Origin of the sequence: Bradyrhizobium sp. MOS003 (assembly GCF_003020125.1) — a bacterium.
GTDB lineage: Bacteria > Pseudomonadota > Alphaproteobacteria > Rhizobiales > Xanthobacteraceae > Bradyrhizobium.
Genome location: NZ_PYFW01000005.1, coordinates 113024 through 458088, shown reverse-complemented (window position 1 = coordinate 458088; position 345065 = coordinate 113024). Strand labels below are relative to the sequence as shown.

The following is a 345065-nucleotide window of genomic DNA, read 5'->3' as shown; positions in this document are numbered from 1 at the left end:
ACCGCGGGTGCCAGCCGGCGCCCGGTCTTCCCTGCGCCCTCTTTCAATGGAGGGCGAAGAGATCAAGCAAAGCTCGGGCGAAATGCGCCGCGAGGATGAACAATCATGTGCGTCGTTGAACACCACTCTCGTGCCCCGGACGCAGCGCAGCGCCCCCTCGGCGGTGCGCTGCAGAGCCGGGCCCATGCGGCAGCGCGTGCTGTAGCTTGCTGGGTCCCGGCTCTGCGCAGCAACGCAAGAGCGTTGCAGCGCGTCCGGGACACGAGAGAGAGGCGCTGTGGCCACACACTCCGTCATTGCGAGGAGCCCTTGCGACGAAGCAATCCAGAATCTTTCCGCAGAGGGATTCTGGATTGCTTCGCTTTCGCTCGCAATGACGAGGAAAAACAGGCGCGCCACAACTTCGCTCTCGTGCCCCGGACGCAGCGCAGCGTCTCTTCGACGGTGCGCTGCAGAGCCGGGCCCATCCATCGGCACGTCGTGTGTCTTTCTGGATCCCGGCTCTGCGCAGCAACGCGAAGGCGTCGCAGCGAGTCCGGGACACGGAGGAGAGAGGTGAGTTTGATACCTTCGACAACTGCGTCAACAATGACGCAAAGTACCCCAGACATGAGAAAGCGCCCGTGGGGGGCGGGCGCTTTCTGTAGTCGACTTGGGGTTGGGGTCGTCTACATATCCACGTGGCGACTTTGGGGGGCTGGTAAAGAGCCGCGTGAATTCCTGAAACTCATGTCTCCCTAGCGAACGAGCGAGGTGTTCGCGCTGGTGATGGTGACCGGCTTGCCGGCCTTCATGACGCGTGCGGTCTGGGTGAGGCCTTCATCCGAACTCGTCGTGCGCGCGGTGATGCCAAGGCCCGCAACTGCGATCCCTGCAACGAGGGCCACGACCACGATCTTGAGGTGGGTCGAGCGATCTGCGCTGTAAATCGAGTGGTTCATGGAAGGCTCCTGCCGCCATCTACCCGAAGTAGTCGCCTGCATATTTGGGCAGGTTCATGCTTCCGATGCCCAACAACCTAATATTGGGAGGATTCGTTCCCAAGGGGCCATCACAAGAGCGTGAAAGGACGTGAAAGATCGCGATCGAAAGCGACCCCTCATCGTGCATTTCGGCAATTATTTCAAAGCTGTAATGTCCGCGTCAGCCGTCTTGTGACGGTGTGGTCCACAAGACGCCTGGAACCCAAAAACCATTTGCCTGTGGCCGAAAAACACACGGCTTCTTAAGGCAAATCAGATGCTTCCGACCGTTTTCAACCTCGCCCGGGGGTGGATCTCGGCCTGCGACAGCACCGTCGTCTGGGCCCGGAACCGCTCCACCAAGGAGCGGACAAAGGGACGAATTGCCGCAGAGGTGACCAGCACCGGCGCCTCGCCCTCGCGGGCGGCGCGCTCGAACGCTTCGCGCACGCCGGTCATGAACTCCGACAGTTTCGAGGGCTGCATCGCAAGGCTGCGCTCCTCGCCCTGGCCGATGATGGATTCGGCAAAGGCCTGCTCCCACCGCGCCGACAGCGCGATCAGCGGCAGATAGCCGGCATAGGAGGTGTTCTGCGCGCAGATCTGCCGCGCCAGGCGGGCGCGGACGTGCTCGACCATGGTGGCGGGATTGCGTGAGAAGGCGAGCGAGTCGGCGATGCCCTCGAGGATGGTCGAGAGGTCGCGGATCGAGATGCGCTCGGCGAGCAGCAGCTGCAGCACGCGCTGGATGCCGGAGACCGTGACCTGTCCGGGGACGATGTCCTTGACCAGTTCGCTCTGCTCCTTCGGCAGCTCCTTGAGCAGCTTCTGAACCTCGCCATAGGACAACAGGTCCGACATGTTGGCCTTGAGCAGTTCGGTGAGGTGGGTGGAGAGCACGGTTGCGGCGTCGACGACGGTGTAGCCCTTGAGCGAGGCCTCCTCCTTGAGGCTGGCGTCGACCCAGGTCGCGGGCAGGCCGAAAGTCGGCTCGGTGGTGTGGATGCCGGGCACCTGCACCTGGCTGCCGCCGGGATCCATGACCATGAACTGGTTCGGCCAGATCTTGCCGGTGCCCGCGTCGACCTCCTTGATCTTGATGATGTAGGTGTTGGCCTCGAGCTGGACGTTGTCCAGGATGCGCACCGCCGGCATCACGAAGCCCATCTCGATCGCGAGCGAGCGGCGCAGCGCCTTGATCTGCTCGGTGAGGCGGTCGGTGCCGTCGGGGCCGTTGACCAGCGGCAGCAGCGCGTAGCCGAGCTCGATCTTGAGGTCGTCGATCTTGAGCGCCGCGGAGATCGGCTCCTCGGCCGCGGCGGAGCCCGGCGCACCCGGCATTCCCGCAGCGGGCGCGGTCTTCGCGACTTCGACGGCCCTGGCGGTCGCCCGGTTGCGGTTGCGGGCGTGCCAGGCGAGCGCGCCGGCGCCGCCGCCGAGCGCGAGGAAGGGGAGGGTCGGAATGCCCGGCAGGGCCGCGAGCACCAGCATCACCGCGGAGGACATCGCGAGCGCCTGCGGATAGCCGGAGAACTGCTTCATCAGCGCCTTGTCGGCGGCACCGGAGACGCCGGCCTTGGAGACGAGCAGGCCCGCCGCGGTCGAGACGATCAGCGCCGGCACCTGGGTGACGAGGCCGTCACCGACCGTCAGCAGCGTGTAGCTGCGCCCGGCATCGGCGAAGGACAGGCCTTGCTGCGCGACGCCGATGATCATGCCGCCGACGATGTTGATGAAGACGATCAAGAGGCCCGCGATGGCATCGCCGCGGACGAACTTCGAGGCACCGTCCATGGCGCCGAAGAAGCCGCTCTCGTCCTCCAGCTCCTTGCGGCGATGCTTGGCGACCGCCTCGTCGATCAGCCCGGCCGAGAGGTCGGCGTCGATCGCCATTTGCTTGCCGGGCATGGCATCGAGGTGGAAGCGGGCGGCGACTTCGGCGATTCGGCCCGAACCCTTGGTGATGACGACGAAATTGACGATGATCAGGATGGCGAAGACGATGATGCCGATGACGAAATTGCCGCCCATCACGAAGTTGCCGAAGGCCTCGATGACGTGACCGGCGGCCGCCGTGCCCTCGTGCCCGTGCGACAGGATCAGCCGGGTCGAGGCCATGTTGAGCGACAGGCGCAGCATGGTCGAGATCAAGAGGACGGTCGGGAAGGCCGAGAATTCGAGCGGCGCCTGGATGAACAGCGAGGTCATCAGGATCAGGATCGAGAGCGTGATCGAGATCGCCAGGAACAGGTCCAGCACGATCGCGGGCAGCGGCAGGATCAGCACCACCAGGATGGTGAGGACGCCGAGCGCCAGCGCGATGTCGCCGCGCTTGAGGATGTTGATGATCTCGTTGACGGTGGGGATGCCGGCATTCGTGCTGCCTACGCCCTGTCCCGCGGTGACGTCGACCATGGTAGCTGCTCCCCCGCGCGACTGCCGTCCGCGCGCCCCAATTGTCTGCGCGGCAGCCGAAGGGCCGCCGCTCCGAAAGTGAGGCACCGCACTGGCGTCCACGGGGGACCTCCCGTTTTACGCGGCTGACGACACTCGACTTCACCCGGCAATTCTTGCCGGGTGTATGGTTAGCAAAGGGTTAACGCGGGGGTGCGGCGGGTGGTCAGGCCGGGGTGTTTCGGGGGCGGTCAGGGCACGGAGGAAACCGTCATGCCCGGGCTTGTCCCGGGCATCCACGTTCTGCGTGCCGAGTGGAAAGGCGTGGATGGCCGGGTCAAGCCCGGCCACGACGTTGTGGAGGCGCTTGGAGCCAAACCGGCGATGAAGGGCCGCCCTATCTATTTCGCCTTGTCGATCCTGGTCACCGTGTACCCCGAAGCCGCCTCCTCGGCCTCGAAGGTCACCTTGTCGCCGACCTTCACCTGCCTCAGCATCGCGGGGTCCTTGACGCGATAGACCATGGTCATGGGGTCCTCCATGCCGAGGTTCTTGGCCGGCCCGTGCTTGAGCGTGATCTTGCCGGCGCTCTCGTCGATCTTTTTGACCTCCCCGCTGATCGAGGCCGCCCCGGCCGCGAGGGCGGCAGTGGCAAGGCCGACAGTCAGCGTCAGCGCTGCGGCAGTGCGAATGATGCGGTTCATGGCGGACTCCTTATCGTGACTTCACGGTGACGTGGCCGACCATGCCGTAGTCGCGATGGTCGGGAATGAGGCAGGAAAATTCGAACGTGCCGGGCTTGCTGAACTTCCAGAGAATCTCGGCCGTCTTGTTCGGGGCGAGCCTGACACCATTGGGATCGTCATGCTCCATGTGCGGGTGCTTCTTCATCTCCACCGCATGCGCGAGGTTTTCCTTGGTGGTGGCGAGCAGGAATTCATGGTCCTCCTTGCCGACATTGCGGAGCACGAAGCGGATCTGTTCGCCGCGCCTGACCTCGATCCTGGCCGGTGCGTAGTCCATCTCGTTCAGCAGGATCTCGATGGTGCGCGCGGGCTTGGTGGGGTCGCCGGGTTCGCCGGCTGAAAAATTCGCATGCGCGTGCTTGTCGTGCGCAAAAGCCGGCGCGAGCGAAAGCGCGGCCAGCGCGAGGCCGAGCCTGATGGTTGTCATCGTCATCTCCAGTTGGTGTTTCATCGAAACGCTCACATCTTCATCCTGTGCGTCGGCTTGCCCGGCTGTTGACGTGCGGGCTCAGAGGCCGGTGCGGCGACCTCGTAGGCGACGGTGCCTTTCGGGAATTGGTAGGGGCCGGGATCGCGATAATCGTCGCGCGCGAGGTCCTCGCGGATCTTCATCACCGTGAACATGCCGCCCATCTCGATCGGGCCGAACTGGCCGGTGCCGGTCATCATCGGCAGCGTGTTGTCGGGCGCGGGCATCTCCATATTGCCCATCGCCATGCCGGTCGAGCCCATCGCCATCGCGTCGGGCGCGAGCTTGCCGACGGCCCTGGCGAGGTCCCTGCGCGACACGCCGATCAGGTTGCGCACCGCGTGCCCCATCGCATTCATGGTGTGATGGGATTTGTGACAATGGAACGCCCAGTCGCCGGGATTGTCGGCGAGCACGTCGAACACCCGCACTGCGCCCACCGGCACGTCGGTCGTCGTCTCCGGATATTGCGCGCTCTCCGGAATCCAGCCGCCGTCGGTGCAGGTCACCGCGAAGCTGTGGCCATGCAGATGGATCGGATGGTTGGTCATGCTGAGATTGCCGATGCGCACGCGCACTCTGTCGCCGAGGCGCACCGGTAAAGGATCGATGCCGGGAAACACCCGCGCATTCCAGGTCCACATGTTGAAGTCGGTCATCTCGTTGACCTGCGGCAGATAGGTGCCGGGATCGACGCGGTAGGTGCTCATCACGAAGACGAAGTCGCGGTCGACCGGCCGGAAGCTCGGATCGCGCGGATGCACGACGACCATGCCCATCATGCCCATCGCCATTTGCACCATCTCGTCGGAATGCGGGTGGTACATGAAGGTGCCGCTCTTCCTCATCTCGAACTCGTAGACGAAGGTCTTGCCGGGCTGGATGTGCGGCTGCGTCAGCCCGCCGACACCGTCCATGCCGCTCGGAATGATCATGCCGTGCCAGTGCACGGTGGTGTATTCGGGCAGTCTGTTGGTGACGAAGATGCGAACCTTGTCGCCCTCGACCGCCTCGATCGTCGGGCCCGGCGACTGGCCGTTATAGCCCCACAGATTGACCTTCATGCCTTCGGCGAATTCGCGCACCACGGGCTCGGCGACGAGATGGAATTCCTTCCAGTCGCCGTTCATGCGGAATGGCAGCGACGACCCGTTCAGGGTGACCACGGGGCGATAGTCCGGGCCGCTGACGGGATGCAGCGGCGGCTGCATCACAACCTTGTCCATATGCGCCGCTTCCGGGATCGATGCCGCCTGCACGCGGCCCTGGACCGCGGATGCGCCGACGAGCGCGGCGGTGCCTAAAAATGCTCTGCGGGAAAACATTGCGGTCTCCATGTCAGTGGCCGGCGTCGGCAGGCGCTGCCGCGGCGATGGTGGTGGAATTGTCGCTGCCAGGCGTCAGCGCGGCGCCGCCGTTGATGGCGGTCTGCAGGTCGGACTGGGCGAGGAAGAATCGTTGCCGGGCGTCGATCGCACCGCGCAGCGAGGCCAGTCGCTGTCGCGCTTCGGTGAGCAGCGCAAAGATATCGACCTGCATGCTGGAGAAGCGGAGCTGCATCTCCTCGGTGATGATCTTGCGCAAGGGGATGATCTCGCGCTGATAGTGGCTGGCGATGTCGTAAGCCGAGCGATAGACACGATAAGCATCGCGCGCCTCCGAGCGAACGTTTACGGCGCGCTCGGTCAAGCGGTTGAAGGCGAGATTGTAGGTCTCGGCGGCTTGCCGCACGCGGACCTCGCCGCCGTCGAAGATCGGGATCTGGAACTGGACGTCGAAGCCATGCTCGCGGAACGGCGCGCCTTCTGGATCCCTGGTGCGACGGGAGATGCCGGCGAGATCGAACAGCGTGACGAAGCGCGTCGCCTCGGTGAGGTTCAGCGACCTCGCCAGCGCATTCAGCTCCAGCCGGGCGATCTGCAGGTCGATGCGATGGGCCACCGCATCGGACTCGATCGAGGGCAGGGCCTGGGGCCGGCGCGGCAGCGGCGGCAATTGATTGGGCAGACGGAAGTCGAGGCCGCCGTCCCACAATCCCATCAGGCGTGCGAGCCGTTCGCGCGCACTCGCTGCCATCTGCCTTGCGGTGGCGAGGTCGGCGGTAGTCTCGGCGTAGAATACCTGCTCGCGGGCCTGGTCGAGCTTGTTGAGCGAGCCGGTCTCGCCGAGCTTGACGGCGAGCTGTGCGGTCGATTCCGCCGTTGCCTTTGCATCCGTCAGCAGCGCCACCATCTCGTTGCCGGCGACAGCGCGCCAATAGGCGCGGCGGACGTCGGCGGCGAGCCGCAGCGTCGCCAGCGCCGCGCGTAACTGGGCCTGGCGAAAACGCTCGCGGGCGATGTCGGAGCGGAACGGCAGGGTGGCGAGCGCCAAGATGTCGCCGACCACCTGACGCTCGATCTCGCTGGCGCCGTTGCCCGAGATCCGCGAGATCGAGAACACCGGGTTGGGCGGCAGGCTCTGCTCGACCAGATCGGTTTCGGCCAGCGCCAGCTCGTTGTAGGCGGCCTGCAATCCCTTGTTGTTGAGCAGTGCGATCTGCACGGCGGTCTCTAGGCTCAACGTGCGCGAAAGCAGTTGGCGGACACGTTCATCGACTGCGCCCGCCCCGTCGGCCGTTCGCACGAAGGCCACGTCCTTGTTGATGGTCTGGCTCGTCAGCTCGGAGACCGCACTCATGCCGCTGTCGGGCGAAAACGCGGCGCAGCCGGAGACGCTGAGCGCGGTGAGGACGAGGAGACCTCGCGCAAAATGGTGTGCCATGGCGCGCTCCTACCGGTCTTGCTTCGGCTGCGGCGTGACGGCGTCGTTGCGGCCGCGCCATGGCGCCGGCGTTGCGGGCCGCAGGCCGGTGTAGGGCGCGATGGTCGATCGATAGCGGACAGGCGCGACCTTCGCCGAGGGATCAGCGGGATCGGCGCCGGCGACTTGCGTGGTTGCCGGCATGCAGCCAGCGAGCGCCAGCGCGATCATTGCCAGCAGAAGCCACTCAAATCGAAAATGTCGTCCACCCACCGCGGATGCGGCGGCGGACTTCGCCCCGGAAAGCGCAAGCATGATTCAACCCTGATCTGGACACCACAGGTTCGCGCGCGCAAAAGCGCGCTCGGCCCGAAATCGTCGTGTCAGATCAGGCGATGGGGGGACGGTAATGCAGGGGCGGCGCCGTGCTGTGCAGGCTGGCCACGATATCTGGCGCACAGGCGGAGACGGGCGCGGCCGGCTTGGCGACAATGGGAAGATCGGCCGGCAGCGCGCTCACGCACATCATCGCACAGCACGGCCCGGCTGTGCCCTTGCCGCCATGATGATGCGGAGCGGGCGCGTCCTGTGCGGCGGCCTGGTGATGCGCGTGTGCCCCCGCATGATCGTGCGAGACGCCGTCGTGCAGGTGTCCGCCCGGCATCTGGTGATGGACCGGCACGAGGTCGGCCAGTGAGGTCTCATTGAGACACGGCGCGGGTCCGCTGCCCCAGGCGAGGCTTGCCGCGGGCGCGAGCACGCAGAACAGATAGGCGAGGGCAATGATCCGCCCCACCTTGATCCGCATCGCTCGTGTCAGTTGCAGCAACATTCCGCCAGCATATATTTCGCGCGGCAATTTGCACACGCGGACTGCAAACTAATGGCAAATCGTGCATTCGCCAAGCTGCTTCTTACCGCAGTGCACCGCGCATGCCCAATATCGCGCCACGATGCTTGACCCCTTGAGCATCTGCGGGCCATGGTCCGGCCCGTGCACGCGCCAAATCACTCAGAACAAACCCCTGAAACATTCAGCCCTGATTCCCGTCAGGCCTGGATACGGCTCGTGCTTGCGCTGCTGATCGGCTCGATCGGCGGCGTAGGCATGTGGGCGATCGTGGTGATGATTCCCGCGGTGCAGACCGAATTCTCCGCCACTCGTGGCGCGGTCTCGCTGGCCTTCACCCTCATGATGTTCGGCTTCGGGCTCGGCGGCGTGATCGCCGGCAAGATCACCGACCGATTCGGCATCGTGCCGGCGATGGCGATCAGCATCGCCTTTCTCGGCGTCGCGAATGTGTTCGCGGGGCTCTCGACCCAGCTCTGGCAGTTCGTGGCCGCGTATTTCCTGATCGGGCTCGGGACGTCCGCGACCTTCGCGCCGCTGATGGCGGAGGCCTCGCACTGGTTCGAGCGCTATCGCGGCCTCGCCGTGACCATCGTCGCCAGCGGCAATTATTTCGCCGGCACGATGTGGCCCCCGATCGTGAACTGGGGCATGCAGGAGGTCGGCTGGCGCCACACCCATATCGGCATCGGCCTCGTCTGCGTCGTCCTGATGACGATTCTGGTGCTGGTGCTGCGCGCGCAGATAGGCCACGACAAGGTCCACGACCACGCCAATGCGCCGCCGCCGCGCGTCGATCTCAAGCTCTCGACCAACACGTTGACTGTGCTGCTTTCGATCGCCAGCATTTCCTGCTGCGTCGCCATGGCGATGCCGCAGGTGCATATCGTCGCCTATTGCGGCGATCTCGGCTACGGCGTGGCGCGCGGCGCCGAGATGCTGTCGCTGATGATGGCCTGCGGCATCGTCAGCCGCATCGGCTCGGGCTTCCTCGCCGACAAGATCGGCGGCATCCCCACCCTGCTGATCGGGGCGCTGGCGCAGGGCTTTGCGCTTGTGTTCTATCTGTTCTTCGACAGCCTCGCCTCGCTCTATCTCATCTCCGCGATGTTCGGCCTGTTCCAGGGCGGAATCGTGCCGAGCTATGCCATCATCGTGCGCGAGGCGATGCCGGCGCGGGAAGCTGCAACGCGCGTCGGCATCGTGATCTTCGCCTCCGTGTTCGGCATGTCGTTCGGCGGCTGGGTTTCGGGCGTCATCTTCGATGCCACCGGCTCGTATGCCGCAGCGTTCGCGAACGGCGTGGCGTGGAACGCGGTCAACATCAGCATCGTCGTGACGCTGCTGATCCGCTCGCGGATGAGTGCGGCGAAAGCCGGGCCGGGCTTTGCGACCTAGACCGCCTGTCCCGCCTTCAGCAGCGTGCAGCCAGTGATCTTGTAACTGCCGTCCGGCTGTTGCTCGAGTGTGTACAGCGCTTCCCAGGCTTCACCGTTGGCGTCGATGATGTGGACGCGCTGCGCAATCCAGCCGCCCTCGACCTTGCTCTCGCCGAACTCGAAACTCTTGTGACGGTAGACCGGCGCGTAACCGCTCTGCACCATGGACATGAACATGTCGGGTGCGGGGAAGATCTCCTTGATCGCCGGTGCGGCATGGGAATAGGCGGTGCTCGCATCGTCGCGGACGAAGGCCTGCTCCTGGGCGCGGATGACGCCCTGTGCCGCCGCAACATCGTCGGCCGCCCGTGCGGAGAGGCCACCCAGCAGCGCAAATATCAGGACAAGGAGCACACGCATGGCAAAACCTCGCTTGGTCGTCCCGGTCCAGCAAGGATATCGCCATGCGGATGTTCGGGCAAACGGCTTAGTGTGACAGCGGGTCGAGGAAGGGCGTGTCGACCGCGCTGACATAGAAAATCACGACCCTGGTCTCCCCGGTTGTCCGATTGTAGCCGGTCATCGCCACGTTCGGTGGTTCCACCAATGCCTCGCCGGCCTTGACCGTCATCGGCGGCTTGCCCTCGAGTTCGAGTGTGAAGGCGCCTTCCAGCACGTAGACGGTCACCGGAAAGCGGTGGGTATGATAGACCGTCTTGTCGCCCGGCTTGAATGACGCCGTCATCACCCGCACGGACTGCTGCTCGTCCTTCGGCAAGCCTTCAACCACTCGTTGAAGCACCAGATTCGGTTTGGCGATACCCTGTGTCCCATGGTCCTGCGCGGTGGCTGCGGCCGACCATCCCAGAACGATTGCGGCGCCGAGTGTGAAATGGGGGCGCATTTAAAGTCTCCATCGGAAAGTTGCTGAAGGCATCAGCCTAAGTGCCGTCGTTCAGGCCCGGCAGCCGCAACATTGCGGCCGCCGGCCGCAGAAGTGCATAATCGCTCCATGTTCGACTGGAACGACCTCAAATATTTCCTGGCGGTCGCGCGGCACGGCAGCACCATTGCCGCCGGCAAGGCGCTCGGCCTCAGCCAGTCGACCGTGCACCGGCGGCTCGAGGAGCTGGAGCGGAGGCTCGGTCGCGCGCTGGTGACGCGTCAGCCGAGCGGCTACCGCCTCACCGAGTTCGGTCACATCATGCTGCCCTATGCCGAGCGGGTCGAAGCCACCATCGACGACTTCAGCCGTCGGACGGCTGACGCGGAGCAAGACATGAAGGGCGTGATCCGCGTCACCTGTCCCGAGCCGGTCGTCGCCCGGCTCATCCAATCCGGGCTCATCGGCGACTTTCACGTGCTGCATCCCTCGTTGCGGGTCGAATTCGTCATGAGCGACGGCTATCTCGACTTGTCGAAGGGCGAGGTCGACATCGCTTTTCGCTCGGGCGATACCGACGATGAGCTGGTCGGGCGCAAGATCGCCGAGTCGATCTGGGCGGTTTACGCCAGCCGCGACTATCTTGACCGGCACGGCCGCCCGGATCGTGTCGAGGACCTCACGCCTCATTTGCTGGTCGGGCTGGATGAATCCCTTGCCAAGCATCGCGCGGTCAAATGGCTGAAGGAGGTCGCGCCCCATGCCCAGATGGCTGCGCGCGTCAACAGCGTGCTTGGCCTCGTTTCCGCGATCAAGTCCGGCGTCGGCATCGGTCCGCTTCCCGTCGCGCTCGGCGATGCCGAAGCCGATCTCGTGCGCGTCCTTGGCCCGATTCCGGAATTGACGCGAAGCTGGCGCATTCTGACGCATCCCGATCTCAGGCGTGTGCCGCGGATCGCCGCATTCTTCGACTTCATCGTGCATCACCGCGAGGCACTGAGGCCGATCCTGACAGGGTGACGCTATCGCTTCGGCTTTGCAGCCGGTTTGGCGGGCTTGGCGGCAGCGCGTACCCTGGCTTTCATGACAGGCTGCACCCGCAATCCGTCGACGAACACGTCGAGCATGCGCAGCACCGAGGATTGCCAGCCGGGCTGGTCGTGCATGTAGCACATGCCGACGAGCGCTCTCAGCAGGTCCTCCGGACTGATGTCGCCGCGCATCTGGCCGGCCGCGACGGCGCGGTCGAGCAGGGAGCCGATCGCCTTGGTCAGCCGGTCCATCGAGTAGGCCGCGAGTTCCGACGAACTCTGGAACGTCAGCGCCAGCGCCGCCGACATGCCTTTTTTTGTGGCAACGAATTCGACATTGGAACGCAGCCAGCGCCGCAGCGCGTCGACCGGATCCTTGGCGTTCTTCAGCTGTTCGGCAAGCTCGCTGAGCTGCTCGACCTCGCGCCGGTACACCGCCTCGAACAGATCTTCGCGCGTCGGGAAATGCCGGTAGAGCGTGCCGATGCCGACGCCGGCGCGCTTGGCGACGGCTTCAAGGCTCGCCTCCGGACCGCCCGCGTTGAACACGGCCTTGGCCGCTTCGAGCACGCGCTCGCGATTGCGCACGGCATCGGCGCGGGGCTTGCGGGTGTGGTCGGCGTGATCGTCCATGCCGCCAATGTAGATCACGAATTGGTTAGATTGAACCCTTGATGAACCCGATCCCGGTGCATCGCGTTGGTGGCACAGGGGCTTTCGACCAATTCCAAATATTTTTCAGCAGCCCTTGTTAAGCGGAGGGAGCCTCCGTATCTTCGCCTTGATGTTGGCCTGCGTCTGCCTGGCCAGCGCATATCGACGGCGGCCACGGCGGTGGCGCGCTGCGCGATGACTCATGTCCAAATCTGATCGGAGCCTTGTATGAACCACTCCATCAGCCTCACCGTGAACGGTGCGCGGCGCGACTTCGTCCTCGACGATCCGCGCGTCACGCTGCTCGATCTCTTGCGTGAGCGCCTCCATCTCACCGGAACCAAGAAGGGATGCGACCGCGGCCAGTGCGGCGCCTGCACCATCCTGGTCGACGGCAAGCGCATCAACTCCTGCCTTGCGCTCGCGATCAGTCATGACGGCGCCGACATCCTCACCATCGAGGGCGTCGCGCGCGGCGACCAGTTGCACCCGGTGCAGGCCGCCTTCATTGCCCATGACGGATTCCAGTGCGGCTTCTGCACGCCCGGCCAGGTCATGAGCGCGATCGGCATGATGAACGAGGCGCAGGCAGGCAATGATCCTGAACGCATCCGCGAATGCATGAGCGGCAATCTGTGCCGCTGCGGTGCCTATGCCGGCATCGTCGATGCCGTGCTCGAGGCGCAAGGACAGATGGACGAAACCAACCAGAGGCGCTCGGCATGAAACGGTTCGATTATGTCAGGCCCGCCAACGTCACTGAAGCTGTTGCTGCCGCGGCCCGGCCGGGCGCCGTCTATCTCGCCGCCGGCACCAATCTGCTCGATCTGATGAAGGGCAATATCAGCCGTCCGGACCGTCTGGTCGACTTCACACATCTCGAAGGACTTGACGCGATCGAGCGCCTCGCCGACGGGTCGGTGCGCATTGGTGCGCTGGTCAGCAATGCCGATCTCGCGCATGATGCGGACTTCGCAAGGTCCTATCCCGCCGTCGCCGAAGCCCTCCTCTCGGGGGCATCCGCGCAGTTGCGCAATGTCGCGACTGTCGGCGGCAATCTCCTGCAACGGACGCGCTGTGCGTATTTCTACGACACTGCCAGCCGCTGCAACAAGCGCGAGGCTGGCACTGGCTGCGACGCCCGCGAGGGCGAGAACCGCACCCATGCCGTGTTCGGCTGGAGCGAGAGCTGCATTGCGACCAACCCGTCCGACTTCTGCGTGCCCTTGCTCGCGCTCGACGCCATCGTCGAGATCGAGGGTAGGAACGGCCGCCGTGAGATCGCGCTCGAGGCGCTGCATCGCCTGCCCGGCGATACGCCCGAGCGTGACACAGCGTTGGAGCCGGGCGATCTCATCGTCGCGGTGCGCCTGCCGCCGGCCGCGCGCGGCTTTGCCGGGCACGCGCGCTACCTCAAGGTTCGCGAGCGCACGTCCTATGCCTTCGCCGTCGTCTCGGCTGCAGCCGCGTTGCGAATTGATAACGGCAGGATCGCCGAGGCACGGCTGGCGCTCGGCGGCGTTGCCGCAAAACCCTGGCGTGCCCGCGCCGCTGAGGACGTGCTCAAGGGCGTCGCGCCCACGGCCGATGCCTTCCAGGAAGCCGCATGGCGTGCGCTCACCGACGCAAAGCCGTCCGGCGACAACGCCTTCAAGATCGAGCTCGCACGCCGCATCGTCGTGCGCGCGCTGACCCTCGCTGCCGCGGGCACGCCCGCGCGCCTGCCCGCACTGCCGGCCTCTCCCTTTGCCTCGACATCTGGAGCCATCCATGCCTGAGCTCAACCTGACCAGCGCGCCCGCCCATCTCAGGCACGGCTCGAACGTCGGCCAGCCGCTGACCCGCCGCGACGGCGTCCTCAAGGTCACGGGGCAGGCCACCTATGCCGCCGACAATCATCCGCCCGGCATGCTGTTTGCAGTGATCGCCGTGGCCGGCATCGCGCATGGCCGCGTGACCTCGCTCGATGTCGCCGCCGCAAAACGCCATCCCGGCGTCGTCGATGTGATGACACCGGACCACAAGCCGCAGCTTGCGATCGACCCGGAGATCAAGACCAATCCGTTCGTGTTCCGGATGGAGGTGCTGCAGAGCAACGAGGTGCGCTACGCCAATCAGCCGATCGCGGTCGTGATCGCCGACACGCTGGAAGCTGCGACGGAAGGTGCGGTTCTGCTGGCGCCGCGTTACGAAACGCTGCCCGCGCTGGTCGGGCTCGATGCCGGCGCGAGCTTCGTGCCGCCGGTCGTCGGCGTCGGCAACCCCACGGAAAATCACCGCGGCGATGTCGAGGCGGGCCTTGCCTCGGCCGAAAAGCAGATCGACGCGACCTACGAGACGCCGCCGCAATATCACAACGCCATGGAGCCGCATGCGATCGTGGCTCACTGGGACGGCGACAATCTGCAGATCGACATGCCGACCCAGGGCCTGATGCTGTCGCTGGCGCGCGTCGCCGAGCTGTTCGGCATTGCCCACGACAAGATCCACATCCGCAGTCCCTTCCTTGGCGGCGGCTTCGGCTCCAAGGGATTGATGGCGGGACCGCCGGTGCTCGGCGTCATGGCGGCCAAGCTGGTCGGCAAGCCGGTCAAGCTGGTGCTGCGCCGCGAGCAGATGTATGGCCCGGTCGGCCATCGCGCGCCGACGCGCCAGCGCCTGCGCCTCGGCGCCGACGGAGAAGGACGTCTGACCGCGCTGGATCACCATGCGCGGACGGTGTCGAGCACGTTCGACGATTTCTACGAGCCCGCCGCTGATGCCTCTCACACGCTCTATGCGGCACCCGCGATCCGCACCTCCCACGATGCCGTGCGTGTCAACACCGGCACGCCGCTGTTCATGCGCGCACCCGGTGAGGCAACCGGCTCGATCGCGCTGGAGAGCGCGATCGACGAGATGGCCTGGGCCTGCGGCATGGATCCGCTCGCCTTCCGCCTGAAGAACTACGCCGAGGTCGAGCCGGTCAGCGGCAAGCCGTTCTCGTCAAAGGCGCTGCGGGCCTGTTACGACCAGGGCGCGGCGCGCATCGGCTGGGCGAAGCGCCCGCTGCAGCCGCGGCAAATGCGCGACGATGCCGGCCTGCTGGTCGGCTGGGGCATGGGCACGGCGACCTTCCCGGCGCTGATGTTCCAGGCCGAAGCGCGCGCGGCAATCCGCCGCGATGGCTCGGGCGTGATGGAGATCGGTGCACACGACATGGGGCAGGGCGCCTGGACGGCACTGGCCCAGATCGCGGCCGACGCCGTCGGGCTCGATATCGATCGCGTCACGTTCAAGGCCGGCACGTCTGATTTGCCAGATGCCGGTATTGCCGGCGGCTCGGCGCACACGGCAACCGCGGGGGCGGCGATTCACAGTGCCGGCGCGGCCGTGATCGCGAAGCTCGCCGACCTCGCCACCGGTGACGAGCGATCGCCGTTGTTCGGCGCCGGCAATGCCGGCGTGATCGCGCGCGACGGCCGGTTGCTCCGGCGCGACGACGAGAGCCGGGGGGAGAGCTACGCCGAGATCCTCGCGCGCGCCGGCGTCGCCGAGGTCGAGGCACGGGGCACCGGTGCGCCGAATCCTGCGGCGATGGAGGAATATGCGATGCATGCCCATGGCGCGGTGTTCGCGGAGGTGAAGGTCGATCCCGAGCTCGGCCAGGTCCGTGTCAGCCGCATGGTCGGAGCCTTTGCGGCCGGGCGGATCGTCAACCCGCGCATGGTGCAAAGCCAGCTGTTCGGCGGCATGATCTGGGGCATGTCCTTCGCACTGCACGAGGAGGCCATTACCGACCGCCGCAGCGGCCGGATCATGAACGCCAATCTCGGCGAGTACCACATCCCCGTGAATGCCGATGTGCCGCCGCTCGACGTGATTACCGTCGAGGAGCACGATCCGCATGTGAATGCGCTCGGCATCAAGGGCGTCGGCGAGATCGGCATCACCGGCAGCGCTGGTGCGGTCGCGAACGCGGTGTGGCATGCGACCGGCGTGCGGGTGCGCAAATTCCCGATCCGGATCGAGGAGTTGCTGACGCAGCGTTGAGGCGGCAGGCGGAGCGAGGCCTGTTCGCTCCGCGGCGGCCGATCAGTTCATCATTCTGCGGAGAGTCTTGATTTGCTCTCTCTGCGCCTCGATGTATTTCGCGATGGCCTTGCGCAGCTCGCGCGAATTCAGCTTGTCGGTGTCGCGCTGGACTTCGTCGAGCGCGGCTTCCGCATTGGCGAGAGTGGTCTTCATGCGAGAGCCTCTGTTACGAAGCGGCCCCGGAATGCCCTGGAGCCCGGGGCCATAACCGCAGCACCTCTAAAGCCAGGCTGCTCGGCTACGGTTCGCACTATATAGCGGCCCGGCGCGCAGAAATTGAGATGGCTCAACCACCGTAAGATACCGGTGACAGCCCGTAACTTCCCGGATGCGATTGACCTCGCCTCAGAACGTCGGCGGCGTGCAGGCCGAGATCACCTCGCACGGCTTGCCGCCGACGCAGCGGAAGCGGTGCGGGCGGCGGCTTTCGAAATAATAGGCGTCGCCGGGATTGAGAATGCGCCGCTCGTCCTCGACGGTGACTTCGAGCTTGCCCGAAATCACGATGCCGCCTTCCTCGCCGTCATGGACGAGGTGGACGCGGCCGGTGTCGCTGCCAGGCTCGTAGCACTCTTTGAGGATTTGCAGGCTGCGGCCGAACAGATTGTCGCCGACCTGGCGGTACGAGATCGGCTTCTTGCCGACCTCGGTCAGCTCCTCGGCGCGGTAGAAGATCTTGCGCCTGGACTCCGGCTCCAGCGCGAAGAACTCGGCGAGCCCCATCGGGATGCCGTCGAGGATGCGCTTGAGCGCGCCGACCGACGGGTTCATCTGGTTGGATTCGATCAGCGAGATCGTCGAATTGGTGACCCCGGCGCGCTTGGCGAGCTCGCGCTGCGACAGCTTGTGGTGCGCCCGGATGAATCGCAGCCGTCCACCGATGTCGACGCTCATGCCCCTGGTCCCTGTTGCACGTGTTGCGGATCGCGCAAATATGGACCGGCGGCCCTAGTTAAATCAATGGCTTGCAGCTCACCAGAAAAGGACTTGTTGCGCTTCCGAAGCCGTGCCTCTGCTAGAGCGTCAGCAAAGGAGCGCGGCCGTGACCCTTCATCAGATTCCGAACACCATCAAGACCGACTCGTTCTGGATGCCGTTCACGGCCAACCGGCAGTTCAAGAAGGCGCCGCGGCTGTTCTCGTCGGCCGAGGGCATGCACTATACCACCGTCGACGGCCGCAAGGTGATCGACGGCTCCGCGGGCCTGTGGTGCGTCAATGCCGGCCACGGCCGCAAGCAGATCGCCGCCGCAGTCGAGCGCCAGCTGATGACGCTGGACTTCGCGCCGTCGTTCCAGATGGGCCATCCGCTGGCATTCGACTTCGCCGAGCGGCTCGCCGAGATCGCGCCGAAAGGGCTCGACCGCATCTTCTTCACCAATTCCGGCTCCGAGTCGGTCGACACCGCGCTGAAGATCGCGCTGGCCTATCATCGCGCCAACGGCCAGGCGAGCCGCACCCGTCTGATCGGCCGCGAGCGCGGCTATCACGGCGTCGGCTTCGGCGGCACCTCGGTCGGCGGCATGGTCGCCAACCGCCGCGCCTTCACGACCTTGCTGCCGGGCGTCGACCATATCCGCCACACCCACGATCTCACCCGTAACGCTTTCGCCAAGGACCAGCCCGAGCATGGCGCCGAGCTCGCCGACGATCTCGAGCGTCTGGTGGCCCTGCATGGTGCCGAGACCATCGCCGCCGTCATCGTCGAGCCGGTGCCGGGTTCGACCGCAGTGCTGCCGCCGCCGAAGGGCTATCTGCAGCGCCTGCGCGAAATCTGCGACAAGCACGGCATTCTCCTGATCTTCGACGAGGTCATCACCGGCTTCGGACGTCTCGGCACGCCGTTCGCCGCCAATTTCTTCGGCGTCACACCTGATATGATGACGACCGCCAAGGGCATCACCAACGGCACCATTCCCTGCGGCGCGGTGTTCGCGCATCGCAAGGTGCACGACGCCATGATGATCGGCCCGGAAAACGTCATGGAGCTGTTCCACGGCTATACCTATTCGGCGCATCCGACCGCCTGCGCCGCCGGCATCGCGACGCTCGACATCTACAAGGACGAGGGCCTGCTGACGCGCGGTGCCTCGATGGCCGAATATTGGCGCGATGCGCTGCATTCGCTCAAAGGTCTGCCCAACGTCATCGACATCCGTAATTGCGGGCTGATGGGCGCGGTCGAGCTCTCGCCGCGCGATGGCGCGGTCGGTGCGCGTGGTTACGACGTCATGGTCGACTCCTTCAATCGCGGGCTCTACTTCCGCATGAGCGGCGATAGCTTCGCGCTGTCGCCGCCCCTCATCGTCGAGAAGAGCCACATCGACGATATCGTCTCGATCCTGGGCGATGCCATCAAGCGGGTGGCCTGATAATTGCTCTCGCCGTTGCGAGTTGTTTCCTTGCAGCGGCGAGCGTGATGCCGCGGGAGTTTGACCAAGCGTGAAAGTTCTGATCCTCGGCAGCGGTGTCATCGGTGTCACCTCTGCCTACTACCTCGCGCGTGCCGGCCATGAGGTGACGGTCGTCGACCGCCAGCCCGAGCCGGCACTCGAGACCTCTTTTGCCAATGCCGGCGAAGTCTCGCCTGGCTATTCCTCGCCCTGGGCCGGGCCCGGCGTGCCGGTGAAGGCGGTGAAGTGGCTCCTGATGAAGCACGGCCCGCTGGTGATCCGGCCGAAGCTCGATCCGGTGATGTGGGTCTGGCTGCTCAAGATGCTGCGCAACTGCACCAGCGCGCGTTATGCGGTCAACAAGAGCCGGATGATCCCGATCGCGGAATACAGTCGCGATTCCCTGCGCGACCTGCGCCGCGACATCGGCATCCAGTATGACGAGCGCTCGCAAGGCACGCTGCAGCTGTTCCGTTACCAGGCGCAGCTCGACGGCACGGCAGAGGACATCGCCGTGCTCAGGCAATATGGCGTGCCCTACGAGACGTTGAGCCGCGAAGGCTGCATCGCCGTCGAGCCGGCGCTCGCAGGCGTGAGGGACAAATTCGTCGGCGGGCTCCGTCTTCCGCAGGACGAGACCGGCGACTGCCACATGTTCACGCAGGCGCTGGCCAGGCATGCCGCGGCGCTCGGCGTCCGCTTCATGTTCAACACCGGCATCGATCGCATCGTCACCGAGGGCGCGCGCGTCAGCGGTGTCGCGACCAGTGCCGGAATGTTGCAGGCCGACGCTTACGTGCTCGCGCTCGGCAGCTATTCGTCGCGGCTCGCAGCCCCGCTCGGCATTTCGTTGCCGGTCTATCCGGTGAAGGGCTATTCGATCACGGTGCCGATCAAGGACGCCTCCGGCGCGCCGGAATCCACCGTGATGGACGAGAGCTACAAGGTCGCGATCACGCGTCTCGGCGATCGCATCCGCGTCGGCGGCACCGCCGAAATCTCGGGCTTCTCGACCAAGCTCTATGATGCGCGCCGCGCCACGCTGGATCATTCGCTGACCGACCTGTTCCCGCGCGGCGGCGATCTCTCCAAGGCGACGTTCTGGAGCGGCCTGCGTCCGATGACGCCGGACGGCCCGCCCGTGATCGGCCCGACGGCATACGCCAATCTCCACCTCAACACCGGCCACGGTACGCTCGGCTGGACCATGTCCTGCGGCTCGGCGCGCGTGCTCGCCGACATGCTGTCGGGGAAGAAGCCGGACATCGACGTCAGCGCGCTGACGGTGGACCGGTACAATCACCGGTTTGGCTGAAGGTCTATCCACGCGTCATTGCGAGCGAAGCGAAGCAATCCAGAATCTTTCCGCGGCGACAGTCTGGATTGCTTCGCTTCGCTCGCAATGACGGCCGTGGAGACATTTTCGTATCTTTCCGCCTTTCCAAGAGCGAGCTACCCCGCCCCCGTCACGCAATTCACCCACAGCACCACGGCCTTCGCGTCCTCGGCCGGATTTGAAAACCGGTGCGGCCTTCGGCTCGCAAAGCGAAAGCTGTCGCCGGTCTTCAGCGACCACGTCTCATTGTCTACCGTCAGCATCATCTCGCCGTCGAGCACGAGGCCGGCTTCCTCGCCGTCATGGGTGTAGAGTTCGTCGCCGGTAGAGCCGCGGGGCTCCAGATGCACCAGGAACAGATTGAGCTTGTTGTCGGCGCTGGCCGGGCTCAGCAATTGCTTGGACACGCCGGTGCGCCACAGCTTCAACTCCGGCCGCTGCAGCCCGCGCGTCACCACCTGGTCGGAGGCACCGTCGGCGCTCGGGCTCGCGCCGAACAATGCGGCGATGCCGACGCCGAGCACGTCGGCGAGCGTTGCCAGCACGCGCAGCGACGGCGACGACAGGCCGCGCTCGATCTGGCTGAGGAAGCCGATCGACAACTCGGTGCGCGAAGCGACCGTCTCCAGCGAGAATTGCCTGACGCGCCGGAGATCCCTGATGCGGCGGCCGACGGCGACGTCCATTGCCGGCTCCGCCGGCTTCGCGCTAGCCTTCGTCTTCCTCACCGCTTTCGCGGCGGCCGGTCTGCGCATTCTTTTGCCACCGCTCACGTCAAACCGCTTCCTTCATGTGCATGAAAACCGCTTGCATCACCCACGAAAGTGTGACCAAATTTTCATATTGGTGAAAATAGGCCGAAACGGCTCGGCCCGCAATGTCTGCGATGACGACATTTGCGGGCGCCGCATCGGCCGGACCCAAAGGGGGATGCGATGAAGCGTTTTGGTCTGGCCGCGGTCGCGGCGCTCGCAATTGCAGCCGTGGCGCCGGCCTCGGCGCAACAAGTGCTGAAGGTGGGCTCGACGCCGACGGGCATTCCCTTCACCTTCCTCGACACCAAGACCAACACCATCCAGGGCATCATGGTCGATCTCGTCACGGAAGTGGGCAAGGATGCCGGCTTCAACGTGCAGATCGAGCCGATGCAGTTCTCGGCGCTGATCCCGTCGTTGACGTCGAGCAAGATCGACATCATCGCGGCCGCGATGTTCATCACGGCGCCGCGCAAGGAGGTCGTCGACTTCTCCGATCCGATCTACACCTATGGCGAAGGCCTGGTGGTCCCGAAGGCCGACACCAAGGCCTATGCCACGCAGGATGATCTGAAGGGCGAGACGGTCGGCGCCCAGGTCGGCACCGCCTTCGTCGATGCGCTGAAGAAGTCCGGCCTGTTCGCCGACGTCAAGGCCTACGACACCATCCCCGACATCCTGCGCGACGTGAACACCGGCCGCCTCAAGGCCGGCTACGCGGACTATCCGATCCTCGCCTACAATCTGAAGCAAGGCGGTTTCCCCGAGGTGCGTCTCGTCGACGGTTACAAGCCCGTCACCGTCGGCTCGGTCGGCATCGGCGTCCGCAAGGGCGAAGCCGCGCTGCTCGGCAAGATCAACGCGTCGCTGGCAAAGCTCAAGGCCAACGGCACCATCGACAAGATCCTCGACAAATGGGGCCTGAAGGCTCAGGGCTGACCGATCGCGATCGACGAAAGCTGAACGATGAAGGGCTTCTGGCACGACGCGGTCGAGTTCTTTCCGATCCTGATGAGCGGCGTCGTGCTCACGATCGTCGTCACCATAGGCTCGCTGCTGCTCTCGACGGTGCTCGGCCTGCTCTGGGCGATGATGCGGGTCTCCGGCATCAAGGCGCTGTCGCTGCTCAGCGCCAGCCTGATCAACGTGATCCGCGGCATCCCTATCATCGTGCTGCTGTTTTACCTCTACTTCGTGATGCCCGATCTCGGCGTCACGCTGTCGGCGCTGCAGGCCGCGATCCTCGGACTCGGCATCGCCTATTCGGCCTACCAGGCCGAGAACTTTCGCGCCGGCATCGAGGCGATCGACAAGGGCCAGATCGAGGCGGCGCAGTCGATCGGCATGGGCTGGTGGCTGACCATGCGCCGCGTGGTGCTGCCGCAGGCGGTGCGGATCGTGCTGCCGCCCTATGGCAACGTGATGATCATGATGCTGAAGGATTCTTCGCAGGCCTCGACCATCACGGTCGCCGAGCTCGCGCTTCAGGGCAAGCTGATCGCATCCTCGACCTTCAAGAACACCAACGTGTTCACGATGGTGGCGCTGATGTATCTCACCATGAGCATCCCGCTGATCCTGCTGGTTCGTCATTTCGAGAAGCGGGCGGGCAAGAAATGATCGAGCTCAACGACGTCCACAAGAGCTTTGGCGCGAACGAGGTGCTCAAGGGCGTCACGGCGTCCGTCCAGAAGGGCGAGGTGGTCTGCGTCATCGGCCCGTCCGGCTCGGGCAAGTCGACGATCCTGCGCTGCATCAACGGCCTTGAAAGCTACGACCGCGGCGAGATCAGCATCGAAGGCCTGAAGGTCGATCGCGATGCGCCGTCGATCGTGAAGGTTCGCACCCAGGTCTCGATGGTGTTCCAGCGCTTCAACCTGTTTCCTCACCGCACCGCGCTCGAAAACGTCATCGAGGGGCCGCTCTACGTCAAGAAGGAATCCCGCGCGCAGGCCCTCGAGCGCGGCCGCGCGCTGCTCGCTCAGGTCGGGCTCGCCGAAAAGGCCGACGCGCATCCGCCCCAGCTTTCCGGCGGCCAGCAGCAGCGCGTCGCGATCGCGCGAGCGCTCGCGATGCAGCCCAAGGCGATCCTGTTCGACGAGCCGACCTCGGCGCTCGACCCTGAACTGGTCGGCGACGTGCTCGGTGTGATGCGCAAGCTCGCCGACGACGGCATGACCATGGTGGTCGTCACCCACGAGATGGGCTTTGCCCGCGACGTTGCCGACCGCGTGCTGTTCATCGACGGCGGAATCATCGTCGAGCAGGGGCCGGCCAAGGCGCTGCTCAACCAACCCCAGCATCCGCGCACCCAGGACTTCCTGCGGCGCGTCCTGCATCCGCTCTGACCGGTTCTCGATATGACGCGCCTGCCTCTGCCGCCATCGCTCTATGCCGACACCGCCGTCGCGCCGGTTGCCACGCCGCCGCTCGATACGGACAAGAATGTCTCCGTCGCGATCATCGGCGGCGGCTACACAGGCCTCTCCACCGCGTTGCATCTGGCCGAGCAAGGTGTCGACGCCCTGGTGCTGGAGGCGCAGGAGCCGGGTTGGGGCGCGTCTGGCAATAATGGCGGCCACACCAATCCCGGCCTGAAGCACGACCCTGATCAGATCGAGGCCGATTTCGGCGCGGACCTCGGCCGCCGCATGATCGCGTTCTCCTACGGCACAACGAATTTCACCCACGAGCTGATCCGCCGCTATCAGATCCCGTGCGAAGCGCGGCAGAACGGGACGCTGCGTGCGGCCTATAACGAGGCCAGTGCTGCCGCGATCGAAAAGACCGCGCAGCAATGCATCCGCCGCGGCATGCCGGTGACCTCTCTGAACCGCGAGCAGCTCCGCGAGATGACCGGCAGCGACCGATACATCGGCGCCATGCTGGATGCGCGAGGCGGCGATCTGCATCCACTCAGCTACGCCCGCGGTCTCGCGCGTGCGGCGATCTCCGCCGGCGCGAAGGTGCATGGCGAGACGCCCGCGCTGTCACTCCGTCGCGAGGGCTCGCGATGGCGCATCGAGACGCCGCGGGCGGTGGTGCATGCCGACAAGGTCCTGCTCGCCACCAACGGCTTTACCGACGATCTCTGGCCGGCGCTCCGCCGCACCATCGTGCCGGTGTTCTCATCGATCGCCGCCACGGCGCCGCTCTCCGACGCGGTGGCCCGCGCCATCATGCCGACGCGTCCCGTGCTCTACGAGAGCGGTCACATCACGGTCTATTACCGCATCGATCAGCACAACCGCCTGTTGATGGGCGGCCGCGGCCCGATGCGCTGGATCAAGTCGCCACACGACGTCGCCTATCTCATGCGGTATGCAGAGCGGCTATGGCCGCAGCTCAGGGGCGTTTCCTGGACGCACGGCTGGAATAGCCGCCTCGCCATCACCGGGGATCACTATCCCCATGTGCATGAGCCGGCCGAAAACATCCTGATCTCGCTTGGCTGCAACGGCCGCGGCGTCGCGCTTTCGACCGCGATGGGGGCGCAGCTTGCGCGACGGCTGATCGGCGGCGCCGAGGCCGAGATCGACATGCCTATCACCGGCATCAAGCCGATCCCGATGCATGCGTTCTGGCCGGTGGGTGTGACGACCGCCGTGATCGCGGGGCGGGTGCGGGACCGGTTGGGCATATGAGAAGGCGCCGCCCGGTCAGGGACGGCGCCTTGCCGTGATTGGCGGATCAGCAGCGGCCCTGCTTCCACAGGCCGGGCGGGCAGCCGTGACCGCGCCAGCCGACCTTGCGTCCGCGCGACCATCCCGGCGGTGTGCCATGGTGATGGTGACCCATAGAATGACCGTGACCGTGACCGTGGCCGTGGCCATGGCCGTGACCGCCTCCATGTCCGCCCTTGGCCAGTGCGGGGCTGGCAAAGGTGAGGCCGGCCGCAATGACCAGCGACGCGGCGAGCGCAAATTTCTTCATAATGTCCTCCATTGGGGCGAGCGCACTTGTCCGGTCAATGAACGAAGCGCAGGCGGGTTGGTTCCTCGTAACCGTGGAGGCGTCTTAAGAAACGCACACGCGTCATCGCGCGAGCGCTCAACACGTGCTGGCACGACCTCGCGTCGATCGTTGCGCTCAGCCTTCCGCCACCGCATCCGCCCAAGGATGAAAGGTCTCGACCGCCCCGGAATTGATGCCGCCCTGGCGCATCACCACGCTCGGGCAAGCGAATTTCTGCGGCAGAGCCTGCACGCGAGTCTCTTCATAGTCGAAGCGCGCGGCAAGGGCTTTGCGGACATCCTCCGGCAGGCGAGCATCGCCGATCACCACCGCGCCTTCGCTGGCGTCGATGCGCGGCTGGTGGATGGCGGCGTCGAGATCCATGCCGAAGTCCATCGCAAAGGAGACGAGCTGCATCACCGAGGGCAGGATGCGGCGGCCGCCGGAGGCGCCGACCGCGAGCCGCTTGCCGTCCTTCGTCTCTGCGATGACGGGCGTGTAGTTGCAGAGGCAGCGCTTGCCGGGCGCGAGCGAATTGGTGGTACCCGGCGTCGGATCGAACCACATGATGCCGTTGTTCATCGCGATGCCGCTGTGCGGCGTCACGTATCTCGAACCGAACGACGACAGCAGCGTCTGTGTCACTGCGGCGATGTTGCCGTGTCGGTCGACCACGGAGAAATGCGTGGTGCAGGCGGGTGCCAGATATTCGGCACCGAGCGATCGCTTGCCGTCGGCATCGCCCATGTCCTTGAGCCGCTCGCGAAAGGCCGCCTGCAGAGCGAGGGCATATTCGACATAGGCGGCTGCGTCCGGCGCACCTCCCGGCTTCAGGCTCTGCTGCAACAGGCGCAGCGCGTGCGCCATGGTCGGTCCGGCCGTGAGCTCGGGCGTCGCATACACCTTGCCGTCGCGATACGGGATCGCCAACGGCTCGCGGAAATGCGCGCGGAAGGCGGCGAGGTCCTCGACCGACAGTGAACCGCCGTCGGCCTTGATGTCGGAGGCGATGCTCCTGGCGAGATCGCCCTGGTAGAAATCACGCGGACCGGCCTCGGCGAGATGCGACAGCGTCGCTTTCAGCGAGTCCTGCGGTAGTCGCGTCTCGGCCTTGATGCCCCATGGTGCGGTCGGTGGCAGCCCGTCCTTCAGGAACGCCGCAGCGCTGGCGGGATAGCGCCTGAGATCGGCGGCCGACCCCGAGATCGTCACGGTGGTCCACCAATCGACCAGCAGGCCTTCGCCGGCAAGCGTGGCTGCCGGCGTGACCAGATCCTTCCACGGCATCCTGGCGTAGCGGCGATGCGCCTCCTCCATTCCGGCGACGACGCCGGGCACCGCGATCGAACCGGGACCGTGGATGTTGCGGTCGTCCTTCACCCGCGGCCAGGGGAAAAGATCGGAGGCTGCGCCTGCGCCGCTCAGGGGATAATCGGCGGCGCGCAGGCTCTGCGGCGCCGACATGCCGTAGTCGATGACTTCGGTGCGATTTTCCTTGGCGCGGTAGAGCACCATTGCACCGCCGCCGCCGATACCGCTGTTCCAAGGCTCCAGCACGTTCAGCGCCATGGTGGTTGCCACGACCGCGTCCACGCAGTCGCCGCCCGCCGCCAGCACCTGCGCGCCCACTTCAGCCGCGCGCCGCGACTGCGAGGCGACGATGCCGCCGTTGGATGTGACGGCAGGTTTGCGGACGGTTTGGTTGAGGCTGAACTGATGAGGCATGATGTCGTCTTGATCTCTGTTGTTCTGGCGTTGCCGTGCTGGAGTGAAAGCTCCAGCATTGGCGGGACGAGCGAAGGATGGCACATTGCCGCCAACGAGAAAATCCAAAGGAGACGCGACATGGCTGGTGTGAAACAGGCGCGGGATGGCGCGGTCGGAATCCTGACGCTGGACGAGCCGGCGAGCCTGAACGCGATGACGCCGGACCTGCTCGGCGCGCTCGCCGCCGCCATCGGCGAGATGTCGCAGGACGAGGGTATTCGAGCCCTGATCCTCACCGGCGCCGGGCGCGGTTTTTGCTCAGGACAGAATTTGAAGGCGTCGGAAGCGCTGGGCGAGGACATTGCGGCCGGCGTCATGCGGTTCTACTGGCCCGCCTTCAAGGCGCTGCGCGAATGCCGCGTGCCCGTCGTCGTCGCCGTCAATGGCGTGGCGGCCGGCGGCGGCTTCAGCCTGGCGATGGCGGGCGACATGATCGTCGCGGCGCGGTCGGCAAGCTTCATCCAGGTGTTCAGCCGCATCGCGCTGGTGCCGGATCTCGGCTCGACCTGGCTGCTGCCGCGGTTGATTGGCCGCCAGCGCGCGCTCGAGCTGATGCTGCTGAACGAGCCGCTGACGGCCGAACGCGCCCATGAGATCGGCCTCGTGCGGCAGGTCGTCGACGATGCGAAGCTGATGGAGGAAGCGCTGACGTTGGCACGCCGTCTCGCCGAGGGCCCGACCCGCGCCTTGGTGGCGACGCGCACTCTCGTCGAGGAGAGCGAGCATGCGACCTACGAGGCGCAGTTCCGCCGCGAGATCGAGCTTCAAGCCGTGGTCCGCAAGAGTGCCGACGCGATCGAGGGGCGCAATGCTTTTGTCGAAAAACGCAAGGCGAAGTTTACGGGGAAGTGAGGTGGGGAGTGCACTATGGGCTCCATGCCCGGGCTTGACCCGGGCATCCACGTCTCCCGCGAGTGGTCCAAGAACGTGGATGGCCGGGACAAGCCCGGCCATGACGAAAACACAGAGAAGAGAGTAGGGGCCGGTGCGCCTTAGAACGGGCGGTTCAGCCGGCTGGCCTGATACTTGGCGCGCCATTTGGGGCCCGGCCCGCGCATATAGTGCAGCTCGGGGCGGTAGGGATTGCCGGCGACCCGGATCAGCGTCTGCCATTTGGCGGCGACGAAGCTCAGCGGCTGGCGCAAGAGGCTCAGTGACGCGATCAACATGGCATCACCTCAATGCGGCTTGCCGAGCATGGCGGTGAAGGGGAGATCGAAAATCTCTTCGCCGTCGTCGTCGCTGACATGGATCACCCAATCACGCCAGTCTTCGTTGCTCGGCGTCAGGATCATCGAACGCATGATTTGGGAAGCACGGTCGCGCGCCTCGGTGAGATTGGAGACGGCGGTGCCATAGCGGTCGATCAGCGTGCCCTCGGTGTTGGAGCAATGAAAAAAGACCTGGACCATATGCGCCTCCTGGCGGGAGCAACTCTGATGGCAAACCGGTACCACCCGAAGCCTTCGCGAAACATTCGGGTCGATCCCGGTGGGGGAATCTACGGAGATTGGTCGGCCCAGAGGTCGTTAAAGGTTTAATCACAGGCGAGTGATGTTCGACTGGACTGCGTTCGGACGGCATGGAACAGATTTTCGCAGGGAATCGGGGGAGATGCCGTGAGCTGCTTCACATCCAGGCGTGAACGCCGAAGCCTGCGCGCATGTGCGGGGATCTTGGCGGCGCTGCTTGGGCTCACCTCGGCGGCGGCGTCGGAGCCACTCCGCCGCAGCGGCTATGCGATCGGCGCGGAAAACTGCGGCAGTGGCGATCTCGCTTTTCCCAGGATCCAGATCGACATGAAGGCCGGATTTTGCGCCGGGCTCGTCGCCAGCGAAGAGGATCGTCTCAAATTTCCGCGTGCGATCGTCCAAGTGCCCGGCCGCGAGCTGTTCGTGGTGGCCGACATGGGGGGATGGGCCCACGCTGATGGACGGCTGCTGCTGCTCGATCCGCGCGCGGCTCAGGGCGGGCGGCTCAAGGAATTGCTGACCGGCATCGAATATCCGTTCGGCCTCGCCATCGGCCCGGACAGGAAGCTCTATGCCTCGACCGCGGAGACCATCTTCCGGTTCGATCCGCTCGCCGACAATCCGCGCGGCACGGTCGAGACGATCATCCGTCACATGCCGGGCCGCCGGATCACGCTGCCCGACGGCACAAAGGTCGAGGAGAGTGCGCATCCGCTCAAGCAGTTCGTCTTCGACAGGAACGGGCGTCTCTTCGTCAATGTCGGCTCGCACAGCGACGACTGCATCACGCCGGCGCCGATCACAAAGCCTTGCGCCGCAGCCGAGGGAGCGTCCGCCATGGCGTCGATCTGGCTCTTCACACCGCCAAGGAGCGGCGCTTTTCCGGCATTGACGCCGAAGGATCCCGATCCGCCGCATCTTGTCTATGCGCGGGGCTTGCGCAACTCGATGGCACTGGCGCTGCATCCGAATTTTCCAGATGCCGGCTACGCCTTCCTGCAGGGCGAGAACAGCCGCGACTTGCCGGATATCTTCAAGCCGAACGAGGAGATCAACGCGATCGAGCCGGGCAGGCATTACGGCTGGCCCTATTGCTACGATCTGTCGACGCCGAGCCCGGAATTCAGAAACGTGCTGCAAGGCGGGGTCTACAAATCGCTCTGCACGGCCAACGCCCTCTACAAACCGCCGCTCTCGCTGATGCCGCCGCACGGCGCGCCGCTGGCGATGCTCTATTATCACGGCAATAAATTTCCGGAGCTGGAGGGCAAGCTGCTGGTCGGTCTCCACGGCTATCGTCCGACCGGCAGCCGTGTCCTCGTCTATGATGTCGACGATCACGGTTTCCCCAAGCTTTCCCCGGCGCCGGTGCGTTACCGCGTCAGCTGCGCCGCCGATCCGGCGCGCAGCTTTCAGACCAACACCGGCGAGGTCGCCGCCGCGCCGTTCGACGAACTGATCGCAGGCTGGCACCGCGTCAACGGCGCGCGACCGCAAGGTGCGCCCGTCGGCATGACCGTTGCCGAGGACGGCGCGATCTGGCTGGTTGAGGACAAGAACCAGACCGTGATCCGCATCGACCGTGCTGCGGGTGATCCGCCGCCACCGCTGCCGTGCGATATGCGCAGCCAGGCGATGATCGACCAGCTCGCGGCTTTCGTCGCTGGGGATGCGCAGAACAATGCCCGGCTGATCACGCTGCGCAAAGGCCTCGTCGAGAAACATTGCATCGGCTGTCATTCGGATTTTGGTTTGAAGGGCGGCCAATCGGAAACGGAGAAGGACGCGGCGGTGCTCCGCTTCATGCTTTCGCAGGACGGCTGGATCTATCCCGGCGATCCCGGCGCCGGCAGACTGCGCACGCGGCTACGCGGTCTCGGCGCAGGGAAGCTGATGCCGCCCGGTGGGGAGGGCCTGCCGAAGACCGAGCCCGGCTACGCGCGGCTGCTCGACACCATGGATGTGCTCGTCGCGACAATGGTTCCGGGCACGCGGATGCGGATTAAGCCGGGACCACCGCAGCGCAAGTTCTTTGGCAAAGCGAACAAGGAATGCGGCGAAATACCGTCCGGAAAGGTCGTTGTCGTGACACAAAGGAGCGCTGTAGACAAACCCGGTTTCAGCCGATTCTTCCGGCCGGCCGATCCCTATCTGAATGGCGAGTGCAGCGACGGCGATGGCTATTACATCCGGCAGGAATTTCTGGTGCCTGTGCAGTAGCGTCCTCATCGTCGTTGCGACGGCGTCCGCCCGCGCAGAGACGAAGCTGTTCGAGAGCGCGCAGGTGACGCCTGCCGGCGAATACACACATGGCATCGAGGGGCCCGCGGCTGACCTCGAGGGCAATTTGTTCGTGGTCAATCTCGGCAAGCCCGGCACCATCGGTCGGCTACCCGCCGGCGGCACCGGGTCTGAGCTGTTCACGGCGCTTCCCGAGGGCAGTGTCGGCAACGCCATCCGCTTTGATCGCAGCGGCACCATGTTCATCGCCGACTACAAGAAGCACAACATTTTCGCGATTGCGAAGGGGACGACGGAGCCGTCTCTCTGGTTTCACTCCGACGAGATGAACCAGCCCAACGACATCACGATCGCGCGCGAGGGCACGATCTATGCGAGCGATCCGAACTGGAAGGGCCGGCAAGGCCATATCTGGCGGATCGCGAAAGCCGCCGACGGCACGGTGCAGGGACAGATCATGTCGGCGCCACGTGCGATGGGCACCACTAACGGCATCGATCTCAGCCCCGACGGCAAGACGCTCTATGTCGGGGAATCCAGCAACGGCCAGATCTGGTCCTATGCGATCAACGGCAGCGAGCTCTCGGCTGCAAAACTCGTCAAGGCGTTTCAGCCCGACACCGTCGACGGACTGCGCACCGATGTTGCCGGCCGGCTCTATGTCGCGCGCATTCTCAAGGGCACGATCGCGCTGATGAAGCCGAGTGGCGCGGTCGAGCGGGAGATCGCGCTGAAGGCCAAGGAGCCGACCAATCTCGCCTTCGGCGGCAGCGACGGCAAGACGGTCTTCGTCACCCAGCGCCAGGGCGGCTTCATCGAGTCCTTCCGCACCGATCAGCCCGGTCGCGAGCACTGCCTGCAGCGCGGACGCTGCTGAGTTCGGTCTGCTTCCGGCGCAGGGCGAGGCGGCATTCTTCTTGCTTGCATCCTGCGGCCGCAGTGATCAAGACATCTGTGGCAGCTTCAAAAGACCACGGAGTGTTGAGTGAAAGCCGTCCATACCGAACTGCACCGCAGCCACGATCCGCAATTCTTCCTGGTCCGCGGTGTCGTCAAGCGCACCACCGAGCAGCCGGAGCGCGCCGACCGCCTGCTCAAGGGCTTGAAGGACGGCAAGCACCAACTGGTCGAGCCGACCACATTCGGGCAGGGACCTCGTGCGCGCATTCACAGTCCGGAATATCTGTCGTTCCTGAGCGAAGCCTGGGACGCCTGGACAGCGCTCGGCGATTCCGGCCCGGAGATGATCGGCAACATCCATCCGGTGCGCCATGTTGCGACCTACCCGACCCATATCGTAGGCCGTCTCGGCTGGCACACCGCCGACACCGCGGCGCCGATCGGTCCGGGCACCTGGGCCGCCGTCTGTGCGGCGACCGACGTTGCGGCCACGGCCGCGCAGATGGTGATGGATGGCGAGGATGCGGTCTATGCGCTCTGCCGTCCGCCCGGTCATCACGCCTATCGCGACATGGCCGGTGGCTTCTGTTTCCTCAACAACAGCGCGATCGCTGCCGCGCATCTGCGGCAGAGGCACGAGCGCGTCGTGATCCTCGACGTCGACGTCCATCACGGCAACGGCACCCAAGGCATCTTCTACGCCCGGCCCGACGTCTACACGGTGTCGATCCATGCCGATCCCGTCGCCTACTATCCCTACGTGTGGGGCTATGCCCATGAGCGCGGTGAGGGCGCGGGTCTCGGCACCAATCTCAACATCCCGCTCGCGATCGGTACCGGCGATGACGGCTACATCCAGGCGATGGACGTCGCGCGCAAGGCGATCGAGTCCTTTGCCCCGGGTGCCCTCGTCATCGCGCTCGGCTTGGATGCCTCCGAGCACGATCCGCTCAAGGGCCTCGCCGTGACCACGCCGGGCTTCCGCCGCATCGGCCAGGCCATCGCCAGGATGGGCCTGCCGACCGTGTTCGTGCAGGAGGGCGGCTACCTCTCGGATATTCTGGGCGCGAACCTGACCTCGGTGCTGGCGGGACTCGAAGAGGCGCGGTGATGCCGCCTCCGCGGCGGCGTCATTCAGCCGCTTCCCGGAGCGGCCAGGCATTGCGGCTGATGGGAAGGCCACCGTCCGCACGGGAGCCGTCGGCGATCGCAAGGCGATGCGAGGGCGAGGGCGAGCTCAGCGAGAAGCGCCAGCCGTCGGGATCGTCTGCGATATCGGGCTTGAAGCTGATCTCGATGGCCTCCTGCGAGACCTGCATCGCGAAGGCGTCGAGCGGCAAATTGAGCCCGAAGCCCCTGGCCTTCAGATAGGCTTCCTTGAGCGTCCAATAGTCGAAGAAGCGCTCGGTCGCAGCCGGCTCCGGCAGTGCGCGCAGCGTTTCGACCTCCTCCGGCGCAAAGAAGCGAAGCGCGGTGGACAGCGGCGCCACCCGCCGCGACACCGTTTCGACGTCCACGCCGACGGATTCATGCCTCGACACGACGCAGGCGACGCAGCCGTCGGCGTGAGACAGGCTGAAATGCAGCGCGCTCGATGTCACGGGCGCTGCGACAAACGGCCGCCCGTAGCGACCCGTTGCAAAGGACCAGTCGGACGGCGCGACGTTGGAGGCGATCTGCGACAGCGCCAGGCGCAGCATCGCATGTGCGAAAATGTACTGTCGTCGATGCCGCTCGAACATGAAGCGATCGGCACGGACCCGTTCATCGACCGAGAGCAGCTGCCGGCACTCCTCGACCGCGCCCGGCGCGTCAATGGATTCGATCAATCCGACAAAGAGCTCAATTCTGTCGTTCGCCATCAATTGGGCCCTTAGCGCCAGGCCGGGGGCAAATCCCCGATCCCGACGGAAGAAACAACTGAGCAAGAATCAACCACGCAGACCGCTTCTAGCGATCCACCGGGGCGAATTCTTGTCGATTTTCAGGCCGGTTTACAGGCGCAAGCTTGTGCGAGACCCCAAGCTCTACCCGCGAGCGGCCATCCTAGAAAAGTGAAGCCTGACGATTCCTGCGCGCCGATAAGCCTACGTCTTCTCGGCAACCAGTCTGTTTTGGAGACCCTTGCAATCCTCGTCGCCCAACGAGGTGCTCTTGAAAAATTCGATCACACCCATAACGACCCCCCGGTCGAAAATATTCGTCCAAATCAAAACGCAGGATATCTTGCGCGGTGGCGCCAAATAATCAAGCTGCAACTGGGTCATTCACAGCTTTGGCGAGTGAGCCCCGTAATCATCCGTGATGAGAGCTCCGTCGCTCCAGCCGGGCGTGGTCCGAACGGTCACGTCGGATGGCTAACGCTTCGTTTCATTTTACCTTGATTGCGAATGGACGTATCCATCGCATCCCGCCGCCGCTATGAGTACGGTCCGATGGCCATTTGAGCGCGCCCATGCATTCCGTTGCCCTGCTGACTGCCAGCTATGCCAAGGATATCGAACGCTTTTCGCTGCTCAGCGAGAGCATCGACACCTGGCTTACGGGATACACGCGGCATTATGTCCTCGTTAACGATGAGGATTTGCCGCTGTTCGCGCGGTTCGCGTCCGACAAGCGGGTCATCGTTCCGGCCTCGCGGTATTTGCCGAAATGGCTGTTCGCGCTGCCGCCGGCGCTCCAGTTCATCAGCAAGCGGCGGGTCTGGCTGTCGCTGCTGTCGTCGCCGGTGCATGGCTGGCACATCCAGCAGATCCTGAAGATCGCGGGCGTCCTCAACGCGCCCGAGCAGCGCGTCTGCATCCTGGATTCGGACAATCTGTTCTTCCGCGAATTCGACGTCGGCCAATATGCCGGCGCCGAGAAGACGCCGCTGTTCGTCACGCCGAAGGACATCGGCGCTGATCACCCCTTGCATGGGTTGTGGCTGCGCACCGTCGATCAGCTTCTCGGCATCAAGGACCGCTCTTTCCCGGCCGACGATTACGTCGGCAACGCGCTGGTCTGGGACAGGGACACCGCTCGCGCGATGACCGATGCCATCAAGTCGGCGACCGGCTTGAACTGGGTTCTGGCGCTGTGCCGGAAGAAGAAGTTCTCGGAATATCTGATGTACGGCCACTACGTCGCGAACTCGCCCGTGCATCTGGCCGCCCATCGGGTCACAGAAGACAGCATCGCGGTCTCGCATTGGGATGACACGCCGCTCGACCGTCCGGCCATCGAAGCGCTGATGCGTGCCGCCAGGCCCGAGCAGGTCGCGCTCTGCATCCAGTCCTATTCGTCGACCTCGGTCGATGACATCCGCGACGTGTTCCGGCTCAGCTCGCGCGATCGCCGCGCTCCGAGCCTTGCACCGGACCATATCGACGATGCGGCCGAGTTCGAGGCAAAGGCGCGCAGCTAGGCTCGCGCGTTCAAGCGTCCTTCGTGAACTTGCCGATCACGTCCATGAACGGCTTCGGCTTGAACTCGCCGTCGAGCGGCAGCGGGCGGTTCGGCTGCTTGTCCGCGCGGGCAAAGGTGCCGTTGATCCAGCTGTAGCGATCCGAGAGGCCCCAGGTCAGGATCGAGCGCACCGGGCCGCTGGTCGAGATCGCCGTCAGCAGGTCGTTGACGCGCTTGGCGACGATGGCATCGCGCTCCGCCGGATTGCCCGTCAGCTTCTGGTCGTCGACGTCGAGCTCGGTGACATACACCTCGAGTCCCCACGAGCGCAGCTCGGTGACGAATTCGGCCAGCCCGTGAGTGTCGATATCGAGCTCGGCATGGAGGTGCGATTGCAGCCCCACGGCATGGAGCGGAACGCCCTGGTCGAGCAGGTCCATGATCAGGTGTCGGTAAGCCGCGCGCTTGGCAATGAAGGAATCCTTGGCGGACTCGATGTCATATTCGTTGATCGCCAGCTTGACGAAGGGATCGGCTGCAGCCGCCGTGCGGAAGGCCAGCGGAATCCAGCTCTGGCCGAGATGCTGGGTCCAGAACGTGTCGCGCCGGTCCTTCGGGCTGCGGGGATTGTCCGGGATCGGCTCGTTGACGACATCCCACGACGTCAGCTTGTCCTTGTAATAGGAGACGACAGTGCCGATGTGGTCGACATAGGCGCGCTCGACGCCGCGGGTGTCCTTGATCTGCTTGGCCCAGTCCGGGATGTCGTGATACCAGGCCAGCGCGTGGCCGCGCATCGTCAGGTCGTTGTCCCGCGCAAAATCCAGGATGGCATCGGCGCGCTCGAAATTGAACGTGTGCGCATTCGGCCGCAGCATCGGCCATTTCAGTTCGAGCACCGGGACGACCTGGGTGCAATAGGTGCTGATGGCTTCGCCGAGCCTGGGATCGGCTTGCAGGTCCCAGAGCGTGGCCGCTGCGCCGAACCCCTGATGGCGCTGCGCCAGCTTCGACGCCGGCGCCGCCGACACGGATGCGCCTGCCGCGAGTGCTGCGGCGCCGCCGAGGAGAAATTCGCGTCTGTCGAGCCTGGTCACGGCAGTCCCTTTTCGAGCCAACGCACCATCGTACCAAGCGTCGCCCCTCGACGCCGGGGTTTCGTCTCGTGGGGTTAACTTCCGCCGTCTGCAGGTCATGGTTTCCTTCCACGATCGCGACTTGCCGTTTCCGGGAAGGGCAAATTTAACGCTAACGCGCGAAAGCGGCTTCGGAACTTCATTTGCCGCACGATCTGCAGACTTATGTGACACTCTTGAGCGATGCTGCGGCGCATTCGCTCGCCCCGCAAGGCGCCATTCAAGGCCGCATTGATGAACGGCCGTCACACTCGCAAGACCGCCGCCGGTCCCGTGCTCGCATGTTGAACCGCCATTTCTCGATTTATCTCGTCGCCTACATCCTGCCTGCGGCGGTGGGCTTCTTCGCGGTCACGGCCTATACGCGGCTGCTGACGCCGTCCGAGTACGGCGTCTATGTCGTCGGCATCAGCCTTGCCGGCATCCTGGGCGCGATCTTCTTCGCCTGGATCAAGCTGTCGGTGTCGCGCTATCAGGCGATGTCGGCGGAGGTGGATTTTCGCGGTACGGCGATGGTCGCCTTCGGGCTCACCGTCGCGGTGCTCTGCGCCACCACCCCGCTGGTCTTCCTGTTCCGCAGCGACCTCAGTGTCGAACTGCTGCTCGCCAGCATGTTCGTCGCGATCATGGCCAATGCGGTCGATGTCGGTCAGGAGTTCGAGCGCGCCAAATTGCGTCCCTACCGGTTTGCCGCGATCTCCATCGTGCGCAGCGTGTCGAGCGTCGGCTTCGGCCTGCTCGGCATCTGGCTCGGCTGGGGTGGATTGGGGCTGCTCGCAGCGTTCGGCCTGGGATCGCTCACCGGCATCATCCTGAACCTCGTCGGCGACCGCACCAGGATCGCGCGCTTCGAGCGCAGCCAGTTCATGCAGCTGGCCCGCTACGGCCTGCCGCTGACGCTGGCCGGGCTCTCCGTTGCGGTCTATTCGGCCTGCGACCGGCTGATCGTGGCCTATCTGCTCGGCAAGGATGCCGCCGGCATCTTCGGCGTCGCCGCAGACCTGCCGCGTCAGTTCATGGTCATGATCGCCTCCAGCGTTGCGGCGGCCACGGTGCCGCTGGTGTTCCGGTCCTTGTCCGAGAACAACAAGGAGACGACGCGGGAGCGGCTGACCGAAAGCCTCGAGCTGCTGCTCGTGGTCGTCGCACCCGTTGCGATCTGGCTCGCGCTTGCAGCGGATCAGGTCGCCGGCACGCTCGTCGGCGTCGACTTCCGCGCCGGCGTGTCGGCGCTGCTGCCGACTCTGGTGCTCGCCCGCTTCTTCGGTATCGCCAATCAATTCTACGTGCAGATCAGCTTCCAGCTCGCCGAGCGGCCCTTCATGCTGGCGGCGCAATCCTTCCTCACCCTGGTGGTGAGCGTGGCGCTGATGTTCGCGCTGGTCGGAAGCTACGGTCTCTTTGGTGCCGCGCTGGCGACGCTCGCGACCGAGGCGATCGGCTTCCTCGTCGCCGTCGTGCTGATGCACCGGGCTCAACCGGTCCCGTTCGACCTCGGCCGCCTCGCCGGTATTGCGGCCTCCGCAGCGGTGATGGCGGCTGCGATCCTGGCTGCGCGGTCGCAAGCTGGCGGTACCGGCTTCGTGTCGCTCGTCATCGTCAGCCTCGCCGGTGGCCTTGCCTATGTCGCGACCGCCTGGCTCCTCAACGTCGCCAATGTCCGGACGCTGTCGCTGCGCTTCCTGCGGAGCTTCAATCGCAAGGCGCTCGGCGTTTAGCCGCTGCTGATGCAGATTGTGGCGCCTGCAGCGGGCTCCGCGGCTCTCCGCGACGTGACAGTTCCCCTGCCTCTATTTCTCGACGCGGAAAGCTATGCGCAAGAGACAGGCAGTCGCCTCCGCATGTCATAGCCATGGCCGGAGCTATGTTCGGCGGCGCTTGTAAATCAACGTTCATTCTGCTCATTAGGGGCCTAAATTGCGCTGCAACAAGCGCAACGGGATCATCGACTAAAGTCGATAGCCAGCGAGGAAACGAAAAGAATGCGCAAGCTCACTTTGGCCATTGCCGTGATTGCCCCGATGCTTGGCCAGGCCGCCTCGGCCGAAGACACCATCAAGATCGGCTACATCGATCCGCTCTCCGGCGGCGGTGCCAGCGTCGGCGAGGGTGGCCTGAAGACCTTTCAGTATCTGGCCGAAGAAATGAATGCCAAGGGCGGCATCCTCGGCAAGAAGATCGAGATCGTCGGCCTCGACAACAAGACAAACCCGCAGGAAAGCCTGGTGCAGGCCCAGAAGGCGATCGACTCGGGGGTCCGCTTCATTACGCAGGGCAACGGTTCGTCCGTCGCCGCGGCGCTCTCGGACTTCGTCACCAAGAACAACACGCGCAATCCCGGCAAGGAAGTCCTGTACTTCAACTACGCCGCCGTCGATCCGAGCCTGACCAACGACAAGTGTAGCTATTGGCATTTCCGCTGGGATGCAGGCTCCGACATCAAGATGGAAGCGCTCACCAACTACATGAAGGACACCCCGTCGATCAAAAAGGTGTACCTGATCAACCAGGATTATTCTTTCGGCCAGTCGGTGCGCACCGATGCCCGCAAGATGCTGGGCGCCAAGCGTCCTGACGTCCAGATCGTCGGCGACGAGCTGCATCCGCTGCTCAAGGTCACCGATTTCTCGCCTTACATCGCCAAGATCAAGGCCTCCGGGGCCGACAGCGTCGTCACCGGCAATTGGGGCCAGGATATCGCGCTGCTGCTGAAGGCCGCGGCCGACGCCGGCCTGAAGGTCAACTGGTACACCTATTATGCCGGCGGTGCCGGTGGTCCGACCGCGATCAAGCAGACGGGCCTCGACCACCAGGTCTTCCAGATCACCGAAGGCTTCGCCAATTCGGGCAACCAGTCGGCGATGGACTTCGAAAAGGTGTTCCGCGCCAAGGTCGGCCTCTCGCTGTGGTATCCGCGTGCGGTCAACGAGATGCGCATGTTCAAGGCGGCAGCCGAGAAGGCCAATTCGATCGATCCCGTGAAGGTCGCGGCGGCGCTCGAGGACCTGAAGTTCGAGGTTCTCGACGGCGGCCAGGGCGTCATGCGCAAGGACGACCACCAGTTCTTCCAGCCGATCTACATCTCCTCCTTCGGCAAGCTCGCCGCCAACGAGCCGTTCGACGAGGAAAACACCGGCTGGGGCTGGCATCTGGTCTCCAAGGTCGACACCGCGCAGGCGATGGTCTCCACGACCTGCAAGATGGCGCGGCCGTAATCACCTGGCCCATCGCTCTCCCGCGGCCGCCACTGGTCGTGGGACGGCGGCGGGCGGAAGGCCTTTGATTGGACGACATTCACCCGGGGCCATCAGGCCCCGGCCAGAGACGAGTGCGCTGTGCTTGAACTCATTGTCATTTCGACCCTGAACGGCGTGCTGTTCGGCATGCTGCTCTTCCTGCTGTCGAGCGGGCTCACCGTCATCTTCAGCATGATGGGCGTGCTCAACTTCGCCCATGCCAGCTTCTACATGCTCGGCGCCTTCTTCGGCTTCCAGCTCACCAAATGGATCGGCTTCTGGCCGGCGCTGGTGCTGGCGCCGTTGCTGGTCGGCGCCATCGGCATGGCCGTGGAGCGCTACGGCCTGCGCAACACTCACAAGCACGGCCATGTCGCGGAACTGCTGCTGACGTTTGGCCTCGCGTTTGCGATCGAAGAGATCGTGTCGATGATCTGGGGCAAGAGCCCGGTCGACTACCGCGTGCCGACGCTGCTCGACTTCCCGGCTTTCACGATCTTCTCGACCAATTATCCCGCCTACAAGCTCTTCATGCTGGCCGTCTCGATCGTGATCTTCATTGCGCTGCTGATCGTGCTCAAGCGCACCCGCGTCGGCCTGATCGTGCAGGCGGCGCTGACGCATCCGCACATGGTCGGCCATCTCGGCCATAACGTCGGCCGCGTGTTCATGGCGGTGTTCGGCGTCGGCAGCGCGCTGGCCGGCCTCGCCGGTGTCATTGCCGGTCCCGCGCTGGTGACGCAATCCGATATGGCCGCGGCGCTCGGCCCGATCCTGTTCGTCGTGATCGTGTTCGGCGGGCTCGGGTCGTTGCCGGGCGCGTTCATTGCCTCGCTGGTCATCGGACTGGTGCAGACCTTTGCGGTGGCGCTCGACGGCTCGCTCGCGAGCGCCTTCGGCCCGCTCGATCCGTCGGCCGGCCCCTCCGTTCTCACCGACATCTGGAACGTCACCATCGCCCAGGTCGCGCCGATCGTGCCTTATCTGCTGCTGGTGATCATTCTGATCGTACGCCCCATGGGCCTGATGGGGACGCGCGAGTCATGAACGCCAAGATGACCCCGAGCTCGACATCGGCATCGAACGTTCCAGGCAAGCCTGCCGGCGACGGCCTGCGCTTCTACGGCGTCTGGCTGCTCGGCATCGCCGCGCTGATCGTCCTGCCGATGATCTTCTCCTCCGGTGGCTCGCTGACATCGTTCAGCCTGATCGGCATCGCGATCGTCTTTGCTCTGTCCTACAACATCCTGCTCGGCCAAACCGGCCTGCTGTCGTTCGGTCATGCCGTGCACTACGGCCTGGGCGGCTTCGCCGCCTGCCACATGATGAATGCGGTCGTCGCGCACAAATGGCCGATCCCGCTGCCGTTCATCCCGCTGTTCGGCGGGCTCGGCGGCCTCGTGTTCGCAATCATCATCGGCTGGGTGATGACCAAGCGCGCCGGCACGGTATTCGCGATGATCTCGCTCGGAATCGGTGAGCTCGTCGCGTCGTCCTCGCTGATCCTGCGCTCGGTGTTCGGCGGCGAAGCCGGCATCACCACGGACCGTACGGCGCTGCCGAAGATATTCGGCTGGTCGTTCGGCCCGCAGGTTCAGGTCTATTACCTCATCGCGTTCTGGCTGGTGCTGTCGGCGATCGCGATGTACGCGCTGACCCGGACGCCGCTGGGCCGGATCAGCAATGCCGTCCGCGACAATCCAGAACGCGTCCAGTTCATCGGCTACGATCCCCACGTCGTCCGCTATCTCGCCTTCTGCTTTGCCGGCTTCTTCGCCGGTGTCGCCGGCGGGCTCGCCGCGATCAATTTCGAGATCGCGAACTCCGCCTATCTCGGCGCGATCCAGTCGGGCCTCGTGCTGTTCTCGACCTTCATCGGCGGCACCGCCTATTTCTTCGGGCCGATCCTGGGCGCGATCCTGGTGACCTACCTGCAGCTCGGGCTGACCAGCGTCACCAGCGTCTGGCAGCTCTATTTCGGCATCATCTTCATCGGCATCGTGATGTTCTCGCCGGGCGGCATTGCCGGCCTCCTGATGATGCACCGGCCGTTGGTTCGCGCGGGTACGCTCCTGACGGTGATCCCGTCCTATTTCGTCGCAATCGTGCCGACCCTGGCGCTGGCCTGCGGCGTCATCCTGACCATCGAGACGGTCGCGCGTTTTTCCGGCGGTGAGACCATCAATCTGTTTGGCGTCGGCTTCAAGCCGCAATCGCCGGTGACATGGATCGTCGCTTTGGTTCTCCTGGTCGGCGGCGGTTTCGTCGCACGGCTGAGCTGGGGGCGGATTGCGGAGGCGTGGGACAGGGCTGCGACCGTCGCCCGTGACCGGGGGTATCTGGCATGACGGCAGCCATCGAAGTCCTTGCCGTCGAGAAGCGCTTCGGCAATGTCGGCATCATCCGCGATCTCAATCTGAGCGTCGCGCAAGGCGAGCGTCACGCGATCATCGGCCCGAACGGTGCCGGCAAGTCGACGACGTTCAATTTGATCAGCGGCCATATCAAGCCGACCTCGGGTGAGGTGAAGCTGAACGGCGAGGTGATCTCGGGATTGCAGCCGTTCGAGATCAATCGGCGCGGCCTTTCGCGCTCGTTCCAGGTGACGAACGTGTTCGCGCGGATGTCGGTCTGGGAGAACGTGCGCTGCGCCGTGCTGTGGGCGACCGGGCATCGCTACGCCTTCTGGAAGAACGTCGACAGCCTGCCCGAAGTGCGCGAGCGTACCGCGAAGATCCTGGACGACATCCATCTGACCCATCGGCGCGACGTTCCGGCCGGTCTTCTGACCTATGCCGAGCAACGCGAGCTCGAGATCGGCATCACCATCGCGAGCGGCGCGACCGTCGTCATGCTGGACGAGCCGACCGCCGGCATGAGCAACGCCGAAACGGAGCGCGCCGTGGCGCTGATCCGGCGGCTGACCGAGGGCAAGACCCTGGTCATCGTCGAGCACGACATGAGCGTCGTATTCGGCCTAGCCGATCGTATCTCGGTTCTGGTCTACGGCCACATCATCGCGTCAGGTACGCCGGAAGAGATCCGGCGCGACCCGAAGGTCAAGGAAGCCTATCTCGGCGAGGAGGCACACTGATGCTCGAGGTCAGGGATCTCCACGCCTATTACGGCAAGAGCCACATCCTTCAGGGCGTCGATCTCGACGTCGCCGCCGGTGAAGTGGTGAGCCTGCTCGGCCGCAACGGGGTCGGCCGGTCGACGACGGTCAAGGCCATCATGGGCGAGGTGGCCCCGCAGGGGACGATCCGCTTCAAGGGCAAGGACATCGTCGGGCTGCCGAGCTACAGGATCGCGCGGCTTGGGCTCGGCTATGTGCCCGAACATCGCGACATCTTTCCGAGCCTCACGGTTCGGCAGAACCTCCTGCTCGGCATCAAGGACACGCGCCGCCCCGGCAAGTGGCGGCTGCAGGACATGCTCGATATGTTCCCCAATCTCGCCGCGCGCGCCGATACGGCCGCGGGCGTGCTGTCCGGTGGCGAAAAGCAGATGCTGACGACGTGCCGGACGCTGATGGGCGATCCCGATCTGATCATGATCGATGAACCCACCGAAGGCCTTGCGCCGCTGATCGTCCAGCAGGTCGGCGATCTGATCGCGCGGATTGCGCAAGCGGGCGTTGCCATTCTGCTGGTCGAGCAGAAGCTGTCGATCGCGATGCGCATTTCCAAGCGTGTCTACATCATGGGCCACGGCCGCGTCGTGTTCGAGGGCACGCCCGACGAACTCAAGGCAAATGCCGCCGTGCGGCAGGAGTGGCTCGAGGTCTGACTCTCACATTCACGTGACGTGCGCGCACCCTATGACTGCTGCGGGATGCGCATACGCATCTGAATTCTTCGCTACATCTCCCGCGCCATATTCAGGCTATCGTCGCGTTCGCTGGCATCGCAATCGATGCGGCCGATGATAACCAAGAACAGAAGCGGAGGACGTTGACGACGGCCTTTGGGCACGCGCGTCGATGCACTCTGCCAGGGAAGGAGATGCCGGGCATGCCGGGAACACAACTGATCCGCGGAGCTGTCGCTCTATTCACAATCCTGAGCGCCGCTTCGGCCGCGATGGCCGGAAACTACGACACCGGCGCGACCGATACGTCGATCAAGCTCGGCCAGACCATGCCGTACTCGGGGCCGGCTTCCGCCTATTCCGCGATCGGACGCGCTGAAATCGCTTACTTCAAGATGCTCAACGACAAGGGCGGCATCAACGGCCGCAAGGTCGAACTGCTCAGCATGGACGATGGCTACTCGCCGCCGAAGACGGTCGAGCAGGTCAGGCGGCTCGCCGAGAGCGACGAGGTGCTGGCGATGTTCTCGATGCTCGGCACCGGCCCGAACATCGCCGCTCAGAAATATCTCAACGCCAAGAAGATCCCGCAGCTGTTCCCGTCGAGCGGCGCCAGCCGCTGGAACGATCCGCAGCATTTCCCCTGGACCACCGGCTCGCAGCCGACCTACCGGACCGAGGGCCGCATCTACGCCAAGTGGATCCTGGCGAACAAGCCAAACGCGAAGATCGCGGTCATCACGCCCAACGAGGATCCCGGCCGCGACTATCTCGCCGGCTTCAAGGAGGGGCTTGGCGAACACGTCAACCAGATCGTATCGGAAGCCGTCTACGAGACGACGGACCCGACCGTCGACTCCCAGATCGTCAAGTTCAAGGCGGCCGGCGCCGACGTCGTTTTCAACGAGTGCACGCCGAAATTCGCGGCCCAGGCGATCAAGAAGATTGCCGAGCTCGGCTGGAAGCCGCAGATCATCCTTCCCGCCGTCTCGAATTCCGTCGGCTCCGTGCTGGTGCCGGCCGGGCTCGACAATTCCCTCGGCATCGTCACCGGCGCCTTCTTGAAGGATCCCGGCGATCCGCGCTGGGAGAATGACGCAGGCATGAAGGCCTGGCGCGAGTGGATGAAGACGTACAATTCCGGAGCCGATCCCGCCGACATCTTCAACGTTACCGGCTACACCATGGCGCAGATCATGGAGCTGGTGCTGCAACGGGCCGGCAACGATCTGACGCGCGCGAACCTGATGAAGCAGACGCAGTCTTTCAAGGACGTCGAGCTGCCGATGCTGCTGCCGGGCATCAGGCTCAACACCTCCGCGGAACAGGTGACGCCGATCCGCCAATTGCAGATGGCGCGCTTCAACGGAAAGTCCTGGGAGCTGTTCGGCGACGTGATCGGCGAATAGGATCGACGTCTCGCGACGGGCGGGCAGGGCGCCAGCCTTGCCCGCTTGAAATTGCCTGCACCGCTTGCTCCAGCCCGGGTTAAGACATGACGACAGCGACCGGTCCCCTCAGCGGCATCCGCGTTCTCGATCTGACGAGCGTGCTGTTAGGTCCCTATGCCGCGCAGATGCTCGGCGACTGGGGCGCCGATGTCATCAAGATCGAGCCGCCCGCGGGCGACACCTGGCGCTACACCGGCGTGTTTCGAAACCGCGGCATGAGCGGCCAGTTCATGGCGGTCAATCGCAACAAGCGCAGCCTCGCGCTCGATCTGAAGCATCCGGAGGGCAAGGCGGCGCTGGCCAGGCTGATCCCGACGGTCGACGCGCTCGTCACCAATGTGCGCCCCGCGGCGATGGCCCGGCTCGGCTTCGGTTATGACGCCTGCGCGAAGCTCAATCCGCGGCTGATCTATGCCGCCGCGACCGGCTTCGGCCAGGATGGCCCATGGGCCGCGCGCCCTGCCTTCGATGAGATCATCCAGGCCGCCTCGGGCCTCGCATCGTCGATCGGATCGGACGAGGAGCCGGCCTTCGTGCCGAGCCTGATCGGCGACAAGATCTGTGCGATGGCGATGGTCGGGGCAGTCTCTGCGGCCTTGTTCCGGCGCGAGCGCACCGGGCAGGGCCAGATGGTCGAGGTGCCGATGCTGGAAACCATCGCCGGCTTCAACAGCATCGAGATGCTGGGCGGCCACGCCTTCGATCCGCCGATCGGCCCGACCGGCTACAAGCGGATGAAGAACCGGCGCCCGGTGCGGACCAAGGACGGCTGGCTGACCATGCTGCCCTATTCCGGGGACAATTGGTGCGCCTTCTTCGAGGCCGTCGGACGCCCTGAATTGAGCGACGAACTCGGTGTGCGAGATCCCGTGCTGCGCTCGCAAAACATCGACAAGATCTACGACCGCATGAGCGAGATCGGGCCGACCCGCACCACTGCGGAGTGGGAGGAACTGCTGCTGCGGCTCGACGTGCCGCACACGGCGTTCGCGAAGCTCACCGAGATCGGCGAGCAGCCGCATCTCGCCGCAGTCGGTTTGTTTGCGGAGATCGATCATCCCACCGAAGGACGAATCAGGCAGGCGCGCCCCGCGACGAAATTCTCGGAAAGCCCGGCCGGCCTCCATCGCATGGCGCCGCGCCTCGGCGAGCATTCGCGGGAGGTGTTGCGCGAGGCGGGCTTGAGCGATGCGGAAATCCAGGCTGCGGTCGACAGCAAGGCGGTCGGGGTCGCGTAAGCCGTCAGGAACCGGGCTTGCGGCGCAATTCTCTGTGATCGCCATCACATGCTGCTGCCCCAGGCGAGACTAGCATGGCTCCGTTCATCTTCGCCCCCGATATGGCCATGACCACCAGTGATCTTGCCTTCGTTTTGCACAAGCTGGGTTTTGCCGCGGCTCTCATCTGCGTGCTTCTCGCCCTTACGGTGTTCGCAGTGCTGCTGCTCATGGAGCATGAACCGGTCGGCCAGGCCGCCGTGCGTGCTCTGCCGCTGATGTTTTTTGCCATCTTCGGCCTTTTAGGTGCTGCAATGATGCGGCTGATGGGACGCCGAACCCACTGACCGGGCATTGTGCCGCAGTGGATTCGTGACCAGCCCAGGCCAGCCGCGGCCCCGGGCCACCTTCCGCCTGCGCGACCCCTCGTATATGAGAGATTTGCCGCCTCTCGAGGTCCTGATATTGCCGGATACGGAACGCAAGGTGGCTGCGATTTCTTAATCCAAAGATCGCAATCTGATCGATAAGAGCGCGGACTGGTACTGGACCGGGGTATGGCATGAAAGACCTGATGACGACGGCGCAATCCTCCACGGCGATGCGGCGTTGCCGGCCCCCCGGACGTGTTGCGCTCGCCGCGGTCGCCGTCCTGACGGCGCTGACCGCCAGCGCCGAAGCGGCCAAGCAGGCGCGCCAGCCGGCCGAGGCGGTCGCGCCGCGGCAGGCCGGCGATCCGATCATGGCGATCGTGTCGATCAAGAGCCAGCAGGTCACCTTCTACGACGCCGATGGCTGGATCCTGCGCGCGCCGGTGTCGACCGGCACCACGGGGCGCGAGACCCCGGCCGGCGTCTTCGCCATCGTCGAGAAGGACAAGGACCACCGCTCGACCATGTATGACGATGCCTGGATGCCGAACATGCAGCGCATCACCTGGAACGGCATCGCGCTGCATGGCGGACCGCTGCCCGGCTACGCCGCCTCGCACGGCTGCGTGCGGATGCCGTTCGGTTTCGCCGAGGGCCTGTTCGACAAGACGTATATCGGAATGCGGGTGATCATCTCGCCCCACGATACGGTCCCGACCGAATTCTCTCACCCCTCGCTGTTCGTACCGAAGCCGGAGGCCATCGCGGCCGCGCCCGGCCTGGCCGGCAAACTGTCCGCCGAGGCCGACGAGGCGACGAGGGCTGCCGACGAGGCCAAGAAGGCTGCTTCAGCCGCCGCGAAGGAAGCTTCCTCGCTTCCTGCAGCACTGCGCAAGCTGGAACAGCAGAAGTCTCGCGCGGACGCCGAGCTCGCCTTCGCCGACAAGACACTCGCGAATGCCAAGACCGATCAAGCCCGCGCCAAGGCCGGGGAGTTGAAGCAGAAGGCGGCGACCAAGGCCGCCGACGCGGCGACGCAGCTCGACGCGGCCAAGGCTGCCGCGCAGCCGAAGCGCGATGCCGTGGCCGCGACAAAGGACGCCGCCAAGGCCGCTGCGACCAGGAAGTCCGAGGCCGTCAAGGCCGCGACCGACGCGAAGCTCGCGGGCGAGCCTGTCTCGGTCTACATCAGCCGCTCAACGCAGAAGCTCTACGTGCGGCGAAACACGCACAAGCCGGCGCCCGACGGTGGCGGCGAAGTGTTCGACACCAGCATCGAGGTTCCTGTCACGATCCGCAATCCCGAGCAGCCGCTCGGCACGCATATCTTCACGGCGATGGCGAAGTCCGGTACGGGCCTGCGCTGGAGCGTGGTCACGATCGAAAACGGCGACGAGGCCCGCAATGCGCTCGACCGCATCACGATCCCGCAGGACGTCTGGGATCGCATCGGCCCGACCGCTTTGCCGCGCTCCTCGATCATCGTCTCGGACGAGCCGCTGAGCGCCGAGACCAATTACCGGACCGAGTTCGTGGCGGTGCTGAGCGACCAGCCGCAAGGCGGCTTCATCACGCGCAAGCCGACCGCACCTGCCATGATCGCCAGCGATGACGGCTGGGACAATGGCGGGAACGGCTTCGGCTTCTTCTACCAGCGTGACCCCTACGTACAGCCGGCCAATCCGCGCCGGCAGCGCGGCCAGTACCAATATTATCAGTCGACGCAGCCGATGCAGCGAAGCTGGTGGTGACTGCTCGCCCGCTGCGGCGGGCCGAGGTCGTCTCTACGCCCGCGCTTCGATCACGATCGCCTGGATCTTGCCATCGACCGCTCCGGATCCATGCAGGGTTCGGAGCGTCTCGGCGACGAGGTCGGTCGTAGCCTGAAGCTTGCTGGCATCCCTTGCCTCGATCTCGCTGCGCAGCGGCGTGCCCTGGCAGAGGGCGAGCGCGACATATTCGGGCGAGGGCGCGCGGCTCGTCTCGGATCGCGTCTCGATCGAGATGTCGCGGAAGCCTGCGCGTTCGAGATCACTCTTGATGAGGCTCTTGTCGTAATAACCGTGCGGCGTGCGGATCATGAAACGCGGCGGGTCGTCGGGAAACAGTTTGCCGAGCGCGACTGTCGCCTCGTGGGTGAACACATTGTCCTCGATGCGGTCCCAGACGTTGAACACGAACGTGCCGCCCGGCCTCAGGACGCGTTTGACCTCGCCGTAAGCCTTGACGCGATCCGGAAAGAACATCGCGCCGAACTGGCAGCAGACCGCGTCGAACTCGGCATCGCCGAAGGGCAGGGCCATGGCGTCCGCCTGTCGCCAGGTGATGCGATCGTCGCTGGCCTGGCGCTGCGCGGCAACGGCGAGCATGGGCTCGTTGAGGTCGGTCGCAACATAGCGAACGCCGCGCGGCAGTGCCGCCGCAACCGCGCGCGTCACGGCGCCGGTGCCCGCGGCGATCTCCAGCAGCACGGCGGGAGAGCGGGCGGCGACGCGCTTCGCGATGTCCTCCGCATAGACGGAGAAGATCATCGGGACGAGATACTCGTCGTAGATTTTCGGAATCGAGCCGGCGAAAACCTTGTCAGTGTCGGACATGATGGCCTCGCTGAAGGTTCGGACACGGGAAGCATGTTACCATGGTTTCCCGCCCGAGCCAGCAACGGCGCAAACTGCCGCTACCCGTCTTACGATTTGCCGCCGCCGACCTCGCGGATCGGCCGGGTGCCGTCCCAGCTCAACGCGGCTTGCCGGACCTTCTCGAAGAACGGGCCCTTGGTGCCGCTGATGTCCGAGATCTCGATCACCGTGCCCGGATGCGCCTGGGTGTCGAAATAGGCAAAGCGTCCCTTGTCGCCGCCGATCTGACCCTCATGGCCGATCCCATAGCCGAGCCCGAGCGCCTTGTCGTAGAGCGCCTGGTAGTCGTGGCTCCAGTAGGACATGTGCTGGAGGCCTTCGTGGCCGGCGTCGAGGAACTCCCTGTACAGCGAGGGCGCATCATTGCGCTGCTGGATCAGCTCGATCTGGAGATCGCCGGAATTGGCGAGCGCGATGCTCATCTCGACGCGAGAGTCCTGGCCGCGATGGCGGAACCAGTCGGTCTTGACCCGGTCCATGTAGTACCAGGGGCCGACGCCCATCACCTCGATCCAGTGCTTCATCGCGGCGTGGATGTCCCGCACCACATATCCGTTCTGGCGCACCGCGCCGAAGATGCGGCTCATGTCCACGCTCCTGTTCTCTGCCTATTCACCGCGCGACCTCATGCTGAGTGCCCGCCGCAGGCGGGCGTCTCGAAGGATGGCCGCACACATGCTGCCCGCCACATTCCTGTTCACTTGACCTCGATGCCTGCGTCCTTGGCGACCTGCTTCCAGGCTACGATGTCGCGAGCATTGATGTCGCGCTGTTCCTCGCCGGGGACGAATTGCGGCGTGATGCCGAGCTTCAGCAGCTTCTCCTTGACCTCGGCATCGCCGAGCGCATCCTTCAGCGCCGCCGACAATTTCTGCGCAACCGGCGGCGCCAGGCCCGCGGGCGCATACATCGCCCAGGACAGGCTACGGTCGAACGGCACGCCTTGCTCCGCGTAACTGGCGACATCGGGCAGGCTCGGCGAACGTTCGCCGCAGGCGGCCAGCGCCTTGAGCGAGCCGTCCTTCACCAGGGGCGTCGCGGTGGCCACGTCGAGCGTTGCAAGGGAGATGTGGCCGCCGAGCAGGTCGCCGGCCAGTTTTGCGATGCCGTTGAAAGGCACGTGGTCCATCTTGATGCCGGTCTGCTGCATCAGGATCTCCGCGCAGAATTGGCCGGTCGAGCCGACGCCCCAGCTGCCGTACTGGATCGGCCCGCCCTTCTTGGCCATCGCGATCAGGCCCTTGATGTCGTTGGCCGCAAAATCCTTGGTCGCCACCAGGATGATCGAGGAGACGCCGACGCGACCGATCGTCGTAAAATCCTTGATCGAATCGTAAGGCAGCTTCGGATAGATCGCCGGCGCCAGCACATGGGTGGTCATGCCGCCGACGGTGATGGTGTAGCCGTCATTTGGCGATGTCGCGACCATCTGTGTGCCGAGCGTGCCGGCTGCTCCCGTGTGGTTCTCGATGTAGATGCTTTGTCCGAGCGTCTTGCCCATCTTGTCAGCGAGCAGCCGGCCGACCACGTCACCCCCGCCGCCCGCCGCATAGGGCAGCAGCATCTTGATCTTGTGCGTGGGGTAGACGGCGGGATCCTCGGCGTGTGACGGCAGGGCCGCCGACAACAATGCAAGAAAAGAAAGCGTGACGGTGCGCAGCATCATGATGGCATTCCCTAATCTTCGAAACGAAATCTGTAGGCATCGCCGTGCCTGATAACGCGGCCTGCGGTCGGTGCCGGAAAATGGCCGGTGAGCAGATAGCTCGGCGTATCCGCGAGTTCTTCCAGCAGCGCCATGCGCGTTGCGAGCGCCGCGGCCGGATCGACGTCGGCGGCATTGGAGAGCCAGGGTGCCGCGCACTGGATCGGATGATGGATGACGTCGCCCGACATCACCGCACGATCGTGCCCGCCGGTGAGGTGGATTTGCATGTTGCCGGCGGTGTGCCCTGGTGCCGGCGCAAAGCGCAAGGCCGCGTCGCGATCGCTGAACAGGCGATGGTCGGTCTCGACGAATTCGGCAAGGCCCGCCGCCACCACCGGCAGCACGGAATCCTCGAACGAGCCGTGGTTCACCGGGCTCTTCGGCGCGGAATTGTGTGCGGCCTCGAAGTGCCGGTATTCTTCGCGGCCCATCAGATAGCGCGCGTTGGGGAAGGTCGGCACCCAGCGGCCGTCGAGGAGGCGCGTGTTCCAGCCGACGTGATCGACATGCAGATGCGTGCACATCACGAAATCGACCTGTTCGGGCGCAACGCCCAGCGCCTGCAAGTTCTCCAGGTAGGGTCGGTCGAGGTTATTCCACGCCGGCACGCGCGGGCGATGCTTGTGATTGCCGCAGCAGGTGTCGACGATCGCGGTCCAGCGCGGCGTGCGCACGAGATAGGAGTGGTGGCTGAGGATGAAACGGCCGGTCTCCGGCTCGATGTAGCGGTGATCGAGCCAGCTGCGATTCTCCGCAATCACCGCGTCGGTGACATTGGCGAACAGCCAGTTTTTCTCGAAGGCAAGCGCGGGGATCTCGCTGACGAGATCGACCCGCATGCTACCGATCGTCACCTGCCGCATCGGCTTAGTTCTTCAGGAGGTCACCGAACGGCACCCAGCGCGTGCCGTCGAAACGGATCAGCTGAAGGCTCGTCATCGGCGTAAAGTGCTCGGGCGAATTGTTCACCGCCGTGCCGTTGATCAGCATCGGCAGCTTCACGTCCTTCATGGTCGTGGCCTGCTTCATCACATTGGCGCGGGTGAGGTCGTTGCCGGAGGCCTTCAGCACCGTCACCAGCGTCTGCGCGATGGTGTAGCCGTAGACGTTGAGCCAGTCGCTCTTGTTGGCGTCCGGCATGTACTTGTCCATGAATGCCAGCCATTCCCGGTAGCCGGGGTCATCCTTGTTGGCGGGATCGGTGGCGTCCTTCAGATACTGGCTGGAGATGACGCCGGTGGAATTGTCCTTGCCGGCAGGCTCCAGCACGCCGCTGATCGAGGCCGAGACGTTGGAGATGATCGTCACGGGCTTCCAGCCGATCTCGCCGATCTTGCGGAGCGCCTGCGCCGCGAATTTCGGCGTCGCCGCGACCAGAACCACGTCGGAGCCGGCGGTCTTCAACTGCAGGATCTGGGTATCGACTGTGGGCGCCGAAGTCTCATAGGCTGCGCGTGCGACGATCGCTTCGCCGCCGCCGAGGCCTTCTTCCAGCGCCTTCAGATAGTCCTTGCCGAGATCGTCGTTCTGGTAGAGCACGCCGATCTTCGCATTGGCATGGCTCGCCTTGATGTATTTGGCGTAGGCGATGGCCTCGTCGCGATAGGTCGGCTGCCAGCCCACGGTCCATGGGAAATTCCTGGGATCGTCCCACTTCGCCGCGCCCGAGCCGAGGAATAGCTGCGGCACCTTGCGGTCGTTGAGATATTTGTGCACGGCGCTGTTGGTCGGCGTGCCGACGCCGCCGAAGATCAGTAGCACTTCCTCGCTCTCGACCAGCCGCCGGGTCTGCTCCACCGTCTTGGGCGGGCTATAGGCATCGTCGGCGATGATCATCTGGATGCGCCGCCCATTGACGCCGCCGTCGTCGTTCACTTTCCGGACATAGGCTTCCGCGGATTTCGCGATCTGCGCGAAGGCCGAGACCGGGCCGCTCAGCGGCGCCGTGGTGCCGATCTTGATGGTCTTGTCGTCGGCGCCGGGATCGTACTTGCTTTGGGCAGAGGCGTCGCTGTTTGCAAGCAGCGGCAACAGGATGCAGGCCGCACGAAGGCTGGCAAAACGCGCCATGACGTCATCTCCCAAAAATTGCCCTCCGCCTCTCGAGGAGCGGAGTTGAAACGCGAGAACATCGCCCGCGCGCGGACTTGCGGGCCGCGACCGTTGACGCCACATTGGCAAACGAACGATCGTTCGTACGGTTGACTAGCGAACGATCGTTCGTTAGTCAAGTCGGATGGCGACCCAGACCACCAGCGCGGCGGAAGTTGCTGCGCCCACCACCCGCGAGCGTATTCTCACCGAGGCGCTCGATCTGTTTGCGCAGAGCGGCTATGGCGGCGCCTCGATGCGCGAGCTGGCGCGCCGCGTCGGCATCCGCGAGAGCAGCCTCTACAATCATTTCGCCGGCAAGGCCGCGATTCTGGAAGCGATCGTCAGCGAGCACGGTCCGGCAAGTTCGGCGAGCCGGTTGGAAGAGCCGCGCTACAAGCAGCTCGCGCGCCAGCCCGCGGCGTTCTGCCGACAGTTCGCGCTCGACCTGGTCGAGCAATGGTCCGATCCGCGCGAGCATCAATTCCAGAAGGTGATCACCGCCGAGCGTAACCGCGTGCCCGGAATCCGCGCCAAGTTCGCCGATCATTTCTACGCGCGCGAGCAGAGCATGATGACGGATTATTTCCGCGGCTTCGTGCTCGCCGGCCTGGTCAAGACGCCGGATCCGCGCGAGACCGCGCGGCTGTTCGCGGCAGGCCTGATCTACATCCGCCTCGAGCATTACGTGATGGGCGCAGCACCTTCGCCGCGGCCGAAGGTGATCGAAGCCATCGAGCGCTATCTCGCCTTCTTCCTGTCGCTGATCGCGGCAGGCGAGGATACCGACAACAAGAAACGAAAGCCCAAGGGAGAAACGCGTGGCAAGGCTGCCCCTGATTGATCCGGAGACGACGAGCGGCGATATCCGCGCCTCGTTCGACCGCATGCCGGTCAAGCTCAACATCTTCCGCATGATGGCCCATGCCGAGGCCAACATGATCCCGGCGATGCGGCTCGGCAATTCGATCCTGCACAAGCAGAAGCTCTCGGCGGTCAACCGCGAGCTGCTGATCCTTCAGGCGGCGCAGTTGGAGGGCGGCGCCTATGAATGGCGCCAGCACGTGCCGATCGCGCTCGGCGTCGGCTGCACGCAAGCCCAGGTCGATGCGGTCGAGCGCGGCGACTACGACGCGGCCGCGTTGAGCGATGCCGAGCGTGCGCTGCTCAAGTTCGGGCGCGAGGTGGTCGAGAACGTCCGCGTTCCCGAGGCGACCTTCGCCGCCGCTCGCGCGCATTTCAGCGACCAGGAGATCGTGGAATCGATCGTCGCGCTCGGCTTCTACATGATGATGGCGCGCCTGACCGAGGCGACCGAAACCGATCTCGATCCCGCCGCCGGGATGACGGTCTATGACGGCGGCAAGAAGCCGGGTGGCTGAGATGGCGGAAGCCGAGAGCAAGCCGGAACGCTATGTTCGTCCGCCCAGCGCGGAATCGCTCGGAGAGGCGCCGGGCAGGGCGCGGCTGAAAGGCCGTCGCATCCTCATTGTCGGCGGCGGCCAGCGCGTGTTCGATGCCGAAACGGACCCCATCGGCAACGGCCGCGCCATGAGCATTCTGTGCGCGCGCGAGGGGGCGAAAGTCGCGGTCGCGGATCTCAACCACACCTCTGCTGAGCAGACCGTCAAACGCATCACCGATGAAGGCGGCGAGGCCTTTGCCATCGCGGCCGACGTCACGTCGGAGACGGACGTGCAACGCATGATCGAGCAGGCGCACCGCGCCATGGGCGGCCTCGACGGCATGGTGCTGAACATCGGCACATTCGGCAAGACCGGGCTCGACAATGTCAGCCCCGAGGAATGGAACAGGATCTACGACGTCAATGTCCGCGGGCCCATGCTGTGCTGCCGCGCCGCGCTGCCCAGATTCGACAATGGCGGCGCCATCGTCTTCATCTCCTCGATTGCCGCGCTGAAAGCGGGATCGCAGATGGCGGTCTATGATTCATCGAAAGCCGCGCTTGGCGGTCTGATGCGCAACATCGCCCATCTCGGTTCGCGCCGCGGCATCCGCGCCAATCTCGTCTATCCCGGCCTCGTCGATACCCCGAACGGCCGCGAAGCCGGCGCCGGCCGCCCCAACCGCGGCAAGGGCCACGTCCCGTTCGGCCGCCAGGCCACGGCCTGGGAGATCGCCTATGCCGTGCTGTTCTTTCTGTCGGACGAAAGCGTCTATGTCACCGCGCAAACGCTCGCGGTCGATAGCGGGTTGAGTGGGATGTAGTCCCGGTTACGAACGCTTCGTTTTGATGGATATGGATGCTATCCATATCGCATCCCGACAGGCCGATTCCATGAAGACCACGCTGCTCAAATCCGAAAACTACACCCGCTCGCCCTGGAAGAACGGCGGCGGAATCTTCACCGACATCGCGGACGCGCATCGTCCGGGCAGTTCGGCGAAGGATTGGGACAGCCTGCTCTGGCGCTTTGCCTCGACGCCGATCGTGGCGCCGGGGCCGTTCTCGCACATGCCGGGCATCGACCGCCTGCAGATGGTCGTGGGCGGGCGCGGGCTGGTGCTGAGATCGCCGACGCAGGAGTTCGACGAGCGCGAGCCTTTCACGACGGTGCGCTTCACCGGCGAGATGGAGATCGTGACCGCGCTCGAGGCGGGTCCGGTCGAGGTGGTGAACTTGATGGCCCGGCGCGGTGCGGCGGAGATCGCGCTTGCGGCGCTGAGGGAGCCCGGCGAGCGGCAGCTTTCCGCCGGCACGCATCTGGTCTACGCGGCGCGCGGCGTTGGCCTGGTCCGTCTCGGGGCTGAGGATTTTGCAATTTCGCACGAAAACACGCTGAAAGTCGAACTCGCCGAGGCATCGACCCTCACGCTTGTTTCGGGCCTTGTCGTGCTGGGATCGATCCGGCTGGTCGGCTAGACCGACCGGCGGCTGCGCACAATCCGGGCAATCGGCCAGGTTGACGATTTCGGGTCGGAACACGATATCTGCTGCAGTGCAGACCGTCGAAGCCCCAGGACATGAACGTGCCGACAAGTATCGATCCCCCCACCATGTCCGACGGTGTCGTCGACTGGCTGACCAACGGCACGCGCGACGAGCGCTTTATCGACAACATCTTTGCCGAGATGTGCATTCGTCTGCAGCAGGCCGGCATTCCGCTGAAACGGTCGACGTTTCACGTGCTGATCCATCATCCGCAATGGCTGGGGGCCCGCTTCATGTGGGCCGATGGCATGCGCGAGGCGGAGATCGCGCTGGTGGATTTCGACGTGCGCGAGCGGTCCGAATACATCGGCAGTCCCGCCAACGAAATGCAGAACGGTGCAACCGAACTACGCGAGAATCTCGAACGCGACGCCGCGCTCGGCCGCAAGCACGCGCTCTATGACGAGATGCGGGCGAAGGGCCTGACCGACTATGTCGCCTGGCCGCTCTACCACACGCTCGGCAAACGTCATCTCATTACCTTCGCGACCGACCGCCCCGGCGGCTTTGACGATTCGCATATCGCTGCGTTGAAGCGCGTGCTGCCGGTGCTGGCGCTGGTCAGCGAGATCCGCATCAAGAACCGCCTCGCGCGAACGCTGCTGGAGACTTATGTCGGTTCGCATGCCAGCGAGCTGATCCTGGCCGGCGCCACGCGGCGCGGCACCGGCACCACGGTGCGCGCCGCGATCATGATCTGCGACCTGCGCGATTTCACGAGGATCTCCGACAACTGGCCGCGCGACGACGTCATCGATCTCCTCAACGATTATTTCGACGCGATGTCTGAGCCGATCGCGAAGCACGGCGGCGAGATCCTCAAATTCATCGGCGACGGTTTGCTCGCGATCTTCCCGCTTCATGAGCCTGACGCCTGCGCCAGTCTGCTTCGTGCCGTAACCGAGGCACGTCAGGCCATGACCGCGCTGAATGCGCGCAACAATGGCACGGGGCGCGCGCCGCTGAATTACGGCATCGGCGTCCACGTCGGCGACGTCATGTACGGCAATATCGGATCATCCAGCCGGCTCGACTTCACCGTAATCGGTCCCGCCGTCAACATGGCCTCCCGCCTCGAAGCGCTCACCAAGCAATTGGGACGCACCGTGCTGTTGTCGCGCGCGTTCGCCGAACTGGTCGAGCCGCAATTCGAGCTGGAGCATGTCGGTCTACACGAGGTGCGCGGCTTCAGCGATCCGATCGAGCTGTTTGCCTATCACGGGTGAGGCGGATCGCGACCGCAAGTCACGCCTAGGTGAACGCGGCGAAGAACCGGATGGCGAAGAACGCCCCCGCGGCGACGGCGGCGGTGGCGCCGATCGCGAAGACGATCCGCAGGCTTTCATCCATCGTGCTAATTCCTTGAAGCGGCCCCGGACTCCGCAGGGGTGGGCTAAGAGCCGGAGCCGCCGAAGTGCCGGTGTTATGTGGGACCCGGCATTTACCAATCTACGGCCGATGCGCCGGTTCCTATTCGCGCAGACGGCGGCCCCATCGTGGGCGCGACGAATTTCGTCCGGTGGGACCGCCGGTCGGCTTCGCGCGTGAGGAGGCTCGCTTGCCGACATTCAAGATACGTGGGACGCACATCCGGTTTTCAAACTCGCCACCTTAAATTCCTGTCATGTGGTGGAAACGCTGCGTTACGGCTCGAAGGTCCGAAAGTTTCAAACCGCCTCCGAGAATGTTTCGCGTGCCGCGTGATCCCATTAGGAACGAGGCCACTTTGCGCGACGTTGGCCCGCACACACAAACAGGAGATTTCCATGAAGAAGATGATCATCGCGTCGGCCGCTCTCGCACTGATGTGCGGCTCTGCTTTCGCCCAGAACACCGGTCCCGCTCCGCAATCCGACAACATGCAGAAGCCGGGCATGCACAACACCGAGAAGGGTTCGATGCACAAGGGCACGACCGGCATGAACACCGGAACGAACGGTATGGCCAAAGGCGGCATGCAGCCCGACGCGTCCGGCCAGGGTGGTTCCGGTCCGGGCAGCGACCAGGGCGGCACCAAGGTGGCCCCCGGCAGCATGAAATAAGTCGGTCGATACGATACAGATCAAGGGCTCCGCAAGTCGCGGGGCCTTTTTTGCCTGCAGGCGGTATGCTTCGCGCAGATGGCGAACATGGCCGCGATTTAACCGTCCGGCTAGAGTTCTTTTGCTGATCCGAACGTATCCTACATCGGTGTCGCAGAATGCGGCACCATTGATCGGAGTCATCTCATGCATCGTCATTTGTCCATGGCGGCTCTTGCCGCCGTTTCCGCACTCACGATCGGCGGAGCCTGCTCTGCCGCGTCCGCACGAGAGCTCGTGCAGGACAGCTACTGCCTGCAGGGACGCCAGTCCGGCTATCCCGGCAATTGTGAGTTCTCCAGCTATCGACAGTGCATGGCCACTGCGAGCGGCACCAATCAGGGCTGCGGCATCAATCCGATGAGAGCCTACGCACCGCAACGCCAGACGCAACGCGTCCGGTAAAGCAGCCAAAGCGAACAGGGGCGCCGGCAATGGCGCCTTTGTTCGATGGGCCAGGCGATCATGTCTCCAATCCTGCAATGGTTCTTCCGAAACCGAAAAACCGGCGAAATCACCATCGCCCAGGCGCCCAATCTCGTGCTCTGGGTCGTCATCGTGGCCGGCGTCCTTCACTGGATCTGGCCTTGGCCAGGCACGTCCGCCACGGTCCTGGACATCGTTTTCAGAGCCGGCCTCGTGGTCTGGGCTCTCGACGAGATCTTTCGCGGCGTGAATCCGTGGCGTCGCTGTCTGGGCGGAGCCGTCCTGATCTATGAATTCGCGATCCTTCTGTGATCGCAGGCGTCGTCTCACTGTTTCGATCCGGTCCAGCTTCCGACGCATCCGTCGGACCGCCGGAATGTGCCGGACCCGCTGCGGCCCGAGAACCGGCCGGACATGGTCCAGCTCAAACTTCCGGCGGCTCCCGTTCCCGACACGCCGCCATTCGGACTGACACGCCCGGTGCCGTATTGCCCCACCATCGTGCCGCTGGTGACGACCACCGTGTCGGTGGAGCCGGGGCAGGTTTGGCCGACGCTGGTCAGGACCCATGCTCCGTCATAACTGCCGCCTCCGCCGCTCCGTTGCGGCGCGCGGCCCGGCGCTTCCTCCACGGGCGTGCTGCGTCGTGCCGGCTTTGTGGGCTCGGCGGCACGAGGCGTCTGGCGCGATCCGGACAGCGACTTTTCGTCATTGCCGATGCTGCCACCGGCGCTGCCCGATTGCGCATGGGCCATATCAGGCACGGCGGCAATTGCGAGCCCTGCTGACAACAGGGCGCCTCCAAGAGAACGTCGAATCTGGTTTTTCATCTTGCACGGGTTTCAAATGGATTGGCTTCGAATGCGCCTGATTTCAAATGAGCAGCCCAGACGTGGGTCCCACCGGGATTGGGCCGCGCCAGCGGCGCAAGATTGCCGGTCGGGCAGCAGGCGTCAAGCGCGGCCTATTCTGCTCCCGGGACTGCTCCGCGGCCGATCGTATTGCCAATGCGCGCATGTGCCACTACGCTTTACCACAGGTAGCTTAAACGGTCCCGCGATCGGCCGCACGTTCATGCCCAAATTCCTCCGCATCGGAGTCCTTCAGTCCAACGTATCCGGCTACACGTCGAAGGCGTGGTGTGTCCGGCGGGTTGGTTCAACGGTTTTCCTTAAGTGGGGCGCCGTGGAGGTGCAGGGCGCGGGCGATGGGCGAAGGGTCTATTGGACGCGACTGCCGCAAGAGAAGACCGTTCGCTGCCGCACGACGCAGCGCGCGCAGGACTACGCCAAAGCCGCCATCGCCCGGCGCCGCAGCCATCGCTACGAACCGCTGGCCGGACCGATCACGCTCCGGCGCCGACCCGCCGAGCGGAGCGCCGAGCCCAAGCAGGCACTCGCCACCATCCTGATCGTCGATATCGTCCGCTCCACCGAAAAGGCGGCGAAGCTCGGCGATGCGCGTTGGACCAAGGTCATGGGCCACTATTACGCGGCGGTGCGCAAGGAGCTGAAGAGTACGCGCGGGAAGGAAGTGGTGACCACCGGCGACGGCGTGCTGGCGACCTTCAAGGCGCCGGCTTCCGGCGTCCGTTGCGCGACCGCGATCCAGAAGGCCGTGCGTACGCTGGGGCTCGAGATCAGGGTGGGCCTGCATGCCGGCGAATACAGTGTGAGCGGAGGTGAGATGGTCGGCCTCGCGTTTCACATCGGCACGCGCGTCGCCGCCAAGGCGCGCGCCGGCGAAGTCCTGGTATCGAGCGCGGTCAGAGACCTGATGGCGCAGTCGGAAATCGGCTTCCGGGATCACGGCATTCACCAGCTCAAGGGCGTGCCGACGCGATGGCGGCTGTACCGGGTGGAGGATTGAAGGGGACTGCCGCCTATCCGCTCGCACCGGTCCGGTCGCATTTCGGGCATCGGCCGTCCACGGCGGCCGCGAGTTGGTGGCCGATCTCTTCCCTGAGAGCGTTCGCCTCGAAGGTCGTGCCGTCGCTCCTGAGGATTCGCTTGGCGCGTTCGTAGGCGTGGCTCTCGGCAGCGTCGTCGCCCACGCGGATGATCACCTCGGCGTGGAAAGGACAGACCGTGGTCGCGCGCGTCGTCTCGAGCGCGTAGCGCACTGCCACGGAGAGGTCATCGAGGTTGATGGACATCATGGCTGCTCTCCTGATCGGGGCGGTCCGATGTTGGACTGTCAGCGGCGGCGTTCGTGCCTTGCGGCCGTGTCGGGCCGGCCAGGCAACGTCAATTGGCGCCCGGTTTCCAGGGGAGCATCGAGGCCGAGAAGCCGCTCGTGCCGAGCCGGCTCCGGGGCCGCAATGGGTTGCCCCCTGTCTTCGAAGCGGTGCCCGGAGTGCCTAGGAGTCCGGGCTCCGCTTCGTTCGGCACCGGAGCGAGAGCGCCCCCGATGCTGCACAGACCGTAGGCGCGGGCGGGCCGTTCGCATTGACCCATCGCAAACATGGGAAAGGCCCTTAAGGGATCGTCCGCAATTCCGCCCGCCGGGGTTCCGGTGCATGAGAGAAGCATGCAGTGCCAGATCCTATTCAGGTGCCCTCGCACCGGCATGAACGTCCAGCATCGGATCGATGACGAGCGGCCCGAGAGTTGTGAGCCGGCGGACAGCTATGTGCCCGTGAGGTGCCCGGCCTGCATGTCGCTGCACTTCGCCAACAGCACCACCGGCAAGCTGCTCGGTGAGCGGAGCGCGCAGCCCGTCTCAATGCCGCGTTCCGCCTGATTGCTTCGCCAATCGCGCGGCGATGTGGCGGGTAGGCAGCCGTCAGTGGATCGCCGCGTACATGATGGCTTCCTCCGTCGCCTCCAGCGCGGAAAACTCCTCGACCACCTTGCCTTGCCTGCACACCAGGATCCGGTCCGAGAGTGCCATGATCTCGGGCAAATAAGAGGAGATCACCACCACCGCCTTGCCCTTGTCGGCCAGCGAATTGATCAGCTCGTGAATCTCGACGATGGCTCCGACGTCGACGCCTCGCGTCGGCTCGTCGAAGATGATCAGCTCCGGATCCTGGACCAGCGATTTGGCGATCACGACCTTTTGCTGGTTGCCGCCGGACAGCTCGACCACCTTGGCCTCGTCGCCGATGGCGCGCACCTTGAGCCGCTCGATCCAGGACTTGCCGGTCGCCGTGATTTCACGTCGTGACAGCCAGGTGCGTCCTTTGGGAAACTTGGCGAGCAGGCCGAGATAGATATTGCGCGCAATGGATGCGGTCTCGAAGAATCCTTCGACCTTGCGGTCTTCGGTCACGTAGGCGATGCCGGCCTGCACCGCCGGCGCAGGCACGCGGTAGCGGACCGGCTTGTCGCCGAGGATCACCTCGCCGCCGTGGAAGAAGTCGCGCTTCATGACGCCTGCGACGATCTTGAACGTCTCGGTACGCCCGGCGCCGACGAGACCGAAGACGCCGGTGATCTGGCCCGCGAATACCGACAGCGAAGTGTTCTTCACCATCGGCGCCATCTTCAGGTTCTGCACCGTCAGCACCCGTTTGCCCGAAGGCCGCACCTGCGCCTTGCGCGCGCCGTAGAGCGTGTTGGAGAGGTCCCGCCCCACCATCGCCTGGACGATGCGCGCCCGGTCGAAGCGGGAAGCGTCGTCGGTTACGACATGCCTGCCGTCGCGCAGCACGGTGATGCGGTCGGCAAGCAACAACGCCTCTTCGAGGGCGTGCGAGATGAAGATGATGGAGACCCCGCGCTTCTTCAGGTCCTTGACCAGGTCGAAGAAGTATTTCTTCTCCTCCGGCGTCAGCGTTGCCGTCGGCTCGTCGAAGATGATCACCTTGGCCTTGTGCAGGACGGCGCGGGCGATCTCGACCATCTGCTTCTTGGCGGCGCCGAGGCCGCCGACCGTCGCGGTGGGCGTCACGTCGAAGTTGAGCGATTGCAGGAATTGCTGGGCCGCAATGTAGATGCCGCGCAGGCGGTTGTAGAACTTTTCCTGACCGAGGAAGAGGTTCTGCGCCACCGTCATCGTCGGCACCAGGCTGTTTTCCTGGAACACCATGGCAATGCCGAGGTTGCGCGCCTCCAGCGGGGTTTTCAGAGTAACGTCGGCCCCGTCGACCGTCATGGCGCCGGATGTCAGCGTCACGACGCCGGCCATGACCTTTGTCAACGTCGATTTCCCTGCGCCGTTTTCGCCGACGAGGGCGTGGATTTCGCCGCGCCGCAGGTCGAAATCGACGCCTTCGATGGCGGGCACGCCGGCGTAGAGCTTGGTCGCCTTCGACAGCGACAGGACGAGGTCGTTCATGCGCGGGCCTCCTCGCCGAGGGACGCCAGCGGCAGCCTGATGACACGGCCGGGGCCCTTTGCGATCATGACGAGGTGGTCGCCGACTTCGACGGCGGCGACGATGCCGTGGTTGACGCCATCGGCCCGGCTGTGGAGCGAAGTGCGCGGCAGGCCGTCGGCTCCGAGCCGGATGACGAGGCCGTATGACCTAGGCGGCGCCCAGGGCTTCATCACGCCCATGGTCTTGATGTGGGCGCCCTGCAGCGGCTCCTTGAAGGAATTGCCGGAGCGCAGACGCGGCGCGACCCAGAATTCCGGGTCGATCTCCGCGATCATGCGGCGGCGATAGGCCGGCTCGCGCAGCACGAACTCGACCAGCTGCGTGCGCGCGGTGAAGGCGGTGAGCCAGAAGCCGCCGCCGCGAGCCGGCGAAAGCCGGGACGGATAGACGGGGAGGTGACGGAGCAGATCCTTGCGGCTTCCGTCCGGCGCGATCGAAACCAGACGATGCCGCCAGCTTTCGCTGACGAGCACGTCGCCGTTGCTCGCGATGGCGCCGAACGCGTAGCCCAATCCGCCGGCGAGCTGCGTGATCGCGCCGGACTTCGGATCGAGCCGCAGCACCCGGCCGGTTCTGCCGAGCTCCATCAGATCGCGCGCCCAGTCGCCGACATCGTGCAACGACGATCCATCGGTTGCGATCAACGTCCCGTCGTTCGCGGGAGCCAGCGCATTGACGGCGTGCAGCCCCTGCGTGAAGGCGGCCCTGGGCGTCTCGGCCTCGGCATTGTCGTAGAGCCGGACCTCGGTGCCGCCGAGCGCGACGGCGAGGCCTCCATTGGGCAAGGACGCCAGCGCGGAGATCGGCCGCTCGAAGGTTCGAACCGTCGTTGTCGAGTCTCCGGTCAGGCGTGTCAGCCGTGTGCCGTCGGCAATGAGCAGCGAATTGCCGTCCGTAGCGAGATCCTCCGGCGCGTCGCATGCGAGCAGGATCTCTGCCTGCTCGAGCGCCTGGTTCGGCTTCAACGCCCCGTCGAACGATGGGACGGTGATGGCTGCATCGCCCCGGCCGAGGAAACGGTTGGCGAATTCGCTGATCGCGGCGATCACGACGGCTTCCCCCAGCGCTTGTCGTATTGCACGAAGTCGGGATCGGCGTTGTCGAGCTTGAAGCGGCCGATCCGGTTGTTGGCGATGCCGCCGAGATAGAGATAGCCGCGATGCTCGCGCATCGATGTGATCATGGGATGGTTGAGCCCCTTGAGGTCCCAGAACGATTCCAGGATCTTGCCCTGCTCGTTGAACTTGACGACGCAGCCGGTGTTGATGTTCGGGAACAGCCATTCGTCGACCGGCACGCGCTTGGCCATGCGCTTCCGGAAGCCCGGCATCTTCCAGGCGAGATCCAGCGACGGGCTGCGCATGCCGACCAGCGCCAGCCAGTAATTGCCGTCGGAGGCGAGATTGATGTTGTCAGGATAGCCCGGCAAATTGTCCATGACGATCTCGACGTCACCCTTCTTCGGGCCGGCGAACCAGTAGCGCTTGATCGAGCAGCCGAACGTCTCCGCGAACAGGATCGATTGCCCGTCACTGGCGACTGCGACGCCATTCGGGAATTTAAGGCCGCGCAGCGCGGTATGGGTGGCGCCGGTCTTGGTGTCGTAGCAGATGATGCGGCCGTTGCCGCGCGCCTCCAGCCCGTCGACCGGCCACTCGTCCATCTCGTAGCGCACGGTGGCCTCGGAGAAGAAGATTAGGCCGTCGTCGGTGATGTCCAAGTCGTCGGCGAGCCGCAGGCGGCTGTCGTCGTTCACGGAATAGAGGCTGCGGTTGGTCTCGTCGGTGGCTTTCTCCACGGTGCCGTCGGGTGTGATGCGATACAGCCCCATGCCGCCGATGCAGACATAGAGATTGTCCTGCTTGTCGAACGCCATGCCGAGCGGCTGGCCGCCGATATGCGCGAACACCTCCATTCGCTCGTAATCGGGTGGGAAGAAGCGGATGATGTCGCCGTGACGGGATCCGGCATAGAGCACGTCGTTGCGATCGAGGATGACGTCCTCGGGCGCCTCGATCCGGCCGAGCCCGATCAGCGAGACGTCGCGTAGCCTGTCGTTCTGCTCGAACGGCCCGCCGCTGCCGATCTCGGTCGGCGGCGGAGGCGGCAATGCGTGGTAGGTCGGCGCGACATAGACCTTGCTGATGATGCGGGTGCGGTTCTTCTGCCAGCGGATGTCGACCATTGCAGCCGCCAGCAGGATCGTCGCCAGCGCCATGCGGTTGACGCCGCCGCGCGCGTTCATGGCGGTCAGCCCGTTGGTGACGAGGAGCACGATGAGCACGCCGACCATGGACTTGACGACCGAGCCCTTGCCGCCGCCGAGCGTAATGCCGCCGAGCACGGTTGCCGTCAGCACGATCACCTCCAGGCCGACGCCGATATCGCCGCCGACCGTGCCGAGCCTTGCCGCAAAGAACAGCGCGCCGATGCTGGTCAGGACGCCGCTCGCGACGTAGCAGAGCGCGATGGTGCGGCGGACCGGAATGCCGGAATTATAGGCCGAGCGCCGCGAGCCGCCGATCGCGGTGATGTGCCAGCCCGGCCGCAGCCGCGTCAGGAAGACGTGACCGAAGATCGCGATCACGATGTAGACCAGCGCGACGCTGGGGATGCCGAACACGCTGCCGCCGCCGATGAAATCCCAGGAGGGAATGTCGGGGAAGGCCGACGCGATCGCGTTGGAATAGCGCTGGATCAGGAGTTCATAGGCCGAGCGGTAGATGATCAGCGTGATCAGCGTGGTGATGAAGGCGCGCAGCCTGAGATATCCGATCAGCACGCCGTTCACGGCGCCGAGCAGCCCGCCGACGATCATGGTGACCACCACCACTGCGGGGACCGGCCAGTTCAGCACGTCGAGCAGATAGAGCGCGCAAAAATCCGTCAGTGCGAAGATCGACCCGACCGAGAGATCGATGCCGCCGACGATGACGACCAGCGCCATGCCGAGGCCGATGAAGCCGATCTCGCCGGCCTGCCGCGCGGTGTCGGCGAGGCTCGCAGGCGACAGGAAGTGCTCGAGCGAGCGGCTGAGCGCGAAGCCGATGATCAGCAGCAGGATCACCGGGATGGCGGTTTCGGTCCATCGTTTGGACAGGATCTCGCCGAGGAGATGGTCCGGCCAGTAGCGGTATCGGAGCCGCGTCAGTGTCTCGCGCATCGGCCTTCCCAAGAATTTCCATCAGATAAAGTGGCGCGCGCCCCGGGGAGGCCCGGGACGCGCAGTCATGCGGCGATCACTTCTTGAGATCGGAGAGATTCCAGCACGACATCTGGCTGTCGGCGTTCTCCTTGGTGATGGGAATCAGCGTGGTGTATTCCGAGCCCTTGACCGAGCCTGCCTTGACGCCCGACGACAGCAGCCATTTGATGGTGCCGGCCATCTGGGCTGCCTGCGTCGGCACGTCGTAGCTCATGTCGAGATCGAACGAGCCGTTCTTGACGAGCTCGCATGCGCCCTTGCGCTCGCCGCCGCCGGAGGTCGCCAGGAACACCTTGCCGGTCAGGCCGGCTTCCTTGATCGCGGCGGCGGTGCCGATGTCCATGCCGTCCCAGAAGCCGACGATGCCGCAGAGATCCGGGTTTTGCTTCAGCACCGTCTGGGTGATCGCCTTGGCCTTGGCGGCATCCCAATCGGCGGCCTGGCTGGAGACGACCTTGATTTCGGGATGCTTGGCGAGGACGTTCTCGACGCCCTTGAGCGTGTAGGCACTGGCCGCCGCCGACAGCGCGCCCTGGATGATGGCGATCTTGTTCGACTTGCCCTGGCAGGCCTTCACCACGCCTTCGGTCTGCCGCTCGCCGATCTCGATCCAGTTGGCGCCGACGAAGGCCGAGCTGCGATAGGCCGAGCCCATGTTGATCTGGATGACGTAGATGCCTTCGTTCTCGGCGCGCTGCAGCAGCTTGGCGTAGGTCTGCACGTCGGGATTGTGGATCACCATCACCGCCGGCTTCTCCGAGATCAGCGAGGTGACGGCTTGCGCGCCCGCGTTGGTATTCCAGTTGGGATCGCGGATCACGAACTTGACGCCATAAGGCTCGAGCTCTTTCTTGAGGCCGGCGTACCAGCCTTCGGTCAGGTCGAAGTTCATCGCGACCGGCACGTAGGCGACGGTCTTGCCGGCAAGCGCTTCCCGGAACGGCTTCTGGAACGGTTCGTCGAGGCCCTGCTGGGCGAGGGCCGGAGCCGCGACGGCTGAAAGCGCCAGTGCGGCGATGCTTCCAAGCGCGAACTTATGAACGCTGGCCATTGTCTTCCTCCTTGTTGGATACGCGTTGCTTCAGGCAGATCAGATGTCGCCCTGTTGGGCCGTTTCTTCGTTTCGTGGATTGAGCAGGGTGTCGGTGACGACGGCGATCAGGAGCACGAGGCCCTTGATGAGGTTCTGACCGGCATAGGGGATGTTGAGGATCGTCATTCCGTTCAGCATCGTGCCGATCAGCAGCGTGCCGATGATGACGTTGACGACCCCGCCGCGCCCGCCCGACAGGCCGATGCCGCCGAGCACGACGACGAGGATGACGTCGTAGATCAGCGTCGAGTTGAAGATGCGCGTCGGCATGGAGTTGACGGACGCCGCCAGCACGAGGCCGGCAAAGCAGCCGATCAGCGCCGCGAGGACGTATTGCAGCACGATGATGGGCCGCGACGGGATGCCGGTGACGCGCGCCGCGAACGGGTTGTCGCCGATCGCGTAGATGTAGGCGCCCCAGCGCGTCTGGCGCAGCAGCACGAAGACCACGACGCAGGCGATGGCGAACATGACGATCGATGTGGGAATGCCGAGGATGCTGCCCTGGCCGAGTCGCTCGAAGCCGGCCATGCCGTCGCTCCATTGCACGACGTCGAGCTGGAAGAGGGCGGCCTGGCCGAGACCGGCGACGAACAGGCCGGTCGCCAGCGTCGCGAACAAGGGCGGCACTTCCGCATAGGCGATCAGCCAGCCGTTGACGAGGCCGACCGCGATGGCCAGCAGGCCGGCGGCAAGCAGCGAGGCCGGCAGCGAATGGCCGTTTTGCACCATCTGCAGCACGAGGCCAGCGGGGACCGCGAGTGCCGCGATCAGCGACAGGTCGATGCCGCGACCGATCACGACAATCGCCATGGCGAGGCCGAGGATGCCGAGCACTGCCACGTTCTGCAGCAATGTCAGCATGTTGTCGGCGGAGAGAAAGCCGTTGAGGAAGACCGAGAAGGTCAGGAAGAGTGCCGCGAAGACCGCAAACACGATCTCCTGTTGGCTGACCCGAACGCGCTTCATCGCTTGCCTTCCCCGGATCGGCATCGCGCGTGCGGGATCGCCGTCTCGGCGCGCGCTTGCCTCCCCCCGTCCCAAGTTTGTTTTGCGCTTGATAGGCGAGGGAGCTCACGCTGACTTGCGTCAACGCGCAAACCTTTTGCGCTGGCGCGCAAAGAGTCTTGCGTGAAGCTGACAGGAACCTAAGATCAACAGGCAGTTTTTGTGCGCTGCACAGACATGTCTCGACGTGACGGGCCGCCGATGGATCTCGTGTTTACGACCGAGGAGCTGGACCCCGCCAGGCGCTTTGCCGCCTGGCAGGATGCCATCTGCGACCACTACGTTCATGTCGACGTGAACGCGGTGAAGCCGGCCGACTATCAGGGCTTTATCCGCGAGGCGCAATTTGGCCCTGTCACGATGAGCGACGTCTTCCTTTCGGAGCAGCGGATATCGCGGCGCGAGCGGCACATCGCGAAGCTCGACAAGGATTGTTACTACGTCCAGTTTCTGCAACAGGGCAGCATGGACGTGCTTCAGGCCGGCCAGACGCTGGTGACCAGCCCTGGCATCGGCGCGATCTTCTCGGCCTCCGACGCCTACGATCTGGAGTGCTCGAACCAATTCCGCTCGTTGTATCTGGAGATCCCGCGCAAGGAGTTTTCGTCGCGCTTCGCCGAGGGCAAGATGCCGTCGGCGGCAACGATCGCGACGGGGCGGGGCCTCGGGCGGATCGCCGCCGAATTCTGCGCGCTGCTCGCCGCGGAAGCCTCGAGCCTGGAGGAGACGGCGCGAGGCCGGCTCGGTCACGAGTTGATGGACGTGCTGGCGCTCGCGCTGGACATGGGCGACAAGGACGAATTCTCGGAGGATGCCACCGCCCGCAACGCGCGCCTGCGCTCCGTCAAGGCCTGGATCGAGGAGCACCTGACCGATCCGGATCTGTCGCTGGAGAAGATCGCCCGGAGCAACGGCGTTTCGCTCCGGCACCTGCATTATCTGTTTCGTTCGACCGAGATGTCGGTGTCGGAATGGATTTTGAACCGCCGCCTGCAGCGCTGCTATGACGCGCTGATGCGCCCCGAGCTGCGCACGCTGTCGGTCACCGAGATCGCCTATCGGCTGGGCTTCAGCAGCTCATCGCATTTCAGCACGGTGTTTCGCCGGAAGTTCGGCCACAGCCCGTCCGAGCTGCGCCGGCGGCAGGTAACGTCGATCGAGTAGGAGGGGGCGAGAGAAAGCGCAGGCCGACGCGTTACGCCGACCAGCGGTCCTGCTCCTCCCGGTGAGCTTGCTCGTTCAGCCGGTCGGCCAGCTCGTCCGCGATCTCTTCGGACTCGGCCGAGGCCACCGGCTCGCCCTTGTGCGTCTTGAGCTTGGTCTTGTCGGCTTCCATCGGGAAGTCGTCAGGTGTCAGTCCGGTATCCTTGGCGGTAGGCTTGTTCATGGCGCGCCTCGCTGTGGTCCTCTCTGCGTGGGAACAACTCGCGTCAAGGCAGATCGTTGCCTCAGACCAAGCCGGTATGCGAATGGCCCCGCCGGAAAGCGAGGACCTCATCCCGAGGGCCCGCCCAGGCGGGCGTCTCGAAGGATGCGCCACAGGCGAGCGATCGGCCGCGCGCCGGCCGGGTCGCGCTATTTCTCGACCGCCCCGGTCCAGTCCTTGAAGCCGCCGAGATTGTAGACCTTCTCGTAGCCCAAATCCTTCATCAGCTTGCCCGCCAGCGCCGAGCGGCCGCCGGACGCGCAGTAGAGAATGACGGTCTTGCTCCGGTCGAACGCCTTGTCGTGGGACGGCAATTCCGGATCGGCGCGAAACTCCAGCATCCCCCGTGAGACGTTCACGGCGCCCGCGATCTTGCCGCTGGCCGCGACCTCCGGCGCATCGCGAACGTCGACGACGAGCGTGTCGCCGTTTTTGATCATCTGGGCCGCCTCGTCCGACGTGATCTTGGGGACCGCCGCGTTGGCGGCTTCGATCATTTGCTTGACGCTGGTGGGCATTGGGGTGTCTCCGTTGGGGGGCTGGGCTGACGATAGCATATCGGTGGTGCCCGGCCTCATCCTATCGGAGGACCGCTGCACGCGGGGCAAACCGGCTGCCGGCGGGCCAATGCCTCATCGCTCGCCCGTGCCCTTGCAGCGCTGGCACTTCACCACCTTGTCGCCCTTCTTGACCAAGCCCTTGCCCTCGCAGTTCTTGCATTTCTGCTTCTTCTTGATGTTCGGGCCTTTTTCATTGGTCATGGAGGTCTCCTGCCGCCAAACGGCGGCCCCGTGGGGGTGCTCGGCGAAGGGGCGGAGCGATGCGACATGAATCCTACACTTGCGCTGCCTTTTTCTCCACATGCCATGTCGGAACCCAGGGCCGCCGTCCGTCTTTAATCCGTGCCGCCTCGAACCGGAGTTCTGCGTAAATGGCCCCCCGCGCCAATTGGAAAGGCTTCCTGAGACTGTCCCTCGTCACCTGTCCGGTGGCGCTCTTTCCGGCCACGTCCGAGAGCGAGAAGATCTCGTTCAACCAGCTCAACCGGCAGACCGGGCACCGCATCAAATACGTGAAAGTCGATGCGGACACCGGCGACGAGGTGTCGAACGACGACATCGTCAAGGGCTACGAACTCGAGAAGGGCCAGTACATAGAGGTCTCCAAGGAAGAGCTCGAGGAGATCGCGCTGGAGTCCACGCGCACCATCGAGATCGACGAGTTCGTCGCGAAGTCCGACATCGACCCGCGTTACCTGATCCGCCCCTATTACATTCGCCCTGACGGCAAGGTCGGGCATGACGCCTTCGCGGTGATCCGCGAGACCATCCGCGAGATGGACAAGGTCGCGATCGGGCGCGTGGTGCTGACCAGCCGCGAGCACATCATCGCGCTGGAGCCGATGGACAAGGGCCTGGTCGGCACCCTCTTGCGCTACCCCTACGAGGTGCGCAGCGAGCAGGACTATTTTGACGAGATCCAGGACGTGAAGGTCACCAAGGACATGCTCGATCTCGCCAGGCACATCGTCAACCAGAAGGCCGGGCGCTTCACACCCGAGAAGTTCGAGGACCATTACGAGAGCGCGCTGATCGAGCTGATCAACGAGAAGCGCGCCGGCAAGGTCATCCAGCCGAAGGACCGGCCGAAGGGCGAGAACGTCGTCGACCTCATGGAGGCGCTGCGCCGGAGCGTCGGCAAGGCGGCTGGAAAGGCAGCCGGGAAGGAGGCTGCGCCCGCGAAGGCGGACAAGCCGGCCAGGAAGCCGAAGAAGGCCGCGGCCGGCCAGAAGGAGATGCTGATGCCGATCGCCGGCAAGAAGGCGGCCAAGGAGACGGCCGCCAAGAAGCAGGCCTCAGGGGCGCGGCGCAAATCGGCATGAAACATCCGGTCACGCCGGACGGTCGATACTTCGTCGTCCGCGGACGCCTGTGGCGGATGGCCAATCCGCATTTGGGCGAGCGGGATACGTCGGAGCTGGTCAAGCGCCTGATGGCGGCGCGGCGGGCCGTCCGCGACGCCAAGGCGGCGGCCTATGCCGAGTCCGAAGCGGCGGCCCATCGCGCTGTCGACGACGCGAAGCGCGCCCTCGGCGAGCGCGGCCCGGTCTGGTGGCCGGACGGCGCTCCCGACCTCAACCGGCACATGGCGAAAAACACGCCTTACGCCGAATGGTATGCCGAGGTGCAGCGGCGGAGAGCCTAGCAGTCGAACGGAAGCCTGCGGTCCAGTCTCCACGGACCGTTCAGATACTCCCAGACCAGCAGCCCTCCAACGGCGCCCGCGCGCGGCGCGAACCCGGCGCGAAGCTCGTCGTAAAGACCGCGCGCTGCTGCGGCGGTAACCTTGTTCTGGATGGTGACATGCGGCCGCCAGCCCTGGCTGTCCTGCCGGGACAGTTCGCCGCCCATGGCGATGCACAGCGCAGTCCGCAATCGCTTAAGTTCAGGGCAGGTGATCTCGATGGCGACACCGAAGCCGAGCAGGCGAACGCCGTCGCACAGCACAGGTATTGGCGCATCGGGCAGGCCGAGATCGCCCCCAGCCTGTCGGTTTGCGCCGGCGAGAGGCGATGAAACAGCGTGAGATGCGCCGGCAGCAAGTTGCGCGCCGGCGGGAAATGCACGCGGCGCAGCCCGTCCAGCCAATCGAAGCTGGCAGGGTCCAACTCAGCCGTCAGGATGAACGTCCGATCCATGCGGACAGCGGTATCGCGATCGGTGCCGCGTCAGCAATCTCCGTCCCGGCACTCCGGGCAGGTGTCTCCGACCGAGTCCAGGACGTCGCGCAGTTCCGCGATCGCATCGTCCGGCGAGACGCCGGCCGGCGGCGCCTCGCCGGCGAGTTCAATGGCGTGTGCGAGCGCGTGCGGATCGGCCCGGTCCTTGGCCCAGCCATGCTCCTCGCATTCGTGGATGGCGCCGGCCTCCTGCAGCACGTTGAGCGCCCATCCACGCAGCGTGCGGATCGCCGGCCGTCTGTCCTTCGTCATCAGCATCGAGATCGCTCCTCGCTGGGACGAATCCGCCCCGCCCCTGCTTGTTCCCGGCGCTTAGCACGGGTCAGGGATTCCCAAACGGCAGAGCCGGGCTTGTCCACGTATTCCCTAGGGCTGTGGAGAATGCGCGTGTTGCGGTCGTCTCGAAGGGCGAGGCGTGCACCCAGGCTCGCAAAGCGCGAATGCGAGCGGCCTGCCTGGAGAAGTGAATGGGATGTGATCTCAGCGCCGGCTTGGTCGCGAGTATTCGATGTTTCGGCGCTGGGGCATCGCGGGCACTATCACCGCAGTTCAAGACGGACTTCGTCGGCGAGGTCCGCGAGGCGTCAGGAGCGGAGGGATCATCAACTCCTCATCGCTCGCCCGTGCCTTTGCAGCGCTGGCACTTCACCACCTTTTTCAATCGTCGCCGGCGAGCACCGGGGAAGCCGGGCAATGCCGTGAGCAGAAGCCGGTCGTTACGCCGATAGATCGACGAGACTGCCGGTTTTCTGGCCCTGCTTTTCGAGCTGCTTTTCAATGGCGTCTCTGATCTTCTCCTCGACGGCCTTTCGCTGGTCCGGAGACATTTTGGCGAGGTCGTCCTCGGTGAGGTTCATGCTCTTCAAAATGCCGGCCCGCATACGGTCGAAAGGAGTCATCTTGGCGTACTTCAGGAAGTCCGCCTCGACGCTGCTCGTCTTCGATGCACTGTCCTCGTTCGCTTGCGCGATCCCGCCATCGTTCACCGCCGGCGTCTTCGTGCCGCTGGTGGATGAGGCGGCCTTGGCGGCCTGGTAGCCGAGGATTGATGTTCCGGTCGCGACTTGCATGTTCGGTCCTCAAGACGATCCCCGATAAGCAACGTGCGTGCCAAAGCGTTTTCTATGATTTCACGGTGTTTCCGGTTCGGCTGTCTCACTGGCGTGAAAAAATTACCGATGTCGCCTGGCGATGCAGGCAAAGTTTGCCCGGTAGGTCTCGCTATTCGCGGAGTGGTGTCCGAGGCTTCGAGCCCGTGAACCAGATGCTCTATCATCCATATGCGCGGAGCGGCACGACCGCGCGATACCGGTTGAGCTTGACCCGGTCACGCCCAGGGCACGCCTTGCTCCACATCGATCACGTGGCGGTCCGATCCTACGTTGATCACCACTGTATACGTCTTTTGCGTACCGCCCTGATCGGTGGGCGGCGCGAGGTGCAACTGGCCTCCTTACCATTCGCCGGGCAGGAGCGTGTCCACCTCATCAATTTCGACGAGTTGTTCGGCCCGTGGTGGAAGCGCTCGCCTGCGGAACGCTGGTCATCTCGTGCAACGGGGCTCAATGCGCGAACTGATCGACGACGGCGTGACCGGCTTCCTGGTCGACAGCCTCGACGCCGCGGTCGATGCCATCGCCCGCATCGACCAGATCGACCTCGCAGCCTGCCGCGCCGCGGTGTCTGAGCGTTTCACGGTGGAGTGGATGGCGGATCGGTATTTGGGATTGTATCGGGAGATATTGGGGTGAGGGGCGGGATAGAGGGTACAATCCAGCACTGTCACCGTAGTCCCTATTTGTCACCAAGCCACCCGTGGCAGTCTCTAGTCATTTTTCCGGGAAACGATGTGCTCGATTTCTCGAACAGGAAAAAGTCGATCCAGAGTCAACTATTTGCCTGAGACCAATTGCGTTCGCATGTCAGGTCGCGGGAACAGACCGAAACGCCCATTTGCTGGGTCGCCGGTAAAGGTCTCCACATTCGCCCATTTTTCGATGCCCATTGGCAAGTCGACGTTCTCCACGACGATGATCTGACCAAGTTTCGATACGCTCGAGAGGTGTTCGAAGAAGTGGTCTTTGAGCGATGACTTCTTCAAGGCTTCTTCGTCGTCGGTCAGGGGGCTATTTGTACGCAGCGGATCGCGGTAGGTGAGCAGCGGCGTATCGAGCACCAAGAACCCAGGGTGGGGGAGATTGCGCTCACGGCAATAGATTAGCAGGGCGACCTTGAACGCGGAATGCGTTACCGCACGAACGCCCTTGCCGTTATCTTTCCGCTTCTTGCCATCGATGCGAAGGTCATAGGCGCCCTCATCGAACGAAACGTGGCCGTCACCAGGGAACTTCCAAGCGGTTAACACGCTGCTTACCGTCTGGGCGAAGTCGTGCATCACATTGCCGGGCGCGCCGAGCGTCGGTCTGTCAGCCTTCGATGCGGGCTTGGCCGTGAGCAGCGCTTCCTTGCGATCAAGGAGGTTTTGGCGTTGGAGCAGCAGATCCAGGCCGCGCTTGACACGATCGCGAACCTCTAGCACCTCGTCGAGCCGCCTCTTTCTATCGGAAACATTTGGCGCCATGCGCTGCAAGTCGATTTCCAAGAGCGACAGCTCTTCTTCAAGCTCTTCCAACGACTTCTCGATTAAAGCTCCTTCCTGATCGAGGCTCTGGATGGTCTGCCGCAACTCCGACTGCTGCTTCCGGATTTTCGCAATCTCTATGTTCGCTGCTTTCTGTGCGCGCTTAATATCGGACATGCCATGCGAGTGGCTCTGATCGTCCGGTGAAGCGCCGCACAGTGGGCATGGCTGGTCGCCCGACAATGCGAGGATAAATCCTGCCTCCTCTATCGATTCAAGTCGCTTGATGTCGGACGCATAAACTTCTTCGAGTTGCTCGAAGCGCCCGTAGTTGATCTGGATTTCGTTGCGGCGCTGAGTTACTCGGTAAATGTCGCGCGCTAGGTGGTTTTTGGCCTGCAGTTGCTCACGGATAGATTCCTGTGCGGCCTGTGCCGCACTCTGAGCCTCGGCGTAATATTGCTCCAATCGATCGCTCTGATCCTTTAGGTCGTCAATGTCGGGGTAGTCAGCATCGATCTCGTCGTTGACCGTCTTCAGTAGGTCGTCAATGACCTCAACCTTCGCGGTTCGCGCACTGGTGAACGTCTTCCTGTCGACGACAGTCACAATCGCACTGTCGTCTTGGCCGGTAAGCATGAGCTTAAGGACGCTGTGCTCGGGCGTCGAGCCCGTGAATTGCCCAGATTCAGCAGGCGACGTTTCGCTCTGAATAGAGGCCTCGTCGATGAGGCAATAGCGAACCAAGTCGCGGAAACTCAGCGAGCGCTTGTTTCCGTAAACGTCTTCGGCAATCTCCTTGCCGGACAGGCCCAGTTCGCTGAGTAAGAACTGTGACATGTTATCAGTCTTAGTCGCATTGTGCTTGGCGGACAGCTTTCGCTTGTCCTTCCTCTTTGGATCGGCCTCGATCACGTTTCCCGGAAGAATCTCATAGGCACCGCCCGCCAGAGCCCGCAAAATCGTGGCGTCGTTGGATTTCGGCAGCGAGAGCGCCAGCCAAGACCGATCGTAACCGTCACGCTCGTTTATCTCTGGCAGCGGTCCGGAGCCGCCCAACATAAAATCAAGAGCCTTTACGGTGAAAGACTTGCCGGTGTTCGACGCGCCAAACAGAACGTTCAGTCCGGGCGCAAAGGCGACGCCGGCGTTTGGCTTGCCTTCACCTGTGAAGGTCAGGTTTGAAAGTGTGATGCGCGGTGCCGACGTCATGTTGTACCCGGGTTGCCCGCCTCGCCTTGAAATTCAACAGCCCATCGCCCGATCCGATCCGCGATAAGTCCGGCCAGATCCGAGTCCGACCGTTTCGTCAAGAATGAGGCGAGCCACGCGGCGCGCTCTTTCAGTTCGTTGGAGTATTCGGAACGCAGCGCCTCGACGAAAGCCGATGCATCCTCGCTTGCTCGGTAGGCAATGCCGCGATCACCCACTTCCGCCTCGATCATGTGAAGCCGCCGCATCAACTTAATGCCTTCCTCGACCAGGCGTCGCCGTACTAGTAGTTCGCCCGTCCGCTGCGGGATATCCGGATGCAGGCTCTCTGGCCCGTCGATGTCGGAAGTATGGACAACAAGATGATCGCACCATGTGAGGTGAGCGAGATCGAAGGCGCGCGGATGAACTGCGTCTAAGATGACGACAGCACGCACGCCCGTTTCCAGAGCGCTGTTGAACAGCGGAACCGGCTCGCTCGATTCAGCGATGACTACTTCTTCCGCCATTTCAACTTACCTTCATTGGCAAAATGGTGGCAGATGCCCTGCTTCACCGGGACGCGCGCGTGCTTAGCTAACGCGCCAGACGGCTGAACGTTCGCGGCCTGCTGCATGACGGCGTTTGCGCGCGTCAGTGCATCTGGATGGACCGCGCCGTGAGCCTCGGCGACGCCGTGGAGCATATCATTGCGAAGGAGATCGATTTCCTCGGTCATGGTGTTGTCGCGATAGAAGCGCGTGAATGCGTCCGCATCAAAGAAACGTTCGCGCTGCATCACTAGATGTGGGCCGTGGTCGACGTGCTTCGCGATTGCGGAGTGATCGGGATATAGTTTGCTGTCTCGCTCGCTGTAAGCGTCCAGCAGTTGCTGAACATAAGGCATCTCGCGATCCTCAATCGTGCCGGGGACGACGCCTTTCGGCGCAGGGTCCGGGCTCTCTGCGAATTTCTTGGCCATGAGGATCTTGCCCGCCGCATCGGCGAGCATCACATCGACCGAGATCACCGATACGTTCGAGAAATCCCAAGCCTCGATGAATTTCTTCAACTCGGTGGTCAGGGCGATGGTCTTTTTTTTCGTGATGGTCTTAGCGCAATAATCGTCCCAATTGTCGATGAGGGCCTTCTTCAATTCGCTCGGCTTCGAAATATAAGTGCGAAGCGTCCGGACGACGCCCTTGGGCGCGACAAAATAAAACTTCGCCGGCGCGGTGAATTCGCCTTCGTGTGCGAAGTACAGAATTTTGCCGATTTCACCAAGCCCGACATTGAGCGGGACGGCCTTGCCGTATTGCTTACACTGATAGTTGTGCCAATCGCCCTCGTGCCGTTGCTTCGACAGATAGCCGACGACGTCGCGGCCCATATCGCCCGCGCCAGAAAACCGCTCGACCTCGAAATAGCCCTTCTTCAGCGACGCCCATTCACGCGCGAACTTTTCCAGCTCATCGGCTGGAAGCGCGACGATGTAGCGCTCGGGATGCAGGAGGGGCATGAGGGACAGGGCTGATGGGGAAAGTACCCTCGATTATTGGCACGCATCGCGGCACCTTGCCAAGGTCTCTCACGTCGGTCGGCGCAGCAATCCTGGTTCGCGAAGCTGGTTGCGGTTTTCGCTGCGTCGCGCTTCGGTGCGGTCTTATCGCTGCGATGCAATAGTATGCGCTCATCGGAAATTCCGAGCTTGACCTTGAACGTCTTCAGTTACGGCGACGGGACACTTGATTGACTATAGAGGCCCGTTCGGCCGCTTCCGCGCTGGTTGACATGGTGCTGGATATTGGTGTGGCTCGCTTGACCCGAGCCCGCCTTCGCCCTTCGGACTCCGCGCCACGCGTAGCCTGCAGGGCGAAGCGTGGTGGGCCCGGCAGGACTCGAACCTGCAACCAGACCGTTATGAGCGGCCGGCTCTAACCATTGAGCTACAGGCCCCGCCGCGAGCGGCTCGCGGGAACGCGCGGCCGGCAACGGTGCGCGGTTCGTTTACAGGGATGGGGGCGGGGGTGCAATGCTGGCCCGGGCGGGCGGGAACGCCGGCGCGGCATCGCAGGTCGGTTTCGGATAACCGAATTTTGCGATGATGCCTGCATACCCCTGTTTTGCCCGACGGTGCAAATCGTCCCTGCAGCGGGCTGTTTTTCGCTACCGATAACCCATTGAACTTGTGGGTTCTTTCTACTGTGCATGGGGTTGTTTTGCGACTTTTGGGGTGCGGAGGGGGACCAACCGGCCCCCTCCGATGCCGTAACCGCCTTGGGGCCGAGCCGCGCTAATCCACCGAGACCCCGGCGAACTCCACCACCTTGCGCCACTTCTCGGTCTCATCAGTGACCAGCTTGCCGAACTCGGCTGGTGTCATCGGCTTGGGGATGCCGCCGACTTCGGTGAGGCGCGCGACCACCTTCGGGTCCTTCAGCACGTCGCCGACGGCCTTGTTGAGGGTCTCGATCACCTCGCTTGGGGTGCCCTTCGGCGCGGAGATGCCGTAGAAGCCGACCGATTCGAAGCCCGGCACGGTCTCGGCGATCGCGGGCACGTCAGGCACGCTCGGCCAGCGCTGCGGCGAGGTCACGCCCAGCGCGCGGACATTGCCGCCCTTGGCCTGCTCCAGCGCGGAAGGCAGATTGTCGAAGATCAGCTGCACCTTGTTGGAGATGATGTCGGGGAAGGCGATCGCCGATCCGCGATAGGGCACGTGGATCATGTCGCACTTGGTCATCGCCTTGAACAGCTCGGCCGACATGTGCACCGAGGTGCCGTTGCCGGAGGAGGCATAGGAGATCTTGCCGGGGTTGGCCTTGCAGTAGTCGATGAACTCCTGGACCGACTTCGCCGGGAACGCGTTGGAGACGACCAGCATGTTGGTGAGTTGCATGATGCTCGCCACCGGCACGGTGTCGCGGATGAAGTCGAACGGCAGCTTCTTGTAGAGCGAGGTCGAGATCGCGTTGTTCGGCGCGACGAACAGCAGCGTGTAGCCGTCGGGCGGCGCATTGATCGCGGCCGCGGCGGCGATGTTCCCGCCGGATCCGGCCTTGTTCTCGACGATGAATTGCTGGCCGAGCTTGTCCGACAGCGCCTGCGCCAGGATGCGCGCCACGATGTCGACGGGGCCGCCGGCGGCAAAGCCGATGAACCAGTGCACGGGGCGTTCGGGATAGGCGGCGGAGGCGGGAGCCGCGGCGCTGAAAAGACCTGAGAGAACCGCGAGCCCGAAAACACCCCGACGCAAAATTCGCAACATGACGCCTCCCATTGTTCTATTGTCGTTGAGGGGCATGCTTTCACAAAATCGGGCCGCTGCCTACTTCGCCGCAAGTCGGTGTTGACGCAGGCCCGCCGGGAATGACCATGAGATTCGCGACCATCCTTCTCGCAGCAGTGCTGCTCGCCAGCCCCGCTGCCGCTCAAACCGGAGGCACCGCCATTTCGACGACGACGATCAGCCATACAATCAGTCTTGGCACTGCCACGCCCGGCGGCGGCTTCCCGCTCTACGGCAACGCCTTTGCGGAGGTGATGAACGCGGCCGATCCGCAGATCGCCATCGCGCCGCGCAACACCAAGGGCAGCAACGAGAACATTCCGCTGCTGGAGAAGGGCGAGCTCGATCTCGCGCTGGTCGCGGGCGAGCCGGCCTATGAGGCTTTTGCCGGCATCGGACGTGCGCCGGTCCGTTTGAAGATACTGACGGCGATCTATTCCAACCCCGGCATGTTCGTGGTGCGCGCGGACAGTCCCTACCGGACGATCCGCGATCTCGTGGGACAGCCCGTCGCGTTCGGCGCCAAAGGCTCGGGCCTGCCGATCCTGGCGCGCTACGTGCTGGACGGGCTCGGCCTCAAGCAGGACGAAGACTTCAAGGCGATCTATCTCGACCGCGCCGGCGACGGCCCCGCGATGGTCGAGGACGGCCGCGTCGCCGCGCTCTGGGGCGCCGGCATCGGCTGGCCCGGCTTTGCAACGGTCGCATCGAGCGCGTCAGGCGCGCGCTTCATTGCCCCCAGCGTCGACGAGATGACGCGCATCCGCGCCAAGCATGCGTTCCTCAAGCCGCTGCTGGTGCCCGCGGGCAGCTACCCGAAGCAGGACGCGCCGATCGCCTCGCTGGGCTCGTGGAGCTTCGTGCTCACGCGCGAGGATCTGCCCGACGATGTCGCATATCGCCTGGCGAAGACGCTGCACGGTGTCGAGGCGGTTTTCTGCAAGAAGCTCGCCCAGGCCTGCGAGACCACGGCCTCCAACACGGTCGCGGCGGCGCCGAGGCCGGATCTGATCCATCCGGGCGTCATGAAATATTTTCGCGAGATCGGCGTGGTGAAGTAGGGCGCGCTTTCTTCCTTCTCCCCTTGTGGGAGAAGGTGGCGCGAAGCGCCGGATGAGGGGTTGGCTCCATTTGCACAGCGCGAGGAGAGAACCCCTCACCCGTCCCGCCGCTGTGCGGCGAGCCACCCTCTCCCGCAAGGGGAGAGGGTGCACCGTCAGCGCGGCTACAATCTCACTTCTTCACCATCGCACACGCCGGGTCCGGCGGCCCGAACGCCTTGTCGCCGGAGATGGTCGTGAGGATCTTGTAATAGTCCCACGGATATTTGCTCTCCTCCGGCGTCTTCACCTGCACCAGCCAGAGGTCGTGCACCATCAGATTGTCCTCGCGAAGCTTGCCGTTGCGGGCGAAGAAATCCTCGATCGGCTTCTCCCGCATCTTGGCGGCGACCTTGAGCGGATCGTCGGTGCCGGCCTCCTTGATGGCGTTGAGATAGTGCATGACGCTCGAATAGACGCCGGCCTGCCACATCGACGGCATCTTGTTCAGCTTGGCGAAATAGCGCTTCGACCATGCGCGGGTCTTGTCGTCCATGTCCCAGTAGAACGAGGTGGTCAGCAAGAGGCCTTGCGCGGCCTGCAGGCCGAGGCCGTGGATGTCGGTGATCAGCGCCAGCAGCGCCGCCATCTGCTGGCCGCCCTTGAACACGCCGAATTCCGAGCCGGTCTTGATCTCGTTCATGTTGTTGGGCGGACCTGCCGCAATGCCGATGATCTTGGCCTTGGAGGCCTGCGCCTGCAGCACGAAGGAGGAGAGATCCGGCGTTGCCAGCGGCGGCTTCACCGAGCCCAGCACCTTGCCGCCATTGGCGGTGATGACGGTCGAGGCGTCGCGCTCCAGCGAATGGCCGAAGGCGTAGTCGTCGGTGATGAAGAACCAGCTGTCGCCGCCGCGCTTGACCACGGCATCCGCAGTACCGACCGCGAGCGCGCGGGTGTCGAACACCCACTGCATGGCGTAGGGCGAGCAGAACTTGCCGTGGAAGTCGGCGGTGCCGGTGGAGTGGGTGATGAACAGCCGCTTCTTCTCGTTGGCGATGTTCTGCACCGCGAGCCCGACCGCCGAGACCGGCACGTCGACGATCAGATCGACCTGCTCCACGTCGTACCAGCGCCGCGCGAGCGAGGCGCCGATGTCGGCCTTGAGCTGGTGGTCGCCGACCACGATGCTGATCGGCTTGCCGAGCACGGTGCCGCCGAAATCGTCGATCGCCATCTGCGCGGCCGTCACCGAGCCTTGGCCGGTCGGCGCGGAGGCCGGGCCGTTCATGTCGGTGAGCACGCCGATCTTGACGACGTCGTCGGACAGCTGCGCCGACGCCACGCCGGATAGCAGCGCCGCCGTCAAGGCGGCTGCGACCGGCAGTCCAAATCTGATTGGATTCACGCTTGTCCTCCCCTGATCCGGCACGTTGGCCGTTGTTGCTCCGGGTGTGCCCCGGCTGAATTGGTTTCTTTTGCAACTATTTGGGGGCGGGCGTCAATGTCAGGCTGCGAAGCGGATCTGTCCTGCGGGGGAGGGATCGTAGCCGGTCAGCTCCTCGGCGCGCTGGCGCAGCCGCCGTTCGTTGAGGAATCCGATCAGGGCCCGCATGGCCGGGCGGAAATAGCTGCGCTGCCGCATCGCGAGGTCGAAATTCTCCCAGACCAGCGGCACGAAATCGAGGCCGGCCGAACGCGCGGCGGCGCGCGTGGCGATGCCGCAATCGGCCTGGCCGGCGCGGACCAGTTCCGCGAGATCCGGTCCGGTCAGGGCCGGCGTCTCGACCCGGCGCAAATCCCGCGTCGTGGCGCCGGCGCGCTTCAGGAGCAGGTCGAGCAGCATCTGCGCGCCCGTGCCCTGCTGCCGCATCGCCATCCGGGCGCCGAGCGCGAGCACGTCGGTCAGGCCATGCAGATGCCTGGGATTGCCTTGCGGCAGCACGAGACCCTGCTCGCGGCGCACGAATGCGACCAGCACCGCATCATGCAAATCCGGAGCGGCGCGCAGCGCTTCGACACTGGCATCCCCGGTGAGATCGTCGGAAGCATCCAGGCCGTGGAAGTGAATTGCTGCTGCCATCACCTCGTTGCGCTGCAAGCGCTCGAGCCCGCGCACGCTGCCCTCGCTCATCGATCCCAGGCCCGAGCCGGATTCGCGCAAGGCCCAATCCAGCAGTTCGTCCTGGCTGCCGCCCACGACCGGCGGCGGCTCCGCGATCAGCATGCCGGCCGGACGCGCGAGGCCCGAGAGGACCCAGAGGTCGAGTTCGTGGCGCGGGAAGAGCCACTTCCCGGTCACCTTGGTGCAGGGGATCGCGCCGGTGGTGACGAGTTCGTAGAGCTTGCGTTCGCCGAGCCGAAGATAGTCGGCGGCTTCGCTGGTCGTCAGGAATTCCATCCTGCATTCCTATGCAAATTCTTGCTTCTTTTTGACGTTCGACGCAGTCGGAATTCTGCATTTCAATTCCCGTCCGCGGGACCATGCCTGATCATCTCGCTGCTTTGCAACACATCCCGGCGCGCGATCTCGGCTTTGGTGAACGATCTTGAATCGCTTGCGCGGTGCGCAGGATGCCTCGCGACGTTGCCGCTATTTCCCGGGTGATGTGCGCAAAAAGCAGGCGCGTCACGAGTGCGGCGCAATCGGCCGTCATCATGATCGGGTCATAGATAGGAACCTGACCATGGGCCGCTTGTTCGTCGTCTACGCGCTCCTCTGCGGCTTCGCCGGCAGCGTCGCGGCCTCGTCCGCGGAGGACCGCAGCATCGTCCTCGCCACGACCACCGCGACACAGGAGTCCGGCCTGCTCGACTATCTGCTGCCGATCTTCCGTGACAAGACCGGCATCGAGGTGACCGTGATCGCGCGGCGCGCCGATGCGGTGCTCGACGGGCCGCGACGGGGCGAGGCCGACGTCGTGCTGATGCATGCGCGGCCCCAGGAGGAGAAATTCGTCGCCGACGGGTTTGGCGTGAAGCGTTTTGACGTCATGTACAACGACTACGTGCTGATCGGGCCGAAGAGCGATCCCGCCGGCGTCAAGGGCAAGGACATCGCGACGGCGCTGAAGGCGATCGAGGCCAAGGGCGCCCCGTTCGTGACGCGCGGCGATCGCTCGGGGACTCACGCCGCGGAGCTGGCGCTCTGGATCGTCGCCGGCATCGACATCGCGGCCGCCAAGGGCGCCTGGTACCGCGAGGTGGGGCAGGGCATGGCCTCGGCGCTCGACGCCGCGCGCGCCGCGAATGGGTATGTGCTGTCGGATCGCGGCAGCTGGATCGCCTTCAAGGATCGCGGCGATCTCGACATCGTCGTCGAAGGTGACCGGCGGCTGCTCAATCAGTACGGCGCGATGCTGGTGAACCCCGAGAAGTTTCCGGATGTGAAGAAGGATCTCGCGCAGACCTTCATCGACTGGCTGACCTCGCCGGAGGGGCAGACGGTGATTGCAGGCTACAAGGTCGACGGGCAGCAGCTGTTCTTCCCCAATGCGGACAGGTCGGGCGGTTGAGGCCCACATCGCCGGCGGTTGCCAAACCGGGCGATGCATGGTCCACCATGGCGCATGACCCAGCGCCTTCCGCCATCGCTGACATCGCTCGACACCGCGCTCGCCGCGCTGCTGAGCGGGCTCGAGCCGCTTGCGCCGGTACAGTTGCCGCTGACGGAAACAGCCGGCTGCATCGCAGCCGGAAATTCGCTGCTGGCGGCCTATCCGCCGCACGACATTGCCGCCGCGGATGGCTGGGCGCTGTGCGCCAACGATCTCGTCGGCGCATCCTCCTATTCGCCGCTGCCGTTGACACAAGCGCCCCCGTGGGTCGAGGCCGGCGACGCGATGCCCGACGGCTGTGATTGTGTGCTCGATGCCGACGCGGTCGATGCATCCGGTCCGCTCGTGCAGGTGCTGGCGGAGGCCGTGCCGGGGCATGGCGTCAGGCGTGCCGGCAGCGACATCGCGGAGCGCATGCCGGCCGGCGTCGAGGGCCATCCGGTCGGCGCAGCCGATCTGCTGCTCGCGCGCGTGGCCGGTCTGGACCGGCTCGGCGTGCGCCGGCCCCGGCTGCGCATCGTCAACGTGCCCGGTGCAACGGCGACGATGCTCATGATCGCCGGGATCGCGCGCGCTGCGGGACTGGATGTGCAGACGTCCGAGGCTGCGTCGCGTGATGCGGCGTCGATTGCCGCTGCGCTCGAAATGTCCGCTTGCGATCTGATCCTGACGGTCGGGGGCAGCGGCGTTGGCCGCACCGATGCGGCCGTCACGGCGCTGGCCCAGCGCGGTGATGTGATCGCCCACGGCGTTGCGCTTCAGCCCGGGCGGACTGCCGCAGTCGCGAAGCTCGGAAAGGTTCCCGTCGTGGCCTTGCCGGGCTCGCCGGATCATGCGCTGGCAGCGTGGCTCGCGCTCGTGCTTCCGCTGATCGACAGACTATCGGCGCGCCGGCCGCGCTGGCAGGTGAGCCTGCCGCTTGCGCAAAAAATCGCCTCCAGTGTCGGCATCGCCGAGATCGCTTTGCTGGCGAGGGAACAAATTGGGTGGATGCCGCTCGCCGTTGGTGAATGGCCGCTCCAGTCCCTTGCCGGTGCGGATGCATGGCTGCTCATTCCCGCCAGCGACGAGGGATTTGCGGCGGGGGAGCCGGTCGATGCCTATCTCATGCGAGAATGATAAGGGTTTTGGCATGTCGATGAACCCGCAGTCGCAAATCCGCAGCGCGCTCGAACAAGAGCAGTTCCTCAAGATCCTCTCGCGCGAGGAGGCCCTGGCGCGCTTCGAGGCCGCGTTGTTCCCGCGCGCCGTTACGAGCGAGAAGCGCAAGCTCGCCGATGCGCTCGGCGTGGCGCTCGCCGAAGACATCACCGCGCCGATCGACGTTCCCCCGTTCGATCGCTCCAATGTCGACGGTTTTGCCGTGCGCTCGGCCGACCTTGCTGCGGCAGGCGAAGGCGCCCCTCGGCGCCTCACGCTGAACGGCGAGAGCATTCACTGCGGTATTGCGCCGAGGATGCAAGTGGCCGCCGGAACCGCAACGCCGATCGCCACCGGGGGTCCCTTGCCGCGCGGGGCCGACGCGGTCGTCATGGTCGAGCACACCCAGCCCGCGGAATCCGATGCGATCGACGTTCGTCGTGCCGTCTCGCCGGGGCAATTCGTGTCCTACGCCGGATCCGACATTGCGCGCGGCGAGGCGCTGCTGCGCGCCGGCACGATCATCGGCTCGCGCGAGATCGGCATGCTGGCCGCGTGCGGCATTGCCGAGGTGAAGGTCGCGCGCAAGCCGCGGGTGGCCGTGATCTCCACCGGCGATGAACTGGTTCAGCCCGGCGAGGCTCTTCCGCCCGCCGCGATCTACGACACCAACGGCGCGATCGTCACGGCTGCGATCGACGAGAACGGGGGCGAGGCAGTCTTCCTGGGCGCCATTCCAGACGATGAGGCGAAACTCGAATCCGCGATGCGCAGCGCGCTTGCCGGCGCCGACATGCTCGTGCTGTCCGGCGGTACCTCAAAAGGCGCCGGCGATCTGTCCCATCGCATCATCGGCCGGCTCGGCCGGCCCGGGATCGTCGCCCATGGCATCGCGCTCAAGCCCGGCAAGCCGCTGTGCCTTGCGGTGTGCGACGGCAAGCCGGTGGTGATCCTGCCGGGCTTTCCGACCTCGGCGATGTTCACCTTCCACGACATGATCGTGCCGGTACTGCGCAAGCTGGCCGGCTTGCCGCCGCGCTCCGATGCCAAGGTGAGCGCAACCGTGCCGGTGCGCATTGCCTCCGAACTCGGCCGCACCGAATTCGTCATGGTTTCGCTGGTCGAGGGCCGTGACGGTCTGATCGCCTATCCCTCCGGCAAGGGGTCTGGTGCGATCACGTCCTTCGCGCAGGCCGACGGCTTTTTGCGGATCGATGCGCTCGCCGACCAGATGCCGGCCGGGACCGAAGCCGAGGTGACGCTGTTCACGCCGCATGTACGCGTGCCCGATCTCGTCATCGTCGGCAGTCACTGCACTGGCCTCGATCTCGTCACTGCACAGCTCGCGCATGCGGGCTTTAACGTGCGTTCGATCTCGGTTGGCAGCCTCGGCGGGCTCGCGGCCGCCAAGCGCGGCGAATGCGATCTCGCGCCGATCCATCTGTTCGACGACAAAAGCGAAACCTACAATTCGCCCTATCTCGTCAAAGGGCTCGAGCTCGTGCCCGGCTGGCGGCGGATGCAGGGCATCGTCTTCCGCAAGGGCGACAGGCGCTTCGAGGGCCTTGATGCGAAACAGGCCGTCGCAGCGGCGCTCGCTGATCCCGCCTGCATCATGGTCAACCGCAACCAGGGCGCCGGCACGCGTATCCTGATCGACCGTCTGCTCGGCGGTGCACGCCCGGAAGGCTATTGGAACCAGCCGCGCTCGCACAACGCGGTCGCTGCCGCCGTTGCACAGCACCGCGCCGACTGGGGCATGACCATTGCGCCCGTCGCCCATGCAGCCGGTCTCGATTTCATTCCGTTCGCGGAAGAGCATTACGACTTCGCGCTGGTGACGGAGCGCAAGCAGCGCCCGGCCGCGCAGGCGTTTCTCGATGCATTGAGCTCGGACGACGTGCGTGCGGCATTGGAACGGGCGGGATTTCGGCCGGCCTAAACGAACTTGTCCTGAAAGGCTTGCCGCTACGACGTTCTGACCACCATGGCAGCCTCGCGCGCGCGTTCCTCGACCTCCGCGAGCGCACGCTGCGCGCCAGGGGGTAGAGGCGTCGGGTCTGGCGGGACCTCGAAGATGTCAGGCTTGCTCCGCTTGGTGCTGTCGATCGTTTCCGACAGATCGACGGCGAAATCGACGATGGTGAAGATGGCATTCAGGAAATCGTCGGTCATGGCTCACCCGGGCAACGTCAGAATATTGGTCGCTGCCGGCCTTGGTCCGGTTCGAACGGCGCCATGAACTCGGATGGCTGCAGCCGCGACCAAGAAACATGATCCAAGCCATGGCCACGCCAGCTGTCTTCAATTTCCGCAAGGCTGCGACCCTCGTCGCCGCCGCCGGAACGCTGTTCTGGCTCTATACCTTTTATTTCATCGCCCACGTGCCGCAGGGCGACGGTACCGGCTTTCAATGGCTCGCGGTCTTCCCGCTCGGAATGATCTTTGCGTTTTTCTTCCTGCCGGCCTGGCTGCTGATCGCGCTCAATCGGTTGCCGCGCGTGACCACGGCAATCGGCCTCTGCGGGCTGGTCGCCTTTGCGGTGGTCTGGGCGCAACTTCTCAACGAATTTCCCAAATCATAAGGCGGTTAGGCCGCGTCATCCAGCGCCGCCAGCCGCTCAGCTTCGGCGATGTCCTCGACCGTGTTGGCGTTGAAGAACGGATCGAGCGGCTCGACCGGCCAATTCACCGTCGCGAGCGGATAGCGCGCGGTCCAGCGGTCGATCTTGCGAAGATCCTCGACGACCAGCGCATGCCTGAGTTCGTCGCGCAAGGCGACTTGCCACAGGCCGATCACGGGATGCGACTGTCCGTCTGATGCGGCGACCGCGAGCCGTGCGTTCTCGCGTTCGCGGGCCTCATGCAGGCGCGCGACGAGGTCGCGCGGAAGGAACGGGCAGTCGCCTGCGGCGCTGAGCACCCATTCGACGCCCGGCCGATTTGCTGCGGTCCAGTCGAGCGCGGCGAGAATGCCGGCGAGTGGACCGGGAAAGCCGGGCACGTCGTCGGCGACAACCTGCAGGCCGAAGGATGCGAAACGCGCGGGATCGCCGTTCGCATTGAGGATCAGCCCGCTGCATTGCGGTGACAGGCGCGCGATCACGCGCTCCAGGATGGTACGGCCGCCGATGGTGCGCATCGGCTTGTCGCCGCCGCCCATGCGCCGCGCGAGACCGCCGGCGAGCAGCACGCCTTGCGTTGGCAGAATGTCAGTCGTCACCAGCTTCACCCTTGCGCTTGTGCTTCGCCGACTCTTCCTCGACGTAGGCGAGATCCTGGTCGTAGACGATGCGCTCCTCGCCCGCGAGCGCGATGAAGCGCTTGCCGCGGGTGCGTCCGACCAGCGTCAGCCCGACCTGTCTTGCGAGATCGACGCCCCAGGCGGTGAAGCCGGAGCGCGACACCAAAATCGGAATTCCCATCCGGACCGTCTTGATCACCATCTCCGAGGTGAGGCGCCCGGTGGTGTAGAGGATCTTGTCCGAGGCATCGACGCCGTGGCGGTACATCCAGCCGGCGATCTTGTCGACGGCGTTGTGGCGGCCGACGTCCTCGGTGTAGCAGACCGGCGTGCCTTCCTTGCACAGCACGCAGCCGTGGATCGCGCCGGCCTCGAGATAGAGCGAGGGCATGGTGTTGATGGTCTGCGTCATCTGGTACAGCCAGGATGTGCGCAGCTCCGCCTTCGGCAGCGCGACGCTCTCGACGGCCTCCAGCAGGTCCCCGAAGGCAGTGCCCTGCGCGCAGCCGGAGGTCTGCGTGCGCTTCTTCAGCTTGGCTTCGAAATTGGTGTGATGTGTGGTGCGTACCACGACCACCTGGAGGTCGTCGTCGTATTCGACCTCGGTGACAGCGTCGTTATATTTCAGCATGTTCTGGTTCAGCAGATAGCCGAGCGCCAGATATTCGGGGTAGTCGCCGATCGTCATCATCGTGACGATCTCCTGGGAGTTCAGATAGAGCGTCAGCGGCCGCTCCATCGGCACCTTGATCTCGATCTTGGCGCCGGTCTGGTCGGTGCCGGTCACGCACTGGGTCAGGCGCGGGTCGTCCGGATTGGGGAGGATCAGGGGCACGGGGGTTTTGTCGATCTTCATCATGGCCGCGAGGTTAGCATGACATTCGGGTCAAGCCGATATAAGCATGGCGGAGAACAGGTAAATGCCGCCGTTCGTCATTGTGAGCGTAGCGAAGCAATCCAGACTACTTCCGCGGTGACAGTCTGGATTGCTTCGTCGCTACGCTCCTCGCAATGACGGGGAGGGAGCGGTGGTTCCACCGCAAACCAAGCGTCTTGCTGAGACGGAGCTGGAATGAAAGTCATCGGCCTTGCAGGCTGGAGCGGTGCGGGCAAGACCACGCTGTTGACGCGGCTGATCCCGCACTTCAAAGCGCAGGGCCTGCGCGTCTCGGTCATCAAGCATGCGCATCACCAGTTCGACGTCGACGTGCCCGGCAAGGATTCCTGGCGCCATCGCGAGGCCGGCGCGGCCGAAGTGCTGGTGGCGTCGTCAAACCGCTGGGCCCTGATGCACGAATTGCGCGGGGCGGCGGAGCCGCGGCTGCCGGAACTTCTGGGCAAGCTGTCCGCGGTCGATCTCGTCGTGGTCGAGGGTTTCAAGCGCGAGCCGCATCGCAAGATCGAGGTGCATCGCGCGGCGAACGGCAAGCCGCTGCTGTTTCCCGACGATCCCGGGATTGCCGGGATCGCGACCGACACCGCCATTGACACTGGGCTGCCGACTGTCCATCTCGACGATATCGCGGCGGCCGCGGCGCTGCTGCTGCGCGCGGCGATGCCGGTCGAGGAAGCGGTCGCGAAGAGCGCCGCGATGCGCTGACGAGGCACCATGGCGCAACTCTCGGACGATTGCTTTGCCTTCGGCGGCCCGATGATGTCGGTCGACGAGGCCGTTGGGCTGATCGCGACGCGCGTCAATGCGATCGCCGATATCGAGACCGTGGCGCTGGTCGAGGCAGACGGGCGGGTGCTGGCGCGCGATGTCGCAGCGCCGCTGCCGCTGCCGCCCTTCACCAACTCGGCCGTCGACGGTTACGCCGTGCGCAACGCCGACATTCCGCAAGCTGCCGAGCGGGCGTTCGCGCTCGATGGCCGCATCCAGGCCGGCGGCCTTGCACAGGCGCCGATCAGGCCCGGCCACACTGCGCGCATCTTCACGGGCGCGCCGATGCCGCCGGATGCCGAGACCGTCTTCATGCAGGAGGACGTTCGTATCGACGATTCCGGGAAGATCGTGCTGCCGTCGGGGCTGAAGCCCGGTGCCAATGTCCGCCCTGCAGGCGAGGACATCCCGGAGGGGCACATCGCGTTGCGCGCCGGGCAGCGGCTGCGGCCGCAGCACGTCGCGCTTGCCGCCGCGTTCGGTCTTGTCGGTCTCGACGTCGTCAGGCGCGTTCGCGTTGCGGTGTTCTCGACCGGCAACGAACTGGCCTCGCCCGGCGAGCCGCGCGCGGCCTCGCAACTGTTCGATTCCAACCGCTTCATGCTGATGGCGATGCTGCGCCGGCTCGGCTGCGAGGTCAGCGATCTCGGCATCCTGCGCGACGAGCGCATTTCGCTCGCGAATGGCTTGAAGCAGGTTGCCGGCTCTCATGATTTGATCCTCACGACCGGCGGCGTCTCGACCGGCGAGGAGGACCACGTCAAGGCGGCGGTCGAGAGCATCGGTTCGCTGGTGCTGTGGCGGATGGCAATCAAGCCCGGTCGGCCCGTGGCGATGGGGATCATCGACGGCACGCCGCTGATCGGATTGCCGGGCAATCCCGTCGCGAGCTTCGTCACCTTCGTCCATGTGGTGCGGCCGACGGTGCTGGCGCTGGCGGGGGCGCTGCCCGAGCCGCTGTTGCCGATCCCGGTGCGCGCTGCGTTTTCCTACAAGAAGAAGAGCGGCCGCCGCGAATATGTGCGCGTCTCCCTGCGGCGCGCGCAGGACGGCCGGCTCGAGGCCGTCAAGTTTCCGCGCGAGGGGGCGGGGCTTCTGTCCTCTCTGGTCGAGACCGACGGCCTCGTCGAACTCGGCGAGAGCATCACGCAGGTCGGGCCGGGGCAGGACGTCGGCTTTTTGTCCTACGCCGATCTGCTGTAGAGACTTGCGTTGACCCCACCGCCTCGTCCCGCCATGTTGCGTCCATGACCAGAACGACGCTCGATCTCACCGGACTGAAATGCCCGCTGCCCGCCCTGAAGACGCGCAAGGCGCTGAAGCCGTTGCAGCCGGGCGACCAGCTCGAGGTCCATTGCACCGATCCCTTGTCGGTGATTGACATTCCGAACCTTATCCGCGAGACCGGCGACAAGGTCGAGATCACCGAGCGCAACGAGGCGCGCATCGTGTTCCTGGTCGAAAAGAGCGACGCCTCGTAGAAAGGCGAATGTTCACGGCGACGACATTTGACTATGTTTCGCCTGCGGGGAAACGGCCGGAACTTCGCTGCAATGCGAAAAATGCCGCTGAGTGCAGTGGAATGAGCTCAAACCTAGACTCTCAAACCTAAGACATCGGGCATGACTTTCTCAACATCGAGGGCAGGCGTTGCCGCAAGTCCTGCGGTGGGACGCGAGCCGGCCGTCAAGTCCGGCAAGACGGCTGCAGGGCCGGAGTTCGGGGCGTTGGCGCAGGCCTCGATCCTGATCGTCGACGACGAGCCGGGCATGCGCAATTTTCTGGTGCGCACGCTTGGACCGCGCTGCAAGCTGGTGGACGAGGCGGCCGATACCGACCAGGCCTCGCGCAAGCTCGATTCCAACCGCTATGACGTCGTCATTCTCGACAACATCATGCCCGGCAAGAACGGCGTCGATTGGCTCGCCGAGCAGCGCGCCGTCGGCTTTTTCGCCGACGCCATCCTGATCACCGCCTATGCCGACCTCGACACCGCGATCCAGGCCCTGCGCGCCGGTGCGGCCGATTTCGTGCTCAAGCCGTTCCGCTCCAACCAGATCCTCAACGCCGTGGCCCGGTGCCTCGACCGTGTCCGCCTCCAGCGCGAGAACTATGTCCTGCGCTACGCCCTGCGTGCCTCGTCCGACCGCACCTTCCTGCGCGACAATCTGATCGGTCAGTCGGCGGCGACGCTGCGCGTGCGCGAGACCATCGCCCGCGTCGCGCGCCTGCCGACCTCGGTTCTCCTCACCGGCGCATCCGGCACCGGCAAGGAAGTGGCAGCCCGCTCGATCCACTCGCTGTCCGACCGCGCCGACAAGCCCTTCGTGCCAGTGAATTGCGCGGCGATTCCGCCGGAGATGATCGAGGCCGAGCTGTTCGGACACATCAAGGGCGCCTTCACCGGCGCCGATTCGGGGCGTGAGGGCCTGTTCCTGTACGCGCATGGCGGCACGCTGTTCCTCGACGAGATCGGGGAGCTGCCGCTGCCGATGCAGAGCAAGCTGCTCCGCGTGCTCGAAGACCGCCGCGTCCGTCCAGTCGGCTCCGAGCGTGAAGTTCCGGTCGACCTGCGTTTCATCTTCGCAACCAATGCCGAGCTTCAGAAGGAGGTCGAGAAGGGCCGCTTCCGTGCCGATCTGTTCTACCGGCTCAACGTGATGCAGATCCACCTGCCGCTCCTGAAGGATCGCGGCGATGACGTGCAGGAGCTTGCCGCCATCTTCATGAGCAAGCTGTCGGCTCAGCTCGGCATGCCGCCGGTGCCGATCGACGCCTCGGTGCGGGCGGCGCTCGCAAGCTATGACTGGCCCGGCAACGTGCGCGAGCTGCGCAATTTGATCGAGCGCACGCTGATCCTCGGCGCCTTCCCCGACGATTTCGCCGGCCCTCGCAACGACGGTCAGTCGGCGCCTGCCGACAGTCTCGCGGAGCTCGAGCGCCGTCACATCCTCGGAGTGCTGAAGGAGGTCAATGGCAATCGCGAGGAGGCGGCCCGGCGCCTCGGTGTGTCCCGCAAGACCATCGATCGCAAATGCGCGTTATGGGATGTCTGATGGTGCCCGCCGCAACGACGAGCTCGTGCGGGGACGCTCCGTCCGCTTCCGGTTGCTCGCGATCGCCTTGCTGCCGATGCTGGTCATCCTGCCGCTCCTGCTCGGCGTTGCGATCTTTCGCTGGAACGCGAAATTCGACGCGGCCCTGATCTCCAAGGTCAACGGCGATCTCACGATTGCCCACCAATATCTCGCCCGCATTCTGGAAAAGACCGGAGTCCAGATCCGGGCGCTCGGCCTGTCGGCCCGTTTCCACGAGGTGCTGGGGCCGGATGCGCACGGCTCGCTGCGGGAGCTGCTCGACGAGACCCGCAAGGAGATCGGGCTCGATTTCCTGTATCTGATCAACGATCGCGGCGACGTCCTGGCCTCATCGCCGCCGCTGCAGCGTCAACCGAGACATGACTGGCCGATCGTCATGTCGGCGCTGTCGGGCAAGGTCGCTGCGACGGGTGTCGACATTTTCGGCAATGACGAGCTCGCCGCGATTTCGCCGGCCCTGGCCGAGCGGGCGCGATTGGACCTGGTACCGACCCCGAACGCGGTGCCGACCGACCGCAGCACGGAGACGCGCGGCATGGTCGTGCATGCGGCGAGCCGGGCGATGCTGCCCGACGGTGGCGCCGCCGCGCTGGTCGGCGGCACGCTGCTCAACCAGAATCTCGAATTCATCGACACGATCAACGATCTCGTTTACCGCGCGGCGAGCCTGCCGGAGGGCAGCCAGGGCACCGCGACGCTGTTCCTGGATGATGTGCGGATATCGACCAACGTCCGTCTGTTCGAGGGACGTCGCGCGCTCGGCACGCGGGTGTCGGCGGCGGTGCGCTCGGCCGTGCTGGGCGAGGGGCACACCTGGCTCGACAGCGCTTTCGTCGTCAATGACTGGTACATCTCCGCCTACGAGCCGCTGGTCGACAGTTATGGCAAGCGGGTCGGCATGCTCTATGTCGGCTTTCTGGAGAAGCCGTTCAGCGAAGCGAAATACCAGACGCTGGCGATCATCATCGCGGCCTTCATCGCGATCACCGTCGCGACCGTACCGATCTTCCTGCGCTGGGCGACCTCCATCTTCATGCCGCTGGAGCGCGTCACGGCGACGATCGGCGAGGTGGAGCGCGGGAACCTCTCCGCCCGCACCAAGATGCCGGTTTTGGGCGACGAGATCGGCCGCGTCGCGGTTCATCTCGACAGCCTGCTCGACCAGATCCAGGAACGCGACCGACAGCTCCGGGAATGGAACGAGGAGCTGAACGTCCGTGTGCTTGAGCGCACCCGCGACCTCGAGCACGCCAATCTCAAGCTCGAGGCAACCACCAAGCAGCTCATCATGTCCGAGAAGCTGGCCGCGATTGGCGAGATCACCGCCGGCGTCGCGCACGAGATCAACAATCCGATCGCGGTGATGCAGGGCAATCTCGACGTCGTCCGCAGCGTGTTCGGGGCCGACGCCGACAAGGCGAAGGTCGAGTTTCGCCTGCTCGACGAGCAGATTCACCGCATCAGCCAGATCGTGACCAAGCTGTTGCAGTTTGCAAGGCCGGAGGAGTATGCCGGCTATGTCGAGCGCCACGCGCCCGCGAGCGTCATCTCCGACTGTCTTCCGCTGGTGCAGCATCTTCTGAACAAGACGGAGATCGCCGTGGTCAGGGACGACCGCGCCAGTCGGCTCGTGCTGATGAACCGGAACGAGTTGCAGCAGGTCCTGGTCAATCTCATCGTCAACGCGATCCACGCCATGCCGGACGGCGGAACCCTGACGCTCCGCTCATTCGATGCCGAGCGTGACGACCATCAAGGCGTCGCAATCGAGGTCACTGATACCGGCATCGGCATGAGCGCTGAGGTGATCGAGAAGATATTCGATCCCTTCTACACCACGAAGCGGCGGCAGGGCACCGGGCTGGGCCTCTCCATCAGCCAGACCCTGATCAAGCGCCAGGGCGGACAGATCACGGCCGAGAGTCACCTCGGTTCCGGAAGTACATTCACGATGTGGCTGCCGGAAGCGACCTGATTGGACATTTTGTCCCGGAAATTCAGGACATTTTGTCCGACGCAGCACGCTGCGCTGCGGGAAGTCGTTGAATCATCACGATGCGACTTCTGGCACGTCCGTTGCTCATCCCGAGACAGGGTGTTGAGGGGGAATGAGGGCGCGACAGCCGTCACTGCAACGCTGTTGGCAGGCGAAGGGACGTCGCCCGCGATCAGTTGCTTGCTCGCGCACAGACGCAGTGCGCGCCACACGATTCCACTTCAGCATGAATGAAGACCGACCTGTCATGCGCGGCTGCCAAGCACGCGTATGAACGGTCTCAAACCGATGTGCCGGCAAGGCCGCGCTTGGGAGGTAATGCTTATGACGACCGCCGATACCGTTCTTGCACCGGTTGGTGCTTCCGGCTTTCTCGATCGAGAACGCACGATCGCGACCGCCGGCTTCAATCGCTGGCTGGTGCCGCCGGCGGCGCTGTGCATCCATCTCTGCATCGGCATGGCCTACGGCTTCTCGGTGTTCTGGCTGCCGCTGTCGCGCGCGATCGGTTTGACCGCGCCGAAGGCCTGCCCGGACATGTCGCTGTGGCAGGAACTGTTCACGACCAGCTGCGACTGGAAAGTCGCCAGCATGGGATGGATGTACACCCTGTTCTTCGTGCTGCTCGGTATCGCGGCTGCGGTCTGGGGCGGCTGGTTGGAGCGGGTGGGCCCGCGCAAGGCGGGCTTCGTCTCGGCGCTGTGCTGGTGCGGCGGCCTCTTCCTCGGTGCGATCGGGGTTTACACTCATCAACTCTGGCTGTTGTGGCTGGGTTCCGGCGTGATCGGCGGCATCGGGCTCGGCCTTGGCTACATCTCGCCGGTGTCCACGCTCGTCAAATGGTTTCCCGATCGCCGCGGCATGGCGACCGGTATGGCCATCATGGGCTTCGGCGGCGGTGCCATGATCGGCGCGCCGCTGGCGAACCTTCTGATGAACTACTTCAAGAGCCCGACCTCGGTCGGCGTCTGGGAGACGTTCGTCGCGATGGGGGTCATCTACTTCGTATTCATGATGATCGGCGCGTTCCGTTATCGCCTGCCGCCGCCCGGCTGGCAGCCCGAGGGCTGGACTCCGCCATCCAAAGACAACGCGATGATCTCGAAGAACAACGTTCATCTCAACGATGCGCACAAGACCCCGCAGTTCTGGCTGATCTGGTGGGTGCTGTGCCTGAACGTGTCGGCTGGCATCGGCGTGATCGGCATGGCTTCGCCCATGCTGCAAGAGATCTTCGGCGGCAAGCTGATCGGCCTTCCGAACGTCGGCTTCAATGCGCTCGATGCCGGGCAGAAGGCGCAGATCGCCGCGATCGCCGCGGGCTTCGCCGGCTTGCTGTCGCTGTTCAACATCGGCGGCCGCTTCTTCTGGGCGTCGCTGTCGGACAAGATCGGGCGCAAGAACACCTACTATACGTTCTTCATCCTCGGCATCGTGCTCTATGCGCTGGCGCCGACCTTCGCGGCGATGGGCTCGAAGTTGCTGTTCGTGCTCGGTTTCGGCATCATTCTGTCGATGTACGGCGGCGGCTTCGCGACCGTGCCGGCCTATCTTGCGGACATGTTCGGCACCCAGTTCGTCGGCGCCATCCACGGCCGGCTGCTGACGGCCTGGTCGACGGCCGGCATCATCGGCCCCGTCGTGGTCAACTACATCCGCGAATTCCAGCTCGCGGCGGGCGTGCCGCGCGACCAGCTCTACAACACGACGATGTACATCCTCTGCGCGATGCTGATCGCAGGCCTGATCTGCAACTACCTGATCAAGCCGGTCGATTCGAAATGGCACATGAAGGAGGCCGACGTCGCCAAGTTGCAGGCAGCGAGTGCCAGCGCCGCCGCGGCGGGGCCGCACGGCTCCTATGGCATCGGGTTTGGCGGGCTTGACGCCAAGGCGGCGCTGTTCTGGGCCTTCGTCGGCGTGCCGCTGGCTTGGGGCGTGTGGAAGACGCTGGAGAGCGCGGTCAAGATCTTCTGATCGCGCCTTCATCGCGGCGGGAGCGCACCATGCGCGCCCGCCGCTCATTTCGATTGCTTCAAAACAACCCCCGGGGGAATTCGATGGTTCGTAAGCTCGTTTATGCCGCCGCCGTGCTGCTCGTCGCCGGCGCCCTGCAATCCGCGTCCGCACAGACCGCCGCGGCACCAGCTGTAACGCAGCCCGCCGCGACCGAGGCCAAGCCCGGCAAGATCAAGCTGACCGCGCAGAAGCTCAAGGACATGAAGGCCAAGTGGAGCGCCAACAAGTCGAAGCTCAAGGATTGCCGCAAGGATGTGAAGGCCAAGGGCCTCGCGGGCGACGATCGCTGGTTCTATATCGAGGAGTGCATGGGCAAAAGCTGACCGGCTGCTTCGAGGCATGGAGGGGCACCCGTCGCCCCGGGAGCGCGAATTCGATACGATTTCGCTATCGCAGCATAGGAAGCCTTTATTGATCTCCGGGCCAATTCAGGCTTCGTTTGTCTGCCGGACCCCTGGACGAGCGCGAAGCCGCGCAGCTGCCCGCTTCAATGGCATCCTTGGCCTGGACTTAACTTCTTCCGCGAGCACGATAATTTACTTGGCATCTGGCATGCCAGAAGTTAGAAGTGGAGCGGTTCTAAAACACGAGATCGAGACGAATCGATGAGCCACGACGTGCACAAGGTCCGCTCGTTCGAGCATCCCGGCGAGGGGCGCCGGCGCGCCAAGGCCACGCCCAAGGGGCGGCAGATCGATCCCACCGCCTCCCATGAGATCGAGCAATTGCTCGGCGACAAGCCGCGGCGGCGCGATCTCCTGATCGAATATCTGCACCTGATCCAGGACAAATATCACCAGATCTCTGCCGCGCATCTGGCCGCGCTTGCCGACGAGATGAAGCTCGCCTTTGCCGAGGTGTTCGAGACCGCGACTTTCTACGCGCATTTCGACATCGTGAAGGAAGGCGAGCCTGATATCGCACCGCTGACGATCCGCGTCTGCGATTCGCTGACCTGCGCGATGCTGGGCGGTGAGAAGCTGCTCGAGGATCTGCAGAGCGCATCGGGTCCCGGCATCCGCGTCGTCCGCGCACCCTGTGTCGGCCGCTGCGACACTGCGCCAGCCGCGGAAGTCGGCCACAACTTCGTCGATCATGCGACCGTCGCCAATGTGATGGCGGCCGCGAAGGCCGGCGATACCCACGCCCATCTGTCCAAATATGTCGACTACGACGCCTATGTCGCTGGCGGCGGCTACAAGCTCCTCAACCGCGTGCGCTCGGGCGAATTGTCCAAGGACGATCTCCTGAAGGGGCTCGACGACGCCTCGCTGCGTGGCCTCGGCGGCGCCGGCTTCCCGACGGGGCGCAAATGGCGCGCCGTGCTCGGCGAGCCCGGTCCGCGGCTGATGGCGATCAACGGCGACGAGGGCGAGCCGGGCACCTTCAAGGACCGCGTCTATCTCGAAAGCGATCCGCATCGCTTCATCGAGGGCATGCTGATCGGCGCTTATGTGGTGCAGGCCTCGGACGTCTACATCTATCTGCGCGATGAATATCCGGCCTCGCGCGAGATCCTGGAGCGCGAGATCGCAAAGCTGCCGCCGGGCGGTCCGACGCTGCACATGCGCCGCGGCGCCGGCGCCTATATCTGCGGCGAGGAATCCTCGCTGCTGGAAAGCATCGAGGGCAAGCGCGGCCTGCCCCGGCACAAGCCGCCTTATCCGTTCCAGGTCGGCCTGTTCGGCCTGCCGACGCTGATCAACAACATCGAGACGCTGTGGTGGGTGCGCGACATCGTCGAGAAGGGTGCCGACTGGTGGAAGGGCCATGGCCGCCACGAGCGTCATGGCCTGCGCAGCTTCTCGGTCTCGGGTCGCGTGAAAAATCCCGGTATGAAGCTGGCGCCAGCGGGCATCACCGTGCGCGAGCTGATCGACGAATATTGCGGCGGCATGGCCGACGGCCATCAATTCTACGCGTACCTGCCGGGCGGTGCGTCCGGTGGCATTCTGCCGGCGTCGATGGACGACATCCCGCTCGATTTCGGCACGCTGGAAAAATACGGCTGCTTCATCGGTTCGGCCGCGATCGTGATCTTGTCCCAGAAGGACAGCGTGCGCGCGGCGGCCCTGAACCTGATGAAGTTCTTCGAGGACGAGAGCTGCGGCCAGTGTACGCCGTGTCGCGTCGGAACCCAGAAGGCGGCGCAGCTGATGCAGCAGCCGGTCTGGAACCGCGCACTTCTGGAAGAATTGAGCCAGGCGATGCGCGATGCCTCGATCTGCGGGCTCGGCCAGGCGGCATCGAATCCGCTGTCCACTGTGATCAAATATTTCCCTGACGAGTTCAAGGAAGCGGCCGAATGACCAAGATTACGTTCGAGCTCGACGGCAAGCAGGTCGAGGCCAATCCCGGCGAGACGATCTGGCAAGTCGCAAAACGCGGCGGGCGCGAGATTCCGCATCTCTGCTATTCACCCGTGCCGGATTATCGGCCCGACGGCAATTGCCGCGCCTGCATGGTCGAGATCGAGGGTGAGCGCGTGCTCGCCGCGTCCTGCAAGCGCACGCCGTCCGTCGGCATGAAGGTCAAGACCGAGAGCGCTCGCGCGGTCTCGGCGCAGAAGATGGTGATGGAGCTGCTCGTCGCCGACCAGCCGGCGCGCGAGACCAGCCACGATCCGGATTCGAAGTTCTGGCACTGGGCCGAGACGACAGGCGTTACCGAGAGCCGCTTCCCCGCTGCCGAGCGTTGGGCAACCGACGCCAGCCATCCGGCGATGCGCGTCAATCTCGATGCCTGCATCCAGTGCGGCCTGTGCGTGCGCGCGTGTCGCGAAGTCCAGGTCAACGACGTCATCGGCATGGCTTATCGCAGCCATGGCTCGAAGATCGTGTTCGACTTTGACGATCCCATGGGCGAGTCCACTTGTGTCGCCTGCGGCGAATGCGTTCAGGCCTGCCCGACCGGTGCATTGATGCCGGCCGTGATGCTCGACGACAAGCAGACCCGCGTCACCTACGCCGACAGGAAGGTGGACTCGCTCTGCCCGTTCTGCGGCGTCGGCTGTCAGGTGACTTATGAGGTCAAGGACGAGAAGGTGATCTATGCGGAGGGCCGCGATGGTCCCGCCAATCACAACCGTCTTTGCGTGAAGGGCCGCTTCGGCTTCGACTACATCCACCATCCGCATCGTCTTACAAAGCCGCTGGTGCGGCTGCCGAACGCGAAGAAGGATTCCAACGACCAGGTCGATCCGGCCAATCCCTTCACCCACTTCCGTGAGGCGAGCTGGGAAGAAGCGCTCGACATCGCCGCCAAGGGCCTCGTCAAGATCCGCGACGAGAAGGGCGTGAAGGCGCTGGCCGGCTTCGGCTCGGCCAAGGGCTCGAACGAAGAGGCCTATCTGTTCCAGAAGCTGGTGCGCACCGGTTTCGGCTCCAACAACGTCGACCATTGCACCCGGCTGTGCCACGCCTCTTCGGTCGCGGCGCTGTTCGAGGGCCTGAGCTCGGGCGCGGTGTCGGCGCCGTTCTCGGCGGCCATGGACGCCGAGGTCATTATCGTGATCGGCGCCAATCCGACCGTGAACCACCCGGTTGCCGCGACCTTCATCAAGAACGCGGTCAAGCAGAACGGCGCCAAGCTGTTCGTGATGGACCCGCGGCGGCAGACACTGTCGCGTCACGCGACGAAGCATCTGCAGTTCAAGCCGGGCTCCGACGTCGCGATGCTGAACGCGATGATCCACACGATCATCACCGAAGGCCTGACCGACGACCAGTACATTGCCGGCTACACCGAGGGGTTCGAGGACCTCAAGGAGAAGATCAAGGAATTCACGCCGGAGAAGATGGAGGCGATCTGCGGCATCCCGGCGCAGACCCTGCGCGAGGTGGCACGGACCTACGCGCGTGCAAAATCGTCGATCATCTTCTGGGGCATGGGCATCAGCCAGCACGTCCACGGCACCGACAACGCGCGCTGCCTGATCGCGCTGGCGCTGATCACCGGCCAGGTCGGCCGTCCCGGCACCGGCCTGCATCCCTTGCGCGGCCAGAACAACGTGCAAGGCGCCTCCGACGCCGGTCTGATCCCGATGTTCCTGCCGGATTATCAGCCGGTGGGCCGCGACGATCTGCGCGGTAGCTTCGAAAAGCTCTGGCAGCAGGATCTCGATCCCGTCCGCGGCCTGACCGTGGTCGAGATCATGAATGCGATCCATGCCGGCGAGATCACGGGCATGTATATCGAGGGCGAGAATCCCGCGATGTCCGACCCCGACCTGCAGCATGCGCGCCAGGCGCTCGCCATGCTCGATCATCTCGTGGTGCAGGATCTCTTCGTCACCGAGACGGCGTTCCATGCCGACGTCATCCTGCCGGCCTCGGCGTTCGCCGAGAAGGAAGGCTCCTTCACCAACACCGACCGCCGCGTGCAGCTCGCGCGCCAGGTAATCAAGCCCCCGGGCGATGCGCGGCAGGATCTCTGGATCATTCAGGAGATCGGCAAGCGCATGGGCCTGCCGTGGAATTATGCCGGTCCCGGCGACGTCTTCACCGAGATGGCGCAGTTGATGCCGTCGCTGAAGAACATCACCTGGGAGCGGCTGGTGCGCGAAGGCGCCGTCACTTATCCAGTCGACGGCCCCGACGTGCCCGGCAACGAGATCATCTTCACCACGGGTTTCCCGACTGCGAGCGGCCGCGGCAAGATCGTGCCGGCCAAGGTGATCCCGCCGGACGAGATTCCCGATGCCGAATATCCCATGGTGCTTTCGACCGGCCGCGTGCTGGAGCACTGGCACACCGGCTCGATGACACGCCGCGCGCAGGTGCTCGACCAGATCGAGCCCGAGGCCGTCGCCTTCATGTCGCCGAAGGACATGCATAGGAAAAGGCTCGTCCCCGGCGATTTCATTCGCCTGGAGACCCGCCGTGGCGCGGTCGAGGTCAAGGTCCGCTCCGACCGCGACGTGCCGGAGAACATGGTGTTCATGCCGTTCTGCTACGCGGAGGCTGCGGCGAACCTGCTGACCAACCCGGCGCTCGATCCGTTCGGCAAGATTCCGGAGTTCAAATTCTGTGCGGCCAGAGCCGAACGCGCGGAGATGCGGGACGCGGCGGAGTAGCACTCCGCCGGCGGAGTTCGGCGGGGACGACAGCGCATGTGTGGCGCGCATGCGTGCCCACAATCGTCATTGCGAGCGAAGCGAAGCAATCCAGACTGCCTCTGCGGTGGGTTTCTGGATTGCTGCGTCGTTTCGTTCCTCGCAATGACGGTGATAGACATAGCTTATGTCCAAAGTCACCCCAGCCACACGCGCGCTTGATGCCGCCGGTGTTGCCTTCACCGTTCACACCTACGACTACGATCCTGAAGCCGAGAGCATCGGCCTTCAGGCGGCCGCCGCGCTCGGCGAAGACCCGGCGCGCGTTCTCAAGACGCTGATGGCGCAGGTCGACGGCAAGCCGGTCTGCGTCGTCGTGCCGTCCGACCAGGAAGTGTCGATGAAGAAGCTCGCCGCAGCCGTGAGCGGCAAGTCGGCGCAGATGATGAAGCCGCCGGAGGCCGAGCGCCTCACGGGCTACAAGGTCGGCGGCATCAGCCCGTTCGGGCAGCGCAAGCTGGTCCGCACCGTGATCGAGCAGAGCGCGCTTGCGCATGATCTGGTCTATCTCAATGGCGGCCAGCGGGGATTGCAGGTGCGGCTCACGCCAGCCGATGTGCAGCGCGTGTTGAAGGCGATCGTGGCCGACGTGCTTGCCTGACGGCGATCGATAAAGATCCACGGTTGGGCCTTTGTGGCAGCCTGGTCCAAGCAGGGGGACTTGAGTTCACGTGCGAGGCCTGTATAGAACTATTATTAAAATAGAATAACGTTCTGATAGATAGAACGATCAATCACGGGGGTGAAGCGATGTCATCTGAGCGCGGCGGCCAAAGCATTGATGCGCCGATCTCATCCAGCGCCGACGCCGTCGTTGCGGCCTTTGCGGCGATCCCGGCTCTGCTGGCGCGGGACGCGGCGTTGACGGCTCGCGGTCGCTGGCTCGACGTCGATTGCCTGCTCGGGCCGAGCACGCAGCCGTTCCACGTCACAATCCGCGCCGGGCAGATCGTGGATATGGCGCGGGCTCCTGCGTTGATGCGATCCTGGCGCTTCGCCTATCGCACCACGCCTGCCGCGCTCGCCGCCTATTGGCAGCCACGCCCGCCAGCGGGTTGGCATGATCTGCTGGCGTTGACCAAGCGCGGAGAGGCGACGCTCGAAGGCGAGATCCATCCCTTCATGACCCATCTTCAGTATTTCAAGGATCTGCTCGCATTGCCGCGTCGTAACGGCTTCGGAGGCGTGTCATGACCGGTGGCTTCATCGAGCCCATCGTCGGCCGCTACGTGCATGTCGAGATCGAGGGTGAGATCAACCGGATCTATTTCGAGGAGAACGGCAGCGGCATCCCGCTGGTTTGCCTGCACACCGCTGGCTCCGATGCGCGGCAATGGCGTCATTTGCTGGTCGATGAGGAGTTCACCAGGAACTACCGCATCATCGCTTTCGACATGCCCTGGCACGGCAAGTCCAATCCGCCTGATAGCCGATATGGCAGCGAATACCGGCTGACAACCGCGACCTATACCGCGACCATCCGAGCGTTCTGCAACGCCCTCGGGCTGGATCGGCCCGTGGTGATGGGCTGTTCGATCGGGGGCCGCATCGTGCTCAATCTCGCCATCGAACACGCCCGCGACTTCCGTGCCTTGATCGGCCTGGAGGCGGCGGACTTCCAGCAGCCCTGGTACGACACGGCGTGGCTGAACCGGCCCGACGTCCATGGCGGAGAGGTCTGCGCTGCCCTGGTGTCGGGCTTGATCGCGCCTGATGGACCAGAGACCGCTCGCAACGAGACGCTGTGGGGTTACAAGCAGGGTGGCCCCGGCATCTTCAAGGGCGACCTCTATTTCTATCGCGTCGACGGCGATCTGCGCGGACGCACGGGTGGCATCGACGTCAACCAGTGCCCGCTCTACTTGCTGACCGGCGAATACGATTTTTCCTGCACGCCGGAAGACACGCTGCGGACCGCAGCCGGCATCCCCGGCGCAAAGGCGACCGTCATGGAGCGGCTCGGCCATTTTCCGATGAGCGAAAACCCAGGCCAGTTCCGCCGCTACATCGCGCCGGTGCTGCAAGACATCATCGATAAGCAAAAGTTGTAACCGGGAGGCGTATGTTATGAAATTGCGTTGGATGTTGGCGGCTGTTCTGGCCGCTCAAATGAGCTCCACATTTGCAGCCGACAATGTCATCAGGATCGGCGTGCTCAACGACCAGTCCGGCGTGTTCGCCGACAATGGCGGACGCGGCTCGGTCGCGGCCGCAAAGCTGGCGGCCGAAGATTTCGGCAACGAGGTGCTCGGCAAGAAGATCGAGATCATCTCGGCCGACCACCAGAACAAGCCCGACATCGCTTCGGCCACGGCCCGAAAGTGGTTCGACAACGAAGGTGTCGACATGATCGCGGACGGCGCGGCATCTTCTGCCGGCTTTGCCATCCTCGAAGTCGCCAAGCAGAAGAACAGGATCTTCGTCATCTCCGGTCCCGGCTCGTCCGACTTCACCGGGAAGTCCTGCTCGCCCGTCAGCTTCCACTTCAACTACGACACCTACGCGCTGTCGAAGCTCACGAGTGACGCGATCACGCGTGCCGGCGGCAAGACCTGGTATTTCGTCACGGCCGATTATGCCTTCGGCCATGCGCTGCAGCGCGACGCCACGAAGTTCATCGAGGCCGCGGGCGGCAAGGTGATCGGATCGGCCGCGCATCCGCTCGGGACCGCCGACTTCGCCTCGTTCCTGCTGCAGGCGCAGGCCTCGAAGGCCGACGTCGTTGGTCTCGCGACATCAGGCGCGGACGTGCAGACCGCGATCAAGCAGGCGGGTGAATTCGGCGTGGTCGAGGGCGGGCAGAAGCTGGCCGGCCTGCTCGTCTTCATCACCGACGTCAACTCGCTCGGGCTGAAGGTCACGCAGGGCCTGCAGGTGACGACCTCGTTCTACTGGGACCTCAACGAAGAAACCCGGGCCTGGTCGAAGCGGTATGCCGGCCTGATGGATGGAAAGGTCGCCAGCATGGTTCAGGCCGGCGTTTATAGCGGCGTCCATCACTACCTCGCTGCCGTCAAGGCGGCCGGGACCACCGACGCGACCGCCGTCGCCGCCAAGATGCACGAGCTGAAAGTCAACGACATGTACAACAAGGATGTTGCGATCCGCCCGGACGGGCGCGTGCTGCATACCATGTATCTGGTCCAGGTGAAGAAGCCGGAGGAGTCCAAGTACAAGTTCGACTATTATCGAATCGTCAGCTCCAAGCCGGGCGAAGAGGTGTTTCGGCCGATGAGCGAAGGCGGCTGCCCGCTGGTCAAGTAACTGCGCGGGCCGGGCGGGATTGCACCCGCCCGGCTTCAGGATTTCTTCGGAGAGCACGGAATGTCTGATTCAATTGGATTCATCGGTCTCGGTGTCATGGGCGAGCCGATCTGTCGCAACCTGGTGCGCAAGAGCGGACGAACCGTGCTCGCCTTCGACCTTGCCAAGGAGCCCTTGGCGCGGATCGCCGCTGACGGGGCGACCACGGCGGCGTCGATCGGGGATGTCGTCGGTGGCAGCGAGACGATCTTCCTGTGTCTGCCCAGCGCCCGGCACGTGACGTCCGTGTTCGAGAGCATCTTGCCGAAGATCAGGCGCGGCCAGACCGTGATCGATCTCGGCACCTCCGATGTCGGCCAGACCCGGTCGTGCGCCAAGCAGCTCGCCGACAAAGGCGCGCTCTGGATCGATGCGCCGATCGCACGCACGCGTCAGGCGGCCCAGGACGGCACGCTCAGCGTCATGGTCGGCGCGATGCCCGAGCAGTTCGCTGCGGTCGAGCCGCTGATCCGGCATTTCGCCACAGATGTCACACTCTGTGGCGGAACCGGCGCAGGACAAGTGACGAAGATTCTCAACAACATGGTGCTGTTCGAGACGGTGAATGCGCTGGCGGAGGCCGTCGCGCTGGCCAAGCACAACGGCGTCGATCCACAGCTGCTGCTGGAGACGCTGTCGAAGGGCTCGGCGGACAGCTTCGCGCTGCGCAACCATGGCATGAAGGCGATCGTCGCCAAGGAGTTTCCGCTGCGTGCCTTCTCGACCGAATATGCCATGAAGGATCTCTCCTATGCGCTCGAACTCGGCGCGCAGGCCGGGTTGAATCTCCGCGGGGCGGCGTTGATGCGCGAGATCTTCGAGGAGACGATCGACAAGGGCATGGGCGATGCGTATTTTCCCGTCATCGCGAAACTCATCGATCCCTCCGGATTTCCTCAATAGGAGAAGACATGCCTTCGCCCGGCGTCGCCGCCGTCGATCGTGCCTTGAGCATCCTGGCCGCCTTCGAGGACGCGCCGGAGCCGATGACGCTGGCCGAGCTTGCCCGGCGCACCAAGATGTACAAGAGCACGCTGCTGCGGCTGATGGCGTCGCTGCAGGAATTCGGCTATCTTGTGCAGTTCGCCGATGGTCGCTATCATCTCGGCCCGACGCCGTTCCGGCTCGGAGCGGTCTACCAGCGCAGCAACAATCTGCATGATCGGGTGATGCCCCTGCTGCGGCAACTCGTGGCCGACGGGTGCGAAAGCCCGTCGTTCCACGTGCGGCATGATGCCAAGCGCCGGCTGTGCGTCTTTCGCCTCGATTCCCAGCATTCGACGCTTGACCGGGTTGAGGCCGGCATGCTGTTGCCGCTCGACCGCGGCGCGGCCGGCAGGGTCATCCTCGCGTTCGACGGCGAGAAGGGCGAAGCCTACGACGAGATCCGCGAGGGCTGCATCGCCGTATCGTTCGGAGAGCGAGATCCGGATTGCGCTGGGCTCGCCTGTCCCGTGTTTGGTCCCGACCGCAAATGTGTCGGCGCCTTGTCGCTCTCGGGGCCGAAGCCGCGCTTTACGCGCGACAACATCAAGACGATGACTTCGCTGCTGCTGAAGGCCGCCAACCGCTTGACGCGTTCCTTGGGCGGTCCGACCGAAGCGCTCGACGCTGTGCTGGCCGCGGCCGACGAGGCGCGCGCTCCGCGCCGGGCACGACGATAGGCTACTGCTTCTGCAACAGCTTGAGTCGGCAGCGCAGCGCCTCGCGGATATGGGCACGCGCGAGTTGCTCTGCCTTGTCGCCGTCGCGGGCGGCGATGGCGTCGATGATGGCCTGATGCTCCCGGTGGCTGGTGGAGGGGCGGCCCGATACGGTGAAGGTGGTCGGGCCGAGCAGGGCGATCCAGTCCTGCAATTCGCGCGAGGCGTTGTCGAGATAGCGGTTGCGGGCGGCCCGGCAGATGGCTTCGTGGAAGGCGCGGTTGAGGCGCGCCATTTCGGTCGCGTCGGCCTCCTTGATATCGACGGTGGCCTGCTCGATATCGCGCAGCGCATCGATCTCCGTGCTTGACGCGTGTTCGGCGGCGAGGCGCGCCGCGGCGCCTTCCATGATCTCGCGCATCGCGTAGAGCTCGAGCACTTCGGAGATATCGAGGCTGCGCACGATCAGCCCGCGGCCGGCGGCGGGCTCGACGAAGCCGCGCGCGGCGAGCCGGCCCAGCGCTTCCCGAACCGGCGTGCGGCTGACCTTGAGCCGCTGCGCGACCTCTTCCTCTCGCAGGCGGTCCCCGGCGCGATAGCTGCCGGCCTGGAGCGCTTCGCAGAGCGAACGGAATACCGCTTCGCCAAGCGCCACGCCGCCCCCGCGCGCGATCGATCCGCCTGTCTTTGCCGGGCGCCTCGCCATATTGCCTCGAAGCAAGGCGCATCCTGCCCATGCAGAGATGACGCTTGCACGGCTACTGTATATCTTTGTATACAAAAGTACGCAATGGCGTACGGTTGACCGGGCCCGCTTGCGGATAGAATGTCTCCAACTTCGTCGCATCAGGCAGATGGCATGAGCAGGAAGTACGACGTGCTGGTGATCGGCGGCGGCAACGCCGCGCTCTGTGCGGCGATCGCGGCGCGGCGTAGCGGAGCATCGGTGCTCGTGCTGGAAGGCGCGCCGAAATTCTACCGCGGCGGAAACACCCGCCACACCCGCAACATGCGCTGCGCCCATGATGCGGCCACCGACATCCTGACCGGCCCCTATACCGAGGAGGAGTTCTGGGAAGACCTGCTGCGCGTCACCGGCGGTCAGACCGACGAGGTGCTCGCGCGCCACATGATCCGCGAGTCCAAGGACATCCTGAACTGGATCGTGGAGCAGGGCGTGCGCTGGCAACCCTCGCTCGGCGGCACGCTGAGCCTCGGTCGCACCAATTCCTTCTTCCTCGGCGGTGGCCGCGCGATGCTGAACGCGCTGTATCTGACCGCCGAGCGGCTCGGCGTCGATGTCGAATACGACGCGGAGGTCACCGACCTCGTGATCGAGGACGGCATGTTCCTCGCCGCACGCCTGAAACGCGCGATCAGTGGCGAAACCGAGATCCGCGCGACCTCACTGGTTGCTGCGGCCGGCGGGTTTGAGGCCAACATCGAATGGCTCAAGCAATATTGGGGCGATGCGGCCGATAATTTTCTGATTCGCGGCACGCCCTATAATCGCGGTTCGATCCTGAAGATGCTGCTCGACAAGGGCGTGCAGGAGGTCGGCGATCCCACCCAGTGCCATGCGGTCGCGATCGACGCCCGGGCGCCGAAATTCGACGGCGGGATCATCACGCGCCACGACTCCGTCGTGTTCGGCATCGTCGTGAACAAGCACGCGCGGCGCTTCTATGACGAGGGCGAGGATATCTGGCCGAAGCGCTACGCGATCTGGGGCCGCCTGGTCGCGGCGCAGCCCGACCAGATCGCCTACATAATCTTCGATTCCACCGTCGTCACGAGCTTCATGCCGACGCTGTTCCCGCCGATTGCCGGGCAGACGGTCGCGGAACTTGCCGGCAAGCTCGAACTCGATCCGGCCGCGTTGGAAAAGACCATCACCGAATTCAACGCGGCGGTCCGGCCCGGGACTTTCGACCATACCATCCTGGACGACTGCGTTACCGAGGGTATCACGCCGCCGAAGACGCACTGGGCGCGCAAAATCGATGCGCCGCCTTATCTCGCTTATCCGGTGCGGCCCGGCATCACCTTCACCTATCTCGGCACGCGCGTTAACAAGGAGGCGCGGATGCAGATGGCTGACGGCAAGCCGGCGGCCAACATGTTCGCGGCCGGCGAGATCATGGCCGGCAACGTGCTCGGCAAGGGTTATGCCGCCGGCATGGGCATGACCATCGGCAGCGTGTTTGGGCGGATCGCAGGACGGGAAGCGGCCCGCCATGCGAAGAACTAAAGAAAAGACTTGAGGGAGAAACCATGTCACGCATTGCCATTGCTTCGCTCACGATGCTGCTGACCGTCGGCCACGCCTGCGCCGCCGAGCCGATCAGCCTGCGCGACATGGGCTCGTTCCATGTCGGCGGGCGTCTCGTCGAAATCTCCGGCAAGCCGGTGAAGGAGGTCGTGTTCACGCCCGGCGGCGTGCCGGCCAAGGTCGACCCCAACGGCACCTATCAGGTCGAGCAGATGTACGTGCAGTATTTCCTGCCGGCGAACGAGAAGGGCACCTATCCGCTGTTGATGTGGCACGGCGGCGGGCTGACTGGCGTCACCTATGAGACCACGCCGGACGGGCGCGAGGGCTGGCTGAATTATTTCCTGCGCAAGGGGTGGGCGGTCTATAATTCCGACGCAGTGGAACGCGGTCGCGCCGGCTGGGCACAATATCCTGATATCTTCAAGAGCGAACCGGTCTTCCTCACCACCGCCAATCCGTTCGAACGTTTCCGCATCGGCGACGGCGCCGGCTCCTACGATCCGGATCCCGCCAAGCGAAAGCTGCTGCCGGGCAATCAGTTTCCCGTCGAGGGCTACGAGAATTTCGTCAAGCAGAACGTGCCGCGCTGGACCACGACGGATGATGCGACCGTCGCCGCCTATGTCGCCGAGATCGATCGCGTCGGCCCCTCGGTGATCCTGTTCCACAGCCAGGCCGGGAGCTTCGGCTTCAAGGTCGCGCAAGCCCGGCCCGACAAGGTCAAGGCGCTGATCGCGATCGAGCCGGCGGGCGTCGGCGACATCGCCCGTGCCGACGTGCTGAAGAACATTCCGACCCTGATCGTCTATGGCGACTATATCGAGCAGGACTCTCGCTGGCCCAAGATCCGCGCCAATGGTATCGCCTTTGCCGATGCTATTAGGGCGGCCGGCGGCAGCGTCGATGTCGTCGACCTCCCCAAGGCCGGCATCAAGGGTAATTCGCATCTCGTCATGATGGACAAGAACAACCTCGAGGTCGCAGCCCTGATCCAGAAATGGCTCGAGGGCAAGGGCCTGACGAAGTAGCGCCATGCACGGAACCAAAATCCTCGATGAGGCCGACCGTCTGATGACGGTCTGCAATTCCTGTCGCTATTGCGAAGGACTATGCGCGGTGTTTCCGGCCATGGAGATGCGCCGCGCCTTCTCCGACGGCGACCTCAACTATCTCGCCAATCTCTGCCACGCCTGCGGCGCCTGCTATGTCGATTGCCAGTTCTCGCCGCCGCATGAGTTCAACGTCAACGTTCCCCAGACGCTCGCGATCGCGCGTGCCGAGTCCTATGCCGCCTATGCCTGGCCGGGTGCGCTATCCGGCGCCTTCGCCCGCAACGGACTCGTCATCAGCATCGCCGCCGCGCTCAGCGTGGCCTCCTTCATCCTCGGCTTCGTAGCCTTGAATGACCGCAACGTGCTGTTCGGCGTGCACACCGGCCCCGGCGCTTTTTATAAACTGATGCCGCACAACACCATGGCCGCGTTGTTCAGCGCCGCGTTTCTCTATGCCGTCCTTGCGCTGGTCATGAGCGTGCGCGCCTTCTGGCGCGACATCGGTCCGCCGATCGGCGGCCGGGCCGATGGCGGCTCGATCTTCCAGGCGATCCGCGATGCCGGCGAGCTGCGCTATCTCCATGGCGGCGGCATCGGTTGTTACGACGAGGACGACAAGCCGACCGACCGGCGCAAATTCTATCACCACCTGACCTTTTACGGGTTCCTGCTGTGCTTTGCCGCGACCTCGGTGGCGACGCTGTATCACTATCTGCTTGCGCGCGAGGCGCCGTATCCGTGGTGGGACCTGCCGGTGGTGCTGGGCACGCTCGGCGGAATAGGTCTGATCATCGGTCCGGTCGGCCTGTTCATGGCCAAGATGCGGCGTGATCCGGCGCTGCTCGACGAGTTCAGCTACGGCATGGATGTCGGCTTCATCGCCATGCTGTTCCTGACCGGCCTTACCGGCATGGCGCTTCTGGTCCTGCGCGAGACCGCCGCGATGGGCCCGCTGCTGGCGCTGCATCTCGGCGTGGTGTTCGCGCTGTTCATCACCATGCCCTACGGCAAGTTCGTGCACGGCATCTATCGCTTCGCAGCCCTGGTGCGCTATGAACAGGAGCGGCGGACGGCAGCGTGAGCCGTTACTTCCGTTGAAAGCGGCCGTCGCGCAGGAAGGCGATCGTTTCCGCGATCGCAACGCCGTGACGCGGAAGCCCGGTATGGGAGGCCTTCACGACGACATGGTCGGTCATGCCGGAAAGCATCGCGCTTTGCACCGACACTCGTCCGTCGTTCGGCTTCGGCAGAATAAACAGTCCGGCGACGGGGTCGATGAAGCGGCTTCCTGCGATCACGCCGACGGGATAATCCACGGTGGGGAAGGCCATCGGTCGGGCCGTCGTCAATTCGAGTCCCGCGGGTCCGTAGAAAGCGCGATAGAGGCGCGATCCGCTTAGGAGGTCGGCAACTTCACTGCCGCCGTTCGGCGTGCCAAGCATCACGACACTGACAAGTCTTGTCGGGCGATATTTGGCGATGTAGGTGCGTGTGACGAGACCGCCCATCGAATATGCAGCGAAGTGCAGAGGCGCGTCGCGTTTGGCGAAGCCCGAGATTGTCGGGTGGATATCATCGGCGAGGGCCGCGATCGGCTTGCTGCGGCTGAGATAGTCGATGTTGAGCGTTGCGAAGCCGGCCGCGCGGAGCGCCCGCTCCAGCTTCGTCAGGGATGCCGAGGTCCGCGCGATGCCATGAAGCAGAACCACTCCCGGGCATCGCGCGTCGCCTGATTGAGGCGCCTCGTGCATGTGTCTTACGCCACCTCGCGCTCCGGCGCTGACGCCTGCTCGCGGGCCATTGCGGTGGCGGTGACGTAGTCGGTCTTGCCGGTGCCGAGCAGCGGCACCTTGTCGACCACCATGATCGCCGCGGGTACGGTCAGCTCGGATGCGCCGATCGTCTTGGCCTGGACCTGCATTGCGCTGCGCTCGGCATTCTTCTCCGTCGTCAGCAGCACGATGCGCTCGCCCTTGCGCGGATCAGGGATTGATACGGCAATCGATCCGGCTTGCGGCCACAGTGTGGTCGCGATGGCTTCGACCGCCGACAGTGACACCATTTCGCCCGCAATCTTGGCAAAGCGCTTGGCGCGGCCCTTGATGGTGATGAAGCCGGCCGGGTCGATCGCCACGATGTCGCCGGTGTCGTGCCAGCCCTCGGGAAGCACTTCGAGCACGCCGGGATTTTCCGCCCGCAAGTAGCCGAGCATTACGTTAGGTCCGCGCACCGAGAGCCGTCCACCCTCCTCGATGCCGGGGACCGGATCGAGGCGGCTTTCCATGAGCGGTGACAGGCGGCCGACGGTGCCGGGACGATTTGCCATCGGCGTGTTCATCGCCAGCACCGGCGCGGTCTCGGTGACGCCATAGCCTTCCAGGATGCGGATGCCGTAGCGTTCCATGAAGACCTGCCGCGTGCGGTCCTTGACCGCCTCGGCGCCGGCGATCACGAGGCGAAGGGTGCGGAAGTCGTAGGCATGTGCCGAGCGCGCATAGCCGGTGAGGAACGTGTCGGTGCCGAACAGGATGGTTGCGCCGGTCTGGTAGATCAGCTCGGGCACGATCCGGTAGTGCAGCGGCGAGGGATACATGTAGATCGGGATGCCCGCGAGCATCGGCATCATCATGCCGCCGGTGAGCCCGAACGAGTGGAATACCGGCAGCACGTTGAACACTTTGTCATTGGCGTTGGCATCGACCCGCGCCAAAGCCTGCGCCGCGTTGGCGAGGATGTTGCGGTGGGACAGCACCACGCCCTTTGGCGTGCCTTCCGAACCCGATGTGAACAGCACCACGGCCGGATCGCTGGCCTGGCGGACAACGCGGGGCGTCGTGCCGGCGAGCAGGCCCTTGATCTTGTCGACCGTGCCGATCGAGCCGCGGACGTCCTCGAAATAGACGACCCGGGCTTCTCCGGAGATCGCAGCCATCAGCTTGTCGAGCTTGCCCTTCTCGATGAAGGCCTTCGAGGTCAGCACGGTCTTGACCTGGGCGGCCTTCATGGCGGCGAGCACGTTGACCGGGCCGGCCGAGAAGTTGAGCATCGCCGGGACCCGGCCGATGTTCTGCAGCGCCATGAAGACCACGGCGACGCCCGCGGAATTCGGCAGCAGCACGCCGACATTTTCGCCGACGGTGGTGCCGGTCTCCAGCTTCCGGCTCAGGACCTGCGCGCCGAGGATCAGCTTGCGATAGGTCAGCTTGGTGCCGAGCGCGTCCTCGATGATGACCTTGCCGGTGTCGCGATCGCGATAGGCGTGCCCGAGCGCCTCGAACAGCGAGTGGTCGAGCATCGCGTTCTTGACCATGGCGTCGATCATGACGTCCTGAAGTGCGGCGCCGGCGGCATTGCGGCGCGCCTTGCCCTTCAGCGCCGGGTCGACCGGAAGCTTGACCGGCGGCAGGATGGTGACTGTCACCCGCGGAAACCACGAGCGCTTGATCTGGCTGGAGTTGAGATAGCTGAGATGCGAGCGCTGCGCGCCCTCGATGCGGACGGGCACAACCACGGCATCTGACTTGTCCGCGATCATCGCGGTGCCGTCATAGACCTTCATCAGCGAGCCCGAGACGGTGATGCGTCCTTCCGGGAAGATCACCACCGGCTCGCCGGCGGCGACCAGCTTGATCAGGTCGCGCGCGGCCAGCGGCTTGGTCGGGTCCATGGTGTAGTGCTTGACGACACGCAGGAAAGGCTTCGCCCACCAGGCCTTGGCGATGCCGGTGTCGACCGCAAAGCTCGCGTCGATCGGCAGCACGGCGTGCAGCAGCGGGCCGTCGATCAGGCTGACATGGTTGGGTGCGATCAGCATGCGCGTGCCCGGAGGCGGCAGGTTTTCGAGACCGCGGACCTCGGTGCGGAAGAGGGCGCGGAACAGCAGTCCGCCGGCATCACGTACGCCTTCCTTGCCCCATTTGGTCAGCACGAACCACACTGCACCAAAGCTGGCGACGCCGAGGCCGAAGAAGATCCAGCCGATATGAAGGCCGGCCGCCTGCAGCAGCGCGACGAACAGCGAGCCGACAACCATGAAGGCCGCCTGCAGCACGTTGCCGGCGGCAATGATGCGGGCGCGCTCGGATGGCGCCGACCAGGCCTGGACCGCGGCGAAGGAGGGAACGACGAACAGGCCGCCGCCGAACGCGAAGGCGACGAAGTCGGCCAGCATGCGCAGGCCCGCGAACGAGGTCGCGAAATCGGCCGCGGTGAGGTTCTGGCCCTTGGCGGTGACGCCGATGGCCCAGGCGAGATCGAGGCCGGCAAACCCCATGATGATGGCACCGATCGGCACCAGCGCGAGGTTCGGTCGAACGTGGCTGAGGCTGGCGGCGAACAGCGAGCCGATGGCGATGCCGATGGCGAAGATCGCAAGGCACAGCGTCACCACGCCCTCGGTGCCGCCGACGACATCCTTGACCAGCGCCGGCAGCAGCGACAGCACGATAGCGCCGACGAGCCAGAACCAGGAGACGATCACGGTACCGTCCCACAGCCGGTGGTCGGCGTGCAGGGTCTTAAGAAGGCTCACCGTCGAGGTCCAGGGATTGGCATCGACGGGCAGACCGGGCGCGGAGGGTGTCGTCTGCGGAATGCGGGAAGCGAACGCCCAGGACAGCAAGGCCAGCACGACCACGGCCGATGCGACCCAGCCCATATGCGCCGATCCCGCCACGAACTGGCCGCCGGCGACGGTGCCGAGCAGGATGGCCATGAAGGTCGCGCCTTCGACCAGCGCGTTGCCGGTCGCGAGTTCGCCGAGCTCGAGCTGATCCGGAAGCATGGAGTATTTCACGGGCCCGAACAGGGCGGCGATGACACCGAACAGCGCGAGCGCTGCGAACAGCAGCGGCACCGAGTGCAGGAAGAACCCGGCGGCCGCGAACGCCGCGGCGAAGATCTCGGCGAATTTGAGCCGCCTTGCGACGACGGATTTGACGTATTTGTCGGCGAGCTGGCCGCCGAGCCCCGACAGGATGAAATAGGGGAAGATGAAGACCGCGCCCGCCACCGTCACCAGCGCGTCGCCGTGGCCGGTTGCCGCACTGTAGAGCAGAATGATGACGAGCGCGTTCTTGAGCACGTTGTCATTGAGCGCCGAGAAGAATTGCGCCCAGAACAGCGGCGCAAAGCGGCGTGACGACATCAATTCCCTGATCATGATCAGTCCTGTTTTGGAAAGGCAGCCTGAAGTGCTTGCAGAGTGGGTGAAACGTCACGACCGGAAGGATAGGGATCGGACGATTGCAGGGTGACGATGGTCGGCGCCTGCTCTGTCCCCTCGGTCCCTCTGATCTTGTTGGTATCCAAGTGGCCTCGTTAGGTTCGCAAATATCTGGTCGCGACTGCAGTTCGGGCGGAGAGCTCGCGCCTGTTGGGGTATCGCGTCGGGCGATGAGGAAAAGTTGAACCGCATCGCCGAAGGTGACGAAATCGGATGCCGATGTCGGGGCATGGTAAGTCCTTCCTTGCAACCAGATCCTGCATTCGAATCGACCGGAACGTGCAGGCTGCGCGCGCTTCAGGTGAGATGGGTGAGGTGGCGAAAGGGCGACAGGCGGCCAAGAATGCTGAGCTTGCGGCCTTCGAGACGTGCGCGGTCGCGGCTGGCCCGCCACATCCGGAAGGTCGCGCGGCGTTCGGCAAGCACGCCGGCAATGTCGCAGGCATTTGCGATGCGATCGATCGGCCTCATGGCGAACCGCAGCAGGGCGCGGACAAGGCTAGTCACGAGAACGATGGCGTCATCGACGAAAGTGGCGGCGATATCAACAGCGAGGGTTTGCATTTTGCAGGTCTCCAGGTTAATTTGAACAATGTTCACATGAGTAGCTTCAAAATGAACAATGTTCAAGAAGAATCGCTGCGAGATCAGAAAAAAAATCGGAGGCGGCTCCAGATCCTGGAGATCGCGCGGGGTATTATTGCATCTAAGGGATTGAGATCGTTGAAGGTTCGGGATGTCGCGGAGGCCGCCGGCTGCTCCGTTGGCAGCGTCTATAACGAGTTCGGCGACTTTGACGGGGTGATCCTGACCGTCAATCGGGAAACCGTGCAGGCGCTCACGGCCCGGCTTCGCGGCGTTCCGGCTGAGGACTCCGTTCGCCAGCTCTATGGGCTCGCCGAGACCTATCTCGAATTTTTCGCGGAGCACGCCAATCTTGTGCGCTCGCTGTTCGAACATCGGATGGAGGACGACCGTCCTTATCCCGACGACATCCTGCAGATGGTGATGGATGCTTTCGCGCTGATGCATCCACCCCTGGTCCGGCTGCTACCGGATGCCGATGACGTCAAGATCGCACTGTTGTCGCGCACCTTGTTTTCTGCCGTGCACGGAATCATCTCGCTCGGTCTGGAGGAGCGCATGGTGGCCGTGCCGCCCCAGATGCTGCGTCAGCAGGTTGAACAATTCCTCGACGCGCATCTGGTGGGTCTGGGGATCGTGCCGCCGCGGTGACGGCGGCGAGCGTCAGGCGCGCGCGATCTCGCGCGGCCGGGCTGCGACGACGACGTCAGCTCTTCCGCCGTCGACCTGGACGCGGTTGCGCCCTTTCTCCTTGGCGCGATAGCAGGCGGCATCCGCGCGCCGCATCGCGCCTTCGAGCGTGGTGTTGGCGTCGGCGATGCAGGTGACGCCGATGCTGGCGGTCACCGCAAAACAGCGATCGTCCCAGACGAAGTTGAACAGCTCCAGCGATCGCCGCAGCCGTTCGGCGATGTCGAGCGCGTTCGCATGCGAGCACTGCGGCAGGATCAGGCCGAATTCGTCGCCGCCGAGCCGGGCCACCAGGTCGCGCGGATGCCGGTCCTGTAGCAGGAGGCGTGAGACCTGGCAGAGCAGACGGTCGCCGGCGAGGTGCCCGCAGGTGTCGTTGACGTTCTTGAACTGGTCGAGGTCGAGCAGGATCAGGCCCAGCGAATCCGCAGCGGCAACGTCGAGTTCGCTTTGCAGGCGCGCCTCGAAGGCACGGCGATTAGACAGGCCGGTCAGCCAGTCGTGCGATGCCTGCCACACCAGGCGTTCCTTCTCGGCATCGAGGGCTTCTTCGAAGGCTTGCCGCTGCAGCACCAATCGCCTGGTGTGCCAGATCAGGAGCAGGATCAGCATCGCGGCGGTGACGATGTTGATGCCGGTCAGCGTCAGCTTGATGGCGCGGGAGCCTTCGCCGAGCACCGTGGAGAACCGGTTGGCATGGACCGTGAATTGGGTGTTGAGTTCGGAGAGCCGCGACGACAGGAACTGCAGCCGGTTCGTGTCGTGAACAGGACCGTTCTCCAGTTCGGACCGGATGACCTCGCCGAAGACGCTGAGCTCGAGCAGCATGGGATCGGTGGCGGCCCACTCGCGGATCGCATCCTGAAGGAAGCTGACACCATTGAAGTAGCGAAATAGCCAGATCAATCCCGGGATGTCATCGGGATGGTTGCCGCCTTGCAGGAAGCCGATGCGGGCAGCCTCGACGTCCACCGGATCGCGCTCGAGCGCCCAGCGCGCGAATTCGTCGCCGATGGGAACGGCAAGCGAGGCCTGGTATTGCGAGAACTGGCTGGCGTCGCCCGAATGCAGGTAGAGATTGAGAAAATAGACGGCATTCTTTTGCGAACGCGACCACATCGCTTCGCCGCCGACATAGGCGCGGACCGAGGACATCACCTCGAGACTGAATCCCGCGATCGCCGCCTGGAGCACCACGACCATCACGAAAGGCGACACGAGCTTGATGACATGAAGGAAGCTGTGTCCCTTCGTTGACGTCGCTGTTCTGCGAAACACCCTGCGTTCCCCAAATCGCGCACCAACCCCAGCGGAGCGCTGAGCCTGCAACGCCAAATAGAGGTGATGGTTGCTTAACCCGGCCTGAAGGGTGCGGGAGACTGCAGTGCAAGGTGAAGGCGCTGTGAAATCGATTTGCACAGTTCGCTTCAAATGCTCGCAGTCGGAAATGGCGCGGTATCGCGAACCAATGCCTTGCATTGGTCCTGCGCAGTTTACCCGAAGAGAGTCTCGTCGGCCGTTAGACCAGCACCGGCTTGCGGACGCGGCCGGCGTCGCCGAAAACGCGCAGGTAACGCTCGATCTCCGAGGGCATGCCGGTCGCCTTCTCCGGATTGTCGGAGAGCTTGACGGCCGCATGGCCGTCCACCGACGACACCTTGCAGACCAGCGAGATCGGATCGAGATTGAACGAGCCGTCCGGCGTACAGCCGACGAAGTCGTTGGTGAGGTTGGTACCCCAGCCGAACGAGAGCCGCACCCGGCCGGCAAAGTGGTGATAGGTCTCCTCGATCGAGCCGACATCCATCGCATCCGAAAAGACGAGCAGCTTGTCCCTGGGGTTGCGGCCCTTCTTTTCCCACCAGGCGATGATCTCCTCGCCGGCCTGGATCGGCGGCGCGCTGTCGGGGCGGAAGCCGGTCCAGTCGGCGACCCATTCCGGGGCATCGCGCAGGAAGGCCTTGGTGCCGAAGGCATCGGGCAACGCGATCAGCAGATTGCCGCCATAGGTCTGGCGCCACTGGTCGAGAATGCGATAGGGCGCCCAGCGCAATTCCTCGTCGTCCCTGGCGAGCGCGGCGGCGACCATCGGCAGCTCATGCGCGTTGGTGCCGATGGCTTCGAGATCGTTGTCCATCGCAAGCAGCACGTTGGAGGTGCCGATGAAGGACGGACCCAGGCCTTCCTTCACCGCCTCCACGCACCAGCGCTGCCAGAGGAAGCCGTGACGGCGGCGGGTGCCGAAGTCGGACAGGCGCAGATTCTCCAGCTTGCGCAGCCGCTCCACCTTGGTCCACAGCTTGGCCTTGGCGCGGGCATAGAGCACGTCGAGTTCGAAGCGGCCGCGGCCCTTGATCGCCGCGCGCGAGCGCAACTCGTTGAGGATCGCGAGCGCCGGAATCTCCCACATCGTGGTGTGGGTCCAGGGGCCGTGGAAATGCAATTCATACTGGCCCTCGACCTTGCGCAGCTCGTACTCGGGGAGGCGGAATTCGGCCAGCCAGCGGATGAAGTCCGCCGAGAACATGTGGGTCTTGCCGTAGAAGGTGTTACCCGCCAGCCAGATCAGCTCCTTCTTGGTGAAGCGGATGGTGCGGGCGTGGTCGAGCTGGGCGCGGAGCTCGCCCTCGTCGATGATCTCGGCGAGCCGCACATGGCGCGAGCGGTTGATGACCGAGAAGGTCACCTGTTGCTTCGGGTAGGCTTCCCGAATCATCTGCAACATCAATAGTTTGTAGAAGTCGGTATCAAGCAGGCTGCGGATGATGGGATCCAGCCGCCAGCTGTGATTGTAGGTCCGGCTCGCGATATCGGTGACTGTCATGGGAGGATTTTAGCGCGGCTCCGCTTGCGCAACCAGTGGGTTTGGCGAGGGGCAGGCTTCCCAGAGGCGGAGGCTCAGCCGCCCGCGGCTGTCGCTGCAGCAATTTCCAACTGGCTCCTCACCCAGCGATGAGCCGGATCTTTCTGATAGCGCTGGTGCCAGACCATGAACATCGGCAGCTCGGCCAGCGTTCGCGTGCGTGACGCCAGCGGAATCCGCGCCTGCGCGAAGCCGCGCATGACCCCGTCCGCAAGCAGGCTCGGCATGCTGGCCAGCATCTGCGAGCCGCGCATGAAGGACGGCACGCCGGAAAAGCTCGGCACCGAGATCGCGATGTCGCGGTGAAACCCGTTGGCCGCCAGCCGGCGGTCGAAGTCGAGCCGCTCGTTGTCGGTATAGACGACGGTGATGTGGCGCGCGGCGAGATAGGCGCTGCGGCTGGCCGGCGCGGAGCGCGCCTTGGCGTCGAAGTAACAGACGTAATGATCTTGGAGCAGGCGCTTCTGCACGATGTCGATGCCGGAGGGCGGCAGCGGCGTGATCATGAGATCGCAGCGGTTCTCGCGCAGCATCGCGGGCGAGGGCGACTGCGAGGGGATCACGCGCAGGTTCAGGCTCTTCACCTGGCCGGTGACATGATCGAAGAACCGGGGCAGCAGCAGGTCGCGCTGGAAGTCGTTGGCCGCGATCGTCAGCGACAGTTGCGCGTGGGGCGGTTCGAAGCTGACGCCGCCGGCAAAGCTTCGCATCTCGTCGATTAGCGTGCGCGCCTTTGCGGCCAACGCTTGCGCATGCGCGGTTGCGACGATGCCGCGGCCTGATTTGACGAACAGCGGATCACCCGCGATCCGCCGCAGCTTGTTCAGGGCGTGGCTGACGGCGGACTGCGTCAGGCCGAGCCGGGTGGCGGCCGCCGTGACCGAGCCTTCCTCCAGCACGGCGAGGAACAGTTCGAGGGCGTGGCCGTCGAGGGCCAAATGATCGATTTCCTTCATGCAATACATTATAATCGATCTATTTATCTGTGGAATAGATCGGCCCATGATCTCCCGATTAGCGGGGCGCCGGACCGGGCGCCCCCCAGGGAGAAACACGATGAATGCCCAGGCGCCAGCCTTGCAGGATCCTCGCCTCAACCGCCCCGAGCCCCTTGCACCGCCGCTCTGCGACGGCGGCTTCTTCGAACGGGATCGTTCGATTCATCCGCCGGCGCATGCGCCGGGCTACAAATCCTCGGTACTGCGCTCGCCGCGCCAGTCGCTGCTGTCGCTGGAGGGTTCGGTCTCCGAGATCACGGGGCCGGTGTTCGGCCACAACGATCTTGGCCCGCTCGACAATGATCTGATCCGCAACTACGCCAAGGACGGCGATCCCGTCGGCGAGCGCATCATCGTCCACGGCCGCGTGCTGGACGAGACCGGCCGCGGCGTGCCGAACACGCTGGTCGAGTTCTGGCAGGCAAATGCCGGCGGCCGCTACAGGCACAAGAAGGACACCTATCTGGCGCCGATCGACCCGAATTTCGGCGGCTGCGGCCGTGCGCTGACCGACGACACCGGCTACTACTATTTCCGCACCGTGAAGCCGGGGCCCTATCCCTGGCGCAACTACGTCAACAGTTGGCGTCCTGCCCACATCCACTTCTCGGTGTTCGGTTCGGGCTTTGCACAGCGGCTGATCACGCAGATGTATTTCGAGGGCGATCCCCTGATCCCCATCTGTCCGATCCTGACGACCATCCCGGACAAGGACGCACTCGACCGCCTCGTGGCGCCGCTCGATCTCAACGCCTCGGCGCCGTTCGACTCGCTGGCCTACCGCTTCGACATCGTGCTGCGCGGCCAGCGCTCCACCTATTTCGAAAACCGCACCGCGGGGAACTGAGCAAATGCCGCAGCCGCTCAACTATCTCAAGGAAACCGCTTCGCAGACTGCCGGTCCCTACGTTCATATCGGCCTGATCCCGGCGATGGCCGGCTTCGACATCTTCGAGAAGAACTTCTCGAACGTCCTGACAACGCCGGACACCGATGGCGAGCGCATCACGCTGGAAGGCAAGGTGATCGACGGCACGGGTACGCCGCTGCGCGACGTGCTGCTGGAGATCTGGCAGGCCAATGCGGCCGGCCGCTACAACCATCCGGCCGATCGCTCGCCCGGCGCGCTGGAGCAGGAGTTTCGCGGCTGGGGCCGCGCCGGCTCCGATTTCGAGAGCGGTCTCGTCACCTTCGAGACCATCAAGCCCGGTGCCATCACCGACAGAGCGGGCCGGACATGCGCGCCCCATATCAATGTCTGGATCGTCGCGCGCGGCATCAACATCGGCCTCAACACGCGGCTCTATTTCTCGGATGAAGAGGCCGCCAACGCCGCCGACCCCGTGCTCAATCTGATCGAGCAGCCGATCCGGCGCCAGACGCTGGTCGCCAAGCGCAGCGAGCGCGGCGGCAAGGTCGTGTATTCCTTCACCATCAATCTGCAGGGGCCGGAGGAGACGGTGTTCTTCGACGTGTGAGGCTTCATGTCTCGTCGCCATGGAGCTGCGCGCGAAAGGCGCGCGGTGAGACCCCCGTGGCTGCAGCGTAGACCCGGCTGAAATAGGCGGGGTCCTCGAAGCCGAGCGCGTAGGCAATCGTCGAGACCGGCAGATTGGTGTAGACGAGGTTGCGTCGCGCCTCGCGGATCAGCCGGTTGAGGATCAGATGCGAGGCGGTATCACCGGTCGCCGCCCGTGTGATCCGGTTGAGATGCGTCGGGGTCACCGCCAGCGCCTCGGCATAGTCCGCGACGCTCCAGCGTTCCAAATGACGCTGCTCCAGCAGCGCCTCGAAGCGGCGGAACAGGCTGGATTCGACCGTGCCGTTGCCGCCGCTCTCGCTCGTGAGCGCGCGCGCCACCAGCCCGATCATGGCCGACGACAACGCCCGCAGCACATGCGCGCGGCCGAATTCGCGCGCGGCATGTTCGGCGAAGATCTGCTTCATGGTGGTGCGGATCTGCGGCGTACCGCGCACCACGGCCGAGCGGGCCAGCGCGCCGCGCAGGCCCTCGGTGGAGAGCAGCGCCTCGTCCAGAATCTCCGCGGCGATGGTCAGCACCCAGCCTTGCGTCTCGGGCACGAAGCGGAAGCCGTGCACGTGGCCGACAGGCACATTGACGATCTGCATCGGCTTCAACGGCACTACCCGCCCGTCGAGCGTCGCCTCGCCGCCGCCGCGCTCGATCAGCAGCACCTGGTGCAGCCGGGCATGACGGTGCACGGCGAGGGTCCAGTCGTGCAGCACCGAGCGGGACGCGATGGTCTCGCAATGCACGACGTCCGGCAAGTCGCCGGACTCGCCGAACAAATTGTAGATACGGATCGCCGGGGCTGTGGCTCTCATGTTCGAATAGTACAAGACAATGGCGAAACCCTCCATCGGTCCGTGGCGCCAAATCTGCAAACAAGTGCCGACGGGAGGATGCAAAAATGAAAGTTCAGGTCTGTATCATCGGCGGCGGGCCGTCCGGGCTGTTGTTGTCCCAGTTGTTGCACCTCAAAGGCATCGACACGGTCGTGCTGGAAAAGTACAGCCGGGATCACGTGCTTGCCCGCATCCGTGCCGGCGTGCTGGAGCACGGCTTCGCCGACTTGATGCGCGAGGCGCAATGCGGCGAGCGGATGGACCGCGAGGGTGAGATCCACACCGGTTTCGAGATCGCCCATAACGGCGTGCTGTCCAAGATCGATCTGCACAAATATTCCGGCGGCAATTCGGTGCTGGTCTACGGCCAGACCGAGCTGACGCGCGATCTCTACGAGGCACGGGACCGCCTCGGCGGCAAGGTCGTGCACGATGCGCAGGACGTAACGCCGCATGATCTGACCTCGGACCGTCCCTACGTGACCTATCGATCGAACGGCGAGATTGTCCGCGTCGATTGCGACTACATCGTCGGCGCCGACGGTTTTCACGGCGTCAGCCGCAAGTCGATCCCGAAGGACGTGTTGCGCGAATATGAGAAGGTTTATCCGTTCGGCTGGCTGGGGGTGCTGTCGCGCACCAAGCCGGTGTCGCCGGAACTGATTTATGTGAAGCACGAGCGCGGCTTTGCGCTCTGCTCGCTGCGCTCGCAGGTGCTCAGCCGCTACTACGTTCAGGTGCCGCTGACCGACAAGGTCGAAGACTGGAGCGACGATGCGTTCTGGGCCGAGCTGAAGCGTCGCCTGCCAAACGAGGTCGCCGGCCGTCTGATCACGGGGCCCTCGATCGAGAAGAGCATCGCGCCGCTGCGCAGCTTCGTCGCCGAGCCGATGAGCTACGGCCGGCTGTTCCTCGCGGGCGATGCGGCTCACATCGTGCCGCCGACCGGCGCGCGCGGGCTCAACAGCGCCGCGTCCGACATCTACTATCTCTATCACGCGATGCTCGCGCATTATCAGCGAGGCGACGATTCCGGCCTCGCTGGCTATTCCGCCAAGGCACTGGCGCGGATCTGGAAGGCGCAGCGCTTTTCCTGGTGGATGACGATGCTCCTGCACCGCTTCCCCGACCGGCTCGACTACGAGGATCGGCTTCAGCAGACCGAGCTGGACTATCTGCTCTCGTCCGAGACGGCGCAGCGACTGCTCGCGGAGAATTACGTGGGGCTGCCGTTTTAGCCGCGGCCTGGTGTGACGTCGCTACTTCCCTTCCAGCGCATTGACCGGGATCCAATCCGGTGGCGGTGGATTCGCGGTGAATGCTGCAGCGCGCTTGGCGAACAGCGCTGACGCCGGATCGGCCTTTGCCATGTGCCTGAACGCATCGGCCGCCTTCGCGAAATCACGTGCGCGCCAGCAGGCTAGCCCTTCCGCATAGGCTGCGGTCACCTTCGCCTGTTCGGCACTCTCCGCGCTCTTCTCGGCCCGCGGCTCGAACACCTTGATGGCTTCGCCGCGCCCCTGCACCCTGATCGCATCCAGCTCGCGCCAGGCAAAGGCGTCGCCGCTCTGCGTCATCGTCGTCTCCGACGCCATGATCGCAGTGCCGTAATATTTGTTGGCGCCTTCGAGCCGCGAGGCGACGTTCACGGTGTCGCTCATAACGGTATAGTTGAAGCGGCGGCGCGAACCGATGTTGCCGACCACGGCCTCGCCGCTGTTCAGCCCGATGCGGTGCGACAGGCCGCGGCCGGCGAATGCGGGATTGCCGGCATTGAGCTCCGCCAGCTTCTCATGGCACTTCAGCGCGGCGCGGACCGCGTTGCTGGCATGTGCGGGATCGTCGGCCGGCGCACCGAACATCGCGACGATGGAATCGCCGATGTATTTGTCGACGTAACCGCCATGGCCTTCGATGATATCGGTCATCGCGGACAGATATTCGTTCATCAGCGTCACCAGCTCGCCCGGCGTCATGGTCTCGGCAATGGACGAGAAGCCGCTGAGGTCGGAGAAGAACATGGTGACGTTGCGCATCTCGCCGCCGAGCACCGGCATTTTGCCGGAGGCGACCATGGTTTCGATCACCTCGGGCGCGAGGTAAAGGGCAAAGCTCTTGCGCAGGAAGCGCTCGTCGCGATCGGCCAGCACGAAGCGATAGCCGATCATGATCGCAAGCGCAGCGAGGCTGGCGAGTGCCGGCTCCGTCAACGGCAGCGCCAAGGCATGGACGAACGCACTGACGGCTAAGGCCGTGTAGGCGAGGGTGAGGCCGAGCCAGGTAATCAGCGCGCCGCTCGGCGCGAGCAGGCAGGCCGCGCAGGCGATGATCGCGGCGAACGCGATCGTGAAAACGGCGCGCATCGGATAGCCGAGCTCGGTCACGGCGTCGCGCTCCATCAGGTTTCGGACCGCAGTGGCGTGAACGAACACGCCCGCGACGTCGCTGCGGGCCTTCTGCGGCGTGCTCGCCGGTGCCGGCAGTGCGCATCGTGCGGCCTGCGTTCCATCATAGCCGCCGGACAGGCGCATCGAGGTGAGCTTGCGATCCTCGAAATTCAGGGCCGTACCAAGCAGCACGACCTTGCCGTCGAAAGCGCGGCGAAAAAAGTCGCGGTCACCCTTTTCGACGCAGGCGCGCAGATCGACGAAGGAGAAGGTCGGGATGTCGCGCCCCAGCCCTCGGAAGTTGAGCGTCATTGTATTGGGAACGGCACTCGGGACCGCATAGCCGGACAATTCGGTCGCGCCGGAGGGCGCAATATCGGGCTTTGCGCCGGTCGCGCGTGCAGCGAGCTCGACCGCCATTGCGGGCACCGGCCGCCCCTCGATGGCAAAGCTCAGCGGCATTCGTCGGATGACGTCGTCGGGGTCGGTGTGGACATTGAGCGCCCGCACGGTGTTGCGCACGGCCACTTGCTGAGCGCGATAGGGCACTTCCGGATGGTCGTTGCTCAGGATCTCGCCGAGTACCAATTTGCCGCTATCGGAGATTTGCCGCAGCGCGATCAGATAATCTCGGTCGAATCCTTTCATGCGACCGCCGACAGCGGTGTCGCCAAACGGGATCTCCGATTGCTCGATCGAGCTCGGAAAGATGATGTCGAAGCCGATCACCTTGGCGCCGCCTTCGGTGATGCTGCCGAGCAGCCGGCCGATCTCGCGCGTCCAGGTCTGCGTCGGTGATCCCTTGAATGGTGGTGTGTCGTAGGTTTCACTGTCGATCGCGACGACGACGACCGGCGACGTCGCGGGATCGCGGCTGTCGCCGAGAAGCTTCCAGCGCATCGCCGTGAGGATGTCGAGCGAAAGACCTTGCAGGGTCTGCAGCGGCGGCGACGTGAAGATCGCGCCGGTGAGGAGCGCAATCAGGATCGCCGCAACGATGTCCCGTCTCCCGATCCGCCGCATCGCTCCGTCGCAGACCGCTATTCGAGCCGCAGCAGGCGGCCGATGATCGGGGTCGGCGAGGCGGTGGCGCTGGCGTCGACCTGGAAGGTGTAGCGCTTGGTTCCGAGGCTTGCGAGATAGCTGCCGCCCGGGGTCAGCGACTTTCCGGCCTTGGCAAAGTCATAGAACTTGCCGCGGATCATGATGTCGTTCTTGAGCGGCACGCTGATCGTGGGTTCCTTGCCGTCCGTGCGCTCGATTACCAGTGTGCTGCCACTCTTGGCCTGGATCAGGGGCGCGACGCCATAGATCGTCGGCAGCTTGGACGGAGCGGCCTTGGCGTCGGACCGCATGGTCCGGAACGTGGTCGCGGCACTCTGGTTCGCCTCGCGCTCGGAGAGCTGCGCCGCCTTGGTGTCACAGGGTACCTTGGCGCGCTGCACGTCGCCGAGCTGCACGGTGCTCTGCTCGGCGCCGACCAGAACGACGCCCTCGCTGATGGTCTCGCGCAGGCAGGATTTGAGGTAACTCAGCGTAATGCTGGCCTTGGGCCCGAGCTTGATGATCTTGCCCGCAGCGACATAGTCCATGAACTCGACGCCATCGACCTTGCCTTGCACATCCTCGACGATGGCAGCAGGCGTCTCTGCCAGGGCAGGGGCCGCAATACAGAACGCGCCGACAACAGCGCCGATCAGGCTTCTCATGGCTATTCTCATTCAATTCAACCGATATTTTGCTGGTCCCCGTCCCGGTGCGACTTTTAGCATCGGGGCGACCAGGCAAGTGTGACCAGAATCACTCTTTGATGATTGGTGTACTCTAGCAGGAAGTGGTTCAAACCGCCCATCGCCGACAGAGGAGGGTGCCAAGCTGTTGGCCGGACGGCGAATCAGCTGGCCGTGACAGCCTCAGGCGCGCGGCCCTCGACCGGAGACTCCATGATCGGAGCGAGCGGAGCCTCGGCCTTTTGAAATGGCGTCGCCCGCTCGCCGGCAGCGATCCCGACCACCTCGTCCCAGCGCGACAAGAAGGCCTCGACGCAGGCCGGATCGAACTGGCTGCCCTTGTTCTCGACCAGATAGCTGCGAGCCACCTCGATCGGCATCGGCTCCTTATATGGTCGTCGCGTCGTCAGCGCGTCGAAGACGTCGGCGACCGCGACCACGCGCGCGGCGACCGGAATCTCGTCCGCCTTCAGACCGTTTGGATAACCCGCGCCGTCCCAGCGTTCATGATGGCCTGCTGCAATTTGCGCACCGAGCTGGATCAGCTCGCAACCGGAGTCCGCCAGGATCCGCTCGCCGATCGTTGCATGGGTTCGGATCACCGCCATCTCGTCGTCGGTCAGCCTGCCGGGCTTGAGCAGAATGTTGTCGGGAATGGCGACCTTGCCGACGTCATGCAGTGGCGCGGCCAGATAAATGTCGCGGCAAAGCCGGGCCGGCAGTCCGAGCTGCTCGGCGATGACGCGGCTGTACCTGGCAACCCGCAGCGTGTGCTCGCCGGTGTCGTTGTCACGGTATTCCACCGCGAGCGCGAGCCGCAGGATGATCTCCTCCTCGCGTTCGCCGAGCTTTTGCGTCGCGGCGGCGACTTCGCTGGCCAGATGCGCCGCACGGTCGTTGAGCTTGCGCACGGCTGCACCGAGCTGAATCAAATTCCGCAGGCGCACCGTCATCTCGAGGCTCTGCGGCTGCTTGGGCAGGAAATCGGTCGCACCGGCCTGCAGCGCTTCCATCTTGATGTCATCCGTCTGCTGTGAGGTGACCATCGCGATTGGAATGTCGGCGCAGCCAGGCAGGGCACGGAAGGCGCGGATGAAGCTGATGCCGTCCATGTGCGGCATTTCATAATCGACCAGCACGAGGTCGAACACTCGCTCCCGCGCGCAAGCCAGCGCTTCCACGGGATCGAGGCAGGCCGTGGCCTCGACCAGGCCTTCTGCCTCGATATGACGTTTCAGGTAGTTGAGGACGGACCGGCTGTCGTCAACCAGAAGCGCTTGAGTCAGCATCGTCGGCCGGGGCTCTCTTCGCTGGCAAAGACACGAGCCCAATGCATAACCCAAGCAAATTTAACGCGAAGCAAATGCGTCGTACGAGGGCGCATGCGCCGCGGATATGCGCTCCGCGCATGAAGGGTCTCAGCAGGCTGTGCACGTTTGCACGCGGTTGCGCGAATTCCATGGGAATGTGACCCGTAGTTGTACGGATGCCCGCGTTAGGGGTTTGCTCACCCGATTCGCGTCAAACGGGTAGTGGAATTTTAGCAAAGGCGGGTCAGCGATGGCGCTCAATCCCACGGAGCCGAAGTGGTCGTTGCGGTTGCCCGCCGATTGCAGCATCGCGGCCATTCGCAATGTCTATGAGCTCATTCGCGAGGCGTTCGGCCGCCAGGAGCGGCTCGAGATCGACTGTTCGAGCGTCGACAAGGCCGACGTGACCTCGATCCAGCTTCTGCTATCGACGGCCAAGACGGGGCAGGCCCAGGGCCGCCCGGTGGTGCTGACCTCTTTCTCACAATCTCTTCGCAACACCCTTCGCCGCGCCGGCTTCACCAGCGAGGCGATGATCGATCAGCATTTCCCGCAAAAGAAAGATGGCGTCTAATGGCCACGATTCTGACCGTCGACGATTCGCCCAGCATCCGGCAGATGATCAAGGTCGTGCTCGAGCCGGCCGGTCACAGTGTGATCGAGGCGGGTGACGGGGCGCAAGGGCTCGCCAAGGCTCAGGCCGGTAAACTCGACCTCGTCATCACCGATCTCAACATGCCCGTCATGAACGGGCTGGAACTGATCAGGGCACTGCGCAAGCTACCGAGCGCGGTCGGCATGCCCATCGTGTTCCTGACGACGGAATCCAACGACACGGTGAAGCAGGAAGCCAAGAGCGCCGGCGCCACCGGCTGGATCACCAAACCGTTCAAGCCTGAGCAGCTGCTCGCCGTGGTCGGTAAATTGGTGCGTGCATGAGCGCGATGGATCCGACCGAGATCTTTCGTCAGGAAGCCAGCGAGCTCTTCGAAGTTCTTGAAGGGGCCTTGCTCGACCTCGGCCAGCGTCCAGACGACCGTGAACTGGTCGATTCCGCCTTCCGCGCCCTGCATACGATCAAGGGTTCGGGCGCCATGTTCGGCTTCGACAAGGTTGCCGCCTTCACCCACGAATTCGAGACCGCCTTCGACCGCGTCCGCAAGGGCGAGATCAAGCCGACCCAGGAGCTGATCTCGGTCGCGCTCGCCGCCAAGGACTACATCCGCGCGTTGATCGAAGATCCCCAGTCGACCGACGACATCATCGGCGAGGCCATCCTCGACGACCTCAAGCGCTTCGTGTTTCCCGACCAGGCCGCGGCACCCGTCGCCGAGATCGTGGTGGCGCCGCCGCTCGCCCCGGTTGAGAGCAAGCAGGCCGGCTGGCACCTTTATCTGGAATTCGAATCCCATATCCTGCGCAACGGCTCGAACCCGCTCGACCTGCTGGACGATCTCTGCAAGCTCGGCCCCTGCTTCGTCGTGCCTGTCACAGACGGCATCCCCTTCCTCGACGAGATGGAGCCGGAAGACTGCTATCTGAAATGGGACGTCAAGCTGCACGCCGCCTGCGACAAGGATGCGATCGACGACGTCTTCATGTTCGTGTCGGACGAAATGAAGCTGACGCTATCGCCGCTGGAGCATGTCGAAGCGCTCCCTCCCGCACCGCTGTTCCAGTTGCTCGACGAGGAGCTGACCCCGATGGTCGCTGCGCCCGCGCCGGTTGAGGCCGCTGCACCGCCTGTCGCCGAGCACCCTGTCGCAAAAGCGGAGCCGAAGTCCGAACCAAGGCCTGAACCGAAGCTCGAGGCCAAGCGCGACGATCGTGGCATCGCCACCGTCCGCGTCCAGGCCGAGCGCCTCGACGAATTGATGGATCGCGTCGGCGAGCTCGTCATCGCACAGGCGCGTCTGACCCAACTCGCATCCTCCGGCTCCGATCTCTCGATCAAGATGATCGCCGAGGAAATCGAGCGCCTTGCCTCCTCTCTGCGTGACACCACGATGGGCGCGCGCATGGTGCCGATCGGTTCGCTGTTCGGGCGCTTCCGCCGCCTGATCCACGATCTGTCGCGTGATCTGTCGAAGCCGGTCGAATTCGTCACTACCGGTGAAGATACCGAGCTCGACAAGACCATGATCGAGTGCCTGGCCGATCCGCTGGTGCATTTGATCCGCAACGCCATCGATCACGGCATCGAGGATACCGCGAGCCGTTCGGCCAACGGCAAGACCGAGCAGGGCCGGATCGAGCTCGCCGCCGTCCATTCCGGCGCGCAGGTGCTCGTCACCGTGAAGGACAATGGCGGCGGCCTCAACACCGCCCGCATCCGCGCGAAAGCGGAAGAACAGGGGCTGATTGCAGCCGGCGCCGTGCTCACCGATCACGAAATCCATCAGTTTCTGTTCCATCCCGGCTTCTCGACCGCGCAGACCATCTCGGCGCTGTCTGGCCGCGGCGTCGGCATGGACGTGGTCAAGCGCACCATCGAGAACATGCGCGGTTCGATCGATCTGTCGACCCGCCCGGGCCAGGGCACCACGGTGACGCTGCGCCTGCCGCTGACGCTGGCGATCATCGAAGGTCTTCTGATCCGCGTCGGCGAGGGCCGCTACATCATTCCGCTGTCCGCAGTCGAGGAATGCATCGAGCTGACCGCCGAGGACGAGCGCTCCCGTGGCCGCAATTTCCTCAACGTGCGCGGCAATCTCGTGCCATTCCTCCGGCTGCGCGAGATCATGAGCGCATCCGGCGCGCCGGACCGGCACCAGAAGACGATCATCATCTCGACCGGCGACACCCACGTCGGTCTCGTCGCCGATCAGATCATCGGCAACCACCAGACCGTGATCAAGTCGCTCTCCAAGCTGCATTCGGACGTCACGATGTTTTCCGGCGCGACCATCCTGGGCGACGGCACGGCGGCATTGATCCTCGACGTCGCGCAGCTCGTCGCGTTGGCGCAGTCGAAGGTCGAGAAGCAGCATATCAGCGAGGCGGCGTGATGAACGATGGTTTGGCCGGCGAACGGCAAGCCGACGCGATGCAGGTCGTGATGATCGGCCTCGGCGAGGAGAAATTCGCTCTCGATGCCGGTCTCGTGCGCGAGATCATCGATCCTGTCCCCGTGACGAAGGTGGCGGGCGCGCGGGCCTTCGTTCCCAGCGTGATCAACGTGCGCGGCAACGTCATTCCGCTCGCCGATCTGCGCATCCGCTTCGGCATGCCGCAGCTCGATGACACGGCCGAGACGCGCATCGTCGTGATCGAGCTCGATCTCGACGGCGAGCCGGTCCTGGTCGGCGTCACCGCCGACAAGGTCTACGAGGTCACGGAGATTTCGCAGACCGACGTGCAGCAGACGCCGCGCGTCGGCATGCACTGGAAGCCGGAGTTCATTCGCTTCATCGCGAAGTGGCGTGAAGAGTTCGTCATCGTTCCGAACATGGAACGCATCCTGAATTGAAACGAGGTCTCGGGCTGAGACTGGGGTAGGGGCTGCAAATGAGATTTACGGTCAAGGCAAAGCTTGCCAGTGCATTCGGCGTGGTCCTGTTGCTCTCGATGGCGGCGGGCGGCCTCGCCTATGTGAAGCTGACCGAGATGATCGACACCGCCGACGGCCTGGTGTCACGCGCCGGTCGCATGGATCGAGCCGCCGAGATCGAAAAGGGCATTCTGCTTCAGGTCCGCGCCGAGAAGAACATCATCGTCGCTCCCGAGAGCGAGGCGGAGCGTTTCCTTGCCGAGATCGCCAAGCAGCGCGAGACACTTCTCAAGCTGAAGGAAGAGATTCACGCTGCGGCCTCACCCGAAGGCAAGAAGCTGCTCGAGAATTTTGGTGTCGCCTACACGCGCATGAACGCGGCCCAGGATGAGGTCCTCAAGCTCGCGCGGACGGACAAGGCGAAGGCGGCCGAGCGCTCCATGACCGACGTTCGCAAGGCCGTCGGCGAGGCGATGGAGGCCGGCAACGCTTATGTCACCAACGTCAAGAAGAACATGAACGACCAGGCCGCGCAGGCGCACCAAGACGGCAACCGGGCCCAGCTGCTGCTGATCTCGGCCGTCGTGGCCTCGCTCGTGATTGGTCTGGCAGCCGCAATTTGGATCTCCATCAGCATCGCGCGCGGTCTTGGCCGCGCAGTCAATCTTGCCGGTGCCGTGGCGGGCGGTGACCTGACCCAGACGATCAACGTCTCGAGCAATGACGAGATCGGCGATCTCGTCAAATCCCTGAACGCGATGGTGGAGAGGCTTCGCCAGGTCGTCGAAGAGGCCCTCACTGCGGCCAGCAACGTTTCGGCCGGCAGCCAGGAGCTCTCGGCCAGCGCCGAGCAGCTCTCGCAGGGCGCGACCGAGCAGGCTTCGTCCGCCGAGGAGGCTTCCTCGTCGATGGAGGAGATGGCCTCGAACGTGAAGCAGAATGCCGACAACGCCAACCAGACCGAGAAGATTGCGGGGCAGTCGGCCAAGGACGCGGAGGCCAGTGGCGTTGCCGTGGGCCGCGCAGTCCAGGCAATGCAGACCATCGCCGAGAAGATCACCATCGTCCAGGAGATAGCCCGTCAGACCGACCTGCTGGCCCTCAACGCGGCTGTCGAGGCCGCCCGTGCCGGCGAGCATGGCAAGGGCTTCGCGGTAGTTGCCTCCGAAGTGCGCAAGCTCGCCGAACGGAGCCAGGCAGCGGCCGCCGACATCGGCACGCTTTCGACGGAGACGGTGAAGGTCGCTCAGGAGGCCGGCGACATGCTGTCCAAGCTCGTGCCGGACATCAAGAAGACGGCAGAGCTGGTGCAAGAAATCACTGCGGCCTGCCGCGAGCAGGACGTCGGTTCGGCCCAGATCAACCAGGCGATCCAGCAGCTCGACAAGGTCGGCCAGCAGAACGCCAGCGCGTCTGAACAGGTGTCTTCGACGTCGGAGGAGCTCGCCTCGCAGGCCGAGCAGCTGCAGTCCACCATCTCGTTCTTCCGGATCGAGGATGCGCGCAAGGAGAAGGCGGCGGTCGAGCCGATCGACCGCGCCGTCGGTCAACTCCGGGCCAAGGCTGCGCACATGGCGGCCGCCGATCGCGGCACCAAGAAGCCGGCGCCTGCCCGCAAGCCGGCCCGTGCAATGAAGGTCGCCGGTGGCGGCGGCTTCGCTTTCGACATGAATGACGGCGAAGACGATCGCGACGCCGAGTTCCTGCGCTGATCAACCGGTCCGGCCTCGCGCCGGACCGCACTCCATTTCCAAATCCTCGGAATCCGGACCGCATCATGGCCGCAACTTCGCAATATCTGACGCTCGGGCTTGCCGGCGAGACGTTCGGAATCAGCATTCGCAACGTCCGCGAAATTCTCGACATGCGACCGATCTCCCGGCTTCCGCACGCACCGGACTTCCTGCTCGGCATGATCGACGTGCGCGGCAGCGGCTATCCGATCGTCGATCTCAGGAAGAAGCTCGGCCTGCCGAGCGTGGCCGCCACGGAAGCGACCCGCATCATCATCCTCGACGTGCCGATGAAGGACCGCCTGGTCGGCGTCGGCTTCGTCGCCGACTGCGTCTTCGAGGTCACTGACATCGACGAGCAGGCCATCGAGCCGATCCCCGAGGTCGGTGGTAAATGGCAATCGGACTATGCCGCCGGTATCGGCCGCAAGGGCGAAAAATTTGTGGTCATATTCGACCTCGCAAAGCTGATGGCGCACGACGAGATCCCGGAAGGGCGCGATGAGCCCCGGGCGGCCTGAGTTTCCGTTAAGCGTGACCGAGCGTAACTCCATCAATTCGAACCAACGAGACTGAAATGCGATTCACCGTCAAAGCAAAGCTCGCAAGCGCTTTCGGAGCCGTCATCCTTCTGTTCATGGTGGCCGGCGCCGTCAGCTACATGAAGTTGTCCGACATGGCCTCGACCGCAGAGTCCATGGTGCTGCGCGCCAAGCGCATGGAGAAAGCGGCCGAAGTCGAAAAGATCATCTGGCAGCAGGTTCGGGCGGAGAAGAATGGGATTCTCGGAACCGAGCACCAGGCCGAGGAGTTCGCGGCCAATGCGGCCAAGCTTCGCGACGACGCCACCAAGATCAAGGACGAGGTCTACACGCTCGCCAGCGAGGGCGGCAAGAAGCTGCTCGACAATTTCGCAAGCGCCTATGCCAGGATGAATGCCTATCAGGAGGAGACGATCAGGCTGGCGAAGACCGACAAGGCGAAGGCGACAGAGCGATCGATGGGCGACGGTCGCAAGGTGGTCGCGGATGCGACGGAGGCGATGGGCGCTTATGTCGCGAACACCAAGCGGCAGATGGCCGAGCAGGCCGTTCAGTCGCAGGAAGACAGCCATCGCGCTCAGCTGGTTCTTATCGTCCTGGTCGTGGTCTCGCTGATCGTCGCTGCCATCGGCGCGGTCTGGATTTCGATCAACATCAGCCGGTCGCTCGCCAAGGCGGTCGGTCTGGCGGATGCCGTTGCGATCGGCGATCTCAGCCACAAGATCGACAACGTCGCCAACGACGAAATCGGCGATCTCGTCAAATCCCTCAACGCTATGACGGCTAATCTGAACGCTACCGCGGCCGTGGCCAATGAGATCGCACATGGCAATCTCACGGTCGAAGCCAAGCCGCTGTCGGACAAGGACACGCTGGGTCTCGCACTGGAGCGCATGGTGGAGAAGCTTCGGCAGATCGTGTCCGAAGCGCTGACCGCGGCGCAGAACGTCTCCGCCGGCAGCCAGGAGCTGTCCGCGAGCGCCGAGCAGCTGTCGCAGGGTGCGACCGAGCAGGCTTCGTCCGCCGAGGAAGCGTCCTCCTCGATGGAGGAGATGGCCTCCAACGTGAAGCAGAACGCCGACAACGCCAGCCAGACCGAGAAAATCTCGGCGCAATCGGCCAAGGACGCCGAGGCCAGCGGTGCAGCGGTCGGCCGCGCCGTCAACGCGATGCAGACTATCGCCGAGAAGATCACGATCGTGCAGGAGATCGCCCGCCAGACCGACCTGCTTGCGCTCAACGCGGCGGTCGAGGCCGCGCGCGCTGGCGAGCACGGCAAGGGCTTTGCGGTGGTGGCGTCGGAAGTGCGCAAGCTCGCCGAACGCAGCCAGGCGGCCGCCGCCGAGATCGGCACGCTGTCGACGGAGACTGTCAAGGTCGCGCAGGAAGCGGGTAATATGCTTTCCAAGCTCGTGCCAGACATCAAGAGGACGGCGGAACTGGTCGAGGAGATCACCGCGGCCTGCCGCGAGCAGGACGTCGGCTCGGCCCAGATCAACCAGGCGATCCAGCAGCTCGACAAGGTCGGTCAACAGAACGCCAGCGCCTCGGAGCAAGTGTCCTCGACCTCTGAGGAGCTCGCTTCGCAGGCCGAACAGCTGCAGTCCACCATCGCCTATTTCCGCATCGAGCAGGGCGGAAAGGGACAGTCCGCACCGATCGACCGGGCGGTGAACCAATTGCGGGCCAAGGCGGCGACCATGGCGGCCGTCGAGCGGCCGGCCAAGAAACCGGCGGCCAAGCCTGCCCGTGCCCTGAAGGCTGCCGGTGGCGGCGGCTTCGCCTTCGACATGAACGACGGCGAGGATGATCGCGACGCTGATTTCCAGCGCTAGACTGGTTCGACGGATCGGCCCTGTCGACGGGCCGATCCGCTTCAGGTTGCGTGTGAGATTGCAGGATTTTCAGCATGGCCAGGATGGCCCGACCTTCAGTGCGGACGGCCCTTTTCGAACGGAGCGTGCAGTCATGATGCCCGCCCTGCAGGATACGGCCGTGCATCTGTCGGACCGCCACTTCCGGACCATCGCCGAATTGATCGAGGGCCAGGTCGGCATCAAGCTGCCGCAGGGCAAGCGGCTGATGCTGGAGGGGCGGCTGCACAAGCGCGTGCGCGCTCTTAATTTCTCCGATCTCAACGAATATGTCGATAACCTCTTCGAGGCGGATCATTTCGACAACGAACTCACTCATCTCATCGATGTGGTGACGACCAACAAGACCGACTTTTTCCGCGAGCCGCAGCACTTCGCCTTCATGCGGGACGTCGCGATTCCCGGCCTGCTGAAATCACATGGACGGACGAACGCGAACCTGAAGATCTGGAGTTCGGCGAGCTCAACCGGCATGGAAGCGTACACCACCGCGATGGTACTTGACGACATGACGCGGAACGGCTCGCGCTTCCAGTACCGCATTCTCGGGACCGACATCTCGACCGCTGTGCTACGCCTCGCCAAGACGGCGATCTACACGCGCGACGTGCTCGGCCCGGTACCGGAACCATTCGTGAAACGATATTTTTCAACGTCGCGTGACAAGTCGCGCGGCGAGGTGCGGGTCGTACCTGAGCTCCGGCGCATGACGCACTTCATGCGGATGAACCTCATGGACAAGTCCTACCCGGTCGACCGCGACGTCGACATTATTTTCTGCCGCAATGTCCTGATCTATTTCGAACGGGAGACGCAGCGCAAGGTGGTCGAGCAATTGTGCAGCCATTTGCGGCCCGGCGGTTACCTGCTGGTCGGGCATTCGGAATCGATGATCCACAGTGCAGTACCGGGTCTGAAGCAAGTTCAGCCAACCATTTTCCAGGTCTAGCCGGAGCGCCGCCTAAAATGCCGAAGCAGAAAGTTCGCGTGCTGATCGTGGACGATTCGGCGTCGGTGCGCCAAATCCTTCTGACGATCCTGTCCGAAGACCCTGATATCGAGGTGATGGGAACGGCCTCGGATCCGTTCGTGGCAGCGCGGCGTCTGCAGGACGAGATTCCCGACGTCATGATCCTCGACCTCGAAATGCCGCGCATGGACGGCATGACGTTCCTGCGCAAGATCATGGCGCAGCGCCCGATCCCGGTGATCATCTGCTCCTCGCTGACCGAGGAGGGCTCGAACGTGATGTTCGAGGCGTTCGAGGCCGGCGCGGTCGACATCGTGCCCAAGCCGAAGATCGACACACGCCAAGCGCTGCTCGAATGCTCGGCGCGGCTGCGCGAGGCGGTGAAGTCGGCTGCGCGCGCGCGGGTGCGGCCGCGCGCGGAACGCCGGGCCATCGAGAAGAAGCTGACGGCCGATGCCATCATCCCGCCGCCGGTGCAGGGCAAGGTCCGGCCGACGACGGAGCGCATCGTTTGCATCGGTGCGTCGACCGGCGGGACGGAAGCGCTCAACGACGTCCTCGAGATGTTGCCGGCCCATTGTCCGCCGATCGTCATCGTCCAGCACATGCCGGCAGGCTTCACGGCGGCCTTTGCCAAGCGTCTCGACGGCGTCTGCCAGATCAGGGTCAAGGAGGCCGAGGACGGCGAGCCGGTGTTGCCGGGCTGGGCCTATATCGCGCCCGGTGCCCGTCACATGCTGCTCCAGCGCATCGGTCTGCGTTACCAGATCGCGATCAAGGACGGCCCGCCGGTGTCGCGGCATCGCCCCTCCGTCGACGTGCTGTTCCGCTCGGCGGCCCAGCATGCGGGCGCCAACGCGCTCGGCGTCATCATGACGGGCATGGGCGACGACGGTGCGCGGGGAATGCTGGAAATGCGCAAGCTCGGAGCCTCGACGCGGGCGCAGGACGAAGAGAGCTGTGTGGTGTTCGGAATGCCCAAGGAAGCCATCGCCCATGGCGGTGTCGAGAAGGTGGTTTCGCTGCATCACATTCCGCGAGAGATCATGCACTGGTATCAGGCCGGGCACGCCGCGGTGGCAGGCTGATGGCCATGTCGCCCGTTCCGGCCAACACGCTCACCGAGGCAACCGCCGCGATCGAGGACGTCTCCTCGCGCATCGAAGACGTCTTCGCGCGCGTCGGCCACGAACTCGGACGCGGCCACCTCATCTTCAAGGAGCTGAACCAGGGTCTCGCGACGCTTTCCGGTGAGCTCTCCGGCGCCGAGATCGAGGGCGCGGCAACGGCGCTGCAGGAGATCGCCGCGCGGCTGAGCGAGCTGGCGCACGCGCTGCCGGCGGAGAGCGCCCTGCTGGAGACGATCGGCAAGAGCACGGCGGAGGCGTCCTCGCTGCTCAAGCCGCTGTTCAAGCATATCGGGATGATCACCATCATCGCGCGGAGCGCGCGGATCGAGGCGGCCTCGCTCGACGGCGACCGCGAGGGCTTTCTCGCCTTCACGCAGGAAGCTTATGATCTCGGCAGGGCCGTGCAGCGCTCGATCGAAGGCTGCGCGCGGGACCAGCAGCGCCTGTCCGAGGCGGTTGCCACCGCGTCCGGCCGGCAGAAGGAATTCGAGAGCCGGTACCGGGCCCAACTGGTGTCCGAGAGCGCCGAACTCGGCGCAGCCTATTCAGGACTACGCGATCAGCGCAGCAAGAGCAGCCATCTGGCCGACCGCGCCGGTTCCAGCACCAGGAAGATCGCCGAGGCGGTCGGCAGCGCCATCATCTCGCTGCAGGCGGGCGACAGCACGCGTCAGCGACTCGAGCACGTGTTCCACGGTCTCGGCCTCGCGTCGGAATCCGCGCCGAGCCTCGTTCCCGCGTCTGGGACGAGCGGCGACGGCGCGCGTGCGATCTGCCGGTTGCAGGCGGCCCAGCTCAGGGATGCGCAGCGCGAGTTCGGCGGCGACGTCGGCCAGATCGTCGGCGCGCTGACGGCCATCCTGCAAGATGCGGGCAGCGTCGTCGGCCATGGCCGCACGCTGTTCGGCGGCGAGGACGGCGGTTCGTCGTCGTTCCTGACCCGGATCAAGCAGACGCTGGCGCACGCATCGACCCTGATTGCCACCTGCGAGAGCGCGGGCCGCTCGGTCGACGAGGCGCTCGCGATCGTCGAGGACACGCTGGCGAAATTTCGCCAGGCGATCGCCGGGCTTGCCGAGGCGACCGTGGACATCACGCTGATCGGAATGAATGCCGGCCTCAAGGCGAGCCATCTCGGCAGTCGCGGCAGCGCCTTCGTCGTCATCGCCAACGAGCTCAAGGCGACCGCCGACCAGGTCTCCGCGGGCGCCGGGCGCCTGCGGCCCGTGCTCGACGCCATCGAGCGCTCGGCCAACGAGCTGAAGGAGCTGCGCGTGCAGGGCGACCCCACGCAACTCGCCAAGCTCGAGCCGCAGATCCTTCTGGCGCTGCGCGAGGTCGAGGGCGGCAATGAACGGCTCGGCGAGCTGATGAGTCGGCTCGTGGACGAAGGCGCGGAATTCGAGCGGCTGATGAATTCGGCCCAGGGTCAGATGACCAGCCTCGGCGAAAGCTCCGCAGCCTTGCCTGCGGTCGCCACGCGGCTCGAGACCGCGAGCGCGGGCACGCAGCGGCTACAGCCGGAGCTGCAGGATCAGGCGATCCTCGACGATCTCTTCGCGCGCTACACGATGGAGCGTGAGCGGGACGTTCATCGCGAATTCCTGCAAGCGCTCGGACTGGCATCGATCGCGGCCACGCGCCGGGTCGAGGCGGTCGAGACCACGGATGACGGCATAGAATTGTTTTGACGGCGCCGCCGCGTGCTGCGGCGGCAATTTGACGGGTTGGCTTTGCAGGGCGTTAACCGTGGCGGCATGCTCGCCGCATCGGTCATTGTCGCGCCCCAGAGTTGGTTGCAAATACCAGTGAATATTACGACGGGTGTTTCCATGATGCGAGACGGCAAATACGCGGCCTGGTTCAGGACCCCGCGCGGCCAGGGCACAGGTATCGTGCATCTTGCGGACGGGCGGATTTCCGGCAGCGACAGCTTCTTCACCTATGGCGGCTCCTATCAATTCGACGACGAACAGCGCTTTACCGCCGTCCTGACCACGCGGCGCTATGCCGAGGGGCCGCCGACCGTGTTCGGTCTGGACGAGGTCGAGGTCGCGCTCTCGGGCACGTGCAGCGGTGCGATGGCGACCTGCTCCGGAACCGCGAGGCAAGCGCCCGACGTGATGTTCGAGGTGACGCTGATCTACAGCCAGGAAGAAGCGCCGGCGACGGAGGCTCGATGCGCCGTCGTGAAGCTCAATGAAAAATTGCCCAAGGGCCTCGACAGCCGTTCGCGGCCGCGCCAGTTTCCTGCGCCTTCCAGGCCTCCCGCATCTTAGTCTTGCGTTGACGCTATCGCAGCGAAGCGGGGTGCGACCGCGCTGCGGCAACGGTGCATTTAGGCGCGGAACGTTACGATGAGGCTGCAATAAAGGACCGACGAGACATGCCTCAGATCTGGATGACATACGACGAACTGGCGACGCTCAGCGACTGTACGCCCGCAGAGGCCAGAATGCGGGCCATCCATCTGTCGCTCGACCGCCGCAAGAGCCGCGACGGCGCAACGCGCGTCAAGCTTGACCTGGCGCTGACGGCCAAGTTCTTCGCCTCCGTCCGCGAAGCGGATTTCGATCTCGACGGCGCCATCGCCGCGCTCCAGAGCACGCACAGGCAAATGGCCGAACTCCTGACGCCGACCGGGTTCCGAGAGCGCGGGGCAGCGTAGCCCTTTTCGCGTTACTCGGGATCGGCGGCTCGAAGCGACCCTTCTGGTATCTCCGATAGCTCTTGGCGAATCAGGCATAGTCCTGTCTCCGGAATTTCAAGCCGGGGACCGGGGTTTGAACCGTAACGGGCCTGAGAGCCCGCAGGAGAATGCCATGAAGAAAGCCAGCTATCGGTTCGGCGTAACGCTGTTGGGAACGGTGATGCTCGGCGGGCTGCTGATCGTCACGTCCGCGCCGTCACGTGCGGAGGTCGTCAAGCTGCAGGCCGACCTCAAAGGCAGCAATGAAGTGCCTCCGAACAGTTCCACCGGTTCAGGCAAGGCCGAGGCCACGTTCGATTCCGAGACGAAGGTCCTGACCTATACGGTCACCTATGCCGGTCTGACTGGCCCGGCGATCGGCGCCCATTTCCACGGTCCGGGTGAAGCGGGCAAGAACGCTGGCATCGCCTTGCCCTTCAAGACGGTCCAGAGTCCCATCCAGGGCAACGCCACGCTCACGGATACCCAGGCGACGGATCTGTTAGCCGGCAAGTGGTACGCCAACATTCATACGGCCGCGAACCCGGGCGGCGAACTGCGCGGGCAGATGATGAAGTAGGGGGAGGTCGCCGAAGGCGCTGAAGAACTTGTCGGCGCCGCGAGCCTCAGGCTGGCGGGCGAGGCAAGAAGGCGAGGATCGTCTGGGCGAGGATGACGCCGAAGGTTCCGCCCGCCGTCTTTTGCAGGACGTCCAGGAAGCCCGGGTCACGATCTGGCGTCAGCGTTTGCAGAAATTCGAGCCCCATTGCGACGGCCACGACCAGCGAGCAAGCCAGAACCAGCCGGCCGGGCAATAGGAAGGCCAGCAGGAAGCCCAGCAGCCCATAGGCGCTGAAGCGCTCGATGACCACGATCCAATAGGCTTCGCTATGTCCCATCAGCGCCGGCCGTCCCGCCAGTCTTGCCAATGTGGCATAGACGATCAGGGCAAGACAGATTCCCGCGGCTGCGATGAGATGATTACGGCGCATGGGCTACCATAGCCGCTTGGATTCGGTCCCGCTTCGAAAGACGAGAACATCGTTAAAAGACCCCGCCGATCTTCCGCATCGCGGACTGCCTGCAACTTGGCCGCCATCGCCGGCGGGAAGGTCGTCCGGGAACGATGGTCAGGCCACAAGGACGTCGTCGGCCGGCACTGCGGATGCGGAGTGGCGGTGTGAATCGACCAGCTCGCTGAATTTCGCAAACGGCAGCGGCGCGGCGACGAGATAGCCCTGTCCTTCTTCGACGCCGGACGCGATCAGGGCACGGCGCTGCTCCTCCGTCTCGATACCCTCGGCAACGACCGTCATCCGGAAGTCCCTGGCGAGCGCGACCAACATCTCGACGATTGTCGTGGTCGAGGCGTCCACGGTGATGGTGTCTACGAAGAATTTGTCGATCTTGATCGTGTTGGCGCCGAGCCCCTTCAGCCGCGACAGACCGCTGTGACCCACGCCGACGTCGTCGATGGCGACGCGGAAGCCATGGTCACGCAGCTCGGCCACCACAGTCGCGGCGTGCGCGAGATCGTCGAGCTCGTCGCGTTCGGTCACTTCGACCACGATCTGGCGTGCGGAGATTCTTGCCGCCAGGACCGTGCGGCGCAGCGTCTCGACGAAGCCGGCACTCAGCAGGTGCTTGGGAACGACATTCACGGACATCTTGAAGGTCTTGTCCGCCCTCAGAACGCCCTGCAGGTCGGCGAGCGTCGATTTCAGGATCTGCCAGGTCATCACCTGGATGCGTCCGCTGGATTCGGCTAGCGGTATGAAGTTCATCGGCGGCACCACCGAGCCGTCCCGACGAACCCAGCGCGCCAGAACCTCGCAGCCCGTGATCTTGCCGCTCCTGAGCTCGAAGATGGGTTGGTAGTATGGCTTGAATTCGCCGGCCGCGAGGCCGCGATCGAGATCGGCGACCGGCCCTTCCATGCGGCGGCTGCGTGCCAGCAGGATGCCGAACAGTGCACCAAGGCCAAGGGCGACTGCGAGCGCCGGCCAATAGGCCTCGCTGTTCCAGCTCGAAAGCACCGCTTGCTCGAGCCGGATCGTCGTGTGAAGCGGGAAGCGCGTCGAACGCCTGTCGAAGCTGATCGGCTCGGGCAGGGGCTTGTCGGCATCGAGCCGGAATTCGCCGAGCTTCTCGCCGTTGCTCAAGGCGAGTATCACTTCGCTGTGTGCGCGCAGCTCGGCTGGCATGAGATCGAACAGGCCGGCGTTGAGGCCAAGGATGGCGACCAGCGCGGAGCTGCGATTGACGTCCCTGAGCACGCCCAACGCGTCGCCGCCGAACTGCTCCACGCGGAACAGCGAGAGCTTCTTGTCGTGCGAGGGCAGCATGTCGCGGCGATCGGCCCATCCCTTGTCGAACTCGAGCGTCTCGGAATAGGCCGAGCAGATCACCGATCCGTCCGGATTGACGAGACGGACGTCCTTGATCGCCGAGCGCTGGTAGACGTGGAGCCGAATGGCTTGCAGCGCCGCCGGCGCGCAGTTGGCAAGATCACGCCTCGCAAGCTCGTCCAGGCTGCCCGCGGCAAAATCGACCGCAAATTCGGAACGGCGCAGAACGACCTCGGTCAGCTCGTTGAGCTGATGCATCTGCTGGTGGCGAATGACCGCCTCTGCCGCGAAATGCCCAGCCAGGCCAAACGCCATTGTGCTCGCGAGTACGAGCGCCGCAAACGGAAGGTTCGGTCGCTGGTGTCTCATCCGGTCCGGGTGGAATGAGGAGAGGCTGGGGACTGAGCGTGGGAATTATCTTTGGAATTATCTTGGGAATTGATCCTAGCCAGCGGGGGCTAAGATAGGGTTTAACGGGCAGACCGGCCTGGAAGGGCTACCAAGTGGCTTGCCCGACCGATGGTCCGTGGCCTATGCATGAAAGTTGACAGTATGATCAGGACGTTAAGCCTCCTCCTGTCGTTGGTCGTCGGAAGCGCCGTGGCCTCCGCGCAGGGGACCAAAGACCAGCCAGCCGGCAATCAGCCCACCACCCGCAGCGGCACCGCGACGAATTCCGGTTCGGACAGCATGGGTGGAGCTTTCAAGGGGACGGGGACACCCAACTACGGAACGAGCCCCGGGATGGGCTCCCAGAAGAAGACGCGCAACTAGGTCTGACGGCCGGGCGCACCGAAGGCAGGACGCCAGGTAGCGTCACCGGGGGCGGGCGTGAACGGTCGCTGGATAAGGTTGGCCGGCCCCGTGGCCGTGGGGCGCGGCGGGATCGCGGGTGGCCCTCAACCGAAACACCACGAAAGCGATGTTGACCGCCAGCCAAGTCAACATTGCGGAAATGGCAAAATTGAGCACTGCCAAACCTCACTGCGAAGCCTGGATAACATCCAATGGTTGCTTTGGTTCCGATGGGCCAAGCCAATAGCTGCACGGGGTTCGGAGAGGTGTCGACGCGGCAGCGACCATGCAAGGCTGGCCCAAGCTATTCCAGGACTAGCTCCCGGGGACTAGCTCCCGGGGACTAGCTCTCCAGGACTAGCTCTTCTTGCCCGTCTTCTGCTTCAGCGAAAGACCAAGCCGCAAGGCCATGCGCTTGATCGCATCAGGCGAGCGTCCGAGAACTTTCGCCGCCTCTTCCAGCGAAGCCGAAGACTTGGCCAGCTCCATGAGCCGGCGGTCTTCCTTGAACGACCAGGGCTTGCGCGCCATAACCGAAATGATCCTCTTGTCGAGACAACGACAAAGCCGCCAAGCGACCCATGTTCGCTCGACGGCTTTGCTTGGGTGGGGCCGGGCTTGGGGGAGCCCGGTGTGAGGATGGATATGCGATCGGTGAGACTTCGCAACAAACAACGCGGATTAAGCTAACCGCTCAACCTTACCGCGACGAAATCGACGCGCGGCGCTCCGTAGTACCACGGTACTTCGCTGGCGAATCCGGTGCGCGTCCTCCGACGCTCGTTCTCCGCGCCGGCAACGTTTGAAGCGCCAAATGAACGAGGGTTCATAGTGTCTATGTGACGAGTTCTGGTAAACAGAACCCGAGGCTCTTCTCCGCGCTCCGTGCCCCGCGCGCCGACCAATCTTCAAGCATTACGTTGCACAAACTTCATCTTCGTCTGACAAAACTTTCAGCGGTCACGATCTTGAAGTCGACACAACGAAAAGATGAAAATGAGCGCGGGAGGAACGTTCCGGCAAACGTGGGAACATTCCAAATGTTGGCTGCCCTGGTTTTGATGTCGATTTTCGCAGCGGGTTTTGGCTGTGGCTATGCCGTGCGGGCGCGGCGCTCGCGGAAGCGATCGGCACGATATCGTCTTTATGCGCCCTATTCCGCCGCCGCGATGGAGACCGGTCGAGCCCAGCGGCCATCGGAATCGTAGAACGGCGCGCGCCGCCCAAACTGAATGGTCGTCATCGAGGTCGAACTAACCATCTGCGGTTAGGTTAACTTGTTGCCGTCCTTGAGCGCTTTGGAAAGCCAGCCTAAGACGGAAGAGTTCATGGCGAGAGTCCGGTCGTCCCGATTTTTCCGGGGGCGCGTAGGTAAGCATAATGACGTACCTCATTGCGTTGCTGGGCGCGACGACTTGCGCCCTCATTTTGATCGCGTTTGTTTCTACCTATGGTCGGCATCTGAAAGATCTTCCTGGTCCTTGGATCATGAACGAGGGACATTCAAATGACTGATCAACGGCACAACGCGCCCCGCAGGTATTTCGTTGACGCGAAAGGGCATCGTGTTCTGATCGGCCTGTCGCTGGAGGAGACGGCGGAATTCGAAGCGCTGGATGTTGCAGCAACGACCGCGGTTGACGGCGTGCGATGGCTTGAGCTCTATTCCGAGCACGAAGCAGCTTGGCGGGTGTGGATCGCACAAAGCCAGGCGAAGCCGACGCAGGATTTAGGCTTTGTTAACTATGTCTGACCCATGGTAACGGCCCAAATCTCGAAGGTGGGATGGCCTAAATGTTTCAGCTGTTCCTGAGAGCTCGCGCACATAATCTTCTCGGCTCCCGCCGCGAAGACAAAACCTTCAAGGCGCGCTCCGCCGAGCGAGATGCGGAGACCGACCGCGCGCGGATTGGTGCCGTCCTAACGGCGATCGAAACAGCGTTGCAGGAAGCGGAGAAGGAGCAGGCCGGTCTCAACCGGCGTGTTGACGATGCCCTCGCGCGTGCATCCGTCACCTTCGGAAACGGCACCGATGAGTATCTCGAGCGGGAGGCGCTTGACAACCATCACCAGGATCTCTTTGCGGCGGACATCTCCAACGGCCAGCGCCGGCTCAAGGAGTTGGCCAGCAGCATTGCGCACCTGAAGTTCGTCAAGACCGCAATGCTCACCCGCTTTCCGAATTTCAAGCCGCCGCAGCTCAACAGCTAGAGCGGATTGGCTTTGGGTTAAATCGGTGCAAGCCGACAGGGCTGAACCGCCCCGGTTCGCCGGACGCCGCTGTTTGAGTTAGGCCGCCATGGCGGGTTGTTCCAGCAGGGCATAGTAGCGTTGCCCGCGCTCTCGCCGAAACCGTCAACTGCCCTAAGAGGCCGAGGTGATCCATCGGCGCGGACCACGCAACCACCTCGTGCCGCGGGAGTATTCCGTCCTCACGAAGCTTGCGTACCTAACGTCACCACGTAGTTTGTATCGTTCAGGTGGGCGCTTCGCTCGACACTTCATCAGACGAAATAATGCGCCGCACAAATGACCAACGGTGCGGGCACCTGACCCTTCTAACAACCAAGCGCCGTTAGCCCGGTGACACCATCTTACGGTCGCTCGACATCGGTAGTGTCTATCTCGCAGCACAATCTGATTGATTGTCAGAAATTTGCGTGATCAACTCGATCCGGGAGCTAAATAGGGGGAGAGGGGCCGATGCGTTCCGTGCGTTGCGCGGTAGTCATTGCTTGCACGCTGTGGCTCGGAGCTTGCACCACAGAGCCGTACAAAGAGTCGATCAGTACTTTTGCGAAAGGGGTCTCCGCGAGCCAATCGGCACTCGCCAAGCTGGATGAACGCAACAATGAGATAAAGCGCAGAATCCAGATCCGAGCGCAGCTCAAAGATCTTAGGATTGGGTCTTGCGAAATAGGAAGGGGCTGCACCTTCGAAGGGCTTACGCCACCGAAGTCGACCATTCCGAATGCCCTTCTCTACATGGCGCAAGTGACTGCCTACAGCAACGGGCTTGCTGAGCTGGCCGCTGCCAAAGATACCGAAGCGATCCAGAAAGCCGTAGGAAAAATCGACTCCGCGGCGCGCGCTGGCGTCAAATCATTCGGATCGCAAGTCCGGCAGTCCGCTACAGTGCTTGCGGCGCTAGATCTTGTAGGATTTGTTGCAAGCGAGGTTATTGAGGCGCAGCGTGTCGAGGCTCTAAGAGCCGCGATCATCAGAAACCGATATCGCATCGAGAATGCGATAACTTCCTTGGGGGCTACGTCCTATCAGCTTCAAGGCATCGTTATCGGTGTTGAGAAGGGATATCTTCAGGAGCAGGCCGAAGCCCTTAAGAGATCGACGGACCCTGCCGAGCAGGTTCGATTGACCAACGAGCTAAGCCTTCAAGAGAAAAGCTTAAACGAACTGGCGACGGCGGATTCGCGCGTCCCTTTCCGGGCCCTTCTTGTGGCTCACAGAGCCGTCGTCCGCGCGGCTAAGGATTCGACCTATTCGTTTACCGATGCTGCCGGCCTCCTGCTTGACTTCTTTGAGAAGGCGCAGGCGCTGGATGCTGCCGTGAAGAAGGGGGCTTGATGATGGCAAACAGCCAGCAATTTGCTCAGGCCGGAGCTCTGATCATTCCGAACCTCCAGAACTACATCAATCTGCTTGAGGCGGAATACCAAAACCAAGCCGTTGCGCCGCCCGAAACAAGGGCGGCAATGGCAACTGCAATAAGGCGGCTGCGCGAGTGTCTGTTCGGGCTGCAGAACGCCCAACTTCAGGTCGCTGATGAATCGGAAGAGCTCAAGCGGGCAATTGCCGACCTAAAATCAGCAAATGCGGATATCCAAAGCGAGATCAATGCTGCGAAAGAGTTCCAGAAGAACGTCGAGGCGACAGCAGCGATTGCCGACATCATTCAACGAGCCATTGGTCTGGCGCTTGCGTAGGAGATATTGATGCCGGCCCCAATTCAGTCGTCCGATACTGGATTAGATCGATTTAGCAAAATGTTGCCTGCGGACGTGACTGCGGCATTCATCAGCACCAAGGCCAGTTTGGTAAGTGCCTTCCAGACTCCTGAGCAGCAGAATTACCCGGTAGTCATTAGCTTCTTTATCATTCTTTGCTTGAGTCCGTTATATTTTCGGTACGTGACCAAGATAGCAAATCGCTGGCATCGTTATTTTTTAGTGGGCACCTCCGCCGTATTCGCGATCTCGCTTGCCAATGCCCAGCTGGCATCATTTTTGATCGACGCGATTGGCGCCCTCCACATTCCTACAGAGACAGTGAATCCGACCGTGTCGGCCATGTCGGCCATTCTTCCCATTCTGTGGACCCTCTTAATCTCGCAAATTGCGCTGAGCGCCTTAAGCGACAAGGCTGTGGACCCAGGAGCGCCAGCATGAAGAAGTACGTGATTCTTGCGTCGCTCCTCCTCAGTTTGTGTTCTGAAGCGTGGGGCGAATGTGTATCTTCGCCCAAGCCGATCGAGGATGCGAGAACGGTAAGCCTGGGGACGTTGTTACTGAGCGCCTCTGGACGCTATTATGTCCTTGATCCCTGTGTGAGAATTAGCCGACGTCAGTTCGGCTCAAGGATCAAGCTCGGCTTCATGAACAATTTCGAGAAAGCTGACACGGTAGCCACTTTCTACTCAGCAAAATCGAAGCGTGCGCTTACCCTAGATCAAAACACTCACATCTCTCTGGTGCGAACGCCGGGATGGTTTGGCTATCCGACGACTTCAGAGACAGAGGTCCAGCCCGTCCTAGAGACAAGAGGAGATCCCTTCCGGGGGACCATCGAACAGTGGAATAGCGCGCATGCAAACGGTTCGAGTCCGAAAGAGCTTCGAAATATCCCGGGCCTCATTCGCCCCTGGCACGCGTTTGTTGACCAGGGACTGTCGCTGGCATCAAGCGCCGACCCGCAGTTCTGGCAGATCAACCCGGCCGACATGACGTCGAAGACGATCGTCACGAACTATATCATCCGGTTCACGCCCGCGCCAACCAACACATTTCTGGATTTCGACGTCTACATCCAGGACGGAGTGAAAAGTGTCGATTTGACCATTATTTCTCAGATCGAGGCATTTTCCGGCAGTCGCACCTTTATCATAGTCCCCTAGCTGTAACACTGTTAGTCGTCGGACCAACCCTCTCCGGTGTTGAATCAGGACACCCATTCCAAGGTCTCGAACCCGACGGCCTCGAAGCTGCGCCATGGTCCGCGCCGATCGATCACCTCGGCCTTGTAGAGACCCGTTGACTGTATCGGGGGAAATTGTCAGGCCTGCCGTCGCTCTGATGCGCGGCAACGCTGAACGACGCGGATTCACGGTGCGGCCACACGCAATATCTCCAGCAAGCAAGGTTGACCGCGTCACAATTCGGCGCCGCTTTGCCGTTTGGCGCTTTGATCCTTTTTGATATGGTTCCCCCAAGCATTCATGTTTGAAGGAGCAATGACATGCCGGTCAGGGATATGCGAAGGTTGGTTGGATTGGCATGCGTGTTGACACTGGCTGCCCCGGCGACGGCGTCGGCCATCACGGCCGAAGTGGCTCGCGCATGTGACGCGGCGGTGGCCAAGGCCTATCCGCCCAGGCAAATCGGCAATCCGGCGGCCGGCAGCGCCAAGGGAACGGCCAAGGATCAGCGTGCATACTTCCAGAAATGCGTCGCGAACGACGGTAAGGTCGACGACGCGCCGGCGGCGGCGTCCAAGGACGGCAAGCCCGGCAAGTAGTTGCTGGCCGCCGATCTAACGAGGCGGCGGGCAGGGAGAATAGAACGCGCCGTTCGCCGCATTGATGCGTTCGACGCATTGGTTGGGATCGGTGACGGTCCCGGCCACGGTGAAATCGTAGCCCATGCCCTTGACGACGACGACGTAGCGGCCCGGCGACAGCGTGAAGCCGTCCTGCTCCGGTTGCAGCAGCAGCATCCTCGGCTGATCCTCGACCGGCCCTACCTTGTAGGGGAAGGACATGCTGCGAATGACCCAGGAATCGCCCGCGTTGACCATGGCGGCCTTGCCGGAGGCATCGACGCCCATCGACCGGGACACCTTCGCGACGACTCGAACTTCGGTCACGCTTGCCTCGATGCTTCCGTCCGGTCTGAACACGATGAAGCTGACATCGCCGCTTGTCAGGGTCGTCGCACTCGGCGTGTTGATGGCCGCCGAGATCGCAACGCGGCGGTCCGGAATCTTTCCGGGGACCGTTTTCAGTTCCTGCAGCTGCCCTTCGTTCAACGCGTAGACGCCGAAGGTCGTCGGCAGAGGCATGGAGGGGTGTGCAGACGGCGCCGGCTCCTTTGCAATGTCGGGCGCTCGTTCAACAGTCACGCTCTCCGCCGGGGGCGGGGCGGTGGCCGGCCGGAGCTCGGAGCTGCTCGGCGCGCGCTCGGATGGCTGCGCCAATTGTGACAGTGCAGCCATTTGTGTCTTCAACCGCGGCCAATAGATCACCGCGGCGCTGGCACCGGCCATGAGCAGGAGAATGCCGCCCAGTCGAAGCAGAAACGTGAAGGTGCCGCTGCGCATGGGTTGATCTGGCGGACGCGGCGATGCCACCGGACGGCGCGGTGCTGTCGCGTCCTTCGCAGCGGGCGGCGGAGCCGAAACGGGGGACGACATCGGGATGGGTGGGGGAACGGGGGACTGGACCGGCGCGGGGAACGGAACGGCGCTTGCCGCAATTTTTTGCAGCTCGGTCGCGGCGCTGCGCTCGAAGGAACGCTCGACCTCCTTGATGGCACGTTCGAGAATTTGCTGAAGCTCGCGAGATTCCCGCGCGTCGGCGTGGGTGAATTGCTCTAGAAGCTTGACGCGCGCCAGCTCGTAGACGATCTCCCGCATCTGCCGGGGATCGTCGGATACGGCGCGGATGCGGCTCGACAGGAGACGGATAAAGCCGGCTTTGATCTGCTGCGTCGAGGGAGCGTTGGCCGCGGTGTCACCGGAGTCGGTCATCAAGGCCGATCAAGTAGCCCGGATAAGGTTATTTCGCTAGGTCTTTCCGCTTCAAACGTCTCGAGACGAGGCGTTTTCGCTGCGTTTAGCGGGTCCGCCACGGCCTCGCGCGGTGTTCGAAGGTGCTTGCTTTTGGGCGAGAACCTGTGACATTTCGCCAAGCTCTTCTCTTTTTGGTGTTCGACCATGCGCGGCGTTTTAGCAGTCCTCACGGTTTTGACGTTCCTGGTTTCGCCTGCCGTTGCGCAAGGGATCAAGGATCAGTCCAACACCACGAGCTCCAGCATCATAACGACCCCAACCAAGAAGGCAGAGACCAATCAGGCCGCCTCGCGGCCGACTGCCGTTCGGAACCTTTCAGCTAAGCTGCCTGCTGGAAAGTCGGCCCAGGGCGTCTGGCGAGATGGCAAGCTGGTTGCCGTCCCCCGCTGAGGCCGCCGCCCAACGAACCGTGAAGGAACGGTGATCCCCTCCCTGACGTTCATGCTTGGGAGATATCGTATGAAACGACCAATTCTGATCGCCATTGCGTTGCTTGTGCCCGCCGCTGCGTGGGCCCAGGGCGTCAACGATCCTTCGACGCCCAACCGCAACGTGACCATTGTCAATCCGTCGCAACAGGCGCCACCCAACGCGACGCGTAACATCCCGAGCCGGGTCGAGCCGCCCGTGACGACAGGCGGCGGACGCGCCCGGCCCTATCACGGGAACAGAACCCGGGGCAGCGGGTCGAGCCGCCGCTAGCCGCGCCGTTCACGCGTTGCGAGACAAGCTATTGCGGGTTGACCTCGACCTCCAAGGTCGAGGTCCCTGCATCGTGACGGTTCTTGCCCGAGATCAGCAGCGTGAACTTGTCGGTGCCGCGCGTCTCGTTTTCCGCCGAATAGCGGAAGCCGGACCCGACCACGGCCAGTTGTCCCCGTGAGGGGCCGGTTACGACCGATACGTTGAAGATCTGCATGTAGGACCACCGCAGTCCCTGGATGCAATCCGCCCCTGGCGCGATCGACATCGTCCACCGCACCGTATCCTGCGACAAGGCAAACGGCGTCCGTTCCTTGATGCAGAGTGGACTCGCCTGCGCCGCGAGGCTGGACATGGCAGACACCGCAACGGCAACACCTGACAGCAATACCGGTCTTGCACGCATGCTCGGCAACTCCATGAGGGGATGCTGGAAGCTAGCAGCAATGATCTAACGAGGCCTTAGGAGGCCGCGGATTGTCCGTCGCCGGTCCAAACGCGGAGCCCGGACACATCGATCATCCGCCGCCGGGCGCGGAACCAGGTCGTTGCTCCCGTTTTGTGCAACGAGGCAATCGTTGTTTCGGGAATTTCGTAACCCATTGATTTGGCTGGGGTTGGCTACTGTGCATGGGGTTGTTTTTCGATTTTTGAGGTCAGGGCCCGAAAGCCCGAAATCAGGCGTCCGACTATTGCCCGCTGGGGGTCATCCCGCCGCCGGCAGGGAAATTGCTGGCCTTCAGTGTCATTCCGCTGACGCGGAAGCGCACATTACCGGCCAGGTACAGATAGTCCGAGGTCGTGCTGCCAACCGTGCGGACTTCGACGTAGGTCAACGTGATCGAACCGACGCTCGGCGTGACCTGGGTGATGTCGACGTAACGGGCGCCGGGGAAGAGCTTCTGGTCGAGGCCGTAGAAGATTTTTTCCCGCTCGGACCACAGCACGAAGTGGCCTCCGGTCTTCTGATCGACCGCCTCATATTGCGTATGGATGACTTGCGGGTATTCGATCTGGCCGGCGGTCGCCGATTGCGTTGCGATGCAAATGACCAGAGCCAAGGGGGCAATGCTGCGAACCACGTGCTGAAATCCTCGGAGCCAAAGTGGAAACCCTGCCCGCGAATTGGCTTTCGCGCAATCGGCTAGGATATAGACTGAACCTGAGATGAGGCTGGTGCGGCTAACGATGGCCCTCATGCCCTGGATTTGGAGGGACCCGCGTGCGCACCGCCCGAAGTAACCATTCGCTCGACCGCGGAATGCGGTTTGGAGCGCTCGGTGGCGCAGTCATGACCCTTGCCGGCGCGCTCGGCTTTGGCCTCGCAAGTCCGTCCCTGTGTTTCGCTCAGACCGAGCCGGAGCCGTCGGTCAACGACTATCTTCCGCCAAGCGAGCCGGAGGTGACGCGCGACGAATGGCGGCAGCGGATCGAGGACGCGCGGCGCCGAGCCAAGGAAGCATCGCGCGAGCGGCGGGAGCATCCGGAGCTCTACAAGCCGGTCCCGGAAGATCCGGACCTTGTCGCGACCGAACGTCTTCTCCGCGACGACAGCTTGCAGCGAGGCGACATCGTCACGACGAAGAAGGGCATGTTCGTCTATCAGGGACGATCCGGCCAGCCCCGTCGCGATCAGGACTTTGTGCCGGTCAATCCGAAACCGGTGCGCTGAAGCTTAGTACCGCCGCAGGATCTCGTTGAATTTTGGATCTGTGATCTTCGTGGTGTCGAGCAGCAGCGCCTTGCCTTGCGGCGTTGCCTGCACATAGGCGGCAATCAGCAGCGGCTCGTAACGCGAGCGATTGGCCAGCGCGGCGCGGATATCGGATTGCGCCAGCAGCTTGATCTCCTCGTCCGTCGCGGCCGCGCTCGAGGTCACGGTCCGCACGCGAGCGAAGGCGACGTCGATCGGCACCGATCCGGTCAAGTAGGACATCTTTACCGCCGGCGTTACCACTTCGCCCGCTTGGGCCTGCAGCGTCCCGAGCGTAAGCCAGAGCGCGGGCCTGATCGGCGAGATTTTCAACGCTGCGACCACGGCGGCCTGTGCGGCCTTGTTCTCGCTAGCCCGTCCGGCCGCATCGGTCGACGGACGGTGAAGAACGTCGGCGGCCCGCGCCGCCGCGTAGTTCGCAAGCAGGTCGCCATCCAGCGATACCGATGCCAGGACACCTCCGGCCGCCAGACCGGCCTTCTCGGGCGGGATCTCGCCCGAGAACAAATCGCTCGCGCGAAAGTTCGGTCGGACGAGATCGGCATAGAATTGCATGCCGGCATGAAGCGCCAGGACGATCGCAGTGCAGATGCCGATGACGCGAAGCAGAGACAAGCGGTTCATGGTGAAATCGATAAGGCCTGTGAGGGCGAAGCAAACGGGATTGAAACGAGAGAAGGGCTCTTAAATTGCCATCAGACTATCGCCTTGGATCGTCAGTAGCGTCAAGTTTCCGGTCGCGTAAGCGCCGGTGTCGATGTTGATGCGGTTCGGACGAATATCGGGCACGCTCACCGGCGTATGGCCGTGGACGATGTATTTGCCGAAGCGCTCCTCGGACGCCAGGAACTCCTCGCGGATCCAAAGCATGTCCTCATCCTTCTGGCGCTCAAGCGGGACGCCCGGCTTGACGCCGGCGTGGACGAAGAAGAAGTCGCCGCAGGTGAAGGACGAGGGCAATTGCTGCAGGAACGCCAGGTGCTCGGGCGGCAGCGCGCGCTTCAATCCTTCGATCAGCTCGACCTGCTGCTCGGCTGACGGATTCATAGTCGGCGTAACGCCGTAGGAGACCAGCGTCAGCAGACCGCCATAGTGGCGCCACTCCTGCAGCCGAGCGGGGTCCTTGAGGACCTCGAGCAGGAAGATCTCGTGGTTGCCCTTCAGACAGACCGTCTCGTGTGTCTTCGAGCGTTCGATGAGCAGATCAAGAACGGCGCGCGAGTCCGGGCCGCGGTCGACATAGTCGCCGAGAAAGACCTGGATGGACCTTTCGGGGGCCGAGCGGGCGAGATCGACGTCGATGACGGTTAACAGCGATTGAAGCAGATCGGCGCGGCCGTGCACGTCGCCGATGGCATAGACGCGAACGCCGTCGGGAAGCCGAGGCTTGGTCTTCTTTCGAAAGCGTGAGGAAAGGCCCATCAGGTCGGTCGAATCGCTTCCAGCGTCACGAGCGGAACGTCGTGACCGCTCTTAGCAGAACCAGTCACACATCGGTATTCTTAATTGTTTCCGACCAACGCGCCCGCATTTTGATTAAAGGATCGCTCGGCCTTTGAGCCGTATTTCAAGACGTCTCGCGTAGCGTCTCCTCAACAAGAATGGGGGGCGCAACATGCGCAAGATTGTAAGGTTCCTGGCGGCGTTGGCCGCTGTTGTGGTTGCTGCCGGGGTGCAGCAGAAAGCGGAAGCCGCTTTCGTCGGCGCGCCCTTGGGCCTGCGCGGCGCCATCCAGTACATCAAGTTCGAGCAGCCGACACTGGCGCCGATGGCGTTCACGCTGTTTTGCCTGAAGTACAAGGACGAGTGCAAGCCGCGGCCGCAGCAGATCGTGTTCAGGGGCGGCCGGCTGAAGCTCACGGCGGAGCGTCTGACGCTGATGCAAGAGGTCAACCAGCGCGTCAATACCGCCATCCGTCCCGAGGCCAATCTGGAGGGGTTGCGCGGCGAAAAATGGCTGCTGCATCCCACGAGTGGCGACTGCAACGACTACGCCGTGACAAAACGCCACGAGCTGATCGCCAAGGGCTTTCCGGCACGCGCGGTGCTGCTCAGCGAGGTCGTGACCACCTGGGGCGAGCATCATCTCGTGGTCGTGGTTCGTACCTTCGCCGGCGATCTCGTGCTGGACAATCTCTCCGGCCACATCCTGCCGTGGTCGAAGAAGCCCTATCGCTGGGTCCGCATCCAGTCGCCGAAGAACCCGAACTATTGGGCCTCGCTCGGCGATCGCGCGGTCTGATCACCCGCGCTCTATCGTGATCCGGATTGGCTGACGCCCTGCGACAGCCCCTGAAGTACAATTCAATGGTCCTCCGCAACACTTCAACAAAGAAGTTGCGACGGAAAACTATGTGCGAGCAGACCATCCTCAAGGAGCCTGCTAAATAGCGATCCGAGGATGGAATTGTGTGGATGGTAGGAATAACTTACTTTGCCAAATTAGCCCAGGCCGATGCGAGCGCGTTGATATCCTCGGTCAAGGATGTCCTGCCACCAGACCCGGTTGTCTAGATACCAGCCCACGGTCTTCTCGATGCCACTCTCGAAATTCTCCTCTGCTTTCCAACCCAGTTCTCTTTCCAGTTTTGATGCGTCGATCGCATATCGGCGATCGTGTCCCGGTCGGTCCGCAACGAAGGAGATTAGTCGTCGATGAGGGCCATCCGCGGCCGGAGCAAATCGATCGAGTAGATCACAGATCGTCTCTACGACATGTAAGTTGGTGCGTTCATTGCGGCCGCCAACATTGTAGGTCTCACCGGGGACGCCGCGCTCGAGAACCTGACTTAGCGCCTTGGCGTGGTCTTCGACGAATAGCCAATCGCGTATATTTTGACCATCGCCGTAGACGGGCAAGTTCTCGCCACGGAGGCCCCTGATGATCACATGTGGGATCAGCTTTTCCGGGAAATGATAAGGACCATAGTTGTTGGAGCAGTTGGTCACGAGCGTCGGCAACCCATAGGTTTCTCGCCACGCGCGCACCAAATGGTCAGAGGATGCTTTGCTTGCAGAGTAGGGCGAGTTCGGTGCGTAAGCCGTGGTCTCGGTGAAAAGGCCATCTTCGCCTAACGAGCCGAACACCTCGTCGGTGGAAATATGCAGCAATCGGAATCGCTCACGTTTCTCGATCTCCAGTGAACGGTAGTGGCGGAGAGATTCCTGTAGGATGGTGAATGTGCCGACGATATTCGTCCGAATGAACTCGCCAGGACCGTCGATCGAGCGGTCGACATGACTTTCGGCGGCCAGGTTCATCACCGCATCAGGCTGATACTTTTCGAACAGTCGTCGTAGGCCGGGACCATCACAGATGCATTGCTGCTCAAAGGCGTAGTGGGGATTGCCCGGAGCGCTCGGTAGGGAACTAAGATTGGCGGCGTAGGTTAGTTTATCAATATTAACCACCCGGGCATGCGTGTCTCGGAGTAGGTGTCGGATTACGGACGAGCCGATAAAGCCTGCGCCGCCGGTAACGAAAATCGTAGATCCTTTGAAGCGCATGTTCCTCTCCGGCAATCATTCAGCGCGAGTATGAAAGCGCAACAGATTTCAAATACTCGCCGTAGCTGCTCTTGGCACACTTCTCGGCGACCTTCTCAAACTGCTGCAGCGAAATATAGCCCTGACGAAGTGCGATCTCCTCTGGGCAGGCGATGCGTAGGCCCTGACGTTGCTCTAGAATTTGCACGAAATGGCTTGCCTCCACGAGGGAAGCGTGAGTCCCGGTATCAAGCCATGCAAACCCACGCCCGAGCACCTCAACGAAAAGATCGCCACGCTCAAGATAGGTCTTGTTCACGTCGGTAATCTCGATTTCGCCCCGTGCCGACGGTCTCACTTTCGCGGCGATCTCCAGTACATCATTGTCATAAAAGTAAAGGCCGGTTACGGCGACATTCGACTTGGGCTCCTTCGGTTTTTCCTCGATCGAAAGGGCGCGTCCGGTTTTGTCAAGCTCGATCACGCCGTAGGCTTGCGGTTCATTGACAACGTAGCCAAACACCGTGGCCCCCGTTTTTCGAACTGCCGCGCTGGACAACATGCTGGGAAGGCCATGGCCATAGAAGATATTATCGCCAAGGATGAGTGCAACCGAGTCTGAACCGACGAAGTCTCGTCCCACGACAAAAGCGTCGGCCAGCCCTCTCGGCGTGTCCTGAGTGGCATAAGCGAAGCGCATTCCGAATTCTTCGCCATCGCCGAGGAGACGCTGGAAGAGCGGTCTATCTTGGGGGGTGGAGATGACAAGAATGTCCCGAATTCCCGCCAACATCAGCGTCGATAGCGGATAGTAGACCATTGGCTTGTCGAAGACAGGCAGCAATTGCTTCGATACGACTGTAGTGACTGGATATAGCCGAGAGCCGGTACCCCCGGCGAGAATAATCCCCTTCATAGCCCCTCACATGATTTACCCTTTGGAAACTAGCAGATGGCGTGCGCTGCACAACTTTGTTATGGATCTAGAGTAAATTGCCGTATGCCGAGTAGGCGCTGAATATGAATGTCATTGCAACCGATATACCGGGCGTCCTGATTATTGAACCAAAGCTTTTCGGCGACGAGCGCGGGTTCTTTTTGGAAACCTATCAACTTCAGCGATACGTGGCCGCTGGTATTCCGCGGGGGTTTGTTCAGGACAACATGTCCCGCTCAACGCAGGGTGTGCTGCGGGGCTTGCACCTACAGAATCCTTCGACGCAAGGAAAGCTAGTGAGCGCGCTGCGGGGTCGGGTGCTTGATGTCGCGGTCGACGTCCGTGTCGGCAGCCCTTATTTTGGGCGGCATGTTGCCGTTGAATTGAGCGAACAGAACCGACGCCAGTTGTGGGTCCCGCGCGGCTTTGCTCACGGCTTTCTCGTCCTCTCTGAAACGGCAGATTTCTTTTATAAGTGTGACGATGTCTACAGTCCCCAGGATGAGATCGGAATACGCTGGGACGATCCCGCGATCGGAATCGAATGGGGTATCAGTGATCCGTCGTTGTCGGCTAAGGACGCGGGTGCTCCATTGCTTTCACAGGTGAAGAACCTGCCGATTTACGGGCAGGTCTGATGCGCATTCTGCTTACTGGAACTGCGGGGCAGGTAGGCGGCGCACTTCTACCTTTGCTTCAAGGCAGGCACGATGTCATCGCGCCTGCGCGTGCGCAATTTGATCTGTCGAAACCGGAAGCCCTTCCAGGCAAATTGGACGAGTTCAGGCCAGATCTCATTGTCAATCCTGCTGCCTATACCTCGGTAGACAAAGCCGAGGACGAAGCCGCGCTTGCGTTCGTGGTCAATGGAAAAGCGCCGGCTGCCATGGCCGCTTGGGCTGCAGAGCGTGGCGTGCCGATGGTTCAATTTTCCACTGACTACGTGTTTGATGGCAAAAGCCGCGGAGTATGGAGAGAGGACGATCCGACGGGACCTCTTTCTGTGTACGGTGCCAGCAAGCTTGCGGGCGAGGCTGCAGTTCGTAGCGCTGGAGGACCTCACTTGGTCATACGGACCGCATGGGTTTACGCCGCGCAGGGTGCGAATTTCATGCGAACCATGATCCGTCTCGCCAAAGAACGCGATACATTGCGCGTTGTTGCCGACCAATTTGGGGCGCCGACAACGGCGGCCACGATCGCTTCGAGCTTTATCGAGATACTAGAGCGAGCCGAGCCCGACTTGTCTGGTAGCTTCGCTCGTGCAAACGGACTGCTGCACCTCACCAATTCAGGTTCGGCTAGTTGGTGCGACTTCGCCGGCGCGATCATTACGGGCGCGCAGTCTCGCGGTATTTTGTTGAAGACGACTGAGGTTGTTCCGATCGTCACCGCCGAATATCCGACCAAAGCAATACGACCTGCCAATTCGCTGCTGGATCTACAACGTCTGGAGGAAGTTTGCGGTATCAAACCTCCGGCATGGCAGACTGCACTCGCTGATGAGCTGGACGCCTATGTGCTTCGTGGGCAATCTTAACGACTGGATTCTCGGGCAACTCGTGCCGAAGGGGCTGAACAATGTTTTCACCCGACACTAAGAGCGTTTCATTTTTTGATGGAAGCGTATCCGGCATTGACGAAGGAGTTGCTGCATTCGCCGGGTAGAACGCTTCTGACGAGGTGGCCGATGTGGTCGCAGGCGTCGTCGATCGTGCGTTTCTGTGCGACGCGCATCCAGTGCTTGATCTTGGCGAAGACTTGCTCGATCGGGTTGAGGTCCGGGGAGTACGGCAGCAGGTACCACAACCTTGCGCCGGCTCTCCGGATCATCTGCCGGATGGTCGGCGACTTGTGGCTACCGAGATTATCCATGACGACGATGTTGCCCGGTTTGAGCAATTTGACGAGTTGCTGTTCGACATAGGCGCGGAAGCTTTTGCCGTTGGTCGGTCCGTCGAACACGCAAGGCGCAGTGAGCTGGTCAGAGCGTAGGGCACCAAGGAAGCTCAGGGTTCGCCAGTGACCGTGCGGCGCAAAGCCGCGCAACCGCTCGCCCCTGAATCCCCAGCCGCGCAGCGGGGTCATGTTGGTCTTGATCCAGGTCTCGTCGATGAACACCAGGCGGTTTGGATCGAGGCGATCCTGCAAGCTGCGCCAGCGCTGCCGCCGCCGCGCGACGTCGGCGCGGCCCTGCTCAAGGGCTAAAAGTGTTTTTTGAAGCTGAGACCTTCGCGTCGCAGGAAGGTCCATACCGCATGTTGTGAGACCTTCACGCCCGCGCGGCAAGTTCGTCCTTCAGCCCGTGCAGCGTGAGATGTGGCGTCTGCCTGATCCGCTCCACGATGAACGCTCGATGCGGCTCCAGAACCGGTTTACGGTGACCGCCCATTTTGCCCGGCGCCACCGAACCCGTCGCGCGATAGCGCTGCCGCCACTTCACGACGGACGACGCAACATCGAACCGGCCCGCCACAGCATGGCAACTCTCACCGGATTCCACTGCCTTCACGGCTCGTTCACGAAGATCATACGAAAGAGGTCGGACCATCCGATACTGGCCTCCGATCCAGCCAGCATCTTGAATCACAAAACCGCCGCCCGACGGAAACCCTCTCGATTCAATTAATCGATGAACCGCTCTAGGGGGCGTTGAAGGGCTCGTCGCTCCTACCGCGTGAGCTGGCTGACGCTCTGCGACAGCCCCAATCCCACGATCACGGCAAGACACAGGATTGCTGCGGGCCGCAGCAATCCCGAGCCTGCGAAGCTCTGAACCAGCGCAAACAAGACACAGGCCGCGGCGGCCGCGGGGAAGAACGAGTCGCGTCCGCGCTGCAAGGCGCCGAAGAACAGGCGTAGTAGCGCAATCGAGCCCACCGCCAGCGCAACGGCCAGGCCGACCCATCCCATGCCGGCAAAGACGGCCGCCGCTGCCGACGGCGCCGTCAAAGCGGCTCCGGTATCGCTCTGATAGATCTGGCCCACCCCAGCAAAGGTCCCTGCGCCTGCGCCAAACCAGCGCGTGTCGGACAACATCCGCTCCAGCGCGGCCCGCATTTCAGTCCCCCCATCCGGGACGACCCTCAACAGGACCGGTCCGGAGCCCTTTTCGAACAGGAACGACAGCACGATCGCCGCACCGATCAAGGCGGCGACGGCGAGCGCGCTCGCGGCCAAAGGCGACAGATCAAGACGGCGAATGACGAAGATCAGCAGGATCAGCACGACGCCAAATCCTGCGGCGATCGGATTGTTGGGACCGGAAAAACCAAACACCGCGGTCGCGCTGATCAGGGCCCCCGCCAGGCCGAGCAGGCCAAGCACGATCGAGCGAAGCAGCGAATGACGCGTTTCGGCCCGCTCCGCGGCAAGCTGCATGACAGCGAGATTCAGGATGAGACCGAAGCCGGCCAGGGTGGTCGCGAACTCGGGGAGTGCGGCAGGTCCTGCAACTGCCGGCGAGAGCCGATGCAGATCCAGCGTCAAGGCGGAGACCGCGGTGATGCCGCCGAGGACAAACAGCACCAGCTCGGCGCGGCCACGGTCGCGGACGACCACAATGGTCACGCCGAGCAGCGCGGTTGCTGCCAGCGCCATCATCAACGCGTTCAGGGTCAAGCCCAGATCGGCGGTGATCGGCCCAAGCGAGAGGCCACCAAGGACGTCGCGAGCGCTCGCCCAGATCGGATGCCCAAAGCCCAGCGGAAGCGGGATCAGTTGAGCTACAATCAACAGGGGAATGGCGATCAGGATCCAGCGGCCCCAGGAGGTCGCGCGCACATAATGGTCGTAGTCTGCTTTTCGCGCGTTCGCGGTGGCGGACAGCAAGCTTAGCGCGGCAGCCATCGTCCCGAGCTGCGCACCGAACCTGGCGCCGGCGATTTCGAGAGCGGAAGCGGAGACGATGGAAACGATGAGGGCAAAATAAGCGAGGGACAAACGGCGCTCGATGCGGAATCCTGAAACGGTCAGGTCACCATACAAGCGGGCGTGTGGTTTTCAAGCGAAGGTCGTGGGGGCCAGCAATTTACCCGCGGCCTTTCGCATGCGCGCGAAAGGATGATCGGAAGAAGATCAGCGAGCGGTTTTGACCGGACGGGCGAACACGCGCGCGGCGCGGGCGGCGGCGAGGCTGAAGCGGGCTGCCGAGCCGAAGAGATAGCCGCCCTGGAGCGCAATGGCTGCCAATGCCGCAGCCTTCAGGCCTTCGAGCACGCCAAGACTTGTCATCAGGCTGACCGGCAGCACGGTGAGCACCAGAGCGAATGTGACCGGCAGCAGCACCAAAACGCGAAAGCGTTGGCCCAGCACGGCACCTACCAGAAAGCTGAAAATCAAAAGCGCGGTCATCCGAAACACTCCGTGCTTCGAACACTAGGTTCCCCACCCTAAAAAGACCCTTAAGTCGTATGGCTAAATTTGGCCTATTGGCCGCAATTTGCCTGCAGCGAGTGGTAGGCCTCTCGCAAGCCGTTCAGGGCCACCACGCCCTTGATCTCGCTGTCGGCCCCCCTGACCACCACCGACAGCGAGGTCGTCGTCTGCCACTTTCCCGCGGCAAAGGCCGAGACCTCGTCGGGCAGCAGCACCGCCGCGCCTGCGGCCGCCATGCTCGCGTCAAACGTCAGACTACCGCCGCCGCTCGCAGTGATGGTGACCTTGGGACGGCTGCGCGGCGGGAAGGGCCGGATCAAGGCCACCAGCACGTCGATCTTGCCCTGGGGCGCGCAGCGGACAATGAGACCGGCGAAGTCCAGGTCGGATTGAGTGGTGTCCGCGGTCTTGGTGATGGCAGCGAAGCTCTCGCCGTCCTTGCCTCCCTGGGTGCGGCTGAATTTCCAAACGGAAGCAGACGTCGTGGCAGCCGCCTCGATGACGGGCGCGCTCTGGCAAAGCGATTCTGCGCAAGGTCCGGCCCGGTCCAGGGAATGATCGGCGGGGCGGTCCGTGCCGCTAAGGAGAGAACCTGCCAGAAGGGCGAACAGAAGGAGGCCAGACACTGGGAGTCCTGTGAGCAGGAAGCTTAACACTAGCAGAGGGCAGCGAGGCCAAGAAGCCTCGCCGCCGACGCATTGGGACCTCGGCAAGGGCGATTTGCTCGTGAAGTGAGCACATCAAATACAACAAATAGACACAAAGGGTTAAACCAGTTCCTAAAGCGTGTCCCACACGCAACAGTAGCCAACGGATCGTGCCGTTAACTACCGGGAACCCTTGTCGCATCTCCCCCCAGGCCGTACCAATCTACGTCAATTGGGGACTCTCGGGCGCCATTCATGTCATCTATTGCCAAGACCTATGTGTTGATGCCTGCGCTCCTGGCCGCTTTGGCGCTCGGAGCTTGCTCGACCAATCCCGGCTCCGGCCCGCTGACCGACGACGTTAACAACAAGATTCAGACCGAGAATGCGCCGGCCTACGAGCTTGTGCCGCTCAACCCTGCCACGGTGAAGATCCTGCACACCCACGAGCCCAAGGGGCTCGCCGGCGTGTTCACCGATCGCCGTCCGCCCGCCAGCATCGTGTTCGGCATCGGCGACGTCGTCAGCGTCACCATCTTCGAAGCCGCGGCAGGCGGTCTGTTCATCCCGGCGGAAGCCGGCGTCCGTCCTGGCAACTACGTGACGATCCCCGATCAGTCGGTCGACAATGACGGCTTCATTACCGTGCCCTATGCCGGCCAGATCAAGGCCGCGGGGATGACGGCGGTGCAGATCCAGCGTGCGATCATCGAGAAGATCGGCAACCGCGCCATCGAGCCGCAGGCCGTGGTTTCGATGTCCTCGCAGCGCACCCAGCTGATCAGCGTGCTCGGCGAAGTCAATGCTCCTGCGCGTTATCCGGCCAGCGCGGCGGGCGCGAAGGACAAGGTGCTCGACGCGATCACCCGGGCCGGCGGCATCAAGGGCCAGGGCTTCGAGACTTGGGTCATGCTGGAGCGCGGCGGCAAGCGGGCGACCGTGCCATTCGAAAATCTGGTGATGGCGCCAGAGAACAACGTCTATGTGCGCCCCGACGACAGCATCTACGTCTATCGCGAGCAGCAGAAGTTCATGGCGTTCGGCGGCAGCGGCCAGAGCGGCGAGTTCAACTTCGATGCCTGGCGCATCAACCTCGGCGAAGCCGTCGGCAAGGCCGGTGGCCTGCTCGATGGTCAGGCCGATCCGTCTGCCGTGTACCTCTATCGCCGCGAGCCGCGCGAGGTTGCTGCCCAGCTCGGCATCGACGTGAGCAAGTATACGTCCGAGACGATCCCGGTCATCTTCAACGTCAACTTGCGCGATCCCGGCGGCTTCTTCCTGACCACCAAGGTCATGATGAAGAACGGCGACATCATCTACGTCTCGAACTCGCGCAATGTCGAAACTGCCAAGTTCCTCAACTTCCTGAGGGTGATCATGGCCACCGGAGGAGATGCAGTGAACCTCTCCAACGACGCCCTGATCTTCCGCAACAACATCAAGCTGGCGCCGTAAGACGCCAACTTGATCCACCGAAACCGATGGCACCGGGGCTTTGTCCCGGTGCCATTTCGTTTAGCGATCGAAGCGGTTCTGCCAGGGTTACGAGTCCGGATCTGGATCAAGGCGCCGCTGAGCACGGCGCAGCGGTCATCGGACGCCCCGAGATGCTGCAAGGGGCTTCATGCGCTTTCGAACATTTTGCTGCCGTCTGGCTCTCGTCCCGCTTGCCTTAGGGCTTGTACCGCTCGGGCAGGCTCGCAGCGCTGCCGCGGAGCTGGGCGTCCGCCACCGCATCGACGTGACGGTCTCGGCCGAGCCCGATGCCCCGATCTTGTCGCATCTAAAGGGAGCCAAGGGCGAGCTGTCCTTCACGGTCCGCCTGTCGGCGAACTCCAAGGAGAGCAAGTTCTTCGGGATGCTGCGCCCGTCCTTCCCGGATATCGTTGTCCCCGATGGCGTAGGTAAACCGCTGGTCCAGCAGTCCAAGCTCTGGGAGGAGGAGGTCTGCCATCAGCGCCGGGGCCTGCCGAAGGTCACCGTGACCCAGCTCGGCGGGCATTTTGGCGAGGGGGAGGAGCGGATCGAGATTTCCGCCATTAACCGGCACATTGGCGTGCTGGTCCCGCCCGATGAATTAACCCCCGGAATAAAACTCGATCCGGGCAGTGACAGCTTTGGAGTATTCTACGCGTTCCGGGCGCAGACCCGGAACAGCCGCCTCAACGTGGATCTGAAGATCTATCCGATCGACTGCTTCCTCTAAGCTCGAAAGCAAGGCTCGCCTTAAGAAAGCACGATGCGCCTTTGGCCTCCCGACATGAGCTGGTTCAGGATTCGCTGGTCATGGAGCCTGCCGGCGGCCTTCATCCTATTTTTCGTGGTGGCTAGCGCGCCCTTTCCGTTCGGCTCGACCAACGATCTGTCGATCGCCTCCTGGTGCCTTTGCCTCGGGATTGCGGTGATCTTCGCGCCGACGCGCGATCTGCGAGCGCCGCAGCTGTGGCTACTTGCCGGCATTGGCGTCATCACTGCGGCTTATGCCTTCGTGCTGCACGAGCAGCTTTCCGACCATCCCTGGGTCGCGCCGTTCCAGCCGATCTGGAAGCAGGCCTCGGATCTGCTTGGCGTGCCGATCGCGCCGTCCGCGTCCATCGTCAAGAACGAGGCGTTCTTCGCGCTCGGCGCGCCGCTCGCCAATATCCTCGCCATCGTCCTGGGGATCACCGTCGGCGCGAACCGCGACCGCGCCCGCCGCATGCTGTGGATGATCGCGATCTCCGGCGCGCTCTACGCCCTCTACGGCGTGCTCTCGTTCTTGATCGAGCCCACGATGATCCTGTGGCGAGACAAAACGGCTTATCTCGAGAGCGTCACCGGTACCTTCATCAATCGCAACACGGCGGCGGCCTATTTTGGCTCGTGCGCGGTGGTCTGGATGTTGCTGATCTTGGAGAACGTCCGCCGCGGCATGCCGGCGCGACACATTGCGTGGCGGCGCCTGTCGCTGAACCTGCGCGCGATCCGGCCGAGAGAGATTCTACCGCAGCTCGGCTGCCTCCTGATCTGCCTGATGGCGCTGTTCATGACCACCTCGCGCGCGGGGGTCGGCCTATCGCTCTTTGCCATGATCGTCGCGTTCACGCTGTTCCTGCGCAAGGACCTGCCGCCTCGCACGGGCATCTGGATCTCGCTCGGCGCAGGGCTCGTCGTCGCGCTCGGCCTGTTGCAACTGCTCGGCGGCCGTGTCTCCAGCCGCTTCGATAGCAATGGCCTGGTCGATGAGGGCCGCATCGAGGCCTGGAGATCGACGCTCAAAATCATCGGCGACAATCCCTGGTTCGGCACCGGCATGGGCACCTTCCACTGGGCATTCCCGCCGTATCGCAGCCCCAATATCTCGGTGAGCGGCGTTTGGGGTGCGGCGCATTCGACACCGCTGGAGCTTGCCTCCGAGGTGGGCATCCCCATGGCGCTGCTGGTCGCGCTCGGCTGGGCCGTGATGCTGCTGGTGCTGGCGAGGGGCGTGTTCGGTCGGCGGCGCGATGCCATCATCCCGCTGGCCGCAGTGGCGACCGCGACGTTGTCGCTGCTGCATTCCTGCCTCGACTTCACGCTGCAGGTGCCCGGCTACAGCATTCCATTCTTTGCGCTTTTCGGCGCGGGTCTAGCGCAATCGTTCTCGAGCCGGGAATGCCACGCGAGCGCGGCCGACAGCGCTACCGCACCGCGAGGCCCGGGTGTTCTGACCGTAGCCAAGCGCGGATAGCTTGAATCTGTCCGGATTTGAAGCAGTTGCGCCGTTTACAAAGATTTTAGTATAATTGGACAGCTCTTTTCTCGTTCGCTAGGTTCCTGCACTGCACAGGCATTCGTCCTGGCCGAGCACGCAATCGGGCAACTGATTTTTTGGAGGTTGATTTATGAGCGTTACTAGGAAGGCGCTTCGCCTGACTGCCGCCGCGGTCCTCGCTGCGACGATCTCGTCGACCGTCAGCGCTGCCATTTACTCGCCGCAGCGTCAGCTGCCTGCCACCGTTATTACCGAGTTCAAGGCCTCTCCAACTGGCCTGCTGCAGCAATATCCGACCGGCGGCCCGCAGCTGATCTCGCGCGTGCGCGACCTTGGCGCCTCCGATCCGACCACGCTGCCCGGCCTGATCGCTCTCCTGAAGGACCCCGCGACCACCAAGGACCAGATGAACGCGATCGTCGGCGGCCTCGCCCAGGTCGCCCGCATGGCTGCGCAACAGGACCAGGCCTTTGCCAATGAAATCCAGACGGCGATCGCCGGTACCGGCAACCCGGACGTAATCGCCGCCTACCAAGCCGCGACCGGCGATGTGGCGATTGCAGCGACCGGCGCGGCCGGCGGTGGCACCGGAGCCGGCGGCCCCACCGGCAACGGCTTCCCAACGGGCGGCGGAGGCAGCGGCATTGTGGTCTTTGGCAACAACAGCACGACCAACAACCCACCGAACCTCGCTGGCGGCAGCGTCGGCGCTGCCGCCAGCGACGTCAGTCCGGTGCGCTGACGAATCCGGCCCGCGGCGGCCTATGACCTCCCGGATTGGCGGCGCCAGCAGGCGCCGCTTTGCTTTACGCCGTTAAGCTTTCAGAGAAAAGTCGTGCAAGGTGTGCGGTGCGCTGCATTGACCCGCGTTCAATTGCACACAGGATTATGCTAAGGCTGAGCGCCTTGCGCCGGCTTGATCCAGATCACCGCCATGCCTTTGACGAGCATAAGTCCTTAGTCGACACATCAATCTGTTTTCAGGAATTTTTTGGATGTTGCAGGTGAACAAGCCGATCTCGTCGAGTAACCGAGAATATCCAGAGGTTGGAGGCTCGCCGAACACGCTTGTTCATTACCTTGAAGTTGTCCGGCGGCAGTACTTAGCCATGCTCGCTGTTGTCTTGGGCTGTATGATCCTTGCGCTCCTTTATCTCTTCACCGCAGTTCCCCGCTTCACTTCCACGGTGTCGATGGTGATCGACACCAGAAAGGTACAGCTGTTTCAACAGCAGTCTGTGCTCGGCGATGTCGCAATCGATTCGGCAACGGTCGAAACTCAGGTCGAGATCCTCAATTCCGAGAACATCAGCCTTGCCGTGATCCGCGAGCTGCGCCTCACGGAGGACCCTGAGTTCACCGCTGGCGGCGGCCTGATCGGCGCAATTATGAGCTCCGCCGCCGGGCTTTTTTCAGGGGTTCAGCCGCCACCCTCAGAATTAGAGCTAACTCGGGGTGCGCTGGGGCGGTTCTCCGGTAGTCGGCAGGTTAAGCGACTGGGCCGAACATATGTCATGGAAATCAGCTTCACATCCCGGGATTCAGCGAAAGCAGCGCGCATCGCCAACGCTATTGCTGATGCTTATATCGTCGACCAGCTAGAAGCGAAATACCAGGCTACCCGCCGCGCCAGCGTCTGGCTGCAGGACCGCATAAAGGAACTTCGTATCCAAGCGTCCGCCGCGCAAAGAGCCGTGGTTGATTTCAAGATCGCTAACAATATCGTCGACACGGGCGGACGGTTGATGAACGAGCAGCAGCTCGCGGAGGTCAACAGCCAGCTTGTGCTGGCACATGCATCTACAGCCGAGGCCAAGGCGCGGCTTGATCGTATGAACGATATTGTCAAACAGGAGATCCCCGACGCCTCAGTCGCCGACGCGTTGAGAAACGAGACAATTGTCAAATTGCGCGGGCAATACGTCGACATGGCCTCCAAGGAATCAATCTGGTCGGCAAAATATGGTTCGGATCATCTTGCTGCTGTGAATTTGCGGAGGCAGATGGCAGAAATCAGAAAGAACATTACAGACGAGTTGAAGCGCATTCAGGAGTCCTACAAGAGCGACTACGATATTGCGCTCACCCGTGAACAGGCCGTCAAGTCGAGCCTCGCAAGCGTCGTCTCGGAGGCTCAACTTACTAACCAGGCGCAGATTCAACTCCGCGAACTTGAGAGTAGCGCGCAATCCTATCAGGCGATGTACGACAATTTCCTGCAACGCTATATGGAATCGGTGCAGCAGCAGTCCTTTCCGATCACCGAGGCGCGAGTAATCAGCGCGGCAACCCCCCCACTGGGCAAGAGTCATCCGAAAACTTTGATGATTCTCGCGGAAGGCTTGGCGGTAGGGCTCATACTGAGCTTCGGTCTGGCCTTGGCACGCGAGTTTTCCGACAAGGTATTCAGAACCACCAGCCAAGTGGAGCAGTTACTCGGTACAAACTGCATCGCGATTCTTCCCGCTTTAGGCGAGGCGGGGGTACCCTTCGCGCTGGCGGGCAAGTTGGGCAGCACGCTGCGTAAGAGGCCTCGTCAGCGTCTCGACCTCTTGCGCTACGTAGTTGAGAATCCTCTCTCCCGGTTCGCAGAGGCCGTGCGTTCGCTGAAAGTGGCGGTGGACCTCAACGGAATCGTGCGCGAGAATCGCGTCGTTGCAATCGTTTCGACTATGCCCAACGAGGGAAAAAGCACGCTGTCGACGAACCTTGCACAACTCATGGCACATGGTGGGGCACGAGTAATCTTGGTCGATGCAGACCTGCGCAACCCCTCATTGTCGCGCGACTTGGTGCCGGAAGCTCAGATGGGTCTCCTCGACGTCATTTCCCAAAAGACTCGACTAGAGGACGCTCTGACTATCGATCCCGAAACAAATCTATCGATTTTGCCCGCAGGCGTTACCTCGAAACTTTTACATACAAATGAGGTTCTCGCCTCCAAGGCAATGAATGATCTCATTACGCAGTTGCGTTCAAAATTCGACTACGTGGTGCTGGACATGCCACCTATCGCCCCGGTCGTAGACGCGCGCGTCGCCTCGTCCTTTGTTGATTCCTTTATCTTCGTGGTGGAGTGGGGGGAGACCAAGATGGACGTGGTGCAGCACTACCTTCGCGCCGCACCGGAAATACAGGAGAAGTTGCTCGGAGTGGCTCTGAACAAGGCTGACACTGGACTGCTCGCACGATATGAGTCTTATCACGGCCGTCAGTACTACCAGAAATACTATGCCCGCTATGGCTCTACGGATTAGTGGCTTTCCAACGAGTGACGCGCTGGTTGGTAGTTTAATGCTGCTGCTAGGCTTCGCCGGCATCTCCTGGTCGTCGATCGCTCTCCCACCATCTTGGCATATTGCGTCGTCCCGGGAAATTTCAGCGCGTATTATCGGGGACGATCGCTTTAAGCCAGGCATCCTAGCAGAGCTGCAGATGCGCATGGCGGCCATCTCGCAACCAACTGTTCTGCCACCCGAACTTCCGTACGCTAAAGCGCTAGTAGCCGTGCGCACCGCCGATGAAGCGGCGCAACGTTACAACCTGGATAAGGCTGACCTAGAAGTAGACGCAGCCGAAGTTTTGCTGAGGGCAGCTCTCACGATAAATCCAAATGATTCGTTTCTTTGGCTGATGCTCTATTCGGTAGCGACGATGCGTCATGGATTCGATCTCAAATATCTCGGCTATCTGGAACAGTCTTATGCACTGGGAGCGAACGAGGGATGGGTCGCTTTGCGTCGCAATAGTCTCGCGCTGGCAAGTTTTTCGCTGTTAAACAGCGCGACGCAACACAGTGCGAATTCAGAGTTTGCGGCCATTCTGAATAGTGGCTTTGTTGATGTCGCAGCAATTAACTTGATGCGCGTAGGTCCAGTTGCACGTGACGGACTTCTCAAGGGTTTGGATCGAGTAGACATTACGCCACGGGAGGCCCTTGCCAGAAGATTGTTGCGCGATGGCGTGAGTGTCTCTGTGCCAGGGGTCAAGCTTGATCAGAGGCTTTGGCGATGAACTCACGATTGGCAAATCATGTGTGCCTTGCGCTGATAGTTGTTGGCCTACAGACGGCAGTATCCATCTGCGTCAGTCGTGCGCAGACCAGCAACTTAAATGGGCCGCGGGCGACGTTGCAAGGACCGGGGGAACAATCCGGCACACATATTAGTAGGGACGCGTTGAACAGGCCTTGCTTGGATATGGAAGCAATTGCGCGCCCACACGTCACAACTTCAAGCCTTTTCGATCACGTGGTCAGCGTAAAAAATAGGTGTCCCAAGAACATAAAGGTGAAGATTTGCTACTTCGGCTCTGACAGGTGCAACGATCTGACCGTGATCGGCTACGGTCGAGTGGACACCATACTAGGAACGATATCAGGTGTGAAATATTTCCGCTATTCTATCGCAGAACGAAAGACGTGAGCTGCGGACCCTGATGCCACCGGGAAGTGGAAGTAATTGTACTGTCATTGCACCATACGCCGGACTTAATAAGCCGACGGCTTCGTAACTGTTGCTGCGATTGTGCGCAGTAGAATTGATACGTCCAGCAAGAGGCTCCAGTTGTTGATATACCACAAGTCGTGCTCCACCCGCCTCTCCATGAGATCGAGTGTACGGGTTTCGCCGCGATAGCCATTAACTTGCGCCCAGCCAGTGATGCCGGGCTTAACGTGATGGCGGAACGCGTAGTGTCCGATGATCCGCTCGTATTCGGAATTGTGGGCTGCAGCGTGAGGACGAGGGCCAACGAGCGACATCTCGCCGACAAGTACGTTGAATAGCTGTGGTAGCTCGTCGATCGACGTCTTGCGCAACCATTTGCCGATGCTGGTCACGCGGGGATCATTTTTGCTCGCCTGCACAATGGTCGGACCATCCTCCAGAACGCGCATGGTGCGGAATTTGAAGATCCGGAAGGCGCCTCCGTTGAAGCCATTGCGTGTTTGACGGAAGAAGACTGGCCCACGCGAACTTGCTTTGATCAAAAGCGCAGTAAGTACCATGACCGGTGCGAAGACAATCAGGGCGAACGAGGCACCGACGAGGTCGAAAGCGCGCTTCGCAAGCCGCTCCTTCCAGCTCAACGGCGCGCGCCTCAGTTCTGCCGTCCACGTGCTCCCGGCGTTGACCAAAGGGTATCTTAGAAAGCGCGAAACGTTCGCATCGGGGACTAGATGTATGGGTATGGGTAGTACCTTCAGAGTGTCCAAAATGCTATCAATTGCGTGCTGGCGGTCCCAGCCCATCAGCAGGAACACGTGCTCGATCTGGTGCTGTCGCGCATATGTGGCCAACTCCTCCACACGGGAGCCGATCCGAGACATTAAAAGCGGCGAGGCGAGGAGGCTGGTGCGGATCTCGAGCGTCCGCATCACACGATACCCGTGCTGGCAGAGTTCCATCATCGCGGCGGAAGAGGCGGGCAGTCCCATCTCGGCAATGAGCAAGATGCGACTGTTGGCAAACGCGCCTTCACGCAATGCGCGCAACGTAAGACGGGAGGCGGTCGCCTTCCAAAGAAGGAGCGCGGCGAGTCCGACCAGGTAAAACGATAATATAGCGCCTCGTGAGAACTCTTCGCTTACCTTCATCGTGAAGGCAATCGCAAGCAGCGCTGCAAACACGACGGTCCAAGTTATCGCCGTCAGGCGCAATTGCCGCTGCAGATTTGTAATGCTCTTTAGCCTGTAGCCGTGCTGCACTGCGACCAATAGGCCAAAATTGATCGCGACTAAGATGCTTGCCGCAGCATAGACGTCCACTTTTCCGACAGCAGACCAAGAGGAAAGGTGATATGTTACCTCGCATGCCACACCGCAGGTGACGATCACGAGTCCGTCGCCAAGCGCCAGAAGTCTCTCCGCGATTGCCGGCCGCAACCAAGTCGGACGTGACGGCGTGTATTTTGCTGTGGGGGCTTCGGAAATGTCGATGTCTAAGCCTTCGTCCTCCGGGCCGGGACGGCCAGGCCGGATGGAAGTAACTGTCGTCATTGTGAAATCCGTCTTCTAGGAATTACTTGCTGGTAACTCGGGCATTCGAGCAAAGTTAGGGTCAAAACGATAGTTAGTAAAAAGTAACCTACTACCCCCATTGTAAGTATGCAAATTTAGGACCACTGCGGCTGGGGATGCAATTGGCTCGAACGTTATCGCGGCGAAAGCCAGACTTGAAGCTAAGATTTCTGCTGATTGGAATGACCGCTCTTGCAATGATTGCTATCGTCGGAGCGCTCTACCGAGGCCTGCGATTTGAATCGTCTCCTGCAGCGTCCCACCGCGAACTAGCTGCGCCGACAGTCGTGCTTCTCGATGGACCGTTCGGAGCTCGATTTGCCGGAGAAATGATTGCTGAGAGGGAAAGCTTCTTCGCGCACAACGTCGTGCTGCGCGCCGAGCCGAATAACCTCGATTTTGTGGCGACTGTCGTTCGCGAGCGCGCGATTGGCGTCACCAGCGGCCAGAAGTTCTTGCTCGCCGCCTGGGGTGGCATCCCGGTAACCGCTTTCGCGGCAAGCTTCCTCGACACGTCAATCGCAATATTTACATTGGAGGCATCCGGGCTGCGCCGCCCTGCTGATCTGATCGACAAGCGTCTCGGCTACCGTAGGGGAAGCGAGGGCGAGGTGATCTTCGATGCCATGATGGCTCAACTAGGCCTTCCACGGAGCCAGATCGTCAAGCTGCCCGACCGCGACAATTTCGACGCGCTAAACTCCGGTGAGGTAGATGCGATCATCGCCCCTGTTGATCAGGAGCCGGCGCCATCCGAGCCTGGCTATGTCCGCCTGAATGTTATCAAACCTCTAGACTACGGGATTCATGTCCCTGGATTGGTATATTTTGCCAGCTCGGATCTCGTGCGCGATCGCCCCTCAGCCATCATGCAGGTGCTTACAGGGGTTATCAAAGGTTGGCGTTTCGTCTACCGTGACTATACGCGCAGTGTGCCCGCTCTCGTTAGGTTCGACCCGGAGAGGCTGAAGCCAGAACGCATCAAGTTCGAGCTTGAACGCCAGCGTGAACTCGTGCTTCCTGCGGACGGCCGGATCGCCGATTATGACGAGCGCCGTTGGCGAACCCTGCGCGACGTTCTCCTCTTCGCGAAGCTGGGGGAACAGCTGTTTCCCCTGACTCAGTTGGTCAACTATCAGTTCTTGCGCGATCTCTATCGTCAACCAATTGACCGAATTGCACCAGAGGTCATCACGGGGCGAAACTAAGTAGGTCTTCTCTCTCGACTATATTGCCTCGATTTAAGCCCGCCAGGCCCTTAATTGCGTTCCAGCTTCCAAGTTGATAATCTTTCTCGTCCGTGGGCCGTACTGATCGGTCCGACTTGGCATTTATTTCTTTGAGTGAATGCAAGAGGAAGTGACTCAGGCTGCGGAGTTGCAACCAAAGAGGTAAACTTAGTTCGGCAGCGAGTGTACGTTGGGAATTGTAAGTGAGTTTCCGATCCACCCAGGCGTCAACGCCGTCCCTAGCATTATCCAAACTTGAACTCGCCTTTCACCGAGGTGCTATCCACGCCATATTGCTTTGTGATCTTCTTTTTACATCTCGAATCTATAGGGTAATCGACCATCCTTCGGTTCAGCCCGCAGTGCTGGGGCTATGCGCCGCACTAGTGATCTTCTACTCACTCGCTTCTTTGCTTCGCGGTAACGTATTGCCGGTGTTGATCGCTTTGGGTGCGGCCCTGTTGATTGTGAATCAGCTCGAGGTATTCTCGAATGTCAGCGGTCAGCCGGTTCTAGTAAACGCCGGATTCCAATACATTCTGCCTCTTACATTCATAGCTTTTTATTATGTTGCCACGTGCGGACTGCGCGAATACTTCGTTAACACGCTACTCGCCTACGCTTTCGCCTACACAGCATTCTATTTTGCGATGGCCGTACTGTATCAATTACATATACTGCCTCCGATCCTTCTCGAGCCGCTTGTGCTGACTGATATTGAACGGGGTGAACGTTTATTCAACTACACAGGAGCCTCGACCTTCGCATGGTTCGTGTTTTTAAGCCGAATCAGAACCTCGTTTAGCGTCCAGAATGCTGTGGGCGCTTTGATCGCTGGGGCAGCGATCGTTCTCTCGTTGTCGAGAGTTTTCATCCTAGTCATTGCGATAGTCTCAATCTTTGAGATGCTGAACTTCAAAACCCTCACGATCAGAAGAATCTGTCTGTCGGTACTTTACTTAGCGACCCTCACTTATTTATACGGCTTTCTCGACCCCAAATGGAACCCGTTCGATATCTTCTCCTCGGACTCTTCCGGCGGCGCCAGGGCGGAGGAGTACGACGTTGCGCGGCTTTTGCTTCATGGCAATTTGCTGTACGGCGTAGGGATCCCCGCGACGACCCTGGATCTGGGATTTGTAACGGGCAATGAATTTTTTGCGGCTTCCGATCTTGGCACACTTGGGATTTGGTTTGACTGGGGTCTTGTGGGGTTCGCACTATTTTTGGTCGGCTGCCACATCATCACTCGAGCGGCGCGTGGAGCGGGGCAATTTCACCGCGCACTCTTTTTGACCGGTGCCTTCATCGTCGCTTACTCCGTTCTTGCGCCGTTGCCATTTTATCCGTCGGGAGCGATCTACTTCGCTGCGCTCTTGGGTATCTGGCTGAGCAGGCCGGCTCACAGATTATTTCAAACCCGCGAGGTCCAGCCGATTTAGGTCGTGCTCACAGCTGATGCATCGACGTTCCGAGGCGTCACGTTTGCGCTGGCGAAAGCAGCGTCGTCCACTCAACGCTCGAAATCTTTCGTCTATGCGGCAGCAACCACAGGCTTTACACGTCCTGAGTTCGATCATCCCGAAAGCGCCTCGAACCTGCCGACAGTTTTGGGCTTTGCCCGTGGGAATTACAACCGCTCAAGCCCGGGCCGTACAAACACTTAACATAAACAGATAAACAAACCAGCTGCTACCCTCAGGACCGATGTAACATTGAGCCTCCGTCCGCGCGTGTTTGCTTCGACGGTTTCCTCTCTAAACGCGAATACAGATCGACTAGAGTTTTCATGTAATTATTGAGTTCGAATTGTTCCAAGAAAAGTTCTCTTCCCGCACCTGAAAGAGTCGCCCGGAGCGCTTGATCGTCGATTATCCGAGCTATCGCTTGTGTCAGTTGATCGACGTTCCCGGGTTCGACGAACAGGCATGTTCTCTCATCTTCGAGAACTTCAGGGATTGACCCTACGGGCGTCGTGATCACCGGCTTGCCCAAGCTAAGAGATTCCAGAATAACCATAGGCAGCCCCTCCTCAAAACTGGGCAAGACCACAACGTTGGCTGATGCTAATAGCCCTTGCGCCTCGCCGGCAGAGAGCCATCCAGTAAAAGAGCAGAGGTCTGAAAGTTGTAGTGACGCGGCTTCTCGCTGGTATCTCAGAACTTCTCCTCCCCCAGCCAAGACGGCCTTGAAATTGATCCCCCTCTTTCGCAGTTGGGCGAGCGCCTGCAAGAATTCACTTACCCCTTTTCGGGGAATCAGATGCGCCATCATCAGGAGCAGTGGGGGGCTGTGCCAGTGCGCGGCTATCTCCTTTTGCGTCGAAGGGTTCCGCACGGCATTGTAGAGCACAACGATCTTGCTTGGGTCGACACCAATCCGGTCAACAACGAAATCTCGAGAACGTCGCCCTAAGACGATATTGAGGGTTGCCGAACGAGATACATAGCTCACCCATGAGCGCGTTACGACGTTAGCATTCGTGAAAAATGGCATGAGTTCAGCGCCGTGGTGGTGCAGAACTATCTTCATTCCCAGCGAGCGAGCGAGGAGAAGAAGAAGGCCCTTCCTCAGAAAGCTTCCGCGTTCCGAAATTTGAATATGGACAAGAGATGCTTTCCGTAACAGTCGGAGTCGAGCTAAAGTGAATGCCGCAGATAGGAAACGAAACGGAGCATGTAAGACAGAACCAGCTCCCTTAGTGTCGACGACAAACGGTTGGTAAGGGCCCTCGGATTGCTCGAGGGAGGTCGCGATCAATCGAGTTACAGTCCCGATGCCGCCGTTACCGATCCGCCCTCCCGGAGACAGAATGATCAACGGTTCTCGTGCGTTGACGAGAGTGGAAGGATGGGAACCAGTCAATAACGAGGTCATACCAGCCCCTCGTTATTCGATCCAAGTACTCGCTTCAGTTGGTAGATCCTCCAAGCGAACTTCATTCCGCCAAGTAGGTAGCGATGGGCCAGCCGGCGAGGTTCCTGACCCAGTCGAAACATCCATTCTAGTCTCGCGGCCCTTATTACCTCGGGAGCGCGTGGGAAGCGGCCAGCGAAGAAGTCAAGTATGGCACCACCGTTGAAGATGAGCCTGGCACGATCCGAAGCATTGGCAATTTCGGCGGCCAACAGTTCCTGTCTTGGCATTCCCATCCCGAGGACTACGATGTCAGGATCTATAGTTCGCACTGCATTTAAATAGTCTGAGTGAGTCTGAAAGCCGTCGAGGGCCACTACAACCTGAGTGCCTCTATCTTTAAGAGGTATTTGTGCCTGTCTCAGCCATTCGGGAGACGTGCCGAATAGTGCAACTCGCTTTCCTTTAGCTGCTTCCAGGATGCGCGGGATGAGATCCGTACCGTTCAAGTTTCGTCCTGGGCGCTGACCCAGCAGCAACATGCAGCACTCCACGCCAACGCCGTCGCGTAGGAGGAGGCTGCTTTGTTGCAAAGCCAATCGGAACGTCGGCTCGACAAAGGCAAGGTTGAATGCGTGTTGATTGAGAAAGGAAACGATTGTTGGCGCCTTTATCTCCAAAAGCGATTCAATCAGATGGTCCTCTTGTTCACGGGTTTCGATAACATCAACCCGCTCTACCAATCGCCGCATCTCGCGCAGCGTGCTGTGCGTGCTCATCGATCACAGAACCAATTGTAATATTATGCTTGATAGGGAAGGCCGAGCGCGGCTCGCGCGAGAATTGCCGCCCGAGACCACTGACGCTGTCTGCACCAGCGGACGGCGTCTCGGGCCACTAACGAAAGGACTATCGGAAGGGAGATCTTAGAGTGTCGCCAACAGAATTTTATGGTGCTTCTGTTCATGTAATAGTCGGAAAGAGTCGATCGGTTACCGAAATCGCTGGTACCGATTGAAGCTCCGACTTTATGTCGCACAATAGATTGGGGGGCATAGGCCAACTTAAAGTGCCCTCGCGATCGCTCAGCCCAATCGAGCTCCTCGAAGTACAGAAAATAGTCTTCGCACATCAATCCAACTTGTTCGAGAAAGGTGCGGGTGACCAGCATGGAGGCGCCGCTCACGAAGCGAAGCTCGTTTTCAATGCAAGCGCGGTCGATCGGCTCAGAAAGAGGTAGCCCCATTCCCATGGAATAGGCTTTTCCTCTGAACTTCTTGAAGCCGCCTCCGGCGAGATTTTGAACAACGTCTGGCTTGTCAAAGTAAACGAGTGTCGAGCCGCAAATCCCGATGCGATCGTCCTCGCTGACCCTCTCCAGCAACCGATCCAAGGCGTCAGCTGCGACAGTTGTATCGTTGTTCAGGAGCCAGAAGTGCGAGTGATCGCCAGCTAAGGCATATCGCAGGCCGACGTTGTTACCGCCTGCGAAGCCTAGATTCGAATCGCTTCGGATCAAAGTGATACCGCACTGGTCCGACGACGTCGATGTGTGTGGTACAGTCTCTAAAAATCTAAATCCTACGCTCTTCCGACCTAAGCTCGATCGATCGACATTGATCTCAGGAAGATTGTCAATTAGCCACTTCTGAATTTCGTAAAACGATCCATCGGTCGAGCCGTTGTCGCAGATTACGATATTTACATCTCGATCAATTCGCAGGAGGCTCCGAATACATTCAATCGTGTCCTTCCAGCCATTCCAATTAACAATGATAACCGCGACCGACATTGCAATGCACATCTCAGGTTTACAGAAACCAAGTATTATGATGAAACGTATATAGAAGATTCCCCAAAAATGAAGCGAACTGTGAGGGGGAAGGTGAGAAATTGGTGAAGACAAAAGGTTAGCAAGGGTAGACAGTTATTGGCTTTCTGATCAATCGGCTGGGTGGCGATATTCAGCTTTTCTTATATAGACGACCGAGGAATGTTAATTTAGGCAGGCTGCGCGGCTGATTGCGATCATCTTGCAGGGTCGGGGAGCTATCGGACATCGGGCGCCCGCTTCCCGCATTGCAGCCGGGTCGGGTTGACCAGTATGGCCCAGTGGATCGATTTGGCAAAGTCCCTCGATCGGTCGGCTTGTAAGTCGTTTCCCCGAAATTCTGCAATCCTCGAAGACATCGGCGTTTGGTGAATGTGAATGATTGAAGTGTGCTTTGTGACCAAGGCTTGGCGTGCAGGAGCGGCTTGGGTCACTCAGATGACCGTTCAGGCAATCGCAGAGCAGGGGGCTTCCGTTGCCATGATTTCTCCGCTGGCAGAACCGTCCACTCGCGAACCCCGACATCCAAATCTGGTACGCATCCTAGTTGGTCGCGAACTCACGGAGGGCGGCACAGGGCTCACGCGTGCGCTCGCTTCACTGCGTCGCGTGGTCGGTACATGGTGGGCAGTATGTAGGATGCGGGCGCGAACTCGCACATTTATCTTCAGCATACCGGATCCCTTGATCTTTACATTGCCATTACTTGTATTGCTCCGTCTCTCGGGGGCTCGGGTAATTTTCCTAGTTCATGACGCTGTCCCTCATGCCTTTCGCTTTGGCGGTGCTCTTCGCGGTGTAGAGTTAGGTGCTCATAAGCTTTCTTACCGTCTTGCTAATCTGCTTATCGTAATGACAAAGGCGCTTCGGGACGAGCTAATTCACAAGCTCGGCTTCAGTTCGGCCAAAGTCGTCGTAGTTCCCCACGGTGCGTTCAAGATTGAGCCGGTCGCGCCATGTCCAGGTTCAGGGCGCTTTTTCCTATTTGGAACATTCCGACGAAACAAAAGTGTTCTCGAGGCAATCAAGGCTGTGATTCTCGTACGAAGATCTGATCCTGGCGTCTCTCTGGTGTTGGCCGGCGAGCCTCATCCACACGAGCTGGACTATTGGCAGGAATGCCAAGATGCAATGCTAGCGGATCCGGCAGCGTTTGATGTGAGAATTGGTTTCTTACCGGATGAACAGTTGCCTGCATATATCGCAGATGTTGACGCGTTCTTGTTGGCATACCGCGATTTCAATTCGCAAAGCGGCGTGGGCGTGCTCGCTGGGCTTGCGGGGCGCTCGGTCATAGGAACCCGAGCCGGCGGGCTCTCCGAACTGTTCGATGATGGATTGAGTGGCGTTCAAATCGAGGGCCCGTCGAGCGCTGAATCGATTGCGCGCGCGATCCGAGCCTTTCGTGGGCAGCCTATAGATCACTGGCGCCATCTCGCCTCGAACGCCACGCTAAAACTGGAGGGCGTATTGTCTTGGAATGCAATCGCGATGCGCTATCTCGTGTTTATTCGGCGCGGTTGAGCGCAACCAAGCCAGCAAGTGCAACGCGCGAAACAAAGAGCATAGGATCTGTATAATGTCAGTCGAGCGAGCAAGCAGACCTAAGGGTTTAGTGCGAAATTATCTGCTGAATGCTGCGGGTGCTGGCTTGCCTGTAGTGGTCACTCTATTTGTGCTACCCATTTACATCTCCAAGATCGGAGCGGATCGCTACGGAATGCTCTCGCTGATTTGGGTTCTGGTGGGCTACGTTGGGTTTCTGGATTTTGGCTTGTCGCGGGCGTCTGCCAATGCTCTAAGTCGACTTGCTTCCGCGGGACCTGATGAGAGGGTGCCGGTTCTGCTTTCATCCTTTTACCTAAACCTAGCATTGGGAGTAGCTGGCGCAGTCATCATATATGTGGCGGGACATGTTGTCCTTCTTCACAGCGAACTCGTCGGTGCGCAATTCAAGTCGGAGATAATCGAGGCGCTCCCTTGGGTAGCTTTGATGCTTCCGCTCAATATGCTTGCGGGTGTGGGAACGGGAGCGCTGGAATCTCGTGAGCGATTCCTTGAATCAAATATTTTCTCGACTGTAAATGGAGTTCTAGGGCAGGTCCTTCCGTTGTGCGGAGCACTGATTTTTGGACCTGCCTTAAGCGTGCTCGTTTTAGCGACGTTCCTCAGTAGAACATTTACGGCCTTTTGTGTTTTGTCGTACGTCCATTACACCGAGCGTCCAATTAGTTTTCGAACTTACGGCAAGTCGCACGCGAAAGCGCTGCTCGGCTACGGCGCCTGGGTCAGTGTCACAAGCGTAATCAGTCCGCTTCTCGACACTGCGGATCAGTTGATTATTGGAAAGCTGCTCGGACCTTCCGCGGTAGCCCATTACTCTGTACCAATGAACATGGCTACGCGATCGCAAATACTCGCTTTCGCTCTTGCAAAAACGGTGTTTCCTCGTCTTTCAAATCTGGCCGACGTCGATGCGAAGGCGCTAGCATCGCGTGCGACCGTCACGCTGTCATACGGTTTTGCTCTGGTATGTGTGCCCGCCATTCTCTTGTCTCGACCATTCTTGAGCCTCTGGTTGGGTGAGGAGTTCGCTCGGTTTTCCGCTCCGATAGCTCCCTTTCTCATTTTTGGTGCTTGGATAAATGGTGTCGCGTTCATCCCGTTCACGTTTCTACAGAGCCGCGGGCGCCCGGATCTCACCGCAAAGGTACATATCTATGAGATCGTCCCGTTTCTTGTGTCGGTGTGGCTATTTTCAGAATGGCTCGGATTGGTCGGAGCGGCTTTAGCCTGGACCCTGCGGGTGACAATCGATTTTCTAGCTCTACTGGCTGTGGGGAAGATAGACCGTTCGATTTGGTGTAAACTCACGCCGTCCACTAGCATTATGGTCGCAAGCTGCCTAACAACGATGTTCGTTGGTGACTCGAACACAAGCGCCGTACTTTTTGCCCTTCTCTTCGGAGCCGTTCTTGCTGGCAGCGCGCTAGCATGGGACAAGCAGTTTAGAGCCCTGCTGCTGGCTCGCGTTCCTGTTGTTCGTTCGGGTTAGGTACCCGGCTGCTTGCCCTTACACGTCCAGAACAAACGATGGCGGCTTATGTTTATCGGTACAGGCCAATGCTGATGGGAGCGTCGACCGCCTAAGACCCATATGGGGGTGATTTGATGGGGCAGCAACCGGCGAGGCCGCCAACCTAATGCTGGTGGAGCCGCCTAAAGAGAGTCTACATGGATTATATCATCGCAGTTCAGACACCGGCATACGCACTGTCGCCTGGCCGCTTTGCTACTGAGAGTGCCTTTGGAGAGCACCTCAAACAGCTGCGAAAATCCATTGGTGACAACTTTCGGCTGGTGCTTCTTGCGCCTCATCTTGATGAAGGAGAGTACGAGCGTCAAAAACCTCACTTTGTTACGTTTGAGACTGAGAGAGACGCGATTGCATTTGTGCCCGCGTATCCCGCCGCGGCGTCCTTTCATAGATTTTGGTTCTGGTACGCCCTGCCGCTTATCCGAAGTTTGGATAGCGTGATGGAGCGGACTGCGATTGTGCACTCTGGGCTTTCGACGGATGTTCGACGGCCAATGCTCGTATTTGTAAACATCGTTGGACGACTCCGTCGACGCCCAGTGATATTTATCGTGGATATCGATTTTCGGCGGCACGCTAGTCAACGGTTGCAGACGGGGGAAATTGGCGTCTGGAAATACTTGCTGACTCGCCTAGTCACGAACGTCTTCAAGGAAAGCCAGTTAAGGTTGGCGATTCTGAGCAGCCAGCTGGTCATGCTCAAGAGCCAGTCGATGGTCGACAAATTCGGAAAAGGGCTTTCTCACGTAAAGAACTTCTTTGATACCGTCCACACCGACAACGACATACTTTCTGATGTGCAGATGGAGGCTAGAGCTTCCTGGCTACAACGAGAAGCGGTTCTAAGGCTTTGTTTTTTCGGGCGGCTCGTCCCCAGCAAAGGCGTGGATCGAATGATAGACGCCATCAAGCTGGCGCGTGACCAGGGAAGTAGCGCCGTTCTTACTGTAATCGGAGATGGCCCCTTGCGGGAAGTTCTCGCTTCGCGCGTCTGTGATTGCAATCTTCAAGAGCGAGTGAGATTTGTCTCTCAAGTTCCTTATGGGCCGCAATTGTTTGAGCTCCTGCAGGAGCAGCATGTTACGCTCGCCGCCCCAGTGATCGAGGACACTCCTCGAGCCGCGTTCGATTCTATGGCGCGGGGTTTGCCGTTAATCGCTTTCGACACCTCATATTTCCAGGATCTTGCCAAACTGAGTCACGCGGTCACTCTAGCGAAATGGCCGTCGCCAGCTGCATTGGCGGAACGGATAATTGAGCTCGATAAGGATCGGGAACGCTTGACCGTCTTGGCTCTGCGCGGAATAGAGTTTGCGCGACTGAACACTCAGCAGATTTGGCTGAAGCGTCGGGCCGAATGGACGCGTGAGTTTGCTGCACAGCACCATTGATGGACTCCGCAAGGTGGGCGAGCGTGGTCAAGCTGACGCTTGCAAGATGCGCAGCTCTGGACGAGCCATGGAGCGAAGCCCGCTTGTTTGCTCCTCAATTCAAGGACTAATAGATTCTACTGCTGATGATTGATGGTGTTTTGGCCGCCGTGCTCGCGTCGCGAGCAGCCTAATGAAGGGACGTTCACACATTGTGTAAATCAGAGCCCCGAGCGCATATGCGAGAGCAATCGCCAGCGGAGCCGATAAGTACCATGAAATGGGAAACTTCCGCGCCAAGGAGAGTACTGCAGAAACGGCGAAGAGATGGCTCAAGTATAAGGAGTATGAGGCGTCACCAAAGAAAAGGATGATTGAGGAAGGTTTACTCTGCCATACTCTTTCAAGACAAATCATTCCAGCCACGATACCGACAGCGGGGATTCCGAACGTAAGTAGGCGTGGAAGGTCGAACTTGATGAACAGTACAGCGGCAAGACAGAGGCTACCGCAAGCGAGAATGAATCCGATGGAGAATGGAAGCTGTTCCAGAGTGCCTCGCGAACGCCCGAGATAGAGACCGAATAAGAACTCAATGAGTAGTTGATTAGTGTAGACGAGCCAAATCGGGGCTCTGGAGTTTATGCAGGCTCCCAATACAACGAGTGTTGTGAAAGCTACAGCCGTGATCAGTAGACGATTGGGAAACAAACTTGGAAGCAGGCATATCCCGAATACCAAGTAGAAGAACATCTCATAATTGAGAGTCCAGCCAGGTCCAAGCAAGGGCGCGATCAGGTCGGCGTACGTTGAGTTGCTGAAGTAGTGAGGGATAAAGAGATACGATTGTAACGCGCTCGTCGTCGTGACTTTCGTTGCGCCCAGGATGCCCGGGGCGAAAATGCCGATGATGACTATGACGCTAGTGAAAAGCCAATATAACGGGACGATGCGCCTTACGCGGCGCAGCCAAAAATCGATCGGTGTCATTTGCCTGGCTTCCGTTGTGACCCACATAATGAAGCCGCTAATGACGAAGAAGATGTCTACTCCAATTCCCCCAAAATTATACTCTGTCGGAATCTTTGATCCCGGGAGGATATCCATTGCGTGACCTACTAGCACGAGCGAAGCTGCAATGGCTCGAGCGTACTGAATCCCGACATACACGGGCAGAGTGGTCGGCCACTTGGCTTCTCTTGCTACCGTGCCGATGGGCAGTTGGTCTAAGGGAGGAGAGGTCATCCGGCAATGCTCTTTGGAGATGTGAGATCGCAAAGTTCGGGCGCTGCTGTGGCAGTCTTGCCGCTAGAAGGGGAGGTCCTTACCAGCTTGCGAAGTTTTAGAGCAGGCCGCTCGACCACGTAGTATGAGCAGGCGGCGAGTACAAAAGTGAGAGCTAATTGCAGGAACAAGTTTAGAAAGTTTGGGAGTTGAAATAGCCACCAACTGAAGAGGAATATGATGCCCCCATGCCAAACATAGACTGAGTAGCTGATCTGGCCGATCCAACGCACAATGAATTGATTAAGCAAAGAATTAAGGAATGGAAATGGCTGTCCGAACACTACGCCACAAAGCATTGGAATGAGAGCAAGGCCCTGGATAGTGAATCGCAGTGTGTTTTGGAAATAAGGGTCGCGAATAGCGTAGGAAGACAGCAACACCATCGTTCCTATTACAAAGGCTGTGCGGCCTGCTAAAAACTTGACGATATGGTGATAAGGATTGATTTGAACGAGACAGGCCAGCATAGCGCCATAAGCGATAGAATCGGCTCTTGTCTCTGAATGTCGATAGATCCAAAGCGTCTTTTCGATGCCTGGCCAGATAAAGCAGTACAGATATCGAAGAAGCAAAGTGGCGGCGCACACAGCAAGAGTCGCCCGCAGCATGGCCAGCGGGCTACCTCTCAAACAAATGAAGGCAAGGGGAGCGAACAGATAGAAGTGCTCCTCCACTGAGAGTGACCATAAGACGCCAATCGGGAGAATGGACGAGTCTCCAACAATTTCCTGATGCGCGGTCAGATAGTTCCAAAAATAGAACAATACGGAAGAGACCTCGAACGTGTTGATATCTCCTCCACGAGCCGTCTGAACTGTCAAAACGATGGCAAGATAAACGAACAGAACGGGGTAAAGACGCACAATCCGTCTGAGGTAAAATGCTCTAAGGTTCAGGTGACCAGATTCACGCGCCTCTGCAAAAAACAACCGTGTGATCAGAAAGCCGCTTACAAGAAAAAATACATCTAGCCCAAGCGCGCTTATTCCAATCATCGACGATGGCAGGATCAAGTGGCCCAGGAGAACGAGCATGACGCTGCCGGCTCGGAGGCCATCGAGCGATGGAATCGTTTGTCCGCTTCGGGCGGGCCAATCGTTGGCGGCGATACTTAACGAGTCTGAGGGTAACGATTTGCGAAGGAGGCGGCTATCGATCAACATAAGGTCGTGGCTTCCAGTAAGAATTCCGTGAACTGGCGGCTTGGTTAAGGTTCACGGAGAGATGGGATAAGGGTCCAAAATGCTATTCTCAATACACTAGACGTTAGGGAAATACGAGGTCTAGGCAAGGGGCTGCCGGCCGCAAGTATTTGGATCGTTAATGGTGGGCCGCGTCTTTTGTGCTCCCGGATCGCGATAGGTTTTAGGTATGAGCCACGTGGGTATCCTGAACGGCGGAGGACGTCGACGGACCGAAGAGAATTGCTTATGCCAGAGAGTGTGGTGTTTTGAGGTGTCGTCGTGCTGTCGTTGATCCTTCGCGAGCGAGCCGTGCAATTTGCCGCATTCTTGATGGTGACGCTGGCCAATACAGCGTGCACAGGTTCAGATGTTCGTCCGCAACCAACCAAAAATCCGATGCTGCGCGGAATCAACTTGTCCGGGCAGATCTATGCGAATGGCGAATTGTTTCCGGCGAACGCTGCAATCAACTATTTCCTCGTCGAAAAAAGAATGAACTTCGTAAGACTGCTTGTCGGATGGGAGCAGTTGCAGCCCGAATTGTTTGGTGCGCTCGACCTCAAGCAGGTGTCAGAAATTGACGCTCAGATCAGAGAGATCCTCAATCTGGGTGGGAAGGTCCAGATCGAGATACATAGCTTCGGCAGGCGCTCGATCGAAGGTGTCGAATACGTGGTGGGCGAAACGGAAAAGGTGTCAATCGATCACTTCGCGGATCTTTGGCAGAAGATAGCGGTGCGCTGGAGAGACTATCAGGATGTGATATTTGAACTTCAGAACGAGCCGCACGATCAAGATACTCGTACTCTGATAGATGCGCAGAATGCAGCTATCGCTGCAATCAGAAGGGTCGGTGCAAAGAACCTTATTGTAGTCTCAGGAAACGACTGGAGCCATCCAGGTTGGTTCTCCAAGCGTGAGAACCGGGCATGGGCGGCAAGCATTCATGATCCGCTCAACAATTTTGCATTCTCTATCCACCACTACTTTGACAAATATAGCGCTGGCAAAGATTGTTACGTTCAGTCAACCTCGCCGAGTGTCTTCGATGAATTTGTTAAATGGGCTAGGCTAACGGGGCGACGCGCAATGGTGGGAGAGTTTGCTGCGTGTGCAACCAAGGAGAGCCAGAAAGCCGTTACAGAGCTTCTAAACTATGTCGAGAAGAATGCGGACGTATTCTTTGGCTGGACGTGGTGGGCCGGCGGAGGCTGGTGGCAGGACAATTATATTTTTCTCCTAGATCCGTATGCATCCCAATGGGATAAAAATAGCCCGGATCGGAACGTTGCGCTGGGCGGCAACGGACGAGCGACAACATGGGCGCCACCGCGGAAAGACAGGCCGCAGATGAAATATTTGGAGCCCTACCTGAGTGCGACTGTGTCGCTCAATGGAAATGATAAATAGGCGGGAAAGAAAGAGTTTATGGATGTATCATTGGTGCCAACGCTGGGGCGGACGGGAGCGGCTGCGGTTCGCTTAGTTGGGATCGTCTAATCCGGCCGCGAGCTCACGTAAAGAAGCAGCTATTTCGTGAACATAGCGATCAAGCTGATGCCTCTCTGCAGCTAGCATTACCGCGTGCTCGGCTAGTCTCCCGCGCTCCTCACGGTCCTCAAGTATTCTAACTATAGCACGCCGCATATCGCTTGCACTGCCGGGTTCCACCGTCAGGATTTGCCCAGGAGCATTTAGATATTTTTCAAGCCCTTTGGTTCTGGTAGCAACAATCGGCCTGCCGCACGCCATACCTTCCATGAGTCCTTGGACGCCGGCAGCATATGAATTCGGGAAAAGGGTTACTACAACGGCATCGGCATTTCTGTAAAGTTGCAGCAAGTCGGGCCAGCTATAGAAGCGCCGCGTCATATTCGCAGGTAATTGTTCCGGGAACGCGCGCGAGGCAGACCTCGTGTCAGAAGAAAAGCCGCTTATGCAAACATCGATATCAAGGTCTGACGTCGCTTTTGCCAAGGTAGTATAGTCGCGCCGCTCAAGACCTACGCTCACTATGCACGGCCGCGTCTTGGGCGAAGCGGCTCCTGGCGTGAAAAAGCGCGTATCAGTTTGGTCCCATACGAACTTCACGCGTCGGCTAGACAACTTCAGGAACTCGCGAAGGAAGGCAGCCTGCGGCTCCGCGACTGTAAAGAAAAGATCCACCCTAGTCTTCATGCGAAACACTTGGAAGGCGACACGCTTTTTTCGGCTATCCACTGAATGTGCCATAACCGCCAGGCTAACTCGAGGCAGATTCCCGCAGAGCGCGGCTACGGGTGCCGCTACGTCTTCGCCAGTGCAGAAGATAACGTCGCCCGAAACTACGTTCTTGCGGAGTGATCTTGCGATTGTCCACCAAAGTGGCGAAGTTCGCGAGAGTGTGCCCAGCAATTTGTCCCATAGGGTGGGGGTGAGTCCGGCTCCGTCGTGAACCCTGGCATCAAGTTGCTTGGCAAGTTCGGCCATGGAATGGCGAGGTGAGAGACCAAGTTGGGCTTCTTTGGTGAAGCCCGCTAGGTCTGTAGGTCGATTTAGCACAACGTGATAAGGCATCTCACCCTCGCTATCGCAGTCGCTCGGCCCGGCTCAAGTTCTAGCCATCAAGATGGCCCCCAACAGGCGTTCATGCGAATGCTGACGATCGACTCTCCAGGTTCCAAGATAGAAGTCGAGTCTCAATTTTTGAAGCCGAGGCGGGGGTAGTTCTCTCGATGCACTAAAGTACTATGCATGCAATAGCTGAGATGAGGCCTGGCTCTGCAACCAAATGGTCGCAAAGTCGGAGAGCAGATGATCCGGGAGAGTCGTATGCGAAGTCGTATCAACCCCGGTGGAGTGGTTCCAAAAGGTTAACAGGCCAGCTGTTTGCGCGCCTTCTAGTCCGTTGTGCGAGATCGTCGAGAGATCTTTCCAAGACGAGTCGAATACTTTGGTTGTCCAAGTCCTCAGATCGCTGCTGATTTGGTCAACGACATGAGAGCCATCAATGTTGACGTGATCAATCGCAGTAACCCTTCCGAATGAATCAATTTGCTGACGTTCATTGATCTGCCAATTGGCATCGAACGTATCGATCGTTGTTGGAGACGAGAGCCCCAGCGAAAAGTTCGCGACAGAGTGCGTGCCGTCTAGGTTCTCTTTCAACGTCTGAAACAAAAAGCCTCTACCGTCGAATTCAGTGCGATCCACAAGCCGCCAGTTCGAATCGTACAACTCTGACTTTAGGACCTTGTCCGATCCAGGTTGGAATGTCTCGACCGTATGACTATTATCAGGATTGATGTGATCTATTGCGGTGACGGCTCCGCTCGAGTCGAGCTGGAACCTCTCAGTAAGTCTCCAAGACTGATCGAAAACATCGATCGTCGATGGCGTTTGCTGTGCAGTGGAATAGGTTCCGAGCACGTGCGACCCGGCCTGCTGCTCCTCGAGGATCGAAACGACGTGGCCGGCAGCATCAAACGTCGTTCGGCTCGCAAGCGCCCAGCTCGAGTTGTAAGTCGCCGAGGAAACAAGAAGACCCGCCTGTTGACCGTCGAAAGTATAGACGATGTGATCGCCATTGCTCAAAAGGTGATCTATGTCCGTCATTACTCCTGCTGAATTGTAGTGCGTGCGCTGGAGGAGTTGACCATTGCTCGCGAAGAGATCAACGTAAGAGATGTGGGATAGGTCATCGTAGTGACTAATCTGATGTTGACCTGTTTCAAGAACTGATTCGACGGAGGATAGTTCTCCACGGGATGAGTAGGTTGTACGAGAGATTAGGCTCCAAGAGCTGTCGTACACTTCGGTGCTGATGACGAGAGCAGAGCCGGGATGTGCAAATTTCGTTGTCGTGTATGTGTTGTCCAAATTGCTGCTGGTGCATGAGCTGAGCTGCCAATCGGAGTTGAAGATCTCTACGCGAGTGGGAACGTCGCTTCCTGACCTGTACAAACTGATCTCGTGGTCGCCGCTTTCTAGTGTCTTCTGAACCTTCGTAATATGGCCCGAGGCGTCGAAGTACGTATGAGAGACGTCAGCCCAGGTCGTAGAATAGATGCTTTTGACGGCGATGTACATCCCGGTTGCGTCATACTCGTCGATGACATTGTTACCATGAGCGTCTTGGTGTTGGACCGTTAAGACTTTTCCGCTCTCTTCAAACGTCGTGCGAGAAATGAATGACCATTGAGGGTCGTATATGGTCTTACTTGTTACGATGCCATCCTTGAATTCGTCGGATACGTGTACGCCGCCCGGCTCGTTTGTCAGACGCGTGCTTAACGAGCCGTCCGAATTGTAGGTTGCGATGCTCGTCGCGTTCTTAAGCTCGTCAAAAAACTGTACAACCTTGCTTCCGTCGTTACTGATTGATGTCTCTTGTAGCAGGTGTTTTGCACTGTCAAAAAGTTGAACCAAGGTCGAAGTTGATGCGGAATTCTGGAAAGTTGTCAATTCGTATGTGCCGTCGGAGTGTGCAACGATAGTCTTGCGAGCAATGCCCTCTGCGTCGAATATCGTCCTCGAAGTCAATTGTCCGGATGCATTGTAAATGTCAGTGATGGTAGGCGAAGTGATGTCATCGACCAGAGTATCTACCCGCGTTTCGCCGTTACTCAGTATTGTTCGCACAAAGTGCGCGCCGGTGTATTTCTCTAAAATCGCCATCTGCGCCTGATCTAAAATGCCGAGGCCAGGTTCCACAGAAAACATGTAATCGTTCCAGCTCGGACCTGCAGCCCAATAAGTGCCGCCCTGCCAGACGTCATCATTCGCACTCATGTATGCGAGCATGTTGTCGAGCGCCGTCAGCGCGGTCGGATTGTTCGCGGCGCCGAACTCACCCAAGAACAACTTTGCGCCGGAGTCTCGGGCCCAAGCTGTGATAGCCTCGAGACGTTCGACGCCGATGGTTTCTGAGACTACCCAACTGTTTTGCCCTGACGTATCATCGAGATACTGATGAACTTCGAAGCCGTAGTTGTTGGAGCTATCAACAATTGCGCCTGGTGCTCCCAGGACTGAGGCGTTCGTGGACGAAGTCCAAGAGAATGCTCCATCCCAATAGAGTCCTGGCACCAGGATCTCTTGAGAGATCGCACCGTTGGCCCGTATCGACGCGATCGCAGCATTCACAGCAGAGAGCCAGGTGTCGGCCGACTGGAGCTGCGGTTCGTTCATTAGCCCAAAGACAATATTGGGATTGTCCGCGAACACGCCAGCCAACTTGCCCCACAAATCGGCAAAGGAGGAGATGGGCGTTTGTTCTGTCCCAACTAGATTACCGTAGCCGTAACCATAATTATGAACGTCAATGATAACCTGTCCGCCCTTGGCAGTCGCGTAGGAGGCGATGGACTCAAGCTTTTCGATAAACGTCGGGTCCAACGGGCCATTCTTCGCGGGCTGCAAGTTCTCCCAGGAGACTTGTAGCCGAACCGTGCTCATTCCTTTGCTAGCAAAGTAATCGATTTCACTCTCGGTTGGAAAAAGACCGTAGTCTGCGCCGGTGAGGTTGATTCCTAGTTCCATATCCGCCGCCCGTTGTTCGATGTTTCAAACGATCTACCGTAGAAACGTCGGCGTCTGCCTAAGCCTGTATTTGCAATTTTATCGATGTTGGGCACGGTGAGTGCAATTTTTCAGAATCCGCGGAGAGCAGAGTCCTGATCAGCTGTGCGTTGTTGGATTGCACTACTGCGTTGTCGAGATGCGCGGAATGGTAGTGCGTCAAAGATGGATCACGTCTGCTCGCAGTAGGCCCTTGCTTGCCAACAATCGAGGCCGCCGTGGCGGCATCATGCGCCTATTTGCTCTCGGGTGAGACAATGCAATTGTTAGAAGGCGTAAACAGCTATGGGGCAAATTCTTCGACCGCCTCAACCTGCGCCTGGACTAGCTTGGCAGATGGCAATTCCTGAAGAACGCAAGAGCGTTTACCGTTGGAAGTTGGAAAATTGCTCGCGCTCTGCCGCATCCGTACCGTCAGGAGAGGATTGTCATCGGGCCAAACCTGCGACCAATAGTTAACAAAATCTTCGGGTTAAGATACGGCGGTAAACCGTCTTCATTGTAGTTCGCTCATCGAGAATGCCATGCCACCTTATCGCAGAACCACATGAATGATGTTGCGCGGTGGGTGTGACCAAGCGGGAACGCTCAGGACCCGGCGACCGGAACGTTGGTCGGACAACCAACCGAGTCCGACACCGCAGAGCAGGCGAGAGAGGTCATTTTCGTTGCAATGACGGCGCCAAGTCAGGATCCCAAGATTACCAAAGTGCCAGACTGAGAGAGCTTCTAGGCTTCCAGGGCCTGGGAGGTGGATGCGAGGATTGCTGAAAGTGACAAGCCGCCTGATCCTGGTATCCATGGCTCCGCAAAGTTGAACTTTATAGACTCACAAAACTAGAGCATGGTTGTTGCGAGCCAAGGCTATTCCGACAGCAGTGATCTCAGCGTCAGTCATGGTCGATGTTTCAGGGGGTTAATCCGAGCGTGGCAGTCTTTTCAATTCGACCAAAAAGAGCAAGCCGTTCCCGCTCGGCCGACCTGGCTCAGCTGAACCCTCAGATCGAACAACATTAGCGCTCGCTCGGCCCCCCGTATGGCGGACCAACACGAAGCCGCTGGCGGCGATACGGGATATTCTCCCAAGCTTGGTGAAAGGGTGTACGGCTGGCTCAGACAGTTTATAGCGGTTTTCCGAGCTTTACCACCGTTCACCCCCTCGCTGGAGGCCCGGATGAGGGGAGTAGGATCGAGAAGCCACACTTGCGCGCCATATTGACCCAAAAGGCTCTTGGCCACGTAGCAGCGGTTGCTTTCATACCGACGACGTTGGTAAATTCCATTAGCTATTTGGACCAGCCGCGCTTACCCAAGGTGCTTGCGGTGACTGGGGTATGGCGAGTGCGACTGGGATATCCGCAGGCGCGAGGAGCTTTTGGGATGTTCATGAGGGTATTGCGATCCGGCCTTTTCGCCGTGGCGATCATGCTGTGCGCAGCGAGCAGCGCTGACGCCATGCCTGTAGCCGCACCAGCGGCGCTGCTCACGAGCCAGAGCCAAGTGACGCCTATTACTTTCTGGGCGCAGCCGTACCCATACCGCTATGTACCTGTGCGCCGTTGTCCCTTGGTGCGGGTCGAGACGCCTTATGGCTGGTATATGGACCGCGTATGCGTGCCAGTTGGTGCCGTTCTGCGTCGCGCCTATTGACACAAGCAGCTTTCGGAAGCAGCGGTCGTTCATTCTGCAGCTCAACTGTAGAACTGCGAAGTCCAACATGACGCCAGATCGGCCGGGTAGCGCTTCTACTGCGTAGTTCGGCCATCCTCGAGTCATACAAACCGACGTGCGCGATTGCGCTCGGGTCTGGCGGCTCCCCAAGCGCACCACAGTATCGCGAGTTGACTAGCCGCGGCTATAGAGTAACCGTTGCGGCCGCGATCCTTCGGATAGCTAGATTTTGTGATCTCGCGCATTCAAGCGTGATGATTCAGTATTTCCCATCATCTCGGACCGCTTATGAGTAAGTCAACAGCCTTAATCACCGGCGTAACTGGCCAGGATGGCGCCTATCTTGCCGAATATCTACTATCGCTCGGTTACATCGTTCACGGCATAAAGCGCCGGTCGTCGTCATTCAACACGGCACGCATCGATCATCTATATCAGGACCCGCACGTCGGCAACGTTCCGTTCTTGATGCACTATGGCGACATGACCGATTCAACCAATCTGATCCGTCTCGTGCAGGAGATCCGGCCGACCGAGATCTACAATCTCGCAGCTCAGAGTCACGTCGCTGTCAGCTTCGAAAGCCCGGAATACACTGCAAATGCAGACGCGGTCGGTGTGCTCCGGCTCCTTGAAGCCATCCGCATCCTCGGCATGGAAAAGGAGACGCGGTTCTATCAGGCCTCGACCTCAGAGCTATACGGTTTGGTGCGCGAGATTCCGCAGAAGGAGACGACGCCGTTCTACCCGCGGTCGCCTTACGGCGTTGCTAAGCTCTACGGCTACTGGATCACGGTGAACTACCGCGAAGCCTACGCCATGTTCGCCAGCAACGGCATCCTGTTCAACCATGAGAGCCCGATCCGAGGGGAGACTTTTGTAACTCGCAAGATTACCCGTGGCGTCGCCCGCATAGAGATGGGGCTAGAGGATACGCTCTATCTTGGGAATCTGGAGGCCAAACGTGACTGGGGCCATGCCAAGGACTACGTCGAGGGTATGCACCTGATCCTCCAGGCCGACAAGCCGGACGACTTTGTGCTAGCCACTGGCGAGATGCACTCGGTCCGAGAGATGGTCGAGCTGTCTTTCGCACAAGTCGGCCGCCGTATCGCATGGCGTGGGAAGGGCGTTGAAGAGACCGGTATAGATGAGATGAGCGGCAAGACGGTGGTGAAGATCGATCCGACGTATTTCCGCCCGACCGAGGTTGATCTTCTTGTGGGCGATGCGAGCAAAGCGCGTGAGAAGCTCGGTTGGAAGCCGAAGCGCAGCTTTGCTCAGCTCGTCGAGGAAATGGTAGCGAGCGATTGGGCGGAGGCAAGGCGGGACGCAGGAAGTGGTAAGCACACCGTTTGAGCTAAAGGGAAAGAGCGTCTATGTAGCTGGTCATCGCGGCATGGTCGGCAGCGCGCTCGTACGCAGGCTCGCTCGGGAGGATGTCGCACTTGTGACTGTCGATCGGCGAGAGGTCGATCTCTGCAATCAGGCCGTTGTGTTCGACTGGTTCGCAAAGACGCGGCCGCAGATCGTGTTCCTTGCCGCCGCGAAGGTCGGAGGCATCGTCGCCAATGACACGTTGCGCGCCGAGTTCATCTACGACAACATCGCGATTGCAGCGAACGTCATTCACGCCGCGCATCTGTGTGGTGTCGAGAAGCTCATGTTTCTCGGCTCTTCGTGCATCTATCCAAGGCTCGCTGCCCAGCCGCTCCGCGAAGATTCGGTGCTCACCGGGCCGCTGGAGCCGACCAATGAACCCTATGCCATAGCCAAGATCGCTGGCATCAAAATGGCTGAGGCTTATCGCCATCAGTACGGTAGCGACTTCATCAGCGTGATGCCGACCAATCTCTACGGTCCTGGCGATAACTATCATCCCGAGTATAGCCACGTGGTTGCTGCCATGATTCGGCGATTTCATGACGCAAAATTGGCGGGGGTCGGAACTGTCGCCGTTTGGGGCACAGGCGCCCCCCGACGCGAGTTCCTCTACGTCGATGACATGGCCGACGCTTGCGTACACTTGATGAAGACCTATTCCGGTGCAGAACTGATTAATATCGGCGCCGGTGAGGACATCACGATTGCCGAATTCGCTAGAGTTGTAGCAGGCGTGATCGGCTATAGCGGTGAGATCACCTTCGACACGTCACGCCCGGACGGTACGCCGCGCAAACTACTCGACGTCAGCCGACTTGCGAGGCTCGGTTGGCGGCTACAGACGCCGCTCAGCGAGGGCGTGCGGCGTGCTTACGAGGCATATCTGACAAGCTACCACGATCGTCGCGCATCACCGCAGCTACGTTAATGGCAGTGTGTCTCGTTAGCGTTGATGAGGCCGATACTTCATTCACTTTTGAAGAGCTCGACGCCTGCAGCGACCAATTTTACAATAGTAAGCCTCCTAGCTACCGCATCAGACAGATCGCACGTGTGTACGACCCGCCGTGCTATGCGAATCCTCGTGCAGCAAGTCACTGAACTCGCTGTGTAGGCGCGAGACCGTCAGATGGGTACATTAATTGCTTTCAAAGGCCGAGCCGCGTGGGGCGCGTTAACAGCTTGCTAACCGCTCTTCTCTTACAGTTCCAATCGCGGAACCTGGTTGGTCGTGCCGCTTTTGCGGCGCGAAGCGGTGATTAAGCAACTTGCGACAACATCTGCGATCATAGGGCTTATCCTCGGGGGCTGTGCGAGGACGCCTTCCCCCACAATGACTTCCGTTGCTTGGGATGGATTTGGTGACGAACCTAATCGCTCTGTTGTGAAAAGACAGACTCGTCAGAACCCGGCTCTCGCAAGACGAGAAGGAAATTCCAGCCTCGAGCGCGAAATGACACTCGCGACGCTTCGCCCTTATTCCGATGCGTGGTGGATCGTGCACGACGAGATTGAAGCTGAGAACGACCGACAGCTAAATTCGAAGTTAGCGATTTGCCGAGGCTGTATTGATCAAAAGGATGGGACGACGGGCTCGGTCCGTTGAAGGAATCGCAGGGATCAGACAGCAGATAATCCGTTAGGCGGACGTCTTGTCACCCTTGACTCGCAACCACATCCAGACTGTTGGGGGCATAAATCCGTGCAGCGCGTGCGCTTCTAAGGTGGAGTGCCGAGCAGTTGGCGCAGGCATCGGCGTTAGGTGCGAATACTATTCGGCGCGCGGAAGTTTCAGCTGGCCCAACTTCGCTTACGGCATCCAATGATCGCGCCATTCGAAGGGCCCTGGAAGACGCGGGCGTTGAGTTAATCGACGAAAACGGTGGCGGCGCCGGCGTTCGCCTAAGGAAACCTTCACGCTGACTGGCCGGTAGCTTAAGGTGTGGCCCCCAGATTAGCTTTCGTAGAAGGCCTTCTCCCACATGCAGCGTCCGCGGGGGCTAGCTCCAGCGAACGGCTCGATAATCGAGGCGTAATGCTCGGGAAAATGCACGCAGCAGCATTGAATTTTCTGCTAGCGCTAGAGCGGGATGAGGTTAGTCTGAATCGATTTTGGGATTCCCAAGCCAGCGTGTTTCTTATTCACAATGCTGGCTGGATGGAGGCCAGCATGGATGGGCGAGCCGTACTCTTTGGATCTTCGCCAGCGCGTCGTAGCCGCCAGGCAGTTTGGGGTGGCGATTGGCTGGATGAGGCGGGTTAATGAGACCGGCAGTGTCGAGCCAAGCCAGATTGACGGTTACAAGCCGAAGGCAATTTCGGGCGAGTAGGCGGTCTAGCTGCCGCAGCGGATCAAGGACGGCGATTTCACCATACGTGGTCTCGTTGCCGAGCTTGGCGCGACGCTCAGAGCGGACTCTCCCACATCGCGGGATTCAAGCGGAAATGTGCGCTGCTTCATAAAAGTGCACTGAAGCCCGGCTATAGTGCGATACCTTCTCGTCTCGTGCGTTGCCTGCCAGTCTATTTTTTGAGTTTCAGTATGCTTTGTTGGAGGCATTCGTGAAGAACTCGCCCGCTCTCCTTATTGTCCAGCGCTTAAACGAACTCTATACTCAGCTCTCTGAATTAGAAGAGCTTCCGGTTCGGATCGACGAAGCAGAGCGACGCGTCTGCGGAACGCCGAAACTGCGATCGACTCCGAAAATTCCGTAGTCGCGCCCAAGGCGAGATACTTCTGGCAATCGCAGCCGTCCTACCATGCCGAACGCCGCTCGAGATTTCATGCGGCAGGCGGCTTGCGGTCCGCCTCGCCATCCACCAAGATATGCGTCACCGGCGCTTAGTACCTGGGCGCCCCGCCACCTTTTGATTAGGACCTTTGGCTAGAAGCGCCGTTGCCTCCCACGGCGGCGGCGTTTTCGATTTGTCGATACAAAAGCCGGCGCCTGAGAGGGAACGGGTTAGGGAAATTGCGATGTTCTTGCGCTTTAAGGAAATGAACAGGAACGCAAACGAATGGCCCGCGATCGGTATCCGCTCATCAAACACTGGACGCCCGAAGAAGAGCAGCGCTTGCGGGAGATGCTCAGTCAGGGCTCCCGCCCCGGGCAGATTGCTGAAGCGCTGGACCGTACGCCTAAGGCCGTCCGAAATAGGGCCAACCATTTGGGGTTGACGTTCTCTCGTGTCAGGGGACGGCGCATCCGGCAGTATGTTGCTGAGGGGCCGATGACGCAGTAGCCGCCAGCATTGCCTCCAGGAGAGCTCTGCAATGTCGGTGGCACGCAGCCACTCAAGGGGCGGATTGGCAGGAAGCAACGTGCTTGAACCGAGGGGGCAAGATATTCGCTGACTACGGTTGAGGACTGACAAGACCATTCATTGACCCGCACCTACAACAGCAAATGTGATGTTGGTGCTACGATGCTTCCGTTTCTCAGGTGGATGGCGCTGGCATCCCAAAGCTGCTTGGCGATTGGCAGTGGCGAAATCTGTAGGTTAATCCACCAAGCTTTTTCATTGCCGTGCCGATCCAGAGGTGATGTGATCGGCAAAGTGGAACGGTGAACTCGTCACTAACCTTGCGCCCAAGGTCCGTAGTTGCGCGAACGTCAGGTGAAGTGCATCAGCAGTGGTCTTTTGATAGACCAGACATCCCTTGCTGCGGATGAAGGTCAGGTGATCCCTCCTTCGTCTACGAGGCGGCTCTTTTTGAAAGCCGAGGCCGACCTGCTCTGCTGGAGAAGCGCTCGCAGGTGCGTGAGTGTCGGCAGCAGTCGCCAAAGGATGTCCTTCATGAAGAGGATGTTCGACTGCTGACACGGGCCATTTGCCTGCAAAGGTAGATGTCGGGAAGGGCGGTTTCCTCGATCCTCTTTTGGTAGGCGGCCTCGAGAACGCGGGCGTCCGCCTCCAAGAGAGTGTTCTTGAGAGGGAGGCTGATCTTGGCCCAGGTAAGCAGCCCTTCGCTGTCCTCCCGAAGAGCAAGTTCCGCCCAAGAGCCTATTCAAGAGCTCAGCGGATCGTTCAAGAGGTAATTCAGCAGAACGCTTGAGGACACCCTTCCTGGGCTTTCCCTTTTGTTCCAGCTCGGTCTGCGGTTCGGTCGCAGCTGGAGGGCTTATAGCGACGCCAGGCGCGTCCGAATCGTCCTCCCCGGCTATGTCGACCAGCGCGAAGAGGGCATACCGGCGAGCGTAAGTCAGAGCCGCTCCCGCCCGATGCGGCGCTTCCACGTCCTTGCTGGCAAAGACCGGCGAGTCGGATGAAATCCACTCCCCAGAGGCGTGGGCGAGTTGGGTGGTCAGATGGACTTGTCAAGTAGGCTCGGCAACCGCGAACGGCGGTACTGCAATATCAGCGGCGTGATGAGTGTCCGGGTCGTCACTCGCGTCAATTATACGGGCCCGGCCGGCCGATTGCTCACAGCCGGTGAGCATTGCGCGTTCGCGGTAGAGGACTGCACGAAGTAATTAAGTAACTCGTGGCAAGTGCATGATCGGAGTCCTTTGTCCGCACTGCCAGGCAACCAACCAACCGCGCTTGCGGCCGCTGCGGCGCTGCGTTGACCGACCCGCTCGAAATGAAGTTCGCATGGCTGCTCTATGATCACCGCAAGCCGGCAGCAGCACTAGGGGAGCTGGCTCTCCTAACACTCGCGGCTTGGCTGCCTTGGCAAATTGATTACGAGCCGAAGAGCCTCCTTGAGTGCAAGGAAAAGACGGCTCGGACCTCACGTTCAAACGCTGCAATGCACGTCTTGCAATCGGGACGTTCGACGTGCTTTCGATGAAAGGAGATAAAACTTCACGGCGCACCGGAGAAACCGCGAGCGTTTGGCAGGCGGGCTCCTGCGCTCATGGGGCTCTACTATCCGGCGGCGCATCCTATCGCCTGCCCTCGCAGTTCACAGCTGAAAACTCGAAGCCCGAAGCATAGCAGCCTCCAATTGGGCTCTGAGTTTAACGATCAGCAGCTGCGATCCATTGTGCTTATGATGACCGAATTTTCTCAAAGACCTAGCATGTTAGTCGCGATAATCTTGAAAAGCGGAGGCTTGGCTGCGGATGAAGGCGAGATGATCCTTGCTTCGTCTCTGTGACGGCTCTTTCGGGAAGGCGAGGCCGACCTGTTCTCCGAGAGAAACGTGAGCAGGTGCGTGGACCTCGCCGATTTCCAAAGGACGTTCCTCAGGTGGAGGCCCTTAGACCGCTGACATGGTCCCTGTGCTCTGCTATATCGAGATCGGGAAGGGCGGCTTCCTCGAGCCTCTTCTGGCAGGCGGCCTTGAGAACGCGGGCGTCCGCCTCCAGGAGAGTCTTCTTGAGGGGGAGGCTGACCTTTGGCGGCAACACCGGGGGCGGTTTCGGACGCCTCCAGGCGGCCTTTCGTTCGTGTCGCGGTCTGCGGCTGCATGGCAGCAGGAGGCCTCGTCACGACATCAGGTGCGTCAAAATCGTCCTCTCCAGCGATTCCCACCAGGGCAAATAGGGCATAGCGACGGGCATAGGTCAGGGCCGCCCCATCCGGTGCGGTGCTTCGACTCCTTGGAGGCGCAGACCGGAAGGGATTCATTCTCCGGAGGCGTGGGCGAGCAGGGTGATGAGGTGAATCTGCCCGGTTGGCTGCTCGACCCGTGGTCTGGATCGTGGCGATTTCCTGCTGGCTCAGCGTCTTGCGGACAATGTCCAGGCCGCTCGCGAGGGAGGCGTAGCGGAACGTCCGGTCGTCCTCCCGCGGGAAGGGCGACCGGATGACGTCCGTCAGCGTCTTGTCAGGATTCACCAGTTCAGCCTGGGCGCGGGCCAGGGCGGCTGCGATGGTCCCGATGCGCTCACTGCACTGATGCATGGGATCCCTCCGCCGTCTGGGCTTCGAAAGCTTATCGCGCCGGACTTGGAGCGCTTGGCTTTGATGCCATGGCCCGCCGCTTCAGATCGGCCTTGGCGGTTTCATGCTCACCATGCGCCTCTCAGGTTCGGAGGTAGGTGGCCGCAAGGACGCCTTGCACGGCTCTCCATTGCGCGGCGGCGTTCTTGCGCTCGTACGGGACAACGTGCCGGCAGGTCGTCAAATGGCGAAATGGCGTCAAACTGGTTGGGAGACGGATGAATGGGCTTGGACGAGTTCTCGTTCTTCGAGCTCGAGAAGCGGTCACGGGGCTAAGCGTGGCGTATCGGCTCCCGCGACGGAAAAGCCATCATGCGACGACGAGCGAGGAAACGCGTGGTGGCGAGATATCAGGCAACAAGCGCGTTGTTTTTCTTGCTGATGAACGTGTCCGTGGCGGCTCGGGGCCGAAAATAAAGGGGGCGCACCCACAAGGCGGGGAGAGCTGCTTCTTGCTCCGGCGAAATTGGTGGCCGCTGATGGACACAACTGAATGTCACCCCAATTGCGCAACGAGTGTGACCAGCTCCGACTGGCGGTGGATACCCGTCTTCGAGAAGATCGACTTCAGATGGTTGCGGGCGGTTTCGCGCGAGATGCGCAGATGTTCGGCGGCGCCGGCGATCGATGTGCCGGTCGCGAGCAGGGCAGCCAGCCGGGATTCCGCCGGAGTGAGATCGAGGGCTTGGCTGATCAGCGCCGGATCCGGCGCCGGGCGCGGCGCAAGATTTGACAGGATCAGCAGGGCGCGCGCTCCGAGGAAGACGGAGCGCGCCGCGCCGTCCACCGGCAGGAGCCGCAGCACGACCGGTGGCTTGTCGTCCCGCGGACAAGGATCGGCGAGGCGGGGAATGGCGGGGGCATCCGGCGTCGATCGGATCATGCTGACCAGCTGATCGAATCGCGTCATCGCATGCTTGTCGCGGAGAACGAGACGCCGCCCCCTGATGCGGATCTTGTCGTCGTCGAACCCGGTCCAGGACGTCGGTCATCGAGGTGAGCGCGGCTCGTCCAACCGCCGTCGCGAGCGTGGCGGTCTCGGTCAGGCGCGGCGCCAATTGGGCAAGCAGTTGCTTGTCGCGCGCTTCGAACGTGCCTTCGCGGCCGGTCCGTTGGAGCGTCAATGCCCACGCCGCGCTGTCGGCCCAGAAGCCGATGCCGGCAAACCACCGGTATCTAAACGGGAACAGTACCTCGTTGTACATGGGATCGGCACAAATCTGCTCAGGCGTCATCACATCGAAGTCGGTCACGACCTCGCCCGCCATCATGCGCAGAAGGCCCCTGGCGCGGAGCTCTCAAATGCCACTTATTCCTGAAGTAGAGATCGGTGGCTTCGGCAATCGAATCCGTGCGGGGAACGTCCGGGGTTCTGATATCGCTCGGAAGAAGCAGGGCCGCTGACGTCCCGACCGCCTTGCAGATGTCGTCCATGATGCCGCGCCAGGCTTCCGGATTCACGGCAGCCTCGCCAAGTCGATTGAGGACCTTCGACAGCTCCTTATTGTCGTTTCCATTGGTTTGCACGAGCGGTCCCCTCCGCTGAGCTCCAGGCGTTCGGCTGCGAGCCGGCGCGCATCCTTTCTTGCCGCATTCCGTGCGGGCACCCCCGCCATGCTTAGGAGGCGGCCCGACGCAAGCCCTTTTGCTTGTTTTTCCCGAGAACGGTGCCCGACCAAAGTCTAGCGGATAATGTCTGCCGAGGCGCTGTCCCCAGCACCGGCATGACGCATTCGGGTCACGCGTCAAGACGTGCGGGGGTTATCCATGGAGGGGGAAAGCCTTCGTCCCGGGAATTGAGAATGACGTTGCTCTGCTCGAGCCTGATGGATTTTGGTGCAGGTTCTCCGCCTGCAGCGTCGATCCGCAGTGAGATCTGGGTGCGGCAGAGTGTCGCAGGCGCCGCAGGGGGACAGGGCGCGCATCGTATCCCGGCGCTATCAGCGGTGGTAGCTCATTTGCTCGGCATCTTGGGCGATCTCCTCGTGCCGGTCGCGACGCAACGGGCGATCGCTTCGTTCCAGCCCTTATTGTGCTGTAGTCTGGGAAAGCTTCGATTCCTCGTATTGCTGAAATCGGGCGCGACCGCCGGTTGGGTGCGCGCGCATTTCAGGCTGCGCTGTCCAGTCCACACCTCTCTTAAGGTTAGCCGCTGTGCTGTCTTGACGCAGTCACGCAACAGTGGAAACAATTTGCAGTTATCAGAAAAGTCTTTTCGACGGTCGGAAATTGCAATTGCGAGAATCCAGGCGATGCCAGGCAACGGAGCAAGGCGTCGAACAATAACAAGACCATTTCATTTCAAACTCACGCCGTTGGGCTGACGGCGAACCCAAGAAATCAAGAAGGTCAAGGGAGGGGGCTCACCATGAGCGACCGCACGATGTCACGCGTCGCGTCCATACCGCGTTCCGCTTTCGACGATTGAATATTGCTCCATGCGCATGACGCAAGCCGTTTCCGCGCGCTCGCGAGCGATGTCTGTTGCCCTATCGAGAAAGATAAATCGCCATGATCATTAACGGCACCAACGCAAACGATCAGATCACCGGCACCAGCGCGTCCGACATCATCAATGCGAAGAATGGCGACGATGCCGTCGGCGCCGGAGCGGGAAATGATCTCGTTCAGGGCGGCAACGGCAACGACACCATCAACGCGGGTGCAGGCAACGACATCGTCGACGCCGGCAATGGCAACGACACGGTGGATGGCGGCACCGGTAACGACATCATCCTCGGCGGGAACGGCAACGATACGCTGCTCGGTGGGGCGGGCAACGACCTGATCTCTGGCGACAATGGCGACGATATCATCGATGGCGGCGCCGGCACCGACCTCGTCAGCGGCGGCAACGGCAACGACATCCTGATCTATCGCGCTTCGGAGAACGTGGGTTCGGTCGATATCTACGACGGCGGCAAAGGCCAGGACACGCTCCGCCTCGTCGTGACGCAAACGATGGCGAACTCGGCTTCGTTCAGGTCGGATCTTGCGGCCATTCAGGCCCTCATCGCGCGCTATGGCAGCGCGGACTATGCGTTCAGGAGCTTCGACCTTGCCGTCGCCTCGATCGAAAAGGTCGAAATCGTCATCGAAGGCTCGACCAATCACGTGCCGGTCGCAGTCGCGGACACCGCCTCCGCCAAGGAGGACGTGACGACCGTTGCCAGCGGTAATCTGCTCGCAAACGACACGGACGCTGATGCCGGTGATAGCCACACCGTGTCCGCCGTGGCGGGAGGCACGGACAACGGCACCACGATCACCGTGGTCGGTACCTACGGAACGCTGGTGGTCACCAAGGCGACCGGCGCCTACACCTACACGCTCAACAATTCCAGCACCGCCGTGCAGGCGCTCGCCGCAGGGCAGCAGGTGACGGAGCAGTTCACCTACACGAATGCCGACAACCATGGTGGAACAGGCTCGTCGACGCTCGCGGTGACCATCACCGGCAACAACGACGCGGCCACGATCACGGTGTCGGGGAGCCAGGACATTTCCGTCACCGAGGCCGGAAGCATCGCCGGCGATCCCAACGCATCGGGCCAGCTTGCGGTGCATGACGCCGACAGCGGACAAGACCATTTCGCGACCCCTGCCTCGCTGGCCGGCACTTATGGCAATTTCACTTTCAACGCGGCGACGGGCGCCTGGACCTACACGCTCGATCCCGTGAAGTCGAACCCGCTCACCGCAGGGCAGCAGGTCACCGACACCCTGACGGTCGTCTCCGCCGACGGCACCGCTACGCGCGATATCGTGGTGAAAATCACGGGTACCAACGACGCAGCCGTGATCGGCAATCTCGGTCAGCATGACGTCACCGAGGACGGCGTCCTGACGGCGTCCGGCACGCTGTCGATCAACGATGTCGATCAGAACCAGAATTCGTTCCAAACCGTTGTCGCTTCGGGGCTCGGCAATCTCGGGTCGCTGACGATCGGCGCCAACGGGGACTACAGCTATTCGGTCGCCAACGGCTCCGTTCAATATCTCGGCCAGGGCGAGACCCGCGACGAGACCTTCACAGTCAAGGCTCTGGACGGCACGACCAAGAACGTGACGTTCACGATCCACGGCGTGAACGATGCGGCGGCCATCGGTGGCCCCACCCAGCATGACATCACTGAGGATGGCCAGCTAACCGCATCCGGCCAGCTATCCATCAGCGATGCCGACCAGAACCAGGCCGCGTTCCAGGCCGGTGAGATCACGGCAGCCGGCAACCTCGGCAAGGTGATGCTGCAGGCCGATGGTCACTACACCTATACCTTCGACAATTCCGCGATCCAGTATCTTGGCGCCAACGACGTCAGGACGGAGACCTTCATGGTTAAGTCCGTCGACGGCACGAGCAAGAGCATCAGCTTCGACATCCACGGCGCGCAGGACGCGCCGATACTGAACGTTCAAAACTCGTCGGGAGCTGCAGACGGCAACATCGTCTTGAATATTGCGGCGACCAAGGTCGACTTGAGCAGCACCTTGTCAGTGAAGATCGAGGGGGTGCCGTCGAGCTTTACGGTCGAGAATGGCGCCGCGATCGGAGACGGCACCTGGCTGGTGACCGGCGGTTCGATTCAGAATGTCGTCTTGATCCCGAATCATGCCGTCGGCAGCCCGGATCCGTTCACGCTGCACGTCACCGCCATCTCCGACGATGGCGTTCATCAGGCAGTGAGCACGGACACGCTCCTGCTGACCGTGGAATCCGGTGCCAACGAGATCAACGCGCTGGATATCGACGGCTATATCGGCGGCGCGACCGTCTTCGCCGACGCCAACAACAACGGAATACTCGACGCCGGCGAGGCGTTCACGACCACGCGGGCGGACGGCAGCTTTACGCTGGCGGGCGGATCCGGCCCCCTCGTGAGCATCGGCGGTGTCGATATCTCGACGGGCTTGCAGGTCGCGGGTGTGCTGCGGGCGCCGGAGGGTTCCACCGTCATCACGCCGCTGACGACGCTGATCGTCGCTTTGGTCGACAGCACGGCAAGCGATGAGCATCCGCTGACGGTGGACCAGGCCATCGGCGCCATTGCGGCCGCGTTCAACGTCAATCTCCTTTCTGATCCCCAGAACCCGATCGACCTTCTCTCGTACGACCCGGTGCCTGCTGCGGTGAGTGGCGATGCGACGGCGACGGCGGTGCTTGCGGCGGCCATCCAGGTCCAAAGCACGGTGGCTCAGGTGTCGGCGGTCGGCGTGGCACCGGATGCGGTCATTTCAGCAATTGCGGGGGCCATCACCGCATCTCAGACCGCTCCCAACACGCCGGCCTTCGATCTGGCCTCTTCGGATACGGTTCAGAGTGTTGTCACGTTGTCCGGAGTCAGCACAGCCGCTGCTGCGACGGTTATCCAGGTCGTTGCTGCCGCGAACGACAGCATCCAGACGGCCACGAACGTCACCGAGCTGGCGCAAGCCGGCCAGGTCGCCCAAGGTGCGGCCGCCGATCAACTGGCGGCGACCGATTTTGCCGATCAGGGTTCCATCGATCGACTGACCGACCGCTTTGTCGACCATCTCGACACCGAGGTCGCGAATGCCGTGCTGACCCCGATCGGGAGCACCTTGTTCGGTTCGCTCGGCGATGACGTGCTCTCCGGCGGAAGCGGCAATGATCTGATCGACGGCCAGGATGGCAACGATCGCATCAGCGGCGGCGACGGCAACGACATCCTGTTCGGCGGCGCCGGCAGGGACTATCTCACCGGCGGTTCCGGCGATGATATCCTTGATGGCGGCCCGGGCTTGGACCGCGCCGACTATACGGACGCGACTGGTGGCGTCACGATCAACCTCGCGCAGGGGACGGCGAGCGGTGCAGGCGTGGGGACCGACACGCTCGTCAACATCGAGGCGGCCATCGGCAGCAACTTTGCCGATACGTTCAACGGCGCCGGCTTCACCGGCGACGCTCATGTGCCGGGCAGCCCGGTCGGCTACAACGAGTTCGAAGGCAAAGGCGGCGACGACACCATCATCAGCAACACCAACAGCCAGGGAGCCGAGCTGACGCGCGTCTCCTATGTCAGCGCCACCGGGGCGGTGACGGTCGATCTCGCAGCCGGCTATGCGCAGGGTGATACGTCGGTGGGCCATGACACGCTCGTTGGCTCCGGCTTCAACGGCGTCTGGGGCTCCGCCTACAACGATACGATTCTGGGCAGCAACAATCCGATGTTCACCGCGGAGGTCTATTCGGGCTTCGCGGGCAACGACTACATCGACGGCCGCGGTGGCTTTGACCGCGTGGACTACAACGTCGATCCGAACACCACGACGGGTATTACGGTCAATCTCGCCGCGGGATCAGTGACCGGCGATGCGACCATCGGAACCGATACGTTGCGCGGGATCGAGGCGATCCGCGGCACCAATTTCGTCGACACCTACAATGCCACCGGCTTCGGCTCGGGCAGCATCAATGCCGGTTCGAACGGGACGTTCAACGAGTTCACCGGCAACGGTGGCGACGACCTCATCACCGGCAACGGCTTCACGCGGCTCGGTTTCAATAATGCCACCGGCGGCGTCAACGTCGACTTCGTCACCGGCATCGCCACCGGCGATTCATCGGTCGGCACCGATCAATTCACGGGCGTCAACGCCGTCCAGGCATCGATGTTCGACGACACGCTGCTGGGCGGTGCGACCAACGACACCTTTACCGGCCTTGCCGGCAACGACTATATCGACGGCCGCGGTGGCTTCGACATCGCCTCCTACAACAACATCTTCTTCACCACCGGAAGCATCACCGTCGACATGGCGGCGGGTATCGTCACCGGTGATGTGTCGAACGGCACGGATACGCTTCGTTCGATCGAGGGCATCCAGGGCACCAACTTCAGCGATACCTACGTTGCGACCGGCTATGGTGTGAGCGGGGCCAACAGCGGCAACAATGGCACCTTCAATCAGTTCGAAGGGGTCGGTGGTGACGACGTAATCACCGGTAACGGAAACACGCGCCTCATTTTCGCCAATGCGACCGGTGGGGTGACGATCAATCTCGCGGCCGGCACGGCCAGCGGCGACGGCTCGACCGGTCACGACACGTTCAGCGGCGTCAACAGTGCGCTCGGCAGCAATTCTGCGGACGTTTACGACGCAACGGGTTTCATCGGCATCAACGCGAACTTCAACTCATTCCAGGGCAATGCCGGCAATGACATCATCTCCGGCAACGAAAATACGCAGATCCAGTATGGCAACGCGACCGGCGGCGTGAGCGTCAATCTCACTGCGGGTACGGCCGATGGCGACGGCTCGGTCGGTCACGACACCATCACCGGCGGCGTGTTCAACGTCCTCGGGTCCAACTTCAATGATACCATCGTCGGCAGCGCGAGCAATGATGGCCTCTCCGGCAGCAACGGCAACGACATCCTGGACGGTCTTGCCGGCAACGACTTCCTGAACGGCGGCGTTGGCGCGGACACCTTCGTCTATGCAACCGGCGGCGGCTTCGACTTCATCCAGGATTTCGTCCACAGCCAGGGCGACAAAATCGACCTCACCGGGGTCTTCGGCATCTATAGCCTAGCGGATGTGGTCTCGCATGCGGTGCAGATCGGCCCCAACACGGTCATCACCTTCAGTTCCAGTGAGAGTTTCACGCTCCAGAACGTCAATCTAGGCAGCCTTGTCGCAAGCGATTTCGTGTTCGGTACGCCAGCGGCGCCGATCGTCGGCGACGCCAACGCCAACAATCTCGTCGGCACCGCAAATGCGGAGTTCATCAGCGGCCTCGGCGGCAACGACCGCCTTCAAGGTCTCGGCGGCAGCGACTACCTCCACGGCGGGCTCGGCTTTGATCGCGCCGTCTATAGCGACGCGACCGGCGGCGTTTCCATCAACCTGACGGCGGGCACGGCATCGGGACCGGGCGTCGGGACGGAGGCGCTCGTGAGCATCGAGGGCGCGGTCGGCAGCAACTTTGCCGACACTTTCAATGCTACCGGATTCGTCGGTGACAGCGGCATCCCAGGCGCTGCGGTCGGCCTGAACGAATTCGAGGGCGGCGCCGGCAACGACGTCATTACCGGCTCGGCTAACGCCTCCGCGCAGATACTGACCCGCATCTCCTATGTCAGCGCCACCTCGGGCGTGACGGTGGATCTGGCTGCAGGAACCGCGGACGGCGACGCGTCGGTCGGTCACGACACCTTCACCAACGTGAACGCCATCGTCGGCTCGACCCACGACGATACCTTGTTCGGCACCAACAACCCGAACGGCACTTACGAGCAGTTCGACGCGCGGGCCGGCAACGATTTCATCGATGGCCGCGGCGGCTATGACTTTGCCTCCTACAACCAGGATTCGACCACGACGTCCGGAATCACGGTCGATCTCGCGGCGGGCACGGTCGCGGGAGACGCCTCGGTCGGAACCGACACCCTGCGTTCCATCGAAGGCGTACGCGGTACAGCCTTTAGCGACACCTACAACGCGACAGCTTTCAATTCTGGAAGCACCAACGCGGGCTCGCTCGGAACCTTCAACAATTTTGAAGGCATGGGCGGCAACGATCATATCATCGGCAACGGTGGCACGCGGCTGCAGTTCAGCCAGGCGCTCGACGGCGTCACCGTCGACATTGCTGCGGGCACGTCACACGGTACGGCTGCCGGAGACGTCGCGCAGGTGGGCACCGACGACTTCACCGGCGTAAACGCGGTGATGGGCTCGCTGTTTGCCGATACCATCTCGGGCAGCTCCGCCAATGAGGTATTCCAGGGCCTCGCCGGCAACGACACGATCGACGGCCGAGGCGGCTTCGACGTCGCTCAGTACAGCAACCTGACCTACACCACCGGCGGCGTCAGCGTGAACATGGCGAGTGGCACAGTCACGGGCGACGCCTCCAGCGGCACGGATACACTGCAGTCGGTCGAAGGCATCCAGGGGACGATCTTCGCCGATACCTATGATGCGACCGGCTACGGTCAGGGCGGCGCGCTCAATGTCGGCTCGTTCGGCAATTTCAACCAGTTCGAGGGCCTGGGCGGTGATGACCAGATCACCGGCAATAGCAACACGCGGCTGCTCTACACGAATGCCACCAGCGGCGTCACCGTCAGCCTGAACGCCGGCTCGGTTACCGGGGACGGGTCGGTCGGTCACGACAGCTTTACGGGCGTCAACAGCATCTATGGCAGCAATTTTGCCGACACTTACGATGCGACGGGCTTCATCGGTTTCAATTCCGTCCAGGGCCAGGGCGGCAACGATCTCATAACCGGTAATGGCAGCACGCAGATACTGTTCGCGAACGCGACCGGTGGCGTTGTAGTCGATCTCGCCAGCGGCACCGTCAGTGGAGATGCCTCGGTTGGACATGACACCATCACCGGTGGCGTGAACAGCGTGTCCGGATCGGGCTTCAACGATACGCTGAAGGGGGCCAGCGGCGCCGACAATCTGCTCGGCAACGGCGGCGCCGACACCTTCGTGTATGTGACCGGCGGCGGCGCCGATTTCATCGGTGACTTCTCGCATGGGCAGGCCGACAAGATCGACCTGTCGGGTGCCGGCATCTACAACCTCGCCGACGTGCAGGCGATCGCCTCGCAGCAGGGATCGAACACGTTCATCAATTTCGGCAACGGCGACAGCCTGACGCTGCAGAACGTCAATTTGACGAGCCTCACGGCTGCGGATTTCATCTTCGCGCCTGGCGTTCACCTGATCGGCGACGCCAACCCGAACACGCTGGCGGGCACGGTCTATGTCGACAATCTGAGCGGTCTTGGCGGCAATGACGTCCTGCAGGGGCTTGGCGGCAACGATCAGCTCGATGGTGGCCAGGGCTTCGATCGCGCCGATTACGGCGATGCAACGGGAGGCATCACGGCCAATCTTGCGGCCGGCTCGGTGACCGGCGCTGGCGTCGGAACGGACGTACTGACGAATGTCGAAGGCATCCTCGGCAGCGATTATGCCGACACGTTTAATGCGGGCGGGTTTATCGGCTCGACCGGTTTGCCCGGTGTCGCCACCGGGCAGAGCGAGTTTGAAGGGCGCGGCGGCAACGACATCGTCGTCGGCGATATCAATGCCTTGGGTCAGATCGTGACCCGGTTGTCGTATCTGGGAGCCACCAGCGCGGTCACTGTCGACATCGGGGCCGGGACCGCGGACGGCGATGCCTCCGTCGGCCACGACACCTTCTCCAACGTCTCGACCGTCTGGGGCTCGGCCTCCAACGACACGTTCTACGGTAGCGACAATGCGGCCTTCACCTACGAGACCTACGAGGGACGCGGCGGTGACGACTATATCGACGGCCGCGGCGGCTACGACCAGGTCACCTACAATTCGGACACGACGACCACCTCGGGCATCTATGTTCACCTCGCCGCAGGCACCGTGAACGGCGATGCGACGGTCGGCACCGACACGATCCGCAACGTCGAGGCTGCCCGCGGCACCAATTTCGACGACACGTTCGACGCGACCGGATTCGGTCAGGCCGGAGCGAGCAATGTCGGATCCTCCGGCGCCTTCAACGACTTCGCCGGCGCCGGCGGGGACGACACCATCATCGGCAACGGCTCGACCCGCCTGAACTACCAGATCGCGGCCTCGAGCGTCAGCGTCGACCTCGAGACCAGCGCCGTCGGAACGACGAACGCGGTCACGGTTGCCGGCAGCGCCTCGGGTGCGACCGAGGGCACCGATACCTTCACCGGCGTCAATGCGGTGCAGGGATCGACCTTCTCCGACACGCTGTTCGGCAGCAGCTTCAACAACAACTTCACCGGTCTTGGCGGCAACGACGACATCGACGGCCGCGGCGGCTTCGACACGGCGATCTACAACAGCATTAGCACGGTCACGGGCGGCGTCACCGTCGACATGGCGGCGGGCACCGCGACCGGCGATGCATCGATCGGCACGGACACGCTGCGCTCGATCGAGGGCATTCAGGGCACGGGCTACGTCGACACCTATCTGGCGACCGGCTTCAACGGCAGCAGCGCCAATGCCGGCTCGTTCGGTACTTTCAACCAGTTCGAGGGCCTCGGCGGCGATGATGCCATCACCGGCAACGGCAACACCCGACTGCTCTACATCAACGCCACCGGCGCCGTCACCGTCAGCCTGAACGCCGGCTCGGTCACGGGCGATGTCTCGGTCGGGCATGACACCTTCACGGGCGTCAACAGCGTCTACGGCAGCAATTTTGCCGACACTTACGATGCGACGGGCTTCGTCGGGTTCAACTCCTTCCAGGGCCAGGGCGGCAACGATCTCATCAACGGCAATGGCAGCACGCAGCTGTTGTTTGCGAACGCGACTGGCGGTGTTGTTGTCGATCTCGCCAGCGGCACCGTCAGTGGAGACGGCTCAGTCGGGCACGACACCATCACGGGCGGCGTGAACGGCGTGTCCGGGTCGAACTTCACCGATACGCTGAAGGGTGGCAGCGGCGGCGATAATCTGGTTGGCAATGGCGGCGCCGACACTTTCGTTTATGTGAGCGGCGGCGGGGCCGATTTCATCGGCGACTTCTCGCATGCGCAGGGCGACAAGATCGACCTTTCGGGCGTCGGCATCTACAACCTCGCCGATGTCCAGGCGATCGCCTCGCAGCAGGGATCGAACACGTTCATCAATTTCGGCAATGGCGATAGCCTGACGCTGCAGAATGTCAATCTGGCGAGCCTCACGGCTGCGGACTTCATCTTCGCGCCTGGCGTTCACCTGATCGGCGACGCCAATCCGAACACGCTGGTCGGCACGGTCTATGCTGACAATTTGAGTGGCCTCGGTGGCAACGATCGCCTGAAGGGTCTCGACGGCGATGATTTGCTCGATGGCGGCCTCGGCTTCGACCGCGCCGATTATGTCGCGGCAACCGGAGGCATTACCGCAAATCTCGCGGCAGGCTCCGTGACGGGACCAGGCGTCGGCACTGACACGCTGGTGAACGTCGAGGCCATCGTGGGCAGCGACTATGCCGACACGTTCAACGCAACCGGCTTCACCGGCGATACCGGCATTGCCGGCACCAACGCGGGCTTCAACGAGTTCGAAGGGCGCGGCGGGAACGACAGCATCACGGGCGCGACCAATAGCCTGGGTGCGCTCCTGACGCGCATCTCCTACGCCAGCGCAACGGGCAGCGTGACCGTCGATCTGGCGGCCCATTCGGCGACCGGAGATGGTTCGGTCGGCACCGATACCCTGGTGGGCTCGGGGTTCGGAGGCGTCGTCGGCTCCGGCTTTGCGGACCAACTGCTGGGCAGCACCAATGGTCCGGGGACCGTGGAAATCTTCGAAGGCCGCGCCGGCGACGACTTCATCGACGGCCGGGCCGGCTTCGACCGGGCGGACTACGCGCTCGACCCGGCCGCAGTGGGCGGGATCAACGTTCAGCTGGCCTCGGGAACCGTGACAGGCGATGCCGCAACGGTCGGTACCGACACGCTGCGGTCGGTCGAATCCGTGCGCGGCTCGAACGCCGCGGATGTCTTCAACGCCAATGGATTCAGCGGATCCAGCCAAAATGCCGGGTCCAACGGGACCTTCAACGAATTCATCGGCATGGGAGGTAACGACAGCATCACCGGCAACGGAAACACGCGCGTTGCCTTCACCAACGCAACCGGCGGGGTGAACGTCGATCTGCTGGCAGGTACTGCGAGTGGCGACGCCTCCACGGGCAACGATACCTTCAGCGGCGTCAACGCCGTGATGGGATCGATGTTCAACGACACCATCCGGGGTAGCAACATTACAACGACAACGGAGACGTTCACCGGCTTTGCCGGCGACGATTTCATCGACGGCCGCGGCGGGTTCGACATCGCCAGCTACAACAACCTCTACTTCTCGACCGGTCCTGTTACCATCGACTTCACGGCGGGCACCGCGACCGGCGACGCCTCGATCGGCAACGATACGCTCCGCGGGATCGAGGGGGCCCAGGGCACCAACTTCAACGATGTCTTCACGGCCACGAATTTCGGCGCCGTCGGTTTCCAGAACACCACGATCAACAACGTCGGCAACAACGGCAATTTCAACCAGTTCGAGGGTCTGGCCGGCAACGATACGATCACCGGCAACGGTAACACCCGCATCATCTATTCCAGCGCAACCGATGCGGTGACCGTCAATCTGCAGGCGGGAACTGCAACCGGCGGCGGCTCGATCGGCACCGACACCTATGTGGGCGTCAACAGTGCGACCGGCAGCAACCTGAACGACGTCTACAATGCCACCGGCTTCACCGGTGTCACCTCGGCCGGATCGTTCGGCACCTTCAACCTGTTCGAGGGCCTGCTCGGCAACGACAACATCACCGGTAACGGCAATACCCGGGTTTCCTATTCCCAGGCGAGCGGGGGCGGAGTTTCCGTCGATCTTTCGACGGGAATTGTGAGCGGTGCGGCCGGCGCCGACTTCATCACGGGCGGCGTCAACAGCGTCCAGGGTTCGAACCAGGCCGACCTGCTCGTCGGCGGTTCGAGCAACGAGTTCTTCTTCGGCGGCGGCGCTGGCGACACGATCAATGCCGGCGGCGGCAATGACGGCATCACCGGCCAGGGCGGTGACGATGCGATCGACGGTGGCACCGGCACCGACATGGCGATCTTCTCGGGTGCGCAATCGCAATACGCCATCATGACATCAGGGACGATCCAGGTTCAGGACAGTGTTTCGAACCGCGACGGCACCGACACCCTGAGCAACGTTGAAGTGCTGCAGTTCAGCGACGCCATCCTGTTGCAATCGTCGGGCACGCCGGGAAGCCCGATCGATCTCTCGACGCAGCAATTCTCCAACTCCGCACCCGTGATCGGAACGGCCGGAGACGACTATCTTCGTGTCGGATCGAACATCTTCGGGCATGCGATCAATCTGGGGACGGGGACGGGCGACACCGTCCTGCTCAACGGCACCTTCGGCAACGGCTACACGCTCAATCTCGCCGGCGTCGAGAACGTGACCGGCACCGGCAACGACGAGTTCGTCAATCTCACGGCGAACGCCAACGGACTGGTCGTCGATCTCGGCGGCGGCAACGATCAGGTCAGCCTCGCGGGCGGTGCCAATACGCTCAGCCTGATCGGTGTCGAGAATGTCGGCGGAACCGATTACGGCGCGACGCCCGGTGTCAACGACGTGCTCACCCTGTCGACGACGGTCACGGGCCTGAACATCAGCCTCGGCAACGGCGACAATACGATGTACCTCGCCGCCGGCGCCAACTCGTTCGTGAACATCTACGACGTCAACCACGTCAACGGAACGGCGGGCGACGACACCCTGACCGTCACTGGTTCGATCGCGGCCGCCAACGGCGTCGCGATCGATCTCGGCAACGGCCAGGACACGATCGTCCTCGGCGGAAACTACGCCGCATTCGCCGCGACGGGTGTCGAACACATCAACGGCAATTCTGCCGACAATCAGCTGACCTTGACCAACGACGTCAACGGAACCGCCATCGATATGGGCGGCGGAAGCGACTGGGTGTGGCTCGCCAACGGCGTCAACTCGCTCAGCATCAGTGGCGTCGAAAATCTCAACGGCAGCGACTTTACCGGCAATCTCAATCCGTCGGATGACACGCTGACGCTGCTGAACACGGTGTCCGGCGTGAACGTCAATCTCGGAGAAGGAACGGCCAACGTCCTCAACCTCGCCGCAGGCAGCAATTCGTTCGACAATCTGTGGAACGTGAACCTGCTCAACGGCAGCTCGTCGGACGATGTCCTGACGCTGCAGGGCAGCCCGGCGAACGTGATCGATCTCGGTGACGGCAACGACACCCTGAACATCAACATGAATGTCTTCGACATCACGGTGAAGAACGTCGAGACCATCAACGGCTCCGCGAATTTCGACCGCATCACGATCGGCAACACGGCGGGCAACACCACGATCACCGCCGGGACGGGCGCGGACGAGATCTACGCCAGCGCGGGACACGACAACTTCTGCTTCCTCAGCACCGCGGACTCCGCCGCCGGTGCGGCCGATACCATTCACAATTTCGATGCCGACAATGACAGCTTCACGTTCTCGGGCATCAGCGTCGCCGGCGGTCACATCGAGTACGTGGAGAATGCGGGGTTGCTCGGTGCCAACCAGGCGTCGGCTCACTTGCAGAATTCGGGGCCCGGTAACGACTATCTTCAGATCGATATCGACGGCGACGGGACGAGCGATATGGACGTGAGCCTGCAGAATGCGACCGGCACGCTGCACAACGGCAACTTCCTGTTGAGCTGAGAGGGAACCGCCTTCGGAGCAGGCGTTGGCGGTTCGTCCGTCTGTCTCCGGAGTCGTCGTCCCGGCAGTCCGCCAGGATCTACGACGTGCACGTTGGCGGCTGGATCGCGTCGATCGCTGGCTTTCAATCTGAGTGAAACCGTCGAAGCAATCGGCGCGCGCACCCACGAAAAAACCGCCGTCACCGGGTATCCGTGGATCGGCGGTCTATGCTCGAAGGTGGCTGGCCTCTCAGGGAACTCTTACCCTAACGTTCCCAGGCTCACCGGACGTACCAATAACCCCACCAGCGCTGGGACACCGGACGCGCCTGCGCCTTCATGGCGGCGACTTCATCGACGGAGCGAAGCTGTGGGCCGTAGATCGCGGGCGGATAGACGTCATCCCACAGCACGACCCCGGTTTGCGCGTAGGCCGCCCGCTGATGTGCCGGAGCCAGCGCGAGCTCGGCGGCCGGCGCCACTGAGGCAGTCAAAGCGAGGCCGAGAGCGGGCAGGGCAATGGATCGAATAAGAGCGCGAACGGTCATGTGGATTGAATCCCTCGTAATATGAGATGCGAAATAATGCGACGGGTCCCGAATGGTTGCAAGGGATGGATTGGCCGGTTGGCCCGAAATTTCCCGTTCGTTGGGAAGCGCGCCATGTCCATCCGACGGCAGCAGGTCCGTGGTCGCGAGGGCATCTCTCTATATAACGTGGCCCTAATAGACGGATCTTGATCGCCGCGGCCGATGAAGGGAATGCTTTGCTGCATGCACGTGAGAGGTCAGGCATGAACAATCTTTCGGCGCCCGGACTCGGCAAGAACCATGATGTCGACACACTACTCACTCTTGATGAAGCCGCGACTATCCAGGACTATCCCCATGACTTCTGCATTCCTCTCCGCCTTCATCTTCAGCGCTGGCCTCACCTTGGGATACGCGTTGCGTGCTTGGCGCGTCCAACGAAGCCCTGCGGATTCATCCTTCGCCTCGCGCCGAATCGACGAGCCGACTCCCACCTCGACGTTCGGCCACGCCCGACGCGCCTTTTAGGCAACGCTCGACGAGCCGGCGGATCTCACTGACACGAATGGGCATGACGAGATGAGTGAACCCAAGAACGACGCGCCGCGACGCTACATCGTCGATGGCGCCGGACAACGCGTGCTTGTCGGGCTGACGATCTCGGAGACGGTCGAGTTCGAAGCGCTGGACAATCCGGGCTCCCGCCCTGGCGCCGACTTGCTTGTCGAGGCGCGCCGTGTCCGCCAGGACAGACATCAGGACGGACATGGGAAGCGTTGGCTGGAGCTTTACGTCAAGCACGAGCGAGCCTGGAACGATTGGATGGCCGAAACACGTACGCGGCTGGAACAGCCACGCTTGCTCAACTAGATCCCGCCGAGGTCGATGCCATGCTGGTCGCGAAACGGTTTCGACCGGCCGATGGGCAAGCCGCCGCGACAAGCTGCCACCTCACACCGCGAGCATCCGGCTGCCCTGGATGCTCATCAAGGTGAGGTTGCCGGTCGCATAGGCGCCGGTGTCGATGTTGACGCGGTTCGCCATGAATTCGGCACTGCGGACCGGTGTGTGGCCATGCACGATATACTTGCCGAACTGCTCCTCGCTGCGCAGGAACTCGTCGCGAATCCAGAGCAGATCGCGCTCCGTCTGCTCTGCCAGGGGAATGCCGGGGCGAACGCCGGCGTGGGCGAAGAAGAAGTCTCCACAACTGAAGCTCAGCCGCAGATTGTCGAGGAATTCCAGATGCTCGGTGGGCATCGCCCGGATCAAATCGCGCATGATCGATGCCGGTTCGTCGCGCCTCAAGTCCGGCGGCGCAAGCCCGTAGGACGTCAGCGTCTGGGTCCCGCCGACGGCAATCCAATCCTCGAACAATGAAGGGTCTTCGAACACATTCACCAGAAATGCCTCGTGATTCCCTTTGAGGAAAACCGCGTTGCCCCGGCGGCTTCGTTCGATCAGGACGTCGAGGGTGGAGCGCGTATCCGGGCCGCGATCGATGTAATCGCCCATGAAGACCTCGATCGCGTAGCGCGGCCGGCTGCAGGCAATGTCGGCGTCGATCACGCGCAACATGGGCTGGAGCAGATGCGCGCATCCGTGAATGTCCGAGATCGCATAGATGCGGACTCCCTCCGGCAATTGCGGTTTGGGAAGCGGACGTGGTCGGGCGAGAGATATCATGGTGCTCAATCGATCGGGTGGTCGAAAAATTTCCCCAAGTCGCCGGCACCGGAGAGCTTCCATCTAACACAGACAACATGAGGTCGGTGGAGAGCGTCCTGGTTGTCCGGCTTGATCACGCCAAAAGAAGGGCGGAAGTTTTTGCCCACCTTGTCATACGATCGCGGTGCGAACGGTCGATCCGTAAGAATTGCATTGCTGAAGGCGAGAGCGCGGCAGGAATGCATGCCCCGGGGCGCAATTCCACATCGCACGCCCAGATAGAAAATCATCGGAATTCTCGCAAATGACTCAATTGTGGTTCGCCGAAGGATTGCCTCGCCTGAAAGATGAGCGAGAGGTGCTCACGCAACGGCAAAGCATCGCGGCGGACGTGGAACTTGAGTCAAAATAGGGCAGCGCGTTCGCTCATATGTCGGCACTGTGACGACATTTTCAGCGCGTCGAATTTCGCTTCGCATTTCAACATGGCAACATCATTCGTGCGCCGCAAAAGTTTTGCGTGCAGCGCCACAATGTCGCTGCGATCACGCAACACGTTCGGCGCGGGGAAGTGACGAGTCTTCAGCATCACGATGAGCGTCAGATACTCTCTCGATAGGCAGAGGTTCGAATGGCTGTTGCAACTTACGGTTCTGAAAACGCCCACGCGTTGTCGTCGACGCGAGGTGGCGCTCTTCAGAGGCCATTTCAGATCGTCGTCATTGCTGCTGACTTTCTGCTGATCTTGTTGAGCTATGCCGCCGGGGCTTCGCTGTACGGCGCGGCCGTCGCTTCGCCCACCGACGGCGCTCCAGTGGGAGCGGGATTATTCGTCGGCGTGGTGTTCGTCGCGGTCGCCTATTTCAGGGACGTCTATGCCACGCACAGGCTGCTCAATATCGTCTGGCAGCTTCGAAAGGCAGTGTTGATCTGGCTGACGTCGCTGACGATCCTTGCGGTTGCGGCCTTCTTGCTGAAATCAACCGACAATCTGTCCCGCGGCACCGTCATCGTGTTCGCCGTGATCGGCGGACTTGGCTTGGTCAGCCTCCGCTTCGTCTGGCAGGCGGTGTTCGGTACGAGCTTCGCGAGAAGCCGGCTGGTCGATCGCAAGGTGATCCTGCTCAGCCTCAAGCCGCTCGACTTCACCTCCAGCCGCTTCAAGGACCTGCGGAGAAACGGCTTCGACGTGATGCGCCATTTCGTGCTTGGCGACGACCGGGATGACGGCCATTGGGAGCGGCAGATTCGCGATGTGATCCGTCAGTCGCGCTCGGCCGATGTCGATGAATACCTGCTTGCGCTCGACTGGAACGAATTGCCGATGCTCCGCAAGCTCGGGCCCTATCTGCGCGCGGTCCCACAGCCGATACGCCTGCTGCCGGACGATCCGATCGCCGATCTGGTGGCTCGTCCCTTCCTGCCGGTTAGTGGAACCGTAGCGGTCGAGATCCAGCGGCCGCCTCTCACCATTCTCGAGCGGTTGCAGAAGCGCTTTCTCGATGTCGGCGTGGCTCTGTTCGCCCTCGTGATCCTGACACCGCTGTTGCTCACCGTTGCCGTGCTGATCAAGCTCGATTCCCCGGGGGCGGTCATATTTCGCCAGTCGCGCCGCGGCTTCAATGGCAGGCCGTTCGAGATCTGGAAGTTCCGCAGCATGACCGTTTGCGAGAACGGCGAAACCATCGCCCAGGCGACCAAGCAGGATGTCCGCGTCACCAAGATCGGGCGCTTCCTTCGCATGACAAGCATCGACGAACTGCCGCAGCTCTGGAACGTGCTGCGCGGGGACATGTCGCTGGTTGGGCCGCGTCCGCACGCGCTGGCCCATGACAATTATTACGATGAACTCATCAGCAAGTACGTCTATCGCCACCACATGAAGCCGGGCCTGACCGGCTGGGCCCAGGTGAACGGCTTCAGGGGAGAAACTCCGACGATCGATCTGATGGAGAAGCGGGTCGAATATGACGTCTGGTACGTCAGCAATTGGAGTATTTGGCTAGATTTGAAGATTATGGTCCGGACAGCGTCCGCCGTGATGTTCCAGGAAGCTTACTAGTCGTTCAACAATTCATCGTTCGGAACCGGATCGAAAGATCAGGTTCCGTCCCTCGACGACCTGCCGAATAGCCGCATGATCGCATCGCGCAAGGCGAGCAACGGCGGCACCAGCACGAAGAAAGCCCCCATTGCAACGGAAACGATGACATGGCGGACCGAGAAGGGTTCGTCCTGCTCGAGTTCCCGTTGGCTCGGGTCGATGGGCGCGGGTGAGAGCGTTGTCGCCATCACCTGCGGACGCGGTTTGCGCGGAGGAACAACGATCAACACAAACAGGATGTTGAGCAGAACCCAAATAGTCAAAATCGTCAGGACAATCAGCATTCCGAGCCCACTGGCGAAGAACTACAAATATGGGTTGAGGTTAACCTCAGGGAACCCAGAAAGAAAGATGCCAAGTTCCAGCGTTTTGAAGCGTCCAGGACCCGGATTGTCCCGTCTTGCCGGTGAAGGTGCCAATTGGCGCACTGTCCTAGCCGACGTCGTCGTCGTCAATCCTTGCTTTTGGCTAGGGCAACTACCGTAGTTTGTGGATTCCGGACGAATACGGGGGCCTCAGCTGTCGCGGTGGGCTCGGCGCAATCTTCGGTCCCGTGCGGGTAGGCGCCCTCGATCTTCAGGCAACAGTTCCGCGAAAACGCAAAAGGCCCGCTGCCAAATGGCCGCGGGCCCGAGGGCGTTCCAGTTCGGCGCGACAGCGCGTCTCCTAGAAGGCGATGCGATCAGGATGAATCATCATCGCGCCTTGGATTGACGTTTGAACATGATCTTTTCGGAAAACCGCTGCGCACATTTCCGTATCATGCGTTAGGCGTGTTCGACATAATAACTGTTGTGGTGCTTGCCCTTGTACGCCTCGATGCGCTTGAGCATCTTCGGGTTAGCGCGGTTGAGCACGGCGCCGAGCAATTTCTTCTGGAGGACTTCCGATCCCGAAATCGATTCCTGAAGAGCGCTTCGTGTCGTCTGCCCCCATTCGATCACGTAGACCATGGCGTCGATCAGGAAGCTGACGGCCTTTGCATCCGCCACCGGCATCACCGGCGCAAGGTCGATCACGATGTACTCATAGTGCTCTTTCAGCACCTTGAGCAGCTCGGCCATCGCCTTCGATCCGACGACGTCGGCTGAATTGACCATGCGGGACGCCACGACGGACGGAAGGAAATCGAGTCCCGTCTCCTTGCTTCGCTGCACGTGGTAGCCCAGGCCGGCTGGATCGCTGAGCGCCTCGACCAGTCCGGTCGTGGCATTCGGCGCGAGCTCGCGCGTGAGCGAGCGCGTATGGAGGTCGCCGTCGATCAAGATCGTGCGATGTCCGGTGAGGGCGATCAATTGTGCGAAGTTGGCCGCCACCGTCGTTTTTCCCTCCTTGGGGAGTGACGATACGATGCCGATCACCTTGATCTCGCGGGTCAGGCGCGCAACATCGATCGACACCTTGATGTTGCGTAAGGTCTCGGCAAACCGCGAGAACGGATGATCGACGACGTAGCGGGACAGGTTGGGGGAACCGGTTTTCGCGGACGTCGACAGCAACGCACCGGACTTGGTCGGTGGTCGAATGTCGGGCAAAACTCCGAGGCACTTCACGCCGAGCTCATCCTCGACCTCTCCGGGCGTCCGCAAGACATCGCTCAGCATCTCACGTCCAAATGCAACGCCAAAGCCAAGGCAGAGGCCGCCCACGAGACCGCCGACCAGCGCCAGGACCGTACGCGGCGAGCTCTTGCGATCCGGCTTGTTGGCGGTGCTGATGAGGCGCGACTCACTGAGCGGAAAGCTCTGGTTCTGCGTCGCGCTTTGCAGCTTCTCGAGGAAGTTGTTGTAGAGATTGCGATAGGTGTCGGCCGCGCTTTCGAGGTCGCGCAGCTTGACGGCGGCCTGGCCGCTATCGCCGGCCTGGGTGACGAGCTCCTTCACGCTTTTCTCGAGGGAGGCCTCCCGGCTCTTTGCGATCTCATAGTCGCTGCGATAGGCATCGCCGATCCGACGCAACTCGTCGGCGATGTTCTTGCGCAGCTCCTCCATCTTGTTGGCCAGATTGACCGCCGCAAGATGCTGCTTGCCATAGCGTCGCGACCAATCCGCATATTGGGCCTGGAGGTCGAGAAATTGGGCGCGCAGGCGGGTGATGACCGAGTTGTTGAGAGCGTCCGTCACGGTTGATTGCGCAACATCCTGGTCGGAAATCGCGTCGATCCGGTCGAGACGAGCCTTGGCCTCGGCCGTCGCCGCCCGCGCTTGAACCAGCTGCGTGTTCAGGTCGGACAATTGCTGCTCCGACATCAGGCCGCGGCTGGTTCCGACGATGTTGTGCTCGGCCTTGAAGGTTTGCACGGCGCGGTCACTGGCGGTTGCCTGCTCGCTCAGCTCGATGCTGCGCTGCTGAAGCCATTCGGTTGCCCGCTTGGTGGACTGATATTTGGCTTCCAGGGCGCCGACGAGGTAGGCATTGGCGATGGCGTTGACGATCTTGGCGGCCTTGTCGGGGCTGCGCGAGCGATAGTTCATCGACAGAACATACGTCGTCAGGACGCGTTCTGTTCTCAGGTTCTTCTGAACCTGCTCGACGACGGCGTGTTCGAGCCGCTCCTGGGACGCCGGTTCGCCGGAGCCAAACAGCGACATGACCTTGCCGAGAACGATGGACAGCAAGCCCGGATTGGAACCATTGAACTCCGAATCGTCCGTCAGCTTCAGGCGACGGACGACCGAGAGAATCAGGTCGTCCGAATTGATGACCTCGACCTGGCTGTCGACGTAGCCGGTATCAATGAGCGCACTGCTGGCGTTGCTGTCCTTATCCAGCACCTGCGCCTGACGCGTATCCATCATAATTCGGGCGTTCGCGGTGTACATCGGCTGCGCCATGACCAGGTAGATCATCACCAAGGCAAGCGAAGCGCCGGTGCACGCCGCGATGATCGGCCATTGCCGGCGCAGGACGTCGGTCACGCGCTCGAAGCTGAGGACGGCCCCGCCGAATTCGATGCCGAATCGGTGTCCCGACTGGAAATGTTCTCTGGGCTGATACATTTTTGAATTCGCGTCCTTTGACGATCGCTGATCAGTTCGGAAGGGGGACGGGCTTGAATGGATTGGCCAGCTTGGTTCTCCACTCGCCTTCGAGCAGTGCTCCGCCGCGGCTCGGCTGCGGCGAGGTCTTGATTTGCGATTGGACCTGGACGCCGGAGCTGTCGTCTCCTGCGCCGGAATAACCGGCCTGCACGTTGAGATCACCGATCCGCTGCACGAAATCCCTGATCTTGCGCGAAGCGTCCGGCTTGGTCGACGTGCAACGTGCTTCGGCAATGCGCAGCGCAGCGCCGATGGACGAGCGATCGGCTGAGGCCGCGGCCGAGATTAGCGTCTGCACCGAAGGCAGCACCGACGGATTTGTGACGACATAGCGCGCGAGCCAATACCGCAACTTCTCCTTGTCATTGCGCAAGCGCTCCAGGAGGGAGGAGGGCGACTTCACAAAGGTGTCGAGTTCGAGTTGCGAGGCGCGGTCCGAGAATTCGACGCACTGCGCGCGGCAAGCACCGGCGCTCGACACGATCAGCACAGAACCAATCAAGACAATCGCTAGCCATCGCGGCTGCGCATGACGACGTGTTAGTCCGCGGCCCATCCGTGTTCCTTGCTTCTGTTGCAATAGGAGAACAGGCGAAACTTGGCAGGTAACTGTGTCATCTTTTTGTGCGACGCAAAAGCCGATGCAGAGCCCTCGACTACCAATGGCCTAGCGCACTGTCTCGCTGGTTGCAAAAGCAAGATCTACAATGCCTGCGAGATCGGCATGTCGCGCTCATGAATGTTGCAACCTGAAAACATACCAGGCACTCACGCATCCGCTCGTCGTAAAATCGACACAAGTCATGACACGCGCTTGTTGTTCCCTGGGACCCGATCGCAACAGTGCCGAATTTCGCGCACACTTTCCGCGCAAATACCGGCCATCATCCCACGTTGATTGGCTCGCGCCCCTAAGCAGGCGCGCCTCGATAAAAGTGGCATGAACTTGACGCTCACATGTCCGAAAAATCTGCAAGCCTTGAAATTATCGTCGGGCGTCATGCATCGAATGCCAGTCCACGATCGCAGAGATTGAACACGCGCGAGACCTGATACACACTGCTGCGATGCAACAACCACGGAATGTTTGATGTGACGGAGTTGGTTCATCGTGAGAAGGCGCATGTCCTGCCGCTCGACAGTATCCGGGGCATCGCCGCAACTTCGGTGGTGATCCACCATCTGCTGCTGATGCCGACATTTCTCGCGGCCTTCCCGCACAACGCCTGGATCGACTGCTCCTTCTTCAGGAGTGCATGGTTGCTGGTCGATCTGTTCTTTGTTCTCAGCGGAATGGTCATGGGGCTGAGCTATATCGAAAACGACTTCACGCGCTTCTCACTGCGCGAATTCTTGATACGGCGCCTGGCGCGAGTCTACCCGCTGCATATCGTCATGCTGCTCGCAAACCTCGTCTTTCGCCTGCTGCGCATCGGCCTGGTCATGGCGGGCGTCGTGGTCGCCGCCCCGACGGTCTTCGAGGTGAACAACGCCTATTCCTTTGTTCTCAACGTCCTGCTGCTGCATTCGATGGGATTCATCGACTATCTCAGTTGGAATGCACCGAGTTGGAGCATCAGTGTCGAGTTCTACACCTATCTGGTGTTTGGCCTGATCGTTCTGCTAGCTCTGCGCATGCGCTCACTGTCGTTGTTTTATGTCCTCTCCGGGCTGCTTGCGGTCGGAAGTCTGGTCTTCATCATCTTCGTGCTCGAAAAGAAGAGCCTCGAGCTTCAGACGGATTTCGGTCTTCTGCGCTGCCTCGTCGGCTTTTTCCTGGGCGTGTTGATGGTGAGGATCGTCGATCGCGTGCCGGCCAAACCGGCCCCAGCCGTACAGAGCGCGTTGCAATTCATCGTCATGATCTCAAGCGTCGCCCTGGTGTCCCTGGCGGAGACCAATCCTGCGGCGACGTTCCTTGCACCAGTCATGTTCGCGATCTTCCTCGGCAGCTTCCTGGCCTTTCCGGATGCGCTGCTGGTGCCGCGGATCCTGGTAGCCAAGCCTCTGGTCTGGCTCGGGCGCCGTTCGTACTCCATCTATATGGTGCACGCGCTCGTGGTGCTGCTGGCTGAATATGCCGTGCGGACCGTGGGGGCGGGGCGAATCGCCGCCCTGGATTCGAGCTGGGCAGGCCTGCCGGCTACGCTAAATCTCGTCGTCTCGCTGGCCGCTGTGCTGGCCGTTTCGCACTTCACCTATCTCTATGTCGAAATTCCCGGCGGCAAGCTCCTGCGAAATGTGTTTGGAAGCTCCCCGGATTTCGCGCCATCCACCGTCCGGTCGGCGCGGCTGAGCAACTGAGCCGGGCATGAGCACCTTCGCGCTGCAACCCCGCCGGATCACGCTGATCAGCCTCAACATCGAGGCGATCGCGCTCGCAGCCTATCTGGTGCGGGACGCCTTCGGTGGTTTGATGCGGTACTACACCAGCATCATGCATCTGGACACGCTTTGGTTCGTGCCAGATGGCATTGCGCTTCTGTGCCTGGTCCAGTTCATCGTGCATTGTATCTTGCGCAATCGCAGTATCCTGGCCGCAGTTGTCTTTGTGCAGATCATGCTGTCGCTGGTGCTCGGCTACTTCATGCTGGGAACGGTCAACGCGGCGATGTCGTCGTTCAAGATGATGCTCCCGGTGTTCGTCGGATTTTGCTTCTGCGACACTAGCCTAGGCTCTTACAAGAAGTTGCTGTCGGTCATCGCCGCGACATTCTACCTCTCGCTGATCGGCGTGCTGCTGACGAAATTCTATCTCATGCCCTGGGTCGGCTACAAATATGAGTCCTTCGGCGCCGTCCGTGAGGCGGGCCGCCTATGGTGGGCCTATGGCGGTGACGATCAGCGTCTCACGGGCTTTGCTGCCGAAAGTACCATGGCGGCCTTCTTTATACTCGTGTCCTTCGCGATTACGTCGATCCGCAAGAGCACGACGTGGTGCCTTCTGTACGGCTCTCTTGCGGTCTACATTATTCGTCTGACGACCAGCAAGACGACCATGATTGTGCTCGTGATCTACTTGATTCTGCTGGTGTTCGTGCGGATGCTGCCGGAGAAGTCGCGCTTTCCCGCGATTCGGACCATTGCGCTGTGGTCGTTTGCCGCCATCCTTGTGCCGTTCTTCATGATCGTGCTTGCCTCCGGTACCGCCGCGGTGCCGCACACAACCCTGTTCAGCATCGTCGACCGCATCAACAACAGCTGGCAACTACCGTTCGTCTACCTGAACCAGCTCATGCCCATTGGTCTCGTAACCGGTTGCGGCGTTGGCTGCTTCAACTATCCGCAAAAGCTGTTCTCGCCGCTTGCGCATTTCTGGGTTCCCGTCGACAATTTCTACATCGGCACGTACCTGATGTTCGGTCTGCCGTTCGTCGCATTCGTGGTGATGGTGTTCCGGGCGACGTTCGCAGCGACCGACGTCTACAAGCTGACGCTGATCTTCGTCGTCAACCTGTTCACGATTACAGTTCTGAACTACGGTCCGGCGTCCGGCCTGCTCATCATTGCGTTGAGCTTCAGCGAAGTGTTCTCGCGGCGCGCGACCTTCGCGCGGGCAGGTGACGCCGTGCCAATCATCATGCGGCCACCGATGCCGCCATTGGACGTTTTCCGCCCGGATATACCGGCGGCGAGCGGAAGCAGGTGAGAAGAACGATGCATAAACGGCTCGCATTCATCGATACGCTGCGCGGCATCGCCGTGTTGGCGGTCCTGGTCCAGCACGTCTTCGAGGTCATTCTCGAAAAGCATCCGACAGGCGTCTATTATGGGCCCCTCCACGACATATTCGGCTACTACATGAACTTTGGCCGGTTCGGCGTCGTGTTGTTCTTCTTTGTGAGCGGCTTCGTCATTCCGTTCAGCTTCCCGGACAGCGCCACGCCTGTGCGCGATTTTACAATCAGCCGCTTCTTCCGGCTCTATCCGGCTTATTGGACTTCGATCGTTGTCGGGCTCATGTCGGTGCAGCTGCTGGATTCGAAGAGTTTTCCCCTCGGGCAGATCGCCGCGAACGTGACGATGTTGCAGACCTTCGTGAATGTCCCGAACCTCTGGGTGTTCTATTGGACGTTGGCGATCGAGCTGCTGTTCTATGTCGGATGCACCATTCTGTTTGCGATGGGGCTGCTGAACCGGCGCTTCACGGCGGTGACGATCGTCGTTGCGGCCGCGCTGGTCGGAACCACCGCTGCGCTCCTGGTGGAGAACAGGGCCGTTTCCTCGGTGATGGAGGTCGGGCTGAACCTGTCGGCGATGTTCCTGGGCAAGATCATCCGCGACACTGTCATCGGCGGAAAGCTGCGATGGTCCCACGTGGCGGTCTGCACGCTCTTGTATGCGATCTTTGCCATCGCCCTCGCCGACCGGCGGTTCGGAGGCGTGTACCACGAGAACTTCTTCCACAGCTATTCGATCGCAGCGGCCTATGTCTGCGCGGCGCTCGTCTTCATCGGTTTTGCCGTGTTCGGTGAGAGAATGGCGTGGCGGCCGATGGCGTTCGTCGGCGTGATCAGTTATTCGGTCTACTTGATGTCGCCGTTCGTGATCGTCTTCATCCATCGCCTCGTCTGGTTCGGCGACGGGCCGCTCGGATGGTCGATCTTCCTGACCTTGATCTTGGCGTTGTCGATCGTGGTCAGCTGGATGACGTTTACATACATCGAGAAGCCGAGCATCGCCTTCGGACAAAGGTTTCGCTCGGTACGGAGAAAGAAGGTCGTTCTCGAGCCTGCGCTCAGTACCCAGGGGGCTGCGGAATGAGCAAGGCGCCGCACCAGTCGGGCGCCGGCAATGACGGATCGTTCGTTCCGTCAGTGCAGGGGCTACGCGGCATCGCGGCGCTGAGCGTGCTGATGGATCATTTCTACGATATGCCGAAGGGAGGCATGTACGACATCCCGGATCCCGGCTTCCTGCCGCCGCTCTGGCTCTGGCTGCAATCGGTTATCAATGTCGGCGGACATGGGGTCGAGCTGTTCTTCATGATCAGCGGCTTCCTGATCCCTGCCAGCCTGGTCCGGCACGGCTCGCTGTCGCGATTTTTCTTCGATCGCGTCCTGCGCATCATGCCGGTGTTCGTCGTCCTGCATCTTGCGCTCTTCGCGATAGGTCCGATCGTCGGCTACAAGTTCTTCCGTGGGATCGACCTGACGAGCTATCTCGGAATTTTCGCGGCCAATCTGTTCTTCGTCCAGGACGCGCTTGGCTTGCCCATTGCCCAGCAGAACGCCTGGACACTGACCTATGAGTGGGCGTTCTACATCTGGTTTGCAGTGACGTTTTCGATGCTGCGCGTCGGAGGCAAGATGCTGGCAGCCCCCCTGATCCTGCTGGGCATCGCTTGCCTGCTGCATTGGCCGATCACAGCGTTCTTCTGCGTCGGTATGCTCTTCAGCGCCACCGGCTTTCGCATTCGTATTCCGGGACGTCTCGGCTTGGCCGTGGGCCTGGCTTGCGGAGCGGCCATGTATGCAAGCCTGGTGCTGTTTCACCCGTTCGTGGGGCTGCTTCCCGGATTCTTGCTGTTCGGCATGGTGCTTGCCCCGGAGTCGGGCCTCGGCAAGGCTCTGAGCGCGCCAGCCCTGCAATATGTCGGCAAGATCAGCTACAGCCTCTATCTCGTGCATCCATTCGTGCTCTTCCCGTTGCAGGTGATCGGCCTGAAGCTGGTCGCAGCCGGCGTCGATCGCTGGCTGCTGTGGGCCGCCTTCATCGTGCTCGGGCTGGTGATGTCGTTGGTCGCAAGCGCGATCAGTTATGAGCTGATCGAGGTCAGGCTGAGGCGCCTGCTGGACGGTGCAATCCGTGGCATGTTCTTTCGACCGCTGAAGGTCGGGCAATCGGTTTGAGCGGCCGCGTGCCTGTCGCGGTCAGGTCACGGTACGGCCGGCGAGCTCGTGATAGGACCCCAGCAGCTGTTCGGCGATGCGGTCCCAGTTCAGGAGGCCGGCCGCGGTTTGCCTTGCGCCGTCGGTCAATGTCGCGGCAAGCGGCTTCGAGGTCAGCACGCGTTCGAGTGCATCGGCCAATGCAGTGGCGTCACCCGGAGGAACCAGCAGCCCGTTGACTCCGTCGGTGACGACGTCGGGAATGCCGCCGGTGGCGCTGGCAACGACGGGACGAGCATTGCCGTAAGCGGAGGCAAGCACCCCGCTTTGTGATGCATCCTTGTAGGGCAGGGCGACCACGGTGGCGGATTGAAACAGGCGTCCGGTATCCGCAGGCGAAATGTAGGCATTGATGGTCTTGATCGTCGGCATCGCCTCCATCCGCGCGCCGAGCCGTGTCATCTCGGGGCCGCGGCCGGCGACGATCGCTTCATGCGCCACGCCGCGTCGGGCCAACATGTCGATCGCGTCGACGAAGACGTCCAGGCCCTTGTAAGCCCACATCCTTCCAAAAAACAGAATGCGCCCGGGTTCGGGCTCGGTGAGGGAGCCTTTGCCTGGAGGAACCATGAGCACGCCGTGCATGCTGGAAACCGTCTCGCCCGCGAAGTCGGGGGAGGCGCGACGAAAATCTGCAATGCAGCTCTCGCCATGCGTCGTGACCATCGAAGCGGCCGCGCGCATGCGTCCGCGCCAGCCGTCCTCGCGTGGCGAGGTGCCGGAGCCGCCTTCCGAATGCGGGATGGCGTCGTGGACCGTCAGCACCAGGGGAATGCCGAGCGGACGGAGCAGCTGGATCAACTTGGATGTGTAGATCTCTGGAACTTCGTGACAATGAATCGCGTCCGGACGGAATGATATTATGTCGAAGAAGGACGCGGGAATGCCGATCGCGCCGCCGCGGCGCAAGCTCAGGTCGCGGATCCGTGTTTCGAACGGCGCGGCCACGGCAATATCGGCCAGTTCCCATTGCTGGTTCGCGTCCTTGGCGTTGAGCACAAGGCGGACGTCGCAATGATGCGCCAATCCCGATGCCAGCCGGTAGGAATATTCCGCAAAATGCGGTGCGTAGATGGCCACGCGGAGGCGCTTGGCCATGTCAGCTCTTTCCGCTCCAGAGGTCGATTGGGAATGCATTCATCAAGGCACGATGGTCAAAGTTGAGGGGCGCAGCTCCACCCATCTCGCGTCCTTCGTCAATACTCGTGGCAAACTCGACGTCGAACCGGCCGGTGCCCTCATAGTAGTCACGATACTTAAACTCGGCTTCTGCGCTGCTCAGTCGCACGTATCGAGCCGGTATTCCGAATGCCTCGGCGACGATGATGCCGTGGAGCGAGCTGGCCAGAACCACTTCAGCTTCGAGAATGGCGTCAATTCGACGGTTCCAGGACCCCACCGGTGAGACCACTGTGTCGGCGGTAGGGTCGATGAGACTCAAATCGTGCAAATTCGGAACAAACACCCACGGCTTCTTTGCAGTGGGGCGAAAGCGATTCGGAAACAGCTGAGGAAGCAGCAACGCGGGGTCACCGAACACTTCAGGTGCCGCGATGCCCCGGCGCTGCAGAACCTCTCGTGTACGAGGGCCCCGCACCGCTCGCACGTCCAAGTTCTGCACGCGTCGGTTGAGGTCGCCCTGTCCGAGGCGCCCGTTTACGCCGCTTCCCCAGATCACATCGCCGTCTCGCGCGTAATGGAGCACGGAGCCGATCGCGAACAAGCGCGTTTGCCGCGGCACCTCGTCGGCGAGCGTATACCCGAAATGCCGCAAGAGATGGTCAACGACGACGATCGAAAGATAGTCGCCGAAATTTATCGTTCCGTCGTCGGGACGCCAGAAGAACAAGTCCACGTGCGGATAGGGCAGTTGATGAATAAAGTCGCAGCCGACTTCGTTGATCAGCCGTCGTAGATTGCCTCGAAAATTCATGCTGCCTCGGATGTAGCTGCTTTCTTGCCGTAGTGTCCTCGTAAACAAGGCGACTGTTGGACCATAGCAGCCATGGCTCATCGACGAAGGTCGACCTAACCTCGAATTGTGACAGGATTCCAATTGCGCCACGAGATTATCAAGCCGCGCTCGATCGTTTCGGGCGTCATTTGGTCCGCACTCGATTCCGCGGTCGGGCAGGCTCTCACGCTCGCAATCTACATGATCATGGCGCGGCTGCTGTCGCCGCAGATTCTCGGCATCGTGGCAACGGGAGCGCTGGCGCTCGAGCTCTGCCGGGCAGTCCTGATCGAGAGCATCGCGATTGCAGTCCAAGCGCGTCCCGATCCGAACGATGAGGACTACACTGCCTCGTTCTGGCTCATTGCGGGCCTCTCCTTGTTTGCAGCACTCGCACTGTTTGCCTCAAGCGGCGCCATCGAACGATTCTCCGGCCTTTCGGATCTTGCCATCGTTCTCAAAGGATTTTGCATCGTGGTGGCCGTGCAAGGTCTGTCACGGACCCACGAAGCCTGGCTGACGCGCAATCAGCTCTTTCGATCCCTCGCCATCCGTTCAATTTCTTCAATCTCGGTTGGCGGGGCTGTAGGGATTGCGCTGGCGACACAGGGTTACGGGGTCGTCGCGCTGGTCGGACAGCTCGTCTCGACTTCGTTGATCTCGCTGGTCAGCCTTTGGATTCTGACGCCTTGGCGCCCTGGGCTCCGGGTCAGCCGGCAGGCTGTTATCGAGCTCCTGAGATATGCGCGCTACGTCGCGCTGACAGGAATCACCAATTTCGCCAATGCCAATGCCGATCTGATCTTTGTCACTTGGTATACCGGCGCCGCCGGCGCGGGCTTCTACAGCCTCGCCAAGCGCCTGGTCAACGCCGTGAGTACGGTGATCGGAAACGCGTTGAACCGCGTGTTCTTTTCGACCATCGCTGGCCTCCAGCATGACCGGGAAGCGTCCCGTTCGACGCTGGTCCACTTCGTCGTGTACACCTCGCTGCTGACGGCCCCGCTTTTCGCCGGCATAGCCGTTCTCGCGCCGGATCTCATCGTCAGCTTCTTCGGCGCCAAGTGGGGCGAGGCCGCCCCTCTACTCGCAATCATGTCAATCACCGGATTCCTGACAACGATCGGCCTCTACAATCACTCTGTGATTCTGGCATTCGGCAAACCGCACTGGCAGACGTGGCTGACACTGATATACGCAGTTTCGAACATAGCGATCTTCATCCTCGCTGCGCCGTTTGGCCTTATCGCAATCGCTGTCGGTTACGTTGGTCGCGCCTTGGTGCTGTATCCACTATCCGCGGGAGCTTCGATGCGGATACTGTCGCTCGGTATTAGGCCCTATGCCGCGGCGCTGATGCCCGCACTTGCGGGCTCTGCAGTGATGGCATGCGCGGTGGTTGCTGCCTCCGTTGCCATGCCGGCTACGTCGCCATGGCTGCGTCTCGCCGCGCTCGTGCTGCTTGGTTCTTCGGTCTATCTTGCCGTTGTCGCGGTGGTCGCCCGGCCGGCCGTGGCGCGGATATGCCAGGAAGTCTGGGGTCCTGTGCGGCGATCGTCGAGGACCTAGTGGCAAGATCTGGCAGCACGCACACACCTAGCTTGCGTTAGCCGCCTGTCTGGTCTCGGAAAGACCGAGCGGCTCGGCTTTCGAGACGCGGGCTGATCTTGCGCCACCGGGCGTAAGCCGGTTGATCAATTTTCGAGCCGGGTCTTCGACATAGTGATACGTCACGTCGGCAACGACTGTCAGAACGATGCAGCAGACCAATGCAAACACTGGAAACATGCTTGGCTGAAGTCCGAAATAGTGCCAAGCGGGCTTGAAAAGCAGGATCAACAGCACCTCGTGCATCATGTAGATGGCATATGACGTGTTGCCGAGGCGGCCAAGCCAGTCGGAACCGGGAAACCGCGCGAAAGCGCTTTCGCCCGTGGCTGTGACGAGGATCGCGAGAGAGAACAGTATGATTGCAAGGTCGGGCTTGGCAAAGAAGTTGAGGACCAGGATCGAGACGGCAAACAGCGCTATTCCGGCGAATGCGACCGGCTTCTTGCGATAGTCGCTCGAGAGCCTGAACAGGACGGTGAGGAGAATCCCGTTCAGGAAGCTCGGAAGCGCCCGTAACATCCCGAAATCGAAAGTTGCCCCGTACATCTGTGAACGTTCCTGCCAGATCGGCAGGTGAGCATGGGCAAGGATTCCGTAAGAGAGCGCGACGATGATCGCGAGCATCAGCGGCGAGATCCGCCCGGCCAGCAGCATGAACAATGGGAATAAGAGGTAACAGAACAGCTCGGCGCTGATGGACCAAGCCGGCGAGTTGAAGCTGAGATGATCTGTGATACCCCACGCCTGCACGAGGAAGAGGTTTTGAATGAACTCCGTCCAGCTCGCGTGCGAGGTCGGACCGGATATGCCCATGAGAGCAAGGATCGCGAATATCAGCAATGTGAGCAGATGCAAGGGGTAGATTCGCGCAATCCGCCTGATGAGGAAGCGCGCATAGGAGCGCGGGCCGGGTGAGGTTGAAGGATAGGAATAGGAGATCACGAAGCCTGACAGGATGAAGAACATGTCCACGAACAGGCCATAGGACCCGTTCCAGGCCGGCGAGATGCCCGTGTCGATCAGCTTCAGGTGGAAGATGAAGACCCCGAGCGCGGCGACGAAGCGGTAAAAGTCGAGAACGACAAAACGTCTTGCTTCATTGGCTTCCATCGTGCCTCGGAGTCCTTGCGCGGTTCGTTCTCCTTCTAGAGTCGAATTGTGACGCAAGTTCGCAAGCGCGCCGGCCGATGCGGCTCAATCGCGGAAGCCCGGCCAAATTCACGGGGCCTATCCAATTGCGAATAGCAGTCAGCTCTGCTCATCGAAGAGGCAGGCGCCCGACAAACGAACGGAGCCGGGACCCTGTACGGCCCCGGCTCCCTTAATGCTCTTGGCGTCCATTTGGGCAGGTCTCGGCGGCTCAGACGAACACGAAGTCGTGGCTCGTCAGGCTGGAGACATAGACGTTCTTCAGCAGAATCGAGTCGGTGGCCGAGAACGTGATGAGCGCGTTCGTGCCGGATTGCGTGATCTGGAGGTGGCCGTAGTCCTCCGCCAGCAGTTTCGAGATCGCGATCGTGTCGTGCGTCGTCCCGCTGCCGGCCTGGAAGTTGAGGATCTGGTCCTGGCCGTGGTCGTACGCGATGGTGGTCAAGCTCGGCGCCGCCGAGAACACGTCGTTGCCGGCGCCTCCCTGGATCGTCACGCCGCCGGCGACGGCCGTGACGTTGTGAGTGCCATCGGTCTTGGTCTGATCGAGGAACTGCAGAGCTTTTGCGGTGTTGTAACTCTCGTGTTGCGTGAGGCCAGCCTGTCCGTTGAAGTTGAACAGGAAGACGTCCCGTGAGCCGTCGGCGTGGCTGGCGACCTCCTGGGTCTTGATGCCAACGCTGTTATAGATGTCGGTCAGCTTGCTGCCGTCATTGTGGATGACCTGGGTATAGTCCAGAGTGCCGTTGGCGTGGGCCCTTGTGATCTCGACGATATTGCCCGAGGCATCGAGGTGCTGGTGCTGCGTGACGTAGGATTGGCCGGTGACGTTGTAGTTCCAGTTGTCCGACGTGCCGTCGGCGTTCTTGATATAGGCAGCGGTCTTGATACCGCCGGTGTAGAGCGTGGTGGAACTGTAGCCGTCGCTCTTGGTCGTCACCTCGCTGGTGATAATTCCTTTGGCGTCATACCAGTCCGAGGTTTTGGTGCCGCCGGCCGTCTGCGTCAGCGTGAAGGCCAGGCTGTTATCGGCGTGGGTGCGCACGATATCGGTGAGGAAGCCGGTGGAATCGTAGCTGTCGTGCTCTGTAGTGTAGTTCTGACCGATGACGTTGAAGAGATGGACGTCCCTCGAGCCGTCGGCGTGGTAATCGGTCTCCGTCTTCTTGATGCCGGAGGCGTCGTAGTTGGTCACGACGCTGCCGCTGTCACCGCCGACGACCTGGGTATAGTCGAGCGTGCCGTCAGCGTGCCAGCGGGTCACCTCCGTCGTCTTGCCGGTCGGATCGAGATGCTGGTGCTCCGTGGCATAGCTCTGGCCGCTGATCTTGTAGGTGTAATTGTCTTGGCTCAGGTCGGCATTGGTAATGTAGGCCGCAGTCTTCAAGCCGTTGGTATAGACCGTTGTTGAGCTGTAACCGTCGGCCTTCGTGATCACCTCGCTGGTGAGGACCCCCTTGGCATCGTACCAGTCCGTTGTCTTGGCTCCGTCCTTGCTCTGCACCAGCTTGAACGCCATGCTGCCGTCCGCGTGCTTGCGGATCAGCGTCGTGAGGAAGCCGGTTGCATCGTAGACATCGTGCTCGGTCGTGTAGTTCTGGCCGGTGATGTTGAAGAGGAAGACGTCCTTGCTGCCATCAGCGTGGTACTCGGATTGTTTCGTCTTTACTCCCGTCGAGTCATAGATGGTGACGACGCTGCTCCCGTCGTTCTTGACGACTTGGGTATAGTCGAGCGTGCCATCCGCGTGCTTGCGGGTGACGGCGGTGACCTTGCCGGACGGATCGATGTGCTGGATCAGCGTGGTGTAGCTCTGACTGGTGATGCCAAAGGCATAGTTGTCCAGACTACCGTCGGCGTTCTTGATATAGGCTTTCGTCTTGACGCCATTGCTGAACAGCGTCGTCGAGGTGTAGCCGTCGGCCTTTTGGAGCACCTCGCTGGTGAGGCTGCCGTCGGCATTGTACCAGTTGGTCGTCTTAGTGCCGTCAGCGGTCTGTATCAGCTCGAAGGCCAGGCTGCCGTCTGCATGCAAGCGCGTCAGGGCCGTGAGGAATCCGGTCGAATCGTAGACGTCGTGCTGGGTCGTATAGTTCTGGCCCTTGATGTTGTGCGTCGAGACATCCTTGCTGCGATCGGCATGGTAGGCGGTCTCGATCAGTTTCACTCCCGTGGCGCTGTACAACGCGATCACGCTGCTGCCGTCACTATTGTAGACCTGAGTCGAGTCCAGCGAGCCGTCGCCATGGCTGCGTGTCACCGAAATGACCTTCCCGGAGGCATCGAGATGCTGCACCTGGGTGGTGAAGCTCTTGCCCGTGATGTTGTAGGCATAGTTGTCCTGCGAACGATCAGCGTTCTTGACGTAGGCGGCGGTCTTCACCCCGTTGGTGTAGAGCGTGGTGGAGTAATAGCCATCGGACTTCTGGACGACTTCGCTCAGCAGGGTGCCGGCCGTGTTGTAGGTGTCCGTGGTTCGCGTTGCGTCGGTTGCGACATGAACGAATTTCGTATGAATGCCGCCGGTGTAGCTGATCACGTCCTTGGAGCCGTCGCTGTACACGACGGTAGTGGAGGTCGGCTGCCCGCTTGAATTGAGGCCGGTGTCGGATCTCGAAAGCAGCTTTCCGCTCGAATCGTAAGTCGTCGTGCTGGTCCAGGTCGCCGCCGCGTTCGTCACCGAGAACGAATATCCGCCCTGGATCTTGGACAGCGCGCCGCCGTAATGGGCGATCATGTAGTCCATGGTCGCCTTCGAGGCGACCTGCAGGACGTGGGAGTCGGTCAGCGTGATGGTCTGCAGCGCCGGGGACTCACTCAGGTCCGACAGCTGCGGCACGATCTCGGCAGCGGTGCCCGTGATGCTGGCCCTTGTGTCCGGCGGCGTCGATGTCCCCGGAGGCGCGTCGATCTCGATGATCACAGGGTGATCGCTGACCGGAATGGAGATCGTGCTGATGTCGGTGTAGCTGGCGATCGCCGTGGTGCCCGTCAGGGTGTCATAAACCTTCACCGAATGATGCACGCCACCAAGGTTCACCCTGACGGTTTCGGTCGGATTGGAAACCTCGGTGTCGTTGGCGTCCTTCCAGAGCTTCGGCTCCGCCCACACGACGAGCTCGTAGGCACCGTTGCTCTTGCCGAGCACCATGCTGTTGCCTGTCGCGGGCATATTGTTCAAGGTGTAGTTCAGCGGATCAGTCGGCTGCTGGCCGCCCTTGCCGTCATCGGCCAGAATGGTCGTGAGGTTGTGAATGGCCGTTGCGGCGAGCTTGGGCGTTCCGTCGGAGTTGAACAGGCCGAAATTGGCTTCGGGATTGGTGTTGGCTGCAGACGAGTCGCGGTCGAACAGCTCGTAGAGATAGGTCGCGCTGACGCCGGCCTTGTAGGCATCAACCAGGGTGTTCAGGATCGATTTGGCCTGCACCGTCTCGTTGACGCCGAGATATTGGGTGTTGGCCTGCGTGGTGTAGCCGGTTTCCGTGATGACGATAGGCTTTCCCGGAGCCGCGGCCATGACGGCGCTCAGCGTCGCGGCAATGGAGTTGCTCGGATTGAGGCCGGTGCTGACATAAGCGTGGGCGTTGGCATAGTCGACAGAGCCCGACATGTTACCGAGCTGGCTGTAGCCCTGGGGATCATTGTAGGCCAGTGACAGATTGTACACGGGGATGCTGGCGAGCGTCGCGTTGGCATTGACGGTTTGATAGAGCACACTCTGAAACTGGGCCGCGGCAGTGAGGCTCGAGCTGCCATTGTAGCTGAAGGGCTGGTGATTGGCCTCGTTGAGCCCTTCGATGGCGCTGATGCTGCCCGGGTGGTTGGTCGCGAACTTCTGGAGCGAGGCGATGTAGTTCTGCAGCCCGGTTGTGCCGGTCTGGGGCAGCGCGGATGACACCAGGAAGTCGAATTTGTAGCCGGCAGCTGCCAGACCCTCGACGACTGGTTGCGCGGCCGGGCTGGTCCCCATGGCGTCGCGAAGATGGGTGACGCCCAGATACTTCAGGTCATCGACCATCAGCGCGAGATTGTTGTAGCCGGTCCAGCCAAAGCCGGCGTGCGTGTTGACGCCGATGGAGTTGATGAAGCCGCTGGCGGACAAGATGGTCTGATCGGACATTGCACACTCGATTTCAGCGCGAACGAAATTGCTCGCAGGGATTGCGTTCAAGCTTCTCTGTCGAGTGTGAATTTCAGATAAAAATCAACGCTACAAATCGCGAGTGAACGAGGTTCCTTGTCGAGGAACAGACTCATTCTGTGTTGCAGCAGAATATTGATACGATGCCGGGACAGCATGACGTGAGGAAGGCGCTTTGAAGATTTTTGCAATTCGCGCTGCTGAATGTATGCGCAAGCTGCGCAAATTGGATACAATTCATGTGACGGATTTTGAACGAGTAAGCGGCGTGCTCGCGGTGCGCGAGTCGACAGACAGCAGCAAGACATTTTCACGCTGTCCCGTCGTTCGGAGTATCCGTCTCCGCTCGTGCAGCTTGCGCCAACCTGCACGGGAAGTTCGCAGATGCCACCTACATTGGCGGTTAAGTTGAGATGTTTGCGCGCAATGGTTGTGTTTGCTCAGAGATGGTGCAGCAATCGCTGTCGAAGCAGCCCAAGAGGACGAGGCAAACGAGTTCCACATCGGAACCTGATTGCTTTGCCGGCTGCTGGTGCGACCGATCAGCCGCGGCGGGGCAACATCAGAAAGTCTCCGCGCCATCCGATGACCGCGGTCGCAATCGCGGCGATCGCAATCTTGCCGGCGAGCCATGCCGCGGGCTCCGTCGGTATCCAACCGAGCGATCCGATCAGCATTGCGGCCAATCCAGCCTGCACGACCAACGGCCAGCGTGGGAACACTTCGAACCGCAGGGTAGGACCAAGCGCGACCAATATCGTGGCGAGCGTGGCGAGTGAAGCGCAGTTGACCGCCCCGCGCGGCGACAGGCCGGCTGACATCGCGACCAGGGCGAAGGACACGACGAGGGCGAGCTGGCCGGCCGCGACGACGACGAGCCTGATCGCCAGCTTCTCGAGGTGGGGGACGACCGCGATCGTCGCCTGCAGATGGGTGTGCAGGAAATAGAAGGCGGCAACCGTCGGCGCCGTCTCTACGAAACCATCCAGGCTCGCTTGGGGCACCAGGATACGGGCTGCGTCTGGAATGAATCCAATGAGACCACCGAGCAGCACGAGGGTCGTGCAGATCATGAATTCGAACATCCGCCGCGCCGACTGCACCGATTTTGCGCTGCCTCCGTGTTCGAAGTCGTTGACCAATTCGGGATAGCTCACGGTGTGGATCGCCGCATTGAGGACCCAGAAGGGACGCTGCAGGAGGTCGAGCGCAATCGAGAATCCGGCTCCGGCTCCTGTCGCGCCCAGCTGACCAATGACGACGACACGGAGCAGCACCGGAACGGACAGATGGATGACGGACGCGCCCGCGGCGAGCATGCCGTAGCGGGAGAAATCCTTCCAGTCGGCCAGCATGTCCTGCAACGACACGCGCTTCATCGGCGTGCGATAGGCGATAAGGCCGGCAAGGAGGCCGAAGGCCTGCCCGGCAGCAATTCCAATCAGCGCCGCTTCGGCCGTTCCCGAGATCAGGCTTCCCGCGGCGGCTCCGGCCAGAAGGGCCGTGGCGCGCAACGCAAGCAGAAAGGAGGAGATACCCAGCCGGTCGGACAGCCGGATCGACAGGATGTAGAGATCCGTCAGGCCCTGAAGCACGGATATGCCGAGGCCCAGCGCGACGATCGCCGTCGGGAGCTGGCTGGCCAGAGATGCGCAGCTTCCGACCACAACGAGCGCGGCCGCGCTCGACAGGCCCGCTGTGAACAGCGACCACCTCAGCCGCGCCGCCTCGTTCTCCCTGGCTGCCGCCAGAAACCGCAGTCCGGCCAGCTGCAGCCACTCGAACATCAGGACGCAGAGCAATTGGCTCGAGGCCAGCGCGAGCGAAAAGTTGGTGTAGTCGGCGGCGGGCAGCAGATGGCTGATCGCGAAGATCAGGATGATCGCCGCAGCGCTCTGATAGACATAGCCCGCCATCGCGAGGAGGCGTGTCATCTCGGGATGAGGCGCTCCTTGCCGACGGTCCGCCCCTGTGGCGGGTCGGACGTTACAGCGCGCATGCGCGACATTCGCTGCTCGCGCAATTGCTCATACAAGTTCTTGTATGAAGACAGCACGTCGGAGAATATCCACTTGTTGGTATCGGCAATGAGGCGCCGGCTGATCTCGTCGATCTTCTGCGGATCTGCTGCGACGGCGAGCATGCTTTTGGCGAGGGATTGCGGATCGGCTTCGGTCAGCCAGCCGGTCACTCCGTGCTCGATGACTTCGGGCATGCCGCCGAAGCGCGTTCCGAGCAACGGCCTGCCGGCCGCCTTGGCGTCGGCCACGACGAGCGGGCCGGGGTCGTGCCAGATCGATGGAGCGATCACCACGTCCACCTGCTTGTAGAAATCGTCCGGCACCACGAAGCCCATGAACTCGATGCGCGCATCCGGTGCGAGCGCCCTGAGGCGCCGTTGCTCCTCGTCGCTGACGCGGCCGGCGATCAACATGCGGATGCGGTCCCGGGGCAGTAGAGCCAGCGCCCGCATCAAATTGTCGATGCCCTTTTCCTCCGTGAGGCGGCCGATGAATCCGAACGTCACTTCCGTGGTGCAGATGGGACGGGGGTAGGGCTCGCGCGGCGGTTCGGTCGAGGCATTGCGGATCACGGTGCGAATTGGCGTTTCGGCAAACATGCCCATGTCGGTATGAATGGACAGGACGCGCTGGCTGACGCCGACCACGGCGCTGAGCCAATGCGTGGCGCGCTTGCGATGAAAGGTCAGAATCTTGCAGCTCGCGCAGGTGTGCTCGCATGACCGACCCTTGTCGAAACGGGAGCAGCGCGGGCAGGTCAGATAATAGTCGTGCAGCGTATGGAGCACGGGGACCCCGAGCTGGGCGGCAACGCGCCAGACCGCGGTGGTGAGACCCGATAGATTGTTGGAGTGCAGCACGTCCGGCTTGAAGGCTCGGATGCGTTCCGCGATCAGGGGGGCCTGCATCTGCCAGTCGTCGACCGCGTGCCAGATACTGCGCAATGCGACGTTCTTCTGCTCCGTGAAGGGCAGATACACGTTCCGCACCGGCGCGGAATAGACGTTGATGCCGTCGCAGGTTTCCGGAGCTTGCCCGGGCGTGGATGCGGCCCGGATCACTTCCACCTCGTCGCCGCGCTGCGCCAGACCTTCGGCGAAGCGTCGGGCGAAGATCTCGGCGCCGCCGACGATCTTTGGGGCCTGAGGCGTTGGATAAAGCGTGGACGTCAAAAGAACTTTCATCGCGTCAACCTCATGTCTGTAATATCGCGACTACCGCGCCGGCCTTATCTCCAGGGCGGGAACGGCACTGTCATTGGCTGCAATCAGGACCGGTGTGCTCGAGACGGGGATCCAGACTCCGGACGCGGGCTTTGCCGTCTGGTCGCATGGCATCGCAAAGCTTGCACCTTGTTGATCGCCCTTGAGCCGGATTTCGTAACGTCGGTCCGGGGTCTCGGACCAGACTGCAATTCTGCTGCCGGAATTCGTCGATGCATTGATCGACACGACGCCGCTGGCGAGTTCGCGTCGCTCGGCACTCAGGGTGGGACGAATGAAAGCCCAGGCCCCCTGGACCGCGCAGGCGACGGGTTTGGGCGAATTGTCGAAACGATAGAGCCCGAAATTATCCTCCAGCTCCGACGGGTTCTTTCCACTGTCCTTGAGCTCATAGAGCCACATGCCCTTGAGCCAGCGCGTCGCGGTGGACGCCCACAGGATCAGCTGCGCGGAATTGTCGGCCTGGGCCTGCTCGCTGACGCCGCATTTGTTGCTGGCCGTGGTCCAGCCCGTCTCGGTGACATAGATCGGGAAGTCAGGGTTTCCGGAGGCCTGGGCGACCAGACGGTGAAACGCCGTGAGCCGGTCGATGATCTCGGCTGACGTGCGTTTGCTCGGGCCCATGCAGAAATTGTAGAGATGGATCGAAGCACCGTCCGCATATTGAAGGATGCCAGTCCGCAGCATCTTCTCGGTCCACGTCCAGCCCGGATCGTCGCCGAGCGCTCCGACCAGGAACGGCGCATTCGGCGCGACCCGTTTCGCTGCTGGTCGCGCGACTTGCGCGAGCGCCAGATAGTTCTCAGGCGAGAACGCCGGATCTTTCTTCGCCGCCAGATTCCATTCGTTCCAAAGCTCGAACAGCGGATGCTGCGCCACGACCGATTGCGCCGCCGCCGCGACATAGTCGGCGTACCGCTGCCGCGCTTCATCGGTGGTCGGCGGCGAGGAGTTCGGCACCAGATGATGGCCGAAGGCGAGGATCAGGAGGGGGCGCGCGACGCCGGACCTGACCTGTGCTTCGAGCCTGCCGAGCCTGGGCGTGAAACCCATCCGGCGCCCCGCCAGTTCGAAATCGGACCAGGGAAAATCATCGCGGAAGGCATTGAGCCCGAGTTGCTTGATCTGCGCGACGTTCTCCGAAGGTACGTATCCGCGCGCGCTCACCGGGCCACCCAGCCCCTGATGGGTGCCGACACCCAGCAGAAAGCGGGCATCGAGCGGCTGAGCGTGCTGCGCGCAGGCGGGGACCGACAGAACAATGAACGAGATGAGGCCCGCGAGCCGCAGGAGATTGCCGCGAGCCAAGGTGCGTGCGCGCCTTGCCATCAGAAATTCTTGGAGAGGTCCGATTGCAGCCCCGCCTTCGCGTCGATCGGTGTCCGGTCGTCATGAAGCAGCTCGGCATAGACCTGCTGCAATTGCCCATGTGTCTTTTGAACGTCGTAAAACTGCTTGAACCGGTCGTAGCCGCGCTGTCCGAGCACCTTGAGATCGAGATCGAGTGCTCGGCGGAAGCCATCGACGAGCGGCTGGACCGCAACGGGCTCGCAAAGCACGCCGGTCACGCCATCGACGACGATCTCGGGCAATGCTCCGCTGCGGAACGCCAGGATGGGCTTGGCCGCGCGCATCGCTTCCAGGGCAACGAGGCCGAAGGCTTCCCATCGTGACGGGATTACGACGAGGTCGGCGGCCTCGAGCTGGGTCTCGATCGTCGGGCGATCGAGCCAGCCCAGCAGGGACACGTTGGACGGGACGCTCGGGCCTTCGTATTTGTTGACGACGGAGGCGCCGATCATGCGGATCTCCAGCACATCCTCGAGCGAGCGTGCCGCTTCGATCAGGAGATCGAAGCCTTTCTGGCGGTCCAGGCGCCCGATGAACAGCACCTTGACCTTTTTGGACGTCCAGTCGGCCGCGACAGGCTGTGGTGTGCGGCTCCTCGAGATGCCGTTATGGACGAGGGTGAGGCGCTCGGCGGGAATCCCGGCGCGGACGGCTTCGTTGAACTCATCGCCGGAGATGCAGATGATTCGGTCTGACGTGCGCGCAAGGAGGTTCTCCGCCGCTTTCGTCACGAGATGACTGAGGCGGCCGGTCTCGCGTGAAAACGCCCAGCCGTGCGGGCAATAGACGACCCGCGGGCCATCTGAGCGGGCCGCCAGCGCCGGGCGCATCACGAGGCCAGCAAACGAGGAATGCAGGTGGACGACATCGGGACGGACGGCATCCAGCGCTTGCATGCTTGCGCGCAACATCTGGAACAGGCCGGCAACGCCGCGGCCGGATCGCTCGAACGTCGTAATCTGATTGTCATCGATCGCCGGAAGATCGCCACGATGATCCGACGGCACGACGTAATGCACGTTCCCGGTGCCGAAGCTCGCTTGTTGCTGTGGGTGCAACTCGTTCAGGTAGCTCGCAATCCCGCCACGGATCGTCTCGGCGATGTGCAGCACTTTCATCGTTTGCCTTCCGTAGGACCGCGTTGGAGAGCGGGATATCACGAGTCCCTGCTCCGAGTTCGCTAGTGCGAAACACAGTTCCTCGAATCCGTAGCGATATTGGGGCAGCGATGTGTTGATGTTGCGCCAAGCTCTTTGAGCGCACGATTGTCATAGTAAGAACGAAAACGTCTGGTGGAACCATGCGTATGTGCGCGAGTTGCAGCCAGTTGCAAATTGTTTGTGCGAAAACCGATGCGCGTGATGAGCGAACTGCATCGAACTTCAAGCAGCGCTGGCAACGTTTGCTGGTGGTGCAAGATGGTCGAGTAACGACTTCGCCGACTTCTGCCACGAAAAGAACGCAACGCGGTCCTGCTGCCGCCGGCGTTCCTGATCGGAGATGGCGCCGATTGCCAATCTTTCGAGCATGAGTTGCTTCAACGCTTCGGCATCATTGGCGTCAAAATACGCAGCGGCGTCGGCGCACGTCTCAACGACCGCCTCGGCTGTCGAGGCGATGACCGGGCAACCGAAGATCATGGCTTCGAGCGGCGGCACGCCGAAGCCTTCATAGAGCGACGGAAATACGAATGCCGATGCATGCGCGTAGAGCGCTGCGATCTCGCTGTCCGTCAGACGCCCGGCCAGCAACAGGCCGGAAACCCCGTCGCTCGAATTGTCCTGGAAGACCTTGCTGTTGTCGCCGCCGACGATGACCAGTGGAACGTCAGTCCTGTCGAGCAGCTCGATGGCCCGGATCGCGACGGAAAGATTCTTGTTCTTGGTCCTGGAACCGACATAAAGAAAGAAATTTTGCGGCTGAAGCCCGAGACGGCCAATGATGCCGGGATCCGGCTTCGTCCTGGCGAAGTGCTCTGCGCTATTGGGGAAGACCGGGATCGCTGTTGCCGACAGATTCAGCACCTCGGCAAGCTCTTTGCGCGAAAAGCCCGATACCGTTGCGATGCTTGCGTGCCGGGCGAGCAGACGGCCCATGGTCCGGTGAACCGCCAGATAGCGCCAGTTGAAAAAATCGGGCCTGCGAAAGACCTGTGCGTCGTGGATCACGACAATGTGGTCGCGATGGAACACCGGGCCGGAATTAGCGAGACTGATCAAGCGGCCTCCGGCGGCGGCGCGCGCCAGGTCGATTTGGTCCCAGGCGTGCCCGCGCAAGCGGCCGACGGCGCGAATCTTGATTCGTTCCAGCTGAAGCTGCTCGCTTGCATCCACGGGCGTCAGCAACTGCCAGTCTGCGTTGCGCAGCGAGGCGGGCGTTTGCTCCGACGCCAAAAGCACGTCGATCGCCTTGACGATCTCGGCGGCATAACGCTGAACGCCGGTGAGCTTTTGCGACAAGAAGCGGCCGTTGATGAAGAATTTCAATTAGCTACCACATTGGTTGATCGGCGCCCGGGGCCGACCTTGCGGCAAGCAGGCGAGTGGACGAGCCGCAAAGGAGCAACCGTTAGGTACAGAAATATGACCAAGCGCTGCACGGCGGAGGCGCTCCGCCTGCATGGCTGACGCTGCCTTGCTGCGTGTGAGGCCGCAGTGTAGATGTCGGCCATGAGTGACGATACCCACTCCTTTCGCAGCGGCTCCCTCGCCGCGACCGTCAAGGCGCACGGCGCCGAGCTGTGCTCGTTGAAGGACGATTTGACCGAATTCGTCTGGCAGGCCGGGCCGGAATGGCCGCGCCATGCGCCGCTGCTGTTTCCGATCGTGGGGCGTCTTGCCGGGGACGAATTGCGGCACCGGGGCAAGGCATACCGGATGACCCAGCACGGCTTTGCGCGCGACTGCCGCTTCGCATGGGCGGAGCGCGGCGAGAGCCGCTGCGCGCTGGTGCTCGAAGACAACGAGACGACGCGTGCACTCTATCCGTTCGCATTCCGGCTGACCGCAATCTATGCGCTCGATGATGCCGGCCTCGATCTGACGCTCACGATCGCCAATACCGGCAAGGAGACATTACCGGCTTCGATCGGTGGCCATCCCGCGTTCAACTGGCCGCTTCAGCCGGGACATGCCAAGGAGAGCTACGCTCTGACGTTCGCCAGCGCCGAGCTGTCTCCCGTCCGCCGTCTCGATGGCGGATTGCTGCGTCCGGCAACGGAGCCGAGCCCGATCAAGGGCGCGGTGCTTCACTTGTCCGAATCCCTGTTTGCCGATGACGCCATGATCTTCGACCGGATCGAGAGCGACGCGGTCCGCTATGCTGCGTCCAGCGGCCCCTGGCTGAAGATGTCATGGCGCGGCTTTCGCGAGCTCGGGGTCTGGTCGAAACCTTCGGGCGCACCGTTTCTCTGCATCGAGCCCTGGCGCGGCTATGCCAGTCCCGTCGGCTTCGATGGCGAGTTCGCGGACAAGCCGGGCCTGATGCATATCGCGCCAGGTGCGGAAGAGCGACTGTCGTTCCGGATCGAGGTCGGATCGTCCTGAGTCGTAGGGCAACTGATCGTTGGCGCCTAGACCTCTATGCGCGTGAGATCCTCGCCGAGCACGACCGGCCCAGCATAATCCTGCCTGATATCCGCAAGCAGCGCGTTCAGCATGGCATCGTCGGCGCGCGGCCGGTGATGGGTCAGTGCGAGCTTCTTGACGCCGGCCTTGGCCGCAACCTTGCCGACGGTGTCGCCGCAGGCGATGGTGAATTTCGCAAGACGGCGGAGGTGCGCGTTGTTGATCTCCGGCGTTGCGAGGAAACAGCACTGGACAAGCAAGTCGGCCCCCTCAGCCAGCCGCTCGAGCCCGGGGCAGGGCACCGTGTCGCCCGAAATTGCTATGATCTTGCCCTCCGCCTCGAAGCGGTAGCCGAGACACATCCATCGCGCGAGAAAGGCCGGCGGCATGTCGAGGCCGTCGCCATGCGACACAAGCTCGGCGCTGATCTTCCAGCGCCCGGTGTCGAGAACGGGCCCCGGGATGATGTCCGTCGCGACGACGGGTTTCCAGCCGCCGAAGGCTGGATCGCCCTTGTCCCGCCAGGTGATGTTCTTGTCGTAGACCTGCGTGATCAGCGTGTCGGCGAGCCGCTCGGTATCCGGTGGCCCATAGATGCGCAGCTCGCCCTTGCGTCCGTGCATCCATGAATTCAGCATCACATCGTAGAGGTCGCCGATGTGGTCGAAATGGTGATGTGTGAGAAAAACCGTGTTGATGGCGCCGAGCGGAACACCGGCCTTGGTGAGCTGCACCATCACACCGCGGCCTGCGTCGAACAGGATGTTCTCGTCGCCGAGCCTGATCAGCGTGGTCGTTGCCATGCGGCGCGGGTCCGGGCGCGGGCCGCCTGTGCCGAGCAGTATGACCTCCATGGTACCCACTCCAGCGCGAGGAGTTTCCAGAGTAGGTGCGAAGCGGGCATTGAAGCAAGCTGCATCCCGGTAGCAGGGGCGGAGAAGGGCGTTCAGCGCATACCGGCCGCGGTGGCGGCAATGGCGGGCCGGAGGGTCGACCGGTCCGATCCCGCGGATGTCAGGCGATGCGCCAGGTCCTGCGCGCGCCGTTCGACCAGATGCCATGTCGCGCGTGCGACGAGATAGCTCAGCGCAGCAGTGACGACATAGGCGATGAGCAGCGAGACCAGTCCATCGGCGAGCGGCCAGAGCTGACGCAGGCCGTAGATCACCGCGAAGTGGGCCAGGTACATCGAATAGGAATTACGGCCGAGCGCTTCGAGCGGCTGGAAGCGGATCGCAAGCTTGATGCAACCGGCAACCAGCGCGCCGAGCACGAGGTTGATCATCAGATAGTTGAATTCGTGCGAGCCGGTGACGCGGTTGGCGACAAAGGACAGCGCGATGAAGACCGCGTAGATCGCGGCGTCCGACTTGGCAAATCCGTCGCGCAGCGAGAAGAACAGCGCGCATCCGACCAGGAAGACCGGCAACTGGTTCAGGAAGCTGATGTGCAGCGTGGTCCAGACGAATGCCTCGTGGCCGGGCCCGTAATAGGCGGAGAACAGCGCGAAGGCCCACGGCTTGAACAGGCAGACATTGACGAGATGCAGCACGATCGCGAGCGCGACATAGAGATGGCGGCGCGAGCCGAACGCGGTGACCAGCAGCGGGAAGACGAGATAGAAGGTCATCTCGGCCGCGATCGACCAGTCGCCGGGCACGACGCTGTTCACGCTGTCCGGCCAGAAGCCATGCAGGAACGTCGCGGTCAGGATCACTTGAACGGGCCCGATACCGTTGGGCGCATTGTCGCTCGGTCCGGTGCCGTTGATGATGAGGTAGAGCGGGATCGCGAGCCAGAACAGTGGCGCGATGCGCAAGACACGGCGGATGTAGAATTTGCGCGTCGGACTGGTTTCGACACGCTGCGTCCACATCAGGCACATCGTCATGGCGCTGACGAAGTAGAACACGTTGACGCCGGTCCAGCCGCACATGAACGCGTAGTCGACGGCGTGGATGTTCGACGGAAACGATTGCGAGACGTGGATGGCCATCACGCCGGCGATGGCGAGGCCGCGCAGGACATCGAGTGTGTGCGAGCGGCCGAACGGCGCTGCGCCTTGCTCGCTTCGACCGGCGGCCAACCGGGCCTGCCCCTGCATCACGCCTGCTCCGTGTTTCGCATTGTGCAGGCGGGACCATAGAGGCGCGGATCGGCTTTCCGAAGCCGAAGGCTTTCTTTACGTTAACCGCCGGTTGAGCCCAAAGCCGAATGTGCGGGATCGGCTGCCACGGGCCGACGCAAGTCCGCCTGCAGGTGCCGTCCTGCGTTATGATGCGCAAAATGAGAATTGTGGGCCAATTCATACTTAATCCCTGGAGGTCATGACCAATATTGTTTGCGCATCACAACGCGCCTAATATTCCACCAGGCAATTTCGGGGGCTCGAACAAGTCGTGAATGTCCGTTCACATGACAGCGCGTTGCGCAGTGACTTGAATTTCCAAGGCGGGCCGCAGGCCATCCAAGGCGGGCCGCAGGCCATCCAAGGCGGATCCCAGGCACATAGGACACCCAAGACCGTGGCTGATTCCGCACTTAAGGAGTTGCGTCCCGCCGGCCGCGAGCGGCTGATCGTCGTCGAGGACGATCCGGTGACGCGGACCATGCTGGTCGGCTATTTCAGCGAGAACAATTTCGACGTGATCGGCGCCAGCTCCTGCGCGGAGTGCCGCCAGGCATTGCGCGCGCGCACCGATCTCATCTTCCTCGACGTGCAGTTGCCCGACGGTGACGGCTTCGAGCTCGCCAAGGAGATCCAGGCGACCAGCAACGCGGGCATCATCTTCGTGACGCGCCGCGACACCGACGTCGATCGCATCCTCGGTCTCGAGATCGCCGGCGACCACTACGTCACCAAGCCGATCAATCTGCGCGATCTGCTCGCACGCGCTCGCAGCGTGCTGCGGCGGCGTTCGCTCGACCGCAAGGCGGCGCGCAACCACAATTCGATCGCCTTCGGCGACTGGATCATCGACCTGACCCGGCGCGAATTGCTCGGCAGCGACGGCAAGCCGGTGGCGCTGACGCGCGCCGAATTCGACCTGCTCGCGGCGCTGGTCGGCGCCGACGGACGGCCGCTCAGCCGCGACTATCTGATCGAGGTCGTCAGCAACCGCCAGGCCGAGGTCGACATCCGCACCGTCGATGCGCTGGTGGCGCGGCTGCGCCGTAAGCTCGTCGGTAGCGGCACGCCCGTGATCGCGACCGTCACCGGCGTCGGCTACAAGCTCGCGCTCAGCGAGCGGCTGTAGAACATATCTTCAGCGCGATGCGACGCGCTTCCATCTCGCTTCGATGCGAGCCTTGATCTGGCTGACCCGGGCCTCGTGGGCGGCCCAATAGGCGTGGCTGGCGGCAGCGGTGCCCTGACGATAGCGGGCATAGACCGTTTTGGGCTGCGCCGGCAGCTTCGGGCGGCTCGCCTGTTTGGCCAGAGCTGCAGCCGCAACAGCGGTCGGGCGCGGGGGCGCCGGATCCGGAACAGCCGCCCCTTCAGTGCCCAGCGAGGTCGAGTTCATGGCGACAAGGCGGTTACGGGCGCGGTTGCAATAGACCTGCGACCGGGCGGTCATCGCTTCCTCGCCATGGCCCGCCCGGTATTTCATCAGGGCGCGGCAGATGTCCCCGCCGGCAAGGCGCCAGGCCCGGCTGAGATAAAGCACCCCATAATGGATGTTGATGTCGGGTTCGGCCAGTTCCGCATCGCTGCCCCGAAAACCCAGCATCGCCGCCGTCTCGGGCCGGACCTGCATCAGGCCGATCTCGCCGACGCTGCCGATGACGGCCGAATTGTAGCCGCTTTCGACGAAGACGACGGCTTCGGCGATATCGGCCGGTAAATTGGTGTTTGCGGTTTCTCGCTCGATGATCTTCCGGATCATGGCGCGGGACGACGGCGTTTCGCCGGCGCCGAGCTCCGCGTTGCCGTCTCCGGCATGCGCGCAGAGCGGAGCCGACAACAGCAGCACGACCGCCACGCGTCGCCACGTCGCGCTGAGATGGAAGCCTGCCCGATCCCACAACATGGCTTCCTCATAGAGCTCCGGAGTTAACAAACGGCATCCGGCGCACGGCGTCTAGCGCGCGCGGGCGCTCTGGTCGGTGGACGTCGCCGGTGCGGGTTCAGCCAGCCGGTCGTCGATCGCATAGAGCGTGCAGGTCGGCGACCATTTCATGCAGGCCGCCAGCGAGTCGCGCCGGGCGTCGTCGGCCGTGACGTGCCCGGAGCGCCAGCCGTAGCCGCCGTTCGGCGACACCGCGAACGCCTTGTGCGGCAGCATGCTGGCGAGATAGCGCGCGAATTCGGTCCGCGCGGCCTCGTTGAGCTGGCGCGGCGGCGGCAGTGGGTCGGGCGGGCTCAGGATGTCGCGACCGAGGAGGCTGCGCTCGCGCAGGAAGGCGTCGACATAGGGCGTCCATTGCGCACGGCTCGCCACCGCATAAAGGTAGTGGCCGTCGTCACCAAACGGCGGCGCCGCGATGAATTTTGCATTGCCCCCACTGGTGCGGAATCCGTCATGGAGGCGGCGCGCGAGGTCGGGGCCGAAATAGGAATCGTTGGTCGCATAGACCCAGAGTGTCGGCACGCGCGAGGTCTTGCCGAAGGCGGCGAAGGCCTGCACCAGCCCGTCGGGATTGCACACGTCGTCGTCGTCGCGCGAGCCGCGGCCGCCGGCGAAGTTGATCGCGGCGACGAGACCCGCCGGCGCCTGCGCGGTGAGCGCGATCGTTGCGAGGCCGCCGGCGGAATGGCCGGCCGCGATCATGCCCGTCGTCGTGACGTCAGCCCGGCGCGCCATCGCATCGATCGCGGCACGCAGATCGGCGACCGCGACCGCGGCCGCGGGCAAATAGGCGGCCTTCGCGCAGCCGCCGACGCTGTCGACGCGTCCGCCGGGCGAGGTGCCGTAGCCGCGCCGCATCACGATCAGCGCCGCAAATCCGCGCCGGGCATATTCCAGCGCGATGCCGTAATATCTGTGCGCGGACATGGTGGCGCGGTCGTCGAAGCTGCGCGGCGAGCCGTGGCTGACCAGCGCCAGCGGATAGCGCTTCGTCCCGGCCGGGCGGACCAGGAAGGCCTCCAGCCCCTGCGGCCCGGCCTCCGCCATGGGGATACGGAGATCCTCGGTATAGAACTCCGCGGCCCGCGCCGGCGCAGCGGCCACGACGAGGCCGGCGATCAGCAGCAGCAGCTTGCGCGGGAGAGCCATGGGACGATTCGAAGGGGCCACGATGGCGGGAAGCATAGCATGAACTCCCTTGTGAGCGATCGCGCCTGTCGCCATCCTTCGAGACGCCCGCCGTTGGCGGGCTTCAGGATGAGAACCAGGGGCGCGGTATCAGTTTCAGCCGGCGCCGCTGCCAGTTAGCCGCCTCCTGATGAGGAGACTGCGAAGCGGTCGTCCGGAAGGACGAGGCGCGCCGAGGTCGTGCAAGGCCCTGCGTGCGATTGTCGCCGGGAATGACCGGTGGGGCGCCGCCTGTGTCGCCCTCTGTCAATCCGTCCGCATCAAAATATTCCACTTTACCGAAATTCGGTTTCGGCGTATGTGCCGTCCATCCCGGCTCACCCAAGAGGGGCGACTTGAGGTCGTCTTGTTCGCGAGCCGGGCTTGCGGTGGACGCGGCAGCGTCGGCACGAGAGGTGCGGGCAGGGCGGGTAGTCCCTGTGAGCCCGAGGCTTCGTGCGGACGACGGCGCTGTCAGGCTTCGTCTCGTTCGTAAGTTTCCGGCTCTGTCGACGGGGCCCGGGAATACTGCGGCGACCTGGCGGGCCGTACGTACGGCAAAACCGTGTGGTCCTGACCGTCGTTGCCACGGTCAAGTTCTGCGAAGGTGCGAGCGAGCCCAACCGGGTGGACTGCATCATCCAAATTCGCGGGGCGAGGGAGGCCAAAGGAATGGTCGGCTCCCGGGAGATCACGGCATAAGCCGTCCAGCCATCGCGCAGGGAAGGCCGAGTGATCGGCGACACCTGTATGCTGCTGTGCGGTTCTTTCTGCGTGTGCATTTCGCGCAGCGGACCGCGGGTGCCAGCCGGCACCCGGCCTTCCCTGCGCCCTCTTGGATCAGAGGGTAGCGAGACCAAGGCAAAGCTCGGGCGAAACGCGCCGCGAGAACGCGAAGGCATGTTCTCTCCAGAGATCAATACATCGATGCAGGCTCAAATTCATGAGCGCCCTCCTGACGTGCTCGCTTTGCAAATCAAGGCGGGTCTCGAAGGACGATGGTCAGCTGTATCCGGGTCCTCGATCCTTTCGAGGAAAAAGACGATTCTCTGGGCTGCGGACTTTCGCTGCAGTCACCGACCCAAGGAACGCCTTCCCCACCGCGCGTGTTGTGCCCTTGGCGGGGGCCCGGCCGATGCTATGGTGCTCCGTAATCTCCGTTACGACAGGACGAGGTACTTCAGTGGCTGATGTTCATCCCGGGGCGGGCAAGCAGGCTTCGCCGGACTCGCTCACCAACATTCCGCGGCTGGTGACGGCCTATTTCGGCGGCAAGCCCGATGTCGCCGATCCCGCGCAGCGCGTGGCGTTCGGCACCTCCGGCCATCGCGGCACGTCCTTCAAGAACACCTTCAACGAAGGCCACATCCTCGCGACCACGCAGGCGATATGCGACTACAGGCGGGAAAAGGGGCTGACCGGTCCGCTCTTCATCGGCATCGACACCCACGCGCTGGCCGAGCCGGCACTGGTCAGCGCCGTCGAGGTGTTCGCGGCCAACGGCGTCGACATCATGATCGACAAGGACGGCGGCTATACGCCGACACCTGTCATCTCGCACGCGATCCTCACCTACAACAGGGGCCGCACCAGCGGCCTCGCCGACGGCGTCGTCATCACGCCCTCGCACAATCCGCCGGAGGATGGCGGCTACAAATACAATCCGCCGCATGGCGGCCCGGCCGATACCGACGTGACCGGCGTGGTCGAGAAACGCGCCAACGCCTATCTCGCCGACGGACTCAAGGGCGTGAAGCGCATCGACTATGCCAAGGCGCTAAAGTCTTCGAACGTCCATGCCAACGATTTCATCACGCCTTACGTGGCCGATCTCGGCAACGTCGTCGATCTCGACCTCGTCAAATCCGCCGGCATCAATATCGGCATCGATCCGCTCGGCGGCGCCGCCGTGCATTACTGGCATCCGATCATCGAGCGCTACGGCCTGAAGGCCACCGTGGTGAACGAGGCGATCGACCCGACCTTCCGTTTCATGACGGTGGATTGGGACGGCAAGATCCGCATGGATTGCTCATCGCCCTACGCGATGGCGAGCCTGATCGCGATGCGCGACCGCTTCGACGTCGCCTTCGCCAACGACACTGACGCCGACCGCCACGGCATCGTCACCCGCACCGGTGGCCTGATGAATCCGAACCATTATCTGGCGACCGCGATCTCCTATTTATTCGCGCACCGTCCCAATTGGGGCAAGGACGCCGCGATCGGCAAGACCGTGGTGTCGAGCTCGATCATCGATCGCGTCGCCAGGAAGCTTGGCCGCAAGCTGGTGGAGACGCCGGTCGGCTTCAAATGGTTCGTCGACGGCCTCCTCACTGGCGGCTTCGGCTTCGGCGGCGAGGAGAGTGCAGGGGCCTCGTTCCTGCGCCGCGACGGCGGGGTGTGGACCACCGACAAGGACGGTGTCATCCTCGGCTTGCTCGCCGCCGAGATCATGGCGAAGACCGGCCGCGATCCCAGTCAGCTCTTCAATGATCTCACCGCCGAGTTCGGCGTGCCGCACTACGCCCGCATCGACGTCGCCGCGACCGGGCCGCAGAAGAACATCTTGAAGTCGGTCACGCCCGAGCAGCTCGGCCTGAAGGACCTCGCCGGCGATCCGGTCCGCGCCACGTTGAGCAAGGCGCCCGGCAACGGCCAGCCGTTTGGCGGCATCAAGGTCGAGACCGACTACGGCTGGTTCGCCGCACGGCCCTCCGGGACGGAGGATGTCTACAAGATCTACGCCGAGAGTTTCCGCAGCACCGAGCACCTGAAGCGGATTCAGGAAGAGGCGCAGGCGGGACTGAAGAAGGTGTTCGGGGCGTAGCTGCTCTCAGGTCAGATCGTAATCACACCGTTTACGGCAGGTCGTCATGCCCGGGCTTGTCCCGGGCATCCACGTTCTTCCTACCGCGTTGCAATGCGTGGATGGCCGGGACAAGCCCGGCATGACGCAGTTGGTGGGATTGTATACCTAGCTACCACAAAAAGGTAATTTAGTAAGGCGTTATGGGACTTGAATGAGACTGTCTCTCCGTTTATTGTATACATAACGCATACAAAAGCCGTGGGAGTGAGACCTATGACGAAGCCTTTTCCCATGAACGCCTGGTACGCCGCAGCTTGGGACGCGGACGTCAAACCTGCGCTGTTGCCGCGGACGATCTGCGGCAAGCATGTTGTGATGTACCGCAAGGCCGATGGCTCGGTCGCTGCGCTCGAGGACGCCTGCTGGCACCGCCTGGTGCCGCTGTCCAAGGGCCGGCTCGAAGGCGACACCGTGGTCTGCGGCTATCACGGTCTCAAGTACAATGCGCAGGGGCGCTGCACCTTCATGCCCTCGCAGGAGACAATCAACCCATCGGCTTGCGTGCGCGCCTATCCCGTGGTCGAGCGCCACCGCTACATCTGGCTCTGGATGGGCGATCCGGCGCTGGCCGATCCCGCGCTCGTTCCCGACCTGCACTGGAATCACGATCCGGCCTGGGCCGGCGACGGCAAGACCATCCAAGTCAATTGTGACTACCGCCTCGTGCTCGACAATCTCATGGACCTCACCCACGAGACCTTCGTGCACGGCTCCTCGATCGGCAACGAGGCAGTGGCGGAGGCGCCGTTCGACGTCACCCATGGCGAGAAGACGGTGACGGTGACGCGCTGGATGCGCGGCATCGAGCCGCCGCCGTTCTGGGCCAGGCAGCTCGGCAAAACCGGACTGGTCGACCGCTGGCAGATCATCCGCTTCGAAGCCCCGTGCACCATCGCCATCGACGTCGGCGTGGCGCCGACGGGCACCGGCGCGCCGGAAGGCGACCGCTCGCAGGGCGTCAACGGCTTCGTGCTCAACACCATCACGCCCGAGACCGAGAAGACCTGCCACTATTTCTGGGCCTTCGTGCGCAACTACCAGCTCGGCGAGCAGCGCATCACCTCGGAGATCCGCGAGGGCGTCTCCGGCATCTTCCGCGAGGACGAGCTGATCCTGGAAGCGCAGCAGCGCGCCATGGACGAAAACCCGGATCGCATCTTCTACAACCTCAATATCGACGCCGGCGCGATGTGGTCGCGCAAGCTGATCGACAGGATGGTGGCGAAGGAAACCGCGCCGCAGCGCCTTCAGGCCGCGGAGTAGATCATGGCCGAACGTGAGGTCGACCGCTCCGTCTCGCAGACCGTGAAAGCGCAGCTCGCGCTGCGCGACCAGATCCTGTCCGGCGCCCTGCGTCCGGGCGAGCGCATCTCCGAGCTCCAGGCGGTGGAAACCACCGGCGCCTCGCGCACCCCGGTGCGTATGGCGCTGGTACGGCTTGAGGAGGAGGGCCTGCTGGAGGCGATCCCCTCCGGCGGCTTCATGGTGAAGGCATTCTCGGAGCGCGACATCTCCGATTCTATCGAGCTGCGCGGCACGCTCGAAGGGCTTGCGGCGCGCTTCGCGGCCGAGCGCGGCGTCTCCGCGCGCGAGCTGGAGCCGCTGAAGGAGTGCCTTGCGGCGATCGACGAATTGCTGGGCCAGGTGCCGATCTCGATCGAGGCCTTCTCGTCCTATGTCACCTTGAACGCGCGCTTCCATGCCCTGCTCACGGAACTGTCGCGCAGCCCACCCCTGGTCCGCCAGATCGACCGCGCCTCCGCGCTCCCGTTCGCCTCGCCGAGCGGCTTCGTGATGGCCCAATCGGCACTGCCCGAGGCGCAGCAGATCCTGATCATCGCCCAGGATCACCACCGCGTCGTGATCGATGCGATCGAGAATCGTGAAGGCGCGCGCGCCGAAGCCATCATGCGCGAGCACGCGCGGCTGGCGGTGCGCAACTTAAGGCTTGCGCTGCGTAACCGCACCCATCTCGATCTCTTGCCGGCGCTGGCGCTGATCAAGACCGCAACCGATTGAGGGCAGTCCCATGCGCTTCATCGAAACCTGGATTCCGGCGACGCTCGTCTCGACGCGCGATCTTGCTCCCGGCATCCGCGAATTCCTGATCCGGCCCGATCAGTTCGACGCCACCGCCTATCCGGTCGGCAGCCACATCAATGTCAGCGTGACCATCGACGGTCTGCCGGAGACGCGATCCTATTCGCTGGTCGGCGAAGCCTCGTCGCATGGATTCAAGATCGCGGTGCGCCGCGCCGATGATTCCCGCGGCGGCTCGCGCTACATGTGGCAGCTCGCCCCGGGCGCGCGGCTCGACATAACGCAGCCCGCCTCGTTGCTCGCCGTGGACTGGTCGCGCGAAAATTATTGCCTGATCGCTGGCGGTATCGGCATCACGCCGATCCTAGGCGCCGCGCAGGCGCTGGCGCGGCGCGGGGCGGATGTCACGCTGCACTATGCGATAGGCTCGCGCGCCGAGGCCGCCTATCTCGATGATCTCGCCGGAATGCTCGGCGATCGACTGGTCGTTCATGCCAGCGACGAAGGTCAGCGGCTCGATCTCGACGCGCTGTTCGCGTCACTGACGCAAGGCACGCTGGCCCTGTTCTGCGGTCCGATGCGCATGCTCGATGCCGCACGTCACGCCTGGATCGGCGCGGGCCATCCGCTACCCGATCTCCGCTACGAGACCTTCGGCTCCAGCAACACGCTCCCGACCGAGCCGTTTCGGGTGCGCCTGAAGGGCTCGAATGTCGAGCTCGAAATCCCGCGCGAGCGCTCGATGCTTGATGTGCTCAATGCCAGCGGTCACGACGTGATGTATGATTGCAAGCGCGGCGAATGCGGCCTCTGCGCCATCGACGTGGTCGAGGTCGACGGCGAGATCGACCATCGCGACGTCTTCTTCAGCGATCATCAGAAAGAGAGCAACCAGAAGATCTGCGCGTGTGTTTCCCGCGCAAGGGGCACCATCACGGTGGACACGCTGCTCCGGTCGGATGCGGTCTGAGGCGGGACACCTGCGCACAGGTCGTCATGCCCGGGCTTGTCCCGGGCATCGACGTTCTTTGTGCCATGTGGTAAGACGTGGATGGCCGGGACAAGCCCGGCCATGACGCTTTTGGAAGCTCTGGAGACGCTTTTGGAAGCTCTGGAGACGCTTTTGGAAGCTCTGGAGCCTACGCCGCAAACGTCGCCCGAACCTGCTTCGTCTCCAGCAGCGCCAGCACGCCTTCGGCCGACACCGGCCGGCTGATCAGATAGCCCTGCACCTCGTCGCAACTGAACTGGCGCAGATATTCGAGCTGGTCGGCGGTCTCGACGCCTTCGGCGACCACGCCGATGCGTAGGTCGCGCGCCAGCCCAATCACGGACTTCACGATCGCGGCGCAGTCCGGCTGCACCAGCATGTCGCGGATGAAGGACTGGTCGATCTTGATTCGGCTGAACGGCAGCTTGCGCAAATAGGTGAGCGAGGAGAAGCCCGTTCCGAAATCGTCCAGCGCCACGGTGATGCCGAGCTGCAGCAGCGCAGCGAGGACCGACGCGGCCGATCCGTATTTCGACAGCAGCATCGATTCCGTGATCTCGATCTCGAGCCGGTGCGGGGCGATCCTCGCGTCGGCAAGCGCCTGCACGATGATCTGCAAGAGGTCGTTGTTGCGAAACTGCGCGGCCGAGAAGTTCACGGCGACCCTGATCTCTTCCGGCCAGTCCGCCAGCGTCGCACAGGCGCGCCGGATCACCCATTCGCCGATCTCGTGGATCAGCCCTGTCTCCTCGGCGATCGGGATGAATTCGCTCGGCGGCACCAGCCCGCGCGAGGGATGCTGCCAGCGCAGCAGAGCCTCGAAGCCGGTGATCCGGTTCTCATTGAGATCGAGGAACGGCTGGAACACCAGGAACAGCTCGTCGCGCGCGATGGCGCCTTCGAGGTCCGATTGCAGCGCTTTGCGATCACGGGATGAGCGGTCGTCGGCTTCCTCGAAGAAGCAGACCGTGCCGGGGCCCGCCTTCTTGGCGCGGTAGAGCGCGGCGTCCGCATTCTTCATGATGTCGAGTTGCGTGCTGCCGTCGCGCGGCGCCAGCACGATGCCGATGCTGGTCGCGCCCACGATCTGACGCCCCTCGATCTGGAACGGTTCGTCGAAGGTCGTGGCGAAGCGCTCGGCGAACTCGAGCGCCTCCTCAGGCCGCGTGAGATTGGCCATCACCAGCGCGAACTCGTCGCCGCCGATGCGCGCGACATGCTCGGCCGCGCGGGTGCAGCGTTGCAGGCGGCTTGCGACCTGGACCAGGAATTCGTCGCCGGCGGGGTGACCGAATTGGTCGTTGACCTCCTTGAAGCGGTCGAGGTCGAGCAGCAGCACCGCGAATTCCTCGCCGGACAGGGCGAGCCGCTTCAGGGCGGCGTCGAGCGTCTCGTTGAAGGCGACGCGGTTGGGCAGGAGCGTTAGCGGGTCCTGCCGCACCGTGCGCTCCGCCTCGACCTGCCGGATCACGCGCCGCGCGAATCCGACCGAATTGACGAACACGGCGCGCAGCAGCACCGACCCGTAGACCACCACCAGGATGGCCATCAGAACGTAGGCGGGATCGCCGTCTCGGCTGAGGCAGATCGCGATGCCGATGAAGATGGGCGTCGTAAAGGCAATCGCTGCGATCGGGATCGTGGCGAAGGCCAGCGCGCCGCCGGCAAGCATGCCCGAGCAGAGGCAGGTGATGACCAGCTGGCCGCCGGTTGCAGCATTCGCAAAGAAGGCGACCGGGACGATGCCCCAGGCTGCGCCAAGGATGAAAGCGTTGCGCACCAGGCGGTGCATGGCCCGGCGCGAGACGAATTGCGGCTTGGTGATACGGCGCGAGGCGTGGGATTGCAGGCCGAACGCGATCGCGGCACCGGCCACGATCACCGCCCAGCCCAGCGCAAATGACCAGTCCGGCGACTGCCACAGCGCGATGGCGAGCACGGCGGCGTTGCAGGCATTGGCGAGCATGATGCCGACCGAATAGCCGAGCACCAGCGACATCTGTTCGGCTCGGATATAGCCGGCTACGGCTTCGTCGGTTGCGGGACCGCCAAAGGCCGACAAATCGCCGGCGAACAGCCGCGCGACATAGCTGGTCGTTTGAGTCCGCATTTCATAGCCTGCAGCATGGCCGTTGTCCGGTCCGGTCGGGAGAATTCGCCGCAAACCTTTGACGAACTATGAATTATCTCACCTGGCCGGCATCGCCGCGACCACTTCTGTGTGTTCGTAACGTGGTATCGATAACAAATCGATACAAATACTCGGTCGCCTGCCGCTTTTTCCCGTGCGACCGCAGTTGAAACGAACTCAGCGCCCCAACTGTTTCGGATCGTAATAGAACCGCTCCGCGATGAGCTGATCGCCACGCCATGTCTGCCAGGCAATCTCTTCCAGTGTCCGCGTAACGCCTTCGGCATTGGTGAAGCTGAACCGCCAACGCGTCGCGACGTTGTCGCCTTCGATCAAGCTCGGCCCGATCCGCACCGCCTTGATTTCCTTGAAGGCTGCGAGCACGCCGCGCTCCTTGGCCGCGAGCTTGTCGCGCCCGACCAGGGGCTCGGCCTGGTTTTCGTGCGTGGCGGCGTCCGGAGTGTAGTAGTCGAGGATCGCTCCGACGAAATCCCCATCCTCCAGCCGCTTCGCAAAGGCTTCGACGATGTCACGGTTCGGCATGGCAGACCTCATGATAAAACCGACTGCTAGTCGGTAAATACCGACCGGTAGTCGAAAAGTCAACTGGCCGGCTAAGAAGAATTCGATTAGACGAGACCCATGGCGAAACAGGCGGAGCGGCGGGCTGCGACATCGGAGGCGATTCTGACGGCGGCACGTCGGCTGTTCGGGACGCAGGGCTTTGCCGCCACCACCATGGACGAGATCGCGGAGGGCGCCCGCATCGCCAAGGGCGCCGTCTATCATCACTTCAAGACCAAGGAGGCGGTGTTCGCTGCCGTGTTCGATCAGGTCTCGCGCGACCTCGTCGTCGAGATCGACGGCACGGCTCGCACCGAGAAGGATGTGCTCGCGGCGATGGTCGCCGGCACGCAGCATTATTTCGCGGCGACCGCCAAGGGCCCGACCGGCCAGATCATCCTGCGTGATGGGCCGGCTGTGCTCGGCTGGGAGCGCTGGCGCGAGATTGACGCGCAGCATTTCGGCGGCAAGTTGCCGCGCGCGCTTTCGGTGGCGATGGAGGCCGGCCTGATCCCAAAGCAGCCGGTCGAACCGCTCGCCCGCCTGCTGCTCGGCGCGGTGACGGAGGCCGCGGTTGCCTGCGCCGGACGCGCCGATATCGCAAGGGCCGGCGCGGAATATGCCCGTGCGTTCAAGTCGCTGATCGAGGCGCTGCGCGTCAAGCCATGACGTGCTAGTGACGGAGCGGAAACGCCCACACCAACAAGAAGAACAGTAACGCATGAACGCAACTTCCTCCCTCACGCCGTCCGATCCCGAATTTGACTACATCATCGTCGGCGCCGGCTCCGCCGGCTGCGTGCTCGCCAACAGGCTCTCGGCGAACGGCAAGTACAGCGTGCTGCTGCTCGAGGTCGGCCCGAAGGATTCCAACATCTGGATCCACGTGCCGCTCGGCTACGGCAAACTGTTCAAGGAGAAGACCGTCAACTGGATGTACCAGACCGAGCCGGAGCCCGAGCTGAAAGGGCGCCAGGTGTTTCAGCCGCGCGGCAAGACGCTGGGCGGCTCGAGCTCGATCAACGGCCTGCTCTATGTCCGCGGCCAGCACGAGGACTATGATCGCTGGCGCCAGCTCGGCAACACCGGCTGGGGCTATGACGACGTGCTGCCCTATTTCAAGAAGGCCGAGAACCAGTCGCGCGGCGCCGATCAATATCATGGCAGCGGCGGTCCATTGCCGGTTTCGAATATGGTCGTGACCGATCCGCTGTCGAAGGCCTTCATCGATGCCGCAGTCGAGACCGGTCTGCCCTACAACCCCGATTTCAACGGCGCCACGCAGGAAGGCGTCGGCCTGTTCCAGACCACGACACGCAACGGCCGCCGTGCCTCGACCTCGGTGGCCTATCTCGGCCCGGCAAAGGCCCGCGGCAATCTCAAGGTCGAAACCTCCGCGCTCGGCCAGCGCGTGTTGTTCGAGGGACGCCGCGCCGTCGGCGTCGAATATCGGCAAGGCGTACAAATCCGCCGCGCCCGCGCGCGCAGGGAGATCGTGCTGTCGAGCGGCGCCTACAATTCGCCGCAGCTGCTGCAACTCTCCGGCGTCGGCCCCGGCGACCTCTTGCGCAAGCATGGCATCGACGTCGTGCTCGACGCGCCGGGCGTCGGTCACGATCTCCAGGATCACATGCAGGTCCGCATCGTGATGCGCTGCTCGCAGAAGATCACGCTGAACGACACCGTCAATCATCCGCTCCGCCGCACCATGGCCGGCGCGCGTTACGCGCTGTTCCGGAAAGGTTGGTTGACGATCGCAGCCGGCACCGCGGGCGCGTTCTTCAAGACCAGCCCGCGGCTGGCCTCGCCCGACATCCAGGTGCACTTCCTGCCGTTCTCGACCGACAAGATGGGCGAGAAGCTGCATGATTTCTCCGGCTTCACGGCGTCGGTCTGCCAGCTCCGTCCCGAAAGCCGCGGGACCTTGCGCATCCGGAGCGCCGATCCGACGGTGCCGCCGGAAATCCGCATCAACTACATGTCGACGGAGACCGACCGCAGCACCAACGTCGAAGGTCTGAAGATCCTGCGCAAGATATTGAATGCGCCTGCCCTGAAGCCGTTCGTGGTCAATGAGTACGATCCCGGGGCGAAGGTATCCACGGATGCGGAGCTGCTGGATTATTGCCGCGAGCGCGGCAGCACCATCTACCATCCGACCTCGACCTGTCGTATGGGCAATGATGCGCTTGCGGTGGTCGACCAGCGGCTGAAGGTGAGGGGGCTCGATGGCCTTCGCGTCGTCGACGGCTCGGTCATGCCGGACCTCGTATCGGGGAACACCAACGCGCCGATCATCATGATCGCCGAAAAGGCCTCCGACATGATATTGGAGGATGCGCGTTGACACGCGTCTTGGATGGAGAGCGGATTGGCTACGCGATTGAAGATCGGCACCCGCAAGAGCGCGATGGCGCTGGCCCAGACGGAAGAGATCGCGCGCCGCCTGACCGCCGCCGTGCCCGGCCTCGACGTCGAGATCGTCAAGTTCGACACCACGGGCGATCTCGACCAGACCAGCAAGTTGTTGCCGCATGGCGGCAAGGGTGGCGCCTTCGTGGCGCAGATCCGCGCCGCGGTGCTCTCGGGCCAATTGCAGGCAGCGATGCACTCGCTGAAGGACATGCCGGGCAACGAGGACACGCCCGGCCTCGTCATCGGCGCCACGCTCTCGCGCGATCCGCCCAACGACGCACTGGTGCTGCGCGATGGCGTGACGCTGGAGGCGCTGCGCCAGTCCCGCGGCAAGGGTTTCAAGATCGGCACCAATGCCGTCCGCCGCGCCGCTTACGCGCGACGCTTGTTTCCGGATGTAGAGGTGATCCACTTCCGCGGCGCCGCCGACACGCGCGTGCGAAAGCTCGAGAATGGCGAGAAGCAGCGCCTGCCGGATGGCGGCGCCGTCGGTCCGGCCGATGCGCTGATCATGGCGCGCTCCGGCCTCGATCGCGTCGGCCTCGCCGGCCGCATCGCGTACGAATTCACAGCAGTGGAGATGTTGCCGGCGGCGGGGCAGGGCATCGTCGCCGTCGAATGCGCCGCGCAGGACTGGCAGACGCGGCAGATCCTGTCGTCGATCGACGATCCCGTCGCGCATGCTTCCGCCGACGCCGAGCGCGAGGTGCTGTGGGTGCTCAACGGCCACTGCAATTCGCCGGTGGCGGGCTTCTCGACCATTGCGGGCGATCGGATGTCGCTCACCGCATCCGTGCTCGATCTCTCCGGCAACACCATCATTGAGGCTTCGCGCGAAGGCCCCGCCAATCGCCCGCGAGAGCTCGGCCGTGCGGTGGGTCTGGATCTTCTGGCGAAGGGCGCCGCCGAGATCATCGAGCGCAGCCGGCCGCGCTGAATGCGTTAATTCCGGCCTAATCCGATGCAATTTTACGCAAACTTGTCGTTATTTGGTCGCGAACCGTCTTGGTGACTTCCGCTTTTCCTGCCACCGCGTCCGGCGCATAGCAGTCGCGGTCTGAACGGAAAAGGCGATGACGATGACTGAGAACGAGGTATTCATTCTCGAAGACGATCTGACGACGCGCGCGATGCTGAGGGTCGTTCTCGAGAAAGCGGGCTATCAGCCGGTTTTCTTTGCCGACGGCGAAGCACTGATCGCGAAGTCCCGCCATGCCTCGCCAGCCTGCATTCTTCTCGATCTGTGCCTGCCGGGAATATCGGGACTGGACGTTCTTGGACAGCTGACCGATCGAACCTGTCCGGTACCGATACTCATGGTGTCGGGGCAGGGCGAGATCCCAACGGCCGTGCACGCGCTTCGGATCGGAGCGGCGGATTTCGTCCAGAAGCCGTTCAGTCCGGCAGACTTGGTTGCGCGGATCGAGTCGGCCGGGGTCGGCCAGCCTGCGCATTCAGCGGGTCCATTGGACCATTTCAAGCAATCGCGAGGACTCACGAGGCGCGAGTGCGAGGTCCTGGATCATCTGATCGCGGGGTCATCGAGCAAGGTGATTGCGCGGAAGCTCGGCATCAGCCCGCGAACGATCGAGGATCACCGCGCCAGGATCTTGCAGAAGGCCGGCGTCAAGACGACCGCGCAGCTTTCGATCATGGCCTTCAAAGGGTCGCAGGCCTCGAAAGACCGGACCGCCGCCTTTGGGCGCCGCACCATTCACTGATGACGCACGTGGTTATGCCGGCGTGATCACGTTTTGCCCGACGTGTCAAAAGCGCGTCTGAATCGAGTCTCGCCGGCCCAGCCTTTTCAATGACTTGTCTACTGTGCATGGGGTTGTTTTCGCATTTTTTGCTTTCACCCCTATCGGGGGGGAGCGAATTAGCCCCGTACGCGCCTGATCATCTGCTCGACATGGGCGATCGGCGTCTCCGGCTGGATGCCGTGGCCGAGATTGAAGATGAAGCGGCCTTGCGCAAAATTCGCCAGCACGTCGTCCACCGCGCGGTCGAGCGCGGCGCCGCCCGTGATCAGCACCAGCGGATCGAGATTGCCCTGCACGGCTATCTTGCTTTGCACACGTTCGCGAATGAAGCCCGGCTCCGCAGTCCAGTCGATGCTGACCGCATTGACGTCGGTCGCCTCGACATAGGCCGGCAACTGCGCACCGGCGCCGCGGGGGAAGCCGATGATCTTCGCATCCGGCACCTTGGCCCGCACGCCCTCCACGATGCGGCGGGTCGGCTGGACCGACCAGCGCGCGAACTCGGCCGGCGGCAGGACGCCGGCCCAGGTGTCGAAAATCTGCAAGGCATTGGCGCCGGCTTCGAGCTGCAACAGCAGATATTGAATCGAGTTTTCGACCAGCACGTCGATGATTTTCGCGAACGTCTCCGGATGCCGGTAGGCCATCATCCGCGCCGGCGCCTGGTCGGGCGTGCCCTGGCCCGCGACCATGTAGGTCGCCACCGTCCACGGCGCGCCGCAGAAGCCGATCAGCGCGGTCTTGGGATCGAGCGCAGTGCGCACGAGCTTGAGCGCCTCGAACACCGGCTCGAGCTTGCCGAAGTCGGCGTGCGCGGCGAGCGTTGCGACCTTGGCGGGATCATCCAGCGGATCCAGCCGCGGGCCCTCGCCGACCTCGAACCGCACCGAGCGTCCGAGCGCATGGGGAATCACCAGGATGTCCGAGAAGATGATCGCGGCATCGAAACCGAACCTGCGGATCGGCTGCAGCGTCACCTCGGCCGCAAGCTGCGGGTTGAAGCACAGGTCGAGGAAGCCGCCGGCCTTGGCGCGGACCTCGCGATATTCCGGCAGATAGCGGCCGGCCTGCCGCATCATCCACATGGGCGGGATGCTCTGGCGCTGGCCGGAGAGCACGTCGATGAAAGGTTTCGTCGCGGATTGGGGCACGAATGGTCCTGACCAAGGTTACGGCTCCTGATACACCGCTATGGCCGTCAGCGGAACAGGGGAACCAGCGCAACCGGGCCGCGTTGACCCGCCGATGGAGGACATTATGGCTGAGACATTCAATCCCGCGCCGCACGACAAGCACGCCGACGATCTGCACGAAGCGCTCGCTGCCGACCGCCACAGCAAGCTCGACGCCGGGCTGAAGGATAGTTTCCCGGCGTCCGATCCCGTCAGCGCCACCCAGCCGACGCCCTCGAAGGCGGATGCGGATGCCGACAATCCCTCGCTCTGGGACAAGGTTAAGGCCATCTTCAGCTAGCGAAGGGCGATGCCGGATTCCGATTGGTTTGCTAATGCGCTGTTAGCGATGCGCTGATCCTTGCGTCCGTAGGACTACGGAAAACCGGGATATCGCGGCGCATTCCGGCGGTAATTTCAGGGTTCAATAACAGAAGCGGCAGAGGTTCCGAAACATCGGAGAATTCTGTCGCATGAGCGCTACTGCCCAACGAGCTGGATGGAGCCGTCTGCCGTTGCGTGCGGCGGCGTTCGTCGTGCTGACCTGCGCGACCATCCTCGGCGTCAGCGGCTGGCGGGAATGGGCCGCGCGCGATGCGGTGCTCAGGGGTGCCGAGACCGAGATGGCGAACGTGGCCCGTTCGCTGACCCAGCACGCCGAGGACAGCTTCGATCTGTTGGATTCCGGCGTCGTGGGTGTCGTCAGCCGGCTGGAGATGGACGGCACCGGCCCTGCGACCATTACGAAGCTCGGCAACGTCCTGGAGGTGCGCAGGAAGGCCGTCCCGCGCATTCATGGTATCGCCGTCATCGACGATCAGGGCAATTGGCTGACCTCGCCCGGCACGGTCGGCACGACGCTCAGCGACGACGCGTTCTTCCGGTACCATCAGCTGTCCTCGAAACGCGACCCCTATGTCGGCCATCCCGTGAAGAGCCTGCTCGAAGGCGAATGGGTGGTCACCCTGTCGCGCCGCTTCAACAAGCCGGACGGCAGCTTCGGCGGCGTGGTGCTTGCGACCATCAGCTCCAATTATCTCGCGCACTTTTACGAGCAATTCGAGATTGGCCGCAACAGCTCCGCGGCGCTGGTGCACAGCGACGGATTGATCATCGCGCGCAATCCCAGCAACGACAAGTTCGTCGGCCGCAGCGTGGCCGACACCGCGTTGTTCCGAGACGCCAGCCTGCAACGGCCGAGCGGCGTCTACCATTTCAAGTCGCCTCTCGACGGTGCCGAACGTCTCAGCTTCTTCAAGCGCAGCAGCCGCTATCCGCTGGTCCTGTTGGCCACGTTGGACAAGGAGGAATTGCTCGCACCCTGGCGAGCCGCGGCAATCTCCCGCATGCTCTACGTCATCGCGTTGGTGATGCTGATTGCGGTCATCGGCGCGGTGCTGGTGCGGCAGATGCAGCGCGGCCAGCGCATGGCGGCGGCCCTGGTCGAGAAGGAGGCGCATTTCCGACTGCTCGCGGAAGGCTCCAGCGACATGGTGACCAGCATCGGGCTCGACGACCGGTTGCGTTATGTCTCGCCCTCGGCCGTGCGGGTGGTCGGCTGGCGCGCAAACCAACTGATCGGCACACCTGCGCTCGCGGGCATCAATCCGGAGGATCTGCCGGAGGTCCAGGCGACCGTCGATGCCATGAAGCGTGGCGACCGGGAGGAGGCGCGATTCACTTATCGCCACTCGCACCGGCAGAACGACGAGGTCTGGCTCGAATCGACCATGCGGGTGACACGCAAGGACGACGGCGGCGTCGACGGCGTGGTCGCGATCACCCGCGACATCACCGAGCAAAAGAAGCTGGAAAGCAGGCTCGAGACGCTTGCCATCGAAGACAGCCTCACCGGCCTTGCCAATCGCCGCCGCTTCGACGAGCGGCTGAAAGAGGAATGGGCGCGCGCCTATCGCGACCGCTCCAGCCTTGCTCTGCTGATGATCGATGTGGATCACTTCAAGGCCTATAACGACGAATACGGCCATCCCGCAGGCGACGCCTGCCTGCGTCTGGTCGCAAAGATCATCGCGGCCGAGACGCAGCGCACCGGCGATCTGGCGGCGCGCTATGGCGGCGAGGAATTCGCCATGCTGCTGCCGAACACCGATCCCGCCGGCTGCGCCCTAATCGGCGAACGGATCCGCAGCGCCATCCACGAAGCCGGCCTCGTTCATGCCACCAATCCAGAGTCCGGGTGCGTCACCGCCTCGGTCGGCGGTGCGACCTGCCGGCCGGCGCTCGAGCGTACTGCGGGCGTGTCCTCGCTCGTCGAAGCTGCCGACCGGGCGCTGTATGCCGCCAAGGACGCAGGCCGCGACCGGCTGATGATGTCCGGCGAGCTCATGAACCTGCTGCCGAAGGCATCCGGCCAGTAGAGGGCTCAATAATGCGGCGGGGGTTCGTTGGCCGGCCCGGGGGCATTGGCCTCGGCGTCCTGCAGCCGCTCGCCGAGCTCTGTGATCTTCCGCGTCAGCAGGTCGATCTGCTTCCACTGCGCGGTGATGGTCTGGTTCAACGTCTCGATCGTGTCGTCCTGATAGGCGAGGCGCGTTTCCAGCGTGTCGATGCGCTCTGCGAGCGTCCTGATCTCATTCGTCACGGCCGTGTCCCATGTCCTGTTCGAGCAAGCTCCGTTCGCGCAAACCGTGGCCGAGCGCGACGCGCTCGTCGAACACGAAGCATTCGCCGCGCCAGCGGCTTTGCGCCTCCGGCACCTCTTCCAGATATTTGAGAATGCCGCCCTTGAGGTGATAGACTTCCGTAAAGCCGCGCGCGAGCAGATGGGAGCTCGCCTTCTCGCAGCGGATGCCGCCGGTGCAGAACATCGCGATCCTGCGGTGCTTTGCGGGATCGAGCCCGATTGCGGCAAAATCCTTGAACTGGCCAAAGCTCCTGATGCCGGGATCGACAGCGCCTTCGAACGTTCCCATCGCCACCTCGAAGGCGTTGCGGGTGTCGAGTAGCAGGATGTCGGGCGCCGAGATCAGCGCGTTCCATTCGCGCGCATCGACATAGGTGCCGACCTCGCGGGTCGGATCGGTCGCCGTATCGCCGAGCGTGACGATCTCCTTCTTCAGCCGCACCTTCAGCCGCCCGAACGGCATCGCTTCAGCGGCCGAAAACTTCAATTCGAGCTTGTTCAGCCTGCCACCGAACACGTCGCCGTGCGCCAGTTCATGGGCGAGGGCGTCGATCGCCTCCGGTGCCCCGGCGAGCGTGCCGTTGATGCCTTCCTGCGCCAGCAGCACGCTGCCCTTCAGCTGAAGGCTGACGCAGAACGCACGCAGCGGCTCGCGCAGCTCGCGGTAATCCGGGAGGGCGGCGAATTGGTAGAAGGCGGCGACCTTGAGGATCGAATCCGGATCAGACATGGCCGCTCGTTTAGCAGGCGGCCGGCGCCTGGAAAACCCGCATGGCCGTCGGCCTCGAAAGGTCTATTCGCCCAGCGGATGGCAGCCATTTCCCTGGTATGCCAGCATTGCCGAAAGCCGCTGGAATGTGTCATGTAACCCCGGTTTTTCCGAGATGGCGCGCCGTCCGCGCCACGGGCCAAGAGAGCAAGAATTCGATGAGAAACTTTCATTTCCCAGGCAGGTCCACGGTCCACGCCACCAATGCAATGGTCGCGACCTCGCATCCGCAGGCCTCGCTCGCCGCGATCGAAGTGCTGCGCGAAGGGGGCACCGCGGTGGATGCGGCGGTCGCGGGCTCGGCCCTGCTCGGCGTGATCGAGCCACAATCGACCGGCATCGGCGGCGACTGTTTCGCGCTGGTCCAGCCCCGCGGCGAGGGCAAGATCATCGCCTACAACGGCTCGGGTCGCGCGCCGAAGGCGGCGAATGCCGACTGGTATCTCGAGCGCAAGATCAACTCGGTGCCGCTGACCTCGGCGCATGCGGTCTCGATCCCCGGCGTGATCGACGCCTTCGCGACCGTGTTGCGCGATCACGGCAAATTCGGCTTCGACCGGCTGCTGCAGCCCGCGATCAAGGCGGCCGAGGAAGGCTACGTCGTCGCCCCCCGCATCGCCTTCGACTGGAAGAACCAGTTCGAGAAGCTCAAGGACGGCACCAACACCGTGCGTTACCTGTTGCCGGGCGGCAAGCCGCCGGTGGCCGGCGACGTCATCCGCCAGGCCGAACTCGGCAAGACGCTGCGTGCGATCGCCAAGGACGGCCGCGACGCCTTCTACAAGGGTGCGATCGCGGAAGACATGGTCGAGACTCTCAGGGGCATCGGCGGCCTGCACACGCTCGACGATTTTGCCGCGCACACCACCGAGACGACCACGCCGATCGGCACCATGTACAAGGGCTACGACGTCTGGCAGTGCCCGCCGAACGGACCCGGCCTCACCATGCTGCTGATGCTGAACATCCTGTCGCGGTTCGACCTGACGAAATACGCCCCTCTCAGCATCGAGCGTTTCCATCTCGAAGCCGAGGCCGCGCGCATCGCCTACATGCACCGCGAGCTGCACGTTGCCGATCCCGACCACATGCAGGTTGAGGTCGCCAAGATCCTCGCCAAGGAATTCTGCGACGAGCACATCGCCAAGATCCGCATGGACGGCATGCTCGACCTGCCGAACGTCGCACCGCCGATGAATCCGTCGACGATCTACATCACTGTCGTGGACAAGGACCGCAACGTCTGCTCGTTCATCAACTCGATCGCGCATTCCTTCGGCTCGGCGATTGTCTCGAACAAGACCGGCGTCCTGTTCCAGAACCGCGCCGGCGGCTTCCGCATCCAGCCCGGTCATCCCAACTGCATCGCCGGCGGCAAGCGGCCGCTGCACACGATCATGCCGAGCCTGCTCACCAAGGGCGGCCGCTCGGTGATGCCGTTCGCGGTGATGGGCGGGCAGTACCAGCCGGTCGGCCAGACCCACGTCGTGACCAACATCCTCGACTATGGCTGCGACGTGCAGGAGGCGATCGACATGCCGCGCGGCCTGCATTACGAGGGGCAGTATCAGCTCGAGGACAGCGTGCCGGCTGCGATCGTCGAGGGCCTGAAGAAGCTCGGCCACAAGACCACCAGCGTGGTTGGCCCGCTCGGCGGCGCGCAGGCGATCTGGATCGACTGGGACAAGGGCACGCTCACCGGCGGTTCCGATCCGCGCAAGGACGGCTGCGCGCTCGGCTATTGAGCGAAGCTCCAGCGGGGCTGGCAACGACCATCGCATTGCGCTAGACACCTTCCGCCTCAAACGGAAGGTGCCTTATGCAGCGTTTCCAGCGCGCACTCCTCACCCTGATGTCGGCGCTCGCGATTACGGTGATCGCAGGCGTGTCGCATTTCGTTTCCACCACGGCCTCGGCCCAGACCGCAGGAAAGACCATGACCACAGCTTCAGGCTTGCAGATCATCGATTCCACCGTCGGCACCGGCGCCTCGCCGCAGCCCGGCCAGATCTGCGTGATGCACTATACCGGCTGGCTCTACGAGAACGGCCAGAAGGGCAAGAAATTCGACAGCTCTGTCGATCGCAAGGAGCCGTTCGAATTCCCGATCGGCAAGGGCCGTGTCATCGCCGGCTGGGACGAGGGCGTTGCCTCGATGAAGGTCGGCGGCAAGCGCACGCTGATCATCCCGCCGCAGCTCGGCTACGGCGCCCGCGGCGCCGGCGGCGTGATCCCGCCGAATGCGACGCTGATGTTTGACGTGGAATTGCTCGCGGTAAAGTGACGCGTAGCGGCCAGGCCGAATCCGGCAAGACAAACAAAAAGACCGGCCTTTCGGCCGGTCTTCTCGCTTTCAGATGCCGCGCGTCATTCCGTCGCGCGCTTGGCTCCCGCCGCTGCGCGATCAATCGCGTCCTTTGCGGCGTCCTTGGCATCGCCCATGGCCTGCTGGCCCTTGCCCTTCACTTCCTGGATCACGCCCTCGCCTTTCAAACGGTCGGAACCGGTGGCTTCACCGATGCCCTGCTTGGCCTTGCCGATGGCTTCGTTGGCGGTACCCTTGATCTTGTCGGTCGTGCTACCCATGAAAATTCTCCTTCCATTGTGCTCGCATAGACAACGTTCTGCGGCTACGAGAGTTCCAATTTTGGTATGGCTCGCCAGCGGGGCTTCGGGTTAGGTTGCCGCGCACGGAACCAACAGAAAGCAAGTCCCATGACCGGCCATGATCATTCGCATTCCCACCATGACCACGATCACGACGATCGCTGGAAACATGACGGCGTGCGGGTCATTCCCGGCAACCAACTCGATACCAACGTGCCGTCGACGGCAGGCATGGACCGCGCCGCCGCGATCAATTTTGCGCGCGTGGGCGCCCAGAAATTGTGGGCCGGCACCGTCAGCATCAAGCCGGACGCCAAGACCGGCGCACATCACCACGGCCATCTCGAAAGCGTCATTTATGTCGTGAAGGGCAGGGCGCGGATGCGCTGGGGCGAGAGCCTGCAATTCACCGCGGAAGCCGGCCCCGGCGATTTCATCTTCGTCCCGCCTTACGTGCCGCATCAAGAGATCAACGCCAGCCCAGACGAGGTGCTGGAATGCGTGCTGGTGCGCAGCGACGGCGAGGCGGTGGCGATCAACCTCGACATCGAGCCGGTCGAGAAGCCCGAAACCGTGCTGTGGATCGATCCCGTCCACCGGGATCCGAACGAGAAGAAGTAAGACCTGACGGTCGCCTTCCGGTTCTGTTGGACAGAACCGGGCGGGGGTGACCTCGAAAAATATCCGGACGCGGTGTCGGGCGGCCGTCGGCCTATCCGTCCTTGGGCAGAACCCGCCCAAGGAGCGTCCGATGCCCAGGATGATTTTTCTCAATCTGCCGGTGACCGATCTCAAGCGTGCGACCGCTTTTTATGAAGCGGTCGGCGCGACCCGGAACCCGCAATTCAGTGACGACACCGCGAGCTGCATGGTCTTTTCCGAGGCCATCTACGTGATGCTGACGACCCACGACAAATTCCGTCAGTTCACGCCGAAGCCCATCTCTGATGCAAAGACCTCGAACCAGGCGCTGTTCTGCCTGTCCGCCGACACCCGCAACGAGGTCGACGCGATCGTCGGCAAGGCCGAGGCAGCGGGCGGGGTGGCCGATCCCGGTCCGAAGGACGAATACAGCTTCATGTACGGCCGCAGCTTCGAGGATCCGGACGGCCATATGTGGGGTGTGAACTGGATGGACATGGCGGCTGTCCCTCCGCAGCCCGCCACGGCGGATGCCTGATCAGCTCGTTTGAACGCTAAACCGAGGAGGAGCATTCAAGATGTCCAAGGTCGTGCCCTGCATGTGGTTCAACGGCGATGCCGAGGAAGCCGCGAAGTTCTATGTCTCGCTGGTGCCGAATTCGGCGATCACGCACGTTCAGCGCAACGTATCGGACGGCCCTTCCGGCAAGGAGGGCTCCGTGCTCGTGGTCGAGTTCACGGTCGCCGGTCAGCCGCTGGTCGCGCTCAACGGCGGTATGAAGATGGAATACACCCACGCCATCTCGTTGATGATCCATTGCGATGACCAGGCCCAGGTCGATAGCGTCTGGACCGCTTTCCTGGCCGATGGCGGCAAGGAGGAGCAGTGCGGCTGGCTCAGGGATCGCTGGGGCGTGGCCTGGCAGGTGGTGCCCAAGGTGATGTTCGAATTCCTGTCGAGCCCGGACAGGGCAGCAGCTGCGCGCGCGATGCAGGCCATGATGAAGATGGTGAAGCTGGATGTCGACGTGCTACGCCGCGCGTTCGAGGGCAAGTCGGCGGCGTAGCGCAGTGCTCTCGCCGCACGATCAGCGTCGTAAGGTGGGGCAAGGCGCTCTTGCGCCTTGGCCACCATCCGTCCCTGTTGAGAGAGTTGGTGGGCACGCTTTCGCTTTGCCCACCCTACGAGACCGTGGCCGCAGCTAATAATTGATCCGAAGCCCCACGCCGCCGTGGATGGTGTTGCCGACGGGCTGCGGGCCGAGCGTACCGTTGGCGAAGAGGTCCACGACCCAGCCCTTCTGCACGCGGAAGCCGAGCCGGCCGCCATATTCGAACCAGCCCTGGTTGCCCATGGTCGGCACCACCGTGCCGTCACCGGTCACGGTGGCGACGATGCCGCTGTGGCTCGCAAACGACTGCACCCAGCCGCCGTTGATGTTGGTTTCGATGTTGCTGCTGAACAGATGCGTCCACTGGCCGCCGATCTTGACCAGGCTGGTGCGGTCGGTGCCGGTCGCGATGGTGGCGTCGAACGGGTTGAAGGCCACCGCATTGTCGCTATAGCCGGACACGCGCTGCCAGAGTTGCCAGACCTCGATAGAAGCTGCGACCTCGTCGCGCGGCGACACGCGGCTTATCCAGCCGGCGCGGCCGTAGACCGCATAGTTCGAAGCGTTGGTCGAACTCGTTACGCTCACCGGTCCGAGGCTGGTATTGTAGCTGCGCGTGTAGCGCGCCTTCTCCCACGGCGTCAGGATGGTGCCGACGTCGAAGAACGGACGCGACGAGCCCCAGTCGGTGAAGTCATAACGGAGCGCGAAGGCGCCGATCGGCGCGCTCGTGATCTTGTAACCGCCCTCGTTGTATTGCGTGTAGGCGATACCGGCGAGCAGCGACAGATTGTTGGTGAGCTCCTTGCGGCCGTGGATGCCTGCCGAAAACGAACCGGCCGAGCCGAATGCGCTGATGCAGTCGCTGCAATTGACCTGCTCGTTGACCCCCAGCAGGACCGTGCCGAGCACCCGGTTGGTGATCATCTGGTTGAAGCGCTGATTGGCGAGGCCGCCGATCGAATTGCCGCTGGAATCCGCACCGGTCGGCGCCGGAGTGGATGTCGGACTCGACGTCGGATACGGACTCGGCGAGGACGAGGGATAGGGGCTGGGCGAGGGATAGGGGCTCGGCGAGGGGGAGGGCGACGGTGAATAAGTCGGCGTCGGGGACGGTGAATAGCTCGGGTAGGGCGTCGGCTCGCTGCATTCGGATTCACACGCCGCCGCGGCTGCCACCGGACGAATATCGGACGCGACGAACGCAAGCGCAGCGGCCGCGGTCAGCATACCGGCGAGGATGAAGCGTTTCAGGTGGAGCTTTGCCATCGTCAGCGCCCGCACAGCATGCCGTCTTCCTGGACGGCCGGCGTGATGGTCGGCGAGGCGCCGGCATATTGGTTCACCGCGCAGAGTCCTGCACTTGCAGCGCAGTTCGCGGCGAAGGTCCAGGGCGGTGTGTTGGTCTTGGTGATCGAGACCTTGCCGCCGGTCGATGTGATGATTGCGGTGTCGCCCGGTTGGGTGAGCTGCACGCACTGGGAGTTCGTCGTGCAGACGCTGGCCGCGCCGTCCTGAAGCACGACGACGGAGCGTCCGCGCTGCGAAAGGATGTCGAGCGTGGTGCCGCGTACGCCGATGGTGGCAAGCGGCGTCGTGATCTTGTAGGCGGTCTTCTCGGAATGGCCGGTGACGAAACGGAACGCGCCGGTGGTCATGCGGATCGCGACGTCGCGATAGCTGTGCTCGTCGTTGAAGACGGTGCGGTCGAGCTTGAGCGTGGCGCTGGGCCCCAGCGATAGATTGGTGCTGTCGGCCATGACGAAGCGCGCGGCGCTGTCGGCGCCGGTGCGCACGGTCTCGTCGCGCAGCATGCTGTCGCCGACACTGATCGGCGTGGCCTTCGCCGCCACGCGAACCACTTCGTTCTGGATCACGACGGCTTCGCCGACGCGCGTTTGCGCCGACGCAACAGGCGCCACGCACAATGCGGCCGACAACAGGATGGGGAAAAGCCAGAAACGCAAATTCATTTCACAACCGATCGATGTGTCCCTGATCGTACCGGATCGCGCGCGCTTCTGATGTGGCGAATTTATCACAAGCGGCGCAGACGTGCGTTATGCTTAGTGACAGCCGCAGCGGAATGCGTTCAATGAAAACTGCGATCCTTATTTTTGTCCGCGGTGACGCAAATTTGCCACGCAAAATATCCCCACAGCAGCCGCTTGAACGGCCCGCAGTTCCAAGAGTGTCGCGAAGCACAGTGGTTGCTGTCGCTATTTTCCTAGCTGCCCATCTCGCGTTGCTGATCGGACTGACGACGCCGGACAAGTTCGTCTTCGACGAGGTGCACTACGTGCCGGCAGCACGGCAGATGCTGGCCCCCGTGATGTCGCAGCCGATGCTCAATCCGATGCATCCGCCGCTGGCCAAGGAGCTGATTGCGGCGTCGATCGCGGCCTTCGGCGACAACGCGCTTGGCTGGCGTTATCCTGCGACATTGTTCGGCGCATTGGCGATCGTCGCGATCTATCTGTGCGGCCTCGCGCTGTTCTCCGCGCAGGGTCCCGCAATCGCCGCGACGCTGATCGCGGCGTTCAACCAGATGCTCTACGTGCAAGCGCGTATCGCCATGCTCGACATCTTTGCGCTCGGCTTCGGTCTGCTCGCGACCGCGGCCTTCATGCATGGTTTTCGACGCGAGCGGCCGCAGGCGCTGTTCGCGCTTGCCGGGAGCCTGTTCGGCCTGGCGGCGGCCTGCAAATGGAGCGGCCTGTTTCCGCTCGGCGTCTGCATCGTCATCGTCGCAGTGATCCGCCTGATGCAGGGCTGGCGCACGCTGTTCGCCGACGCGAAGCCGGACGACTGGTACCGGCCGGACCTGTGGCCCGGCTTGCGGCTTCATCATGTCGCGCTCTGCTTCGTCGTACTGCCGGCGATGACATATCTTGCGGCTTGCGTTCCACTCTATGGGGTGTCGTTGCCGGATCTGATCGAGGCGCAGCGCCGGATCTTTGCCGACAACACCACGACCGCGATCGCCGGCCACACCTATATGAGCGCGTGGCCATCCTGGCCGCTGCTCGCACGCCCGGTGTGGTTCCTGTTCGACAAGTCGGGGGAGGACAGCATCTCCGCGATCGTCTTCCTCGGCAATCCGCTGGTGCTGTGGCCGGCTCTGCTCGCGCTCGTGCTCGTGCTGCGCGATTTCATCGTGCTGCGCCGGTGGGATGCGTTCCTGATCGCGGCGTTCTATTTCGGTCCCTGGCTCGCCTGGGCATTGCTGCCGCGCACGCTGGGCTTCATCTACTATTATCTGCCCGCTGCGACGGCTGCATCGCTCGCGCTGGTCTACGTGCTACGCCGGGACGGGCTGCCGCGCTGGCTGCTCTGGGCCTATGTCGGAACCGCCGCGATCGGTTTTGCAGTCATGCTGCCGATCTCGGCAGCCTTCGTCGGCACCACTATGCGGAGCTTCGGCCGGCTGATGCTGTTCCAGAGCTGGATATGACATCGCCGCCTGCCGGGGAGGCAGGCGGCGTATTTCGCGGTTATGGCAGATCACTTGGACGCGGTCTTGGTGTCCATGTTCACGACCTGGACGCGGCGGTTGATCGGGTCGGCGCCGTTGGCGGTATCCTTCAGCTTGGTCTTGCCGTAGCCGACGGTGACGAGATCGGTGCCGTTGAGGCCGTAGTTCTGCACCAGGTACTTCTTGATGGTGTCGGCGCGGCGCTCGGAGAGACCTTGATTGTACTCTTCGCCGCCGGTCGCGTCGGTGTGGCCGGCGACCACGAAGGTCGAGCCCTTGAGCGCCGGATCGGACAGCGCCTTGCCGAGGGCCTGCACCGAGGGCACCGAGGTCTTGGCGATATCGGCCGAGTTGTAGTCGAACTGGATCTCCAGATCGATCTTCGGCTTGGTCGCGGCGAGCTCGGCAATCTGCTCGCGCTCGCCGGTCGAGAGCGAACGGGTCGAGCGGTTGCGCACGGTGTTCAGGAATGTCGATTCCTTGGCCTGCACCGCCGGATCGGCCTGCGGACCGACGGACAGGCCGCGGGTCGCCGGCTTCGGCTTCAGTGCATCCAGGATCTGGCCTGTCGAGACGTTGTTGTCACCGGCCAAAGCCAGGCCCGCCGTCATCGACAGCGCGGCGGAGAGAGTTATCGCCTTCAGTCCAAAGAATTTATCAAAACGGGTCATCGTCGTATCCTCGCGGTTTCGCCTGATAGCGATTTGATGCTGCGAGCCTAGGGCAGGTTCAAATGTCCTGATGTGATGTTGGTCACGTTGGCAACACCCGCTACAAGGCCGGTCCTGGAGCATTTCCGGGCGTTCCGGACGGCGGACCGACGCGTTTCGCGGTTACCCCCGGGGGCGGGGCCGGTCGCACCAACAGAGGTGGTCGCACGCGCCGCGGCACAGGTTCAAACGGCCGCGGTCCCCGTTGTGATTGAAATCACGTTGATACGCATGGACCCTGGCTCCGGCAACTCCGTCACTGCACCGCAGCAAGAAAATTGTCTTCTCCGCGAAACGTCGACGCGAGAGAATACGTAATTGCGAAGGCCGGCATGATGCCGGTTTCATTTTACGGAGGAGACTTTTCGATGAAGATCTTGCTCACGGCCGCAGCCTTTCTCGCGTTCACCCTTTCGCTTTCGCCCGCCTCCGCCGCGATGATGGCGTGCACCAAGGACAATATGATGAAATCCGCCGCGATGATGGGCGGCACCCCCGACACGTCGGCCAAGATGGCGGCCAACAAGGAAATGGCCATGGCCAACACCGACATGAGCAATGGCAAGATGAAGAGCGCCTGCATGCACTACATGAAGTCGCAGAAGGCCATGATGGCGAAGTAGGTTTCGGCCGCGCTGTCAGCAGATGGCAGCGCGGCTTTTTCATTCCAGGTTCCGGTCAGGTTCTTTCTCCCGGCGCGAATCCCGCTACATTGCGTTCTGCAATGTCACGCGCGCCCAAACCGCTTCCCCTCACCACGACACAGGCCCGGCAGATCTGGCTGCATGCCCAGCGGCTGGATGAGCGTGCCCCATTCGGCGAAGGAGCACAGGCCGTCGCAGATGCGGTCGCCCATCTCGGCTACGTGCAGATCGACACCATCAACGTCATCGAGCGCTGCCACCATCACATCCTGTTCAGCCGTATCCCGTCCTACCGTCGCGCCAATCTGCGCCACGCCCAGAGCGTCGACAGAAGCGTGTTCGAGTATTGGACGCACGCGCTGTCCTACGTGCCCGCCGGCGACTTCCGTTTCTTCCTTCCGGCGATGCGCGAGCATCGCCGCGAAGGGCACAAATGGTTCGCCTCGGTGAAGCCTGCGGACACGCGCAAGGTGATGCGGCTGGTGCGTGCAGGGCCGCTGACGATCCGCGATATCGAGGACGATGTGCTCACCGAGAAGGAGCATCTGTGGCAGAGCCGTAAACCCTCGAAGCGGGCTTTGCAGCTCGCCTTCTATACCGGCGCCGTGACCATCAGCGAGCGCCAGGGCATGCTCAAGACCTACGAGCTGATGACGCGGCATTTCGGCTGGGACAGGCTGCCGAAGCCGGCGTCGGCCAGGGAGATCACGACCTATCTGCTCGACCGCGCATTGCGGTCCCAGGGCGTGGTGAGTCTGGATTCGATCTGCCATCTCGATGCGCCGCGCAAGAAGGCGGTGGCCGGCCTGATCACCTCCCGCGTCCGCCGCGGCGAGCTGGTGCCAGTCGCGATCGAAGGTGCCGGCAAACAGGAGCATTGGGCAGCGCCGGCCGCGCTCGAGGCGAACGGCGAGGTGGTCTCGCCCGATCTCGTTCACATCCTCTCGCCGTTCGATCCCCTGATCATTCAGCGCAAGCGCACCAATCTCATCTTCGGCTACAACCATCTGTTCGAGGCCTATGTACCGAAGGCCAAACGCAAGCTCGGCTACTTCGCGCTGCCGGTGCTGGTCGGCGACGAGATCGTCGCCGCGCTCGACATGAAGACCGACCGGCAGGCGAAGAAGCTGCTGATGCAGAAATGGACCTGGGCGGGACAGGGCAGGAAGACGGCGGGGCGCAAGGAGCTCAAGCAGAAGATCGAGGACGAGCTCGATCGTTTCGAGCGGTTTCAATTGGCGGAGTGAGCTGCAAGGCCACCGGTCTCGTAGTCTCGTAGGGTGGGCAAAGCGTAGCGTGCCCACGTCTCGCCTATTCGATGAGAAGACGTGGGCACGGCGCTAGGGCGCCTTCGCCCATCCTACGAGACCGCGCAATTTTGCAACCCGATCGATCCAAGCGCCGAAAACAATCCCGACAGCGTAGGCCACCAGATTCCAAAGCGAGAAGATGCGCCTGAGCAGCAGTGCGCCGGCCGTCGTCAGCCGGAACGCATCGAGCCAGGGCGCATGCACCAGCCGGGAGAATTCCACGACGACGGTGATCATCGCCGCGAGGGCCGCAATCTGTGCCCGCGTGAGCCGCGGCAGCAGAACCCCGACCAGCAGAAACACCATCGTCGCCCACAGCAGTGAGCCGCCATACTTCACGACGAACGCGGGCAGGCCGATCGGATAGCCGTACCAGCGCAGGGACAGTCCGCAGGCGATCACCGCGAGGGCGAGGGCGGCGCGGATTATCGAAGTCCGCAACAGCGCAGCAGGTTTATCCGGTTGCGTGCCGTGCATTGCTTGCTCCATTGACTCTTCGGCCGCGATGCTGAAAACCGCAACCAGCCCATAAAAGCAACAACCCGGGGGAAGCCATGAGCCAGACCACCACCTATGCCGGTTCCGCCGGCGGCAACAAATCGGACATCGAGACCTCGACCATCCGCGCCATCTCCTGGCGCCTGATTCCGTTCCTGGTGCTGGCCTACTTCTTCTCCTATCTCGACCGCGTCAATCTCGGCTTCGCCGCTCTGACCATGAATGCGGAGCTGAAGTTCACCCCGCTGATCTTCTCCTGGGGCGCCGGCATCTTCTTCATCGGCTATTTCATTTTCGAGGTGCCGAGCAATCTCGCGCTCGAGAAATTCGGCGCCAGCCGCTGGATCGCCCGCATCATGGTGACCTGGGGCATCATCTCGGCGCTGATGGCGCTCACGAGCGGTGTCACCAGCTTCTACGTCCTACGCTTCCTGCTCGGCGTCGCCGAGGCCGGCTTCTTTCCCGGCATCATCCTCTATCTCACCTATTGGTATCCGGCCGAATATCGCGCCCGCTTCCTTGCGGCCTTTGCCATCGCCGTGCCGGTCTCGACCGTGATCGGTGCGCCGGTGTCGGGCCTGCTGCTCGGGCTCGACGGCACGATGGGCCTGAAGGGCTGGCAGTGGCTCTTCATCATCGAAGGCATTCCCTCAGTGCTGCTCGGCATCGTCACCTGGTTCTACCTCACCGACAAGCCAGAGAAGGCGGATTGGCTGTCGGCCGAGCAGAAGGCGTGGCTGAAGGCGAAGCTCGATTCGGAAATCGCGGCAAAGCAGGCGGTGAAGCACCTTTCGCTCGGCGAGGCATTGTCCTCGCCGAAGGTGATCGCGCTCAGCCTGATCTATTTCGGCTTTGTCGGCGCGCTCTACGGCATGCAGTTCTGGCTGCCGCAGATCGTCAAGGCCTTTGGGCTGACCAACGCGCAGACCGGCTTCGTCACCGCGATCCCGTATCTGTTCGGCACCATCGCCATGATCCTGTGGGCGCGGCATTCCGATGCCACGCGCGAACGCGTGAAGCATGTCGGCGCGCCGCTGCTGCTCACCGCCGTTGCGCTCGCCGTCTCCAGCTATCTCACCGACCCGACCATGACGATGGTGGTGTTGACGGTGGCCGCGATCGGCGTGTTCTGCTGTTTCGGCGTGTTCTGGACGTTGCCGACCGCATGGCTCTCCGGCACCGCGGCCGCCGGCGCCATCGCCCTGATCAATTCGATCGGCAACCTCGCCGGCTTCGGAGGGCCTTACCTGATCGGCTGGGTCAAGGAAGCCACGGGCCAGACCTCGACCGGCCTGTTGGTGCTCGCCGTGCTGCCGCTGCTTGCCGGCATTCTGGTGTTCATCGGCGGCCACGACAGCAAGCATGAGTTTGTCGAGCAGGGGCGGTAGAGGGCAAACCCACCGTCGCGCAGCCTGGATGATCCAGGCTGCGGACCCGTCCTCTGCCCTTATCAGGGCACCTACCTGACTTATGGTCCTTTCGACTCTTACCACCCCTTAAAGATCACGCATTCCTGATGACTGACGATTATTGACTTTCGTCAGTGATTAGTCGACATTGCTCTCATTCGAGATGCAGGAGTGTCCTTCGATGTTCGTCCGGTCTGTTTTGTCCAGCTATTCCAGGCTCTTGGCCGGCGTTTCGCTGGCGTTGATGGCTGCCGCCCTCGCCGGATGCAATGACACCGTCGCCGAAAAGGCCGAGCCGCCGCGCCCGGTTCTGGTCGCAACCGCGCATTATGATGCCGAGACCCCCGAGCGCAGTTTCGTCGGCACCGTCCGGCCCCGGATCGAGAGCGATCTTGGCTTCCGCGTCGCCGGCAAGGTTGCCAAGCGCCTCGTGGAAGTCGGCCAAACCGTCGAAATCGGCCAGCCGCTCGCCACCCTCGACGAGGTCGATTTGAAGCTCCAGGCCGAGCAGTCGGTCGCCGAGCTGACCGCCGCGACCGGCGTGTTGGCCCAGGCCGCCGCCGCCGAGCAGCGCGCCAAGGATCTGAAGGCCAAGGGCTGGACCACCGACGCCCAACTGGATCAGAGCCGTGCGTCCGCCGATGAGGCCCGCGCGCGCCTGAACCGGGCCGAGCGGTCGGTCGAGTTGACCAAGAATTCCCTTTCCTACGCGACGCTCAACGCCGACGCCCGTGGCGTCGTCACCGCAACGCTGATCGAGCCCGGCCAGGTGGTTGCCGCAGGCCAGACTTCGATCCGCGTCGCTCGCTTTGCCGAAAAGGAAGCGGTCGTCGCGATCCCTGAGACGCTGGTCGGACGTGCCAAATCGGGCGTCGCCAGCGTCACTCTTTGGTCGGAGCCGGGCAAGAAGTATACGGCCAAGCTCCGCGAGATCGCGCCGACGGCCGATCCGGCCACGCGCACCTATCTTGCAAAGTTCTCGTTGCCCGAGGCCGACGACAAGGTGTCGCTCGGCATGACCGCGACGCTGACGCTGTCGGATGCCGCGACCGAGCGCGTCGCGCGGCTGCCGCTGTCGGCGCTGTTCAACGAAGGCGGCAAGCCGTCCTTCTACGTCGTCGACGACAACGGTGCGCTCACGCTGAAGCCGGTCGTGGTGAAGTCCTACGAGAGCAACGACGTCGTCATCGCCAGCGGCGTGGACGAGGGCGCCAAGATCGTAGCCCTCGGCGTGCAGAAGCTCGATCCGGGCCAGCGGGTGCGGGTCGTCTCGTCACTGTCCTTTTAGGTCTCGTTTTCGAGTTACGTCGTGTGAGGTGAGTTTCGGCCTTTGTCCCTAAGCAAAGGCTGAAGCGGCGAAGCGATCCAGAACCTGCCCAGCCCCCTGGATTGCTTCGCTGCCTCCCGATGACGCTTTGAACAGTGTGGCTGTCGTGTTTTTGGCAATTGGATCGTCCTTTCGGAGAGAGCGATGAAGCGCTTCAACCTTTCGGCCTGGGCCGTCAGCCATCCGACGCTGGTTCTCTTCTTGATGATCATGCTCGGCGTCGCCGGCTTCTTCTCCTATGAGAAGCTTGGCAGGGCCGAAGATCCGTTCTTCACGGTGAAGGTGGTCAACGTCTCCGTGATTTGGCCGGGCGCGACCGCGCAGGAGATGCAGACCCAGGTCGCCGATCCCATCGAGAAGAAGATCCAGGAGCTGCCCTATTTCGAGAAGGTGCAGACCTATTCCAAGCCCGCCTTCACCGCGCTCCAAGTCACCTTCCGCGACTCCACGCCGCCGAAGGACGTGCCTTACCTCTTCTATCTTCTGCGCAAGAAGCTCGCTGATGTGCAGGGCCAGTTGCCGTCGGGCATCCTGGGACCCGTCGTCAACGACGAGTTCTCCGACGTCGATTCCATTCTCTACATGATGACCGGCGACGGCGCCGACTACGCCCAGCTCAAGAAGGTCTCCGAAGGCTTCCGTCAGCGCATGCTGAAGGTGCCGGGCGTAACCAAGGTCGACGTCTACGGCAATCAGGACGAGCGCATCTTCGTCGAGTTCTCCCACGCCAAGCTCGCCACCCTCGGCATCACCCCGCAGGCGCTGTTCGACTCGCTCGCCAAGCAGAACAATGTGACGCCGGCCGGCACGGTCGAAACCTCCTCGCAGCGCGTGCCGCTGCGCGTCACCGGCGCGCTCGACGGCGCCAAGGCCGTCGCCGAGACGCCGGTCGAGAGCAACGGCCGCGTGTTCCGCCTCGGTGACATCGCCACCGTCACCCATGGCTATGTCGATCCGCCGAGCTTCGTCGTCCGTCAGGAAGGCAAGGCCGCGATCGGCATCGGCGTCGTCACCGCCAAGGGCGCCAACATCCTCGAGCTCGGCAAAGAGGTCGAGAAGGCGACGGCCGATTTCATGAAGGCGGTGCCGCAGGGCATCGACGTCAAGCTGATCGCCGACCAGCCCAAGGTGGTCGAGCACGCCGTCGGCGAGTTCGTGCACTCCTTCATGGAAGCGCTTGTCATCGTGCTGTTCGTTTCGTTCCTGGCACTGGGCTGGCGTACGGGAATCGTGGTCGCGCTGTCGGTGCCGCTGGTGCTCGGCATCGTCTTCATCGTCATGAACATGATGTCGCTCGACCTGCACCGCATCACGCTGGGTGCGCTGATCATCGCGCTCGGCCTGCTCGTCGACGACGCCATCATCGCGGTCGAGATGATGGTCGTGAAGATGGAGCAGGGCTGGGACCGCATGCGTGCGGCGTCCTTTGCCTGGGAATCAACTGCGTTTCCGATGCTCACGGGAACGCTGGTCACGGCCGCTGGCTTCCTCCCCATCGGCTTTGCCAATTCCGCGGTCGGCGAATATGCCGGCAGCATCTTCTGGATCGTGGCGATCGCGCTGGTCGCGTCCTGGTTCGTGGCGGTGATCTTCACGCCCTACATTGGCGTCAAGTTGCTGCCCAACATCACGGTGCACCACAATCACGATCCGCACGCGGTCTACGAGACGCGCATGTACCGGGGCCTGCGCGCCATCGTGCAATGGTGTGTCAATCACCGCATCACCGTGGTGGTCGCGACCGTCGGAATCTTCATCGCCTCGGTGGTCGGCTTCGGCCACGTCCAGCAGCAGTTCTTCCCGCTGTCGGAGCGCCCCGAACTGTTCTTCCAGTTGCGCCTGCCCGAGGGCACCGCCTTCAACGTCACTGAAAAGGCGGTGAAGAAGGCCGAGACGCTGCTGAAGGATGACAAGGACATCGAGACCTACACGTCCTATGTCGGCCAGGGCTCGCCGCGCTTCTGGCTCGGCCTCAATCCGCAGCTGCCGAACGAGGCCTTTGCCGAGATCGTCATCGTCGCCAAGGGCGTCGAGGGGCGCGAGCGCGTCAAGGCCAAGATCGAGAACGCGGTTGCGGACGGCATGCTGTCCGAGGCGCGCGTCCGCGTCGACCGCTTCAACTTCGGCCCGCCGGTCGGCTTCCCCGTGCAGTTTCGCGTGATCGGTCCCGACGCCAACAAGGTGCGCGAGATCGCCTACCAAGTCCGCGACGTCATGCGGCAGAACAAGAGCGTCAAGGACGTCCAGCTCGACTGGAACGAGCAGTCGCCCTACCTCAAGCTCGTCGTCGACCAGGATCGTGCCCGCGCCCTGGGCCTGACCCCGCAAGACGTGTCGCAGGCGCTCGCGCTGCTGATCTCGGGCTCGCAGGTCACGACCGTGCGCGACGGCATCGAGAAGGTCGGCGTGGTGGCCCGTGCGGTTCCGTCCGAACGCCTCGACCTCGGCGGTGTCGGCGACCTCACGATCACCTCGCGAAACGGCGTTGCCGTGCCGCTGCAACAGGTCGCCAAGATCGAGTATGCCCACGAGGAGCCGATCATGTGGCGGCGCAACCGCGACATGGCGATCACCGTGCGCTCCGACGTGGTCGACGGCGTGCAGGCGCCCGACGTCACGGGCCAGATCACGCCGAAGCTGAAGGCGATCAAGGACCATCTCGAGCCGGCCTACCGGATCGAGGCAGGCGGCGCGTTCGAGGAATCGGCCAAGGGCAACGCCTCGATCTTCGTCCTCTTCCCGCTGATGGTCATGGTGATGCTGACGCTGCTGATGATCCAGCTACAGAGCTTCTCGCGCCTGATCCTGGTGTTCCTGACCGCGCCGCTCGGCATCGTCGGCGCCTCCTTCGGCCTCAACGTCGCCAATGCCCCGTTCGGCTTCGTGGCGCTGCTCGGCCTGATCGCGCTTGCCGGCATGATCATGCGCAACACGGTCATCCTCGTCGACCAGATCGAGACCGACGTCTCGCACGGCCTGACCCGACGCGAGGCGATCGTGGAGGCCACCGTTCGCCGCGCCCGTCCGGTGGTGCTGACTGCGCTCGCGGCCATCCTTGCCATGATCCCGCTGTCGCGCTCGGCCTTCTGGGGTCCGATGGCGATCACCATCATGGGCGGCCTGTTCGTCGCGACCTTCCTGACGCTGCTGTATTTGCCGGGCCTCTATGCACTTTGGTTCCGGAAGAGCCTGGACGAGGCGGGCACTCCCGAGCAGCCTGCCGCGTCGCAGCATGGCAGCGATGAACATCCGGCAATTCCGCTTGCTGAAGCGGCTGAATAAGTGAGATGAAGTGCTGGCGAACGAGTCCTGACAGATGACACTGGTTGCGGAACATATCGAAGGCGACACCCGGGATCGTATTCTCGAGGTGGCCGAGCGGCTGTTCCGCCAGATCGGCTACCAGAAGACTACGGTCGGGGACATCGCCAAGGAGCTCAGGATGAGCCCCGCCAACGTGTATCGCTTCTTCGAATCGAAGAAGGCGATTCATCAGGCGGTGGCGCGGGGTTTGATGGGCGAGGTCGAGCTCGAGGCGCAGCGGATCGTGGCGAAGCCTGGTCCGGTGCCGGAGCGCTTCCGCGAGTTGCTCACCACCATCCACCGGATGAATACCGAGCGCTATGTCGGCGACAACAAGTTGCACGAGATGGTCGAGATCGCGATGCAGGAGGATTGGCAGGTTTGCGTCAATCACATGGAGTGCATTGGCGGCTTTGTCGGCCAGATGATCGCTCAGGGCGTCGCCTCGGGCGATTTCGAGGCACCCGATCTCCAACTGGCCGCGCTGTGCTCCTGTACTGCGATGATGCGGTTCTTCCACCCCCAGATGATCGCCCAGTGTGCCACCAAGCCGGGCCCGACCATCGACCAGATGATCGATTTCGTCATCGCGGGTCTGTCGCCGCGCCACTGACGGGCGCGGAATTTCTCCTGTAAGCAGGCTCAACGCCCCAGACCGACCGGCTGGTGGCGACGAGGACGGGCAGGGGAAAGCCAGCGTGACCGACAAAGACCTGTACTTCTACGAGCCCTCCAAGGGCCACGGCCTCAAGCATGACCCCTTCAACGCCATCATCGCGCCGCGACCGATCGGCTGGATCTCCTCTCGCGATACCAAGGGCCACGTCAACTTGGCGCCCTACAGCTTCTTCAACGCCTTCTGCTACGTGCCGCCGATCATCGGCTTCTCTTCCACCAATTGGAAAGACACGGTCGAGAACATCCAGCAGACCGGCGAGTTCGTCTGGAATCTCGCCACCATGGACCTCGCCAAGCACATGAACGCGACCGCCGCGCATGTCGCCCCTGAGGTCGACGAATTCGAGATCGCGGGCCTCACCGCCGTGCCCGGCAAGCTCGTCAATGTGCCGCGCGTCGGCGAGAGCCCCGTCGCCTTCGAGTGCAAAGTGTCCGACATCGTCCGCCTCAAGGGTGCCGACGGCAAGGTAGCCGATGCGTGGCTGACGCTGGGCGAGGTCGTCGCCGTCCACATCGACAAAGCCATGATCAAGGACGGCGTCTACCAGACCGCCGCCGCCCGCCCGATCGTCCGCGCCGGCCGCCGCGGGGACTATTTCGAGATCAAGCCGGAAAACATGTTCGAGATGATCCGGCCGGATTAAGACCGGCCAAACTGTCCTGTCATTCCGGAGCGGCGCATAGCGTCTAGTCCGGAATCCGTAACCATGATCGGGAGTATGGATTCCGGGCTCGCGCCAAGAGCGCGCCCCCGGGATGACGGCGGTGACATTCGGCCCCATTCCCCTCCCGGAACTGCTCCCGCGTCCCGGCCGTTATTGGCCAGGGCGGCCGCCCGGCCGCGTCAATGTCGCGGGCGAAGTCTTCACCCCCGCCAGCCACTTTCCGCTAAAATGCCGCCAACCGCGCCGATGCATGAGGTCAGCCATGAGCTTCCGCCGCGACACCATCACCAAGCCGATATTTTCCTGGGCTCGCGGCGTGCTGCCGGCGATGTCCGATACCGAGCGCGAAGCGCTGGAGGCGGGCGACGTCTGGTGGGATGCCGATCTATTTACCGGCAACCCTGATTGGTCGAAGCTGCTGAAAATTGCGCCAGCCAAACTGACTGAGGAGGAGCTTGCCTTCCTCAACGGTCCCGTCGACGAGCTCTGCGCCATGCTCGACGAGTGGAAGATCTCCTGGGAATGGCGCGATCTGCCGCATGATGTCTGGCACTTCATCAAGCGCGAAAAGTTCTTCGGCATGATCATTCCGAAGGAGTTCGGCGGCCTCGGCTTCTCGCCCTACGCCCATTCGGAAGTCGTGCGCAAGATCTCGACCCGCTCGATCGCGGCGGCCGTCACGGTGATGGTGCCGAATTCGCTCGGGCCCGGAGAGCTGCTGATGCATTTCGGGACCAAAGAGCAGCGGGAGCGCTGGCTGCCGCGCTTGGCCGACGGCCGTGACATTCCCTGCTTCGGCCTCACCAGCCCGGAAGCCGGCTCCGACGCCGCTTCCATGGTCGACACCGGCATCATCTGCAAGGGCACCTTCGAGGACCGCGAGGTCGTCGGGCTCAGACTCAATTGGCACAAGCGCTACATCACGCTTGGCCCCGTCGCGACGCTGCTGGGTCTTGCCTTCAAGGCCTATGATCCCGACCACCTCGTGGGCGGCCAGGAGGAACTCGGCATCACCGTGGCGCTGATCCCGACCAATCTGCCCGGTGTCGAGATCGGCCAGCGCCACCTGCCGTCGATGCAGGTCTTCCAGAACGGTCCCAATTGGGGCCGCGACGTCTTCATTCCGCTCGATTACGTCATCGGCGGCAAGGAGCGGTTGGGACAGGGCTGGAAGATGCTGATGACCGCACTAGCCGCCGGCCGCGGCATCTCGCTGCCGTCGCTCTCGGCGGCGGGCGCTGCCTATGCGGCGCGCACGACCGGCGCCTACGCCCGTATCCGCGAACAGTTCGGCATCTCGATCTCGAAGTTCGAAGGCGTCGAGGAGCCGCTTGCGCGCATCGTCGCCACCGCCTACCAGCTGGATGCGGCGCGGCGCCTGACCTGCGCCGCACTGAATGCCGGCGTTCATCCCGCCGTCATCTCCGGCATCATGAAGCTGCACGCCACCGAGCGGATGCGCACAGCGGTCGACGACGCCATGGACATTCATGGCGGCAAGGCCGTGATCGACGGTCCGCAAAACTATCTCGGCAATCTCCACCGCGCCGTCCCCGTCGGCATAACGGTCGAGGGCGCCAACATCCTGACCCGCAATCTCATCGTGTTCGGGCAAGGCGCGATCCGCGCGCATCCCTATCTGCTCGCAGAGATGAATGCGCTGGCCGACGCCGATCGCGAGCGTGGCCTGACCGCCTTCGACAAGACGTTCTGGAAACATGTTGGCCACAGCTTCCAGACCCTGTTCCGGGCTTTCGGTCGGAGCTGGACCTTCGGCGCCTTCGTGCTGGCGCCCGATGCGGGCGACGCCACGCCTTTCTATCGCCAGCTCTCGCGCTATTCGGCGGCATTTGCGCTCTGCGCGGACATGGCGCTGCTGACGCTTGGCGGCGCACTCAAGCGCAAGGAGATGCTATCGGCGCGCTTCGGCGATATCCTCTCTGAACTTTATCTCCTGTCTGCCGCGCTGAAACGCTGGCAGGACGAAGGCCGGCAGAAGGAAGACTTTGCCGCGCTGGAATGGTGCATGGCGACGGGCTTCAAAACCATCGAGAACCGACTTGCCGAAATCCTCGCCAATCTGCCCAATCGCTTCGTCGCGGGCTTCCTCAAGTTCGTGGTCCAGCCGTTCGGCGCCCGCGTGCTCGGCCCGTCCGACCGGGTCGTGCACCAATGTGCGAGCCTGGTGCTGGAGCCCTCGGCTGCGCGCGAGCGCCTCACGCCGGATCTGGCCCATGTCGATGATGACGGCGGCTTCGCCCGGCTGGAGCATGCGTTCAAGCTGGTGACCGCCACCGACGCGATCGCCAAGCGCGTGCGTGCCGCGCATGTTCGCGACTGGAAGGACGCCGTCGCCAAGGGGGTGATCACGCAGGTCGAGGGTGAGCAGCTCGCCGCCGCTCACGAAGCGGTCACCAGAGTCATTGAGGTCGACGATTTTGCGCCGGAGGCGCTGTCGCCGATTTACAAGAAATCCGGAGACGTGCATCAATTCTTCCAGGAACTGGGTGAGCAGAGAGCAGCGAGCTGATGGCACGACCGGTTTTCATCGTCGACGGCAGCCGGACGCCGTTTCTGAAGGCGCGTTCGGGGCCAGGTCCGTTCACGCCGGTCGATCTCGCTGTGCAATGCGGCCGGCCGCTCCTGGCGCGCCAGCCATTTGCACCAGCGGATTTTGACCAGGTCATTCTTGGCTGCGTCAACGTGATCGCGGACGAGATGAATCCGGCCCGCGTCGCCGCGCTTCGGCTCGGCATGGGCGAGGACATGGTCGCATTCACCGTACAGATCAATTGCGGCTCCGGCATGCAGTCGATCGACGCCGCCTATCGCTATATCCGCGAAGGCCATGCCGACATGATCCTCGCCGGGGGCACCGAGGCGCTGAGCCATGCGCCGCTGGTCTGGCCGAACTCCGGCGTGCGCTGGTTCGCCGGCCTTGCCACCGCCAGGGGCATGGCCGCGAAGCTGGCCGCTGCGTTCAAGTTGCGTCCGCGCGATCTCAAGCCGATCATCGGCCTCGAGCGCGGACTGACCGATCCCATCACCGATCTGAACATGGGCCAGACCGCCGAGATCGTCGGCCATCTCTTCGGCATCACGCGGGCCCAGTCCGATGCCTATGCCGCCGAAAGCCATCGCCGGCTCGCGCATGCGCAAGGCGCGGGATTTCTCAAGGGCGAGGTCGAGACGGCGTTCTCCCGCGACGGAAAGTTCTTCGACCATGACGACGGCGTACGCCCGGATTCAACGGCCGAGACACTGGCAAAGCTGCGGCCGGTGTTCGAACGTCCCTGGGGACAGGTCACGGCCGGCAATTCGTCGCAGATCACCGATGGCGCGTCCTGGGTGATCCTGGCCTCCGACGCCGCGGTCGCAAAGCACGGACTGACGCCGAAGGCCGTTATCGTCGACAGCAACTGGGCCGCGCTCGATCCCAGCATCATGGGGCTCGGTCCGGTGATGTCGGCGACGCCTCTGCTTGCGCGCAACGGCCTTACGGTTCAGGACGTCGAAACCTGGGAGCTGAACGAGGCCTTCGCGACGCAGGTGCTCGGCTGCTTGGCTGCCTGGAATGACGACAAGTTCTGCCGCGAGATTCTCGGCCTCGACGGCGCGGCCGGCGAGATCGACCGTGACAAGCTCAACGTCGATGGCGGCGCGATCTCGCTCGGCCATCCCGTCGGGACCTCCGGCAACCGCATCGTGCTGCATCTCGTCAACGCGATGAAGCGGCTCGGCACGCGGCGCGGAATTGCCACCGAGTGCATCGGCGGCGGGCTCGGCGGCGCCATGCTGATCGAGGCGGTGTGACCATGGATTCGAAGATCATGACCGCGCTGGGCGACCGCGTGCTGGAACTCGGGCCCAGGCCTGCGACGGACAGTGCGTACAAGAACTTCAAGCTGACGCGCGACGAGGATGGCGTTGCCTGGCTGCTATTCGACCGCGCGGACGCCAGCGCCAACACGCTGTCCTCGGACGTGGTGGAGGAGTTCGACGCCGTGCTCGCAGCGATCGAGACCGAGCGTCCGGCCGGCCTCGTCATTCGCTCCGCCAAACCATCCGGCTTCATCGCCGGTGCCGACGTCAACGAATTCCGCGGTGCCTCCGACCCCGACATGGTCGAGACACGCATCCGCGCCGCGCATGCGGTGGTCGATCATCTCGAAGCCCTGAAGCTGCCGACCGTCGCCGTGATCCACGGCTTCTGCCTCGGCGGCGGCCTCGAGGTCGCGCTCGCCTGCCAGTCGCGCATCGCGATCGACGGGGCGCGCTTCGGCTTCCCGGAGGTGATGCTCGGCCTGCATCCCGGCCTCGGCGGCACCGCGCGATTTACCGCGCTGGTCAATCCCACCCAGTCGATGGCACTGATGCTGACCGGCCGCACCATCGATGCGCGCCGCGCTAAGTCGCTCGGCCTCGTCGATACCGTGACGCAGGAGCGTCATGTCCGGGGCGCGGTGAAGGATGCACTGTTCGGCCGGCTGAAGCGGACCACGCCCGGCTTGCTCACGCTTGCAGCCAATTTCGGCTTCGTGCGCGGACTCCTGGCAAGGCGAATGCGGTCGGAGGCGGCGAAGGCGGCGTCCCGCGAACACTATCCCGCGCCTTACGCGCTGATGGACCTCTGGGCGGCCCATGGCGGCAACAAGGCCGCGATGCTGAAGGCAGAGCAGGCTTCGTTCGCCAGGCTGATGGTGACGCCGACCGCCCAGAACCTGATCCGGGTCTTCTTCTTGCGCGAGCAGATGAAGAAGGCGGCAGGCTCGGGCAACACCATCAAGCACGTTCACGTCATTGGCGCCGGAGCCATGGGCGGCGACATCGCGGCTTGGGTAGCCGGGCAGGGGCTGCGCGTCTCGCTCGCCGACATGAAGGCCGAACCGATCGCGGGCGCCGTGATGCGCGCCGCCGAACTGTTTGGCAAGATCATCCGCAAACCGACAGAGGTGCGCGACGCGCTCGATCGTCTGATCCCGGACATGGACGGAGAGGGCGTCCGCAATGCCGATCTCGTCATTGAGGCAGTTCCTGAGAAGCTCGAGCTGAAGCAGAAGGTCTATGCCGGGCTCGAGCCGCGGATGAAGCCGGGTGCCATCCTTGCCACCAACACGTCGAGCATCCCGCTTCAGGATCTGCGCACCACGTTGGCGCGGCCCGAGCGGCTGGTCGGCCTGCATTTTTTCAATCCGGTGTCGCGGCTGCAACTGGTCGAGGTCGTCAGTCACGACGGCAACGACCCACAGGTGCTGAAGGAGGCGCTGGCTTTCGTCGGCGCGATCGATCGTCTGCCGCTATCCGTGAAGAGCTCGCCGGGATTCCTCGTCAACCGGGCGTTGACGCCATACATGCTCGAAGCCATGGTGATGCTGGACGAGAAGATCGACCAGCGCCTGATCGACGCCGCGGCCGAACAGTTCGGCATGCCGATGGGGCCGATCGAACTCGCCGACCAGGTCGGGCTCGACATCTGCCTCGACGTCGGCGACATGCTGCGCACCAAGTTCGGTGATCTCTTGCCGCCCACACCCGCATGGTTGCGCGACAAAGTCGCCAGGGGCGAGCTTGGCCGCAAGACCGGCAAGGGCTTTTATACCTGGAAGGACGGCAAGGCCGAGAAGGCACCGCTCCCCGAGACCGGTCCGCGCGTCACCGACCAGATGATCGACCGGCTGGTGCTGCCGATGTCCAATGTCTGCGTGGCGGCCCTGCGCGAGGGCATCGTCGACGATCCTGATGCGGTCGACGGCGCCATGATCTTCGGTACCGGCTATGCACCGTTCCGTGGTGGTCCCCTGAATTACGCGCGCACGCGCGGCGTGGAGAATGTCGTGTCGACCTTGCGCGGGCTGGCCGGACGATTCGGCGAGCGCTTCGCGCCCGATCCGGGGTGGGCCAATTTCAAGTGAGAGCTTCAAGAGAAACCCGATGACCGAGAAGTCCGACAGCGCGCCGCGCGGCGATCTCTGCATCCGCACGCTGGCGATGCCCGCCGACACCAACGCCAATGGCGACATCTTCGGCGGCTGGCTGCTCAGCCAGATGGACGTCGGCGGCGGTGTGTTCGCATCCAAAGTCGCGAAGTCGCGCACCGTCACCGTCGCGATCGAGGCGATGAATTTTCGCAAGGCCGTCTACGTCGGCGACCTCGTCTCGGTCTATGCCAACCTCGTCCGCGTCGGCCGCACCTCTTTGACGGTGCATCTGGAAGCCTGGGCGTTGCGGCGCGGCGAGGAGCACCCGTTGCTCGTCACTGACGGCAATTTTACGTATGTCTCGATCGACGAGCACGGCCGTCCGCAGGAAGTCCGCTCGACCGAGATGCCGGTCGCGACCTAATCGCGCGCGACTTTGCGTCCCATCACACGAAGAGTTGCAGCTCGCCAAACGCGGCGCGGATGAGTCAACGCGTCGCGGCTTCGCCAACAACCAGTCATAAAACGGATGAGGTCCCGGCGTACCCATGAGCGAGTCGATTCGCGGTGGAAACCGGTTGATTTGCCCTGGGAACCAAAGGGCAGAGACGCCGTTATTTGCCCGCATTGAGGAATCTACGGGCCATGCCGGACAGCTACATCATTGAAGTGAACTCGGAGACCGCGGGCATCGTCGTTCGCGGCCAGGGCGGCTACTGCTTCTTCGCTTCGTCCCACCAATTCAATCGCCTCGAAGGCCAGTTCTTCCGCAACGCCCGCGAAGCCGAACGCGCCGCGCGCAAGCTGGTTAACGGCGATGTGAAGGAGGCGGCGTAAGCGCCGTACGCGTCATTCCCGGCCGCGCAGGCGCGGCACGGAATCGCGTTGTCGCATCACAGTTTCGTGGCGGAGCGCGACAGCAGCTTCCACTCGTCGCCCTGCTTCAGCCAGTTCATCAGGATGTGAAGGCTGTTTGTCACTTTCTGTCCGCCGGTCATCATCTCGGCCATCCAGTGGAAGCGTACGATCGCGGCGGGACCGACGATCTTGATGGTTGGATCCTTGTACGTAATCGACAGGAATTCGGTCTTGCCGTCGGTGGCGTTGGCGACGAAGGCCGCCTTGTCCTCGAGGAAGCCGCTTGAATGGCTGTAGCTCAAATCGTCCGCGCACAGCGCGTCGAGCGCCTTCGGATCGGCCGCGATCTGGGCGAGGCGAAATGCCTCGACGTTCTTTGCCACCGCCTCGTGGTCCGTCATACTATCCTCCGTCCTTGATCTTCTCGCCGCCATCGCCATAGCCGATGCCAAGCATCGGCGGTCTTAAGCACGGCGATCGAGGCCGCGTATGCCACCCCCCCCCCGGTCTGAACACCCAAAAGGGGAGGGGCAAGTCGTCACATCACAACTTCGTCGCGGCGCGCGACAGCAGCTTCCACTCGTCGCCCTGCTTCTGCCAGTTCATCAGAATGTGAAGGTTGGTCGACACTTTCTTCCCATCGGCCGCCATCTCCTGCTCGGCCATCCAGTGGAAGCGCACGATCGCGGCGGGACCGACGACCTTGATGGTGGGATCCTTGTAGTCGATCGACAGGAACTTCGACTTGCCGTCGGTGGCATTGGCGATGAAGGTCGCCTTGTCCTCGACCTTGCCGCTGGAATGGCTGTAGCTGAGATCGTCCCAGCACAGCGCGCCGAGCGCCTTCGGGTCGGCCGCGATCTGGGCGAGGCGGAAGGCCTCGACCTTTTTCGCCACCGCCTCTTCGTCTGCCGAGGCGGCAAGCGCCGGTGCGGAGAGCGCAAGCGCGGAGACGGCAAGAGTCGAAAGAGCCAGATCGCGTCGGTTGATCATCGTTTCCTCCTTTTTTGATCTTGCGAGGAGTGTTGCAGTCGCATGCAGCTTTGTCGAGTGTCGCATTGTGGTCATGTGGATGCATCATTGCGTGCACGAGAGCGTATTGATACGTCTTTCGCATTGATGCATCGCGGATTTGGGAAAGTAGAGAAATGATCGAGGCAATCGGCAGGGCGTTGTTGTTCGACATCGATGGCACGCTCGCCAACACCGACCCGCTGCATCTCAAGGCCTTCAACCAGGTGCTGGGACCGCGCGGCCATGTGTTCGATCACGAGCGCTTCTCCAGGGAGCTGCAGGGCTTCGCCAATGTCTCGATCGGCGAGCGCTTCTTGCCCGACGAAACGCCGGCGCGGCGTGCCGAGATCCTTGACGAGAAAGAAGAGGTTTTCCGAACGCTCGTGGCCGGGCAGATCGAGCCGTTGGCGGGGCTGATGGCGCTGCTGGATCGCGCGGATGCGGCCGGCATTCCCATGGTCGCCGTGACCAACGCGCCGCGTCTCAATGCCGAGCTGCTGCTTTCCGGCCTCGGCATCACGCATCGTTTCAAGGCGCTCGTGATCGGTGCCGAACTGCCGCACGGCAAGCCGCATCCGCTGCCCTATCAGGAGGGCCTGCGTTTCGTGGGTGCGAGCGCAGAGGTCTCGATCGCATTCGAGGACTCCCGCACCGGCGTCCAATCGGCCACCGCGGCCGGCATTCCGACCATCGGCGTCCGGACCAGCCTCAGCCATGCTGACCTGGTTGCAGCCGGCGCCGTCGCATCCGCCAGCGCCTTCGACGATCCGCAACTGCTCGCGCGTCTCGAGAGCGCCATGGCTTGGTAAGAGATGATGGCTTGGTAAGAGATGGCGTGGTGAGCGGCCGCATCGTTAACCGTGATCGCCGCGCGCATTGACCGAAGGCGAGAACCGCCGCACCATGTGGCTTCCTGATTTGAGGCCTTTGCCGTGACCGGACTGACCCATCGCCAAGCCGAAATCCTCAACATCGCGCGAGCCTCGGGCCGTGTCATGGTCGAAGAGCTCGCGCGCCGCTTCGAGGTCTCGGCGCAGACCATCCGCAAGGATCTCAACGACCTCTGCGAACGGAGATCGCTGACCCGCATCCATGGCGGCGCCATTATCGCCTCCGGCGTCGAAAACCTCGCCTATGAGGCGAGGCGCTTCGTCGCCGCCGACGAGAAGAAAGCGATTGGAGCTGCCGCCGCATCGCTGATCCCGAACGGCTGCTCGCTGTTCATCAACATCGGCACCACGACCGAGGAGGTCGCGAGCGCGCTGACCTCACACGAGGATCTCCTCGTCATCACCAACAACCTCAACGTTGCGATGCTGCTCTACCGCCATCCTCGCATCGAGGTCGTCGTCGCCGGCGGCACGGTGCGGCGCGCCGATGGTGCCGTGGTCGGCTCCACCGCGACGCAGCTGATCGGCCAGTTCAAGGTCGACTATGCCATCATCGGCGCGTCCGCGATCGACGAGGAGGGCGCGCTGCTCGATTTCGATTATCGCGAGGTGCAGGTCGCGCAAGCCATCATCGCCAACGCCCGCACCGTCATGCTGGTTGCGGATTCCACCAAGCTCCGCCGCAGTGCGCCGGTCCGCATCGCGCACATCACCCAAATTCAGACCTTCGTCACCGACCAGGAGCTGCCTGAGCGCCTCGCCACGATCTGCCACAGCAAGGGCATCGAGGTGATGGCCGCGATGCCGAAGGGGGCGGACATCGATGATGCACAGGCCGAGGCGCAGGATGCGGCGCCGGAAGCCGCGCCGGTGGTGCGGCTGCGATAGCGGTCTGAAACGTTTGCCATCCATCCGCGGAACCGCAGGCACCGGCGGATCATTCGCATGCCCTGCCGGCAAGCGCCATGCGAAGTTGGCTGTCTTTCAGCAACACCACGCCGCCGAGGCCTTCAGCTGACTACTAGATTCAGCTGCCCATTCCTGCATCGTATTGCCCGCCAAAAAGTTCTGCTTTCATTTCTTTCCTCCTCTCTTTCGTCTTGCTTTCGTTTTTCGGTGTGATCTAATCATAAACGAAAGTAGCCGCCCGACGGAACGGGCGGTCGCCGGGGGATGCGTCTGTTGGAGCGGATTTTCGACCTCGCCATCATTGGAGGCGGTGTTAATGGCTGTGGCATCGCGCGCGACGCGGTAGGCCGCGGAAACACGGTTTTCCTGTGCGAAATGAACGACTTGGCGAGCGGGACGTCGTCCTGGTCGACCAAGCTGGTCCATGGCGGACTGCGCTATCTCGAATATTACGAGTTCCGCCTGGTTCGCGAGGCGCTGATCGAGCGCGAGATCCTCTGGGGCATCGGGCCCCACATCATCCGCCCCCTGCGTTTCGTATTGCCGCATCACGCCGGCCTGCGCCCGGCCTGGCTGCTGCGTCTCGGCCTGTTCCTCTATGATCACATCGGCGGCCGTCATTTGCTGCCCGCGACCCGCTCCGTCGATCTCCGGCGTGACGAGGTCGGCAAGCCGCTGATCCCGAACCGCTATTCCCGCGCCTTCGAATATTCCGACTGCTTCGTCGACGACGCCCGCCTCGTCGTTCTCAATGCGCGCGATGCCGCCGACAAGGGCGCTGAGATCCGCACCCGCACCCGTGCAACGGATATCAAGCAGTCCGACGGTCTCTGGACCGTGAGCATGGTCAACACGCTGACCGGTGAGCGGTCGGAGATCCAGGCAAAGGCTCTGGTCAATGCCGGCGGCCCCTGGGTCGAGGACGTGCTCGGCCGCGGCGCCGGCGTTAATGCGAAAGCCAAGGTGCGCCTGGTGCAGGGCTCGCACATCGTGGTCAGGAAGCTCTACGACCACGACCGCGCTTACATGTTCCAGAACGCCGACGGCCGCATCATCTTCGTGATCCCGTACCAGGACGACTTCACCCTGATCGGCACCACCGACCGCGATTATGACGGCGATCCCGCCAAGGTGAAGGCGACGCCGGAGGAGATCCAGTATCTCTGCACCGCGGCGAGCGAATATCTGGCGAAGCCCGTGACGCCGGACGACGTGGTCTGGACCTATTCGGGTGTGCGGCCGCTTTATGACGACGGCGCTAGCGAAGCCAAGGCCGCGACGCGGGACTACGTTTTCGAGCTCGACACGCCCGGCGGGGTACCGCTGCTGTCGATCTATGGCGGCAAGATCACCACCTATCGCCGCCTCGCCGAGGAGGCGCTTGAGCGGCTCGCGCCCTATCTTCGCAGCGCAAAAGCGCGGGAGGGCTGGACCGGGAAATCGCCGCTGCCCGGCGGCGACATGAATGTGTCCGACATCGATGGCCTGATCGCCGAGGTGCAGCGCGGCTATCCCTTCCTCAGCCACGAGCACGCCAGGCGGCTCGCGCGAGCCTATGGCACCAAGGCCATCAAGCTGCTCGGCGATGCCAAATCGTCGGCCGATCTCGGCCAGGCCTTTGGTGCGACGCTGACCGAGCGCGAGGTCCGCTACCTCATGGCCAATGAATGGGCCATGACCGCCGAGGACATCGTCTGGCGCCGTTCCAAGCTCGGCCTGCGACTATCTGCCGACGAGATCGCTGCGCTTGACGACTGGATTGCAACCCATGCTGTGCCGCAAAGTCCCCTGCTGGAAGCGGGAGGACGCTCATGACCGTGACACTCGATCACGTGACCCGGACCGTCGACGGTGTCCAGCACATCCGCGACGTCTCGCTGACGCTCGAGAGCGGCACGCTCAACGTGCTGCTCGGGCCGACGCTGTCGGGCAAGACCTCGATCATGCGGCTGCTCGCCGGGCTCGACAAGCCGACATCGGGCAAGGTGCTGGTGAACGGCAAGGACGTCACCGGCGTCGACGTGCGCAAGCGTTCGGTCGCGATGGTCTATCAGCAGTTCATCAATTATCCCTCGCTGACGGTCTATGAGAACATTGCATCGCCGCTGCGCGTGCAGGGCAAGCCGCGTGACGAGATCGAGACGCGCGTGGCGGAGGCCGCAAGGCTGCTGCGACTCGAGCCGTTCCTTAAGAGAACGCCGCTTCAGCTCTCCGGCGGCCAGCAGCAGCGCACCGCGATGGCGCGCGCGTTGGTGAAGGGCGCCGACCTCGTGCTGCTCGACGAGCCGCTCGCCAATCTCGACTACAAGCTGCGCGAGGAGCTGCGCACCGAGCTGCCGCGCATCTTCGAAGCGTCCGGCGCGATTTTCGTCTATGCCACAACCGAGCCGACCGAAGCGCTGCTTCTGGGGGGGAACACGGTCTGCATGTGGGAGGGCCAGGCGCTGCAGATCGGCGAGACGCCCAAGGTCTATCGCCGGCCGCAGACGCTGCGCGTCGCGCAGGTGTTTTCTGATCCGCCGCTCAACCTCGTCGGTATCGAGAAGAAAAACGACTCCGTGCAATATGCGGGAGGCATCGCCGCACCGGCGTCCGGCCTCTATTCATCGCTGGCCGACGGCGCCTATCGCGTCGGCTTTCGCGCCCATCAGCTCGCGCTCGCCAATGGCGAGACCGACCGGCACGCCTTCCATGCCACGGTCACGGTGACCGAGATCACCGGTTCGGAGAGCTTCGTGCATCTGACCCGCGACGGATCGAATTGGGTGGCGGTGCTGCACGGCGTGCACGAGTTCGAGCCCGGCCAGATGCTCGACGCCGTGCTCGATCCCAACGACGTTTTCGTCTTCGATGCCGCCGACCGTCTGGTCGCGGCTCCAAGCATAGCGTTTTCAAGCGAAGCGCGTAGCGGTTCGCGTGAAGAAAACGCGTCAACCAATAAAAGCTCGTGAGGGAGATGCGACATGGCCCGCATTGACCTCGTCGATCTCGCCCACTCCTACGGCGGCAACGACTCGCCGCAGGAGAGCTTTGCGCTGAAGCCGGTGACCATGACCTGGCGGCAGGGCGGCGCCTACGCGCTGCTGGGGCCGTCAGGCTGCGGCAAGACCACGCTCTTGAACGTCATCTCCGGCATCATCACGCCGTCGCGGGGGAAAATCCTGTTCGACGGCGAGGACATCACACCGCTGTCAACCCAGAAGCGCAACATCGCCCAGGTGTTCCAATTCCCGGTGATCTACGACACCATGACGGTGGGGCAGAACCTGGCGTTTCCGCTGAAGAACCGCGGCGTGCCGAAGGCCGAGATCGACAAGCGCGTCGCCGAGATCGGCCGCCTGCTCGACCTCGAACCCTATCTGAACCGCAAGGCGACGCGGCTCACGGCCGACGCCAAGCAGAAGATCTCGCTCGGCCGTGGTCTCGTCCGCTCCGACGTCGCCGCCGTGCTGTTCGACGAGCCGCTGACCGTGATCGATCCCGAACTGAAATGGCAGCTGCGCTCCAAGCTGAAGGCCCTGCATCGCGAGCTCGACCTGACGATGATCTACGTCACCCACGACCAGACTGAGGCGCTGACCTTCGCCGACACGGTCGTCGTCATGCATGACGGCCGCGTGGTGCAGAGCGGCACGCCGGCCGAGCTGTTCGACAAGCCGGCGCACACCTTCGTCGGCTATTTCATCGGCTCGCCCGGCATGAACATCATTCCGGCCGAGGTCAGGGGCCGCGAGGCCAGGATCGGCGGCCACGTCATCGCGCTGAACCGCAGCTATGACGCTCTGCCGGCGGGCGCGAAGGTCGAGATCGGCGTGCGCCCCGAATTCGTCGAGGTCGTCGCGCCTGCGCCCGGTCTGCTTACGGCGAAGATCGAGCGCATCGACGATCTCGGCCGCATCCGTTTTGCGCGTGCGCGTCTCGGCGATGCAAAACTCGCCGCGCGTGCGCCGGCCGGCTTCACCAGCCCGGACGGCGCGGCCGGGCTGAAATTCGATCCGTCGTACGTCCACGTCTATGCCGACAGCCTTCTGGTGGAGGGAACCGCCTGATGGACAAGACCGTCAACCAAAAAGCCTGGTTCCTGGTGCTGCCGGTGTTCCTGGTCGTCGCCTTCTCGGCGGTGCTGCCGCTGATGACGGTGGTGAACTATTCGATGCAGGATACCTTCGGCAACAACCAGTTCTTCTGGAACGGCGTCGGCTGGTTCAAGGAGCTGCTCGATCCCTCGACCGACCTCGGCGGTCGCTTCCTCGCCTCGCTCGGCCGCAATTTGTTCTTCTCGCTGGTGATCCTCGCCATTGAAGTCCCGCTCGGCATCGTCATCGCGCTGTCGATGCCGCGCCAGGGCTGGACGGTCGCGGCCTGCCTCGTGATCCTCGCACTGCCGTTGCTGATTCCGTGGAACGTGGTCGGCACGATCTGGCAGATCTTTGGCCGTCCCGATATCGGTCTGATGGGCTATGTCCTCAACCACATCGGTCTCGATTATAATTACGTCTCCAACGACATCGATGCCTGGGTCACCGTCATCGTGATGGACGTCTGGCACTGGACCAGCCTCGTCGCGCTGCTCTGTTATGCCGGCTTGAAGTCGATCCCCGAGGCCTATTATCAGGCGGCGCAAATCGACGGCGCCTCGCGCTGGGCCGTGTTCAAGGCGATCCAGCTGCCCAAGATGAACCGCGTGTTGCTGATCGCGGTGCTGCTGCGCTTCATGGACAGCTTCATGATCTATACCGAGCCGTTCGTCGTCACCGGCGGCGGGCCCGGCAACTCCACGACCTTCGTGTCGATCGAGCTGGTCAAGATCGCGCTCGGCCAGTTCGACCTCGGCAAGGCCGCGGCGCTCTCGCTGGTCTATAACCTCATCATCCTGATCGTCTGCTGGATCTTCTACACCGTCATGACCAATGCGGGCTCCGAGCGGAAGCAGCAGGAAGGAGCCGTGTGATGCACTCGATTCCCGGCCGCCGCCTCATCATGGCGCTGTTCCTGATCTTCCTGCTGTTGCCGATCTACTGGCTCGTCAACATGAGCTTCAAGACCAACGCCGAGATCGTCTCGTCGATGACGCTGTGGCCACACACGCCGACGCTGCAGCATTACAAGCGCATCTTCACCGACGAGAGCTGGTATTCCGGCTACATCAACTCGCTGGAATACGTCGTTCTCAACACCATCATCTCGATCTCGGTGGCGCTGCCGGCGGCTTACGCGTTCTCGCGGTACCGCTTCCTTGGCGACAAGCACCTGTTCTTCTGGCTGTTGTCGAACCGCATGGCGCCGGCGGCGGTCTATGCGCTGCCGTTCTTCAACCTCTATTCGGCGATCGGGCTGTTCGATACGCCCTGGGCGGTGGCGCTCGCGCATTGCATCTTCAACGTGCCCTTGGCGGTGTGGATTCTCGAAGGCTTCGTCTCCGGTGTACCGCGCGAGATCGACGAGACCGCCTTCCTCGATGGTTATTCGTTTCCGCGCTTCTTCATCAAGATCCTGGTGCCGCTGATCGCGAGCGGCATCGGCGTTGCCGCCTTCTTCTGCTTCATGTTCTCGTGGGTCGAGTTGCTGCTCGCGCGCACGCTGACTTCGGTGTCGGCCAAGCCGATCGCCGCGATCATGACGCGCACGGTGTCGGCGGCCGGCATGGACTGGGGCCTGTTGGCTGCCGCCGGCGTGCTCACCATCATTCCGGGCGCGCTCGTGATCTGGTTCGTCCGCAATTACATTGCGAGCGGTTTCGCGCTCGGTCGCGTCTGAAAGGGAGGCTCTCATGGAATCGATCGCATGGATGGCCTGGACGCTGCCGACGGCGATCTTCTTCGCCGCGCTCGCCTGCACGCTCGCGGCCATGACTTACCTTGCCGCGGTCTATCCCGAAGCCGAGCGCGTCGGTGTGCTGCGCATCCCCACCACGCGCGGCGACCGCCTGTTCATCTCGCTGATCACGGCGGCCGTGATTCATCTGCTCTGGATCGGCCTCGTCGGCACCGATGCGGTCGCTACGCTGCCGATTGGCGAGGAAGGTTTTGAGATTTCGAGCCTGTGGCTCGCATCAGGGATTTCGCTGGCCACGGCCGTGCTCATTTTCCGCACGGTCTGACGCTCGCGAAGGAACGGCCAGACCCGGGGGAAATCCGGGTCTGTATAAAAGTTTGTCGCTGCAACGGAGGAACAACATGCGACAGTTTAGGAGAAGGGAACGTCCATTGATCAAGAATAACTTGCTGACCATGTCCAGCGCCGCCGCGCTTATTGCGGTGTCGTTCGCCGTCTCGGCGCCGGTCCGCGCCGCCGACGACGCCGCGATCCAGAAGTGGATTGCGGAATTCCAACCCTCGACGCTGTCGAAGGAAGACCAGAAGAAGGAACTGGAGTGGTTCGCCAAGGCTGCCGAACCGTTCAAGGGCATGGAGATCAACGTCGTCTCCGAGACGATCACGACCCACGAATACGAGGCGCAGACGCTGGCGAAAGCGTTCTCCGAACTCACCGGGGTCAAGCTCAAGCACGACCTCATCCAGGAAGGTGACGTCGTCGAGAAGCTGCAGACCCAGATGCAGTCGGGCAAGAACGTCTATGACGGCTGGATCAACGATAGCGACCTGATCGGCACGCACTTCCGCTACGGCCAGACCGTCGCGCTGTCGGACTACATGACCGGCGAGGGCAAGGACGTCACCGACCCCATGCTGGACGTCAACGACTTCATCGGCAAGTCGTTCGGCACCGCGCCGGACGGCAAGCTCTATCAGTTGCCGGACCAGCAGTTCGCGAACCTTTATTGGTTCCGCTACGACTGGTTCACCAACCCCGACTACAAGGCCAAGTTCAAGGCCAAGTATGGCTATGAGCTCGGCGTGCCCGTGAACTGGTCGGCCTATGAGGACATCGCCGAGTTCTTCACCAACGACATCAAGGAGATCAACGGCGTCAAGGTCTACGGCCATATGGACTATGGCAAGAAAGACCCCTCGCTCGGATGGCGCTTCACCGACGCCTGGCTGTCGATGGCCGGCAACGGCGACAAGGGCATTCCGAACGGTCTGCCGGTCGACGAGTGGGGCATCCGCATGGAAGGCTGCCGTCCGGTCGGCTCCTCGGTAGAGCGTGGTGGCGACACCAATGGTCCGGCCGCGGTCTACTCGATCACCAAGTACCTCGAGTGGATGAAGAAGTACGCTCCGCCGCAGGCCCAGGGCATGACCTTCTCCGAGTCGGGTCCGGTGCCGGCGCAGGGCAATATCGCCCAGCAGATGTTCTGGTACACCGCCTTCACCGCCGACATGGTTAAGCCGGGCATCGCCGTGATGAACGCGGACGGTACGCCGAAATGGCGTATGGCTCCGTCGCCGCACGGCGCGTACTGGAAGGAAGGCATGAAGCTCGGCTACCAGGACGCCGGCTCGCTCACGCTCTTGAAGTCGACCCCGGCTGACCGCCGCAAGGCGGCCTGGCTCTATCTGCAGTTCATCGTCTCCAAATCGGTGAGCCTGAAGAAGAGCCATGTCGGTCTCACCTTCATCCGTGAATCCGACATCTGGGACAAGTCGTTCACCGAGCGCGCTCCGAAGCTCGGCGGCTTGATCGAGTTCTACCGCTCGCCCGCGCGCGTGCAGTGGACCCCGACCGGCAACAACGTGCCCGACTATCCGAAGCTCGCGCAGCTGTGGTGGCAGAACATCGGCGATGCGTCGTCCGGTGCGAAGACGCCGCAGGCCGCGATGGATGCTCTTGCGGCCGCTCAGGACTCCGTCATGGAGCGCCTGGAGAAGTCCAACGTTCAGGGCGCCTGCGGCCCGAAGCTCCACAAGAAGGAGAAGCCGGAATACTGGTACGCGAAGGCCGAGAAGGACGGCACCATCGCGCCCCAGCGCAAGCTCGCCAACGAGAAGCCGAAGGGCGAGACGGTCGATTACGACACCCTGATCAAGTCGTGGCCGGCCCAGCCCCCGAAGCGGGCGGAAGCGAAGTAGACGGCGCTTAAGGCCATAAAATGCGAAAGGCCGGGAGCGATCCCGGCCTTTTTTCTTTCGTTGGAGGACAACTGCCGCCACATCGTCATTGCGAGCGAAGCGAAGCAATCCAGAGTCTTTCCGCAGAGGCAATCTGGATTGCTTCGTCGCTTCGCTCCTCGCAATGATGGAGGATGAAGCAGCGCAGGCTTACTCCGCCGGCTGTGCCGCCAGCGTCGGGTAATCCGTGTAACCTTTGGCGCCGCCGCCGTAGAACGTGTTCTTGTCCCAGTCGTTCAGCGGCGCACCCGCCTTCAGCCGCTCGACCAGATCGGGGTTGGAGATGAACGGCTTTCCAAAGGCGATGAGGTCGGCCGCATTGGCGTCGAGGACCTTGGTGGCGAGATCGAAATCATAGCCGTTGTTGGCGACATAGGCGCCGGCGAAGCGCTTGCGCAAGCTCGCATAGTCGAACGGCGCGATGTCGCGCGGCCCGCCCGTGGCGCCCTCGACGACGTGGAGATAGACCAGCTTGAGCGCGGCCAGGCCATCGACGATGTGGTCGTACAGCGCCTGCGGGTTGGAATCCGAGATGTCGTTGGCCGGTGTCACCGGCGATATGCGGATACCGGTGCGGTCGGCGCCGGCCTCGGCCGCGACGGCCTTGGAGACCTCCAGCATCAGCTTCGCGCGGTTTTCGATGGAGCCGCCATAGGCGTCGGTGCGCTTGTTGGTGCCATCCTTGGCGAACTGCTCGAGCAGATAGCCGTTGGCGCCATGGATCTCAACGCCGTCGAAGCCGGCCTCCAGCGCGTTCTTCGTGGCGCGCTTGAAATCGTCGATGATTTCAGGAATTTCGGAGAGCTCGAGCGCGCGGGGCTCGGAGACGTCGGCGAAGCCGCCGTTAACGAAGGTCTTGCCCTTGGCGCGGATCGCGCTCGGCGCGACCGGGGCTGCGCCACCCGCCTGCAGATCGACATGCGAGATGCGGCCGACGTGCCAGAGCTGGATGTAGATCTTGCCGCCGCGCTCATGGACGCGGTCGGTGACCTTGCGCCAGCCGGCGACCTGGTCCTTGGAATAGATGCCGGGCGTGTCCTGGTAACCCTGGCCCTGTTGAGATACTTGGCTTGCTTCGGTGATCAGGAGGCCTGCGGAGGCGCGCTGGCCGTAATAGTCGGCCGCAAGCGCGCCGGGCACGAATGTGCCGGGCACGGCGCGGTTGCGCGTCAGCGGAGCCATTACGAGGCGATTGGCCAGCGTGATCGGGCCGAGCTTGTAGGTCTCAAACAATTTGGTCGAACGGCTCATGGGAAATGCTTCCAGGCGGTGAGAGGTCACGAACACTTGTGCATCGCGGCATCCAGCGCAAGAGATGAGCCATACGGAAAGTGCAGGCGAGCTACGCGGCAGGGACCGCGTAGCATAATTCATGTGCAATTCCGGCTGCGGCAGCTGATTCCGACTGCCGCGGCCGTGCGATTTCCAAAATCAGTTCGCGCCCAGGAAATCGCGCTTGCCGATCTCGACGCCGTTGTGGCGCAAGATGCCGTGCGCGGTCGCGGCATGGAAATAGAAGTTCGGCAGCGAGAACGCGCTGAGGAATTGCTGGCCCTTCATCGTGGTGGTCTTGTCGGGGCCGGACGGGAAGGTGACGTCCTTGGTCTCGGCGCCCTCGAACTGCTCGGGCTTGAACGACTTCACATAGTCGATGGTCTTCGCCAGCCGCTGCTTCAACTCTTCGAAGGTCTTTTCGGTGTCGGGATTCGACGGCACCTCGCTATGTGTCAGCCGTGCACAGCCCTTGGTGGCGAAATCGCTGACGAGCTGGATCTGCTTTGACAGCGGCAGCATGTCCGGAAACAGGCGGGAGCCGAGCAGCACGCTCGGGTCGATCTTTTTCGCCGCGCAATGCGCCTCGGCTTTGGTGAGCAGGCCGGTGAGGCTGTTCAGCATTTGCAGGTACGCGGGAACGACGGCGTCGTAAAAGGACATGTGATGCTCGCTGGAATGGATGGGAATCTCAGGAGAAAACCTGAGCCACTCACATGGGAGCCTCATGGAAAAATACAATCTTGGAATCGGCTTCTGAGGGGTGAAAGTTCTACCGCACCGCCGCCGCCGGCTGCGCCTGCGCCGTGCCGCCGCGCATGCGCGCCAGTAGCTCGGCGGTCGGCCACGAATCGGCCGGCAGGCCATACTTGATCTGCATCGCCTTGACGGCGGCGCGGCTCTGCTGGCCCAGCACGCCGTCGACCTTGCCGACATTGAAGCCGGCGCGCACCAGCAGCTGCTGCAACTCCTTGAGCTCGTGGAACGGCAGTTGTGCCACCGGTTGGGCCGGCTTGCGCATGGGGGCGGCGCCCGCAATGCGCGAGGCGAGATAGCCCGCCGTGGTCGAATAGATCAGCGAGTTATTCCACTCGGTGTAGGCGGCGAAATTCGCATAGGCCATGAAGGCCGGGCCAAAGCGCCCCATCGGCAGCAGCACGGAGGCCGCGAGATTGTCGTTCGGCAAGGGACGGCCGTCGGGATAAGTCACCCCTAACTGCGCCCATGTCGAGCGCGGCTCTCGCACCGTGAGATCGGTCTTATCCCACGGCAAGTTTTGCGGCACCTTGATCTCTTCCAGCCACGGCTCGCCACGCCGCCACTTCAGGCCGTTGGCGATGTAGTTCGCGGTCGAGCCGATCACGTCGGCCGGCGAGCGCAACAGGTCGCGCCGTCCGTCGCCGTCGTAGTCGACGGCGTAGTTGACGTAATGCACGGGCAGGAACTGGGTCTGGCCGAGCTCGCCGGCCCAGGAGCCGATCATCTCGTCGGGATGTAGATCGCCGCGGTCGATGATCTTCAGCGCTGCGATGGTCTCGCCCACGAACATCTCCGAGCGGCGGCAGTCATAGGCGAGCGACACCAGCGATTTCAGCGTCGGCAGATTGCCCATGTTGGCGCCGAAGTCGCTCTCCAGCCCCCAGAACGCGGCGATCACCGCCGGCGGCACACCATATTCCTTTTCCGCGCGCGAGAATGCGGCGGCGTATTGCTTGATGTGCTGCTGCCCATTCTGCATGCGATAGGGCGCCGCCATGCGGCCGGCGAATTCGGTGAAGAGCTGGCCGAACACACGCTGGCCGCGGTCGCGGTTGACGATGCCCTGGTCGTAGACGAGATAGGGCGAAGCCTCCGCGATCGTCCGCTGCGACACGCCGGCGGCCACAGCCTGTTGCTTCACATCGGCCAGGAAGCGATCGAAGCTCGCGCCATTGTGGCATGAGGCGGCGCGGGGGGAGGGCGCGGTTGCCTTGGGGGCAGCGGGCTTGGCGGGGGGCGGCATGAGCTGGGCAGAGGCGGGAGCGCACAGCGCAGCGAAAGCAACGGCCGCGATCGCAAGTCGGGTCTGGAGCATGAAGTTTCCGGCGGGGAGGGGACGCTTGGATTCTGACCGAAGTTTAATGGAAGTACGGTGCGCAAACCAGTGCCGCGGCTCCGCGACGCACCTTGAAACCTTGCAGCTGGGGCAGGGTCATCCCTACCTCATGACTGCCGGCCTGCTGGCGCTTCCAGCCTGCTGCGGCCGGTCCAGGAGACGGCCATGAACTATTTTCGTACCGCAATGCTGCTCGCAGGCCTCACCGCCCTGTTTATGGGCGTCGGCTATCTGATCGGCGGCGCCTCCGGTGCCATGATCGCACTCGTCATTGCCGCGGCGACCAATCTTTTCACCTACTGGAACTCCGACCGCATGGTGCTCTCGATGTACGGCGCCCATGAGGTCGATCGTTCGACCGCGCCGGAGCTGGTCGGGCTGGTCGCGGAACTCGCGGGCCGGGCGGGCTTGCCGATGCCGCGTGTGTTCCTGATGGACGAGGCACAGCCGAACGCGTTCGCGACCGGACGAAACCCGCAAAATGCCGCGGTGGCCGTCACCACTGGCCTGATGCGCCAGCTCAGCCGCGAGGAGCTCGCCGGCGTGATCGCGCACGAACTCGCCCATATCAAGAATCACGACACGCTGCTGATGACGATCACTGCGACCATCGCCGGCGCGATCTCGATGCTGGCGCAATTCGGCATGTTCTTCGGCGGCAATCGCGAGAACAACAATGGTCTCGGCATCGTCGGCTCGATCCTGATGATGATCCTCGCTCCGCTCGGCGCCATGCTGGTGCAGATGGCGATCAGCCGCACCCGCGAATATGCGGCAGACAATCTCGGTGCGCGCATTGCCGGGCAGCCGATGTGGCTGGCTTCCGCGCTGGTCAAGATCGAGGGGGCCGCGCATCAGGTGACGAATACCGAGGCCGAGCGAAACCCCGCGACGGCGCACATGTTCATCATCAATCCGCTGTCGGGCCATGGCGTCGACAATCTGTTCGCCACCCATCCCTCGACGCAGAACCGCATCGCGGCGCTTCAGCAGCTTGCGGCGGAGCTGGGCGCGCGGGCGGCGCCGTCACTCGGCGCCAACGAGAACTATCCGCCGCGCAGCCCCTGGGGACGCTCGTCCTCGCGTGGTCCTTCACGCGGCCCCTGGGGCTGATACGGAGGCCGGCAATTTGCGGCCGGCTTTGTGACCTGGCGCACACAGGATGGTCGGAGCCGGTGCTAACACCCGGGCGAAACACTTCCTTCGAAAGGGGATGAGTGACCGGCCCGCTGCCGGTCACCGTCGAAGATGACTAGAGCTGCCGTACCATTCCTGATCGTCCTATGCGTGCTTGTCGGCCTGTCCACCCACATGGTCGTCAATTGCGGCGACGAGGACGATCCCGACATCTGCTCGGCCGTGATCGGCTTCTCGCCGCTGCGCGGTTCGCTGATCGCCTTTGCCTATGAGGGGCGTGGACGGATCGCGCTGCGCCATGGCGACTTCAGGCGGGCGGCCGCCGATTTCGACGAGGCCATTCACCTCAATCCCAACCGCGCCTCGCTCTATCGCGACCGCGCGCTCGCGCGCCGGCTGAACGGCGACCTCGAGCTCGCCATCGCCGACTATGACGAGGCGATCGCGCATGATCCCAAGCTCGCGGCGCCCTATCACCAGCGAGGTCTCGCGCTCGCCGCCACCGGCGACCTCGATCGCGCCATCCTGAGCTACAACACGGCGGTCCGCCTCGACCCCTCGGATGCGCAGGCCCGCCTCGACCGTGGCCTTGCGTTTCTCGCCCGTGGCCAGGCCGACGACGCGCGCGCCGATTTCGAGGCGGCGCTGGCGCTGCCGGCGGGCAAGGACGGCCGCTCGCACGAGGTCGCACGTGCCAGGCTCGCCGAGCTTTCGAATATCGAGCCGACCCAAATCGCCGCGCCGAGACAATGAGAATGGGCCTCTCCTCTCGCGGTTCTTACCGGGAGAGGTGAATGGCGCCGGTGGCGACTATTTCGCCTTCTTCGCTTTGGCCTTCGTCGCCTTCTTCGGCTTGTCCTTTGCCTTCTTCTCCGCCTTCACCGCAATCGGCGTGCTAGCGGCAAGCCGCATTGATCGCGCGTAGCTGTCGGCGACGTTGTCGGCGGACATCTGCAAGCGCTTGGCGGCGGCGGTGGCCTGCTCCATGGTGGCCTTGGCCATCATCTTGAAGCGCTCGCCGGTCTCCTTGCTCTTGGCCTTGGCCGCCAGGCCGTTGAAGCGATCCCGCCGCTCCTTGGCGCGGGTCATCAGGCCCGTATGCAGCTGTCTGGCCAGTTGCCGGATCACGACATCCAGGTCGGCGTCCGCCATGTTGTTCTATCCTCTTCGAAAAACGGTATCGATGCGGGCGGGACTATGCAGATCGGGCCTCGCCTTGGCAATTCCCGGCCGGGCGTCATCCGCAGCTTCCGGTTACCAAAACAAAAAAAGCCGCGCATTTCGCGCGGCTCTTTGGTTGACCTCGCCAAGGCAGTTCTACGTTTGCCTCACTTCAGCGAGGCGACCGGGCCGCTTGCCGCCGCCGGCTCCGGGTCGAAGCCGAACACGCCGACCAGATATTTGTAATAGTCCGGCATCTTCTCCTTGAGCGTCTCGCGCGATTTCGGATCGTGGAATTCGCTTTTTCCAGCCAGGAAGATGCTGGCGGTCACGGCAAAGAACTCCATGGGATTCTTCAGCGCGTAGGATTCCTTGGGCAGCAGATCCTTGGATTTGGCGAGGGCGAAGTAGGTGATCACACCCTTGTTGGCGTAGCCGTCCGGCAACAGGCGCGCATGATAGGCGTGCAGCAGCTCGTGCAGCAGCACGGCTTCCTTCTCATAGCGCATCATGTCCGGCCGCAGCATGATCACGCCGAGTCCGGAATCGACCGCGAGGTCGACGGCATTCGGATTGCTCCAGCGCTGCTTGCTGGGGTCCCAGACCGTCAGGGTCCGGGGGGCGGTGCGCTGGATGTCGGGCGTGACCCTGCCGTAACAGGCGGTCGCGGCGCCTTCGTCGAGACAGGCGAGCTCGCTGGCGACGATCGGGACGGTGTGGAAGAAGCGCAGCACGCGCGGCGAGAGGCCGACGTTTTCGACGACGTCGATCTGGCTCTTCAGATTCGCGGTTAGCTTGTCGACGTCCTTGCGGTCGGAGTTCTCCGTCAGGTCGAACATGTAGCCGCGGTAGCTCTGGAAGCCGGGCGGCAATGGCTGGGCCGTGCCGGCGGTCTCGGGAGAGCCGGCTCGGGATGGACTGGCGAAGAGCGCGCCGACAATGGTTGCGGTCAGCAGCAACGCAATGCGCATGATGAACCCCCTGATGTCACTTCGCCCGGCAGGATAGGCCGCCGTTGTTTGCGAAAAGTGAGTGGGGCAACACTAAGGCACCGATGTTGAGGCGTGCTTAACCGTTGGTTGCAGATCGCGGCGGGGGATTAGGGCGGGGTTAACCAAGGAGGGTATCCGGGCCCGGCGCTTCGGCGTAACATCCGGTCCGGGTACAAAGCCCCCATCGATAGCCGGGAGGAGGAATTCATGTATGCCGCCATCCGTCAGGCCAAGGCAAAGAGCGGGAGCGCCGAGGAGCTGGCGCGCCGCATCAAGGACGGCGCCGTTCCGATCATCAGTGACGTCGACGGCTTCCGCGCCTATTACGTCGTCTATGCCGGCGACGACACGGTCACCGCGATCTCGATCTTCGACAAGTTCGAGCAGGCGGAGGAGGCGAACCGGCGCGCGATCGCCTGGATCGAGAAGGATCTGGGGTCGTTGCTCGCCGGGCATGCGAGTGCCGCTGCGGGGCCGGTGATCGTGCATACGCTGGCGTAGCGATTGGACCGCTTGAGCTGCAATGTCGGTTTCTCGTGCCCCGACGCAGCACAGCGCGTCCTCGGCCGTGCGCTGCAGAGCCGGGGCCCACACGGCGCAGCATGCGTGGCTCGCTGGGTCCCGGCTCTGCGCAGCAACGCGAAGTGAGTTGCAGCGCGTCCTGGACACGAGAACTCCAGCTCCTCACAGCTCCCGTGCATTCGAGAAGGCGAAGCTCGACACCCTTCGCGTCGTCTCGTCCAAAATCAGCGTGCGCGTGATCGGCGGCTCGGCGCGCTGGGCGCAGTTTTCGCGCTCGCAGAGGCGGCAGTTGACGCCGATCGGAGTGCCCTCGGTCTTCTCGAGGTCCATGCCGGCGGCGTAGACGAGGCGTGAGGCGTGGCGGATCTCGCAGCCCAGGCCGATGGCGAAGCGCGGCTGCGGCAGGGGATGCGGTGCGACGGGGCGGCGCACCATCTGCGCGATCGAGAAATAGCGCGTGCCGTCGGACAGCTCGATGACCTGCTTGAGCAGGCGATCAGGCGTGTCGAAGGTCGAGTGCACGTTCCAAAGCGGGCAGGTGCCGCCGAATTTCGAGAACGGGAACGTGCCCGAGGAAAATCGCTTCGAGACGTTGCCGGCATTGTCGACGCGCAGCAGGAAGAACGGAATTCCGCGCGCATTCGGCCGCTGCAGCGTGGTGAGGCGATGGCAGACCTGCTCGAAGCCGGAATTGAAGCGCTGCGCCAGCAAATGGATATCGTAGCTCAAGGCCTCGGCCGCGGCCAGGAACGCCAGATAGGGCATCATCACGGCCGCCGCAAAATAGTTGGCGAGCGTAATGCGGAACAGACGCCGCGGCGTGTCGTCGAGCGGGCCGGCACGGCCGATGATGCTCTCCAGGGCCTGCGCGCATTCCCCTAAGCCGAGCTGGAAGGCGAGCTGGAAGGCGCGGCCGGGCGGATCGACCAGCTCGGAGATCAGTAACTGGCGGCGATGGCGATCGAAACGCCGCAGTGTCTCGCGCATCACGTCGACCGGCATGACGCGGGTCTGGATCGAATGCTTTTCACGTAAGCGTGCCGCGAGCGCTGCGTAGAGCCCCTCGGCCGGGACGTTCAGCTCATCGCGAAGAGCCTCTGCGGCCTGCTCCAGCTCCGGAAAATAGTTGCGGTTGGCCTCGATCAGCTCCCGTACGCGCTCGACCGGATTGGCCTCATAGCGCGTGCCGACGTCGCGGTCGGCCATCTGCGCTGCCGCCAGCGTCTCGCCCTGGCGCGCCTCGGTATAGGCGGCGTAGAGCCGCTGCAGCGCGTGGGTCACGCCCGGGCAGAGCTCGGCGAGGTCGCGCAGCTCCTGCTTGGGTACGTCGATCTGGCGGAACAGCGGATCGGAGAAGATTTCGTTCAGCTCGGCGAAGAAGCGGTCCTCGTCTGCAGTGGCGAGGTCACGCAGGTCGAGGTCGTAGGTTTCGGCCAGCCGCAGCAGGATCTGCGCGGTCACTGGACGCTGGTTGCGTTCGATCAGGTTGACATAGCTCGGCGAGATCCCGAGCCCCTCGGCCATTTGGGTCTGTGACAGCCCCAATTGCTGCCGGATCCTCCGGAAGCGTGGACCGACGAACAGCTTCTTCCCGGATTCGGCGGCCATTTTCGGGTCTCCAAGCGACATTAAGGACAGACTTGCTGCCCTATTTGTTACAAGATTTACAAAATAACAGCTAATACATGTTCTTATGTTACATGACATCACCATTCAACTACAAGGCCTCTATACGAACTTCCCTTTCTCGCGTTTAGCTCAGGACACGCATTTCGCAATGCACTGTCAAAAATGTCGACGATAAGCTGTTGCTTGTCGTCCGCGAAAGGATCGATCAGATGAACTACCAGCCCCGCGGCATCAGCACCCTCCAGGGCCCGTCCTCCTATCTGGATGAGGTCAAGGCGGCCCAGGCGCTCCTCGAGACCCAGCCCACCTGGAATGGGGTGACGGCCGAGCATGTCGCGCGCATGCGCCTGCAGAACCGTTTCAAGACCGGCCTCGACGTCGCCCGCTACACCGCGGCGCTGATGCGGGCCGACATGGCGGCTTACGACAAGGACCCGACCAAATACACGCAGTCGCTGGGCTGCTGGCACGGCTTCATCGCCCAGCAGAAGCTGATCTCGGTCAAGAAGCACTTCGGCGGCAAGACCGATCGCACCTACCTGTATCTCTCGGGCTGGATGATCGCGGCGCTGCGCTCCGAGTTCGGCCCGCTGCCCGACCAGTCGATGCACGAGAAGACTTCGGTGCCGGCGCTGATCGAGGAGCTCTACACCTTCCTGCGCCAGGCGGATTCCCGTGAGCTCAACGACATCTTCCGTCTGCTCGACAAAGCCCGCAAGGAAGGCGACAAGACCCGCGAGCAGGAGCTGATCGCGAAGATCGACAACTTCCAGACCCATGTCGTCCCCGTCATCGCCGACATCGACGCCGGCTTCGGCAACGCGGAAGCGACCTATCTGCTCGCCAAGAAGATGATCGAGGCGGGCGCCTGCGCGCTGCAGATCGAGAACCAGGTCTCGGACGAGAAGCAGTGCGGTCACCAGGACGGCAAGGTCACCGTGCCGCACGAGGTCTTCATCGCGAAGATCCGTGCCTGCCGCCACGCCTTCCTCGAGCTCGGCGTCGAAGACGGCGTCATCGTGACCCGCACCGACTCGCTCGGCGCTGGCCTGACCCAGCAGATCGCGGTCAGCCACAAGCCCGGTGACATCGGCGACCAGTACAACAGCTTCCTGGATTGCGAGGAAATCACCGCGGAGAACGCCCGCAACGGCGACGTCATCATCAACCGCAACGGCAAGATGATGCGTCCGAAGCGGCTGCCCTCGAACCTCTACCAGTTCCGTCCCGGCACCGGCGAAGACCGCTGCGTGCTCGACAGCATCACCTCGCTGCAGAACGGCGCGGACCTGCTCTGGATCGAGACCGAGAAGCCGCATATCGAGCAGATCGCCAAGATGGTCGATCGCATCCGCAAGGTGATTCCGAACGCCAAGCTGGCCTACAACAACTCGCCGTCGTTCAACTGGACCCTCAACTTCCGTTGGCAGGTCTACGACGCGATGAAGGAAGCCGGCAAGGACGTCAGCAAGTACAACCGTGCCGAGCTGATGAAGCCGGAATACGACGATACGCCGCTGGCGCAGGAAGCCGACGAGCGCATCCGCACCTTCCAGGCGGATTCGGCCAAGCGTGCCGGCATCTTCCATCACCTGATCACGCTGCCGACCTATCACACGGCCGCGCTGTCCACCGACAACCTCGCCAAGGAATATTTCGGCGACCAGGGCATGCTCGGCTACGTCAAGAACGTCCAGCGTCAGGAGATCCGTCAGGGTATCGCCTGCGCCAAGCACCAGAACATGGCCGGCTCCGACATCGGCGACGACCACAAGGAGTACTTCGCCGGCGAGGCTGCCCTGAAGGCGGGCGGTGCGCACAACACGATGAACCAGTTCGGCTAACGCATCACGTTATCCAAGAGGAGACTGACAATGACCAAAGGCAGCAATTTCTGGGTGATCGGCGGCGAGTTCGGTTCGATGAACTTCCACAAGCTCGTGGAAGGCTCGGCCCAGGTGCAGGGTCCGTTCAAGACCCGCACGGAGGCCGAGGACGCCTGGCGCACTGTCTCGGAAGAGAACCGCCACAAGGCCGGCGTCCGCTTCTCCATCGTGGAAGAGCCGTCGCGCGTCTCGGCCTGAAAGGCCCGACTGGCGACCTGAATCAAGAAGACGTCCAAGGACCGATGGTCCCATCCAGGCTCTGCCTGGGTGGGACCGTCTGCTTTTGGCACAGGTCAATCGCCTGTGGGTGCCGTAAGTCTCTGGAATTGCGGACCCTTTGCGGAGGGTGTGGTTGCTGATAGGTTAATGGGGAAAGTCGAGGACGAGGCCGACAATGTCAGAGCCCGAAACCAGCGGGACCCATCCCGGCCAGCCGCGCCCGGTGCGGCTGCGCGACGCGCTGCTGCGCGCGCGGATCGAGGCCGCCGACCGGACCGGCGTCGTCGTCGATCTCAGGGACGCGGAGGTGGCGCGGCTCGAGATCCTCAACGACGCGCTCGATCCCCTGTTCGCGCAGGTGCCCGACAGGATCGACCTGTTCGACCGCGGTATCAGCCAGGGCGATACGCCGAGACTCTGGATCGACGTCGTCGCCCACATCGTGATGGGACGCGACAAGCGGCAGTACCGCTTCGTCCAGGACACCCGCTTCGGCCGCATCGTGCTTGCCGAATCGCATGACACCGTCGTCATCGTCGAGGCCGTCACCGATTATGTCGCGCGCCGGATGGTCGAGCGAGAGCATGCGATGGTGGTTCCGCCCGAACCGAAGCCCGAGGTCGCGCCGCCACCGCCGCGCCGCTCGCGCCTGTGGCCGTTCGTGTTCGGTTTCGTGCTAGGTGCGGCGGCGCTGTTCGGCCTCGCCGTGCTGGCGGCCCTGCGGAGCTGGTGAATTCTCTCTCCGCCGTCATTGCGAACGAAGCGAAGCAATCCAGAGTGCTTCCACGGGAAGGATTCCTGGATTGCTTCGCTTCGGTGCAGTGACAGCCCGACTAAATCAACCTCACATGCTTGATCTGCCCGATCTGAAATCCCGTCCCGAGGCTCCGCACCGTCTGCTCGCAGCGCCAGCCGGAATTGTCCTTCTCGATACTGAACAGGTTATACGCCGCGGCCGGGTAGTGGCCGTGTGCGAGCGCGGAGGCCGAGGGCACGCCGAGCACGGGAATATTGCCGTTGGGGCCTTCGACCCATATGGTCGAATGAACGTGGTCGTGCCCGTGCAGGACCAGCTCGACGCCGTGGCGCTTCAACAGCGCCAGCAATTCCGGCGCGTCCGTCATCCGCTTCTGGCGTGCGTCGGACTTCAGCGGATGATGCACCAGCAGCACGCGGAAGACGTCCTCGGCCGCGAGCCGTTCGAGCACGGTTGCGAGGGCGGCGAGCTGATCGGGTCCGAGCGTGCCCGTCGCCATCAGCGGCAGGGTCGGCACTGCCGTGGACAGGCTGATCAGCGCGAGCGGCCCGCGCCGGCGCACGGATGGAAAGCCGATGCCGCCGTCGTCGCCGGCGAGATAGGGCGCAAACGTCTCACTGAAGCGATGCGAGGTGGCGCGGACATAGGCGTCGTGATTGCCGGGAATCGTGGTGACGCGGTCGGGCGGGCCGACGCCCTCGAGCCAGGCGCGGGCAGGGGCGAACTCGGCTTCCAGCGCGAGGTTGACGAGATCGCCTGTCACCGCGATGTGGTCGGGCGCCTGCGCCTTCATGTCGGTGACCAACGCGTCGAGCACCTCGCGGCGCTGGTACTTGTGGCGGTTGCGCGTCCAGTTGACGTAGCCGAGCAAGCGCTTGCCGGCGAGCTCGATCAGCCGCGGCTTCGGCAAGGGCGCCAGATGCGGATCGGACAGATGGGCGAGCGTGAAGGGGGCCGACGTGTTGGGAGTCATGGCGCGCGATTGCCTCGCTATTGCTTTGCTGTAATGGCAAGCTCGCGAGGCCAGTGCAAGCGGGGCCCGAACAGCAGCCTCAAGGAAGCCTGATGGGAGATCGTCTGAACCGCGTTCGACGGAAATTCGAGCCGCTGCTGCGGCGACTCTTCCACGCCTATTTCCTCGTCGTCCGCGGCATGACGCTCGGCGTCCGCGCCGTGGTGCTGGATGCCGAGAATCGGGTGTTTCTGGTCAGGCACAGCTATGTCAGCGGCTGGCATCTGCCCGGCGGCGGCGTCGATTTCGGCGAGACCATGGAGCAGGCGATGCGGCGCGAGCTCAAAGAGGAGGGAGATATCGACCTCACCGGCGAGGCCGTGCTGCACGGTATCTTCCTCAACAGCCACGTCTCCCGCCGCGACCATGTCGCCATCTACGTGGTCAGGCAGTTCAGGCAGGATCGCCTGCCCGCGCCCAACCGCGAGATCAGCGAATGCGGGTTCTTCGCGGTCGCGGCGTTGCCCGAGGGCACCACGCGAGGTACGCGGCTGCGGATCGCCGAAGTGCTGGACGGCGAGCCCCTGATTGCGACGTGGCGCTGAGGGCGGCCTGTGCTAGTAAGCTGCCCGAAAACGGCTGCCACGGAAACCGGATGAAGACTGCCAAGCTCGCCTTCGGCCTGATCTGCCTTGCGATCCTCGCCAGCAACATCGTCACGATGTCGCGCTGGAGCGAGGCGCGCGGGGTCTATGACGACATCTGCTATCTCAGGCAGGCGCATCTGTTCCAGCGCCTCGGAATCGGTGGACTCAATACCAATGCCGCGTTGGACTACGATCATTATTTCGAAGGGAAGTTGAAGGAGATCGCGTTCGCCGAATGGCAGGATCCGATCCGCTGGCCGTGCCACAATCCGATGCCGAGCGGCAAGATCGTGATGCAATATCCGCCGGGCACCGGCTTTCTGCTGGCGCTGTTTCCTGAGGGTCACCAGATGGTGCCGCTCTACGTTGCCGCGAGCCTGATCGTCTGCGGCCTTGCGCTATCAGGCATTGCCATGGCGCGCACGCTGCCGTCGGTCTTCGGCGCGGGCCTGTTCGGCGCGCTCGCAATCTATCTCATGATCAATCCGGCGAAGGCGAGCTATTCGGTCGCGCCGACCATGGCGCTGTGCGCCGTCGCAGGCTTCCTGACGGCGCTGTGGCTGACCAGGGATAAACGCAGCGTGCTGTTGATCGCGCTGATCGGCGTTCTCCTGGGTGCGTCCGTCAATTTCAGATTGCCGAATGCGCTGCTCGCGGCCGGCTATTTCATCTATCTCGGCATTGCCTTCCTGAACGTGCGGACGCTGTCGGCCTTCGTGCAGGGGCTCGGCCTCGGCCTCGGCGTTCTCGTCGGCATGGCCCCGACCTTGATCGCCCAGGCCGTCAACGCCGGCAGCCCGCTGGCCACGACCTATGGAAGTGCCGACGTGGTCGCGCCGGCCTTCGACTTCGCCGTGTTCGGCCATTATCTGCGCGACATGCAATTCGTGCTGATCGTGCTGGCGATCGGCTCCACGGCCTGGCTCTTGCGGGTGGGCGAGGGCAGCGTGCGTCAGGTGGCCCTGGTCGTCGCCGGCAATCTCATCGTCAACCTCGTCTTCTTCCTCAGCCATCCGATCTTCACACCCTATTACATCGTGCCGATTGCGATGCTCTCGCTGTGGAGCGTCTCGTTCGCCTGGCTGATGCAGCCGGCGCAGGCGCAGCAGGCCGCGGCGCTCGGGCGCGCGCCGGCAAGCCTCGGAGTGCCGTCGCGATGACTGCAACGCAACTTCGCATCGCGGTGCTGGTGCCCTGCTACAACGAGGAGGCGGCGGTCGCCACCGTCGTTGCGGATTTCCGCAAGGCGCTGCCGTCGGCAGCGATCTACGTCTATGACAACAATTCCCGCGACCGTACCGCGACGGTCGCGCGCGAAGCGGGCGCGATCGTGCGCAGCGAGCGCCGGCAGGGCAAGGGCCACGTCGTGCGCCGCATGTTCGCCGACGTCGAGGCCGACGTCTACGTGCTGGTCGACGGCGATGCCACCTACGATGCGCCGAGCGCACCTCGCATGATTGACCGGCTGCTCGATGATCATCTCGACATGGTGGTCGGCCTTCGCGTCGATCAGGTCCAGGCCGCCTACCGGCTCGGCCACCGCACCGGCAACCGCATGCTGACCGGCTTTCTGGCGTCGACCTTCGGTCACGCTTTCAAGGACATCCTGTCCGGCTACCGCGTGTTCTCGCGCCGCTTCGTCAAATCCTTCCCCGTCCTCTCCGACGGCTTCGAGATCGAGACCGAACTCGCAGTCTATGCGCTGGAACTGTCGCTGCCGGTCGCCGAGATCGAGACTCCCTATTACGCGCGTCCCGAAGGTTCGTTCTCCAAGCTCAACACCTGGCGTGACGGATTTCGTATCCTCGGCACCATGGTGAAGCTTTACCGTTCGGAGCGACCGTTGCGCTTCTTCGCGGTGATCGGAGGCCTGTTGGCGATGGCGGCGGTAATCCTCGCGATCCCGATCGTGATCACCTTCATCGAGACCGGCCTCGTGCCGCGCCTGCCGACCGCCGTGCTGTCGATGGGCTTGATGATCATGGCCCTGCTCTCGGTGTCCTCGGGGCTCGTGCTCGACACGGTGACGCGCGGGCGTCGGGAGATGAAGATGCTGGCCTATCTGTCCCAACCGACCTTGAAAAGCAGCTGAGGGCCGTCGCTGCCCGATGGACCGCGCTGCGTTCAGGTGCTATCCCGCGAATTGACATGACCGATCTTTCACTGACCATCCTCCCTGAAGCCGCTGGCGACGCCCAGTCGATCGAGCGGCTGCACGAACGCACCTTCGGTCCCGGCCGCTTCGTGCTCAGCGCCTACCGGATCCGCGAGCACGTCGACCATGTGCTCGAATTGTCCTTCACGGCCCGCATCGGCACGTTGCTGGTCGGCTCGGTCAGGCAGCTGCCAGTGCTGGTCGGCGAAACGCCGGCGCTGCTACTTGGCCCGCTCACGGTCGAGCCGCCGTTCCGCGGCCGCGGTGTCGGCCGTCTGCTGATGGAGCGCGCGCTCAAGGACGCGAAGGCGAAAGGTCACCGCCTCGTGCTGCTGGTCGGCGACGAGCCCTATTACAGCCGGGTCGGCTTCAAGCCGGTCCCGAAAGGCCGCGTCACCATGCCCGGCCCGGTCGACGCCGCCCGTATCCTGGTGTTCGAGCTTGTCGACGGCGCCTTCGAAGGCGTGTCGGGCTCGGTCGGCCCCGACTGGAGCAAGGCGCGGGCAGGGTAGCTCGGCGCCGTAGCCCGATGAGCTAGCGACATCCGGGACACCTGTCGCCACAGATGCACTGCCCCGGATATCGCTCGGTCATCCGGCTACGGGGGCTGTCGATGAAGCGCGCGGCAGTGCCTCTTACTCCGTCATTGTGAGCGAAGCGAAGCAATCCAGAATCGTTCTGCGGGGGCAGTCTGGATTGCTTCGTCGCAAGAGCTCCTCGCAATGACGGTGTGTGCCGGGCCCCTTAGGCCCCGACACGAGCAAGCCTAGAACTTGAAGTTCGCGAACGCGCGCACGCCGATGCCGGGCATCAACACCTCGTCCTTGGTGTAGGACACGGAGTTGCGGATGTTCTCGTTGAGGAGATTGTTGCCGACGATGCCGGCCATCATCTCGCGCGCACCGAACCAGTTGCGGTCGAGCTTGGTCTTGTAGCTCACCTCGGCCTTCAACAAATTATAGCCCGCCGTCGGCGTCTCCGCGATCATTGCGACGTTGTTCTGTGCGAAGGCGTGCAGCAGGTTGACGCGCATCAGCCAGTTGTCGTCGCGCCAGAACACGCCGCCGCCCATCCGCATCGGTGGAATCCGCGGCACGTTGGTGCCGTCGCTGAAGGTGGCGCGGACCATGTCGAACTGGTTCTCGATGCCCCAGATGCCGCCCTGGAAAGCGGCGATGTCGAGCTGCGACTGGAATTCGCCGCCGCGGAAATTGGCATTGCGCTGCGAATACACGGCCTGGTTCAGCTCCGCGCCCGGATTGCCGCAGGATGCGAAGTCGTCGTCGCAGGACACGCCGGTGAGGCGGCGATAGATGAAATTGTCGAAATGCGTGTAGTAGACGGTCGCCTCGAAGCGGAACGGCCCCGTCGCCCTGCGCACGCCGAGCTCGACCGATTTGGCGGTCTCGATCGTGAGGTTTGGATTGCCGATGTCGAAGGTCGCAGTCGCATCGTGGCCGCCGCGGGAAAACAGCTCGGCCGCCTTCGGCGCGCGCTCGACATATTGCGCGGTGATGCTGCCGACCATGCCGCCGGGCAGGTCCTGCAACAGGCCGATGCTGCCGCTCTTCGGCGTGAACGACGGATTGCGCGCGATGCCCGCCTGCGGCGTGCCGTCGGGCAAATAATCGGCCGGGAAGTCCGGCGTGGTGCCGTGCAGCTCGACATGCTCGATGCGGCCGGCGATCTGCGCCCGCGTCGCCTCGGTAAACTTGAACTCGTTGAAGGCGTAAGCTGCAACGCGGTTGCTGCTGTTCGGATCCCATAGGCCGTTGAACAGCGTGCCGGGATTGTCCGGGCTCGGCGCGCTCAATTCCTGATGGCCGACCTGGAAGCCCAGCGCCGTCGTCACTTCGGCGAAGCGCGCGTTGAACGGCATCAGCTGCACTTCGGTCCGGATCTCCTGCTCCTTGTTGGTGAAGGTCTGCCTGACGCCGTCGCTGTTGAGGTCGGCAGGATCGGCAAGCCCGATCTCGTTGTGCCGGTAATCGGTCGCACCGGCCCAGAAGCGCACCGCGTCGATCGCGGCGGCGTCCGGATGGTACTCGCCCTTGACGTTGATCTTGGTCTGGTGGCCGTCGATCCGTGTCTGGTGGTCGGCGCCGTCGATGCCGGGGATGTGGTAGAGCGAGTCGTTCTGGGTGATCGACGCCCCGATATAGCCGCCCTGGAAGAAATAGGAGCCGCCGATCGAGGCGCCGTCCGAGCGCGTGGCCGAGTTCGGCTGGCGGCCGTTCACGGCGCGCGTCTGGTCGTTCAGATAGGGATAGCTCGGGATGGAATAGTCCGAGGTCGTGCGGCCGTAGGCGTCGGCGTGGAAGGCGAAATTGCCGCCGCCGGTGTCGAGCAGCACGCCGCTCTCGACGCCGCGATCGACCGAAGAGAACGCGGTGCGGGTCTCGGCGTTGACGCAAGGCGATGTCGCGGCGCTCGCGAGCGGAGCTTTGGTCGGCAGGCCGTAAGCCTGGAATGACGGCGCGCATGCAGGTAGCGCGTCCGGAATCCGGTTGTTGGTGGCGCTGACGACGCCGCCGATCGAGGTCGAGCCGTAACGCAGTGCGGCGGGCCCGCGCACCACTTCGATCTGGTTGGTCGCGAGCGGATCGATCGGAACGAAATGATCCTCGCCGAGATCGGAAGCGCCGCTCGCATTGGTGCCGTTCTCGACGATGCCGACGCGGTTGACGTCGAGACCCCGGATGATCGGCCGGCTCGATGCGCCGGGCGCGAAGCTCGACCCGGTGATGCCTGGCTTGGAGAACAGGAGATCGCCGAGCTGGCCGCCGCCCTCGCGGCGGATCTCGTCGTTCGGCACCACCGTCACCGTCGCGAACTGGTTGGTCACGACGGACAGCACGCCCTGCTGGGGCGCGGCGGGCGCGGAGGCTGCCGGGTCCGCCTCTGCCGTTTGTGGGCGGCTGCGCACCCGCGCGGTCCGCGTGCCGCGGCCGGGATTGCGGGACGGCACCACCGCTCTGCGCACGATGGGGCTCGGCGCGGTCACGGTGACGGCGGGGATCTCGCTCGACGATTTGTCTTGCGCAGGCGTCTGGGCGAAAGCGGGCGTGGCGGCGGCACCGAGCAGGAGCAGGCTTGCTCCGCCAAGACGCTGCGCGCGTCGCGATTGAAATGACATGGTCCTGATTCCAGTCAGGCGCCGTCCTGAACATGTTTGCTGATCGGAGGCGGCCTGCCGTCGCGGCGCGACGGAATTCGACTTCAACGTCTCCCGGGCACTCTCGGCCCGGGCGTGATCAAGCGATGTTGAGTCAGGACGCGGGAGGGGCGCGCGGCTGGAACGCCGTGCCGGCCGATTTCAGATGGAGGAATTCGGCATCGGTGGTGCGGTAGAGCAGTTCGATCGCCTGCGGCAGCAGAAGCACGGGCGGCGTTGCCGATATGACGGTGCCAGCCATCGCGACCACGGCACAGATCGCGCAATTGTCCTCGCCGGGATGCTCGCGGTCGGGAGCGGCGGGCGATTGTTTCTGGACCGCGGCACGGTCGGTTGTAGCGCCCTTGGCGCTGTTCTTAGTGCTGTCCTTGGCGCCGTCGGTCTGCTGGAGCGAAGCCTGGGCAAGCGGCGTGGCCTGCGCGAACCAGTGGCTGTGCCCGAACGTCAGCGCGAACTGCACCAGCATCGCGAAGATCGCGAGCCGGGCGCCGTGCCTGATATTCGACCGGAACCACTTCATCTGGAAAAGCCACCCGCATCGCGAGATGTCGCGATGTAACAATATAACATCGCCCGATCGGTCTGCGGATGTCAATCGCACTCGGACCGCCCAGCGCCGGTGGCGGGCCGATGTGTCGTTCGAGCAACGGAGCGAGATCACCGACCCTCGCGCACCCAGGTCGCGGCGAACGCGCCGAGCAGCAGCAAGAGGCCAATCAGGCCGGCGAAGATCGGCAGCACGCCGACGCCCTTGACGACGCTGGCATCGCGCATCCGCACGCCCATCCAGCCGTCGCCGGCAAACACGCTGGCCGAACGCACCGGCAGGATGCGCGGCAGCTCGACGCTTGCGCCGTCGACCACGCGCACGGCGTTGCCGCCGGTTGCCTGCGTCAGCGGCTTCAACGTATCGACGGTGGAGGTGACCTCCGAAAACTCCTTCGGGTTGGTCGGGCCGACATTGATCAGCGCCTTCAGCGTGCCGTCGGTGGCAGCCCACAGGCCGAGCTCGCTTGCGGGAAAGCTGGCGCGCCATTCGCCGGGGTCGCCGGCGCTCAGCGTCAGATCCTGCGACACGCCGGACGGCGAGGTCACGCTCACCGGCTGGACGCTGTCGGCCATGGTCTGGCGCACCACGACCAGGTTCTTGCCCTGCACCTGGAGGCGCAGCGCTTCTTCGTCGAGGTCCGGCTGCTTCATCAGCCAGTGCGACATCCGCCGCAGCAGGTCGAGATGCGGGCCGCCGCCCTCATAGCCGCGCGCCCACAGCCAGATGTGGTCGGAGAGCAGCAGCGCGACGCGGCCCTCGCCGAAGCGCGACAGGAACAGAAGCGGCTTGCCGTCGGCCCCCGTCATCACCGGCGGGTTGACGGAATTGCGGGTGTCGACGGTGCGGAAGAAACGGCTCCAGCGCGGCGGCTCGGAGGCCGAGCCTTCCAGCCCGCGCGTGACGGGATGGCGTTTGCCGACGTCGGATAGATGCGCATAGAACGGTTTTTCGGTGACGCCAACCGGTTCGGCCGGCAGCACCGAATCCAGCGGCGTGCGCCAGATGCTGGTGTTGGAGGCGTAGTCGGGACCGGCCGAGACCAGCACCGCGCCGCCGCCGCGCACATAGCGCGCGATGTTGTCGAAATAGGCGATCGGCAGTACGCCCTGGCGGGCGTAGCGGTCGAAGATGATCAGCTGGAATTCGTTGATCTTCTGCTGGAAGAGCTCGCGGGTCGGAAACGCGATCAGCGACAATTCGTTGATCGGCGTGCCGTCCTGCTTCTCCGGCGGACGCAGAATGGTGAAATGCACGAGGTCGACGCTGGCGTCGGACTTGAGCAGATTGCGCCAGGTCCGCTCGCCCGAATGCGGCTCGCCCGAGACCAGCAGCACGCGCAGCTTGTCGCGGACGCCGTCGATGGCGACGACCGCGCGGTTGTTCACCGGCGTGAGCTCTCTCTCGAGCGGCGAGGCCTCGATCTCGACGATATTCGGGCCGGCATGCTTGATGTCGACGTCGACGCTCGCGGCCTGGCCGCTCGAGAGCGTGCGTTCATTGATGACCTCGCCGTCCCGGCGGATCGTGACCTTGGCGCGCTCGCCCGTAACACCCTGGTCGTCGAGCCGGTAGCTGATGGTCTGGGTCTGGCCGACGATGCCGAAGCGCGGCGCCGCCGTGATCGCGATGCGGCGGTCGCGTTCGTCCTTCTGCCCGGTGATCAGCGCATGCACCGGCGCCTGGAAGCCGAGCGCGGCGGCGTTCGCCGGAATGTCGTGGACGCGGCCGTCGGTGATCAGGAACGCGCCGGCGACGCGGTCGACCGGCACGTCCGACAAGGCCGAGGCGAGGGCGCCGAACAGCTTGGTGCCGTCGGTCTCGCCGTCGGCCTGTCCGGCATCGACGACACGCACCTCCAGCCCCTTGATCTTCTTCAGGCCGTCGACCAGCGCTTCCTGCGCTTGCGCAGCCTCGCGATTGCGGTTGCCGAAATTCTGGCTCGGACTCTTGTCGACGACGATTGCGGCAACCGAGGTGAGAGGATCACGGTCCTCGCGGGTGAAGGAGGGATTGGCGAGCGCCAGCAGGAACAGCGCCAGAGCGGCCACGCGCACGGCGGCGCCGCGCGCGCGCGCCACCAGCAGCACGATCGCGATGACGATGATCGCGGCGAGCGCGATCCACAGCACGATCGCGGGGACAAGCGGTGTGAACGCGATACCGTAGTTCATATGGATCCTATTGCCCCAGCCGTTCGATCAGCGCCGGAGCATGCACCTGGTCGGCCTTGTAATTGCCGGTCAGCGTGTACATGACGATGTTGGCGCCGGCGCGGTAGGCGAATTCACGCTGACGGGTGTCGCCGCCGGTCACCGGCAGCATGGCCTGGCCGTCGGGCCGAACGGCCCAGGCGCCGGCGAGGTCGTTCGAGGTGATGATGATCGGCGAGACGCCGTCGCCGCCGCGCGCCGGCCGCTGCGCGCTGTCCTCGTCGTCTTCGCGCGGCAATGTCTCGACCCAGGTCTGACCGGTGACGAAGCGGCCGGGGAAGTCGCGCAGCAAATAGAAGGTCTTGGTCAGCACGTGCTCGCGCGGCACCGGCTCCAGCTCGGGCACGTCGAGCGACGACAGGATCTCGCGCAACGTCTGCATGCCCGGGGTCTGCGCGGCGCCGTTGGCGCCGGGCGGCGCTTCGATCGCGTCGCGGGTGTCGAACAGCACGGTGCCGCCCTGTTTCATGTAGGCGTCGATCTTGTTGATGGCGTCCTGCGGCGGCTTGGGCGCGCCCGGCACGATCGGCCAGTAGATCAGCGGGAAGAAGGCGAGCTCGTCCCGCGCGGGATCGATGCCGACGGGATCGCCGGCTTCGAGCGCGGTACGTTGCGCCAGGAACAGCGTCAGTCCGGATAGCCCGGCCTTGACGATGGAATCGACGTCGGCATTGCCGGTCACGACATAGGCGAGGCGGGTCTGCGACGTCGCCTTCATCGCGAAATCGTCCGTAGCACTGTCGGCGCGTGACGGCGCGGGCGAGAGCGAAGCGAACAGCAGGCCGAGCACGATCATCGCGGGCGCCGCGCGGCGCCGCAGCAGTGCGGCGATCCCGCCGCCGAGCACCGCGACGATGATGGCGTCGACCAGGAACAGCGCCAGCGCCGTCGACAGCAGCCAGCCGCGCAGGTCCCGCGGCTCGGCATTGGTGTAGGTGGCGTGCCGCGCGCGCAGGCTCGCGGTGTTGAGCGCGGCGATGCGGTCGGCGCTGGCAAGCGTGTTCACGGCGAGCGGTCCTTCGGCCGGGCCATAGAAGCCCGGCGGATGGTCCGATGTGGCGCGGTCGCGGTAATCCGCGGGCAGCGGCTTTGCGGTCGCCGGCGGAGGGCCGAACGCGCCAAAACCGTCGAGGATGTGCAGCGGCGCCACCGTCTCCGCGGTCGCCTCGCCGGCGACGCCTGCGCCGGGCTTGGAGGTGTAGCCGGACATATCGACCACCCGCCTGAGCATTTCGACGAAGGTGCCCGACATCGGCAGATCCGACCAGCGCATGTCGGCGCTGACGTGGAACAGGCTGACCAGCCCCTTGCCGCGATGCTCGCCGGTCACCAGCGGCGTGCCGTCTTCCAGCGAAGCCCAGCTCTTGGTGGCGAGCACCGCATCGGGCTCGGCCAGCACTTGGCGGCTCACGGTCACGTCCTTGGGGACGACGACGCCGGCAAACGGGCCGTCGGCGGCAAAGGTGGCCAGATGCTGCGGCTTCTCCCAGGTCAGGCTGCCGCCGAGCGTGCGGCCGCCCTTGCGCAGCTTGACCGGCACCAGATCGTCCTCGGCCTGTGCCAGGCGCGGTCCTGCGAACCGCACCAGCACGCCGCCCTGATCGATCCAGGCATTGAGGCGCTCGCGCAGCTCCGGCGCGATGGTGCCGACATCGGCGAGGATGATCATCGGCAGCTTCTGGTCCAGGAATTGTGTGATGCCCTGCTGCGGCGAGCCCTTGTCGGCGAGCCTGACATCGGCGAAGGGCGCCAGCGCGCGGGTCAGGTAGAAGGTCGGCGCCAGCAGCGGCTGCGCGGTCTCGCTGGACGCGCCCGACACGATGCCGATGGCGCGACGGCGCCAGCGCTTGTCGAGCAGCTGCACCGCGCCGGCCGAGCGCTCGCCCGAGATCTCGAGCCGCGTGATGTCGTTGCGCAGCTCGACCGGCAGATCGAACGCGGCGTCGGTCTCCTTGTCCTGCGGACCGAACGAGAAACGCGCCTCTCCGATCGGCGAAGCCTTCTGGTCCAGCGCGCGCACGGTGCCGATCGCGATGCCGCTGTCGGTGCGCAGCACCTTCACCGTCATCTTCGCCGCCGCGTTCTCGGCCGCGACCAGCGCCAACGGCGCGGAGGTGCCGCCTTCGAAGATGGTCAGGCTGCGATCGCCGATGGTCTTGCCGAGGCCGGCAACGAAGTCCTCGCCGCGGCCGGTGTCGACGCCGTCGGACAGCCAGGCGATCTCGCAATCGCCGGTGGCTTTCAGGAAACGGTCGACCGCGGCCAACGTCTCGACACGATCGATCGTATAGGGCTTTGGTGCGAGTTGCCGCAGCGCGACGCGCGCGGCGCCCGCCGGCATCAGGGTGATGTCGCGGTTCGGCTCGGACAGCGGCACCAGCGCGATGGCGCGGCGGTCGGTGTCGGCATTGGCGATGAGCTCGTCGGCGGCCCTGATCCTGACGTCCCAGTGCGAGGCGGCGCTCCAGCCGTCGTCGAACATGATCATCAGCGGCGCCTTGCTGTCGGCTGCGCCCGTTTGCGGATTCCAGATCGGGCCGGCGGCCGCGAAGATGACGAGCGCCGCAGCCAGGAGACGCAATGCGGTCAGCCACCACGGCGTCCGCGAGGGCGTCTCCTCCCGCGGGGCGATGTCGAACAACAGGCGCGTCGGCGGAAACTCGATGCGGCGCGGCCGCGGCGGCATCACGCGCAACAGCCACCACAGCACCGGCAGGCTGACGAGGCCGATCAGGAGCAGCGGTTCGGTGAAGGCGAGCGGCAACCCCATCATGCGGCCGGCCCCGCCTTGATCGTCGTGGTGCGGGCGCCCGACTTGCTCACCTGCATGCCGGCATGCAGGAACAGCAGCAGCTCGGCGGCGGAGCGGTCGGTGGCGTGCGTGGTGAACAGCCAGTCCAGCTTGTTGGTCTCGGCGCGAATCTGGTCGCGGTGCAACGCCAGCCGCGTGGTGTAATCCTGCGCCCAACTTTCGGCGCGGCCGGCGGTGATCACGCCGAAGCCTTCGGGCTCGACGAACTCGACGCGGCCGGAATAGGGGAACGATTCCTCGGCGGGATCGACGATCTGCACCAGCGTGCCATGCGCGCCGGAGCCTGAGAGGCCTGCGAGCGTCGTCCTGATCTCAGCGATAGGCGACCAGAAATCCGACAGCACGATCGTCTCGGCCAGCGCCGCCGGCACGAAGGACGGCGGCAGGCTGAGGCGGTCGGCGTCGTCATGCAGCATCGCCTGCGCCATCTTGTCGATGATGCTGCGGCTCGTGGTCGGCGCCATCAGGCCGGGAATGCCGACGCGTTCGCCGCCGGCAACGAGCAACTCGGCCAGCGCGAAGGCGACGATCAGCGTACGCTCCAGCTTGGACTCGCGCGCGGTCTTTGAGGCGAACGCCATCGACGGCGAGCGGTCCGGCCAGATCCACACCGTGTGCGAGGCTTCCCATTCGAGCTCGCGGACATAGAGATGGTCGTCGCGCGCCGAGCGGCGCCAGTCGACGTTCTGCGCCGGTTCGCCGGAGACGAAGCGGCGGTATTGCCAGAAATTCTCGCCGGACCCGGCGCGGCGGCGGCCGTGCAGGCCATGGATGACGTTGGCGGCGATGCGGCGGGCTTCGAGCACCAGGCGCGGCAAGGAGGCTGCGAGCGTGCGGCTTTCGCCATCGGCACGTCGGATGGCGATGATCTCCTTCGCCGTGTGCCCGTTCTCCGCTGCCATCAACCGATCCGTGTCTTGAGCTGCTTGATCACGTCCGGAATCGTGCGGCCTTCGGCGCGCGCCTGGAACGTCAGCGCCATGCGGTGCTTCAGCACGGGCTCGGCGAGGTCCAGCACGTCGTCGACCGAGGGCGCCAGCCGTCCGTCGATCAGCGCACGCGCGCGCACCGCCAGCATCAGCGATTGGCTGGCGCGCGGGCCGGGGCCCCAGGCGATGAACTTGCCGGCTTCGCCGGCGTCCGGACCCGGGCGGGCCGAGCGCACCAGCGACAGGATCGCCTCCACCACGGAATCGCCGACCGGCAGGCGCCGGATCAGCCGCTGCGCGGTGATCAGCGCCTCCGCCGTCATCGAGCCTCTCGCCAGCGTTTCCTCGGCGCCGGTGGTCTCGAACAGGATGCGTCGCTCGGCGTCGCGATCAGGATAGTCGACGTCGATCTCCATCAGGAAACGGTCGAGCTGGGCTTCGGGCAGCGGATAGGTGCCCTCCTGCTCCAGCGGGTTCTGCGTCGCGAGTACGTGGAAGGGCTTCGGCAAATCGTGGCGCGCACCGGCGACCGTGATGTGCTGCTCCTGCATCGCCTGCAGGAGCGCCGATTGCGTGCGCGGTGAGGCGCGGTTGATCTCGTCGGCCATCAGAAGCTGCGCAAATACCGGACCCGAGATGAAGCGAAAGGCGCGCTTGCCCGCGGTGCTCTCGTCCAGCACTTCGGCGCCGAGAATGTCCGACGGCATCAGGTCGGGCGTGAACTGGATGCGCTTGGCATCCAGGCCGAGCGTGACGCCGAGCGTTTCGACCAGCTTGGTCTTGGCCAGGCCGGGCACGCCGATCAGCAGCGCATGGCCGCCGGAGAGGATGGTGACCAGCGTGTTCTCGATCACGCGATCCTGGCCGAAGATGACGGACGCGATCGCATCCTTCGCCGCGCGAATCTGGCTCGACACCTGCTCGGCCGAACGAACGATCCCGTCCTCGAGTTTCTCGACACTCTCCGCCATTCGTCTAGCTCCTTCAGCCCGCCATGCGGCTTGCCCAGGCCGTCATGTCATCGCATCGCATTTGGTCATCACGTCAGGTCATGGCGCCTATGCTAGACTTGCAGGAAGGCCATGTATTCGTTGAATTAACCTATCCCCACCTTATCGGCTTCGGGTTATGTACGGCATCACGAAGTGGCGACCTCCACACCGGGCTAACCCGGGGTGGAACCGATCTCCGACATACAACGTAGACCTGCACCAATCGTGCCAACGGACAAAGTCAGGGCAAACCATGGCGAACCAAGGGCAGAGTGCCGATCGCGGTCTCGAGGGGCTGACTGCTGCCGCCAAAAGTGCTGCCAACAGCGAAGGCGCCAAGAAGGGGCTGCCTCCCGTGCATCTGTGGAATCCGCCGTTTTGCGGCGATCTCGACATCCGAATCGCCTCCGATGGTACTTGGTTCTACTTGGGCACGCCAATCGGGCGTCCCGCTCTGGTCCGGCTGTTCTCGACCGTCCTCAAGCGCGAGGGCGACAAGTATTTCCTGGTCACGCCGGTGGAGAAGGTCGGCATCCGCGTCGACGATGCGCCCTTCATGGCGGTCGAGATGCAGAAGCACGGCGAGGAAGAGCATCGCGTGCTGCGCTTCCGCACCAATGTCGATGACTGGGTCACCTGCGACGCCGCGCACCGGCTGCGTTTCGAGCAGGCCAAGGACGGCGGGCTGACGCCGTATCTGCATGTCCGCGCCGATCTCTGGGCCAAGGTCACACGCGCGCTTTACTACGATCTGGTTGACATGGGCGAGGAGCGGATGGTCGATGGCCAGCCGATGTTCGGCGTCGAATCATCAGGCGAATTCTTCGCCATGGCCGATGCGGAGCAGGTGAGGGCCGCGCTTTGAACAAGGCTATCCTGAAAAGCGATCCTGTCGCCGCCAGCGCGGCGGATTTCTTCGCTCGCTCGAAGGCGAAGCTCGGCTTCGACGTTCCGCTCGGCCTCTACGATCCGAACATCATTCCGGCCTCGGGCGATCCCGGCACCGACAAGATGCTCGAGATCGTCGCGCGCGAGCAGCCGGTGCGCCCCGCGGCGGTCCTGATCGCGGTGGTCGATCATCCCGAGCCGACCATCCTGCTGACACAGCGCTCGGCGCATCTCAACGACCATGCCGGCCAGATCGCTTTCCCCGGCGGCAAGATCGACGCCACCGATTCCTCGCCGCTGGACGCGGCGCTGCGCGAGGCCGAGGAGGAAGTCGGTCTGTCCAGAGACTTCGTCGAGCCGCTCGGCTATCTCGATCTCTACGGCACCGCCTTCGGATTCCGCATCCTGCCGACGGTCGCCAGGGTCAGGCCCGGCTTCGAGCTCACGATCAACCGGTCCGAGGTTGATGACGCCTTCGAGGTGCCGCTATCCTTCCTGATGAATCCGGTCAACCACCAGGTGCACAGCAAGGAATTCCGCGGCATGGAGCGGTCCTATTACGCAATGCCGTTCGCTGAACGCTACATCTGGGGCGCGACCGCGGGCATGCTGCGTGTGCTGTATGAGAGGATCTATTCATCATGATCCGGCCGGTTCTGACCGAGATCGGAATCTTCCTCGTTCCCTTTGCCGTCTATGCGCTGTTCCTGGCCGCGACGCGCTCCGGCCTGTTCGCGCGATCGTCCTGGCCGGTCACCGTCGTTGCGCGGCTCGTCCTGGCCGCGCTGATGCTGGTGATCGCGGGGCTGATCGGCTTTGCGCATTTCTCCGGCGCCCCGCCGGATTCGACCTACGTTCCCGCCCATATCGAGAACGGCCGGCTGGTGCCGGGCGTGGAAAAATAGAGGCCGCACGATGAGCGCGGAGCCGATATTTGCGCCGATTCTTGCCGATGCGCCCTGGCTGACCGCAGGCGGGACCGCGCGCGTCCTGCAATTGCTCAACGCTGACGGCGAAGAGGCGCGGGTGGTCGGCGGCGCCGTGCGCAACGCGCTGCTCGGTCTTCAGCCCGGCGACATCGACATTGCGACCACGGCGCGGCCGGAGGAGGTGATCCGGCGCGCCAAGGCTGCCGGCATCAAGAGCGTGCCGACCGGCATCGACCACGGTACCGTCACGCTGGTCATCGACAGCCACCCCTATGAAGTCACGACGCTGCGCGAGGACACCGAGACCTTCGGCCGTAAGGCCAAGGTCGCGTTCGGCCGCGACTGGGTGAAAGATGCCGAGCGGCGCGACTTCACCATGAATGGCCTGTCGGTCGATGCGAGCGGCGTCGTCTACGACCATGTCGGCGGCATCGCGGATGCCAAGGCGCGCCGCGTGCGCTTCATCGGCGATCCCGACCAGCGCATCGCCGAAGATTATTTGCGCATCCTGCGCTTCTTCCGCATCCACGCCGCCTTCGGTGCCGGCGATCCCGACCGTGACGGCTATCTCGCCTGCATCCGCGGGCGTGCGGGTCTGGCCAGCCTCTCGGCCGAGCGGGTGCGCATGGAGATGCTGAAATTGCTGGTTGCCGGCGGCGCGTCCGCGGCCGTGCTCGCCATGGCCGAGGGCGGATTGCTGCAGGCGCTGATCGGCGGCGTCGCCTATACCGGGCCGCTGTCGGTGATGATCGCGATCGAGCGCGAGCTCGGCCTCGCTGCGAGCAGCACGCGGCGCCTCGCCGCGCTGACCGTCGCCGTGACCGAAGATGCCAAGCGGGTCGCCGCGCGCCTGCGGCTCTCCAATGCCGAGACCAAGGCACTGGATTCGATGGGCCATCGCTGGTGGCGCTTCGCCACCAAGGACGAGGCCAATGCGCGGCGTCTGCTCTATCGGCTCGGCCCCGAGCGCTATCACGATCGCGTGTTGCTCGGCTGGGCGCGGGCCGGCGGCGACGTCAACTCGATGCGCTGGCGCGCGCTCGCAGAACTGCCGCAGCGCTGGTCTGCGCCGAAATTTCCGCTCAAGGCCGCCGACTTCATCGCGCGCGGTCTGGCGGAGGGACCTGCACTCGGACATGTGTTGACGCTTGCCGAGGACGCTTGGCTTGCGGCGGATTTTCCACTAGATGATGCCGCGCTCGCTACCATCGCCGATCAAGCTGCGGCCCGCATTGGCCGCGACGAGAGAACGTGACCATCGTTTCAGCCTTCGCCGACGTCTCGATTTTTCAGCTCCTGCTGGTCGCGTTGATGGCGTTGTTTGCTTCGATCATCGGAGGTCTCGCCGGCTACGGCACCGGCGCCCTGATGCCGCTGGTGCTGGTGCCGCTGGTGGGCGCCGAGCCCGTGGTGCCGATCATCGCGATCTCCGCCATCTTCACCAATTCCAGCCGCGCCGTTGCCTATCTGCGCTACGTCGACCGCCGCCGCGCGCTGATCGTGCTGGCCTGCGCCGCGCTGACGACCGCGCTCGGCGCCTATGGCTATACCCGCCTCACCAACGCCGGCGCGGCACTGGTGATCGGCTCGATGCTGATCCTGAGCGTGCCGCTGCGCCGCGTGCTACGCCGCCGAAAGGTCAGGATCGGCGACAGCGGCCTTGCCGCCGGCTCGGTGGGTTACGGCGTGTTGGTCGGCGGTACCTCCGGCTCCGGCGTGATCCTGCTCTCGCTCCTGATGGCTGCCGGCCTCGAAGGCGCCGCCGTGATCGCGACCGACGCGATGATCTCGCTCGGCACCGGCCTGATCAAGATCTCGGTGTTCGGCCTCGCAGGCGCCGTCACTGCGCAGGTGCTCGCCTTCGCGCTGCTGATCGGCGCGATCGCCATCCCCGGCGCGTTCCTGGCAAAAGCCTTCGTCGAGCGGATGCCGGTGCACATCCACACCGCGATCCTCGATGTCGCGGTGATCACCGGCGGGCTGGTGATGATCTCAGCGGCGGCGAGGCAGCTGATCGGGTAGACGACCCGGCTCAGCGCACAGTCGCATCGGGCGCTGCGTTCAACGGCGCTCCCCCGACCGATATCGGGCCAGTCGGGGACGTTGCGCGCGGTGGCTTCTTTTGCTTCGGGGCGACGCGCGCTGTTGCAGCGGGCGCAACGGGAGGCACGGAAGCCGATGGCATCGCGGCACTGGGCGCGGTCAGCGGAGCCGGTGTGACCGATGCCTGCGAGGCCGTGCTCCTCACTGAGTCAATTTTCGAACTGAGGTTGGCAAGTTGACTTACGATCGCCTTCAATTGCTCTTGCTGGTCGGCGATGGCCCTGTCGATCGCCGCCAGGTCGTCGGCCGTCTTTTGTTGCGCGGCGAGCAGGTCGGTCATGATCGCCTTGTCATTGGATCTGCTGTCGGCATCCCCATCCTCGCGTCCGGCAGACTGACTGAACAATCCCGGGTTCAGCCAGACATAACCTGCCCCTGCGCCTGCGAGCGCCAGGACAATGGCGACGAAGAGCGCAAACGGCCATCGGCGACGCGGCGCGGGCGCAAAGGGCGGTCGGTCCACAACTGGCCAACTCGGAGGCGATTCGATGCTCATCCGAACGTCCTAGTCAGCCTTTTCGTCCAACGCAATTGGTGCGGCAGCGATCGGCAGCCGTGAGCAACGAACGCCCGGCAGCGCCGACATCAGCCTGCACCCGATAACGGCTGGCGCCGCGACGGCTATTCCTGCCTGCCTGGAGGCATCTCGAGGACCTGTTTGAGCAGCGTCGGATGGCCAAGCACGGCGTGCAGTTCGGATCTGTCGAGCCAGGCAGCGGCATCCTCCTGGCTTTCGCATTGCTCGATCTTGGCGGTTGCGGTCGCAAGAGGCACGTCGACGCGACCAAATTTACGCGGGCTGGCAGGCGACAGCGAGCCCAGATGCTCCACCAGCAATTCCGGATCCCGGCCGAGCTGGTGGAGAGCCCCGGCCATCTCGGTGCGCTCTGATGCGGCGAGCTCGTTCGCGCGCAGCACCACGGCAGGCGGACTATTGGTTTCCGGCGTTGCAAAGACTCCGGGCGTGCTCAGCCGCGAAGACGTCATGATCCCCAACGGGATCGAAAGCAGCAATCCCAGGACCACCGGCGACATCCAGAGCAGCAGGGGCAAGGAGACTGCATAGGCGCATATCGACAGGGCGAGGCCGAACAGTGTCGGTCCGGCGAGCTTTCGATAGGCTTCGCCGCGGGCAGGCCGTCCATCGCCTCGGCGTTGCACTTGCCAGCCTGCGTCCCGGCCGGCGAGAATTTCCACGACGGCCTTGGTCTGGAGGATCATCATGCAGGGCGCAAGCAATGCCGCCACGAAGGTCTCGCAAACGACACCCGCCAGAGCGCGCAGGCTTCCTGCGAATCCGGCTCGCTCGTCGCGATCGCTGATCATAACAAGGTAGGCCAGCAGCTTCGGCAGGATCAGAAGCCCCATTGTCGCGGCAAAGACCCAGGCTGCAAGCACCGGGTCCTGTTGCGGCCAGGTCGGAAACAGACTGAAGCCCTTCGGAAAGTATTCGGGCCGGATGAAATGCGCCTGCAGCGAGATGAGCACACCGAGCAACAGGAAGAGAAGCCAGAGCGGCGCCGTCACGTAGGAGCCGATGCCGGTGAGCAGATGCAGCCGCGAGACCCAGTGCAGCCCACGCGCCGGCAGGACCGCGAGATGCTGCAGGTTTCCCTGACACCAGCGACGGTCTCTCCCCGCAAAGTCCAGCAGCGACGGCGGGACCTCTTCGAAGCTGCCGCGAACCGCCGGGACCATATAGATCCCCCAGCCGGCGCGGCGCATCAACGCGGCCTCGACAAAATCATGGCTGAGGATGTGTCCTCCGAAAGGTTTGCGACCGCGCAGTTCCGGCAGTCCGGCCTCCGCAGCGAAGGCCTGTATCCGGATGATGGCGTTGTGACCCCAATAATTACTGTCGCCGCCGTGCCACCAGGCATTGCCCGCCGTGATGAGAGGACCGTACACGCGTCCCGAAAATTGCTGCAGCCTGCTGAACAGCGTGCGCGCGTTGACGATGACGGGCTGCGTCTGGATCAGCGCGCAAGTGGGGTGCAGCTCCATCGCGTGGACGATGCGAACGATCGTGTCAGCCTCCATGAGGCTGTCCGCGTCGAGGACGATCATGTGATCATAGGCCGCGCCAAACCTGGTGACCCAGTCGGCGATGTTTCCGGACTTCCGCGCGGTGTTGTCGGACCGATGCCGGTAATACAGCCGATCTCCGCCGCAGGCGCGGCGCTGCTGGATGAAGGCCATCTCTTCGCTGATCCAGATGTCCGGGTCGGTCGTATCGCTGAGCAAGAACCAGTCGAATTGTGCGCCATATCCGGTCGCTTCGACGGATTCATACATTGCGCGCAGCCGGGCCATCACATGATGGGGGTCCTCGTTATAGGTCGGCAGCAGCATCGCGGTGCGCGTGGTGACGGGAGGCAGCGGGCCTGTCGTGTCGATCGGCAGGCTGACCTGCCCGCGCGTCAACAGCACGAAAAATCCGGCAAGCGCGGACATGAACGAGAACGCGACCCAGGCGAGCAGCACGAAAAACAGACCCAGCAGCAGCGCCTCGAGAAAGGTGACACCGCCAATTTTCACCACATCGTACATGCCGTAGCCGCCTGCAAGCGTCAGCAAGGCGGTACCGGCAAAGATGAAGAGACGGCGAACCGTCAAGCTGGCCCTCGCCGGCGCTTGCGTTTGCCGGACGCCGGCTGCGTGGTCCAGCCGGCACGGCAGCATCGTCAGTGGGCTTTCCTGCGGCAGAAACGGGCGGGCGGGGGCGCTTGGCAGCGGCGCCTGCGACTGCTTCAGGGCGTCCATCGATAGATCCATATCTCAGAGACCGGCGCATCGTTCTGCGCGAGGAAGGCGCGCAATTCGATCGACGCCTGCCCCTTGACCGCGCATTGGAAGCTCAAACGCCATCCGCCAGTCGCGGGATTTGGTTGCGTGACGATGTTGCTGATCTCGGCTTTTTCAGCGGTCACCATGCCTTTGATGGTCTTGGGATCAATGCTCTTGAGGCGGTCGCCCATCAGCTCCAGGACGAACAGCTTGCTGTCATCGCCACGGCTGCCGATTCCCGTTCGCGTGAACCGCGCGAGTGCGTCGGCTTTCGGCGCGTCCGGTCCCCAGTGCAGTCGATAGGTAAAGATATGCTCGCTCTTTGCCGTCAGGGGCTGTTTCGGCTGCCAGAGCGCGGCGATATTGTCGTGGACCTCTTCCTTGGTCGGGATCTCGATCAGTTTCACTGCCCCTTCGCCCCAATCGCCGATCGGCTCGAACCAGAGGCTTGGACGCGTCTCGAAACTGGATTCCAGATCCTGATAAGCGAGATAATTCCGCTCCCGCTGCATCAGGCCGAAGCCGCCAGGATTGACATCGGCAAAACTGCTGACCTGCAAATCGTGCGGATTGTTGAGCGGCCGCCAGAGTTGCTCGCCTCTGCCGTTGAAGATCGAAAGTCCATCCGAGTCGTGAACCGCGGGTCGGAAATCATCGAAGTCCTTCCGATCGTTCGGACCGAAGAAGAACATGCTGGTCATCGGCGCGAGCCCCGCGTGCTCGACGTCGACCCGCGGATAGAGGGCCATCTCGACGTCGAATACCGTGGTTTGGCCCGGCCGTATGGTGAAGCGGTAGCTGGCTGCCGCGCTCTTGCTGTCGAGCAGCGCATGGACCACTATCGAGGAGGCGTTCGGCGCCGGCTTCTCCAGCCAGAACGCCTTGAACACCGGAAACTCTTCGCCTTTGCTCTCGCCTGTATCGATCGCAAGCCCCCGCGCGGACAGGCCATAGGTCTGTCCTTTCGCAACGGCCCGGAAGTAGCTTGCACCGAGGAATACGCAAAGTTCGTCGTAATAATCGGGTTTGTTGATCGGGGTATGGATACGGAAGCCGCCGAACCCGAGGTCCGCATCCGGCCATTGCCCGAGCCCTGCGCCGAACGAAAAGTCAGCGCGCCGATACGACACCGGTGTAACGCTCCTGTTCGCCACCTCAAAGATGTCGACCCTGTTCTTGTAGAAGAAGCCGCGGTGGAAGAACTGCACCTGGAACGGCAACTTTTCGTCACGCCACAGCGCCTTTTCGGGGGCGAACCGAATGGATCGGTATTGGTCGTAATCGAGATTCTTCAGTGCATCCGGAAGCTTCTCGTCCGGAGCCACGAATGGCTTGGTCGCAAGCGCCCGCGCCAGCTCGCGCACGGTGGATGGGCCGAAGGGCGCGGCGGCGCTGGTCTGAGCGTCTGCAGCCCGTGGCAGGATGGCTGCAGCTGAAACAGCAGCTGATGCGCGAAGAAGGTCTCGGCGGTTCACGCGCGTCTCCTAATTTTGGAACGGATGGAAACGGCCGATGTTCCCGGGAGTTCCATTGAACATCCAAGGAGCTCAGCATTGCGCGTTATGGGCGCCGCAACGTCCGGATATCTGCTTGAGTCAGCGCGGGCACTCGGCGCCGCTATCGATCCAGGCCTGCACCAGTTCGCCCGCCGCCTGCTGGCTGCCGGGAGCAGGTTTGCGCCCTTCGCCGGGATTCCAACCCCACGCGACGAGATCATCCTTGGCGATGTGTTCCTGCAGCGCGGCGAGGTCACGACCGCCATTGAGCTGTACGTCCTTCAACTGGCGGCAGATCTCGCCCAACGACTTGCCTTCCCACGCCATGGACAGTGGCGCGAAGCCCCATCGCGGATGACCGGGAATGCTTCGATAGGTGGCCGCTTCGTGAAGCGAGAAATTTTTCCCGCTATGGCATCCGGAGCAGCTGACCTCGAAATGCCCGGTCTCGGCACGCCATATCGGCGGTACATGCTCGTGGCTATCGTCACCCTGCAACGGATGATCGCCGGCCGGGTGGCAATTCATGCAACGCGGATTGGTGAGCACCTTACCGATTTCTTCGAACAGCGCGCGCGAGCGATCGGCTTGATTTGAAATCGACGAAAACTCGGCTGCATTCCGCAGTGTTGTGGAAGCAGGCGAGGGGTCTGCACCGCTCGGGCGAGAGCCAGCTATCGCTACGACGAAAGCGATCATCGCAAGGCTTCCGGCCCGAACGGCGAATTGAGGCGCGCGGATCATGACATCCTAATCGACGCCTCTTGGTTTGGTTCCCGCGCCGCCAGGATGGTCCTGGCCGCGCTTTATTCCTCGTCTTCGTCGTCTTCTTCATCCTCGTCGTCCTCGTCCAACTCTTCCAGTTGTTCGAGCACGGCGAGCGGTAGGGTCTCGCGAAACAAGTCGCCTTCCGAGCCCATCCAGAGACAGAGTACGTCGTCGCCCTTCACTTCGGCGACGGTGAGCGGCTGCCCGCCGGATTTCAGCATGACGATATCGCCGGCTTTCAGTTCCATGGATGGTCCTTTCAGGTTGATGACTTAGGAAGCTAGCAAGCCGGCATGACATGCCGATCACGGGAGGCAGACCCGCGAATGTGTCCGGCTGGCGTCAACTTCCGAAACGCCGATTGCAGAGGTTCGAGTTGGGGGATCGCTCGATGGCACCAGGGTCTGTTACATCCCGGGCGCGGCGATACTGATATCATGCACCCGAATTGCCCGACGGGTCAAATCATTTCGTAAAATCAGTATTTCGTTTTCGACGTGCCGTAAGCCGTTGTTATTGCAGCAGTCGTCTACTGTGCATGGGGTTGTTTTTCGATATTTTGCTTTTGGTGCCCAAGTCAGGGCCGGTCCGGCACCAGTTCGGTCAGCGAACGGATGATGCGGTCGGGCCTGATGGGCGAGCCCTCGGGCAGGCCGTCGCCGTGCACGTCGATCCAGATCGAGTAGATGCCGAGGCGCTGCGGCGTCACCACTTCCCATTCCAGATTGTCGCCGATCATCCAGGTGTCTGCGGCTGAGACGCCGAGCGCCTCCATCGCGTGCAGATAGGCGCGCTCCTCGGGCTTGCCGAAGCCGTGCTCGCCCTCGATCTGGATGTGGTCGAAGCGGTGCTCCAGCTCGAAGCGCTCGACCTTGGCGCGCTGCATGTCGGCGGCGCCGTTAGTCACCAGCGCAAGCTTGATGCCGAGCGCCTTGAACGTGTCGATCGCTTCGTGCGCGCCCGGGAAGACGAACATCTCCTCCTCGCGATAGGCGGTGAAGCGGTCGGCGAGGCGGATGGCGAGGTCGTCGGGCAGGGCGCGATGGCCGGCCGCAGCAAGCGCGGCAAAGCCGCCCTTGACTGTGAGGTGCCGCGCCTCGGCGAGCTTCATCCGCCATGCGGCTTCGGCGTTCGCCCAGAAGTTTCGCGCGAAAGCGAGGACAGTGGTTGCGATCAGCTCGGGCGGCAGCGGCGCCAGCTCGTCGGCAAATTCCTTTGCGATCGTGTTCCAGGCGATCTCGGGCCGGCCATAGGCCGACAGGATGGTGTCGTCCATGTCGATCAGCATGGCGCGGGGAAGCGGCTTCGAAACAATCATGGCCACTTCACCTCCGGCGGCATCGACGACAGGATCGAATCGACATTGCCGCCGGTCTTGAGCCCGAAGATGGTGCCGCGATCATAGAGCAGGTTGAATTCGACATAGCGGCCGCGCCGGATCAACTGCTCCTCGCGGTCGGCAGCGGTCCAGGCGTTCGCGAAATTGCGCCTGACGATCTCGGGGTAGATCTTCAGGAAGGCGCGGCCGACGTCCTTGGTGAAGGCGAGATCGGCGTCCCAGTCGCCGCTGTCGTGCCAGTCGTAGAAGATGCCGCCGATGCCGCGCGCCTCTTTGCGGTGCGGCAGATGGAAATATTCGTCGCACCATTTCTTGTACTTGTCGTAGTCGGCAACGCCGTTCGGCTGCGCACAGGCCTGCTTCATCGCGGCGTGGAAGGCGATGGTGTCGGCATCGTCCTGCGTCCGCCTTCGGTCCAGCACCGGCGTGAGATCGGCGCCGCCGCCGAACCAGGCTTTGGTGGTGACGACGAAGCGGGTGTTCATGTGCACGGCGGGCACGTTCGGATTGCGCATATGCGCGATCAGCGAGATGCCAGAAGCCCAGAATCTCGGATCCTCGGCGGCACCGGGAATCTGGGCGCGAAATTCGGGCGCGAACTCGCCATGCACCGTCGAGCAGTGCACGCCGACCTTCTCGAACAGGCGGCCATGCATCATCGACATCACGCCGCCACCGCCGGGCGCGCCGGTATGGTCGGTGCGCTGCCAGGGCGTGCGCTTGAAGCGGCCGGCCTCGCCCGGGTAGAGGTTTTGCGGGGCGTCGTCCTCGAGCCGCTCGAAGCTCGCGCAAATGTCGTCGCGCAAGGCCTCGAACCAGCCGCGGGCGCGGGTCTTGCGGTCTTCGATCGTCGCCATCTCCATCTGCATCCCGGTCGCGTCCTATCTGATGCCGAGCGATTTGTGCGTCTGCACGCTGAGCCGCCATTGCGGATGGCGCAGGCAGTAGTCGATCGCGCGCGCGGTGTTCTCGATGACCTCGGCCCCGTCCATCGGCTGCAGCGAGAAGCGCTCGAAGGCGAGGTCCGCGAACGTCTCGGGCGCGGCGAGGGCCTGCGGATAGACCAGCTTCAGCTCGTGGCCCCGGCGCAGCACCAGCTCGCTGCCGCCCTTGGGGCTGACGCAGATCCAGTCGAGTCCCTCGGGAGCTGCGATGGTGCCGTTGGTCTCGACGCCGATCTCGAAGCCGCGGGCGTGGAGCGCCTCGATCAGCGCGGCGTCGACCTGGAGCAGCGGCTCGCCGCCGGTCAGCACCACGTAGCGGTTCGCGGCCGTGGCACGCCATTGCGCGGCGATGGTGTCGGCGAGTTCGGCGGCCGAGCCGTAGCGGCCGCCGAGGGTGCCGTCGGTTCCGACGAAATCGGTGTCGCAGAACTTGCAGGTGGCCTCGAGACGGTCCGCCTCGCGGCCGCTCCAGAGGTTGCAGCCGGCAAAACGGCAGAACACGGACGCGCGCCCGGCATGGGCGCCTTCGCCTTGCAGGGTCAGGAAGATCTCCTTGACCGCGTAACTCACTCGTCTCTCCTCAATCGGTTAGGCCTGCGGGTTCCGGATCTGCCGCAGCGCCTCGCCGGCGGCCATGGCCGCGGTCATGGCGACATTGAGCGACCTCAGCCCCGCTTTGATCGGGATCACCAGCCGCGCATCGGCGGCCTCGACCACCGCGTCGGTGACGCCGGCGCTCTCGCGCCCGAATAGCAGGATGTCCGAGGTCTGGTAACGGAAATCGCGGTAGTCGGCGGCAGCTTTCGTGGTGAACAGCAGCAGGCGGTAGCCATGTGCCGTGCGCCAATCCTCGAATTTCGACCAGGAGTCATGGCGGGTCAGGCTGACATGGTCGAGGTAGTCCATTCCCGCCCGGCGGAACAGGCGGTCGGAGACGGGGAAGCCCGCCGGTTCGATGATGTGGGCGGCGATGCCCAGGCAGGCGCAAAGCCTGAGAATCGTGCCGGTGTTCTGAGCGATGTCGGGTTGGAAGAGCGCTATCTGCATGGGCTGTGCGAGGGCTGTATCGGGGCGATGCGTGCCGGAAATGTCTCACTAAAACACCGCTGGCCGCGGAATTCGTGCATTGCACGCTCCCGCGCCGATAGCGGGCTTGCGCTCGCCCGGCAAGGGTGCCAATAGAACGATTCTGGACTGCTGTTTCATCCGTTTAGAGGTGAATGAGCGAAGTTCTGCCGCCGCGGGGGGCCGCGGGCGCCGGCAGACTGTTCCGGGGACCTTGGGGGCTCCTGGAGCGGTTCCACCGGTGGCATAAGAAGAAAGGGTTGGAATCGTGACGACAGCGTCTTCGGCGGACCATCCGACACGCCGTGATTTCTTATTCGTTGCAACCGGGGCAGCTGCAGCAGTAGGGGGCGCAGCCGCGCTCTGGCCCTTCATCTCCCAAATGAATCCTGACGCGTCGACCATCGCCGCCGGTGCGCCGATCGAGGTCGATCTCAGTCCGGTCGCCGAGGGGCAGGACATCAAGGTGTTCTGGCGCGGCAAGCCGATCTACATCAGCCACCGCACCAAGAAACAGATCGACGAGGCGCGCGCCGTCAACGTGGCGAGCCTGCCCGATCCGCAGTCCGACGAGGCCCGGGTCAAGTCCGGCCACGAGCAATGGCTGGTCGTGATCGGCATCTGCACCCATCTCGGCTGCATCCCGATCGCCCATGAAGGCAATTACGACGGGTTCTTCTGCCCCTGCCATGGTTCGCAGTACGATTCGTCCGGCCGCATCCGCCAGGGGCCCGCGCCCGCGAACCTGCCGGTGCCGCCGTACACTTTCGTTTCCGACACCAAAATCCAGATCGGCTGAGCCTCGGACCCGCGTCCGAAGCTTCGCGCCGTCTCGTCGTTTTACTTCCTCAGGATCGCATCATGAGCGGACCATCCGACTACCAGCCGAGCAATCCGGCCCTGCAATGGCTCGAACGGCGCCTGCCGATCCTCGGCCTCATGCACTCTTCCTTCGTCGTCTATCCCACGCCGCGCAACCTGAACTACTGGTGGACCTTCGGCGCCATTCTCTCCTTCATGCTGGGGATGCAGATCCTGACCGGCGTGATCCTGGCGATGCACTACACGCCGCATGCCGATCTCGCCTTCAAGTCGGTCGAGCTGCTCGTCCGTGACGTCAATTACGGCTGGCTGCTGCGCAACATGCACGCGTGCGGCGCGTCGATGTTCTTCTTCGCGGTCTACATCCACATGCTGCGCGGCCTGTACTACGGTTCCTACAAGGAGCCGCGCGAGGTGCTTTGGATCCTCGGCGTCATCATCTACCTGCTGATGATGGCGACCGGCTTCATGGGCTACGTGCTGCCGTGGGGCCAAATGAGCTTCTGGGGCGCTACCGTCATCACCAATCTGTTCTCTGCCATTCCCTATGTCGGCGAGAGCATCGTGACGCTGCTGTGGGGCGGCTATTCGGTCGGCAATCCGACGCTGAACCGCTTCTTCTCGCTGCACTATTTGCTGCCGTTCCTGATCGCAGGTGTCGTCGTGCTCCACGTCTGGGCGCTCCACGTCGCCGGCCAGAACAATCCTGACGGCGTCGAGCCCAAGACGGAAAAGGACACGGTGCCGTTCACGCCGCATGCGACCATCAAGGACGGCTTCGGCGTCGCCTGCTTCCTGCTGCTCTACGCCTGGTTCATCTTCTACATGCCGAACTATCTCGGCGATGCCGACAACTACATTCCGGCAAATCCGGGCGTGACCCCGCCGCACATCGTGCCGGAATGGTATTACCTGCCGTTCTACGCGATCCTGCGCTCGATCCCGAACAAGCTTGCGGGCGTCATCGGGATGTTCTCGGCGATCATCATCCTGTGCTTCCTGCCCTGGCTGGACGCCGCGAAGACGAGGTCGTCGAAGTACCGCCCGCTGGCGAAGCAGTTCTTCTGGATCTTCGTCGCGGTCTGCATCCTGCTCGGCTATCTCGGTGCACAGCCGCCGGAAGGCATTTACGTGATCGCCGGCCGTATCCTCACGTTCTGCTACTTCGCCTACTTCCTGATCGTGCTGCCGCTGCTCTCACGCATCGAGACGCCAAGACCGGTCCCGAACTCGATCTCGGAGGCGATCCTGGCCAAGGGCGGCAAGGCTGTTGCTTCCATCGCGGTCATGCTCGTCGCCGCCGGCGCGCTGTTCCTCGGCAGCATGCGGGATGCCCGCGCCTCCGAAGGCAGCGACAAGCCGCCGGGCAACAAATGGTCGTTCTCGGGCCCGTTCGGCAAGTACGATCGCGGCGCGCTGCAGCGCGGCCTGAAGGTCTACAAGGAGGTCTGCGCCAGCTGCCACGGCCTGTCCTACGTCGCCTTCCGCAACCTCGCCGAAGCCGGCGGACCCGGCTATTCGGTGGCGCAGGCGGCGGCGTTCGCCTCCGAGTACAAGGTCAAGGACGGCCCGAACGATGCGGGTGACATGTTCGAGCGTCCCGGCCGTCCGGCCGACTATTTCCCCTCGCCGTTCCCGAACGAGCAGGCTGCTCGTGCCGCGAACGGTGGCGCGGCGCCGCCCGATCTGTCGCTGATCACCAAGGCGCGCTCCTACGGCCGCGGCTTTCCGATGTTCATCGTCGACTTCTTCACCCAGTTCCAGGAGCAGGGCCCGGACTACGTCTCGGCGTTGCTGCAGGGCTTTGAGGACAAGGTGCCGGAAGGCGTCACCATTCCGGACGGCTCGTACTACAACAAGTACTTCCCGGGCCACGCCATCAAGATGCCGAAGCCGCTCAACGACGGCCAGGTGACCTATGACGACGGCTCGCCGACCACGGTCGCGCAATACGCCAAGGACGTCACCACCTTCCTGATGTGGACGGCCGAGCCGCACATGGAAGCGCGCAAGCGCCTCGGATTCCAGGTCTTCGTGTTCCTGATCCTGTTCGCGGGCCTGATGTACTTCACCAAGAAGAAGGTCTGGGCGAGCTCGCACTGAGCGGCGCTTGCCGAGACTAGAAATGAAAAAGCCCCCGTAAGGGGGCTTTTTTGTCGCCGTCATTCCGGGGTGATGCGCAGCATCGAGCCCGAAATCCATTCATCGACCGACTCTGCCGCCCGATGGATTCCGCGTTCGCGCTATCGCGCGCCCCGGAATGACGAGAGTGTGGATTGCGCCTCGTGCCCGCACCGGCGAAGATACCGCCAACCGCTCCCCAGAGACTCATCGGAGGACACCATGGGAACCGCCATCACCTTCAAGCGCCCGGACGGCAAGGACGCCTCGGGCTATCTCGCCAATGCAGCCCGCGGCAATGCGCCGGGCGTGGTCGTAATCCAGGAATGGTGGGGCCTGTCGGACCAGATCAAGGGCCTGTGCGACCGCTTCGCGCTGGCTGGTTTCGACGCGCTGGCGCCCGATCT

Annotated in this window: 309 protein-coding genes, 1 tRNA gene and 2 pseudogenes (1 of these 312 cut by a window edge); 175 read left to right on the top strand and 137 right to left on the bottom strand. The window is 62.9% G+C overall.

Annotated elements, in window-relative coordinates; genetic code table 11:
* Positions 1-205, top strand: a 205-nt coding sequence (locus C7G42_RS35625; RefSeq protein WP_210205718.1) for a hypothetical protein, incomplete at its 5' end; no start/stop codon positions are given.
* Positions 206-737: 532 nt separating this feature from the next.
* On the opposite strand, the gene C7G42_RS24245 is transcribed toward C7G42_RS35625, so the two are convergent.
* The 8 genes from C7G42_RS24245 to C7G42_RS24210 form a co-directional block, all read right to left on the bottom strand.
* Positions 738-941, bottom strand: a complete 204-nt coding sequence (locus tag C7G42_RS24245) for a hypothetical protein (RefSeq protein ID WP_106951440.1) — start codon at positions 939-941, stop codon at positions 738-740.
* A gap of 294 nt (positions 942-1235) precedes the next feature.
* Entirely contained in the window at positions 1236-3377 is a 2142-nt protein-coding gene (flhA, locus tag C7G42_RS24240; RefSeq protein WP_199581106.1) for a flagellar biosynthesis protein FlhA, read from the bottom strand.
* A gap of 380 nt (positions 3378-3757) precedes the next feature.
* The gene (locus C7G42_RS24235; protein ID WP_106951438.1) at positions 3758-4060 is read right to left on the bottom strand and encodes a copper-binding protein; all 303 of its coding nucleotides are present in this window, start codon (positions 4058-4060) and stop codon (positions 3758-3760) included.
* Between the two features lie 10 nt (positions 4061-4070).
* Positions 4071-4529 (bottom strand): cupredoxin domain-containing protein, encoded by a 459-nt coding sequence (locus C7G42_RS24230; RefSeq protein WP_245427908.1) that lies wholly within the window; start codon positions 4527-4529, stop codon positions 4071-4073.
* A 32-nt stretch (positions 4530-4561) separates the two neighbouring features.
* Entirely contained in the window at positions 4562-5896 is a 1335-nt protein-coding gene (locus C7G42_RS24225) for a copper oxidase (RefSeq protein WP_106951479.1), read from the bottom strand.
* Positions 5897-5909: 13 nt separating this feature from the next.
* Positions 5910-7334, bottom strand: a complete 1425-nt coding sequence (locus C7G42_RS24220; RefSeq protein ID WP_106951436.1) for a TolC family protein — start codon at positions 7332-7334, stop codon at positions 5910-5912.
* A gap of 9 nt (positions 7335-7343) precedes the next feature.
* The gene (locus C7G42_RS24215) at positions 7344-7628 is read right to left on the bottom strand and encodes a hypothetical protein (protein ID WP_106951435.1); all 285 of its coding nucleotides are present in this window, start codon (positions 7626-7628) and stop codon (positions 7344-7346) included.
* A gap of 73 nt (positions 7629-7701) precedes the next feature.
* A complete protein-coding gene (locus tag C7G42_RS24210) occupies positions 7702-8145 on the bottom strand; it encodes a hypothetical protein (RefSeq protein WP_106951434.1) in 444 nt (147 codons plus the stop codon).
* 150 nt (positions 8146-8295) lie between these two features.
* Between C7G42_RS24210 and C7G42_RS24205 the strand changes: the two genes are divergently transcribed.
* Positions 8296-9561 (top strand): MFS transporter, encoded by a 1266-nt coding sequence (locus C7G42_RS24205; protein ID WP_106951433.1) that lies wholly within the window; start codon positions 8296-8298, stop codon positions 9559-9561.
* On the opposite strand, the gene C7G42_RS24200 is transcribed toward C7G42_RS24205, so the two are convergent.
* Positions 9558-9962, bottom strand: coding sequence for a DUF4864 domain-containing protein (locus C7G42_RS24200; protein WP_106951432.1), 405 nt, complete (start codon positions 9960-9962; stop codon positions 9558-9560). The genes C7G42_RS24205 and C7G42_RS24200 overlap by 4 nt on opposite strands.
* 67 nt (positions 9963-10029) lie before the next feature.
* Positions 10030-10446 carry a cupin domain-containing protein gene (locus C7G42_RS24195; RefSeq protein ID WP_106951431.1) on the bottom strand — a complete coding sequence of 139 codons (417 nt, stop codon included), beginning with the start codon at positions 10444-10446 and terminating at the stop codon, positions 10030-10032.
* A 108-nt stretch (positions 10447-10554) separates the two neighbouring features.
* On the opposite strand from C7G42_RS24195, the gene C7G42_RS24190 reads away from it, so the two are divergent.
* A complete protein-coding gene (locus C7G42_RS24190) occupies positions 10555-11445 on the top strand; it encodes a LysR family transcriptional regulator (RefSeq protein WP_106951430.1) in 891 nt (296 codons plus the stop codon).
* 2 nt (positions 11446-11447) lie between these two features.
* Here C7G42_RS24190 and C7G42_RS24185 read toward each other — a convergent pair whose 3' ends face one another.
* Entirely contained in the window at positions 11448-12089 is a 642-nt protein-coding gene (locus C7G42_RS24185) for a TetR/AcrR family transcriptional regulator (RefSeq protein WP_199581111.1), read from the bottom strand.
* A 249-nt stretch (positions 12090-12338) separates the two neighbouring features.
* On the opposite strand from C7G42_RS24185, the gene C7G42_RS24180 reads away from it, so the two are divergent.
* Genes C7G42_RS24180 through C7G42_RS24170 form a run of 3 tightly spaced genes read left to right on the top strand, consistent with a single transcriptional unit; the run spans position 12339 to position 16142 of the window.
* Positions 12339-12836 carry a (2Fe-2S)-binding protein gene (locus C7G42_RS24180; protein WP_106951428.1) on the top strand — a complete coding sequence of 166 codons (498 nt, stop codon included), beginning with the start codon at positions 12339-12341 and terminating at the stop codon, positions 12834-12836.
* Positions 12833-13888: an FAD binding domain-containing protein gene (locus C7G42_RS24175; protein WP_106951427.1), complete on the top strand. Its 1056-nt coding sequence runs from the start codon at positions 12833-12835 to the stop codon at positions 13886-13888. Before C7G42_RS24180 ends, C7G42_RS24175 begins: the two co-directional genes overlap by 4 nt.
* Positions 13881-16142, top strand: coding sequence for a xanthine dehydrogenase family protein molybdopterin-binding subunit (locus tag C7G42_RS24170; protein WP_106951426.1), 2262 nt, complete (start codon positions 13881-13883; stop codon positions 16140-16142). Before C7G42_RS24175 ends, C7G42_RS24170 begins: the two co-directional genes overlap by 8 nt.
* 42 nt (positions 16143-16184) lie before the next feature.
* On the opposite strand, the gene C7G42_RS35445 is transcribed toward C7G42_RS24170, so the two are convergent.
* Both C7G42_RS35445 and C7G42_RS24165 read right to left on the bottom strand, forming a co-directional pair.
* On the bottom strand, positions 16185-16337 hold the full coding sequence (locus C7G42_RS35445; protein WP_199581104.1) for a hypothetical protein: 153 nt from the start codon (positions 16335-16337) through the stop codon (positions 16185-16187).
* Positions 16338-16529: 192 nt separating this feature from the next.
* Positions 16530-17078, bottom strand: coding sequence for a cupin domain-containing protein (locus C7G42_RS24165; RefSeq protein ID WP_094973674.1), 549 nt, complete (start codon positions 17076-17078; stop codon positions 16530-16532).
* Positions 17079-17226: 148 nt separating this feature from the next.
* On the opposite strand from C7G42_RS24165, the gene aptA reads away from it, so the two are divergent.
* Both aptA and C7G42_RS24155 read left to right on the top strand, forming a co-directional pair.
* Positions 17227-18555, top strand: a complete 1329-nt coding sequence (gene aptA, locus C7G42_RS24160) for an omega-aminotransferase AptA (protein ID WP_199581103.1) — start codon at positions 17227-17229, stop codon at positions 18553-18555.
* 70 nt (positions 18556-18625) lie between these two features.
* Positions 18626-19891, top strand: coding sequence for a D-amino acid dehydrogenase (locus tag C7G42_RS24155; protein WP_106951424.1), 1266 nt, complete (start codon positions 18626-18628; stop codon positions 19889-19891).
* A 137-nt stretch (positions 19892-20028) separates the two neighbouring features.
* On the opposite strand, the gene C7G42_RS24150 is transcribed toward C7G42_RS24155, so the two are convergent.
* Positions 20029-20667, bottom strand: coding sequence for a helix-turn-helix domain-containing protein (locus tag C7G42_RS24150; protein ID WP_199581102.1), 639 nt, complete (start codon positions 20665-20667; stop codon positions 20029-20031).
* A 180-nt stretch (positions 20668-20847) separates the two neighbouring features.
* Here C7G42_RS24150 and C7G42_RS24145 point away from each other — a divergent pair, with 180 nt between their 5' ends.
* Genes C7G42_RS24145 through C7G42_RS24130 form a run of 4 tightly spaced genes read left to right on the top strand, consistent with a single transcriptional unit; the run spans position 20848 to position 24311 of the window.
* Positions 20848-21606 carry an ABC transporter substrate-binding protein gene (locus C7G42_RS24145; RefSeq protein WP_106951422.1) on the top strand — a complete coding sequence of 253 codons (759 nt, stop codon included), beginning with the start codon at positions 20848-20850 and terminating at the stop codon, positions 21604-21606.
* A gap of 27 nt (positions 21607-21633) precedes the next feature.
* Entirely contained in the window at positions 21634-22287 is a 654-nt protein-coding gene (locus C7G42_RS24140) for an amino acid ABC transporter permease (RefSeq protein WP_106951421.1), read from the top strand.
* Positions 22284-23015, top strand: coding sequence for an amino acid ABC transporter ATP-binding protein (locus tag C7G42_RS24135; protein ID WP_106951420.1), 732 nt, complete (start codon positions 22284-22286; stop codon positions 23013-23015). Before C7G42_RS24140 ends, C7G42_RS24135 begins: the two co-directional genes overlap by 4 nt.
* Positions 23016-23027: 12 nt before the next feature.
* On the top strand, positions 23028-24311 hold the full coding sequence (locus tag C7G42_RS24130; RefSeq protein ID WP_106951419.1) for an NAD(P)/FAD-dependent oxidoreductase: 1284 nt from the start codon (positions 23028-23030) through the stop codon (positions 24309-24311).
* A 46-nt stretch (positions 24312-24357) separates the two neighbouring features.
* On the opposite strand, the gene C7G42_RS35440 is transcribed toward C7G42_RS24130, so the two are convergent.
* Together C7G42_RS35440 and C7G42_RS24120 are read right to left on the bottom strand one after the other, a co-directional pair.
* Entirely contained in the window at positions 24358-24600 is a 243-nt protein-coding gene (locus C7G42_RS35440) for a hypothetical protein (RefSeq protein WP_199581101.1), read from the bottom strand.
* A gap of 156 nt (positions 24601-24756) precedes the next feature.
* Positions 24757-26346 carry a gamma-glutamyltransferase family protein gene (locus C7G42_RS24120; RefSeq protein ID WP_106951417.1) on the bottom strand — a complete coding sequence of 530 codons (1590 nt, stop codon included), beginning with the start codon at positions 26344-26346 and terminating at the stop codon, positions 24757-24759.
* A gap of 120 nt (positions 26347-26466) precedes the next feature.
* On the opposite strand from C7G42_RS24120, the gene C7G42_RS24115 reads away from it, so the two are divergent.
* Positions 26467-27240: an enoyl-CoA hydratase-related protein gene (locus C7G42_RS24115; RefSeq protein ID WP_106951416.1), complete on the top strand. Its 774-nt coding sequence runs from the start codon at positions 26467-26469 to the stop codon at positions 27238-27240.
* A gap of 140 nt (positions 27241-27380) precedes the next feature.
* On the opposite strand, the gene C7G42_RS35435 is transcribed toward C7G42_RS24115, so the two are convergent.
* Together C7G42_RS35435 and C7G42_RS24110 are read right to left on the bottom strand one after the other, a co-directional pair.
* Complete coding sequence (locus tag C7G42_RS35435) at positions 27381-27557, bottom strand: hypothetical protein (protein WP_199581100.1); 177 nt, start codon at positions 27555-27557, stop codon at positions 27381-27383.
* Positions 27558-27566: 9 nt separating this feature from the next.
* On the bottom strand, positions 27567-27800 hold the full coding sequence (locus C7G42_RS24110; protein ID WP_106951415.1) for a DUF6894 family protein: 234 nt from the start codon (positions 27798-27800) through the stop codon (positions 27567-27569).
* Positions 27801-28061: 261 nt separating this feature from the next.
* On the opposite strand from C7G42_RS24110, the gene C7G42_RS24105 reads away from it, so the two are divergent.
* The 3 genes from C7G42_RS24105 to C7G42_RS24095 all read left to right on the top strand — a co-directional run bounded on the left by C7G42_RS24105 (position 28062) and on the right by C7G42_RS24095 (position 32112).
* Positions 28062-30080, top strand: coding sequence for a PQQ-dependent sugar dehydrogenase (locus tag C7G42_RS24105; protein WP_245427926.1), 2019 nt, complete (start codon positions 28062-28064; stop codon positions 30078-30080).
* Positions 30037-30978, top strand: a complete 942-nt coding sequence (locus C7G42_RS24100; protein ID WP_199581099.1) for an SMP-30/gluconolactonase/LRE family protein — start codon at positions 30037-30039, stop codon at positions 30976-30978. The genes C7G42_RS24105 and C7G42_RS24100 overlap by 44 nt, the downstream gene beginning before the upstream one ends.
* Before the next feature lie 108 nt (positions 30979-31086).
* The gene (locus C7G42_RS24095) at positions 31087-32112 is read left to right on the top strand and encodes a histone deacetylase family protein (protein ID WP_106951412.1); all 1026 of its coding nucleotides are present in this window, start codon (positions 31087-31089) and stop codon (positions 32110-32112) included.
* A gap of 19 nt (positions 32113-32131) precedes the next feature.
* On the opposite strand, the gene C7G42_RS24090 is transcribed toward C7G42_RS24095, so the two are convergent.
* Entirely contained in the window at positions 32132-32830 is a 699-nt protein-coding gene (locus tag C7G42_RS24090; RefSeq protein ID WP_245427906.1) for a 4'-phosphopantetheinyl transferase family protein, read from the bottom strand.
* A 626-nt stretch (positions 32831-33456) separates the two neighbouring features.
* Between C7G42_RS24090 and C7G42_RS24080 the strand changes: the two genes are divergently transcribed.
* A complete protein-coding gene (locus C7G42_RS24080) occupies positions 33457-34407 on the top strand; it encodes a DUF6492 family protein (protein WP_106951409.1) in 951 nt (316 codons plus the stop codon).
* Between the two features lie 10 nt (positions 34408-34417).
* Here C7G42_RS24080 and C7G42_RS24075 read toward each other — a convergent pair whose 3' ends face one another.
* A complete protein-coding gene (locus C7G42_RS24075; protein WP_106951408.1) occupies positions 34418-35485 on the bottom strand; it encodes an endo-1,4-beta-xylanase in 1068 nt (355 codons plus the stop codon).
* 320 nt (positions 35486-35805) lie between these two features.
* On the opposite strand from C7G42_RS24075, the gene C7G42_RS24070 reads away from it, so the two are divergent.
* The 10 genes from C7G42_RS24070 to C7G42_RS24025 all read left to right on the top strand — a co-directional run bounded on the left by C7G42_RS24070 (position 35806) and on the right by C7G42_RS24025 (position 47360).
* On the top strand, positions 35806-37242 hold the full coding sequence (locus C7G42_RS24070; protein WP_106951407.1) for a lipopolysaccharide biosynthesis protein: 1437 nt from the start codon (positions 35806-35808) through the stop codon (positions 37240-37242).
* A 264-nt stretch (positions 37243-37506) separates the two neighbouring features.
* A complete protein-coding gene (locus C7G42_RS24065; RefSeq protein WP_106951406.1) occupies positions 37507-38739 on the top strand; it encodes a branched-chain amino acid ABC transporter substrate-binding protein in 1233 nt (410 codons plus the stop codon).
* Positions 38740-38859: 120 nt separating this feature from the next.
* On the top strand, positions 38860-39807 hold the full coding sequence (locus C7G42_RS24060) for a branched-chain amino acid ABC transporter permease (protein WP_106951405.1): 948 nt from the start codon (positions 38860-38862) through the stop codon (positions 39805-39807).
* 8 nt (positions 39808-39815) lie between these two features.
* Positions 39816-41108, top strand: coding sequence for a branched-chain amino acid ABC transporter permease (locus C7G42_RS24055; protein ID WP_106951478.1), 1293 nt, complete (start codon positions 39816-39818; stop codon positions 41106-41108).
* The gene (locus tag C7G42_RS24050) at positions 41105-41854 is read left to right on the top strand and encodes an ABC transporter ATP-binding protein (RefSeq protein WP_106951404.1); all 750 of its coding nucleotides are present in this window, start codon (positions 41105-41107) and stop codon (positions 41852-41854) included. Before C7G42_RS24055 ends, C7G42_RS24050 begins: the two co-directional genes overlap by 4 nt.
* Positions 41854-42549 (top strand): ABC transporter ATP-binding protein, encoded by a 696-nt coding sequence (locus C7G42_RS24045; protein ID WP_106951403.1) that lies wholly within the window; start codon positions 41854-41856, stop codon positions 42547-42549. The genes C7G42_RS24050 and C7G42_RS24045 overlap by 1 nt, the downstream gene beginning before the upstream one ends.
* Before the next feature lie 215 nt (positions 42550-42764).
* Positions 42765-43979 (top strand): ABC transporter substrate-binding protein, encoded by a 1215-nt coding sequence (locus C7G42_RS24040; RefSeq protein WP_199581098.1) that lies wholly within the window; start codon positions 42765-42767, stop codon positions 43977-43979.
* A gap of 86 nt (positions 43980-44065) precedes the next feature.
* Positions 44066-45259 (top strand): CaiB/BaiF CoA transferase family protein, encoded by a 1194-nt coding sequence (locus C7G42_RS24035; protein WP_106951402.1) that lies wholly within the window; start codon positions 44066-44068, stop codon positions 45257-45259.
* A 74-nt stretch (positions 45260-45333) separates the two neighbouring features.
* Complete coding sequence (locus C7G42_RS24030; protein ID WP_106951401.1) at positions 45334-45585, top strand: hypothetical protein; 252 nt, start codon at positions 45334-45336, stop codon at positions 45583-45585.
* Between the two features lie 215 nt (positions 45586-45800).
* Positions 45801-47360 carry a L,D-transpeptidase gene (locus tag C7G42_RS24025; protein WP_106951400.1) on the top strand — a complete coding sequence of 520 codons (1560 nt, stop codon included), beginning with the start codon at positions 45801-45803 and terminating at the stop codon, positions 47358-47360.
* Between the two features lie 33 nt (positions 47361-47393).
* Here the strand turns inward: C7G42_RS24025 and C7G42_RS24020 are convergent, their stop codons facing one another.
* The 5 genes from C7G42_RS24020 to C7G42_RS24000 form a co-directional block, all read right to left on the bottom strand.
* On the bottom strand, positions 47394-48206 hold the full coding sequence (locus tag C7G42_RS24020) for a class I SAM-dependent methyltransferase (protein ID WP_106951399.1): 813 nt from the start codon (positions 48204-48206) through the stop codon (positions 47394-47396).
* An 89-nt stretch (positions 48207-48295) separates the two neighbouring features.
* Complete coding sequence (locus C7G42_RS24015) at positions 48296-48835, bottom strand: VOC family protein (RefSeq protein WP_106951476.1); 540 nt, start codon at positions 48833-48835, stop codon at positions 48296-48298.
* A gap of 110 nt (positions 48836-48945) precedes the next feature.
* On the bottom strand, positions 48946-49914 hold the full coding sequence (locus tag C7G42_RS24010) for a Bug family tripartite tricarboxylate transporter substrate binding protein (protein WP_199581097.1): 969 nt from the start codon (positions 49912-49914) through the stop codon (positions 48946-48948).
* Positions 49915-49925: 11 nt separating this feature from the next.
* Positions 49926-50819, bottom strand: coding sequence for an MBL fold metallo-hydrolase (locus C7G42_RS24005; RefSeq protein ID WP_106951398.1), 894 nt, complete (start codon positions 50817-50819; stop codon positions 49926-49928).
* A gap of 4 nt (positions 50820-50823) precedes the next feature.
* The gene (locus C7G42_RS24000; RefSeq protein ID WP_106951397.1) at positions 50824-52026 is read right to left on the bottom strand and encodes an ABC transporter substrate-binding protein; all 1203 of its coding nucleotides are present in this window, start codon (positions 52024-52026) and stop codon (positions 50824-50826) included.
* Positions 52027-52192: 166 nt separating this feature from the next.
* On the opposite strand from C7G42_RS24000, the gene C7G42_RS23995 reads away from it, so the two are divergent.
* The 8 genes from C7G42_RS23995 to C7G42_RS23960 all read left to right on the top strand — a co-directional run bounded on the left by C7G42_RS23995 (position 52193) and on the right by C7G42_RS23960 (position 57819).
* The gene (locus C7G42_RS23995) at positions 52193-52891 is read left to right on the top strand and encodes a TetR/AcrR family transcriptional regulator (protein ID WP_106951396.1); all 699 of its coding nucleotides are present in this window, start codon (positions 52193-52195) and stop codon (positions 52889-52891) included.
* A complete protein-coding gene (locus C7G42_RS23990; protein WP_199581096.1) occupies positions 52869-53429 on the top strand; it encodes a carboxymuconolactone decarboxylase family protein in 561 nt (186 codons plus the stop codon). The genes C7G42_RS23995 and C7G42_RS23990 overlap by 23 nt, the downstream gene beginning before the upstream one ends.
* The gene (locus tag C7G42_RS23985; protein ID WP_106951394.1) at positions 53401-54276 is read left to right on the top strand and encodes an SDR family NAD(P)-dependent oxidoreductase; all 876 of its coding nucleotides are present in this window, start codon (positions 53401-53403) and stop codon (positions 54274-54276) included. Before C7G42_RS23990 ends, C7G42_RS23985 begins: the two co-directional genes overlap by 29 nt.
* A 70-nt stretch (positions 54277-54346) precedes the next feature.
* Positions 54347-54931, top strand: coding sequence for a HutD/Ves family protein (locus C7G42_RS23980; protein ID WP_199581109.1), 585 nt, complete (start codon positions 54347-54349; stop codon positions 54929-54931).
* A 101-nt stretch (positions 54932-55032) separates the two neighbouring features.
* A complete protein-coding gene (locus C7G42_RS23975) occupies positions 55033-56226 on the top strand; it encodes an adenylate/guanylate cyclase domain-containing protein (RefSeq protein WP_106951392.1) in 1194 nt (397 codons plus the stop codon).
* A gap of 540 nt (positions 56227-56766) precedes the next feature.
* Positions 56767-57042, top strand: coding sequence for a hypothetical protein (locus C7G42_RS23970; protein WP_106951391.1), 276 nt, complete (start codon positions 56767-56769; stop codon positions 57040-57042).
* 186 nt (positions 57043-57228) lie between these two features.
* A complete protein-coding gene (locus C7G42_RS23965; protein WP_106951390.1) occupies positions 57229-57486 on the top strand; it encodes a DUF3551 domain-containing protein in 258 nt (85 codons plus the stop codon).
* A 60-nt stretch (positions 57487-57546) separates the two neighbouring features.
* Positions 57547-57819 carry a hypothetical protein gene (locus C7G42_RS23960; RefSeq protein WP_106951474.1) on the top strand — a complete coding sequence of 91 codons (273 nt, stop codon included), beginning with the start codon at positions 57547-57549 and terminating at the stop codon, positions 57817-57819.
* Positions 57820-57833: 14 nt separating this feature from the next.
* Here the strand turns inward: C7G42_RS23960 and C7G42_RS23955 are convergent, their stop codons facing one another.
* Entirely contained in the window at positions 57834-58337 is a 504-nt protein-coding gene (locus tag C7G42_RS23955; protein WP_106951389.1) for a hypothetical protein, read from the bottom strand.
* Positions 58338-58581: 244 nt separating this feature from the next.
* Between C7G42_RS23955 and C7G42_RS23950 the strand changes: the two genes are divergently transcribed.
* A complete protein-coding gene (locus tag C7G42_RS23950) occupies positions 58582-59376 on the top strand; it encodes an adenylate/guanylate cyclase domain-containing protein (RefSeq protein ID WP_106951388.1) in 795 nt (264 codons plus the stop codon).
* A gap of 13 nt (positions 59377-59389) precedes the next feature.
* Here the strand turns inward: C7G42_RS23950 and C7G42_RS23945 are convergent, their stop codons facing one another.
* Positions 59390-59665: a hypothetical protein gene (locus C7G42_RS23945; RefSeq protein WP_106951387.1), complete on the bottom strand. Its 276-nt coding sequence runs from the start codon at positions 59663-59665 to the stop codon at positions 59390-59392.
* 410 nt (positions 59666-60075) lie between these two features.
* Here C7G42_RS23945 and C7G42_RS23940 point away from each other — a divergent pair, with 410 nt between their 5' ends.
* Complete coding sequence (locus tag C7G42_RS23940) at positions 60076-60249, top strand: hypothetical protein (protein ID WP_245427904.1); 174 nt, start codon at positions 60076-60078, stop codon at positions 60247-60249.
* A 42-nt stretch (positions 60250-60291) separates the two neighbouring features.
* On the opposite strand, the gene C7G42_RS23935 is transcribed toward C7G42_RS23940, so the two are convergent.
* The 5 genes from C7G42_RS23935 to C7G42_RS23915 form a co-directional block, all read right to left on the bottom strand.
* Positions 60292-61788 (bottom strand): sugar ABC transporter ATP-binding protein, encoded by a 1497-nt coding sequence (locus C7G42_RS23935; protein ID WP_106951385.1) that lies wholly within the window; start codon positions 61786-61788, stop codon positions 60292-60294.
* Entirely contained in the window at positions 61785-62879 is a 1095-nt protein-coding gene (locus C7G42_RS23930) for an SMP-30/gluconolactonase/LRE family protein (protein ID WP_106951384.1), read from the bottom strand. The genes C7G42_RS23935 and C7G42_RS23930 overlap by 4 nt, the downstream gene beginning before the upstream one ends.
* Positions 62876-64993 (bottom strand): ABC transporter permease, encoded by a 2118-nt coding sequence (locus C7G42_RS23925; RefSeq protein WP_106951383.1) that lies wholly within the window; start codon positions 64991-64993, stop codon positions 62876-62878. Before C7G42_RS23925 ends, C7G42_RS23930 begins: the two co-directional genes overlap by 4 nt.
* 76 nt (positions 64994-65069) lie before the next feature.
* Positions 65070-66086 carry a sugar ABC transporter substrate-binding protein gene (locus tag C7G42_RS23920; RefSeq protein WP_106951382.1) on the bottom strand — a complete coding sequence of 339 codons (1017 nt, stop codon included), beginning with the start codon at positions 66084-66086 and terminating at the stop codon, positions 65070-65072.
* Between the two features lie 39 nt (positions 66087-66125).
* Entirely contained in the window at positions 66126-67097 is a 972-nt protein-coding gene (locus C7G42_RS23915; protein ID WP_106951381.1) for an ABC transporter permease, read from the bottom strand.
* Positions 67098-67337: 240 nt separating this feature from the next.
* On the opposite strand from C7G42_RS23915, the gene C7G42_RS23910 reads away from it, so the two are divergent.
* On the top strand, positions 67338-68300 hold the full coding sequence (locus C7G42_RS23910; protein ID WP_106951380.1) for a helix-turn-helix domain-containing protein: 963 nt from the start codon (positions 67338-67340) through the stop codon (positions 68298-68300).
* 31 nt (positions 68301-68331) lie between these two features.
* Here the strand turns inward: C7G42_RS23910 and C7G42_RS23905 are convergent, their stop codons facing one another.
* The 3 genes from C7G42_RS23905 to C7G42_RS36160 form a co-directional block, all read right to left on the bottom strand.
* Positions 68332-68523 (bottom strand): hypothetical protein, encoded by a 192-nt coding sequence (locus C7G42_RS23905; RefSeq protein WP_106951379.1) that lies wholly within the window; start codon positions 68521-68523, stop codon positions 68332-68334.
* Positions 68524-68711: 188 nt separating this feature from the next.
* Positions 68712-69080 (bottom strand): rhodanese-like domain-containing protein, encoded by a 369-nt coding sequence (locus C7G42_RS23900; protein ID WP_106951378.1) that lies wholly within the window; start codon positions 69078-69080, stop codon positions 68712-68714.
* Positions 69081-69194: 114 nt separating this feature from the next.
* Positions 69195-69323, bottom strand: a complete 129-nt coding sequence (locus tag C7G42_RS36160; RefSeq protein ID WP_283809859.1) for a hypothetical protein — start codon at positions 69321-69323, stop codon at positions 69195-69197.
* Positions 69324-69493: 170 nt separating this feature from the next.
* On the opposite strand from C7G42_RS36160, the gene ku reads away from it, so the two are divergent.
* Positions 69494-70444 carry a non-homologous end joining protein Ku gene (ku, locus tag C7G42_RS23895; protein ID WP_106951377.1) on the top strand — a complete coding sequence of 317 codons (951 nt, stop codon included), beginning with the start codon at positions 69494-69496 and terminating at the stop codon, positions 70442-70444.
* Positions 70441-70767 (top strand): hypothetical protein, encoded by a 327-nt coding sequence (locus tag C7G42_RS23890; RefSeq protein ID WP_106951376.1) that lies wholly within the window; start codon positions 70441-70443, stop codon positions 70765-70767. The genes ku and C7G42_RS23890 overlap by 4 nt, the downstream gene beginning before the upstream one ends.
* Here the strand turns inward: C7G42_RS23890 and C7G42_RS36350 are convergent.
* Positions 70764-70973 (bottom strand): 2'-5' RNA ligase family protein, encoded by a 210-nt coding sequence (locus C7G42_RS36350; RefSeq protein WP_502694234.1) that lies wholly within the window; start codon positions 70971-70973, stop codon positions 70764-70766. The genes C7G42_RS23890 and C7G42_RS36350 overlap by 4 nt on opposite strands.
* On the opposite strand from C7G42_RS36350, the gene C7G42_RS35915 reads away from it, so the two are divergent.
* Positions 70926-71138 (top strand): hypothetical protein, encoded by a 213-nt coding sequence (locus C7G42_RS35915; RefSeq protein ID WP_245427902.1) that lies wholly within the window; start codon positions 70926-70928, stop codon positions 71136-71138. The two genes, C7G42_RS36350 and C7G42_RS35915, sit on opposite strands and share 48 nt — an antisense overlap.
* Positions 71139-71290: 152 nt before the next feature.
* Here C7G42_RS35915 and C7G42_RS23880 read toward each other — a convergent pair whose 3' ends face one another.
* Both C7G42_RS23880 and C7G42_RS23875 read right to left on the bottom strand, forming a co-directional pair.
* Complete coding sequence (locus C7G42_RS23880) at positions 71291-71560, bottom strand: hypothetical protein (RefSeq protein WP_106951375.1); 270 nt, start codon at positions 71558-71560, stop codon at positions 71291-71293.
* Positions 71561-72018: 458 nt separating this feature from the next.
* Complete coding sequence (locus C7G42_RS23875; RefSeq protein ID WP_106951374.1) at positions 72019-72372, bottom strand: hypothetical protein; 354 nt, start codon at positions 72370-72372, stop codon at positions 72019-72021.
* Between the two features lie 495 nt (positions 72373-72867).
* Here C7G42_RS23875 and C7G42_RS23870 point away from each other — a divergent pair, with 495 nt between their 5' ends.
* Complete coding sequence (locus C7G42_RS23870) at positions 72868-73053, top strand: hypothetical protein (protein WP_199581094.1); 186 nt, start codon at positions 72868-72870, stop codon at positions 73051-73053.
* 140 nt (positions 73054-73193) lie between these two features.
* Here the strand turns inward: C7G42_RS23870 and C7G42_RS23865 are convergent, their stop codons facing one another.
* From C7G42_RS23865 to C7G42_RS23845, 5 genes are all read right to left on the bottom strand, one after another.
* Positions 73194-75095 (bottom strand): hypothetical protein, encoded by a 1902-nt coding sequence (locus tag C7G42_RS23865; RefSeq protein WP_106951373.1) that lies wholly within the window; start codon positions 75093-75095, stop codon positions 73194-73196.
* Positions 75092-75604 carry an ABC-three component system middle component 2 gene (locus C7G42_RS23860; protein ID WP_106951372.1) on the bottom strand — a complete coding sequence of 171 codons (513 nt, stop codon included), beginning with the start codon at positions 75602-75604 and terminating at the stop codon, positions 75092-75094. The genes C7G42_RS23865 and C7G42_RS23860 overlap by 4 nt, the downstream gene beginning before the upstream one ends.
* Positions 75589-76593: an ABC-three component system protein gene (locus C7G42_RS23855; RefSeq protein WP_106951371.1), complete on the bottom strand. Its 1005-nt coding sequence runs from the start codon at positions 76591-76593 to the stop codon at positions 75589-75591. The genes C7G42_RS23860 and C7G42_RS23855 overlap by 16 nt, the downstream gene beginning before the upstream one ends.
* Positions 76594-76954: 361 nt before the next feature.
* Positions 76955-77030 (bottom strand) — tRNA-Ile (locus tag C7G42_RS23850).
* A 337-nt stretch (positions 77031-77367) separates the two neighbouring features.
* Entirely contained in the window at positions 77368-78342 is a 975-nt protein-coding gene (locus C7G42_RS23845) for a Bug family tripartite tricarboxylate transporter substrate binding protein (protein WP_199581093.1), read from the bottom strand.
* Positions 78343-78449: 107 nt separating this feature from the next.
* On the opposite strand from C7G42_RS23845, the gene C7G42_RS23840 reads away from it, so the two are divergent.
* Entirely contained in the window at positions 78450-79424 is a 975-nt protein-coding gene (locus tag C7G42_RS23840) for a TAXI family TRAP transporter solute-binding subunit (RefSeq protein ID WP_106951473.1), read from the top strand.
* A gap of 172 nt (positions 79425-79596) precedes the next feature.
* On the opposite strand, the gene C7G42_RS23835 is transcribed toward C7G42_RS23840, so the two are convergent.
* Together C7G42_RS23835 and C7G42_RS23830 are read right to left on the bottom strand one after the other, a co-directional pair.
* A complete protein-coding gene (locus C7G42_RS23835; RefSeq protein ID WP_106951369.1) occupies positions 79597-80811 on the bottom strand; it encodes an ABC transporter substrate-binding protein in 1215 nt (404 codons plus the stop codon).
* Positions 80812-80910: 99 nt separating this feature from the next.
* A complete protein-coding gene (locus C7G42_RS23830; protein ID WP_106951368.1) occupies positions 80911-81804 on the bottom strand; it encodes a substrate-binding domain-containing protein in 894 nt (297 codons plus the stop codon).
* 286 nt (positions 81805-82090) lie between these two features.
* Here C7G42_RS23830 and C7G42_RS23820 point away from each other — a divergent pair, with 286 nt between their 5' ends.
* The 3 genes from C7G42_RS23820 to C7G42_RS23810 are packed head-to-tail and all read left to right on the top strand — an operon-like array spanning position 82091 to position 86042.
* On the top strand, positions 82091-82918 hold the full coding sequence (locus tag C7G42_RS23820; protein ID WP_106951367.1) for an ABC transporter substrate-binding protein: 828 nt from the start codon (positions 82091-82093) through the stop codon (positions 82916-82918).
* Between the two features lie 54 nt (positions 82919-82972).
* A complete protein-coding gene (locus tag C7G42_RS23815; protein ID WP_106951366.1) occupies positions 82973-84079 on the top strand; it encodes a molybdopterin-binding protein in 1107 nt (368 codons plus the stop codon).
* Positions 84080-84092: 13 nt separating this feature from the next.
* Entirely contained in the window at positions 84093-86042 is a 1950-nt protein-coding gene (locus tag C7G42_RS23810; RefSeq protein ID WP_106951365.1) for a molybdopterin biosynthesis protein, read from the top strand.
* Between the two features lie 26 nt (positions 86043-86068).
* Here the strand turns inward: C7G42_RS23810 and C7G42_RS23805 are convergent, their stop codons facing one another.
* Positions 86069-86275, bottom strand: coding sequence for a hypothetical protein (locus C7G42_RS23805; RefSeq protein ID WP_106951364.1), 207 nt, complete (start codon positions 86273-86275; stop codon positions 86069-86071).
* Positions 86276-86385: 110 nt separating this feature from the next.
* Between C7G42_RS23805 and C7G42_RS23800 the strand changes: the two genes are divergently transcribed.
* A complete protein-coding gene (locus C7G42_RS23800) occupies positions 86386-86685 on the top strand; it encodes a hypothetical protein (RefSeq protein WP_106951472.1) in 300 nt (99 codons plus the stop codon).
* A 5-nt stretch (positions 86686-86690) separates the two neighbouring features.
* Here C7G42_RS23800 and mobA read toward each other — a convergent pair whose 3' ends face one another.
* Both mobA and fdhD read right to left on the bottom strand, forming a co-directional pair.
* Positions 86691-87323 carry a molybdenum cofactor guanylyltransferase MobA gene (gene mobA / locus C7G42_RS23795; protein WP_502694233.1) on the bottom strand — a complete coding sequence of 211 codons (633 nt, stop codon included), beginning with the start codon at positions 87321-87323 and terminating at the stop codon, positions 86691-86693.
* Positions 87313-88203: a formate dehydrogenase accessory sulfurtransferase FdhD gene (fdhD, locus tag C7G42_RS23790; RefSeq protein WP_106951362.1), complete on the bottom strand. Its 891-nt coding sequence runs from the start codon at positions 88201-88203 to the stop codon at positions 87313-87315. Before fdhD ends, mobA begins: the two co-directional genes overlap by 11 nt.
* A gap of 213 nt (positions 88204-88416) precedes the next feature.
* On the opposite strand from fdhD, the gene mobB reads away from it, so the two are divergent.
* From mobB to C7G42_RS23715, 15 genes are all read left to right on the top strand, one after another.
* The gene (gene mobB, locus C7G42_RS23785) at positions 88417-88944 is read left to right on the top strand and encodes a molybdopterin-guanine dinucleotide biosynthesis protein B (protein ID WP_106951361.1); all 528 of its coding nucleotides are present in this window, start codon (positions 88417-88419) and stop codon (positions 88942-88944) included.
* 9 nt (positions 88945-88953) lie between these two features.
* Positions 88954-90210 (top strand): molybdopterin molybdotransferase MoeA, encoded by a 1257-nt coding sequence (locus C7G42_RS23780; protein ID WP_106951360.1) that lies wholly within the window; start codon positions 88954-88956, stop codon positions 90208-90210.
* A 44-nt stretch (positions 90211-90254) separates the two neighbouring features.
* Entirely contained in the window at positions 90255-90488 is a 234-nt protein-coding gene (locus C7G42_RS23775) for a sulfurtransferase TusA family protein (protein ID WP_094973742.1), read from the top strand.
* Between the two features lie 141 nt (positions 90489-90629).
* The gene (locus tag C7G42_RS23770; protein ID WP_106951359.1) at positions 90630-92063 is read left to right on the top strand and encodes a sigma-54-dependent transcriptional regulator; all 1434 of its coding nucleotides are present in this window, start codon (positions 90630-90632) and stop codon (positions 92061-92063) included.
* A complete protein-coding gene (locus C7G42_RS23765) occupies positions 92056-94080 on the top strand; it encodes a sensor histidine kinase (RefSeq protein ID WP_106951358.1) in 2025 nt (674 codons plus the stop codon). The genes C7G42_RS23770 and C7G42_RS23765 overlap by 8 nt, the downstream gene beginning before the upstream one ends.
* A 345-nt stretch (positions 94081-94425) precedes the next feature.
* Positions 94426-96078, top strand: a complete 1653-nt coding sequence (locus C7G42_RS23760) for an OFA family MFS transporter (protein WP_106951357.1) — start codon at positions 94426-94428, stop codon at positions 96076-96078.
* Between the two features lie 83 nt (positions 96079-96161).
* A complete protein-coding gene (locus C7G42_RS23755) occupies positions 96162-96443 on the top strand; it encodes a hypothetical protein (protein ID WP_106951356.1) in 282 nt (93 codons plus the stop codon).
* 282 nt (positions 96444-96725) lie between these two features.
* Positions 96726-98429, top strand: a complete 1704-nt coding sequence (locus C7G42_RS23750) for an NADH-ubiquinone oxidoreductase-F iron-sulfur binding region domain-containing protein (protein WP_106951355.1) — start codon at positions 96726-96728, stop codon at positions 98427-98429.
* A complete protein-coding gene (gene fdhF, locus C7G42_RS23745) occupies positions 98426-101194 on the top strand; it encodes a formate dehydrogenase subunit alpha (RefSeq protein WP_106951354.1) in 2769 nt (922 codons plus the stop codon). The genes C7G42_RS23750 and fdhF overlap by 4 nt, the downstream gene beginning before the upstream one ends.
* A 166-nt stretch (positions 101195-101360) precedes the next feature.
* Positions 101361-101834 (top strand): Cys-tRNA(Pro) deacylase, encoded by a 474-nt coding sequence (gene ybaK, locus C7G42_RS23740; RefSeq protein ID WP_106951353.1) that lies wholly within the window; start codon positions 101361-101363, stop codon positions 101832-101834.
* 149 nt (positions 101835-101983) lie between these two features.
* Positions 101984-102427 (top strand): hypothetical protein, encoded by a 444-nt coding sequence (locus C7G42_RS23735; RefSeq protein ID WP_106951352.1) that lies wholly within the window; start codon positions 101984-101986, stop codon positions 102425-102427.
* Positions 102424-103284 carry an alpha/beta fold hydrolase gene (locus C7G42_RS23730; protein ID WP_106951351.1) on the top strand — a complete coding sequence of 287 codons (861 nt, stop codon included), beginning with the start codon at positions 102424-102426 and terminating at the stop codon, positions 103282-103284. The genes C7G42_RS23735 and C7G42_RS23730 overlap by 4 nt, the downstream gene beginning before the upstream one ends.
* A 58-nt stretch (positions 103285-103342) precedes the next feature.
* On the top strand, positions 103343-104497 hold the full coding sequence (locus C7G42_RS23725; protein WP_245427899.1) for an ABC transporter substrate-binding protein: 1155 nt from the start codon (positions 103343-103345) through the stop codon (positions 104495-104497).
* A gap of 60 nt (positions 104498-104557) precedes the next feature.
* Positions 104558-105439, top strand: coding sequence for an NAD(P)-dependent oxidoreductase (locus C7G42_RS23720; RefSeq protein WP_106951349.1), 882 nt, complete (start codon positions 104558-104560; stop codon positions 105437-105439).
* An 8-nt stretch (positions 105440-105447) separates the two neighbouring features.
* Entirely contained in the window at positions 105448-106200 is a 753-nt protein-coding gene (locus C7G42_RS23715) for an IclR family transcriptional regulator (RefSeq protein WP_106951348.1), read from the top strand.
* Position 106201: 1 nt separating this feature from the next.
* Here the strand turns inward: C7G42_RS23715 and C7G42_RS23710 are convergent, their stop codons facing one another.
* Positions 106202-106885, bottom strand: coding sequence for a GntR family transcriptional regulator (locus tag C7G42_RS23710; protein WP_106951347.1), 684 nt, complete (start codon positions 106883-106885; stop codon positions 106202-106204).
* A 153-nt stretch (positions 106886-107038) separates the two neighbouring features.
* On the opposite strand from C7G42_RS23710, the gene tcuA reads away from it, so the two are divergent.
* From tcuA to tcuB, 3 genes are read left to right on the top strand one after another with little or no spacing between them, the layout of a single operon-like run.
* Complete coding sequence (tcuA, locus tag C7G42_RS23705) at positions 107039-108430, top strand: FAD-dependent tricarballylate dehydrogenase TcuA (protein ID WP_106951346.1); 1392 nt, start codon at positions 107039-107041, stop codon at positions 108428-108430.
* A 23-nt stretch (positions 108431-108453) separates the two neighbouring features.
* Positions 108454-109482 carry an alpha/beta hydrolase gene (locus tag C7G42_RS23700; RefSeq protein WP_106951345.1) on the top strand — a complete coding sequence of 343 codons (1029 nt, stop codon included), beginning with the start codon at positions 108454-108456 and terminating at the stop codon, positions 109480-109482.
* A gap of 4 nt (positions 109483-109486) precedes the next feature.
* Positions 109487-110587, top strand: coding sequence for a tricarballylate utilization 4Fe-4S protein TcuB (gene tcuB, locus C7G42_RS23695; RefSeq protein ID WP_106951344.1), 1101 nt, complete (start codon positions 109487-109489; stop codon positions 110585-110587).
* A 4-nt stretch (positions 110588-110591) separates the two neighbouring features.
* On the opposite strand, the gene C7G42_RS23690 is transcribed toward tcuB, so the two are convergent.
* Both C7G42_RS23690 and C7G42_RS23685 read right to left on the bottom strand, forming a co-directional pair.
* Positions 110592-111257, bottom strand: a complete 666-nt coding sequence (locus tag C7G42_RS23690) for an esterase/lipase family protein (RefSeq protein ID WP_106951343.1) — start codon at positions 111255-111257, stop codon at positions 110592-110594.
* 5 nt (positions 111258-111262) lie between these two features.
* A complete protein-coding gene (locus tag C7G42_RS23685; RefSeq protein ID WP_106951342.1) occupies positions 111263-114667 on the bottom strand; it encodes an acyl-[ACP]--phospholipid O-acyltransferase in 3405 nt (1134 codons plus the stop codon).
* Positions 114668-115345: 678 nt separating this feature from the next.
* Between C7G42_RS23685 and C7G42_RS23680 the strand changes: the two genes are divergently transcribed.
* Positions 115346-115966 carry a TetR/AcrR family transcriptional regulator gene (locus C7G42_RS23680; protein ID WP_199581108.1) on the top strand — a complete coding sequence of 207 codons (621 nt, stop codon included), beginning with the start codon at positions 115346-115348 and terminating at the stop codon, positions 115964-115966.
* Positions 115967-115978: 12 nt separating this feature from the next.
* Here C7G42_RS23680 and C7G42_RS23675 read toward each other — a convergent pair whose 3' ends face one another.
* The 3 genes from C7G42_RS23675 to C7G42_RS23665 all read right to left on the bottom strand — a co-directional run bounded on the left by C7G42_RS23675 (position 115979) and on the right by C7G42_RS23665 (position 119833).
* Positions 115979-117283: a GGDEF domain-containing protein gene (locus C7G42_RS23675; protein ID WP_106951340.1), complete on the bottom strand. Its 1305-nt coding sequence runs from the start codon at positions 117281-117283 to the stop codon at positions 115979-115981.
* 241 nt (positions 117284-117524) lie between these two features.
* Complete coding sequence (gene pncB / locus C7G42_RS23670) at positions 117525-118829, bottom strand: nicotinate phosphoribosyltransferase (RefSeq protein WP_106951339.1); 1305 nt, start codon at positions 118827-118829, stop codon at positions 117525-117527.
* Between the two features lie 74 nt (positions 118830-118903).
* A complete protein-coding gene (locus C7G42_RS23665) occupies positions 118904-119833 on the bottom strand; it encodes a LysR family transcriptional regulator (RefSeq protein ID WP_199581092.1) in 930 nt (309 codons plus the stop codon).
* Positions 119834-119924: 91 nt separating this feature from the next.
* On the opposite strand from C7G42_RS23665, the gene pcaH reads away from it, so the two are divergent.
* Together pcaH and pcaG are read left to right on the top strand one after the other, a co-directional pair.
* Entirely contained in the window at positions 119925-120713 is a 789-nt protein-coding gene (gene pcaH, locus C7G42_RS23660) for a protocatechuate 3,4-dioxygenase subunit beta (RefSeq protein ID WP_106951337.1), read from the top strand.
* A 4-nt stretch (positions 120714-120717) separates the two neighbouring features.
* A complete protein-coding gene (pcaG, locus tag C7G42_RS23655; RefSeq protein ID WP_106951336.1) occupies positions 120718-121344 on the top strand; it encodes a protocatechuate 3,4-dioxygenase subunit alpha in 627 nt (208 codons plus the stop codon).
* 4 nt (positions 121345-121348) lie between these two features.
* On the opposite strand, the gene C7G42_RS23650 is transcribed toward pcaG, so the two are convergent.
* On the bottom strand, positions 121349-122248 hold the full coding sequence (locus C7G42_RS23650; protein ID WP_106951335.1) for a helix-turn-helix domain-containing protein: 900 nt from the start codon (positions 122246-122248) through the stop codon (positions 121349-121351).
* Positions 122249-122298: 50 nt separating this feature from the next.
* Between C7G42_RS23650 and pobA the strand changes: the two genes are divergently transcribed.
* Positions 122299-123471: a 4-hydroxybenzoate 3-monooxygenase gene (pobA, locus tag C7G42_RS23645; RefSeq protein ID WP_106951334.1), complete on the top strand. Its 1173-nt coding sequence runs from the start codon at positions 122299-122301 to the stop codon at positions 123469-123471.
* A 21-nt stretch (positions 123472-123492) separates the two neighbouring features.
* On the opposite strand, the gene C7G42_RS23640 is transcribed toward pobA, so the two are convergent.
* The 3 genes from C7G42_RS23640 to C7G42_RS23630 all read right to left on the bottom strand — a co-directional run bounded on the left by C7G42_RS23640 (position 123493) and on the right by C7G42_RS23630 (position 127639).
* Positions 123493-125643: an adenylate/guanylate cyclase domain-containing protein gene (locus C7G42_RS23640; protein WP_106951333.1), complete on the bottom strand. Its 2151-nt coding sequence runs from the start codon at positions 125641-125643 to the stop codon at positions 123493-123495.
* Between the two features lie 17 nt (positions 125644-125660).
* A complete protein-coding gene (locus C7G42_RS23635; RefSeq protein ID WP_199581091.1) occupies positions 125661-126329 on the bottom strand; it encodes a hypothetical protein in 669 nt (222 codons plus the stop codon).
* A 185-nt stretch (positions 126330-126514) separates the two neighbouring features.
* The gene (locus tag C7G42_RS23630; protein ID WP_106951331.1) at positions 126515-127639 is read right to left on the bottom strand and encodes an HD domain-containing phosphohydrolase; all 1125 of its coding nucleotides are present in this window, start codon (positions 127637-127639) and stop codon (positions 126515-126517) included.
* A 271-nt stretch (positions 127640-127910) separates the two neighbouring features.
* On the opposite strand from C7G42_RS23630, the gene C7G42_RS23625 reads away from it, so the two are divergent.
* From C7G42_RS23625 to C7G42_RS23565, 13 genes are all read left to right on the top strand, one after another.
* Positions 127911-128234, top strand: coding sequence for an STAS domain-containing protein (locus C7G42_RS23625; RefSeq protein WP_094973769.1), 324 nt, complete (start codon positions 127911-127913; stop codon positions 128232-128234).
* The gene (locus tag C7G42_RS23620; RefSeq protein WP_018317043.1) at positions 128234-128599 is read left to right on the top strand and encodes a response regulator; all 366 of its coding nucleotides are present in this window, start codon (positions 128234-128236) and stop codon (positions 128597-128599) included. The genes C7G42_RS23625 and C7G42_RS23620 overlap by 1 nt, the downstream gene beginning before the upstream one ends.
* Positions 128596-130668 (top strand): chemotaxis protein CheA, encoded by a 2073-nt coding sequence (locus tag C7G42_RS23615; RefSeq protein WP_106951330.1) that lies wholly within the window; start codon positions 128596-128598, stop codon positions 130666-130668. The genes C7G42_RS23620 and C7G42_RS23615 overlap by 4 nt, the downstream gene beginning before the upstream one ends.
* Positions 130668-131129, top strand: coding sequence for a chemotaxis protein CheW (locus tag C7G42_RS23610; RefSeq protein ID WP_199581090.1), 462 nt, complete (start codon positions 130668-130670; stop codon positions 131127-131129). Before C7G42_RS23615 ends, C7G42_RS23610 begins: the two co-directional genes overlap by 1 nt.
* Before the next feature lie 38 nt (positions 131130-131167).
* Complete coding sequence (locus tag C7G42_RS23605) at positions 131168-132862, top strand: methyl-accepting chemotaxis protein (protein ID WP_106951328.1); 1695 nt, start codon at positions 131168-131170, stop codon at positions 132860-132862.
* A 65-nt stretch (positions 132863-132927) separates the two neighbouring features.
* Positions 132928-133404, top strand: coding sequence for a chemotaxis protein CheW (locus C7G42_RS23600; RefSeq protein ID WP_106951327.1), 477 nt, complete (start codon positions 132928-132930; stop codon positions 133402-133404).
* 56 nt (positions 133405-133460) lie between these two features.
* Positions 133461-135260, top strand: a complete 1800-nt coding sequence (locus tag C7G42_RS23595; RefSeq protein ID WP_106951326.1) for a methyl-accepting chemotaxis protein — start codon at positions 133461-133463, stop codon at positions 135258-135260.
* 133 nt (positions 135261-135393) lie between these two features.
* On the top strand, positions 135394-136248 hold the full coding sequence (locus tag C7G42_RS23590; RefSeq protein ID WP_106951325.1) for a CheR family methyltransferase: 855 nt from the start codon (positions 135394-135396) through the stop codon (positions 136246-136248).
* Positions 136249-136265: 17 nt separating this feature from the next.
* Positions 136266-137357: a protein-glutamate methylesterase/protein-glutamine glutaminase gene (locus C7G42_RS23585; protein WP_106951324.1), complete on the top strand. Its 1092-nt coding sequence runs from the start codon at positions 136266-136268 to the stop codon at positions 137355-137357.
* Positions 137358-137362: 5 nt separating this feature from the next.
* Positions 137363-139090 (top strand): chemotaxis protein, encoded by a 1728-nt coding sequence (locus C7G42_RS23580; RefSeq protein ID WP_106951471.1) that lies wholly within the window; start codon positions 137363-137365, stop codon positions 139088-139090.
* 141 nt (positions 139091-139231) lie between these two features.
* Positions 139232-139678 (top strand): hypothetical protein, encoded by a 447-nt coding sequence (locus C7G42_RS23575; RefSeq protein WP_106951323.1) that lies wholly within the window; start codon positions 139232-139234, stop codon positions 139676-139678.
* Positions 139679-139785: 107 nt separating this feature from the next.
* Positions 139786-140067: a hypothetical protein gene (locus C7G42_RS23570; protein ID WP_106951322.1), complete on the top strand. Its 282-nt coding sequence runs from the start codon at positions 139786-139788 to the stop codon at positions 140065-140067.
* 154 nt (positions 140068-140221) lie between these two features.
* Positions 140222-140668, top strand: coding sequence for a CHRD domain-containing protein (locus C7G42_RS23565; RefSeq protein ID WP_106951321.1), 447 nt, complete (start codon positions 140222-140224; stop codon positions 140666-140668).
* 46 nt (positions 140669-140714) lie between these two features.
* Here the strand turns inward: C7G42_RS23565 and C7G42_RS23560 are convergent, their stop codons facing one another.
* The 3 genes from C7G42_RS23560 to C7G42_RS35425 form a co-directional block, all read right to left on the bottom strand.
* Positions 140715-141080, bottom strand: coding sequence for a VanZ family protein (locus tag C7G42_RS23560; protein WP_106951320.1), 366 nt, complete (start codon positions 141078-141080; stop codon positions 140715-140717).
* A 138-nt stretch (positions 141081-141218) separates the two neighbouring features.
* On the bottom strand, positions 141219-142805 hold the full coding sequence (locus C7G42_RS23555; protein WP_106951319.1) for an EAL domain-containing protein: 1587 nt from the start codon (positions 142803-142805) through the stop codon (positions 141219-141221).
* A gap of 783 nt (positions 142806-143588) precedes the next feature.
* Entirely contained in the window at positions 143589-143762 is a 174-nt protein-coding gene (locus tag C7G42_RS35425) for a hypothetical protein (RefSeq protein WP_167443332.1), read from the bottom strand.
* A gap of 976 nt (positions 143763-144738) precedes the next feature.
* On the opposite strand from C7G42_RS35425, the gene C7G42_RS23545 reads away from it, so the two are divergent.
* The 7 genes from C7G42_RS23545 (at position 144739) to C7G42_RS23515 (ending at position 148982) form a co-directional block, all read left to right on the top strand.
* Positions 144739-144984 carry a hypothetical protein gene (locus C7G42_RS23545; protein ID WP_106951317.1) on the top strand — a complete coding sequence of 82 codons (246 nt, stop codon included), beginning with the start codon at positions 144739-144741 and terminating at the stop codon, positions 144982-144984.
* 41 nt (positions 144985-145025) lie between these two features.
* The gene (locus C7G42_RS23540) at positions 145026-145442 is read left to right on the top strand and encodes a hypothetical protein (protein WP_106951316.1); all 417 of its coding nucleotides are present in this window, start codon (positions 145026-145028) and stop codon (positions 145440-145442) included.
* 492 nt (positions 145443-145934) lie between these two features.
* Positions 145935-146816, top strand: a complete 882-nt coding sequence (locus C7G42_RS23535) for a hypothetical protein (protein ID WP_106951315.1) — start codon at positions 145935-145937, stop codon at positions 146814-146816.
* A complete protein-coding gene (locus tag C7G42_RS23530; RefSeq protein WP_106951314.1) occupies positions 146816-147175 on the top strand; it encodes a hypothetical protein in 360 nt (119 codons plus the stop codon). Before C7G42_RS23535 ends, C7G42_RS23530 begins: the two co-directional genes overlap by 1 nt.
* Positions 147176-147184: 9 nt before the next feature.
* Positions 147185-147637, top strand: a complete 453-nt coding sequence (locus C7G42_RS23525) for a hypothetical protein (protein ID WP_147250279.1) — start codon at positions 147185-147187, stop codon at positions 147635-147637.
* Positions 147634-148362, top strand: coding sequence for a hypothetical protein (locus C7G42_RS23520; protein ID WP_106951312.1), 729 nt, complete (start codon positions 147634-147636; stop codon positions 148360-148362). The genes C7G42_RS23525 and C7G42_RS23520 overlap by 4 nt, the downstream gene beginning before the upstream one ends.
* Before the next feature lie 383 nt (positions 148363-148745).
* The gene (locus C7G42_RS23515) at positions 148746-148982 is read left to right on the top strand and encodes a hypothetical protein (protein ID WP_245427895.1); all 237 of its coding nucleotides are present in this window, start codon (positions 148746-148748) and stop codon (positions 148980-148982) included.
* Positions 148983-148997: 15 nt separating this feature from the next.
* Here the strand turns inward: C7G42_RS23515 and C7G42_RS23510 are convergent, their stop codons facing one another.
* The 3 genes from C7G42_RS23510 to C7G42_RS23495 form a co-directional block, all read right to left on the bottom strand.
* Positions 148998-150212, bottom strand: a complete 1215-nt coding sequence (locus C7G42_RS23510; RefSeq protein WP_106951311.1) for a hypothetical protein — start codon at positions 150210-150212, stop codon at positions 148998-149000.
* 772 nt (positions 150213-150984) lie between these two features.
* Complete coding sequence (locus C7G42_RS23500) at positions 150985-151362, bottom strand: hypothetical protein (RefSeq protein WP_106951469.1); 378 nt, start codon at positions 151360-151362, stop codon at positions 150985-150987.
* Positions 151363-151645: 283 nt separating this feature from the next.
* A complete protein-coding gene (locus C7G42_RS23495) occupies positions 151646-152038 on the bottom strand; it encodes a hypothetical protein (protein ID WP_106951309.1) in 393 nt (130 codons plus the stop codon).
* A 209-nt stretch (positions 152039-152247) separates the two neighbouring features.
* Here C7G42_RS23495 and C7G42_RS23490 point away from each other — a divergent pair, with 209 nt between their 5' ends.
* Positions 152248-152628: a hypothetical protein gene (locus C7G42_RS23490; protein ID WP_245427893.1), complete on the top strand. Its 381-nt coding sequence runs from the start codon at positions 152248-152250 to the stop codon at positions 152626-152628.
* A gap of 3 nt (positions 152629-152631) precedes the next feature.
* Here the strand turns inward: C7G42_RS23490 and C7G42_RS23485 are convergent, their stop codons facing one another.
* The gene (locus C7G42_RS23485; protein ID WP_106951307.1) at positions 152632-153294 is read right to left on the bottom strand and encodes a hypothetical protein; all 663 of its coding nucleotides are present in this window, start codon (positions 153292-153294) and stop codon (positions 152632-152634) included.
* 60 nt (positions 153295-153354) lie between these two features.
* The gene (locus tag C7G42_RS23480) at positions 153355-154092 is read right to left on the bottom strand and encodes a metallophosphoesterase family protein (RefSeq protein ID WP_106951306.1); all 738 of its coding nucleotides are present in this window, start codon (positions 154090-154092) and stop codon (positions 153355-153357) included.
* A gap of 193 nt (positions 154093-154285) precedes the next feature.
* Between C7G42_RS23480 and C7G42_RS23475 the strand changes: the two genes are divergently transcribed.
* Positions 154286-154912: a transglutaminase-like cysteine peptidase gene (locus C7G42_RS23475; protein WP_106951305.1), complete on the top strand. Its 627-nt coding sequence runs from the start codon at positions 154286-154288 to the stop codon at positions 154910-154912.
* A 200-nt stretch (positions 154913-155112) separates the two neighbouring features.
* On the opposite strand, the gene rfbB is transcribed toward C7G42_RS23475, so the two are convergent.
* Together rfbB and rfbA are read right to left on the bottom strand one after the other, a co-directional pair.
* Positions 155113-156177, bottom strand: coding sequence for a dTDP-glucose 4,6-dehydratase (rfbB, locus tag C7G42_RS23470; RefSeq protein ID WP_106951304.1), 1065 nt, complete (start codon positions 156175-156177; stop codon positions 155113-155115).
* A 19-nt stretch (positions 156178-156196) separates the two neighbouring features.
* Positions 156197-157072, bottom strand: coding sequence for a glucose-1-phosphate thymidylyltransferase RfbA (rfbA, locus tag C7G42_RS23465; protein WP_106951303.1), 876 nt, complete (start codon positions 157070-157072; stop codon positions 156197-156199).
* Positions 157073-157176: 104 nt separating this feature from the next.
* On the opposite strand from rfbA, the gene rfbC reads away from it, so the two are divergent.
* Together rfbC and rfbD are read left to right on the top strand one after the other, a co-directional pair.
* Positions 157177-157731: a dTDP-4-dehydrorhamnose 3,5-epimerase gene (gene rfbC, locus C7G42_RS23460; protein ID WP_106951302.1), complete on the top strand. Its 555-nt coding sequence runs from the start codon at positions 157177-157179 to the stop codon at positions 157729-157731.
* Positions 157731-158633 (top strand): dTDP-4-dehydrorhamnose reductase, encoded by a 903-nt coding sequence (gene rfbD / locus C7G42_RS23455; protein WP_106951301.1) that lies wholly within the window; start codon positions 157731-157733, stop codon positions 158631-158633. The genes rfbC and rfbD overlap by 1 nt, the downstream gene beginning before the upstream one ends.
* A gap of 68 nt (positions 158634-158701) precedes the next feature.
* Here the strand turns inward: rfbD and C7G42_RS23450 are convergent.
* The 4 genes and pseudogenes from C7G42_RS23450 to C7G42_RS23435 form a co-directional block, all read right to left on the bottom strand.
* Positions 158702-159644, bottom strand: a pseudogene (locus tag C7G42_RS23450) (IS630 family transposase).
* 119 nt (positions 159645-159763) lie between these two features.
* On the bottom strand, positions 159764-161035 hold the full coding sequence (locus C7G42_RS23445; protein ID WP_106951468.1) for a hypothetical protein: 1272 nt from the start codon (positions 161033-161035) through the stop codon (positions 159764-159766).
* Between the two features lie 135 nt (positions 161036-161170).
* Positions 161171-161446, bottom strand: coding sequence for a hypothetical protein (locus tag C7G42_RS23440; RefSeq protein ID WP_106951300.1), 276 nt, complete (start codon positions 161444-161446; stop codon positions 161171-161173).
* Positions 161447-161520: 74 nt separating this feature from the next.
* Positions 161521-162096, bottom strand: coding sequence for a hypothetical protein (locus C7G42_RS23435; RefSeq protein WP_245427891.1), 576 nt, complete (start codon positions 162094-162096; stop codon positions 161521-161523).
* A 276-nt stretch (positions 162097-162372) separates the two neighbouring features.
* Here C7G42_RS23435 and C7G42_RS23430 point away from each other — a divergent pair, with 276 nt between their 5' ends.
* The 6 genes from C7G42_RS23430 to C7G42_RS23405 all read left to right on the top strand — a co-directional run bounded on the left by C7G42_RS23430 (position 162373) and on the right by C7G42_RS23405 (position 169864).
* The gene (locus C7G42_RS23430) at positions 162373-163572 is read left to right on the top strand and encodes a polysaccharide biosynthesis/export family protein (protein ID WP_106951299.1); all 1200 of its coding nucleotides are present in this window, start codon (positions 162373-162375) and stop codon (positions 163570-163572) included.
* Between the two features lie 169 nt (positions 163573-163741).
* Positions 163742-164323, top strand: coding sequence for a hypothetical protein (locus C7G42_RS23425; RefSeq protein WP_199581089.1), 582 nt, complete (start codon positions 163742-163744; stop codon positions 164321-164323).
* Between the two features lie 33 nt (positions 164324-164356).
* A complete protein-coding gene (locus C7G42_RS23420) occupies positions 164357-165826 on the top strand; it encodes an O-antigen ligase family protein (RefSeq protein ID WP_245427889.1) in 1470 nt (489 codons plus the stop codon).
* 154 nt (positions 165827-165980) lie between these two features.
* Positions 165981-166592, top strand: coding sequence for a hypothetical protein (locus C7G42_RS23415; protein WP_106951297.1), 612 nt, complete (start codon positions 165981-165983; stop codon positions 166590-166592).
* Positions 166593-166845: 253 nt separating this feature from the next.
* Positions 166846-169107, top strand: a complete 2262-nt coding sequence (locus C7G42_RS23410; RefSeq protein WP_106951296.1) for a polysaccharide biosynthesis tyrosine autokinase — start codon at positions 166846-166848, stop codon at positions 169105-169107.
* A 37-nt stretch (positions 169108-169144) separates the two neighbouring features.
* Positions 169145-169864, top strand: a complete 720-nt coding sequence (locus C7G42_RS23405) for a hypothetical protein (protein WP_106951295.1) — start codon at positions 169145-169147, stop codon at positions 169862-169864.
* A gap of 475 nt (positions 169865-170339) precedes the next feature.
* Here the strand turns inward: C7G42_RS23405 and C7G42_RS23400 are convergent, their stop codons facing one another.
* Positions 170340-171848 (bottom strand): undecaprenyl-phosphate glucose phosphotransferase, encoded by a 1509-nt coding sequence (locus C7G42_RS23400; RefSeq protein WP_106951294.1) that lies wholly within the window; start codon positions 171846-171848, stop codon positions 170340-170342.
* A 203-nt stretch (positions 171849-172051) separates the two neighbouring features.
* On the opposite strand from C7G42_RS23400, the gene C7G42_RS23395 reads away from it, so the two are divergent.
* Positions 172052-173077, top strand: a complete 1026-nt coding sequence (locus tag C7G42_RS23395) for an ABC transporter substrate-binding protein (protein WP_245427887.1) — start codon at positions 172052-172054, stop codon at positions 173075-173077.
* 224 nt (positions 173078-173301) lie between these two features.
* Positions 173302-174540, top strand: coding sequence for a hypothetical protein (locus C7G42_RS23390; RefSeq protein ID WP_147250278.1), 1239 nt, complete (start codon positions 173302-173304; stop codon positions 174538-174540).
* Between the two features lie 256 nt (positions 174541-174796).
* Here the strand turns inward: C7G42_RS23390 and C7G42_RS23385 are convergent, their stop codons facing one another.
* From C7G42_RS23385 to C7G42_RS23375, 3 genes are read right to left on the bottom strand one after another with little or no spacing between them, the layout of a single operon-like run.
* Positions 174797-175975, bottom strand: coding sequence for a glycosyltransferase family 4 protein (locus C7G42_RS23385; RefSeq protein WP_106951292.1), 1179 nt, complete (start codon positions 175973-175975; stop codon positions 174797-174799).
* On the bottom strand, positions 175972-176733 hold the full coding sequence (locus C7G42_RS23380) for a WecB/TagA/CpsF family glycosyltransferase (RefSeq protein WP_106951291.1): 762 nt from the start codon (positions 176731-176733) through the stop codon (positions 175972-175974). The genes C7G42_RS23385 and C7G42_RS23380 overlap by 4 nt, the downstream gene beginning before the upstream one ends.
* A gap of 23 nt (positions 176734-176756) precedes the next feature.
* Positions 176757-177746 carry a glycosyltransferase family 2 protein gene (locus C7G42_RS23375; protein WP_158537635.1) on the bottom strand — a complete coding sequence of 330 codons (990 nt, stop codon included), beginning with the start codon at positions 177744-177746 and terminating at the stop codon, positions 176757-176759.
* Positions 177747-178163: 417 nt separating this feature from the next.
* On the opposite strand from C7G42_RS23375, the gene C7G42_RS23370 reads away from it, so the two are divergent.
* From C7G42_RS23370 to C7G42_RS23360, 3 genes are all read left to right on the top strand, one after another.
* Positions 178164-179309 (top strand): glycosyltransferase, encoded by a 1146-nt coding sequence (locus C7G42_RS23370; protein WP_106951289.1) that lies wholly within the window; start codon positions 178164-178166, stop codon positions 179307-179309.
* A 55-nt stretch (positions 179310-179364) separates the two neighbouring features.
* Positions 179365-180840, top strand: coding sequence for a flippase (locus C7G42_RS23365; RefSeq protein ID WP_158537634.1), 1476 nt, complete (start codon positions 179365-179367; stop codon positions 180838-180840).
* 179 nt (positions 180841-181019) lie between these two features.
* A complete protein-coding gene (locus C7G42_RS23360) occupies positions 181020-182273 on the top strand; it encodes a glycosyltransferase family 4 protein (protein WP_106951287.1) in 1254 nt (417 codons plus the stop codon).
* Positions 182274-182372: 99 nt separating this feature from the next.
* On the opposite strand, the gene C7G42_RS23355 is transcribed toward C7G42_RS23360, so the two are convergent.
* Together C7G42_RS23355 and C7G42_RS23350 are read right to left on the bottom strand one after the other, a co-directional pair.
* Complete coding sequence (locus tag C7G42_RS23355; protein ID WP_106951286.1) at positions 182373-183497, bottom strand: acyltransferase family protein; 1125 nt, start codon at positions 183495-183497, stop codon at positions 182373-182375.
* Positions 183494-184702: an acyltransferase family protein gene (locus C7G42_RS23350; protein WP_106951285.1), complete on the bottom strand. Its 1209-nt coding sequence runs from the start codon at positions 184700-184702 to the stop codon at positions 183494-183496. Before C7G42_RS23350 ends, C7G42_RS23355 begins: the two co-directional genes overlap by 4 nt.
* 300 nt (positions 184703-185002) lie before the next feature.
* Here C7G42_RS23350 and C7G42_RS23345 point away from each other — a divergent pair, with 300 nt between their 5' ends.
* The gene (locus C7G42_RS23345) at positions 185003-186133 is read left to right on the top strand and encodes a glycoside hydrolase family 5 protein (RefSeq protein WP_106951284.1); all 1131 of its coding nucleotides are present in this window, start codon (positions 185003-185005) and stop codon (positions 186131-186133) included.
* 72 nt (positions 186134-186205) lie between these two features.
* On the opposite strand, the gene C7G42_RS35080 is transcribed toward C7G42_RS23345, so the two are convergent.
* Together C7G42_RS35080 and C7G42_RS23335 are read right to left on the bottom strand one after the other, a co-directional pair.
* A complete protein-coding gene (locus C7G42_RS35080) occupies positions 186206-186889 on the bottom strand; it encodes a glycosyltransferase family 4 protein (RefSeq protein WP_158537632.1) in 684 nt (227 codons plus the stop codon).
* A gap of 561 nt (positions 186890-187450) precedes the next feature.
* Entirely contained in the window at positions 187451-190243 is a 2793-nt protein-coding gene (locus C7G42_RS23335) for a glycoside hydrolase family 5 protein (RefSeq protein WP_106951282.1), read from the bottom strand.
* Between the two features lie 1998 nt (positions 190244-192241).
* Here C7G42_RS23335 and gmd point away from each other — a divergent pair.
* From gmd to C7G42_RS23310, 3 genes are all read left to right on the top strand, one after another.
* Complete coding sequence (gene gmd, locus C7G42_RS23325) at positions 192242-193312, top strand: GDP-mannose 4,6-dehydratase (RefSeq protein ID WP_106951281.1); 1071 nt, start codon at positions 192242-192244, stop codon at positions 193310-193312.
* Complete coding sequence (gene fcl, locus C7G42_RS23320) at positions 193293-194264, top strand: GDP-L-fucose synthase (RefSeq protein ID WP_106951280.1); 972 nt, start codon at positions 193293-193295, stop codon at positions 194262-194264. The genes gmd and fcl overlap by 20 nt, the downstream gene beginning before the upstream one ends.
* Positions 194265-196354: 2090 nt before the next feature.
* A complete protein-coding gene (locus C7G42_RS23310) occupies positions 196355-196579 on the top strand; it encodes an SANT/Myb-like DNA-binding domain-containing protein (RefSeq protein WP_106951279.1) in 225 nt (74 codons plus the stop codon).
* 434 nt (positions 196580-197013) lie between these two features.
* Here the strand turns inward: C7G42_RS23310 and C7G42_RS23305 are convergent, their stop codons facing one another.
* The 3 genes from C7G42_RS23305 to C7G42_RS23285 all read right to left on the bottom strand — a co-directional run bounded on the left by C7G42_RS23305 (position 197014) and on the right by C7G42_RS23285 (position 200138).
* Entirely contained in the window at positions 197014-197646 is a 633-nt protein-coding gene (locus tag C7G42_RS23305) for an ERF family protein (RefSeq protein WP_106951278.1), read from the bottom strand.
* A 703-nt stretch (positions 197647-198349) separates the two neighbouring features.
* The gene (locus C7G42_RS35905; RefSeq protein ID WP_245427918.1) at positions 198350-198913 is read right to left on the bottom strand and encodes an ERF family protein; all 564 of its coding nucleotides are present in this window, start codon (positions 198911-198913) and stop codon (positions 198350-198352) included.
* Positions 198914-199724: 811 nt separating this feature from the next.
* Positions 199725-200138, bottom strand: a complete 414-nt coding sequence (locus C7G42_RS23285; protein WP_106951276.1) for a helix-turn-helix transcriptional regulator — start codon at positions 200136-200138, stop codon at positions 199725-199727.
* A gap of 37 nt (positions 200139-200175) precedes the next feature.
* On the opposite strand from C7G42_RS23285, the gene C7G42_RS34855 reads away from it, so the two are divergent.
* Both C7G42_RS34855 and C7G42_RS23275 read left to right on the top strand, forming a co-directional pair.
* Positions 200176-200547, top strand: a complete 372-nt coding sequence (locus C7G42_RS34855; RefSeq protein WP_147250277.1) for a hypothetical protein — start codon at positions 200176-200178, stop codon at positions 200545-200547.
* 1192 nt (positions 200548-201739) lie between these two features.
* The gene (locus tag C7G42_RS23275) at positions 201740-214495 is read left to right on the top strand and encodes a VCBS domain-containing protein (protein WP_158537631.1); all 12756 of its coding nucleotides are present in this window, start codon (positions 201740-201742) and stop codon (positions 214493-214495) included.
* A gap of 262 nt (positions 214496-214757) precedes the next feature.
* Here C7G42_RS23275 and C7G42_RS23270 read toward each other — a convergent pair whose 3' ends face one another.
* A complete protein-coding gene (locus tag C7G42_RS23270; RefSeq protein ID WP_106951273.1) occupies positions 214758-215024 on the bottom strand; it encodes a hypothetical protein in 267 nt (88 codons plus the stop codon).
* Between the two features lie 561 nt (positions 215025-215585).
* On the opposite strand from C7G42_RS23270, the gene C7G42_RS23265 reads away from it, so the two are divergent.
* Complete coding sequence (locus C7G42_RS23265) at positions 215586-215876, top strand: hypothetical protein (RefSeq protein ID WP_106951272.1); 291 nt, start codon at positions 215586-215588, stop codon at positions 215874-215876.
* A gap of 81 nt (positions 215877-215957) precedes the next feature.
* On the opposite strand, the gene C7G42_RS23260 is transcribed toward C7G42_RS23265, so the two are convergent.
* From C7G42_RS23260 to C7G42_RS34845, 3 genes are all read right to left on the bottom strand, one after another.
* Entirely contained in the window at positions 215958-216692 is a 735-nt protein-coding gene (locus C7G42_RS23260; protein WP_106951271.1) for a metallophosphoesterase family protein, read from the bottom strand.
* Between the two features lie 5 nt (positions 216693-216697).
* The gene (locus tag C7G42_RS34850) at positions 216698-216964 is read right to left on the bottom strand and encodes a hypothetical protein (protein ID WP_147250276.1); all 267 of its coding nucleotides are present in this window, start codon (positions 216962-216964) and stop codon (positions 216698-216700) included.
* Positions 216965-217077: 113 nt separating this feature from the next.
* A complete protein-coding gene (locus tag C7G42_RS34845; RefSeq protein ID WP_147250275.1) occupies positions 217078-217266 on the bottom strand; it encodes a hypothetical protein in 189 nt (62 codons plus the stop codon).
* A gap of 39 nt (positions 217267-217305) precedes the next feature.
* Between C7G42_RS34845 and C7G42_RS23255 the strand changes: the two genes are divergently transcribed.
* Positions 217306-218736 (top strand): undecaprenyl-phosphate glucose phosphotransferase, encoded by a 1431-nt coding sequence (locus C7G42_RS23255; RefSeq protein ID WP_106951270.1) that lies wholly within the window; start codon positions 217306-217308, stop codon positions 218734-218736.
* A gap of 38 nt (positions 218737-218774) precedes the next feature.
* On the opposite strand, the gene C7G42_RS23250 is transcribed toward C7G42_RS23255, so the two are convergent.
* From C7G42_RS23250 to C7G42_RS23240, 3 genes are all read right to left on the bottom strand, one after another.
* Complete coding sequence (locus C7G42_RS23250; RefSeq protein WP_106951269.1) at positions 218775-219062, bottom strand: hypothetical protein; 288 nt, start codon at positions 219060-219062, stop codon at positions 218775-218777.
* A 483-nt stretch (positions 219063-219545) separates the two neighbouring features.
* A complete protein-coding gene (locus tag C7G42_RS23245) occupies positions 219546-221777 on the bottom strand; it encodes a Wzz/FepE/Etk N-terminal domain-containing protein (RefSeq protein WP_106951268.1) in 2232 nt (743 codons plus the stop codon).
* 31 nt (positions 221778-221808) lie between these two features.
* Positions 221809-222321 carry a hypothetical protein gene (locus tag C7G42_RS23240; RefSeq protein WP_245427885.1) on the bottom strand — a complete coding sequence of 171 codons (513 nt, stop codon included), beginning with the start codon at positions 222319-222321 and terminating at the stop codon, positions 221809-221811.
* 581 nt (positions 222322-222902) lie between these two features.
* Between C7G42_RS23240 and C7G42_RS23235 the strand changes: the two genes are divergently transcribed.
* From C7G42_RS23235 to C7G42_RS23220, 4 genes are read left to right on the top strand one after another with little or no spacing between them, the layout of a single operon-like run.
* The gene (locus C7G42_RS23235) at positions 222903-224123 is read left to right on the top strand and encodes an acyltransferase family protein (RefSeq protein ID WP_245427883.1); all 1221 of its coding nucleotides are present in this window, start codon (positions 222903-222905) and stop codon (positions 224121-224123) included.
* A gap of 7 nt (positions 224124-224130) precedes the next feature.
* The gene (locus tag C7G42_RS23230) at positions 224131-225468 is read left to right on the top strand and encodes a hypothetical protein (protein WP_106951267.1); all 1338 of its coding nucleotides are present in this window, start codon (positions 224131-224133) and stop codon (positions 225466-225468) included.
* An 8-nt stretch (positions 225469-225476) separates the two neighbouring features.
* Positions 225477-226583, top strand: a complete 1107-nt coding sequence (locus tag C7G42_RS23225) for an acyltransferase family protein (RefSeq protein WP_106951266.1) — start codon at positions 225477-225479, stop codon at positions 226581-226583.
* Positions 226580-227671: an acyltransferase family protein gene (locus tag C7G42_RS23220; protein ID WP_106951265.1), complete on the top strand. Its 1092-nt coding sequence runs from the start codon at positions 226580-226582 to the stop codon at positions 227669-227671. Before C7G42_RS23225 ends, C7G42_RS23220 begins: the two co-directional genes overlap by 4 nt.
* A gap of 21 nt (positions 227672-227692) precedes the next feature.
* Here the strand turns inward: C7G42_RS23220 and C7G42_RS23215 are convergent, their stop codons facing one another.
* Positions 227693-228808, bottom strand: a complete 1116-nt coding sequence (locus C7G42_RS23215; protein ID WP_283809858.1) for a glycosyltransferase family 4 protein — start codon at positions 228806-228808, stop codon at positions 227693-227695.
* 1 nt (position 228809) lies between these two features.
* Positions 228810-229643 (bottom strand): polysaccharide pyruvyl transferase family protein, encoded by an 834-nt coding sequence (locus C7G42_RS23210; RefSeq protein WP_106951263.1) that lies wholly within the window; start codon positions 229641-229643, stop codon positions 228810-228812.
* A 123-nt stretch (positions 229644-229766) separates the two neighbouring features.
* On the opposite strand from C7G42_RS23210, the gene C7G42_RS23205 reads away from it, so the two are divergent.
* Positions 229767-231233 carry a lipopolysaccharide biosynthesis protein gene (locus C7G42_RS23205; protein WP_158537630.1) on the top strand — a complete coding sequence of 489 codons (1467 nt, stop codon included), beginning with the start codon at positions 229767-229769 and terminating at the stop codon, positions 231231-231233.
* A gap of 27 nt (positions 231234-231260) precedes the next feature.
* Here C7G42_RS23205 and C7G42_RS23200 read toward each other — a convergent pair whose 3' ends face one another.
* From C7G42_RS23200 to C7G42_RS23170, 7 genes are all read right to left on the bottom strand, one after another.
* Positions 231261-232385 (bottom strand): acyltransferase family protein, encoded by a 1125-nt coding sequence (locus C7G42_RS23200; protein WP_106951261.1) that lies wholly within the window; start codon positions 232383-232385, stop codon positions 231261-231263.
* A gap of 250 nt (positions 232386-232635) precedes the next feature.
* Positions 232636-236544, bottom strand: a complete 3909-nt coding sequence (locus C7G42_RS23195; RefSeq protein ID WP_106951260.1) for a glycoside hydrolase family protein — start codon at positions 236542-236544, stop codon at positions 232636-232638.
* A gap of 563 nt (positions 236545-237107) precedes the next feature.
* Complete coding sequence (locus tag C7G42_RS23190; protein ID WP_106951259.1) at positions 237108-238499, bottom strand: hypothetical protein; 1392 nt, start codon at positions 238497-238499, stop codon at positions 237108-237110.
* Positions 238496-239770 carry a glycosyltransferase family 4 protein gene (locus C7G42_RS23185; protein ID WP_106951258.1) on the bottom strand — a complete coding sequence of 425 codons (1275 nt, stop codon included), beginning with the start codon at positions 239768-239770 and terminating at the stop codon, positions 238496-238498. Before C7G42_RS23185 ends, C7G42_RS23190 begins: the two co-directional genes overlap by 4 nt.
* A 30-nt stretch (positions 239771-239800) precedes the next feature.
* Entirely contained in the window at positions 239801-241138 is a 1338-nt protein-coding gene (locus C7G42_RS23180) for a hypothetical protein (protein WP_106951257.1), read from the bottom strand.
* A complete protein-coding gene (locus C7G42_RS23175; RefSeq protein WP_106951256.1) occupies positions 241138-242277 on the bottom strand; it encodes a glycosyltransferase in 1140 nt (379 codons plus the stop codon). Before C7G42_RS23175 ends, C7G42_RS23180 begins: the two co-directional genes overlap by 1 nt.
* A gap of 264 nt (positions 242278-242541) precedes the next feature.
* A complete protein-coding gene (locus C7G42_RS23170; protein ID WP_106951255.1) occupies positions 242542-243645 on the bottom strand; it encodes a glycosyltransferase family 4 protein in 1104 nt (367 codons plus the stop codon).
* Between the two features lie 183 nt (positions 243646-243828).
* Between C7G42_RS23170 and C7G42_RS23165 the strand changes: the two genes are divergently transcribed.
* Positions 243829-244704, top strand: coding sequence for an aldose 1-epimerase family protein (locus C7G42_RS23165; protein WP_106951461.1), 876 nt, complete (start codon positions 243829-243831; stop codon positions 244702-244704).
* A gap of 26 nt (positions 244705-244730) precedes the next feature.
* Here the strand turns inward: C7G42_RS23165 and C7G42_RS23160 are convergent, their stop codons facing one another.
* Both C7G42_RS23160 and C7G42_RS23155 read right to left on the bottom strand, forming a co-directional pair.
* Positions 244731-245579 (bottom strand): MBL fold metallo-hydrolase, encoded by an 849-nt coding sequence (locus C7G42_RS23160; RefSeq protein WP_106951254.1) that lies wholly within the window; start codon positions 245577-245579, stop codon positions 244731-244733.
* 92 nt (positions 245580-245671) lie between these two features.
* On the bottom strand, positions 245672-246829 hold the full coding sequence (locus tag C7G42_RS23155) for an acyltransferase family protein (protein WP_106951253.1): 1158 nt from the start codon (positions 246827-246829) through the stop codon (positions 245672-245674).
* A 295-nt stretch (positions 246830-247124) separates the two neighbouring features.
* Between C7G42_RS23155 and C7G42_RS23150 the strand changes: the two genes are divergently transcribed.
* Positions 247125-247982 (top strand): response regulator transcription factor, encoded by an 858-nt coding sequence (locus C7G42_RS23150; protein WP_106951252.1) that lies wholly within the window; start codon positions 247125-247127, stop codon positions 247980-247982.
* A gap of 9 nt (positions 247983-247991) precedes the next feature.
* Here the strand turns inward: C7G42_RS23150 and C7G42_RS23145 are convergent, their stop codons facing one another.
* Positions 247992-248756 (bottom strand): transglycosylase SLT domain-containing protein, encoded by a 765-nt coding sequence (locus C7G42_RS23145; RefSeq protein WP_106951251.1) that lies wholly within the window; start codon positions 248754-248756, stop codon positions 247992-247994.
* 51 nt (positions 248757-248807) lie between these two features.
* On the bottom strand, positions 248808-249944 hold the full coding sequence (locus C7G42_RS23140; protein ID WP_199581088.1) for an alpha/beta hydrolase family protein: 1137 nt from the start codon (positions 249942-249944) through the stop codon (positions 248808-248810).
* Positions 249945-251097: 1153 nt separating this feature from the next.
* Between C7G42_RS23140 and pgm the strand changes: the two genes are divergently transcribed.
* From pgm to C7G42_RS23115, 4 genes are all read left to right on the top strand, one after another.
* On the top strand, positions 251098-252792 hold the full coding sequence (gene pgm, locus C7G42_RS23130) for a phosphoglucomutase (alpha-D-glucose-1,6-bisphosphate-dependent) (protein ID WP_106951249.1): 1695 nt from the start codon (positions 251098-251100) through the stop codon (positions 252790-252792).
* Between the two features lie 255 nt (positions 252793-253047).
* The gene (locus C7G42_RS23125; protein WP_106951248.1) at positions 253048-254097 is read left to right on the top strand and encodes an aromatic ring-hydroxylating dioxygenase subunit alpha; all 1050 of its coding nucleotides are present in this window, start codon (positions 253048-253050) and stop codon (positions 254095-254097) included.
* Between the two features lie 3 nt (positions 254098-254100).
* The gene (locus tag C7G42_RS23120; RefSeq protein ID WP_106951247.1) at positions 254101-254853 is read left to right on the top strand and encodes a GntR family transcriptional regulator; all 753 of its coding nucleotides are present in this window, start codon (positions 254101-254103) and stop codon (positions 254851-254853) included.
* Positions 254854-254863: 10 nt separating this feature from the next.
* Positions 254864-255844 (top strand): PDR/VanB family oxidoreductase, encoded by a 981-nt coding sequence (locus tag C7G42_RS23115; protein WP_106951246.1) that lies wholly within the window; start codon positions 254864-254866, stop codon positions 255842-255844.
* 169 nt (positions 255845-256013) lie between these two features.
* On the opposite strand, the gene C7G42_RS23105 is transcribed toward C7G42_RS23115, so the two are convergent.
* A complete protein-coding gene (locus C7G42_RS23105; RefSeq protein WP_106951460.1) occupies positions 256014-257975 on the bottom strand; it encodes a putative bifunctional diguanylate cyclase/phosphodiesterase in 1962 nt (653 codons plus the stop codon).
* A gap of 198 nt (positions 257976-258173) precedes the next feature.
* Positions 258174-258539 carry a nuclear transport factor 2 family protein gene (locus C7G42_RS23100; RefSeq protein ID WP_106951244.1) on the bottom strand — a complete coding sequence of 122 codons (366 nt, stop codon included), beginning with the start codon at positions 258537-258539 and terminating at the stop codon, positions 258174-258176.
* 99 nt (positions 258540-258638) lie between these two features.
* On the opposite strand from C7G42_RS23100, the gene C7G42_RS23095 reads away from it, so the two are divergent.
* From C7G42_RS23095 to C7G42_RS36250, 5 genes and pseudogenes are all read left to right on the top strand, one after another.
* Positions 258639-259229, top strand: a complete 591-nt coding sequence (locus C7G42_RS23095) for a TetR/AcrR family transcriptional regulator (RefSeq protein ID WP_106951243.1) — start codon at positions 258639-258641, stop codon at positions 259227-259229.
* A gap of 52 nt (positions 259230-259281) precedes the next feature.
* Positions 259282-260907 (top strand): GMC family oxidoreductase, encoded by a 1626-nt coding sequence (locus C7G42_RS23090; protein ID WP_106951242.1) that lies wholly within the window; start codon positions 259282-259284, stop codon positions 260905-260907.
* A gap of 24 nt (positions 260908-260931) precedes the next feature.
* A complete protein-coding gene (hemC, locus tag C7G42_RS23085) occupies positions 260932-261912 on the top strand; it encodes a hydroxymethylbilane synthase (RefSeq protein WP_199581086.1) in 981 nt (326 codons plus the stop codon).
* A 136-nt stretch (positions 261913-262048) separates the two neighbouring features.
* Positions 262049-262342 (top strand): annotated as a pseudogene (locus tag C7G42_RS36255) (response regulator transcription factor); the annotation flags it as partial.
* Positions 262343-262441: 99 nt separating this feature from the next.
* Positions 262442-262696: a LuxR C-terminal-related transcriptional regulator gene (locus C7G42_RS36250; RefSeq protein ID WP_349627534.1), complete on the top strand. Its 255-nt coding sequence runs from the start codon at positions 262442-262444 to the stop codon at positions 262694-262696.
* 158 nt (positions 262697-262854) lie between these two features.
* Here C7G42_RS36250 and hemE read toward each other — a convergent pair whose 3' ends face one another.
* Positions 262855-263889 (bottom strand): uroporphyrinogen decarboxylase, encoded by a 1035-nt coding sequence (hemE, locus tag C7G42_RS23075; protein ID WP_106951239.1) that lies wholly within the window; start codon positions 263887-263889, stop codon positions 262855-262857.
* 106 nt (positions 263890-263995) lie between these two features.
* Here hemE and C7G42_RS23070 point away from each other — a divergent pair, with 106 nt between their 5' ends.
* On the top strand, positions 263996-264211 hold the full coding sequence (locus C7G42_RS23070) for a hypothetical protein (RefSeq protein ID WP_162308410.1): 216 nt from the start codon (positions 263996-263998) through the stop codon (positions 264209-264211).
* A 172-nt stretch (positions 264212-264383) separates the two neighbouring features.
* The gene (locus C7G42_RS23065) at positions 264384-266288 is read left to right on the top strand and encodes a sensor domain-containing diguanylate cyclase (RefSeq protein WP_106951237.1); all 1905 of its coding nucleotides are present in this window, start codon (positions 264384-264386) and stop codon (positions 266286-266288) included.
* Positions 266289-266293: 5 nt separating this feature from the next.
* Here the strand turns inward: C7G42_RS23065 and C7G42_RS23060 are convergent, their stop codons facing one another.
* Both C7G42_RS23060 and trhO read right to left on the bottom strand, forming a co-directional pair.
* A complete protein-coding gene (locus tag C7G42_RS23060) occupies positions 266294-266512 on the bottom strand; it encodes a SlyX family protein (protein WP_106951236.1) in 219 nt (72 codons plus the stop codon).
* On the bottom strand, positions 266502-267284 hold the full coding sequence (gene trhO, locus C7G42_RS23055) for an oxygen-dependent tRNA uridine(34) hydroxylase TrhO (protein ID WP_106951235.1): 783 nt from the start codon (positions 267282-267284) through the stop codon (positions 266502-266504). The genes C7G42_RS23060 and trhO overlap by 11 nt, the downstream gene beginning before the upstream one ends.
* Before the next feature lie 197 nt (positions 267285-267481).
* On the opposite strand from trhO, the gene ggt reads away from it, so the two are divergent.
* Positions 267482-269068 (top strand): gamma-glutamyltransferase, encoded by a 1587-nt coding sequence (ggt, locus tag C7G42_RS23050; protein ID WP_106951234.1) that lies wholly within the window; start codon positions 267482-267484, stop codon positions 269066-269068.
* Between the two features lie 74 nt (positions 269069-269142).
* Complete coding sequence (locus C7G42_RS23045; RefSeq protein WP_018323238.1) at positions 269143-269607, top strand: FKBP-type peptidyl-prolyl cis-trans isomerase; 465 nt, start codon at positions 269143-269145, stop codon at positions 269605-269607.
* Positions 269608-269690: 83 nt separating this feature from the next.
* Here the strand turns inward: C7G42_RS23045 and C7G42_RS23040 are convergent, their stop codons facing one another.
* A complete protein-coding gene (locus C7G42_RS23040; RefSeq protein WP_106951233.1) occupies positions 269691-269909 on the bottom strand; it encodes a CsbD family protein in 219 nt (72 codons plus the stop codon).
* A gap of 129 nt (positions 269910-270038) precedes the next feature.
* Here C7G42_RS23040 and C7G42_RS23035 point away from each other — a divergent pair, with 129 nt between their 5' ends.
* From C7G42_RS23035 to C7G42_RS23025, 3 genes are all read left to right on the top strand, one after another.
* Positions 270039-270551, top strand: coding sequence for a cupin domain-containing protein (locus C7G42_RS23035; protein ID WP_106951232.1), 513 nt, complete (start codon positions 270039-270041; stop codon positions 270549-270551).
* A 130-nt stretch (positions 270552-270681) separates the two neighbouring features.
* Complete coding sequence (locus C7G42_RS23030; protein ID WP_106951231.1) at positions 270682-271110, top strand: VOC family protein; 429 nt, start codon at positions 270682-270684, stop codon at positions 271108-271110.
* Positions 271111-271150: 40 nt separating this feature from the next.
* Entirely contained in the window at positions 271151-271639 is a 489-nt protein-coding gene (locus C7G42_RS23025) for a VOC family protein (protein ID WP_106951230.1), read from the top strand.
* A gap of 135 nt (positions 271640-271774) precedes the next feature.
* Here the strand turns inward: C7G42_RS23025 and C7G42_RS23020 are convergent, their stop codons facing one another.
* Entirely contained in the window at positions 271775-272953 is a 1179-nt protein-coding gene (locus tag C7G42_RS23020) for a hypothetical protein (protein WP_199581085.1), read from the bottom strand.
* A gap of 2 nt (positions 272954-272955) precedes the next feature.
* A complete protein-coding gene (locus C7G42_RS23015; RefSeq protein ID WP_199581084.1) occupies positions 272956-273657 on the bottom strand; it encodes a FecR family protein in 702 nt (233 codons plus the stop codon).
* Positions 273658-273779: 122 nt separating this feature from the next.
* On the opposite strand from C7G42_RS23015, the gene C7G42_RS23010 reads away from it, so the two are divergent.
* On the top strand, positions 273780-275138 hold the full coding sequence (locus C7G42_RS23010) for a phospholipid carrier-dependent glycosyltransferase (protein WP_245427879.1): 1359 nt from the start codon (positions 273780-273782) through the stop codon (positions 275136-275138).
* Between the two features lie 50 nt (positions 275139-275188).
* On the opposite strand, the gene C7G42_RS23005 is transcribed toward C7G42_RS23010, so the two are convergent.
* Entirely contained in the window at positions 275189-275830 is a 642-nt protein-coding gene (locus C7G42_RS23005; protein WP_106951226.1) for an OmpA family protein, read from the bottom strand.
* Between the two features lie 407 nt (positions 275831-276237).
* Between C7G42_RS23005 and C7G42_RS23000 the strand changes: the two genes are divergently transcribed.
* Complete coding sequence (locus C7G42_RS23000; protein WP_106951225.1) at positions 276238-276492, top strand: hypothetical protein; 255 nt, start codon at positions 276238-276240, stop codon at positions 276490-276492.
* A 101-nt stretch (positions 276493-276593) separates the two neighbouring features.
* Positions 276594-277760 (top strand): winged helix-turn-helix domain-containing protein, encoded by a 1167-nt coding sequence (locus C7G42_RS22995; protein WP_106951224.1) that lies wholly within the window; start codon positions 276594-276596, stop codon positions 277758-277760.
* A gap of 93 nt (positions 277761-277853) precedes the next feature.
* On the opposite strand, the gene C7G42_RS22990 is transcribed toward C7G42_RS22995, so the two are convergent.
* Entirely contained in the window at positions 277854-278300 is a 447-nt protein-coding gene (locus C7G42_RS22990; RefSeq protein ID WP_199581083.1) for a ribosomal maturation YjgA family protein, read from the bottom strand.
* Positions 278301-278377: 77 nt separating this feature from the next.
* On the opposite strand from C7G42_RS22990, the gene C7G42_RS22985 reads away from it, so the two are divergent.
* The 10 genes from C7G42_RS22985 to C7G42_RS22940 all read left to right on the top strand — a co-directional run bounded on the left by C7G42_RS22985 (position 278378) and on the right by C7G42_RS22940 (position 292458).
* The gene (locus C7G42_RS22985; RefSeq protein WP_106951222.1) at positions 278378-279709 is read left to right on the top strand and encodes an MFS transporter; all 1332 of its coding nucleotides are present in this window, start codon (positions 278378-278380) and stop codon (positions 279707-279709) included.
* A gap of 202 nt (positions 279710-279911) precedes the next feature.
* A complete protein-coding gene (locus C7G42_RS22980) occupies positions 279912-281018 on the top strand; it encodes an efflux RND transporter periplasmic adaptor subunit (RefSeq protein WP_106951221.1) in 1107 nt (368 codons plus the stop codon).
* Positions 281019-281201: 183 nt separating this feature from the next.
* Positions 281202-284339: an efflux RND transporter permease subunit gene (locus C7G42_RS22975; protein ID WP_106951220.1), complete on the top strand. Its 3138-nt coding sequence runs from the start codon at positions 281202-281204 to the stop codon at positions 284337-284339.
* Between the two features lie 34 nt (positions 284340-284373).
* Complete coding sequence (locus C7G42_RS22970; RefSeq protein WP_094975780.1) at positions 284374-284973, top strand: TetR/AcrR family transcriptional regulator; 600 nt, start codon at positions 284374-284376, stop codon at positions 284971-284973.
* An 85-nt stretch (positions 284974-285058) separates the two neighbouring features.
* Complete coding sequence (locus C7G42_RS22965) at positions 285059-285682, top strand: flavin reductase family protein (protein ID WP_106951219.1); 624 nt, start codon at positions 285059-285061, stop codon at positions 285680-285682.
* Between the two features lie 283 nt (positions 285683-285965).
* Positions 285966-288233, top strand: a complete 2268-nt coding sequence (locus C7G42_RS22960; protein WP_199581082.1) for an acyl-CoA dehydrogenase — start codon at positions 285966-285968, stop codon at positions 288231-288233.
* Positions 288233-289516, top strand: a complete 1284-nt coding sequence (locus C7G42_RS22955; RefSeq protein WP_106951217.1) for an acetyl-CoA C-acetyltransferase — start codon at positions 288233-288235, stop codon at positions 289514-289516. The genes C7G42_RS22960 and C7G42_RS22955 overlap by 1 nt, the downstream gene beginning before the upstream one ends.
* 2 nt (positions 289517-289518) lie before the next feature.
* Positions 289519-291615 carry a 3-hydroxyacyl-CoA dehydrogenase NAD-binding domain-containing protein gene (locus C7G42_RS22950; protein ID WP_199581081.1) on the top strand — a complete coding sequence of 699 codons (2097 nt, stop codon included), beginning with the start codon at positions 289519-289521 and terminating at the stop codon, positions 291613-291615.
* A gap of 19 nt (positions 291616-291634) precedes the next feature.
* On the top strand, positions 291635-292045 hold the full coding sequence (locus C7G42_RS22945) for an acyl-CoA thioesterase (protein WP_106951215.1): 411 nt from the start codon (positions 291635-291637) through the stop codon (positions 292043-292045).
* Between the two features lie 221 nt (positions 292046-292266).
* Positions 292267-292458: a hypothetical protein gene (locus tag C7G42_RS22940; RefSeq protein WP_106951214.1), complete on the top strand. Its 192-nt coding sequence runs from the start codon at positions 292267-292269 to the stop codon at positions 292456-292458.
* 56 nt (positions 292459-292514) lie between these two features.
* Here C7G42_RS22940 and C7G42_RS22935 read toward each other — a convergent pair whose 3' ends face one another.
* Positions 292515-292919, bottom strand: coding sequence for a nuclear transport factor 2 family protein (locus tag C7G42_RS22935; protein WP_245427914.1), 405 nt, complete (start codon positions 292917-292919; stop codon positions 292515-292517).
* Positions 292920-293022: 103 nt separating this feature from the next.
* Positions 293023-293472 carry a nuclear transport factor 2 family protein gene (locus tag C7G42_RS22930; RefSeq protein WP_106951213.1) on the bottom strand — a complete coding sequence of 150 codons (450 nt, stop codon included), beginning with the start codon at positions 293470-293472 and terminating at the stop codon, positions 293023-293025.
* 155 nt (positions 293473-293627) lie between these two features.
* Here C7G42_RS22930 and C7G42_RS22925 point away from each other — a divergent pair, with 155 nt between their 5' ends.
* The 9 genes from C7G42_RS22925 to C7G42_RS22885 all read left to right on the top strand — a co-directional run bounded on the left by C7G42_RS22925 (position 293628) and on the right by C7G42_RS22885 (position 303265).
* Positions 293628-294302 (top strand): HAD family hydrolase, encoded by a 675-nt coding sequence (locus C7G42_RS22925; RefSeq protein ID WP_106951212.1) that lies wholly within the window; start codon positions 293628-293630, stop codon positions 294300-294302.
* 123 nt (positions 294303-294425) lie between these two features.
* Complete coding sequence (locus C7G42_RS22920) at positions 294426-295271, top strand: DeoR/GlpR family DNA-binding transcription regulator (RefSeq protein WP_106951211.1); 846 nt, start codon at positions 294426-294428, stop codon at positions 295269-295271.
* 285 nt (positions 295272-295556) lie between these two features.
* Complete coding sequence (gene glpD, locus C7G42_RS22915; RefSeq protein ID WP_106951210.1) at positions 295557-297107, top strand: glycerol-3-phosphate dehydrogenase; 1551 nt, start codon at positions 295557-295559, stop codon at positions 297105-297107.
* Positions 297104-298243: an ABC transporter ATP-binding protein gene (locus tag C7G42_RS22910; RefSeq protein WP_106951209.1), complete on the top strand. Its 1140-nt coding sequence runs from the start codon at positions 297104-297106 to the stop codon at positions 298241-298243. The genes glpD and C7G42_RS22910 overlap by 4 nt, the downstream gene beginning before the upstream one ends.
* A gap of 12 nt (positions 298244-298255) precedes the next feature.
* Positions 298256-299341, top strand: a complete 1086-nt coding sequence (locus tag C7G42_RS22905) for an ABC transporter ATP-binding protein (RefSeq protein ID WP_106951208.1) — start codon at positions 298256-298258, stop codon at positions 299339-299341.
* Complete coding sequence (locus C7G42_RS22900; RefSeq protein ID WP_106951207.1) at positions 299341-300243, top strand: carbohydrate ABC transporter permease; 903 nt, start codon at positions 299341-299343, stop codon at positions 300241-300243. The genes C7G42_RS22905 and C7G42_RS22900 overlap by 1 nt, the downstream gene beginning before the upstream one ends.
* A complete protein-coding gene (locus tag C7G42_RS22895) occupies positions 300243-301049 on the top strand; it encodes a carbohydrate ABC transporter permease (protein ID WP_106951458.1) in 807 nt (268 codons plus the stop codon). Before C7G42_RS22900 ends, C7G42_RS22895 begins: the two co-directional genes overlap by 1 nt.
* 13 nt (positions 301050-301062) lie before the next feature.
* Positions 301063-301392, top strand: coding sequence for a DUF2160 domain-containing protein (locus tag C7G42_RS22890; protein ID WP_106951206.1), 330 nt, complete (start codon positions 301063-301065; stop codon positions 301390-301392).
* Positions 301393-301522: 130 nt separating this feature from the next.
* Positions 301523-303265 carry an ABC transporter substrate-binding protein gene (locus tag C7G42_RS22885; RefSeq protein WP_199581107.1) on the top strand — a complete coding sequence of 581 codons (1743 nt, stop codon included), beginning with the start codon at positions 301523-301525 and terminating at the stop codon, positions 303263-303265.
* A 189-nt stretch (positions 303266-303454) separates the two neighbouring features.
* Here C7G42_RS22885 and C7G42_RS22880 read toward each other — a convergent pair whose 3' ends face one another.
* The 3 genes from C7G42_RS22880 to C7G42_RS22870 form a co-directional block, all read right to left on the bottom strand.
* Complete coding sequence (locus C7G42_RS22880; protein WP_106951204.1) at positions 303455-304555, bottom strand: alkene reductase; 1101 nt, start codon at positions 304553-304555, stop codon at positions 303455-303457.
* Between the two features lie 180 nt (positions 304556-304735).
* Positions 304736-305239 carry a DUF1993 domain-containing protein gene (locus tag C7G42_RS22875; RefSeq protein ID WP_106951203.1) on the bottom strand — a complete coding sequence of 168 codons (504 nt, stop codon included), beginning with the start codon at positions 305237-305239 and terminating at the stop codon, positions 304736-304738.
* Between the two features lie 109 nt (positions 305240-305348).
* Positions 305349-306650, bottom strand: a complete 1302-nt coding sequence (locus C7G42_RS22870) for a lytic murein transglycosylase (RefSeq protein ID WP_106951202.1) — start codon at positions 306648-306650, stop codon at positions 305349-305351.
* Positions 306651-306836: 186 nt separating this feature from the next.
* Between C7G42_RS22870 and htpX the strand changes: the two genes are divergently transcribed.
* Complete coding sequence (htpX, locus tag C7G42_RS22865) at positions 306837-307784, top strand: zinc metalloprotease HtpX (protein WP_106951201.1); 948 nt, start codon at positions 306837-306839, stop codon at positions 307782-307784.
* Positions 307785-307919: 135 nt separating this feature from the next.
* Complete coding sequence (locus tag C7G42_RS22860; protein ID WP_106951200.1) at positions 307920-308561, top strand: tetratricopeptide repeat protein; 642 nt, start codon at positions 307920-307922, stop codon at positions 308559-308561.
* Positions 308562-308618: 57 nt separating this feature from the next.
* Here the strand turns inward: C7G42_RS22860 and C7G42_RS22855 are convergent, their stop codons facing one another.
* Together C7G42_RS22855 and C7G42_RS22850 are read right to left on the bottom strand one after the other, a co-directional pair.
* Positions 308619-308960, bottom strand: coding sequence for a hypothetical protein (locus C7G42_RS22855; protein WP_106951199.1), 342 nt, complete (start codon positions 308958-308960; stop codon positions 308619-308621).
* A gap of 176 nt (positions 308961-309136) precedes the next feature.
* Positions 309137-309940: a hypothetical protein gene (locus tag C7G42_RS22850; protein WP_106951198.1), complete on the bottom strand. Its 804-nt coding sequence runs from the start codon at positions 309938-309940 to the stop codon at positions 309137-309139.
* Between the two features lie 228 nt (positions 309941-310168).
* On the opposite strand from C7G42_RS22850, the gene C7G42_RS35420 reads away from it, so the two are divergent.
* Positions 310169-310462, top strand: coding sequence for an antibiotic biosynthesis monooxygenase (locus C7G42_RS35420; RefSeq protein WP_045005289.1), 294 nt, complete (start codon positions 310169-310171; stop codon positions 310460-310462).
* A gap of 183 nt (positions 310463-310645) precedes the next feature.
* Here the strand turns inward: C7G42_RS35420 and C7G42_RS22840 are convergent, their stop codons facing one another.
* A complete protein-coding gene (locus C7G42_RS22840; protein ID WP_106951197.1) occupies positions 310646-312091 on the bottom strand; it encodes a helix-turn-helix domain-containing protein in 1446 nt (481 codons plus the stop codon).
* Positions 312092-312321: 230 nt separating this feature from the next.
* On the opposite strand from C7G42_RS22840, the gene C7G42_RS22835 reads away from it, so the two are divergent.
* The 3 genes from C7G42_RS22835 to C7G42_RS22825 all read left to right on the top strand — a co-directional run bounded on the left by C7G42_RS22835 (position 312322) and on the right by C7G42_RS22825 (position 314950).
* Positions 312322-313956 carry an isocitrate lyase gene (locus C7G42_RS22835; protein WP_106951456.1) on the top strand — a complete coding sequence of 545 codons (1635 nt, stop codon included), beginning with the start codon at positions 312322-312324 and terminating at the stop codon, positions 313954-313956.
* Positions 313957-313986: 30 nt separating this feature from the next.
* Positions 313987-314196: a DUF4170 domain-containing protein gene (locus C7G42_RS22830; RefSeq protein ID WP_094975753.1), complete on the top strand. Its 210-nt coding sequence runs from the start codon at positions 313987-313989 to the stop codon at positions 314194-314196.
* 196 nt (positions 314197-314392) lie between these two features.
* Positions 314393-314950: a hypothetical protein gene (locus tag C7G42_RS22825; protein WP_106951196.1), complete on the top strand. Its 558-nt coding sequence runs from the start codon at positions 314393-314395 to the stop codon at positions 314948-314950.
* Positions 314951-315050: 100 nt separating this feature from the next.
* Here the strand turns inward: C7G42_RS22825 and C7G42_RS22820 are convergent, their stop codons facing one another.
* Positions 315051-315947: a metallophosphoesterase family protein gene (locus C7G42_RS22820; protein ID WP_106951195.1), complete on the bottom strand. Its 897-nt coding sequence runs from the start codon at positions 315945-315947 to the stop codon at positions 315051-315053.
* A gap of 92 nt (positions 315948-316039) precedes the next feature.
* Between C7G42_RS22820 and C7G42_RS22815 the strand changes: the two genes are divergently transcribed.
* From C7G42_RS22815 to C7G42_RS22800, 4 genes are read left to right on the top strand one after another with little or no spacing between them, the layout of a single operon-like run.
* Positions 316040-316531 (top strand): NUDIX domain-containing protein, encoded by a 492-nt coding sequence (locus C7G42_RS22815; protein ID WP_106951455.1) that lies wholly within the window; start codon positions 316040-316042, stop codon positions 316529-316531.
* 50 nt (positions 316532-316581) lie between these two features.
* Positions 316582-317733 (top strand): hypothetical protein, encoded by a 1152-nt coding sequence (locus tag C7G42_RS22810; RefSeq protein ID WP_106951194.1) that lies wholly within the window; start codon positions 316582-316584, stop codon positions 317731-317733.
* Positions 317730-318665 carry a glycosyltransferase family 2 protein gene (locus C7G42_RS22805; RefSeq protein WP_106951193.1) on the top strand — a complete coding sequence of 312 codons (936 nt, stop codon included), beginning with the start codon at positions 317730-317732 and terminating at the stop codon, positions 318663-318665. Before C7G42_RS22810 ends, C7G42_RS22805 begins: the two co-directional genes overlap by 4 nt.
* 56 nt (positions 318666-318721) lie before the next feature.
* On the top strand, positions 318722-319240 hold the full coding sequence (locus C7G42_RS22800; protein ID WP_106951192.1) for a GNAT family N-acetyltransferase: 519 nt from the start codon (positions 318722-318724) through the stop codon (positions 319238-319240).
* 254 nt (positions 319241-319494) lie between these two features.
* On the opposite strand, the gene C7G42_RS22790 is transcribed toward C7G42_RS22800, so the two are convergent.
* The 6 genes from C7G42_RS22790 to C7G42_RS22765 all read right to left on the bottom strand — a co-directional run bounded on the left by C7G42_RS22790 (position 319495) and on the right by C7G42_RS22765 (position 329375).
* A complete protein-coding gene (locus C7G42_RS22790) occupies positions 319495-321864 on the bottom strand; it encodes a TonB-dependent receptor (protein ID WP_106951190.1) in 2370 nt (789 codons plus the stop codon).
* 133 nt (positions 321865-321997) lie between these two features.
* A complete protein-coding gene (locus tag C7G42_RS22785; RefSeq protein WP_199581080.1) occupies positions 321998-322423 on the bottom strand; it encodes a DUF2946 domain-containing protein in 426 nt (141 codons plus the stop codon).
* Positions 322424-322560: 137 nt separating this feature from the next.
* Positions 322561-324624 carry a hypothetical protein gene (locus C7G42_RS22780; protein ID WP_106951189.1) on the bottom strand — a complete coding sequence of 688 codons (2064 nt, stop codon included), beginning with the start codon at positions 324622-324624 and terminating at the stop codon, positions 322561-322563.
* A 7-nt stretch (positions 324625-324631) separates the two neighbouring features.
* Positions 324632-327436: a DUF4159 domain-containing protein gene (locus tag C7G42_RS22775; RefSeq protein ID WP_106951188.1), complete on the bottom strand. Its 2805-nt coding sequence runs from the start codon at positions 327434-327436 to the stop codon at positions 324632-324634.
* A complete protein-coding gene (locus C7G42_RS22770) occupies positions 327433-328377 on the bottom strand; it encodes a DUF58 domain-containing protein (protein WP_106951187.1) in 945 nt (314 codons plus the stop codon). Before C7G42_RS22770 ends, C7G42_RS22775 begins: the two co-directional genes overlap by 4 nt.
* Positions 328377-329375, bottom strand: a complete 999-nt coding sequence (locus C7G42_RS22765) for an AAA family ATPase (protein ID WP_106951186.1) — start codon at positions 329373-329375, stop codon at positions 328377-328379. Before C7G42_RS22765 ends, C7G42_RS22770 begins: the two co-directional genes overlap by 1 nt.
* A 274-nt stretch (positions 329376-329649) precedes the next feature.
* On the opposite strand from C7G42_RS22765, the gene C7G42_RS22760 reads away from it, so the two are divergent.
* The 5 genes from C7G42_RS22760 to C7G42_RS22740 are packed head-to-tail and all read left to right on the top strand — an operon-like array spanning position 329650 to position 333235.
* Positions 329650-330261 (top strand): DUF1285 domain-containing protein, encoded by a 612-nt coding sequence (locus C7G42_RS22760; RefSeq protein WP_106951185.1) that lies wholly within the window; start codon positions 329650-329652, stop codon positions 330259-330261.
* Positions 330258-330929 carry a CoA pyrophosphatase gene (locus C7G42_RS22755; protein ID WP_106951184.1) on the top strand — a complete coding sequence of 224 codons (672 nt, stop codon included), beginning with the start codon at positions 330258-330260 and terminating at the stop codon, positions 330927-330929. Before C7G42_RS22760 ends, C7G42_RS22755 begins: the two co-directional genes overlap by 4 nt.
* Complete coding sequence (locus C7G42_RS22750; protein WP_106951183.1) at positions 330926-331189, top strand: DUF6111 family protein; 264 nt, start codon at positions 330926-330928, stop codon at positions 331187-331189. The genes C7G42_RS22755 and C7G42_RS22750 overlap by 4 nt, the downstream gene beginning before the upstream one ends.
* Positions 331190-331199: 10 nt before the next feature.
* Positions 331200-332468, top strand: a complete 1269-nt coding sequence (locus C7G42_RS22745; protein WP_106951182.1) for a CCA tRNA nucleotidyltransferase — start codon at positions 331200-331202, stop codon at positions 332466-332468.
* Positions 332465-333235 carry a sulfite exporter TauE/SafE family protein gene (locus C7G42_RS22740; RefSeq protein ID WP_106951181.1) on the top strand — a complete coding sequence of 257 codons (771 nt, stop codon included), beginning with the start codon at positions 332465-332467 and terminating at the stop codon, positions 333233-333235. The genes C7G42_RS22745 and C7G42_RS22740 overlap by 4 nt, the downstream gene beginning before the upstream one ends.
* Before the next feature lie 10 nt (positions 333236-333245).
* Here the strand turns inward: C7G42_RS22740 and C7G42_RS22735 are convergent, their stop codons facing one another.
* The 9 genes from C7G42_RS22735 to C7G42_RS22695 all read right to left on the bottom strand — a co-directional run bounded on the left by C7G42_RS22735 (position 333246) and on the right by C7G42_RS22695 (position 341697).
* Positions 333246-333812: a hypothetical protein gene (locus C7G42_RS22735; protein WP_106951180.1), complete on the bottom strand. Its 567-nt coding sequence runs from the start codon at positions 333810-333812 to the stop codon at positions 333246-333248.
* A 125-nt stretch (positions 333813-333937) separates the two neighbouring features.
* Positions 333938-336079: a glucans biosynthesis glucosyltransferase MdoH gene (gene mdoH, locus C7G42_RS22730; protein WP_106951179.1), complete on the bottom strand. Its 2142-nt coding sequence runs from the start codon at positions 336077-336079 to the stop codon at positions 333938-333940.
* Positions 336067-337578 carry a glucan biosynthesis protein G gene (locus C7G42_RS22725; protein ID WP_106951178.1) on the bottom strand — a complete coding sequence of 504 codons (1512 nt, stop codon included), beginning with the start codon at positions 337576-337578 and terminating at the stop codon, positions 336067-336069. Before C7G42_RS22725 ends, mdoH begins: the two co-directional genes overlap by 13 nt.
* A 120-nt stretch (positions 337579-337698) precedes the next feature.
* Positions 337699-338298 (bottom strand): Isoquinoline 1-oxidoreductase subunit, encoded by a 600-nt coding sequence (locus C7G42_RS22720; RefSeq protein ID WP_245427877.1) that lies wholly within the window; start codon positions 338296-338298, stop codon positions 337699-337701.
* Between the two features lie 107 nt (positions 338299-338405).
* Complete coding sequence (locus C7G42_RS22715) at positions 338406-338615, bottom strand: YodC family protein (RefSeq protein WP_106951176.1); 210 nt, start codon at positions 338613-338615, stop codon at positions 338406-338408.
* A 329-nt stretch (positions 338616-338944) separates the two neighbouring features.
* A complete protein-coding gene (locus tag C7G42_RS22710) occupies positions 338945-339685 on the bottom strand; it encodes an HAD family hydrolase (RefSeq protein ID WP_199581079.1) in 741 nt (246 codons plus the stop codon).
* The gene (hemF, locus tag C7G42_RS22705) at positions 339682-340569 is read right to left on the bottom strand and encodes an oxygen-dependent coproporphyrinogen oxidase (protein WP_106951453.1); all 888 of its coding nucleotides are present in this window, start codon (positions 340567-340569) and stop codon (positions 339682-339684) included. Before hemF ends, C7G42_RS22710 begins: the two co-directional genes overlap by 4 nt.
* An 18-nt stretch (positions 340570-340587) precedes the next feature.
* Positions 340588-341220 (bottom strand): 7-carboxy-7-deazaguanine synthase, encoded by a 633-nt coding sequence (gene queE / locus C7G42_RS22700; RefSeq protein WP_106951174.1) that lies wholly within the window; start codon positions 341218-341220, stop codon positions 340588-340590.
* Positions 341221-341238: 18 nt separating this feature from the next.
* Positions 341239-341697 (bottom strand): tRNA (cytidine(34)-2'-O)-methyltransferase, encoded by a 459-nt coding sequence (locus C7G42_RS22695; protein ID WP_106951173.1) that lies wholly within the window; start codon positions 341695-341697, stop codon positions 341239-341241.
* A 286-nt stretch (positions 341698-341983) separates the two neighbouring features.
* Between C7G42_RS22695 and petA the strand changes: the two genes are divergently transcribed.
* From petA to C7G42_RS22680, 3 genes are all read left to right on the top strand, one after another.
* Positions 341984-342514: a ubiquinol-cytochrome c reductase iron-sulfur subunit gene (petA, locus tag C7G42_RS22690; protein ID WP_041748489.1), complete on the top strand. Its 531-nt coding sequence runs from the start codon at positions 341984-341986 to the stop codon at positions 342512-342514.
* Between the two features lie 62 nt (positions 342515-342576).
* Complete coding sequence (gene fbcH, locus C7G42_RS22685; RefSeq protein ID WP_106951172.1) at positions 342577-344640, top strand: cytochrome b/c1; 2064 nt, start codon at positions 342577-342579, stop codon at positions 344638-344640.
* Between the two features lie 240 nt (positions 344641-344880).
* Positions 344881-345065, top strand: partial view of a dienelactone hydrolase family protein gene (locus C7G42_RS22680; RefSeq protein WP_106951171.1) — the beginning only. The gene runs 490 nt beyond the window's last position; the window shows 185 of its 675 coding nt (coding positions 1-185); it begins with the start codon at positions 344881-344883; the stop codon falls past the right edge of the window.

Coding starts and splice junctions, on each gene's coding strand:
- C7G42_RS22695 (WP_106951173.1), bottom strand. CDS start 341,697: ATGCAGATAGCGCTCTTCCAACCCGACATCGCTCAGAACACCGGCACG.
- C7G42_RS23355 (WP_106951286.1), bottom strand. CDS start 183,497: ATGACCTCTCCTCCCTTAGACCAACTGCCCATCGGCACGGTAGCAAGA.
- C7G42_RS23715 (WP_106951348.1), top strand. CDS start 105,448: ATGCCTTCGCCCGGCGTCGCCGCCGTCGATCGTGCCTTGAGCATCCTG.
- C7G42_RS36160 (WP_283809859.1), bottom strand. CDS start 69,323: ATGACCAATGAAAAAGGCCCGAACATCAAGAAGAAGCAGAAATGCAAG.
- C7G42_RS22720 (WP_245427877.1), bottom strand. CDS start 338,298: ATGATCGCTTTCGTCGTAGCGATAGCTGGCTCTCGCCCGAGCGGTGCA.
- C7G42_RS23580 (WP_106951471.1), top strand. CDS start 137,363: ATGTCGCCCGTTCCGGCCAACACGCTCACCGAGGCAACCGCCGCGATC.
- C7G42_RS23890 (WP_106951376.1), top strand. CDS start 70,441: ATGAAACATCCGGTCACGCCGGACGGTCGATACTTCGTCGTCCGCGGA.
- pcaH (WP_106951337.1), top strand. CDS start 119,925: ATGAATGCCCAGGCGCCAGCCTTGCAGGATCCTCGCCTCAACCGCCCC.
- C7G42_RS23105 (WP_106951460.1), bottom strand. CDS start 257,975: ATGCGGACTCAAACGACCAGCTATGTCGCGCGGCTGTTCGCCGGCGAT.
- C7G42_RS23285 (WP_106951276.1), bottom strand. CDS start 200,138: ATGACGCGATTCGATCAGCTGGTCAGCATGATCCGATCGACGCCGGAT.
- C7G42_RS23115 (WP_106951246.1), top strand. CDS start 254,864: ATGCGCTTCATCGAAACCTGGATTCCGGCGACGCTCGTCTCGACGCGC.
- C7G42_RS22995 (WP_106951224.1), top strand. CDS start 276,594: ATGTCACGCGCGCCCAAACCGCTTCCCCTCACCACGACACAGGCCCGG.
- C7G42_RS22815 (WP_106951455.1), top strand. CDS start 316,040: ATGGGAGATCGTCTGAACCGCGTTCGACGGAAATTCGAGCCGCTGCTG.
- C7G42_RS35435 (WP_199581100.1), bottom strand. CDS start 27,557: ATGTTGATCGCGTCACTGAGCCTCTTGCGCCAGCCGCTGAGCTTCGTC.
- C7G42_RS23780 (WP_106951360.1), top strand. CDS start 88,954: ATGGCGCAACTCTCGGACGATTGCTTTGCCTTCGGCGGCCCGATGATG.
- C7G42_RS22870 (WP_106951202.1), bottom strand. CDS start 306,650: ATGCTCCAGACCCGACTTGCGATCGCGGCCGTTGCTTTCGCTGCGCTG.
- mdoH (WP_106951179.1), bottom strand. CDS start 336,079: ATGGACGCCCTGAAGCAGTCGCAGGCGCCGCTGCCAAGCGCCCCCGCC.
- C7G42_RS34855 (WP_147250277.1), top strand. CDS start 200,176: ATGCGGATCTTGTCGTCGTCGAACCCGGTCCAGGACGTCGGTCATCGA.
- C7G42_RS23395 (WP_245427887.1), top strand. CDS start 172,052: ATGACCGCTCTTGCAATGATTGCTATCGTCGGAGCGCTCTACCGAGGC.
- C7G42_RS24120 (WP_106951417.1), bottom strand. CDS start 26,346: ATGCCTCATCAGTTCAGCCTCAACCAAACCGTCCGCAAACCTGCCGTC.
- C7G42_RS23735 (WP_106951352.1), top strand. CDS start 101,984: ATGTCATCTGAGCGCGGCGGCCAAAGCATTGATGCGCCGATCTCATCC.
- C7G42_RS23965 (WP_106951390.1), top strand. CDS start 57,229: ATGCATCGTCATTTGTCCATGGCGGCTCTTGCCGCCGTTTCCGCACTC.
- C7G42_RS23030 (WP_106951231.1), top strand. CDS start 270,682: ATGCCCAGGATGATTTTTCTCAATCTGCCGGTGACCGATCTCAAGCGT.
- C7G42_RS24020 (WP_106951399.1), bottom strand. CDS start 48,206: ATGTCCGACACTGACAAGGTTTTCGCCGGCTCGATTCCGAAAATCTAC.
- C7G42_RS23385 (WP_106951292.1), bottom strand. CDS start 175,975: ATGACCTCGTTATTGACTGGTTCCCATCCTTCCACTCTCGTCAACGCA.
- C7G42_RS22825 (WP_106951196.1), top strand. CDS start 314,393: ATGTCAGAGCCCGAAACCAGCGGGACCCATCCCGGCCAGCCGCGCCCG.
- C7G42_RS22780 (WP_106951189.1), bottom strand. CDS start 324,624: ATGAACTACGGTATCGCGTTCACACCGCTTGTCCCCGCGATCGTGCTG.
- C7G42_RS24070 (WP_106951407.1), top strand. CDS start 35,806: ATGTTGAACCGCCATTTCTCGATTTATCTCGTCGCCTACATCCTGCCT.
- C7G42_RS22770 (WP_106951187.1), bottom strand. CDS start 328,377: ATGGCAGCGGAGAACGGGCACACGGCGAAGGAGATCATCGCCATCCGA.
- C7G42_RS24210 (WP_106951434.1), bottom strand. CDS start 8,145: ATGTTGCTGCAACTGACACGAGCGATGCGGATCAAGGTGGGGCGGATC.
- C7G42_RS23750 (WP_106951355.1), top strand. CDS start 96,726: ATGAGCCACGACGTGCACAAGGTCCGCTCGTTCGAGCATCCCGGCGAG.
- C7G42_RS22800 (WP_106951192.1), top strand. CDS start 318,722: ATGACCGATCTTTCACTGACCATCCTCCCTGAAGCCGCTGGCGACGCC.
- C7G42_RS35915 (WP_245427902.1), top strand. CDS start 70,926: ATGCGGCCGCCAGCCCTGGCTGTCCTGCCGGGACAGTTCGCCGCCCAT.
- C7G42_RS23125 (WP_106951248.1), top strand. CDS start 253,048: ATGACGAAGCCTTTTCCCATGAACGCCTGGTACGCCGCAGCTTGGGAC.
- C7G42_RS22820 (WP_106951195.1), bottom strand. CDS start 315,947: ATGACTCCCAACACGTCGGCCCCCTTCACGCTCGCCCATCTGTCCGAT.
- C7G42_RS23925 (WP_106951383.1), bottom strand. CDS start 64,993: ATGCGCGAGACACTGACGCGGCTCCGATACCGCTACTGGCCGGACCAT.
- C7G42_RS23370 (WP_106951289.1), top strand. CDS start 178,164: ATGATTGAAGTGTGCTTTGTGACCAAGGCTTGGCGTGCAGGAGCGGCT.
- C7G42_RS22975 (WP_106951220.1), top strand. CDS start 281,202: ATGAAGCGCTTCAACCTTTCGGCCTGGGCCGTCAGCCATCCGACGCTG.
- C7G42_RS23380 (WP_106951291.1), bottom strand. CDS start 176,733: ATGAGCACGCACAGCACGCTGCGCGAGATGCGGCGATTGGTAGAGCGG.
- C7G42_RS24185 (WP_199581111.1), bottom strand. CDS start 12,089: ATGGACGATCACGCCGACCACACCCGCAAGCCCCGCGCCGATGCCGTG.
- C7G42_RS23230 (WP_106951267.1), top strand. CDS start 224,131: ATGAGCACCTTCGCGCTGCAACCCCGCCGGATCACGCTGATCAGCCTC.
- C7G42_RS24195 (WP_106951431.1), bottom strand. CDS start 10,446: ATGCGCCCCCATTTCACACTCGGCGCCGCAATCGTTCTGGGATGGTCG.
- C7G42_RS23180 (WP_106951257.1), bottom strand. CDS start 241,138: ATGGCAAGGCGCGCACGCACCTTGGCTCGCGGCAATCTCCTGCGGCTC.
- C7G42_RS24010 (WP_199581097.1), bottom strand. CDS start 49,914: ATGATGCTGCGCACCGTCACGCTTTCTTTTCTTGCATTGTTGTCGGCG.
- C7G42_RS23975 (WP_106951392.1), top strand. CDS start 55,033: ATGAACGTGCCGACAAGTATCGATCCCCCCACCATGTCCGACGGTGTC.
- C7G42_RS24145 (WP_106951422.1), top strand. CDS start 20,848: ATGAAGCGTTTTGGTCTGGCCGCGGTCGCGGCGCTCGCAATTGCAGCC.
- C7G42_RS23210 (WP_106951263.1), bottom strand. CDS start 229,643: ATGAATTTTCGAGGCAATCTACGACGGCTGATCAACGAAGTCGGCTGC.
- C7G42_RS24035 (WP_106951402.1), top strand. CDS start 44,066: ATGACGACAGCGACCGGTCCCCTCAGCGGCATCCGCGTTCTCGATCTG.
- C7G42_RS23000 (WP_106951225.1), top strand. CDS start 276,238: ATGAAGATCTTGCTCACGGCCGCAGCCTTTCTCGCGTTCACCCTTTCG.
- mobB (WP_106951361.1), top strand. CDS start 88,417: ATGAAAGTCATCGGCCTTGCAGGCTGGAGCGGTGCGGGCAAGACCACG.
- C7G42_RS23650 (WP_106951335.1), bottom strand. CDS start 122,248: ATGGAGGGTTTCGCCATTGTCTTGTACTATTCGAACATGAGAGCCACA.
- C7G42_RS22750 (WP_106951183.1), top strand. CDS start 330,926: ATGATCCGGCCGGTTCTGACCGAGATCGGAATCTTCCTCGTTCCCTTT.
- C7G42_RS24025 (WP_106951400.1), top strand. CDS start 45,801: ATGAAAGACCTGATGACGACGGCGCAATCCTCCACGGCGATGCGGCGT.
- C7G42_RS23360 (WP_106951287.1), top strand. CDS start 181,020: ATGGATTATATCATCGCAGTTCAGACACCGGCATACGCACTGTCGCCT.
- C7G42_RS35425 (WP_167443332.1), bottom strand. CDS start 143,762: ATGGCGCGCAAGCCCTGGTCGTTCAAGGAAGACCGCCGGCTCATGGAG.
- C7G42_RS23590 (WP_106951325.1), top strand. CDS start 135,394: ATGATGCCCGCCCTGCAGGATACGGCCGTGCATCTGTCGGACCGCCAC.
- C7G42_RS23615 (WP_106951330.1), top strand. CDS start 128,596: ATGAGCGCGATGGATCCGACCGAGATCTTTCGTCAGGAAGCCAGCGAG.
- C7G42_RS23755 (WP_106951356.1), top strand. CDS start 96,162: ATGGTTCGTAAGCTCGTTTATGCCGCCGCCGTGCTGCTCGTCGCCGGC.
- C7G42_RS23830 (WP_106951368.1), bottom strand. CDS start 81,804: ATGGAATTCCTGACGACCAGCGAAGCCGCCGACTATCTTCGGCTCGGC.
- C7G42_RS23430 (WP_106951299.1), top strand. CDS start 162,373: ATGTCATCTATTGCCAAGACCTATGTGTTGATGCCTGCGCTCCTGGCC.
- C7G42_RS24015 (WP_106951476.1), bottom strand. CDS start 48,835: ATGAGCCGCATCTTCGGCGCGGTGCGCCAGAACGGATATGTGGTGCGG.
- C7G42_RS22785 (WP_199581080.1), bottom strand. CDS start 322,423: ATGAAGTGGTTCCGGTCGAATATCAGGCACGGCGCCCGGCTCGCGATC.
- C7G42_RS23540 (WP_106951316.1), top strand. CDS start 145,026: ATGTTTCAGCTGTTCCTGAGAGCTCGCGCACATAATCTTCTCGGCTCC.
- C7G42_RS23800 (WP_106951472.1), top strand. CDS start 86,386: ATGGCCACGCCAGCTGTCTTCAATTTCCGCAAGGCTGCGACCCTCGTC.
- C7G42_RS23880 (WP_106951375.1), bottom strand. CDS start 71,560: ATGCTGATGACGAAGGACAGACGGCCGGCGATCCGCACGCTGCGTGGA.
- C7G42_RS24170 (WP_106951426.1), top strand. CDS start 13,881: ATGCCTGAGCTCAACCTGACCAGCGCGCCCGCCCATCTCAGGCACGGC.
- C7G42_RS23525 (WP_147250279.1), top strand. CDS start 147,185: ATGCCGGCCCCAATTCAGTCGTCCGATACTGGATTAGATCGATTTAGC.
- C7G42_RS22805 (WP_106951193.1), top strand. CDS start 317,730: ATGACTGCAACGCAACTTCGCATCGCGGTGCTGGTGCCCTGCTACAAC.
- C7G42_RS23960 (WP_106951474.1), top strand. CDS start 57,547: ATGTCTCCAATCCTGCAATGGTTCTTCCGAAACCGAAAAACCGGCGAA.
- tcuB (WP_106951344.1), top strand. CDS start 109,487: ATGCACGGAACCAAAATCCTCGATGAGGCCGACCGTCTGATGACGGTC.
- C7G42_RS23665 (WP_199581092.1), bottom strand. CDS start 119,833: ATGTATTGCATGAAGGAAATCGATCATTTGGCCCTCGACGGCCACGCC.
- C7G42_RS23910 (WP_106951380.1), top strand. CDS start 67,338: ATGGATCTCGTGTTTACGACCGAGGAGCTGGACCCCGCCAGGCGCTTT.
- C7G42_RS23245 (WP_106951268.1), bottom strand. CDS start 221,777: ATGTATCAGCCCAGAGAACATTTCCAGTCGGGACACCGATTCGGCATC.
- C7G42_RS23100 (WP_106951244.1), bottom strand. CDS start 258,539: ATGCCGAACCGTGACATCGTCGAAGCCTTTGCGAAGCGGCTGGAGGAT.
- C7G42_RS23680 (WP_199581108.1), top strand. CDS start 115,346: ATGAACAATGTTCAAGAAGAATCGCTGCGAGATCAGAAAAAAAATCGG.
- C7G42_RS23235 (WP_245427883.1), top strand. CDS start 222,903: ATGTTTGATGTGACGGAGTTGGTTCATCGTGAGAAGGCGCATGTCCTG.
- C7G42_RS23425 (WP_199581089.1), top strand. CDS start 163,742: ATGCGCTTTCGAACATTTTGCTGCCGTCTGGCTCTCGTCCCGCTTGCC.
- C7G42_RS23195 (WP_106951260.1), bottom strand. CDS start 236,544: ATGTCCGATCAGACCATCTTGTCCGCCAGCGGCTTCATCAACTCCATC.
- C7G42_RS23775 (WP_094973742.1), top strand. CDS start 90,255: ATGACCAGAACGACGCTCGATCTCACCGGACTGAAATGCCCGCTGCCC.
- C7G42_RS23635 (WP_199581091.1), bottom strand. CDS start 126,329: ATGAGAAGCCTGATCGGCGCTGTTGTCGGCGCGTTCTGTATTGCGGCC.
- C7G42_RS23225 (WP_106951266.1), top strand. CDS start 225,477: ATGCATAAACGGCTCGCATTCATCGATACGCTGCGCGGCATCGCCGTG.
- C7G42_RS24150 (WP_199581102.1), bottom strand. CDS start 20,667: ATGCGCAGACCGGCCGCCGCGAAAGCGGTGAGGAAGACGAAGGCTAGC.
- C7G42_RS23250 (WP_106951269.1), bottom strand. CDS start 219,062: ATGCTGATTGTCCTGACGATTTTGACTATTTGGGTTCTGCTCAACATC.
- C7G42_RS23365 (WP_158537634.1), top strand. CDS start 179,365: ATGTCAGTCGAGCGAGCAAGCAGACCTAAGGGTTTAGTGCGAAATTAT.
- C7G42_RS23010 (WP_245427879.1), top strand. CDS start 273,780: ATGAAAACTGCGATCCTTATTTTTGTCCGCGGTGACGCAAATTTGCCA.
- rfbB (WP_106951304.1), bottom strand. CDS start 156,177: ATGCGCTTCAAAGGATCTACGATTTTCGTTACCGGCGGCGCAGGCTTT.
- C7G42_RS22875 (WP_106951203.1), bottom strand. CDS start 305,239: ATGTCCTTTTACGACGCCGTCGTTCCCGCGTACCTGCAAATGCTGAAC.
- C7G42_RS22810 (WP_106951194.1), top strand. CDS start 316,582: ATGAAGACTGCCAAGCTCGCCTTCGGCCTGATCTGCCTTGCGATCCTC.
- C7G42_RS35420 (WP_045005289.1), top strand. CDS start 310,169: ATGTATGCCGCCATCCGTCAGGCCAAGGCAAAGAGCGGGAGCGCCGAG.
- C7G42_RS23155 (WP_106951253.1), bottom strand. CDS start 246,829: ATGCAGGGGCAGGCCCGGTTGGCCGCCGGTCGAAGCGAGCAAGGCGCA.
- C7G42_RS35445 (WP_199581104.1), bottom strand. CDS start 16,337: ATGAAGACCACTCTCGCCAATGCGGAAGCCGCGCTCGACGAAGTCCAG.
- C7G42_RS24080 (WP_106951409.1), top strand. CDS start 33,457: ATGCATTCCGTTGCCCTGCTGACTGCCAGCTATGCCAAGGATATCGAA.
- C7G42_RS23035 (WP_106951232.1), top strand. CDS start 270,039: ATGACCGGCCATGATCATTCGCATTCCCACCATGACCACGATCACGAC.
- C7G42_RS22925 (WP_106951212.1), top strand. CDS start 293,628: ATGATCGAGGCAATCGGCAGGGCGTTGTTGTTCGACATCGATGGCACG.
- pcaG (WP_106951336.1), top strand. CDS start 120,718: ATGCCGCAGCCGCTCAACTATCTCAAGGAAACCGCTTCGCAGACTGCC.
- C7G42_RS22885 (WP_199581107.1), top strand. CDS start 301,523: ATGTCCAGCGCCGCCGCGCTTATTGCGGTGTCGTTCGCCGTCTCGGCG.
- pncB (WP_106951339.1), bottom strand. CDS start 118,829: ATGACAGTCACCGATATCGCGAGCCGGACCTACAATCACAGCTGGCGG.
- C7G42_RS23335 (WP_106951282.1), bottom strand. CDS start 190,243: ATGGAACTAGGAATCAACCTCACCGGCGCAGACTACGGTCTTTTTCCA.
- C7G42_RS23600 (WP_106951327.1), top strand. CDS start 132,928: ATGGCCGCAACTTCGCAATATCTGACGCTCGGGCTTGCCGGCGAGACG.
- C7G42_RS22850 (WP_106951198.1), bottom strand. CDS start 309,940: ATGCGCATTGCGTTGCTGCTGACCGCAACCATTGTCGGCGCGCTCTTC.
- C7G42_RS22895 (WP_106951458.1), top strand. CDS start 300,243: ATGCACTCGATTCCCGGCCGCCGCCTCATCATGGCGCTGTTCCTGATC.
- C7G42_RS23255 (WP_106951270.1), top strand. CDS start 217,306: ATGGCTGTTGCAACTTACGGTTCTGAAAACGCCCACGCGTTGTCGTCG.
- C7G42_RS24110 (WP_106951415.1), bottom strand. CDS start 27,800: ATGGTCCAGGTCTTTTTTCATTGCTCCAACACCGAGGGCACGCTGATC.
- C7G42_RS22835 (WP_106951456.1), top strand. CDS start 312,322: ATGAACTACCAGCCCCGCGGCATCAGCACCCTCCAGGGCCCGTCCTCC.
- C7G42_RS23160 (WP_106951254.1), bottom strand. CDS start 245,579: ATGGAGGTCATACTGCTCGGCACAGGCGGCCCGCGCCCGGACCCGCGC.
- C7G42_RS22710 (WP_199581079.1), bottom strand. CDS start 339,685: ATGATTGTTTCGAAGCCGCTTCCCCGCGCCATGCTGATCGACATGGAC.
- htpX (WP_106951201.1), top strand. CDS start 306,837: ATGAACTATTTTCGTACCGCAATGCTGCTCGCAGGCCTCACCGCCCTG.
- C7G42_RS22990 (WP_199581083.1), bottom strand. CDS start 278,300: ATGCACGGCACGCAACCGGATAAACCTGCTGCGCTGTTGCGGACTTCG.
- rfbD (WP_106951301.1), top strand. CDS start 157,731: ATGCGCATTCTGCTTACTGGAACTGCGGGGCAGGTAGGCGGCGCACTT.
- C7G42_RS23630 (WP_106951331.1), bottom strand. CDS start 127,639: ATGCTGACTCAAGCGCTTCTGGTTGACGACAGCCGGTCCGTCCTCAAC.
- C7G42_RS22940 (WP_106951214.1), top strand. CDS start 292,267: ATGCCGGACAGCTACATCATTGAAGTGAACTCGGAGACCGCGGGCATC.
- C7G42_RS23530 (WP_106951314.1), top strand. CDS start 146,816: ATGATGGCAAACAGCCAGCAATTTGCTCAGGCCGGAGCTCTGATCATT.
- fdhD (WP_106951362.1), bottom strand. CDS start 88,203: ATGATGAAGATCGACAAAACCCCCGTGCCCCTGATCCTCCCCAATCCG.
- C7G42_RS23900 (WP_106951378.1), bottom strand. CDS start 69,080: ATGCCCACCAGCGTCAAGCAAATGATCGAAGCCGCCAACGCGGCGGTC.
- C7G42_RS23595 (WP_106951326.1), top strand. CDS start 133,461: ATGCGATTCACCGTCAAAGCAAAGCTCGCAAGCGCTTTCGGAGCCGTC.
- C7G42_RS23820 (WP_106951367.1), top strand. CDS start 82,091: ATGGGCCGCTTGTTCGTCGTCTACGCGCTCCTCTGCGGCTTCGCCGGC.
- tcuA (WP_106951346.1), top strand. CDS start 107,039: ATGAGCAGGAAGTACGACGTGCTGGTGATCGGCGGCGGCAACGCCGCG.
- C7G42_RS23510 (WP_106951311.1), bottom strand. CDS start 150,212: ATGACCGACTCCGGTGACACCGCGGCCAACGCTCCCTCGACGCAGCAG.
- C7G42_RS23220 (WP_106951265.1), top strand. CDS start 226,580: ATGAGCAAGGCGCCGCACCAGTCGGGCGCCGGCAATGACGGATCGTTC.
- C7G42_RS24135 (WP_106951420.1), top strand. CDS start 22,284: ATGATCGAGCTCAACGACGTCCACAAGAGCTTTGGCGCGAACGAGGTG.
- C7G42_RS23935 (WP_106951385.1), bottom strand. CDS start 61,788: ATGAACGACCTCGTCCTGTCGCTGTCGAAGGCGACCAAGCTCTACGCC.
- C7G42_RS23570 (WP_106951322.1), top strand. CDS start 139,786: ATGCCTCAGATCTGGATGACATACGACGAACTGGCGACGCTCAGCGAC.
- C7G42_RS35440 (WP_199581101.1), bottom strand. CDS start 24,600: ATGAAGAAATTTGCGCTCGCCGCGTCGCTGGTCATTGCGGCCGGCCTC.
- C7G42_RS22930 (WP_106951213.1), bottom strand. CDS start 293,472: ATGATCAACCGACGCGATCTGGCTCTTTCGACTCTTGCCGTCTCCGCG.
- C7G42_RS23070 (WP_162308410.1), top strand. CDS start 263,996: ATGGCTGAGACATTCAATCCCGCGCCGCACGACAAGCACGCCGACGAT.
- C7G42_RS22775 (WP_106951188.1), bottom strand. CDS start 327,436: ATGATGGGGTTGCCGCTCGCCTTCACCGAACCGCTGCTCCTGATCGGC.
- C7G42_RS23940 (WP_245427904.1), top strand. CDS start 60,076: ATGAACGTCCAGCATCGGATCGATGACGAGCGGCCCGAGAGTTGTGAG.
- C7G42_RS24205 (WP_106951433.1), top strand. CDS start 8,296: ATGGTCCGGCCCGTGCACGCGCCAAATCACTCAGAACAAACCCCTGAA.
- C7G42_RS23610 (WP_199581090.1), top strand. CDS start 130,668: ATGAACGATGGTTTGGCCGGCGAACGGCAAGCCGACGCGATGCAGGTC.
- C7G42_RS23310 (WP_106951279.1), top strand. CDS start 196,355: ATGGCCCGCGATCGGTATCCGCTCATCAAACACTGGACGCCCGAAGAA.
- C7G42_RS23840 (WP_106951473.1), top strand. CDS start 78,450: ATGAGATTCGCGACCATCCTTCTCGCAGCAGTGCTGCTCGCCAGCCCC.
- C7G42_RS22935 (WP_245427914.1), bottom strand. CDS start 292,919: ATGGCGATGGCGGCGAGAAGATCAAGGACGGAGGATAGTATGACGGAC.
- C7G42_RS23520 (WP_106951312.1), top strand. CDS start 147,634: ATGAAGAAGTACGTGATTCTTGCGTCGCTCCTCCTCAGTTTGTGTTCT.
- C7G42_RS23760 (WP_106951357.1), top strand. CDS start 94,426: ATGACGACCGCCGATACCGTTCTTGCACCGGTTGGTGCTTCCGGCTTT.
- C7G42_RS22890 (WP_106951206.1), top strand. CDS start 301,063: ATGGAATCGATCGCATGGATGGCCTGGACGCTGCCGACGGCGATCTTC.
- C7G42_RS23040 (WP_106951233.1), bottom strand. CDS start 269,909: ATGGGTAGCACGACCGACAAGATCAAGGGTACCGCCAACGAAGCCATC.
- C7G42_RS23980 (WP_199581109.1), top strand. CDS start 54,347: ATGAAGACCACGCTGCTCAAATCCGAAAACTACACCCGCTCGCCCTGG.
- C7G42_RS24065 (WP_106951406.1), top strand. CDS start 37,507: ATGCGCAAGCTCACTTTGGCCATTGCCGTGATTGCCCCGATGCTTGGC.
- C7G42_RS23620 (WP_018317043.1), top strand. CDS start 128,234: ATGGCCACGATTCTGACCGTCGACGATTCGCCCAGCATCCGGCAGATG.
- C7G42_RS23475 (WP_106951305.1), top strand. CDS start 154,286: ATGCGCAAGATTGTAAGGTTCCTGGCGGCGTTGGCCGCTGTTGTGGTT.
- C7G42_RS24220 (WP_106951436.1), bottom strand. CDS start 7,334: ATGGCACACCATTTTGCGCGAGGTCTCCTCGTCCTCACCGCGCTCAGC.
- C7G42_RS23855 (WP_106951371.1), bottom strand. CDS start 76,593: ATGCCCCTCCTGCATCCCGAGCGCTACATCGTCGCGCTTCCAGCCGAT.
- hemF (WP_106951453.1), bottom strand. CDS start 340,569: ATGGAGATGGCGACGATCGAAGACCGCAAGACCCGCGCCCGCGGCTGG.
- C7G42_RS23485 (WP_106951307.1), bottom strand. CDS start 153,294: ATGAACCGCTTGTCTCTGCTTCGCGTCATCGGCATCTGCACTGCGATC.
- C7G42_RS23415 (WP_106951297.1), top strand. CDS start 165,981: ATGAGCGTTACTAGGAAGGCGCTTCGCCTGACTGCCGCCGCGGTCCTC.
- C7G42_RS23275 (WP_158537631.1), top strand. CDS start 201,740: ATGATCATTAACGGCACCAACGCAAACGATCAGATCACCGGCACCAGC.
- C7G42_RS24225 (WP_106951479.1), bottom strand. CDS start 5,896: ATGTTTTCCCGCAGAGCATTTTTAGGCACCGCCGCGCTCGTCGGCGCA.
- C7G42_RS22745 (WP_106951182.1), top strand. CDS start 331,200: ATGAGCGCGGAGCCGATATTTGCGCCGATTCTTGCCGATGCGCCCTGG.
- C7G42_RS23185 (WP_106951258.1), bottom strand. CDS start 239,770: ATGAAAGTTCTTTTGACGTCCACGCTTTATCCAACGCCTCAGGCCCCA.
- C7G42_RS22950 (WP_199581081.1), top strand. CDS start 289,519: ATGGATTCGAAGATCATGACCGCGCTGGGCGACCGCGTGCTGGAACTC.
- C7G42_RS23440 (WP_106951300.1), bottom strand. CDS start 161,446: ATGACCGCGCTTTTGATTTTCAGCTTTCTGGTAGGTGCCGTGCTGGGC.
- C7G42_RS23265 (WP_106951272.1), top strand. CDS start 215,586: ATGAGTGAACCCAAGAACGACGCGCCGCGACGCTACATCGTCGATGGC.
- C7G42_RS22955 (WP_106951217.1), top strand. CDS start 288,233: ATGGCACGACCGGTTTTCATCGTCGACGGCAGCCGGACGCCGTTTCTG.
- C7G42_RS23865 (WP_106951373.1), bottom strand. CDS start 75,095: ATGACGTCGGCACCGCGCATCACACTTTCAAACCTGACCTTCACAGGT.
- C7G42_RS23905 (WP_106951379.1), bottom strand. CDS start 68,523: ATGAACAAGCCTACCGCCAAGGATACCGGACTGACACCTGACGACTTC.
- C7G42_RS34850 (WP_147250276.1), bottom strand. CDS start 216,964: ATGATTTTCTATCTGGGCGTGCGATGTGGAATTGCGCCCCGGGGCATG.
- C7G42_RS23805 (WP_106951364.1), bottom strand. CDS start 86,275: ATGACCGACGATTTCCTGAATGCCATCTTCACCATCGTCGATTTCGCC.
- C7G42_RS23545 (WP_106951317.1), top strand. CDS start 144,739: ATGACTGATCAACGGCACAACGCGCCCCGCAGGTATTTCGTTGACGCG.
- C7G42_RS23535 (WP_106951315.1), top strand. CDS start 145,935: ATGCGTTCCGTGCGTTGCGCGGTAGTCATTGCTTGCACGCTGTGGCTC.
- C7G42_RS22945 (WP_106951215.1), top strand. CDS start 291,635: ATGACCGAGAAGTCCGACAGCGCGCCGCGCGGCGATCTCTGCATCCGC.
- C7G42_RS23420 (WP_245427889.1), top strand. CDS start 164,357: ATGCGCCTTTGGCCTCCCGACATGAGCTGGTTCAGGATTCGCTGGTCA.
- C7G42_RS24165 (WP_094973674.1), bottom strand. CDS start 17,078: ATGAGCGTCGACATCGGTGGACGGCTGCGATTCATCCGGGCGCACCAC.
- C7G42_RS24100 (WP_199581099.1), top strand. CDS start 30,037: ATGGCTATTACATCCGGCAGGAATTTCTGGTGCCTGTGCAGTAGCGTC.
- C7G42_RS24175 (WP_106951427.1), top strand. CDS start 12,833: ATGAAACGGTTCGATTATGTCAGGCCCGCCAACGTCACTGAAGCTGTT.
- C7G42_RS24230 (WP_245427908.1), bottom strand. CDS start 4,529: ATGACAACCATCAGGCTCGGCCTCGCGCTGGCCGCGCTTTCGCTCGCG.
- C7G42_RS22980 (WP_106951221.1), top strand. CDS start 279,912: ATGTTCGTCCGGTCTGTTTTGTCCAGCTATTCCAGGCTCTTGGCCGGC.
- C7G42_RS24005 (WP_106951398.1), bottom strand. CDS start 50,819: ATGCGGCAGGTGACGATCGGTAGCATGCGGGTCGATCTCGTCAGCGAG.
- C7G42_RS23685 (WP_106951342.1), bottom strand. CDS start 114,667: ATGATCAGGGAATTGATGTCGTCACGCCGCTTTGCGCCGCTGTTCTGG.
- C7G42_RS24055 (WP_106951478.1), top strand. CDS start 39,816: ATGACCCCGAGCTCGACATCGGCATCGAACGTTCCAGGCAAGCCTGCC.
- C7G42_RS22735 (WP_106951180.1), bottom strand. CDS start 333,812: ATGAGCATCGAATCGCCTCCGAGTTGGCCAGTTGTGGACCGACCGCCC.
- C7G42_RS36350 (WP_502694234.1), bottom strand. CDS start 70,973: ATGGGCGGCGAACTGTCCCGGCAGGACAGCCAGGGCTGGCGGCCGCAT.
- C7G42_RS23950 (WP_106951388.1), top strand. CDS start 58,582: ATGCCCAAATTCCTCCGCATCGGAGTCCTTCAGTCCAACGTATCCGGC.
- C7G42_RS23770 (WP_106951359.1), top strand. CDS start 90,630: ATGACTTTCTCAACATCGAGGGCAGGCGTTGCCGCAAGTCCTGCGGTG.
- fdhF (WP_106951354.1), top strand. CDS start 98,426: ATGACCAAGATTACGTTCGAGCTCGACGGCAAGCAGGTCGAGGCCAAT.
- C7G42_RS22960 (WP_199581082.1), top strand. CDS start 285,966: ATGAGCTTCCGCCGCGACACCATCACCAAGCCGATATTTTCCTGGGCT.
- C7G42_RS35905 (WP_245427918.1), bottom strand. CDS start 198,913: ATGAATCCCTTCCGGTCTGCGCCTCCAAGGAGTCGAAGCACCGCACCG.
- C7G42_RS24140 (WP_106951421.1), top strand. CDS start 21,634: ATGAAGGGCTTCTGGCACGACGCGGTCGAGTTCTTTCCGATCCTGATG.
- C7G42_RS24180 (WP_106951428.1), top strand. CDS start 12,339: ATGAACCACTCCATCAGCCTCACCGTGAACGGTGCGCGGCGCGACTTC.
- ku (WP_106951377.1), top strand. CDS start 69,494: ATGGCCCCCCGCGCCAATTGGAAAGGCTTCCTGAGACTGTCCCTCGTC.
- C7G42_RS23585 (WP_106951324.1), top strand. CDS start 136,266: ATGCCGAAGCAGAAAGTTCGCGTGCTGATCGTGGACGATTCGGCGTCG.
- C7G42_RS23955 (WP_106951389.1), bottom strand. CDS start 58,337: ATGAAAAACCAGATTCGACGTTCTCTTGGAGGCGCCCTGTTGTCAGCA.
- C7G42_RS22970 (WP_094975780.1), top strand. CDS start 284,374: ATGACACTGGTTGCGGAACATATCGAAGGCGACACCCGGGATCGTATT.
- C7G42_RS23405 (WP_106951295.1), top strand. CDS start 169,145: ATGCTGCTGCTAGGCTTCGCCGGCATCTCCTGGTCGTCGATCGCTCTC.
- C7G42_RS23970 (WP_106951391.1), top strand. CDS start 56,767: ATGAAGAAGATGATCATCGCGTCGGCCGCTCTCGCACTGATGTGCGGC.
- C7G42_RS23095 (WP_106951243.1), top strand. CDS start 258,639: ATGGCGAAACAGGCGGAGCGGCGGGCTGCGACATCGGAGGCGATTCTG.
- C7G42_RS23945 (WP_106951387.1), bottom strand. CDS start 59,665: ATGATGTCCATCAACCTCGATGACCTCTCCGTGGCAGTGCGCTACGCG.
- C7G42_RS23120 (WP_106951247.1), top strand. CDS start 254,101: ATGGCCGAACGTGAGGTCGACCGCTCCGTCTCGCAGACCGTGAAAGCG.
- C7G42_RS23480 (WP_106951306.1), bottom strand. CDS start 154,092: ATGGGCCTTTCCTCACGCTTTCGAAAGAAGACCAAGCCTCGGCTTCCC.
- C7G42_RS23720 (WP_106951349.1), top strand. CDS start 104,558: ATGTCTGATTCAATTGGATTCATCGGTCTCGGTGTCATGGGCGAGCCG.
- glpD (WP_106951210.1), top strand. CDS start 295,557: ATGCGTCTGTTGGAGCGGATTTTCGACCTCGCCATCATTGGAGGCGGT.
- C7G42_RS23810 (WP_106951365.1), top strand. CDS start 84,093: ATGTCGATGAACCCGCAGTCGCAAATCCGCAGCGCGCTCGAACAAGAG.
- C7G42_RS22830 (WP_094975753.1), top strand. CDS start 313,987: ATGACCAAAGGCAGCAATTTCTGGGTGATCGGCGGCGAGTTCGGTTCG.
- C7G42_RS23400 (WP_106951294.1), bottom strand. CDS start 171,848: ATGACGACAGTTACTTCCATCCGGCCTGGCCGTCCCGGCCCGGAGGAC.
- C7G42_RS24045 (WP_106951403.1), top strand. CDS start 41,854: ATGCTCGAGGTCAGGGATCTCCACGCCTATTACGGCAAGAGCCACATC.
- C7G42_RS23845 (WP_199581093.1), bottom strand. CDS start 78,342: ATGTTGCGAATTTTGCGTCGGGGTGTTTTCGGGCTCGCGGTTCTCTCA.
- C7G42_RS23625 (WP_094973769.1), top strand. CDS start 127,911: ATGGCGCTCAATCCCACGGAGCCGAAGTGGTCGTTGCGGTTGCCCGCC.
- C7G42_RS24190 (WP_106951430.1), top strand. CDS start 10,555: ATGTTCGACTGGAACGACCTCAAATATTTCCTGGCGGTCGCGCGGCAC.
- C7G42_RS23765 (WP_106951358.1), top strand. CDS start 92,056: ATGTCTGATGGTGCCCGCCGCAACGACGAGCTCGTGCGGGGACGCTCC.
- C7G42_RS22910 (WP_106951209.1), top strand. CDS start 297,104: ATGACCGTGACACTCGATCACGTGACCCGGACCGTCGACGGTGTCCAG.
- C7G42_RS23020 (WP_199581085.1), bottom strand. CDS start 272,953: ATGGCAAAGCTCCACCTGAAACGCTTCATCCTCGCCGGTATGCTGACC.
- C7G42_RS23145 (WP_106951251.1), bottom strand. CDS start 248,756: ATGTTGTGGGATCGGGCAGGCTTCCATCTCAGCGCGACGTGGCGACGC.
- C7G42_RS24000 (WP_106951397.1), bottom strand. CDS start 52,026: ATGGCGCGTTTTGCCAGCCTTCGTGCGGCCTGCATCCTGTTGCCGCTG.
- C7G42_RS23490 (WP_245427893.1), top strand. CDS start 152,248: ATGACCCTTGCCGGCGCGCTCGGCTTTGGCCTCGCAAGTCCGTCCCTG.
- C7G42_RS23985 (WP_106951394.1), top strand. CDS start 53,401: ATGACGGCGGCAAGAAGCCGGGTGGCTGAGATGGCGGAAGCCGAGAGC.
- C7G42_RS22900 (WP_106951207.1), top strand. CDS start 299,341: ATGGACAAGACCGTCAACCAAAAAGCCTGGTTCCTGGTGCTGCCGGTG.
- C7G42_RS23875 (WP_106951374.1), bottom strand. CDS start 72,372: ATGCAAGTCGCGACCGGAACATCAATCCTCGGCTACCAGGCCGCCAAG.
- C7G42_RS23555 (WP_106951319.1), bottom strand. CDS start 142,805: ATGAGACACCAGCGACCGAACCTTCCGTTTGCGGCGCTCGTACTCGCG.
- C7G42_RS23270 (WP_106951273.1), bottom strand. CDS start 215,024: ATGACCGTTCGCGCTCTTATTCGATCCATTGCCCTGCCCGCTCTCGGC.
- C7G42_RS24040 (WP_199581098.1), top strand. CDS start 42,765: ATGCCGGGCATGCCGGGAACACAACTGATCCGCGGAGCTGTCGCTCTA.
- flhA (WP_199581106.1), bottom strand. CDS start 3,377: ATGGTCGACGTCACCGCGGGACAGGGCGTAGGCAGCACGAATGCCGGC.
- C7G42_RS23015 (WP_199581084.1), bottom strand. CDS start 273,657: ATGAATTTGCGTTTCTGGCTTTTCCCCATCCTGTTGTCGGCCGCATTG.
- C7G42_RS23575 (WP_106951323.1), top strand. CDS start 139,232: ATGATGCGAGACGGCAAATACGCGGCCTGGTTCAGGACCCCGCGCGGC.
- C7G42_RS23870 (WP_199581094.1), top strand. CDS start 72,868: ATGCGCGAACTGATCGACGACGGCGTGACCGGCTTCCTGGTCGACAGC.
- fbcH (WP_106951172.1), top strand. CDS start 342,577: ATGAGCGGACCATCCGACTACCAGCCGAGCAATCCGGCCCTGCAATGG.
- C7G42_RS23605 (WP_106951328.1), top strand. CDS start 131,168: ATGAGATTTACGGTCAAGGCAAAGCTTGCCAGTGCATTCGGCGTGGTC.
- C7G42_RS23560 (WP_106951320.1), bottom strand. CDS start 141,080: ATGCGCCGTAATCATCTCATCGCAGCCGCGGGAATCTGTCTTGCCCTG.
- C7G42_RS24030 (WP_106951401.1), top strand. CDS start 45,334: ATGGCTCCGTTCATCTTCGCCCCCGATATGGCCATGACCACCAGTGAT.
- C7G42_RS22905 (WP_106951208.1), top strand. CDS start 298,256: ATGGCCCGCATTGACCTCGTCGATCTCGCCCACTCCTACGGCGGCAAC.
- C7G42_RS23090 (WP_106951242.1), top strand. CDS start 259,282: ATGAACGCAACTTCCTCCCTCACGCCGTCCGATCCCGAATTTGACTAC.
- ybaK (WP_106951353.1), top strand. CDS start 101,361: ATGTCCAAAGTCACCCCAGCCACACGCGCGCTTGATGCCGCCGGTGTT.
- C7G42_RS24215 (WP_106951435.1), bottom strand. CDS start 7,628: ATGCTTGCGCTTTCCGGGGCGAAGTCCGCCGCCGCATCCGCGGTGGGT.
- C7G42_RS23140 (WP_199581088.1), bottom strand. CDS start 249,944: ATGGCTCTCCCGCGCAAGCTGCTGCTGCTGATCGCCGGCCTCGTCGTG.
- C7G42_RS24235 (WP_106951438.1), bottom strand. CDS start 4,060: ATGAACCGCATCATTCGCACTGCCGCAGCGCTGACGCTGACTGTCGGC.
- C7G42_RS23920 (WP_106951382.1), bottom strand. CDS start 66,086: ATGGCCAGCGTTCATAAGTTCGCGCTTGGAAGCATCGCCGCACTGGCG.
- C7G42_RS23005 (WP_106951226.1), bottom strand. CDS start 275,830: ATGACCCGTTTTGATAAATTCTTTGGACTGAAGGCGATAACTCTCTCC.
- C7G42_RS24245 (WP_106951440.1), bottom strand. CDS start 941: ATGAACCACTCGATTTACAGCGCAGATCGCTCGACCCACCTCAAGATC.
- C7G42_RS23215 (WP_283809858.1), bottom strand. CDS start 228,808: ATGGCCAAGCGCCTCCGCGTGGCCATCTACGCACCGCATTTTGCGGAA.
- C7G42_RS23860 (WP_106951372.1), bottom strand. CDS start 75,604: ATGGCGGAAGAAGTAGTCATCGCTGAATCGAGCGAGCCGGTTCCGCTG.
- C7G42_RS22840 (WP_106951197.1), bottom strand. CDS start 312,091: ATGGCCGCCGAATCCGGGAAGAAGCTGTTCGTCGGTCCACGCTTCCGG.
- C7G42_RS23410 (WP_106951296.1), top strand. CDS start 166,846: ATGTTGCAGGTGAACAAGCCGATCTCGTCGAGTAACCGAGAATATCCA.
- C7G42_RS23260 (WP_106951271.1), bottom strand. CDS start 216,692: ATGATATCTCTCGCCCGACCACGTCCGCTTCCCAAACCGCAATTGCCG.
- C7G42_RS22860 (WP_106951200.1), top strand. CDS start 307,920: ATGACTAGAGCTGCCGTACCATTCCTGATCGTCCTATGCGTGCTTGTC.
- C7G42_RS22855 (WP_106951199.1), bottom strand. CDS start 308,960: ATGGCGGACGCCGACCTGGATGTCGTGATCCGGCAACTGGCCAGACAG.
- C7G42_RS23915 (WP_106951381.1), bottom strand. CDS start 67,097: ATGAAGCGCGTTCGGGTCAGCCAACAGGAGATCGTGTTTGCGGTCTTC.
- C7G42_RS23995 (WP_106951396.1), top strand. CDS start 52,193: ATGGCGACCCAGACCACCAGCGCGGCGGAAGTTGCTGCGCCCACCACC.
- C7G42_RS22880 (WP_106951204.1), bottom strand. CDS start 304,555: ATGAGCCGTTCGACCAAATTGTTTGAGACCTACAAGCTCGGCCCGATC.
- trhO (WP_106951235.1), bottom strand. CDS start 267,284: ATGTCTGATCCGGATTCGATCCTCAAGGTCGCCGCCTTCTACCAATTC.
- C7G42_RS23725 (WP_245427899.1), top strand. CDS start 103,343: ATGAGCTCCACATTTGCAGCCGACAATGTCATCAGGATCGGCGTGCTC.
- C7G42_RS23690 (WP_106951343.1), bottom strand. CDS start 111,257: ATGCACGAGGCGCCTCAATCAGGCGACGCGCGATGCCCGGGAGTGGTT.
- C7G42_RS22985 (WP_106951222.1), top strand. CDS start 278,378: ATGAGCCAGACCACCACCTATGCCGGTTCCGCCGGCGGCAACAAATCG.
- C7G42_RS23350 (WP_106951285.1), bottom strand. CDS start 184,702: ATGTTGATCGATAGCCGCCTCCTTCGCAAATCGTTACCCTCAGACTCG.
- C7G42_RS24200 (WP_106951432.1), bottom strand. CDS start 9,962: ATGCGTGTGCTCCTTGTCCTGATATTTGCGCTGCTGGGTGGCCTCTCC.
- ggt (WP_106951234.1), top strand. CDS start 267,482: ATGAGAAACTTTCATTTCCCAGGCAGGTCCACGGTCCACGCCACCAAT.
- C7G42_RS22790 (WP_106951190.1), bottom strand. CDS start 321,864: ATGTCATTTCAATCGCGACGCGCGCAGCGTCTTGGCGGAGCAAGCCTG.
- C7G42_RS22715 (WP_106951176.1), bottom strand. CDS start 338,615: ATGGAACTGAAAGCCGGCGATATCGTCATGCTGAAATCCGGCGGGCAG.
- rfbC (WP_106951302.1), top strand. CDS start 157,177: ATGAATGTCATTGCAACCGATATACCGGGCGTCCTGATTATTGAACCA.
- C7G42_RS23815 (WP_106951366.1), top strand. CDS start 82,973: ATGACCCAGCGCCTTCCGCCATCGCTGACATCGCTCGACACCGCGCTC.
- C7G42_RS24050 (WP_106951404.1), top strand. CDS start 41,105: ATGACGGCAGCCATCGAAGTCCTTGCCGTCGAGAAGCGCTTCGGCAAT.
- pgm (WP_106951249.1), top strand. CDS start 251,098: ATGCTATGGTGCTCCGTAATCTCCGTTACGACAGGACGAGGTACTTCA.
- C7G42_RS23710 (WP_106951347.1), bottom strand. CDS start 106,885: ATGGCGAGGCGCCCGGCAAAGACAGGCGGATCGATCGCGCGCGGGGGC.
- C7G42_RS22760 (WP_106951185.1), top strand. CDS start 329,650: ATGGCGAACCAAGGGCAGAGTGCCGATCGCGGTCTCGAGGGGCTGACT.
- pobA (WP_106951334.1), top strand. CDS start 122,299: ATGAAAGTTCAGGTCTGTATCATCGGCGGCGGGCCGTCCGGGCTGTTG.
- C7G42_RS22765 (WP_106951186.1), bottom strand. CDS start 329,375: ATGGCGGAGAGTGTCGAGAAACTCGAGGACGGGATCGTTCGTTCGGCC.
- C7G42_RS24115 (WP_106951416.1), top strand. CDS start 26,467: ATGGCTGGTGTGAAACAGGCGCGGGATGGCGCGGTCGGAATCCTGACG.
- C7G42_RS23375 (WP_158537635.1), bottom strand. CDS start 177,746: ATGTCGGTCGCGGTTATCATTGTTAATTGGAATGGCTGGAAGGACACG.
- rfbA (WP_106951303.1), bottom strand. CDS start 157,072: ATGAAGGGGATTATTCTCGCCGGGGGTACCGGCTCTCGGCTATATCCA.
- C7G42_RS23165 (WP_106951461.1), top strand. CDS start 243,829: ATGAGTGACGATACCCACTCCTTTCGCAGCGGCTCCCTCGCCGCGACC.
- C7G42_RS23025 (WP_106951230.1), top strand. CDS start 271,151: ATGTCCAAGGTCGTGCCCTGCATGTGGTTCAACGGCGATGCCGAGGAA.
- C7G42_RS23045 (WP_018323238.1), top strand. CDS start 269,143: ATGCAGCGTTTCCAGCGCGCACTCCTCACCCTGATGTCGGCGCTCGCG.
- C7G42_RS24130 (WP_106951419.1), top strand. CDS start 23,028: ATGACGCGCCTGCCTCTGCCGCCATCGCTCTATGCCGACACCGCCGTC.
- gmd (WP_106951281.1), top strand. CDS start 192,242: ATGAGTAAGTCAACAGCCTTAATCACCGGCGTAACTGGCCAGGATGGC.
- C7G42_RS23175 (WP_106951256.1), bottom strand. CDS start 242,277: ATGAAAGTGCTGCACATCGCCGAGACGATCCGTGGCGGGATTGCGAGC.
- C7G42_RS23200 (WP_106951261.1), bottom strand. CDS start 232,385: ATGGAAGCCAATGAAGCAAGACGTTTTGTCGTTCTCGACTTTTACCGC.
- C7G42_RS23565 (WP_106951321.1), top strand. CDS start 140,222: ATGAAGAAAGCCAGCTATCGGTTCGGCGTAACGCTGTTGGGAACGGTG.
- C7G42_RS23640 (WP_106951333.1), bottom strand. CDS start 125,643: ATGCGGCGGATCGGGAGACGGGACATCGTTGCGGCGATCCTGATTGCG.
- C7G42_RS23700 (WP_106951345.1), top strand. CDS start 108,454: ATGTCACGCATTGCCATTGCTTCGCTCACGATGCTGCTGACCGTCGGC.
- C7G42_RS23190 (WP_106951259.1), bottom strand. CDS start 238,499: ATGACACGCCTCCTCGCGATGGCGGGCTATGTCTATCAGAGCGCTGCG.
- C7G42_RS23065 (WP_106951237.1), top strand. CDS start 264,384: ATGAGCGCTACTGCCCAACGAGCTGGATGGAGCCGTCTGCCGTTGCGT.
- C7G42_RS23500 (WP_106951469.1), bottom strand. CDS start 151,362: ATGCGTGCAAGACCGGTATTGCTGTCAGGTGTTGCCGTTGCGGTGTCT.
- C7G42_RS23730 (WP_106951351.1), top strand. CDS start 102,424: ATGACCGGTGGCTTCATCGAGCCCATCGTCGGCCGCTACGTGCATGTC.